384 protein-coding genes, 11 tRNA genes, 3 pseudogenes and 1 riboswitch (2 of these 399 running past the window's edge) are annotated in these 461,373 nt (G+C 69.9%); of the genes and pseudogenes, 184 read left to right on the top strand and 214 right to left on the bottom strand.

Annotation, left to right across the window (positions count from 1 at the left end):
• On the top strand, positions 1–717 hold the 3' portion of the coding sequence (pyrF, locus tag ACGFNP_RS30580; RefSeq protein WP_358325364.1) for an orotidine-5'-phosphate decarboxylase. It extends 90 nt beyond the left edge of the window; the window shows 717 of its 807 coding nt (coding positions 91–807); its start codon lies beyond the left edge, outside the window; the stop codon is at positions 715–717.
• Positions 718–732: 15 nt separating this feature from the next.
• On the opposite strand, the gene ACGFNP_RS30575 is transcribed toward pyrF, so the two are convergent.
• The gene (locus ACGFNP_RS30575; protein ID WP_358325362.1) at positions 733–1,275 is read right to left on the bottom strand and encodes a hypothetical protein; all 543 of its coding nucleotides are present in this window, start codon (positions 1,273–1,275) and stop codon (positions 733–735) included.
• A 193-nt stretch (positions 1,276–1,468) separates the two neighbouring features.
• Between ACGFNP_RS30575 and ACGFNP_RS30570 the strand changes: the two genes are divergently transcribed.
• Positions 1,469–2,368: a hypothetical protein gene (locus tag ACGFNP_RS30570; protein ID WP_358325360.1), complete on the top strand. Its 900-nt coding sequence runs from the start codon at positions 1,469–1,471 to the stop codon at positions 2,366–2,368.
• Here ACGFNP_RS30570 and leuA read toward each other — a convergent pair.
• Positions 2,365–4,038 (bottom strand): 2-isopropylmalate synthase, encoded by a 1,674-nt coding sequence (leuA, locus tag ACGFNP_RS30565; RefSeq protein ID WP_393325091.1) that lies wholly within the window; start codon positions 4,036–4,038, stop codon positions 2,365–2,367. The genes ACGFNP_RS30570 and leuA overlap by 4 nt on opposite strands.
• Positions 4,039–4,243: 205 nt before the next feature.
• Here leuA and ACGFNP_RS30560 point away from each other — a divergent pair, with 205 nt between their 5' ends.
• Both ACGFNP_RS30560 and ACGFNP_RS30555 read left to right on the top strand, forming a co-directional pair.
• Positions 4,244–4,939, top strand: a complete 696-nt coding sequence (locus ACGFNP_RS30560) for an FCD domain-containing protein (protein ID WP_358325357.1) — start codon at positions 4,244–4,246, stop codon at positions 4,937–4,939.
• Between the two features lie 66 nt (positions 4,940–5,005).
• A complete protein-coding gene (locus tag ACGFNP_RS30555) occupies positions 5,006–5,326 on the top strand; it encodes an antibiotic biosynthesis monooxygenase family protein (protein ID WP_393324804.1) in 321 nt (106 codons plus the stop codon).
• On the opposite strand, the gene ACGFNP_RS30550 is transcribed toward ACGFNP_RS30555, so the two are convergent.
• The 4 genes from ACGFNP_RS30550 to ACGFNP_RS30535 all read right to left on the bottom strand — a co-directional run bounded on the left by ACGFNP_RS30550 (position 5,304) and on the right by ACGFNP_RS30535 (position 8,153).
• Positions 5,304–6,482, bottom strand: coding sequence for an RNA polymerase sigma factor (locus ACGFNP_RS30550; RefSeq protein WP_393324802.1), 1,179 nt, complete (start codon positions 6,480–6,482; stop codon positions 5,304–5,306). The two genes, ACGFNP_RS30555 and ACGFNP_RS30550, sit on opposite strands and share 23 nt — an antisense overlap.
• Positions 6,482–6,817 (bottom strand): YciI family protein, encoded by a 336-nt coding sequence (locus tag ACGFNP_RS30545; protein ID WP_393324800.1) that lies wholly within the window; start codon positions 6,815–6,817, stop codon positions 6,482–6,484. Before ACGFNP_RS30545 ends, ACGFNP_RS30550 begins: the two co-directional genes overlap by 1 nt.
• Before the next feature lie 193 nt (positions 6,818–7,010).
• Complete coding sequence (locus tag ACGFNP_RS30540) at positions 7,011–7,736, bottom strand: nucleotidyltransferase domain-containing protein (RefSeq protein ID WP_393324798.1); 726 nt, start codon at positions 7,734–7,736, stop codon at positions 7,011–7,013.
• A 9-nt stretch (positions 7,737–7,745) separates the two neighbouring features.
• Positions 7,746–8,153: an HIT family protein gene (locus ACGFNP_RS30535; protein WP_393324796.1), complete on the bottom strand. Its 408-nt coding sequence runs from the start codon at positions 8,151–8,153 to the stop codon at positions 7,746–7,748.
• Between ACGFNP_RS30535 and ACGFNP_RS30530 the strand changes: the two genes are divergently transcribed.
• Both ACGFNP_RS30530 and ACGFNP_RS30525 read left to right on the top strand, forming a co-directional pair.
• Positions 8,147–8,473 (top strand): PadR family transcriptional regulator, encoded by a 327-nt coding sequence (locus ACGFNP_RS30530; protein ID WP_393324794.1) that lies wholly within the window; start codon positions 8,147–8,149, stop codon positions 8,471–8,473. The genes ACGFNP_RS30535 and ACGFNP_RS30530 overlap by 7 nt on opposite strands.
• On the top strand, positions 8,470–8,964 hold the full coding sequence (locus tag ACGFNP_RS30525; RefSeq protein ID WP_393324792.1) for a hypothetical protein: 495 nt from the start codon (positions 8,470–8,472) through the stop codon (positions 8,962–8,964). The genes ACGFNP_RS30530 and ACGFNP_RS30525 overlap by 4 nt, the downstream gene beginning before the upstream one ends.
• Before the next feature lie 199 nt (positions 8,965–9,163).
• Here the strand turns inward: ACGFNP_RS30525 and ACGFNP_RS30520 are convergent, their stop codons facing one another.
• From ACGFNP_RS30520 to ACGFNP_RS30460, 13 genes are all read right to left on the bottom strand, one after another.
• Positions 9,164–9,388, bottom strand: a complete 225-nt coding sequence (locus ACGFNP_RS30520) for a DUF397 domain-containing protein (protein ID WP_358546384.1) — start codon at positions 9,386–9,388, stop codon at positions 9,164–9,166.
• Positions 9,375–9,893 carry a DUF5753 domain-containing protein gene (locus ACGFNP_RS30515; RefSeq protein WP_393324789.1) on the bottom strand — a complete coding sequence of 173 codons (519 nt, stop codon included), beginning with the start codon at positions 9,891–9,893 and terminating at the stop codon, positions 9,375–9,377. Before ACGFNP_RS30515 ends, ACGFNP_RS30520 begins: the two co-directional genes overlap by 14 nt.
• Positions 9,894–9,945: 52 nt before the next feature.
• Positions 9,946–10,227, bottom strand: a complete 282-nt coding sequence (locus ACGFNP_RS30510; RefSeq protein WP_393324787.1) for a hypothetical protein — start codon at positions 10,225–10,227, stop codon at positions 9,946–9,948.
• Positions 10,228–10,579: 352 nt separating this feature from the next.
• The gene (rbsK, locus tag ACGFNP_RS30505; protein ID WP_358325349.1) at positions 10,580–11,464 is read right to left on the bottom strand and encodes a ribokinase; all 885 of its coding nucleotides are present in this window, start codon (positions 11,462–11,464) and stop codon (positions 10,580–10,582) included.
• A 7-nt stretch (positions 11,465–11,471) separates the two neighbouring features.
• Complete coding sequence (locus ACGFNP_RS30500; protein WP_393324785.1) at positions 11,472–13,052, bottom strand: ADP-ribosylglycohydrolase family protein; 1,581 nt, start codon at positions 13,050–13,052, stop codon at positions 11,472–11,474.
• Positions 13,049–14,215: an ADP-ribosylglycohydrolase family protein gene (locus ACGFNP_RS30495; protein ID WP_358325343.1), complete on the bottom strand. Its 1,167-nt coding sequence runs from the start codon at positions 14,213–14,215 to the stop codon at positions 13,049–13,051. The genes ACGFNP_RS30500 and ACGFNP_RS30495 overlap by 4 nt, the downstream gene beginning before the upstream one ends.
• Positions 14,212–15,180: an ADP-ribosylglycohydrolase family protein gene (locus ACGFNP_RS30490; protein WP_393324782.1), complete on the bottom strand. Its 969-nt coding sequence runs from the start codon at positions 15,178–15,180 to the stop codon at positions 14,212–14,214. Before ACGFNP_RS30490 ends, ACGFNP_RS30495 begins: the two co-directional genes overlap by 4 nt.
• Positions 15,181–15,186: 6 nt before the next feature.
• A complete protein-coding gene (locus ACGFNP_RS30485; protein ID WP_393324780.1) occupies positions 15,187–16,293 on the bottom strand; it encodes an ADP-ribosylglycohydrolase family protein in 1,107 nt (368 codons plus the stop codon).
• On the bottom strand, positions 16,290–17,603 hold the full coding sequence (locus ACGFNP_RS30480) for a sugar ABC transporter substrate-binding protein (RefSeq protein ID WP_358325335.1): 1,314 nt from the start codon (positions 17,601–17,603) through the stop codon (positions 16,290–16,292). The genes ACGFNP_RS30485 and ACGFNP_RS30480 overlap by 4 nt, the downstream gene beginning before the upstream one ends.
• Positions 17,604–17,612: 9 nt before the next feature.
• Positions 17,613–18,431 carry a carbohydrate ABC transporter permease gene (locus ACGFNP_RS30475; protein ID WP_214638808.1) on the bottom strand — a complete coding sequence of 273 codons (819 nt, stop codon included), beginning with the start codon at positions 18,429–18,431 and terminating at the stop codon, positions 17,613–17,615.
• Positions 18,428–19,342, bottom strand: a complete 915-nt coding sequence (locus ACGFNP_RS30470; protein ID WP_358325332.1) for a sugar ABC transporter permease — start codon at positions 19,340–19,342, stop codon at positions 18,428–18,430. The genes ACGFNP_RS30475 and ACGFNP_RS30470 overlap by 4 nt, the downstream gene beginning before the upstream one ends.
• The gene (locus ACGFNP_RS30465) at positions 19,339–20,367 is read right to left on the bottom strand and encodes a LacI family DNA-binding transcriptional regulator (protein ID WP_358325329.1); all 1,029 of its coding nucleotides are present in this window, start codon (positions 20,365–20,367) and stop codon (positions 19,339–19,341) included. The genes ACGFNP_RS30470 and ACGFNP_RS30465 overlap by 4 nt, the downstream gene beginning before the upstream one ends.
• Positions 20,368–20,660: 293 nt before the next feature.
• Complete coding sequence (locus ACGFNP_RS30460) at positions 20,661–21,872, bottom strand: MFS transporter (protein ID WP_393324777.1); 1,212 nt, start codon at positions 21,870–21,872, stop codon at positions 20,661–20,663.
• Positions 21,873–21,913: 41 nt separating this feature from the next.
• Here ACGFNP_RS30460 and ACGFNP_RS30455 point away from each other — a divergent pair, with 41 nt between their 5' ends.
• A complete protein-coding gene (locus tag ACGFNP_RS30455; RefSeq protein WP_393324775.1) occupies positions 21,914–23,185 on the top strand; it encodes an ROK family protein in 1,272 nt (423 codons plus the stop codon).
• Positions 23,186–23,778: 593 nt separating this feature from the next.
• Complete coding sequence (gene mihF, locus ACGFNP_RS30450) at positions 23,779–24,084, top strand: integration host factor, actinobacterial type (protein WP_358325321.1); 306 nt, start codon at positions 23,779–23,781, stop codon at positions 24,082–24,084.
• Between the two features lie 63 nt (positions 24,085–24,147).
• Here mihF and ACGFNP_RS30445 read toward each other — a convergent pair whose 3' ends face one another.
• Complete coding sequence (locus ACGFNP_RS30445) at positions 24,148–24,795, bottom strand: response regulator transcription factor (RefSeq protein ID WP_358325318.1); 648 nt, start codon at positions 24,793–24,795, stop codon at positions 24,148–24,150.
• Positions 24,786–26,021: a sensor domain-containing protein gene (locus ACGFNP_RS30440; protein ID WP_358325315.1), complete on the bottom strand. Its 1,236-nt coding sequence runs from the start codon at positions 26,019–26,021 to the stop codon at positions 24,786–24,788. Before ACGFNP_RS30440 ends, ACGFNP_RS30445 begins: the two co-directional genes overlap by 10 nt.
• Before the next feature lie 197 nt (positions 26,022–26,218).
• On the opposite strand from ACGFNP_RS30440, the gene ACGFNP_RS30435 reads away from it, so the two are divergent.
• The 4 genes from ACGFNP_RS30435 to ACGFNP_RS30420 all read left to right on the top strand — a co-directional run bounded on the left by ACGFNP_RS30435 (position 26,219) and on the right by ACGFNP_RS30420 (position 31,306).
• Positions 26,219–27,502: an acyltransferase family protein gene (locus ACGFNP_RS30435; RefSeq protein ID WP_393324772.1), complete on the top strand. Its 1,284-nt coding sequence runs from the start codon at positions 26,219–26,221 to the stop codon at positions 27,500–27,502.
• A 48-nt stretch (positions 27,503–27,550) separates the two neighbouring features.
• Positions 27,551–28,048, top strand: a complete 498-nt coding sequence (locus ACGFNP_RS30430) for an N-acetyltransferase family protein (RefSeq protein WP_358325309.1) — start codon at positions 27,551–27,553, stop codon at positions 28,046–28,048.
• A 73-nt stretch (positions 28,049–28,121) separates the two neighbouring features.
• On the top strand, positions 28,122–30,629 hold the full coding sequence (locus ACGFNP_RS30425; protein ID WP_358326019.1) for a DUF3516 domain-containing protein: 2,508 nt from the start codon (positions 28,122–28,124) through the stop codon (positions 30,627–30,629).
• A 179-nt stretch (positions 30,630–30,808) separates the two neighbouring features.
• Complete coding sequence (locus ACGFNP_RS30420) at positions 30,809–31,306, top strand: DUF2087 domain-containing protein (protein WP_358325307.1); 498 nt, start codon at positions 30,809–30,811, stop codon at positions 31,304–31,306.
• Here ACGFNP_RS30420 and ACGFNP_RS30415 read toward each other — a convergent pair.
• The 7 genes from ACGFNP_RS30415 to ACGFNP_RS30385 are packed head-to-tail and all read right to left on the bottom strand — an operon-like array spanning position 31,303 to position 40,738.
• Positions 31,303–32,907, bottom strand: coding sequence for a beta-N-acetylhexosaminidase (locus ACGFNP_RS30415; RefSeq protein ID WP_393324769.1), 1,605 nt, complete (start codon positions 32,905–32,907; stop codon positions 31,303–31,305). The two genes, ACGFNP_RS30420 and ACGFNP_RS30415, sit on opposite strands and share 4 nt — an antisense overlap.
• Before the next feature lie 11 nt (positions 32,908–32,918).
• The gene (locus ACGFNP_RS30410) at positions 32,919–34,856 is read right to left on the bottom strand and encodes an NPCBM/NEW2 domain-containing protein (RefSeq protein WP_393324767.1); all 1,938 of its coding nucleotides are present in this window, start codon (positions 34,854–34,856) and stop codon (positions 32,919–32,921) included.
• Between the two features lie 10 nt (positions 34,857–34,866).
• Positions 34,867–36,411: an alkaline phosphatase D family protein gene (locus tag ACGFNP_RS30405; RefSeq protein ID WP_358325298.1), complete on the bottom strand. Its 1,545-nt coding sequence runs from the start codon at positions 36,409–36,411 to the stop codon at positions 34,867–34,869.
• Complete coding sequence (locus tag ACGFNP_RS30400; RefSeq protein WP_393324765.1) at positions 36,408–37,739, bottom strand: ABC transporter substrate-binding protein; 1,332 nt, start codon at positions 37,737–37,739, stop codon at positions 36,408–36,410. The genes ACGFNP_RS30405 and ACGFNP_RS30400 overlap by 4 nt, the downstream gene beginning before the upstream one ends.
• A gap of 10 nt (positions 37,740–37,749) precedes the next feature.
• Positions 37,750–38,559, bottom strand: coding sequence for a carbohydrate ABC transporter permease (locus ACGFNP_RS30395; protein WP_393324763.1), 810 nt, complete (start codon positions 38,557–38,559; stop codon positions 37,750–37,752).
• A gap of 8 nt (positions 38,560–38,567) precedes the next feature.
• The gene (locus ACGFNP_RS30390) at positions 38,568–39,443 is read right to left on the bottom strand and encodes a carbohydrate ABC transporter permease (protein ID WP_393324761.1); all 876 of its coding nucleotides are present in this window, start codon (positions 39,441–39,443) and stop codon (positions 38,568–38,570) included.
• On the bottom strand, positions 39,440–40,738 hold the full coding sequence (locus ACGFNP_RS30385) for a glycoside hydrolase family 36 protein (RefSeq protein WP_393324759.1): 1,299 nt from the start codon (positions 40,736–40,738) through the stop codon (positions 39,440–39,442). The genes ACGFNP_RS30390 and ACGFNP_RS30385 overlap by 4 nt, the downstream gene beginning before the upstream one ends.
• Before the next feature lie 166 nt (positions 40,739–40,904).
• Here ACGFNP_RS30385 and ACGFNP_RS30380 point away from each other — a divergent pair, with 166 nt between their 5' ends.
• The gene (locus tag ACGFNP_RS30380; RefSeq protein WP_358325284.1) at positions 40,905–42,056 is read left to right on the top strand and encodes an ROK family protein; all 1,152 of its coding nucleotides are present in this window, start codon (positions 40,905–40,907) and stop codon (positions 42,054–42,056) included.
• On the opposite strand, the gene ACGFNP_RS30375 is transcribed toward ACGFNP_RS30380, so the two are convergent.
• Positions 42,053–42,958, bottom strand: coding sequence for a helix-turn-helix domain-containing protein (locus tag ACGFNP_RS30375; protein WP_393324757.1), 906 nt, complete (start codon positions 42,956–42,958; stop codon positions 42,053–42,055). The genes ACGFNP_RS30380 and ACGFNP_RS30375 overlap by 4 nt on opposite strands.
• Positions 42,959–42,998: 40 nt before the next feature.
• Here ACGFNP_RS30375 and ACGFNP_RS30370 point away from each other — a divergent pair, with 40 nt between their 5' ends.
• The gene (locus ACGFNP_RS30370) at positions 42,999–43,778 is read left to right on the top strand and encodes a phytanoyl-CoA dioxygenase family protein (protein WP_358325279.1); all 780 of its coding nucleotides are present in this window, start codon (positions 42,999–43,001) and stop codon (positions 43,776–43,778) included.
• A gap of 52 nt (positions 43,779–43,830) precedes the next feature.
• Here the strand turns inward: ACGFNP_RS30370 and dusB are convergent, their stop codons facing one another.
• A complete protein-coding gene (gene dusB, locus ACGFNP_RS30365) occupies positions 43,831–44,940 on the bottom strand; it encodes a tRNA dihydrouridine synthase DusB (protein WP_393324755.1) in 1,110 nt (369 codons plus the stop codon).
• Between the two features lie 81 nt (positions 44,941–45,021).
• Here dusB and ACGFNP_RS30360 point away from each other — a divergent pair, with 81 nt between their 5' ends.
• The 5 genes from ACGFNP_RS30360 to ACGFNP_RS30340 all read left to right on the top strand — a co-directional run bounded on the left by ACGFNP_RS30360 (position 45,022) and on the right by ACGFNP_RS30340 (position 46,991).
• Entirely contained in the window at positions 45,022–45,657 is a 636-nt protein-coding gene (locus tag ACGFNP_RS30360; RefSeq protein ID WP_358325273.1) for an amino acid-binding protein, read from the top strand.
• Positions 45,658–45,695: 38 nt separating this feature from the next.
• Positions 45,696–45,767: transfer RNA gene (locus ACGFNP_RS30355), tRNA-Gly, on the top strand.
• Between the two features lie 14 nt (positions 45,768–45,781).
• Positions 45,782–45,855 (top strand) — tRNA-Cys (locus tag ACGFNP_RS30350).
• A gap of 1 nt (position 45,856) precedes the next feature.
• A tRNA-Val gene (locus ACGFNP_RS30345) sits at positions 45,857–45,931 on the top strand.
• A 256-nt stretch (positions 45,932–46,187) separates the two neighbouring features.
• Positions 46,188–46,991: an SAM-dependent methyltransferase gene (locus ACGFNP_RS30340; protein ID WP_358325271.1), complete on the top strand. Its 804-nt coding sequence runs from the start codon at positions 46,188–46,190 to the stop codon at positions 46,989–46,991.
• Here ACGFNP_RS30340 and ACGFNP_RS30335 read toward each other — a convergent pair.
• Positions 46,964–47,590, bottom strand: a complete 627-nt coding sequence (locus ACGFNP_RS30335; protein ID WP_393324752.1) for a hypothetical protein — start codon at positions 47,588–47,590, stop codon at positions 46,964–46,966. The two genes, ACGFNP_RS30340 and ACGFNP_RS30335, sit on opposite strands and share 28 nt — an antisense overlap.
• A 136-nt stretch (positions 47,591–47,726) precedes the next feature.
• Here ACGFNP_RS30335 and ACGFNP_RS30330 point away from each other — a divergent pair, with 136 nt between their 5' ends.
• The 3 genes from ACGFNP_RS30330 to ACGFNP_RS30320 are packed head-to-tail and all read left to right on the top strand — an operon-like array spanning position 47,727 to position 49,356.
• Complete coding sequence (locus ACGFNP_RS30330) at positions 47,727–48,563, top strand: MFS transporter (protein ID WP_393324750.1); 837 nt, start codon at positions 47,727–47,729, stop codon at positions 48,561–48,563.
• On the top strand, positions 48,545–48,766 hold the full coding sequence (locus tag ACGFNP_RS30325; protein ID WP_393324748.1) for a cold-shock protein: 222 nt from the start codon (positions 48,545–48,547) through the stop codon (positions 48,764–48,766). The genes ACGFNP_RS30330 and ACGFNP_RS30325 overlap by 19 nt, the downstream gene beginning before the upstream one ends.
• Positions 48,763–49,356: an HD domain-containing protein gene (locus tag ACGFNP_RS30320; protein WP_393324746.1), complete on the top strand. Its 594-nt coding sequence runs from the start codon at positions 48,763–48,765 to the stop codon at positions 49,354–49,356. The genes ACGFNP_RS30325 and ACGFNP_RS30320 overlap by 4 nt, the downstream gene beginning before the upstream one ends.
• A gap of 15 nt (positions 49,357–49,371) precedes the next feature.
• Here ACGFNP_RS30320 and ACGFNP_RS30315 read toward each other — a convergent pair whose 3' ends face one another.
• Entirely contained in the window at positions 49,372–50,106 is a 735-nt protein-coding gene (locus tag ACGFNP_RS30315) for a ferritin-like domain-containing protein (RefSeq protein ID WP_393324744.1), read from the bottom strand.
• A gap of 34 nt (positions 50,107–50,140) precedes the next feature.
• Positions 50,141–51,481 (bottom strand): MFS transporter, encoded by a 1,341-nt coding sequence (locus tag ACGFNP_RS30310; RefSeq protein WP_393325088.1) that lies wholly within the window; start codon positions 51,479–51,481, stop codon positions 50,141–50,143.
• Positions 51,482–51,548: 67 nt separating this feature from the next.
• Between ACGFNP_RS30310 and ACGFNP_RS30305 the strand changes: the two genes are divergently transcribed.
• The 3 genes from ACGFNP_RS30305 (at position 51,549) to ACGFNP_RS30295 (ending at position 53,902) form a co-directional block, all read left to right on the top strand.
• On the top strand, positions 51,549–52,283 hold the full coding sequence (locus tag ACGFNP_RS30305; protein WP_393324742.1) for an AraC family transcriptional regulator: 735 nt from the start codon (positions 51,549–51,551) through the stop codon (positions 52,281–52,283).
• A 117-nt stretch (positions 52,284–52,400) separates the two neighbouring features.
• Complete coding sequence (locus ACGFNP_RS30300; RefSeq protein ID WP_393324740.1) at positions 52,401–53,111, top strand: SGNH/GDSL hydrolase family protein; 711 nt, start codon at positions 52,401–52,403, stop codon at positions 53,109–53,111.
• Positions 53,108–53,902: an SDR family NAD(P)-dependent oxidoreductase gene (locus ACGFNP_RS30295; RefSeq protein WP_393324738.1), complete on the top strand. Its 795-nt coding sequence runs from the start codon at positions 53,108–53,110 to the stop codon at positions 53,900–53,902. Before ACGFNP_RS30300 ends, ACGFNP_RS30295 begins: the two co-directional genes overlap by 4 nt.
• A 13-nt stretch (positions 53,903–53,915) precedes the next feature.
• Here ACGFNP_RS30295 and ACGFNP_RS30290 read toward each other — a convergent pair whose 3' ends face one another.
• Positions 53,916–54,803, bottom strand: a complete 888-nt coding sequence (locus ACGFNP_RS30290; protein WP_393324736.1) for a PhzF family phenazine biosynthesis protein — start codon at positions 54,801–54,803, stop codon at positions 53,916–53,918.
• A 69-nt stretch (positions 54,804–54,872) separates the two neighbouring features.
• Here ACGFNP_RS30290 and ACGFNP_RS30285 point away from each other — a divergent pair, with 69 nt between their 5' ends.
• Positions 54,873–55,790, top strand: coding sequence for a cation diffusion facilitator family transporter (locus ACGFNP_RS30285; protein ID WP_358325246.1), 918 nt, complete (start codon positions 54,873–54,875; stop codon positions 55,788–55,790).
• Here the strand turns inward: ACGFNP_RS30285 and ACGFNP_RS30280 are convergent.
• The gene (locus tag ACGFNP_RS30280; RefSeq protein WP_393324733.1) at positions 55,779–56,768 is read right to left on the bottom strand and encodes an NAD-dependent epimerase/dehydratase family protein; all 990 of its coding nucleotides are present in this window, start codon (positions 56,766–56,768) and stop codon (positions 55,779–55,781) included. The two genes, ACGFNP_RS30285 and ACGFNP_RS30280, sit on opposite strands and share 12 nt — an antisense overlap.
• 91 nt (positions 56,769–56,859) lie before the next feature.
• On the opposite strand from ACGFNP_RS30280, the gene ACGFNP_RS30275 reads away from it, so the two are divergent.
• The 5 genes from ACGFNP_RS30275 to ACGFNP_RS30255 all read left to right on the top strand — a co-directional run bounded on the left by ACGFNP_RS30275 (position 56,860) and on the right by ACGFNP_RS30255 (position 58,744).
• Positions 56,860–57,411, top strand: coding sequence for a TetR/AcrR family transcriptional regulator (locus ACGFNP_RS30275; RefSeq protein WP_393324731.1), 552 nt, complete (start codon positions 56,860–56,862; stop codon positions 57,409–57,411).
• Between the two features lie 42 nt (positions 57,412–57,453).
• Complete coding sequence (locus tag ACGFNP_RS30270) at positions 57,454–58,338, top strand: ADP-ribosylglycohydrolase family protein (RefSeq protein WP_393324729.1); 885 nt, start codon at positions 57,454–57,456, stop codon at positions 58,336–58,338.
• Positions 58,339–58,515: 177 nt separating this feature from the next.
• Positions 58,516–58,588: transfer RNA gene (locus tag ACGFNP_RS30265), tRNA-Met, on the top strand.
• A 4-nt stretch (positions 58,589–58,592) separates the two neighbouring features.
• Positions 58,593–58,665: transfer RNA gene (locus ACGFNP_RS30260), tRNA-Arg, on the top strand.
• Positions 58,666–58,667: 2 nt separating this feature from the next.
• Positions 58,668–58,744, top strand: a tRNA-His gene (locus tag ACGFNP_RS30255).
• 8 nt (positions 58,745–58,752) lie between these two features.
• On the opposite strand, the gene ACGFNP_RS30250 is transcribed toward ACGFNP_RS30255, so the two are convergent.
• Together ACGFNP_RS30250 and ACGFNP_RS30245 are read right to left on the bottom strand one after the other, a co-directional pair.
• On the bottom strand, positions 58,753–59,211 hold the full coding sequence (locus tag ACGFNP_RS30250) for an HAAS signaling domain-containing protein (RefSeq protein WP_393324727.1): 459 nt from the start codon (positions 59,209–59,211) through the stop codon (positions 58,753–58,755).
• On the bottom strand, positions 59,208–59,549 hold the full coding sequence (locus tag ACGFNP_RS30245) for a PadR family transcriptional regulator (protein ID WP_358325232.1): 342 nt from the start codon (positions 59,547–59,549) through the stop codon (positions 59,208–59,210). The genes ACGFNP_RS30250 and ACGFNP_RS30245 overlap by 4 nt, the downstream gene beginning before the upstream one ends.
• 154 nt (positions 59,550–59,703) lie before the next feature.
• On the opposite strand from ACGFNP_RS30245, the gene ACGFNP_RS30240 reads away from it, so the two are divergent.
• Positions 59,704–61,041 carry an amidase gene (locus ACGFNP_RS30240; RefSeq protein ID WP_358325230.1) on the top strand — a complete coding sequence of 446 codons (1,338 nt, stop codon included), beginning with the start codon at positions 59,704–59,706 and terminating at the stop codon, positions 61,039–61,041.
• A 10-nt stretch (positions 61,042–61,051) separates the two neighbouring features.
• Entirely contained in the window at positions 61,052–62,605 is a 1,554-nt protein-coding gene (locus ACGFNP_RS30235) for a phospholipase D family protein (RefSeq protein WP_393324724.1), read from the top strand.
• Here ACGFNP_RS30235 and ACGFNP_RS30230 read toward each other — a convergent pair.
• Positions 62,602–62,760 (bottom strand): hypothetical protein, encoded by a 159-nt coding sequence (locus ACGFNP_RS30230; protein ID WP_393324722.1) that lies wholly within the window; start codon positions 62,758–62,760, stop codon positions 62,602–62,604. The genes ACGFNP_RS30235 and ACGFNP_RS30230 overlap by 4 nt on opposite strands.
• 156 nt (positions 62,761–62,916) lie before the next feature.
• Between ACGFNP_RS30230 and ACGFNP_RS30225 the strand changes: the two genes are divergently transcribed.
• The 3 genes and pseudogenes from ACGFNP_RS30225 (at position 62,917) to ACGFNP_RS30215 (ending at position 65,567) form a co-directional block, all read left to right on the top strand.
• Positions 62,917–63,417: a GNAT family protein gene (locus tag ACGFNP_RS30225; RefSeq protein ID WP_358325221.1), complete on the top strand. Its 501-nt coding sequence runs from the start codon at positions 62,917–62,919 to the stop codon at positions 63,415–63,417.
• A 115-nt stretch (positions 63,418–63,532) separates the two neighbouring features.
• Positions 63,533–63,793, top strand: a pseudogene (locus tag ACGFNP_RS30220) (IS607 family transposase); the annotation flags it as partial.
• Positions 63,794–63,812: 19 nt separating this feature from the next.
• A complete protein-coding gene (locus tag ACGFNP_RS30215) occupies positions 63,813–65,567 on the top strand; it encodes an IS200/IS605 family accessory protein TnpB-related protein (protein ID WP_358325218.1) in 1,755 nt (584 codons plus the stop codon).
• Here the strand turns inward: ACGFNP_RS30215 and ACGFNP_RS30210 are convergent.
• The 6 genes from ACGFNP_RS30210 to ACGFNP_RS30185 all read right to left on the bottom strand — a co-directional run bounded on the left by ACGFNP_RS30210 (position 65,545) and on the right by ACGFNP_RS30185 (position 70,144).
• Positions 65,545–66,159, bottom strand: coding sequence for an alpha-ketoglutarate-dependent dioxygenase AlkB (locus ACGFNP_RS30210; protein WP_393324720.1), 615 nt, complete (start codon positions 66,157–66,159; stop codon positions 65,545–65,547). The genes ACGFNP_RS30215 and ACGFNP_RS30210 overlap by 23 nt on opposite strands.
• 204 nt (positions 66,160–66,363) lie before the next feature.
• Complete coding sequence (locus ACGFNP_RS30205; RefSeq protein ID WP_393324718.1) at positions 66,364–66,927, bottom strand: CGNR zinc finger domain-containing protein; 564 nt, start codon at positions 66,925–66,927, stop codon at positions 66,364–66,366.
• A gap of 78 nt (positions 66,928–67,005) precedes the next feature.
• Complete coding sequence (locus tag ACGFNP_RS30200) at positions 67,006–67,977, bottom strand: hypothetical protein (RefSeq protein ID WP_393324716.1); 972 nt, start codon at positions 67,975–67,977, stop codon at positions 67,006–67,008.
• A gap of 5 nt (positions 67,978–67,982) precedes the next feature.
• Positions 67,983–68,984: a hypothetical protein gene (locus ACGFNP_RS30195; RefSeq protein ID WP_393324714.1), complete on the bottom strand. Its 1,002-nt coding sequence runs from the start codon at positions 68,982–68,984 to the stop codon at positions 67,983–67,985.
• A gap of 95 nt (positions 68,985–69,079) precedes the next feature.
• On the bottom strand, positions 69,080–69,442 hold the full coding sequence (locus tag ACGFNP_RS30190) for a DUF2203 domain-containing protein (protein WP_358325206.1): 363 nt from the start codon (positions 69,440–69,442) through the stop codon (positions 69,080–69,082).
• Positions 69,443–69,451: 9 nt separating this feature from the next.
• Positions 69,452–70,144: a GntR family transcriptional regulator gene (locus tag ACGFNP_RS30185; RefSeq protein WP_393324712.1), complete on the bottom strand. Its 693-nt coding sequence runs from the start codon at positions 70,142–70,144 to the stop codon at positions 69,452–69,454.
• A gap of 89 nt (positions 70,145–70,233) precedes the next feature.
• On the opposite strand from ACGFNP_RS30185, the gene ACGFNP_RS30180 reads away from it, so the two are divergent.
• From ACGFNP_RS30180 to ACGFNP_RS30170, 3 genes are all read left to right on the top strand, one after another.
• Complete coding sequence (locus tag ACGFNP_RS30180; protein WP_393324710.1) at positions 70,234–71,532, top strand: MFS transporter; 1,299 nt, start codon at positions 70,234–70,236, stop codon at positions 71,530–71,532.
• 125 nt (positions 71,533–71,657) lie between these two features.
• Positions 71,658–72,599, top strand: a complete 942-nt coding sequence (locus ACGFNP_RS30175) for an SPFH domain-containing protein (RefSeq protein ID WP_393324708.1) — start codon at positions 71,658–71,660, stop codon at positions 72,597–72,599.
• A gap of 43 nt (positions 72,600–72,642) precedes the next feature.
• Entirely contained in the window at positions 72,643–72,954 is a 312-nt protein-coding gene (locus tag ACGFNP_RS30170) for a hypothetical protein (RefSeq protein WP_393324706.1), read from the top strand.
• On the opposite strand, the gene ACGFNP_RS30165 is transcribed toward ACGFNP_RS30170, so the two are convergent.
• Positions 72,934–74,232, bottom strand: a complete 1,299-nt coding sequence (locus ACGFNP_RS30165) for an MFS transporter (RefSeq protein WP_393324704.1) — start codon at positions 74,230–74,232, stop codon at positions 72,934–72,936. The two genes, ACGFNP_RS30170 and ACGFNP_RS30165, sit on opposite strands and share 21 nt — an antisense overlap.
• Before the next feature lie 260 nt (positions 74,233–74,492).
• On the opposite strand from ACGFNP_RS30165, the gene ACGFNP_RS30160 reads away from it, so the two are divergent.
• Positions 74,493–75,200: a sirohydrochlorin chelatase gene (locus ACGFNP_RS30160; RefSeq protein ID WP_393324702.1), complete on the top strand. Its 708-nt coding sequence runs from the start codon at positions 74,493–74,495 to the stop codon at positions 75,198–75,200.
• Positions 75,201–75,244: 44 nt separating this feature from the next.
• On the top strand, positions 75,245–75,793 hold the full coding sequence (locus ACGFNP_RS30155) for a GNAT family protein (RefSeq protein WP_358325186.1): 549 nt from the start codon (positions 75,245–75,247) through the stop codon (positions 75,791–75,793).
• A 2-nt stretch (positions 75,794–75,795) separates the two neighbouring features.
• Here the strand turns inward: ACGFNP_RS30155 and ACGFNP_RS30150 are convergent, their stop codons facing one another.
• Positions 75,796–76,818 (bottom strand): LacI family DNA-binding transcriptional regulator, encoded by a 1,023-nt coding sequence (locus tag ACGFNP_RS30150; protein WP_358325183.1) that lies wholly within the window; start codon positions 76,816–76,818, stop codon positions 75,796–75,798.
• Between the two features lie 147 nt (positions 76,819–76,965).
• On the opposite strand from ACGFNP_RS30150, the gene ACGFNP_RS30145 reads away from it, so the two are divergent.
• The 5 genes from ACGFNP_RS30145 to ACGFNP_RS30125 all read left to right on the top strand — a co-directional run bounded on the left by ACGFNP_RS30145 (position 76,966) and on the right by ACGFNP_RS30125 (position 81,926).
• Positions 76,966–78,246 carry an extracellular solute-binding protein gene (locus ACGFNP_RS30145; RefSeq protein ID WP_358325180.1) on the top strand — a complete coding sequence of 427 codons (1,281 nt, stop codon included), beginning with the start codon at positions 76,966–76,968 and terminating at the stop codon, positions 78,244–78,246.
• On the top strand, positions 78,243–79,205 hold the full coding sequence (locus tag ACGFNP_RS30140) for a carbohydrate ABC transporter permease (protein WP_393324700.1): 963 nt from the start codon (positions 78,243–78,245) through the stop codon (positions 79,203–79,205). The genes ACGFNP_RS30145 and ACGFNP_RS30140 overlap by 4 nt, the downstream gene beginning before the upstream one ends.
• Positions 79,202–80,020, top strand: a complete 819-nt coding sequence (locus tag ACGFNP_RS30135; RefSeq protein WP_358325174.1) for a carbohydrate ABC transporter permease — start codon at positions 79,202–79,204, stop codon at positions 80,018–80,020. The genes ACGFNP_RS30140 and ACGFNP_RS30135 overlap by 4 nt, the downstream gene beginning before the upstream one ends.
• Positions 80,021–80,022: 2 nt before the next feature.
• Entirely contained in the window at positions 80,023–81,390 is a 1,368-nt protein-coding gene (locus ACGFNP_RS30130) for a cellulase family glycosylhydrolase (protein WP_358326013.1), read from the top strand.
• Between the two features lie 80 nt (positions 81,391–81,470).
• Positions 81,471–81,926 carry a hypothetical protein gene (locus tag ACGFNP_RS30125; protein ID WP_393324698.1) on the top strand — a complete coding sequence of 152 codons (456 nt, stop codon included), beginning with the start codon at positions 81,471–81,473 and terminating at the stop codon, positions 81,924–81,926.
• 110 nt (positions 81,927–82,036) lie between these two features.
• Here ACGFNP_RS30125 and ACGFNP_RS30120 read toward each other — a convergent pair whose 3' ends face one another.
• Genes ACGFNP_RS30120 through ACGFNP_RS30095 form a run of 6 tightly spaced genes read right to left on the bottom strand, consistent with a single transcriptional unit; the run spans position 82,037 to position 89,364 of the window.
• Complete coding sequence (locus tag ACGFNP_RS30120) at positions 82,037–83,845, bottom strand: hypothetical protein (protein ID WP_393324696.1); 1,809 nt, start codon at positions 83,843–83,845, stop codon at positions 82,037–82,039.
• A 26-nt stretch (positions 83,846–83,871) separates the two neighbouring features.
• Positions 83,872–85,395 carry a glucoamylase family protein gene (locus ACGFNP_RS30115; RefSeq protein ID WP_393324694.1) on the bottom strand — a complete coding sequence of 508 codons (1,524 nt, stop codon included), beginning with the start codon at positions 85,393–85,395 and terminating at the stop codon, positions 83,872–83,874.
• A 12-nt stretch (positions 85,396–85,407) separates the two neighbouring features.
• Entirely contained in the window at positions 85,408–86,229 is an 822-nt protein-coding gene (locus ACGFNP_RS30110) for a carbohydrate ABC transporter permease (protein WP_393324692.1), read from the bottom strand.
• The gene (locus ACGFNP_RS30105; protein WP_358325159.1) at positions 86,226–87,104 is read right to left on the bottom strand and encodes a sugar ABC transporter permease; all 879 of its coding nucleotides are present in this window, start codon (positions 87,102–87,104) and stop codon (positions 86,226–86,228) included. Before ACGFNP_RS30105 ends, ACGFNP_RS30110 begins: the two co-directional genes overlap by 4 nt.
• Before the next feature lie 2 nt (positions 87,105–87,106).
• A complete protein-coding gene (locus ACGFNP_RS30100; RefSeq protein ID WP_393324690.1) occupies positions 87,107–88,369 on the bottom strand; it encodes a sugar ABC transporter substrate-binding protein in 1,263 nt (420 codons plus the stop codon).
• Complete coding sequence (locus ACGFNP_RS30095; RefSeq protein WP_393324688.1) at positions 88,366–89,364, bottom strand: LacI family DNA-binding transcriptional regulator; 999 nt, start codon at positions 89,362–89,364, stop codon at positions 88,366–88,368. The genes ACGFNP_RS30100 and ACGFNP_RS30095 overlap by 4 nt, the downstream gene beginning before the upstream one ends.
• 144 nt (positions 89,365–89,508) lie before the next feature.
• Here ACGFNP_RS30095 and ACGFNP_RS30090 point away from each other — a divergent pair, with 144 nt between their 5' ends.
• Entirely contained in the window at positions 89,509–89,916 is a 408-nt protein-coding gene (locus ACGFNP_RS30090) for a nitroreductase family deazaflavin-dependent oxidoreductase (RefSeq protein ID WP_358325151.1), read from the top strand.
• Positions 89,917–89,991: 75 nt separating this feature from the next.
• A complete protein-coding gene (locus ACGFNP_RS30085; protein WP_358325148.1) occupies positions 89,992–90,462 on the top strand; it encodes an OsmC family protein in 471 nt (156 codons plus the stop codon).
• Between the two features lie 133 nt (positions 90,463–90,595).
• On the opposite strand, the gene ACGFNP_RS30080 is transcribed toward ACGFNP_RS30085, so the two are convergent.
• Positions 90,596–92,074: an Nramp family divalent metal transporter gene (locus ACGFNP_RS30080; protein WP_393324685.1), complete on the bottom strand. Its 1,479-nt coding sequence runs from the start codon at positions 92,072–92,074 to the stop codon at positions 90,596–90,598.
• Between the two features lie 102 nt (positions 92,075–92,176).
• On the opposite strand from ACGFNP_RS30080, the gene ACGFNP_RS30075 reads away from it, so the two are divergent.
• Positions 92,177–92,545: a PH domain-containing protein gene (locus tag ACGFNP_RS30075; RefSeq protein ID WP_358325143.1), complete on the top strand. Its 369-nt coding sequence runs from the start codon at positions 92,177–92,179 to the stop codon at positions 92,543–92,545.
• A gap of 79 nt (positions 92,546–92,624) precedes the next feature.
• The gene (locus tag ACGFNP_RS30070; protein WP_393324683.1) at positions 92,625–93,920 is read left to right on the top strand and encodes a hypothetical protein; all 1,296 of its coding nucleotides are present in this window, start codon (positions 92,625–92,627) and stop codon (positions 93,918–93,920) included.
• Positions 93,921–93,930: 10 nt separating this feature from the next.
• On the opposite strand, the gene glgA is transcribed toward ACGFNP_RS30070, so the two are convergent.
• Positions 93,931–95,109 (bottom strand): glycogen synthase, encoded by a 1,179-nt coding sequence (gene glgA / locus ACGFNP_RS30065; RefSeq protein WP_358325136.1) that lies wholly within the window; start codon positions 95,107–95,109, stop codon positions 93,931–93,933.
• A 48-nt stretch (positions 95,110–95,157) separates the two neighbouring features.
• Here glgA and glgC point away from each other — a divergent pair, with 48 nt between their 5' ends.
• Complete coding sequence (gene glgC / locus ACGFNP_RS30060) at positions 95,158–96,441, top strand: glucose-1-phosphate adenylyltransferase (RefSeq protein ID WP_358325133.1); 1,284 nt, start codon at positions 95,158–95,160, stop codon at positions 96,439–96,441.
• Between the two features lie 3 nt (positions 96,442–96,444).
• On the opposite strand, the gene ACGFNP_RS30055 is transcribed toward glgC, so the two are convergent.
• Positions 96,445–97,002: a TetR/AcrR family transcriptional regulator C-terminal ligand-binding domain-containing protein gene (locus ACGFNP_RS30055; protein WP_393324681.1), complete on the bottom strand. Its 558-nt coding sequence runs from the start codon at positions 97,000–97,002 to the stop codon at positions 96,445–96,447.
• 134 nt (positions 97,003–97,136) lie between these two features.
• Here ACGFNP_RS30055 and ACGFNP_RS30050 point away from each other — a divergent pair, with 134 nt between their 5' ends.
• Together ACGFNP_RS30050 and ACGFNP_RS30045 are read left to right on the top strand one after the other, a co-directional pair.
• Entirely contained in the window at positions 97,137–97,748 is a 612-nt protein-coding gene (locus tag ACGFNP_RS30050; protein ID WP_393324679.1) for a VC0807 family protein, read from the top strand.
• 46 nt (positions 97,749–97,794) lie between these two features.
• On the top strand, positions 97,795–98,643 hold the full coding sequence (locus ACGFNP_RS30045; RefSeq protein ID WP_393324678.1) for a hypothetical protein: 849 nt from the start codon (positions 97,795–97,797) through the stop codon (positions 98,641–98,643).
• Here ACGFNP_RS30045 and ACGFNP_RS30040 read toward each other — a convergent pair.
• Positions 98,630–100,591, bottom strand: a complete 1,962-nt coding sequence (locus ACGFNP_RS30040; RefSeq protein ID WP_358325120.1) for a DUF5107 domain-containing protein — start codon at positions 100,589–100,591, stop codon at positions 98,630–98,632. The two genes, ACGFNP_RS30045 and ACGFNP_RS30040, sit on opposite strands and share 14 nt — an antisense overlap.
• A 67-nt stretch (positions 100,592–100,658) precedes the next feature.
• Here ACGFNP_RS30040 and ACGFNP_RS30035 point away from each other — a divergent pair, with 67 nt between their 5' ends.
• Together ACGFNP_RS30035 and ACGFNP_RS30030 are read left to right on the top strand one after the other, a co-directional pair.
• On the top strand, positions 100,659–101,444 hold the full coding sequence (locus ACGFNP_RS30035; protein WP_358325117.1) for a DeoR/GlpR family DNA-binding transcription regulator: 786 nt from the start codon (positions 100,659–100,661) through the stop codon (positions 101,442–101,444).
• 146 nt (positions 101,445–101,590) lie between these two features.
• Entirely contained in the window at positions 101,591–102,490 is a 900-nt protein-coding gene (locus tag ACGFNP_RS30030; protein WP_393324675.1) for a hypothetical protein, read from the top strand.
• On the opposite strand, the gene ACGFNP_RS30025 is transcribed toward ACGFNP_RS30030, so the two are convergent.
• Positions 102,476–104,191: an SMI1/KNR4 family protein gene (locus tag ACGFNP_RS30025; RefSeq protein ID WP_393324673.1), complete on the bottom strand. Its 1,716-nt coding sequence runs from the start codon at positions 104,189–104,191 to the stop codon at positions 102,476–102,478. The two genes, ACGFNP_RS30030 and ACGFNP_RS30025, sit on opposite strands and share 15 nt — an antisense overlap.
• Before the next feature lie 119 nt (positions 104,192–104,310).
• Between ACGFNP_RS30025 and ACGFNP_RS30020 the strand changes: the two genes are divergently transcribed.
• Genes ACGFNP_RS30020 through ACGFNP_RS30010 form a run of 3 tightly spaced genes read left to right on the top strand, consistent with a single transcriptional unit; the run spans position 104,311 to position 107,929 of the window.
• A complete protein-coding gene (locus ACGFNP_RS30020) occupies positions 104,311–105,000 on the top strand; it encodes a hypothetical protein (RefSeq protein WP_393324671.1) in 690 nt (229 codons plus the stop codon).
• Between the two features lie 60 nt (positions 105,001–105,060).
• Entirely contained in the window at positions 105,061–106,677 is a 1,617-nt protein-coding gene (locus ACGFNP_RS30015) for an FAD-dependent oxidoreductase (protein ID WP_393324669.1), read from the top strand.
• Positions 106,631–107,929 (top strand): cytochrome P450, encoded by a 1,299-nt coding sequence (locus ACGFNP_RS30010; protein WP_358325103.1) that lies wholly within the window; start codon positions 106,631–106,633, stop codon positions 107,927–107,929. The genes ACGFNP_RS30015 and ACGFNP_RS30010 overlap by 47 nt, the downstream gene beginning before the upstream one ends.
• Here ACGFNP_RS30010 and ACGFNP_RS30005 read toward each other — a convergent pair whose 3' ends face one another.
• The 10 genes from ACGFNP_RS30005 to ACGFNP_RS29960 all read right to left on the bottom strand — a co-directional run bounded on the left by ACGFNP_RS30005 (position 107,930) and on the right by ACGFNP_RS29960 (position 148,436).
• Positions 107,930–113,434 (bottom strand): type I polyketide synthase, encoded by a 5,505-nt coding sequence (locus ACGFNP_RS30005; RefSeq protein ID WP_393324666.1) that lies wholly within the window; start codon positions 113,432–113,434, stop codon positions 107,930–107,932.
• Positions 113,435–113,456: 22 nt separating this feature from the next.
• On the bottom strand, positions 113,457–119,891 hold the full coding sequence (locus ACGFNP_RS30000) for an SDR family NAD(P)-dependent oxidoreductase (protein ID WP_393324664.1): 6,435 nt from the start codon (positions 119,889–119,891) through the stop codon (positions 113,457–113,459).
• Positions 119,878–126,312 carry an SDR family NAD(P)-dependent oxidoreductase gene (locus ACGFNP_RS29995; RefSeq protein WP_393324662.1) on the bottom strand — a complete coding sequence of 2,145 codons (6,435 nt, stop codon included), beginning with the start codon at positions 126,310–126,312 and terminating at the stop codon, positions 119,878–119,880. Before ACGFNP_RS29995 ends, ACGFNP_RS30000 begins: the two co-directional genes overlap by 14 nt.
• 3 nt (positions 126,313–126,315) lie before the next feature.
• Complete coding sequence (locus ACGFNP_RS29990; RefSeq protein ID WP_358325093.1) at positions 126,316–127,608, bottom strand: activator-dependent family glycosyltransferase; 1,293 nt, start codon at positions 127,606–127,608, stop codon at positions 126,316–126,318.
• Between the two features lie 42 nt (positions 127,609–127,650).
• Positions 127,651–130,224: an FtsX-like permease family protein gene (locus ACGFNP_RS29985; protein ID WP_393324659.1), complete on the bottom strand. Its 2,574-nt coding sequence runs from the start codon at positions 130,222–130,224 to the stop codon at positions 127,651–127,653.
• Positions 130,224–130,943: an ABC transporter ATP-binding protein gene (locus tag ACGFNP_RS29980; protein WP_393324657.1), complete on the bottom strand. Its 720-nt coding sequence runs from the start codon at positions 130,941–130,943 to the stop codon at positions 130,224–130,226. Before ACGFNP_RS29980 ends, ACGFNP_RS29985 begins: the two co-directional genes overlap by 1 nt.
• Before the next feature lie 202 nt (positions 130,944–131,145).
• A complete protein-coding gene (locus ACGFNP_RS29975; protein WP_393324655.1) occupies positions 131,146–144,039 on the bottom strand; it encodes an SDR family NAD(P)-dependent oxidoreductase in 12,894 nt (4,297 codons plus the stop codon).
• 23 nt (positions 144,040–144,062) lie between these two features.
• A complete protein-coding gene (locus ACGFNP_RS29970) occupies positions 144,063–145,280 on the bottom strand; it encodes a type III PLP-dependent enzyme (RefSeq protein ID WP_393324653.1) in 1,218 nt (405 codons plus the stop codon).
• Positions 145,277–146,785, bottom strand: a complete 1,509-nt coding sequence (locus ACGFNP_RS29965; protein WP_393324651.1) for an AMP-binding protein — start codon at positions 146,783–146,785, stop codon at positions 145,277–145,279. Before ACGFNP_RS29965 ends, ACGFNP_RS29970 begins: the two co-directional genes overlap by 4 nt.
• Before the next feature lie 100 nt (positions 146,786–146,885).
• Positions 146,886–148,436: an amino acid adenylation domain-containing protein gene (locus tag ACGFNP_RS29960; protein ID WP_393324649.1), complete on the bottom strand. Its 1,551-nt coding sequence runs from the start codon at positions 148,434–148,436 to the stop codon at positions 146,886–146,888.
• 93 nt (positions 148,437–148,529) lie between these two features.
• On the opposite strand from ACGFNP_RS29960, the gene ACGFNP_RS29955 reads away from it, so the two are divergent.
• Positions 148,530–148,772 carry a phosphopantetheine-binding protein gene (locus ACGFNP_RS29955; RefSeq protein WP_358325074.1) on the top strand — a complete coding sequence of 81 codons (243 nt, stop codon included), beginning with the start codon at positions 148,530–148,532 and terminating at the stop codon, positions 148,770–148,772.
• 34 nt (positions 148,773–148,806) lie between these two features.
• On the opposite strand, the gene ACGFNP_RS29950 is transcribed toward ACGFNP_RS29955, so the two are convergent.
• Genes ACGFNP_RS29950 through ACGFNP_RS29935 form a run of 4 tightly spaced genes read right to left on the bottom strand, consistent with a single transcriptional unit; the run spans position 148,807 to position 152,375 of the window.
• Positions 148,807–149,736, bottom strand: a complete 930-nt coding sequence (locus ACGFNP_RS29950) for an ACP S-malonyltransferase (RefSeq protein ID WP_358325071.1) — start codon at positions 149,734–149,736, stop codon at positions 148,807–148,809.
• A gap of 10 nt (positions 149,737–149,746) precedes the next feature.
• Positions 149,747–150,652, bottom strand: a complete 906-nt coding sequence (locus tag ACGFNP_RS29945; protein ID WP_358325068.1) for a proline iminopeptidase-family hydrolase — start codon at positions 150,650–150,652, stop codon at positions 149,747–149,749.
• Positions 150,649–151,761, bottom strand: a complete 1,113-nt coding sequence (locus ACGFNP_RS29940) for a DegT/DnrJ/EryC1/StrS family aminotransferase (RefSeq protein WP_393324646.1) — start codon at positions 151,759–151,761, stop codon at positions 150,649–150,651. Before ACGFNP_RS29940 ends, ACGFNP_RS29945 begins: the two co-directional genes overlap by 4 nt.
• A 5-nt stretch (positions 151,762–151,766) precedes the next feature.
• On the bottom strand, positions 151,767–152,375 hold the full coding sequence (locus ACGFNP_RS29935; RefSeq protein WP_393324644.1) for a dTDP-4-dehydrorhamnose 3,5-epimerase family protein: 609 nt from the start codon (positions 152,373–152,375) through the stop codon (positions 151,767–151,769).
• 499 nt (positions 152,376–152,874) lie between these two features.
• On the opposite strand from ACGFNP_RS29935, the gene ACGFNP_RS29930 reads away from it, so the two are divergent.
• From ACGFNP_RS29930 to ACGFNP_RS29915, 4 genes are read left to right on the top strand one after another with little or no spacing between them, the layout of a single operon-like run.
• A complete protein-coding gene (locus ACGFNP_RS29930; protein ID WP_393325086.1) occupies positions 152,875–154,290 on the top strand; it encodes an acyl-CoA carboxylase subunit beta in 1,416 nt (471 codons plus the stop codon).
• Positions 154,291–154,313: 23 nt separating this feature from the next.
• Entirely contained in the window at positions 154,314–155,678 is a 1,365-nt protein-coding gene (ccrA, locus tag ACGFNP_RS29925; RefSeq protein ID WP_358325059.1) for a crotonyl-CoA carboxylase/reductase, read from the top strand.
• 31 nt (positions 155,679–155,709) lie between these two features.
• Positions 155,710–156,735, top strand: a complete 1,026-nt coding sequence (locus ACGFNP_RS29920) for a 3-oxoacyl-ACP synthase III family protein (RefSeq protein ID WP_393324641.1) — start codon at positions 155,710–155,712, stop codon at positions 156,733–156,735.
• Entirely contained in the window at positions 156,732–157,592 is an 861-nt protein-coding gene (locus ACGFNP_RS29915; RefSeq protein WP_358325053.1) for a 3-hydroxybutyryl-CoA dehydrogenase, read from the top strand. The genes ACGFNP_RS29920 and ACGFNP_RS29915 overlap by 4 nt, the downstream gene beginning before the upstream one ends.
• Here ACGFNP_RS29915 and ACGFNP_RS29910 read toward each other — a convergent pair.
• Positions 157,589–158,359: a thioesterase II family protein gene (locus tag ACGFNP_RS29910; RefSeq protein WP_393324639.1), complete on the bottom strand. Its 771-nt coding sequence runs from the start codon at positions 158,357–158,359 to the stop codon at positions 157,589–157,591. The genes ACGFNP_RS29915 and ACGFNP_RS29910 overlap by 4 nt on opposite strands.
• A 429-nt stretch (positions 158,360–158,788) precedes the next feature.
• Between ACGFNP_RS29910 and ACGFNP_RS29905 the strand changes: the two genes are divergently transcribed.
• Positions 158,789–161,539 carry an AAA family ATPase gene (locus ACGFNP_RS29905; protein WP_393324637.1) on the top strand — a complete coding sequence of 917 codons (2,751 nt, stop codon included), beginning with the start codon at positions 158,789–158,791 and terminating at the stop codon, positions 161,537–161,539.
• A 1-nt stretch (position 161,540) separates the two neighbouring features.
• Here ACGFNP_RS29905 and ACGFNP_RS29900 read toward each other — a convergent pair whose 3' ends face one another.
• Positions 161,541–163,070, bottom strand: a complete 1,530-nt coding sequence (locus ACGFNP_RS29900; protein ID WP_358325045.1) for an MFS transporter — start codon at positions 163,068–163,070, stop codon at positions 161,541–161,543.
• Positions 163,071–163,541: 471 nt separating this feature from the next.
• On the opposite strand from ACGFNP_RS29900, the gene ACGFNP_RS29895 reads away from it, so the two are divergent.
• On the top strand, positions 163,542–164,225 hold the full coding sequence (locus ACGFNP_RS29895) for a TetR/AcrR family transcriptional regulator (protein WP_358325043.1): 684 nt from the start codon (positions 163,542–163,544) through the stop codon (positions 164,223–164,225).
• 14 nt (positions 164,226–164,239) lie between these two features.
• Here ACGFNP_RS29895 and ACGFNP_RS29890 read toward each other — a convergent pair whose 3' ends face one another.
• Together ACGFNP_RS29890 and rfbA are read right to left on the bottom strand one after the other, a co-directional pair.
• The gene (locus ACGFNP_RS29890; RefSeq protein WP_393324634.1) at positions 164,240–164,497 is read right to left on the bottom strand and encodes a DUF5988 family protein; all 258 of its coding nucleotides are present in this window, start codon (positions 164,495–164,497) and stop codon (positions 164,240–164,242) included.
• A 66-nt stretch (positions 164,498–164,563) separates the two neighbouring features.
• Complete coding sequence (rfbA, locus tag ACGFNP_RS29885; RefSeq protein WP_393325084.1) at positions 164,564–165,466, bottom strand: glucose-1-phosphate thymidylyltransferase RfbA; 903 nt, start codon at positions 165,464–165,466, stop codon at positions 164,564–164,566.
• 248 nt (positions 165,467–165,714) lie between these two features.
• Here rfbA and rfbB point away from each other — a divergent pair, with 248 nt between their 5' ends.
• The gene (rfbB, locus tag ACGFNP_RS29880; protein ID WP_358325038.1) at positions 165,715–166,689 is read left to right on the top strand and encodes a dTDP-glucose 4,6-dehydratase; all 975 of its coding nucleotides are present in this window, start codon (positions 165,715–165,717) and stop codon (positions 166,687–166,689) included.
• 42 nt (positions 166,690–166,731) lie between these two features.
• Here rfbB and ACGFNP_RS29875 read toward each other — a convergent pair whose 3' ends face one another.
• The 5 genes from ACGFNP_RS29875 to ACGFNP_RS29855 are packed head-to-tail and all read right to left on the bottom strand — an operon-like array spanning position 166,732 to position 171,271.
• On the bottom strand, positions 166,732–166,926 hold the full coding sequence (locus tag ACGFNP_RS29875) for a ferredoxin (protein WP_358325035.1): 195 nt from the start codon (positions 166,924–166,926) through the stop codon (positions 166,732–166,734).
• 37 nt (positions 166,927–166,963) lie between these two features.
• Positions 166,964–168,166, bottom strand: a complete 1,203-nt coding sequence (locus tag ACGFNP_RS29870; RefSeq protein WP_358325032.1) for a cytochrome P450 — start codon at positions 168,164–168,166, stop codon at positions 166,964–166,966.
• A gap of 13 nt (positions 168,167–168,179) precedes the next feature.
• Positions 168,180–169,367 carry an NAD(P)/FAD-dependent oxidoreductase gene (locus tag ACGFNP_RS29865; protein WP_393324631.1) on the bottom strand — a complete coding sequence of 396 codons (1,188 nt, stop codon included), beginning with the start codon at positions 169,365–169,367 and terminating at the stop codon, positions 168,180–168,182.
• Positions 169,368–169,409: 42 nt separating this feature from the next.
• Positions 169,410–170,054, bottom strand: coding sequence for a TetR family transcriptional regulator (locus ACGFNP_RS29860; RefSeq protein WP_358325026.1), 645 nt, complete (start codon positions 170,052–170,054; stop codon positions 169,410–169,412).
• Between the two features lie 2 nt (positions 170,055–170,056).
• Positions 170,057–171,271 carry a cytochrome P450 gene (locus ACGFNP_RS29855; protein WP_393324629.1) on the bottom strand — a complete coding sequence of 405 codons (1,215 nt, stop codon included), beginning with the start codon at positions 171,269–171,271 and terminating at the stop codon, positions 170,057–170,059.
• Positions 171,272–171,394: 123 nt separating this feature from the next.
• Between ACGFNP_RS29855 and ACGFNP_RS29850 the strand changes: the two genes are divergently transcribed.
• Complete coding sequence (locus tag ACGFNP_RS29850; RefSeq protein ID WP_358325020.1) at positions 171,395–172,846, top strand: MFS transporter; 1,452 nt, start codon at positions 171,395–171,397, stop codon at positions 172,844–172,846.
• A gap of 172 nt (positions 172,847–173,018) precedes the next feature.
• On the opposite strand, the gene ACGFNP_RS29845 is transcribed toward ACGFNP_RS29850, so the two are convergent.
• From ACGFNP_RS29845 to ACGFNP_RS29830, 4 genes are read right to left on the bottom strand one after another with little or no spacing between them, the layout of a single operon-like run.
• Positions 173,019–173,834 (bottom strand): carbohydrate ABC transporter permease, encoded by an 816-nt coding sequence (locus ACGFNP_RS29845; protein ID WP_358325017.1) that lies wholly within the window; start codon positions 173,832–173,834, stop codon positions 173,019–173,021.
• Positions 173,835–173,836: 2 nt separating this feature from the next.
• Positions 173,837–174,799 carry a sugar ABC transporter permease gene (locus tag ACGFNP_RS29840; protein ID WP_358325015.1) on the bottom strand — a complete coding sequence of 321 codons (963 nt, stop codon included), beginning with the start codon at positions 174,797–174,799 and terminating at the stop codon, positions 173,837–173,839.
• Entirely contained in the window at positions 174,789–176,117 is a 1,329-nt protein-coding gene (locus tag ACGFNP_RS29835; RefSeq protein WP_358325012.1) for an extracellular solute-binding protein, read from the bottom strand. Before ACGFNP_RS29835 ends, ACGFNP_RS29840 begins: the two co-directional genes overlap by 11 nt.
• A gap of 55 nt (positions 176,118–176,172) precedes the next feature.
• On the bottom strand, positions 176,173–177,429 hold the full coding sequence (locus ACGFNP_RS29830) for an ROK family protein (protein ID WP_393324625.1): 1,257 nt from the start codon (positions 177,427–177,429) through the stop codon (positions 176,173–176,175).
• 87 nt (positions 177,430–177,516) lie between these two features.
• On the opposite strand from ACGFNP_RS29830, the gene ACGFNP_RS29825 reads away from it, so the two are divergent.
• The 7 genes from ACGFNP_RS29825 to ACGFNP_RS29795 all read left to right on the top strand — a co-directional run bounded on the left by ACGFNP_RS29825 (position 177,517) and on the right by ACGFNP_RS29795 (position 186,263).
• Positions 177,517–179,673 (top strand): alpha-N-acetylglucosaminidase, encoded by a 2,157-nt coding sequence (locus tag ACGFNP_RS29825; RefSeq protein ID WP_393324623.1) that lies wholly within the window; start codon positions 177,517–177,519, stop codon positions 179,671–179,673.
• Positions 179,674–179,681: 8 nt separating this feature from the next.
• Entirely contained in the window at positions 179,682–180,581 is a 900-nt protein-coding gene (locus ACGFNP_RS29820; protein WP_393324621.1) for an N-acetylmuramic acid 6-phosphate etherase, read from the top strand.
• Positions 180,578–181,588 carry an N-acetylglucosamine kinase gene (locus tag ACGFNP_RS29815; protein ID WP_393324618.1) on the top strand — a complete coding sequence of 337 codons (1,011 nt, stop codon included), beginning with the start codon at positions 180,578–180,580 and terminating at the stop codon, positions 181,586–181,588. Before ACGFNP_RS29820 ends, ACGFNP_RS29815 begins: the two co-directional genes overlap by 4 nt.
• Before the next feature lie 45 nt (positions 181,589–181,633).
• A complete protein-coding gene (locus ACGFNP_RS29810) occupies positions 181,634–182,089 on the top strand; it encodes a hypothetical protein (RefSeq protein ID WP_358324998.1) in 456 nt (151 codons plus the stop codon).
• 29 nt (positions 182,090–182,118) lie between these two features.
• Complete coding sequence (locus tag ACGFNP_RS29805; RefSeq protein WP_393324615.1) at positions 182,119–183,612, top strand: sensor histidine kinase; 1,494 nt, start codon at positions 182,119–182,121, stop codon at positions 183,610–183,612.
• A complete protein-coding gene (locus ACGFNP_RS29800; protein ID WP_358324993.1) occupies positions 183,609–184,310 on the top strand; it encodes a response regulator transcription factor in 702 nt (233 codons plus the stop codon). The genes ACGFNP_RS29805 and ACGFNP_RS29800 overlap by 4 nt, the downstream gene beginning before the upstream one ends.
• Positions 184,311–184,400: 90 nt before the next feature.
• The gene (locus ACGFNP_RS29795) at positions 184,401–186,263 is read left to right on the top strand and encodes an ABC transporter ATP-binding protein (RefSeq protein ID WP_393324612.1); all 1,863 of its coding nucleotides are present in this window, start codon (positions 184,401–184,403) and stop codon (positions 186,261–186,263) included.
• A gap of 28 nt (positions 186,264–186,291) precedes the next feature.
• On the opposite strand, the gene ACGFNP_RS29790 is transcribed toward ACGFNP_RS29795, so the two are convergent.
• Positions 186,292–186,804 carry a GtrA family protein gene (locus ACGFNP_RS29790; protein ID WP_393324609.1) on the bottom strand — a complete coding sequence of 171 codons (513 nt, stop codon included), beginning with the start codon at positions 186,802–186,804 and terminating at the stop codon, positions 186,292–186,294.
• Between the two features lie 216 nt (positions 186,805–187,020).
• On the opposite strand from ACGFNP_RS29790, the gene ACGFNP_RS29785 reads away from it, so the two are divergent.
• The 7 genes from ACGFNP_RS29785 to ACGFNP_RS29755 all read left to right on the top strand — a co-directional run bounded on the left by ACGFNP_RS29785 (position 187,021) and on the right by ACGFNP_RS29755 (position 196,564).
• The gene (locus ACGFNP_RS29785) at positions 187,021–187,455 is read left to right on the top strand and encodes an Lrp/AsnC family transcriptional regulator (RefSeq protein WP_358324984.1); all 435 of its coding nucleotides are present in this window, start codon (positions 187,021–187,023) and stop codon (positions 187,453–187,455) included.
• 201 nt (positions 187,456–187,656) lie between these two features.
• Positions 187,657–190,602 carry an aminotransferase class III-fold pyridoxal phosphate-dependent enzyme gene (locus ACGFNP_RS29780; protein ID WP_393324606.1) on the top strand — a complete coding sequence of 982 codons (2,946 nt, stop codon included), beginning with the start codon at positions 187,657–187,659 and terminating at the stop codon, positions 190,600–190,602.
• 11 nt (positions 190,603–190,613) lie between these two features.
• The gene (locus ACGFNP_RS29775; protein WP_393324603.1) at positions 190,614–191,012 is read left to right on the top strand and encodes a RidA family protein; all 399 of its coding nucleotides are present in this window, start codon (positions 190,614–190,616) and stop codon (positions 191,010–191,012) included.
• A 234-nt stretch (positions 191,013–191,246) separates the two neighbouring features.
• The gene (locus ACGFNP_RS29770; protein WP_393324600.1) at positions 191,247–192,560 is read left to right on the top strand and encodes an MFS transporter; all 1,314 of its coding nucleotides are present in this window, start codon (positions 191,247–191,249) and stop codon (positions 192,558–192,560) included.
• 347 nt (positions 192,561–192,907) lie between these two features.
• Positions 192,908–193,867, top strand: coding sequence for a hypothetical protein (locus ACGFNP_RS29765; RefSeq protein WP_393324597.1), 960 nt, complete (start codon positions 192,908–192,910; stop codon positions 193,865–193,867).
• A 100-nt stretch (positions 193,868–193,967) separates the two neighbouring features.
• Positions 193,968–194,990 carry a DUF917 domain-containing protein gene (locus tag ACGFNP_RS29760; RefSeq protein ID WP_393324594.1) on the top strand — a complete coding sequence of 341 codons (1,023 nt, stop codon included), beginning with the start codon at positions 193,968–193,970 and terminating at the stop codon, positions 194,988–194,990.
• Positions 194,987–196,564: a PucR family transcriptional regulator gene (locus tag ACGFNP_RS29755; RefSeq protein ID WP_393324591.1), complete on the top strand. Its 1,578-nt coding sequence runs from the start codon at positions 194,987–194,989 to the stop codon at positions 196,562–196,564. The genes ACGFNP_RS29760 and ACGFNP_RS29755 overlap by 4 nt, the downstream gene beginning before the upstream one ends.
• A gap of 90 nt (positions 196,565–196,654) precedes the next feature.
• Here the strand turns inward: ACGFNP_RS29755 and ACGFNP_RS29750 are convergent, their stop codons facing one another.
• The 4 genes from ACGFNP_RS29750 to ACGFNP_RS29735 form a co-directional block, all read right to left on the bottom strand.
• A complete protein-coding gene (locus tag ACGFNP_RS29750; RefSeq protein ID WP_393324588.1) occupies positions 196,655–198,229 on the bottom strand; it encodes a hydantoinase B/oxoprolinase family protein in 1,575 nt (524 codons plus the stop codon).
• Complete coding sequence (locus ACGFNP_RS29745; RefSeq protein WP_358324968.1) at positions 198,226–200,250, bottom strand: hydantoinase/oxoprolinase family protein; 2,025 nt, start codon at positions 200,248–200,250, stop codon at positions 198,226–198,228. Before ACGFNP_RS29745 ends, ACGFNP_RS29750 begins: the two co-directional genes overlap by 4 nt.
• Positions 200,251–200,332: 82 nt before the next feature.
• The gene (locus tag ACGFNP_RS29740; RefSeq protein ID WP_358324966.1) at positions 200,333–200,950 is read right to left on the bottom strand and encodes a hypothetical protein; all 618 of its coding nucleotides are present in this window, start codon (positions 200,948–200,950) and stop codon (positions 200,333–200,335) included.
• A gap of 2 nt (positions 200,951–200,952) precedes the next feature.
• Positions 200,953–201,525 (bottom strand): RNA polymerase sigma factor, encoded by a 573-nt coding sequence (locus ACGFNP_RS29735; protein ID WP_393324584.1) that lies wholly within the window; start codon positions 201,523–201,525, stop codon positions 200,953–200,955.
• A 174-nt stretch (positions 201,526–201,699) separates the two neighbouring features.
• On the opposite strand from ACGFNP_RS29735, the gene ACGFNP_RS29730 reads away from it, so the two are divergent.
• Positions 201,700–201,861, top strand: coding sequence for a hypothetical protein (locus ACGFNP_RS29730; protein WP_393324581.1), 162 nt, complete (start codon positions 201,700–201,702; stop codon positions 201,859–201,861).
• Between the two features lie 430 nt (positions 201,862–202,291).
• Here ACGFNP_RS29730 and ACGFNP_RS29725 read toward each other — a convergent pair whose 3' ends face one another.
• On the bottom strand, positions 202,292–203,221 hold the full coding sequence (locus ACGFNP_RS29725; protein WP_393324578.1) for an RNA polymerase sigma-70 factor: 930 nt from the start codon (positions 203,219–203,221) through the stop codon (positions 202,292–202,294).
• Positions 203,222–204,013: 792 nt separating this feature from the next.
• Between ACGFNP_RS29725 and ACGFNP_RS29720 the strand changes: the two genes are divergently transcribed.
• Positions 204,014–205,144: an alpha/beta hydrolase gene (locus ACGFNP_RS29720; RefSeq protein WP_393324575.1), complete on the top strand. Its 1,131-nt coding sequence runs from the start codon at positions 204,014–204,016 to the stop codon at positions 205,142–205,144.
• Here ACGFNP_RS29720 and ACGFNP_RS29715 read toward each other — a convergent pair.
• From ACGFNP_RS29715 to ACGFNP_RS29695, 5 genes are all read right to left on the bottom strand, one after another.
• Positions 205,098–206,768, bottom strand: coding sequence for an MFS transporter (locus ACGFNP_RS29715; RefSeq protein ID WP_393324572.1), 1,671 nt, complete (start codon positions 206,766–206,768; stop codon positions 205,098–205,100). The two genes, ACGFNP_RS29720 and ACGFNP_RS29715, sit on opposite strands and share 47 nt — an antisense overlap.
• Before the next feature lie 12 nt (positions 206,769–206,780).
• Positions 206,781–208,097 carry a crotonyl-CoA carboxylase/reductase gene (ccrA, locus tag ACGFNP_RS29710; RefSeq protein ID WP_393324569.1) on the bottom strand — a complete coding sequence of 439 codons (1,317 nt, stop codon included), beginning with the start codon at positions 208,095–208,097 and terminating at the stop codon, positions 206,781–206,783.
• Entirely contained in the window at positions 208,090–214,149 is a 6,060-nt protein-coding gene (locus tag ACGFNP_RS29705) for an SDR family NAD(P)-dependent oxidoreductase (RefSeq protein WP_393324567.1), read from the bottom strand. The genes ccrA (ACGFNP_RS29710) and ACGFNP_RS29705 overlap by 8 nt, the downstream gene beginning before the upstream one ends.
• A 149-nt stretch (positions 214,150–214,298) precedes the next feature.
• Positions 214,299–216,050 carry a fatty acyl-AMP ligase gene (locus ACGFNP_RS29700; RefSeq protein ID WP_393324564.1) on the bottom strand — a complete coding sequence of 584 codons (1,752 nt, stop codon included), beginning with the start codon at positions 216,048–216,050 and terminating at the stop codon, positions 214,299–214,301.
• Between the two features lie 236 nt (positions 216,051–216,286).
• Positions 216,287–219,061 carry an ATP-binding protein gene (locus tag ACGFNP_RS29695; protein WP_393324561.1) on the bottom strand — a complete coding sequence of 925 codons (2,775 nt, stop codon included), beginning with the start codon at positions 219,059–219,061 and terminating at the stop codon, positions 216,287–216,289.
• A 96-nt stretch (positions 219,062–219,157) separates the two neighbouring features.
• Between ACGFNP_RS29695 and ACGFNP_RS29690 the strand changes: the two genes are divergently transcribed.
• The 4 genes from ACGFNP_RS29690 to ACGFNP_RS29675 all read left to right on the top strand — a co-directional run bounded on the left by ACGFNP_RS29690 (position 219,158) and on the right by ACGFNP_RS29675 (position 223,672).
• Positions 219,158–219,991: a M24 family metallopeptidase gene (locus ACGFNP_RS29690; protein ID WP_393324558.1), complete on the top strand. Its 834-nt coding sequence runs from the start codon at positions 219,158–219,160 to the stop codon at positions 219,989–219,991.
• The gene (locus ACGFNP_RS29685) at positions 219,988–220,575 is read left to right on the top strand and encodes a hypothetical protein (protein ID WP_393324555.1); all 588 of its coding nucleotides are present in this window, start codon (positions 219,988–219,990) and stop codon (positions 220,573–220,575) included. The genes ACGFNP_RS29690 and ACGFNP_RS29685 overlap by 4 nt, the downstream gene beginning before the upstream one ends.
• Before the next feature lie 41 nt (positions 220,576–220,616).
• Positions 220,617–221,627: an MBL fold metallo-hydrolase gene (locus ACGFNP_RS29680; RefSeq protein WP_393324552.1), complete on the top strand. Its 1,011-nt coding sequence runs from the start codon at positions 220,617–220,619 to the stop codon at positions 221,625–221,627.
• Positions 221,628–221,749: 122 nt separating this feature from the next.
• Entirely contained in the window at positions 221,750–223,672 is a 1,923-nt protein-coding gene (locus ACGFNP_RS29675; protein ID WP_393324549.1) for an exo-alpha-sialidase, read from the top strand.
• Here the strand turns inward: ACGFNP_RS29675 and ACGFNP_RS29670 are convergent.
• Positions 223,669–223,995, bottom strand: coding sequence for a hypothetical protein (locus ACGFNP_RS29670; RefSeq protein WP_393324546.1), 327 nt, complete (start codon positions 223,993–223,995; stop codon positions 223,669–223,671). The two genes, ACGFNP_RS29675 and ACGFNP_RS29670, sit on opposite strands and share 4 nt — an antisense overlap.
• Positions 223,996–224,383: 388 nt before the next feature.
• Between ACGFNP_RS29670 and ACGFNP_RS29665 the strand changes: the two genes are divergently transcribed.
• From ACGFNP_RS29665 to ACGFNP_RS29655, 3 genes and pseudogenes are all read left to right on the top strand, one after another.
• Complete coding sequence (locus ACGFNP_RS29665; protein WP_358324944.1) at positions 224,384–225,070, top strand: FadR/GntR family transcriptional regulator; 687 nt, start codon at positions 224,384–224,386, stop codon at positions 225,068–225,070.
• Between the two features lie 201 nt (positions 225,071–225,271).
• Positions 225,272–225,448 (top strand): annotated as a pseudogene (locus ACGFNP_RS29660) (response regulator transcription factor); the annotation flags it as partial.
• Positions 225,449–225,756: 308 nt separating this feature from the next.
• Positions 225,757–225,954: a hypothetical protein gene (locus tag ACGFNP_RS29655; protein WP_393325109.1), complete on the top strand. Its 198-nt coding sequence runs from the start codon at positions 225,757–225,759 to the stop codon at positions 225,952–225,954.
• 51 nt (positions 225,955–226,005) lie between these two features.
• Here ACGFNP_RS29655 and ACGFNP_RS29650 read toward each other — a convergent pair whose 3' ends face one another.
• Positions 226,006–226,575: a dihydrofolate reductase family protein gene (locus ACGFNP_RS29650; RefSeq protein WP_393324543.1), complete on the bottom strand. Its 570-nt coding sequence runs from the start codon at positions 226,573–226,575 to the stop codon at positions 226,006–226,008.
• 229 nt (positions 226,576–226,804) lie between these two features.
• Here ACGFNP_RS29650 and ACGFNP_RS29645 point away from each other — a divergent pair, with 229 nt between their 5' ends.
• Together ACGFNP_RS29645 and ACGFNP_RS29640 are read left to right on the top strand one after the other, a co-directional pair.
• Complete coding sequence (locus tag ACGFNP_RS29645; protein ID WP_393324541.1) at positions 226,805–227,011, top strand: hypothetical protein; 207 nt, start codon at positions 226,805–226,807, stop codon at positions 227,009–227,011.
• Between the two features lie 444 nt (positions 227,012–227,455).
• Positions 227,456–229,540: a SpoIIE family protein phosphatase gene (locus ACGFNP_RS29640; protein ID WP_393325082.1), complete on the top strand. Its 2,085-nt coding sequence runs from the start codon at positions 227,456–227,458 to the stop codon at positions 229,538–229,540.
• Between the two features lie 493 nt (positions 229,541–230,033).
• Here the strand turns inward: ACGFNP_RS29640 and ACGFNP_RS29635 are convergent.
• Positions 230,034–230,107 (bottom strand) — tRNA-Leu (locus ACGFNP_RS29635).
• Positions 230,108–230,542: 435 nt separating this feature from the next.
• On the opposite strand from ACGFNP_RS29635, the gene ACGFNP_RS29630 reads away from it, so the two are divergent.
• Both ACGFNP_RS29630 and ACGFNP_RS29625 read left to right on the top strand, forming a co-directional pair.
• Complete coding sequence (locus ACGFNP_RS29630) at positions 230,543–231,313, top strand: thioredoxin domain-containing protein (protein WP_393324538.1); 771 nt, start codon at positions 230,543–230,545, stop codon at positions 231,311–231,313.
• Positions 231,310–232,122: a cytochrome c biogenesis CcdA family protein gene (locus ACGFNP_RS29625; protein WP_393324535.1), complete on the top strand. Its 813-nt coding sequence runs from the start codon at positions 231,310–231,312 to the stop codon at positions 232,120–232,122. Before ACGFNP_RS29630 ends, ACGFNP_RS29625 begins: the two co-directional genes overlap by 4 nt.
• Positions 232,123–232,134: 12 nt before the next feature.
• Here ACGFNP_RS29625 and ACGFNP_RS29620 read toward each other — a convergent pair whose 3' ends face one another.
• Positions 232,135–232,671, bottom strand: a complete 537-nt coding sequence (locus tag ACGFNP_RS29620) for an ABATE domain-containing protein (RefSeq protein ID WP_358324932.1) — start codon at positions 232,669–232,671, stop codon at positions 232,135–232,137.
• An 83-nt stretch (positions 232,672–232,754) separates the two neighbouring features.
• Here ACGFNP_RS29620 and ACGFNP_RS29615 point away from each other — a divergent pair, with 83 nt between their 5' ends.
• Complete coding sequence (locus tag ACGFNP_RS29615; protein ID WP_393324532.1) at positions 232,755–233,630, top strand: DMT family transporter; 876 nt, start codon at positions 232,755–232,757, stop codon at positions 233,628–233,630.
• 15 nt (positions 233,631–233,645) lie between these two features.
• Here ACGFNP_RS29615 and ACGFNP_RS29610 read toward each other — a convergent pair whose 3' ends face one another.
• The 9 genes from ACGFNP_RS29610 to ACGFNP_RS29570 all read right to left on the bottom strand — a co-directional run bounded on the left by ACGFNP_RS29610 (position 233,646) and on the right by ACGFNP_RS29570 (position 243,991).
• Positions 233,646–234,731 carry a mechanosensitive ion channel domain-containing protein gene (locus ACGFNP_RS29610; protein ID WP_358324926.1) on the bottom strand — a complete coding sequence of 362 codons (1,086 nt, stop codon included), beginning with the start codon at positions 234,729–234,731 and terminating at the stop codon, positions 233,646–233,648.
• A gap of 12 nt (positions 234,732–234,743) precedes the next feature.
• Positions 234,744–235,739 carry a ribonucleotide-diphosphate reductase subunit beta gene (locus ACGFNP_RS29605; protein ID WP_358324923.1) on the bottom strand — a complete coding sequence of 332 codons (996 nt, stop codon included), beginning with the start codon at positions 235,737–235,739 and terminating at the stop codon, positions 234,744–234,746.
• A 24-nt stretch (positions 235,740–235,763) separates the two neighbouring features.
• A complete protein-coding gene (locus ACGFNP_RS29600; RefSeq protein WP_393324527.1) occupies positions 235,764–237,938 on the bottom strand; it encodes a ribonucleoside-diphosphate reductase subunit alpha in 2,175 nt (724 codons plus the stop codon).
• Positions 237,939–238,063: 125 nt separating this feature from the next.
• A riboswitch (cobalamin riboswitch) is annotated at positions 238,064–238,273 on the bottom strand.
• Positions 238,274–238,277: 4 nt separating this feature from the next.
• The gene (locus ACGFNP_RS29595; RefSeq protein ID WP_358324917.1) at positions 238,278–239,243 is read right to left on the bottom strand and encodes a tripartite tricarboxylate transporter substrate-binding protein; all 966 of its coding nucleotides are present in this window, start codon (positions 239,241–239,243) and stop codon (positions 238,278–238,280) included.
• A 120-nt stretch (positions 239,244–239,363) separates the two neighbouring features.
• Positions 239,364–240,131 (bottom strand): SAM-dependent methyltransferase, encoded by a 768-nt coding sequence (locus ACGFNP_RS29590; RefSeq protein ID WP_393324524.1) that lies wholly within the window; start codon positions 240,129–240,131, stop codon positions 239,364–239,366.
• Between the two features lie 73 nt (positions 240,132–240,204).
• A complete protein-coding gene (gene glmS / locus ACGFNP_RS29585) occupies positions 240,205–242,025 on the bottom strand; it encodes a glutamine--fructose-6-phosphate transaminase (isomerizing) (protein WP_358312268.1) in 1,821 nt (606 codons plus the stop codon).
• Positions 242,026–242,110: 85 nt separating this feature from the next.
• The gene (locus ACGFNP_RS29580) at positions 242,111–242,419 is read right to left on the bottom strand and encodes a hypothetical protein (RefSeq protein WP_393324521.1); all 309 of its coding nucleotides are present in this window, start codon (positions 242,417–242,419) and stop codon (positions 242,111–242,113) included.
• Positions 242,420–242,454: 35 nt separating this feature from the next.
• A complete protein-coding gene (locus tag ACGFNP_RS29575) occupies positions 242,455–243,195 on the bottom strand; it encodes an ABC transporter permease (protein WP_393324518.1) in 741 nt (246 codons plus the stop codon).
• A complete protein-coding gene (locus ACGFNP_RS29570; RefSeq protein ID WP_393324515.1) occupies positions 243,185–243,991 on the bottom strand; it encodes an ATP-binding cassette domain-containing protein in 807 nt (268 codons plus the stop codon). Before ACGFNP_RS29570 ends, ACGFNP_RS29575 begins: the two co-directional genes overlap by 11 nt.
• An 80-nt stretch (positions 243,992–244,071) precedes the next feature.
• Here ACGFNP_RS29570 and ACGFNP_RS29565 point away from each other — a divergent pair, with 80 nt between their 5' ends.
• From ACGFNP_RS29565 to ACGFNP_RS29540, 6 genes are all read left to right on the top strand, one after another.
• Entirely contained in the window at positions 244,072–244,686 is a 615-nt protein-coding gene (locus ACGFNP_RS29565) for a TetR/AcrR family transcriptional regulator (protein ID WP_358312280.1), read from the top strand.
• A 63-nt stretch (positions 244,687–244,749) separates the two neighbouring features.
• Positions 244,750–246,975: an N-acetylmuramoyl-L-alanine amidase gene (locus ACGFNP_RS29560; protein ID WP_393324511.1), complete on the top strand. Its 2,226-nt coding sequence runs from the start codon at positions 244,750–244,752 to the stop codon at positions 246,973–246,975.
• An 85-nt stretch (positions 246,976–247,060) separates the two neighbouring features.
• A tRNA-Gly gene (locus ACGFNP_RS29555) sits at positions 247,061–247,132 on the top strand.
• 16 nt (positions 247,133–247,148) lie between these two features.
• Positions 247,149–247,219: transfer RNA gene (locus ACGFNP_RS29550), tRNA-Cys, on the top strand.
• A 54-nt stretch (positions 247,220–247,273) separates the two neighbouring features.
• A tRNA-Gly gene (locus ACGFNP_RS29545) sits at positions 247,274–247,345 on the top strand.
• Positions 247,346–247,366: 21 nt separating this feature from the next.
• Positions 247,367–247,441: transfer RNA gene (locus tag ACGFNP_RS29540), tRNA-Val, on the top strand.
• Between the two features lie 49 nt (positions 247,442–247,490).
• Here ACGFNP_RS29540 and ACGFNP_RS29535 read toward each other — a convergent pair.
• The gene (locus tag ACGFNP_RS29535; RefSeq protein ID WP_358312286.1) at positions 247,491–248,849 is read right to left on the bottom strand and encodes an amino acid permease; all 1,359 of its coding nucleotides are present in this window, start codon (positions 248,847–248,849) and stop codon (positions 247,491–247,493) included.
• A 128-nt stretch (positions 248,850–248,977) separates the two neighbouring features.
• Entirely contained in the window at positions 248,978–249,457 is a 480-nt protein-coding gene (locus ACGFNP_RS29530) for an RICIN domain-containing protein (protein WP_358312289.1), read from the bottom strand.
• A gap of 147 nt (positions 249,458–249,604) precedes the next feature.
• Here ACGFNP_RS29530 and ACGFNP_RS29525 point away from each other — a divergent pair, with 147 nt between their 5' ends.
• Entirely contained in the window at positions 249,605–250,777 is a 1,173-nt protein-coding gene (locus tag ACGFNP_RS29525; RefSeq protein ID WP_393324506.1) for a cytochrome P450, read from the top strand.
• A 1-nt stretch (position 250,778) separates the two neighbouring features.
• Here the strand turns inward: ACGFNP_RS29525 and ACGFNP_RS29520 are convergent, their stop codons facing one another.
• Positions 250,779–251,606, bottom strand: coding sequence for an SAM-dependent methyltransferase (locus ACGFNP_RS29520; RefSeq protein ID WP_393324503.1), 828 nt, complete (start codon positions 251,604–251,606; stop codon positions 250,779–250,781).
• A 113-nt stretch (positions 251,607–251,719) separates the two neighbouring features.
• Entirely contained in the window at positions 251,720–254,083 is a 2,364-nt protein-coding gene (locus tag ACGFNP_RS29515; RefSeq protein WP_393324500.1) for an ATP-binding protein, read from the bottom strand.
• Positions 254,084–254,308: 225 nt separating this feature from the next.
• On the opposite strand from ACGFNP_RS29515, the gene ACGFNP_RS29510 reads away from it, so the two are divergent.
• On the top strand, positions 254,309–256,372 hold the full coding sequence (locus ACGFNP_RS29510; protein ID WP_393324497.1) for an ATP-binding protein: 2,064 nt from the start codon (positions 254,309–254,311) through the stop codon (positions 256,370–256,372).
• 231 nt (positions 256,373–256,603) lie between these two features.
• Here ACGFNP_RS29510 and ACGFNP_RS29505 read toward each other — a convergent pair whose 3' ends face one another.
• Positions 256,604–256,987, bottom strand: a complete 384-nt coding sequence (locus ACGFNP_RS29505; RefSeq protein ID WP_393324494.1) for an ATP-binding protein — start codon at positions 256,985–256,987, stop codon at positions 256,604–256,606.
• A 936-nt stretch (positions 256,988–257,923) separates the two neighbouring features.
• Here ACGFNP_RS29505 and ACGFNP_RS29500 point away from each other — a divergent pair.
• The 7 genes from ACGFNP_RS29500 to ACGFNP_RS29470 all read left to right on the top strand — a co-directional run bounded on the left by ACGFNP_RS29500 (position 257,924) and on the right by ACGFNP_RS29470 (position 267,918).
• A complete protein-coding gene (locus ACGFNP_RS29500) occupies positions 257,924–259,066 on the top strand; it encodes an NAD(P)/FAD-dependent oxidoreductase (protein WP_393324491.1) in 1,143 nt (380 codons plus the stop codon).
• A gap of 82 nt (positions 259,067–259,148) precedes the next feature.
• On the top strand, positions 259,149–262,202 hold the full coding sequence (locus tag ACGFNP_RS29495; RefSeq protein WP_393324488.1) for an amino acid adenylation domain-containing protein: 3,054 nt from the start codon (positions 259,149–259,151) through the stop codon (positions 262,200–262,202).
• A 19-nt stretch (positions 262,203–262,221) separates the two neighbouring features.
• Positions 262,222–263,205, top strand: a complete 984-nt coding sequence (locus ACGFNP_RS29490; protein WP_393324485.1) for an aldo/keto reductase — start codon at positions 262,222–262,224, stop codon at positions 263,203–263,205.
• Positions 263,202–263,912 carry a sulfotransferase family protein gene (locus ACGFNP_RS29485; RefSeq protein WP_393324482.1) on the top strand — a complete coding sequence of 237 codons (711 nt, stop codon included), beginning with the start codon at positions 263,202–263,204 and terminating at the stop codon, positions 263,910–263,912. The genes ACGFNP_RS29490 and ACGFNP_RS29485 overlap by 4 nt, the downstream gene beginning before the upstream one ends.
• 12 nt (positions 263,913–263,924) lie before the next feature.
• Positions 263,925–264,782 (top strand): family 3 encapsulin nanocompartment shell protein, encoded by an 858-nt coding sequence (locus ACGFNP_RS29480; RefSeq protein ID WP_358312318.1) that lies wholly within the window; start codon positions 263,925–263,927, stop codon positions 264,780–264,782.
• Between the two features lie 102 nt (positions 264,783–264,884).
• The gene (locus tag ACGFNP_RS29475; RefSeq protein ID WP_393324478.1) at positions 264,885–266,510 is read left to right on the top strand and encodes an AMP-binding protein; all 1,626 of its coding nucleotides are present in this window, start codon (positions 264,885–264,887) and stop codon (positions 266,508–266,510) included.
• A 1-nt stretch (position 266,511) separates the two neighbouring features.
• Positions 266,512–267,918 (top strand): DHA2 family efflux MFS transporter permease subunit, encoded by a 1,407-nt coding sequence (locus ACGFNP_RS29470; protein WP_393324475.1) that lies wholly within the window; start codon positions 266,512–266,514, stop codon positions 267,916–267,918.
• A gap of 138 nt (positions 267,919–268,056) precedes the next feature.
• Here the strand turns inward: ACGFNP_RS29470 and ACGFNP_RS29465 are convergent, their stop codons facing one another.
• The 7 genes from ACGFNP_RS29465 to ACGFNP_RS29435 form a co-directional block, all read right to left on the bottom strand.
• A complete protein-coding gene (locus tag ACGFNP_RS29465; RefSeq protein ID WP_358312327.1) occupies positions 268,057–268,221 on the bottom strand; it encodes a hypothetical protein in 165 nt (54 codons plus the stop codon).
• A gap of 70 nt (positions 268,222–268,291) precedes the next feature.
• Positions 268,292–269,083 (bottom strand): hypothetical protein, encoded by a 792-nt coding sequence (locus ACGFNP_RS29460; RefSeq protein WP_393324471.1) that lies wholly within the window; start codon positions 269,081–269,083, stop codon positions 268,292–268,294.
• Positions 269,084–269,312: 229 nt separating this feature from the next.
• Positions 269,313–270,362, bottom strand: coding sequence for a hypothetical protein (locus ACGFNP_RS29455; protein WP_393324468.1), 1,050 nt, complete (start codon positions 270,360–270,362; stop codon positions 269,313–269,315).
• Between the two features lie 5 nt (positions 270,363–270,367).
• Positions 270,368–270,946: a hypothetical protein gene (locus tag ACGFNP_RS29450; RefSeq protein ID WP_393324465.1), complete on the bottom strand. Its 579-nt coding sequence runs from the start codon at positions 270,944–270,946 to the stop codon at positions 270,368–270,370.
• A 155-nt stretch (positions 270,947–271,101) separates the two neighbouring features.
• The gene (locus tag ACGFNP_RS29445) at positions 271,102–271,932 is read right to left on the bottom strand and encodes an ACT domain-containing protein (RefSeq protein ID WP_358312339.1); all 831 of its coding nucleotides are present in this window, start codon (positions 271,930–271,932) and stop codon (positions 271,102–271,104) included.
• A 158-nt stretch (positions 271,933–272,090) separates the two neighbouring features.
• Positions 272,091–272,294 (bottom strand): cold-shock protein, encoded by a 204-nt coding sequence (locus tag ACGFNP_RS29440; protein ID WP_030475722.1) that lies wholly within the window; start codon positions 272,292–272,294, stop codon positions 272,091–272,093.
• Between the two features lie 212 nt (positions 272,295–272,506).
• Complete coding sequence (locus ACGFNP_RS29435) at positions 272,507–272,953, bottom strand: MarR family winged helix-turn-helix transcriptional regulator (RefSeq protein ID WP_393324460.1); 447 nt, start codon at positions 272,951–272,953, stop codon at positions 272,507–272,509.
• 97 nt (positions 272,954–273,050) lie between these two features.
• On the opposite strand from ACGFNP_RS29435, the gene ACGFNP_RS29430 reads away from it, so the two are divergent.
• A complete protein-coding gene (locus tag ACGFNP_RS29430; protein WP_393324457.1) occupies positions 273,051–274,493 on the top strand; it encodes an MFS transporter in 1,443 nt (480 codons plus the stop codon).
• Between the two features lie 4 nt (positions 274,494–274,497).
• Here the strand turns inward: ACGFNP_RS29430 and ACGFNP_RS29425 are convergent, their stop codons facing one another.
• On the bottom strand, positions 274,498–275,301 hold the full coding sequence (locus ACGFNP_RS29425) for an SAM-dependent methyltransferase (protein WP_358312348.1): 804 nt from the start codon (positions 275,299–275,301) through the stop codon (positions 274,498–274,500).
• A 210-nt stretch (positions 275,302–275,511) separates the two neighbouring features.
• On the opposite strand from ACGFNP_RS29425, the gene ACGFNP_RS29420 reads away from it, so the two are divergent.
• The 4 genes and pseudogenes from ACGFNP_RS29420 to ACGFNP_RS29405 all read left to right on the top strand — a co-directional run bounded on the left by ACGFNP_RS29420 (position 275,512) and on the right by ACGFNP_RS29405 (position 279,148).
• Positions 275,512–275,760, top strand: coding sequence for an SCO4226 family nickel-binding protein (locus tag ACGFNP_RS29420; protein WP_358312350.1), 249 nt, complete (start codon positions 275,512–275,514; stop codon positions 275,758–275,760).
• Positions 275,761–276,023: 263 nt separating this feature from the next.
• Positions 276,024–276,311: a Glu/Leu/Phe/Val dehydrogenase dimerization domain-containing protein gene (locus ACGFNP_RS29415; protein ID WP_393324453.1), complete on the top strand. Its 288-nt coding sequence runs from the start codon at positions 276,024–276,026 to the stop codon at positions 276,309–276,311.
• A gap of 331 nt (positions 276,312–276,642) precedes the next feature.
• Positions 276,643–276,846, top strand: a pseudogene (locus ACGFNP_RS29410) (valine dehydrogenase); the annotation flags it as partial.
• A gap of 265 nt (positions 276,847–277,111) precedes the next feature.
• The gene (locus ACGFNP_RS29405; protein ID WP_393324450.1) at positions 277,112–279,148 is read left to right on the top strand and encodes an ATP-binding protein; all 2,037 of its coding nucleotides are present in this window, start codon (positions 277,112–277,114) and stop codon (positions 279,146–279,148) included.
• Here the strand turns inward: ACGFNP_RS29405 and ACGFNP_RS29400 are convergent.
• From ACGFNP_RS29400 to ACGFNP_RS29365, 8 genes are all read right to left on the bottom strand, one after another.
• Positions 279,120–281,033 (bottom strand): ABC transporter ATP-binding protein, encoded by a 1,914-nt coding sequence (locus ACGFNP_RS29400; protein WP_358312359.1) that lies wholly within the window; start codon positions 281,031–281,033, stop codon positions 279,120–279,122. The genes ACGFNP_RS29405 and ACGFNP_RS29400 overlap by 29 nt on opposite strands.
• The gene (locus ACGFNP_RS29395; RefSeq protein WP_393324447.1) at positions 281,030–283,927 is read right to left on the bottom strand and encodes a type 2 lanthipeptide synthetase LanM family protein; all 2,898 of its coding nucleotides are present in this window, start codon (positions 283,925–283,927) and stop codon (positions 281,030–281,032) included. The genes ACGFNP_RS29400 and ACGFNP_RS29395 overlap by 4 nt, the downstream gene beginning before the upstream one ends.
• A 6-nt stretch (positions 283,928–283,933) precedes the next feature.
• The gene (locus tag ACGFNP_RS29390; protein WP_358312365.1) at positions 283,934–284,182 is read right to left on the bottom strand and encodes a DUF6229 family protein; all 249 of its coding nucleotides are present in this window, start codon (positions 284,180–284,182) and stop codon (positions 283,934–283,936) included.
• A gap of 80 nt (positions 284,183–284,262) precedes the next feature.
• On the bottom strand, positions 284,263–285,387 hold the full coding sequence (gene pcaC / locus ACGFNP_RS29385) for a 4-carboxymuconolactone decarboxylase (protein WP_393324443.1): 1,125 nt from the start codon (positions 285,385–285,387) through the stop codon (positions 284,263–284,265).
• Entirely contained in the window at positions 285,384–286,841 is a 1,458-nt protein-coding gene (locus tag ACGFNP_RS29380) for a lyase family protein (RefSeq protein WP_393324440.1), read from the bottom strand. The genes pcaC and ACGFNP_RS29380 overlap by 4 nt, the downstream gene beginning before the upstream one ends.
• Positions 286,831–287,328: a protocatechuate 3,4-dioxygenase subunit alpha gene (pcaG, locus tag ACGFNP_RS29375; protein WP_358312373.1), complete on the bottom strand. Its 498-nt coding sequence runs from the start codon at positions 287,326–287,328 to the stop codon at positions 286,831–286,833. Before pcaG ends, ACGFNP_RS29380 begins: the two co-directional genes overlap by 11 nt.
• Positions 287,325–287,993 carry a protocatechuate 3,4-dioxygenase subunit beta gene (gene pcaH / locus ACGFNP_RS29370; RefSeq protein WP_393324436.1) on the bottom strand — a complete coding sequence of 223 codons (669 nt, stop codon included), beginning with the start codon at positions 287,991–287,993 and terminating at the stop codon, positions 287,325–287,327. The genes pcaG and pcaH overlap by 4 nt, the downstream gene beginning before the upstream one ends.
• A 19-nt stretch (positions 287,994–288,012) precedes the next feature.
• On the bottom strand, positions 288,013–289,167 hold the full coding sequence (locus ACGFNP_RS29365) for a 4-hydroxybenzoate 3-monooxygenase (RefSeq protein ID WP_393324433.1): 1,155 nt from the start codon (positions 289,165–289,167) through the stop codon (positions 288,013–288,015).
• 79 nt (positions 289,168–289,246) lie between these two features.
• Between ACGFNP_RS29365 and ACGFNP_RS29360 the strand changes: the two genes are divergently transcribed.
• The 4 genes from ACGFNP_RS29360 to ACGFNP_RS29345 all read left to right on the top strand — a co-directional run bounded on the left by ACGFNP_RS29360 (position 289,247) and on the right by ACGFNP_RS29345 (position 293,006).
• Complete coding sequence (locus tag ACGFNP_RS29360) at positions 289,247–290,002, top strand: IclR family transcriptional regulator (RefSeq protein WP_393324430.1); 756 nt, start codon at positions 289,247–289,249, stop codon at positions 290,000–290,002.
• 66 nt (positions 290,003–290,068) lie between these two features.
• The gene (locus ACGFNP_RS29355; RefSeq protein WP_219529620.1) at positions 290,069–291,151 is read left to right on the top strand and encodes a Gfo/Idh/MocA family protein; all 1,083 of its coding nucleotides are present in this window, start codon (positions 290,069–290,071) and stop codon (positions 291,149–291,151) included.
• Complete coding sequence (locus ACGFNP_RS29350) at positions 291,148–292,017, top strand: PmoA family protein (RefSeq protein WP_393324427.1); 870 nt, start codon at positions 291,148–291,150, stop codon at positions 292,015–292,017. Before ACGFNP_RS29355 ends, ACGFNP_RS29350 begins: the two co-directional genes overlap by 4 nt.
• A gap of 92 nt (positions 292,018–292,109) precedes the next feature.
• Positions 292,110–293,006 (top strand): NAD(P)H-binding protein, encoded by an 897-nt coding sequence (locus tag ACGFNP_RS29345; protein WP_358312389.1) that lies wholly within the window; start codon positions 292,110–292,112, stop codon positions 293,004–293,006.
• Positions 293,007–293,010: 4 nt separating this feature from the next.
• Here ACGFNP_RS29345 and ligD read toward each other — a convergent pair whose 3' ends face one another.
• On the bottom strand, positions 293,011–294,168 hold the full coding sequence (gene ligD / locus ACGFNP_RS29340; protein WP_358312392.1) for a non-homologous end-joining DNA ligase: 1,158 nt from the start codon (positions 294,166–294,168) through the stop codon (positions 293,011–293,013).
• Between the two features lie 30 nt (positions 294,169–294,198).
• The gene (locus ACGFNP_RS29335; RefSeq protein WP_393324422.1) at positions 294,199–297,516 is read right to left on the bottom strand and encodes a BTAD domain-containing putative transcriptional regulator; all 3,318 of its coding nucleotides are present in this window, start codon (positions 297,514–297,516) and stop codon (positions 294,199–294,201) included.
• Between the two features lie 55 nt (positions 297,517–297,571).
• Between ACGFNP_RS29335 and ACGFNP_RS29330 the strand changes: the two genes are divergently transcribed.
• A complete protein-coding gene (locus tag ACGFNP_RS29330; RefSeq protein WP_393324419.1) occupies positions 297,572–298,843 on the top strand; it encodes an FAD-binding oxidoreductase in 1,272 nt (423 codons plus the stop codon).
• A 57-nt stretch (positions 298,844–298,900) separates the two neighbouring features.
• Here ACGFNP_RS29330 and ACGFNP_RS29325 read toward each other — a convergent pair whose 3' ends face one another.
• Positions 298,901–299,641, bottom strand: coding sequence for a crotonase/enoyl-CoA hydratase family protein (locus tag ACGFNP_RS29325; RefSeq protein ID WP_393324416.1), 741 nt, complete (start codon positions 299,639–299,641; stop codon positions 298,901–298,903).
• A gap of 178 nt (positions 299,642–299,819) precedes the next feature.
• Here ACGFNP_RS29325 and ACGFNP_RS29320 point away from each other — a divergent pair, with 178 nt between their 5' ends.
• Positions 299,820–301,049, top strand: a complete 1,230-nt coding sequence (locus ACGFNP_RS29320) for an alpha/beta hydrolase family protein (RefSeq protein WP_393324413.1) — start codon at positions 299,820–299,822, stop codon at positions 301,047–301,049.
• A gap of 44 nt (positions 301,050–301,093) precedes the next feature.
• Here ACGFNP_RS29320 and ACGFNP_RS29315 read toward each other — a convergent pair whose 3' ends face one another.
• Positions 301,094–301,303: a hypothetical protein gene (locus ACGFNP_RS29315; protein ID WP_393324410.1), complete on the bottom strand. Its 210-nt coding sequence runs from the start codon at positions 301,301–301,303 to the stop codon at positions 301,094–301,096.
• A gap of 121 nt (positions 301,304–301,424) precedes the next feature.
• On the bottom strand, positions 301,425–301,676 hold the full coding sequence (locus ACGFNP_RS29310) for a hypothetical protein (RefSeq protein WP_358312409.1): 252 nt from the start codon (positions 301,674–301,676) through the stop codon (positions 301,425–301,427).
• A gap of 21 nt (positions 301,677–301,697) precedes the next feature.
• Here ACGFNP_RS29310 and ACGFNP_RS29305 point away from each other — a divergent pair, with 21 nt between their 5' ends.
• The gene (locus ACGFNP_RS29305) at positions 301,698–302,075 is read left to right on the top strand and encodes a MarR family transcriptional regulator (protein WP_393324407.1); all 378 of its coding nucleotides are present in this window, start codon (positions 301,698–301,700) and stop codon (positions 302,073–302,075) included.
• A gap of 264 nt (positions 302,076–302,339) precedes the next feature.
• Positions 302,340–303,176: an alpha/beta fold hydrolase gene (locus tag ACGFNP_RS29300; protein WP_358312449.1), complete on the top strand. Its 837-nt coding sequence runs from the start codon at positions 302,340–302,342 to the stop codon at positions 303,174–303,176.
• 67 nt (positions 303,177–303,243) lie between these two features.
• Here ACGFNP_RS29300 and ACGFNP_RS29295 read toward each other — a convergent pair whose 3' ends face one another.
• The gene (locus tag ACGFNP_RS29295; protein ID WP_393324403.1) at positions 303,244–303,606 is read right to left on the bottom strand and encodes a hypothetical protein; all 363 of its coding nucleotides are present in this window, start codon (positions 303,604–303,606) and stop codon (positions 303,244–303,246) included.
• Here ACGFNP_RS29295 and ACGFNP_RS29290 point away from each other — a divergent pair.
• The 4 genes from ACGFNP_RS29290 to ACGFNP_RS29275 all read left to right on the top strand — a co-directional run bounded on the left by ACGFNP_RS29290 (position 303,592) and on the right by ACGFNP_RS29275 (position 305,724).
• Positions 303,592–304,503: a TetR/AcrR family transcriptional regulator gene (locus ACGFNP_RS29290; protein WP_393324400.1), complete on the top strand. Its 912-nt coding sequence runs from the start codon at positions 303,592–303,594 to the stop codon at positions 304,501–304,503. The genes ACGFNP_RS29295 and ACGFNP_RS29290 overlap by 15 nt on opposite strands.
• 213 nt (positions 304,504–304,716) lie before the next feature.
• Complete coding sequence (locus ACGFNP_RS29285) at positions 304,717–305,043, top strand: PadR family transcriptional regulator (protein WP_358312458.1); 327 nt, start codon at positions 304,717–304,719, stop codon at positions 305,041–305,043.
• A complete protein-coding gene (locus ACGFNP_RS29280; RefSeq protein ID WP_358312461.1) occupies positions 305,040–305,396 on the top strand; it encodes a DUF1048 domain-containing protein in 357 nt (118 codons plus the stop codon). The genes ACGFNP_RS29285 and ACGFNP_RS29280 overlap by 4 nt, the downstream gene beginning before the upstream one ends.
• A gap of 1 nt (position 305,397) precedes the next feature.
• Positions 305,398–305,724 carry a DUF1048 domain-containing protein gene (locus tag ACGFNP_RS29275; protein WP_358312464.1) on the top strand — a complete coding sequence of 109 codons (327 nt, stop codon included), beginning with the start codon at positions 305,398–305,400 and terminating at the stop codon, positions 305,722–305,724.
• Positions 305,725–306,383: 659 nt separating this feature from the next.
• On the opposite strand, the gene ACGFNP_RS29270 is transcribed toward ACGFNP_RS29275, so the two are convergent.
• Positions 306,384–306,899 (bottom strand): helix-turn-helix transcriptional regulator, encoded by a 516-nt coding sequence (locus ACGFNP_RS29270; protein WP_358312467.1) that lies wholly within the window; start codon positions 306,897–306,899, stop codon positions 306,384–306,386.
• Here ACGFNP_RS29270 and ACGFNP_RS29265 point away from each other — a divergent pair.
• The 8 genes from ACGFNP_RS29265 (at position 306,877) to ACGFNP_RS29230 (ending at position 314,646) form a co-directional block, all read left to right on the top strand.
• Positions 306,877–307,281 carry an alpha/beta hydrolase fold domain-containing protein gene (locus tag ACGFNP_RS29265; RefSeq protein WP_358312470.1) on the top strand — a complete coding sequence of 135 codons (405 nt, stop codon included), beginning with the start codon at positions 306,877–306,879 and terminating at the stop codon, positions 307,279–307,281. The genes ACGFNP_RS29270 and ACGFNP_RS29265 overlap by 23 nt on opposite strands.
• Before the next feature lie 512 nt (positions 307,282–307,793).
• Complete coding sequence (locus ACGFNP_RS29260) at positions 307,794–308,123, top strand: PadR family transcriptional regulator (protein WP_393324394.1); 330 nt, start codon at positions 307,794–307,796, stop codon at positions 308,121–308,123.
• A gap of 2 nt (positions 308,124–308,125) precedes the next feature.
• Positions 308,126–308,539: a DUF1048 domain-containing protein gene (locus ACGFNP_RS29255; RefSeq protein WP_358312475.1), complete on the top strand. Its 414-nt coding sequence runs from the start codon at positions 308,126–308,128 to the stop codon at positions 308,537–308,539.
• Positions 308,539–309,303, top strand: coding sequence for an ABC transporter ATP-binding protein (locus ACGFNP_RS29250; protein ID WP_393324390.1), 765 nt, complete (start codon positions 308,539–308,541; stop codon positions 309,301–309,303). Before ACGFNP_RS29255 ends, ACGFNP_RS29250 begins: the two co-directional genes overlap by 1 nt.
• Before the next feature lie 9 nt (positions 309,304–309,312).
• Positions 309,313–310,074, top strand: coding sequence for an ABC transporter permease (locus tag ACGFNP_RS29245; RefSeq protein ID WP_358312481.1), 762 nt, complete (start codon positions 309,313–309,315; stop codon positions 310,072–310,074).
• A 126-nt stretch (positions 310,075–310,200) separates the two neighbouring features.
• Positions 310,201–311,409, top strand: coding sequence for a cytochrome P450 (locus ACGFNP_RS29240; RefSeq protein ID WP_393324386.1), 1,209 nt, complete (start codon positions 310,201–310,203; stop codon positions 311,407–311,409).
• A gap of 544 nt (positions 311,410–311,953) precedes the next feature.
• Complete coding sequence (locus ACGFNP_RS29235; RefSeq protein ID WP_393324383.1) at positions 311,954–313,792, top strand: CocE/NonD family hydrolase; 1,839 nt, start codon at positions 311,954–311,956, stop codon at positions 313,790–313,792.
• A gap of 188 nt (positions 313,793–313,980) precedes the next feature.
• On the top strand, positions 313,981–314,646 hold the full coding sequence (locus ACGFNP_RS29230; protein WP_393324380.1) for a hypothetical protein: 666 nt from the start codon (positions 313,981–313,983) through the stop codon (positions 314,644–314,646).
• Positions 314,647–314,985: 339 nt separating this feature from the next.
• On the opposite strand, the gene ACGFNP_RS29225 is transcribed toward ACGFNP_RS29230, so the two are convergent.
• Entirely contained in the window at positions 314,986–315,795 is an 810-nt protein-coding gene (locus tag ACGFNP_RS29225) for an alpha/beta hydrolase (protein ID WP_358312491.1), read from the bottom strand.
• A 238-nt stretch (positions 315,796–316,033) separates the two neighbouring features.
• Here ACGFNP_RS29225 and ACGFNP_RS29220 point away from each other — a divergent pair, with 238 nt between their 5' ends.
• Complete coding sequence (locus tag ACGFNP_RS29220) at positions 316,034–316,585, top strand: helix-turn-helix domain-containing protein (RefSeq protein WP_393324377.1); 552 nt, start codon at positions 316,034–316,036, stop codon at positions 316,583–316,585.
• 294 nt (positions 316,586–316,879) lie between these two features.
• On the opposite strand, the gene ACGFNP_RS29215 is transcribed toward ACGFNP_RS29220, so the two are convergent.
• The 10 genes from ACGFNP_RS29215 to ACGFNP_RS29170 form a co-directional block, all read right to left on the bottom strand.
• On the bottom strand, positions 316,880–317,317 hold the full coding sequence (locus tag ACGFNP_RS29215) for a hypothetical protein (protein WP_358312496.1): 438 nt from the start codon (positions 317,315–317,317) through the stop codon (positions 316,880–316,882).
• A 498-nt stretch (positions 317,318–317,815) separates the two neighbouring features.
• Positions 317,816–318,484: a response regulator gene (locus ACGFNP_RS29210; protein ID WP_358312502.1), complete on the bottom strand. Its 669-nt coding sequence runs from the start codon at positions 318,482–318,484 to the stop codon at positions 317,816–317,818.
• Complete coding sequence (locus ACGFNP_RS29205; RefSeq protein ID WP_393324374.1) at positions 318,481–321,024, bottom strand: ATP-binding protein; 2,544 nt, start codon at positions 321,022–321,024, stop codon at positions 318,481–318,483. The genes ACGFNP_RS29210 and ACGFNP_RS29205 overlap by 4 nt, the downstream gene beginning before the upstream one ends.
• Position 321,025: 1 nt before the next feature.
• The gene (locus tag ACGFNP_RS29200) at positions 321,026–321,886 is read right to left on the bottom strand and encodes a potassium-transporting ATPase subunit C (protein ID WP_393324371.1); all 861 of its coding nucleotides are present in this window, start codon (positions 321,884–321,886) and stop codon (positions 321,026–321,028) included.
• The gene (gene kdpB / locus ACGFNP_RS29195) at positions 321,886–324,009 is read right to left on the bottom strand and encodes a potassium-transporting ATPase subunit KdpB (protein ID WP_393324368.1); all 2,124 of its coding nucleotides are present in this window, start codon (positions 324,007–324,009) and stop codon (positions 321,886–321,888) included. Before kdpB ends, ACGFNP_RS29200 begins: the two co-directional genes overlap by 1 nt.
• A 1-nt stretch (position 324,010) precedes the next feature.
• Complete coding sequence (kdpA, locus tag ACGFNP_RS29190) at positions 324,011–325,672, bottom strand: potassium-transporting ATPase subunit KdpA (RefSeq protein WP_393324365.1); 1,662 nt, start codon at positions 325,670–325,672, stop codon at positions 324,011–324,013.
• Positions 325,672–325,761 (bottom strand): potassium-transporting ATPase subunit F, encoded by a 90-nt coding sequence (locus ACGFNP_RS29185; RefSeq protein WP_393324362.1) that lies wholly within the window; start codon positions 325,759–325,761, stop codon positions 325,672–325,674. The genes kdpA and ACGFNP_RS29185 overlap by 1 nt, the downstream gene beginning before the upstream one ends.
• Before the next feature lie 237 nt (positions 325,762–325,998).
• Positions 325,999–327,909 (bottom strand): amino acid transporter, encoded by a 1,911-nt coding sequence (locus tag ACGFNP_RS29180; protein WP_358315647.1) that lies wholly within the window; start codon positions 327,907–327,909, stop codon positions 325,999–326,001.
• A gap of 54 nt (positions 327,910–327,963) precedes the next feature.
• A complete protein-coding gene (locus ACGFNP_RS29175) occupies positions 327,964–328,476 on the bottom strand; it encodes a class I SAM-dependent methyltransferase (protein WP_393325080.1) in 513 nt (170 codons plus the stop codon).
• Between the two features lie 153 nt (positions 328,477–328,629).
• A complete protein-coding gene (locus tag ACGFNP_RS29170) occupies positions 328,630–328,890 on the bottom strand; it encodes an SAV_915 family protein (RefSeq protein WP_393324359.1) in 261 nt (86 codons plus the stop codon).
• A gap of 311 nt (positions 328,891–329,201) precedes the next feature.
• Between ACGFNP_RS29170 and ACGFNP_RS29165 the strand changes: the two genes are divergently transcribed.
• Complete coding sequence (locus ACGFNP_RS29165; protein WP_358312522.1) at positions 329,202–330,248, top strand: magnesium transporter CorA family protein; 1,047 nt, start codon at positions 329,202–329,204, stop codon at positions 330,246–330,248.
• Here the strand turns inward: ACGFNP_RS29165 and ACGFNP_RS29160 are convergent.
• From ACGFNP_RS29160 to ACGFNP_RS29140, 5 genes are all read right to left on the bottom strand, one after another.
• Positions 330,226–331,047 carry an MFS transporter gene (locus ACGFNP_RS29160; protein ID WP_393324355.1) on the bottom strand — a complete coding sequence of 274 codons (822 nt, stop codon included), beginning with the start codon at positions 331,045–331,047 and terminating at the stop codon, positions 330,226–330,228. The two genes, ACGFNP_RS29165 and ACGFNP_RS29160, sit on opposite strands and share 23 nt — an antisense overlap.
• Positions 331,044–331,313 (bottom strand): hypothetical protein, encoded by a 270-nt coding sequence (locus tag ACGFNP_RS29155; protein ID WP_358312528.1) that lies wholly within the window; start codon positions 331,311–331,313, stop codon positions 331,044–331,046. The genes ACGFNP_RS29160 and ACGFNP_RS29155 overlap by 4 nt, the downstream gene beginning before the upstream one ends.
• Positions 331,314–331,327: 14 nt before the next feature.
• The gene (locus ACGFNP_RS29150; protein ID WP_393324352.1) at positions 331,328–331,489 is read right to left on the bottom strand and encodes a hypothetical protein; all 162 of its coding nucleotides are present in this window, start codon (positions 331,487–331,489) and stop codon (positions 331,328–331,330) included.
• A 559-nt stretch (positions 331,490–332,048) separates the two neighbouring features.
• Positions 332,049–332,711, bottom strand: a complete 663-nt coding sequence (locus tag ACGFNP_RS29145) for a DUF2637 domain-containing protein (RefSeq protein WP_393324349.1) — start codon at positions 332,709–332,711, stop codon at positions 332,049–332,051.
• A 28-nt stretch (positions 332,712–332,739) separates the two neighbouring features.
• On the bottom strand, positions 332,740–334,437 hold the full coding sequence (locus ACGFNP_RS29140; RefSeq protein ID WP_393324346.1) for an acyl-CoA dehydrogenase family protein: 1,698 nt from the start codon (positions 334,435–334,437) through the stop codon (positions 332,740–332,742).
• 30 nt (positions 334,438–334,467) lie between these two features.
• On the opposite strand from ACGFNP_RS29140, the gene ACGFNP_RS29135 reads away from it, so the two are divergent.
• On the top strand, positions 334,468–335,184 hold the full coding sequence (locus ACGFNP_RS29135; RefSeq protein WP_358312542.1) for a PaaX family transcriptional regulator C-terminal domain-containing protein: 717 nt from the start codon (positions 334,468–334,470) through the stop codon (positions 335,182–335,184).
• Here ACGFNP_RS29135 and ACGFNP_RS29130 read toward each other — a convergent pair.
• The 3 genes from ACGFNP_RS29130 to ACGFNP_RS29120 all read right to left on the bottom strand — a co-directional run bounded on the left by ACGFNP_RS29130 (position 335,174) and on the right by ACGFNP_RS29120 (position 338,416).
• Complete coding sequence (locus ACGFNP_RS29130) at positions 335,174–336,208, bottom strand: hypothetical protein (RefSeq protein WP_393324343.1); 1,035 nt, start codon at positions 336,206–336,208, stop codon at positions 335,174–335,176. The genes ACGFNP_RS29135 and ACGFNP_RS29130 overlap by 11 nt on opposite strands.
• Before the next feature lie 64 nt (positions 336,209–336,272).
• Entirely contained in the window at positions 336,273–337,670 is a 1,398-nt protein-coding gene (locus ACGFNP_RS29125; RefSeq protein WP_393324340.1) for a glutamate--cysteine ligase, read from the bottom strand.
• Between the two features lie 35 nt (positions 337,671–337,705).
• Entirely contained in the window at positions 337,706–338,416 is a 711-nt protein-coding gene (locus tag ACGFNP_RS29120) for an SDR family oxidoreductase (RefSeq protein ID WP_358312551.1), read from the bottom strand.
• Positions 338,417–338,528: 112 nt separating this feature from the next.
• Between ACGFNP_RS29120 and ACGFNP_RS29115 the strand changes: the two genes are divergently transcribed.
• The 3 genes from ACGFNP_RS29115 to ACGFNP_RS29105 all read left to right on the top strand — a co-directional run bounded on the left by ACGFNP_RS29115 (position 338,529) and on the right by ACGFNP_RS29105 (position 341,107).
• On the top strand, positions 338,529–339,359 hold the full coding sequence (locus ACGFNP_RS29115) for a helix-turn-helix transcriptional regulator (protein ID WP_358312553.1): 831 nt from the start codon (positions 338,529–338,531) through the stop codon (positions 339,357–339,359).
• Position 339,360: 1 nt separating this feature from the next.
• On the top strand, positions 339,361–340,398 hold the full coding sequence (locus ACGFNP_RS29110) for a zinc-dependent alcohol dehydrogenase family protein (protein ID WP_358312556.1): 1,038 nt from the start codon (positions 339,361–339,363) through the stop codon (positions 340,396–340,398).
• A gap of 91 nt (positions 340,399–340,489) precedes the next feature.
• Positions 340,490–341,107, top strand: a complete 618-nt coding sequence (locus ACGFNP_RS29105) for a DNA-binding response regulator (protein WP_393324335.1) — start codon at positions 340,490–340,492, stop codon at positions 341,105–341,107.
• Positions 341,108–341,110: 3 nt separating this feature from the next.
• Here the strand turns inward: ACGFNP_RS29105 and ACGFNP_RS29100 are convergent, their stop codons facing one another.
• The 6 genes from ACGFNP_RS29100 to ACGFNP_RS29075 all read right to left on the bottom strand — a co-directional run bounded on the left by ACGFNP_RS29100 (position 341,111) and on the right by ACGFNP_RS29075 (position 350,713).
• Positions 341,111–343,108: a prolyl oligopeptidase family protein gene (locus tag ACGFNP_RS29100; protein ID WP_393324332.1), complete on the bottom strand. Its 1,998-nt coding sequence runs from the start codon at positions 343,106–343,108 to the stop codon at positions 341,111–341,113.
• Positions 343,105–344,943: an ATP-binding cassette domain-containing protein gene (locus ACGFNP_RS29095; RefSeq protein ID WP_393324329.1), complete on the bottom strand. Its 1,839-nt coding sequence runs from the start codon at positions 344,941–344,943 to the stop codon at positions 343,105–343,107. The genes ACGFNP_RS29100 and ACGFNP_RS29095 overlap by 4 nt, the downstream gene beginning before the upstream one ends.
• Entirely contained in the window at positions 344,940–346,745 is a 1,806-nt protein-coding gene (locus ACGFNP_RS29090) for an ABC transporter ATP-binding protein (protein WP_393324326.1), read from the bottom strand. The genes ACGFNP_RS29095 and ACGFNP_RS29090 overlap by 4 nt, the downstream gene beginning before the upstream one ends.
• Positions 346,746–346,836: 91 nt before the next feature.
• Positions 346,837–346,968 (bottom strand): SapB/AmfS family lanthipeptide, encoded by a 132-nt coding sequence (locus ACGFNP_RS29085; RefSeq protein ID WP_214639519.1) that lies wholly within the window; start codon positions 346,966–346,968, stop codon positions 346,837–346,839.
• A 3-nt stretch (positions 346,969–346,971) separates the two neighbouring features.
• Positions 346,972–349,530 (bottom strand): class III lanthionine synthetase LanKC, encoded by a 2,559-nt coding sequence (lanKC, locus tag ACGFNP_RS29080; protein WP_393324321.1) that lies wholly within the window; start codon positions 349,528–349,530, stop codon positions 346,972–346,974.
• Positions 349,531–349,606: 76 nt separating this feature from the next.
• Entirely contained in the window at positions 349,607–350,713 is a 1,107-nt protein-coding gene (locus tag ACGFNP_RS29075; protein WP_393324318.1) for a sensor histidine kinase, read from the bottom strand.
• 212 nt (positions 350,714–350,925) lie between these two features.
• Between ACGFNP_RS29075 and ACGFNP_RS29070 the strand changes: the two genes are divergently transcribed.
• Positions 350,926–351,894: an aldo/keto reductase gene (locus tag ACGFNP_RS29070; RefSeq protein ID WP_358312585.1), complete on the top strand. Its 969-nt coding sequence runs from the start codon at positions 350,926–350,928 to the stop codon at positions 351,892–351,894.
• 353 nt (positions 351,895–352,247) lie between these two features.
• Positions 352,248–353,930, top strand: coding sequence for a DNA polymerase/3'-5' exonuclease PolX (gene polX / locus ACGFNP_RS29065; protein ID WP_358312589.1), 1,683 nt, complete (start codon positions 352,248–352,250; stop codon positions 353,928–353,930).
• Between the two features lie 98 nt (positions 353,931–354,028).
• On the opposite strand, the gene ACGFNP_RS29060 is transcribed toward polX, so the two are convergent.
• Positions 354,029–354,622 carry a dihydrofolate reductase family protein gene (locus ACGFNP_RS29060; protein ID WP_393324313.1) on the bottom strand — a complete coding sequence of 198 codons (594 nt, stop codon included), beginning with the start codon at positions 354,620–354,622 and terminating at the stop codon, positions 354,029–354,031.
• A 356-nt stretch (positions 354,623–354,978) separates the two neighbouring features.
• Between ACGFNP_RS29060 and ACGFNP_RS29055 the strand changes: the two genes are divergently transcribed.
• Positions 354,979–355,731: a hypothetical protein gene (locus ACGFNP_RS29055; protein ID WP_393324310.1), complete on the top strand. Its 753-nt coding sequence runs from the start codon at positions 354,979–354,981 to the stop codon at positions 355,729–355,731.
• Between the two features lie 322 nt (positions 355,732–356,053).
• Here ACGFNP_RS29055 and ACGFNP_RS29050 read toward each other — a convergent pair whose 3' ends face one another.
• On the bottom strand, positions 356,054–356,674 hold the full coding sequence (locus ACGFNP_RS29050) for a hypothetical protein (protein ID WP_358312599.1): 621 nt from the start codon (positions 356,672–356,674) through the stop codon (positions 356,054–356,056).
• A 388-nt stretch (positions 356,675–357,062) separates the two neighbouring features.
• On the opposite strand from ACGFNP_RS29050, the gene ACGFNP_RS29045 reads away from it, so the two are divergent.
• Both ACGFNP_RS29045 and ACGFNP_RS29040 read left to right on the top strand, forming a co-directional pair.
• On the top strand, positions 357,063–358,109 hold the full coding sequence (locus tag ACGFNP_RS29045) for a sulfite oxidase (RefSeq protein WP_393324307.1): 1,047 nt from the start codon (positions 357,063–357,065) through the stop codon (positions 358,107–358,109).
• A 142-nt stretch (positions 358,110–358,251) separates the two neighbouring features.
• Positions 358,252–359,916: a wax ester/triacylglycerol synthase family O-acyltransferase gene (locus ACGFNP_RS29040; RefSeq protein WP_393324304.1), complete on the top strand. Its 1,665-nt coding sequence runs from the start codon at positions 358,252–358,254 to the stop codon at positions 359,914–359,916.
• Here ACGFNP_RS29040 and ACGFNP_RS29035 read toward each other — a convergent pair.
• Together ACGFNP_RS29035 and ACGFNP_RS29030 are read right to left on the bottom strand one after the other, a co-directional pair.
• Positions 359,854–360,399, bottom strand: coding sequence for a helix-turn-helix domain-containing protein (locus tag ACGFNP_RS29035; RefSeq protein WP_358312608.1), 546 nt, complete (start codon positions 360,397–360,399; stop codon positions 359,854–359,856). The two genes, ACGFNP_RS29040 and ACGFNP_RS29035, sit on opposite strands and share 63 nt — an antisense overlap.
• A 70-nt stretch (positions 360,400–360,469) precedes the next feature.
• Entirely contained in the window at positions 360,470–360,706 is a 237-nt protein-coding gene (locus ACGFNP_RS29030) for a hypothetical protein (RefSeq protein WP_393324301.1), read from the bottom strand.
• A gap of 223 nt (positions 360,707–360,929) precedes the next feature.
• Here ACGFNP_RS29030 and ACGFNP_RS29025 point away from each other — a divergent pair, with 223 nt between their 5' ends.
• A complete protein-coding gene (locus ACGFNP_RS29025) occupies positions 360,930–361,859 on the top strand; it encodes an aldo/keto reductase (protein WP_393324298.1) in 930 nt (309 codons plus the stop codon).
• A gap of 127 nt (positions 361,860–361,986) precedes the next feature.
• The gene (locus ACGFNP_RS29020) at positions 361,987–363,480 is read left to right on the top strand and encodes an APC family permease (RefSeq protein ID WP_393324295.1); all 1,494 of its coding nucleotides are present in this window, start codon (positions 361,987–361,989) and stop codon (positions 363,478–363,480) included.
• Positions 363,481–363,503: 23 nt separating this feature from the next.
• Here ACGFNP_RS29020 and ACGFNP_RS29015 read toward each other — a convergent pair whose 3' ends face one another.
• Complete coding sequence (locus tag ACGFNP_RS29015; protein WP_393324292.1) at positions 363,504–365,114, bottom strand: cation acetate symporter; 1,611 nt, start codon at positions 365,112–365,114, stop codon at positions 363,504–363,506.
• On the bottom strand, positions 365,111–365,440 hold the full coding sequence (locus tag ACGFNP_RS29010) for a DUF485 domain-containing protein (RefSeq protein ID WP_358312625.1): 330 nt from the start codon (positions 365,438–365,440) through the stop codon (positions 365,111–365,113). The genes ACGFNP_RS29015 and ACGFNP_RS29010 overlap by 4 nt, the downstream gene beginning before the upstream one ends.
• Positions 365,441–365,709: 269 nt before the next feature.
• Between ACGFNP_RS29010 and ACGFNP_RS29005 the strand changes: the two genes are divergently transcribed.
• A complete protein-coding gene (locus tag ACGFNP_RS29005) occupies positions 365,710–366,807 on the top strand; it encodes a helix-turn-helix transcriptional regulator (protein ID WP_358312628.1) in 1,098 nt (365 codons plus the stop codon).
• Between the two features lie 9 nt (positions 366,808–366,816).
• Here ACGFNP_RS29005 and ACGFNP_RS29000 read toward each other — a convergent pair whose 3' ends face one another.
• From ACGFNP_RS29000 to ACGFNP_RS28985, 4 genes are read right to left on the bottom strand one after another with little or no spacing between them, the layout of a single operon-like run.
• Positions 366,817–367,632: a carbohydrate ABC transporter permease gene (locus ACGFNP_RS29000; RefSeq protein WP_358312631.1), complete on the bottom strand. Its 816-nt coding sequence runs from the start codon at positions 367,630–367,632 to the stop codon at positions 366,817–366,819.
• Positions 367,629–368,531 carry a sugar ABC transporter permease gene (locus tag ACGFNP_RS28995; RefSeq protein ID WP_358312634.1) on the bottom strand — a complete coding sequence of 301 codons (903 nt, stop codon included), beginning with the start codon at positions 368,529–368,531 and terminating at the stop codon, positions 367,629–367,631. Before ACGFNP_RS28995 ends, ACGFNP_RS29000 begins: the two co-directional genes overlap by 4 nt.
• On the bottom strand, positions 368,528–369,781 hold the full coding sequence (locus ACGFNP_RS28990; protein WP_393324286.1) for an ABC transporter substrate-binding protein: 1,254 nt from the start codon (positions 369,779–369,781) through the stop codon (positions 368,528–368,530). The genes ACGFNP_RS28995 and ACGFNP_RS28990 overlap by 4 nt, the downstream gene beginning before the upstream one ends.
• A 34-nt stretch (positions 369,782–369,815) precedes the next feature.
• On the bottom strand, positions 369,816–370,979 hold the full coding sequence (locus ACGFNP_RS28985; protein WP_358312640.1) for a PLP-dependent aspartate aminotransferase family protein: 1,164 nt from the start codon (positions 370,977–370,979) through the stop codon (positions 369,816–369,818).
• An 11-nt stretch (positions 370,980–370,990) separates the two neighbouring features.
• Between ACGFNP_RS28985 and ACGFNP_RS28980 the strand changes: the two genes are divergently transcribed.
• Complete coding sequence (locus ACGFNP_RS28980; protein WP_393324283.1) at positions 370,991–371,977, top strand: LacI family DNA-binding transcriptional regulator; 987 nt, start codon at positions 370,991–370,993, stop codon at positions 371,975–371,977.
• Here the strand turns inward: ACGFNP_RS28980 and ACGFNP_RS28975 are convergent.
• From ACGFNP_RS28975 to ACGFNP_RS28960, 4 genes are read right to left on the bottom strand one after another with little or no spacing between them, the layout of a single operon-like run.
• The gene (locus ACGFNP_RS28975; protein WP_393324280.1) at positions 371,974–373,461 is read right to left on the bottom strand and encodes a cation acetate symporter; all 1,488 of its coding nucleotides are present in this window, start codon (positions 373,459–373,461) and stop codon (positions 371,974–371,976) included. The genes ACGFNP_RS28980 and ACGFNP_RS28975 overlap by 4 nt on opposite strands.
• Positions 373,458–373,871, bottom strand: coding sequence for a hypothetical protein (locus tag ACGFNP_RS28970; protein ID WP_358312649.1), 414 nt, complete (start codon positions 373,869–373,871; stop codon positions 373,458–373,460). Before ACGFNP_RS28970 ends, ACGFNP_RS28975 begins: the two co-directional genes overlap by 4 nt.
• Positions 373,868–374,617: a LytTR family DNA-binding domain-containing protein gene (locus ACGFNP_RS28965; RefSeq protein ID WP_358312652.1), complete on the bottom strand. Its 750-nt coding sequence runs from the start codon at positions 374,615–374,617 to the stop codon at positions 373,868–373,870. Before ACGFNP_RS28965 ends, ACGFNP_RS28970 begins: the two co-directional genes overlap by 4 nt.
• Positions 374,618–374,650: 33 nt before the next feature.
• Positions 374,651–375,829 (bottom strand): sensor histidine kinase, encoded by a 1,179-nt coding sequence (locus ACGFNP_RS28960; RefSeq protein ID WP_393324276.1) that lies wholly within the window; start codon positions 375,827–375,829, stop codon positions 374,651–374,653.
• A 77-nt stretch (positions 375,830–375,906) separates the two neighbouring features.
• Between ACGFNP_RS28960 and ACGFNP_RS28955 the strand changes: the two genes are divergently transcribed.
• Both ACGFNP_RS28955 and ACGFNP_RS28950 read left to right on the top strand, forming a co-directional pair.
• Positions 375,907–378,096, top strand: coding sequence for an FdhF/YdeP family oxidoreductase (locus tag ACGFNP_RS28955; RefSeq protein ID WP_393324273.1), 2,190 nt, complete (start codon positions 375,907–375,909; stop codon positions 378,094–378,096).
• Positions 378,093–379,316 (top strand): OFA family MFS transporter, encoded by a 1,224-nt coding sequence (locus ACGFNP_RS28950; protein WP_393324270.1) that lies wholly within the window; start codon positions 378,093–378,095, stop codon positions 379,314–379,316. Before ACGFNP_RS28955 ends, ACGFNP_RS28950 begins: the two co-directional genes overlap by 4 nt.
• Here ACGFNP_RS28950 and ACGFNP_RS28945 read toward each other — a convergent pair.
• Genes ACGFNP_RS28945 through ACGFNP_RS28935 form a run of 3 tightly spaced genes read right to left on the bottom strand, consistent with a single transcriptional unit; the run spans position 379,294 to position 380,917 of the window.
• Positions 379,294–379,707 carry an HIT family protein gene (locus ACGFNP_RS28945; protein ID WP_358312664.1) on the bottom strand — a complete coding sequence of 138 codons (414 nt, stop codon included), beginning with the start codon at positions 379,705–379,707 and terminating at the stop codon, positions 379,294–379,296. The genes ACGFNP_RS28950 and ACGFNP_RS28945 overlap by 23 nt on opposite strands.
• Before the next feature lie 35 nt (positions 379,708–379,742).
• Positions 379,743–380,450 (bottom strand): DUF1838 family protein, encoded by a 708-nt coding sequence (locus ACGFNP_RS28940; RefSeq protein ID WP_358312667.1) that lies wholly within the window; start codon positions 380,448–380,450, stop codon positions 379,743–379,745.
• Between the two features lie 20 nt (positions 380,451–380,470).
• Positions 380,471–380,917 (bottom strand): protease inhibitor I42 family protein, encoded by a 447-nt coding sequence (locus ACGFNP_RS28935; RefSeq protein WP_358312670.1) that lies wholly within the window; start codon positions 380,915–380,917, stop codon positions 380,471–380,473.
• Positions 380,918–381,118: 201 nt separating this feature from the next.
• Between ACGFNP_RS28935 and ACGFNP_RS28930 the strand changes: the two genes are divergently transcribed.
• Positions 381,119–383,257: a zinc ribbon domain-containing protein gene (locus ACGFNP_RS28930; protein ID WP_393324265.1), complete on the top strand. Its 2,139-nt coding sequence runs from the start codon at positions 381,119–381,121 to the stop codon at positions 383,255–383,257.
• On the opposite strand, the gene ACGFNP_RS28925 is transcribed toward ACGFNP_RS28930, so the two are convergent.
• The 4 genes from ACGFNP_RS28925 to ACGFNP_RS28910 are packed head-to-tail and all read right to left on the bottom strand — an operon-like array spanning position 383,232 to position 385,276.
• Entirely contained in the window at positions 383,232–383,921 is a 690-nt protein-coding gene (locus ACGFNP_RS28925; protein WP_393324262.1) for a DUF3618 domain-containing protein, read from the bottom strand. The genes ACGFNP_RS28930 and ACGFNP_RS28925 overlap by 26 nt on opposite strands.
• Positions 383,918–384,298, bottom strand: coding sequence for a phage holin family protein (locus tag ACGFNP_RS28920; RefSeq protein ID WP_393324259.1), 381 nt, complete (start codon positions 384,296–384,298; stop codon positions 383,918–383,920). Before ACGFNP_RS28920 ends, ACGFNP_RS28925 begins: the two co-directional genes overlap by 4 nt.
• 48 nt (positions 384,299–384,346) lie before the next feature.
• Positions 384,347–384,511, bottom strand: a complete 165-nt coding sequence (locus ACGFNP_RS28915; protein WP_219529574.1) for a hypothetical protein — start codon at positions 384,509–384,511, stop codon at positions 384,347–384,349.
• Positions 384,512–384,520: 9 nt separating this feature from the next.
• Entirely contained in the window at positions 384,521–385,276 is a 756-nt protein-coding gene (locus ACGFNP_RS28910) for a class I SAM-dependent methyltransferase (RefSeq protein WP_393324256.1), read from the bottom strand.
• A gap of 78 nt (positions 385,277–385,354) precedes the next feature.
• Between ACGFNP_RS28910 and ACGFNP_RS28905 the strand changes: the two genes are divergently transcribed.
• From ACGFNP_RS28905 to ACGFNP_RS28890, 4 genes are all read left to right on the top strand, one after another.
• Positions 385,355–386,002, top strand: coding sequence for a Uma2 family endonuclease (locus ACGFNP_RS28905; protein ID WP_393324253.1), 648 nt, complete (start codon positions 385,355–385,357; stop codon positions 386,000–386,002).
• 67 nt (positions 386,003–386,069) lie between these two features.
• On the top strand, positions 386,070–386,723 hold the full coding sequence (locus ACGFNP_RS28900; protein ID WP_358312686.1) for a Uma2 family endonuclease: 654 nt from the start codon (positions 386,070–386,072) through the stop codon (positions 386,721–386,723).
• Between the two features lie 18 nt (positions 386,724–386,741).
• Complete coding sequence (locus ACGFNP_RS28895; protein WP_393324250.1) at positions 386,742–390,149, top strand: SNF2-related protein; 3,408 nt, start codon at positions 386,742–386,744, stop codon at positions 390,147–390,149.
• Positions 390,150–390,911, top strand: a complete 762-nt coding sequence (locus tag ACGFNP_RS28890; RefSeq protein WP_393324247.1) for a hypothetical protein — start codon at positions 390,150–390,152, stop codon at positions 390,909–390,911.
• A gap of 186 nt (positions 390,912–391,097) precedes the next feature.
• On the opposite strand, the gene ACGFNP_RS28885 is transcribed toward ACGFNP_RS28890, so the two are convergent.
• The 8 genes from ACGFNP_RS28885 to ctaD all read right to left on the bottom strand — a co-directional run bounded on the left by ACGFNP_RS28885 (position 391,098) and on the right by ctaD (position 400,249).
• Positions 391,098–392,036 (bottom strand): diacylglycerol kinase family protein, encoded by a 939-nt coding sequence (locus ACGFNP_RS28885; protein WP_358312722.1) that lies wholly within the window; start codon positions 392,034–392,036, stop codon positions 391,098–391,100.
• Positions 392,037–392,116: 80 nt separating this feature from the next.
• Complete coding sequence (locus tag ACGFNP_RS28880) at positions 392,117–394,861, bottom strand: immune inhibitor A domain-containing protein (protein WP_393324244.1); 2,745 nt, start codon at positions 394,859–394,861, stop codon at positions 392,117–392,119.
• 110 nt (positions 394,862–394,971) lie between these two features.
• A complete protein-coding gene (gene frdD, locus ACGFNP_RS28875) occupies positions 394,972–395,313 on the bottom strand; it encodes a fumarate reductase subunit FrdD (RefSeq protein WP_358312728.1) in 342 nt (113 codons plus the stop codon).
• Positions 395,310–395,693, bottom strand: coding sequence for a hypothetical protein (locus ACGFNP_RS28870; RefSeq protein ID WP_358312731.1), 384 nt, complete (start codon positions 395,691–395,693; stop codon positions 395,310–395,312). The genes frdD and ACGFNP_RS28870 overlap by 4 nt, the downstream gene beginning before the upstream one ends.
• Before the next feature lie 25 nt (positions 395,694–395,718).
• Positions 395,719–396,480: a succinate dehydrogenase iron-sulfur subunit gene (gene sdhB, locus ACGFNP_RS28865; protein ID WP_393324239.1), complete on the bottom strand. Its 762-nt coding sequence runs from the start codon at positions 396,478–396,480 to the stop codon at positions 395,719–395,721.
• Positions 396,473–398,209 (bottom strand): fumarate reductase (quinol) flavoprotein subunit, encoded by a 1,737-nt coding sequence (gene frdA / locus ACGFNP_RS28860; RefSeq protein WP_358312737.1) that lies wholly within the window; start codon positions 398,207–398,209, stop codon positions 396,473–396,475. The genes sdhB and frdA overlap by 8 nt, the downstream gene beginning before the upstream one ends.
• Positions 398,210–398,215: 6 nt before the next feature.
• A complete protein-coding gene (locus tag ACGFNP_RS28855) occupies positions 398,216–398,449 on the bottom strand; it encodes a hypothetical protein (RefSeq protein ID WP_358312740.1) in 234 nt (77 codons plus the stop codon).
• A 99-nt stretch (positions 398,450–398,548) separates the two neighbouring features.
• Entirely contained in the window at positions 398,549–400,249 is a 1,701-nt protein-coding gene (gene ctaD, locus ACGFNP_RS28850; RefSeq protein ID WP_393324236.1) for a cytochrome c oxidase subunit I, read from the bottom strand.
• 210 nt (positions 400,250–400,459) lie between these two features.
• Here ctaD and ACGFNP_RS28845 point away from each other — a divergent pair, with 210 nt between their 5' ends.
• The gene (locus ACGFNP_RS28845) at positions 400,460–401,287 is read left to right on the top strand and encodes a TIGR03619 family F420-dependent LLM class oxidoreductase (RefSeq protein ID WP_393324233.1); all 828 of its coding nucleotides are present in this window, start codon (positions 400,460–400,462) and stop codon (positions 401,285–401,287) included.
• Between the two features lie 39 nt (positions 401,288–401,326).
• Positions 401,327–401,947 (top strand): hypothetical protein, encoded by a 621-nt coding sequence (locus ACGFNP_RS28840; protein WP_393324230.1) that lies wholly within the window; start codon positions 401,327–401,329, stop codon positions 401,945–401,947.
• Between the two features lie 242 nt (positions 401,948–402,189).
• On the opposite strand, the gene ACGFNP_RS28835 is transcribed toward ACGFNP_RS28840, so the two are convergent.
• Positions 402,190–403,140, bottom strand: a complete 951-nt coding sequence (locus ACGFNP_RS28835; protein WP_393324227.1) for a WD40 repeat domain-containing protein — start codon at positions 403,138–403,140, stop codon at positions 402,190–402,192.
• A gap of 213 nt (positions 403,141–403,353) precedes the next feature.
• Here ACGFNP_RS28835 and ACGFNP_RS28830 point away from each other — a divergent pair, with 213 nt between their 5' ends.
• The gene (locus ACGFNP_RS28830) at positions 403,354–404,559 is read left to right on the top strand and encodes an aminotransferase class I/II-fold pyridoxal phosphate-dependent enzyme (protein WP_393324224.1); all 1,206 of its coding nucleotides are present in this window, start codon (positions 403,354–403,356) and stop codon (positions 404,557–404,559) included.
• Positions 404,560–404,605: 46 nt separating this feature from the next.
• On the opposite strand, the gene ACGFNP_RS28825 is transcribed toward ACGFNP_RS28830, so the two are convergent.
• Positions 404,606–405,187 carry a hypothetical protein gene (locus ACGFNP_RS28825; protein WP_358312759.1) on the bottom strand — a complete coding sequence of 194 codons (582 nt, stop codon included), beginning with the start codon at positions 405,185–405,187 and terminating at the stop codon, positions 404,606–404,608.
• Between the two features lie 52 nt (positions 405,188–405,239).
• On the opposite strand from ACGFNP_RS28825, the gene ACGFNP_RS28820 reads away from it, so the two are divergent.
• From ACGFNP_RS28820 to ACGFNP_RS28780, 9 genes are all read left to right on the top strand, one after another.
• Positions 405,240–406,601, top strand: a complete 1,362-nt coding sequence (locus tag ACGFNP_RS28820; protein WP_358312827.1) for an FAD-linked oxidase C-terminal domain-containing protein — start codon at positions 405,240–405,242, stop codon at positions 406,599–406,601.
• A gap of 172 nt (positions 406,602–406,773) precedes the next feature.
• On the top strand, positions 406,774–409,197 hold the full coding sequence (locus ACGFNP_RS28815) for a protein kinase (protein WP_393324220.1): 2,424 nt from the start codon (positions 406,774–406,776) through the stop codon (positions 409,195–409,197).
• An 85-nt stretch (positions 409,198–409,282) separates the two neighbouring features.
• The gene (locus ACGFNP_RS28810; protein WP_358312834.1) at positions 409,283–409,915 is read left to right on the top strand and encodes a TetR/AcrR family transcriptional regulator; all 633 of its coding nucleotides are present in this window, start codon (positions 409,283–409,285) and stop codon (positions 409,913–409,915) included.
• A 53-nt stretch (positions 409,916–409,968) separates the two neighbouring features.
• Positions 409,969–411,501: a carboxyl transferase domain-containing protein gene (locus tag ACGFNP_RS28805; protein WP_358315649.1), complete on the top strand. Its 1,533-nt coding sequence runs from the start codon at positions 409,969–409,971 to the stop codon at positions 411,499–411,501.
• The gene (locus ACGFNP_RS28800; protein ID WP_393324217.1) at positions 411,498–413,354 is read left to right on the top strand and encodes a biotin carboxylase N-terminal domain-containing protein; all 1,857 of its coding nucleotides are present in this window, start codon (positions 411,498–411,500) and stop codon (positions 413,352–413,354) included. The genes ACGFNP_RS28805 and ACGFNP_RS28800 overlap by 4 nt, the downstream gene beginning before the upstream one ends.
• Complete coding sequence (locus ACGFNP_RS28795) at positions 413,351–414,133, top strand: enoyl-CoA hydratase-related protein (RefSeq protein ID WP_358312892.1); 783 nt, start codon at positions 413,351–413,353, stop codon at positions 414,131–414,133. The genes ACGFNP_RS28800 and ACGFNP_RS28795 overlap by 4 nt, the downstream gene beginning before the upstream one ends.
• A complete protein-coding gene (locus tag ACGFNP_RS28790) occupies positions 414,130–415,836 on the top strand; it encodes an acyclic terpene utilization AtuA family protein (RefSeq protein ID WP_393324214.1) in 1,707 nt (568 codons plus the stop codon). The genes ACGFNP_RS28795 and ACGFNP_RS28790 overlap by 4 nt, the downstream gene beginning before the upstream one ends.
• 79 nt (positions 415,837–415,915) lie before the next feature.
• The gene (locus ACGFNP_RS28785) at positions 415,916–416,044 is read left to right on the top strand and encodes a hypothetical protein (RefSeq protein ID WP_358312896.1); all 129 of its coding nucleotides are present in this window, start codon (positions 415,916–415,918) and stop codon (positions 416,042–416,044) included.
• Positions 416,044–417,177: a methyltransferase domain-containing protein gene (locus ACGFNP_RS28780; protein WP_393324211.1), complete on the top strand. Its 1,134-nt coding sequence runs from the start codon at positions 416,044–416,046 to the stop codon at positions 417,175–417,177. Before ACGFNP_RS28785 ends, ACGFNP_RS28780 begins: the two co-directional genes overlap by 1 nt.
• A 68-nt stretch (positions 417,178–417,245) precedes the next feature.
• Here the strand turns inward: ACGFNP_RS28780 and ACGFNP_RS28775 are convergent, their stop codons facing one another.
• Entirely contained in the window at positions 417,246–418,898 is a 1,653-nt protein-coding gene (locus ACGFNP_RS28775) for a YncE family protein (protein ID WP_393324209.1), read from the bottom strand.
• A 161-nt stretch (positions 418,899–419,059) separates the two neighbouring features.
• A complete protein-coding gene (locus tag ACGFNP_RS28770; protein ID WP_393324207.1) occupies positions 419,060–420,040 on the bottom strand; it encodes an ROK family protein in 981 nt (326 codons plus the stop codon).
• 65 nt (positions 420,041–420,105) lie between these two features.
• Here ACGFNP_RS28770 and ACGFNP_RS28765 point away from each other — a divergent pair, with 65 nt between their 5' ends.
• The 5 genes from ACGFNP_RS28765 to ACGFNP_RS28745 all read left to right on the top strand — a co-directional run bounded on the left by ACGFNP_RS28765 (position 420,106) and on the right by ACGFNP_RS28745 (position 423,578).
• Positions 420,106–420,912, top strand: a complete 807-nt coding sequence (locus tag ACGFNP_RS28765) for a GNAT family N-acetyltransferase (protein ID WP_393324205.1) — start codon at positions 420,106–420,108, stop codon at positions 420,910–420,912.
• A gap of 56 nt (positions 420,913–420,968) precedes the next feature.
• Entirely contained in the window at positions 420,969–421,988 is a 1,020-nt protein-coding gene (locus ACGFNP_RS28760; protein WP_358312910.1) for a phosphotransferase family protein, read from the top strand.
• An 84-nt stretch (positions 421,989–422,072) separates the two neighbouring features.
• A complete protein-coding gene (locus ACGFNP_RS28755) occupies positions 422,073–422,333 on the top strand; it encodes a hypothetical protein (protein WP_358312913.1) in 261 nt (86 codons plus the stop codon).
• A 56-nt stretch (positions 422,334–422,389) separates the two neighbouring features.
• Positions 422,390–423,241: a helix-turn-helix transcriptional regulator gene (locus ACGFNP_RS28750; RefSeq protein ID WP_219529548.1), complete on the top strand. Its 852-nt coding sequence runs from the start codon at positions 422,390–422,392 to the stop codon at positions 423,239–423,241.
• A 73-nt stretch (positions 423,242–423,314) separates the two neighbouring features.
• Positions 423,315–423,578 (top strand): hypothetical protein, encoded by a 264-nt coding sequence (locus ACGFNP_RS28745; protein ID WP_393324200.1) that lies wholly within the window; start codon positions 423,315–423,317, stop codon positions 423,576–423,578.
• A gap of 35 nt (positions 423,579–423,613) precedes the next feature.
• Here the strand turns inward: ACGFNP_RS28745 and ACGFNP_RS28740 are convergent, their stop codons facing one another.
• From ACGFNP_RS28740 to ACGFNP_RS28725, 4 genes are all read right to left on the bottom strand, one after another.
• Positions 423,614–424,231: a TetR/AcrR family transcriptional regulator gene (locus tag ACGFNP_RS28740; protein ID WP_393324197.1), complete on the bottom strand. Its 618-nt coding sequence runs from the start codon at positions 424,229–424,231 to the stop codon at positions 423,614–423,616.
• A gap of 19 nt (positions 424,232–424,250) precedes the next feature.
• Positions 424,251–425,207, bottom strand: coding sequence for an ABC transporter substrate-binding protein (locus tag ACGFNP_RS28735; protein WP_393324194.1), 957 nt, complete (start codon positions 425,205–425,207; stop codon positions 424,251–424,253).
• A 10-nt stretch (positions 425,208–425,217) separates the two neighbouring features.
• Entirely contained in the window at positions 425,218–426,165 is a 948-nt protein-coding gene (locus tag ACGFNP_RS28730; protein WP_358315651.1) for an ABC transporter permease, read from the bottom strand.
• A gap of 61 nt (positions 426,166–426,226) precedes the next feature.
• Positions 426,227–426,994 (bottom strand): ATP-binding cassette domain-containing protein, encoded by a 768-nt coding sequence (locus ACGFNP_RS28725; protein ID WP_393324192.1) that lies wholly within the window; start codon positions 426,992–426,994, stop codon positions 426,227–426,229.
• A 101-nt stretch (positions 426,995–427,095) separates the two neighbouring features.
• Between ACGFNP_RS28725 and ACGFNP_RS28720 the strand changes: the two genes are divergently transcribed.
• Genes ACGFNP_RS28720 through ACGFNP_RS28710 form a run of 3 tightly spaced genes read left to right on the top strand, consistent with a single transcriptional unit; the run spans position 427,096 to position 429,895 of the window.
• Positions 427,096–428,193 carry a hypothetical protein gene (locus tag ACGFNP_RS28720; RefSeq protein WP_393324189.1) on the top strand — a complete coding sequence of 366 codons (1,098 nt, stop codon included), beginning with the start codon at positions 427,096–427,098 and terminating at the stop codon, positions 428,191–428,193.
• Entirely contained in the window at positions 428,190–429,509 is a 1,320-nt protein-coding gene (locus ACGFNP_RS28715; RefSeq protein WP_393324187.1) for a hypothetical protein, read from the top strand. Before ACGFNP_RS28720 ends, ACGFNP_RS28715 begins: the two co-directional genes overlap by 4 nt.
• Positions 429,506–429,895, top strand: a complete 390-nt coding sequence (locus tag ACGFNP_RS28710; RefSeq protein WP_393324184.1) for a hypothetical protein — start codon at positions 429,506–429,508, stop codon at positions 429,893–429,895. Before ACGFNP_RS28715 ends, ACGFNP_RS28710 begins: the two co-directional genes overlap by 4 nt.
• Positions 429,896–430,020: 125 nt before the next feature.
• On the opposite strand, the gene ACGFNP_RS28705 is transcribed toward ACGFNP_RS28710, so the two are convergent.
• Positions 430,021–430,554, bottom strand: coding sequence for an ATP-binding protein (locus ACGFNP_RS28705; protein ID WP_393324181.1), 534 nt, complete (start codon positions 430,552–430,554; stop codon positions 430,021–430,023).
• 108 nt (positions 430,555–430,662) lie between these two features.
• Positions 430,663–431,055: a hypothetical protein gene (locus tag ACGFNP_RS28700; RefSeq protein ID WP_393324178.1), complete on the bottom strand. Its 393-nt coding sequence runs from the start codon at positions 431,053–431,055 to the stop codon at positions 430,663–430,665.
• Positions 431,056–431,205: 150 nt separating this feature from the next.
• Here ACGFNP_RS28700 and ACGFNP_RS28695 point away from each other — a divergent pair, with 150 nt between their 5' ends.
• A complete protein-coding gene (locus ACGFNP_RS28695) occupies positions 431,206–432,027 on the top strand; it encodes a helix-turn-helix domain-containing protein (protein ID WP_393324176.1) in 822 nt (273 codons plus the stop codon).
• On the top strand, positions 432,014–432,235 hold the full coding sequence (locus ACGFNP_RS28690) for a DUF397 domain-containing protein (protein WP_393324173.1): 222 nt from the start codon (positions 432,014–432,016) through the stop codon (positions 432,233–432,235). The genes ACGFNP_RS28695 and ACGFNP_RS28690 overlap by 14 nt, the downstream gene beginning before the upstream one ends.
• Before the next feature lie 430 nt (positions 432,236–432,665).
• On the opposite strand, the gene ACGFNP_RS28685 is transcribed toward ACGFNP_RS28690, so the two are convergent.
• From ACGFNP_RS28685 to ACGFNP_RS28645, 9 genes are all read right to left on the bottom strand, one after another.
• Positions 432,666–432,881, bottom strand: a complete 216-nt coding sequence (locus ACGFNP_RS28685; RefSeq protein ID WP_393324170.1) for a hypothetical protein — start codon at positions 432,879–432,881, stop codon at positions 432,666–432,668.
• Between the two features lie 290 nt (positions 432,882–433,171).
• Positions 433,172–433,669 carry a hypothetical protein gene (locus tag ACGFNP_RS28680; protein WP_393324167.1) on the bottom strand — a complete coding sequence of 166 codons (498 nt, stop codon included), beginning with the start codon at positions 433,667–433,669 and terminating at the stop codon, positions 433,172–433,174.
• Positions 433,670–433,701: 32 nt separating this feature from the next.
• Entirely contained in the window at positions 433,702–441,567 is a 7,866-nt protein-coding gene (locus tag ACGFNP_RS28675) for an RHS repeat-associated core domain-containing protein (RefSeq protein WP_393324164.1), read from the bottom strand.
• A 718-nt stretch (positions 441,568–442,285) separates the two neighbouring features.
• On the bottom strand, positions 442,286–442,444 hold the full coding sequence (locus ACGFNP_RS28670; RefSeq protein WP_393324161.1) for a hypothetical protein: 159 nt from the start codon (positions 442,442–442,444) through the stop codon (positions 442,286–442,288).
• Positions 442,445–442,821: 377 nt separating this feature from the next.
• On the bottom strand, positions 442,822–445,224 hold the full coding sequence (locus tag ACGFNP_RS28665) for a glycosyltransferase family 39 protein (RefSeq protein ID WP_393324158.1): 2,403 nt from the start codon (positions 445,222–445,224) through the stop codon (positions 442,822–442,824).
• Positions 445,221–446,387: a glycosyltransferase gene (locus tag ACGFNP_RS28660; protein WP_393324155.1), complete on the bottom strand. Its 1,167-nt coding sequence runs from the start codon at positions 446,385–446,387 to the stop codon at positions 445,221–445,223. The genes ACGFNP_RS28665 and ACGFNP_RS28660 overlap by 4 nt, the downstream gene beginning before the upstream one ends.
• A gap of 42 nt (positions 446,388–446,429) precedes the next feature.
• The gene (locus ACGFNP_RS28655) at positions 446,430–447,797 is read right to left on the bottom strand and encodes a sensor histidine kinase (protein WP_393324152.1); all 1,368 of its coding nucleotides are present in this window, start codon (positions 447,795–447,797) and stop codon (positions 446,430–446,432) included.
• On the bottom strand, positions 447,794–448,489 hold the full coding sequence (locus ACGFNP_RS28650; RefSeq protein WP_219539017.1) for a response regulator transcription factor: 696 nt from the start codon (positions 448,487–448,489) through the stop codon (positions 447,794–447,796). Before ACGFNP_RS28650 ends, ACGFNP_RS28655 begins: the two co-directional genes overlap by 4 nt.
• A gap of 54 nt (positions 448,490–448,543) precedes the next feature.
• On the bottom strand, positions 448,544–449,752 hold the full coding sequence (locus tag ACGFNP_RS28645) for a cytochrome P450 (protein WP_358312982.1): 1,209 nt from the start codon (positions 449,750–449,752) through the stop codon (positions 448,544–448,546).
• Between the two features lie 90 nt (positions 449,753–449,842).
• Between ACGFNP_RS28645 and ACGFNP_RS28640 the strand changes: the two genes are divergently transcribed.
• Positions 449,843–450,415, top strand: coding sequence for a helix-turn-helix domain-containing protein (locus ACGFNP_RS28640; RefSeq protein ID WP_358312985.1), 573 nt, complete (start codon positions 449,843–449,845; stop codon positions 450,413–450,415).
• Here ACGFNP_RS28640 and ACGFNP_RS28635 read toward each other — a convergent pair.
• The 4 genes from ACGFNP_RS28635 to ACGFNP_RS28620 all read right to left on the bottom strand — a co-directional run bounded on the left by ACGFNP_RS28635 (position 450,404) and on the right by ACGFNP_RS28620 (position 454,982).
• Positions 450,404–451,906: a phytoene desaturase family protein gene (locus ACGFNP_RS28635; protein ID WP_393324147.1), complete on the bottom strand. Its 1,503-nt coding sequence runs from the start codon at positions 451,904–451,906 to the stop codon at positions 450,404–450,406. The two genes, ACGFNP_RS28640 and ACGFNP_RS28635, sit on opposite strands and share 12 nt — an antisense overlap.
• A gap of 290 nt (positions 451,907–452,196) precedes the next feature.
• A complete protein-coding gene (locus ACGFNP_RS28630; protein ID WP_393324144.1) occupies positions 452,197–453,051 on the bottom strand; it encodes an SDR family oxidoreductase in 855 nt (284 codons plus the stop codon).
• Positions 453,048–454,004 carry an NAD-dependent epimerase/dehydratase family protein gene (locus ACGFNP_RS28625; RefSeq protein ID WP_393324141.1) on the bottom strand — a complete coding sequence of 319 codons (957 nt, stop codon included), beginning with the start codon at positions 454,002–454,004 and terminating at the stop codon, positions 453,048–453,050. The genes ACGFNP_RS28630 and ACGFNP_RS28625 overlap by 4 nt, the downstream gene beginning before the upstream one ends.
• A gap of 87 nt (positions 454,005–454,091) precedes the next feature.
• Positions 454,092–454,982, bottom strand: a complete 891-nt coding sequence (locus ACGFNP_RS28620; protein ID WP_358312997.1) for a LysR family transcriptional regulator — start codon at positions 454,980–454,982, stop codon at positions 454,092–454,094.
• A gap of 70 nt (positions 454,983–455,052) precedes the next feature.
• On the opposite strand from ACGFNP_RS28620, the gene ACGFNP_RS28615 reads away from it, so the two are divergent.
• From ACGFNP_RS28615 to ACGFNP_RS28600, 4 genes are all read left to right on the top strand, one after another.
• A complete protein-coding gene (locus tag ACGFNP_RS28615; protein WP_393324138.1) occupies positions 455,053–456,093 on the top strand; it encodes a YeiH family protein in 1,041 nt (346 codons plus the stop codon).
• 107 nt (positions 456,094–456,200) lie between these two features.
• Positions 456,201–457,127, top strand: coding sequence for a pseudouridine-5'-phosphate glycosidase (locus ACGFNP_RS28610; RefSeq protein ID WP_358313003.1), 927 nt, complete (start codon positions 456,201–456,203; stop codon positions 457,125–457,127).
• A complete protein-coding gene (locus ACGFNP_RS28605) occupies positions 457,124–458,053 on the top strand; it encodes a sugar kinase (protein WP_358313006.1) in 930 nt (309 codons plus the stop codon). Before ACGFNP_RS28610 ends, ACGFNP_RS28605 begins: the two co-directional genes overlap by 4 nt.
• Positions 458,054–458,136: 83 nt before the next feature.
• Positions 458,137–460,836, top strand: a complete 2,700-nt coding sequence (locus tag ACGFNP_RS28600) for a hypothetical protein (protein ID WP_393324134.1) — start codon at positions 458,137–458,139, stop codon at positions 460,834–460,836.
• A 182-nt stretch (positions 460,837–461,018) separates the two neighbouring features.
• Here ACGFNP_RS28600 and ACGFNP_RS28595 read toward each other — a convergent pair whose 3' ends face one another.
• Positions 461,019–461,373, bottom strand: the 3' end of a protein-coding gene (locus ACGFNP_RS28595) for a helix-turn-helix transcriptional regulator (RefSeq protein WP_393324131.1). The gene runs 2,654 nt beyond the window's last position; the window shows 355 of its 3,009 coding nt (coding positions 2,655–3,009); its start codon lies beyond the right edge, outside the window — the gene reads right to left on this strand; the stop codon is at positions 461,019–461,021.

Here is a 461,373-nt window from a genome sequence, read left to right as displayed (position 1 = left end):
GCCGCGTGGGGGCTCGACGACTCCCCGGCCGGGCTGGAGCGGTTCAGCCATACCGTGGTGGACGCGGTGGGCGACGTGGCGGCGGTGGTCAAGCCGCAGTCCGCGTTCTACGAGCGCTGGGGCAGCCGGGGCATCGCCGTGCTGGAGAGCGTCATCGCCGACCTGCGCGAGGCGGGCACGCTGGTGATCCTCGACGTCAAGCGGGGTGACATCGGCAGCACGATGGCCGCCTACGCCGAGGCGTACCTCGACCGGGGCAGCCCGCTCGCGGTCGACGCCGTGACGCTGAGCCCGTACCTCGGCTTCGGTTCGCTGGAGGGTGCGATCACGTCGGCGATCGCCAACGACGCCGGCGTCTTCGTCCTGGCGCGCACCTCCAATCCGGAGGCCGTCGCGCTGCAGACGGCGGTCGCGGGCGAGATCTTCGCGGGCGCCGCGGCGGCGAACGCGGGCCGCACCCCGCTGGGCCCGGTCGGCGTCGTCATCGGCGCCAACCTGTCCGCGCTCGACCATCCGCTGGAGCACCTCAACGGCCCCATCCTGGCGCCGGGCCTGGGCGCGCAGGGCGCCGCTCCCGCCGACCTGGCCCGGCTGTTCGCTCCGGTACGGCAGGCGGTCGTCCCCTCGGTGTCGCGGGCCGTGCTCGCCGACCCCGAGCGGATCCGCGAGCTGGTGCTGCGCTACCGCGACGACTGCGCCCGACACCTGTCCTCCTGACGGGGCGAGCATCCTCTACCAGGGGTCCTGAGGCGGCCTCACCTGGAGCGAAACCCGGTTGGCGTGGTCGCCCGCCGCACCGAAGGCCGCCGTCTCCGCACCGATCTCGCCGCGCCAGCCGCAGTCGCACGCTGCCCTGTAGTCTGTCCCGGAAGTCTCCACCCAGGCCAGGTGCCCCGCGCCGCGATCCGTCCTGAGTGCCGCGGCGACGCCGATGCCGAATATGACGGCAGTGCTCCAGCTCAGGAATGTGGCAGCCGAGCTCCGGAACTCCACGACGCCCGCTTCGTCATAAGGGTTCATGCTCGGCGCCAGGCATACTACGGCGGCCGCGACGGCAAGGAAAAGGATGGTCCCTCCCCATATGCGGGTCCGGCGCACGCATATCAACACCGTCGGCCCGATCGCGAGGACGGTTCCGATCACCACGCCCGTCCAGAACCGGGAGCCGTACCAGGTCAGTTCGGGAAGGTTGAACGCGGGAGCAAGTCCGATGAACGTGGCGGCGAACGGAAGAATCGCATGTGGGTGGCGATCCAGAAAATCATCGAGATCCATGGCTCAGTGACCTCCCCCGCCGGAGAACCGGCGCATATTCGGAGAACGAAAGAAGCCACGGCATGGTGCCAACGACAGCCGTTGGACTAGGGACATCCCTAGGTTCCGTCCTGACGCGGCCCGTGCTCCGGCGTACTGATCATTGAGGGTCTGACCTTGGGCTGATCAGAACAGCCGGAGTCTAGGAGCCTTCATGCCCGCTTTGCCCTACGCCGACGATCTCGCCGAAGAGCTCGCCTCGATGGCCGGGGAGGTGCCGGCCACGGTCAGCGTGCTGGGGCTCGCCGCGCCCGAGCCGAGCACGGTCCAGCGCCGCCTGGAGGACCTCGTCCTGGCCGTCGCCGGCTCGCGCGACGACAACCCGGAACACCTGGAGGTGGTGACCCACCAGGATCGGACCACCGTGTGGCTGCCGGGCCGGCTGCGGGCCGTGGGGTTCCACGCGTCGGGCTCGATGACCGTCCATCTCGACCTGCCGGCGTTCGAGGACGTCTTCGAGAACGACCCCGGCGACGCCGAACTGACCGGCATGCTCCGGACCGCCGCAGACCGGATCGGGCTGACGTCCCTCGTACCGGCTGAGGACGAGCTGGTGTTCGAGCGCCTGTGGCGGGTGAAGACCGCTGGGGACCGCCGGACCGAGCCCGGCCTGTGCCGGGCGCTCGGCGCGTTCCGCCACTACGTACGTGATCTTCCGGTGTACGGCAGGGCGTCGGCCACGGTGGAGCTGGGCGCGAGCGGCGGGGTGGCGTCACTGGGTGTGTCGACCCGCCGCTTCGCCGACGACGAGGACGGCCCGGTGATCGCCGAGCCGCGGGTGCGGACGCCGATCCAGGCCGCGCGGGACGTCGTGGCCCGGTTGGCGGAGTCCTTTGCCGGGATGGAGGCGTGGCTGACGCCGCAGTGGTTCCGTTTCGGCTACCTGAGCCTCGGGCGGCGGCGACCGCAGGCGCTGCTCACGCCGTTCTACATCGCGAGCATCAGGGTACGGAGCGACCGGGAGGTCTCCGCGCACGTGACCGCGGTGCCGGGCTGCGACGGGCGGTTCGCCCCCACCCTGACCCTGGTCCCCAAGCCGCGCCGCGTCGCTTAGGGGACCGAATCCGCTCGGTTGGCGGCGGCCAGTAGCGCGCGGACGGACGCGGTCAGTACGGAGGTGTCGCGGCCCGCTCCCCACCGGACCGTCTCGCCCACGCGGGCCTCCACGTAGGCGACGGCCTGGCTGTCCTGGCCCGGTCCGGTGGCGTGCTGCGCGTAGTGCAGGATGTCGACCCCGCCCAGCGCTCCGGCCAGCGCCGACAGCGGGCCGTTGCCGGTCCCCCGCAGCTCGCCGCCGTCACGCCGGGTGGCGGCGAACTCATGGACCCCCGGCCCGCTCTCCGCGGTGCTCCAGTCCGCCAGCGCGTACGGCCCGTCGTCCGCCGGATCCAGGTAGGCGGCCTGGAACAGCCGCCACAGCTCCTCGGCCGTCATCTCCGCGCCGCTGCCGTCCGTGGCCCGCTGGACCACCGCCGAGAAGTCGATCTGCAGCCGTCGCGGCAGGTCGAGCCCCTGGTGGGTGTTGAGCAGGTAGGCGATGCCGCCCTTGCCCGACTGGCTGTTGACGCGGATCACCGCCTGGTAGTCGCGGCCGACGTCCGCGGGGTCGATCGGCAGGTACGGCACCTCCCAGGGCGCCTGCTCCACGGGCACGCCCAGCTCGGCGGCCCGTTTGGCGTGGTGGGCCAGGCCCTTGCCGATGGCGTCCTGGTGCGTGCCGGAGAAGGCGGTGTAGACGAGGTCGCCGGCGTACGGGTGGCGATCGGGCACGGGCAGCCGGTTGCAGTGCTCGACCGTACGACGGATCGCGTCGATGTCCGAAAGGTCCAGCATCGGGTCCACGCCCTGCGAGTGCAGGTTGAGCGCGAGCGTGACCAGGTCCACGTTGCCGGTGCGCTCGCCGTTGCCGAACAGGCAGCCCTCGACTCGCTGCGCCCCGGCCAGCAGCGCCAGCTCCGCGCAGGCGACGCCGGTGCCGCGGTCGTTGTGCGGGTGCACCGAGAGGATCACCGAGTCGCGGCGGGCCAGGTGGCGGTGCATGTACTCGATCTGGTCGGCGTAGACGTTCGGGGTGGCGGTCTCGACCGTGGCGGGCAGATTGTGGATCACCGGGCGGTCCGGGCTGGCGTCCCACAGGGCCGTCAGGTCGTCGCACACCTCCAGCACATAGTCGGGCTCGGTGAGGTTGAACACCTCGGGCGAGAACTCGTACCTGATCGGCGCTCCGGGACGGGCGTCGGCCAGCCGGGCGACGTGCCCGGCCGCGTCTCTGATGAGGGCGCGCAACGACTCCCTGTCCTGGCCGAGCACCACGTCACGCCAGGTGGGGGCGGTCGCCGTGTACAGGTGGACGACGACCCGCGGCAGCCCCTCGACGGACGCGAAGGTCCGCTCGATCAGGTCGCGCCTGGCGGCCGTGAACACCACTATCGTCACGTCTTCGGGCACCGCGCCCGGCACCGCCAGGTCGCGGACGAAATCGAAGTCCGTCTGGCTGGCCGACGGGTAGCCGACCTCGATCTCCTTGAAGCCCATGGCCACCAGCAGCTCGAACATCCGCCGCTTGCGCGCCGGGTCCATCGGCTCGGCCAGCGCCTGGTTGCCGTCGCGCAGGTCCACGGGCACCCACAGCGGGGCCCGCTCGATGCGCCGCGCGGGCCAGCCGCGCTCGGTCAGCGGCACCTCGACGCGCCGGTGGGCGGGCTGGTAGCGGTGGTACGGCATGGCGCTGGGGCGCTGCCTGTTCCAGTCGTGCACGGGGTTTCCTTCCCGGTCGTTCTACGGGGTTCGACCGGCATCGCGGAGCCACCGCGGCGGGGTGCCGGTCGATTCAGGCCCCGCCGCGGCAGCCGAGAAGGAGACCGCGTGATGTCATGCCGGGTACACTAACCACAACACAGGTCATCAGACAACCTGAGAGGTCGATCCGATGCCGCTGGGCACGCTCCGCCCCACTCCCCTGGTCGAACAGGCCACCGAGCACCTGCGCGAGCAGATCACCGGCGGGCACTGGCCGATCGGCACCCGGCTCCCCGGCGAGAACGCCCTGGCCAAGACTCTCGGCGTGGGCCGCTCCACCGTCCGCGAGGCGCTGCGCGCGCTGGCGGGCGCCGGGCTGGTGCAGGCCCGTCAGGGCAGCGGCGTGTTCGTCATCGCCACCGAACCGGCCGACGACTGGTCCACCCGGCTCCGGCGGGCCGCGATCACGGACGTGTACGAGGTGCGCATGATGGTCGAGACCCAGGCCGCCCGCCTGGCCGCCGCCCGCCGTACGGACGAGGACATCGCCTCACTGGAGGCGGCCCTGCAGGCCCGGCGGGCGGCGGCCGGGGGCGACGACGGGGGTTTCGTGGACGCGGACATCGCGCTGCACGCGGCGGTGGTGGCGGCGGCGCGCAACCCGGTGCTGGACGACCTGTTCGCCGAGTTCGCCCCCAGGCTGCGGGGGCGGCTGGTGGACGTGGTGGAGCTGCTGGGCCTGCGGCACGCCGACCCCAACCCCGGCGACGACACGCACGCGGCACTGGTGGACGCCATCAGGCGAGGGGACGGAGAGGCGGCGAGCCGCATCCTGCAGACGGAGCTGGAACAGACGCTGGCGTTGCTGCATCGCAACGCCGTCTGACACCGCGAGCGCGCGATACTCGTCCTGAGGCAAGGCCGCTCCCCGCGGGCAGACAAGGAAGGGCAGGTGCGGCGCATGATCGCGCGGATGTGGCGAGGATGGGCCTCGACGACGACAGCCGACGACTACCAGCACCACTACGAATCCGAGGTCGCCGGGCATCTCCAGCGAGTCGCCGGCTTCCGCGGTGCCCGGCTGCTACGTCGCCAGGACGGCGAAGAAGTGATGTTCACCTCGATCACCTTCTTCGCCGGCATGGACGACGTACGCGCGTTCGCCGACGAGGACCCCGAGCGAGCCGTCGTCGAAGAGACAGCCCGCCGCGCTCTGACGCGGTGGGACGAACGCGTCACTCACCACGAGGTCACGGCCGATCTCCAGCGGTGAGTTCTGTCAGCCGGCGTTCGAGGAAGCGTCGTTCGGCGCCGTCGTCGGTGAGTTCTCTCGCACGTCGATAGGCGTCGCGTGCCTCGTCGGTGCGCCCGAGGCGCCGCAAGAGTTCGGCCCTGGTCGAGTGCAGGTAGCGGAAGTCGTCGAGACCGAGTTGGGCGACGAGGCGCAGGCCGGCTTCGGGGCCTTCGGTCTCGGCGATGGCGATGGCACGGTTCAGCTCCACGACGGGCGAGCCGGTCAGGCGGGCGAGCTCCCCGTACAGGGCCGCGAGCTGCGCCCAGTCGCACGGCGTCTCGGCGTGCAACGAGGCGATGGCGGCCTGCAGGACGTAGGGGCCTCGGCCGCCGAGGGCGAGTGCTCGGTCCAGTTCGGCGCGTCCATCGGTGATCTGCTCGGTGTTCCACCGTGACCGGTCCTGATCGCCGAGCAGCACGAGTTCGCTGTCGCGGAATCGCGCCTCGCGACGGGAGTCGTGCACGAGCATCATCGCCAGCAGCCCGTGAACCTCGGGGTCGTCCGGAAGCAGTTCAGCCAGCGCGCGTCCCAGCCAGATCGCTTCTGCCGCGAGCTCGTCGCGTCCGCTGTAGCCCTCGTTGAAGATCAGGTAGACGACGGCGAGAACAGCGTCGAGTCGCTGGCGGAGCAGGTGCGGCGGTGGCACTCGGAACGGGATCCCCGCTGCTTTGATCTTGCGCTTGGCCCGCACCAGCCGCTGCGCCATCGTGCGCTCCGGTACGAGGAAGGCGCGGGCGATCTCGTCGGTGGTGAGCCCGCCGAGGGTACGCAGGGTGAGCGCGACCTGCGCCTCGACCGCGAGCGCCGGATGACAGCAGGTGAAGATGAGCTCCAGGCGCTCGTCGGGAAACGTCGTGGCGTTCATCGGCACCTCGGCAGAGTTGCCTGCGGCGAGCAGGCCGGACTTGGCGGCGAGGGCCTGCTCGCGGCGGATGCGGTCCGTGGCTCGGTTCCGAGCCGTCGTTATCAGCCAGGCGCGCGGGTTGCCGGGGATGCCGTCGCGTGGCCATCGGTCCGCGGCGATCGCGAAGGCCTCCTGCGCGGCTTCCTCAGTGAGGTCGAAGTCGCCGAGGAAGCTGATCAGGGTGGCCAGCACCCGGCCCCACTGCTCGTGGAAGACCTGGTCGAGGGTCATCACCAATAGGTCTGCGCGGGTCGGATCTCGATGGCACCGCCGAGGCGGGCCGCCGGGACGCGGGCGGCCACCTCGATGGCCGCGTCGAGGTCGTCGGCCTCGAGGACGAACCAACCGCCGACGGCTTCCTTCATCGCGACGAACGGGCCGTCGGTTGTCAGGGTCTTGCCGCCTTCAACGCGCACCGTGGTCGCGTTCTCGGGGAGACCCATGGGAACGCCGGGGGTGACGCCTGGCGTCTTGTTGATCGCCTCGTAGTCGGCATAGACCTGCTTCTGCTCCTCCTCGGAGAGCGCGGCCCACTCCTCTGAGCTGGTGCCCTGGTAGATCACCATGACGTACTGCAAAGCTCCGCCTCCTCATCCAGATGGTTACACCATGAGACGAATGGCGAGCCGCGAAATCGACAGGTCGACATCGGAAATCTTGCGCAACCCAGGAGCGCGTGAGAACTGCCATCTTTCGCCATCTCCAGGGACGGAACGCGTGCTCATGGCGCTCAGGCCGTATTCGGCAGCCGGGGCGGCGTCAGTCGAGAGTCTCCTTCACGAGGTCGAGGTAGGCGTGTCCGGCGGCGACGCCGTCGGGCAGGCCGAGCGCCGCGAATCCGTCCAACATCTGGCGCAGCGTGGCGAGGTGGCGCTGCCAGGAGGCGCCAGGCGCGTAGGGACCTCCTAGGAACTCGATCATCCTTGCCGTTTCCGGCGAGCGGCGGGCGATCCGCTTGCCCGCGATCGGGACCATCACCAGCCGCGCGATCTGGTGATCGATGGGCTGCTTGGGAGTCGGCGGCTCGGATTCGCCGGTACTGAGCAGCTCGGAGAAGGTGGCCGGGAGCCGGTCGAACCCCTGTCGGTCGAGGAAGACCGCGCTGTCGGCAGCCCAGCCAGCCCGCGAGATCGGGTAGATGTGCCAGTCGACCCAGAGCGGCAGCCCGTCCACGAGGTGCTGTCCGCTGACCGCCCTGGTGCCGCGCGGACCGTTGTGGCGGGCGTCGAAGGCCGCCGCCGACGTCCCTGGGCCGGAAGGGAGACGGCCGGGCACCGCGTAATCGTCGAGGTGCGCGTCGTCCACGACCACGAGGAGGTCGATGTCGCTCCAGTCGTCGGCCCGGCCCGTGCCGAGCGACCCCATCAGGGCGGCGCCGGCCACTCCGGGGTCGTGGTGGAGGCCGGCGGTCGCGGCACTGAGCCAGCGGGACCGGATGCCGGCGAGGCGGGGAGCCGACGGCACCCTGCTGCTTTCCCTACTCATCGGCACATTTCAGCACCAGGCCCTGATCTCCTCGGCCAGCCCCTTGAGAGACTCGACCGGGTGCTCGACCTCCGTCCACGGCGGAGTGAGCTCGGTGGGCTCGAAGCGGGGCAGCACGTGGAGGTGGAAGTGAAGGACGCTCTGCCAGGCCGTCTCGCCGCTGGCGTGCCAGAGATTCACGCCAGGAGCCCGGAGCGCGCCGACGAGCCGTCGAGACACCTCAACCGCGGCCCGCATGACGTGTGCCGCCGTCTCCGCTGGGATCTCCCCCAGGTCCCGGTGGTGCGCTCGCGGGACGACCAGCGTGTTGCCCGGACACGCAGGGTTTCGGGCGTTCCTAGGCCGCCAGATGCCGTTCTGCGGACGATCGCCCCGTTGACCAATAGTACAGTTAGCGATATATATCGCATATGCCACTACGTGAACAGAGCTATCTCGTGCTGCTGGCCCTTTCCGAGGGCCCGCTTCACGGTTATGGCGTGATCAAAGTCGTGCGTGAGCTGTCGGAGGACCGTGTACGCCTCGGCGCGGGGACTCTCTATGGCGCCCTCGACCGCCTGACCGAAGCAGGACTCGCCCGCGTGGTCAGCGAAGAGGTCGTGGACGGGCGGCACCGCCGCTACTACGAGCTGACCGGTCAGGGCGCCGAGCTCCTGACCGAGGAGACCGCCCTTCGGAGCCGGCTCGTCGCCACCGCGCAACGCCGCCTCGGCGCACGGCTCCAGCCCGCGACGTGATCATGGATACCTACGAACGCCGCTGCCGACTCCTCGCGCGGGCCTACCCGCCCCGTTATCGGCAGACGCGCGGCGAGGAGCTGATCGGCACGCTGCTCGACCTGGCGGAGCCGCAGCAGACCAGGCCGACCCTGCGCGACTCGCTCGACGTCGTACGTGGCGGCATCGCACTGCGCCTGCGCGAGCGTCCGCCGCTGTGGCACTGGGCGCTGTACCGCCTGTTCCACAAGCGCCTTCCCTACCCCTACCGCTGGTGGGCACGCGACGACCTGCTCGGTTCGCACTACCTGGCGCGCCAGTGCGCGACGCTGCTGCTCCTGTCATCTCCCACGTGGGCCTTCATCGGCCTCTTGCCCCCCGAAATGCTCCCCGAATTGGCTCACACGTTGATCGCCCCGACACTCATCCGCATGCTCGCGTTTCTCCCGCAGCGATCCCTACGCCTCTACCAACTGAGGAGACATGAATTCGATCTAGGTTTGCATGGCTAGGCCAGTTCGATGTCATCGTGGCAGACGGCATCGCCCACGAAGAGTTCGCAGGGCATCTGCTTCAGCGACGCACGTCGCGAGAACCAGCCCCCCAACAGGACTTCGTGCCGTCTGCATCCATTAAGAAACTCTGAGTAGCGTAGTAACGGCCAGTAGAGGCCCTTGCGGCGGTTTGTTGCAGGGGCCTCCTGCAGAGAGGTTAGAGGTCGAACTCGCCGAGCTTCGCGCCGCCCACGAAGGCGCGGAAGACACCGCCTCGCAAGATCAGCGGCTCGACGTCGGGCTGCTCAGAATCCCTGATCGCGTATCGGTCGCCGCTCAGTTTGGCTGCGTAGAGGCAGTCGCCCCCATTTGATCCGGAGAGTGTGGATTTCTTCCACGCAGCGGCCTCTAGTTCGGCGCGCAGCTCATCACTGATCTTCATACGTTGCCGCCACCTCACGTACTAGTCGCTCGCTCACATGTATGGGATGCGCCCATTTGTGAATCGCGTCGTATCTGAGATTAACCGCTCGTACTATCTCCTCGCGAGCGGATACGGAGCCCTGCGCAGCAGCATCAAGGTAGACGTGGTCCGGCATACCGTCGCCTTGAGCGAGAGCGAAGCCGCCAAGCAGACCCGGCGTTGCCCCCACACTGATGGGAACGATCTGGATCGAGATGAAGGGGGTGGCCATCATCTTCAACAGGTGCTCGAACTGCTCCCGCATGACGTCAGCACCCCCGATGGGGCGGATCAGAGCGCACTCGTCGAGCAGCGCCCAGTACATCGGCGGCTTCTCGCGGTCGAACACCGCCTGACGATGGAGTCGGGTCGCGACGGTCTCCTCGATCCAGTCCTGGGTGACCCCTGGCTCGGCGGAGAGGATCGCTCGCGCATACGCGGCCGTCTGTGGTCCGGCCTGATCACCCGGTGGTAGGACGCCCACACATCACTATCGTCCCCCGCGGCGGAAAATTACTTCGCCTGGCGGGCTGCCGTCAGCCGGTGGGACCCGCGTCGGGCCGCACCTCCTTTTCACCGCCGCCGCCCGCCTCTCCGCCAGTTTCGGCGCGCCTTTCGGCGTCAGCTGTGGCCTCGGTCTCGGTCTCAGGAGCAACTTCGGTGATATCGGGGGTAGGGATCGCGGGGTTCGTGTCGGTGTCGGGCCAGTCGGCGGGTACGGGGCGGCGCGCCTTCGGGGTTTCGGCCCCTGACCGCTCCGCCACCACGTCGCTCTCGCCACCGTCCCGGTTCACCGCATCAGGCAGGTCTTCATTCATCACCCTCACCTGCCCACCGAATTCCACTCCAACATGCTCATGGCGCCGGGGCTGTGCTCTCACGGACGATCAGCCGGGTGGCCAGCTCGATCCGCAGGCTCTCCGGCTGCTCGTCGTTGATGAGCTGGACCAGGAGTCTGCGATTCTCTGTGTTTGCCTGAGGATTTCCGGCACCCGCAGACCGCACTCCTTGGCCGCCCGATACGTACCCAGCGTCTGGAGGTCGTTGCCCGCGAACACAGCCGTGGACCGCTCGGGCAGCCTTTCGACACCCCGGCCCGCTCATGTACGAACCGAGGCTTCCTCTACACGCTCGCCGAAAGCTCCTCGCCAACAGCCTGCCGAGACGGCATCAGACGAGCGAGTCGTCGATCTCCGCGCGGCTGGGCATCGACGTGCTCGCCCCCGCGCGCTGCACCGACAGCGCCGCCGCCGCCGAGGCGAAGCGCAACGCGGCGGCTGCGGGAAGCCCTTCGGTGCGGGCCACCGCGAGCGCGCCGACGAACGTGTCGCCCGCCGCCGTGGTGTCCACCGCCTTCACCTGTACGGCGGGCACGCGCAGCCGCTCACCCGACCGCGAGCCGTACAGCGCCCCTTCGGAACCCAGCGTGATGACGGCCTCCGGCACCCGTTCGAGCAGTGCCTCCAGCGCCGCGTCGGCGGAGTCGGCGCCGGTGATGTCGGCGGCCTCGTGCTCGTTCGGCACGATCAGCGTGACGGCGTCGAGCAGCGCGTCCGGCAGGGGCTGCGCGGGCGCGGGGGTGAGGATCACCGGTACGCCCGCCGCGTGCCCGGCCTGGGCGGCGGCGATCACCGCGGCCATGGGCAGCTCCAGTTGGAGCAGGAGCGCCTGCGAGTCGGCGATCACCGCGACGTCGTCGTCGGTGGGGCCGGTGACGGTGCCGTTCGCGCCGGGCACCACGATGATCGAGTTGCCGCCGTCGTCGTCGACCACGATGTGCGCGATGCCGCTCGGGCCGGGCACCTGCCGCAGCCGTGCGACTTCCACCCCGGCCTCGGCCATGGTGGTGCGCATCTCGGTGCCGAAGCCGTCGTCGCCCACAGCGCCCAGGAAGGCCACCACCGAGCCCGCCCTGGCCGCCGCGATCGCCTGGTTGGCGCCCTTACCGCCGGGAATGGTACGGAACTCACGCCCGGTGACCGTCTCGCCCCGCTGGGGGGCCTGGGACACGTAGGCGACGAGGTCCATGTTCGCGCTGCCGAAGACCGAGATCATGCCCTCATCATCTCCTTCCCAAAGACCGCTGAATCGCCTGGGTGCGGCGCGCCAGCTCACCCAGCCCGATCCCGTCGAACCCGGTCAGACTGGTGGCCAGGCTGTCCCGCATCCTCCACCGCTCCGGCACCCCGCCGTTCAGCGCGCCCGCGACGGACCCCGCCGTGGCGCCGGCCGAGTCGGTGTCCCAGCCGCCGGCGACCGCTCCGGCGATGGTGGCGGTGAAGTCACCCTGGCCGTGGATCAGCGTGGCGGCCAGGAGGGCGGCGTTGTTGATCGTGTGCACCCAGTGCAGCGCGCCGTGCCGCTCGTGCAGCCGGTCGACGACCCGCTCGAAGTCGGCTTCCTTCGAGGCGTCCTCGACCGCCTGCCGTACCGCCTGGTAGAGCCGGGATCGCGGCGGGACGACGGACAGCCCGGCCTCGACCACCTCGGCGGCGGAGGAGGCGACCAGCGCGCTCGCGCACATGGCGGCGGCGAACATGGCGCCGTAGATGCCGTTCGCGGTGTGGGTGAGGCGGGCGTCGCGCCAGGCGTACTCGGCCGCGGTGGCCGGATCGCCGGGATTGACCCACCCGTACACGTCGGTCCTGATCAGCGCGCCGATCCATTCGCGGAACGGGTTGCGGTACGTCGCCGTCTCCGGCACCTCGACCCCGGCCAGCAGGTTGCGGTACGCGACGCGTTCGGCGGTGAACGTCCGGCCGGCGGGCAGCTCGTCGAGCCACAGCTTGGCCACATCGTCGGTGGTGAAACCGCGGCCGTGCCGTTCCAGGACGGACAGGGCGAGCAGCGGGTAGTTCAGGTCGTCGTCCTCGGGGACGCCGTCGATGTTCTCGGCCAGGGAGTTGACGGCGCTGCGCCGGTTCCACGGCCACCGTTCGGCGATGGCGCCGGGCAGCCCCCGGGCGGTGAACCAGCCGGTGATGGGCCAGTTGCCGGTGGCCTCGGCGATCTCCCTGATCCCCGCGCGGGGGATCTTCTCCACCGGCTTGCCGAGCACACATCCGGCCGCCCGCCCCTGCCAGGCCCCGAGGACCCGAGCCGGATCCACCTGCCGGGGAGCTCCGGGAGCGGAAGCGGCCAAGGCGCCCCGACCGCCGAGAGCGGCCTCAGCGGCGGCACCGGCCGGAACACCCAGGGCAGTTGGAGAGCCCGCGGTGGCGGGACCGCCCGGGGTGGCGGGGCCGCCGAGGGTGGCGGGAGCGCCCGCAGTGGCGGAAACGCCCGCAGTGGCGGAAACGCCCGCAGTGGCGGGACCGCCCGAGGTGGCAGGACCGCCCAGGGTGGCAGGAGCGGCCGAAGCAGGCGGCGCGGGCCAGTTCGGGCAGGCGGCGATGATGGCGGCTAGCTCGGACGGCTCGTCGAGCGGCGACGGAATCGCGGCCAGCTCGTCCAGCAGCCGCTCGGCGAGCGGTCGCAGCCTGAGCGCGCCGGGTTCGGAGGCCCCGGCGCGCGGTGGGGCGTCGTGGCCGCCCGCGGCGTGCCACCGCTCGGCGATGGCGCGTACGTCCCTGCCGTCCTCGGCGGCCTGGCGCAGCTCGTGGCCCACGAGGTCCTCAGGCTGCACCCAGGTGAGGCGGATCATCGGCCGTCGCCGTCAGCGCGGTCAGTGCGGCCGTCGAGGTCGGCGAAGGCGGTTTCGACCGCGCGGCGGCGGGCCGTGTCGTCGGCGTGCACCCGGCGGGCGACGTCGGCGATCACCCGTCCTGGCGCTTCCAGGTCGGTACGGCTCGCCTCGGCCACCTGCGTGACCCACTCGCGCGGGATCGAGCCGAGCCCGCCCAGGGCGCCCGCGATGGCGCCGCCCATGGAGGCGATCGAGTCGGCGTCGCGGCCGTAGTTCACGCCGCCGAGCACGGTGTCGCGGTAGTCGCCCTTGGCCACCACGAGGAAGCCCAGCGCCAGCGGCAGCTCCTCGATGCTGTGCACCCGGCTCGGCCGCCGCGCCCCGAGGCCCTGGTCGCGGTAGGTGTCGGCGACCGTGTCGAAGGGCCGTACGGCCGCGCGCAGCGTCTCGAAGGAGCCCTCCCAGTGGCCGAGCCCGGCGGCCGCCTCGCAGACCGCCTCGATGGCGGCCCTGGTGCCGTCCTTGGCCAGCCTGAGGCAGGTGGCCACCACGGAGTCGAAGCTCGCGCCCGGCCGCATCGCCTCGGCGACGGCCGCCGCCATGACGCCGGCGGCCTCCCGGCCGTAACTCGACTGGTGGGCGCCGGTCAGGTCGATGGCCTCGGCGTAGGCGGCGTCGGGGTCGGCGGCGTTGACGATGCCGACGGGCGCCACGTACATGGCCGCGCCGCAGTTGACGATGTTGCCGACCCCGGCCTCGCGGGGGTCCACGTGGCCGTAGTGCAGCCGGGCGACGATCCACTTCTCGGCCAGGAAGATCCGCTGCAGCGGCAGCGCCTCGGCCTCCAGCTCGGGGATCCACCGGCGCTCGCCCATCAGCTCGGGCACGAAGTACTCGGCCATCGAGTACGCCCCGAGATGGCCTCCGGCCTTCTCGTAGACGCGGATGAGCGCGTGCGTCATCAAGGTGTCGTCCGTGATGTGGCCGTCGCCCTTGTGGTACGGGGCGATGGGCCGGGCGTTGGCCCAGTCCTCGTTGTACGGGGGCACGATGCCCTCGACCTGCCCGCCGTACCTGGTGGTGATCTGCTCGGGAGTCCAGCCCTCGGTGGCGCCGCCCAGCGCGTCACCGACAGCCGCCCCCGCCACGCAGCCGGTCGCCCTGTCTTCAAGCGGCGTCATGCGAGTTCCTCCATAAGTTCGATGACATCTTTTCCTGCCATTTCCGGCAGACAGCACCCTGCCAGTGTGCGCGCCGACGCGATCCACCCCTCCGGGATCGCGTCGAGCCCGCCGCATGCCCCGGTGAGCGCCCCGGTGAGAGCGGGCGCGGAGTCGGCCAGCGCGGCCAGGCACGCGGCGGCCGGTACGGCGGCGCTCAGGGAGCCGCCCGCCACCTCGGCCAGCGCCAGCGCCACGGGCACCGTCTGCGCGGCGCCCACCCCGTAGCTGTAGACGTGGTCGAGCAGCGCGGCGTCGAGCGCGGGCACGGCGGCGAACGGGTCGCCCGCCTCGCGCGCCACCTTCAACGCCAGCCGGGCGTTGTGCCCGATGGCGGTGTCGGGCGGCAGTACGGCCAGCGCCGCCCCGGCCGCCGCGGCCGCCGAGCCCGTCGCCACCGCCTCGGCCACCGCGGCCGCCATGGCCAGGGCCCCGAGCAGCCCGTCATTGGCGTTGGTGACCTGGGCGTCCTCGGTCGGATCCCGGCCGAGCGCGCCGAAGGCGACGGCCCTGACGGCGGCGGCGTCGTCGAAGTGGTGCGGGTTGTCGTGGCCGCTGGCCGGGGGCTCGACGCCCTTGGCCAGGTTGCCGAGCGCGGTGGCCACCGAGATGCGCGCCCGGATGTCCGCGCGGCCCGTGAGGTCGCCGAACGCCTCGGCGCGCGGCCGGTCGATGGTGAGCACCGTCCAGGCGAGCCACTCGGCGTCGTCGGACGGGCCGACGGCCAGCGGCGCCACGGGCTGGTTGAGCGCGAACGGCACCGGCAGTGTGGTGACCCGGTGCTCCTCCGCGAACGTGTCGAGCTCGCGGAGCAGCCGTCTGCTCCATGGCGCGTGCAGGGCCGACCGGTGCCTGGCGGCGGGCCAGCCCACGGCGTCTCCCACGGCGAGCCCGACGAAGGCTCCCGCGATTCTGTCCCCCGACATGAGTTCCTACAGTCCTTCCGCCAGTTCGTCGGCGACGTCCAGCACATGCCTGCCCGCCACGACGGGCAGGCATTTACCCGTCACCGGGCCTATCCTGCTCGCCCAGCGTTCCGGAACGCCGTCCCGGCCCTGCCCGGCACCCGCGATGGCGCCGGCGATGGCGCCGATGGTGTCGGCGTCGCGGCCGAGGCTCACCCCGAACGTGACGCTGGTCTCGACGTCGCCGCCGCCCGCCAGGTACGCGGCCAGGGCCAGCGCCACGGCCTCGGGCGCCACGTCGGTCCAGGGGTAATGCTCGACCACCACGGCTTGGTGAAGCGCTTCGACGACCTGCAGCTCGTCGCCACTCGAGGCGCCCGCGTGGCCACCCGGCACGTCGTCACGGGCTCCCACGACGTCACCGTCTCGCACCGCATCGCCGACCCGCGCGATGTCGCCGTCTCGCACGACGTCGCCGTCTCGCGCCATGTTGCCGTCTCGCGCCGTGTCGCGGGCTCGCACGATGTCGCAGGCCCGCAGGATGTCGCGGGCCGTCCAGGAGTCCGCGGGGATCACCGACAGCGCGGCGGCCACCACCTCCCGCGGCGCGGCGCCGGTCATCGCGGCGGCCACCGCCCCGGCGACGGCCCGCCCGCCCAGCACGCCCTCGCCCGACTGGCTGACCCGCCCGTCCTGCTCGACGAGCCGGGCGGCCTCCGCCGGGTCGCCGGGGCAGAACACGCCGTACGGCGCCGCCCGCATGGCCAGCCCGTCGGACCAGCCGTGCTGGTGCGCGAGCCCGGTCAGCGGCGGCTCCAGCCCGCGTCTGAGCGCCTCGATGGTGCCGAGCTCGGAGAACCCGGCGCCGCGCATCGGCCCCGTCACCAGGGGGATGATCTCCGTCCGGTAGGCGTGGGCCACGTCGGCCGAGGTCAGCGCGTGCCCGTGCCGGATCAGCAGCGAGGAGGCGAAGATGGCGTACTCGGTGTCGTCCGTCCCGCCGCCCTCGATATCGGTGAGCCGGCCCCACCGCCGGCGGATCTCCGCCGGCGTGAGGTTCTCCGCGGGCGCCCCGAGGGCGTCGCCGGCCGCGAGGCCGAGCAGACACCCCCGGGCTTTGTCGCGATAAGTCACCGCTGGTACCGCTCCAGCACCTTGTTGCCGTCCGCCACCAGCTTGGCCGCGGCCTCGTCGATCGAGATCTTGTTGCCGTAGTACTGCTGCAGGACCGGCGTCGCGACCTTGCTCTTCCACTCGTCGAACCCGTTGACCTTGAGGAACGGCGCCACGACGAGGTTCTTGCCGGAGGCGGTGGCCACGTCCCAGCCGTTCTCCGTGGTGGTCATCGCCGGGTCGGCGGCGGCCTTGGCGGAGGTGGGCAGCAGCCAGTCGCCCTTGGCGAGCTTGGCCTGGTTGGGGCCGTTCAGGAAGAAGGAGATGAACTTCAGCGCTTCGTCCGGGTGCTTGCTGTCGGCGGCGACGGACAGGGTCTGCGAGACCGCGCCCTGGTCGCTGGTGGTGCCCTTCAGCGGCGGGAGCGTGACCCAGTCGAAGCCCTTGGGCGCCTGCTCGACGACCTGCTGGCGCAGGTAGACGCCGACCGGCAGCATCGCGTACTTGCCGGCGAAGAAGCCGGGCAGCGGGTCGGCGGTGCCCATGCCGAGCGCCGAGGTGTCGGCGGACTTGTCCTTGTAGAGCTGGTCGTGGATGCGCTGGAGGACCTGCTTCTCCTCCGGGCCCACCTTGACGGTCGTCTTGCCGTCGGTGGTCTGGAAGAAGGTGCCGCCGAAGTTGAGCGCCAGGTTCAGCGTCTTGTTGACGGGCGACTTCATCGGCCAGGCGACGCCGTACGCGCCGCTCTTGGTCAGCTTCTTGCTGACCTCGGCGAACTCGTCCCACGTCCACGGGTTGTCGGAGGTGGGAACGCGCACCTTGGCGGCGTCGAGCAGCTTCTTGTTGGCGATGATGACCTGCGACTCCTGCAGGAACGGCACGCCGTACACGCCCTGGTTGCCCTTGCCGTCGTCGAAGGTGACGGTGTCCCAGGCGGGCTGCGGGATGTCGCTCTTGAGGTCGGCGGGCACCTTGTCCTTGAGGTCGAGCAGGTAGCCCTTGGAGGCGAAGCCCGACAGGGCCGGGGAGTCGTCGTGGATGACGTCCGGCGGGTCGCCGCCCTCGAAGGAGGTGACGAGCTGGTCGTTGACGTTGTCCCAGCTGCCCTGGACGTAGGTGACCTGGATGGTCGGGTTGGCCTTGTTCCACTCGTCGACGAGCTGCTTGTTGGCCGCGACCGACTCCTTCTGCCAGGCGAGGCTGAGGAAGTTGAGCTTGACCGGCTCCCCGGGCTTGGCGGACTCGCCGGAGCTCGCGCCGCCACCGCCTCCCCCGCACCCGGCGGCCAGCGCGACGATCGCCGCCGCCGCCAACGCGGATTTGATACGCATAAGAGCCTCCTAGCCCTTCACAGCGCCGGCCATCAGGCCGGACCTCAGCCGTCGCTGGATGATTGCGAAAAAGATCAGGCTCGGGATCGTCGCCATGAGCGACGCCGCGGCCAGCGGGCCGAGCCTGGACACTCCCTCAGGGCCGGTGAACCTCACCAGCGTCAGCGGCAGTGTCATCACATCGGGGTCCTTGAGGACCACGAGCGCGAACAGGAACTCGTTCCATGAGGAGATGAACGAGAAGAGCAGCGTCGCCACCACGCCCGGCGCGAGCAGCGGCGCGACGATGCTGATGATCGAGCGGACCCGGGTCGCGCCGTCCATGGCCGCGGCCTCCTCCAGCTCGCGCGGCACGGACCGTACGTACCCCTGCAGCATCCACAGCGCGAACGGCAGCGTGAACGTCACGTGCACGACCACCAGGCCGAACAGGGTGTTCACCAGGTCGAGCTGCTTGAGCACCATGAACAGCGGGATGATGATCAGGATGAACGGGAACACCTGGCTGACCAGCACCCACCCAAGCGCCACCCGCTTGAGCACGCCCTGGTAGCGGGCCAGCGCGTAGGAGGCGGGCAGGGAGACGGCGACCGTCAGCACAGAGCTGGACAGGGCCACGATCAGGCTGCGCAGCCCCGCGCCCACCAGGTCCTGCTCACCGAAGGCGTCGGTGAAGTTGGCCAGCGTCGGCCGGTCCGGGATCCACGTCGGATGCAGGTTGGCCATCTCCTGCGGCGTCTTGAGCGCCGTGGACAGCAGCCACACCAGCGGGAACGCCAGAAAGACCATGTAGGCCAGGAGTGCCGCGTACTGCGGGATCTTCTTCATGACGCCTCCCGCATCTGCCGCCAGAGATAGAAGCCGAGCAGGCCCAGCACGACGATCACGATCGTGACGCCCATGGTCGCCGCGTAACCGAAGAAGCCGTAGCGGAACGCCTCCTCGTAGGCGAACAGCATCGGCAGCCTCGTCCGCCCTCCGGGACCGCCCTGCGTGAGCACGTAGACGAGGGTGAACTGGTTGACGTTCCACACGAAGTCGAGCGAGGTGATGGTGACGATGACCGGCCGCAACTGCGGCAGCGTGATGCTCCAGAACTTCCGCCAGATGCCCGCGCCGTCGACCTCGCCCGCCTCGTAGAGCTCCCTGGGGATGCCCTGCAGGCCGGCCAGCAGCACGACCGTGGTCTGCGGCATGCCGCTCCAGACGCCCATGACGATGATGGCGGGCAGGGCCCAGGAGAAGTCGGCGAGCCAGTTGATGTCGGTGCCGAACGTGGTGTTCACGATCCCGGCGTCGGGGTGGTAGACCAGCCGCCACATCAGCCCGATGACCACGGGCGGCATCGCCCATGGCACCACGGCCAGCACCCGGGCCAGCCCCCTGAACCACAGTTTCTGGTTGAGCAGCAGCGCCAGTCCCAACGAGGCCAGGAACTGCAGCACGGTCACCGACACCGCCCAGATCAGGCCGATCCTGATCGACGCCCAGAAGTCCTCGTCGGCGAGCAGGGTGCCGAAGTTCTCCAGGCCGACGAAGCTGGTGACGTGGTTGCGGCCCGACTCGGCGTCGGTGAACGCCAGGCCGATGCCGTACAGCAGCGGGCCCACGCTGAACAGCAGGACCGGCACCAGCGCGGGCAGCATGAGCACCCACATCTCGCGGTTCTGCCGCGAGCCGCCCTTGCGTCGCCTGCGCCGCGGCGCCTGCGCGGGCCTGGTAGCGGTCGCCGTCGTCATGAAGACCTTCCTCCTTCGGACGCCTCGCCCGCGGTGGACGCGCGGACCACCAGGCGAGGCAGGACGGTGACCAGACGGGGCTCGCGTTCGCCGTGGCGCAGCCGGTCGAGCAGCAGTTCGGCGGCGGCCTTGCCGCGTTCGGCGGAGCCCAGCGAGACGCTGGTGAGCGACGGCCAGGAGGCGGCGGCCAGGTCGGTGTCGTCCATGCCGACCACCGCCACGTCCTGCGGCACCCGCTTGCCCGCCGCGCGCAGCACGTCGAGCGCGCCCAGCGCGATCAGGTCGTTGGCGCACATCAGCGCGTCGATGCCGGGCACCCGCCGCAGCAGCGCCGCCACCGCGCGACGGCCCTCCTCGCGGTAGAAGTCGCCGATCTCCACCAGTCGCTCGTCGTACGTCAGGCCGACCGCCTCCAGCGCCTCCCGGTAGGCGGCGCCGCGGGCGGCTCCCGGCACGGTGTCGAGCGGGCCGTTGACCATCCCGATCCGGCGGCGGCCGAGCGCGTACAGGTGGTCGATGGCGAGCCGGACACCGGTGCGCGAGTCCGCGCGTACGTTGTCGACCCGCGTCCCCTCGGGCACCGAGCCGATGATCACGACGGGCGCCCGGGCGGCGGCGAGCATCCGCAGGTGTGTCTCGGTGACACGCAGCGGGCTCATGATCAGCCCGTCGACGTAGCGCTCGCCGAGGCTGTGCAGCACGTCGATCTCGTCGGCGGCGACGGCGTCGGTGGAGTGCAGCACCAGCCGGTAGCCCGCCGCCTTGAGCACGGGCTGGATCTCCCGCAGCATGGCCAGGTACGCCGGGTTGCCGACGTCGGCCATGGCGAACGCGACCTGGTGCGTACGGCGTGACTTGAGCGATCTGGCCACGGCGTTGCGCACATAGCCGAGCTCGTCGGCGGCGGCCATCACCTTGCGCACGGTCTCCTGCCTGGTCGGCAGGCCGTTCAGCACCCGCGAGACCGAGGCGATGGAGACGCCCGCGCGCTCGGCGATCGTGGTGATCGTGGGTCCGTCGGCCAAGGCTCTCCTTCCACGCGCGTCCGATAATTCCGTAAATTTCTGTAAACGTTTACGGCGTGTGGCACATGAAACATGCACGTAACGGACGGGGTCAAGTCACGATCACATAACACCAGGTCAAGCCCCTACTGGCGCTCCAGCCCGCCTGCGGGACCGACCGACCGACGGACGGACCGACGGACGGGCGGACGGGCGGCGGGCCCGCAGGGCAGCGGGGCGGCGGGGCCGGCGGGCCAGCGGTGCGGGGCCGGCTGGCGGGGTCGTGCCCGCCCGCCGTGCCAGGTCGGGTCGGGTCAGTGCGAGTCCGCCGGGACGGGGACGGGGGCGGGGGTGCGGGTCAGGGCGCGGATGGCGGGTGTGCCCGCGAGGGCGACGGCGGCGGCCAGCAGGGCCGGGAGGATCAGCGCGACCCGGAGCGACCAGGTCTGCGCGAGGTAGCCGAGCAGCGCGGGCCCCACCAGCAGCCCGCTGTAGCCGAACGCCGTGACCAGGGCCAGCGCGCGGCCGACCCGGCTGCCCGCCGCGCCCACCGCGCTGAAGATCACCGGAATGACGGTGGCCAGCCCGACGCCCGCGAGCGCCCAGCCGGTCCACGCGCACACCACCTGGAGCCCGTCACTGGTGAGCGGCGCGCCGAGGACGAGCGCGTACCCGCAGGTGGCGACCAGTCCGGCGAGCTGGATCGTGCGCACGGAGCCGAGACGGGCCCGGATCGGATCGCCCAGCAGCCGCACGGTCGTCATGGCCACCGAGAAGATCGTGTAGGCGATCGGCGCGGCGGCGGGGTCGGTGTGCAGCACCCAGCGGGCGTGCAGGGCGGCCCAGTCGATGGCCGCTCCCTCGCTCAGGTGCCCGGCGAACGCGGCGACGCCGAGCAGCGCGACCAGCCCCCAGCGCAGCGGGCTGCTCGCGGGCGCGGCCTCGTCCCCGGCGACGTGCCGGGGCGGGTCCGGCAGCAGCAGCCGGGCCGCGGGCACGTACAGGAACGGCACCACGATCGCCGCCCCCACCAGCAGCGCCTGCGGGTCCAGCCCGGCCTTCAGCGCCCCGGCGGTCAGCGCGCCGCCGGTGGCGCCGCCCAGGCTCCACGTGCCGTGGAAGGCCGAGATGATCGGCCGGCCGTAGACGCGTTCGACCTCGACCGAGTGGGCGTTCATGGCCACCTCGGTCACCCCCAGGCCGATCCCGAACACCACGGCCAGGACGGCCAGCGCCAGGTAGGAGGGGGCGAGGGCGGGCCCGAGCAGGACGGCCGCCGACAGCGGGCCGCCGAACCAGCAGACGACCCGGCTCGACCACCGGTCCACGAGCGGCCCCGCCACCAGCATCGACACCAGCGCGCCGCACGACACCAGCAGCAGGACGCTGCCGAGCCTGGCCGGGCCGAGTTCCAGGCGGTCATTGAGCGACGGCAACCCCGCCGCCCACAGGCCCATCACCAACCCGCTGAGAAAGAAAAAGGAGAAGACTGCGATACGGGCGCGCTTGGCGTCTCTTTTGTTCACGACTAGAGCATAATAACCCGGATGAGGCGCACACAATGGTGATGAACGGTGCGACGACCACTGCCGGTCTGCGGGCGTACAACCGGGTGCGGCTGCTGCGGGCGGTCCACGACTGCGGCGCGACCCGCACCCGATCGAAGCTGACCCAGGACCTGGCGCTGGCCCGAGGCACGGCGTCGGTGCTGGTCAGCGGCCTGGTCGACGACCGGCTGCTGCACGAGGAGCCGTCGGCGGAGCACGGCAGGGGACGGCCCACGCAGGTGCCCGGCCCGCATCCCGAGGGACCGCTGGCGCTGGCCGTGGACGTCCGGGAGGACTCGTGGGAGGTCGCGGCGTGCGAGCTGGGCGGCCGGGCCACGGTGCTGGACGTGCGGCGGCACGACGGCACGCCGGAGGGGGCCCTCGGTCCGCTGGGCGAGGTGCTGCGCAGGCAGCTCGGGCGGCTCGGGTCCCGGGTGATCGGGGTGGGCGTGGCCGTGGCGGGGCCGGTGCGCGACGGCGGCCTGGTGGACGTGGCGCACCTGCGCTGGCGCTCGGTGGACGTACCCGCGCTGCTCGGCCTCGGCACCGCGATCCCGGGTGGGCCGCGAGTGGGGAACGACACGGCCTTCGCGGCCTTGGCCGAGGCGCGGCGCGGGCGCTTGCGCGGGATCGGGGTGGGGCTGCACATCCATGTGGACTTCGACCTGGGCGGCGTGCTCGTGGTGGACGGCCGCCCGCTGGAGGGGGCCGGCGGGATGGGCGCCGAGTTCGGCCACATGCCGCTCACGGGCGGCGAGGCGCCCTGCATGTGCGGCGCGTACGGCTGCTGGGGGCTGGAGGTCGGAGCGAACGCGCTCCTGCGCCACATGGGCTTGGCGTACGGCGGCGGCCAGGGCCGCGACGACGCCCGCCGCATCCTCGCCGCAGCCGATTCAGGCGCCGAGACGGGTAGCGGCCCGAAGAGGGACGCAACCGGCGGCTCAGAGAGCGGGCAGGCCCCGATCTCGGACGACCGTCCGGATGGCGGGGCGGCGCTGCGCGCGGTCGCGACGAACGCGCGAGCACTCGGACGTGGGCTGGCGGCGCTGGTGAACGCGCACGATCCGGCGGTGGTGACCCTGTCCGGCCTGGGCGTCGACCTGTATGATCGAGCGCTCCCCACCTTGATGGAGTCGTTCGGCCGCGGTCTGATGACGATCCGCGGCGAGCGGCCGCCTGTGATAGCCCCCTCGGCCCTGGGCCGGCGCGGTCCGCTGGTCGGCGCCATGGAGTCGGTGTTCGACATGTTCCTCACCGTCCCCGGCGTCGAATCCTGGCACGGCGGCGGGTAGACACCCCGCCTAAGGCAGCCGCGAGCGACCCGGCCGACGGGCTCGGCCGCGGGTTCGCGAGGCAGGGGAAGGCGCGGTTCGGCATCCTGACCTCCCGTTTTAAGGACACCCCCATGTCGTCATCGTACGTCGAGGTGCTGGTCGACGTCCCGCAGCCCCGCCTCGCCGGAGCGTCGCCGGCCCACTTTCGCCGCCCACGACACGCCCGAACGGCGAATGTGACGGATACCACGCGCAAGGGCGTAAATCACCCAGGCGATTCGTGATCTTGCGGAGGAGGCCCGGCGGCCCAGGGCCACCCGGCGGCGACCGTCGGGGGGCCGTACGACCTGGTAGAAGGGCGTTTCGGGTCCCTCTGAAGTGGCCTCTCCCCCTGAGCGGGCTACCGTGTGGAGGAACGCGTGGGCGGCGGCACAGGGGCCGGCGGCGGCATGGTCACGCGGGACGTGGCGCGCGCCGAGACGGCCGCTTCGACGTGGCACACACGCTGAGCGGGCGCTTTCCACAACACGAACCGCTGGTATCCGCCATGATTAGCCACTGCACTACGGGTTACAGAATCCCCGATCCCAAATTCCCCGAGGAGAACCGAGATGGCACTTCCCACTCTCACCCCCGAGCAGCGCAAGGCGGCTCTGGAGAAGGCCGCGGAGGCACGCGCGGCTCGCACCGCTCTGCTGGCCAAGGTCAAGGCCGGTGAGCTGTCCTTCGCGCAGCTGCTGGAGCGCGATGACGACATCGCCAAGAAGATCAAGGTGTCGCAGGCCCTGCGCGCGGTCAAGGGCGTCGGCCCGGCCAAGGCCACCGCGCTGATGGAGGAGGCCGGCGTCGACGAGAAGCGCCGTCTCGGCGGCCTGGGCGCCCAGCAGCGCAAGAAGCTGGTCGAAGCGCTCGGCTGACGACCGGGCGGCCAGGTCCGCGCGCGAAGCCGCGCGGACCGGCCAGCGCTCCCGCGAAGCCGGTCAGGACCGAAGATAGGCGAGTACGGCCAGCACCCGCCGATGCTGATCGCTGTCGTCGGCGTACAGCCCGAGCTTGCTGAAGATGCTCCTGATGTGCTTCTCCACGGCGCCGTCGCTGATGACCAGCTGCCTGCCGATGGCCGGATTGGACTTCCCCTCGGCCATCAGCCCGAGCACCTCCCGCTCGCGCGGCGTCAGCTGCGCCAACGGGTCGTCCCTGCGCCTGCGCACCATCAACTGGGACACCACCTGAGGATCGAACACGGTCCCCCCGGCGGCGACCCGCCGGAGCCCCTCCATGAACTCGTCCACGTCCACGACCCGGTCCTTCAGCAGATAGCCCACGGCCCCCCGGGCGTCGGCGAGCAGGTCGTCGGCGTAGGAGACCTCGACGTACTGCGACAGGATGAGCACCGGCGCCCCCGGGACCCGGCGGCGCGCCTCCACGGCGGCCCTGAGCCCCTCGTCGGTGAACGACGGCGGCATCCGCACGTCGACCACCGACACGTCCGGCCGGTGCTCGGCCACCGCCGCGACGAGCCCGTCACCGTCACCGACGGTCGCGACCACCTCGCAGCCGAACTCTTCGAGCAGCCTGACCAGGCCCTCCCTGATCAATACCGCGTCATCGGCCACGACTACGCGCACGGCACCTCCGCCACGATCACCGTCGGCCCGCCGTCGGGTGACTGCACGGCCAGCTCCCCGTCGACTGCGCGGAGCCGGTCGGCCAGACCGGCGAGACCGTGTCCCTTGGCGACGTGTGCGCCGCCGACCCCATCATCCCCGATGGTGAGCATGAGAATGTCACCGATGCGGATGAGCTGGATGGTGCAGATGGTGGCGCGGCTGTGCTTGGCGACGTTCGTGAGCGTCTCGGCGACGACGAAGTAGATGGCGTTCTCGACCGCGGCCTGGTAGCGCTGGACGGTCTGCACGTCGAGGTCGACCGGGATGGTGCAGCGCCCGGCGAGGGCGGCGAGGGCCGGGGCGAGGCCGCGGTCCGACAGGATGGGCGGCGCGATGCCGCGTGACAGGGCGCGCAGTTCGTCGAGCGTCTCGCGGGTGGCGTTGATCGCCGAGCTGATCGTGGCCTGCGCGGCCTCGGGGTCCTTGCGCATCTGCCGCTGCGCCCTGGACAGCTCCATGGCCAGCGAGACGAGGCGCTGCTGCGGGCCGTCGTGGATGTCGCGCTCCAGCTTGCGCAGCGCGTTGGCCTCGGCGGAGACGGCCGCGGCCCGGCCCTCCGCCAGGTCGTCGATGCGCTCCTGCAGCTCTGCGACGCCGGTCAGCAGCGCCCGGCCGAGCCCGGACCGCAGCAGCGCGGAGGCGCGCGTCATGATCGGCATGATGAGCAGGGCGACCAGGCCGAGGACGACGTAGAAGATCGAGTTCACCCAGTAGCCCCGCCCGATGCCGAGCAGCTCGGGCAGCTCGACGTTGTCGGGGATGCGCGAGGTGATGACGCCGTACAGGGGGTAGGTCAGCCCGGCGATCGGCAGCGCCCAGAACACCACGGTCAGCACGAACGACACGATGGCCAGCGGGAAGTTGAGCAACCCGTGCAGCAGGTCGAGCCATGACTGCCCGCTGGTCATCGGGTTCACCAGCCGGCGGAACCGCCCGGCCCCGGCGGGCGCGGGCTTGTAGCGGGGGCGTACCGGCGGGCGCTTGAGCACGTCGGAGAGCCAGCCGCGCTCCGCGTCCGCGAAACCACGGGCGATCATGAGAGTGCCCGCGAGCAGCGGCACACCGACCCACACGATCGCCGTGCCCACACCGGCGGCCATCCCGGCGACCAGGAGCACGAAGGCGATGACGGCCGTGGGGAAGCCGACCAGCGTGTAGCGGGTGTCCAGGAGGACACGTCTCATGAGGGAGCGCATGGCGTTCACCGTACGACGGTGCCACGCCCGGATCGACCCGGTGCGCAGGTATATGGCGGTAGGGCCTGCCCTACCTTCCTTGGTGGTGTGATCTTGCCTGGAAGAGGGCGGCTCACGGCACTGTGCCGGAGCGGTCGTGGCGGAAGTCTTGAGGCCTCACCTACTCGGATGAATCGAGGCCCCCCATGACCGCGTTGCTCGACCACCCGGCGCCCCTGCCGGAGGCCGCTGTACCGGTCCGCCCCGCCCCGGCGCGGCGGGCGGCGGTCAGGGACCCGTTCATCGACATCCTGCGGGTGTTCGGCATGGCGCTGGTGGTGCTGCAGCACTGGACGATCCCGGTGCTCACCTTCGACGGGGCCCGCCTGACGACCGGCAACGCCCTGTCGACGCCGGGGGTGTGGGTGGTGACCTGGGTCAGCCAGGTGATGCCGCTGGTGTTCTTCGCGGGCGGCGCCGCCAACGCCATCAGCTTCGGCCGGGCGGCGCACGGGGGGCCGCGGTGGCTGGCCACCCGGCTGCGCCGGCTGGCCTGGCCCCTCCTGCCGCTGGCCGCGGTCTGGATCCCGCTGCCCCAGTTGCTGGTCACTCTGGGCGTGCCCGCGCAGCCGCTGGCGGTGGGCTCGACGCTGACCGGCCAGCTCCTGTGGTTCCTCGCCGTCTACCTGATCGCGGTCACGGCCACGCCGTACATGATGCGGCTGCACGAGAGGTACGGCCTGCGCGTCCCGGTCGTCCTGGCGGCCGGGGCGGTGCTGACGGACGTGGTGCGGTTCTCGACCGGGCTGGACGCGCTGGGCTACCTCAACATCGTGTTCGTCTGGCTGGCGGTGCACCAACTCGGTTTCCGGTACGCCGAAGGACGGCTGACGCGCCCCGGGCTGATGGCGATCGGCGGATTCGGGGCCGCGGCGCTGCTCGTGGCGTTCGGCCCGTACCCGGGCAGCATGATCGGCCTGCCCGGCGCCGAGGTGTCGAACATGGCCCCGCCCACGCTGGCCATGCTGGCCGTCTCGGTCGGCCAGATCGGGCTGGCCACGCTGCTGCGGCCGTGGATCCTGCGGCTGCGGACCGAGAAGCTGCTCGCCTGGGCGGGGCCGCGCATCATGACCGTCTACCTGTGGCACATGCCGGCGCTGTTCGCGGTCACCGGTGTGGTCGTCGTCGGCCTCGGCATCGACACTCCGGCGCCGGGCGGCCTGGGCTGGTTCGCCGGGTGGCCGATCTGGTTCGGGGCGCTCTGCCTGGTGATGTGGCCGCTGCTGAGGGTCTTCTCCCGGTTCGAGGAGCCGCCCGCGCTGCCGTACGGCGAGGCCACGTGGCGCGGCACGCTCATCTCGGCGGCGCTGGTCGGCGGCGGGCTGCTGGCGCTGACCGTGGCGGGGTTCGCGCCCGGCAACACGCCGTTCCTGGCGGTTCTGGCGATCCTGGGCGGACTGCTGCTTACCGGTCCGAGGGCACGTGTGTGAGGATTCGGAAACACGGTGGTCATCCGAATCCTCGAAGAATATGGTCACATGACGCACATCCAGCCCTTGTCGGAAGCCGACCTGCCCGGTGTCGCCGAGATCTACGCGCACTACGTGACGGACTCGGTGGCCACCTTCGACGAGACGCCCCTCGACACCGAGGCGTGGCGGCTGAAGGCGGCGGCGATCACCGAGGCGGGCCTGCCGTTCCTGGTGGCCAAGGAGGGCGACCAGGTGCTGGGGTACGCCTACTGCGCGCGCTACCGCCCCAAGCCCGCCTACCGGCACACCGTCGAGGACACGATCTACCTCTCGCCCGGCGCGACCGGGCGCGGACTGGGCCGGCGGCTGCTCGGCGAGCTGATCTCCCGCGCCGCCGAGAGCGGCGCCCGGCAGATGATCGCGGTGATCGCCGACAGCGGCGATCCGGCGTCGCTGAAGCTGCACGCCGCGTTCGGGTTCGCGGAGGCGGGCCGGCTGAAGGCGGTCGGGTTCAAGCACGGGCGGTGGATCGACACCATCCTCTACCAGCTCGAACTCGCCTAGCACGGCGATATCGGACGGTCATGGGGCGCTGCCGGACCCGGTTGGGTTCGACCATCCGGCAAACTTCGGCAGGATAGAGGGTGTGAGCCTCCTCGTTGACCGCCTGCCGGAAGAGATCGACGCCGCCCCGGACGCCATTTTCGACGCGTTCGTTACCTGGAACTCCGAACGGGGGCTCACGCTCTATCCCGCCCAGGAGGAGGCGCTCATCGAGGTCGTCTCCGGGAGCAACGTGATCCTGGCCACCCCGACGGGCTCCGGCAAGAGCCTGGTCGCGGCGGGTGCCCACTTCGCAGCGCTGACCAGGGACGTCCGCACCTTCTACACCGCGCCGATCAAGGCGCTGGTGTCGGAGAAGTTCTTCGACCTGGTCTCCGTCTTCGGCACCGAGAACGTCGGCATGATGACCGGCGACGCCAGCGTCAACCCGGGCGCCCCGATCATCTGCTGCACGGCCGAGATCCTGGCCAACGTGGCGCTGCGCGACGGCGCGGCGGCCGACATCGGCCAGGTCGTCATGGACGAGTTCCACTTCTACGCCGAGCCCGACCGGGGCTGGGCCTGGCAGGTGCCGCTGCTGGAGCTGCCGAACGTGCAGTTCGTGCTGATGTCGGCGACGCTCGGCGACGTCTCGATGTTCGAGCGCGACCTGACCCGGCGCACCGGGCGGCCCACCGCGGTCGTCAAGCACGCCGAGCGGCCGGTGCCGCTGATCTACTCCTACCGGATGACGCCCCTGCACGAGACGCTGGAGGAGATGCTCCGCACCGGCCAGGCCCCCGTCTACGTGGTGCACTTCACCCAGGCCGCCGCCATGGAGCGGGCGCAGTCCCTGATGTCCATCAACATGGCGACGAAGGCCGAGAAGGAGGCCATCGCCACGCTGATCGGCGGTTTCCGTTTCACCACCCGGTTCGGCCGGGCCCTGTCCCGGCTCGTCCGGCACGGCATCGGCGTCCACCACGCGGGGATGCTGCCCAAATACCGGCGTCTGGTGGAGCGGCTGGCCCAGGCCGGGCTGCTGAAGGTCATCTGCGGCACCGACACGCTCGGCGTCGGCGTCAACGTGCCGATCCGGACCGTGCTGTTCACCGCGCTGTCCAAGTACGACGGCAACAAGGTGCGCCGCCTGCGCGCCCGCGAGTTCCACCAGATCGCCGGGCGGGCCGGGCGGGCGGGCTTCGACACCATCGGCTACGTCGCCTGCCAGGCGCCCGAGCACGACGTCGAGAACGCCAAGGCGCTGGCGAAGATCGGCGACGACCCGAAGCGGCGGCGCGGCTACGCCCGCAAGAAGCCGCCGGAGGGGTTCGTCGGCTGGAGCGAGGAGACCTTCGAGAAGCTGCAGACCGCCGAGCCCGAGCCGCTCAACTCCCGGTTCAAGGTCACCAACGCCATGCTGCTCGCGGTCATCAACCGGCCCGGCGACTGCTTCCAGGCGATGAAGCACCTGCTCACCGACAACCACGAGGACCGCAAGTGGCAGCGCCGGCACATCAGCCAGGCCATCGCCATCTACCGGTCGCTGCTCGCGGGCGGCATCGTCGAGCAGCTCACGGAGGCCGACGAGCAGGGCCGGCGGGCCAGGCTGACGATCGACCTGCAGGAGGACTTCGCGCTCAACCAGGCGCTGTCCACGTACGCGCTGGCCGCCTTCGACCTGCTCGACCACGAGTCGCCGAGCTACGCCCTCGACACGGTGTCGATCGTGGAGTCCATCCTCGACGACCCGCGTCAGATCCTGTCGGCCCAGCTGAAGAAGGCCAGGGGCGAGGCGGTCGCGCAGATGAAGGCCGACGGCATCGAGTACGAGGAGCGGATGGAGCAGCTCGCCGAGGTCATGTACCCGATGCCGCTCGAAGACCTGCTGCTCGGGGCCTACGAGACCTACCGGCGCGGGCATCCGTGGGTGGGCGACTACACGGTCAGCCCCAAGAGCGTGGTGCGCGACATGTACGAGCGGGCGATGACGTTCGCCGACTACATCCAGTTCTACGAGCTGGCCAGGTCGGAGGGCACGGTGCTGCGCTACCTGGCCGACGCCTACCGGACGCTGTCGCGCACGGTCCCCGAGCATCTCAAGACCGAGGACCTCATCGACCTGATCGAGTGGCTGGGCGAGCTGGTCAGGCAGGTCGACTCCTCCCTCATCGACGAGTGGGAGAAGCTGGCCAACCCCGAGGAGGCGCTGGAGCGCAAGGACCAGCTGGAGGCCAAGGTCCGGCCGGTCACCGCCAACACGCGGGCCTTCCGGGTGCTGGTGCGCAACGCGATGTTCCGCCTGGTCGAGCTCTGCGCCATCGAGAAGGAGGACGAGCTGGCGGAGCTGGCGCCCGACGTCGACTGGGGCGCGGCGCTCGACGCCTACTACGCCGACCACGAGGAGATCTTCACCGACGCCGACGCGCGGGGTCCCGCGCTGCTGCGCATCGAGGAGGAGGACGGCCTGTGGAAGGTGCGTCAGACCATCAAGGACCCGGCCGGTGACGGTGACTGGGGCATCGACGCGCAGATCGACCTGGCCGGCTCCGACGAGGAGGGCCGCGCGGTGGTGCACGTGCAGGGCCTCAACAGGCTCTGACGAAATAAGCCGTGTGCCGGAGCGGACTGGCAAGGGCGCCCCGGCACACGCCTGTCATCTAAGTCTCCGACAGCCAAGTTCGTCATCGCGTCATAGCAATGTCTCAAGATCGAGACATTCGGCGGATTGTCCGAGATCTCGCACCACTTCGCTCGCGGATCATGGGACAAAATAGACGAATGAGCGACGGAGAGAACAGGCGGGTGCTCGGCCTGCTCGCCCAGGACGACACGCTGCGGGCCTTCGCCTCCCTGGTCCTCGGCGCCACCGACGGACTGTCGCCGAAGGTCCTGGCCCGGCTGGCCGCCGGTGGGCTGGCCGTACAGGAGGAGGACGGCAAGTGGCGGGCGGCGCCGGAGAAGTTCCGTGAGCTGCTCCGGGCGCGGGCCGCCGAGCCCGAGCCCGAGGTGAGCGCCGAGGAGCGGCTGCTGCAGACGTTCCTGGTGGACGGGCGGCTGAAGAGCATGCCGATGAAGCACGAGAAGCGGGTCGTGGTGCTCCGCTACATCTCGCGGGTGTTCGAGCCCGGTGTCCGCTATCCGGAGAAGGACGTGAACGTCGCGCTGCGGGCCTTCCACGATGACTACGCGGCTCTGCGCAGGTATCTGGTGGACGAGTGCCTGCTGTCCAGGGAGGACAACGTCTACTGGCGCAGCGGCGGCCCGGTGGAGCTCTAGCGCTGCAGGTTGCTGGTCCAGGCGTCGATCTTGGCCTGCCACCGCGCGGGGTCCTCCGGCCGGCCGGGGACGCCCGGCCGGGTCTGCCAGGGCAGCGGCCCCGGCTCCTGCCGGTACTCCACCCCGATCGCGGCCAGCCGCGGCAGGTGGGCCGCCAGCCGCAGGCGGAAGTCGGCCAGGTCCCGGGCGGGCGGGCTCCACACCGTCTCCGCGAACGCCGCCACCCGCGGGAAGGCCATGTAGTCCAGGCGCCGGTTGGAGTCGATCAGCTCGGTCCAGAGACCGCACTGCGACCCGAGGACCCGCTCCCCTGCCGGATCGTCGCGCAGCTCCTTCGGGACCGGGTCGAAGGCGTACACGTCCTCCAGCGTCAGCACGGTCCCGAACGGCACCGGCTCGTCCTCCCCCGGCCCTTGCCGGTAGTCGAAGTAGACGGAGGTGTTCGGGCAGGTGATCACGTCGTGCCCGGAGCGGGCCGCCGACACCGCCCCCAGGTCGCCGCGCCAGGAGGCCACCACGGCGCCCGGCGCGAGCCCGCCTTCCAGGATCTCGTCCCAGCCCACCAGCCTGCGTCCCCGCGCGGCCAGGTACGCGTCGAAGCGGTGGATGAACCAGCTCTGCAGCTCGTCCTCGTCCCGCAGCCCGAGCTCACCGATGCGGCGCTGCGCGGCGGGGCTGGCCCGCCACTGGTCCTTGCGGCACTCGTCGCCGCCGACGCACACGTACGGGCTCGGGAACAGCTCCAGCACCTCGTCGAAGACGTTCTGGAAGAACGCGATCGTGCTGTCCTCGACGTTCAGCACGTTCACGCCGACGCCCCACGTGGTGCGCACCTCCAGCGGGGTGTCGAGGTTGCCCAGCTCGGGGTAGGCGGCGATGGCGGCCTGGGTGTGGCCGGGCAGGTCGATCTCCGGCACGACCGTGACGTACCGCCGCGCCGCGTAGGCGACGATCTCCCGCAGGTCGTCCTGCGTGTAGTAGCCGCCGTGCGGGCGGCCGTCCATGGCGCCGTTCCAGCCGGTCTGGCTCTCCGTGCGCCAGGCGCCGACCTCGGTCAGCCGGGGGTAGCGCTTGATCTCGACGCGCCAGCCCTGGTCGTCGGTGAGGTGCAGGTGCAGCACGTTGAGCTTGTGCAGCGCCATCAGATCGATGAAGCGCAACAAATCATGCTTGGTCATGAAATGTCGGGCGACGTCGAGGATGCAGCCGCGCCACCCGAACCTCGGCTCGTCCTCGATCAGGACGGCGGGCAGCACCAGCGGCTCCCCCGCCGCCGCCTTCCTGAACGCGGCGGCCGGGAGCAGCTGCCGCAGCGTCTGCGCCCCGTAGAACACCCCCGCAGGGCCGCCACCCTCGATCACGACGCCGTCGTCGGCCACGCTCAGCCGGTACGCCTCGGGTGACAGCTCGTCGTGGAGCCGGAGAGTGATCGTTCCCGAGCCCGGTCCCGGCAGCAGTTCGCCGCCGGTGACCGGGCTCAGCTCGCCCCGCAACCAGGAGGCGACGCCGGTGAGCGCCGGCTCCGCGGTCAGAGCGGTGTCCCGATCGAGGACGAACCGCCCCTGCCGGACCTCGTACCGGACGGGCTTGGGAACGATCATGAGCTCTCTTCCTACTGGCAGGTTATGGAGGCGTCGGCGAAGTCGGCGTGGTCCGAGGTGGCGTTGTCGCCGCCGTTGGTCGCGACCAGCCGGACGTACGTGGCGCCCTTCACCGACGCGGTGACCTTCCTGGCCGGCTGCGCGCCGGTCACGATGCCCGAGTGGGCGACCCGGCCGCCGTCAGCCCAGACTTCGAGGTCGGCCGACCCCGCCGCGCCCACCTCGTCGTCGATCCCGGCCTGGAACTCGACGGTCGAGCAGCGGCCGGCGGTGTAGAACTCGATGTCGGCGGGCGCGTGAGCACCGAGCCCCTTGGCGTAGCGAACCCCCTCGATGGTGATCGGCTTGCCGTCTCCGGCGGCCTTCTCGCCGTTGCTGGTGTCCTTCTCGACCGGGCCGAAGTAGTTCGCGACGCGGGTCCAGGGCAGGTCGCTCAGGTACGTACGGCCGGATCCTGGCGCCCGCGCGACCTTGACGACGGCGGTGGCCGTGGACTTGGCGGCTGTCGCGGTGATCTCGTAGTCCTTGAGCTCCGCTCCGGCGGGCGGCGTGACCCCCCACTTCACGGTGAACGTCTCGCCGCCGTCCAGCCGCCCGGTCCTGGTGGCCGTCCGCGCCCTGGCCCGCCACCCCTCCGGTACGGCCAGCGCCACCTCGACGTCGCGCAACCGGTCCGTGCCCCCGGTGTTGGTGACCCTGGTGACGACCTCCCGCTCCACGCCCGGCTCCAGCACGGACGGGTGGTCCTCGCCCAGGACCGCGGCCGGGTCCGTCTCCACCAGCACGGCGGGCGGGGCCTGCTCCCGGCTCACGCTCACCCGGTACAGCACGGACCCGTGGGCGGGCACCTGGGCCGCCAGGTCGCCCGCCGTGGTGGTGACCGCGCCGGTCCACAGCTCCTCGACGCGGTAGCGGGCGGGCTTCAGCCGGGTGGAGATCGTCGCCGCCCGGTCGCTCTCGTTGAACAGCAGGATCGCCTGATCCCCGTTCGCCAGGGGCTTGGACAGCACGTGGTACCAGCCGTCGGACGTCACGAACCGGCCCTGGACGCCCAGCGCGTCCTGGTCGACGGCGATCACCTTGGGGTTGGCGACGATCGCCGGCGGCGCCTTGGCCGGGTCGGACTGGAGGATGAGCGGGGAGGCGCCAACCGCCCAGAGGCTGACCTGGGTGCGGTACTCGGCGTCGGTCATGCCGCCCCGGCCCGCCTGGATCAGGTCGGGGTCCGCCCAGCTCCCGGGGCCCGCGTACTCGGCCCTGAGCTGGTTGAACTCCCAGATGTCGACCATGGTCGGATAGCTGTCGGAGATGGGCTTGTTGTAGACGTTGGTCCGCCAGGTGGTGGCCTTCGTGTCCTTGCCCCAGAGCCACGGCACGGTGCTGCCGTCCTCGTTGTTCATGGCGAACGCGATCGCGTCGCCGAGCGCCTGGCGCATGCGCGGGTAGAGGGTCTGGGCGATCTGCTGGACGTTCTGGCCGGGGAAGTCGGCGGCCGGGATGTTGCACCAGTCGTACTTGACGTAGTCGACGCCCCAGCCCTTGACCTGCTCGGCGTCGGCGGCCTCGCTCTTGTAGGAGCCGGGGCCGCCGCCGGAGCACGCCTTGGTGCCCGCCGACAGGCTCAGGCCGAGCTTGAGCCCCTTGCCGTGCAGGTAGTCGGCCAGCGCCTTGACGCCGGAGGGGAAGCGAGTGGCGTCGGGGGCCAGGGCTCCGCCGGTGCGCTGGGCGGCCAGCCAGCAGTCGTCGATGATGACGTGGCGGTAGCCGGCCGGGGCGAGCGGGGCCAGGGCGTCGGCCGCCTGCCGTACGGACGCCTCCGAGACCGAGCAGCCGAGTGAACGGCTGCTCCAGCCCATCGGCGGGCCGCTCACGGCGGCACCCGAGGCGGGTAATGGCACGAAGGGCAGGGTGAGGAGGGCCGCCGCGAGGGCGGCCGTGGTTGTGCGCATGGGGGTCCCGTCAGGCTGGGTGGAGCGCCGGGTCGCCGGGCTCGATGACGAAGGAGCCGGAGGTGTAGGCGGGGGCGTAGGGCTCGGTGACGCGGGAGAGCGAGCGGAAGTCGACCTTCATCTCGCGCTCGGTGAGCTTGGCCCGAACGTAGCCGCGGCGGCCGTTGAAGAACTTCACGTGCGGGTTCTCGTTGAGCAGCACCTGCGTGTTGGGGTACTCGTCCAGGCCGTTGCCGGCGCTGGTGACCGAGGTGGTGACGAGTTCGACGGCGACCGACTTGGACGACGGGTCCTGGTAGTCGCGCTTGATCTCGCCCGCCCAGTGCGAGTGCACGTCGCCGGTGAGCACGACGCCGTTGCGCTTGTAGTCGTCGATGGCGGCGGCCAGGCGGTTGCGGGAGGCGACGTAGCCGTCCCAGCCCTCGTTGGAGTAGCCCTTGCCCTCGCCGTTGGTCCAGTCCATCTCCATGAAGAAGACCTGCTGGCCGAGCAGGTCCCAGGTGGCCTTGGAGCCGCGCAGCTCACCGTCGAGCCAAGCTTCCTGGGCGGCGCCGAGGATGGTCCGGTTGGGGGCGAAGCGCTCCTGGCAGTCGGCGCCGACGGTGCCGCTCTTGCCGGTGCAGGCGTAGATGTCGCGGTACTGCCGGGTGTCTAACAGGTGCAGGTTGGCGATCGCGCCCCAGCGGATGCTCCGGTACAGCTTGAGCGACGACCCGTTCGGCTTCTGGGCGCGGCGCAGCGGCATGTTCTCGTAGTAGGCCTGGAAGGCGTCCGCCCGGCGCTTGAGGAAGGGCGGGTCGGGCTGCTCGGGCACGTCGCCGGCCCAGGCGTTCTCGATGTCGTGGTCGTCCCACACCACCACCCAGGGGGCGATGGCGTGCGCCAGCTGCGACTCCGGGTCGGCCTTGTGCTGGGCGTGCCTGAGCCGGTATCCGGCCAGGTCGAAGCACTCTCCCCCGGCCTGGTCGCGCACCGGGTACTTGTAGTCGCCGTACTCGTAGATGTAGTCGCCGAGGAAGGCGATCAGGTCGGGCTGGTCCTCGGCCATCCGGCGGTACGGGGTGAACCAGCCGGTCTGGTAGTCGGCGCAGGAGGTGAACGACAGGTTGAGCGCGCGGCCACGCGTGCCGCGGGCTGGGGTGGTCAGGGTGCGGCCCACCGGGGAGAGCTCGCCTGCCGCCTTGAAGCGGTAGAAGTACTCGGTGCCGGGGTTCAGGCCGTCGAGCTCGACGTGGACGCTGTGGGCCGCCTGCGGCCCGGCGAGCTCGACGCCGCGGCGTACGACATGGCGGAAGTTCTCGTCCTTGGCGAGCTGCCATTCGACGGGGACGGGACGCGACGGCATGCCGCCGAGCCCGTCGAGGGCCACGGGGTCCATGGCCAGGCGGGTCCAGAGGACCACGCCGTCGGGGGCCGGCTCGCCGGAGGCGACGCCGAGCTGGAAGGGGTCGGAGATCGGGGCACGGCGGGCCGCCGCGCGCACGGGTGAGGCACCCAGTGCGGCGGTCAGTCCCAGTCCGGCGCCCCCAGCGAGGAGTGAGCGCCGGCTGATCATTTGACGGTCGCGTTCCCTTCCGTGACGGCCTGGTCCGCGGCCTGCTTGGGGTCGAGCTTGCCGAGGTACATCTCGTTGAAGATCTGGTTGAGCTTGGTCTCGAAGCCGGTGAACCCGGTGGTGACGGGCAGCGGGAACGTGGTGCCCTTCGACTCCTCGACGAACGGGGAGACGTCGATCTGCTTGGTCTTCTGCCAGTAGTCGACGTAGCCCTGGGTGAGGCCGTTGAGCGCGGGCAGGATGTAGCCTTCGGCGGCCATCAGCTTCTGCGGCTCCTCGGTGCCGAGGTAGGCGGCCAGCTTCATCGCCTCCTGGGGGTGCGCGCTCTTGGCGTACACGGCCTCCGACAGGCCGTTGAGGTTGACCGCGCGGCCGGCCGGGCCCTCGGGCATGAGGGCGACGCCCACCTCGAAGTTCGCCTCCGGCGCGACGTACGGCAGCAGCGCGTTGTTGGCCGGGAACATCGCCACCTCGCCCGCCTTGAACATGTCGGTGACCTTGCCGGTCGGCGGGTTCGTCTGGGTCGCGGGCGGCGAGACGTGGTACTTGTTCACCAGGTCGACGCCGAACCGCAGGGCCCGCACGGAGGCGTCGTCGTTGAAGGTGTACTTGCCGAACGGCTTGTCGAGCAGCTTGCCGCCGTTGGAGTTGACCCAGTTCATCCACTGGGTCTGGTAGTGGTTCCAGGAGGCGAAGCCGTAGGTCTTGACCTTGGCCGGGTCGAAGCCGGGGTCCTCGGGGTGCTTGCCGGCCGCGTCCACGGTCAGCTTGCGCGCGGTCTCAAGGAACGTGCCGGAACCGTCGGGCTTCCAGGTGAGACTGGCCGGCATCTCGACACCGGCCTTCTTGAACAGATCCTTGTTGTAGAGCAGGCCGACGATGCCCCAGTCCTTGGGAACGCCGTACAGCTTGTCCTGGTAGGTAAACGACCCGACCACCGTTGGATGAAATTTCGTGGTGTCGAGCTTGAGGGGCGACATGTCGGCCAGGACGCCCTTGGTGACGAACTCGGGGAACTGCGACGGCGTCATCCAGAACACGTCCGGCGCCGTGCCGGCCACCGCGTCGGCGGTGAGCTTGGTCCAGTACTCGTCGTACGGCATCAGCTCGATCTTGACGTCGATGTTCGGGTTGGCCTTCTCGAAGGCCGCCATGACCTTGTCGTAGCCCACCTTCTGCTGGTCGTCCCAGAGGCGGTAGGTCAGGGTGACCTTGCCGTCGCCGCCGGTGTCACCTCCGCCGCCCGAACCACAGGCGGTCAGGGTGAGCGTGGCGGCGGCCAGCAGTGTCACGGCATGGCGGAGCTCGCGTATGCGGGGGGATCGCATATGACCTCTCTTATTTGAGGCCGGTGAGGACCACCGACCGGACGATGTACTTCTGGAAGAAGATGAAGATCGCGATCATCGGCACCAGCGCGATCAGGCCGCCGGCCATCATGAGGTTGTAGTCCACGCCGATGCCGGAGTTGAGGGTGGCGAGGGCGACCGTCATCACCTTGGTGTCGTCACCGCTGGTGATGATCAGCGGCCAGAGGAAGCTGTTCCACGACGAGATCACCGTGATGATGGTCAGCGTGCCGATCGCGGGGCGGCACAGCGGCAGCAGGATCCGGGTGAGGATCTTCAGCGGCCCGGCGCCGTCGATCCGCGCCGCTTCTTCGAGCCCGGCGGGCAGCCCGCGGAAGAACTGCCGCATCAGGAAGATCCCGTACGGCGTGCCCAGCACGTACGGCGCCAGCAGGCCGTACCACGTGTTGACCAGGTGCAGCTCCCGCATGATCAGGAACAGCGGGATCATCGTGACGGCGCTCGGCACCATCATCGTGGCCACGTACAGCCAGAAGAGCACCTCGCGCCCGCGGAAGCGCAGCCGCGCGAACGCGTAGGCGGCGAACGTGGTGAACACCAGCTGGCCCAGCGTGAGCAGCGTGGTCATCACGACCGTGTTGAGAAGGTAGTGGGGAAACTCGCCGCCAAGGAGCTTGGTCAGGTTGGCCGTGGTCGGCGGCAGGCCGGGCACCCACGGCTCGGTCGAGTTGAGCTGGCTCTGGGTCTTGAGCGCGGTCAGCACCACGAGCAGATAGGGGAAGACGGCGACGAAGGCGCCCAGGGTGAGCGTGCCGTAGAGCAGGATGCGCTTGGTCATGTCGTCCTTCAGCTCATGTCATAGGTGGTGCGTTTGCCGAAGAACCTGACCTGCACCAGCGTCACGCCCAGGATGATCGCGAAGAGCAGCATCGACAGCGTCGAGGCGTAGCCGAAGTCGAACTCCCTGAACGCCGTCTGGAAGATCTTGAAGTTGATGACCTCGGTGCTCTGGCTCGGCCCGCCGTTGGTCATCACGAAGACGGTGTCGAAGACCTGGAAGGCGCCGATCAGGTTCGTCACCATGACGAAGAACATCGTGGGGTTGAGCAGCGGCAGCGTGACCCGCCAGAACCGCTGGCGCGGGGTGGCGCCGTCGGTGGCGGCGGCGTCGTAGAGCTCCTTCGGGATGCCCTGCAGCCCGGCCAGGAAGAACAGCATGTTGTAGCCGGTGTGCTGCCAGACGTTGACCAGGGCGACGGCGGGCAGGGCCCAGGTGGCGTCCGACAGCCAGTCGGGGCCGGTGACGCCGATCAGGGCCAGCGCGCTGTTGATCGCGCCGTCACGCGGGTCGAAGATCCAGTTCCAGACCAGGCCCATGACGATCGGGGTGGCCATCCACGGCACCACGAACAGCGAGCGGAACACCCTGACGCCCTTGATCCGCTGGTTGAGCAGGAGGGCGAGCACCAGGGCCAGGACCGTCTGCAGGGGGATGCAGAGCAGCACGTACCCGACGGTGATCCACAGGGAGTGCCAGGACTGCCCGTCCCCGGCCAGGCGGCGGTAGTTGTCCAGCCCCGCGAAGGTCGGGGGCGACAGGAGCTCCCAGTGGAAGAAGCTCAGCACGAAGACGATGACCATCGGCAGCAGCAGGAAGGCGAGCACGCCCAGCAGACTCGGGCCGATGAACAGGTAGGCGTGCCAGTCGCGCCGCCACCTCACGACGGATCCGTCCTGGTGGGGACCATCAGGCGCCGGGTCGTCTCCAGGCCCCAGTCGTCGAGCGTCTCGATCGGGTCGCTGGAGCCGCGCAGGCCGCCGGTGCTCTCGATGTGGGCGGCCCACTCCTGCCGGGCCTCCACCTCGGGGCGCAGGATGATGCAGTCGGGGTCGTTCACCCACCAGCGGGCGTGCAGGAACTCGCGGGCCGCGCCGGTGAGCCGGGCGCCCAGCTGCGACGGCTGGCTGATGTCGCCCGACCTGGGGTGCAGGACGGGGGCGATGTCCGGGCTGACCCGCATGATGTCGATCAGGCCGAGGCTGGGCAGCATGGGCGCGCCGCAGCCGTGCAGGGTGGCGTCCGGGCCGGCGCCCTCGCGGATCAGCTCCAGTCCGCGCCGGTAGGCGGCGATCGGGTCGAGGTCCTCGTGCCTGCCGCCCGCCAGCGCCCCGGCGTAGAGGTAGTCGAGCTTGAAGTGGCTGATGCCGTACGCGCTGAAGGTCCGGAAGACGTCGATCAGGTGGGCGGCGGCGTCCGGGTGGGTGACGTCGAGGACGGCCAGGTCCTGGTCCCACATGTGGCCCGCGTGGGCGCCGCCGACCAGCCAGTCGGGGTGCTCGCGGAAGATCTGGCTGCGGTGGCCGACCAGGAAGGGGGCGGTCCAGACGCCGGTCCGCCTGCCCGCCTCGCCCAGGGTTTGCGCCACTCCGCGCAGCGAGCCGAAGCCGGGACGCGGGTCGAGCCAGTCGCCGATCTCGGCCTCGTAGCCGTCGTCGATGAGGAACATGTCGGCGCCCAGGGCGTGCCGCTCCGACAGGCGCAGGTTGTCCAGGACGTCCTGCTCGGTGACCTTGCCCCAGTAGCCGTACCAGGTGCACCACATGGGCGGGACCGCCGGGAACGCGGCGGGCGCGTACCCCTCGGCCATGCCGTCCGCCCACTCCTCCAGTGACGCGCCGACCTGGTGGCGTACGGGACCGTTCGCGCTCACGATCAGCCGGCCGCCCTCCTCGCGCGCCCGGATGGAGGGCACCTCCAAGGGGTTCGGCGCGGACCACAGCTCCAGCGGCGCGCCGCCGCCGGGGTCGATCGCGAGCAGGCCCTCACCCTGGAACACGCCGGCGGGCACCGGGGTCTCGGGGCGGTAGCAGAGGATCTGGATGTTGCCGTCCGCGGGCCTGGGCGGGGTCTCGCCGAGGCGGTAGGCACCGGTGGGGCTCCATGACTGCCAGCCGTGCTCGAAGACCCGGGCCTCGCCTGGCTGATGGACGACCTCGCCCACGTCTGCGAACGACATCAGACCCTCTATTCCTGTTGATCTACTTACGAAGGAGCGCTTCATTAGTAGCACCACGGGTTCACAGGGGTCAATGCCCGATCTCGCACAGAAGTGCCGGTGCTTAAGCAGAAACGAACGCTGGCATAATGGTGAGTTACAGAGGACACCTACATTAGGGACGGCGATGGCGAACCTCCGCGGCGGCGACCTGTCCCGGCTCAGGCAGCTCAACTCGCTGACCGCGATACGGGCGCTGCGCGGGGCCGGTCCGCTCACCCTCTCGGCGCTCGCCGAGCGGACGGGGCTGTCGCGGCCCTCCATGAAGGAGGTCGCCGACGAGCTCATGGAGCTGGGCTGGGTGGAGGAGGTGCCGCCTTCGCCGGGCACGATGGGCCGGCCGGCCCGCCGCTACCGGTTCCGCGCCGACAGCGGCTGCCTGGTCGGCATCGACATAGGCGGGCACAACGTACGGGCCGCGCTGTCCGACCTCGACGGCGAGATCCTGGCCGAGACCCGGCAGCCCGTCCTGCCCGGCGCGCCGCTGGAGGAGCGTCTGGCCGCCATAGACCGCGCGGTCTCCGGCTGCCTGGCGCTCAGCGGCAGGACGGCCACGGACCTCTGGACGGTGGCCGTCGGCACGACGGGCGTGCTCACGCCGGAGGGCCGCGTCGCCTTCTCGGCCGCGATCCCCGCCTGGACGGGCCTCGATCTGGCGGGCAAGCTGCGCGAGATGTTCTCGTGCCAGGTGCTGATCGAGAACGACAGCCGCCTGGCCGCACTGGCCGAAGCCCGGCGCGGCGCCGCCCAGGGGGCTCGGGACGTGGTGTTCCTACACGTCGGGCGGCGCATGGGCACCGGACTCATCATCGACGGCAAGGTGCACAGGGGCTTCGGCGCCGCCGCCGGCGAGATCGTCATGCTGCCGGAGGCCCGCTGGTACGACGCCCCCGAACACCTGAACGGCTGCGAGGTCGTGCCCGAGGGCACGGCGCCCGAGGACGCGGCCGGCTACACGCTGGCGGCGGCCCGCGACGGGCATCCCGTCGCCCTGGCCGCCGTGGACCGCTACGTGGACGACCTCGCGGTGGGCACGGCGGCCATGGTGCTGGTGCTGGACCCGCAGATGGTGGTGCTGGGGGGCGGCTTCTCCCGCTCGGCCGACGTCCTGCTGGCGCCGCTGCGGGAACGGCTGGAGCGGGCGTGCATGCGAATGCCGGAGGTACGGGCGTCGACGCTGGGGGACGAATGCGTGGTGATGGGCGCCATCGACTACGCCGCCGACCACCTGAGCCGCGAGCTGTTCACCTCCGACGCCCCTCTCACTCCGATGCGCTAGGCGTTTGGCCTTAGGCGGGAGCGGAAGTCGCGGGGCGGCATGCCGTACTCGTGGCTGAAGGCCCGGCTGAAGTGGAACGGGCTGACGAAGCCCGACGCCGCCGCGACCTGGCCGACGTCCATGTCCGTCACCTCCAGCAGCCGGGCCGCGTGCTGGATCCGCGCCCGGCGTACGGCGCGCATGGGCGTGTGGCCGGTCTCGGCCGTGAACAGATGCGCGAACCGGGACGGCGACAGGGCGACGGCCCTGGCCAGGGAGGCGACCGAGTGCTGCGCGCCCGGTTCGGCGGCGATGAGGGCGAGTGCCCGGTGGACCCGCGCATCCCCGCGCTCCTCGGCGCGCCGGGCGTCCCCGGACGGCCGAGCGGAGGCGGTGGCCAGCAGGATCACCTCCTCGACGGCGTTCAGCACCAGGTCCCGTGCGGGACCTGAGACGGCGACGGCGGGCGCGTACTCGCGCGGGGGCCGGACGGCGGCGGGGCCGATCGTGGGTGGCAGCCAGCGGGCGTTTCTGGAGGCGCGGTCGAAGGCCTCGTCGATCTGGTCGCGGGTCGGCTGGGGAACGCCTTGGACCAGGTGGCAGCCCGTGGCCCGGGCGTACTCACCGAGCCACCCCAGCCAGGCCGGGCGCGGCTGGAAGTGCGCCCACCAGAAGCGCCACCGCTCCGCCCCCGGCGCCACCCGGTAGTGCTGCGCGGCGCCGGACCCGAGCACCACCAGATCCCCCGGCCCGGCCGTGAACGACACCCCCGCCTGCTCGACCAGCCCCGCCCCGTCCTGCGTCCACATGAGCAGCCAGCTCGGCGACCCGGTGACGCGCCGCGTGACGTACCCGGGCCGGTTGTCGAAGTGGCCCACGATCGTCAGCTCGGCAGCAGGAACAGACATTTCCTCAGCGGTCATAGGCATACCGTTCACCGATCCGGCTCCTTAGCGTGAAGGTATGAGGCTCACAGACTTCCATGATCGAGGGTTTGTCCTGGTACCCGGTCTCCTGGCCGCAGACGAGGTGGCGGAGCTGCGGGAGGAGTTCATGGCGTTGCACGCCGGCGGGCCGATCCCCGGCCACTTCACCCCGAAGCCACAGGAACCCGGCGGGCCGTACGACATCCTGCGGGACTATCCGCGCATCATGCACCCTCACCAGGTCAACGACGTCGCGCTACGGTACCTGCTCGACGCCAGGATCGCCGCCGTACTCCGCGACCTGCTCGGCGAAGAGCCGATAGCAGCCCAGAGCATGTTCTACTTCAAGCCGCCCGGCGCGCGCGGGCAGGCACTGCATCAGGACAACTTCTACCTGCGGGTCGAACCGGGCACGTGCGTGGCCGCCTGGATGGCGCTGGACCGCGTCGACCGCGCCAACGGCGGGCTGGAGGTGGTGCCCGGCACGCACCTGATGGACCTGTTCTGTCCCGAGGAGGCCGACAGCGACGTCTCCTTCACCAAGGATTACGTCCCGCCGCCGCCGGGCCTCGAACGCGTGCCGGTCGACATGGAACCGGGCGACGTGCTGTTCTTCAACGGCAGCCTGGTGCACGGCTCCGAGCCGAACAGCACGGCCGACCGGTTCAGGCGCAGCTTCATCTGCCATTACACGGGCCGTTCCGCCGAACGCATCTCCGCGTACTACCCGACGCTCACGATGTCGGGCGACCCGATCCAGCTCCAGCCCGCCACCGGCGGCGGACCCTGCGGCACTGAGGCCGTCGGCCCGCACTGAAGCCGCGCTGAGCCGCGCTGAGCCGCGTTGAGCCGCGTTGAAGCCGCGTGGGTCAGCCGCCGGAAATATCCGATTCAGCGTCTGAAGGCACGACACAGTCCCACGGGTCGTCCAGCCAGCCGTCCGGCAACTGCACCTTGCCGCGCTCGCCCGACTTCCCGCGCGGGGTGTCGGTGTTGGACGGCCACGGCTGGTCGTGCTCCAGCTTGGCCAGCCCTTCGCGCAGGCCGTCGAGCGACTCGGCGGTGGCCAGTTCGCGGCGCAGCTCGCCGCCGACCGTGAACCCCTTCAGATACCAGCCGACGTGCTTGCGGAAGTCGGCGATCGCGTAACGCTCGATGTCGAAGCACTCGGTGAGCCCCTCGGCGTGCCTGGCCATCATCGCGGCCACCTCGCCGAGGCTCGGCCGTACCCGCTCCGGACTGCCGTTGAACGCGTTCTCCAGATCCCGGAACAGCCACGGCCGGCCCAGGCATCCGCGCCCCACGACCACGCCGTCGCACCCGGTCTCCGCCACCATGCGCAGGGCGTCGTCGGCGCACCAGATGTCGCCGTTGCCCAGCACCGGCACCTCCGGCACCGCCTCCTTCAGCCGGGCGATCGCGTCCCAGTCGGCCACGCCGCCGTAGTGCTGTTTGGCCGTGCGGGCGTGCAGGGCGATCGCCGCGACCCCCTCCTCGACCGCGATCCGGCCGGCGTCCAGGTAGGTGAGGTGATCGTCGTCGATGCCCTTGCGCATCTTCATCGTGACGGGCAGCGGGCCCGCGTTCGCGACGGCCTCGCGCAGGATCCGCCGCAGCAGGTTCCGCTTGTACGGCAGCGCGGAGCCGCCGCCACGCCTGGTGACCTTGGGGACGGGGCAGCCGAAGTTCAGGTCGATGTGGTCGGCCAGGTCCTCCTCGGAGATCATCTTGGCCGCGCGCCCCACCGTGCCCGGGTCGACGCCGTACAGCTGGATGCTCCTCGGCCGCTCCGACTCCGCGAACCTGATCATCCTGAACGTCTTGGGGTTGCGCTCCACGAGCGCCCGCGTCGTGATCATCTCGCACACGAACAACCCGGCGCCCTGCTCGCGGCAGAGCACCCTGAACGACGCGTTGGTGATGCCCGCCATCGGCGCGAGCACGACCGGCGGCCACACCCCTATCGGTCCAATCTTCACTCAGTCAGTTGTAGCGCAGGTCAGGCCCTGACGGGTATTCGCGGATAGGCTGTGAACTGGCATCTAGTGGGGAGGGGACGGATGCTTCTGCGAGTACGCATCGCACTGCCCGACCGGCCAGGTTCGCTGGCACAGATCACCAGCGTCCTCGGCGGCGTCGGAGCCGACATCACCCAGTTCACGGTTCTCGACAGGGGGGCGGGGCGGGCCGTCGACGACATCACGGTCTTCTGCCCCGAAGGCACCCCCAAGCAGACGCTCCTCAAGAGCCTGCAGAGCGTGGCCGACGTGACGGTCGAAGGCATCTGGACCACCCGCGAGGCCCCGGGCACCTACCCGGAGCTGGAAATTCTCAAGTACATCACCACGGCGGGCGACCGGGCGCTGACCACCCTGGTCGACTCGCTGCCGGTCCTGTTCAGCGCCGACTGGGCGGCCACGGTCGCCGAACGGGGTGTCATCTACGCGAGCTGGCGCGCGCCACAGCACGTGGCGCTGCCGCAGGCCATACCAGCGCGCCCCATGGCGATCACGCTCGACGGCGACCTGCACGTCATCCACGCCCCGCTGCCACCCCTGGCCCTCACCCTCATCCTGGCCAGGAGCGACGGCCCGGCCTTCCACCGCATCGAGGTGCACCGCCTCACCCGCATCCTGGAGATCTTCCTGAGCCTGCCCGCCACGGAGCGGAGCGTGGCTCGCCAGCTCCGCAAGTAAGCATCCACTCGGAAAACCCGCTAGAGTTATGGGGCAACGCGGAAGTGGCTCAGTGGTAGAGCATCACCTTGCCAAGGTGAGGGTCGCGGGTTCGAATCCCGTCTTCCGCTCGGATTGGCGACTCGGTGGAGTGGCCGAGAGGCGAGGCAGCGGCCTGCAAAGCCGTCCACACGGGTTCAAATCCCGTCTCCACCTCCAAGGACGATTAGCTCAGCGGGAGAGCACTTCCCTGACACGGAAGGGGTCACTGGTTCAATCCCAGTATCGTCCACCACGCTAGTCACAGCCCCAGCTCACGGCACACGCCGGGAGTCTGGGGCTTCTTGTTGTGCCCCGCATGGTCGTGTCGGTGGCCAGTGCAGTCGATTGAAGCTTCTGACTCTGCGTAAATATCCCTGTCGATGCCCATACGTCCTGGTTGAGGCCTTCGTTATGCCTCGACGGAATCGTCGGTCGACCACCGCTTGATGCGCTATCTCCAGTGTTTGCGGTATTTTTGGGGAAAATGATCTAGGCGATGGAGGCTGTTGATGACGCAGCAGGACGCGATCGGGCCTGGCGGCATCGACGTCACCAGGCCGAGCGTCGCCCGGATGTACGACTACTACCTGGGCGGCAAGGACAACTTCGAGATCGACCGGGAAGCCGTCGGCCGAGTCGAGAAGGCCATGCCGGAGATCCGCCAGCTGGCCCTGGAGAACCGGGCGTTCCTGCGCCGCGCCGTACGCCACATGGCGAGGCAGGGCGTTAGGCAGTTCATCGACATCGGTTCCGGCCTGCCCACGGTCGGCAACACGCACGAGATCGCCCAGGAGATCATCCCCGACGCCCGCGTCGTCTACGTCGACAACGACCCCGTTGTGCTGCAACACGGCCGCGCCCTGCTCGCGACCGACGACAACACCACCGTGGCCGCCGCCGACATGCGGCGCCCCACCGAGGTCCTCGAACACCCGCAGACCGTCAAGATCATCGACTTCAACGAGCCGGTCGGCGTCCTGATGATCGCCATGGTGCACTTCCTGACCATGGACGAGCGGGGCGCGGTCATGGGCCAACTGCGCGACGCTCTGCCGTCCGGCAGCTACCTCACGATGACCCACGTCACCCGCGACGACCACCCGGCGGACGCGGTAGCCGCGATCGAGGCCGTTTACGCGGCCACGCCAACGCCGATCTACTTCCGCGAACACGCTGAGGTGGCGCGCTTCTTCGAGGGATTCGAGCTGGTGCCTCCCGGCCTGGTCACCATCGACACCTGGCACCCCGACCCGGACGACCTGGCCCCGGCGGCCACGCGATGGCTCTACGGTGGCGTCGGCCGCAAGCCGTAAACCCCGGCAACATCTCCTGACGGTTCGGAGATACTCAGCGCTTCATCCAGCCTGCGCACCAACGCCGCCGACAGCGACGACGTGACGCCGTCGGCCCACTCCTCTACTCGCCCGAGAAAGCCCACCAGGTCGTGGTGGACGGTCTCCAGAAGGGCGGGAAACAGCGCGACGGGCACGTCGACGAAGTCGCCGCCTTCACCGGGTCCCCCATCCTGCCGGACCCGCAGCCGATCGCCGTTCACCGCGATCGACGGGGCCGGATCGTGGCCCAGCCACACATCGCCGCCGGCCGGCGCCTCCGACCAGGCACGCCAGTCCTCCAGCCCCGAACAGCAGCCGGGAACGATGGTCACACCGGTGGAGGGGTCGTGCAGCTCCAGGCCGCCTGGTGCGATCAAGGCGTCCTGCTCCAGCAGGCGCCTGACGATGGTGTCCGCGTCGAGTTCTTCGCAGTCCGGTACGTGAACGTCGGCCAGCGTGGCCATCACCGTCCCCACCTCCGCCGGCGAAACGAGCGCGGAGAGCGCGAGCCCGCTGAACGCGTCGCACTCGGCAAGCGGCCATGCCCCGAACGGGTCAGGCGTCCGAACCTCGATCATCGCGCGCAGGAGAACCGTCACACTCCATGGTCCCGCCGTTGGGGCATGGCCGCGACGCGGCGAGCGTCGCCGAGCCGGTCGGACCTCGCCGACCTCGGCCACGCCGATGGAGACACTCCGTATTGTGTCCATCACTATGAGCGATCGACGCCTTGTGCGGCTGCTGCTGCTGAACCAGTTCACCATCAAGCTCGGCTTCAATCTACTGATGCCCTACCTCGCCGTGCACCTGACCCACGGGCTCGGGCTGGCGGCCTGGGCGGTCGGGCTGGTGATGGGGGTGCGCAACGCCAGCCAGCGCGGGATGGCGCTGGTCGGCGGCTACCTGGCGGATCGGTGGGGCTGCCGGGTCACGGTGCTGGCCGGTTGCGGGTTGCGGGCCGCCGGGTTCGCGCTGCTCGGTTTCGCCGACGGGGTCATGACGCTGGTGGTGGCGTCGGCGGTGACCGGGTTCGCCGGAGCGCTGTTCGACCCGGGCGTGCGCTCGCTGCTGGCCGTGACGGCGGATGACCGGGTGCGGGCGTTCGGCTGGTTCAACATGGCCGGGCAGGCGGGGCTGCTGCTCGGCCCGCTGGCCGGGCTCGCGCTGTCGGGGCTGGACTTCCGCGTCGTGGCGCTGGCCGCGGCCGGGGTGTTCGTGCTGCTGACCGTCCTGCAGGGGATCGGGCTTCCGGCACTGCCGCCCGAGCCGCGCCAGGAGCGCTCAGGATGGCGGATCGTGCTGGGCAACCGGCCCTTCTGGTGCTTCGCGCTGGCGATGACCGGCTCGTACGTACTGTCGTTCCAGGTCTATCTGGCACTGCCGCTGGTGATGGGACGGACCCTGGGGGCCGAGCAGGATCTCGGCGTCGGGGAGATGTTCGCGCTCTCGGCGGTGCTCGTCATCACGCCAACCCTGCCACCACCGGACGCTGACCACCTGCTTGTGGACGCGGCCGGTGGCACACTGGGGGCATGGCACGCGGGACGGTGAAGTTCTGGAAGGCTGAGCAGGGCTGGGGAGCGATCTCCTCCCCCGACCTCCCCGAGGGGCGTGGCGACGCGTTCGCGCACTTCAGCGAGGTCGTCGGCGACGGCTACCGGGAACTCCATCCGGGCGATGCGGTGGAATTCGAGATCGAGGAAGGGCAGCAGGACAGCTTCCAGTTCCGCGCCCTCAACGTCCGCACGCTGTGACATCCGCGTCCCTCCTCCACGCGCTCACCGACCCCGGCGACCCTCCTCTTCGCCCCCTTCCTCCCCGGGTCGCCGTTCTCCTGGAGTCGCTGGACGCGCCGCCGCGCCTCGCGGCTCATTTGCGGGCGGTTCACGACGTGGCCTGCGAGATCCTCGACTGGCTCGACGCGCGGCACACCACGGTGCGGATCGACCGGGAAGCCGTCCTGTTCGGTGCCGCGTCACACGACATCGGCAAGACCCTGCACCTCGAAGAGCTGGCCGGACCGGGCTCCGCCCACGAGGCCGACGGCTACGGACTCCTTCGTTCCCATGGTGTCGAAGAACGACTCGCTCGCTTCGCCCGTACTCACGCCTCATGGACCGCACCCGACACGGACCTCGCGGACCATCTCGTCAGCCTCGCCGACAAGATCTGGAAGGCGAAACGGGTGGTCGACCTCGAGCAGCTCATCGTCGACCGGCTCGCCGCCGCGAGCGGCCAGCCACCGTGGCAGGTGTTCATGGACCTGGACGAGTTCATCACGCGGGTCGCGAACGACGCCGACAGCAGACTCACCTTCCAGACCGCCTACCCGATCAAGCCCTGATCAGCACGATCGTGATCAACCCGGCTCGAAGACGCTCAGGCCCCGGCGCCGTACGGACGCTGAGACCGCTGCCCTGAACAAGGCGCACACGTCGCGGACGAAGCGGCTGCGAGACAGGCCCAGGCAGCGCAGGGCCAGACCATGATCGACGGCTACCACCGTCACCGTGCCGAGCATGAGGCACCACCACAAGCTCGCCAGTACGACCCGGCCCGCGGCGTTGAGGTGGCGGAACGACCCGCTGAGGCGCAGGGAGTGAAACGAGACGTGACGCTCCTCATCGGCCAGGATCCGGGCGGCGACGTCGGCGGCGAGCGGATCGCCCGCGCCGTCGCGCAGTGCCCGGTAGTAGCGCAGCGCGATCACCTCGGCGATCATCAGGACCATCAGTTCCCGGCGTAAGCCCGGCATCCGGCGTAACCGTACGAAGACGGTGTCGCTCCAGTGCCCGGGCAACGTCGGGGCGCCGGCGGCGGACAGGAGGCGGGCGAGCAGGCGGGCATGGTTCTGCTCCTCTCCGACGAAGAGCCGGACTGCCGTGCTGTAGGCGTCGTCTCCGGCTTCGTCCGCTTTGGCGATCAGAGCGGCGCCGTCGCCGCTCTCGCCGACCTGGAAGCGCTGGATGCTCGCGAGCACCGACCGGTGGAGACACGCACTCCGCCGCCAGCCGGGATCGCCGTCGGCGCGCCGTCGCGCGGCCGCCGCTTCGAACCTCGCCACCCAGGTGGCGAAGTCGGCACCATCCTTCATGCGCTTCACCGTACGAACGGATTGTGCGCAAATCCTACGGGTGACTGTCGAGATTTTGTGCATGTTCTCCGGCGGGCAGCCGCGGCGATGGCAGCAGTACGACGATGAGTACGGCGCCGAGCGCCACGCAGACCGCGCCCGCCATGAGCCCGCCCGAGTAGCCCATGATGGCCAGCGCGGCCACCCCGATGGCGCCGCCGATCTGCTGGACGGAGGTGAACACGGCCGAACCGAGACCGGCGTCCTCCTCGGTGGTGCCGTCGACCGCGGTCACGGCCATGACGGGCAGGCTCAGCCCGTTGCCCACGCTCAGAATGAGCATGCCAGGCAGGACGTGGGCAGCGTAGGAGTCGCCCGCCGCCACGCCGGACAGCAGCAGCAGGCCGGCGATGTTGACCAGGAAGGCCAGCAGGAGCGCCCAGCGCGTCCCGATCCTGAGCGAGATGCGGGCGGACAGCCACATGCCCGCCAGGATGCCGGCGCCGTAGGGCAGATAGGCGATGCCGGCCAGGAGCGGGCTGTAGCCGAGAACGGTCTGCACCTGGATCATCAACAGGAACGACATCGCGTACATCGCCATCGAGAACAGCAGGGTCGCGCCGTTGCCGACCGCCCGCGTCCGTGAGGCCAGGAACGATCCGGGCACCAGCGGCGCCACCGCCCGCGACTCGACCACCACGAATGCCACCGCCAAGGCGGCGGAGAGCACGACGGCACCGAGGACGATCGGATCGCTCCAGCCGGTCTCGCCGGCCCGGAGCAGCCCGTACACCAGCGACACCGCGGCACCGGTGCCCAGGACCGCGCCGGGAACGTCGAGGCGGCGCCGGCCGGGCGCGCGGGACTCGGGGACCAGGCGGGGAAGCAGTGCCAGGGCCACGACGACGATGGGCAGGTTGATCAGGAAGATCCAGCGCCAGGACACCAGGTCGGTCAGCGCTCCGGACAGCACCAGGCCCGAGGTTCCGCCCAGGGCCGCGATGCCGCCCCAGATGCCCAGCGCCTTGGCCCGCTCCTCCGGACCCGAATACAGCAACGTGATCATCGCCATCGCCGCCGGACTGGCCATCGCGGAACCCGCGCCCTGCGCGAACCTCCCGATCATGAGCTGCCACGGCTCCAGCGCGAGCCCGCAGGCCAGGCTGGCCGCCCCGAACAGCGCCACCCCGATGAGGAAGACTCGACGGCGGCCCAGCAGGTCCGCCATCCGGCCGCACAGCAGCAACAGCCCGCCGAAGGCCAGGAAGTAGGCGTTGACGACCCAGGGCAACCCGGACGCACTGAAGCCCAGCTCATCGCGGATGCTGGGCAGGGCCACGTTCACCACGGTGTCGTCGAGCACGAGCATGAATTGGACAAGACACAACACGATCATCGGCACCCGACGACGCTATGATCCGCCGCGTTTGGCCACAATCCGCGATGAGGCCAGACTGTGTCGCATGGAGGACATGGGCGCGATCATCGTCGGCCACTTCCCGCTGACCTCGGGGGACTGGATCCCCCCGCACAGCCACACCCGCCACCAGCTCGCCTGGACCCGCCGCGGCGTCCTGAGCGTCAACGTGGGCGAGGTGTACTGGGTCCTGCCGCCCACCAGGGCACTGTGGCTGCCCGCGGGTGTCACCCACGCGACCGGCGCGACCCGCGACGCGGTGCTGTGCAGCCTGTACCTGGCGCCGGAGCGCTGCCCGCTGGACTGGCCCGAGCCCACGGCGGTCGGCGTCGACGGCCTGCTGGCCGAGCTGATCGGGTACCTGGCCCGCCTCGACCTCACCGACGACGCGCGACTGCGTGCCGAGGCGGTGGTGCCCGACCTGCTACGCCCGCTGCCCACCCGGCCCATCGACGTGCCGCAGCCCACCGACGAGCGCGTCCGGATGGTGGCGGCCGCCCTGCTGGCGGACCCGGCCGACCCGCGCAGCCTGGAGGCTCACGCCCACGCGGCGGGTGTGAGCAGGCGGACGTTGACGCGCCTGTTCGCGCGCGACACGGGCATGAGCTTCGACCATTGGCGCACGCAGGTACGGCTGCGCGCCGCCCTGCCGCTGCTGGCCGAGGGGCAGCCGGTGTCGCGGGTGGCACACAGCGTGGGGTACGCCACGGCGAGCGCGTTCCTGGCGGCCTTCCGCCGTACGGTCGGCACCACGCCCCGGCGCTACCTGCTCAGTCATTGACTTCGCTCTTCTTGTGCGCCGCCGGCGTCGATGTGGTCGCAAACCCGCCAGACCATCCCCCGGTCCCGCTGCTGGAATGCTCCCCATGACCATCTTCCATGCCGAGGGATCCTGATCATGAAGACCGACACCGCCTATGGGCGTGAGATGGACGATCCGTACTGCCGATGGCCGGCGGGGGCGGCGACGCTGATGCGCTCCGCGCCATGGCGGCGCCTCGTCGTCCTCGGCGACAGTGTCGCGGCCGGCGTACGGGAGCCGCTGGACGGTTATCGCGACCTGGACGCCGCGGCGCGCGTCGCCGAGGCGCTCAGCGCGGCGCACCCGTCATTCAGCTGGCTCAATCTCGCGGAGCCGGAGTTGCGCACCGCCGAGATCCGCGACAGGCAGTTGGGCCCCGCGCTGGAGTTCCGGCCAGATCTGGTGATCATCTCGGCCGGGGGCAACGACGCCCTGCGGCGATCGTTCGACGAGGAGCGTCTCCATGACGAGCTGACCTCCATCGTCAGACCGCTCGTCGCCCGGGGAGCGCAGCTTGTCATCGTCGGGCTCTTCGACCTCGCGCGATCCGGCCTCGTACCGGATCCCCATGCCGGCCCGATGGCGGAGCGTTTCGACCGGCTGGACGCGGTGACCGGCAGGATCGCGGCGGAGTACGGCGGAGTCCAGGTGGCCAACCACGGTCATCCGCTCGCCGCCGACCCCGGCATCTTCGCCGGCGACCGTATCCACTGCAACGCTCGCGGCCATGCGATAGCGGCGGCGAATCTGGTCGCGGCGCTTGCCGCGCTGCCGGTGGCCGTCGCTGACCAACGGAGGATGTCATGACTGTTGACAATGTTCATCCCGAGCGGCTCGACTTCCGCGCCGATCGTCTCAAGGACCGGCGCATCCTGGTCGTCGGCGGATCGAGTGGCATCGGCGCCGCGGCGGTGCGGCGCTTCGCGCTCGAAGGCGCTTCGGTCGTCGCCATGGCGCGGAGGGAGGAACGGCTCACCGAGCTGTGCAAGGAGGTCACGGCGGAGGGCGGCGAGGCGTCGTTCGTCGGGTGCGACGTGACTCGCGAGGAGTCCGTCGCCGAGGCGATCTCGACCGCCGTCGAACGCCTGGGCGGCCTCGATGGAGCGTTCAACGTGGCAGGAGTCGGCGCCGCCGGCCAGATCCACGAGCTTGACGTGGCGGCGTTCGACCGAGTCGTGGCGGTGAACCTGCGGGGCACGTTCCTGGCGATGAAGTATCAGATCAGAGCGATGCTCGCCGGCGGTGGTGGCGCGATCGTGAACACCTCCTCGCTCAGCGGCCTGGTCGCGGCTCCGGAACTCCCCGCCTACGGTGCGGCCAAGTGGGGGGTGAACAGCCTCACGATGAGCGCGGCCGTCGGCTACGCGGCTCAGAACATCAGGGTGAACGCCATCGCCCCCGCGGCGACTCTCAGCGAGATGCTCGAGCGGTGGCTGCCGACCGACGAGGCCAAGAAGGCCATGGCCGCCCAGACACCGTTGAACTTCATCGCCCTTCCCGACGATATGGCGCGCGTGGCGCTGTTCCTCCTTTCGGATGAATCCCGCTGGATCACCGGCACGGTTCTTCCCGTCGACGGCGGAGCCTCCGCCGCCTGATCGCGGTTCCGCCTCATGATGCCTCCGGGAGGGCGCGCAGAGTGCCGGTGGCGACCATCGACACTCCACCTCCGACGGTGACCCGTTCCACGGCGTCGGGCGTACCGTAGGCGGTGATCGCGATCCTGCTGGGCCGACCGGTGAAGCGGCCCTGTGCCAGCGACAGTTCCTGGCCGTCGCGGGCCCGGCCGTGGCGCATCAGGTAGGCGGCCACGCAGCCGGCCGCGCTGCCGGTCGCGACGTCTTCGAGCACGCCGTCGTTGTTCCAGTGCCGGCCCTCGACGGCTCCCGCGTCGAGGACGTAGACGTACTGCGCGCCGAGCCCGCCGAGGAAGCCCTCGAAGTCAGGGTGTGTGATGCGGGCCCGGGCGAGCACGTCGCCGTCGCGCACCGGTACGACGAGATAACGCAGCCCCGTGGAGATGATCTCCAGCGGCAAGGTGTCGTCGAGGTCGGCGGAGGTGAGGCCCAGCGCCGCGGCGACCGGCTCCCGGGGGACGGTTGGCTGGACGAGTTCGGGTCGTCCTTGGTCCAGGAGGGCCAAGACCTGGCCGTCGGTTTCGCCGCGCGTGGTGACGTCAACGTTCCTGGCGCCCAGGACGAAACTCCAGTGCCGGTCTTCGCCGTAGGCGACCCCACTGCTTTCGTGGAGTACGGCCGCCGCGCCCAGCACCGGATGCCCGGCGAAGTCGAGCTCCCCCACCAGGTCGAAGACTCGCGCGTGGACGACGTCCGGCACCTCGGTGGAACGGACGAAGATCGTCTCGAAATGCCGGAGCTCCTGGGTCAGCCTCGCCATCTGGCCCTCGCTCAGCGGCGGAGGGTCGATGAGAACGGCGAGGCTGTTGCCGGTGAAGGGACGGTCGGAGAAGACGTCCACATGGTGGTAGCCGATGTCCATGTGCCAAGACTAGGAGCGGCGGGGGGCCACGCCTGGCATGACTCCCTCCGGCGGGGTAGAGGGCGCGGCATGAGCGGCGACGGATCACATCAGGCGACTCTCGCGGCGCTGGCCGCCAACGTAGGAGTGGCGGTCACCAAATTCGTGGCGTTCTTCTTCACCGGCTCCTCGGCCATGCTGGCCGAGGGCATTCACTCCATCGCCGATACCGGCAACCAGGGCCTGCTGATGCTCGGCCGCCGACGGGCCGCGCGCGAGCCCAGCCCCGACCACCCCTTCGGGTACGGGCGCGAGCGCTACTTCTACGGCTTCCTCGTGTCGCTCGTGCTGTTCTTCGGAGGCGGGCTGTTCGCGCTCTACGAGGGGTTCGAGAAGATCGCCCATCCGCATCCGCTGGAGAGCTGGCCGTGGGCGATCGGGGTTCTGGTGGCGGCGATCGTCATGGAGGGCTTGTCGCTGCGCACCGCCATACGCAACTCCAATCGCGTGCGCGGTGACCGGTCGTGGCTCGGGTTCATCCGCGAGGCGAAAGCGCCTGAGTTGCCGGTGGTGCTGCTGGAGGACACGGCGGCGCTGGCCGGACTGGTGTTCGCGCTCATCGGCGTCGGGCTGACCGTGCTCACCGGCAACGCCGCCTTCGACGGCCTCGGCTCGATCGCCATCGGGCTGCTGCTGGTGGCGGTGGCCGTGACCCTGGCCAGGGAGACCAAGAGCATGATCATCGGCGAGGCGGCCGCGCCCGCCGTACAGGACGCCATCGAGGACATACTGGACGGCGACCCGTCCATCCAGGCTTTCACCCAGGTGCGGACCCTGCACCTCGGCCCGGAGTACCTGCTGGTGGCCGCCCGGGTCACGATGCACTCGTCCGGCGACGTGGACGGGGCCGCGCAGGCGCTGGCGGAGACGGAGCAAAGGATCAAGGAGCGGGTGTCGATCGCGTCGGCGGTGTACCTGCAGCCGACTCCGCCGGGATCAGGTCGCTGACATCAGCAGGCTCTCCGCGCAGTCGACGACGGTCGTGGCGGCGGGCCGGGGACGCCACCCCAGCAGGCGCTGGGCCTTTTCCGAGGTGTGGAGGTGTTTCCGCCCCAGGTTCGGCGTCACCGCCCGGACCCCGGGATCGAAAAGCGCGATCAACCGGAACAAGAAGTCCGGCAGCACGCGCGCGGGAACCTTGTCGGCCGTCGCGCCGAGCTTCGAGCGGAGCTCCTTCGCGACGTCGGCCATCCACATGAACTCACTCACCGCGATGAACCGCTGCCCGGCCGCCCGCGTCGAGGTCATCGCGCGCAGGTGCAGATCGGCCAGGTCACGGACATCCACGATGTTGAACCCCAGGCGGGGAACGCCGAGTATGCGCCCCCGCACGAGGCGCCCGATCACCTGCACCGAGCCCAGGTTGTCCGCCGACAGCACCGGGCCGAACACCGCGCCCGGCAGGACCGTCGTCAACGTGGTGGGACCTTCGTAGCTCTCCATGAACCGCCAGGCGGCGCGCTCGGAAACCACCTTGGACTTCCGGTAGGCGTTGAGCCGCTCGCCTTCGATGTCGGTCCAGACGGTTTCGTCGATGACACTGACCTCGCTGCTCGGCGGCGGAGTGGCGGCGGCGCACGAGGACGTCATCACCACGCGCTTGACCTGGGCTTCGGTGGCGGCCTTCAGGACCCGGAGCGCGCCGTCACGAGCGGGCACGATCAGCTCGTCCGGATCCTTGGAGTTTCCCCCGCCCAGCGGCGAGGCAACGTGCAGCACGTAGTCGCAGCCAGCCACCGCCTCGTCCCAGCCGGCGTCGGACGTCAGGTCGGCGACGAAGACCGTCAACCGGCCGCTGGGGTCCACGGGCTTTTTCGCCGGGCTGCGCACGGTGGTGCGCACGGTATAGCCACGCCGCAGAAGCTCGGCGACACACCAGCCGGCGACGAACCCGGTCCCACCCGTCACCAGAACCGTCTCACCCATGGCTCCCCTCCCGTCATTTCATTAGCCGATCGGCTAATGAAATGACAACACAGAGCGGCGCGGCCGTCAACGGGTGGGCTACCATCGCCGCATGTCGCCGACCCGAGCCGAGCAGGCCGAGAAGACCAGGCAGGCGGTCCTCGACACCGCTCGGCGGCTGTTCGTCGAGCACGGGTTCGACGCGACGTCGTTGCAGATGATCGCGGACACGATGGGCGTGACGAAGGCCAACGTCTACTACTACTTCCGCACCAAGATCGAGATCCTGGAAGCGCTTCTCGACGTCAGCATCGCCGCCTTCGACGCGATGCTGGACACGGCCGAGACGATCCGCGGCAAGCGGGCCCGGATGGAGTACCTCGTCGACGGGTTCGTGGACCAGGTCATCGCCAACCGCTCGATCGCACCGCTCAGCCAGACCGATCCGGGCATGCGCCGGCACGACCGGATCAAGCGCACGCTCGACGAACAGGCCGAACGCGGCCTCCACCTGCTGTTCGGCGACCAGCCGACAGTGGACGAGCAGGCGGCGTACTTCATGGCCAACGACCTGGGCCCGGCGATCCGGCGCCTCACCCACCTGTCCGACGACGAACTGCGCGCCACCCTCAAGCGACTCTGCCTGCGTCTGCTCCGGGCCTGAGACCACCTCCCTGGGCGGCGATCAGTGCCACAATGGGCGGTAATGCTGTCTGACCCCCGGACTCGCGCGACCGCCTCGCTGTACGGCCTGGCCCTGGGCGACGCGCTCGGCTCCCAGTTCTTCGTCCCCGCCAACCGCCAGGCCCTCACCGACCGGACCCTGCCACCCGCGCCCTGGCAGTGGACCGACGACACCGAGATGGCCTGCTCCATCTACCTGGCCCTGGCCGACCGGGGCGCCATCGACCAGGACGACCTCGCCGCCGGCTTCGCCGACCGTCATGACTTCGACCGCGGCTACGGCCCGGCCACCAACCGGATGCTGCGCCTGGTACGCGAGGGCGGCGACTGGCGCACGCTGGCCGCGGAGTTGTTCGACGGCAAGGGCTCGTGGGGCAATGGCGCGGCCATGCGCGTGGCCCCGCTGGGCGCGTGGTTCGGCGATGACCTGCCGCAGGTCGTACGGCAGGCACGAGCCTCCGCCGAGGTCACGCACACCCACGCCGAAGCCGTCGCGGGCGCCATCGCCGTGGCCGTCGCGACCGCCGTCGCCGCCACCCAGCCCGAGCTCACGCCCGGACGGTTCCTCGACCAGATCCTCGACCAGACCCCGCTGAGCCAGGTCCATTACGGAATCGGCGAAGCCCGGCGCCTGCTGACCATCAGCGACCCGGTGCTCGCCGCCCGGGCCCTGGGCAATGGCCGCAACGTCTCCGCCCAGGACACGGTGCCGTTCACGCTGTGGGCCGCCGCCCGCCACCTCGACGACTACGAGCAGGCCTTCTGGACCACCGCCGCGGCCGGCGGCGACATCGACACCACCTGCGCCATCGTGGGCGGGATCGTCGCCGTCCGCACCCCGCTGCCGGTCGGCTGGCCGGCCTCCTGCGAGCCGCTGCCGGCCTGGGCGGGCGCACCGGCTCGGTGAATAATGTGTTGCCCGACGATGATCCGTCCGGCATGCTTCAGGGCATGAAGAACCTCACGAGCGACAAGATGCGACACATGGCCCACCGCCATGGCCGTATGCCCTGGGGTCACTGACGTCGTAGTCGGCGAGCCGCCCAGGACCACACGGTCTGGGCGGTTTTTTGTTTGTCCCGATGGCGGGTGAGGGTGCTGGTGTGCCCGGCGGTTTCATAGGCCGCTTCAGGTGGGTTCGATCCCCACACCCGCTACCGGGCCTTCGTGGCGCAGTGGAGAGCGCGCCTGCTTGCGGAGCAGGAGGACGCCGGTTCGAATCCGGCCGAAGGCACTGTGGCCGATCCCGAAGCGAACGAGGGACCAAGTTGTGATCTTGGTAAAAGCGGGTTCGAGTCCCGCCGGCCACCCCACGTCGGCGTTACCTGAGCGCGAGGGCTGTCTGTGAGGTGCGGGAGTTGAGCACCGATGATGCGTCATCGTCCGGGTCGGCCGCGAAAAGGGTCACCGCGCAGGCGCCGACCATGATCACGATGAGGATGAGGAGCACGCCCAGCACCAGCGTCGCGGTGCTCGGCGGGTTCTGGCGTGGGACCGCGGACTGGGAGATCGTGGGCGCGGGAGGTGAATAGCCGCCCGAGGCCTGTTCGCCCAGGCGGGCCTCCTCCGCGATGGCGGCGGGCTCGCCGAGGCGGTCCAGGATCGTGTGGATCCCGGCCGCCGTCGGGGGGTGCAGCTCGGCGCGGGCCACCGCGATGTGTTCGCGCAGGTCGGCGATGAGGTCATCGCGCCGCCCGGCGGGCAGCCAGGCGGTCGCGCGGGCGACCTCGGCCAGGTAGTCCTCGACGAGCCGGTCTAAAGGATCGGTTGGGTGGGTCATCTGTACTCCGTTCCGACGATGTGGTCCACGGCGTCGCGGAAGGCGACCCATTCGGACCGGAAGTGGGCCAGCGCCGCCTTGCCGTGGCTGGTCAGCGCGTAGTAGCGCCGGGGTGGACCGGCGGGTGACTCCCGCCAGGTGGTGGCCACCAAGCCGGTTCTGCGTAGCCGCGACAGCAGGGGGTAGAGCGTGCCTTCGCTGGTCGTCAGGGCTGTCTCCGCGCCGAGCTGGGTGACCAGCTCCACGCCGTAGCGTTCCTCGTTTTCGAGCAGGGCAAGGACGCAGAATTCCAGGGTTCCGCGCCGGAGGGCCGTGGCGAGACCAGTCGGGATTTCCATGCTGTGCATGCTACCTTGCGAAGCAAGGATCCGCGTGTGGCGCGGCCCTCCCGCGACGAGGGCTACCGGTAGGTCACGATCTTCGAGTTTCCGCCCTGAGCGGGCCGTCGATCCTCAGGCTGGACGCCAACCGACCTCCCGAAGAAGGGCTCCCATGCCGACCTCCTCCGGCCCCTTCAGCGGCCGTACCATCGCCGGCCTCGCCCGGGACCTGCGCGAGGGACGGACCACCTCGACGGCGCTCGTGCGGCTCGCGCTCGACGCCATCGCCGAGCTCGATCCGCTGCTCAACGCGTTCGTCACCGTGGACGCCGCCGGGGCGCGGGCCGCGGCGCGACGGGCGGACGAGGAGCTGGGCGGTGGCCTCGACCGCGGTCCGCTGCACGGGGTGCCGGTCGGGGTGAAGGATCTCATCATGGTCGCCGGGCTGCCCGCGACCATGGGCTCGCGGCACTTCGCCGGTCACGTCGCGGTGTCCGACGCCGCCTGCGTGGCGCGGCTGCGTCAGGCCGGCGCCGTCATTGTCGGCAAGACGAACACCCACGAGTTCGCGTACGGTCCCACGGGCGATCGCTCCGCGGCCGGGCCGTCGCGTAATCCGTGGGATCCCGCGCGCATGTCGGGCGGCTCCAGCGGCGGCAGCGCGGTCGCCGTGGCGGCGGGCATGGTCCCGCTCGCGCTCGGCACCGACACCGGTGGCTCGGTCCGGATTCCGGCGGCTCTGTGCGGGGTCGCCGGTTTCAAGCCCGCGTACGGGGCGATTCCGGTGGACGGTGTCTTTCCTCTGGCGCAGACGCTCGACCATGTCGGCCTGCTCGCGGGCCACGAGCAGGACTGCCTGGTCGCCTATCAGTCCCTGGTTCCGGGTGGCGCGCGGATGGACGGGCGGCCGTCGAGAGGGGTCGCCTGGCTCGATCCCACCGGCCTGTTCGCCTGCGACCCGCAGGTGGCCCGGACGACCCGTCAGGCCCTGGAGGCGGGAACCGGTCCGCTGGAGGAGCTCGCGATGTCGGCGAACGAGGCGGAGGAACTGCGCGAGACGTACACCGCCATTCAGAGCAGCGAGACGGCGGCGGTGCACGCCGCGCGGCTGGCCGAGGCGCCCGAGCTGTTCGATCCCGAGGTGCTCGAACGCCTGCGTGTCGCCACCGAGATGCCGGGCTGGAGGTACGTACGGGCCGTACGGGCCCGGCCCCGGCACGCCGAGGTCGTCGGCGCGCTGTTCGACCGGCATGACGTGGTCGCGCTGCCGACCGTACCGATCACCGCCCCGTTCCTCGGTCAGCGCGCGATGGAACTGGACGGCGAGCCCGTCGCCGTGCGAGCCGCGCTGCTCGCCTTCACCAGTCCGTGGAACGTGCTCGGTTTTCCCGCGCTGAGCGTCCCGGCCGGAACGGTGCGCGGCCTGCCGGTCGGGCTGCAGCTCATCTGCCGTCCCGGGCGGGAACATCTCCTGTTCGCAGCCACGCATGGAGGCCCGCTGCCCGGGTAGCCGGAAGCGAATGCGGATCCAGGACTGGTTCCTGACGGACCAGGAACGCGGCAATCCGGCGACCAAGCTCGACGCCTGGTCCACGGGCAACGACGTACGCCCGCTCATCCACGGCGCGACCTACTTCGCCGAGCTGAAGACCTGCCTTGAGGCGCTGAACAAGGACGACTTATTGCTGTTCGCCGACTGGCGCGGCGATCCCGACGAGCGGCTCACCGAGGACGGGCCCTCCCTGGGCGCCGCGATGGCGGCGGCCTCGCACAGAGGTGCGCTGGTCAGGGGGCTCATCTGGCGTTCACACCTGGACCGGTTGCGCTTCAGCTCGGCCGAGAACCGGCACCTGGGCGAGTACATCGAGGCCGCGGGCGGGCAGGCCGTCCTCGACACGCGGACCAAGCCGGGCGGCTCGCACCACCAGAAGTTCGTCATCCTCCGCCACGACGAGGATCCGGTGGCCGACGTGGCGTTCCTCGGCGGCATCGACCTGTGCCACAGCCGCCGCGACACCGCCGACCACCTCGGCGACCCGCAGGCCTGCCCGATGCCGCCCGAGTACGGCCGGCGGCCTCCGTGGCACGACGTCCAGGTCGCCATCCGCGGCCCCGCGGTGGCGGAGGTGGAGAAGGTGTTCTGCGAGCGGTGGGAGGACCCCGCTCCCGAGACCAGGGATCCGGTCAGGCGGCTGCGCGACCACTTCGCCCAGATGGACGACGTTCCCCCGCTGCCCGAGCCGGGGCCGCCGCCGCCTCCGGCGGGCACGCACGCCGTGCAGCTCCTGCGTACCTATCCCGCCAGGCGCAACGGCTACCCGTTCGCGCCGGACGGCGAGCGGAGCGTGGCGCACGCCTACCAGAAGGTGCTCGGGAGGGTCCGTTCGCTGGTCTACCTGGAGGATCAGTATCTGTGGTCCACGGATGTGATCGAGCCGTTCGCCGAGGCGCTGGAACGCGAGCCCGCCCTGCGGATGATCATCGTGGTGCCCCGCCATCCCGACCAGGACGGCTGGCTGGCCGGGCCGGCGAGCCTGGTCGGCAGAGTCCACGCGCTGGACCGGCTGCGGCGGGCGGGCGGCGACCGGGTCGCGCTCTACGACCTGGAGAACCATCAGGGCACGCCCGTCTACGTGCACGCCAAGGTCTGCGTGGTCGACGACGTGTGGGCCGGCGTCGGCTCCGACAACGTCAACCTGCGCTCCTGGAGCTACGACTCGGAGCTGAGCTGTGCCGTACTCGATGAGGAGGAGGATCCGCGCGAGCCGCACGGCGCCCGGCGGTTCGCCCGCGAACTGCGCCTGGCGCTGATGAGCGAGCATCTGGACCTGGCCGGGGACGGCACTGAGCTGTGCGATCCCGTGGCCGCGTTCGACGCCTTCACCGAGTCCGCGGCGCGGCTCGAAGCCTGGCACGCCGGCGGCCGCGCGGGGCCGCGACCGCCGGGCCGGCTGCGCCCGCATCCCTCCCCTGAGCTGCCCCGGGTGCGCGGGCTGCTCGCCGCGCCGCTCTACCGCCTCGCGATCGATCCCGACGGGCGCCCCGCGTCATTGCGTCGATCCGGGTCCTTCTAGGCGGCTTTATCATCGGCCGCCGGGGCGTCCGGCTCCTCCGGACGGGGTCCTTCGGCGGCGATCATGGCGGACGCCTGGTCGCCCAGGGCGAAGGCCGCCAAGACGATCGACGTAAGGGCACCGAACAGATAGGACAACTTCCGTCGTAGGTTCATGGAGGCCTCCTCGGAGTGGTCGTTGATTATGCGACGACCGTGGTTGCGATCGCCTTGAAGATCGCTTGCGCCAGAGGCCCACCCCTCCTTGATCAGCCGGCCAGGCGCTCCCCTATCCTGTACGGCTCGCGCCGAGGAAAGGGAACCCGAGTGAACGTGAGCCTGCGTCCGGTCCGCGAGGCGGACCTGGAGGTGTTCGAGGAGCATGGGGCCGGCCCGAAGGGGACCGGGGAGCTGCAGTGGTTCGGCCATCGCAGCCTTCATGTGATGCGCCGCGAGTTCGAGGCGAACGGGCTGCTGGGACCCGAAGGCGGCTACCTCACCATCGACGCCCGCAGTGACGTGGCCGGGTGGGTGCGCTGGTCGCAGCGGCTCTGGGGGCCGGCGCACACCTCCTGGTGCTGGACGCTCGCCATCGTGGTCTTCCCGCGTTACCGCGGCAAGGGCGTCGGCAGCCGGGCGCACCGCGACCTCGTGGACTACCTGTTCGCCCACACCCGGGCCGAGCGGATCGAGGCCATCACCGACGTCACCAACCTCGCCGAGCAGGGTGCGCTGGCCAATGCGGGGTTCGAGCGTGAAGGGGTGATCCGGCGGGCCCAGTGGCGCGGCGGGAGCTGGCACGACCAGCTCCTCTACTCCGTGCTGCGCCCATAAACCGATCTCCCCACTGCTGGAGCGACCGCCGCTGAGCTGGTGGTGATACGGAACTGCTCTTGCCCGAGCGTCACCGAATGTAATTAGTGTGTCACGATTGCCGTACGATGTTGGTGTGAATCTGACAGAGTGGGCGCGTGCGCAGGGGACCGCCCCGCGTACCGCCTACCGTTGGTTCCGTGAGGGCACGTTGCCGGTACCCGCGGAGCGGGTGGGGCTACGCACGATCCTGGTGAACATCGAGGCGAACACCGCACCCGGCGGGATCGGGCTGTGTGCCCGGGTGTCCTCCCACGATCAGAAGGCGGATCTGGAGCGTCAGGTGGCCCGGCTATCCGAGCGGGCGGCCAAGGCGGGGCACACAGTGGTACGGGTTGAGGCCGCCGCGAGTGCAGATGACTGACCCGACGCGACAGCAGAGGCAGATCCGGCCGATCGAGCCCTCGTTCGTGGCGCCCGGCCCATCCGGTGTGGCGATCCGTGACCAGCTCAAGCACCTCACCGACGCCGACGAGAAGGTGTTGCGGCTGGTCGGCGAGCATCTGGGAAGCCTGGCCTCGGCCGATCTGAAGAGGCGGTGCGCGGACGGCAACGCCCACGATGCGCAGCGGTGGGCGGCCCGCAAGCAGGGCTTGACCGCCGCGTCGTCGTCGCGCTGGGCCGGGTCGATCACCAAGGCCAGCCACGATCAGTGGGCGCTGTCGCACCGCTGCCAGGCCGCGCACATCACTGACCTGGAGGCGGCCACCGCGACGATCGCGCACAGGCTGTCTCTTCCCCTACGCCAGAAGGGGACCAAGAAGGCTCCGGGCGGCTACCGCTCACGGCAGGAATGGTTTGAAAAATCCCGCCGCCTGACCACCCTGACCCACCGGCTGGATGCCGCCCGCGCCGACCGGGACAACGGCGTCGTGCATGTGGTGCGCGGCGGCAGACGGCTGGCCAACACCCGGCACAACCTGGAGGCGGCCGAGCTGTCGGTGCAGGAGTGGCGGCAACGGTGGCAGGCCGCCCGCTGGTTCCTGCAGGCCGACGGCGAGTCCGGCAAACGCCACGGCAACGAGACCATCCGCGTCACCCCCGGCGGCGAGGTCTCCATCAAGCTGCCCGCACCGCTCGCCGACCTGGCTAACGCGCCGCACGGCCGGTACATCCTGGCCGCCCGGGTCGCCTTCAAGCATCGCGGCGTCGAGTGGGCCGCCCGGGTGGAGGCGAACCGGGCCGTGGCCTACCGCATCGGCTACGACGTGGCCCGCGACCGCTGGTACCTGACCGCCTGCTGGCAGCGCCCCGTCGTCCAGATCATCCCCCTGCGGGCCGCACGCGCGGCAGGAATGGTCGGGGTGGACACCAACGCCGACCACCTGGCCGCCTACCGGCTGGATGTCCACGGAAACCCGGTCGGCGACCCCCGCCGGTTCTTCTTCGACCTGTCGGGAACCGCCGATCACCGCGACGCGCAGATCCGGCATGCCATCACTCGCCTGCTGCACTGGACGGTCCGCTCCGGCGCCACGGCGATCGGCATCGAAGACCTGGACTTCGCCACGGAGAAAACCCGCGAGAAACACGGCCGGCGCAAACGCTTCCGCCAGTTGATCTCTGGCATGCCGACCGGGAAACTCCGTGCCCGGCTGACGTCGATGGCGGCCGAGCACGGCCTGGCGATCGTCGCGGTCGACCCGGCCTACACCTCCAAGTGGGGCGAGCAGCACTGGCGAACCCCACTCACCACAGCAAACCGCGGCATGACCCGACACGATGCCGCGAGCATCGCGATCGGACGACGCGCTCTCGGACACCCGATCCGGCGACGGACGACACCGCCTCCGCAGCACCAGAGCGATGCTGCGGAGCATCGGACCGTCCAGGCCGCACCGGGCACCCGAGAGCGCCAGGAAACCCGCCACCCCGTCACGGACCGAGCACACGATGCACGCCCCCGGACGCGGGACACAAGAACGCGGGAGACCAGCGCACCCAACACCGTTCGGGATGCGCGCAGTACCGGGATGTGGGTCCAAGACTCACTCCCGGATACTGTTCAGGAACGGTACTTGCCGAGCACCTCGCCGGGTGAGCAGCAGGTCCCGGAAGGCCGCGCGCCCTGCGCGACCTACGGCGTCCTCAGCGGACGCCGCGCGGTCTGAACTGGATGCTGATGCGCGGCCCGGTGGGGCGGGCCGTCTTGGGGATCGCGTGCTCCCACGTGCGCTGGCAGCTGCCCCCCATCACGATGAGGTCGCCGTGGCCCAGGTCGTGCCGGATCGACGCGCCGCCGCCCCGCGGCCGGAGCAGCAGCGGGCGCGGGGAGCCGACCGAGATGATCGCGACCATGGTGTCCTCGGTGCCGCCCCTGCCGATGGTGTCGCCGTGCCAGGCCACGCTGTCGCGGCCGTCGCGGTAGAAGCACAGGCCGGCCGTACGGAACGGCTCCCCGAGCTCCTGCCCGTAGCGGTCGTTGAGCGCGCGCAGGGCGTCGTCGAGCGCCGGATCGGGCAGCGGCTCGTCCTCGTCGTAGTAGGCGAGCAGCCGCGGCACGTCGACGACCTTGTCGTACATCCGCCGCCGCTCCGCATGCCACGGCACCACCTCGGACAGGCGGGAGAACAGCTCGTCCGCCCCCGCCAGCCAGCCGGGGCCGACGTCGATCCACGCCCCATGGTCGAGCCGCGTCCTGCGGATCGCCGAGCCGACGATCTCCTCGGCACCGAGCAGAGAAGCTTGGAAAACAGCCGTCATGACATCGAGTGTATGCGATCGTTCAAACATCCATTCGAGTACGGCCTCAGACCGGCTGCGCCCGGCCGCCGATGCGGCCGGGCGCGCGGCTCGTCGTCCCACCCGCCCGGTCTGTACGGCACGCAGCCCGTACAGACCGGGGCGGCCACGCAGGCCGCCGATCCCCACGCCTTCAGTATCCGACATTCCCGCCCGTCACGCCCGTTACCCACGCGGCGCTTTCGTGGCGGCGGGACCGGTCGACGTCCGGCTGCGATGCGCGGCGACGCGCTCACGGGTGGCGCAGCGGGTGCTGCAGTAGCGTCGCGGGCTGCCACCTCCCAGGTCCAGGTACGGCCGGCGGCAGGTGACCGAGGCGCACAGCCCGCCCGGAACGCGTTGGTGATCGGCCAGCAGGATGGCCAGCGCCAGCGCGGAGGAGGCCAGGAACCACTCCCCCCACGGCGCGTCGTCGTCGCCGTCCACGTGCAGGTGCCACGGGGTGGTGCCCTCGTGGCTGGTGAGGCGGGGTGCCCGCGCGACCGTGGCGAGCAGGGCGTTCAGGTGGGCGGCCGCCGTGGCGGGGTCGGCGGCGGCGAAGACGGCGACGAGCCGCTCCGCCGCGGCCCGCATCGCCGCCAGGTCGGCCGCGCCCAGGTACAGGCCGGCGCTCTCGCCGTGGTCGCGCAGCACCCGCGCGACCGACTCCGGCGACGGTTCGTCGTGGAGCAGCGCCACGCACAGGTCCACGGCCCGCGCCGCCATCGCTCTGGTCGAGTGAACCTCCACTCCAGCAGCGTAAGCCCGCACACACGGGTACGGCGGGGCTCCCCCAGCCCCGCCGTACCCGGTCGAACCGGACGAAGCTCAGCCGCCGCAGGCCGCGAAGACGTAGCTGTCCTTCAGGAGCGAGTAGTGGTCGCGGACCTTGACGGCCCCGGTGCCGGTGTCGATCTGGACGATCGTCATCTTGTTCGCCTTGCCTTCGGGGTACTGCACCAGGTGCAGCGTCACCTGCTGCTCACCGGTCCAGTCGACCATGAGCAGGTCGCCGGCCGGCAGCTTGAGCTTCCGGCGGGCGGTGACCTGGTCGGTCTGCAGGTCGTACAGGATGAGCTGGGGCTTGGCGCCCATGACGACGTTCGCGGTGGTCCGGCCGTCGCCCGAGAGGGCCTGCGGGGTGTTCGAGGAGACGATCTGCGGCGGCGTGGTCCGGAACAGCTGCTCGCCGGACTCGCTGTAGGCGATCAGGTCCGTGACGCCCTCGTCGCCGGCGGTGTCGGTGAGCAGTTCGCCGCCGTCGGCGCTGAAGCCGAGCATCGTCTGGCCGCCGGGCGTCGTGCCGAGCAGGGCGCCGGTGGCGGTGTCGAAGATCCGCGTCTTCACCGCCTTGGCGGTGCCGAAGACGGCCGCGAGCCGGCCGCCGTCGTCGGAGAGGTTGAACGTCACGTTGTACTGGGCCACGCGCGGCAGCGCGTCCTTGGCGAAGACCTTCACCCCGCCGCTCATGGTCCGTACGGCCAGCCGCCCGGCCTTGGTGAAGTAGGCGACGCGCTGACCGTCACCGCTGACGGCGATGGGCGCGACCTGGGTGACCGACGACTTGCCGTTCGCCTCGCGGGCGATGGTCTCGGCGTCGGGCAGGGAGCCCTTCTCCCCGCTGTGCATCATCAGCCGCCACTTGCCGCACGGCCGCTGCTCGCCCTTGACCGTGCAGCCCTTGACCGAGGCGTAGCGGATGCCGTCGTGTTCGTGATGTGACGCGGCCTGGGCGGCCGTCGGCGCGGTCATCAGGGCGGCCAGCCCCGCCGCGATCGCCACGGTGATCCTGAGCTTCATGGTCATCACTCCCCTGCCACGCTGAAGGCGTACCTGGTCTTGCTGATCGAATACCTGTCGGTCTGCGTGACGGCACCGGTCCGCACGTTGACGGTGAGCACCCGTACCACCGCCGTCGTGTCGTCGTCGCCTGACTGCACGAGCACCGTGAGCTGTCCGTCCCCGCTCCACCGGGCGAGGTACGGCGTCTGTGCGGGCTTCAGCGCGAGATCCACGCCCGTGGAGAGGTCCCCGGTCTCCAGGTCGTAGATCCGCAGCCGCGGGGCCTTCTTGGCTTCCTCGTCCCCGGAGATGATCACCGCGACGGTCTTGCCGTCGGCGGCCAGCGTGGTGAGGGCGGCGTTCGCGACGACCTGCGGCGGTGTCCGCTTGACCGAGCCGCCGTCGACCCGGTAGGCGATCAGCGTGGAGGTGTTGTCGCCCTTGTAGTCCTTGGTCAGGACTTCGCCCCCGTCGGCGCTGAAGCCCCTGACCTCGTCCATGGCTGGCACCTGGACGACCTTGCCGGTGGCGATCGTGACCACCTTGCCGGGGACGCGCTCGTGATCGCCGGTGTAGTCGATCAGCAGTTTGTCTCCCTTGGGCGACAGGTACAGGGAGACCGAGTCCGTCCCGTACCGCTTCGACACCAGGGACGCGGCCAGCACCTTGACCGGGCCGCCCGTCGTCCCCCGGACGACGATGCGATGGTCGCGGGCCCGCTCGTAGGCGATCACGTGGCCGTCGCCGCTGATGGCGAACAGGCCGGCGTACTCCACCTTCCTGCCCTTGCCGTCGATCCCGTTGGCGGCGGTGTCCTTGACGGCGATCTTCCTGCCGTCACGCATGACGAGCTGCCAGTGGCCGCAGGCGTAGGTGGTCTCGTTCTTCTTGTCGGCGCAGGACTTGATCCAGGCCGCCCGGGCCTCGGATGAGCCTGCTTGGGCGTGGGCTGCGGTGGGAATGATCCCCAGCCCGCCGATGACCGCCGTCGCGAGGAGGGCGGCGGTCGCTGAGGTGTGCCTCATAGCGAGTTCCTTTCACTCGTCCGGTTAGATACCGGCTGAGCGAAAGGGGTTGATCACAGGTCAGCCACAAACACCTACCTGCGCGGTGCGCATGGTCAGGACAGCGGGCGGCGGCCGGGGAAGCCCAGGTCCGTACGGTGATACCAGCCCAGTCCGGTCTCGCCCTCGATCCAGCAGAGGCGTACCGACACCCCGTCGAGCACGGCGGGGAAGTCGATGAGGACCGGCGCGATCCCCTTCACCTCGATGCCCTGCTCGCTCCAGGCGCTCACGAGCTCCTCGATGCGCGCCTCGAGCGCCTTGATCTCGGGGATGCCGCCCAGCGCTGAGGCGCCGACGCTCTGGCGGTCGAAGGCGATCTCGGCCAGGTCGGCACGGGCGGCGATCAGCTCTCCGGCCTCGCCGATGATCGACGGCATGAGCGAGCGCGCCTCGTCGGGGCTGAACATCCTGGGCATACCCGAACGCTACCGGTTCGGCTCGTAGGCGCGGACGAGCAGTTGCTCGGCCTCGTCGAGATAGGCGTCGAGGAAGGCGGCGGCCTCCTCCGGCCGGTCGGCTTCGAGGAGTTCGAGCAGCTTGCGGTTGCGGGCGACGAACGGCTCGTGGAACGCGCGTGGATTCTTCATCACGTGGAAGACCAGGCGCAGCTCGGCCAGGAGCTGGCGCATCGACTCGTCGAGCCGGGGGCTCTGGTTGAGCGTCACCAGGGCCTGGTGGAAGCGGATGTTGGCGGTGCCCACTCCCCGCCAGTCGTCCGCGGCGGCGGCCCGCTCGGCGTCCGCCACGGCCTCCCTGATCACGCTCAGCGCCTGGCCGGTCGGGCGGCGTCTGATGGCCGCGCCCTCGATGACCCGGCGCACCCGGTAGAGGTCCGCGACGTCCTCGGCCGACAGGATCCGGACGAACACTCCCCTGTTGAGCCGGTGGTCCAGCAGTCCCTCGTGGCCGAGCAGCCGGAACGCCTCGCGCAGCGTGTTGCGCGACACGCCGAGCGCGTCCGCGATGGCCTCCTCGGACAGGCGCTGGCCCGGCTCGAAGAAGCCCTCGGTGACGCGGTCGCGCAGGATGTCGGCCACCCGCTCGGCCGTGCTGCTGCGGCCCAGCCTGGCCCGGTCGTGTTCAAGATCTGAAAGGGGACTGTCCACCGCGTCATCCACATTTCACAGGGAATCATCCAACAAACCTCTTGTCGAATTGTTCAACGATCCATATGTTGATACATGACCCCCTGATCGAAGGAGCGATGATGACAGGCTCCACGCGACAGACCCGGCGGGTGATCCTCGCCAGCCTGATCGGCACCTCCCTGGAGTGGTACGACTTCTTCCTTTACACCACCGCGGCGACGCTGGTCTTCGGCAAGTTGTTCTTCCCCACCTTCGACCCGCTCAACGCGACCCTGCTGGCGCTGACGACCAACGCCGTCGCGTTCGTGGCCAGGCCGCTCGGCGGGATCGTGTTCGGCCACTTCGGCGATCGCACCGGCCGCAAGACCGTGCTGGTCGTGACGCTGCTGGTGATGGGCGTCTCGACGTTCCTCATCGGCGTGCTGCCCGGATACGACAGCGTCAGCGCGCTCGCGCCGATCATGCTGGCCACGCTCAGGTTCGTCCAGGGTCTGGGGCTGGGCGGCGAGTGGGGCGGCGCGGTCATCATGTCGCTGGAGCACGGCGACGACCGCCGGCGCGGCTTCAACGCGAGCTGGCCGCAGGTGGGCGTGCCCGCCGGATACGTGCTGGCCACCGGGACCCTCGCGATCCTGTCGTTCACGCTGTCGGACTCGGCGTTCCTGTCGTGGGGCTGGCGGGTGCCGTTCCTGCTGTCGGGCGTGCTGGTGCTGGTCGGGCTCTGGGTCCGGTTGAAGATCACGGAGTCGCCGCTGTTCGCGGAGCTGGCGCAGCAGGGCGCGAAGGCGAAGATGCCGCTGCTGGAGGTGCTGCGCACGCACCCGCGCGCGCTGCTGTCGGCGTTCACCGCGCGCATCGGCGTGGACGTGGCCTTCTACACCTTCACCGCCTACATCCTGGTCTACATCACGGGCCCGCTGAAGCTGGACCGCTCGGTGGGGCTGAACGCGGTGCTGATCGCCTCCGCGCTGCAACTGGCGCTGATCCCGCTGTTCGGCGCGCTGTCGGACCGGGTCGGCCGGCGGCCCGTCTACCTGGCGGGCGTGATCGGCGCGGCGGTGTGGGCGTTCGCCTTCTTCCCGCTGCTCGACACCAGGTCGTTCCCGCTGATCGCGCTCGCCGCGATCATCGCGCTGGTCACCCACGCGGCGATGTACGGCCCGCAGGCCGCCTTCATCGCCGAGTTGTTCAGCACCAGGCTCCGCTACAGCGGCGCGTCCATGGGATACCAGGTGGCCGGGATCGTCGGGGGCGCGCTGGCCCCGATCATCGCGCTCAAGCTGTTCACCGCGTACGGCACCACGACGGCGGTCTCGATCTACGTGGTGGTCGCGCTGGCCGTCACGGCCTTCGGCCTGGCCATCGCGCCGGAGACCCGTGACCTGGACATCGCCGCCGACGTCCCGCAACGGGTCTGAGCAGACCGTTCTCCGACGCCCCTCGACGGGGCCCCAGTGCGCCGCCCTCGGCGTACCCCCTCTGTAGGTCTTGCCGCGAAAGCGCGGGCGGCGGCTGCCACCGCCGCCCGCGCGGGAAGGCATCCATGCGTATCACCCTGTCGATCGCCTTGATCATCGCCGCGCTGATCGCGGTCCCCACCCTCATCGGCCTCGTCGGCGGCCTGGAGAGCACCCAGGGCGGCGAGGTCGCCGTCGTCCGCGACGGCGGCTGGTTCGACGACAACCAGGTCCGCCAGGTCATCGACCCGGGCTCCGGGCTGACCTGGACGGGCATGTGGTCCTCCGTCCACGCCTACCCCGCGCAGCAGCGCTTCTACACGATCACCGCCGACGCCAAGCGCGCCAGCAGGCTCGGCGTGGACGTGGTGACGGTACCGAGCAGCGACGGCGTGAACCTGGGCATCGAGGGAACCCTGTACTTCACGCTCAACCTCGACCACGACGCGCTGAAGAAATTCGACGACAAGTACGGCACCCGTACGTACCGCGCCCAGGACGACAGCTCGCTGGCCGCGTGGGACGGCGACGACGGCTGGACGGCGTTCTTCGGCCAGGCCGTCCGGCCGGTGATCGACAACGCGCTGCGCAGCCAGCTCGGCGACATGCGCTGCGCCGAGCTCATCCCCTCGTGCTCGCTGCTGCAGAGCAGCGCGCTCAAGCCACAGGCCAGCAACACGAACATCACCAAGGTCCAGAACGCCGTCAACGCCGCGCTGGCCCGGGACCTGCCCCAGGCACTGGGCGGTGAGTTCTTCACCGGCCTGCGCTTCACCCTGGCCAAGGTGACGCTGCCGGTCGAGGTGCAGCAGGCCGTCGACAGATCGCTGGCGGCCGGCGCCGCCGTCTCCGAGGCCCAGGCGCGGGTGGCCCAGGCCAAGGCCGAGGCGGCCGCGAACCAGGCCCGGCAGGAGGGCTACGACAAGTGCCCCGCGTGCGCCGAGATCGACAAGCTCAAGTCGCTCCCCCAGGGCATCACCGTCTATGCCCCGGGCAACCCGCAGTCCGTCGTGGTCCCGGCGAAGTGAGAACCGTCCGCGGGCCGGTGTGCGATAGCTGAGGTGTGAGACCGTGCTGCCGAGGCTGCCGGACGAGGCCCTGTTCCCCGTGGGGGACATGCTCGTCGAGGTGGGCGCCTGCCTGGGGATCGGGCTGGCGGCCGCGGCGACCGCCGTCCGGTACGCGCCCGGACGGCAGGCCGCCATGGCCGCCGTGGTCGTGCAGCTCGCCCTGGTGCTGGCCACCATCCTGCTGCCGCCGGAGGTCAGGCTGTGGCCACCGACGTGCGGGTTCGGTCATTGGGACGAGGCGCACCGGTTCTGGTTGTTCGCCTTGCCCGTGCCGTACCTGTGGCTGATCGTGTCAGGCCGGGATCTTCGGTGAGTCTCCGAGGCGCGGGCGCCGCCAGGAGCCCTTGAAGGCGGCCACCGACGCCAGGAAGATCACCTGACCGGCCAGTGCCACCCACAGCCACGTTCCCCACCCGCCGGCCTTCACCACCATCGGTGAGATCACCAGGAGGGCCACGATCATGACCCGGACGACCATGCCCCACAGGCCCAGCGCCGCGCCCTGGAGCCGGGGGTCGACGTCTTCGGCGTCCTCGGAGAAGTTCGCCATCCAGGGGACGTAGGCGACACCCAGGACCAGGAACAGGATCGCGTAGACCAGGGTGACGCGGCCGATCGTGGCGCCCGTGCCGACGAGGCTGATGAAGTAGGCGAGCGTCGCGATCGTCAGCACGATGCCCACGGCCGTGAACGGCTTGCGCAGGCGCAACCGGTCGGAGACCCGGCCGACCACGATGACGGCCACCGCGTTGAGCAGGATGCCCAGGGCGACGACGCGGTTGGCCTCAGCGGTCTCCATCCCGAACGCGTTGGCCAGGATCGTCTGGCCGAAGATCGCGAAGGTCCAGTAGAGCACCTGCCAGCCGGTGTTGCCGAGCACGTGGGCCCAGAGGTGCGGGTGCCGGAACAGCTCCTTCACCTTGCCCGGATCGATCTTCTCCTCGGAGACCACCGCCTGCTCGTACTGCATGACCTGGGCCCGCAGGGCCGCCGACGGCTCGGCGATCTGCCAGATGATGACCCCGCACAGCAACAGCGAGACGACGCCCATGATGATCGCCTGCGACTGCCAGGCGTTGCCGAACATCGGCAGCGTGAAGCCGGCGATGAACGAGGCCAGGAACGAGGCGCCGACCGGCCCCCAGGTCCAGAACGCGAACGCCTGCGCCCGGCCCAGGCGCGGCGAGAAGTCGCGGACGAGCGACGCGGTGATCGTGATCCCGGCGCCCTCGATGAACAGCATCAGGCAGCGGACCACGAACAACCCGCTGACCGAGTCGACGGTGGCGAGCAGGAAGTTGCAGGCCGCGGTGACGGTCAGCGTGGGCACCAGGATCGTGACCCGGCCCCACCGGTCGGACAGGATGCCGCCGAACCCCGCCGACAACCCGCCCACCAGCACGGACACGGCCGCGATCAGCCCGTAGACCTCAAGTGACATCTGCAGGTCGCGCTGCAGCAATGGCAAGATGGTGGCGATCGTCGTCTCGAAGTTGGCGATCAGACTCGCCAGCACGGCTATCGCCAGGAGCCAGACCCGGCGACGGCCGACGGGGTACACGCTCAACTCGCGGACATAGAACGGCTTCATTACCCAGTCCTTAGTGGGACGCGGTGCCTGACTGTCGCCCTAGAACACGTTTCTAGTTGCTGTTGAGCCTGTCGTTTTATCCAGATAAGTCAAGTTTTGCGGCTATCACGATGTGATCTCGATCACACGTGGAGCGTTGTGATTGAATCGCGGCCATTTCCCAGAACGCGGGCCTCTTTATGGGCATAAACTGCGCGCCTGTGAGCCTGCCTGTACGTGAACGTTCCCCCCGGCCGGGTGGCGGTCGACACCGCCGTCCCGTGCCCACGTCCCTGCCGCCGGACGCCCCTGTCCTCGTCCTCGCGGTGCCGGGCAGCACCTCGGGCGTGGCAGCGGAGATCGCGGCCGTGGTACGCGTCGACAACCCCCAGATCGAGGTACGCCTCACGACCGTCACGGACCTCGCCGATTCGTTGCCCGCGGGCCGCGAAGCGATCGTGGTGCCGCTGCTGACCTGGGACGATCCCCTCGTCCTCGCCGACATCGGCAAGGCCGTCGCGGCGGCGGGGTCGAACGCGGTCGTGACGGAGGCGCTCGGCCCGCACCCGCTGCTGGCCGAGGCGCTGCACATCAGGCTGGCCGAGCGCGGCCTGGCCAGGGCCGACCGGGTCCGGCTGCTGAACGTCTCCAGCCCCGTCGACGCCATCATCCTGGGCACGGTCGGCGGCGAGCGGGCCGTGCACGCCGTCCAGGCGACGGCGGTGCTGCTCGCCTCGCGGCTCACGCTCCCCGTGGTCGCCGCCTCTCTCGACAGCGACCCGGGTGTGCCGATCGCGGCCGAACGACTGCGAGCCGCCAGCGCCGAGCGCCTGGCCATCGCGCCCTGCCTGATCGGCCACGAGGCCCCGGCGTCGATCGTCGAGCAGGCCGCCGCGGCGGTCCGCGCGGGCTACGCCGAGCCGCTCGGCGCGCACAGCGCGGTGGCCGAACTTGTCGCGCGAGCTTACGGAAGTCAACTCGCGACTTGACAAGGGCTTGTAGAGATCACTGAAATCGGGTTACCTTTCTCCGCATGCCCCGCGTGCAGTGGAAAGGTGCGCGTCTGGGCCTCCGTGACGTCACGGAGGCCGACGTGGCCGCCCTGCACGCCGTCTACGGCAACCCGGAGGCCACGGCGTACATGCCGTTCGAGCCGCGCACGCTGGAGCAGGTGGCCGCGCTCGTCGACGACGCCATCCAGGCCGCCGCGGCCCAACCGCGGCGGCTGTACGCGCTGGCGGTGACCGACGCCGAGACCCGCGAGGTGGTCGGGGTGGCGCGGCTGCACATCGAGGTGGACCACCCGCACAGCGCCGAGATCGGCCTCGGACTCCGGCCCGACCAGTGGGGGCGCGGCATCGGCACGGACCTGATCCGCCTGGTGCAGTCGTTCGGCTTCAAGGAGCTGGGGCTGCACCGGATCTGGGGCGCGCGGGCACCCGGCAATCTGCCCGCCCAGCTGGCGATGCTGACCGCCGGGATGATCGAGGAGGGCCGGGTCCGCCACCACGTGCTGACACCGTCGGGCTGGCGCGACTCCATCATCCACTCGATCATCGAGGACGACTGGACGGACCGGTAGGGTCAGGCTTCGCGCTTGACCAACGCCGCGGTGCTCTCCCGGACTATGAGATCCGTCGCCAGTTCCACCCTTCTGCTCTCCGGCGCCTCGCCGCGCTTCATCGCCAGGACCGTGCGGGTCGCCAGGGCGGCCATCTCCTGGAGCGGCTGGCGGACCGTGGTCAGCGGGGGCCAGGCCGACTTCGACAGGGGCAGGTCGTCGAAGCCGACGACGCTGAGGTCCTCCGGGACGCGCAGGCCGCGCTGGCGGGCGGCCTCGAAGACGCCGAAGGCCATGAGGTCGCTGCCCGCGAAGATCGCCGTCGGCGGGTCGGGCAGGGAGAGCAGGGCGTGGCCCTGGTCGTGGCCCGAGTCGACCAGGAAGGTGCCCCTGCGGATCAGCGCGGGATCCACCTCGACACCCGCGGTCTCCAACGCCGCCCGGTAGCCGTCGACGCGCGCCTGGCTGCAGAGCATGTCGGCGGGGCCGCTGATCATGGCGACCCTGCGGTGGCCCAGCTCCAGGAGGTGGCGGGTGGCGGCCAGGCCGCCGTGCCAGTTGGTGGCGCCCACCGAGACCACGCCGGGGGCCGGCTCGCCCTCCGGGTCCACCACGACGAACGGCAGTGAGCGGGCGCTGAGCTGCGCCTGGACGCCGGTCGAGAGCTTGGAGGCCACGACGACCACGCCGTCCGTCCGCCGGGAGGCGAGGCGGTCCAGCCAGTCACGGCCGGGACCCGCGTGGGTGTGCAGGACCGACATGACGACGCTGGCTCCCGCGTCGCGGGCCGCCGACTCGGCGCCGCGGACGATCTCCATCGCCCACGGCGACTCGATCTCGGCGAACACCAGGTCCACCAGGCCCGAGGGCGTGTCGTCCTGGCTGGTGCGCCGCTGGTAGCCGTGCTCGTGCAGCAACCGCTCGACCCGGTGGCGCGTCTCCGGGGCCACCTCGGGACGGCCGTTGATGACCTTGGAAACCGTGGGGATCGAGACCCCGGCCTCCTCGGCTATCAGGGCGATCGTCACCCGCCTCTTCGCTGGCATGAGCCGGAGTCTATCGAAACTTTCGGCGACGAGTTGGAATCGCTCCCACGGCGGCTATTGACGCATTCCAGACTGCATACTTATGCTCCGGGCAGCGAAATTATCGGGGTGTCTACGAAACTTTCAGGAGCGGAGAAGGGAACCCCTATGAGGCGCAGTCTCGTACTGATCGCCACGGCCGTACTCCTCGCCGGCTGCGGCGGCGGCGGGACCGCGGAGCCCGCCCAGAGCGGTAAACCGGCCTCGCCCGCGAAGGTGACGCTCGAATGGTGGCACCTGTCGACCAGTGAGCCGTTGAAGTCGCTCTGGGCGACCAGGGCCAAGGAGTTCGAGGCCGCGCATCCCAACGTGACGATGAAACTGACCGTCCTGGAGAACGACGCGTACAAGGCCAAGCTGACCACGCTCACGCAGTCGGGTAAGGCGCCCGACCTGTTCGCCACGTGGGGCGGCGGAGTGTTGAAGCAGGAGCTCGACGCGGGTCTGGTCAAGGACATCAGTGACGACGTCGCGCCGGTTCTGGGCGACTTCACCAAGGCGTCGCTGGCGGCCTACCAGTTCGACGGGAAGACGTACGCGCTGCCGACCGACATCGGGATGGTCGGTTTCTGGTACAACAAGCGGCTCTTCGCCAAGGCGGGCATCACCGCGCCGCCGGCCACGTGGGCGGAGTTCCTGGAGGACGTCAAGAAGCTGAAGGCGTCGGGGACCACCCCGATCGCGCTGGCCGGCAAGGAGAAGTGGCCCGGCCACTACTACTGGGCCTATCTGGCCATGCGCATCGGCGGGCTGCCCGCCCTGCAGCAGGCCGGGGTGGACCACGACTTCACCAAGCCCGACTTCGTCGCCGCCGGGCAGCAGCTCAAGGCGCTGGTCGATCTGCAGCCGTTCCAGAAGGGCTTCCTCGGGGCCGGCTACGGCACCCCTGACGGCCAGGCCGCGACCATGTCCAACGGCAAGGCCGCGATGGAGCTGATGGGCCAGTGGGCGCCGAGCGTGCAGGCTTCTTCGGGCAAGGGGCTCGGCGGCGACCTGGGCTTCTTCCCCTTCCCGACGGTCGACGGCGGCAAGGGCGCGATCACCGAGGCGTTCGGCGGCGGCGGCGGGATCGCCGTGGGCGCCGACGCGCCACCGGAGGCGGTGGAGTTCGTGAAGTTCATGACCGAGAAGGGCAATCACGCCAAGGCCGTCGAGTCCGGCGGGGTGCTTCCCGTGCTGAAGGGCGAGGAGAGCGCGGTCAAGGACGCCAACCTGAAGGTCGTGGCCGAGTCGCTGGCCTCCGCCACCGGCTTCCAGCTCTTCCTGGACCAGGCGTACCCGCCCGCGGTCGGCCAGGAGGTCAACGACAGCGTGGCCCAGCTGATCGGCGGCACCAAGTCACCCCAGCAGGTCGTCGACGCCATCACGGAAGTGGCCAAGAGCGAATGACGACGCTGACCCGGGGGCCGCAGGCGCCCGCGCTCGCCGCCCCCGCGTCGCCCTCCCGGGGGCGGCGGCGCGGCTGGGTGACGATCGGGCTGTTCCTGCTGCCCGCGCTGGTGCTCTTCCTGCTGCTCGTCGTGGCGCCGATCCTGATCGCCCTGTACGCGAGCGTCTTCAAGTGGAACGGCTTCGGCGGGCTGCCGAAGAACTTCATCGGGCTGGACAACTTCACCCGGCTGTTCGGCACGGAGGTCTTCCGGGACGACGTCTGGCACCTGGTGGTCCTCGTGGTCCTGACCGTCGTGGTGCAACTGCCCATCTCGCTGGGCATCGCCATGCTGCTCAACCAGCGGATCCGCGGGCGGACACTGTACCGGCTGGTGTTCTTCGCGCCGTACGTGCTCTCCGAGGTGATCACCGGCGTGCTGTTCTCGCTGATCCTCTCCCCGGAGGCGGGGGTGGGCAACCTGATCCTGGGCGTGGTCGGGCTGAACTCGGACTGGCTCGCCGATCCCGACACGGTGATGATCTCGCTCTTCCTGGTCATGACGTGGAAGTACTTCGGCTTCCACATGATGATCTACCTGGCCGGGCGGCAGAACATCCCCGACGAGCTGATCGAGGCCGCGCAGATCGACGGCGGCACCTCCAGGCAGGTGTTCTGGCACGTCACGCTGCCGCTGCTGGGGCCGACGATCCGGATCAGCGTGTTCCTGTCGGTCATCTACACGATCCAGCTCTTCGACCTGGTCTGGATCCTCACCCAGGGCGGGCCCTCGCACTCCTCGGAGACGATGGCCGTCACGATGCTGGAGTTCGGGTTCAAGCGCTCGCAGGTCGGCTACGCCAGCGCGATCAGCGTGGTGATGTTCGCGCTCAGCCTCGTCTTCGCCCTCGCCTACCAGCGCTTCGTGATGCGGCGCGACCTGGAGGGCGCGACCACCAGAATGGGAGACCACCGATGAGACGGCCGGCCCTGCCCCTGCACGCGATCGCGTGGATCGTCGGCGCCTTCATCCTCGTCCCGGTCGTCTACGCCCTGCTCGGCGGCTTCAAGAGCACCGCCCAGCTGTCCACCAACCCGTTCGGCCTGCCCGACCCGTGGGTTCCGTCGAACTACACCGACGTGCTCGCCGACGGCCCGTTCTGGCGGCAGTTGTGGAACAGCACGTTCATCGCGCTGGCCTCGACCGTGCTCGTCGTCGCGCTGTCGGCGCTGGCCGCCTTCGTCTTCGCCAGGTTCGCCTTCCGCGGCAGGGAGGTGCTGTTCACGCTGTTCACGATGGGGCTGATGTTCCCGTTCGCGGTGGCGATCCTGCCGATCTTCGTCCTGCTGCGTACCTTCGGCCTGCTCGACAGCCCCCTCGGCGTGATCCTGACGCAGGGCGCCTTCGGGCTGCCGCTGACGATCCTCATCCTGCGCGGCTTCTTCCGGAGCATCCCCGGCGAGATCGAGGAGGCGGCCATCCTCGACGGCTGTACCGCCTTCGGCTTCTTCTGGCGGATCCTGCTGCCGATGGCCCGGCCCGCGCTGGCCACCGTGTCCGTCCTGGCGATCGTCGGGAGCTGGAACAACTTCATGCTGCCACTGGTCGTCTTCAGCGACGAGTCGGGATGGACGCTGCCGCTCGGCATCCAGCAGTTCCAGGGCCAGTACAGCTCCGACACCGCCCGGATCCTCGCCTACCTCGTCCTGGCCATGGTGCCCGCCCTCGGGTTCTACGCCATCGCCGAACGCCACCTGATCGGTGGCCTCACCGCAGGAGCCACGAAAGGGTGAACATGCTGCAGGTGTCCGGAACCCAGCTCGTCACCGCCGACTCCACTCCGGTACGCCTGCGCGGGGTGGGCTTGGGGGGCTGGCTGAACATGGAGAACTTCATCACCGGCTACCCCGCCAACGAGAGCTCGATGCGCGAGGCCGTACGGGAGGTGCTGGGCGAGGATCGGGCGGAGCTGTTCTTCGAGCGGCTACTGACCTCGTTCTTCACCGAGCGGGACGCGGCGCTGCTGGCCGGGCTGGGCGTGAACTGCGTGCGGATCCCCGTCAACTACCGCCACCTGGAGTCCGACCAGCGGCCCTTCGAGGTCATCGAGCACGGCTTCCGCCACCTGGACCGGGTCGTCGACCTGCTCGGCTCGTACGGCGTGTACAGCGTCATCGGCCTGCACGCCCTGCCCGGCGCGCAGAACCAGCACTGGCACTCCGACAACCCCACCCACGTCGCCGCCTTCTGGAACCATCGCCACTTCCAGGACCGGGCCATCCACCTGTGGGAGGCCATCGCCGACCGCTACCGCGAGCACCCGTGGGTGGCCGGGTACAACCCGGCCAACGAGCCGGGCGACCCGAGCGGCAAGGTGATCGGGCCGTTCTACGACCGGCTGGTGAAGGCGATGCGCGCCGCCGATCCGCGGCACGTGCTGTTCCTCGACGGCAACACCTACGCCACGGACTTCTCGATCTTCCGCGAGGTGTACGGGAACACGGTGTTCGTCTGCCACGACTACGCTCTGGCCGGGTTCGCGCACGGCGGGCCGTACCCCGGCTACACCCGCGGCGAGTGGTGCGACCGGAGGGAGCTGGAGCGGACCTTCCAGGAGCGGTCCCGGTTCCAGCGGGAGACGGGGACGCCGCTGTGGGTGGGCGAGTTCGGGCCCGTCTACACGGGTCACCCTGAGATCGACGAGCAGCGCTATCGGATCCTGCGCGACCAGCTCGACATCTACGACGCCCATGGGGCCGGTTGGTCGCTGTGGACGTACAAGGACGTGGGGTTGCAGGGGCTGGTGCACGCGGCCGGGCCGTACCTCGACAGGTTCGGGGCGTTCATCGGCAAGAAGCGGCGGCTCGGCGCGGACCGGTGGGGCTCCACGATGGAGGAGTCGGCCGACGTGCTGGCGCCGCTGCACGCGATGCTCGACGCCGAGGCTCCCGGCTGGGCCCCCTACCCGTGGGGGGCGCGCTACCAGGCCGACGACCTGATCAGGCACATCCTGATCGCGCAGGCGCTGCTGCCCGAGTACGCCGAGCTGTTCAGGGGGCTGTCCGACGACGACGTGGTCGAGCTGGCCGACTCCTTCGCGCTGGAGCGGTGCGTACGGCGGCAGCCGCTGCTCGACCTGCTGGCCGGCAACCTGGGCGGGTGATTCTGCGACACCGCCGTGGTATCACGCGGGATTGTCGGTGGCGCACCCTACGATGAGGCTCCTCACGGAGGGATACCCAGATGCTCGACTCGCTGATCGTGCCCCTGTTCGTCACCACGGACCTGCCGCCCGAGGCGGATCTGGCCGAGTTCGGGGAGCTGCTGGCTGAGACGGCGCGGACGCTCGACCATGACGAGGTGAGCTACGCGGCCTTCCTGGCGGGCAAGGTGTTCTGGCTCGACCGCCCGGTCCTGCCCCGGCAGCGGCCCGCCGCCGAGGTCGAGCCGCGGTTCGCGGCGCTGCTCGGCTACCTGGCCGCCTCCGGGACCGGGCACACCTCCCGCGACGTGCTGGCCGACATGCGCCGGGCGATCGGCGCCGCCGTCACCTCCCGCTACGGCGACGCGGAGGCGGCGCCCGCCGTGTTCGCGATCCGCGACCGCGACGTACGGGAGCGCACCCCCGACACCGCCGTCTACGTCGACACCCGCGACGCCGCCACCGACCTGGTCACGGTCACGCGCCCTTACCTCTGACAGCGTCCGGCCCCAGAGGCACGCGGGTCAGAGGTACCGGCGTCAAAGGCACGGGCGTCGGAGACCGCCGTCAGCGCGGCACCGAGCGTCAGCACGGCGCCTTAGGCGGCTCAGCGTGACACCGGGGTCAGTTCGACGAAGGAGACGCCCGGCATCGGCAGGTCGAAGTCCACCGCCACCGTGCCGTCCGTGGCCGTGAGCGCGGTGGCCGGGGTCAGCTCGTCCAGGGTGTTGACCGAGCGCAGTTTGTCCCACTGCCCGTCGGCGGGCCAGTCGCCGCCGCCCATCGACCGCCAGGCCGCCTCGATGTTGGAGTGCTCCCCGTCGACGCGGTGATGGGTGACCATGTAGTCCCCATCCAGGCCGGCGACGGTCAGGGAGACCGCGCGCGACAGCTCGGGGGCCCCGTCAGCCTGTGCCTGGTTGAGGGTGCCGTTCCAGGCCAGCACCCCGACGCGCCCGTCCTCGTGCCGTGCCGCCCAGACCTCGACCCCGCCCGCGTCGCCCTCGACCACGGTCGCCAGCTCGGCGTCGCCGAGGCGGGCGGCCAGGGTGAGCGCGTGGAAGCGGGGCTTGCGCAGGTTGCCGACCGTCAGCAGGCCGAAGCCGCCGTGGAAGAGGCGCGGCGGCCGCCCCAGCTCCTCGAAGTGGTCCGAGGCCACCCAGTGCGACACGGCGGCCAGCCGGCCGGCCGCCGACTTCATGCCGTGCAGCAGGAACGCGGCCCCGAACGGCCCGTCACCGATGCCGTGGAAGTGCGTCGGGGTGGGCCCCCACTCGGTCCACCAGACGGGCGTGTCCGGCCGGCCGTGCCGGGCCAGGGCGGGACGCCAGTCGAGCGGGGCGTTGCCGTAGGTGTGGGTGGAGATGAAGTCGAGCTCCGCGCCCGACTCGGCGACGTGCGCCAGCAGCTCCTCCACCCAGCCGTTGGCCGCCGAGGCGGGCCCGCCGACCCGCAGCTCGGGGTGGACGTTCTTCACGGCGGCGGCGCTGACGTCGTAGAGCAGGAAGTACTCCTCGGGCGTGCCCGTCCAGAAGACGGCGAGGTTGGGCTCGTTCCACACCTCGAAGGCCCAGTTGTCGATCAGCTCGTGGATCCCGTACCGCTCGGCCAGGTGCTCGACCAGCGCCCTGACCAGGTCGCTCCACGCCTCGAAGTCCTTGGGCGGGGAGATGATCGCCTCGTAGCCGAACACCGTCCTGGACGGGTCGGCGGCCAGGTCGCGCGGCATGTAGCCGAGCTCGACGATCGGCCGCAGGCCGAGCGCCATGATCGTGTCGTAGACCTCGTCCACCTTGGCGAAGTCGTAGACCGCCTGGCCGTCGACCTCCTTGTAGACGCCGAGGTCGTCACCGAGGATCGCGTGGGCGCGCACCGTCTCGACGCCGAACTCCTCGCGCACGGTGCGCAGCGCCTCGGTGAGCTCCGCGCCGATGGGCCGGCCGCCCGTCTCGTCCTCGCTCAGCAGGTACGACAGGTGCTCGGAGCCGATCATGTACCGCCACGGCCGGGGCAGGTCGCGGGTGACCGCGGCGGCGTCGACCCGCACGCTGACCGCCGCCGGTCCGCCGTCCAGCGGAGCCGCCGGCACCGCGTCCGAGGCGGGGCCGACGAGCTCCATGGCGGCGATCGCCGCGACCGTGTACGACGCCGCGCCGTGTCCCGTGTCCACGTAGCGGCACTCGGGTACGGCCGCCACGTCCACGTCGGGCTGCGACACCGGCACGCCGTCCCGGTGCACCAGGTAGCCGATCGCCTCCGGCACGGGTTCCCACGTCAGCGTCACGTGGCCCGCACCGGGGACGGCCCGCAGCCCGGCCGGCGCCTGAAGGGCCGGCTCGGCGGCCGGGACCGCCTCACCCGACGCCTGGTGGAGACGTTCCTGCCAGTCACGGCGTGCGGCATCAGCCGTACTCATCTGGGGTTCCCCGATCTGTTGGAGCGTCAGTTGGCGGGAGGGGCCCCCTGAACGGCCCACTCCTCGATTTCCATCACCGGCCGGAGCTTCGCCTCGACGCCGGCGCCGCCGAAGTAACGGTGCAGGTTGCCTCCGGTGAGCACGTTGCCCAGGGCGGCCATGACCATGCCCTGGTCGAGCGCGAGGTACCACTTCGACACGGCGCCCGAGCGGACCGCGACGGAGTCGTAGAAACCGCCGGGCCCGTAGGCGTCGAAGTTCTTGCGGATCTTGGCCAGGTTATCCATCGCCTGGGCCCGCGCGTACGGCAGAGCCAGGAAACTGGCGTGCGGAGTGACCACTCCGTCACCGTAGGCGGTGGGTTCTGGCTGGGCCGGTCGGCAGCCCTCGTAGCCCGGATCGGTGCTGGTGCGCTCCTCGTCGGAGGTGTAGCCGGGGGTGTCCATGCCGAGCGGGTCCACGCCGTACTCGCGGTAGCCGCCGTGCGGGTCGTTGGACGGCGAGAAGCCCCAGTAGCCGTACTTCGCCTCGCGCAGGCCGTGCTCGATCTGCGCCTTGACGAACACCGGATGGTTGCGGCCCCAGCTCCGGGGCGCCCACGCCGCCTCGGGAACGACCAGATCCGGCATCAGCGCCTCGAACATCGAACCGCCCCAGTTGGGGACGTATCGCAGGCCGCGATAGCCGTACGTGCCCTCCCAGACGTTGACGCCCAGGTACTTCTTCCACGCGCCGACCGGCTTCTGCTCCTGCCAGCCGAAGTCACAGCCGTTGTCGGGGAAGGTCCGATACGGGCCGAAGTAGCTCTCGCGCGGGATCTGGCCGAGCGCGATGCCCACGTACTGGGCGATCCGGGTCTCGGCGGGCGCGCCGTAGTGGTGGCAGGTCGACCAGACCTTGGTGCCGGTGCCCGCGTAGTCGCTCTCCACCGAGCAGCCCTCGGGCTTCTCCGGCCAGAAGCCGCCGCGGATCAGCCCGGTGCCCGCGTCGGGGCGGGCGGCCGGGTCGTAGTAGGAGGCGAAGTTCATGGAGGTGACCAGCCGCGCCGCCCGCGCGGAGTGGCGGGGCACGGCGGTGCGGACCATCATGAGGGCCGTGGCCAGCCAGCTGTTGTCCACGCTGGAGGCGAACAACCGCACGGGATCGCCGTTGTCGGGCCAGGTGTGGACGAGCTGGAGGGTCGCCGGGTCGTACCAGTTGTAGTACTGGCCCGTCGGGGTGTCGCGCTCCATCCGCTCCAGTCCGTCGAGCACCTTGCCGACGCGGGCCGTGGCCTCGTCGGAGCCGATGAGGCGCAGGTCGCGGGCGGTGAGCGTGCTCCACAGGTAGGTGCCGATGTTGGTGGGCGAGGTGACCTTGGCCCTGGTCTTCAGGTCGCCGGTGACCTTGTCGGACGGGATGCCGGTGGCGGGGTCGACCATGGCGGTCATCGACCGCCACGTGTCCTTCGCGTACCGAAATAACGTGTCATTTCCCGATGAAGCGCTGGCTGGGCTGGGCACGGCGGCGGCCAGCACCAGCAGGCCGGCGAGCAAGGCGGTCTTGCGCATGGGGGTGCTCCTCTACTTGAGGCCGGATGTTGCGATGCCTTGGATGAAGAAGCGCTGCAGGAAGACGAACAGGACGAGGATCGGCGCGACCACGATCATCGCCCCGGCGACGAGCAGGTTGTAGTGCGTGCCTTCGTGGCCGTTGAGGATGTTCAGGGCCACGGGCAGCGTGTAGACGTCCTCCGACTGCGCCACCACGGCCGGCCAGAGGAAGTTGTTCCACGCTCCGAGAAAGGTGATCAGGCCCAGCGTGGCCATCGCGGGCTTGCAGAGCGGCAGCACGATCCTGGCGAAGATCCGGAACTCCCCCGCCCCGTCCACCCGCGCCGCGTGGATGAGCTCGTCGGGCAGGTCCGCGATGAACTGCCGCATCATGAACACGCCCAGCGGCGTGATCAGCCCCGGCAGGATGATGCCGAGGAAGGTGTTCACCATGCCGAGCTTCGCGATCAGCACGAACTGCGGGATCATCAGCACGATCGCCGGCACCGCCATCTGCACCAGCACCAGCCCGAAGACGGCGTTCCTGCCGCGGAAGCGCAGCTTGGCGAAGCCGTAGCCGACCATCGAGCAGAACAGCAGGTTCCCGGCGACGATCACCAGCGCGACGACCACACTGTTCACGAACGCCTGCCCGAGGTGCACCCGGTGCAGCAGCTCGGTGTAGTTGTCCAGCGTGAACGTCTCGGGCCAGAACGTCGGCGGATCGCGCCGGATCTCCGCCTCCGGCTTGACCGAGCTGAGCCCCGCCCACAAGAACGGGCCGACGACCAGCAGCAGCCCGACGCTCAGGCCGAGGTAGGTGATCAGCTTCTGCCCGCGGGTCCGTCTCACCGCGCCCTCCCGATCCTGAGCTGCAGTACGGCCAGCGCGATGATCACCATGAACAGCACGCTTGCCGCGGCACCCGCGTAGCCGTAGTTGCCCACCCCGAACTGCTTGAAGATCGCCAGCGAGGCCGACAGCGTGGAGTTCAGCGGCCCGCCACCGGTCATGATCAGCGGCTCCTCCAGGAACTGCAGGAACCCGGTCGAGCTGTAGACGGTGCAGAACAGGATCACCGGCCGCAGCTGCGGCAGCGTGATCGACCTGAACCGCGCCCACCGCCCGGCCCCGTCCACCTCCCCCGCCTCGTACAGCTCCCGAGGGATCCCCTGGAGCGCCGCGAGGAAGACCACCATGTCGAACCCGAAGCTCCGCCAGGCGGTCATCACGATGATCGACGGCAGCGCGGTGGCCTGCTCCTGGAGCCAGGCGGGCCCTTGCAGGCCGACCAGCTCCAGCAGCCGGTTGACCAGTCCCGCCTCCGGCTCCAGCAGGAACTTCCAGGCGACCGCGACACCGATGATGCTGGTGATGTGCGGCAGGTAGTAGCCGAGCCGGAAGAACGCGGCGGGCAGGCGGGCGATGCCGGAGTTCAGGGCCACGGCGGCGGCCAGGCCGAGTCCGATGGTCAGCGGCAGCCCGGTGACCACGAAGATCGCGGTGTTCAGCGCCGCCTTCCGCATCGCCTCGTCGCCGGCCAGCCTGAGGTAGTTCTCGACGCCGACCAGGTCGACGGCCAGCGGGTCGGCGACGTCCGTGCTCCGCATGTCGGTGAAGCTCATGCCCAGCCCGGCCAGCAGCGGCCCGAGGTAGAACACCACGAACATGACGAGGAACGGCAGCACGAACACCCAGCCGAGCCCGCCCCTGCGAAGGAGCGCCATCACTAAAGGCCGGTGCCGATCGTGTCGGCCTGCGCCTGGATGGCCTTGGCCGTCTGCTCCGGCGTCTGCTTGCCCAGCGCCAGCTTCTCCAGCTCGGTCTCGAACACCTTCGACACCTGCTCCCAGGTCGGATACGGCGGCGGCGTCTTGGCGTCCTTGAGCTGCTCCCCGAAGACCTTCAACTGCCGGTCCGCGGCCAGCTCGGGCTCCTGCCAGGCTGACTGGACGCTGGGCAGCGCCTTCACCGTCGTGTACCACTTGGCCTGCACCTTGGGGTCGGTGAGCCACTGGATGAACTTCCACGAGGCGTCGCGGTTCTTGGCCTGCTTGAAGACGACCAGGTCGGAGCCGCCGACGAAGCTGGTGGCCGAGACCGGGCCCTTCGGGTAGGGCGCGACGTCGAACTTGTCCTTGAAGCCCGCGCCGCCGTCGTTGTCCAGCACGCCGATCATCCACGGGCCCGAGAAGAAGCCGCCGACCTCGCCCTTGATGAAGTTCTGCGGGAAGGCGCCCTTGGGGGTGTCGTTCGGGGCCAGCTTCTCCTGGAAGAGCGAGGCGTACTGCTTGAGCGCGGTCACCGCCTCGGGGGTGTCGAAGGTGTACTTGCCGTCCTTGACGATCTCGCCGCCGGCCTGCCAGATGAGCGGCACCAGCTCCTGCCAGGAGCCCTCGGTGTAGCCCTGGTTGAAGCCCTTCTTGGCGCCGCCCTTGTCCTTCAGCGCCTTGGCGAACGTCTTGACCTCGGCCCAGGTGGCCGGCGGCTTGACGCCCGCCTTCTCGGCCTGGTCCGTGCGGTAGTACAGGACGCGGGTCTCGACGTACCACGGCACCCCGTACGCGGTGCCGTTCACGTCCACGGTCTGCCAGGCGCCGGGGAAGAAGTCGGCCTTGTCGATGAGGTTGCCGGGCGTGGGGTCGAGCACGCCGGTCTTGGACAGCTCGCCCGCCCAGGTGGAGCCGATCATGCTGATGTCGGGGGTGGCACTGCCCGCGATGGCCGAGGTGATCTTGTCGTGGGCGATGTCCCAGCCCATCGGCGTCACGTTCACCTTGACGCCCGGGTTGGCGGTCTCGAAGTCCTTGGCGAACGCGCCGAGCGCCTTGCCCTCCTCCCCTATCCCCCAGACCGTGATCTCGCCGGAGACCGCGCCGGACTTGACGTCCTGCGCCTTTTCTGGGGCCTTGTCGGCGCTGCGCCCGCAGCCGGTGACCAGTATCGCGAGGGTGAGCAGGCCGGCGGCGGAGCGCCGGGTCGAGGTGTTCAACGGGGTTCCTCCTGGGGGTGGTGACCGCAACTGGCGCGCAGCACCAGCTCGGTGGTCAGGACGAGGTGTCTCGGGGTGTCACGGGCGCCGGTGATCAGCTCGTCGAGCGCCCGCGCGGCGCGCGCGCCCAGTTCGCGCATCGGCTGGCGGATGGTGGTCAGCGCCGGGCGGGCGTGGCGGGCGGCCATGATGTCGTCCCACCCGGTCACGGCCAGCTCGTCGGGTACGGCGAGTCCGAGCTCCTCCGCCGCGAGCAGGGCGCCCAGCGCCACCTCGTCATCGGAGCAGACGATCACCTGGGGCCGGGCCGGAGCGCGCAGCAGGGTCCTGGCGGCCTGGTAGCCGCACTCGACCGTGTAGTGCTCCGTCGGCACCGCCTCGATCGCACTGCCGAGGACGGACCTGACGCCCTGCCAGCGCTCGTCCACGTCGTCTCCGGTCGCGATCGGCGCGCCGAGGAAGACGAACCTCTGGTAGCCGTGCTCCAGGAGGTGCCGGGCCAGCGCGCGGGCCGACGCGGTGTTCTCGCTGCGCAGCGTGTCGGCCCCGGCGAGCGGCTCGCGGGAGACGAACACCAGCGGCATGCCCATCCGGACCAGCTCGGCGACCAGGTCGTCCGGAGCCGTATGGCCGAACACCATCAGGCCGTCCACCCGCCCCGCGAGGTCCTTGACCAGGTCGTGCACCCGGGTGCGGCCCTTGGTGGACAGGATCACCACCGACCGGCCCAGCTCGGAGGCCACCTCCTCGTAGCCGAGGAGCACCTCGGTGTAGTAGGGGCCCGCGAGGTTGGGGAAGACGATGCCGTTGGCGGCGTGGCGGCCTTCGGCCAGGCTGACGCCGAGGCGGCTGGGCGTGAACCGGAGCTCCTCGACCGCCTTCAGCACCTTCTCCCGCGTCTTGGGCGCCACCGGCCCGGTGCCGCGCAGGGTCCGCGACACGGTCGCGATCGACACGCCCGCCCGCCGCGCCACCTCGTAGATCGTCACGTCCATCCAGGCTGCTCCTCTTTCTGTAAGCGCTTCCACAACCGACGATGTAAGCGCTTACAGAAAGGCAGTGTGTCAGGCGTGTCAACTTCTCGTACAGACCCCGCCCGGTAACGGTGAGGTTACGCCGACGCGGGGTAGGCGGCAGGCATGCTCTTTGGCAAGGAACACGTCCAGCGCTATCAGGAGACCGACGGCGCCGAGGGACACGACTGGAACAACACCGTGACCCTCCTTCTGACCACCAAGGGTCGTAAGTCCGGCAAGGCCTACACGACGCCGCTGATCTACCAGCGGCACGGACGCGACCACGTCGTCGTCGCCTCCAAGGGCGGCGATCCGGACCACCCCGACTGGTACAAGAACCTGCAGGCCGATCCCGAGGTCGGGGTGCAGGTGAAGGCCGACAAGTTCAGGGCCCGCGCGCGTACCGCCACGGACGAGGAACGGCCCGAACTGTGGCGGTTGATGGCCGCCACCTGGCCCGACTACGACAACTACCAGCAGAAGACCGATCGGAAGATCCCGATCGTCGTCCTCGAATCCATCAACACCTGACCGGTGCGACCGCCCCGTCCTCGTACGGCGGGGCGGGTGGACCACCGGGAAGGGGCGTGATCGATGATGGATCGCATGAGCCGCGAACATCACTACAGCGTCAGCGTCACCTGGACCGGCAACCGGGGCGAGGGCACCTCCGGCTATCGCTCCTTCGGCCGCGAGCACGAGGTGGCGGCCGAGGGCAAGCCCGCCCTGCCCGGGTCGGCCGATCCCGCTTTCCGCGGCGACCCCGCTCGCTGGAACCCGGAGGAGCTGCTGGTGGCGTCGCTGTCGCAGTGCCACATGCTGTGGTATCTCCACCTGTGCTCGCTCAACGGCATCGTCGTGACCTCCTACGTCGACGAGCCGACGGGCACCATGGTCGTGGACTCCAGCGGCGGCGGCCGCTTCTCCGAGGTCACCCTGCACCCCACGGTCATGATCACCACGCGGAGCCTGCACGACAAGGCCATGGAACTGCACGCCGAGGCGAACAAGCTCTGCTTCATCGCCAACTCCACCAACTTCCCCATCCACCACGAGCCAGTGATCCTCGACGCCTGAGATCACGGAAGCCACGGTCAACGAGACGCACGTAACGGCGGCGAGCCGGTGAGGCGGAGGAGCGTGCCCCTGGAGGGCCGGTCACCCGCGTCGGCGGGTGGGGCCGGCCCATGCCTGCCGTAAAAATAATGACCTAGAACGTCACCAACGGATCCCCGACGAAGTCGGCGATGAAGTTGACGAAGAAGAAGCCAAAGAACAGGAAGTTCAGGAGCAAGATCACATAGTGCCACGGCCGGGGACGGGCGGGCCGGGGCAGCCTGCTGTTCAGGTAGATCAGCAGGAACGGGTAGATCAGCGCGCCCAGGTTCGACATGTTGGCCGACCACTCCACCAGCCCGACCGGCAGCGAGAGGTGGATGACGACCGAAATGATCACCAGCAGCACGATCATGAACGGGTAGTAGAAGCGGCGCGGGTCACCCTCGATCAGCCCGCGCAGCCGGGGGCTGGTGGCGTGCGCCGCGTCCGTCATGACCCTGACCATGGCCTCGAAGATGCCTAACTGGGTGGAGAACAGGATCAGCACCCCCAGCACCAGCGCCACATAGAACAGCGCCGGACCGTACTCGTCGCCGAGCACCCCGGCCACGAACGTCGGCACGTTCGCCCGCGTGGGCTTCTGGCCCGACATGGTGACCGCCTGCGACATGAGCAGCGTCGGCAGCAGCATGCCGAGGATGGCGCCGACGAAGAACACCCCCCACATGTCGGTGAGCAGCAGCCGGTACCACCTGCGCCACAGCCCGCGGTTGCGGTCGTCGTCGGGGAAGGTGACGCCGCTGGCCAGGATCTCGCTCCGCTCGCCGCGCATCCCCGACAGGAATCCGGCGCGATAGCCCATGCCGTAACCCTTGTCCCGGTAGTGGCCCATGACGTACCAGTTCAGGCCGGAGGCCAGGGCTGTGAACCCGGCCAGGCCGCCGAGCTGGGTCGCCGTGATGCCCGCGGGCGGGGCGGCCGGGGTGACGAAGCCGCGGATGCCCTCCCACCACTGGCTCCACGGCACGATGAGCAGGTCCACGGCGAGCAGGGCGAGGAGGATGGCGCTGACCATCATCCAGTTCGCCAGCTCCAGCACGCGGCTGATCCGCTTGGCCAGGGCAGTGATCAGGAAGACCAGCACCAGCAGCGCGATGGCCCACAGCCGCGGCTCCTCGGCGTCGGCGGGCGCGACGGCGCCGTGGACGAGCGCGTAGACGCCCTGTCCCGCCGAGGCGGCCCACCCGCCCGCGATGAAGGCGAAGATCACCACGAGGACCGACAGCGGGACCCAGAGCTTCCAGCCCGGCGGCACCCGGCCCCAGCCGACCACGGGGGTCTCGCCGGTGGCGACGACGTAGCGGGAGCACTCGACGTTGTAGAACGTCTGGAGGAGGGCGGAGACCAGAATGACCCAGCCGACGCCGACGAAGCCGTACTGCCCCACGTTCAGCGGCCCGAGCAGCCACTCGCCGCTGCCGATGGAGATGCCGAGGGCGATCAGGCTGGGCCCGATCGCGTACTTGACCAGCTCTTTCGGGCCGATCTTGGAGACCTTGAACACCTCTTCCGGGGTGGGCAGGTCTGTGACGGTGAGATCCGGGCGGCTTACTCCGAGTGGATGCGACATGTCAGGGCCTCCTGCCGTTCAGGGTGATCCAGAACCCCACCGGCTACAAGACCCAATCCACGCGTGCGGAACGCTGCCGTGGGCCCTGGTCGTTGCCCAGGCATGGCTGACATCCCCTATGACAGAAAAGAACAGCTCAGGCAGATCGAGAGCGGGCTGCTGCCGGGCGAACAGATCATCGCGGTGTACGACGCCATCGGCACGGGGACGGGATTCCTGGGGCTGACCGATCGGCGGGTCATCGTCCAGGACAAGTCGTTCGCGGGCAAGCGCATCGCGATCACCAGCATCCCCTACAGCAAGATCTCGGCGGTGAGCGTGGTGAGCAACAAGTCGTTCGCCGGCGGGTTCTTCTCCTCGGGCGCGATCGCCATCCACGTCGGGACGCACACGTACGAAGTCGACTTCCGCGGCGACAACAAGGCGCATCACGTACACAACGTGATCTTGCATCACATATCGCGAACCTGACCGTCGTCGTAAGGGGCGCGGCGGCCCGGACTGACCTATCCTGCGGAGATCACGGGGTCACGCGAAGGGGGCGGGCTGGGTGAGCCGAGTCGCACGTGTCTGTACGGCGGGCCTGGCCGTGCTGGCGGTCACCGCCTGCACCGCCACTCCTCCGGCTCCCGCCTCGCCCCTCGGCACGGGCGCCGCCACCACCTCGCGTCCCGGCACGGCCGCGCCGAGTCCGGCCTCGACCCCTGGCACGTCGCCGGTGCCGGTGATCGGCAGTGACCTGCCCGCGCTCCCCGCCAAGCCCGCCGTCTGCGTCCAGCCACCGGCCGATACCGACGACCTCCGCCCGGCGAAGGCCGAGCCTGGCTGGCGTGCCGTGGCCACCGACGAGGGCTACGGCACGCTCCACGATCTCGCCGTCGGCCGGGACGGCGCCGTCTGGGCCACCCACCTCACCCAGCGCCTGGCGGCCGAGTCCGTGGAGACGACCTTCGCGGGCCTGCGGCGATGGGACGGCAAGCGGTGGACGTCGTACTCGCTGCCGGGCGTCCAGGTCACCGCGCTCGGCGCGACCTCCGCGGCCAACGCCTGGGTGTTCGGCCTGGCGGACGGCAGGTCCGGGCTCGTCGGCGCGTTCCAGGGTGACAGGTGGACGGCGCAGCGGCTCACCGGGCGGCTCGGCGACACGTTCGGCGCGGGCGGCACGGCGGCGCGCGGCGCCTGGGCGGTCAGTGGCCGCTCGGCGCTGTGGTGGAACGGCTCCACCTGGCAGCACCACGATCTCCCGGCCCCCGCCGGCGCGGTGGGCGGCGGCAGCGGGAGCGGCGGCGGCTCGGGCAACAGCGGTGGTAACAAACGCGGCGGCGACATGTGGACGGTCAGCGGGCCACTGGTCGACCAGGGACCGGCCGCCCGCTGGAACGGCGCGGCCTGGCAGCGGGTCGGCGTGCCCGCGCTCGGCCTGCCGGCCAAGGCGGAGTCCCCGCGGGTCCGGCTCAGCGACGTCGTGGTGCTCGGGCCGGCCGACGTGTGGGTGGTCGGCGGGGTGTCGTGGCTGGTGCCCGGTGAGTTCTCCAAGAACGACGAGCCGTTGGAGCGCTCCCGCCCGGTCGCCCTGCACTGGGACGGCGGCACGTGGCGGTGCCGGTGGGGCGCGCTCGGTTCCACGTTCACCCAGGCCGAGCCGGACGGCCGGGACGGCATGTGGGTGCTCGACTCGACCGGGTCGCGCCTCCTGCACTTCGCCGGCGGACGCTGGACGTCGCAGACCCTCGACGGCACGATCGACGCCCTCGCCCAGCGCCCCGGCACCACCCAGGTCTACGCGGCCGGCTCCTCCCATCCCGAGAAGGGCCTGGCCCGCGCCATGCTCTGGCGTACCCGCTGACCCTGTCCTCTCAGGCGCGAAGCGAGGTGTAGAGGTCCATGGTCCTGTGCGCGATGCGTTCCCAGGAGAAGTGCTCGACGGCCCTGGCCCGCCCGGCCACCCCCATCCGCGTGGCCCGCGCCGGACTCTCCAGCAGTTCGTTGACCCGCTCGGCGAAGTCGGCGGCGAAGCGCTCGGGGTCGTGCGGCGTCCCGTCGGCGCCCTGGTCGATCGGCACCAGCAGCCCCGTCTCCCCGCCGGCCACCACCTCGGGGATGCCGCCGGTCGCCGTCGCCACCACGGCCGTCTCGCAGGCCATCGCCTCCAGGTTCACGATCCCCATCGGCTCGTACACCGACGGGCACACGAACACCGACGCGTGCGTGAGCAGCTGGATCACCTCGATCTTGGGCAGCATCTCGGAGATCCAGATCACCCCGTCGCGCTGCCGGCCGAGGTCGCGCACCAGGCCCGTCACCTCGGCCTCGATCTCCGGCGTGTCGGGCGCGCCCGCGCAGAGCACGATCTGCGCGCCGGCGTCGAAGGACCGCGCCGCGTGCAGGAGGTGGACCAGCCCCTTCTGCCGGGTGATGCGCCCGACGAAGATGGCGTACGGTCTGGCCGGGTCCACGCCGTGCTTCTTGAGGACGTCGTCGCCCCGGTCCGGGGCGTATTCGGCGGTGTCGATGCCGTTGTGGATGACGCTCACCCGCTCGTGCGGGATCTCGGGATAGGCGGCGAGTACGTCGCGCCGCATCCCCTCCGAGACCGCGATGACCGCGTCGGCGCCGGCCAGGGCGGTCCGTTCGGCCCAGGAGGAGATGGTGTAGCCGCCGCCCAGTTGCTCGGCCTTCCAGGGCCGGAGCGGTTCGAGACTGTGCGTGGTGATGACATGCGGGACCCCGTGCAGCATTTTCGCGACATGCCCGGCAAAGTTGGCATACCAGGTATGCGAGTGAACCACCCCGGCGCCCTCGCACGCGGCGGCCATCTCCAGGTCCACCCCGAGCACCTGAAGGGCCGCGTTGGCCGCCTGAAGCCCGGTGGGCACCCGGTAGGCGGAGACGCCCGGCTCGTCCCGCGGGGCCCCGAAGCACCGCACCCGGACGTCGGCCAGCCGCCGCAGCTCTCTGGCCAGATATTCCATGTGCACCCCGGCACCGCCGTACACCTCTGGCGGATACTCCCGGGTGAGCAGATCAACGCGCATGACACGACCTTACGATCCTCGGGTGGTTTCAGGCACGTGCGGTGTTCGATGGGCGATTCGTCGATAGATCGGCATTTTGAGGGTAGCGTCACGGATATGAGGTCCCGGAGGGTTCTTGCGGTCGTACTGGCAGGTGGAGAGGGAAAGAGGCTCATGCCGCTCACAGCGGATCGAGCCAAACCGGCTGTGCCGTTCGGCGGCATGTATCGGCTCATCGATTTCGTGCTGTCCAACCTGGCCAACGGCGGCTACCTGCAGATCGTCGTCCTGACCCAGTACAAGAATCACAGTCTCGACCGCCACATCTCCCGCACCTGGCGGCTGACGGCGATGCTCGGCAACTACGTGACGCCGGTCCCCGCGCAGCAGCGGCTGGGCCCGCGATGGTTCTCCGGCTCGGCCGACGCGCTGTTCCAGAACCTGAACCTGATCTACGACGAGATGCCCGAGCACGTGATCGTGTTCGGGGCCGACCACATCTACCGTATGGACCCGCGGCAGATGGTCGAGCAGCACGAGGACTCCGGTGCGGACGTGACGGTGGCGGCGATCCGGCAGCCGATATCGCTGGCCGACCAGTTCGGCGTCATCGAGACCGACCCTCAGGGGCGGCGGATCGTCGCGTTCCGGGAGAAGCCCAAGGACGCGGTGGGGCTCGCCGACTCCCCCGACGAGGTGTTCGCCTCGATGGGCAACTACGTGTTCAAGACCCAGGCGATGATCGACGCGCTGCGGGAGGACGCCCTCGACCCCACAAGCAAGCACGACCTGGGCGGAAATATCATCCCAATGCTCGTCAAGTCCGGTGGGGCGGACGTGTACGACTTCGCGAACAACGTGGTGCCGGGTTCGAGCGAGCGCGACCGGGGCTACTGGCGCGACGTGGGCACGCTCGACGCCTACTACGAGGCGCACATGGACCTCATCTCGGCGCACCCGATCTTCAACCTCTACAACGACAAGTGGCCGATCCACACCGGGCACGACCCGCTGCCACCGGCCAAGTTCGTGCACAACGACGGCGACCGGGTGGGCCGGGCGCTCGACTCGCTCGTGTCACCCGGCGTGATCGTGTCCGGCGGCACGGCGAACCGGTCGATCCTGTCGCCCAGGGTCGTGCTGCACTCGCACTCGCTGGTCGAGGACTCCGTACTGATGGAGAACGTCAAGGTCGGCAGGGGCGCGATCGTGCGCAAGGCGATCATCGACAAGAACGTGGTGATCCCCGACGGCGCGCGGATCGGCTTCGACCTGGACTATGACCGCACCCGGTTCGCGCTGACCAGGGGCGGGATCGTGGTCATCGGCAAGAACGAGATCGTCGACCGCTGACCCTCACCGGGGCAGGCTGAGCAACCGGTCGACCAGCGTCCTGGCATGGTCGGCGCCGACCGGCCGGTTGAAGAAGATCACATGATAGTAGAGCGGCGCGATCACCACCTCCATCAACTCCAGCAGCGTGGGCGGGCTCTCGCCGCGCGCCGCCGCCCGCTCCAGCATGCCCTGGAGCTGCACGGCCCGGTCCGTCAAGTACGGCTGGTTGTCGTCCGGGACGCGGGTGCCGACCTGGGCGGCCCTGACGTAAAGAGGCCCCAGTGGCCCCGCCACGTCCGCCGCGACCTGAACGGCGTAGGCCTCCAGGTCGCCGCGCAGCGTGCCCGTGTCGGGCACCGGTGAACCCTTCGAAAGCCGCTCGGTCACCACATCGTCCATGAGCGCGCCGAGCGTGCCCCAGCGCCGGTAGAGGGTCGCCTGGTGCACACCGGAACGTTCCGCCACCCGGGCGATGCTCAGTCTGTCCCAGTCCTCCTTGCCCAGCAGGTCGAGGACGGCTTCATGCACCGCCGTACGGACTCTCGCGCTGCGGCCGCCGGGCCGGCGTACAGGTTCCATGCCACTAACCCTAACGCGAATTCTCTTGCGTTAGAGCCCTCCGCCGTGGTTACCTTGGGGCGAGATTTTTCGCGTTAAGGAATCTGAGCATGCGCCTTGCCCCGCATCTCTGACCGACTGGAAAGGACCTTCATATGAACCGCTCCGTGCTCAAGGTGGCGCTCTGGGATGTACTCCCCAGCGTCGCCGCCTACTACCTGCTGCGCGCGTTACACATGAGCGAGTACGCCGCCCTGCTCTCGGCCACGGCCGTCGGCCTCTTACGCACCGCCTATGTCGGCGCCAGGGAACGGCGCCTGGACGGTTACGCGGCGTTCATGTGCCTGATCTTCGGCCTCGGCCTGGTCCTGTCCTTCGTCACCGGGGACGAGCGCCTCATGCTGGCGGTCAAGTCGATCACCACGGCGGTCATCGCCGCCGTCCTCGTCGCCACCTGCGTGACTGGCCGCCCCGCCGCCTTCCCCCTGGCCAAACGCTTCGGCGCCGAGGACGCCGCCACCGCCGCCCGCTGGGACGCCCTCTATCTGGCCGAGCCCACGTTCCGCCGCATCTACTTCGTCATGACCCTGACCTGGGCGGCGGCCTTCCTCACCGAGTCGGTGATCCGGATCCCGCTCATCTATCTGCTGCCGGTGGACGTGATGGCCGGCCTGTCGACAGTCCTGCTGCTCGGCACCCTCGCGCTCATCGCGGTCTGGAGCGCCTGGTACGGGAAGCGCGGCGAGGCGGCCCTTTCCGTGAGTTGACCAAAGATCGGCCACGGAGCGTACTTGATTGATATCGTTCCGTGACATGCCATCCCCCGCGCATGACACACTCAATGCGCTCTTCCGCAACCGTCCGGCATTCGCCGTCGAGATCCTCCGGGATGTCTTCGACGTCGACCTGCCCACGGACATACTCGTTGAGGTCGCCGGAAGCGACTTCAACGACCGCCTCTCCCTGGACTTCCAGGCCGACACGGTGATCACCATAGGACCGCGCCAGGACCCGATCTATGGGGTCATCGTCGAGATCCAGCAGGACCCCAAGGATCCCAAACGCACGGCCTGGGCGCGCTACGCGGCGGCGCTTTGGCTGCAGCTGAAGTGCCCGGTGGTGGTGCTGGCCCTCTGCCCCGACGCCCGCGTCGCGACGTGGGCGGCGGAGCCGATCGTCACCAGCCTGCCCGGCTTCGTCCTCCAGCCCCGAGTCTTCGGGCCGGACCGGATCCCCGTCATCACCGATCATGTCCAAGCCGCGGACTGTCTCGAACTCGCCGCCATGTCCGTGATGATGCACGGCCAGCAGAGAACCGTGACAGAGGCCTTCATGACGGCCCTGGACAAGCTCCCCGAAGGTGACTCTCTGCAGTACTATGAATACGCATACAGACTGGCTTCACTCGCCACCCGGCGCGTTATGGAGGAGATCATGTCGCTTGCCGTTTGGCCGGTATACAGCCCCTTCGCCAAAGGGCTGGTCAGCAAAGGCGAAGCTACCGCTCTGATCAGGATCCTCAAAGCACGCGACATCAGCGTGCCCCAAGACGCTCACGACCGCATCACCCAATGCACGGACCTCGACCAAATAGAAGAGTGGATCGACCGAGCAGCCACCGCGACGACGCTCGATGACGTCCTCGCCCCTAATACTGCTTGACGCTGTAGTCATACCGGCAAGGCAGCGGATGCTCCGCCCTGACCCGTGCCCGCCCCGTCGGATTCAGCCGCTCATGGTAATCCCACCAGAGCTCGTCCAACGTGTCCTCCCCCTCTCGCAGATCGTCCACCACCAGGCCGGTCTCCAGCACTCGCCCGGCCCGCCCGACATCCCCCGCGTCCAGGGCGGCGCGGCATTCCAGCAGGCGGATCCGGCCGTGCCAGCGGTCCTTGGGGCCGAGTTTGTCGATCAGGACGAGGGCGGCGTCCGGGCGGCCGGCGGCGAGGAAAGCGGCAAGGGTCTCGATGGTGAGGGGGCGCAACCGGGGCGACAGCGCGTGGGCCCGCTCGTACAGGTCCGCGGCCCGCGAAGGATCGAGCACGGCCAGGTTGCGCAACGCCCACGCGTTCTCGGCGCAGGTCAGGGAACGTTCCCACGCGGCCCGCGCCCCGGCGTGGTCGCCGTCGTGATAGAGGTTCACGCCCAGGTGGAGCAGGGTGAACCAGGTGCCGCCCGATTCCTCGACCGACTTCTCCAGCAGCGCGCGCCATTCGGGGCCGACGGTGTAGGAGGAGGGGGGCAGAGCGGGGGCGGGTGTGGGGATCGAGCCCTTGCGCACCAGCGCGAGCCACGACTGCTGGTCCCGGCCGATCGTCCAGTCGGCGAAGGGCGTGCCCGGCAGGTTGAGCACCCGGCTGCGCCGCTTGGCCAGGGCCCGGCGCTCCAGCGCGCCCCAGCCGCTGCCTACGTGCAGGACCTCCGCGGGCACGGCCGACGCGAGCTGTACGGCCTGCTCGTGCGCCGCCTGGAGCCGGTCGCGGGAGATCAGCCGGTCCACGGCCCGGCCCACGTGGCCGAGCGCGTCGGGCCAGGGGCCGTGCACGCGCGCGGGGTCGCCCTGGAGCAGGCCGTACGCCTCGGTCCAGGCGAGGGAGGAGCGGGCGGGCAGCCGTACGTGCTCCAGCTGGGTGCGGGTGAGTCCGGCCTGGATCTCCAGGTAGGGCCGGTCGGGGCCGGACAGCCAGTCCTGCCAGTTGCGGCCCGCCGCGCCGGTGCCCCAGCGGAAGTGCTTGCGACCGCGCAGCAAGTCAGTGGAGACCTGCGCGAGCCCGCCGCCGTCCTGGTCGAGGGCGGCGATCCAGCGGCGTTCGGCGCGGGGCAGCTCGTAGAAGAAGTCGGCGGCCTGCTCGTTGCGGGCCGGGTAGGACTGGTCGGCCTCGCGCCAGCGCGGCACCGGCACGCGCCGCAGCATCCCGTCGTAGGAGAAGTGGTAGGCCTGACAGGCGGGCGCCAGCACCCGGCTGCCCGGCGTCTGCGGCACCGCCGCGTTCGACCACCAGTAGACCGGGGCATCCACCGCCGAAGGGTTATAAATCCGGACGTGTACCAGGAGCACCGGCGACTCGGGCGGCAGGCTGACGTCGAGCTGGTAGACCAGCCGCCGCATCCGTTCCCACTCGTACATCCGCAGCACCGGCACCCCGTCGGGCCTGGTCACCCGGACGGCGTGGACGGGCGCGCAGGCCAGGGCGGTGTGCCCGAACGTGCCGAGGTTCCACTCCACTCCCCCGGCGAACCACGCGTTACGCAGCCCGAGGTTGGCCAGTTGCAGGTGGGGTGGCTTGTGCAGGAGTTCGCGGCCGGTCGGCAGGTGCACCAGCGAGCGCAGCCGCCCTCCGTACTCCAGCAGGAACTCCGCGCGCAGCACCGAGTTCTCCAGCACCGCCGTCTTCAGCTCCCGCTCCTCGCGCTCGCGGCCGTAGCCGTCCTGGAAGGTGTACGGCAGGAGCGAGTCGGCGTGCCCGTAAGCCAGCTGGGCCGCCATCTCGGCGTCGGCCGCGGCCGTCCTCAGCCCACCGCGTGGATCGGGCAGCGTGCGCAGCGGCGGCAGCGGGTTCTCCGGGCCCAGCGGGGAGACGGGGAGCACGACCGAGGATGTCCGTAGCATTTGGCGAGTATTTTCCCATAAAACCGTCCTATAAGAGCTTCCGTCGGGTTTCGGGCATGATTGAACAGTGAACCGGTACGAACGCTGGAACTTGCTGTTAGAGCTCGTCGCCGAGGCCGGCCGACTGGACGTGTCGGAGACGGCGCGGAAGCTCGGCGTGTCCGCGGCCACGATCAGACGCGACTTCGACGAGCTCGCCGACCAGCAGTTGCTGAGCAGGACCAGGGGCGGCGTCATCGCGCACAGCGTCTCCTACGACCTGCCGCAGCGCTACAAGGTCGCCCAGCACGCGCCGGACAACCAGCGCATCGCCTCGGCGGCGGCGGCCCTGGTGCCGGTGGGGGCCACGATCGGGCTCAACGGCGGCACCACCACGACCGAGGTGGCCAGGGTTCTGGCCAACCGCCCCGACCCGCCTTCCGGCCGCCGCGGTCCGGCCTTCACCTTGGTGACCAACGCCCTGAACATCGCCCACGAGCTGGCCGTGCGGCCGCATCTGCACGTGGTCACCACGGGCGGCTCCGCCCGCGCCGAGTCGTACGAGCTGGTGGGCCCGGTGGCGACGGGCATGCTGGCGGACGTCGCGCTCGATGTGGCGGTGCTCGGTGTCGACGCGCTCGACGTGAAGCACGGCGCCAGCGCCCACGGGGAGGGCGAGGCGGCCGTCAACCGGCTGATGGCCGCGAAGGCCCGTCAGGTGATCGTGGTGGCCGACAGCTCGAAGCTGGGCCGCCGGGCGTTCGCCCTGGTCTGCCCGCTGAACCAGATCAACATCCTGGTGACGGACTCCGCCGCCCCGGCCGAGCTGACCGCCCAGTTCGCCGACGCCGGCCTCCGGGTCATCCGTGTCTGAGACGGGTCTGAGACGGGTCTGAGACGGACGCGCCCCACGCCGAGATCTGATCGTTTCCCGCACCTCCGCGGACTCTCACCGCTAGGCTTCCCGCTCTGTGCTTGACGCCAGGAAACGGGATAAGTCAGGAGATTGGGGGAATCCGGATGCTGATCGCACTCGGCGTGGTCGCCGTGCTGATCGTCGGGGTCGTTCTGTGGTGGAAGTTCCGCGACCCGCTCAGGGGTGAGGACTTCTACAAGTTCCACGTGGAGCGCAAGTGGGCGTGGGAGCTCGTGCTCACCGAGGAGCAGGAGCAGGCCTTCATGGCCGGCCTGGAGGCGTACGACGACGAGAACACCGTCTTCCCGCATCGGGAGGCGGGGGCGTTGCACGTCTACCACCCGTCGATGATGGTCTCGCTGTTCCTGCTGACCGAGCAGTTCGCCGCGATGGGCCCGGGGGCGCTCGCGGATCCGGCGGGCGCCGTACGGCACCTCCTCGACCGGGCCGCGCAGGCGGAGGTCGCCGGCGTGCTGCACCTCGACGACGACTGGATCGAGGAGCCGGTCGACGGCATGGACAAGTACGACTTCACCCGCGAGATGGGGATGGCCACGCACGCGCAGGGCGTCGACGGGGGCGTCGGCGGCTATGGGAACGAGGACTCCGGCTACGGCATGCTCACCGTGCTGACCGAGGTGCCGGAGCATGTGCGGCGCATGTACGACGACGCGCACAGCCATGCCGCGCCCGGTGAGATCCGCAACCGCCTCGACGTCTACAAGGCGGTGATCGAGGAGCCGGAGCCCGAGTTCGTCGCGGGGCTGGAGCGCGCCGACGCCGAGCAGAGCCGGTTCACCAACACGCTGATGTACGACTACGGCCGAGTGCTCGCCGAATATCGGCTGGCTCGCCCGCAGATGCCGCATGCCCAGCCCGTGGATGTCATGTCCGCGGCCCTGGCGCGGATGCTCGCCGAGCAACGGCCCGGCATCACCTGGACGCGGCCCCCGTCGCGGCAGCAGCACGAGCGCGCCCTGCAGTTGATCTCAACCCGAGGCTGAGCCCCAGCGCCGACGTCCCGGAAAGCGCTGGAACCTGCCCGTGAAGACCCGTACGTTCCCCGCCCCGCCGGCCAGGTCGGCCGCCCATCGGACCGCCGTCTTCAGTGACGGTTCGGGGGCGTGGTAGGCCCGGTCGGCCGACCACCACCAGGCCTTCTCCCGGCGCGGCTCGGCGGCCAGCCCGGCCGCCGCCAGCCCCGCCGGGTGACCGGCCCGTTTCCAGAGCTCCTGCCACTGCCCGCGGCGCAGGTTCAGGTAGAGCAGGCCCTTCAGCTCGCCGAGCACGCCGAGGTCGCGTACGGCGGCGCGGGACAGATCCAGCGCGTACACCCGCGGGCAGGACAGCAGCGGCGCCAGGTCCACGGGCCGCTCGGTGCGCAGCGTCAGCGACCGCAGCGCGGCGTGGCCCTCCAGCGGCGCGAGGTCGACCCCGTCCATGGCCAGATCGAGCAGCTCCACCGGGGTGTCGCGCAGCGGCGTCAGGTCGGCGCCCGGGCAGTTGTCCACCGTCACCTCCCACAGCATCGGCGCGCCGCGCACGGCCCCGAAGTCGACCCAGGGGGCGTTGACCACCGACAGGCGCTGGATCCGCGGGTGCCAGCCCCGGATGGAGGCCGCGTCGGGACCGGCGACCGTCAGCGAGCGGGATTCCTCGTAGGCGTAGCGGTTCGGCTTCGCCATGTCGCCGAGCTCGATCCACAGCTCGCCGTGCTCGGCCGAGTAGGCGCCGGCCTCCAGGGCGGCGACGTGCCGCCGCAGCAGACTGGTCACCGAGTCGGCGACGTAGACCGGGCCGCCGTCGTGGTGCAGCCCCATGCGGATGACCTGACCCGGCCGCCCCGCCGGGCCGGGCGCCATGTCCACCGCCAGGAAGTCGCCCCCGGTGGTGGTGGCGAACGGGATCCAGCACGGGTGGTCGGACGCCCGCCGCATCGCCAGCGGGGGGCCGACCTCGGTGATGAGCGGCTGGACCAGATGATGGCGCCAGCTCCGCCCGGCGGCCCACCAGCGGTTCTCCGGACGGCTCTGGCTCTCCAGCTGTTCCAGGCCGAACCAGGGGTGCCGGTCCAGGAGGCCCTCACCGCCGTCGCCGTCGACCAGCTCGTAAAGGGCGCGCAGGTCGTCGGGGAGCGTCACGCCGTACCGGACGCGGAGCTGGGCCTCGAGCCAGGCGCGGCGCGCTTCGGGGATCGCGGGCGGCGGCGCGTACTTGTCCCCGCTCGGGCCGCCCAGGACCCGCTCGCGCTCGCGTAAGTAGGCGCCGAGCAGCGCGACGGCCTCCTTCGGGTCTCCCGCCGGCCGGCGATCCGACCGGTCCTGCTGGAACTCCGCGGGCTCGACCGGCAGCACCTCCCGATCGAGTATATAGAGGTAGCCGCGCTCTTCGTGCTCCATGCGGTCCAGCGACTCGCTGATCACCGCCTCGAACCGCCCCCTGGCCGCGACCGTCAACTCGATGGTGAGGTGATCGCCCGTCGCCCCCGTCAGGGTGTAGAGGGCGCACATCTCCGGATGCAGGTCGATCTCGCCCGTGTCGGCTCCGCTCGGCTCGAATCTCAGGCCGCGGTGGCCGGACCCGTCCGAGCCTGTCGCGAACCCCCGCAGCTCGGCCCGCCGCCACCCCGCGGGCGCCCCGGCCGCGATCTTCCCGGCCATGGTACGGAGCACATCGGCGATCTCGGAGTCACGATCATCGGTCACAGGACATACCTAATCATCGGAAACACCCCCCTCTGCCACACAGCGCATGATGATTACCGAGCGTATCCAGTGGACACGTAGCGTCATACACGATGTCGTACCGCCGGAAGTAGGACCCCATGCAAGGAGGCGATGCCGAACCGCCGGCGAAGGCGTTGCGGACGCCGCGCGCCGCGGGCGCGGCGGGGATCCTCGCCGCCCTGCCGCTGGGCGGTGCCATGATCCTGGTGCGCCTGGCGGTGCCCGCCCGGCCGCTCGACGCGGCCGCCTATCTCGCCGACACCACCGCCCACAACGCCCTGCGGGTGGCGCTGATCCTCCTGCCGTTCGGCGGGATCTTCTTCCTGTGGTTCATGGGCGCCATACGGGACTCCATCGGAGCGCGGGAAGACCGGTTCTTCGCCACGGTCTTCTTCGGCGCCGGACTGCTCTTCGTGGCGATGCTCTTCGTCTTCGGCGCGACGGCGACCGCCTTCCTGGCCACGATCGACACGATGCGGACCCCGCCCCAGCCCACGGACTTCTGGCACTACGGGCGGCACCTCACGCTGAGCCTGCTCACCGAGTACGCGCCGCGGATGGCCGCCGTGTTCACCCTGACGACCACGACCATCGGCACCCGGCTCGGCCTCCTTCCCCGCTGGCTGTCCTGGCTCGGCTACCTCGTCGGGCTGGTGCTCCTCCTGGTCGTCAGCAGGGTCGCCTGGTCGGAGCTCGCGTTCCCGTTCTGGATCCTGATCGTCGGCTGCTATCTGCTCGTCGCCCGCGACCGGTTCCGGATGATCTCCGGCAAGATGCCCGGCTCATGACCCTCGACCACGAGGAGCTGGGTAAGGGCCTTTCAGATCGGCTCGACGGGGAGTGTTGCTGTGAGAGTTGTCGTTGATCTCACGCGCTGTCAGGGGTACGGGCAGTGCGTCTTCCTGGCGCCAGACGTGTTCACGATGCCCGGCCAGGAAGCGCTCCTGTACGACACCGGCCCGGACGACGACCAGCGCGAGCACGTGCTGCGGGCGGCCGCGGCCTGCCCGGTCCAGGCCATTCACGTCGGCCGGATGGCCACCCAGCACAGAACCATGCGGCCCGAGATGGTCCCCGCCCCGACGGGCGGTGACGGGGAGTTCAAGCGCAACGGCCGCATCGTCATCGTCGGCGCCTCCCTGGCCGGCGGCCGGGCCGCCGGGGTGCTGCGGAGAGACGGCTTCACGGGCTCGCTGACCCTGGTCGGGGACGAGCCGCACCAGCCGTACGACCGGCCACCGCTGTCCAAGCAGGTGCTGTCGGGCAAGGTGCCCGCCGAACGCACCCTGCTCCCCCACCTTCGCGAACCGGACGTCGAATGGCTGCCGAGCACCAAGGCGACCGGACTGGACCTCTCCGCCCAGCGGGTGCGGCTGGCCGACGGCCGGGAACTCGGCTTCGACAAGTTGCTGATCGCCACCGGCGCGCGGGCCAGGCCGTGGCCGAAGGAGCAGGAGGCGGCGCTCGACGGCGTGTACGTCCTGCGCACGCTGGATGAGGCACACCGGATGCGGCAGCGGCTGGTCGCCGGGGTCAACCGGGTGCTGGTCATCGGGGCGGGATTCACCGGGTCGGAGGTGGCCTCGGTCTGCCGCGAGCTCGGCCTGCCGGTGACCGTCGTCGACCACGGGCCCGTTCCGCTGAACGGCGCGCTGGGCAAGGTGATCGGCGCGGTGGCGGCGGACATGCAGCGCGCGGCCGGCGTGGACCTGCGCTGCGGGGTCACGGTCGCCTCGCTCGACGGAGACGCGGACGGGCGGCTGATCGGGGCCCGGCTGTCCGACGGCAGCACCGTCGAGGCCGACATGGCGGTGGTCGCGCTCGGCGCGATCCGCAACGTGGAATGGCTGGAGGGCTCGGGGCTGGCGGCCGGTGTGTGGGGGGTGGCCACCGACGCGGGCTGCCGCGCCTTCGACATCAACGGCCTGGTCACCGACAACGTGTTCGCCGCCGGTGACGTGGCGCGGTTCCCGCATCCGGTGTACCACTACCAGTTCGTCGCGCTGGAGCACTGGGGCAACGCCGTCGCCCAGGCCGAGGTCGCCGCGCACAACATGATCAGCGACCAGGCTCATCGCTGGCCGCATCTGTCGTTGCCGGTGTTCTGGTCCAACCAGTTCGGCACCAACATCAAGTCGGTCGGCGTACCGAGCTTCGCCGACGAGCTGGTGATCGCGCAGGGCTCGGTGGCCGAGCGCCGGTTCGTCGCCGTCTATGGCTACCGGGGCAGGATCACCGCCGCGGTCACCTTCGACCAGGCGATGTGGGTGGACTTCTACCGGCGCCTGATCGAACAGGCCGCGCCGTTCCCGCCGGACTTCCGCACGGTCGACCGGCGCGACGGGATGCGGCCCGTGCCGGCCGAGGTCCCGCAGCGGATCAAGCCCGCCGAAGGAGCGACCGTGGTGGTGACCGGTCATGATCCGGCCGAACGCCGCGTCGCGCTCGTACGCCCCCAACGGTAAGACCATCTCGACAAAGGGAGGCAGCCTCGTGGAGCCGGCCAGCATCTTCGCGCAGATTCACCAGTTCGCCAACCGGGCCGACCCGTACCCGCTGTACGCCGAGCTGCGCAGGACACCTGTGGCGCGGCAGGAGGACGGCAGCTATGTCGTCAGCACGTACGAGGAGATCGTCGCGCTGCTGCACGATCCGCGGGTCAGCTCGGACCGCCGCAATCTCGCCGACGCGCCCCCTTCCGAGGGGCTGCCACCCTCCTTCATCGCCACCGATCCGCCCGAGCATGACCGGCTCCGGCGCCTGGCCATGCGTCATTTCGGGCCGCCCCATTCGCCGCGCAAGGTGGAGAGCCTGCGCGGGGAGCTGCTCGAGATCGTCACAGGGCTGATCGACGGCATCGCGGACCGGACCGAGGCCGACATCGTCGACGACGTCGCCTACCCGTTCCCGGTCACGGTGATCTGCCGCCTGCTCGGCGTGCCCGTGGAGGACGAACCCCGCTTCCACAAGTGGGCGGACGAGATCGTGGAGACCCTCGGCCCCGGGGAGGACGACAGGGAGGAGCGGCTCAAGAGACGGCAGGCCACCGTGGTCACGCTGGGCCAGTACCTGGGCGAGCTCGCCGAGGCCCACCGCAAGGACCCGGGCGATGACCTCCTGTCCGGGCTGGTCACCGATGACGGCCCCGACGGGTCGATGTCGCACCTAGAGGTGATCTCGACCGCCGCGCTGTTGCTGATCGCCGGGCACGAGACCACGGTCAACCTCATCACCAACGGGATGCTCACCCTGCTGCGTAACCCGTGGCTGATCGAACGGCTCCGCCAGGAGCCGGACCTGATCATCCACACCGTCGAGGAACTGCTGCGCTACGAGCCGCCCGTGCACTTCCTGTCCCAGCGCGTCGCCCTCGACGACATCACGATCGCGGGTGTCACCATCCCGAAGGGTTCGCCCATCGTCCTCGCCCTCGCCTCGGGCAGCCGCGACCCCGCGCACCTGCGGGATCCCGACCGCTTCGATCCTGACCGCCCCTACATTCAGCACCTCGGTTTCGGGGGCGGGGTCCACCACTGCTTCGGCGCTCCGCTGGCCCGCCTGGAGGCCCAGATCGCGCTCCGCGAGCTCGCGCACCGGCTGGTGAATCCCCGCCTGGTCACCGATCCGCCGCCCTACCGCCCCAGCTCCACCCTGAGAGGTCCGCGTCACCTTCTTGTCGCGTACGACCGGGTGCTGCCGTACAAGCCGATCACGTGACTACAGGGACTCGAGCCAGGTTTCGATGGTGTGGGCCATGGACGGCGCCTCGCCCTCCAGCATCGTGAAGTGATCGCCCTTCACCTCCTGGGCGGTGTGCTTCGTGTGCCAGGAGGCACGCCACTCCCCGGTGGGGGAGGGCGCCAGCGGCGTGTCCGGATTGATGAACAGGATGGGTGCCGTCACTTCTCCCAGCTCGCATTCGCGGAACAGCTTGTAGTAGCGGCCCATCGCCGAGAGCCGCGCGTTGGTGAACGGCCCGAAGGAGTCCTCTCGCTCGAACATGCCCTCGACCATCTGCGCCCCGAGGTCGTCGACCACCTGGCTGTCGGCCAGGAAGGTGTCGAGCAGGATCAGGCCGGCCGGGTGGACCCCCATCTCCTCCAGGTATCCGGCCGCGGCGTGCGCGAAGATCCCACCGGCGCAGTAGCCGAGGAGCGCGAACGGTCTCCCGTCGGCCGCGTCGCGGACGCTCCGCGCCCAGGTGCGTACGGCGGCTTCGGCCGTACCGGGCAGGCTCTCCTCGGGCGCGAAGCCGAGGACGGGCAGGGCGAAGAGGTCGCGCAGACCCTGGAAGTTCGCCGCGAGCCGGGCGAACTGGGCGGCTCCCCCCAGCGCCATGGGCGTGCTGAAGCAGAACAGGGCAGGTTCGCCGGGACCGGTCGCCAGCTTGAGCGCCGGCGGGATGGCGGCGAGTTCGTCCGGCGCGTCGAAGGACGGCCGCAGCTCGGCCACGGCGCGCAGCACGGCCAGGCCCTCGTGCGTCTTGCCCGCGCGGGCCGCCTCCCCGAACAGCGCGCTGAGGCTGTCGCCCGAGTGCGGGTCGCCGGTCCGCGGGCCGCCGAACTCCTCCGACAGGTGCCTGGCCAGGGCGGAGGGGCTGGGGTGGTCGAAGACCACGGTGGCGGGCATGCGCAGTCCGGTGGCGCCGGCGAGGCTGTTCCGCAGTTCGACTGAGGTCAGTGAGTCGAATCCGGCTTCGAGGAAGTTCTGGTCGGGGTCGATCGAGTCGGGACCGGAATGACCGAGCACCTTCGCGGTGTGCGCCCGCACCAGGTCGCGCAGCCGGTCGACGCGCTCGTCCGCCGCAAGTCCGGACAGTTCTGCCACGAGTGACGGCTCCTGACCGGCCGCTTCGCCGTCGGCGTCCAGGACCGCCTGTACGTCGGGCAGCGCGCGAAGCAGCGGCCGCGGCCTGGCGAGGGTGAACACTGAGGCGAACCGGCTCCAGTCGATGTCGGCCACCACGCGGTGGGATTCGTCGTGGTCGAGGACCTTCTCCAGCGCGGTCACCGCCGCGTCGGGCTCCATGACGCGTACGCCGAGCCGGCGCAGCCGCGCGCCGACCGGCTCGTCCACCATGCCGCCGCCGCCCCAGGCGCCCCACGCGACCGAGGTGGCCGGGAGCCCGCGGGCACGGCGCGCGTGGGCCAGCGCGTCCAGGAACGCGTTGGCTCCCGCGTAGGCGGCCTGTCCCGCCTGGCCCCACACCGCGGAGCCGGAGGAGAACAGGACGAATCGCTCCACCGGATGGCCGATCGACAGCTCGTCGAGGAGCAGCGCTCCCGCGATCTTGCCCTCGGCCGTCTCGGCGAACTCCGCGATCGTGCTGTCGGCGAGCAGCGTGTCGTCGCGTACGACGCCGGCCGCGTGCACGATCGCGGTCAGCGGCTGACCGTCGGGCAGCGCGTCGAGCACGCGGCGCAGCCCTTCGCGGTCGGCGACGTCACAAGCGGCCACGGTGACCTTGGCGCCGAGCGCCGTCAGCTCGGCTTCCAGCTCGGCGACGCCCTCGACGGCCCGGCCCCGGCGGCTGACCAGCGCGAGGTGCTCGGCGCCGCGGGCCGCCAGCCAGCGGGCGACCCGCGCGCCGACACCGCCGGTGCCGCCGGTGACGAGCACCGTGCCGTGCGGCCGCCAAGGGGCCTCGGGCGTCGCGTCGCCCAGTGGCGCGCGCTCCATCCGCCGGGCGAAGACGCCCGCCGCCCGTACCGCCAACTGATCCTCGCCGTCCCGCCCGGACAGCGCGCCGCACAGGCGGGCGACGGCACGTTCGTCCGGTTCGGCGGGTACGTCGATCAGGCCGCCCCAGGTGTCTGGGTGGTCCAGGGCGAGGACGGTGCCGATGCCCCACACCACCGCCTGGGAGGGGGACCGGAGTTCGGCCGCCTGCTCCACGGCCACCGCGCCCGAGGTGAGCGCCCACAGCGGCGCGGAGATCTCCGCGTCGCCGAGCGCCTGCACCAGCGTGACGGTCATGACCGAGCCGCGGGACAGGACGGGGTGGGCCGGGTGGGCGCGGTCGTCGAGCGCCAGCAGGGAGAGCACGCCGGTCGGCGGCTCCTCGGGGAGCGCGTCGCGCAGGGTACGCGCGAGCGCGGCCCGGTCCTGGTCCCCCACCTGGATCGGCACCACATGGGCGCCCGCCTTGGCCAGCCCGTTGACGACCGACGTCGCCCGCGTGTCGGCACCGTCGAGCGTCGGCAGGGCGACGATCCAGGATGTTCCGGTCAGCGTCGCGTCGGCCGCCTCCCGTACCGGCCGCCAGGCCACCCGGTAGCGCCAGGAGTCCAGCGTCGCCGCCTGCCGCCGCTGCCTCCGCCACGCCGACAGCGCCGGCAGCACCTCGGCCAGGGCGGCCGGGTCCACCTCGGCGAACCGTGGCACGTCGCCCCGGTCCACCGCCGCCCAGAAATCGGCTTCGTCGGGGTCGGCGCTCGGGGTGGCGGCGCTCGCGGCCTCCAGCCAGTAGCGTTCGCGCTGGAAGGCGTAGGTCGGCAGGTCCACCCGGCGGGCGCCGGGGTAGACGGCGGACCAGTCCACGCCGACGCCGCGTACGTGCAGCTCGGCGAGCGAGGCGAGCATGCGGGCCTGACCGCCGTCCTCGCGGCGGAGCGTGCCGCTGACCACGGCGTCGCGGTCGAGGGCGTCGAGGGTCTCCTGGACGCCCATGGTGAGCACCGGGTGCGGGCTGGTCTCGACGAAGACCGCGTGACCCTGGGCGACGAGCGCGTGGACGGCCGCGTCGAACCGCACGGTCTGCCGCAGGTTGGCGTGCCAGTACGCGGCGTCGAGCCCGGCGGTGTCGATCCAGTCGCCGGTCACCGTCGAGATCATCGGCACGTCGCCCGTGCGCGGCCTGATCGGCCCGAGGTCCTGCAGCAGGCGCTCACGCAGCTCGTCGACCTGGGCCGAGTGTGAGGCGTAGTCGACCGGGATCAGCTTGGCCCGGATCCCTTCGGCGGTGAGCTCCGCGACCAGTTCGCCGAGCGCGCCGGGTGACCCGGAGACCACGGCCGAGCGTGCTCCATTGACCGCGGCCAGGGAGTAGTCACCCGGTCGCCGGTCAAGGCGCGCGGTCAGCTCTTCGACGGGCAGCCCGACGGACGCCATGCCGCCCCGGCCCGCGAGCACGGCGCCGATGGCCTGGCTGCGCAGGGCGACCACGCGGGCGCCGTCCTCCAGGGACAGGCCACCCGCCACCGTGGCAGCGGCGATCTCGCCTTGGGAGTGGCCGATCACCGCGTCGGGGCGCACGCCGTACGAACGCCACAGCCCGGCCAGCGCCACCATGACCGCCCACAGCAGCGGCTGGACCACGTCCACCCGCTCCAGCGGGGGCGTGCCGGGCGCGCCGCGGAGCACCCGGGCCGGGGACCAGTCCACGAACGGGGTGAGAGCGCGCTCGCAGGCGGCGAAGTGCTCGGCGAAGACCGGCGACTCGTCGAGCAGTTGGGTGGCCATGCCCGCCCACTGCGACCCCTGACCCGGGAAGACGAACACCGTCTTCCCCGGCACACCGGCCACCCCGCCGACCGCGCCGGAGACCTGCTCACCCGCGGCCATCCCGCGCACGGCCGCCAGCAGCTCGTCACGGTCCCGTCCGACGACGGCGGCGCGATGCCGGTACGCCGTCCGCGTCGTGGCCAGGGAGAACCCGACATCGGCGACGGGCTGACCGGGGTGCCGCGCCACATGCGCGCCAAGCCGATCGAGCTGAGCCCGCAGAGCGGCCTGGCTCTTGGCCGACACCACCCACGCGACCGCAGCAGGCGATGCGACCCCGGCCGGGGTGGCGTCGTCCGCCGACGGCGTGGCCCCGGTCGGGGCGGCATCGTCCGCCGGGGCCTGTTCCAGGATCACGTGCGCGTTCGTGCCGCTGACGCCGAAGGCGGACACGCCGGCCCGTCGGGGGCCGCCGCTGTCCGGCCAGTCGACGGCCTCGGTCAGGAGCCGGACGTTGCCCGCGGTCCAGTCCACGTGCGACGAGGGCGCGGACACGTGCAGCGTCTTGGGCAGGAGGCCCGCCCGCATGGCCAGCACCGCCTTGATCACACCGGCGACACCGGCGGCGGACTGGGTGTGGCCGATGTTCGACTTGATCGACCCCAGCCACAGCGGCCGGTCGGCGGGGCGGTCGGCACCGTAGGTGGCCAGCAGCGCCTGCGCCTCGATGGGATCGCCCAGGGTGGTGCCGGTGCCGTGCGCCTCGACGAAGTCCACGTCGGCGGCCGCGATCCCGGCATCGGCCAGCGCGCGCCGGATGACCCGCTGCTGGGACACCCCGTTCGGGGCGGACAGGCCGTTGCTGGCGCCGTCCTGGTTGATCGCGGACCCGCGCACGACCGCCAGGACCGGATGACCGTTGCGGCGCGCGTCGGACAACCGCTCCAGCAGCAGCAGGCCGGCGCCCTCGCCCCAGCCGGTGCCGTCGGCGTCGTCGGAGAAGGCCTTGCACCGCCCGTCGGGCGCCAGGCCGCGCTGGCGGCTGAATTCCACGAAGATGTCGGGGGTGGGCATGACGGTCACCCCACCGGCGAGCGCGAGCGTGCTCTCCCCGCCGCGCAGCGACTCGCACGCCCAGTGCAGCGCCACCAGCGACGACGAGCACGCCGTGTCGATGGTGGCCGCGGGGCCCTTGAGCCCGAACACGTAGGAGATCCGGCCCGAGATCACCGCGGTGGAGTTGCCCGTCAGCAGGTGGCCCTCCGCGCCTTCGGCGGGCACGCCCAGGCTGCCGCCGTACCCGTCGGCGAAGGCGCCGACGAACACGCCGACCTGGCTGTCCTTCAGCGACCGCGGGTCGATGCCGCCCCGCTCGAACGCCTCCAGCGCCACCTCCAGCATCAGGCGCTGCTGGGGGTCGGCGGCCAGCGCCTCCCGGGGCGAGATGCCGAAGAATCCGGCGTCGAAGGCGGCGGCGTCGTGCAGGAACCCGCCCTCGCGGGTGTAGGTGGTTCCCGGACGGGTCAGATCCGGGTCGTAGAGCGTGGAAAGGTCCCAGCCCCGGTCGTCGGGGAACAACGACACACCGTCGCGGCCGTCCGCCACGAGTTGCCAGAGGTCCTCGGGACCATGGACGTCCCCGGGGAACCGGCAGCTCATGGCGACCACCGCGATCGGCTCGTGTTCGCGGGCCTCGGCCTCGCGGAGCCGTTCCCTCGTCTGCTGGAGATCGGCGGTCACCCGCCTGAGGTAGTCGAGGAGCTTCTGCTCGTCCGCCACGTCATGCCACCTTCCGGAAGTCTCAGAGCCCCTTGTCGATCAACGCGAACAGCTCGTCGGCGCTCGCCGACTCCACGGTTCGGCCGGGGTCCGCCTGTTCGCCGCGCCATTGCGCCAGGAGGCCGCGCAGCCGTGCGGTGACCGTCGACCGCGTCTCCTCGTCGGGCGTGAGCGCGCCGAGCAGCCGTCCCAGCCGGTCCAGTTCCTCCAGCGCCCGCTCGCCGGTGGGCCTGTCGGCCGGCGCGATCTCCGTGAGCAGGTACTCCGCCAGCGCGATCGGCGTCGCGTGGTCGAACGCCACCGTCGTGGGCAGTCGCCGATCGACGGCGGCGTTCAGCCGGTTGCGCAGCTCGACCGCGGTCAGCGAGTCGAACCCCAGCTCGTCGAACGGGCGGTGCGGGTCCACCTCGTCGGCGGAGGTGTGGCCGAGCACGGCGGTGACCTGGTCGAGCACGAGGTCGAGCAGGACCTTCCGCCGGTCCGGCTCAGGGAGCCCGGCCAGCCTGTCCTTCAGGCTCGGGCCGGAGCCGCGGCCGGTGGAGGCGGCGCGGCGCGGCCGGGTTCGTACCAGCTCTCTGAGCATCGGCGGCAGGGAGTCGCCGCGCGCGCTCATCGCCTTGGTGTCCAGGCGCATCGGCACCAGGGCCGCCTCGGGCCGGAGCAGGGCGGTGTCGAACAGCGACAAGCCCGTCTCCGGCGTGAACGGGATGATGCCGTCGCGGGCCATCCGGGCGACCTCCGCGTCGGCGAGGGTGTCGAGCATGCCCCCGCTTCCCGTCCACGGTCCCCAGGCCAGCGAGGTCGCCGGTAGCCCCTGAGCCCGTCGCCGGTGGGCCAGCGCGTCCAGGAACGCGTTGGCGGCCGCGTAGTTCCCCTGTCCCGCGCTGCCCATCGTGCCGGCGGCCGAGGAGAACATGACGAAGGCCGACAGGTCGAGGCCGCGCGTCAGCTCGTGCAGGTTCAGCGCCGCGTCCGCCTTCGGCCGGAGCACGCCGTCCAGTCGCTCGGGGGTGAGCGAGGTGATCGGTCCGTCGTCCAGTACGCCCGCGGCGTGCACCACGGCCGTGAGCGGGCGGCCCGCGATCAGTGCGGCGAGCGCGTCGCGGTCGGCGACGTCACAGGCCGCGATCTCGACCCGCGCGCCGAGCTCCGCGAGCTCGGCGCGGAGTTTCTCGGCCCCCTCGACGGCGGTGCCGCGACGGCTGGTCAGCAGCAGATCGCGGACGCCGTGGCGGGCGACGAGATGGCGGGCGAGAAGCTTGCCGAGGCCGCCGGTGCCGCCGGTCACCAGTACGGTGCCGTCCAGGTCGAAGGGGGCCGGGATCGTCAGTACGACCTTCCCGATATGCCGGGCTTGCGACATGAACCGGAACGCCTCCGGGGCCCGCCGGAGGTCCCAGGCCGTGACGGGGAGCGGCTGGATCTCGTCTCGCTCGAACAGGTCCAGAATCTCGCGCAGCATGTGCCCGGTCCGGTCGGGACCGGCTTCGACGAGGTCGAAGGGCTGGTAGTGGACCCCGGGCGCGATCGTGTCCGGGGTGCGGAGGTCGGTCTTGCCCATCTCCACGAACCGGCCGCCCTTAGACAGCAACCCCAGAGAAGCGTCGATGAACTCCCCGGCCAGCGAGTTGAGCACCACATCCACCTGGCCGAACTTCTGCGCGAAGTCCAGCGTCCGAGACGAGGCCATATGGTCCTCGTCCAGGGTGAGCGCTCCCCACTTGCCCGGGCTCGCCGTGCCGAACACCTCCGCGCCCAGCCAGCGGGCGAGCTGCACCGCCGCCATCCCGACCCCACCGGCGGCGGCGTGGACGAGCACCCGGTCCCCCGACCGGACCCCGGCCAGATCGACCAGGCCGTAGTAGGCGGTCAGGAACGCCACCGGGACCGACGCCGCCTCCGCGAACGACCACCCGGCAGGCATACGAGCCACCTGCCGGTGGTCCGTGACGATCAGCGGGCCGAACGCGCCGCCGTCGAACAGGCCCAGCACACGGTCGCCGGGCGCGAACCCGGTGACGCCGGGGCCGATCTCGGCGATCACGCCGGCGCCCTCCAGCCCCATCGCGCCGCTCTCGCCCGGGTACATGCCGAGGGCGTTGAGCACGTCGCGGAAGTTCATGCCGGCCGCGCGCAGGGCGATCCTGATCTCTCCCGGCTTCAGGGGCGCGGCGGCCTCGGGCGCGTCCACGAAGGCCAGGCCGTCGAGCGTGCCTTTGGCGCGGCTGTCCATCCGCCAGGTGGCGGCGTCCGCCGGCGGTGTGAGGCCGGCGTCGGGCGCGTGTGCGAGCCGGGCCGCGAGCACCGCTCCCTCCCGCATGACGAGCTGCGGCTCGCCGCTGAGGGCCGCGGCGGCGATCAGGTCGGCGGCGGGGAGGTGGTCGTCGATCGAGTCGGCGGGGGGGACGTGGTCGTCGAGGTCGAGCAGGGCGAACTGGCCGGGGTTCTCGGCCTGCGCGGACCGGATCAGGCCCCACACCGCGGCTCCAGCGAGATCGCGCCCGTCGTCGGGGGCGATCGCCTTCCTGGTCAGGAAGACCAGCCGCGACTCGGCGAGCCGTGGGTCGGCCAGCCAGATCTGCACCAGGCCGAGCGCCCGATGGACCGCCGAGTGGACCGCGGCGGCCACGGAGTCGCCCGTGTCCGTGACGGCCACGGTGTCGGCCCCGGGCGTGACGGACACGGTGTCGGCCCCGGCCGTGACGGCGGGGTGCACGATGACGATCTCGGGCGGACTCGCCCCCGACTCGACGGCCCGGATCAGCGCGGACAGGTCGTCGTACGGCTCCGCGCCGGCGACCTCGCCGCCGATGGCCCAGCACCGGGTCGAGGACCCCGGCTCGACCGAGATCGGCGTCCAGTCCAGGTGGTACAAGGAACGTTCAGCACCGCTGCGGGCGCCGGCGAGCTTGTCGAGGGTGATCTGGCGCATGACCAGCGAGCCGATCGACACCACCGGCTGACCGAGCGCGTCGGCCGCCTCCAGGCGCAGGGAATCTTCGCCCGTCGGAGTCACCCGTACGCGCAGGCTCGACGCCCCGGCGGCGTGCAGCTCCACATCGGCCCAGGTGAACGGCAAAGCGGTGTGCTCGGCCGAGGCGGAGCTGAACCCGAAGGCGTGCAGCGCGGCGTCCAGGAGGGCGGGATGCAGGCCGAAACGGGTCGCCTCCGCCGCCGCGTGCTCGGGCAGCTCGACCTCGGCGAAGACCTCCTCACCACGGGTCCAGGCGGCGCGCAGGCCGCGGAAGGCCGGGCCGTACCGGAGTCCCAGATCGGCGAGCCGGTCATACAGTCCGTCCACCTCGACCTGCTGCGCGTCGGACGGTGGCCACGAGGCCGGCTCGAATCCGGCGGGCGCGGCGGCCGGCGCGAGCGCGCCGGTGGCGTGCCGGTCCCATGGCGCGTCACCGGACTGCGAGTACATCCTGATCGTCCGGGTGCCGGAGTCATCCGGATCGGACACCACGATCTGCAGCCGGACGCTGCCGCGTTCGGGGAGGAGCAGCGGCTGCTCCAGGGTCAGCTCATCGAGCTTCCCGCAACCGACCTGGTCGGCGGCCCTGATGGCGAGTTCCACCAGGCCGGTGCCGGGGAAGACCACCTCCTCGCCGATCGCGTGATCGGCGAGCCACGGGTGCGAGGAGAGGGAGAGCTGGGCGGTGAACAGGAATCCGCCCGAGTCGGGTAGTTCGACGGCGGCGCCCAGCAGCGGATGGTCCGGGGCGTCGAGGCCGATGGAGGAGGGATCGCCGCCGGACTGTGCGGGGTTCAGCCAGTAGCGCCGGTGCTGGAAGGCGTAGGTGGGCAGGTCCACGCGGCGGGCGTCGGTACCGGCGAAGAACCTCTCCCAGTCCACCGCCGCGCCACCGGCGTACGCCTGCCCGACGGCCGTCACCACCTGCTCGGCCTCGCCTCGGCCGCGGCGCAGCAACGGTACGAAGACCGGGCCGCGCCCGTCCTGGGGCTCGGGTACGCACTCCTGTCCCAGGCCCGACAGCACCCCGTCGGGACCCAGCTCGACGAAGGTCCGTACGTCCCGCTCGTGGAGAAAGGCGATGCCGTCGGCGAATCGCACCGCTTCGCGGACATGCCGCACCCAGTACTCGGCGGAGAACTCCCGTACCGGCTCGCCGGTCAGGTTCGACACCACCGGAACCGACGCGCTCCCGTACGACAGGCCCTCGGCCACCTCGCGGAAGGCGTCCAGCATCGGCTCCATGCGGGGGGAGTGGAAGGCGTGGCTGACCGGCAACCGGCGGGACTTGGCGAACCGGCCCGCCGCCCGTGTGACCGCCTGCTCGTCACCGGACAGGACCACCGAGGCCGGCCCGTTGACCGCCGCGATCACCACCGCGCCGTCGACGTCCGGGGTCTCGGCCAGGATCCGCCCGGCCTCCTCCTCCCCCGCCTGTACCGCGACCATCGCCCCACCGGCCGGCAGCGCCTGCATGAGGCGGCCACGGGCGGCCACGAGCGTGCACGCGTCCTCCAGCGACAGCACTCCCGCCGCGTGCGCCGCCGCCAGTTCGCCGATCGAATGCCCGAGCAGGAAGTCGGGCACGACGCCCCAAGACTCCACCAGCCGATACAGCGCCACCTCCACCGCGAACAGGGCGGCCTGGGTGTAGCTCGTCTGGTCCAGCAGGTCGGGCCGCTCCCCCATCACCTCCATCAGCGGATGCTCCAGCCACGGATCGAGCCGCGCGCACGACGCCGCCAGGTGCTCGGCGAACACCGGATAGGTCGCGGCCAGTTCCAGCCCCATCCCGACCCGCTGGCTCCCCTGCCCGGTGAACAGGAACGCCAGCTTTCCGCCGCTCACCACACCGTCGGTCACCTGCGACAGGCCCGCCAGCAGCCCGGCGCGATCCGGCGCGGTCACCACCGCACGATGTTCCAGTCCTGCCCGCGTCGTCGCCAGTGAGTAGGCCACATCCGGCAGAGCCAGGTCCTCTCGCTCTTCCAGATAGGTCTTCAGCCGCTCGCCCTGAGCTCGCAACGCCGCCGGGCTCCGGCCGGAGATCAGCATCGGCATGGGGGACTGAGCAAGCTCCCGTGGCTCCGCGTGCTCTGCTTCGACCCCTTCCAGGACGACATGGGCGTTGGTCCCGCTGATGCCGAACGATGACACTCCCGCCCGGCGCGGGCGGTCGCCGCCGGGCCAGGGGGCCGGTTCGGTCAGCAGCCGGACGTTCCCGGCGGACCAGTCCACGTGCGAGGTCGGGGTGTCGACGTGCAGCGTCTTCGGCAGGACGCCGTGCCGCATCGCCATGACCATCTTGATCACCCCGGCGACGCCGGCGGCGGCCTGGGTGTGGCCGATGTTGGACTTCACCGTGCCCAGCCACAACGGCCGATCCCGCGGCCGATCCTGACCGTAGGTGGCCAGCAGCGCCTGCGCCTCGATCGGATCGCCCAGCATCGTGCCGGTGCCGTGGGCTTCCACGGCGTCCACGTCAAGAGGCGACAGCTCGGCGTCGATCAGCGCCTGGCGGATCACCCGCTGCTGGGAGGGGCCATTGGGCGCGGTCAGCCCGTTGCTCGCACCGTCCTGATTGACCGCGCTCCCGCGCACCACCGCCAGCACCCGATGACCAAGGCGCCGAGCATCCGACAACCGCTCCAGCAACACCAGACCGACACCCTCGGCGAACGCCGTGCCGTCCGCCGCCTCCGCGAACGCCTTGCACCGCCCATCCCGCGCCAAACCCCGCTGCCTGCTGAACTCCACGAAGATCTCGGGGGTGAAGATGATGGTGGCGCCGCCGCTGATGGCCAGGGCGCACTCGCCCCTGCGCAGCGACTCGCAGGCCAGGTGGAGCGCGACCAGGGACGACGAACACGCCGTGTCCAAGGTGACGGCGGGCCCCTCCAGGCCGAGCGCGTAGGCGATGCGGCCGGACATCACGGCCGTGGAGCCGCCGGTCAGCAGATGGCCCTCGACCCCGTCGGGGAACCCGGCCGGGCCGACGCCGTATCCGGAGGACGCGGCGCCGACGAAGACGCCTGTTTCACTGCCTTTCAGTGCGGCGGGGTCGAGGCCGGCCTGTTCGAGCAGTTCCCATGAGGTCTCCAGCAGCAGCCGCTGCTGCGGGTCCGTGGCCAAAGCCTCCCTCGGGCTCATGCCGAAGAAGCCCGCGTCGAAGTCCCCCACGTCGCGCACGAATCCGCCCGTGCTGACGTAACACGTCCCGGCGTGCTCGGGGTCGGGGTCGTAGAGCCGCTCCAGGTCCCAGCTCCGGTCGGCGGGGAACTCCGACATCGCGTCGCGCCCCTCGGCGACCAGGCGCCAGAGCTGCTCCGGATCGCGTACTCCGCCGGGCAGGCGGCAGCTCATGGCCACGATCGCGATGGGCTCGTGCCGCCTGGCCTCCATCTCGTCCATCCGCCGATGGACCGACCGCAGTTCGGCGGTCGCGAGCCTCAGGTATTCGCGGAGCTTGTCATCGTTCGCCATCAGTCTCAGACCTCCGTCGCGAGGAGCCGAGCTCGTTGTCGAGCATCGTGAAGAGCTCGTCGTCCGTGGCCGCCTCGTACTGCTCGGCCTCGGTCGCCTCGCCCTGCGGGTCGTTCCATCTGCGGACCAGTGACCGCAGCCGGGCGGTGATCCCGGCCCGGTCGCCGGTCACCGTGGCGAGCGCGTTCTCCAGCCGGTCGAGCTCCGCGTACACGGCGGCGGAGGCGTCCTCGGCGGCCGGGAGGAAGGCCGCTCTCACCCGGTCGGCGAGGGCGTCCGGGGTGGGGTGATCGAAGACGAGCGTGCTGGGCAGGCGCAGACCGGTGGCGGCGCTGAGCCGGTTGCGCAGCTCGACCCCGGTCAGCGAGTCGAAGCCCAGCTCCTTGAAGGCCCGGTCCGGTGGCACCGAGTCGGGACTGGGGTGCCCGAGCACGCCTGCCGCCTCGGCGCAGACGAGCCGGACGAGCGCGGCCTTCCGTTCGTTCTCCGGCAGGCCGTCGAGCCGGTCTTTCAGCGTGGTGACACCTGGCTGGGCGGCCTGCCGTACTTGGGTGCGGGCCTGATCGCGGACCAGGCCGCGCAGCAGCGCCGGTAATGGGGTGGCGCTCGACCGCAGAGCGGCGAGGTCCAGCCGGATCGGCAGCAGTACGGGTTCGTCCACGGTCTGGGCGGCGTCGAACAGCGTCAGCCCGTCGGCGGAGGAGATCGCGGCCAGTCCGGACCGCGCCATCCCGGCCAGGGCGGTGTCGTCCAGGTGCGCGGTCATGCCGCTGCGTTGTTCCCAGAAGCCCCAGGCCAGCGACACCGCGGCGAGGCCGTGCGCGCGCCGGTGCGTCGCCAGGGCGTCCAGGAACGCGTTCGCCGCCGCGTAGTTGCCCTGTCCCGCCTCTCCCAGGACGCCCGCCGCCGAGGAGAACAGCACGAACGCCGACAGATCCAGGCCCTCGGTCAGCTCGTGCAGCTGCCAGGCCGCCTCGGCCTTCGCCCCCACGACCGCGTCGACCTGCTCAGCGGTGAGCGACTCCACCATTCCGTCGTCCAGCGCCCCGGCCGCGTGCACCACCGCGGACAGCCGGCGATCGGCACGTACGCGGTCCAGCAGCCCGGACAGGGCGGCGCGGTCGGCGACGTCACACGCCACGATCTCGACCCGCGCCCCCGACCCCGCGAGCTCGGCGCGCAGCTCTTCCGCGCCGGGTGCCTCGGCGCCTCTGCGTCCCACCAGGACCAGATCCCGGACGCCGTACGCGGCCACCAGGTGCCGGGCCACCAACCCGCCCAGCATCCCCGTGCCGCCCGTCACCAGCACGGTGCCGTCCCCGTCGAACGCGACCGGCATCGTCAGGACGACCTTCCCGACATGCCGGGCCTGCGACATGAACCGGAACGCCTCCCGCGCCCGCCGCACATCCCACGCGCGCACGGGCAGCGCCTCGAACACGCCCTCCTCGAACAGTGCCAGGACCTCGGCCAGCAGCTCGCCCAGCCGGTCCGGACCCACGTCGATCAGGTCGAAGGCGGTGTAGCGGACCCCGGAAGCGATCGTGTCCGGGGCGCGGAGGTCCGTCTTGCCCATCTCCACGAACCGGCCGCCCTCGGACAGCAGCCCCAGCGAGGCGTCGACGAACTCCCCGGCCAGCGAGTTGAGCACCACGTCCACCGAGCCGAACTTCTCCGCGAAGTCCAACGTCCGCGACGAGGCCACGTGCTCCTCATCCAGGGTGAGCGCTGCCCACTTGCTTGGGCTCGCCGTGCCGAAGACCTCCGCCCCCAGCCGGCGGGCCACCTGCACCGCCGCCATCCCCACCCCACCGGCAGCCGCGTGCACCAGCACCCGGTCCCCCGGCCGTACCCCGGCCACATCCACCAGGCCGTAATAGGCGGTCAGGAACACGCCCGGGACCGACGCCGCCTCCGTGAACGACCATTCGGCGGGCATACGAGCCAGCAACCGCCGATCCGTCACCCCCACCGGACCGAACGCGCCGTCCAGCAACCCCAGCACCCGATCACCGGGCACCAGATCGGCAACCCCGGCGCCCACCTCCAGCACCACACCCGCGACCTCGCCGCCGATCGGCACCTCGCGCTCCGGGACCATCCCCAGCGCCACCACGACGTCGCGGAAGTTCACCCCCGCCGCCCGGATCGACACCCGCACCTCGCCCGGTCCCAGCGGGCGGCTCGCCCCGGGACACGGCACCAGCGCCAGGCCGTCCAGCGTGCCGTCGCCGGTGGAGTCGAGCCGCCACGGCTCGCCGCCCCAGGGCGGCAGCAGCGCCTCGCCGGTGGTCGCCCGCGCCAGCCTGGGCACCCATACCGCTCCCGCGCGCACGGCCAGTTGCGGCTCGGTGAGCGCCGCGAGCACGGCGGGCACCGGTATCCCGGAGTCGTCGAGGTCCAGCAGCACGAAGCGGCCGGGGTGCTCCGACTGCGCGGACCGCAGCAGGCCGAGCACCGCGGCGGCGGCCAGGTCGGTCACGTCCTCGCCGGCCACGGCGACCGCTCCCCTGGTGACCAGGACGAACGTGGAATCGGCGAACCGGTCGTCGGCCAGCCAGGACCGTACCGTGGCCAGGGCCCGATGAATCGCGCCCCGCACCGCTCCGCCGCCCGCGAAGGTCACGAACACGAGCTCGGAACCCGGCGGCACGGAGGCCAGGTCGGGACAGGCGGTGGCGCCCAGGGCGGCGGCGAGCCCGCTCTCGTCCGCGCCCACCACGGCGGGGCGGCTCGGCGAAGGCGCAGGCGGGTCGCCGGTGTACGGCGAGGGGATCCAGCCGATCCGGAACATCGACTCGCGGCGCGGGTCCGGCGCCGACGTCGAGAGCGGCCGGGACAGGAGCGACTCCACCGCGGCCACGGGAGCTCCGGAGGGGTCGGCCAGCAGCAGCGACACCTCGTCGGGACCGGACCGGGTCAGGCGGACCCGCACCGTGGAAGCGCCTTCGGCGTACAGGGAGAGGCCGGACCAGGTGAAGGGCAGGCTCACCTCCTGGGCGGCCGGGTCCAGCAGGGACTCCGCGTGCAGCGCCGCGTCCAGCAGGGCCGGATGCAGGCTGAAGGCGCCCGCTTCCCGGTGCGGCACGGCGACCTCGGCGAACACCTCGTCCGCCAGCCGCCAGGCGGCCTTGAGCCCGCGGAACGGCCCGTCGTAGGCGAGACCGCGCTCGGCGAGGCGGTCGTAGAGATCGGTCACGTCGACGGCCTCGGCGCCGGGCGGTGGCCAGGCGGACAGGTCGAAGTCCGCGGCGGGACGCGCGGCGGCCAGCGCGCCGGTCGCGTGCCGCGTCCAGTCCGGCTCGCTTTCGGGGCGGGCGTGCATCGCGAGCGGTCGCCGCCCGGTCTCGTCCGGCGCGTCGATCCGTACCTGCACCAGCACGCCGCCCTGCTCGGGCAGCGCCAGTGGCGCCTCCAGGACCAGCTCCTCCAGCTGGGCGCAGCCGACCTGGCGGCCCGCGCCGACGGCCAGTTCGGCGAACGCCGCGCCGGGGAACAGCACCGTGCCGGACACGATGTGACCGGCGAGCCAGGGCTGCGAGCGCAGCGACAACCGGCCGGTGAAGACGACCTCGTCGGAGTCCGCCAGCGGCAGCGCGCCGCCGAGGAAGGGGTGGTCGGCCGCGGTCAGGCCCGCGTGGACGACGTCGGCCGAGTCGGTGACCTCCAGCCAGTAGCGTTCGCGCTGGAAGGCGTACGTGGGCAGGTCCACCTTCCGGGCCCGGGACGGCGCGAGGATCGGAGTCCAGTCGACCGGCGCTCCGTGTGCGTGGGCCTCCGCGAGTGAGGTGACGAATCTGGCCGTCTCCTCCTCGTCGCGGCGCAGCGAGCCGACGGCCACCACCGTGCCGCCCACGGCCTCGGCCGTCTCCTGAACCGCGCCGGTCAGCGTCGGATGCGGGCTGACCTCGACGAACATTCCGTAGCCCTGCTGGATCAAGGTCCGGACCGCCTGGTCGAAGCGCACCGGCCGGCGCAGGTTGGTGTACCAGTAACCGGCGTCGAGCTCCGCAGTGTCGATCAGCTCACCGGTCACCGTGGAGCAGAACGCCACCTCGGCCGTCCACGGGTCGATCCCGGCCAGGTCGGTCAGCAGCCGATCACGCAGCGGCTCGGCGAAGGCCGTGTGCGAGGGATAGTCGACCGGGACCATCTTGGACCGGACGCCCTCGGCCTTCAGTTGATCGAACAGTTCGTTCAGGGCCGCCGAGGCGCCGGCGACCACCACCGCGTTCGGGCTGTTCACCGCGGCTATCGACAAATGGTCCGCCCAGGGGGCGAGCCGGTCGAGCGCCTGGTCGGGCGGGAGGGAGACGGCCAGCATGCCGCCGTGGCCGGACAGGTCCTCGGTGATGGCCTGGCTGCGCAGCGCGACGACCTTGGCCGCGTCCTCGAGCGACAGAGCCCCGGCCACGCAGGCGGCGGCGATCTCGCCCTGCGAATGCCCCACGACGGCCTCGGGCTCCACGCCGTGGGAGCGCCACAACCGCGCCAGCGAGACCATGACCGCCCACGCCGCGGGCTGGCTGACGTCCATCCGGTCGAGTGACCAGGCGCCCGACTCGCCGCGCAGCACGTCCATGAGCTTCCAGTCCACGAACTTCTCCAGCGCGTCCGCGCACTCCGCCAGGCGGGCGGCGAACGCCGGCGAGGTGTCGAGCAGTCCGAGGGTCAGGTCCTTGGACAGGACGGCCTGGCCGGGGAAGACGAAGGCCACCCGGGGGTCGCCGGTCGCCGTGCCGTACACGAGGTTCGGCGCGGGGATCGCGTCCGCGACGGCGCGCAGGCCCCCGAGGAGGCCGTCACGGTCGGCGCCGATCACCACCGCGCGATGGGGGAAGGCGGTCCGCGAGCTGATCAGGGAATGGCCGACGTCGAGCGGCGACAGCAGGGGGTCCTGCTCGACGCGGGCGGCCAGTCGCCCGGCCTGGGCCCGCAGTGCCTGCTCGCTCTTGGCCGAGACCACCCACGGCACGACGGGCCGAGCCGTCTCCGCCTCAGCGGGTCGGGCTGTCTCCATGTCGGCGGGCTCGGGTCGCGGGTGTTCCTCGATGATGACGTGCGCGTTGGTGCCGCTGACTCCGAAGGAGGAGATGCCCGCCCGCCGCGGGGTGTCCGCCGCCGTGTCCCAGGCCGTGTTCTCGGTCAGCAGGGCGATGCTGCCGGAGGACCAGTCCACGTTCGGCGAGGGCTCGTCGGCGTACAGGGTCTTCGGCAGCGTGCCGTGCCGCATCGCGAGCACCATCTTGATCACACCGGCCACGCCGGCGGCGGCCTGGGTGTGCCCGATGTTCGACTTGATCGATCCCAGGTAGAGGGGCCTGTCCTCTGGACGCCCCTGCCCGTAGGCGGCGAACAGGGCCCGCGCCTCGATCGGGTCGCCCAGCGTCGTGCCGGTGCCGTGCGCCTCCACCACGTCGATCTCGGCGGGCGTCAGGCCCGCCGCCGCCAGCGCCTGGCCGATCACCCGCTGCTGGGACGGTCCGTTGGGCACGGTCAGCCCGCTGCTGGCGCCGTCCTGGTTGATCGCGCTGCCGCGGACGACGGCCAGCACCGGGTGAGCGAGGCGCTCGGCGTCCGAGAGCCGCTCCAGCAGCAGCATGCCCGCGCCCTCGCCCCAGCCCGTCCCGTCGGCGTCGGCCGAGAACGCCTTGCACCGGCCGTCCGGGGACAGCCCGCGCTGCCTGCTGAACTCCACGAACGTGCTCGGCGTGGACATCACCGTGACCCCGCCGGCCAGCGCCATGGCGCACTCGTCCTGGCGCAGCGCCTGGACCGCGAGGTGCAGCGCCACCAGGGAGGACGAGCACGCCGTGTCCACCGTGATGGCCGGCCCCTCCAGCCCCAGCAGGTAGGAGACCCGGCCGGAGGCGATGCTGCCGTCGCTGCCGTTGCCGATGTAGCCGCCGAGGTCCGGCGGCACGGTGCGGACCCTGGATCCGTAGTCGTGGTAGATGACGCCGGCGAAGACGCCCGTGGAAGTCCCCCGGGCGGAGGCCGGGTCGAGGCCCGCGCCCTCGAACGCCTCCCACGCGGTCTCCAGCAGCAAGCGCTGCTGCGGATCCATCGCCAGGGCCTCCCGCGGACTGATCCCGAAGAAGTGCGGGTCGAACTGCGCGGCGTCGTGCAGGAATCCCCCTGACTGCGTAGAGCTCTTGCCGGGACTGTCCGGGTTCGGGTCGTAGAGGTCGACGTCCCAGCCCCGGTCCGAGGGGAACGGCGAGATCGCGTCGGTCCCGGCGGCCAGCAGCCGCCACAGCTCCTCAGGTGTGCCGACCGCGCCGGGGAACCGGCAGCTCATCCCGATGATCGCGATGGGCTCGGCGTTCCTGTCCTCGGCCTGCCGCAGCCGGCGGCGGGTCTCCCGCAGGTCGGCGGTCGCCCGCCTGAGGTATTCCAGCAGCCTGGTCTCGTTGTCCACGGCTTACCTCCGGGTCGGGGAAGCCGCCCGCGCCGCCTTGTGGCGGGCGACCAGCTCTTCGAGATCACGTACGCCGTCATGCGGGGTCGGCGTCTCCGCCATGTCCCGCTGGATCCGAGTCGCGTTCTCCCGGAACGTAGGGTCGTCCAGCAGTCGCAGCAGCCCGGCGCGCAGCGTCGCCGCCGAGAGTTCGTCGGGTTCGATGAGCAGGCCCACTCCCTGCTGGGCGAGCTGCTGGGCCATGCCGCCCTCGTCGTAGAGCTGGGCGGGGATGATGAGCTGCGGCACACCGTGGACGAGGGCCGTGCCCGTGGTCCCGGTGCCGCCGTGGTGGACGACGGCCGAGCAGCCGGGCAGCAGGGAGTTCAGCGGGACGAAGTCCACGATCCGCACGTTGTCCGGAACCTTCGTGTCGTCCAGCTGGTTCGCGTTCAGGGTCGCGACCACCTCGACGTCCAGGTCGGCCACGGCCTCGAACAGCTCGCTCGCCCTGACGCTGCCGCGTCCTCCCCAGACCTCCCTGCCGGACACCCCCAGGGTGAAGCAGATCCGTCGCCGGGTCGGCGCGTCCTTGAGCCAGGCCGGGAAGGTCGCGGGACCGTTGTGGGGGACGAATCGGACGGGCAGGTAGTCGTGCTCGACGGGGAAGCGCAGCCAGGCCGGCATGGAGTCGATCGTGGCCTGGCCGAGGATCACCTCCTCGTCGAAGTCGCAGCCGTACTTCGCCAGCTTCGGCGTGATCCAGTCGGCCACCGGGTCCTCGCGCGGATCGCCCGGCTGCTGGGCGCGCAGCCGCAGGAACAGCGAGCGCATCCGCGCCCAGTGATCTCTGCCGAAGGTCGTCCGGACCTGCGCCGCGCCGCAGGCCCGGGCGGCCACGGGGCCCGGGAAGGTGATGGCGTCCCAGACCACCAGGTCGGGCTGCCAACTGCGGCAGAACGCGACCAGGTCGTCGTACATGGCGTCGTCGGTGATGAAGTCCAGTGCGAGCGGCGAGCAGAAGGCGGCCAGGCAGTCTCTGACGTACTCATACGTGAGCACCTCGGGCCGTTCCTCCGCGATGTCGAATCCGGAGCCGTAGATCTGCCGGTCCATCGGCGTTTCCGCCAGCCGTTCGGCCATATCGGCCGTGCCGCCGACCGATAAAGCGGTCAAGCCGGTCTGGGTAATCGCGTCGACGATGTCCGGCTGGCCGGCGACGATTACTTCGTGGCCGGCCGCTTTCATCGCCCAGGCGATGGGGACCATGAGAAAAAGGTGCGCGTTTGCCGCGTGTTGAGTGAACAGAACACGCATGACAATTCCTCCAAATGATTTATCGCGTCAATGGGACGCTACCTATGCGCGCATGACCGCCCGACCCCTAGGGGCCCCCTCACGCTCCCCTGTGCGAGGCCGGATCATCGCCCACACCGGGGAGAGCGTCGCCACGAGGGCGGAGAGCGTCGTGGAGCAGATCACGGCGAGATAGACCCACGCCGGCCCGTAGGGCATCGGCGAGCCGTTGACCGCTATGGCGAACGGAATCAGGATGGGGGCGACCGCCGCCGTGCCGAGCACGACGCCGACCGCGGCGACCACCATGGCCTCGATCCCCACCATCCGCAGGATCTGTCCGCGGGTGAAGCCGATCAGCCGCTGAAGCCGGAACTCCCTGCGCCGCGAGGCGGCCCCCATCGCCTGGGCGCTGATCACCGAGATGCCGGCGAAGATGATGACCACGCCGGTGAACAGGTAGTTGATCCAGGCCCGGGTCCGCTGCTGCTCGGCCGGGGTCGTGGACAGCCCGCCGGCGTCGCTCACCCGCACGGTGGGCAGGCGGCCCACCGCTTCGGCCAGGTCGGACCTCAGCCGCCGCTGGTCGCCGCCCGGGGCGGCCCGGACGAGGATCTGGGTCGGCAGCCCGGCGGTCGTATGGGCGGCGAGCAGCGTGGCGGGCATCAGGATCACCTCGCCACCGGGTTTGTCCGCGAGCAGCGCGACGACCCTGAGCTCCACCTCGGCGCCGTCGCCCAGCCGCAGGGTGACCGCGTCGCCGAGCCCTCGCCCGAGGTGCCGGGCGTGCTCCTGGGTGAGGGCGACCGAGTCGCCACGCAGGTCGGTGAGGGTGCCCGAGGTGAGGGCGAGGTCCGTGACCCCGGCCGCGCCTTCGGCCGTGAGGCCCAACAGTGGCCAGCCGTGCTCGCCCTGCCAGCCGTCGTACGGGGTCTCGACGAACCCGCTGCCGCTCGCCAGTTCCGAAGCGGCCATGACCCCCGGGACGGAGCGGACCCGGCCGAGCAGGCCGGGGGCGAGACCGCCCGGCCCGGCGGTGATCACGTCGTCGGCCCGCAGGTCGTCCATGCGGACCTGCCGCGCCTGGTCGGCCTGCGTCATCTGGAGATAGATGTTGGCCGTGCTGATCCCGGTCGCGAGCATGATGGGCAGGACCGCGGCGGCCATGCCGAACGGCCGGGCGCAGCTGTTGAGCAGGGCCAGGCGGCCGATCGTCCTGGGCCGCGCGCGCACGGCCCGGCCGACCAGCCCGGTCATCGCCTTGGTCATCCTGGAGGCCACCACGGCCACGCCGAGGATCACCACGATCGCGGCGAGGCAGGTGATGCTCACGGCGGACGACCGGATCAGCAGCATGCCCGAACAGATCGTCGTGCCCACCACGCCGAGGCAGATCAGGGCGAGCGCCGCACGGGCCCGGTCGAGCCCGTGGTCCTGCGGCGGGGAGCTGAGGACCGTGGCGGGCCGGGGCCGCGCGGCCCGCCAGATGGGCAGGAACGCGGCCGCCAGCCCGGCGCACAGGCACACCGCCGCCGCGCCCGCGGCCGGGAGCGGGCCTGGGTCGAAACGCATGGCGGCGGGCACCACCCCGTCGCGCACCAGGTGCCAGAACAGCCATCCGCCGAGGTGGAAGCCGAGCACGGAGCCCGCCGCCGTCGCGACCACCGAGACCGTCGTCACCTCGCCGAGCATCATCAGGCGGATGCGCCGTGGGGGCGTGCCCATCGCGTGCAGCAGCGTCATCTCCGGCGCCCGGTGCTCGACCAGGAGCCGCATGGTGCTGACCAGGACGAGCATGCCGACCAGGAGCGTCGTGCCACCGATCAGGCCGGCGACGGTGAGCAGGTTGTCCCGGCCGGCGCGCGCCTGCGGGAACTCGGCGAGACCGCGGTCGTCCCCGGTGAGCGTCACCGCGGACTGGCCGCGCAGGCCGGCGCGTACCCGGTCCGCGAGCGTCTTCTCGCCCGTCCCAGGGGCGGGGATCACCGCTATCGCATCCACCGAGTCGGGATGGCCGGACAGCCGCCGCGCGTCGGCCGGCGCGAAGAACAGCGCGGCCGCCGTGGCCGTGCGTCCCCCTGCCGGGGCGACGACGCCGCTCACCCGGAAGACCGCGACGCTGCCGTGGACCACGAGCTGAACCCGCTCGCCGACCCGGCTGCCCGACCGCGCGGCGAGTGCCGCGTCCAGCACGACGTCTCCGTCCGCCACCGGCGCGGTGCCGGCCTGGAGCTCGTACGGCAGCAGCCCCGCAGACGTCCATTCGTGCCCCGCGCCCCGGGGCGCGTCCCCGCCGAGCAGGGTCACGGGGAAGGAGACATCACCGATGGTGTCGGCTACGCCGGGCACCGCCCGCAATGTCGCGACCAGGGAGCGTTTCAGCCGTACGGTCTCCGACAGGCTCGCCCATTCGGCGTCGTCGTCGCCGGGCGCGGCGTCCGGCAGCCGGTACGACGGGTCGCCCGCGACCACCACCGTGGCGCCGGCCAGCCGCTCGGGCGGGAACGAGGCCCGCAGCCCCGCCGCCAGCAGCCCTCCGCACGCCGCCACGATGGTGGCGGCGGCGAAGACCGTGGCGAGTACGGCCGAGTAGGCGCCCCTGCGGCGGGTCAGGGTACGCAGGGTCAGGCGCCACATCAGGACGGCTCTCCCCTGTCCCACATCGCCAGGTGGGCCATCCGCTCGGCCACCGCCTTGCTGGGCGGGAGCGTCAGCTCGTCCACGATCCGGCCGCGGGACATGAAGTAGACGTGGTCGGCGTAGGCCGCGATGCGCGGATCGTGCGTGGCCACCACCACCGTCTGCCCCGCCGCCCGCACCGACTCGCGCAGCAGGCCGAGCAGCCGGTCGATGTCGTGGGAGTCCTGCGCGCAGGTCGGTTCGTCGGCGAAGATCACCGGCGCCCGGCCGACCACGGCGCGGGCGACCGCCACCCGCTGCTGCTCGCCGAAGGACAGCTTGTCCGGCAGGTCGCGCAGGCGGTCCGCCAGGCCGATGTGCGCGATCACGCTGTCGAACAGCGCGGTGTCCATGCTCCGGCCCGACAGGTGGAGGGGGAGCGCGATGTTCTCCGCCACATCCAGGGCGGGCAGCAGATTGGGCCCTTGGAAGACGAAGCCGAGCCGGTCTCGCCGCAGCCTGGTCAGCGACGCGTCGTCGAGGTCCGTGAGCTCCTGGCCGTCGAGGAACACCGATCCCGAGGTCGGCCGTTCCAGGCCCGACGCGCAGCGCAACAGCGTGCTCTTACCGGATCTCGACGGCCCGATGACAGCGGTGAGCGCGCTTTTCCCGCAGCCGATGGTGACGTTTTCCAGCGCCGCGGGACCACCCGTCCGGGTGTTGTACGTTTTTCGCACGGAGGTTAACCGTACGATGTCGTCTTGGCCGCTCCTCTGATTGTCTCCCAGTCTGCTCATAGAACAGATCGTAATCTCCGGTTCATATTCGGCGCATCGGCCTGAAGGGCCATCCGGGCCCTCCTCTTCGGGGATGGTTCGGTGGCATGAACGGTACTCGGGACGGAAAATCTCGTGTTTTGCCGACGCCCGTGACATGTCCTCAGAATTCTTTGTCGAGAATGGTGAAAAGTTCTTCCGCGCTGGCCGATTCGAGTCTCGGCTCCGCCGGGTCGTCCGCCGTCCGGCCGTGCGCCTCGGTCCATTTCGCCGTGAGGGCCTTGAGCCGGGCGGTGATCCTCGCGTGCCCGTCGGGGTCCGGTACGAGGTTGTCCAGTGCGTGCTCGAGCTCCGCCAGTTCGGCTTCCAGGGGTTCGGCCGCCGTCTCGTCGTCGCCGAGCAGTTCGGTCTTGATGTAGTCGGCCACCGCGGCCGGTGTCGGGTAGTCGAAGACGAGCGTGGCGGGCAGGCGCACGTCCGCCGCCGCGCTCAGCCGGTTGCGCAGCTCGACCGCGGTCAGCGAGTCGAAGCCCAGCTCCTTGAACCCCCGGTCCGGATCGACCGGGTCCCCGGTGGCGTGGCCGAGGACCGCGGCGACGTGGGTCCGTACCAGGCTCAGCAGCAGGCGGTCACGTGCCGCCCTGGACAGCGGGGTCAGCTGATCGGCCAGCGAGGCCGGGGCGACGGCCTGGGTGGTGGCGGGCGCCCGGCTGATCGGCGCGGTGACCAGGCCGCGGAGCATCGCCGGCGGCCCTTCCTCCCGCGACCGCATGGCCGCGAGATCCAGCCGGATCGGCACCAGCGCGGCCTCGTCGCGCGCGAGCGACTTGTCGAACAGGGCCAGCCCCGCCTCGGCCGACAGCGGCAGCAGGCCCGAGCGGCGCAGCCGCCGCAGATCGGCCTCGCCGAGCTGGGCGGTCATGCCGCCGACCTCCGGCGCCCACATGCCCCAGGCCAGCGAGACCGCCGGCAGACCGGCCGCCCTGCGGTGCGTGGCCAGCGCGTCGAGGAAGGCGTTGGCCGCCGCGTAGTTGCCCTGCCCGGCGGCGTCGAGCGTGCCGGCCGAGGAGGAGAAGAGCACGAAGGCCGACAGGTCCAGATCCTTGGTGAGCTCGTGCAACTGCCAGGCGGCCTCCGCTTTGGGCTGCCAGACCGTGTCCACCTGCGCGGGTGTGAGCGAGTCGATGACGCCGTCGGCCACGACGCCCGCCGTGTGCACGACCGCGGTCAGCGGACGGTCCGGCGCCACCCGGCCGAGCAGTGCGGCCAGGGCGTCCCGGTCGGAGACGTCGCAGGCCGCGACCTCGACGCGGGCGCCCTGCTCGGTGAGCTCGGCGCGGAGCTTCTCGGCGCCCGGGGCGTCGAGACCTCTGCGGCCGACAAGCAGCAGGTCGCGTACGCCGTGCTCGGCCACCAGGTGCCGGGCAACCAGCGCGCCTAGCCCGCCCGTGCCGCCGGTGACGAGCACGGTGCCGGGCCGGTCGAGCGGCGTGGGGACGGTCAGCACGACCTTGCCGATGTGCCGGGCCTGCGCCATGTGGCGGAACGCCTCCGGCGCGCGGCGCAGGTCCCAGACCCGGGTCGGCAGCGGTTCGAGCACGCCGTCCTCGAACAGTTTCACCAGTTCGGTCAGAATCTCCTTGGTCCGGTCAGGCCCGGCGTCCGAGAGGTCGAAGGGCGTGTAACGGATCCCGGGAGCGATGGTGTCGCGGAGGTCGGTCTTGCCCATCTCCACGAACCGGCCGCCCTCGGACAGCAGCCCGAGAGAGGCGTCGATGAACTCCCCGGCCAGCGAGTTGAGCACCACATCCATCCGGCCGAACTTCTTCGCGAAGTCCAGCGTCCTTGAGGAGGCCACATGGTCCTCGTCCAGGGTCAGCGCTCCCCACTTGCCCGGACTCGCCGTGCCGAACACCTCCGCACCCAGCCAGCGAGCGAGCTGCACCGCCGCCATGCCGACCCCACCGGCAGCCGCGTGGATGAGCACCCGATCCCCTGCGCGGACCCCGCCCAGATCGACCAGGCCGTAGTAGGCGGTCGCGAACACGGCCGGTACCGCGGCCGCGGTCACGAAGGACCAGCCGGCCGGCATGTGCGCGATCACCCGGTGGTCGGTCGTCGTGTAGGGCCCGAACCCCTCCTCGAACAGCCCGAGCACCCTGTCGCCCGGGGCGAACCCGGTGACGCCGGAGCCGACCTCGACGATCACGCCGGAGCCCTCGCTCCCGAGTGACGCCGGACCGGGGTACATGCCGAGGGCCATCAGGACGTCGCGGAAGTTCAGTCCACCGGCCCGCACCGACACCCGTACCTCGAACTCGCCCAGGGGCCGCCGGGCCGCGTCGCAGACGGCCGCTTCCAGGCCGTCGATCGTGCCCGGCTTGGTGATCTCCAGACGCCACGACTCCGCACCGGCGGGCGGCCTCAGCAGGCCGTCGTCGTCGGTCCTGGTCAGCCGCGGCGCGCGGGCCTCGCCCTCGCGCAGGGCCAGCTCAGGCTCCTGACCGGCCAGTACGGTGGGCAATGCCCGGTAGGAGGCCGCCGTGCCGTCCACGTCGATGAGCAGGAACCGGCCGGGGTTCTCGGCCTGCGCGGCGCGTACCAGACCCCAGACGGGCGCGTGGACGAGATCGGGGGCGTCGTCGTCGGCGGTGGCGCGCACCGAGCCGCCGGTCACCACGGCCAGTTTGGCGTCGGCGAAGCGCTCGTCGGCCAGCCAGTCCTGCAGCAGGGCGAGCGTTCGGCCGGTCACGTCGCGGGCGGCCACCGAGGGGTCGGCCGACGCGGACTCGTACCCGGCGGAGACCAGCACCACCGTCGGCGTGGTGCTCAGCGCGGCCAGGCCCACGGCGGTGCGCACGGGGAGTCCCGCGGCGCGCAGGGCGCCGGGCAGCTCGTCGTCCTCGCCGCCGAGCACCGCCCAATCGTCCCAGGGGTCGCCGGTGGGCACCGGTGTCCATGTCACCTGGTACGGCGAGGTGCCGGCCCCGTTCCGGCCGGCTCGGAGTCCGGCGCCGGAGACCGGCCGCATGGCCAGCGCGCCCACCGTGGCCAGCGGCGCGCCTGTGGCGTCCGCCACGGTCAGCAAGGGTGCGCCGTCGGCGGATACGCGTACGCGGGCGGCGGCGGCGCCGGTCGCGTACAGGCTGACCTCGCTCCAGGTGAAGGGCAGCTCGACCTGCTGGTCCTCGCCGTCCTCAGCCAGCCCGATGGCGTGCAGCACGGCGTCGAACAGCGCCGGATGCAGACCGTAGCGCCCGGCGTCCGTGGCATCAGGGAGCTCGATCTCGGCGAACACCTCGCCGTCGCGAAGCCACGCCGCGCGCAGTCCCCGGAAGGCTGGTCCGTATGCCACGCCTTCGCCGGCCAGCCGCTCGTAGAGTCCGCCGACGTCGATGGGCTCGGCGCCGGGTGGCGGCCATTCGGTCAGGTCGAAGGTGGGCTGCCGCGCTCCGGCGGCGAGCGTCCCGGTCGCGTGCCGGATCCAGGGCCGCTCGCCCGTGGTGGCCCGCGAGTAGACGGTCAGCGTACGGCGGCCCGAGTCGTCCGCGCCGGAGACGATCACTTCGATCGTGACGGCGTCCCGCTCCCCCAGCACGAGGGGGGTCTCCAGGGTCAGCTCTTCCACGAGATCGCAACCTGCCTGGTGGCCGGCCGCGACGGCGAGCTCGACGAAGGCCGTGCCCGGCACCAGCACGGTGTCGAGGATCCGGTGATCGGCCAGCCAGGGGTGGGTGCCGAGCGAGAGCCTGCCGGTGAACAGCGATCCACCGGTGTCGGGCAGCTCGACGGCGGCGCCCAGCAGCGGGTGATCCGCGGCCTCCAGCCCGAGCGAGGCGGGATCACCGCCATTGTGGGAAGACCGCAGCCAGTAATGGCGGCGCTGGAAGGCATAGGTGGGAAGCTCCACCACCCGCCCGGCACCGTCGAAGAAGGCGTGCCAGTCCACGTCCGCCCCGCGCGCGTACGCCCGGCCGAGGGCGGCCACCAGTTGCCCGGCCTCGTCCCGATCGCGCCGCAGCACCGGCACCGCCACCGGCACGGGCCCCTGCTCCTGTACCAGCCCCGACAGCACGCCGTCGGGACCCAGCTCCAGGAGGGTCCGCACGCCCCGTTCGCGCAGGAAGGCGACGCTGTCGGCGAACCGCACCGGCTCTCGCAGCTGCCGCACCCAGTACTCGGCCGAGAACTCCCGTACCGGCTCGCCGGTCAGGTTCGACACCACCGGAATCTCCGGGACGCCGTACTCCAGCCCGGCGGCCACCTCACCGAAGGCGCTGAGGATCGGCTCCATGCGATGGGAGTGGAACCCGTCGCTGACCCGCAGCCGCCGGCACCTGACCCCGCGCCGGGCGAGCTCCGCCGCCACCCGCTCCACGGCGGGCTCGTCACCCGAGACCACGACCGAGGCCGGCCCGTTCACCGAGGCGATCGCCACCTCGGACGGTTCGAACATGTCCGACAGCAGGTCGGACACGGTCCGTTCTCCCGCCCCGACCGCGACCATCGCCCCACCCGCGGGCAGGCTGCCCATCAACCGGCCACGGGCCGCCACCAGCGCGCACGCGTCCTCCAGGGACAGCACCCCGGCCACGTGCGCCGCCGTCAGCTCGCCCACCGAGTGACCCAGCAGGTAGTCGGGGACCATGCCCCATGACTCCAGCAGCCGGTAGAGGGCCACTTCTACCGCGAACAGCCCCGTCTGGGCGTACTGCGTCCGATCCAGGAGCTCCGGCCGCTCCCACATCACCTCGGTCAGCGGTACGTCCAAGTGGCGGTCCAGGCCCGCGGCCACCGCCTCCAGGTGTCCCTTGAACGCGGTGAACGCCCTGGTCAGCTCCAGGCCCATCTCCGTCCGCTGACTTCCCTGACCGGTGAACATGAACCCCAGCCCACCGAGTCCTTCCGGACCGGTCACGACGTCGACCGGCTCAGCCCCCGCGGCCACCCGCGCCAGGCCCGCCACCAGTTGCTCCCTATCGGCCGCCACGACCACGGCGCGATGGCTCAGCAGGGGACGCGTTCGCACCAGCGAATGGCCCACCTCAGCCGGCCCGGCCTGCGTGGACCCCGCAACGAAGTCCCGCAGCCGCTCCGCCTGCGCCCGTACGCCGTCCTCACCGCGACCGGAGACCACCACGGGCACCGGCACGTCGGCAGGAGCCGGGACGTCATCCGGAACCGGCTCTTCGGCGGGAACGCCCTCGATCACCACATGCGCGTTGGTCCCGCTGATCCCGAAGGACGACACTCCCGCCCGGCGCGGCCGGTCGCCGCCGGGCCAGGGGGTCGGTTCGGTCACCAGCGACACCGTGCCCGCCGACCAGTCCACGTGCGAGGACGGGGTGTCGACGTGCAGCGTCTTCGGCAGGACGCCGTGCCGCATCGCCAGGACCATCTTGATCACCCCGGCGACACCCGCCGCGCACTGGGTGTGGCCGATGTTGGACTTCACCGTACCCAGCCACAGCGGCCGATCCTGCGGACGCTCCTGACCGTAGGTGGCCAGCAGCGCCTGCGCCTCGATCGGGTCCCCGAGCGTCGTGCCGGTGCCGTGGCCCTCGACCGCGTCGATGTCGGCCAGGCCGAGACCGGCGTTGGCCACCGCCTGGCGGATCACCCGCTGCTGGGAGGGGCCATTGGGCGCGGTCAGCCCGTTGCTCGCGCCGTCCTGATTGACCGCGCTGCCCCGCACCACCGCCAGCACCTGATGGCCCTGGCGCCGCGCGTCCGACAGCCGCTCCAGCAGCAGCAGACCGACGCCTTCGGCGAACGCCGTACCATCGGCGGCCTCCGCGAACGCCTTGCACCGCCCATCCCGCGCCAGCCCCCGCTGCCTGCTGAACTCCACGAAGATCTCGGGCGTGGACAGCACGGTCACGCCGCCGGCGAGCGCGAGCGTGCTCTCGCCGCGGCGCAGCGACTCGCAGGCCAGATGCAGGGCGACCAGGGACGACGAGCACGCCGTGTCCAAGGTCATGGCGGGTCCCTCCAGACCGAGCGCGTAGGCGACACGGCCGGACATCACCGAGCTGGAGTTGCCGGTGATCAGGTATCCCTCCACCTCCTCGGGCAGGGGCGCGGGCCCGGTGGCGTAGCCGGTGGCGGAAGCACCGACGAACACGCCCGTCGAGCTGCCCCTGAGGGCGTCGGGGTCGATGCCCGCGCGTTCGAGGGCCTCCCAGGAGGCTTCGAGCAGCAGCCGCTGCTGCGGGTCCGTGGCCAGCGCCTCGCGGGGCGAGATCCCGAAGAAGGCCGCGTCGAACTCTCCGGCCTCGTACACGAACCCGCCCACCCGCACATAGCTGCTGCCGGCGCTCTCGGTGTCGGGGTCGTAGAGCCGCTCCAGGTCCCAGCCCCGGTCGGCGGGGAACTCCGACATCGCGTCCCGGCCCTCGACCAGCATGTGCCACAGGGCCTCCGGCGAGTCGACGCCACCGGGATACCGGCAGCTCATCCCGACGATGGCGATCGGATCGTCGTCGAGCGGCGCGGCGGGCGCGGCGACCGGCGCGGCCGGCGACTCCGCGCCGAGCAGCTTGCCCTTGATGTGCTGGGCGAGTACGGCGGGCGTCGGATAGTCGAAGACCAGCGTGGCCGACAGCCGCAACCCGGTGGCGGCGTTGAGCCGGTTGCGCAGCTCGATGGCGGTCAGTGAGTCGAAGCCCAGCTCCTTGAACGCCCGGCCGGCGTCCACCGAGGCGGCATCGGCGTGGCCGAGCACGGTGGCGGCCTGCGCGCGGATCAGGGAGACGAGCACCTGGTCGCGGTCGGTCTCGGGCAACCCGGCCAGTTGCCGCTCCAGACCGGAAGCGGCACCGCCCGGCACGGCGCTCGCGGCGACGTTCCGCTGCGCGGGCGGCTGGACCAGGCCGCGCAGCAACGGCTGCACCGAGGCGGACTCGCGGCGCATCGCGGCGAGGTCGAGGCGGATCGGTGCCAGCAGGGCCTCGTCCACCGTCAGGGCGGCGTCGAAGAGCGCCAGCCCCTCCTCGGACGAGAGGCCGCGGGCGCCCGACCGCTCCATCCGCGCTATGTCGGCGTCGCGCAGGTGGGCGCTCATGTTGCTGCGTTGTTCCCAGAAGCCCCAGGCCAGCGACACCGCGACGAGGCCGTGCGCGCGCCGGTGCGCCGCCAGGGCGTCCAGGAACACGTTCGCCGCCGCGTAATTGCCCTGACCGGCGTCCCCCAGGACACCGGCCGCCGAGGAGAACAGCACGAACGCCGACACGTCCAGGTCCCGCGTCAGCTCGTGCAGGTTCCACGCCCCGGCGACCTTCGGCCGCAGCACGGCGTCCACGCGCTCCGGCGTCAGCGAGTCCAGTACTCCGTCGTCGAGCGCTCCGGCGGTATGTACCACCCCGCGCAGCGGCGCCTGTGCCGGGACCTCTGCCAGCAGCTTGGCCAGCGCGCCCCGATCCGCCACGTCGCAGGCCGCGATGCGTACCCGCGCGCCCAGTCCGGACAGCTCCTGAAGCAGGTCCGCCGCGCCCATGGCCGACATCCCCGACCGGCTCACCAGCAGCAGGTCCCGTACCCCGTGGACCGTCACCAGATGGCGCGCCACCAGCGCGCCCAGACCGCCCGTGCCGCCGGTCACGAGCACCGTCCCGCCGCCGGTGAACGTGGGCGGCATCGACAGCACGATCTTCCCGGTATGCCGGGCGAGCGACATGAACCGCAGCGCCTCCCCGGCCCGCCGCACATCCCAGACCCGGACGGGCGGCAACTCCAGCACACCTCTGTCGAACAGCGCCAGCACCTCGGCCAGCTGGTCGCGCAGACGGTCGGGGCCGGCCTCCATCAGGGAGTACGGGAGGTAGCGCACGCCCGGGTGGGCGTCGGCGACCTGGCCGGGTTCGCGAACATCGGTCTTGCCGATCTCCAGGAAGCGACCGCCCTCGTCCAGCAGTCCCAGCGAGGCGTCCAGGAACTCGCCGGCCAGCGAGTTGAGCACCACATCTACTCGGCCGAACTTCTGCGCGAAGTCCAGCGTCCGAGACGAGGCCACATGGTCCTCGTCCAGGGTGAGCGCTGCCCACTTGTTTGGGCTCGCTGTGCCGAATACCTCCGCGCCGAGCCAGCGGGCGAGCTGCACCGCCGCCATGCCGACCCCACCGGCGGCGGCGTGGATGAGCACCCGGTCCCCCGCGCGGACCTCGGCGAGATCGACCAGGCCGTAGTAGGCGGTCAGGAACGCCACCGGGACCGATGCCGCCTCCGCGAACGACCAGCTGGCGGGCATACGAGCCAGCAACCGCCGATCCGTCACCCCCACCGGACCGAACGCGCCGTCCAGCAACCCCAGCACCCGATCACCGGGCACCAGATCGGCAACCTCGGCGCCCACCTCCAGCACCACACCCGCGACCTCGCCGCCGATGGGTTCGTCGTGTTCGGGCACCATGCCGAGGGTGACGACCAGGTCCCGGAAGTTGAGACCGGCCGCGCGTACCGACACCCGCACCTCATCCGGCCCGAGCGGGCGGGCCGCCTCCGGGCACGGGACCAGTGACAGGCCGTCCAGACTGCCCTTGATCGCCGCGTCCAGGCGCCATTCCGGGGCGCCCGCAGGGGGTGTCAGGGTGTCGGTGGTGGCCGCGCGGGCCAGCCTGGGCACCAGCAGTTCGCCTGCTCGCAGGGCGAGCTGCGGCTCGGTGAGCGCCGCGAGCACGGCGGGCACCGGTATCCCGGAGTCGTCGAGGTCCAGCAGCACGAAGCGGCCGGGGTGCTCCGACTGCGCGGACCGCAGCAGGCCCCACACCGGCGCGTCCGCCAGATCCCGCACCTCCGCGCCCGCCGCCACCGCGCCACGGGTCACCACGACAAGCCGCACCGAGGCCAGCCGCTCATCGGCCACCCAGGCCTGTACGAGCCCCAGCGCCCTGTGCGTCGCCGCCCGCGCACCACCCGGAACGTCGCCGCCCACCGCTTCCATGTAGCCGTCCGACCCAACGCCCTCCGACCCGACGCCTTGCGACACGGAGCCGTCCGACGCGGAGCCCTGCGAGTCGAAGCTTACGAACACCGTGTCGGGCAGCCGATCCGATGAGGTCAGCGCCGTCAGGTCCGTGAACTCGGCGCTCGCGACCCCGGCCCGGCGCAAGCCGTGCGGGTCCGGGCCGAGTACCGCAGCACCCCCTGCCACCGTCGCCGACGGCAACGTGGACGCCGCAGACAGCGCGGGCACCGCGGTCCACGCGACGCGGAACAGCGAGTCGCCATGGGCGACCGAAGCGGCGGAGAGCTGCTGCGCCGAGGCCGGACGCGAGACCAGCGATCGTACGGTGGCGACGGGCACGCCCGAGGTGTCGGCCAGCCACAGCGACAGGGCGTCGGGCCCGGCCGGCGACAGCCGGACCCGGACGGCCGAGGCGCCGGTGGCCCGCAGGGAGACGCCGGTCCAGGCGAAGGGCAGGCTCAGGCGCTCGTCGGCGGCCTCCAGCAGCGACCCCGCGTGCAGCGCCGCGTCGAGCAGCGCCGGGTGCAGGCCGAACAGCTCGGCGTCCCGGCGCGCCCGCTCGGGCAGCGCGACCTCGGCGAAGACCTCGTCACCACGCCGCCACCCCGCCTTCAGCCCCTGGAACAGCGGACCGTAGCCGTAGCCGGCCTCGGCGAGCCGTTCGTACAGGCCGTCGAGGTCCACAGAGACGGCTCCGTCCGGCGGCCACTGGGCGAGGGAGAAGTCCTCGGGCGCGTCGTCGGCGGCCACATACCCGCTCGCGTGCCGGGTCCACGGCGCGTCGGCCGACGCGTCCTTCGCCCGCGAGTGCACGCCGATCCGGCGGCGGCCCGCGTCCTCGGGCGCTCCGACGGACACCTGCAGCCACACGCCGCCACGCTCGGGGACGACGAGCGGGGCCTCCAGCGTCAGCTCCTCCAGCAGGCCGCAGCCGACCTGGTCGCCCGCCCGGATGGCGAGCTCGACGAAGGCGGTGCCGGGCAGGAGCAGCGTGCCGGCGGCGGCGTGGTCGGCCAGCCAGGGGTGGAGCTGGACCGAGAGCCGTCCGGTGAGGAGCGCCCCACCGGATTCGGCGAGCGTCACGGCCGCGCCCAGGAGCGGATGGCCGGGAGCGGTCAGTCCGGCCGAGGCGACGTCCCCGGCCGAGGTCCGGGTCTCCAGCCAGTAGTGCCGGCGCTGGAAGGCGTACGTCGGCAGATCGACCCGGTTCGCGCCGGTGAGCAGGCTGTCCCAGTCGACGGGCACGCCGCGTACGTGCGCCTCCGCGACCGAGGCCAGCACGCGCCGCAGATCGCCTTCGCCACGGCGCAGGGTGCCGGCGGCGAACGCGTCGGCCCCGGCCTCGTCGATCGTGTCCTGCACGCTCATCACGAGCACCGGGTGCGCGCTCATCTCCAGGAACGCGTCGTGTCCCCGCGCGAGCAGCTCCTCGATCACGGCCTGGAACTCGATCGGCTGACGGGCGTTGTGGAACCAGTAGTCGGCGCTCAGCTCGTCGGTGTCCAGCACCCCACCGGTCACGGTGGAGTAGAACGGCACGTCTCCCGTGGTCGGGGACACGGTTCGGAGCATCCGCGTCAGTTGCTCGCGCAACGGGTCGACCTGATCGCAGTGGGAGGCGACGGTGGAGGCCAGCAGACGCGCCCGGATGCCGTCCGCCTCGCACTGGGCGACGAGTTCGGCCAGGGCGTCTTCGTCGCCGACCGCGGTGCACGACGAGGGGCCGTTCTTCGCCCCGATGGACAGCCGTCCCGGCCAGCGGGCCAGCCGCTCCTCCACCGCATCGGCCGCCGCGCCGATCGCGGCGATGCCGCCCCGGCCCACCAGGCGCTCGGCGAACAGGCGGCTGCGCAGCACGATCACGCGTACGGCGTCGGCCAGCGACAGGCCGCCGGCCACGTAGGCGGCGGCGACCTCGCCCTGCGAGTGACCCACGACGGCGGCGGGCCGCACGCCCAGGGACTCCCAGAGGGCGGCCAGCGACACCATCACCGCGAACAGCGCCGGCTGGACGACCTCCAGCCGCTCCAGCGAAGGGGCGCCCGGCTCGCCACGCAGCACGTCGAGCAGCCGCCAGTCGACATAGGACTCGATCTCCGCCGCGCACTCGTCCATGCGCCGCGCGAAGACGGGGGACGAGTCCAGAAGCTCCACCGCCATGCCCGCCCACTGCGAGCCCTGGCCGGGGAAGATGAAGACCGCGCGGCGCTCCGCGGTGGCCTCGCCCTCGATCACGTCGGCGGCGGGCTCGCCCTCGGACAGAGCGGTCAGCCCGGCGAGCAGTTCGGCCCGGTCACCGGCGACGACCACCGCGCGGTGTTCCCAGCTCGAACGCGAGGTCACCAGCGAGTGGGCGACGTCGGCCAGGCCGAGGTCCTCGTGTTCGCCCAGATGGGCGGCCAGCCTGGCGGCCTGCGCGCGCAGCGCCTCCGGCGCCTTCGCGGACAGCACCATGGGGACGACGGCCGGGGGCAAGCCGCCGTCCCCCTCCAAGGTGGCTTCTACCGGCGGCTCCTCGAGGATCAGGTGCGCGTTGGTGCCGCTCACGCCGAAGGACGAGACGCCGGCTCGCCGCGGCGTGCCGTTGGCGAGCCAGGGCCGGCTCTCGGTGAGCAGTTCGACCGCGCCGAGCGACCAGTTGACGTACGGCGACGGCTCGTCCACGTGCAGCGTGCGGGGCAGCGTCTCGTGACGCATGGCCATGGCCATCTTGATCACACCGGCCACGCCGGCCGCCGCCTGGGTGTGGCCGATGTTCGACTTGATCGAGCCCAGTCTCAGCGGCCCGCGTTCGCCCCGGTCCTTTCCGTACGTGGCCATCAGCGCGTGCGCCTCGATCGGGTCCCCCAGCTTGGTGCCGGTGCCGTGCGCCTCGACCACGTCGACCTCGGCCGGTGACAGCCCCGCGTTGGCCAGCGCCCGGCGGATCACCCGTTCCTGGGAGGGACCGTTCGGGGCGGTCAGGCCGCTGCTCGCGCCGTCCTGGTTGATCGCCGAGCCGCGGATGACCGCGAGCACGGGGTGGCCCCGGCGGCGCGCGTCCGACAGCCGCTCGATCGCGAGGATCCCGACGCCCTCGGAGAAGCCGGTGCCGTCGGCGGAGGCGGCGAACGCCTTGCAGCGGCCGTCCGCGGCGAGCACCCGCTGCCGGCTGAACGCGGTGTAGGTGCCGGGGGTGGACATCACGGTCACGCCGCCGGCCAGCGCGAGGTCGGTCTCGCCGTTCCGCAGCGCCTGGCAGGCCAGGTGCAGGGCCACCAGGGAGGCGGAGCAGGCGGTGTCGACGGTGAGCGTGGGACCTTCGAGCCCGAGGGCGTAGGCGATCCGGCCGGACACCACGCTCGGGGCGTTCCCCGTCACGAGGTAGCCCTCGATCTCCTCCGGCGCCTTGTCGAGCCGGGGACCGTAGTCCTGCGGCTCGGCTCCGATGAACACGCCGGACTGGCTGCCCCGCAGCGAGCGCGGATCGATGCCCGCCCGCTCGAACGCCTCCCAGGAAGCCTCCAGCACCAGGCGTTGCTGGGGATCCATGGCGACGGCCTCACGCGGGTTGATGCCGAAGAAGTCGGCGTCGAACTCCGCGGCGTCGTGCAGCCAGTGCCCCGACCGGGCGTAGGTGGAGTTGGGCGCGTCCGGGTCGTCGTCGAACAGCCGGTCAAGATCCCAGCCACGATTCACCGGGAACTCGGTGAGGGTCTCCCCGCTCTCGGCGACGAGCCGCCACAGCTCCTCCGGGGTGGTGATCCCGCCCGGATAGCGGCAGCCGATGCCGATGACGGCGATCGGCTCATCCATGGCGGCGGCCGGCTGGACCTCGACGGTCTCCGCGCCGGCCAGACCGAGCACCTCGGTGAACAGGTAGTCGACCACCGCGTCAGGGGTGGGATGGTCAAAGGCGATGGTGATCGGCAGTTCGGCGCCGACCGCCTGGGCCAGGCGGTCGTGCAGCTCGACGGCGGCCAGCGAGTCGAGTCCCAGTTCCCTGAAGCCGCGCTGGGGGTCCACCGCGTCAGGGGCATCGGGGAGCACGGTCCGCAGGACCTCGACCGTCAGGTCGTTCACCAGGTCGGCGAGGACGCGACGCTGCTCGCTCAAGACACACTCCGCTCACTCGTAGCTCACTCGTACTTGCGGTTGAATTCGATCCGGGAGACGGACACCACCTGGTGACCGCGCGCGACGACCTCGATGGGCGCGGGGTGGCCCAGGAACATCACCAGGCTCGCGGTCATCCCGTAGGCCCCCGCGTTGGGAATGGACACGACGTCGCCGGGTTCGAGCGGCGGCAGCGGCACGTTCCTGGCGATGATGTCGCCGGGGGTGCAGAGCGGGCCGACCAGGGTCGCGGGCTGCCGCTCGCCGTCGTAGGAGGCGTCGTCGAGCTCCACCGAGACCGGCAGCAGCCTCCCCAGCCCGGACATGCCGCCGAGGATGTTGATGCCGGCGTCCAGGATGACGAACCTGCGGCCGCGGCTCTCCTTGACGTTGACCACGGTGCAGACCAGCCGGCCGCAGTCGCCGGCCAGGTAACGGCCGGACTCGCAGGCGAACTCGGGCGTGCCCGCCCGCCAGGCGGGGAAGCGCGCGTCGAGGACGGTCTCCAGCCCGGCGCGGAGCCCGCCGTACACGGGCCGCTCTCCCGAGGCGAGGTACGGCGCGGCGAATCCGCCGCCGATGTCCAGCAACCGGATCGGCAGGCCGCTCTCCCGCTCCAGGCGGGCGGCCACCGAGATGGTGTGCGCGAACTCGGCGACGAGGCTCTCCTCGTCCTTGGAGTTGCTCAGCGAGAACAGGTGCGCCCCGGCCAGCCGCGTGCCGGGCACCGCCCGGAGCTGCGGCATCAGGCCGGGGATCGTCTCGTCATCGAAGCCGAACTGGGAGGGCGCGCCGGTCATCCGGATGCTGGTGGCGGCGCCGGGCTCAGCACTGTTGACGCGCAGCAGGCAGTCCACGGTCACGCCGCGTCCGGCCGCGATCTCGCCGACGTGCCACAGGTCGGTGAGCGACTCGACGGAGAAGGTGCGGACGCCGCCGTCGACGGCGACCGCCAGCTCCTCGGTGGTCTTGCCCGGTCCGGTGCAGAGCACCTCGGACCCGTCGAAGCCGGCGGCGAACGCCGCGTTCAGCTCACCGGTCGAGCTGATCTCGGCGCGCGCTCCGCCGTCGCGCAGCGCTCGCGCGATCTCCGGATGCGGGTTGGCCTTGAAGGAGTAGAACAGCGAGAACCCGTCGGGCAGGGCGCGGCGCAGGTCCGCGTGCGCGGCGGTGACGCGGTCCAGGTCGTAGACGTACAGCGGGGAGCCGTAGCGGGCGGCGAGCTCGGTGTACCAGTTCACGCGTCGCCTCCAAGGAGCAGCAGGGCCATCTGTTTGCGCTCGTTCTTGCCGTTGAGCGTCAGCGGGAAGCGCGGCAGGACGCGGCAGGAGGCGGGCACCTTCGCGGGTTCGAGCCGCTGCTTCAGCGCGTCCAGCACGGCATGGGGCGTCAGGTCGGCCTCGACGAACACGACGAGGTCGTGTCCTTCGGCCGGGGGCAGCACGACGGCCGCGCGCACGCCCGGAACGTCCATGGCGGCCGCCTCGATCTCGATCGTGCTCATCCGGGTGCCCTTGCGTTTGAACATGTCGTCCCGCCGGCCTTCGAAGTACAGGTAGCCGTCCCGGTCGAGCCGGCCGTAGTCGCCGGTGTGCAGGCGGACCTCACCGGTGTCCGCGTCGGGGCGGTAGGCGCGCGCGGTGAGCTCGGGATCGCGCCAGTAGCCGGCCATCACGTGGGGACCGGCCACCACGATCTCCCCGGTCTCCCCGGCCGGCAGCGGCCGGCCCGCGGTGTCCGCGATCACCACCCGGGTGCCGGGCAGCGGACGGCCGACCGCGCCGGGGCGTTCCCGGTCGAGCTCCGGTTCCATGATCGTGACGCGCTTGCACTCGGTGATGCCGTACATGCGCACCACCTGAGCCCCGGGGAAGCGGTCCCGCAGGCTCCGGATGGTCGCCTCCGGCAGCGCGGCCCCGGTGTTGGTGAACATCCGCACCTTCGGCGTGGCCTCGCTCGCCCGCCGGGCCAGCGTCGCGATCATGCCGCCCAGTGACGGGACCACGGGTACAACGGTCGCGCCGGACTCGCGGAGCTGACCGAGCAGGGCCAGGTCGGCTCCGTCCTCGGCCAGGACCAGCTCGGCGCCGCCGAGCGCGGCGAGGAAGATCTGGTAGAGGCCGTAGTCGAAGGACATGGGCAGCCGGCAGAAGACCACGTCGTCCTGGCCGTATCCGAGCACCGCGTTGATGGCCGAGGCGGCGAAGGTGACCTGCGCGTGCGGGCAGATCACGCCCTTGGGGGCGGCGGTGCTGCCCGAGGTGTAGATGAGGATGGCCACGTCCGCGGGCAGGATCTTGCCCGGCTCGTACGCCTCCGGCCACCCCGCCATCTCCTCGACCTCGGTCCAGAAGTCGCCGAGGTCGTACACCGGCACCGTGGCGAGGTCGCGCATGGCCTCACCGCCGCCGATGATCAGCGTGGGCTCCGCGTCTTCCAGCACGGAGCGGAGGTGGAAGGCCTTCATCTCGGGGTGCAGCGGCACGAAGACGGCGCCGAGCCGGGAGAGGCCGTAGACGATGGGCACCGTCTCGCGCCGGTTGGGCAGCTGGACGATGACCCGATCTCCCGGGCCGACGCCATTGGCCGCCAGCCAGCCGGCGACGGCCCGGCTGAGCTCGTCGACCCGCCGGTAGCTCCACGCACCGTGCGCGTCGCGGACCGCGCCGCCGTCCGGTCTCGCGTTGGTGGCCTCGTCGAGCAGATCGTGGATGAGGCCCGATCGAAGGAACCGCGTCCCGTCCAATATCGTCCTCCCGCCTAGGTGGGAAAGGAATCTCCAGCGAATATCGAATCACCGGAAATTTATCTCGAACCCCTATTTCGAATAGACCCCTACCGCCCCCCTAAAGCGCCCCTCCCCCCTCCGCGGCGCGCCCGCGTTTCTGTACCAGACTCGCGGCGAGCTCACGCAGACCGGCCCGGTCGACTTTTCTGTTGGGATTCAGCGGCAGCTCGTCCAGATGGCGATAGTGCCGCGGAATGATGCCGGCCGGCAGCGTCTCGACGAGCCGGGCGGTGAAATCGGTGGGCGCCAGCCGATTCCCGGTGTAGAACACGACGGGGACGGCGGTGCCGTCGTTCTCGGCGCTCACCGTCACCGCGTCCGCCACTCCGGCGACGCCGCGCACGGCGTGATCGATCTCGGCCAGTTCCACCCGCCAGCCGTGCACCTGCACCTGGGCGTCGGCGCGGCCAAGATAGACGAGTTCGCCGTCGTCCGCGGCCCGGACGCGGTCGCCGGTGTTGTACCAGGTAAGGCCGTCCCTCTCGATGAACCGGCCCTTGTCGTCCTCCGGGTCGAGGTATCCCGGCGTCAGCTGCGGCCCGGTGATCCACAACTCGCCCTCGTGGCCGACGGGCCGGCCCGCGTCGTCGACCAGCAGGTGGCCGTGGCCGGGATGCACCCTGCCGATCGGGGACAGGCCGTTGACGCAGCGGCCGGGCGAGGTCTCCGGTGACCAGCGGTGACCGGTGATCGTGATCGTCAGCTCGGTCGGGCCGTAGAGGTTCTCCAGGGCGGAGCCGCTCGCCGCGCGCTGCCAGTCGACGGCGTCCGCGCACTTCAGCGCCTCCCCTGCGAAGAAGCTCCAGCGCAGGGTCGGCAGCGCCCCCGGCGCCAGCCCGCCGGTCCTGCGGACCAGCGAGATCGCGCTGGGGGTGGAGAACCACACGGTGATCCCCTGCTCGGCCAGGAACTCCGGCAGGTGCCGGTACGCGTGCGACGGCACGCCCACGGCGGTCGCACCGGCGGCCCAGGCGCAGAACAGGTCGAACATCGCGCAGTCGAAGGTCAGGTCGAAGGTCTGCGAGAACACGTCATCGGGGGTGAAGTCGTACCGTCCGGCCAGCAGCCGGAAGTAGTGCGCGGTGTTGCCGTGCGTGATGGGCACCCCCTTGGGCCGGCCCGTCGAGCCCGAGGTGAACAGCACGTAGGCGACGTCGGCGGCGTCGACCGGCCGCGGCGCGGCGAGAGCCCGCCCGCCACCGAGCGTGTCGGGCGACAGGACGGGCACGTCCACCCCCTGGGCGCGGAGTTCCTCCGCCCGCTTCCGGCCGCGGTCGTCGACGATCAGCGCCGACACCCCGGCGGCCTCGATCATCTGGCGGGTCCGGGACGCCGGGAAGTCCGGCTGGAGCGGCACGACCGCCGCTCCCGCGTAGAGGCCGGCCAGGATGCCGGCGTACGCCGTGCCCCCCTTGTCCGCGAGGACCCCCACGGCGCCGGGCCGGCACGGCGCCGACCTCAGCAGGACGCCGGCCCAGCGCAGGGCCGCCCGGTGGAGCTCCGCGTAGGTCGCCGTGTCCGGGCCGACCCGGAAGGCGGGCCGGTCGGGGGCCATGGCCAGGCCGCGCAGGAAATACGCATAGAGAGGGTGCGGATAATCTGCATTCATCTGATCCACCATTATGGACATTCACATTGCCGCCGGATAACGTCAGCGCCGTAGGCTTTTTCTCGGTAAACTGGAGAAAGGAAATCAGCTGTCATGTGGGATGCACGCTTCGAAGAACTCCTGCGGCCGCATCTGCCGTTTCTGCCCGCCACCGAGAAGCTTCTCGAAAATGCGGATCTGCCGGGCCTCGGCCTCGATTCGCTGGGCATCGTCGAACTCCTGGCCGCGCTTGAGGCGGCGTACGGGGTGCGATTCAAGGACGATGCGCTGACGAAGGAGACGTTCGAGACTCCGGGCACGCTCTGGACGGTCCTTTCGGGGATTTCCGCGGCCTGACCGGCCGGCGCCTGACGAGGCCCGCGAGGCCTCGTCAGGCCGAGGGAACCGATGGCCGCGGCAGCACCGCCATCCTCGGGTTCACCGGGACGACGGTGAAGTTCCGCGTGGTGATCGGCACCCGGCCGAACATGGCGTCCTGTCCGCTGACGCAGAGCTTCTCGACGCCGAGCCGCCGCAGCGTGGCCACCACCTCGGGCCAGCGCAGCGGCCGGACGAACCCGTCGAGCACCATGGCCCGCACCCCCGCCGCACCGGTCAGCAACCGCCCGTCGTGATCGTCGACGACCGGCAGCCGCGGGTCGGTGAAGCGCAGCTCGCCGAACACCTCCTCCTCGGCCCTCTTGCGCAGCGGCTCGAAGGCGGCCGAGTGCATGGGCGGCCGCATCGTGTACAGCGGCAGCCCGCCGATCGCCCGGACCCGCCGCTCCAGCCACTCCACCTGCCGCTCCCGCAGCGAGACCATGAAGAAGTCGTGATCTATGTAGCAGGAGACGTCGTGCCATTCGCCTCGCTCACGCAGCTCCGCCACCAGTTCCGCCAGCCCGGTCTCGGGAACGCGGACGAAGGAGCAGGTGACGATGTCCCGGTGCTCGTGCGCGAAGTAGTCCTCCGCGCAGCGCGCCAGACCCGCGGTCATGCGCACGGCGTCGGCGAACGACAGCGCGCCCGAGTAGGCGGCGGCCGCCTTGCCACCGAAGCTCGGGCCCGCGACCAGGTGCGGGGCGAGGTCCAGCGTCTGCTCGGCCCACTCCGCCAGGGCCAGGCAGTTCACCAGGAACGCCACCTGTGCCGCCTCGGAGTAGTCGGCGCCGGAGTCGCGGAAGCGGCCGGCCAGCGAGTAGCCGAGCACGTCGTCGGCGAGCGCGACCAGCCGCCGCGCGGCGGGGTCGCCGAGCATGAACGTGGCGACATCGGAGTACCGGGTGGGTCCCATGCCGGGGAAGACGATCGCGGTCCGCATGTCCACTTCACTAACCCAGACCTTTCAGGAACTCGATCAGCACCTGTCTGAACCGCTCGGGCTCCTCCAGGTGCGGCGTGTGGCTGGACTCCTCGAAAACCTCCCACCGCACGTCGGGGATGAGGTCGAAGTACGGTCGCACGGTGGCGGGCGTGGCCTCGTCGTGCCGTCCGGAGATCAGCAGGGTGGGCACCTCGATGTCCGCGACGCGGTCCTCCACGCCCCAGTCACGCAGCGAGCCGATCACGTGGAACTCGCTCGGCCCGTTCATCGCGTAGTAGACCGTCGGGTCGTTGTAGATCTCCATGAACGTGGCGACGAACTCGCGCGGCCACGGCTCCAGCGTGCAGACGTGCCTGTTGTAGAAGACCATCATCGCGTCGAAGTACTCCTGCGAATCGGTCGTGCCCGCGGCTTCGTGGCGGCGCAGCGTCTCGTCGACGCCCGCGGGCAGCCGACCGCGCAGCACCCGCATCTCCCGTAGCCACAGCGGGTAGGAGGCGGGAGCGTCGGCGATCACCAGACCGCGCAGGCCGCCCGGTCTCGCCGAGGCGTGCAGGGCGGCCAGCATGCCGCCCCACGACTGCCCGACCAGCACGTAGTCGTCCCCGAGGCCGAGCCTGAGCAGCAGGTTGTCCAGTTCGTCGAGGAACAACCGCGGAGTCCAGAACTCGGCCTCCTTGTCCGGCAGGTGCGTGGAGCCGCCGTTGCCGAGCTGGTCGTAGTGCACGACGGGCCAGCCGTCCTGGGCGAGCGCGGCGAGGCCGACCAGGTAGTCGTGCGTGCTGCCGGGCCCGCCGTGCAGGACGACGACGGCCGGCCGGCCCGCGCCCAGCGTGCCGGTGACCCGGTACCAGGTCCTGTGCTCCCCGAACGGCACCGTGCCCTTGGCAGGGAGAGCGGCGGGCGAGGTCACCAGCCCCGCCTGATGGTGTCCGCGATGTGCGTACGCTGCTCCTCGGTGACCCACCAGCCCACGGGAACGCACACGATACGCGGGGCGACCCGGTCGAGGCCGGGCAGCAGGCAGGAGTACGGGCGCACGGCCGTGTGCAGGTCGTTGCGCTCGTGCACGTTGCTGGTCATGATCCCGGCCTCGTCCATGCGCTTCATGAAGCCGTCGCGGTCCTCCACCTTCATCGGATAGATCCAGAAGGAGGACCGGCGATCCGCGGCCCGCTCGGTGAGCTCAAGGCCGGCGACGCCGGCCAGCTCCCTGTCGTAGAAGGCGGCGTTGTCACGGTGCCGGGCCAGCACCTCGTCCGCCCACGCCAGGTTGGCCAGGCCGATCGAGGCGTTGATGTCGTTCATGTGGAACTTGAAGCCCCACTCCGTGACGTCCGGCGGGTTGCGGAGCCGGTCGGCCGTCCGGTCGATGCCGAACCAGCGCAGCCGCGTGGCGCGCCGCCGGAGCTCCTCGGTCGGCAGGACGAGAGCGCCTCCGTCGCCGCAGGTCAGGTGTTTGATGGCCTGGAAGCTGAACACGCACAGATTGCCGTGACCGCCGATGGGCGCGCCGCCGTAGGTCGCGCCCCACGCGTGCGCGCAGTCCTCGATCACCGGTGGCCGGAACCCGAACCTGGCCTCGGCCTGGTCGATGATCGCGCGGAGCCGGTCGAGGTCGACCGGATAGCCGGCGAAATGCACGATCATGATGGCCCGCGTCTTCGGCGAGATCTTGCGGGCGAGGTCGTCCAGATCGACGTTGAGCGTGGCCGGGTCGACGTCCACCCACCTGATGCGCAGCCGGTTGGCCAGGATCGCCCAGTTGGTGGCCTCCATGGTCAGCGGCGTGGACAGCACCTCGCCGTCGTCGTCATCCTGGCGGGCGACCATGTGCAGGGCGAGGTGCAGGCCCGCCGTCGCGCTGTTGACCGTGACCACCTCGTCCCGGCCGACCCGGCCGGCGATGGCCCGTTCGAACTCCTCGACCTTGGCTCCCTGGCCGATGCTGCCGCTGCCGAGGACCTCGGCGGCCCTGGCCGGCGCCTCAGGAGACATCGCCACCCGGAACAGGGGGATCATCACCGTCACCTCGTCAACGTGAGATCGGCGAGTTCGGCGTACCGCGCCTGGCACTCGGTGAGAGTGGGCAGCAGCCCGAGCCGCCTGGCCTCCCGCAGGGAGGGCGCCGCCGCGTCCTTCTCCGACTGCACCGGGCCATCCGTGGGCCAGGGCAGGCCGAGCTCCGGGTCCAGCGCGTTGATGATGACCTCCGCGCCCGGGGACCAGGTGCTCGAACACAGGTAGACGACGGTGGCGTCGTCGGTCAGCGGCGCGAACCCGTGCGCGAGCCCCTCCGCCAGATACAGGGCCCGCCGGTTCGCGGCGGTCAGCTCGACCGCGACGTGAGCGCCGTACGTCGGCGAGCCGACTCGGATGTCGAGCACGATGTCGACGATGCCGCCCTGCGCGCAGGTGACGTAACGGGCCTGGCCCGGCAGCGCGATGGCGTGCATGCCGCGGATGGTCCCGCGCCGGGACACCGAGCAGTTCAGCTGGGCGACGGACAGCCGATGACCCACCGCCCGCTCGAACACCGGCTGGCTGAACACTTCGAGGAAAAGCCCCCGGTGGTCAGAGTGGACGTCCGGCGTGATCAGAAAAGCGCTCTCGACTCCAAGCTCGGCTATCTCCATGTGCTGACCTTTCAGGCATAGGAAATGGTGCCGTACGTCGAAATGACGGCACCATGATTGGCCGCTGGAGACGCGCGAAACAACCCCTACCGGCCCCCCTAGCGGCAACTATGGGGCAATATGCGATAAAGCCATTCTTTTCCGGGTCGCTCCCCCGGCGCAGGGCCGGCACCTTCCGGCGGATCGGCCCGGATACCGGGCGGCACAGGGCTTGACGTGCGGACGCGAGCGCGGCGACGGCGGCTCGGCCCGCGGACGTGGCGGCCGGGAACGGCGCCGGGAGGCCGGCGTTCCGCCTCCGTCGGCAAGGCTATAGGGCGCATAGGGGGACTCGTAAGGGTTGTGTAGAGATAGAGCATGGATAAGCCTATTTTCCAGCAGTCTGCTGGAATCCATACGATAAGTCCTCAGCGTTGGCGCTGGAGGTAGGAAACATGCGGGAAACAATCTTTTCCACCCTGAATGCGAACGGAAGACGGCGTTGACCGCCACCCCGCCGATCACCCAGGAACACTTCCCGCTCGACCAGCGCGCGCCGGCCGTACGGCTGGCCCGGCTGCTCGACGCCGACTCGGTGACGCCGCTGCATGATCCCGACACCAGCGGCGTGTCCGCGGTCATGGGCCGCATCGCGGGCCACCAGGTGGTCACCTTCTGCACCGACCCGGCCATCATGGGCGGCGCGCTCGGCGCCTCGGGCTGCGAGAAGATCGTGTCCGCCATCGACACGGCGGTGCGCGAAGGCTGCCCGGTGATCGGCCTGTGGCATTCCGGCGGCGCCCGGCTGGCGGACGGTGTCGAGTCGATGGACGGCGTCGGGCGGATGTTCGCCGCGATGACCCGCGCCTCCGGGCGGGTGCCGCAGATCTCGGTCATCCTCGGCCCCGCCGCGGGAGCCGCCGCCTACGGTCCGGCGCTCACCGACGTGGTGATCATGGCCAAGGCCGGCCGGATGTTCGTGACCGGCCCCGACGTCGTGCGGTCCGTCACCGGTGAGCAGATCGACATGGAGTCGCTGGGCGGCGCCGAGACGCACAGCCGCAAGTCGGGCGTGGCGCACATCGTGGTCGACTCCGAGAGCGAGGCGTACGAGTCCGCGCGGCGGGTGACGCTGCTGCTGGCGCACCGCGCCCGCGTCGAACCCCGGGTCGCGCTGGGCGGAAAGGACCTGCGATCGCTGCTGCCGGATCGGGCGCGGCGGGCCTACGACGTGCGCCCGCTGGTACGCGAGATCGTCGACGACGGCACTCCCTTCGTGGAGCTGCAGCCGCGCTGGGCCGCCAACATCGTCGTCGGCCTCGGCCGCCTGGGCGGCGGGAGCGTCGGCGTGATCGCCAACAACCCGCTGCGCATGGGCGGCTGCCTCGACTCGCTGAGTGCCGAGAAGGCCTCGCGATTCGTCCGGATGTGTAATGCGTTCGGCATTCCGCTGATCGTGCTCGTCGACGTTCCCGGTTACCTGCCCGGCGTCACCCAGGAATGGGGTGGCGTGGTGCGGCGGGGCGCCAAGTTGCTGCACGCCTTCGCCGAGGCGGCGGTCCCCCGGGTCACGCTGGTCACGCGCCAGTCGTACGGCGGGGCCTACATCGCCATGAACTCCCGCTCGCTCGGCGCGTCCGCGGTGTTCGCCTGGCCGGAGGCGAAGATCGCGGTGATGAGCGCGGACGCGGCGGTGGGCATCCTGCACCGCAAGCGACTGGCCGCCGCGCACGATGACGAGCGCGCGGAACTGCGGCGGCAACTCGTCGCCGAGCACACCCGTGTGGCAGGAGGCGTCGCCCGCGCCGTGGCCCTGGGCGTCGTCGACGAAGTGATCGACCCCGCGCAGACCCGGCCCAAGCTCGCCATGGCGCTGGCCACAGCGCTCGCCACAGCGTCGGCGACGCGTGGCCGTCACGGGAACATCCCGCTGTGATCGGCTCAAGACTAAGGAGTGACATGGATCCCATGGCCGACGCCTTGCTGGGCGGAGCCACGCCCGGCGAGCTGACGAAGATCCCGCTGCCCAAGGAGTATCCGGCCTCCTACCTCCGGGTGGAGGACACCGAGATGTTCACCGGCATGGAGGACAAGGACGTCCGCAAGTCGCTGCGCGTCGGCATGGTGCCCATGCCGGAGCTCGCGCCGGACGAGGTCGTGGTCGCGGTCATGGCCAGCGCGATCAACTACAACACCGTCTGGTCGGCGACGTTCGAGCCGTTGCCGACGTTCGGCTTCCTCAAGCGGTTCGGCCGGACGAGCGCGTTCGCGGCCCGCCACGACCAGCCCTTCCACGTGCTGGGCTCCGACGGAGCAGGGGTCGTGGTCGCGGTCGGCGCGGGCGTGCGACGCTGGCGCGTCGGCGACCACGTCGTGATCAGCCCGATCCAGGCCGACGACCAGGAACCGGCCACGCACGCCGACGGCATGCTCGGCGCCGAGCAGCGGGTCTGGGGCTTCGAGACCAACTTCGGCGGCCTGGCGCACTACACCCTGGCCCGGGCCAGCCAGCTCGCGGCCAAGCCGGCCCATCTGAGCTGGGAGGAGGCCGCCTGCGTCACGCTGTGCGCGGGAACGGTCTACCGCATGCTGGTCAGCCCCCGAGGCGCCCGCATGAAACAGGGCGACGTCGTCCTCATCTGGGGCGCGGCCGGCGGTCTCGGCGCGTACGCCGTGCAGATGGTCAAGAACGGCGGCGGCATACCCGTGGGGGTCGTCGGCTCGGAGTCGAAGGCCGAGGTCCTGAGAAGTCTCGGCTGTGACGTCGTCATCAACCGCAACGAGATAGGGATGACCGACGACATCGAGATCACGCCCGAGCAGACGATCACGCTGGGCAAGCGGCTGGGGAAGGCCATCCGCTCGGCGGTCGGTGAGGACCCGCACATCGTCATGGACTACGTGGGCAAGGCGACGTTCGGCATCTCGGTGTTCGTGGCCCGGCGGGGCGGCGCGGTGGTCACCTGCGGCTCCAGCACCGGCTACCAGCACTACTACGACAACCGCTACCTCTGGATGCACCTCAAGCGCATCATCGGCAGCCACGGCGCGAACCTGCAGGAGGTGCGGGAGTGCGTGCGGCTGTTCGACCTCGGGCAGGTGGTGCCGACGCTGTCCGCCGTCTACCCGCTGGACGAGGTCGCGGAGGCCACCCGGCTGGTGCAGACCAACGGCCACATCGGCAAGGTCGGCGTGCTCTGCATGGCGCCCGAGCCCGGAATGGGCGTCACCGACCCCGCGCGGCGCGCCGAGCTCGGCGCGGACCGCCTCAACCCGCTGCGCGAGCTGGTGGACGCCACCCCCACCCTCTCGACGCCGGCATAGGCGTGGCTTCCCGGAAAAGGCGGATCTGACAGTGGCTCAGAAAGTGGCCGCACACTCGACCGGGATCCTGGCGACCGGTTCGTACCTCCCCGCGGAAGAGATCGCCAACGAGGACCTGGCGCGCCGGGTGGGCGTCGACGCGGAGTGGATCCTGCGCAAGACGCAGATCGAGTCCCGCCGTCACGCCGCGCCGCACGAGGCGACCTCGGACCTCGCCATCCAGGCCTGTCTGGACGCGTTGAAGCGGAGCGACATCGACATCGGCCGGATCGGCTACATCATCGTGGCGACGTCCACCGGCGACTCCCCCCAGCCGCCCACGTCCTACCTCGTGCAGGACGCGCTGGGCGCGCACGCCGCCGCCTGTTTCGACATCAACGTCGTCTGCAGCGGATTCGTGTACGGCCTCGCCATCGCCGACAGCCTCATCGCGCTCCGCCCGGACACCTACGCCCTGGTGATCGGCGCCGATCTGTATTCCAGGCAGCTCGACTTCGCGGACCGCCGCACCTCCGTCCTGTTCGGGGACGGATCCGGCGTCGCCATCGTCGGCGCGGTGCCCAAGCCGTCGGGGTTCATCGACTTCGAGCTGTCCAGCCACGGCGCCGCCCACGGGCTCATCGGCATCAAGGCGGGCGGCAGCAGGCGGCCGGCGTCCCACGAGAGCGTCGCGGACGGCGGGCACTACTTCAGAATGGACGGCCGCGGCGTCACGGAGTTCGTGCTGGAGCACGTGCCGCCCGCGATGAAGAGCCTGGTGGACCGCACCGGGTTCGGCCTGGACGAGATCGACGCGTTCTTCCCCCATCAGGCGAACGGTCGCCTGATGACGGAGCTGGTCGAGCGCTGCGGCCTCACCGGCACGCACACCCCACGCATAGTCGAGCGGTACGGCAACCTGGGCAGCGCCTCGGTGGCCGTGGCGCTCGACGTGGCCAATCGGTCAGGCATCCTCAAACAGGACGACCTCGTCTTGCTCGCCGGGTTCGGCGGCGGCATGTCGGTCGGCGCCTGCCTGCTCCGCTGGACGGCCAGAGCGCCACAGGAGGCGAGATGACCCAGTTCGACAGGATCGGCATCGTGGGCTGCGGGGTGATGGGCTCCGGCCTCGCCGACGTGTGCGCCCGCGCGGGACTCGACGTGCGGGTCGCGGTCTCCACGGAGGCGTCCGTGCCCCAGGGACGGCGTCGCCTGCTCAAGTCACTCGACCGCGGCCTGCGCAAAGGGACGATCACCGAGCAGGAGCGGGACGAGGCGATGGGACGCGTCGTCTTCACCGCGAACCTCAATGATCTCGGCGATCGGCAGCTCGTCTTCGAGGCCGTCCCCGAGCAGGAGTCGACCAAGCTCGACCTGTTCGGCGCGCTGGACAAGATCGTGGAGCTCCCCGACGCCATCCTGGCGTCCAACACCTCGTCCATTCCGATCATCAGGCTCGCGCGCGCGACCGGCCGGCCCGGCCAGGTCATCGGCGTCCACTTCTTCAACCCCGTGCCCGTGCTCTCGCTGGTGGAGCTGACCGGGTCGCTGCTGACGACGGATCAGACGAAGGTCCAGACCGAGGCGTTCGTCACCGCGACGCTCGGCAAACAGGTGATCCGCTCAGCCGACCGCGCGGGGTTCGTGGTGAACGCCCTGCTGATCCCCTATCTCCTCGCGGCCATGAGAATGGTGGAGTCCGGGTTCGCCTCCGCGGAGGTCGTCGACCGCGGCATGGTGCTGGGTTGCTCCCATCCCATGGGCCCGCTGAGCCTGGCCGATCTGATCGGGCTCGACACGGTGGCCTCCATCGCCGACGCGTTGTACGGCGAGTTCAAGGAGCCGAGCTACTCACCGCCACCGGTCCTCCTGCGCATGGTCGAGGGCGGTCTTCTGGGCAGGAAGTCCGGCCGCGGGTTCTACGACTATTCCTAGACCCGCTGACTTTCCAGCGCCCCGCGCATCCGGTCGACGACGAGGCCGATGACCTCCGTCGCGTGATGCACGAGATAGAAGTGATCGCCGGGGAAGGTACGCAGCTCGAATCCCGCCGCGGTGTGGTCGCGCCACGCCCGGGCCTCCTCAAGGTTGACCTTGGGATCCTCCTCGCCTCTGAGAGCGAGGATGGGACAGGACAGTCTCGGCCCGGGCAGGTAGCGATAGGTGTCCAACGCCCGGTAGTCGCTCCTCAGCGCGGGCAAGATAGCGCGGACGAACTCTTCGTCGCCCAGCACCTGCGCGTGGGTGCCGCCCAGCCTGCGCACCTCGGCCAGCAGCCATTCGTCCGACCGGCGCTGAGCACCGGCGGCGCGGAGCACCGATGGCGCGGGCCGCCCCGACGCGAACAGCCCCAGCAGGGCCGTGCCACTCCGGTCAAGCCTGCGGGCCACCTCGAAGGCGACGGTCGCGCCCATGCTGTGGCCGAACAGCGCCACGGGCAGACCGGTCCACGGCCGGAGCGCCGCCACGACGCGATCGGCCAGTTCCGCGATGCTCTCGACGCCGGGCTCACCGCGCCTGTCCTGCCTGCCGGGGAGCTGGATCGCCAGGACCTCCACCGACGGCGGCGTCATCCCCGAGACCGGGAAATAGAAGCTGGCCGCGCCGCCGGCGTGCGGCAGGCAGACGAGTACGGACGACGCCTCGGGCGAAGGATGGTAGCGCCGGATCCAGGTCTCATCGGTGTTTACTGCGTCACTCACGGCAATCCCTTTCTCGCTCGTTTCGGGCCGGATTAAACCAAGAAAATCTGTGGGCTATATCAGCGGCAACTCTCGATTCACCTTGACCGAGCCCGGCTCGTGAAATCTCTTACCCGTTGCCGGCCGCCACGCACATTCCGCCCTGCTATCTTTACAGTGAACAGGAGAATAACTCATTCAGTCCGGGCGCGCAGGCGAGGGCACCCCTAGGTTCTGCCCGTCGGGTAAGGGGCACTAAGGGGGGTTTGCGATACCGCGAGCACATCCGTGACGAAGTGATGAAATAGCGGAACCCCGACGTGATGAAATCCGTGAACACTCTTGAGTGTTGTCCGAATGTATTGACAGGCGGCGTGGCGGCAGTAGCAGAATGATTAGACAGGGGGCACGACCCTTCATACTGGTGTAAGGGGGCGAACCAGAAAGACGATGACCCTCATCGAGCGTGACCACGAAATCACGGATCTGGACGATCTGCTGAGGGACTGCATTCACGGCAAAGGCCGGGTCATGGTGATCACGGGACCTACCGGGGTCGGCAAGACCGAACTGGCCTACACCTTCAGCCAGCGTGCCGCCGCCGCCGGCGTCACCTGGTTGAGCGCCACCTGCTCACGGACCGACCGCAATCTTCCGCTCGGGATGGCCAGCCAGAGCTTCCACAGCGCGGCGCTGCCGATCGAGCACGCCTCCGAGGCCGCCCGGCTGATCGAGGAGGCCGCCTTCAGCGCGAAGTCGATCGGCGAGTCGCCGCACAATCCCGATTGGCTGCACACCATTCAGGGGCTGTGGTCGATAGTCCTGGAGCTCTCCACCAGCTCGCCGGTGCTCATCACCGTCGACGACGTCGAATACTCGGACGCATTGTCCTGGCAGCTCCTGCTTAATTTCGTGCAACGGCTCAACAATGCCAATGTATTCGTCGTGGTGACGGCGACCGAAAATCCACAGGGGATGGATCCGCTTATCGAGATAGACCTGATGCGCCATCCGCACTGCCAGCACATGAGACTGGGCACGCTTTCCCAGGAGGGCGTCACCAAGATGCTCTGCAAATCCATGGACCAGGAGACGGCAGAAAAACTCGGCCCGGATTTCCATGCGGCCGGCGGCGGCAATCCCCTGCTCGTCGAGGCACTGGTCGAGGACTACCTGCACGAGTCGGGCGAATCGAATTCGCTGGTCATCGGAGATGCTTTCTCCCGCTCGGTGCGCGCCCTCCTCCATCGCACCGACCCGACCTCGCTGCGCACCGCCCGCGGCCTCGCCGTACTCGGCGATCTCGCCTTTCCGAACCTGCTGGCCGAATTACTGGAACTTCCGCAGGCGACCGTTCAGCAGACTCTCAACTATCTCGCCGCCGTCGGTATCGTCGACGGAGAGAGCTTCTGTCATCCGGAAACCCGGTCGGCCGTTCTCGACGACCTCGACGCCGAGCAGCGCAAGGACCTGCACCGGCGCGCCGCCCAACTCCTCCACACGGAGGGAGCGGCCAGCACCGCGGTCGCCGAGCACCTCATCCACGCCGCCGACGGCCTGGAGCCATGGGCGATGGCAGAGCTGCGGGAAGCCGCCGACCAGACGCTGCTCAACGACGAGCACGAGTTCGCCATCCAATGCCTGAGACTGGCGATCGATCTGTGTCAGGACGACGCGCGGCGGGCGGCCCTGCGGGCCGCGCTCGCGCGGACTGAGTGGCTGGTCAATCCCGCGGCCACCGCCCAGCACCTCGACCCGCTCATGGCGGTGGCGCGGGAGGGCCGCCTCGGGTTCGAAGACGTCCGCATGCTGCTGAGGTTCTTCCTGTGGCACGGGCGGCTCGAGGAGGCCGCGGAGGCGCTGCGGCGGCTGAACTCCATGGCGGCCGAATCCGCCGAGAAAGAGACGCTCTTCCGGCTCGGCGTCACTCACCAGTGGCTGGCTTCCGCCTTTCCCCCGCTTCTGCTCGATGCGGCGGACACCTCTATGGACAGCACCAAACCGGCAGCCGGCGTATGGCAGCTGCAAGGGGCCGCCCTTTTGTCCGGTTTTCTGAGAACGGAGGAGGACGAACATAAGATCGCGACCGCGGAACGCGTCCTCCAGTCCACCACGCTGGACGATGCGAATCTTGAAGCCGTGGAATCCTCTCTTTTCACGCTGCTCTACTCCGATCAGGCAGACCGAGCGGCCCCACTCTGTGATGTCCTGCTCGAAGAAGCCGTCCAACGACGCTCCCCCACCTGGCGAGCGGTGCTGGCAGGCCTCCGAGCGCACATCGCCATTCGTCAAGGGGATCTGGCGATTGCCCATAAATATGCCTCTATAGCACTGGATGTATTACCTAGTCGGAGTATGGGGATTCATATCGGCTTGCCGCTGGCCGCCTTGATCCGCACCAACACCGAAATGGGGAAGTTCGATGTCGCTACCCAACTGCTCAGGCATCCCATCCCCGCGGCGATCTATCAGAGCCGGTTCGGGTTGCACTATCTCCAGGCACGGGCCTATTTCCACCTGGCGACGGGCCTTTCGCACGCGGCTCTCAACGACTTCCTGAGCTGCGGGAGGCTCATGCGCTCCTGGAACCTCGACACACCCGTACTGGTGCCCTGGCGCCAGGGAGCGGCCGCCGCGCTCATGCAGATGGGCCAGCCGAACCAGGCCCGGACCCTCCTGGAGGAACCGTACGACCTGCCCGGCGGCGACTCGCTCAGGGCCAAGGGGGCCACGCTCCGGCTGCTGGCCGCGACCGGCGACCTCAAGAAGCGGCCGGCGCTGCTCAGGGAGGCCGTCGACATGCTCCAGAGCGCCGGAGACCGGCTGGAGATGGCCTACGCGCTCGTCGATCTGACCCACGCCTTCAACGAGATCGGCGAGCTCCACAAGGCCCGGATGATCGGCTACTGGGCCGACAGGGTGGCCGACGAGTGCCAGGCGGAGCCGCTGCGCTGGGCGGTACGCCAGGACGATCCGGCCGAGCAGGAGACGGAGGACACCGAGAGCATGGGCCTGCTCAGCGACGCCGAGCAGCGCGTGGCCTCCCTCGCGGCGCTGGGCTACACCAACCGGGAGATCTCCCGGAAGATCTACATCACGGTCAGCACCGTCGAACAGCATCTGACCCGGATCTACCGCAAGCTCAACGTCCGTGGCCGGAGGGACCTGCCCGCGCAGTTCTCCTATGTGGAGCTACGCTGACTCACCTCGCCTGCTCGGTGGTCTCCTCGGTGGTCACCTGCCGGAGCTGGATCGTGGCCATGACGGCCGTGGCCACCAGGACGACCGCACCCGAGATCGCGGCCACCCGCATGCCCTCGGTGAAAGCCGTACGCGCCGCGTCGAGCAAGGCCGCCCGCGCCTGGTCCTGAAGCTGGGCGGCCACCTCGACCGCCCCACCGAGCGTTTCGCGCGCCGTCTGGGCGGCCTCAGGGGAGAGGCCGGTCGGCACGGCGAACGACCAGCGGTAGATCGCCAGCCCGAGGCTGCCCAGGACCGCGACACCGAGCGCGGCGCCGAACTCGGTACCGGCCTCGAGCACCGCCGACGCCGAGCCGGCCCGCTCCTCGGGCGCCACCGTGACGACCAGATCGGAGGCCACCGCCTGAACGGCGCCGAGCCCGGCGCCCAGCAGCGCCAGGCCGATCACGAGCGTCTGTACGCCCGGCTCCCCTTCGAGCTGCGAGAGCACCGCGAACCCGGCCCCCGCGAGCAGCATGCCACCGCCGATGACGAAACCGGGGCGCGCCCATCGCACCACCACCACGGCCAGCATCGATCCGACGAGCGCCATGCCCGCGGCGGGCAAGGTCAGGATCCCCGCGACGAACGGGCGCAGCCCCAGCACCAGCTGCAGGTATTGCGCGATGAAGTAGAACAGCCCCATGAGGGCGAAGATGGCGAGCGTGCTGGTGATCAGCGAGATGCCGAACCCCCGGTCCGCGAACAGGCGCAGATCGAGCATCGGGTCGGTCAGCGTGCGCTGCCTCCAGACGAACGAGATGCCGGCGGCCAGGCCCACGGCGATGCCGAGCACGGCGGTCGAGCTCAGGCCCTGTTCGGCGATGTCCTTCACTCCGTAGACGATCGGGAGCACGGCCACCAGCGTCAGTGCGGCGCTCACCATGTCGAGCCGGCCGGCCTGCGGATCGCGGTATTCCGGCAGCAGGATCGGGCCGAGCACCAACAGCAGGACCATGATCGGCACGTTGATCAGGAACACCGAGCCCCACCAGAATCTCTCCAGCATCCACCCGCCCACGATCGGGCCGAGCACGCTGCCCCCGGAGAAGCCGGCGGCCCAGATCGCGATGGCCAGCCGGCGCTGCCGAGGCTGGTGGAACATGTTGCGGATCAACGCCAGGGTGGACGGCATGAGGGTCGCGGCCGCCGCGCCTTGCAGGGCGCGCAGGACGATGAGCATCTCGGCGCTGGGCGCGTAGGCGGCCGCGGCGGAGGTGATCCCGAAGACGGCGGCGCCGATGAGCAACAGGCGCCGGCGGCCGATCCTGTCCCCGAGCGTGCCCATGACGATCAGCAGCCCCGCCAGCCAGAAGGCGTAGATGTCGACGATCCAGAGCTGCTCGGGCCCGCTCGGCTGGAGATCCGCGCTGAGGAACGGCAGCGCGAAGTAGAGGACCGTGACGGTAATAGAGATCAGCAGGACGGGCAGCACGAGAACCGATAGTCCTATCCATTCTCGTCGTCCGGCGATCTTCGACTCCGTTTCCATCCCACACTCCTCAGATACCGTGTACGAGTGCATACGACGTACTCAACTCCGCCTCCAGCCGACCCCACGACACGAAACGGAAAATAAATTCCGACAAAGCGTCAGTGGCGGGTATATATCACGCCTTTTCGGCGGAGCTGTGGCGCGTTTCATCACGCTTGATGATCGATTTCATCACGAACTCATGTGATAGAATTTCACTACATATCAAGATGCGCGTGACAAAATCTGTGAGGCCAGATGCTCACCTGCGCAGAATGCGGCAACCCGTTGTGTGCCGCACCTCGGGGGCGACGACCGCGATATTGTTCGCGGTCGTGCCAGGCTCGGGCATACAGAGCGCGCGTGGCCGCGCGCGCACGGCCCTGTTCCGAAGCGCCTCCCCCTGAGCCCGCCAGAGAAGACACCCGGCCGCCCACGCCCGAACCCGCTCCGCGAGCACCTCGGGAAGGACTCACGCTGGAACGGCTCGTGGGCACCGGCATCGAGATCGCCGACACCGAGGGCCTGGAGGCGCTGTCCATGCGCCGGGTGGCGGCCGAGCTCGGCGTGGGCACGATGTCGCTGTACCGCTACGTGACGAGCAAGGACGCCTTGATCGAATTGATGGTCGATCGCGTGCACGGCGAGGACAAGAACCTGACGCCCGTCCCGGCCGACTGGCGCTCCCGGCTCGAACTGTCCGCGCTGCGGGAGTGGCGGCTCTATTCCCGGCATCCGTGGGTGCTGCAGGTCATCGCGACCCCGCAGCCGCCGCTCGGGCCGAACGTTCTGGCCGACCTCGAACGGGCCATGGGCGCCCTGGACGGCCTCGGGCTCGATCCGGTGATGATGCACTGGGTGACCATCGCGGTAAGCGCTCAGGTACAAGGGGCCGCCCTGCTTCGCGTCAGCGAATGGGAGGCCGAGCGGCGTACCGGGGTCACCACGCGGCAGTGGCGCGCGGCCAAGATGCCGATGATCTCGGAGATTCTCGAATCCGGCCACTTCCCCATGCTGTCGAGCCTGCTGGAGCGGCAGGAGGAAGTGGCCCACATCGACGAATGGCTCTGGTTCAGTATCCGCCGCCTGCTCGACGGGGTCGCCGTCTTCATCGAGGAGCGGGAGAACACCGGATCGGCCGGACACGAGCCGGATCTGCGCAAGGCGCTGTGAGACACGGGCCTTGCTCATTCGGCCACTTTGGTACGGGTGGTCCACCGGAAGAGCGGTGGGCCACCGGCATCCGCGGATACGCCGACCCGCTCGAAATGCTCGTATCCGCCGTTGCGCGGAATCTTTATCTTTCCCGCTGAGACCACGTCGTGCATGACCCGCAGAGTTCGCGGAACATCGGCGGGACCACCCTCGAGCGCGACCTCCACAGGTTCGCGCCCGGACAGGGGCGGCGCGGCGGACGAGGAGCCGTCGAAGGAGGGAACGGTCATGTCGGGTACCTCCGATGATCGTGACCGGCGGCGGCCCGGCCGTCGCCGATCTCTGGGGGACGATCTCTAGGAGAACGAGCCGGCCGGTTGCGGCGCGTGGCCGAACTCGGCGGCGAGGGCGCAGACGTACCGGCCGTAGCTGGACGGCAGCAACTCCTCGCCGAGGCGGTGACAGGCCTCGGCGTCGATGTAGTTCATCCGCAGCGCGATCTCCTCGATACAGGCGATGCGTACGCCCTGCCGGCCCTCCAGCATGTGGACGTACTGGCTGGCCTGCAGGATGGAGTCGGGCGTGCCCGCGTCGAGCCACGCGAACCCGCGTCCGAGTTCCACGAATTTCGCCTTGCCCCGCTCGAGATAGACCCGGTTGACGTCGGTGATCTCGAGTTCCCCACGGGCGGACGGCTGGACATTCTTGGCGATGTCGATCACGTCGTTGTCGTAGAGATAAAGGCCGACGACGGCGCGGTTGGAGCGCGGATGCGCAGGTTTCTCCTCGATGGAGACGAGCCTGCCGAGCGAGTCCATCTCGGCGATGGCGTAGCGCTCGGGATCGCTGACCGGATGGCCGAACAACACACAGCCGTCCACGTCGGCGGTGTTCTCCTGGAGGATGTCGTAGAACGAATATCCGTGGAAGATGTTGTCGCCGAGCACCAGCGCCACGGAATCGTCGCCGATATGGTCGGCGCCGAGTATGAAGGCGTCGGCCAGGCCGACGGGCTCGTCCTGACGGGCGTAGGTGATGTCGAGCCCGAGGTGAGAGCCGTCGCGGAGCAGGCGCGCGATATTCGGCAGGTCCTCCGGGGTGGAGATCACGAGGATCTCCCTGATATTCGCGAGCATGAGCACCGACAAGGGATAATAGATCATCGGCTTGTCGTTCACGGGGAGCAACTGTTTCGAGACCGCTAGAGTAATGGGGTACAGCCGCGTGCCGTGCCCGCCGGCCAGAATTATGCCTTTCACGAAATACCCTTCCTCAGGGAAAACCGGGCAGCCAGAATCGATATTCGTTCCCTGAGCATCACACCGGATCACCTCGGAATGGACTCCAAGACAACCCTCATTTACCCCCTACCGCGCCCCCGGCTCCCCCCTATGTCGTCCGCTAAACGGTTGCGCGCGGTTTACCGGCGATATGATTTCCACCGCGAAAGGCGGATCGTGACGCGACGCACGGCGACTCCGCTCGGGCTCACGTAGGAGATCTTGCGATGAAGATTCTGGTCACGGGGGGCGCCGGATTCATCGGCTCCCACTACGTGCGCACCCTGCTCGAAACCGACGGCGACGCGCGGATCACCGTCCTCGACAAACTCACCTACGCGGGCAACCCCGCGAATCTGGACCAGGTACGCGAGAGCGACAGATTCGCGTTCGTCCAGGGCGACATATGCGACGCGCGACTGGTCGACCCGCTCGTCGCCGAACACGACCAGGTGATCCACTTCGCCGCCGAGTCCCATGTCGACCGATCCATCACGGGTGCGACCGAGTTCGTACGGACCAATGTGGCCGGCACCCAGACCCTGCTCGACGCGGCGGTCCGCAGCGGGCTGGGGACCTTCGTGCACGTCTCCACCGACGAGGTCTACGGCTCGATCCCGGAGGGATCGTCGCTGGAGTCCGATCCGCTACGGCCCAGCTCCCCCTACTCCGCCTCGAAGGCGGCCTCCGACCTGCTCGCCCTCGCCTATCACCGCACCCACGGGCTCGACGTGCGCGTCACCCGCTGCTCCAACAACTACGGCCACCACCACTTTCCCGAAAAGATCATCCCCCTGTTCGTCACCAACCTCCTCGACGGGCGGCCGGTTCCCCTGTACGGCGACGGCGCCAACAGCCGCGACTGGCTGCATATCGACGATCACGTGCGGGGCATCGAACTGGTCCGTGCCGGCGGCCGTCCCGGTGAGATCTACAACATCGGCGGCGGCACCGAACTCACCAACCGGGAGCTGACCGAACTGCTGCTCAAAGCCTGTGAGGCCGGCTGGGACCTGGTCTCGTACGTCGAGGACCGCAAGGGCCACGACCTCCGCTACTCGGTCGACTGCGCCAAGATCCGGGACGAGCTGGGCTACCGGCCCCGCAAGGACTTCGAGACCGGCCTGGCCGAGACCGTCGCCTGGTACCGCGACAACCGCGCCTGGTGGCAGCCGCTCAAGGCCGAGAGCCTGGCCCGATGACGTGAGGCCACCTCGGTCGGTCGAGGTGGCCTCAGGTGGACGTCAGTCCTCGATCTGGATGGCCAGCGCGGGGCAGACCACCGCGGCGTGCCGGACGTCGGCGGCCTGCTCGGCCGGCGGGTCGGGGTTCAGCAGCACCACGATGCCGTCCTCGTCGCGCTGGTCGAACACGTCGGCGGCGGCGACCACACACTGCCCCGAAGCGACGCACTTGTCCTGGTCGATGATCACCTTCATGAGATCCTCTTGCCTGTCGTCGTAGTGGTGGGGAAAGTCACCAGGTCACGGGGAGCGAGTAGACCCCGTACACCGACCCGTCGTGCTTGAACGGGATCTCTTCCAGATCCGCGGCCAGCCGCAGGGTGGGGATGCGCTTGTAGAGGGTGCTGTAGACGACCTGCAGTTCCATCCGGGCCAGCGGCTGGCCCAGGCACTGGTGGACGCCGAAGCCGAACGCCACGTGATGGCGGGCGTCGCGCTGGATGTCCAGCCGGTCGGGGTCGGGGAAGGCGTCGGGGTCGCGGTTGCCGATGTCGTTGGCCATGATCAGCCCGTCACCGGCGCGGATGACCTGCCCGTCGATCTCGATGTCCGCCAGCGCCAGCCGGCGCCGCCCGTTGTGCGTGATGTGCAGGTAGCGCAGCAGCTCCTCGACCGCTGAGGAGACCAGCTTCGGATCCGCGGTGTCCCGCAGGAGCGCGAGCTGGCCGGGGTTCTCCAGCAGGGCGAGGGTGCCGAGCGCGATCATGTTCGCGGTGGTCTCGTGCCCGGCGATCAGCAGCAGCACCCCGATCCCGGCCGCGTCGTGCTGGGACAGCTCCCCGGTCCTGATCCGCTCGGTCAGCCCGGACAGCAGGTCGTCACCGGGGTTGGCGAGCTTCTCGCCCAGCAGGTCGTTCAGGTAGCCGTTCAGGCGGCCGACGGCGGCCATCCGCTGCTCCGGGGCCGCGTCCCGGTTGATGAGGACCTTGCTGTTGTCCTGGAAGAAGTCGTGGTCGGCGTACGGCACGCCGAGCAGCTCGCAGATCACCAGCGAGGGCACCGGCAGGGCGAACGCCGTCACCAGGTCGACCGGCTTCGGGCCGGCCAGCATCTCGTCGATCAGGTCGTCCACGATCTTCTGGACGGCCGGCCGCATCGCCTCCACCCGCTTGATGGTGAACGGCGCCGTCACCATCCGCCGCAGCCGGGCATGCTCGGGATCGTCCATCAGGATGAAGCTGATGGGCGCCGAGCCGTTGAGGGGGACCGGGCTCGGATAGCCGGGCCGGGTGACGTCGGCGCTGACCCGCGGGTCGGCCAGCAGCGCCCGCTGCTCGGCGTAACGGGTCACCACCCACGGGGTGCTGCCGTCCCACAGGCGGACCTTGGCGAGCGGGCCCTCCTCCTGCTTGGCCTGCAGCGCCGGGGGCGGATCGAAGGGGCAACCCTTCGCCCTGGCCATCGGGTACTCCGGAATCTCAGCCGTGCTTGTCATGAATTCTCCAATGTCAGGGAGTCGGTACGAGGTCGGCGAGCGCGTCGACGACGTCCTGCCGGCGCAGGCGCGTCTGTTTGGGCATGTTCCAGCCCAGTACGCCGGTGACTCTGCCGTCGCGGCGGTAGAGCGCGACGAAGCGGCGGTTCGCCGGGTCGCCCTCCACGACGGTCACCTCGGCGTCGACGGGCAGCACTCCATGTACCTGGAGCTTGGCGTCGAACTGGTCGGTCCAGAAGTAGGGCACGGGACAGTAGGGCTGTTCCTCGCCGAGGACGTTCGCCGCGACGGTCATGGCCTGTTCGGTGGCGTTGGTCCGGTTCTCCAGCCGCAGCAGGGCGCCGAGTTTGTCGTGGTGCCAGCGGGCCACGTCGCCGACCGCGTAGACGCCCTCGGCCGCGCGGCAGCGGGAGTCGCACACCAGCCCGTTGTCCACCCGCAGGCCGCTGCCGGTGAGCCATTCGGTCGCCGGGTCGGACCCGATCGCCACCACGACCACGTCGGCCGGCAGCACTTCGCCCGTGGCCAGGCGCACGCCCGTGACGCGCCCCTCGTGGCCGGTCAGCCCGCTGACCCCGGCGCCGAGCCGCAGGTGGACCCCGCGCTCGGTGTGCAGCTCGGCGAGCATCCCCGCGACCATGGGTCCCACCTGACCGGCCAGTGGTGCCGGCAGCGGGCCGGCCATGGTGACCTCCAGGCCCAGGCCGCGCGCGGTGGCGGCGATCTCGGCGCCGAGCACGCCCTCCCCCACGACCACGAGCCGCGAGGAAGCCAGCAGCTCCGCCCGCAGCGCCAGCGCGTCGTCGAGCGTACGCAGCGTGTGGACCCCGGCCAGCTCCGCCTGCCCGGCGAGCCTGCGAGGCCGCAGCCCGGTGGCCACCACGACGGCGTCGGCCCGCAGGGCCCGCCCGGACGCGGTGTGGACGGTGCGTCCGGCCGCGTCCAGGCCGACGGCCGGGTCGCCGAGGATGAACTCGGCGTCCAGGGCGGACAGAGCCGTCTGGGGCCGTAGCTGAGTCCGTTCGGGGTCCCAGGCGCCGGAGAGGACCTGTTTGGACAGCGGTGGCCGATCGTAGGGCAGGTGCGGCTCGGCACCGAGGACGGTCAGGCCGCCCGGATACCCCTTGCGCCGCAGCGCCTCCGCGGTGGCCAGCCCGGCGGCGGACGCGCCGACCACCAGGACGCTGGAGGGAGCGTTCACGCGACCTCGCCCGGCTCAAGTGTTTTCATTGAAAAGTCCTCCTTAGGACGTGACCGGTGCCAGCCACAGCCCGACGATGGCGTCGATCAACCCCGTCGCGGCGTCGTGCCAGCTCGATCGGGGTGTGGGGGTGCCCTCGGCCAGGGCGCGCTCGCGCTCGGCGCACACGTGCACCATCAGCTGACGAGCCATGTCATAGCGCTCGGCCCGCACCTCGGCCGGCAGATCGGGCAGGCACCGGTTGAGCCCGTCGATGATCTGGAGCAGCGCGCGCGAGGACAGAGCCTCCTCGATCATGATTTCGCGGAACACGGGGTCGGTCATCACCTGGGCGCCGAACCGGGCGAACCAGGTCGGGTTGCCCAGGGCGGCCAGGTGCTCGGCGGTCGGGCGCACCAGGCAGCCCACCCAGTCCCGTACGTCCGAGCTGTCGCCGATCGTGGCCAGTATCCGCAGGCGCACCCGCTCGATCTGCTCGGCGTGTTTGCGGACGATGGCGCGTACGAGATCGGTCTTGGTGCCGAAGTGGTAGCCGACCGCGGTGTTGTTGCCCTGCCCCGCGGCCTCGCTGACCTGACGGTTGGACACCGCCATCACCCCGTGCTCGGCGAACAGCCGCTCCGCCGCCGTCAGGATCGACTCCCGGGTCGCGCCCGCCCGATCGGCCCGTACGGTCCGGCCGGTCACGGTCACCACCGCACCGGGACTTCGCGCAACCCGCCGACGGCGAGTCCTTCGACCCGTTGCAGGTCCGCCACCGGGACGGCGAGTTCCAGGGAGGGGAGCCGGCGCAGCAGCACCTCGAGCACCGCCTGCAACTCGGTGCGGGCCAGCGCCTGGCCCAGGCACGAGTGCGCCCCGGCGCCGAAGGCCAGGTGGAGGTTCGGGCTGCGGCCGAGGTCCATGTCGCCGGCGCCGTCGAACGCGCTCTCGTCGCGGTTGGCCGCGGCCATGCTGCACACCACGGTCGTCCCGCCCGGCAGCACGGCCCCGGCCACCTCCAGGTCCTCACCGAGGTAGCGCGGCATGCCGAACCCCGCGTTGGCGTCGAACCGCAGCGCCTCTTCCACCGCGGTGCGCACGAGCGACCGGTCCGCCAGCAGGAGCTCCCAGCGGCGCCGGTCGGCCAGCAGCATCGCCACCATTTTGCCGATCATGTTCGCCGTGGTCTCGTGCCCGGCGACCAGCAGGCCCATGCCGGTGGCCACGAGGGTCGCGTCGGACAGCCGCCCACCGTCGGCGTCGGTGTTCGTGATGAGCTCGCTGAGCAGGTCCTGGCCCGGTTCGGCGCGCTTGGCGATGATGTGGGCGGCCATGTACTGGACGAACTCGGCCTGCGCCGTGTCGATCTGCGCCTGCGTGTAGCGGGTCAGGTTGAGCAGCGTGTCGGACCAGTACGCGAACCGGTCGCGGTCCGCGTCCGGGACCCCGAGCAGATCGCAGATCACCCACACCGGCAGCGGGAAGCCCAGGCTCGCCTTGAGATCCGCCGGCTGACCCCGCTCCAGCATGTCGTCGATGAGCCGCTCGGCCATCGCCTCCATCCCCGGCCGCAGCGCGGCCATGCGCTTGACGGTGAACCACTTGCTGATCATCCGCCGCCAGCGCTGGTGCGCCTCACCGGACTGCGGGATCGCCGTCGCCATCTCGCTGTTGAAGACGCCACCCGACTCGTTGTCCGCGATCCGGGCCGCGTCGTCCATGTGCGTCGGCCGGGTGAACCGCGGGTCGGACAGCACCCGCTTGACGTCCTCGTAGCGCGTGACCAGGGACGCCTCGTCGCCGCTGGGCAGCGTCACCCGCGCCACGGGGCACTTCTGCTGGAGCTGCGCCCATTCCACCGGCGGCTCCAGGGCCGCGTCACTGGGAATCGGATAGGTCAGGACTTGCTCGCCTTGGCTCACCACGGCCTCCTCCGAACCGACGGTCAGTTCGTGGTCAGTAAACCCGTACTGTTAGATTAAGTCAAGCGACTGATTTAAGTCCTGTCGAGTCATCCCCAACCCCCTTTGATGGAGGCTTCCCCCATGTCCGCTGTGCCCGCTCACGCCCGGCCATCCGGGCCGCCACAGGCGAATACCGTCGTGGTGGTGCTCGCCCTCGCCGGGATCGTGGTCTCGCTGATGCAGACCCTGGTGATCCCGCTGATCCCCCAGCTCCCGCGGCTCCTGAGCGCCCCGGCCGCCGACACGGCCTGGGCGATCACCGCCACGCTGCTCGCCGGCGCCGTCGCGACGCCGACGGTGGGCCGGCTGGGAGACATGTACGGCAAGCGGCGCATGCTGCTGATCAGCCTGGTTCTACTGGTGACCGGCTCGGCCGTCTGCGCTCTGGCCGACACGTTGACGCCCATGGTCGCCGGACGGACGCTGCAGGGCCTGGCCGCCGGTGTCATTCCGCTCGGCATCAGCATCATGCGCGACGAGCTCCCCGCCGAGCGCCTCGGCTCGGCGACCGCGCTGATGAGCGCCTCGCTGGGCGTGGGCGGCGCGCTCGGCCTGCCCGCGGCCGCCTTCCTGGCCGAACGCACCGACTGGCACGTGCTGTTCTGGACGGCGGCGGCCCTCGGCGCGCTCGCCACCGTGCTCGTGCTCACCCTCGTGCCGGAATCCAGCGTGCGTACCGGAGGCCGCTTCGACCTGGTGGGCGCGGCGGGGCTGTCGATCGCGCTGGTGTGCCTGCTGCTGGCGATCTCCCAGGGGGCCGGCTGGGGCTGGACCAGCGCACGAACCATCGGCCTGTTCGGCGCGGCGGTCGTCGTGCTGGCGCTGTGGGGCTGGTGGGAGCTGCGTACCAGGCAGCCGCTGGTGGACCTGCGCACCACCGCGCGCCGTCAGGTGCTGCTCACCAACCTCGCCTCCGCCGTGTTCGGCTTCGCGATGTTCGCGATGTCCCTGGTGCTCCCGCAACTCCTGCAGATCCCGAAGGCCACCGGCTACGGGCTGGGCGAGTCGATGCTGACCGTCGGCCTGGTGATGGGCCCCTCCGGCCTGGTGATGATGGCCATGGCCCCGCTGTCCGCGCGGATCTCGAAGGCCAGGGGCCCCAAGGTGACCTTGATGTGCGGCGCGCTCGTGGTCGCCGCCGGTTACGGCCTGAGCATCGCGCTGATGTCCGCCATCTGGCACCTGGTGCTCGTCTCCGCGGTGATCGGGGCCGGGATCGGACTCGCGTACGGCGCCATGCCCGCGCTCGTCATGGGGGCCGTGCCCGTGTCGGAGACGGCCGCCGCCAACAGCCTCAACACGCTGATGCGGGCCATCGGCACCTCGATCTCCAGCGCGGTCTCCGGCGTCGTCCTGGCCCAGATGACCATCACGCTCGGCTCCGCCACCCTCCCGTCCCAGAACGGCTTCCGCCTGGTCATGGCCATCGGCGCGGGCGCCGCGCTGGTCGCCCTCGCCTTCGCGGCCTTCCTCCCCGGCCGGCGCCCGGCTTCGGCCACCCCGGCCACGCGGCCCGCCGCCGCGCGGGTCTGATCACCGCCACCGGCCACGTTTCCGCACGTACCGCTTCGTCACCGGCACCGCGAGCGATCGCCACTCCCACTCCCCGGAAAGACCCGAGCGATCACCGCCCCCTCCCAGAAGGACCCCGGCCATCGCCTCCCCCACTCTTCAGAAGGACCCCAGCCGAAGTACGGCGGGGAGGCTAACCCTTGATCGCGCCCTGGGTGATGCCGTTGACGAAGCTGCGCTGGAAGATGAGGTAGACGACCACGATCGGCGTGATGACGATCAGGCCGGCCGCCGACAGCAACGGGATGTCGGTCGAGTACTGCCCCACGAAGAGTCCCAGACCACCCGGGGCGGTGCGCCGCTCCGGGTCCTGCATCATGACCAGCACCAGCAGGAACTGGTTCCACGACCACATGAAGTACAGGACCGACAAGGTGGTGATCGCCGGCCACGAGATCGGCAGCAGCACCCGCGCCAGCACGACGATGTCCCTGGCGCCGTCGATGCGGGCGGCCTCGACCAGCTCCTCGGGGATGTTGGAGAAGTGCGAGCGCATCCAGTAGACGCCGAACGGCATGAACAGCGCCACCTCGGCGAGGATGATGCCAAGGTAGGAGTTGGTGAGGCCGACCTCGCGCAGGTTGAAGTAGAGCGCCACCACGATGAGCTCGATCGGCAGCGTGAGTCCCAGCACGAAGCCGGCCGTCACCGTCTTGTGGCCCCAGACCTTGAGCACCGTCAGCCCGTATCCGGCCAGCGTGGCCAGCACCAGCGCGAGCGGCACCACGCACACCGAGATCAGTACGCTCGACCGCATGAGGGCGGTGAAGTTGCCCCGCTCCCAGGCCAGCGCCAAGGTCTCCCACGACCACCGCTCAGGGATGCTCAGCCCGTTGAGCTGCGCGCCCGGCGGATGCAGGGCGGCCAGGATGATGCCGGCGAAGGGCAGCAGCACCATGACCGCCAAGAGGACAAGTACGCCGTACCGGATGCTGACTCCGCCGCGCATGCTCAACTCTCATCCCTGGTGAAGTATCGGATGGCGCTGACGACGGCGATCACCAGTACGGTCAGCACGACCGCCAGCGCGCTCGCGCCGCCGATGTCGCCCTCGTTGAAGGCCAGCCGGTAGACCAGCAGGGCGGGCACGTTGGTCTGTCCCGCCGGGCCGCCGTTCGTCGTGGTAAAGACGAGGTCGAAGCTGGCCAGCGCGGCGATCGTGGTGATGACACCGGCGATCGTGATCTCCTTGCGCACCCCGGGCAGGGTGACGTGGAGGAACTGCCGCCACGAGTTCGCGCCGTCGAGGGTGGCGGCCTCGTACAGGGACGGGTCGATCTTCTGCGCGCCGGCCAGGAAGAGCATCATGCACAGCCCGCTCATCGCCCAGGTCCCGATGAACCCGAGCGCGACCAGCGCCAGCTGGTAGTCGCCCAGCCAGGCCCGGGTGATCCCGCCCAGCCCCACCAGGTCGAGGACCTGGTTGACCACGCCGGTGTCGCTGTAGAGCCAGCGCCAGGTGATGCCGACGGCCACCAGCGGCAGCACCTGGGGCAGGAAGAAGACGATCCGGAAGAACGTCATCCCGCGCCGCACCTTGCCCATCAGCAGGGCGGTCATGAACAGCCCGACGCAGATGGGGATGAACGAGAAGAAGACGATCAGCACGAGGCTGTGCAGAATGGCCTCGTACAGCGCCGAATCCCGAAAAATCTTGATGTAGTTGTCCAGACCCGCCGAGGTCGCCGGCAGGATGCCGTCCCAGGTCAGGAAGGACAGGCGCAGCGTGTTCAGCGCCGGCCAGATGGCGAACCCCAGATAGACGGCGAGCGCGGGAAACACGTAGAGCCAGCCGCGCGCCCGTCCGCCGCGCCCGTGCGGGCGGTGGACGCGCTTACTGCCGGCCACCGGCTCCCCGCCGCGGGCCGGGGTGGCCCGCGGCGGGGAGATGGACGTACTCAGATCACGAGCCATGGTGTCCGTCCCACGACTCCTGCAAGGAGCGCAGGAAGTCGTCAGCGGTCATCTTCTTGCTGATGAGCCCCTGGACACCGGGGGTCAGCTTGTCGATCATGCCGGGAGAGGCGTAGTCGGGGAACGGGACGATCCCGTTGTTCTGCGCCACCGGCGTGAAGGCCTTGGCGATGTCGCCGCGCAGGCCCGTCGCGCCCAGCTCGGCCTTGGTGTCGACCGGCATGAACCCGCCGTCGAACTCGATCTTCGCCGCCTCCGGCGAGCTCAGGAAGTCCAGGAACGCCGCGGCGACGTTCGGGTTCTTCGACTTGGCCGAGATGGCGTACGCCACGCTCGCCCCTGAGGCGACGTTCAGCGGCGTGGTCGACTCCGAGGGCATGAGGAAGAAGCCGACGTTGTCCTTCATCTCGGTCTCCAGCGTCGAGGCGGCCCAGTTTCCGGTCACCAGGAACGCGCTCTTGCCCTTGGAGAAATTCGCCAGCGCGTCGGCGTCGGCCGTGGCGTTCGCCGAGGCGGGGAAGTATCCCTTGTCCGCCCAGTCCATCAGCAGCTTGGTGGCCTTCTGCGCGCCCGGATTCTCGATCGTGCCGCCCGGCTCGCCGTACACCCAGGACCGGTAGGCCTTCACGTCACCGGTGACGTTGAGCAGCGCGTTCCACAGGTGGAACCCGCCCACCTGCAGCGCGCCGAGGCTCAGCGGAGTCTGCCCGGCGCCCTTCACCTTCGCCAGCGCGGCCTCGAACTCGCCGAGCGTCTTCGGCACGTCCGCGACACCCGCCTTGGACAGGATCTCCTTGTTGTAGTAGACGCCCACCACCGACAGCGCGCCGGGCGCGGCGTACAGACCGCCGGTGCCGAACCGCTTGGCCGCCTTGTCCGAGCTGAGCACCTCCAGGCTGGCGGGCGGGAACTTGCCGTCCCAGCCGTAGGCCTTGGCCCACGGGCCCAGGTCCAGAATCAGCCCCGCCGGGACCAGGGAGTTCATCGCGCCGGGGTTGTACTGCGCGATGTCCGGCGCCGAGTCCGACGACATCGACAGCTTGATCGACTTGACGTAGTCGTTGAACGGCGTCATCTGGGGCTTGATGGTGACGTTCGGATGGAGCTTGGTGAAGGCGTCCACCAGCGTCTTGGTGGGCGGATCGTTGCTGTAGGCCAGGGTCAGCGTGACCGGGTCGCTGGGGACGGTCGTCGAGACGTCGACCTTCTTCGTGGTGGCCGGGGCGCTCGTGCCGCCGGTGCCCGCGCAGGCCGTCAGGGTGAGTGTCGCCGCGGTGCCGAGCGCCACGAGCGCCTGCCACCGACCTGGTGTTGTCATGTGCATGACCTTTCGCCTATCTCTGATATCCGCGTCGCCGATATCCGGGGGGTCTTCAACTGGTCTCCTGACGGCCGCTGCGCACCAGGTCGAACCTGGTGCGCTCGAGCTCGTCCAGCGAGTGAAGCAGGGCCCCGTGGACGACGGCGTCGTCCCGGAGCGTCGAGACCTCCAGGGCCGGTTGGTCCAGAGGCTGGTCGGACAGGTGCCGCCGGACCGCGGCGAGCAGCGTCTCGCCGCATCTGGCCAAGGGCCCGCCGATGACCACGAGCCGTGGATCGAGGATCGCCCGGATCGCGGCGACGCCTTTGGCGAAGCGGCGGGCGACCACGTCGATCACGTCCAGGGCGGACGGCGTGCCGTCGACGACGGCGTCCAGCACCGCGTCGAACGCCCGCTCCCCCGCCGCCTCGATCCGGGCCAGGAAGGCGTCGTCGCCGTCGCGTCCGGCCGCCGCCGTCGCCAGGCGGACGATCTCCTCGCCGCCCACCCAGCTCTCGAACGGGCCGAGGCCGTGCGGATGGCGGGGCTCGGGCGGGGCTTCCGCGAACAGGTCCAGGAAGCCGACGTCGCCGGCGTCGTTGGAGGCGCCGCGGTAGAGCTCGCCGTTCAGCACGATCCCGGCGCCGACGCGTTCGCCCCAGTGGACCATCACCAGCGAGTCCTCGCGCCGCTCCGCGCCGCGCCAGCGCTCGCCCTGGGTGGCCAGCTTGACGTCGTTGTCCAGGTAGATCGGGCAGCCGAGAGCGTCTTTCATCCGGCGGTGGAGGATGTCGCCGGTCAGGCCGGGCATGCTCGGGATGAGCCTGATGATCCCGGTCGCCGGGTCGACGATGCCGGGGGTGCCCACCGAGGCGAACCAGAGGTCGCCGGTCGTGATGCCCGCCGAGTCGAGCGTGCGGGCCACCGTGGACAGGAGTGTCTCCACCACCTGCTCGCCGCTCGAAACCACCTGCTCGCCGCCGAGCTGCACCGCGTCGGTCGCGATGACCGTACCGGCTAGGTCGGACACCGCCATCCGCAGGTCCTGCGGGCTGATCGACAGGCCGAGCACGTAGCCGGCCTCCGCCCGGAACCGCACGAGCTGCGCGGGCCGTCCCGCCCTGCTGGAGTCGCGATCAAGGGAGCCGAACTCGACGAGGCCCTCCGCGGCCAGCGCGTTGAGCGAGCGGGTGACCGCCTGCCGGGACAGCCCCACCGCCTTGGCCAACGCGGACACGCTCATGCTCGTCTCGGTCCGCAGCCGCCGCAGGATGGCGCCGGCGTTGACCTCCCGCATGAACTGCGTGCCAACCGCGACCACCTGCTCCATGACCTCTCCCTGGTGTCGACTTGCCGGTACGCTAGCATAATAATTATGGACCGTACGGAACTAATTCGTCGAGGGGCGTGACCTGCGATGTCATCCGGTGATCCCGAGCAGGCACCACTGTGGGCGGACACCGTCCGCGGGCTGGCTCATCGCGTTCTCGGACCGGTGGCCGAGTCGATCCGGTTCGTCACGCGCGACGGCGCGGGGCGCGGCTACGAGTACGAGGCGAGGGACGGCGCGCTCACCGTCGCCGCGACGGACGGCGTGAGCGCGTCCGTCGGCCTGCATCACTATCTGCGGGAACGTTGCGGTCTGTCCGTTGGCTGGGACACCGTGCTGCCGCTGGGGCTGACGTCTCTCGCGGACAGCCCGCCCCGGCGGGGCTCGGCCCGGGTCCAGGACGGCTACTACTTCAACTTCTGCACGTTCAGCTACACGATGCCCTACTGGGACTGGGCCGACTGGGAGCGCGAGATCGACTGGATGGCCCTGCACGGCATCACCATGCCGCTCGCCATCACCGGCCACGAGGCCGTGCTGCATGCCGCCTACTCCCTCCTCGATCTCGACGACCAGACCGTCCGCGGCTTTCTGGGCGGCCCAGGCTACCTGCCGTTCCAGTTCATGGGCTGCCTGGACGGCTTCGCCGGTCCGCTGTCCGCGTCCTGGATCGAGCGCCATCGCGAGCTCGGGGCGCGCGTCCTCGACCGCGAGCGCGCCTTCGGCATGACGCCCATCCTTCCGGCGTTCACCGGGCACGTCCCGCCCGAGATCGCCGCGTCGTCGCGGGCCAGTCGCCGCGACTGGCAGGGCTTCGAGACCTGGGTCCTGGACCCGGCCGACCCGCTCTACGAGCGGCTGAGCGCCGAGATCACCCGTACCCAGATCAAGTTCTTCGGCACCGATCACCGCTACGCCGCCGATCCGTTCATCGAGATGATCCCGGTCGACGCCGACCCGGCCTTCCCCGGAGCCGTGGCGGCGGCGACGCTGGCCGGTCTGCGGGCCGCCGATCCGGACGCGGTCTGGGTCATGCAGGCCTGGCCGTTCTCCTACCAGCGGGAGTTCTGGACCGACGACCGCGTCACCGCCTTTCTCGACGCGATTCCGGATGACCGGATGCTCGTCGCGGACCTGTGGGCGGAGTACGACCCGCTGTGGGAGCGCTTCGAGCAGTTCGCCGGCAAGCCCTGGCTCTGGTGCGCGCTGCTCAACTTCGGCGGCCGCACCGATCCGGTCGCCGACCTGCGCGGCGTCCCGGCCTCGATCGACACCGCCCTGGCGGCGCCGAACCCGCCCGCCGGCCTCGGCCTGTCCATGGAGGCCACCCGCAACAACCCGGTCTTCTTCGAGCTCGTGGCCGACCAGATCTGGAACCAGGTCCCCGACCTGGACGCCTGGCTCGACGCCTTCGTGACCCAGCGTTACGGCAGGGACACGGCCGCACTGCGGACCGCCTGGCACGGGCTCCTGAACACCGTCTACGACCCCCGGGGCCGGCGGATCTACCCCGCGCAGTTCAACGGCATCCTGACCGCCAAACCCTCCTATACGGGGATGGCGCAGGCACGCGCGGATGTCACCCAGGCCCTCTGGTACGAGCCGGCCGTGCTGGCGGAGGCCTGGGAGCGGCTGATCGAGGTGGCCGAGCACGACCGCGACCTGGCGAACGGTCCACTGGGGCACGATCTCGCCGAGGTGGGGATCGCGTTCATGGCCAGGGTCGCCGACCGCTACTACCTCGACGCCGTGGAGCGGTCGGTGTCGCGCGGCACGCCCGGCCTGCCGGAGATCGCCAGGTTCCTGCGCGTCTTCGAAGACCTCGACCGGATGCTGGCCGCCCGGCCCGAGTACACCTTCCAGCACTGGGAGTCCAAAGCGCTGTCGTGGGCCGCCGACCCGGCCGACCGCGACGTCCTGCTGGACAACGCCCGCCGCATCATCACGGTGTGGGGCACCACGGACAGCCCTCTGCTCGACGACTACGCGGGGCGCCATTGGAGCGGGCTCGTCGGCGGCTACTACCGCGACCGCTGGGAGTTGTGGGCGCGTGGCCTCGGCCGCGCGCTCGCCACGCCCGGCGCCGCCCCCGAGGCGGATCTCCAGGAACAGCTCCGTGAACGGGCCGAGGCCTTCCTGCGGGAAGGGCCGGCGCCCGCGCCGGCGGATCTGGGCGACCTCGCCACGGAGTCACGCCGGCTGTTCACCGCCTACGCGACCCAGCCTTCGGACAACGATCGATGAGGAGAACGATGCCCCAGGTGGTACCACCGACCGAGCGCCGGAATCCCCGCACCGCCGACATTGACACCCTGGAGTCCCGCGAGGTCCTCCGGCTGATCCAGCAGGAGGACGCCCGCGCGGTCGAGGCCGTCGGCGCGGCCATCGACCCGCTCGCCCGGGCGGTGGACGAAGCACATCTCCGTCTCAGCCGGGGCGGAACGGTGCACTACTTCGGCGCCGGCGCGTCGGGCCGGCTGGCGGTGCTGGACGCCACCGAGATCACCCCGACCTTCGGGGTGGCGCGTGAGCTGTTCACCGCCCACTTCGCCGGCGGGCCCGCCGCCGTCGCCGACTCCTCCGTCGACCGCGAGGACTCCGAGGCGCTGGGCGCCGCCGACGCCGAGGTCCTCGACGAGACCGGCGTGGCGATCGGGATCACGGCGTCCGGATCGACTCCGTACGTGACCGGCGCGCTGCGCGTGGCGCGGTCCGCCGGCGCTCTCACGGTGCTGGTCACCTGTAATCCGGACGCCCCGCTCCGCGAGCTGGCCGAGATCACCGTCGTCGCCGCCACCGGGCCGGAGGCGCTGACCGGCTCCACCCGGCTCAAGGCGGGCACGGCGACGAAGGTGATCCTCAACGCGTTCTCGACGGCTCTCATGATCAAGGCCGGCCGGACGTACGGGAACCTCATGGTCGGGCTGGTCGCCACCAACGGCAAGCTCGGCGAGCGCGCGGTGCGGCTGCTCGTCGAGGCGACGGGCGAGGAGGAGGCGAGCTGCCGCGCGGTCCTGACCGACACGGGCGGGAACATCCCGGAGGCGCTCGTACGGCTGCTCACCGGCTGCTCCCCCGAACAGGCGCGGTCCGCGCTGGAGCAGCACCCGGGCGTCCGGGCGGCCGTCGCCGCGCTGGCGGGCGCCAGATGAGCTTCGCGGGCGTCGACGTCGGCGGTGGCGGGATCAGAGTGCGGATCGAGGCCGCCGGGTCGAGCGCGGCCGGGGACGACGCGTCTCCGGTACCGCGTGCGGAGGGCAGGGTCGACCTCGATCGGCTCGCGGCCCGGATCACCCGGGTCATCGAGGACGCCGTAGGCGACCTGAAGATCGACCGGTTCACCGGCATGGCGATCGGCACGACCGGGCTGCCCGGCCTGGTCCGGGACCCGAGCACGCTCTGGCACGCGCTGCGCGAGCGGTTCGGCCTGGGCGCGCTCGTGGTCACCGGTGACATGGTGACCACGCACGTCGGCGCGCTCGACTTCCAGCCCGGAGTCGTGGTCGCCGCGGGCACCGGCGTCATCACACTCGGCACCGACCTGGACGGCGTCTGGAACCAGTCCGACGGGTGGGGGTACCTGCTCGGCGACCACGGCGGCGGCGCCTGGATCGGGATGCGAGGCCTGCACGCGGCGCTGCGCGCGCATGACGGCCGGGTCGGCGGGTCGGCCGCTCTCCTCGGGCACCTGACGGCCCGCTTCGGGCACCCCTCGGAGCTGGTGACGCTGGTCTACGCGTCGGGGTCGGCGGCCCACCACTTCGCCTCGTTCGCGCCGTACGTCGGCGAGGCGGCCCGCGACGGGGACCCGGTGGCCCGGCAGATCTGGACCGAGGCCGGCCGGCAGCTCGGCCAGACCGCGGTGGCCGCCGCGGCCGGACTCGAACCGGTCTTCTCCTGGGGCGGCCGGCTCTTCGACGCCGCGGACCTGCTGATGGAGCCCTTCCAGAACACGGTCCGCGCGCTGCTCCCAGGCGCCCGCTTCCGGCCGCCGAGAGGCACCTCCGCCGACGGCGCGCTCGCCCTGGCCCGAGCCGCCGCCGACGGGTCGGTGCCGTCACACCACCCCTATGTCTACGTCTTCACCGAAGAGGCTCAACCGATCGGTGGATCGGCTCAGTCATCCGGCCGATCGGCCGGTTCAGCCGTCGACTCATGAGACCGGTCGATGCGCGCGCGGGCGTGGCGTTGCGACGCTGAGGGCATGCGCCATCCCACGAACTCCCCGCCCCCGCGCGCGACAGCCGATGAGGACCTGAACCATCCGCTCAGCCGGACGGCGTTCCGCCGCATGAAGGTCCTCGTCGGCTGCTACTTCGCCCTGAGCGTGCTCACCCTCGTGGCCGCCTACGCGCTGCGCGATGACCCCGCGATGGTGAACGACACGGTCTGGGTCCGCGGCGTGATCGTCATCGGCGCCTCGGCGGTGACGTTCGCCTTCGTGGCCGGCACGGCCCGGGGCCGTCGCCGGGCGTACCTCCGGCTGCGGATCACCTCAGCCGTCATGATGGTGGCCATCGCGATCCTCATCTCCATCCCCGGCTTCCTGCCGATGTGGATGAGGATCGAACAGGGGGTCTGCGGGCTCCTCCTGCTCGGCGTCGTCCTGATCGTCAACGGCGGGCACCTGCGCTCGTTGTTCGCCGCCAGGCGCGGCTAGATTGTCTTCGCGGGGAGGAGGCGTCAGAGATGAGCAGTCCGATGCCTCGCTTCTGGGGGGATGCGCGAGAGCACCGAGGGCGTCCGGTCATCACCGTCATGCCGTACGCGTTGCTGGCGCTCCTGGTCGTCGTCACGGTGATCAACAAGCGCTCGGCGGGCGGCTCCCTGCTCTTCGACCTGGCCCTGTGCGCACTTGCCGCGGTGTGGATGCTGTGCCTGTTCACCCTGCGTCCCGCCTGGCGGGACCGGCCGGCGGTGATGGCGGTGTTCGTCGCCGTGCTGCTCGCGATCATGGTGGTTCTGGTGGTCAGGGATCCTTGGTTCGGGTTCTTCACGCCCGCCGGGTACGTCTACGCGTTCAGGCTCCTGCGGTGGCCGTGGCGGCTGTCCGGCGTCGCCGGGGTGGCGATCGTGGCGGGCATCGCGCAGGCGTACGACGTGGACAAGACCACTCTTGAGGGCCTGATGACCTGCCTGGCCGTCGTGGCGGCGAATGTACTCCCCATGTGTGGTTTCGCCTGGTTCGCCGAGCGGGTCGCCCAGCGGAACGAGCAGCGCCTGCGGGCCCTGGAAGAGCTGGGCGAGGCCAACCTGCGGCTTGAGGCGACGCTGGCGGAGAACGCGGGCCTGCACGAACGGCTACTGGCCCAGGCGAGGGAGGCCGGGGTGCTGGACGAGCGGCAGCGGATGGCGCGGGAGATCCACGACACCCTGGCGCAGGGACTCACCGGGATCATCACCCAGTTGCAGGCAGCCGAACAGGCCGGGCAGGATCCGGCCGAATGGCACCGGCACATCACGGCCGCGACCACGCTGGCCAGGGAAAGCCTGACCGAGGCGCGGCGATCGGTGCACGCGCTGCGTCCCGAGCCCCTGCGGACGGCACGGCTGAGCGAGGCACTGGCCGACGTCGCGGGCCGCTGGTCGGCGCTGCACGGGGTCGCGGTCCAGGTCACGACGACCGGCACGGCCCGGCCACTGCTGCCGGAAGCCGAGGTCGCGCTGCTGCGGACCGCGCAGGAGGCACTGGCCAACGTGGCCAAGCACGCCCAGGCTCGCAGGGTCGGGGTGACGCTGTCCTATATGGAACGTGAGGTCGCTGTGGACGTACGGGATGACGGCAGGGGCTTCGATCCGGCCCACCTCGGCGACGGCGCCCCCGCCCCCGGCCTCGCCACAGGCAGCCTCGCCTCCCCGAACGGCATCGCCTCCCCAAACGACGTTGCTCCACCAAACGACGTTGCCCCGCCAAACGACGTTGCCCCGCCAAACGACGTTGCCCCGCCAAACGACGTTGCCCCGCCAAGCAGGGCCGTTGCCGGCAACGGCGGCCCGCACGCGTCCGCGGGCGGCGGCGAGTCCGGCGGGTTCGGCCTGGTCGCGATGCGGCAGCGGATCGAGGCCCTGTCCGGAACGCTGCAGGTCGAATCGGAACCGGGCGTCGGCACCGGCATCTCGGCCTGCATCCCTGCCGCCACCCCTGTCGCCATCCCCGCCGCGCAGACAGGCGTCGGCCTGTGAGCCGCCCCGACAACGCCCCGGAGACCAGCGGCAAACGCGACGAGGCCGGCCCGCCGATCAGCCTGCTGATCGTGGATGATCACCCCGTGGTCAGGGACGGGCTGAGCAGCATGTTCGCGCGCGACCCGGAGTTCGAGGTGCTCGGCGAGGCCTCCGACGGCGCCGAGGCGGTCCGGCTCGCCCAGTCCCTCGCCCCCGACGTGATCCTGATGGACCTGCGCATGCCGGGCATGGACGGCGTGACCGCGATAACCGAGCTGGCCAGGCAGGGCATAGCCGCACGCGTACTGGTGCTGACCACCTACGACACCGACAGCCACGTCCTGCCGGCGATCGAAGCGGGCGCGACCGGCTACCTGCTCAAGGACGCCCCCCGCGCCGAACTCGTGCGAGCGGTCCGAGCAGCGGCCCAGGGTCAGTCCGTGCTGGCGCCATCGGTGGCGGCCCGGCTGATGAGCCGGTTCCGGGCTCCCAGCACCGGCCCGCTCAGCCGGCGCGAACTCGAGGTCCTCGAACTGGTGGCGGCCGGCACCACCAACCGGGAAGCCGCGGCCAGGCTGTTCATCACCGAGGCGACGGTCAAGACCCACCTGCTCAACATCTACGCCAAGCTCGGTGTCGGCGACCGTGCCGCCGCAGTGGCCGAGGCATTCAACCGAGGCCTGCTCACGCCCGGCCCCCCAGGACAACGACCGTGACCTCCACCCCCACAGACGCCTGGAACCCATTCCACCCCGGCGCATCCTGAGCGAGCGGAAACTGTCAGTGGTCAGGCGCACACTCTACGTATGTCTGATGAGCCTCTCGAACTCGGCGAGATCTCCGTCGCCGACTGGCACGCCCACACCGACAAGATGGCGGAGGTCAGCTTCCTGACCATCGCCCGCCGGCTGCCCTCGCTCGTGCACCAGGCGATGCGCATGGCGTGGGGAGCCAGCCCGCGCGACACCCTGGCCACCATCTCGCTCAACCTGCTCGGCGGGGTGTTCACCGCGTTCGGGCTGCTGGCCACCACCGGCGTGCTCGCCGCCCTGTTCAGCCAGGGGCCCACCCCCGACCGGGTGATGGCCGCGCTGCCCAGCCTCGCCCTGGTCGCCACCGCCGCCGCGCTGCGCACCGCCATGCAGGCGGGCGCCGGCTGGGCGCAGTCCCGTCTCACCCCCCAGATCTCCCGGCTCACCGAGGAACGGCTCTACGGCCTGACCAGCCGCGTCGACCTGGTCGCCTACGACGACCCCGACTTCCACGACGCCCTCGAACGCGCCAACAACCGTGGCGTGGCGGTGGCCGACTGGGTGGTGACTTCGGCCATCGACGTAGTGACCGCCGCGGTCGGCATCACGGCCGTGGCCGGGGTGCTCAGCGTGCTCCACCCGGTGCTGCTGCCGCTGCTCCTGCTGGCGGTGCTGCCCGACGCCTGGGCCGCGGTCCGTAGCGCGCGGATGCGCTACATGACGATGCACACGCTCATCCCGGCCCGCCGCCGTAAGTGGATCATCGCCGAACTGCTGGCCGACCGCGAGTCCGCCGCCGAGGTCCGCTCCTTCACGATGCGCGGCTTCCTGCTGCGCATGTACGACGCGGTGGCCAAGGCCGAGCAGGACGTCCTGCTGCGGCTGGCCAGACGGGAGACGGCGGCGCGGCTGGTGGGCGAGGCCTTCGGCGGCCTGGGCACCGGCCTGGTCTACGTCGCGCTCGGCGTCCTGCTGGCCATCGCCGCGATCCCGCTCGCCGTGGCGGGCACCGCCGTCCTGGCGATCAGATCCGCCCAGCAGTCCCTGAGCAGCCTGATGTACGCCACCAACCGCCTCTACGAACAGGGCCTCTACTTCACCGACTTCCTGGAGTTCTGCGCCGACGCCGAACGCCGCCTCCCCGGCCCCCGCCCGCTCACGGCCCCCGAAGCGTTCCACAGCATCGTCGCCGACGCCGTGACCTTCACCTACCCGGGCGCCGACGAGCCCGCGCTCTGCGACGTGTCCATCAAGGTCGAACGCGGTGAGATCGTCGCCTTCGTCGGCGAGAACGGCTCGGGCAAGACCACCCTCGCCAAGATCCTGGCCGGCCTGTACGAACCAGACAGCGGCACCGTCTCCTGGGACGAGACCAACCTCAAAGAGGTCAGCCCTGAAGACCTCCGCCTGCGCACCGCGGTCATCGCGCAAGACCACACCCGCTGGCCGCTCACCGCCCGCTACAACATCACCATGGGCACCGACAAAGGCGATGCCGCCCTGCATTCGGCCGCCGAGGTGGCCGGCGCCGACGAGGTCGTCGCCGGCCTCCCGCTCGGCTTCCGCACCCTGCTCGACCGGCGCTTCAAGGACGGCCACGAACTGTCGGGCGGCCAGTGGCAGCGCATCGCGGTGGCCCGCGGCTTCCACCGCGACGCGCCCCTGCTCATCTGCGACGAGCCCACGGCCGCCCTCGACGCCCGCGCCGAACACGCCCTGTTCGAACGCATCCGCGGCCACTCCGACGGACGCACGGTCCTGCTGATCACCCACCGGCTGGCCAGCGTCCGCTACGCCGACCGCATCTACGTCCTGGAGCACGGCAAGGTGACAGAGCAGGGCGACCACACCACCCTCATGTCCTTGAACGGCCTGTACGCCGACCTCTACACCCTCCAAGCCAGCGCGTACCAATAGCATTACCTGCTTATCGGATCCGCTGCCATCAAGCCGCCTCGTCCGTGGGATCGGGAGTGGGAGCCAGCCGCACGCTGCCGGGGTGGGCCTTCTCGTCGGGGAAGACCCACTTCCGGAGCGCCCAGAAGCGGAAGACCATGGCGATCAGCGTGCCGATGACCTGCGCACTCATGAAGTCGGCGATCTCCTGGGCCAACAGGCTCACGTCCGGGGTCTCCAGGCCGAATGCGTACCGGGAGATCCACAGCGGCGCGGAGCTGAGCACCAGACCGACGCCACTGACCAGAAAGAACAGCGCCGCCTCGTGACGGCGCTCGCGGCCGCCCCTGGTCCGGAACGACCATTCGCGGTTCAACACGTAGGACACGATCGTCGCCACGAGCACCGCGATGACCTTCGCGGTCACCGGCTTCGGTTCCAAAACGGTCAGCTTCAGCCCATAGAACACCGTGTTGTCCACTAAGAACGCTGTTCCACCCACCACCGCGAACTTCAGCATTTCACGGTGCTTCAGCGCGAGTGCGTGCAGCGATTCCGGCAATCTTGCGAGTACTGCGTTTGCTATTCGGAGCACCCCCGATCTTCTCACCAGGCGAACACCCTGCTAACAAGACCGACGGACACGGCTTGTCCGGCTGGAACCGTACCTGACGGCAAATCCGCGTGATCACGAGCTTTGATAACACTCTGCGATGTCGGACTACGGGATTTATGTGATCCGCGAGGCGAGATCGACGCCCATGCAAGAATCTTTCACGTGGATGCTGTTGATCGCATGATTCTTCGACAACTGACGTCGAACGGCAGGGCCTCTCTCGAGGTGCTCGCGCGGGCCGCCAATCTTGCCCCGTCATCCGTCAAGCGCCGCCTGGACCGCCTGGAGCGATCGGGAGTGATCCGGGGATACACGGTCCTGCTGGCACCCGATGCGTTCGGAAACCACATCGAGATCCTCATGGAGATCACTGCTGTGACAGGCACCCAACGCGGCCCCCTTACCGATGCCCTGGCAGCGCAGCCCGAGATAGTTCGAGCCTGGACGGTGACGGGTGACGCTGATGCGCTGGCGGTGGTCCGGGTCAGCGATGTCAACCATCTTGAGCAGGTCATCCTGCGGCTTCAACAGACCGGCAGCGTCGCCCGGACACGGACGCAGTTGCTGCTCACAGAATTGATCAACCGAGGCCGTTGAAAGCGGCTACAACGCCTCAATGAGCAGCCTCCACCGGTGTTCGACGTGGCGCCGCCGCGACCGAGGCAGCCCACCTCGACAGGGCGCCCTTCTGGAGGTTTCTTGCGAACGGAGAGTGAAAGCCGAGCATCCTTGCGCAGATATGCATGATAACGGCGAATTATTCGACATTGTGCATCTGGCGTGCCTAGCATCCCTGACATGACTCAGCCCTCTGCCGCGCTGTTGGCCTCCTGGGCCACGGATCTCTTTGGTGTCACGGCATCCGCCACGTTGTTGCCGGGAGAACTCGACTGGAATGCCCGGTTGGATGTGGAGGGTGCACCGGCGTATGTGCTCAAGGTGCATCATCCGGCTACCGACCCCTCGGTGCTGGCGCTCCAGGACGCGGTCCTGGAGCACGTGGCTCTGACCGCACCACGAGTCGCGGTGCCGCGTCTCCTCGCAACGGCTGGTGTCAGCTTCGGCGGGCACGCCCGGAGAGCCCGCCTGCTGGAGTGGCTCCCGGGGACCGTATGGGCCGACGCCGGCCCACCCGATGAAGCGCGCCTGCGCGCGCTGGGTGCAACCGTGGCACGCCTGGACGCGGCGCTCGCCGGGTTCGATCACCCGGCACTCGACCGGCCGTACCGATGGAACATGCGGCAGGCGGCGGCCCTGCTCGGCGACGCGCCTTTCGTGGACGAGGCTCTGCGGCCGTTCGTGCACACCACGCTCAGCAGGCTCGATGAGCTGCTCCCCGCCTTGAGCGCGCTGCCTCAGCAGGCGATCCACAACGACGCCAACGAGCACAACGTCCTGGTCGGCTCGGACAGTGGCATCGCCGGGCTGCTCGACGTGGGGGACGTGGTCCGCGCGCCGCGGGTGTGCGGACTCGCCGTCGCGCTCGCGTACGCCCAGTTCGGCCAGGACGATCCCATGGCGGCCGCGTTGCCGGTGCTCGCCGGTTACCACGCCGAATCGCCGGTCACGCCGCAGGAACTGGCGTTGCTGCCCGATCTGGTCGACGTCAGGCTTGCGATGAGCGTGGTGAACGCCGCCGTGCAACGCCGTTCCGACCCGGGAAACTCCTACCTGGCCATCAGCCAGACCGCGGTACGCGGAGCGATCGAGTCGATCACGCGCGAGCCCCGCGAACTGCGAGAAGCGCGGTTCCGCGACGCCTGCGGCTACCGCCCGATCCCTCGTGAGCGAAGGATCGTGGCCTGGCTGCAGTCGGCTGCCTGCGATCCCGCGCCGGTCATCGACCGGAACCTTGCCGCTGACCCGCCGCTGGTACTGGACTGGACGCACACGGATGCGGCGACCATTGCCGCGGTGGAATCCAAGGTGTCGGCCAGTGGCCACACCTTCGGTCTGGGCCGATACCGCGAGGACCGCGATGTCTACCGTTCGGACGCGTTCGCCCCATCCCAAGCAGGAGGGCAAGCCCGGACCGTACACCTGGGAGTGGATTTGTTCGTCCCCGCGGGCGAACCGGTGTTCTCGCCGCTGGACGGTACTGTGCGCGGCGTCGCGTACCGATCCGACCCCTACGACTACGGCGGGGTCGTGCTTCTCGAGCACGCCACCGACGACGGCGAGCCGTTCTGGCTGCTGATCGGCCATCTCGGCCGAGAGATCGTGTCGAGTCTGACGCCTGGTCAGCGGGTACGGCGCGGCGACCGGATCGCTTGGGTGGGCGTGCCCGCGGAGAACGGAAACTGGCCGCCGCACGTGCACGTTCAATTGTTCGTCACGCTGCTCGGCCACTCGACCGACCTGCCAGGGGTGATCGAGCGTGAAAACATCGACGTCTGGGAGAGCATCTGCCCCGACCCCAATGTGCTGCTCCGGCTGCCTGTGTCGCACGTACCGGCTCGGGACCGGAGCAAGAGTGAACTGGCCCGTCGTCGTCGCGCGAATCTGGCACCGGTCTTGTCGCTCAGCTACGCCGATCCGCTGCACATCGTCGCCGGCGAAGGCGCGTACCTGATCGACGCGGACGGCAGGCGCTACCTCGACCTCGTCAACAACGTCGCGCACGTGGGCCATGGGCACCCGCGCGTGGTGAGCGCTTTGGCCGCGCAGGCCGAACTGGTGAACACCAACACGCGATACCTGCACGGGACGATCATCGAGTACGCCCGTCGCCTTGCCGCCACCTTCCCGGATCCCTTGTCCGTGGTGATCCTGACCAACTCCGGCAGCGAGGCGAATGACCTCGCCTTGCGGATGGCCAGGACCGTGACCGGCCGAGAGCACGTGCTCGTCCTCGACTCGGCCTATCACGGCAATCTCAGCTCCCTCGTCGAGCTGAGCCCGTACAAATTCAACCGGGCCGGTGGCAACGGGCCTGGGCCCCGGGTGCGTGTGTGCGAACTACCTGACGCCTACCGAGGGCGATACGGGGCCGACGGCCCGCTCTACGCGACCGATGTCGCCGCTCACTGCGCCGGCGCACCGCCGGCCGCTTTCTTGCACGAGTCGATCCTGGGCTGCGCCGGTCAGATCGAGCCGGCTCCGGGGTACCTCGTGGCGGCGTACGCCGGGGCGCGCGAGGCAGGCGCCCTGTGCATCGCCGACGAGGTGCAGTGTGGTTTCGGCCGCGTCGGCAGCCACATGTGGGCATTCGAAGCACACAATGTGGTGCCCGACATCGTGACCCTGGGCAAGCCGATCGGGAACGGTCACCCACTCGGCGCCGTGGTCACCACACCAGCCATCGCACGCGCCTTCCAGACCGGCATGGAGTACTTCAATACGTACGGCGGCAACCCGGTCTCGTGCGCTGCCGGACTCGCGGTCCTGGACGTGCTCCGCGACGAGCGGCTGATGGCGCACGCGGCCGAGATCGGGGCGTATCTGACCGCAGGGATGACAGAGCTGGCCACCCGGCATTCGATCATCGGCGACGTGCGGGGGCGCGGCTTGTTCCTCGGAGTGGACCTGGTCGAGGACCGGAACACCAAGCGTCCCGCCGCGGCCGACGCGGCAGCGCGCGTCGTGGAGTCGGCCCGCGAGGATGGGGTGCTGCTGTCACTGGACGGCCCTCACGGCAACGTGTTGAAGATCAAACCGCCTTTGGTGCTCACCCGCGCGGACGCCGAAATCGCCCTGGCGACCTTGGACCGAGCGCTGGCCATGGCCGGCGAGGTCACAGCCTGAAAGGACCGACGATGTCGGCAGAAAACGTCATTTTGACACCCATTCAGCCACCTGACGCCCCGCCTGCGATGGGGGGATATGCCCAAGCGCTGACCGTGACCGGCGTCTCACGGCTGGTTTTCGTCAGCGGACAGATCCCCGAGTCGCCCGACGGCCACGTCCCTGATGACTTCGAGACGCAATGCCGGACCGTGTGGAACAACATTCTCGCGTGCCTGACCAGCGCGGGCCTTGGAGTATCCAGCCTGGTGAAGGTCACCACGTTTCTCTCCAAGCGCGAGTACGCCGACGCCAACTCGGCGATCCGCCGCGAAATCCTTGGCGATCACCGCCCGGCGCTGACGGTGATCGTCTCGGAAATCTTCGACAAGCGATGGCTACTCGAGATCGAAGCCATCGCGGCCGGCTGATCCACGAGACGCGGAAGTCGTCGCGACCTTACCAGCCGGGCCCCGTCGACGGCTCTGGCACGCGCGGCTTCCGCGCCCTTGCGGGCTGCCGCGAAAACACCCTCTGATCTGCTCATACACTGACGGTCAGTGCGTGGTGCACAGGCAGCGCCACACGTCGATGCGCGGTGCACAGCCGAACGGGAAGGGGGCGGTCCTATGGTGCGCGGCATATCCCCGGAGAGGAGCACCAGCATGGCCGCCACCGACACCCGCGTGCTACCGATCGGCGCAGCCTTCGACCGCATGCCGTTCACCCGCCGGCACGTCCTCATCGCCCTGGCGCTGTTCATCGCCTTCGTCATCGAGTCGTGGGAACAGCTGGCCCTCATCTATGTCTCGGCCGACCTGGGCTCCGCTTTCGGCATCGACGAGGCCGGCATCGGCCTGGTGCTGTCGGCCGTCGCCCTCGGCATGATCCCCGGTGCGCTGGTGTGGGGGCCGATCGCCGACCGCATCGGCCGCCGCCCCACCAGCTTCTGGTCCCTGATCGCCTACGGCCTGCTGGCCTTCGCCTCCGCGTTCGCCCCCACCCTGGAGGTGCTGCTGACTCTGCGGGTGGCCTCCGGTCTGGCCTTGGCCGGCGTCTACACCATCACCTTCCCCTACTTCCTGGAACTGCTGCCCACCAAGCAGCGCGGCAAGGCCGCGGTCTACCTGTCGATCGGCTGGCCCATCGGCATGCTGGCCGCCATCGGCGCTTCCGTGGCGCTGGGTTCGCTGGGCTGGCACGTGGTCGTCATCACCAGCGCCGCGGCCGGTCTGTGGGCCTTCGCCATCCGTGCCTGGGTGCCCGAATCGCCGTACTGGCTGGCCGCCCGCGGCCGCCAGGACGAGGCCCGGCAGGTGCTGCGCCGGCTCGGCAGCCCCGACACCGGCGGCCAGGACACCTACACCGTCGCCGCCGAGCAACTGGGCAACCCGCTCGGCCTGTTCCGCGGCGGCCTGGCGAAGATCACCGTAGTCATGCTGGTGCTCAACTTCGCCTTCAACTGGGGCTACTGGGGGCTGCAGACCTGGCTGCCCACCCTGCTGATGCAACGCGGTCTGTCTCTGTCGGCTTCACTCGGCTTCGCCGCGCTGTCGGCGCTCATGATGATCCCCGGCTACGTCAGCGCCTCCCTGCTCACCGCCCGTTACGGCCGCAAGAAGATCTTCCTGATCTACGTGGTCGCCGCTGCCGCGGGCGGCCTGTGGTTCGCCACCGCCGCCTCTACCTGGCAGCTGTACGCCGGCAACTTCGTGCTGTCGTTCTTCAGCCTGGGCGCCTGGGGCGTGTGGAACACCTGGAACGGCGAGTTCTATCCCACCGCGCTGCGCGGCACCGGCTACTCCTGGGCCACCGCCGCCCAACTGGTGGCCACCACCGTCGCTCCGTCGGCGGTCGGCGCGCTGGTGGCCCACGCCACCGGATTCACCGCCACCATGCTCGTCATCAACGCCTTCATGGTCGCCACCGCGCTACTGGCCCTGCCACTGCCCGAGACCGAAGGACGCGAACTGGAATGATCGGCGGCATCGCGGTGATAGGTCAGGCCGGCGCGCTCGCCGTGGTCCATGACGGCCTTTTGCTGCACCTGCGCGACCTGCCCCAGGCAGCCACTCTCCTGACCGGAACCACTGACCGGCCGCCCGGCGTAGACCGACCAGCAGGAGCTGACCGGCTGCCCGGCGCTGACCGACCGTCCAACATGGACGGACCGGTCAACGCAGACCGACCAGCAGGAACCGACCGACCGCCTAATGCTGACCGACCCTCCAGCGCGGACAGACCGCCCGGCGCTGAGGGATCGGCAGGCTCCGTCCCGGGCGGCCCGCGCCTGAATCGCGCGGGCGCCCGCCCGACCGTGACGGACGTGGCAGTGGAGGGGTTGCGAGCCCTCTGCCTGGCTCTGAACCTGCCCGCCGAGCAGGCGGCGCCCGTCGCCGCGATCCGCGTGGGCGGTCCCTGCCCACCGTCCCTGGCACCCCGCCTTCAGCGCGGCAAGGCGATCATCGTCCGCGGCGGCCACGACCTCACCGGCCGTCCCCTGGCCCCGCTGGACCTCTCCTCTGTGCGCCGCTTCGCCGCCGACTGCGGGCTCACCGACTTCGCCGTCACCGCCACCGGCTCGCCCGTCCTGGCCGACCACGAGCTGCAGGTCGCCGCCGCCATCGCCGACGAAGTCCCCGGCGCCCGCATCACGCTGTCCTACGAGTACGGCAGATGCGGGCTGCGCGAACGCGAGCAGTGGGCCATCGGCAACGCCGCCCTGTGCCCGTACGCCGCTCACCTGGCTGACCAGGCCGCGCGCCGCTTCCCCCACCTGCCCCTGTACTTCTGCCGCACCGACGACGGCCTGGTCTCGGCGCACTACTTCCGCCGCTACCCGCTGTCGTGCGCCGAAGGCGCGACCGCCGCCCTGCACCGCGGCCTTCAAGCACTGACCGACCGCCAGGCATTGACCGACCAGCAGACACTGACCGACCGCCAGACACTGCCCGGCCAGCGGTCGCCGCACGAACTCGGCGCCCCACTGCGAGTCCAGCGTGGAGCGCTGCACGGGACCGCGTGGCCGACGCCGGAGCAGGCCGCCGCGTTTGGTGCCCCTCTGACCGCGCCGATGGCCGCCGTGGAACGTATCGTGCGCGCCCGCGGCACCGCCGAGCTGGACAACGCGGTCGCCGACGCCCAAGACGAGGCACTGGCCCGCGTGATCAGCGCGGGAGCCGCCCCCGGCTCGGCCCACATCGCCGCCACCGCCGTCAACCCGCTGTCGTATCTGCCCGACGGCCTGTACCGGCTGCGGATCAGCGCCCGCGGAGCCACCCCATGACCCAAAGGCCGCGACCCAGTCCCTTGACGATGCTTCCGGCAGCGGGCCGCCCAGGCTCAGCGCGCCCGAGCGAGGAGGCATCAGGGCGAGGAGGCACCAGGTGATCCTCGACCGCGACGCTCTGGAGCCGCTGGCGGCAGGCTCGCGCTTGTTCGCCACCGGGGCCGCCGACTCCTCCTTCGCCCTGGTACGCGACTGGGCCGACGAGGTCATCGCCGCCGGGGTGCCGCTGGTGCCCGCCGACCGGCTGCCCGGTGACACCCTGTGCGCGGTGGTCACCCTCGCCGGCTCCACCACCGCCCTGGCCGAGTCGCTGCCCACCGGCCAGGAGCCGCTGCGTGCCGTACACGCCCTGCAGCACCGCATCGGCGCCGAGGCAGGCGCGGTCGTCGCGCTCAACCTGGCCGCCGAGAACGCCCTGCTGCCGCTGATCGCCGCTGCCCAGTTGGGCGTACCGCTGGTCGACGGCGACGGCAGCGGCCGTGTCTTCCCCTTGGTCGAGCAGACCACCTACGCCCTGGCCGGGCACAGCCCGGCGCCGTTGGCCCTGGCCGGCGCGGGCGGCGAGCTGGTGCTGCTGGAGACCGCGCCCGACCGGGTGGAGGCCACGCTGCGGCCCGTGGTGCTGTCGGCCGGCGGCTGGGCGGTGGCCGCCTGTTACCCGATGCGCGCCCGTCAGTTGCGCTCGGCGGTGGTCCCGGGCACGGTCAGCCGGCTGCTGCACGCCGGCCGGCCTGGCGCCGACCGCGCGCTGGCCGCGCCGTACGGCCTGCGCCGCCTGGCCCTTGGCACGATCATCGCAGTGGAAGGCGGGGGCGGGCGGGCGGCGCATCTGCCGTCGCTGCCCTCCAGCGTGGTGATCGGCGAGAGCGACGGGCTGCGGCGGCTGGTCCGGCTGGAGGCGCACAACGAGTTCGTGCTGGCCCTGGCGGACGGCGCGGTGGCCGCGACCGCGCCGGACCAGATCTGCCTGATCTCCAGCGGCGACGGCGTGGTGATCGACGTGGACCAGGCCGAACCCGGCATGGAGGTGGAGGTCGTGGTGGTGAAGGCGGCTCCGGTGTGGCACACCGAGCAGGGCCGGGCCCTGGGCGGCCTGCAGGCGTTCGGGATCACCCTGTGAACGGGCCGGGCGCCGTCGGAGCGGCCGGGTGGGAGGCGCCGGTCACCGTGGCCGAACTGGTCAACGCCGGCCCGCTGGCCGGGGCCCGCATGTACGGCAGCGGCCTCAACCCGGTGCACCAGGTTCGCATCGTCGAGGAACTGGCGATGCTGTCGGGTGTCGGCCCGCACACCGCGGTGGTGCTCATCGGCGCGGCGGCCCGCGGCGGCTGGGCGGTGGAGATGGCCATGCGCCGGGCCTGGGAGCAGGCGGCCGCGTGCGTGATCGCCCCGGCCAGCGCCGTCGGCGCCGGCTCGGGCGAGGTGCTGGCCGAACGACTCGGCGTGACACTGATCTTCGTGGAGGAGGATCCGCTGGTCACCGCCGTACGAGTGGCCTCGGCGGCCGCACGGCCGCAGGCGGCCCGCACCCAGTTGGTCGCACGCTGCGCCACGCGGCTGGCCGAGGCCGGAACGTCGGCGCGGCGGGTGCTGGGCGTGCTCAACGCCGAACTGCCGGGCACGTCGGTGGCGCTGGCGGGGCCGGACGGCGGGCTGCTGGCCGGGCGCCGCGCCGCCCAGGAGCGGCCGCTGGCGGAGGTGGAGGTGCCGGGCCCGGCAGGGACCGTGCTGGGCAGGCTGCTGGCCGCCGGCCCGTCACGTTCACCGGGGTGGGCGCCGGTGGTAACCACCGTGCTGAAGCTGGCGGTGGCGCCGCTGACGGCCTGGGCGGCCACCGAACGGCTGCGCGCGGCCGACTCGTTCGCCTGGCAGCAGTCCCTTGCCGAACGCCTGCTGACCGAAACCACGCCCCCCGCTCAGGAACCGCCCCCGACCGGAAGGGTCGTGCGGAACAGCGACACAGCGGTACGGGACAGCAGCACAGCCGCGCGGAACGGCGACACAGCCCTGTGGGACGGCGGGACATGGGCGGGCGGCGAGGAGGACGGCGAGGCGGGATCGGACATTCTGCGCCGGGCCGCCGCGCTGGGCTGGGCCACGCGGGGCCCGCTGGCCGCGTTCGTGATCCAGCCTCGCCCCTTCGACGACGCCACCGTCCTGGCGGTGCTGTCGGCCACGCTGGGACCCGTGCCGGTGCTGCGCCACGGCCAAGGCTGGGCGGGCTGGACGGCGCTGCCGCCCGACCGCCTCGCCGACGCCCTCGCCGATGCGCTGGCCGCTCTGCCCAAGCTCTGCTCGGCGGGGATCGGCAGCCCCGCCGGCGACCTGGCGGGTTTGGGCGAGTCGCTGCTGGGCGCTCACGCGGCCGCACTGGTCGCCCAGCCGGGCACGGTGGCCAGGGCCGACCGGATGGGACCGGCCGAACTGCTGGCCGCCCTGCCCGCCGGGACACTCGGCCCGCCCGCCGAGGTGGTGCTCCGCCCCCTGCTGGCGGCCGACCGTGACGGCACGCTCGTGCGTACCCTGGCCGCCGTCTTGGGCGAGGGCGGACCTCTGCGCGCCGCGGAGGCGCTGGGCGTGCACCGCAACACCGTCACCACGCGCCTGGACCGGATCCGTGCCGCCGGCTACGACCTGGATGACCCAGCCACCCGCCTGGCATTGCACCTGGCGGTCCACCTGCGCCAGGCCTGATCAAGCGGTCGGCCTGCACCGGAGCAGACACACGCCAGACCTGGCCCGCACACTCCCGATCGAGCGACCGTCCCACCCCGGCAACCGGTCTCAACCAGGCGTGCCGTACCCGCCACCACCGCCCGACTCACACCGCAACACGTCTCCGGCCCGCACCGGCAGGGCGTTGACCTTCAGTACCTCCCGCTCGCCCGCCGTACCCGGGTTCAACGTCACCCGTGGCGGCACTCCCGCACCGCCACCGGCCAGCCCCCACGCCGGGGTGACCGAACGTTCGAACCACAACGACAACGAGGTCGGGCCGAGGAACTCGTACTCGCGCACCACCCCGTCGCCCCCGCGCCAGCGACCGGCGCCACCGGAGCCGGGGCGGATCTCATACCGATGCACCCGCACCGGGAACAGCGTCTCCAGCACCTCGATCGGCATGTCACGCAGGTCGCCATTGACACTGTTGATCAGCGCGCTCTCGCCGTCGCCACCGTCCCAGGCACCCCACCCGCCGACGGTGGCCTCCTGGGAGACGTACAGCTTGCCGGTACGTGGGTCGGTGCCGGAGAACTGCACGATCATCGAGTCGCCGTACGAGGCGGCGGCCGCCTTGCCCGGCAGCACCCCGGCCAGGGCCTTGACCACCAGATCGATCAGCAGCCCCAGATGGGAGTAGTAGTACTGGCAGGCGGCCGGGGACCGGGCGGCCAGCATCGACCCCGGCCGGGTGATCACCCGCAGCGGGCGGAAGGAGCCGCCGTTCAGCGGCACCTCGCCGGAGACCAGCAGCTTGAAGGCGACGCGGGCGGCCGCCACCGCCTGCGCGGCGCCGCAGTTGACCGGCCCCTCCGCCTGATCAGCACAATCGCTCAGATCAACCGACATTTCCGACCCAGCGACGGTCACCGTGACGTTCACCGGCAACGGCACATCCAGCGAGATGCCGTCGTTGTCGAGGAATCCTCCGGCGGTGTAGACGCCGTCGGGAATGGCGGCGATGGCCTCCCGCTCCAGCCGTTCGGTCTGCACGAAGATCTCATCGCGCGCCGCCATGACCGTCTCCAGCCCCCAGCGTGACACGATCTCGGCCAGCCGCCGCTGCCCGGTCATCGCGCACGCCACCTGCGCCCGCATGTCGCCCAGGGTGGCGTGCGGGAAACGCGTGTTACGCGCGATCACCTCGTGCAGGTCACGGCACGGCCGGCCACCGGTGTAGATCTTCACCGGACCCAGTCTGAGCCCCTCCTGGAAGATGGAGGTGGAGTCCATCGACCCGCCCGGATCCTTCGACCCCACATCCAGCCAGTGCGCCCGCGACGCCGCGAAACCTACCAGCGCGCCGTCAACGAAGATCGGCCCGTACACCGTGACGTCGTTGAGATGGGTGCCGCCGATATAGGAGTCGTTGAGCACCCAAATGTCTCCTTCCTGCCACACCTGCCTGCCGTACAGCGCCTCCGTCTCGCGCGTGCACACCTCCAGGTTGCCCAGGAAGATCGGCAACCCCGACGACTGGCCCAGCACGTTGTGGTCGCGGTCCAGCAGCGCCACCGCGCAGTCCTTGGCCTCGTAGATCACCGGCGTGTACGACGAGCGGATCAACGTCGCGTTCATGTCCTCGGCCGCCTGCAGCAACGCGCAGCGAATGATCTCTGTCGTGACCGGGTCGATCATGGCGCCACCTTGATGATGAGGAAACCGAACTCGTCCACCGAGGCCACACAGCCCGGTGGGATGACCGTGGTGGCCGTCTCCTCCACCACGATCGCCGGGCCCGCCAGCTCGCCGGCCAGCGCCGACCGGCGTACCACCGGCGTAGGGTGCGTCACCCCGTCGAACACGACCTGCCGCGTCACCGCCGCCCGCTCCTCCACCTCTGGTGGCGCGGCCGACAGGCGGGGAAAGGTACCCAGCCCCGTCGAGCGGAGCATCACGACCTCCACCGGAGCCTCGGGCGTGGCATGCCCGTACCGGGCGGTGTGCGCCTGGGCGAACCGCTCGGCCACACGCGGCAGGAAGTCCGGCGCCGCAGGCTCATCGGCGCCGTCCAGTGGGATGGTGAGGGTGTAGTCCTGCCCCTCGTACCGCATGTCCACCGCGTGTTCCACGCGCCGTCGCGCCGCCGGCACCCCCTGGGCCGCCAGTTCCGCCAGCGCGGAGGCCTCCAGGCAGGCGAGCGCCGCCGCCATCGACGGCCCGTCCAGTGACTCCTGGCCGCGGAAATGCGGCTCGGTCAGATCTCGCCGTACATCGGCCTCCAGCATGCCCCAGGCGGAGAACGCGCCGGGGAAGCGGGGGACGACCACCTCGCCGATGCCCAGCTCCCGCGCGATGAACACCGCGTGCATCGCACCCGCTCCGCCGAAGGCCATCAGCGCGAACTCGCGCGGCTCGATCCCATGGTCCACGGTGATCGTCCGGATCGCCTGCGCCATCTTGGCATTGGCCACCTGGCAGATGCCCTCGGCCAGCCGTACCGGCTCCATTCCCAGCCGCCCGGCCAGTGCGGCCACGGCCTGGTGCGCCGCCTCCACGTCCAGGCTCATCAGCCCGCCGGCGAACCACTCCGGATCCACCCGTCCCAGCACCACGTTGGCGTCGGTCACCGTGGGCTGCGTACCCCCGCGCCCGTAGCAGGCCGGGCCGGGCACCGCGCCGGCCGACTGCGGACCCACCCGCAACGCCCCCGCCTCGGCATAGGCCAGGGACCCGCCGCCCGCGCCGATGGTGTGCAGGTTCACCAGCGGCATCAGGACCGGGAAGCCCTCGATCGAGGCCTCGCTGGTGATGTCGGGCCGGCCGTCCATCACCAAAGAGACGTCGAAGGAGGTGCCGCCCATGTCCACGCAGATCGCATTGCGGCGGCCACCCAGCAGCCGGGCCAGCGCCACCCCGCCCATCGTGCCGCCGACCGGGCCCGACAGCAGCGTCTGCAACGGCCGGCGCATTGCGTGCGAGGCGTTGACCAGGCCACCGGAAGACTGCATGACGTGCACCGGCACGCCAAGTCCCCGCTCGGCGAACCGTCGTTCGATTCCCGCCAGATACCGGCGTACCGCAGGACCGGTGTAGGCCTCCAGCACCGCGCTGGAGGTCCGCTCGTACTCCCGCCATTCCCGGGCCGCCTCGTGGCTGAGCACCACCAGCACCCGGTCACCCAGCTCCTCGCGGAGGATCTCCGCCGCGCGCAGCTCGTGCTCGGGGTTGGCGTAGGAGAACAGCAGGCACACCGCCACCGCGTCGAAGCCCTCGTCCAGCGCCCGCCGCGCGGCGCGCCGTACGGCCTGCTCATCCAGCGCGGCCAGCTCACCGCCCCGCCAGTCCAGCCGGCCGCCGACCTCCACGATGTGCTCGCGCGGCACCAGCGGCACCGGCTTGCGATACCGCAGGTCGAACATGCGCGTGCGGTTGCCGCGCGCGATGTGGTACGTGTGCCCGGCCCCCTGGCTCGCCAGCAGCAGCACCTTTGCGCCCTTGCGCTCCAGCAGCGCGTTCAGCCCTTGTGTGGTGCCGTGTACGAAGAAGGAGATCTCGGTGAGGTCGGCCACCACCGATCCCAGCGCGGCGAACACCCCCTCGGCCAGATCCCCGGGCGTGCTGGGCGCCTTCGACGCGACGACCGCGCCGGTCCGCTCGTCGTAGCAGACCACATCCGTGAAGGTGCCGCCAATGTCCATCGCGACCCGATACGTCATGGCGACCACGGTAGGCCGGACACCCGTCTGGAGGCTGTGCACCTTGCACAGCCTCCAGACGCACATGAGGCCGACTGCCCCCTCAGTTGTTGCCCTCAAGAGGCGTGCACGGTTTCACGGGTGTGCCCGCCTGGGCCAGCCAGGCGCCGAGTTGCCAGGGCTGGTTCGCGTTGTGGTTGTCACGGAACTCCAGCACGAGCGTCTCGTCCGGCTTGATGTGCTCCGGGTGGATCCCGATCTCCCGTACGGAGATCACTCGGGTGGCCTTGACCGAACGCCACCCCTTCGTCATGGCTTTCAGGTTCTCCGGTCCAGCGGCGGGCGGACCATCGTAGGCCCCGTCCACACTGGCGAATCGAGGGCTCGCGCACCGCATGCGCGGGGCCAGGAAAGTCACGTCGGCCTTGATGCCGGCCTCACCCAACTCCGCCTGCAACCCCTCGGGGTCACGCAGTTCGTTGACGGTCACCGTGATCGTGCCGTCGGGACTCTTGGTCACCGCGTACGCGGGAGGCCCGGTGGCGATGATCAGCGGCGCGGTGGCCGCCGCCGCCGCGACACCGGCCGCGACCAGCAGCCGGGGGGCGGTGACGACGCGCCGCCGGGTGTGCATCCCGGCCAGCAGCCGCCGCCTCGCCCCGGCGAGATCATCCGGGGTGGCCGCCGGAACGGTCTCCCACATGGTCTTCAACGCGTCCATCGTCATTCTCCTTGTTCTCCCTGTTCCAGGGCTTGACGGAGCTGGGTACGGGCCCGATTGAGTCGCGAAGCGACGGTGCCCAGCGGGATGGCGAGCGCGTCGGCGACCTCGTGGTAGCTCAGTTCGGCCCAGGCGACGAGCAGCAGTACGTCGCGATCGGCCCGTTTGAGCCTCAGCAGGGCCCGCGCCAGCGGCCGGTTGACGGCCAGGGTGTTGATCCCGTCCTCAACCTGTGTGCCTGGTATCTCCGCCGGGTGCACCCCGCTGCGGATGTAGGCGCGGTAGAGGCTCATCTCGGTGCGCCGCCGTTTGCCGATCACGTTGGAGGCGATGCCGTACAGCCACGGGCGGGCGTCGGGGCGGCCCCGGTCATAATCGCCCCGGCGCTGGAAGGCGGCCAGAAAGGTGTCGGCCACCACGTCCTCCGCCTCGGTGGGTCCCAGGCGTCTGATGACGTAGCGGTGCAGAAGCGGCGCATGCCGGTCGAACAGGACGGCGAAGATCTCCGGCTCGTTCAGCGACCGCTCGATGAGGGTCGCGTCATCGGTCTCGACAACTTCGCGGCTGATTGTCATGCATGTCGGCCTTTCCTGGCGTATGCGGTCATCTGTACTTACCGCGCCAAGCCGAAATGCTTCACCCGTGGTGCACCGACTCCACTGTGTACAGGTTCGGGTCGTAGTGGTCGGCGATCGCGGCGGCCTGCCTCATGCGCACCTGGGCCCGGGCGATGCCGCATCACCTCTTCGGTGGCGGTGGTCAGAAGCTCGACGATCTCGCGCTGCCGGTCGCTCTGGACGGTGAAGACGTTGATCAGCGTGGCAACCGGCGCGCCCAGGGTGATGGTCGTGGCCGGCGACGTACGCCAGCTGGCCACCCTCCTCACCACATGCGCCGAGAACCTGGCATGAGCGCCATGCACGGCACCGAGTGCACAACCATGCGCCCGGCTGGGGTTTCCCAGCCGAGCGTCTTTCTTGGTCGGGTGTCTGCCTCAGCGGCGATGACGCCGACGGCGGCGCGCGAGCGCCGCACTATCGCTCGTATCCCCGGACAAACCCGGAGGCTTGGGGATCGGTGGACGCATCATTCCGAAGAAGTACAGGATTGACATGGTGCTCTCCTAGGATTCTGGCGTCAGCGGGGACGGAGACTGACCCCACTCGACGCCTACAACACCACCAGCCCTCCGAAGCTGCCCCTCGAAAGGGCTTGTGACCTGGATTTTTCCCACCCGAACCCATGCCGAACAGCTCCCCGACCGGGCTTTAAGCCGCGAAGGTGTCGTTTTGTGGTTACAGCGGACATTGCCGTCATAACGCGTTCCGAGGGGCCCGGGGCTCAGCGGCGCAGGGCGGTCTCCCTTTCGATCCGTGACAGCTTCTCGGGATTGCGTACGGCGTAGAGCCCGGTGATGAGCCCGTCGTCGAAGCGCACCGCCATGACGCCCTCGACAGCGCCGTCGAGCCGGAGAACCAGCGCCGGGTGGCCATTGACCTGGGCCGACTCCAGTGACACCGCGGCGGCGATCCTGCCCAGCACGTGGGCCACCTGGCCGGCTCCCACGACGGGCTCCAGTGCGGCCTGCACGACGCCGCCGCCGTCACCCAGGAGGACGACATCCGGCGCGAGCAGGTCGAACAGGCGTTGCAGATCGCCTGTCTCGACCGCCCGCTGGAACGCCTCCAGCGCGTCCCGCGTCTCGGCCGGGGAAACGACTCCCCGCGGACGACGCGCCGCCACATGCGCCCGCGCCCGGTGCGCGATCTGACGCACCGCCGCCGGGCTCTTCCCGACAGCCTCGGCGATCTCGTCATAGGCCAGATCGAACACCTCACGCAGCACGAACACCGCCCGCTCGGTCGGCTGCAGCGTCTCCAGCACCAGCAGCATCGCCATCGAGACACTGTCGGCCAACTCGACGTCCTCGGCCACATCGGGCGCGGTCAGCAACGGCTCGGGCAACCACGGCCCGACATAGGACTCCCTACGCCGGCCCAGCGCACGCAACCGGCCGAGCGCCTGCCGCGTGACGATCCGGACCAGATACGCACGCTGATCCCGCACCTCACCCAGGTCGACCCCCGCCCACCGCAACCAGGTCTCCTGCAGGACGTCCTCGGCATCGGCGGCCGAGCCCAGCATCTCGTAGGCCACGGTGAACAACAGGTTGCGATGGGCGACGAACGCCTCCGTGGCGGGATCCGGGCGATCGTCCCGGCCCAGGTCCCCACCGCGATCTTCGGGCGCGGTCTGCGACGTGCCGGCCATGGATGACTCCTGTTCACTCTCGACTGTGTCACCCACCAGATGCCGGCCACCGCCGTTTTGTGACACCAAGACGGTAACCGATCCACTGTTCGGAGGTCCCAAGGTGACAGCCGGCGGCTCGCGCAAGCCAGCGACCTATTGATATTCAAGCGTTTATAGCGACATTTATCACTCTTTAAAGTTCCGTGTGTCTTGAATCACTGCAGCACGTTATTGACTTTAGTGGGCGGCGGACGTACTTTTCACGCGATGCCGATTATGGCATTTCCCAGGTAGACAGGCTCTAAGGAGGAGTCATGCCCGGCAAAGGAGTTATGGCCAAAGCGGCCGGCGTTCTAGGTGGTGCGGTTATCGCCGCCACCCTGTACGCCATTCCGGCCCACGCGGCAACGTTCCAGTGCACTGTCACGGTTCGCGGCCTTCCGCCGATCAGCGTGACGGTGAGCGCCCCTAGCGCCACGGCAGCAGAAGCGCTGCTCAGCGCACTCATCCCTCGCGCCGCATCGGTGCACTGCGAAGCCACCTAACCAACACACACGTCCGGTCGGCGACATATCCGAAGGCCGCGCATCCAATGTCCACCGCAGGGAACGCGCCCCGTTTCGCAACCATACAAGAGGACATTTCAGGATTAGGCGATCAGCCGCTTTAACGGTGTTGTCGTTATGCCGATAAAATGGGGCGGACGCGGGTGCGGCCCGGCAAGATTCCTCTCCGGGCCGCACTACGAAAATCCCGTCAGACCCGACTCTGACGGGGTTTTTTGCATGTCAAGAATCAGATTTCTCCGGCATGGGCGGAATTATCCAGCCTCGTCCCGGTGCCGAAATCTCGATGCCAGACTTTCTGATCAATAGCCTCCGACCGCACGCCGGTCGTTGTACAGTCCCCTGCTACGTCGACTGGTGGAGGCAGACGTTGTTGGTAAGGTTCGCCCGCGGAGTCCTAGCGGTCACAATCGTTGCGGTCGGCTTGCTTCCGGGCAAATCAAATGCCGCCGCCGCACCAACGGCGTCCGACGACGGCGCCAAGATCACCGCGGAACGGTGGCTCGATGAGACCACCCTGGATGTGACGGTGTCGTCCCCGGCCTTGGGCGAGTCGGTCCCGGTACGCATACTCGTACCGAAGAGATGGACCCGGACCGCAGCACGGACCTGGCCAGTCGTTTACGCCTTTCACGGGGGTCGTGACACCTACGTCTCCTGGACCCGCAGCACCGACATCAAGCAGGTGGCGGCGGACTACGACGTCATGGTGGTCATGCCCGATACCGGATGGGCCGGATGGTTCACCGACTGGTGGAACTACGGGAAGGGCGGCGCCCCCAAGTGGGAGACGTTCCACACCGTCGAACTGCTGGAACTCATGGAGCGCAATTATCGCGCCGGCACCAGCCGCGCGACCATGGGCATTTCCTCGGCCGGCTACGGGGCGGTGAAATACGCGGCCCGCCACCCTGGCATGTTCGCCTATGCCGCGTCTTTCAGCGGCGTGCTCCACCTTACCCAGCTCGGGGTTCCCGCTTTCGCCCTGCTTCAGGCGAGTGAACGCTACGACGCGCTGCGCATCTGGGGCGATCCGCTCACCAATCGAAAGAACTGGGAGGCGAACGACCCCTATGAACTCGCCTCCCACCTGCGCGGCACCGGGCTCTACATCGCCAGCGGCCTTACCGGGCTGCCGGGTCCGAATGATCATCCGGCTGTCGGTGACGACTTGATTCACCCTCAGGAGGTGATCTGCGGGTCCACGTCCGTCTCCTTCGTCAACCGGCTCAAGAAGCTCGGCATCCCGGCCACCACGCACATCTACCAGAACGGCTGGCACAACTGGTCCACGTGGCAGCCGGAGATGCATCGAGCGTGGCCACTGATCATGAAGGCGATCGGGGCTCAGCCCACGCTTCGGGTGCAGGCATGATCGCCCGCTCAGGCAGCGCGAACAGCAGAGTCAAGATGGCGACGAGGGTGCCGAGGACGTAGCATAGAGAGCGCTGGAAGGATTGGGCGAAAGCCTCACGGCGCACCGCGGCGGCGGCGCGGGACAGCGCGTCGTCAACCGTCCGGGTGACTCCGAACCCCTGAGAGCAGGAGGCCGACCGGCCGGGCTGATCATGCCCGGCGGTCTGGCCGATCACACAGGTGCGGAAATCGGCGAGGATCACGTCGCCGACGGGCCCGGACAGTCCCGCGGCCATGAACAGCTCCTGGTGGATCCGCGGGATGATCTGGTCCACACTTCTGGCCGCCTGCTGGCCGACCGCGGTGAAGAACACCACCCCGATGAGCGCGATCCCCAGGACCGTACCGAGCTGGGTGATCGCGTTGATCATCCCCGACGCGCCACCGGCCTCCTGAGGTGGCACATCGGCGAGGGTGAGCGCGGTCAGCGGCACGATCACCATTCCCAGTCCGACACCGATGAAGAGCAGCGGCGCGATCATCTGCGGGGAGGTGGCTTGCGGGCCGTACCAGCCATAGACGAGCACCCCCGAGATCATCATGGCCGCACCCGCTATGAGGGACGCTCGGCCGAACCGCAGATACAGCCGCATGGAGACACCACCGGCGATCGAGGCTCCGAGGGAGAACGGGATCGTGGTCAACCCGGTGTGCAGCGGTGACCAGTCCAGGCCGAGTTGCAGGTACAGGGTCCAGACGAAAAAGAACGCCGAGATCACCCACAACAGCAGCAGCTGCAGGACAAGGCCGGTGGTGTAGCTGCGGGCGGCGAACAGTCCCAGCTCGATGAGCGGCGAGCCGTCGCTACGGGTCTTGCGACGTTCGTAGAGGATGAACACCGCGAAGAGCGGCGGCGAGCAGATCATCGACACGATGCTCCAGTCAGGCCACCCCAGCTCACGGCCCTGGGCCAGGGGATACACCAGCAGCAGCAGGGCGAAGGTGACCAGGAGCACGCCGATCGGATCAAGCCGCAAGGCGTGGGGCGCTCTGGACTCGTCAATGAGGAACGCGGCCAGGAGAAGCGCCACCGCGCCTATGGGCAGGTTCAGCGCGAAAACGCCGCGCCATGCCAGGTCGAGCGGATTCAGGTCCAGCAGGAGGCCGCCGATGACCGGCCCTCCCACCATCGCCAGCCCTCCGATGAAGGCGTACAACGTCACGACCCTGCCCAGGTCCCGCTGGCCGAAGCCGAAATGGATGATCGCCAGCACCTGGGGCAGCATGAGCGCGGCCATCAGGCCTTGCAGGATGCGCGCGCTGACCAGCATCCCGGGCGACTGCGCCAGCGCGCACAGCGCGGAGGCGACGGTGAAACCGGCGGTCCCCACCAGGAACATCCGCTTGCGGCCGAAGATGTCGCCCAGCCGCCCACCGGTGATGAGGGTCACCGCGCAGGCGAGGGTGTAACCGGCGATGATCCACTGAATGGCGGCATAGGACGCGCCCAGATCGTGGCGGATGGAGGGAATCGCCACGTTGACGATGCTGCCGTTGAGCAGATCCATGAAGGCCGCGATCAGGAGCACCGCCAGCCCCACCCATCGTCGCCGCTCGGCCCCGAATGCCCTGGCGTTGTTCACAGCAGGCACTCCTCAATGAGAGCGGAAGAGACCGAGCCTGTCTTCGCCGATGCGTTCGCGGAGCGCCATGTCAGTCACGCCCAGCCCTTCCGAGAGAGCGAGGCAGCGGATCCCGATCTTGCCGATGTGATCGCCCTGCTGTACTGACCGGACGGCTTCCGCGGCATGATCCAGTGAGTAGGTCCTCGACAGGGTCGGCGTGATCGTCCCCAGGCTGATCAGCCGATTGACCTCGGTGGCTTCCTGATAGTTCGCGCCGTGGCTGCCGATGATCCGCTTGATCCGCATCCACAGATAGCGGTTGTCGTACTGGTGCCAGTAGCCAGTGCTGGATCCGCAGGTCACGATGGAGCCACCGGTCCGGGCGAGGCCCACGGAGGCCGCGAACGTCTCCTGACCGAGGTACTCGAAGACGATATGGGGGTCTTGGCCGGTCAGTTGCCGAATGCGGCGGCCCAGCAGCCGCCATGACGCCGGATCGCGCAATCCGTTGTCGCCGAGCTCCAGGCTCGTACGGTCGATGACGTTCCGGCCGCCCATGGCGTGGATGATCTCGGCTTTGGCCGCGGAACTGACGACGCACACGGGGATGCCGCCGCCGTTGAGGACGAACTGGACCGCGTAACTGCCGAGGCCTCCCGTGGCACCCCAGATGAGGACGATGTCGCCCTGCTTCATCCGGGCTCCGTGGCTGCCGATGAGCATGCGGTAGGCCGTCCCGGCGCACAGGGTGTTGGCCGCGGCCTCCTCCCAGGTCAGGCACTCCGGCTTGGGGATGATCTGGTTCGCCTTGACGATGGTGAAGTCGGCCATGCCACCGAAGTTGGTCTCGTAGCCCCAGGCGAGCGGCGCCGCCATGACGCCGTCGTCCTGGGAGTACGGGTTGCCCGGATCGACGACTCCGGGGTGGATGACCACCCGGTCGCCGACCGAGCAGTTCCACACCGCCTCCCCCGTGCGTACCACCACGCCTGAGGCGTCCGACCCGATGACGTGATACTCCCGATCGTGCCGTGGCCACCATCGGGCATCACTCGTCCGGCGCCGCAGAAAGGTGAAGGTCGGGACCGGCTCGAAGATCGCGCTCCAGACGCTGTTGAAGTTGACCGCTGAGGCCATCACCGCCACCACGACCTCGTCCGGGGCGAGCTCCGGCATCTCCACCTCCCCCACGTGTATGGAGCGGCGGACATCTTTGTCGGAGCTTCCGTCGAACAGGGCGATCTCTGCCTTGAGGGTGTACGCGGCCCGGAAGCGGGTGGGCAGGTCACATTCGAGGAGCTCAGCGGGGCTCGCCCCGGCGCGGACCGCGTGGATCAGATCAGACATTGCTCGCCTCACCAGGAACGTCGCTTGTGGCTGTGTCGGCTCGACGACCGGGGGGTCTTCGGCTGCCTGAGAGCAAGCCGCGCAGGTGATCGGCGATGATGTTGACGCCGGGCGGGTCGAGCAGGTTGAGGTGATGGGTTCCCGGCACCGAGACGATCTCCAGCCGCGGGCACAGGTCCCCGAAGCCGTTGGCCTCGTCCAGGTCGTACCGGGCATCGTGCACGGTCCAGGGCGTCGGCTCGGTCGAGCGGTAGAGCACGACCCGCCCGTCGTAGGGCCCGGGGACGTACCGTTCCAGGCATCGCGTGTCTTCGTGCGAGGTGAACTGATGCACCGCCACGGCCGGCGGCAGGTGCGCCATCAGCGGCGTGGTGCGCTCGATGACCAGCGCGAGCTGTCGCTCCTCATCCAGCGTGATCAGTTCCTCGTACGGCAGCGCCACCGGTATCCCATACGTCGTCGTGAGATATCTCCCGAAGTCGGCGTATCGGCGGGCGGTGGTCTCGAGCAGGTTCTCCACCTGCTTGGGCAGTCCGGCGTCGATCATCGCGACCAGCTCGACCTCGCCATGATCGAGCCGCCGGGCGATCTCGTACGCGAGCACCCCGCCGAACGACCAGCCACCCAGCCGGTAGGGCCCTTCGGGCTGCGTGGCGCGGATCAGGTCGATGTAGCGGTCGGCGCGAGCCACCAGCTCGAGATCGTCCTCGAACCGCTCCAGCCCATAGATCACCTGGTCCTCGCCGAGCAGGGCGGCCAGCGGCCGGTACACGCTTGAGCTGCCGCCTGCCGGGTGCGCGCAGAAGAACGGCCGGGCGCCAGGCACGGATGCTCGTCTCGTGCCATTGGCGAGCGAGCGCACGACGCCGCGCGCGGCCGCAAGCTCGGCCGCCATGGGAACGGGTTGTCCGGCGAGGCCGAGGCTCCGCCAGAGCTCGGCCTGCAGGTCCGCGAGGTTGCCGCCCCGCAGCAGAGTCGGAGCGTCGACGGAGACGCCGAAGTCGTGCTCCAGCGCGCTCTTGATCCGTACGGCGACGAGGGAGTCGAGCCCGAGCTCGGTCAGTGGCCGTGCGGGGTCAGGAGTGAACCCGAGTACGGTCGCCACCCTGTCGCTCACCCGCTCGCGGACGAGCCGCCGCGCGGTGCCGGGATCGAGGGTGCGAATCCGCTCCGCCCCGGGCCAGTCGTCGGCGCCCGCGCTGTCGTCGGAGGTCGCGTCGACGAGTTCCGAGAAGTAGGGCTGTTCGCGGATTTCGGGGAAGGCGGCCAGCGCCCGGCGCGAGTTGAAGCGGAGCACGCCGGCCGACCTCTGGTCGTGAACGAGCAGCGCCTCCAGCGCGTCCGCGCCTTCTTCCGGGGTGAGCGGGTCCAGCACGTCGACCCGCAGGCCGGCGGCGCCACCCACGTCGGCCCACGTTCCCCAGTTGATCGTGGTGGCCGGCAGGCCGTGCGCCCGGCGCCAGTCGACGAGCGCGTCGGCGCGCGCGTTGGCCGCCGCGTAAGCCGCCTGCCCCGGTGAGCCGAGCAGCGCGGCGGCCGAGGAGTAGACCACCCACCAGTCGAGGTCGAGGTCCTCGGTGGCCTCGTGCAGCCGCAGGGCGCCGGTCACCTTGGGTGCCCACACCCGGTGCAGATCCTCGGGTCCGACCTCCGTGAAGAGCCGGTCCGCCAGCCCGCCCGCGGCGTGCACCACTCCACGCAGTGGCACGCCGTCGCGCTGTCCGGCGGCGACCATGCGTTCGGCCACGCCGGGCGCGGCGATGTCACCTTGCACGATCTCGATCTCCGCACCGGCCCTGCGCAATCTACCGATGATCTTCTCGGCTTCGGGCCCCGGGCCGGATCGGCCGGAGAGCACCAGGCGTCGTGCGCCACGTTCGACCAGCCGCTGGGCGGTGACCAGGCCCAGGCCCCCGTATCCGCCGCTGATCGCGTAGGCGCCGCCCGGCCGTACGAGGTGATGCCATGCCTCCGTACCGAGGCGGGCCCGCCGCAGCCGCGCCACGTAGCGAACCCCGTCGCGCCAGGCGACTTCGGTGTCGGCGGTGCCGCCCAGCAGCTCGGCGGCCGACGCCACGGGGTCGTCCACGTCGACGAGAGTCGCGCGCAGAGCGGGGTGCTCGAACGCGAGCACTCTGACCAGGGCGCGCAGGAACGCCTGCCCTGGCTCACCGGCCTCGCCGGGCCGGACGGCGATCGAGCGCCGGGTGACGAACCACAGCCGCACGTCGGGTGGCAGCGCGCGGACCAGGGCGGACACGCTGAGCACCAGCTCCTCGTCGGCGAGCCAGGCCGGCACGACGAGCGCCACGTTGTCCGGCGAGGCCGTCCGGTTCTGGAGGTCTCGCCACGTGTGGTCCCGGGAGACGCGGTGACGTGCCGTGATGCGGTGTCCCGCGTGCGTGAGCATCCCCGTGACCGCCTCGGTGAAGGAGTCCCCGGGATCGGCGAGCACCAGCCAGCCGGCCGACTCGGCTGCCTGGCCCGGAGGGTGCGGCGCCGTCGGACTCCACACGGCCTCGACCAGCTTGGCGGACAACGGTACGGGTACGGAGGCCGCCGGCAGTCGGCGCAGGAGGACGCCGTCGGCCTCCAGCAGGACTCTGCCTGTTTCGTCCACGAGCCGCAGCGCGGCGACCGCCGTGCCGTCCTTTCTCCGCCGGGGACTGGCGAACTCGCAGCTGCCGCCCTCCCAGGTCGGCCCGAGTACGCGCACCGAGCCGATGCCCATGGCGGTCCACTCCGCGCCGAAAGCGGCCAGGCATCGGTCCAGGACAACGGGGTGCAGCCGGAAACGGTGGTCCGCCCGCTCGGCGGCGGCCACCGGAACCCGGCCCGCCATATCGCGCGGGGTGACCTGTCCGCTGCCAACGGACGCGGTAGCAAGGAGCGTCCAGTGCCCGGAGGGTGTACGGGTCTGCACCCGTACCTTCGCGCGGGGCCCGCCTGCTTCCTGCGGCGGGATCGTCAGTGAGGTGGTGATCGTCGTCTGTTCGTCCAGTGGCAGCAGCTTGCTGACGCGCAGGTCGCGCACGGTCAGGTCGTCCGTGTCGAGTACCGCGGCTCCGGCGGCCAGAACGATCTCCGCGTACGCGGCCGCGGGCAGGACGGTGACGCCGTGCAGCGGAAGCCACGGCAGCGTGGCCTCGCCCACGTTCGCGCTCCACGCGTGCCGTCCGCCGGGAAGTTCGACGTGGGCGCCGAGCAGCGGGTGAGACGATGATCGGGCGGAGGTCCGCCGCGCCGGCATCCAGTGGTGTTCGTACCGCCAGCTCGGGCCTGGCACGTCGATGACCCGGCCAGGAGCGGACCGCGCGATCGGCGATCCGCTGAGCCTGAGCGCGGCGAGCTGAGCGTGGAAGGTGAGGGTGTCGTCGGTCTCGGCGTCCCGCGTCCGGCCGCCCCGCAGGGTGGGCAGCACGAGCGAGTCCCGTACGGTGTCGCTCAGCGCGTGGGTCAGCAGCGGATGTGCGGAGATCTCGATGAAGGCGCGGTGGCCGTCCTCAGCGGCGGCCTGGACGGCGTCGACGAGCCGGACGGGATCGCGCATGTTCGCCGCCCAGTAGTCGCCGTCGAAAGCCGGGATCCGCCGCGGGTTGTCCAGGACCGTGGAGTAGAGCGGGACGCGAAGTTTCGCCGGTCGGATCCCCGCCAGTTGCTCCCGAAAGGGCGCCAGCAAGGGCTCGACCTGAGGCGAGTGGCCCGCTCCTTCGGCGCGTACCAGGCGGGCGAGCAGGCCGCGTCGCTCGGCGCGGCTCACCACCGTGGCGATCTGGCCGGCGTCGCCCGTCAGCACCGTCTGCCGCGGTGCCGTACGCACGGCGAGGTGCACGTCGGGGCAGTCCTTGCTCAACTCGGCGGCCTCCTCGGCCGAGGCGCCGAGGACGCACATGGCTCCCCCGCCCGCGATCCCGGAGAGCAGGCGGGCTCGATGGCAGATGACCGTGACCCCGTCCCGCAACGACAGCGCCCCGGCCACCACCACGGCGGCGACCTCACCCATCGAGTGCCCGATCACAGCGGCGGGCTTGACGCCGTACGCCTGCCAGAGCCGCGCCAACCCGACCTGTACGGCGAACAGCACCACCATCGTCTCAGCGGGGTCCGGCCGGTTCACCCGCAGCGCCTCACGCACCGAGAACCCGGCCTCGGCCTGGACCATGGGTTCCAGGAGATCGATGGTGGCGGCGAACGCGCTCTCCTCGGCCAGCAGCGTGCGCCCCATACCCGGTCGCTGCGCCCCGTATCCCGAGAAGACCCAGACCGGCGCGGGCATGTCGGCGTCCACACCCGTGACCACCCTCGGGTCGTGGCGCCCGCGAGCCAGCGCCCGTAGCGCGGTGGTGAGCGCCTCGCGATCGCGCCCCAGGACAGCGGCCCCGAACCGGCCTCTGCCGTAGCGGCGGGCGAGGGTATGGACGACATTCGCCGGATCGACGACGTGCTCGGCGAGCCGCCCCGCGTACTCGGCGACGCGCTCGGCGGAGACGTCGGAGAGGAGAAGCGTGTGGACCGGGCCGGACGCGGCGACCGGCTGGGGTTTCTCGGGCGCCGCCGCCAGCACGACATGGGCGTTCGTGCCGCCGAAGCCGAAGGCCGACACGCCTGCCCGGGGCGCCTGTGACGGCCAGGGCGTCGGTTCGGTGACGACCTTCAGGCGCCACCGGTCGAAGTCGATGTGCGGATTCGGCAGGTGATAGTGCAGGCTCGGCGGGATGCTCCGGTGCCACAGCGCGAGAACGGTCTTGATCAGCCCGGCGATCCCCGCAGCGGATTCCAGATGGCCGAGGTTGGTCTTGACAGAGCCGATCAACAGGGCGCCGGCGCGATCCTGGCCCAGCACCGCGCCGAGGGCGTGCGCTTCGATCGGGTCGCCGAGCAGGGTTCCGGTGCCGTGGGCCTCGACGTAGTCCGGCGGAGTCAGTCCGGTGTACGCCTCGCGCAGCAGGGCTTTCTGCGCCTCCGGGCTGGGGGCGGCCAGACCGTTGGAGCGGCCGTCGGAGTTCACGGCGGTGTTCTGGATCACCGCTAACACCCGGTCGCCGTCGCGGTAGGCGTCCGCGAGGCGTTTCAGGACCACCAGGCCGCACCCCTCCGCGCGTACCATCCCGTTCGCCGAGGCGTCGAAGGCCTTGCAGCGGCCGTCGGGGGCGGTGGCGCCCGCCAGATCGAACGTCTTGGTGATCGTCGGGGAGAGCAGGACGTTGACGCCGGCGGCCAGCGCCAGGTCGCTGTGGCCGGCCCGCAGGTCCTGTACGGCGAGATGGACGGCCACCAGTGACGAGGAACAGGCCGTGTCGACGCTCAACGACGTTCCGTGCAGATCCAGCACGTAGGACAGCCGGTTGGCGGCGATGCTCAATGCCACTCCCGTCGCCGTCCAAGGCGACAGCGCGGCCGATTCGGCGGTCGTCAGCAGCGCGTACTCCGGGGAGGAGATGCCGACGAAGACCCCCGTACGGGTGCCGTGCAGCGACCTTGGAGCGATGCCCGCGTGGTCCAGGGCCTCGTAGGCCACCTCGAGCAGCAGGCGCTGCTGCGGGTCCATGGCGTCCGCCTCGCTCGGTGTGATGCCGAAGAACCGCGAGTCGAATCCGGCGACGTCCTCCAGGAAACCCCCGAACCGGTGGGCGCCGTCCGGCTGCTCCCATCGGCCCGCGGGTACCTCTCCGATCGCGTCGCCTCCCTCGATCAGGAATCCCCAGTACGCTTCCGGGCTCGCTATTCCGCCGGGGAATCGGCACCCAAGGCCCACCACGGCGATCGAATCCGTGGATCGATCGGCTGAAGGGCGAGGCGGGGCGGGGCGGTCCTGCTGGAGACCCATCAGCATGTGAGCCAGATGGGTGATGGTCGGATACTCGTAGAGCAGGAGGGGCGGCAATGAGCAGCCGAGCCACTCTTCCACTTCACCGATGATGGCCACCGCGTCGCGCGATCCGAACCCGATGTCGGCCAGTGGACGGTCTGGATCTACTTCTTTTTTCCGCAGATTGCAGCGATCGGCCACCCGGCCGATCAGGAATTCACGGATCGAGGACTCGTTCGGCATTGTTCTACCTCTCGGATATCGGCCCCCTGAAGGCGGGCCTCGCTGCGGATCAATGGTTGTCATGTGCCTGTGGATGAGATCTGACTTTCCATATCTCCGGACGAATGCGCGGTCGGCCGGACGGCCCATGAGGTGCTCCCTCTGCGCGGTCACTCCTGGACGGTGGGCAGCCGGGAGGCGAGGTAGAGCTGTCTGCAGGCGCTGCGGGCGATCTTGCCGCTGGACGTTCGCGGGACCCCGCCCGGCCGGACCAGCACGAAATCATGCACCCACACGTCGTGCAGCGCGCCGACCGCGCCGCGTACGACGCTGCGGACCTCGTCGTGATCCAGCTCACCGATCCGGAACGTGCGGGAGCGTTCGGCGACGACGACAAGGTGCTCGGTGTCCGCCCCGTCGATCGCGAAGGCGGCCACATGGTCGGAGCGAACAGCCGGATGCGCGTCCTGCACCGTTGCCTCGACGTCCTGGGGGAAGTGGTTGCGACCGTCGATGATGATCAGATCTTTGATCCGGCCGGCTATGTACAAGTCGCCGTCATGGATGATGCCGAGGTCGCCGGTGCGCATCCAGGGGCCCGTGGGCAGTCCGCCGGCGGGCTCGGTGAGCCGTCCGCCGAAGATCTCCCGGCTGCGCTCGGGCTTGCGCCAGTAGCCTCGCGCCACGTTGGGACCGTGGAGCCAGATCTCTCCGATCCGGTCGTCGGGTAGTTCCGCGCAGGTCTCGGGATCGACGATGGCGACGTACTGGCCGGCCGGGCTACCGCACGAGACCATCCCGACGGCGCGTTCCGTGTCGGAGAGCCGCACCACCCCCTCGCGCAGGCCTATCGGATCGACGCGGAGGATCTGTGGCGGAACGTCCTCACAGGCGGCGGTGACGAACACGGTCGCCTCCGCGAGTCCGTAGCACGGCGTCAGAGCCCCGGGTCGCAGGCCGGTCGCGCTGAACGTGGCGGCGAAGCGATCCAGCGTGCCCTGCCTGACCGGTTCGGCCCCGTTGAGACACCAGCGCAGGCCCCGCAGATCGAACCCGCTCGTATCTCGCGTACGCGTGAGGCAGTACTCGTAGGCGAAGTTCGGGGCGGCGGTCAGGACCTCGTCGTCCCGGCGATCGGAGATCATCCGCAGCCACCGGGCCGGATGCCTGATGTACGACGCCGGGTCGGTGAAGTCCACCTGGATGCCGTGCACGATCGGAGCCGCGAGCGTGGCGACCAGCCCCATGTCGTGGAAGAGCGGCAGCCAGCTGACGATCGCCACCCGCCGGTGCCGGTCGACGCCGAAACGCGTCCACAGTTGCCGCGCGTTGGCGGCCAGGTTGTGGTGGCTGATCTCGACCCCGGCCGGCTCACGCGTGGAACCCGAGGTGTACTGCAGATAGGCGAGCTCCTCGGGGTCGACCCGCTCCCAGTCCCAAGCGGCGGGCTCGATGGCGTCGGCCGCGACGAGGTCACGCGGCTGCGGCAGGCCGTTGTCGTCGAGGAAGACCCGTACCTCCGGCAGGATGCCGGACGTACTGACGACGACCGCCGGATCGGCGTCAGCGTAAGCCCCGACCAGGCGGGCGGAACGACCGGGCAGGTCCGGGGAGAACAACGGCACCGCGATGGTCCGGGCATACATGGACCCGAGCATCGTGATCAGATACTCCAGCCCCTGGGGCAGCAGCAACGCCACCCGATCACCCGGCTCGGCGAGCCGGCGCAGCCGGGCAGCCGTCGCGCATGCGCGCAGATGCGTCTCGGCCCAGGTCAACGTGGTCCTTCGACCATCACGGTGGCTGCCGTAGTCCACGAAAGTGAACGCCGGCGCGTCCGGCCTCTCTTCGGCCCACTTGAGAACCAGATCCGTTAATGGCTCTCCGCTTGTGGCATCGATTAAGCGATCACCCAGCGCCATCCCACTCCCCCTCGCCGAAGGTGGTTCGCCTGTGTCGGCTGGCTGCATTTACGCAGTCGCTAATTAATAGCGGGATTTTACCCTCGACTCTTCATCGAGAGCATAGGGTCATTCTGACTGCCCTGATAGATATATTTTCCATCCCCGCATCATACGGCGCCATAATGGGATATTTCTTGTGAAATAGCCATGGGCAGCTTTGATGGTTTTATGGGGCAGGCAGGAAATGCCGCTGTTTAACCCTTTATTCGATCGCCAAGGTCAAGCCGGGCGAGTTCGGTTCTGGAGGCGACGCCGAGCTTGGGGAACGCCTTGTGCAGGTGGTAGCCCACAGTGCGCGGGCTCAGGAAGAGCCGCGCGCCGATGTCGCGGTTCGTGGCGCCCCGCGCGGCCAGCCGTACGATCTGCAGTTCCTGCGGGGTCAGCAGGCCCGCCGCGCCCGCCGCCCGCACGTCAGCGGTCGCCTCTCCCGTGGCGCGCAGTTCGGCACGGGCACGGGTCGCCCAGGGGACGGCCCCGGCGCGGTCGAACGTGTCCAGCGCCTGCCTGAGATGGACCCTGGCCTCGGCCTTGCGCCGGTTTCTGCGTAGCCACTCGCCGAACAGCAGTTTGGTGCGGGCTTCCTCGAACGGCCGCCCTCCATTCAGATGCAGGCTGACGGCCTCGGCGTAGTGAGCTTCCGCCTCCTCCTCGGACACGGCGCTCAGCGCTCTGCAGCGCAGGGCGACCGCGCGCGCCCAGGGTTGCCTGGTGGCTGTGGCCCACTCGTCGAATCTGGCGAGCGGCGTCCTGGCCCGATCGGCCTGCTCGCATCGGACCGCCGCCTCCACCAGGTCCGGCACGAACAGGGTGGTCGTGAGCTGGTAGCGGACGGTGCCGGTGATGCCGGCCTCCAACAGCTCCAGGGCTGCCCGCGTCCTGCCCTGCCCGAGGGCGAGCAGGCCCTGTGCCCAGACCGCCCAGGCCAAGCTCGACACGTTGCCGTGGTCGGTGGCATGGGCTCGGACGCGGCCGGTGAGCTCTGTGCAGGCGCGGTCGTCGCCGTGGACCGCGGCGAGCCAGGCGAGCATCCCTTGCAGGTGATCGACGCGGTGATGCTGCCCGGTGTCGTCGGCGATGCGCACGGCTTCGGTGGCCGACGCCTGCGCGTCCCGGAAGCGGCCGAGGTAGAGCTGGCTGGTGGCGAGGTTCTGCAGCGCGTGCGGCAGCCAGCCGATCATCCCCTGGGCCCGGCAGTCGTCGGCCAGGCGGGCGCCCAGGTCCATGGACGTCTCGTCGTCGCCCACCATGAACGCCATCGAGGCGATGATGAGCCGGTCTCCGGGCGTGCCCGGCTGCGATCGCCGGGCGTCGGCGAGTGCCGCGTGGATGGGCACCAGCCCTCGGGTGGCATCGCCCGCCAGCAGGGCGGCCAGACCGGTCATCGCCGAGATGACCGGCTGGAGGTGATGCCCGGACGGCAGGGCCAGCGCGTGGACGCGGTCGATGCCCTGCCTGGCCAGCTCCGGCGCACCGGCGAACCAGGCGTCGCGTACGGCTTCGAGCAGCATGGACGCGGCCATGGTCGGGTCCACGGCCGAGACGGGGGCGGCGGCGGTCATGAGGATGCCGTGCGCGACACTCGGCGAGCCCTGTTCGAACTCGATGGCCGCGCGTACCCCGGCCAGTCTGGCGTGCTCGCGCGGATCGTCGGTGAGCAGCGCCGCGCGGTCGGCCAGCGCGCGGGCCTGCAGGAGCTGACCGGCGTCCATCGCCGCCTCGGCGGAGCTGATCAGGCGCCGCACCTGGTCGCGTGGTTCCGGGGAGAGCTGTGCCGCGCGGCGGTAGGCCGCGGTCGTGGCGGCGTGACCGCTTCTGCGCCTGGCCCGTTCGGCCGCCTGTTCCAGCTCGGCGGCGACGATCTCGTCGGGTCCGGTGCAGGCGGCGGCGAGATGCCAGGCCCGGGCATCGTCGTACCGGCTGCCGTCGGGGGCGCCGTCGAGAGCGGCCGCCAGGGCCCGGTGCGCGGCCAGGCGCCTGGTGAACGGCGCTCCCTGGTAGGCGGCCGCCCTGATCAGCGGATGGCGGAAGGCGAGCTCCCCGTCCACGACGCGGATGAGCCCGCTCCGCTCCCCCGGCTCGACGGCGTCGGCGTGGATGCCCAGCCGCCGCGCGGCCCCGAGGATGACGGTGAGGTCGCCGGTGCTCTCCGCGGCCGCCACCAGCAGCAGGGTCTGGGCGGGCTCGGGCAGCGCGTGGATCTGCGTCTGGAACGCCTCCTGCATCCGGCCGGTGAGCGGAAGCGGGCCCAGGTGGTAGGCCAGCGGGGTGACGTGCCCGGCCCGCTGATCAGGAGTGAGCGCCGCGGGCAGCTCGATGAGCGCGAGCGGGTTTCCCTCGCTCTCGGCGAGGATGCGGTCCCTGACGTGCGGTGCCAGCGGGCCGGCGGTCTCGCCCAGCAGCCTGGCCGCGGCCTCCGGGCCGAGGCCGCCGAGCCGTGTCTCGGGCAGGCCCGCCGGCCGGAAACCGTGGCTGCCGTCCCGCGCTGAAAGGATCAGCGCCACCCCTTCCGCTTCCAGCCGCCGTGCGGCGAAGAGCAGGGCGTCGGCCGAGGAGCGGTCCAGCCACTGCGCGTCGTCGACCAGGCACAGCAGGCCGTCGCCGGCGAGCTCGGACAGCAGGGTCAGGGCGCCGAGACCGACCAGGAAACGGTTGGCCTCACGGGAAGGAGCCAGCCCGAAAGCCCCCCTGAGCGCGTCCGCCTGCGGGGCCGGAAGGCGGTCGAGACGGTCGAGCCCGGACCGCAGCAGCAAGTGGAGCGCGGCGAACACCATCTCGGTCTCGCTCTCGATGCCCACCCCGCGCACGGTTCGCATGCCCAAGGCCTCAGCCGTCCCCGCCGCGTGTTCGAGCAGCGCCGACTTGCCGATTCCCGCGGGGCCGCGCAGCACCAGGACGCCGCTTCGGCCGTCCCTGGCCTCTGCCAGCAAATGGTTTATTCGATCGGTTTCCACCCCACGCCCGTACAGCACGGGACGATCTTATTGAGCCGGTGACCGATGCCCGTCGCCGGACGGCTGGTCACCTGACAGATTCCGGACGGGCGGCGCCGCCCTAGCGTCGGCGGCATGGATCTTCCCACCTACTCGCCGGCCGAACGGGACCGGCGCTGGGATCTCGCCAGGGAGCTGATGGATGCCGAGGGCGTCGACGCGCTCGTCGTCCACGGCGGGGCGGAGTGGGCGCCGGATGTGTTCTTCACCAACGACCGTCCCGGAGCGATCGTCGTCTTCCCCCGCGCCGACGAGCCGATCGCCCTGGTCCGCTCGCCGGCGCAGCTCGGCGAGCACCTCGACGCGAGGAGGCGCGGCGACGCGGTGTGGATCAGGCCGGAGAACGTGCTCGTCGCCAAGCACGCGCACGGCGTGGCGGAGGTGCTGCGCGCGCACGGGCTCGGCAGGTCGGCGATCGGCGTGCTCGGTCTCGAACCGTGCCCGCCTTTCCACGCCGACCCGCTCGTGCCGTACACGCTGTGGTCGTCGGTGCTCCAGCGGCTCCCGCAGGTGACCTTGGCGGCCCGCGCCTCCTACGAGGCGGGGCTGGCGGTCCTGCGTCCCGGGCACACGTTCGGCGAGGTCGTGACCGCGATGAAGGGCCCGTTCCAGGAAGCGGGCGGCTGGCACGCGTACCCCCTCGTGCACGCCGTCAATCCGTGCGGGGCGGCGGGCGGATCCGGCGCCGGGTTCGGCGCGCTGCCGCGGAGCGCTCGCTACGGGCTGCTCGCCGAGCAGCCCACCATCGGCTCCGACCTGCCGCTCAGGCCGGGCATGACGTTCGCCTTCGCCCCCAACTGCGTCCACGGCCGCCGCCTGGTCCGCATCGGCGGCACCGTCGTGGTCGGTGAGGACGCGCCGATCGAGCTCAACACCATCACCACCCACCTCATAAGGAGCACCCGATGACCCGCCACCGTTCCACTGTCGCCGCCGGCGTCGTGGCCACCGCCCTGATCGTGGTGTTCGCCTACCTGTCGCCCGGACTGGCGCTGTGGCTGACCTTCATCCCGGCCATGGTGATCGCCTACGGCTGCCACCTGGCCACCACCAACCGCAGGCTCCCCGACCCCTCCCGGGTGCTGCCGATCTACCTCATCGGCCTGGCCTGGCAGTTTCTGCACTTCGGGGAGGAGTTCATGAACGGGTTCAACCGGCGCTGGCCGACCGAGGTCTTCGGCGCGCAGGCCATGTCACTCCCCCTGTTCGTCTGGATCAACATGATCTCCTACGCGGCCTTCGCCATGGGCGCGCTCGCGATCTACCGCGGCTGGCGCGTGCCGCTGCTCATCGCCTGGTTCTTCGCGATCATGGGCGCGATGGGCAACGCCATCGGCCACCCGATCTACGACCTGGTCGCGGGCGACCTCGCCTTTCCCGGCATCGTCACCTCACTCGGCTACTGGGTCATCGGCCCGATCCTCGTACACCGCCTCTGGACGGCCTCTCTCCCCCAGGTGACCGAGGCCCGTCCAGTAGCCGTCCCCGTCTGATCCGAACACTTTCGCTGGAAACCGAACGGAAGGAAATCGAGATGTCGACGTCACGCATCCCGGAGCGCGAGATCGCCGAGCGCCCCGAGGGTTACGGCGGGCCGAACCTGTCGCCGGTCGGCCTGGAGCTGGTGCCACACGAACTCGCGCAGGGCGTGTGGGCGCTCATGGCCAACCTCGCGCCCAAGGACAACAACGGCGTGGTCGCGGGGCGGGACGCGGCGCTGGTGATCGACGCCGGGATCACCCCGGACGTGTCGGTCAAGATCCAGGCCACCGCCGCAGGCTTCACCGACCAGCCGCTGCGCTACCTGGTCAACACGACGTACCACGGCGACCACACCTTCGGCAACGCCGCCTTCCCCGACCAGGTCGTGATCGTCTCGTCCAGGGTCAACAAGGCGAACATGACCGATCTGGCCTATGAGAAGCAGACCCGGTCAGCCAACATGTACGGCGACGCCGCGCTGCTGGACGAGGTCACCACCTGGCGCAGACCGAACCTGACGTTCGACTCCTACGCCGAGATCGACCTCGGAGGACGGATCGTCCAGCTTCACCACTTCGGTCCGGGCAACGGGCCGGGCGACACCGTCGTGTACGTCCCCGACGCCCGCACCGCCTGGACCGGCAACTTCCTCAGTCATGCGGGCATAGCCCCCATGCTGCTCCAGGGCGGACCTGAACCGTACCTGGGGTCGCTGCGCCGGATGCGCGAGGCCCTGCCCGAACTGGAGATCGTCGTTCCCGGGCACGGCCCGATGGGAGCCGGGCCGGCGGCGGTGGACGATCTCATCGGCTACCTCGAGCGGCTGCACGACGAGGTGCGGGCAGGCGTAGTGGCGGGCCGCAGCCTGGAGGAGACGTTCGCCGCCTGCACCGACCCGTGGGCCGAACGCCTCGACCCCGGGCTGTCGGCCGCCCTCGCCCGTTATCCGGTGCGGCAGGGGGCCGCCCAGCAGGGCATGCTCTTCCTCTGCCGCGACCTGCACCGGCTCAACATCCTGGCCACCTACCGCCTCTACGAGAACCAGGCGTCGCGAGTCTCCTGAGCACCGGCCGGGTAACGCATTGGCCCTCTGGTGAACATTCTACGTTCACCATCTATTTAACATCGGACGTTGGACGTAGGATGTCCCATCTGTAATCTTCTCCTGCCAGGAAGGACGAGGACATGCACGATGGTCATCCTCCGGAGAGCCGTACCGGGCGCCGCTCCCGGCGCCGCCGGGCGGGCGCCGTAGTGGTGCTTGCGGGCTTGCTCGTCAGCATGTTCGGCGCGCCGGCGAGCGCGGCGCCGGCGGAAACCTTCGAGGCCGGCGCGACCGCCGACGCCGCACCGTTCGTGGACGAGCAGGTGCTCTACAAGCAAGGTGACTTCGGATACGGCTGCTTCCGGATCCCCGCTGTGGTGCGGGCCACGAACGGCATGCTCCTGGCGTTCGCCGAGGGACGGGTGAAGGACTGCGGCGACGACGAGGACATCGACCTGGTGGTGCGCCGTTCCGCCGACGGCGGGCGGACCTGGGGGCCGCTGCAGGTGATCTCGGAGGGCAACGGCACGACCCACGGCAACCCGGTGCCGATCGTCGACGAGCGCACCGGGCGGGTCGTCCTGGTGAGCACCCACAACGGTGGTGAGCCGTGCCCGAACGGCTGTGACCGCGACCCCTGGGTGCAGTTCAGTGACGACCACGGGGCGACCTGGTCGGCCGCCAGGGAGATGACCGAGGGCAAGCGTCCAGAGTGGAACTTCTGGTACGCCACCGGCCCGATGCACGGCATCCAGCTCAAACTCGGCCCGCACGCCGGCCGGCTGGTCGTCGGGGCGAGCTTCGAAAGCTGGGACCGGGTCGGCAAGCACGTCTACGGCACGCACCTGCTCTACAGCGACGACAGCGGGGTGACCTGGAACATCGGCGCCGAGACGTCCCGCGACGACGGCACGGTCATAGCCCAGGAGGTCACCGTCATCGAGCTGACCGACGGGCGGATCTACGCCTCGGCCCGCGAGCGCGGCACCGACGAGGGCAGCCGGGCGTACGCGACCAGCAGCGACGCCGGCCAGACGTGGGACGCCCCGTTCCGCACCAAGCCGGCGCTGGCGACGACCGACATCCAGGCGTCGCTGCTACGGTTCAGCGACGGGCGCATCCTGTTCTCCTCGCCGATGCACCCGGGCGCCCGGGAAGCGATGGGGATCCGGTCGTCCTACGACGAGGGGCGCCGCTTCGAGACCTGGAACGAGGGCAAGGTCTTCTCCTGGGGGCCGTCGGCTTACTCGGACATGGTGCGGCTGGACGGCGACGAAGCGGCCCTGATGTACGAGGCCGGCAACATCACGCCGTACGAGCAGATCCGGTTCGCGCGGTTCAACGAGGCGTACCTGGACACGCCGAACGGCACCCCACCCGGCATCCCCGGTCCCCCGGCGCCCGGCCCGACGACGCCGGACCAGTCGCCGTACCGCAACAAGGCCTATGTCCGCGGTGGCGCGCAGACCACCGACGGGCGGTTCGGCACCGGGCTGGCCCTGGACCGGGTGGACGACCGGGTGGAGGTGGCGTTCAACGACTCCATCGACCTCGGCGCGAAGGACTTCACACTGACCTCCTGGATCCGGTACTCGGAGCAGACCGGTGCGCACACGATCCTCTGGTTCCACCGGGTGAACCGGGGCACCAACCCGCCGGCGCTGTGGCTGCGGGCCGAGCCGGCCAGCAACCGCATCCGGGCGGTCCTGTCCGTCGACCGGTTCAACGTGACCGTGCAGTCGCCGAGCGCGTACAACGACGGGCAGTGGCACTTCGTGGCGCTCCAGCGGGTACGCGGCGAGCTCCGGCTCCTGGTGGACGGCGTGCAGGTCTCGTCGGCGGCGGCGCCGGCCGGTTCGGTGACCCTCGGCAAGGAGTTCGGGCTGGAGGGAATCCACGTCGGACAGCGGTTGGACGGTGTGGACCGCTTCCGCGGGACGCTGGACGAAGTACGCGTCTACCGGCGCGCCGTCACCGACGCCGAGCTGGACCTGATCCGGCAGCGGAACCTCCCGATCGGCGGTCGGCTCGGGTTGCGGCTGCCTTTCGATCACGTCGGCTAAGGCGACACGAGCCGCTTGGCGATGACGCTCTCGGGTCTCGGGGGCGTCATCGCCTTGACGGTATCTGCTGCCTGCCCTGGATCACCGGGCGGCGAAGGACGTCCTACGTCCTGGATAGATCGGGGAATCTCGGGCCAGTGGCCTGAGCCGTACGGCGAGCCAGGCGCCGCCCCGAGTCGTACGGCCACCCGGACTCGGGCGCCGATGTCGGCCCGGTCGCCGAGGTGGGCCACGAACCGGCGCCGGCTGAGCCGAGGGCGGCGGATCACCGGATACTGGGCGGCCGACACCTGTGTCTTGGCATGCGGCGGGTTGTCCGGCACGAGCGGCACCGGGTCGGCGGCAGCCGCGACGCGGTCGTACGCGTCCTTGCCCGCGGTGCCGTGCGCGTACAGCCGTCAAGCCCCACGGTGACGAGCACGTCCAGCGCCGCCTCAAGGCGTGCCCGGTCGATCGATTCGTCGTCCCGGAACGAGCGGCAGGACCGTACCCCAGGTGCCGCCAAGCACCCCCGGCGTCAATGTCTTCACGACGCCCACCGTCCGGATGGTTGGCATAGAACATCCTATGTCCCAGGCCTGTACGCGAACGCGTCATGGCCGTCCGACGGGCAATCTGTGTCGTCGGCGTAAACTTTCTTGCCCCCGCTGGCCTTCCGGGACGAAGAGGTGGGATGTTTGGCGTAAGGTCTTCGACGAGCTTGGAGCTGGCATGCCTACACGTGACGGCGCGTCGCTTCAGGAGCGCATCGTCGCCCTGATCCACGAGCGCGGACTGGCCGCCGGGTCACCGATGCCGACCGAAGTGCAACTGATGGAGCTACTCAAAACGAGCCGCAACAGCGTCCGCGAGGCCGTGCGGGCCCTGCAGGCGTTGGGCATCGTCGAGATCCGGCACGGTCATGGGACGTTCGTCGGGCATGCCTCGCTCGACGCGCTGACCCCGTCGTTCGCCTTCCGGGTGCGTTCGGGGCCGGGCGGGATCCGCGCGCTGAACGATCTGGTCGAGGTCCGCGAGCTGCTCGAGACCGGGCTGATCGGCCAGGTGGCTCAGGGCACCAGCGCCCCCCGGCTCGCCGCGTTGGAGGCCCTGGCCAACGGCATGGATCGGGACCGGGAAGCCGATCGGGCCTTCCACGCGCTGCTGTACGACTCGTGCGGCAACGAACTGGTCCTGCAGCTGATCGGCCTGTTCTGGGACGTCTACCACGAGGTTGAGCCGACGCTCGGCCCGCCGGAGGAGCGGACCGCCGAGATCGCCGGCAACCACCGCCGGATCGTGGCGGCGCTGCGCGCTCGGGACCCCGAGGCCGCCCGGGAGGCGATGCGGCTGCACTTCCGCGACGTCAAGGCGCGCATCGCACGGGCGGAGGCCCGGCCGGAACCCGCGCCGACCTGACCTCGGTCACACCAGACCGACGGCAGCGAGGTGGCCTGCCCGGGTCCGCCCATAATCCGTGGTCCCATCGTTTCGTTCAGGCGGGCGCGATCCGCATGCATGTGGCCGAGGCCGGCTCCGGGCCGCTGGCGGATCACCGGATAGGCGACAGCTGCTCGACACTGTGGCGGTGATTCGCCACGGAGAGACCACCGAGCCACAATGAGGCGCATGGTCCCCAGCGAGCCCCACGGGCTCTCGCCTCGCGAGATCGAGGTGCTGGCCGGAGTGGCCGAGCAGCTGACCAACGCGCAGATCTCCCGCCGGCTGCAGGTCTCGGTCCGTACCGTGGAAAGTCACGTCTCCTCGCTGCTGCGCAAGTACGGCGTGGCCAACAGGACGGCCCTGGCGGCCATCAACCGGCACCAACCGTCGTCCTCGGTCAAGCCGGGGAACATCGCGCAGATCCCGGTCAGCCACGCCTCCTTCGTCGGACGCCGTCAGGAACGCCAGGAAACGCTGGCGGCGCTCGCACGCACCGCGCCCGTCTGCCTGGTGGGGCCCGGCGGCGTCGGCAAGACCCGGCTGGGGGCGGCGCCTTCGCCTCCTTCTCCAGCCGCTGGTACGAGTCTTACGCCCGCGCCGCCGGCGCCGAGCTGGCCGTCGTCGCGGGCCTGCCCGGGGCCGCCGAACGAGTCGCCGCCGCCTTGCCGTACGCGGAGCAGAGCACGTGGGCCGCCGCGGGCCTGGCCCGTACCCGCGGCATCCTGCACGACGACCCTGACGCGCTGGCGGAGGCGGCCGAGCTGTGGACGTCGATCGACGCCCGCTTCGAGCGCGCCTGCACGCTGCGCCTGCTGGCCGGCCGGGAGCAGGTTGGCGCCTCGTCGCCTGCGCGCCGTTGATCGGCGTCACGGGTTCCATGGCCGTCACGTAGGCCGAGAAAAAGGGGTCACCTATTTGGAGGCGAGCTGGTAGTGCGACACCACGACCAGGCCGTCGAGCACGTGTGAGTCGACGAGCCGCAGCTTGTGGCGCTGCTCCGGCGCGGCGAACAGTCGCCGGCCACCGCCGAGCACCACCGGGTGCACGGCGATGTGGTACTCGTCGATGAGCCCCAGCTCGGTCAGCGATGCCGACAGCGCGGCGCCGCCGGTGAGGAGCAGGTCCCCACCCTCGGGCCGCGCCTTGAGGGCGGAGACCTCCTCGGCCAGGTTGTCCTTGATGACGCGGCTGGTCCACTCGTCGCCCGCGTACGTGCGGGAGAACACAATTTTCGGCGTGGCCCGCCAGAACGGCGCGAAAGCGGCGACGTGTGGGTCGTCCGACATCGACTCGGCGTTCGGCCAGAATCCCACCATCATCTGCCACACCGGACGTCCGAACAGCAGAGTGTCGACCCCCTTGTCCAGGCCTTCGGAGTACGCGGACACCTCCGGGCCCATCACCGGCCAGTCGAACTCCCCGTCGGGCCCGTCAATGAACCCGTCCACCGACGAATGCACCCAGTAAATGATCTTTCCCATGAGTTACCCCTCTTGTCTGTGCGGTCATAGGTAGGTCGGAGCCGGCCGCTCTTTGTTGACGGGCGGCAGTGTTGTCGCCGCCTGCTACTTTGACCTCCCGCGACGGGCCGGGACATCCGTGTGACCCCCCTGACCGCCACGGAAGAGGCACGGACTCGCCACGCAAAGACCACGGAGCCAGGCCGATGGGTTGGGAGGGTGAGACGTGCCCCCCGGCTCGCGAACCAGGATGGGACGGCATTTCCCGTACTTCCCCCAGGAGCACTACTGCGACCGCCCAGCGGCGCCGCCCGAAGGGCGGCGGATCAACATCGTCGCCGGGCTGGCCGGTGCGGAGGCGATCCTGACGGGGGCGGCGGGCGTGCGATTCCGGCTCGACGGCAGCCTGGTCGTCGCGCCGCCGGCGCTGCCGGACGGGGGGCTGGAGCGGGGCTGACGTACCGGGGGCGGACGGTCGACGTCTCGACCGCCTCGGGCACCGTCACCGTGGACAGCCGCCCCCGCAGGGCGGGCGAGGTGATCACGTGACGCCGGAGGTCGCGGGCTGCCGGTCATGGTGTGGGTGCCGGGAGGTGGCAACTCCACTGGCAACCCCGTCGTACCGGAAGACGATCTCGGAGGAGCAGCGGGCCGACGCGGAGCAGGCCTTACCCAGCGCGCCCGCCACCGCCGCGTGTGAGGAGGACGTCGCCGGGAAATCCCCATGCTCCCGCAACTTTGTCATCAGAATTGAGCAATGCGGGCCAATGCCTCAGATGTGGGCACTTACCGTTGAGACGTGACTGGGCCTGAAGGTGCGGTACGGATGTCGGTGCAGGCCGGAGCGGAGTAGATCGTGCCCGGTCACGCTGGCTGCGGGTATGCGTCCGAGTTGGACGAGGTGCTGACCCAAGCCGCTCGTAGCACCGGAGCACACATCGGCGCGATTTACCTCCTAGCCGACGAGGGGGACCTCCTGCTGATGGACACGGAGATCGGGCTTCCGGCCCAGATCGTCAAGCCGTGGACCAGGGTCAGGGTGAACGCCGGCGTTCCGGTGGCCGCTGCCGTCCGCCAGCGCCAGCTGATATGGGTACAGAGTCATCAGGAGCTGGCCTGCCGCTTTCCTGGGACGGCGCTCGCTTTGCCGTACCCATTCGCCGCCGCTGCCGCTCCCCTTCAAACCGGATCCCGCGTATGGGGCTCGTGGGTGCTGCTGTGGCCGGCATCGCACGCGCACGAGCTCTCCCCCTATGAGCTGGACGTCATCAACCTCGCCTGCCACGAGCTGAGCGGCCTGCTGCAGCAGGCAGCCGACAGCGGACAGCCGCTGCGAGCCGCAGGTGAGCCGCGCGTCCTGACCCTGGCACAGACTCAGGTGCCGGATCCGCAGCATGCCTCTGCCGCATTCGGCTACGTCAACCGGCTCCGCGAAGGCTGCGTCGCGCTGGACCTGGAAGGCCTCATCACTTTTGTCAGCACCACGGCAGCCGACCTTCTCGGCACCAACGTGGCCGACTTGCAGGGAAAGCCGCTGTGGGAAGCGGCGGCATGGCTGCGGGACCCGGTATTCGAAGATCGCTGCCGAGCTGCGGTGGTCGGCCAGCAGATCACGTCCTGCAGAGCCCGACGCCCTGATGGCCGCACCTTGCAATTCCAGCTGTATCCGGACCCGTCCGGCATCAGCCTACGCATCACGCCTGTCTTGATGGACCATGCCACACAACAACAACCCACCCACGAGCCTGCCTCCGGCTTCGGTGGGCTGCCGCGAGCAGACGCCTTCTACAACTTTCTTCATATGGCGGCGGCTCTGACCCGGGCGCTCAACGTGCGGGAGGTCATCGATCTGGCCGCCGACCACGTCATGCCCGTCTTCAAGGCCCAAGCCATGGCGATACTGGTAGCCGAGGGCGGCAGGATGAGGATCATCGGCTCGCACGGCTACGACCCCGAAGTCCTTGCTCCGTTCGATGGACTGCCCCTGACCTCGCCCACTCCCGCCGAGCACGTCCTGCGAACCGGCGAGCCCATGTTCTTCGCCAACTGGAGCGAACTACGCCAGATGTATCCGGCAGCCGTGCATTATGACCAGACGGCAGCCTGGGCGTTCCTGCCGCTGGCGGTCTCTGATGACATTGTCGGCACCTGTGTGCTCGCCTTCGATCAGCCCCACCCGTTCACCACCCAGGAGTGTGCCACCCTCACCACTCTGGCCGGGTTGATGGCCCAAGCCCTTGACCGCGCCCGTCTCTATGACGCCAAGGAACGCCTCGCCCATAGCCTTCAGACCACTCTGCTCCCTCACCGCCTGCCCGAGATCCCAGGCTTGGAGGTGGTCGCCCGCTATCTGCCCGCCACCCGCGGCGTAGACATCGGCGGCGACTTCTACGACCTGATCCGCTTGAACGCCACCTCGGCCGCAGCGGTCATCGGGGATGTCCAAGGGCACAACATGACAGCCGCCGCGCTCATGGGACAAGTGCGTACCGCCATCCACGCCCATGCGGCGGCCGGCGCCAGCCCGGGCGACGTGCTCAAGCACACCAACCGCCTTCTCATCGACCTGGACACTGATCTGTTCACCAGTTGCCTGCTCATCCATCTCGACCTGCAACTACGCACCCTCTGCGCGGCCAGTGCGGGACACCCTCCGCCGCTGCTGCGCCCGCCGAACATGCCCGCCGAGATCATCGAGGTCCCGGCCGGTCTCCTGCTCGGCATCGACCCCGATGCTCAATACCCCACCCTCCAAACCCCGTTCCCACCCGGCGCCGTCCTGGCCCTCTACACCGATGGCCTCGTCGAAACCCCCGGCACCGACCTGGACCACGCCATCACCAACCTCGCCGGCCACTTGACCCACGCCTCCTACGAACACCTCCAGCAACTCAGCGGCACGCTTCTCGACCACGCCCCACATACCAGCCAGCGCGCCGACGACATCGCGCTACTTCTTTTGGAACACCGCACGAATCCAGGCTGACCACTGCCGCCTCGCGCTCAGATCGGCTGGGTACTGCGCCATCTGGCCTCTCCGTACCGTGGCACAGGTCGTTCGCCCCAGCCCCGAGACGAAAGGGGTTTCCGGGGGTTGTGATCCGCCGTGGGCCGGATTCTCAGCAGGGAATACGTTGTGCCGACGCCCGCCACAGTCTTGAGGCGTTGGAGGACTCCGCGGTCCTGCTGACCGTTGCCAAGCCGCTCTGATCCAATGGTGGCGCGGCCATCTGGCAGGCCGGGCGCAACGCCCTCGCACCGGTGCCGCGGCGTCGTGCGGGCTGAGGCGGACCGGCTCAACCGTGGCCGCCACGCCCAGGTCATGTCCCGGTCATCATAGGAGGCACCACCTCGTCTGCGTGATCATGGGGCTCGCGCCGATGAACGGCTGCGGCCGGGTGGCCGATGCCCGTCCGGGGCGGAGGGACCTAGTTCTGGGGCCCGCGCAGGGGGCCCTTGAAAGTTCAGCGTCTTCTGTGTGCCGCCCCAGGGAGTCGAACCCTGAACCTCCGCCTCCTGAAGGCGGCGCCTCTGCCAGTTGGGCCAGAGCGGCTCGTTAGCCCCGGGCTCGGCTGGCGTGGGCCGTGCCCGGGGCTGGGGCTGTATCCGGCCGGGGGGCGCCATTCCCGTCGGCCAGACCGAGGCCCGCGGCCCCGTGTTCCCTGGGCCGTCGTCCGTGAGATGAAAAAAGCCGCCTCGGCAGGTTTCCGGGCGGCGTCGTCTCATTACGAGGGATCACCCGGAATCCAGTCCGAGGAACTCAGGAAGCAGTTCGAGGGACTTCGCGTAGGTCACTGCACTGCCTTCCTGTCGTGGTGGACGTGCTCCACGTTAGCCGGATGATCGCGGCGAATGCCACGTGTTTTCCGCGGGGGATAAAAAGCATCTGGCCGGGTTCTACCTGATCGAGTGCGAGAGCATGGAGCGGGCGGTGGAGCTCTAAGGGAACGACCGGCGGGGGCCGCTGCGGGCTGGGAGGATGCCGAAGGTGACCAAGGAATCTCCGGTGGCGCGGCGCCGGGTGCTGCTCGGCTCGCTGGCCGGGGCCGCGGTGGTGGCCGTGCTGGCGATCGCCGCGCTGAACCAGGGCGAACCCCCCAAGAACACCTCTCAACAAGCCGCCGCGACCGCGATCGTGGCCGACCCCACTCCGGCGACTCCGGCAGGCTCCCCCACGACCGGCCCGGCCGGCTCGCCTACGCCGACGAGTTCGGTGAAGGTCTGGGAGGGGCCGCCCGCGCCGCCCGTCGACGCGAACCTGTCGAGGGGCTCGGCGCAGGCGCCGGTCACCATCGTCGAGTTCGGCGACTTCAAGTGTCCCAACTGCCGCCGCTTCGCCCAGCGGATAGAGCCCGAGCTGAAGCGCCGCTACCTCGACACCGGCATCGTGCGGATGTTCTGGCGCGACTACCCGATCAGGGGCCGCGACTCGGTACGGGCCGCCGTGGCAGCCCGCGCCGCGTCCCGGCAGGGCCGGTTCTGGGACTTCCACGACGCCCTCTACACCAGCGGGCAGCCACGCCTCACCGACGCGAACCTGCGCGCCGTGGCCGCCCGGATCGGGCTCGACCTGGGCCAGTTCGACGCCGACCGTCGCGACGCGTCCGTACGGCGGCTCGTGGACGGCGACCTCGAGTTCGCGCTGGAACTCGGCCTGTCCGGCACCCCGGCGTTCCTGATCAACGGTGAGCTGCTGTTCGGCGCCCAGCCGGTGGCCGCGTTCGAGAAGGCGATCGAGAAGGCCCGCCACGCCGGATGAGCGGCATCGGCTATGCCGCCGCGTTCCTGGGCGGCCTGTTCTCGCTGGTCAGCCCGTGCGGGGCGCTGCTGGTTCCGGCGTTCTTCGCCTACGCCTTCCCGGGCCGCCGCCGGCTGCTCGGGCGGACGCTGCTGTTCTATGTGGGGCTGTGCGCGGTGCTGGTGCCCCTGGGGATGGGGTCGGCGCAGGTCAGCCACCTGTTCTACGGCCGGCAGGAGCTGCTGGTCACGGTCGCGGGCTGGGCGCTGATCGGACTGGGCGTGCTGCAGGTGGCCGGTCAGGGCTGGACGATCGGGCCGCTGGAGCGACCGAAGGGACATGTTCGAGGGGATTCGGCGGGGGCCGTACTGGTTCTGGGGGCGGTGTCCGGGCTGGCGGGGTTCTGTGCGGGGCCGGTGCTCGGCGCGGTGCTCACGGTCGCGGCGGCCTCCGGTGACGGCCTGCGCGGGGCGGTGCTGCTGGCCGTCTACGCGGCGGGCATGGCGGCCCCGCTGCTGCTGCTCGCGGGCCTGTGGCAGCGCTACGACCTGGGCGGCCGGCGTTGGCTGCGCGGTCGCGGGTTACGGCTGGGACGGCTGCGGCTGCACACCACTTCGCTGCTGTCCGGGCTGGTCTTCGGCGGGCTCGGGGTGCTGTTCCTGCTCTCCGACGGCACGCGCGGGCTGGCTCTGCCGATCCCCGACTCCTGGGAAGCCCAGTTGGAGGAGCTCGCGGCATCCGTCCAGGACGTGCTGCCCGACCTGCTCGTCGTCGGAATCGTCGCCCTGGCGGTGGCCGCCGTCACCGCGTGGCGCCTCAGACGCCATTGACTGACCGGCCCCTCAAAGCGGCGCGCGCTGCCGGGCGCGGAAGCCGGCCGCCTTGGCGCGGTTGCCGCACTCGTGCATGTCGCACCAGCGCCGCGACGACCCGCGCGAGGCGTCGACGTACAGGCGGGTGCACACCTCTCCCCCGCATTCCTTGATCTGTACGGCCCGCGGCCCGCCGAGCAGCTGGACCGCCTCCCTGGCCACCGTCGAGAGGGCGGCGTCGAGATCCCCGTCACGCTCGACCCGCCCGGCGCCGTTCAACCGCACGGACGCGGGCGGCCCGGCGGCGACCCGGTTGACCAACCGGCGATCCTCCTCCGACGGCAAGGCCGCCGCGGCCAGCCGGTAGATGGCCTCCCGCAACATCTTCCCCGCCGTGAGTTCGGCGTCGCCGACTGCGGGCGGCACGTCGAGGATGCCTGCCTCGACCGTCCACCGCGCCAGCTCCGCCGGATCGCGCAGCAGGTCGGTCCGGTCGGACCGGCGGTGTTGTACGGTGCCCGCCAGATCGAGGCCCAGATTGCCACTGATGAAGGTGAAACCCGTCACACTGCCATAGTAACCACGTTGACAGGTTATGCGAAGCACGGAACAGTTAAATAACCACTTTAAGAGGTTATGGAGGCTGCGCCGTGGCGATCAGCGTGATGGAGACCAGGAACAAGACGTCGTCGGCGGTGATGCCGCCTCTGTTCGTGGTGATGTGGAGCAGTGCCTTCATCGCGGGGGTGATCGGCGTCGGGTCGGCGCCGCCGCTGTTGCTGACGTTCGCCAGGTTCGCGCTGGCGGGGCTGTTGCTGGGCGGGTTCGCACTGGCCGTACGGGCGCCGTGGCCGCGTGGGCGGGAGCTGGCGCACGTGGCAGGATCCGGGATCCTGGTTCAGGCGGTGCAGTTCGGCGCGTTCTACTCGGCGATCGGCCTGCACGTGCCCGCCGCGGTGGTGGCGCTGGTGCAGGGCCTGAACCCGGTGCTGATCGCGCTGGTGGCGGGGCGGCTGCTGGGCGAGCGGGTGAGCCGGCGCCAGTGGCTGGGCTTCGGGCTCGGCGCGGCCGGAGTGGGGCTGGCGGTGGCGGATCGGTTGAGCTTCTCACCGGCCGGGGTGGCGTTCTGTGTGGTCGGGCTGCTGGCGTTGAGCTTGGGGACGGTCTACCAGAAGCGGTTCGCCGGGGACATGGACGTGCGGACGGGCACCGCGACGCAGTTCCTCGTCAGCGCGCCGCTGGTGGGGCTGGCCTCGCTGGTGTTCGAGACGCCGCGGGTGACGGACTGGGGCGCGTTCTCCGGCGCCGTGGGCTGGCTGGTGCTGGTCAATTCGATCGGCGCGTTCCTGCTGCTCAACACCATGCTGAAGAACGCGCCCGCAAGCCGGGTGAGCACGATGTTCTTCCTCACCCCGTCGGTCACCGCGGTGATGGCGTGGCTGTTCGTCGGGCAGTCGCTGCACCCGCTGGCCGTCGCGGGCCTGGTGGTCGGCGGCGCCGGAGTGCTGCTGGCGAACCGGCGCTGAGGCCCGCTCGACGCCTCAGAACGGCTTGGCGCCGGTCCACGGCACCCCGGCGCGGGTCTCCGGCGTGTCGATACGGAAGCGGGGCAGGGCCTCAGGGAAGTTCTCTCTCACGTACGTCACGAGATGTTCGCGTACGTCGCACTTGAGGTCCCAGGCGGAGGGCGAGTCGGCGGCGCTCATCAGCGCCCGCAGCTCGACCAGCCCGTTCGGCAGCACGTCGGTGACCTGGAGCGTCCAGTCCTTCTGGTCCCACAAGGGGTTTTCCTGGATGTAGCGGTAGAGCTCCTCGCGCAGCTTGTCGACCGGCACCGACCAGTCGACGCGCAGGAACACCACGGCGAGGACCCGGCTGCCGTGCCTGGTCCAGTTCTCGAACGGGTTCTGGGTGAAGTAGGAGACGGGCAGGACCATGCGGCGCTCGTCCCACAGGCGCACCACGACATAGGTGAGCGTGAGCTCCTCGATCCTGCCCCACTCCTCGTTGACCACGACCACGTCGTCGAGGCGGAGCGCGTCGCTGAAGGCGAGTTGGAGCCCGGCCAGCATGTTGCCGATGGTCGGCTGGGCGGCGATACCGACGATGGCGCCCGCGATGCCCGCCGAGGCGAGCAGTCCGGCGCCCAGCGCCCGGACCTGCGGAAAGGAGAAGAGCATGGCGCCGACCGCCAGCACGAAGATGGTCACCGCGGCGACACGGCGGACCAGCCCGATCTGGGTCATGATCCGCCGTGCCCGGCGGTTGCGCTCGCCTTGGACGAGGACCAGCCGGTCCAGGATGACGTCGGTGAGGGCGTAGTTGGCCTGGATGATCAGCCAGGTGACGCAGGCGATGGTGACCAGGCCGAGCACCCGGTCGATCGTGCCGCCGAGCTCGCGCAGGCGCACGGTCTCGCCGAGCATCCCCGGCGAGAACACCAGGTTGGCCGCCACCACGACCCCCACCGCGTACGCCGGCCAGGTGCAGTGCTCCACCAGGTGCCGGGCGAGCCGCCATTTCCGGCCCGCCCTGACCAGCAGCCGCCTGACCACCTCCACCACGAGAATGGCGCCCGCCATCGAAATAGCGAGAATGAGCCAGTCGGTCGGCGACTGCACGTTCATACCCCCAATGTCTTAAAAAGCCTCATCAAAGGTCACATTGCCCTCAACAGCCACTTGGTATGCGGACACCCGCCGTTCGAAGAAATTGGCCAGCTCCTGTACGTCCTGCAGTTCCATGAAACCGAACGGGTTGGCCGTGCCGTACCTCTGGGGCAGCCCGAGCCGGGCCAGCCGCTGGTCGGCGACGTATTGGAGGTATTCGCGCATCTGCTCGACGCTCATGCCGGGCATGCCGTCGCCGCACAGGTCGCGGGCGAAGGCCAGTTCGGCGGCGACCGCCTCTTCTATCATGCGGATGACCTGCTCCCCCAGCTTGTCATCGAACAGCTCGGGCTCCTCGGCCCGCACGGTGTCGACCACGCTGAAGGCGAACTCCATGTGCATGGACTCGTCGCGGAAGACCCAGTTGGTGCCGGTGGCCAGCCCGCCGAGCAGGCCTCGCGAGCGGAACCAGTATACGTAGGCGAACGCGCCGTAAAAGAAGAGCCCCTCGATGCAGGCGGCGAAGCAGATCAGGTTGAGCAGGAACTGCCGCCGCTCGTCCGCGGTCTCCAGCCGCCGGAGCCCGTTGATCGAGTCGATCCACTGGAAGCAGAACTCCGCCTTGTCCCTGATGGACGGGATGTGCTCGACGGCGCCGAACGCCTTGACCCGCTCCTCCGGGTCGGGCAGGTACGTGTCGAGCAGCGTCAGGTAGAACTGCACGTGCACGGCCTCCTCGAACAGCTGCCTGCTGAGGTACAGCCGGGCTTCGGGGGCGTTGACGTGCTGGTAGAGGTTGAGCACGAGGTTGTTGGCCACGATGGAGTCGCCGGTGGCGAAGAAGGCGACCAGCCGGTGGATCAGGTGGCGCTCCTGCGGCGTCATCTTGGCCAGGTCGGCGAGGTCGGAGTGCAGGTCCACCTCCTCGACGGTCCAGGTGTTGCGGATGGCGGCGCGGTAGCGCTCATAGAAGTCCGGGTAGCGCATGGGCCGCAGGGTCAGGTCCATGCCGGGGTCGAGCAGCATTGCGGAGGTCTCCGTTCGAGGGGGCTACTGGCAGGCTTCGCAGGTTTCCGGGTTCTCCAAGGAGCAGGCGACGGCGTCGGCGTTGACCGCGACCGTCGTCTGGGCGATCCGGGTGGCCGGGCGCGAGCGCAGGTAGTAGGTGGTCTTCAGGCCCTGCTTCCAGGCATAGGCGTACATCGAGGACAGCTTCCCGATCGTCGGGCTGGCCATGAACAGGTTGAGCGACTGCGACTGGTCGATGTACGGCTGCCGGGCCGCGGCCAGGTCGATGAGCGCCTTCTGCGGCAGCTCCCAGGCCGTGCGGTACAGAACCTTGAGGTCGTCGGGGATTCCGGGGATGTCCTGGATCGAGCCGTCCGCCCGCTTGAGGTCGTCGCGCATCCGCTGCGTCCACAGCCCACGGGCCTGCAGATCGGCCACCAGATAGCGGTTGACCTGGAGGAACTCACCCGACAGCGTCTCGCGCTTGAACACGTTGGACACCTGCGGCTCGATGCACTCGTAGCAACCGGCGATGGAGGCGATCGTCGCGGTCGGCGCGATGGCGACCATCAGCGAGTTGCGCAGCCCGGTCGTGGCGATCTTCGCGCGCAGCGCGTCCCAGCGCGGCGACCCGGCGGCGGCGTAGTGGTCGGGGTGCAGGACGCCGCCCGCCGCCCTGGTGTCGGCGTACGACGGGTGCCGGCCGCGCTCGACGGCCAGGTCGGCGGAGGTGTCGTAGGCGGCCAGGGCGATCTCCTCGGCGACGCGCGTGGACAGACCCAGCGCCTCGGGCGAGTCGAACGGCAGCCTGAGCGCGAAGAACACGTCGGCCAGGCCCATCACGCCGAGCCCGATCGGCCGCCAGCGCTTGTTGGCCGCCTCGGCCTCGGGCGTCGGGTAGAAGCCCAGGTCGATGGTCCGGTCCAGGAAGCGCACGGCCGTACGGACGGTCTGGCGCAGCCGGTCCCAGTCGACGCCGCCGTCGACCAGGTGGGCGGCGAGGTTGATCGAGCCCAGGTTGCAGACCGCCGTCTCGCCGTCGCTGGTGACCTCGAGGATCTCGGTGCACAGGTTGGACAGGTGGATGACGTTCTCGGGCCTGGCCGTCTGGTTGGAGGTGCGGTTGGCGGCGTCCTTGAACGTCATCCAGCCGTTGCCGGTCTGGGCGAGGGTACGCATCATCCGCCCGTACAGGGTCCGGGCGGGCAACTGCCGGGTGTAGCGGCCCTCGGCCTCGTAGGCGCGGTAGGCGCGGGTGAACGCCTCGCCGTACAGGTCGGTGAGGTCGGGGACCTCCTTGGGGTCGAACAGCGACCAGACCTCGTCGGCCTCCACCCGGCGCATGAACTCGTCCGGCACCCAGTTGGCCAGGTTCAGGTTGTGCGTACGTCGGGCGTCCTCGCCCGTGTTGTCGCGGAGCTCCAGGAACTCCTCGACATCGGCGTGCCAGGTCTCCAGGTAGACGCAGGCCGCACCCTTGCGACGGCCGCCCTGGTTGACCGCGGCGACGGAGGAGTCGAGCGTGCGCAGCCAGGGCACGATGCCGTTGGAATGCCCGTTGGTCCCCCTGATGAGGGATCCGCGCGAGCGCACCCGGGTCCAGGCGATGCCGATGCCTCCGGCGTACTTCGACAACCTGGCCACCTGCCCGTAGCGGTCGTAGATCGACTCCAGCTCGTCGCGCGGCGAGTCGAGCAGGAAGCACGACGACAGCTGCGGCCGGCGCGAACCCGAGTTGAACAGCGTCGGCGAGCTCGGCAGGTACGACAGCGTGGACATGAGGGCGTAGAGCTCGGCGGCCTCGGCGACCGTCTCCGACAGCCCGCAGGCCACGCGCAGCAGGAAGTGCTGGGGCCGTTCGAGCACCGCCCGCGACTCCGGGTGACGCAGCAGGTAGCGGTCGTAGACCGTACGCAGGCCGAAGTACTCGAAGCGCTCGTCCGCCTCGCCGGAGACGAGCGCGTCGAGCTCGGCGGCGTTGGCGCCGACGAACGCGGCGAGCGAGTCCTGGATCAGCCCTGCGGCGTGGGTGGCGGCGATGGACTCGGAGAAGGTCCGCACGCCGTGCCCGGCCGCCTCGTCGGCGATCTCCTCGGCCAGGAGCCGGGCGGCGACCCGGGAGTTCGCCGGGTCGGTGATCACCCGGGCGGCGGCCTCCTCGATGGCCAGCCGCCGGTCGGCGGTGGCCGACCGCGGATCGACAATGGTCTGCGTCACGTGCTCTCTCCTCGCGAGCTCATCCTCGTGAGGGCGCGCGAGAGCACGGCGGCGCTGGAGTTCTCGGCCGCGACGCCCCCGGCCCTCCCTCGAGGCCCTGGACACTTCGATGGGCGGAGCCGGGTGGCTCCCCCAACGTCACCGGCAGGTCTTCGGGCTCGCGGGCGTGGTCCTGCCCACTACTGGGCCGGCTTCCTACTGGCCGTCGCTTCCCGGATCTCTCCAGTGCTCGTGACGGCGGTCGTTCCCGCTCACCGCTGCGGGGCAGCCCCGGAATCGCACCAGGTTCCCTTTTGCTCCGCCCCGAGGGGCGAACCAGCGACGACCAGGATCCTACATCTAGTGGCCCTTCTCGCAACTACCCCAGCATGTTGTGTCAGCCGTGTCGAGCATGCCGAGATCGCGGAGCACGGCCCTGGTCCTGCCGATCTCCGAGGCGAGCCACTGTTCGAAGTCGTCGCCGCTGAGCGGGATCGAGGTCCAGCCCTCCGTGCGGCAGGCCGCCCGCCAGGTGGCGGACTCCGTGACCTCGTCGCAGAGCCGGATGGCGAAGTCCTTCCTGTCCTCGGTCATCCCCTCGGGCCCGACCGCCGCGCACCAGTCGGCGAAGTCGAGCCGCACCCCGCACTCCAGCAGGCTCGGCGCCTCGACACCGTCCACCCGGCGCGCGCTGGAGACGGCGAGCACCCGGACCCAGCCCTTGTCGATGGCCTTGCGCCAGTCCGCGAGCGTGCCGGTCGCCGCCGCGGCCTTGCCGCCGAGAAGCGCCGACGTGGCCTCCGCGCTGCCGGGGAAGCCGGTGTAGTCGACCTGCCGGGTGTCGGCGCCGAGCCCCTTGGCGATCAGCCCGAACAGCAGGTGGTCGGGCTCGCCCTGCGGCCCGCCCGTCAGCGGCGTACGGTCGGGGTGGGCGAGCAGGTGCGCGCCGAACTGGTCGAAGGTGGCGAACTTGGAGTTGGCGGGCACCACCACGACCTCGATCTGGCCGGTGAGCCTGGCCAGCGGCGTGGCGGTGTCGAGCAGGGACAGCCCGTTGTTGAGCTCGGTCGCGGCCAGCGCGGGCAGCCCTGTGACGGTGATCCTGGTGGCGGGCGGGGTGCCGGAGACCGGGAAACCCTCCCCGCGGGCGGCCTCGACGAGGGCCCGGGCGACGCGGGCCCAGCGTCCGCCACCGGGAACGATCGCGAACCGGCCCAGCATGCGGGCCGCGCTGACGGCGCTGCTTCCGAGGTTGCTCTCCGTGCCACACCCTGTCGCGCAGGCCATCATCCCAAGGCCGAGCGCGAAGAACCCCCGTCGGCGCATGGCGGTCCCTCCCCTCGCACCCCAGCAACTACCCCACGTCACCGACACTTAACCCATCGTCACACATCGGGCACTCACTACCGGAGATCACGAAAAGTCACGAAAAGCTCGGGAGCGCTTCTAGGAGTGCTTCTGGCCGACGCCGACGAGCAGGTACGAGGGCAGCGAGGGCTCGCTGACCAGCCTGGGCCGGTCGGGACGCCAGTCGGGGGCGTGCACCAGGCCCGGCTCGACCAGTTCGAAGTCCCCGAAGAACGCCCGGATCTCCCTTGGGGTCCGGTCGGTGCCGGCCCCGGCCGACGTGGGCCGGTAGAGCGCCGCCGTGCCCTCGTCGAAACGCCCGCGCGAGGTCGCGTGGGTGAGCACCAGATGGCTGCCGGGCGCCACCGCCTCGCGCAGCCTGGTCACCATCTTGCCCGGGTCGCGGGCGTCCGGGAGGAAGTGCAGGATCGAGACCAGCAGCACGCCCACCGGCTCGTTCAGGTCGAGGAAGCGGGCGGCCTGAGCCAGCACCTCGTCGGGGTCGAGCAGGTCGGCCTGGACGAAGACGGCCCGGCCCGCCTGCTCCAGCAGCGCCCTGGCGTGCGTGGCGACGACCGGGTCACGGTCGACGTAGACGACTTTCGCCTCCGGCGCTACCTCGTGCACGTTGCCCTGGGTGGGCAGCCCGCTGCCCAGGTCGAGGAACTGGCGGATGCCCGTGTCCACCAGGTAGCGGACCGCGCGCTGGAGGAAGGCCCGATTGGCACGCGCGAGGGGTACGGCTTGCGGGATCAGCGCCGCAAGCCGGTCGATCGCCTCACGGTCGATGGCGTAATTGTCTGTGCCACCGAGCATGTAATCGTACATTCGTGCGAGATTTGGCGTGTGAGCATGGAACTCAGGCACAGTTTCGATCTTAAGTCCTGCCGGTCCACTTATCACGGGCTATGTGCCTATTGTTGCCGCCGTGTCGTAGCAGTTACTCGACTGTGACGCTCTTAGCCAAATTGCGTGGCTTATCCACATCACGGCCGAGGGCCACAGCGGCGTGATACGCCAGCAGTTGCAGCGGGATCGTGAGCAGGATCGGGTCGAGCTCGATCTCGTTCTTCGGCACCACGATGACGTCGTCGGCCAGCTTGGCGTCGGGTTCGCGGTGGCCCACCATGAGCACCTTGCCGCCGCGGGCGCGAATCTCGCCGAGCGTGGTGAGGTTCTTGTCGAGCAGTTCGTCGTCGGGGACGATCGCCACCGTCGGCATCTCCGGCCCGATGAGGGCGAGCGGCCCGTGCTTGAGCTCGCTGGCGGGATAGGCCTCGGCGTGCACGTACGAGATCTCCTTGAGTTTCTGCGCGCCTTCGCGGGCCACGGGATAACCGCGGACCCGGCCGACGAACATCATGCTCGGATAGTTCGCGTACTTCTGCGCGAGCTCGGCGATCTTGTCGCTCTGCGCCAGGATCTCCTCGATCTGGCCGGGCAGCCTGCGCAGGCCCTCGCAGACGCGGCGGCCGTCGGCGGGCGAGAGGTCGTGCACCCGGCCGAAGTGCAGCGCGAGCAGTGCGAACGCCAGTGACGTCGAGGTGAACGCCTTGGTCGAGGCGACCGAGACCTCGGGCCCGGCGTGCAGGTAGACGCCGCCGTCGACCTCGCGGGCGATGGCGCTGCCGACGGCGTTGACGATGCCGATGACCCGGCCGCCCTTGCGCTTGAGCTCCTGCACGGCCGCGAGCGTGTCGTACGTCTCGCCCGACTGGCTGATCGCGACGTAGAGCGTGTCGGGGTCGACGACCGGGTTGCGGTAGCGGAACTCGCTGGCCGGCTCGGCGTCGGCCGGGATGCGGGCCAGCTCCTCGATGAGCTGGGCGCCGATCTGGCCGGAGTAGTACGCGGAGCCGCAGCCGATGATCTTCACTCGGCGGAACGAGCGGGTCTCGCGGGCGTCCATGTTCAGGCCGCCCAGGTGGGCGATGTGGAAGCGCTCGTCGAGGCGGCCGCTCATGGTGCGCGAGACCGTGTCGGGCTGCTCGGAGATCTCCTTGAGCAGGTAGTGCTCGTAGCCGCCGGTGTCGTAGTGCCCGGCGTCCCAGTCGACGGTCAGCGGCTCCTTGGCGGTCTCGCGCGCGTCGCTGGCGAAGGTGTGGAACCCGTCGGCCTTGAGCACGGCCAGCTCGCCGTCCTCCAGGTGCACGACCTGGCGGGTGTAGCGGACGAGCGCGGCCACGTCGGAGGCGGCGAACATCTCCTTCTCGCCGATGCCGAGCACGATCGGGCTGCCGTTGCGGGCCACCACCACCTCGCCGGGCCGCTCGCTGTCGACCACCGCGATGCCGTACGTGCCGACGATGCTCTTGAGCGCCTTCCTGACGGCCTCCTCCAGCGTGTCGGTCTCCTCGGCGGTACGGGCGATCAGGTGCGCGAGCACCTCGGTGTCGGTCTCGGAGACGAACACCGCCCCGTCGGCGGTCAGCTTGGCGCGCAGCTCGTTGGCGTTCTCGATGATGCCGTTGTGCACGACCGCGATCCGCTCGTCGGACGACAGGTGCGGGTGCGCGTTGACGTCACTGGGCACGCCGTGGGTGGCCCACCGCGTGTGGCCGATGCCGAGACCGCCCTTGAATCTCGGGGGTACGACCTTCGCCAGGTCGGCGACCCTGCCCTTGACCTTGCGTACCTTGAGTCCCTTGTTGGACACGACGACGCCGGCCGAGTCGTAGCCTCGGTATTCCAGCCGTTGCAGGCCCTCCAGCAGGATAGGCGCCGCGTCCTTCGAACCGACATAGGCCACGATTCCGCACATCCGACGCTCTCCTCTGTCCGTTCTTGTTCGCTTTTACGCGCTTTTAGTAGCTTTTAAGCTACTGTGTGTCTTTATCGGTGCGCCTTTATCCGTACACGACCCGGCGCAGTTGCCGGAGCGACAGCTCCGGCGGTGCCACCCGGCGCCCGCGCAGCTCCGCGGCGACCCGGGGGAAGATCTCGTCGTTGGTGAGGCCGCGGGATTTCAGCTCGCCGTGACGCCGCCGGACGAACTCCTCGACCGGCTCGGAGAAGTACGACAGCACGTCGGCGACCACGCGCGCCGCCTCACCGGGACCGAGACCGCTGGTCCTGACGAGATGGGCGACGAGGTCTTCGTAGGGATGACGTGCGGGGGACACAGACGAGGACACTACGCAGCCGGGATGCGACATGCCAATATCCTGCCCGAAATCGGGCAGGATATGCGCTACCGCACGCTCGAACGGCCCCATCCTCGGCCCAGGCGCCGACAGGCGAAGGCACCGGCCGCCATGCCGAGGGCGATGAGGACGGCTGCGGGGCCCGCCGTGCCGGGCACGTCACCGCGTACCGCGGCCTGCAGCATGGTCGTCGCCCAGTAGCCCGGCGAGAACGGCGCGATGGCCTGCGCCCATGACGGCATCAGCGCGAACGGCACCAGCGCCCCGCCCAGCGCGCTGACCGACAACGCGCCGATGTTGCAGAGTGTGCTGAGCTCGCCGTGGCTGCGGACCACCGCGGCGAGTGCCGTACCCACGCCGAGCAGGGCGAAGCACCACGCGGCGACGGCCAGCCCGAGCGGCCAGAGCGGCCCCGCGGGCCGCATGCCCACCGCGAGGATCCCGTAGCCGAGCAGGACGACCTGCTGGGCGGCCAGGATCGCGAAGACCGGCAGGGTCTTGCCGATGATCAGCTCGGGCACGCGCGCCCTGGTCGCCCTGATCCGGTCCCAGGTGTGCCAGACGCGCTCGGTCAGCACCGCCGTCGCCACGTCGGCCATCGACAGCACCGAGAACATCACCAGCATCCCGGTGACCACCTGCACGGGCCGGCCGAGCATCGACTTGAAGACCAGCATGAGCACCATCGGCATCACCAGGTAGCTGACCAGGTGGGCCGGGTCCCGCCTGCGGAGCAGCACGTTGTGCCTGACCAGCACCGCGATGCGATGGAGCGAGTCACGCGACATCGGACAGCTCCTTGTAGAGGTCGTCGAGCGAGGGCTGGCGGATGTCGATGGCGCGTATCGGCCGGTCGAGGCCGCGCAGCAGTTCGGCGAGCGCGGCCGTGGGGTCGACCGTGGTGACGGCGAGCTCCTCGTCGCCGTCGAGAGTCACCCGCACCTCGCCCGGCAGGCCCTTGAGCAGCTCTTCGCCGGTGCCTCTGGCGATCACCCGGCCGTTCTTGGCGACCGCGACCGTGGCGCCGAGCTCGGCCAGTTCGGGCAGGTAGTGGGTGGCGTAGACGATCGTGGCGCCGTTGCTCGCCCGATGTCGGACGGCCGCCAGAAGGGCGGCTCGCGTCTCAGGGTCGGCGCCGACCGTCGGTTCGTCCAGCAGCAGTACGGCGGGGTCGGCGACCAGCGCGGTGGCGGCCTGGGTGCGGCGCTGCTGGCCGCCGGACAGGACGCCCACCCGCCGGTCGAGCTCGCCCGTCAGCAGCAGTTCCTCGGCGATCCGGTCGATGGCCTGCTTGAGCGCCGTACGGCGGAGCCCGGCCAGGCCGCCGAAGAAGCGCAGCGTCTCGCGGACGGTGACGCTCGGGTAGAGCGCGAGCTGCTGCGGCGCCACCCCCACCTGACCCTTGACCACGATATTTCCGGACTCGGGGCTGAGGAGGCCTGAGGCGATCTCGAAGAAGGTCGTCTTGCCCGCGCCGTTGTGGCCGACCAGGCCCGCGATCTCCCCCGGCTCCACCTCCAGGCAGAAGCCGTCCAGCGCGGTCACCTCATGGAAGCGCTTGACGAGTGCCGTCACCTTGAGCATGTCCCTGCCTCTCTTGGTCTACTTTGTAGACTGATCCATTGGTCTACGTTGTAGACTGCTCTACAACGTAGACTGACGCGGTGCGGAAACTCAAGACCGAACGGCAACCGGAAATTCTCGACGCCGCCCTCGCGATCGCCGACGAGCGCGGGCTCGATGCCCTGACCATGCGAGCGGTCGCCGAGCGCATCGGCGTGACGCCCATGGCCATTTACGGATATTTCCGCAACAAGAATGAGTTGCTGGACGGGCTCGTCGGACGGCTGCTGACGAGCCTCCCGCAGGGCCTGCCGGGCGAGACGTGGGATCAGCGGCTCGGAGCGTTCGCCTGGGCGACCAGGCGGCTGGCCCGCGAGCATCCCGGCGTCTTCCCGCTGCTGTTCGCCCGGCCCTCGATCACGCCGGACGCGGTCGCGGTGGTGGACTTGATCTACCAGGCGCTGATCGACGCGGGTGTGCCCGACGCCGACGTACCGAGGATCGAGCGCCTGATCACCACGTTCGTGCTCGGTTTCGCGACGTCCGAGGCCAATGGGCGGTTCTCGGCGTCCGGTGACGGCATCCGGTCACGCCGGGCCCGGGGCGACTTTCCCGCGCATCAGCGATTGATGGCCCATCTCGACTCGCCGACCGATCTGGACGCCGAATTCGCCGCCGACCTCGCCGACCTCGTCCGTATCATCCGCCCCGTCTGACACACCCTTAACAGGGAATGGTTACGGTGAGTAGCGTCGCTGTGCCGTTCCGTGGGGGTCGCCATGTTGCTGTGGGTCGTCGTGAGTCTCACCGCGTCCACCGTCGCCGTTCCTGGGCTGCCGAGCCAGGGCGGTCTGGGGCTTCAGGCCGACGTAGGGCATCGGACCGACTCGAGACGTCAGACCGACGCGAGACATCAGGTCGGCGCGAGACGTCAAGGTGACTTCGCGGCGGCGGCGCGGGAGTACGGGGTGCCGGAGAGTGTGCTGCTGGGCGTGTCGTACCTGGAGTCCCGGTGGGACGCCAACGCCGGGGCGCCCAGCGTGGCCGGAGGTTACGGGCCGATGCATCTCGTGGACGCGCCGCTGCGGCTCGCGGAGCGGCTCACCGGGCTGCCGGCCGCGCGACTGCGTACCGATCCCGCCGCGAACATCCGGGGCGGCGCCGCCGTGCTCGCCTCCTACCAGCGACGGCCCAGCGCGAACCCCGCCGACTGGTACGACGCGGTCGCCCGCTACTCGGGCGCGCCCGGCCCGCAGGCGGCTCGCGCCTTCGCCGACGAGGTGTTCGCGGTGATCCGCACCGGAGCCACCCGCCGCACGGACGACGGGCAACCGGTACGGCTGGCGGCCATCCCCGCCCTCTTCCCACCCGCGCTCCCCCACCCGCTCCACCCCCGCCCGCTCGGTCCCAACCTTCTCGACCCCAGCACTCTCGACCCCAGCACTCTCGGCACAGTCACGAGCCGCTCGGCAGCCCGCCGCACAGCGGACCTGGCCCCTTCAACGTCACTCGCAACCGACAGAGACCCCTCAGCTCCCCCCGAACCCGAAGCACACGACCCAGCGCAACCCGTTCCCGACCAGACGCAACCCACAGCCGACCCAGCGCAGCCCACCACCGACCAGCCCCGGCCCGCTACCAGCCCGGGGCGATCCACGACCGACCAGACGCGCCCCCCGGCCGGCTCGGGGCGGCCCGTCGGCCTGACGCAGTTCGCATCCCAGGGCGACCCAACCCCGCCGCCCGAAACGGACGCGGACGAGCCGGCGGCAGGCGAGGGCCGCGCGAGTTCCCCCACCCCACCCAGAAACCCGAACATCGAATGCCCCGCCTCACTGGCCTGTGAGTGGATGCCTGCCGCCTACAAACGCACCGACACGGGCGGCTACGGCAACCACGACACCCTGAACCACCCCAGACGCATCGACTACATCGTGATCCACGACACCGAGGGCACCTACGCGGGCGTCCCGTCGATGGTGCACGACCCGAAGTACGTGAGCTGGCACTACACGATCCGCTCCAGCGACGGACATGTCGCCCAGCACGTACGCACGAAGGACATCGCCTGGCACTCCGGCAACTGGGACGTCAACGCCCGCTCCATCGGCATCGAACACGAGGGCTACTTGGCCAAAGGCGGCACCTGGTACACCGAGGCCATGTACATCGCGTCGGCCAAACTCGTGAAATATCTGGCCGCCAAACACCACATTCCACTCGACCGCGCACACATCCTCGGTCACGACAACGTACCGGGCTCGAACCCGACAACACTCTCGTCCATGCACGAGGACCCGGGCCCGTACTGGGACTGGGCGCACTACTTCGACCTGCTGGGCAGCCCCCTCAAAGCAGCCAAGAAGGGCACGTCAGTCATCATCCGCCCCAACTACGACGCCAATCAGCCGCAGTTCACCGGCTGCGCCACCAAGCCCGCCAAGGCCGGCAAGCCCTGTCCCCCGCACGGCGCCTCCTCGGTATGGCTGCGCACGGAGCCCCGCGAAGACGCCCCGCTCGTCGACGACATCGGCAAACGTGTCGGCAAGCCCAGCACGTACAGCGTCTACGACCACAGCGCCCGCGCCTCGACCGGCCAGCGCTACGCCGTGGCCGGCCGGGCGGGCGACTGGACGGCCATCTGGTACCTGGGCGGCAAGGCCTGGTTCTACAACCCCGACTCCGCCCCCAACGCCATCCCGGCGAGAGGCCCGCTGGTCACTCCCCTCAGGAAGCACGTCAAGGTGTACGGCCTCGCCTACCCCGGCGAACCCGCCTATCGCCGCAGGGGCGTCACCTACCAGGCCCCGACCCCGCTCACCTACGTCATCCAGCCCGGCCAGTACTATTCGCTCGGCCTCACGCTGCACGGCTCCTACCAAGCGGCGAAATCCTTCAACCCGGCCGGGCACGTCATGGTCAAGGGCAAGATCCGCTACCACCAGATCCAGTTCGGCCACCGGGTCATGTACGTCATGGCCAAGGATGTCCGAGTGACCCGCTGAATCTCACCCGCGCGCCCGCGCACCGCGCACGTGCACTCTCCGAAGGCGATATGGTTTTCCCGTGGCCGGTCATCGCCGGAAACACGCGGAAGTGGCTCAGTGGTAGAGCATCACCTTGCCAAGGTGAGGGTCGCGGGTTCGAATCCCGTCTTCCGCTCGGAGTGCAATCTCCTGGTGGAGTGGCCGAGAGGCGAGGCAGCGGCCTGCAAAGCCGTCTACACGGGTTCAAATCCCGTCTCCACCTCGGTCGCAGGACAGCGGACCCTCCCGGGTCCGCTAAAGTTAAGTGTGGCGCCACGCGGAAGTGGCTCAGTGGTAGAGCATCACCTTGCCAAGGTGAGGGTCGCGGGTTCGAATCCCGTCTTCCGCTCGGAGTTTTCTAACTCGATATGGACGATTAGCTCAGCGGGAGAGCGCTTCCCTGACACGGAAGAGGTCACTGGTTCAATCCCAGTATCGTCCACCACGCTCTCACAGCCCCGGACTCACCTGAGTCCGGGGCTGTTTGATGTGATCTAGTGCGACTCCAGCACAGAGTGCCGGCGGCCGTAAGCGAAGTACACGATCAGCCCGATCACGAACCAGACGAGGAACCGCAGCCACGTGACCGGCTCCAGGAAAGTGATCAGCCAGATGCTGAAGATCACCCCGACGGCCGGTGTCACCGGCATTCCCGGCGTCCTGAACGCGCGGGGCAGGTCGGGCTGCCGGTAGCGGAGCACGATCACCGCCACGCAGACGACCACGAACGCCAGCAGGATCCCGATGTTCGTCAGCTCGGCCGCCTCCCGGATGGGCAGGAACCCGGCGATCGCCGCCGAGGCGAAGCCCACGATCCAGGTGACCCGCGACGGCACCCGCCGCACCGGGTGCAGCTTGGCGAACCACTGCGGCAGCAGCCCGTCCCGGCTCATCGAGAACCAGACCCGGGTGACGCCGAGCATGAAGGTGAACATGACCGTGAGGATGCCGATGATCGCCCCCACCGCGATCAGGGACGCCAGCCCGGACAGCCCGACCGAGGCGAACGCCGAGGAGAAGCCGCTCTCCGGGTCGATGTCCCGGTAGTTCTGCATGCCGGTGAGCACGAGTGTGGCCAGCACGTACAGCACCATGGAGATGATCAGCGAGTAGACGATCGCCTTCGGCATGTGCCGCCGCGCGTCCCGCGATTCCTCGGCCGCGGTGCTCATCGCGTCGTAGCCGAACACCGCGAAGAACACGGTGGCGGCCCCGGTGATCGCCCCGCCTACCCCGAACGGGAAGAAGGGGTGGTAGTTGGCGGGGTTGATGTGGAGGGCGCCGACCACGATCACCAGCAGCACGACGGCGATCTTGATGCCCACCACGATCGTCTCGAACCTGGCCGCGGCTTTGATGCCGAGGTTCAGCAGGCAGGCGATGAGCAGGCACAAGAGCACCGCGAACAGGTCCACCACGTGCCCCTGACCGGTGCCGGGCGCACCGAGCATCCACGCGGGCAGTTGGAACCCGAACTGCTGGACGAGGAAGCCGAAGTAGCCGGAGATGCCGATGGCCACGACCGCGACGATCGCGGTGTACTCCAGCAGCAGGTCCCAGCCGATGAACCAGCCGACGATCTCCCCCAGGACCGCGTAGCCGTAGGTGTAGGCGGACCCCGCCTTCGGGATCATTCCCGCGAACTCGGCGTACGAGAGCGCCGCGGCGGCGCTGGCGACCCCGGCGATGAGGAACGACACGAGCACGGCCGGTCCAGCGGTCTGGTTGGCGACCGCGCCCGCCAGGGCGAAGATCCCCGCCCCGATGATGCCGCCGACCCCGATGGCGGTGAGCTGCCACAGGCCGAGTGACCTGGACAGTTCGCCCTCGTGTTCGGTGGCGATCTGTTCCACCGGTTTGCGTCTGAAGACGCCTCGCGAAGTGACCATGACGCCCCCGCTGACTGATTGTCGGGCCCCGTGCGTCCGGTCTTCCCCCCTAGGGCGTCCCTAAGCCCACTACAACCGGGCGGCCGGTCAGGCTACTGCATGTACCAGGCCTGGTCGGCGATGGTCTTGCAGGTCCACTGGATCGCCCATTTGCCCTTCCTGGCCTCGCTCTTGCCGATGGCCAGGCACAATCCGGTGGCCCTGTTCTGGAAGCGCTGGTAGTCGTCGTAGGCCCATTCCTGCTCGATTCCGCCGTCGGTGCACGGCCACTGGATCACGTACTTGCCCTTCCGCCGGTCACCGTGGGCGATCGCGAGGCACATGCCCGTCTTGGCGTTCACGAGTTTGTGGTGCGAGTAGATCCACTGCTGGTCCTTGAGCCCGTTGCACGACCACTGGATGACCCGCTTCCCCTTCTTCACCTCGCTCTTGCCGACGGCCAGGCATAGTCCGGTAGCGGCGTTCTTGAGCTGGCGGCCGGGAGCGGCGGCAGCGGAGGCGGGTACCACGACCGCGGCGGACAGTGCGGTGACGAGCGCTCCGGTGGCGAGAGTCCTGGAAAGAGTGCGCACGTTGCAGCCTTTCGTTGGTGTTTAGGTAGATCGTCCGAAGCTTTAGATGCCGCCGGGCCGTACATGGTTGTCGATTCACGCACTTGGTCAAATGGTCGCTACGCGGTCTAATGACGGGTGTGTGAGCCTGCGCCTTGTGGAGGAAAGATGACCGCATCGGCAGCGGACGTCCTGGCGAACATCGATCTGTTCGCCGATGACCAGCGCGAGCATCTCCTTGAGGCGCTGGCCGTCGCGCGCAAGGAATGCCCGGTCGTGCACACGCGCAGTGACGGTGGTTACTACCTGGTCACCCGCTACGAGGATGTCCGCACAGTCTGCCTGCGACCGGCGATCTTCAGTTCGGCGCAGCCGGGGCTGCGCGGTGTACCGGTCCGCCTGATCCCGCTGGACGTCGACCCGCCGGATCACCGTCAGTACCGCAGGTTCCTCGACCGGTACTTCTCGCGCTCGTTCCTGCTCCGCCACGAGGAGCAGCTGCGCGAGATCGCCCGGGACGCCATAGCGGGATTCATCGGCGACGGCCGGGTGGAGATGGCGCGTGACTACGCGGTGCCCTTCATCGCCGGGTCACTGGCGCGGGTCGTCTTCGCCACCGACAACCTGGAGCTGATGAGGCGGGGGGTGGCGGCGGTCAAGCGGTGTGCGTTAGAGAGCACGCCCGAGACCTTCGAAGCGGTCGCCCTGCTCGCGATAGAGGCGGTCGCCGAGGCAGGCGACCGGTCGGCGGACGACCGAAATGTCCTCGGCGCCCTGGCCGGGGCGAGCATCGACGGGCGCCCCCTGACCGCCGGGGAGCAAGTGGCGATCGTCACCACGCTGCTGCTCGGCGGCCTGGACACGACACGTGGCGCGATCGTCAACATCGCCTACCATCTGGCCACCCGCGAGGATGTCGAGCCGATCCTGCGGACTCCGGACTGGTGGCGCGGGCCGCTGGATGAGTTCCTGCGCTTCGAGACGACCGTGGCGTTCATGGCCCGTACGGTGACTCAGGACACCGAACTCGCCGGGACCCCGCTGAAACCGGGAGATCGGGTCGTCGTGCAGTTCTACTCGGGCAATCGCGATGCCGCGCGCTTCGACCGCCCCGACGAACTGGTCTTCGACCGGCACCTCAACCCGCACCTGGCGTTCGGGGCGGGTGTGCATCGCTGCCTCGGCCAGCACTTCGCCCGGATTCAACTGATGATCGCCTTCGAGGAACTGCTCAAGCAGGCGACGAACTTCCGGCTTGAGGAGGGCGCCGACATCCCGCGTCAGGCCGGCGTGCCCTTCGGCAGCCCGGCCGAGCTGCACCTGACCTTCGACCGGCGCTGAACTAGGGGCGAGGCGGTGGCCCGGCCTTGCGGCCGACGCCTACGATCACCCACGCCTTGTCCGACCTCTCGGACAGGAAGGGGCTGTCGGGCCGCCACTCACGGACGTACACCAGACCGGGCTCGACCAGGTCGAGTCCGTCGAAGAAGGGCAGCACCGTCTCGCGGGTACGGGCGCCGCCATCGGCGTGGCCCAGCATCTTGCGGTAGACGTTGACGATCGGCTCCGCGGCCTCCGGGCGGGAGTCGAAGACGACATGCGTGATGACGATGTGACTGCCGGCCGGTAACGCGTCCCGCAGCTCGGCCACGCGCTGGAAAGGGTGGCTGCTGTCCGGGATGTACTGCAGGACGCCGAACAGCAGCACCGCCACCGGCCGATCGAGGTCGATCACCGCTCGCAGATCGGGGTCGGCGAGCAGTTCGGTGGGATGCGTGATGCCGCCCTTGACGACGGCCGTCCTGGGCCCCTTGGCGAGGATCGCCCTGCCGTGAGTGAGCACCACCGGGTCGGTGTCGACATAGACCACACGGGCGTCAGGGGTGAGGGATCGGGCCAGTTCGTGCGTGTTGAGGTCGCTGGGGAGCCCCGAGCCCAGGTTGATGAACTGGGTGATGCCCTGCTCCACGAGAAACCGGATCACGCGTACGTGGAACGCCTGATGCTCCTGCGCCATGACGCGCACTTCCGGCGCGGTGGCCAGCACCGCCTCCGCCGCCTCCCGGTCAACGGCGAAGTTGTCCTTGCCACCGATGAAGTAATCATGCATCCGGGCGAGGTTTGGTGTGCTGGAATCGATACCTGCGGACCACCGGGCCTCGTCACTCATGCGTTGCATCCTCCACCGGTCGATTAGCTCTTTGATTATGCCCAACGACAGCAAGCTACGCTGCGGACAGGTGACCCGAAACCCCCCAGGGGCCGACGAACCACCAGATTCGGTCACCCGCGTGCGTCTCCGGACTCTTCATCCGCGGCTCGGGCCTGATCCCCGAACCACACGGCGATCTGGGCGCGTGAGTTGAAGCCGAGTTTGTTGAGGATGTGCTCGATGTGCGCCTCGGCGGTGCGCTGGGCGATCACCAGCGCCGCGGCGATCTGCTTGTTGGTCATCCCCTGGGCGACCAGCGCGGCGATCTCCCGCTCACGGCGGGTGAGCCGCGCCGGCTCCGTCTGTGCCTTCTCGTCGGGAGGAGTGTCCTCCTGTAGTGCGTAGCCGAGCGCCTCGTCGTAGGAGAGCCGGCCCCCTTTCCTGACCGCGGAGTCGAAGGCCGAGTCTCCAAGAGCATTGCGCGTACGACTCTCGCATTCATCGTGATAGCGCACCAGGTGCCCGAATCCAGACAGCGGCGCGCCGATCGACCGCCAGACGGTCTCCAGGATCCCCAGCAGCCGGGCGGCCCGCTGGTAGTGCTTCTCCGTCGCGGCGATCCAGGCCAGCACCTCGAGATTGACCCCGACGCCCAGCGGATCGTCGAGCGAGCGGTTGAAGATCAGGCTCTGCTTCTCGAGTTCGGTCGCGCGCTGGAGGTCTCCCTGCCGCCACACCTCCACGCCGAGCGCCATCATCGTGTACGCCTTGTGCCAGCCCTCCCCGTGGGCGTCGCACACGGCAAGGCATTCTTCGCCCAGCGAGATGGCCTGCGCCGAGTCGCCCAGGTACGAGTGCGCGAGGGACAGCCGGATGAGGGCCAGGGCCAGACCGACGGGGTCCTTGGTGGTGCCGTGCCGCGTCACCGCCTCCTCGTAGAGACCGATCGCCGATTCGGTGTCACCGCTGTACATGGCGATCATGCCCGAATAGAGCGCGACGTAGCCGCGGACCAGCTCGTCCCCCAGTTGCTCCCCCAGGACCCGGCTCTCGTCCAGCATGGTCGTGGCGGAGGTGATGTCGGCCTGGATGATGGCCAGCCAGCTGTTGGCCCACAGCGCCCTGGCGCGTACCTCGCTCGGTTCGGTGTCCAGGGCCAGCCCCCGGTCCAGCCACCGCCGGCCCTCGGCGAGGTAGTAACTGGTGATCCAGTGATAGAGCAGGTCGGCGGCCATGCCCAGGCCGGCCCCGGCCTCCGCCGGGTCGCCGTAGTAGCTTTCGATCGCGGTACGCAGGTTGGCGTGTTCGAGCTGCAGCCGGGTGAACCAGGTCACCTGCGACGGCCCGAACAACTCCGCCCGCGCCCGCGCCGCCAGTGCCCGGTAATAGTCACGGTGTCGCTGTTGCAGCGCCATCTCCTGGCCCGCGGCGATGAGCCGTTCGCGGCCGTACTCACGGATCGTGTCCAGGAGCCGGTACCTCACGCCGGGACGCTGCTCCTCCCGGAGGAAGACGGACTTGTCGACCAGGCCGATCACCAGGTCGATGACCTCATCGCGGCTGATGCTCTCGCCGGCGCAGACCGCCTCCGCCGCCTCCAGGTCCAGGCTGCCGGCGAACACCGACGCGCGCTCCCACAGCAGCCGCTCCCGCTCCGAACACAGGCTGAAGCTCCAGTCGATCATCGCGCGGAGCGTCTGGTGGCGGGGCAGCGTCGCCCGCGACCCCGCGGTGAGCAGCCGGAACCGGTCGTCCAGACGGTCGAGCAGCTGCTTGACCGACAGCGCCCGCAGCCGGACGGCCGCCAGTTCGATGGCGAGTGGCAGACCGTCCAACCGGCGGCAGATCCGCAGCACGGCGTCCCGGTTGTCCTCGGTGATGGCGAACGCCGGCAGGATCGCCCGGGCCCGCTCCGTGAACAGCTGCAGCGCGTCGCACTGCATGAGCGCCTCGATGGGCATCCCCGGGCTGTCGGAGACCGGCAGCGGAAGCGTCGGCACGGGCAGCGTCTGCTCGCCGGTGATCCCCAACGCGTGCCGGCTGGTGGCCAGGATGCGCAGCTCAGGGGCGGCACGAAGGAGCGTCTCGGCCACCACGGCACACTCGTAGACCAGGTGCTCGCAGTTGTCGAGGATCACCAGCGCCTGCTTGTCGCGCAGGTGGCTGATGAGCACCTGCATGGGCGAACAGACGGTATGATCGCGAATCTCCAGGGCCTCGGCCACGACCTGGGCGAGCAGGTCCGGATCCGTCAGCGCGGCGAGTTCGACCAGCCACACGCCGTCGCGGAAGGCCCGCCGCACCTCGATCCCCACGCGCAAGGCCAGCCGGGTCTTGCCCACCCCACCGACGCCGAGCAGGGTCACCGCGCGGGATGTGGACAGGAGCTGTTTGACCTCGGCCACCTCGTGCCGACGTCCGACGAAACTCGTCACCTCGGCCGGCAGCCAGCCGATCTGCTGCCGCCGGGAGTTGCCTGCCACCACCGTTGCCATCGACGCCCTCTTGTCGGCCCGTCAGCAGGTCACCACAGCGCGATATCCGGGCCTCTCACTCTCCAGGTTATGCCCAGGCCGATTCCTGCGCACAGAGCCGGGAGCGCGGTGGTGCATCTGGAGGCGTGGACATAGCCTGGTGGTGATGGCGCGGTTACCGAAGCATGAGGTGACCCGCCTACCACACGGGGTGAATGTGGTGGTGACAGGCACCAAGAGCCGACCATGTCGAGTCCATCAGTAGACGTACCCAGCCTCATCGGGCGCAGGCACGAGCTGTCGGCTGTGCGGCGCATGCTGACCGGCACGCGGTTGCTGACCCTGACGGGCACCGGTGGAGTCGGCAAGACCCGGCTGGCCGTGCAGGCGGCCAAGGCCCTGCGGCGGACGTTCGCGCACGGGGTGGAGCTGGTCGAGCTGGCCTCCCTCGAGGACGGCGAGCTGCTGGAGCCGACCGTCGCCGCCGCGCTCGGCCTGCGGGAGATGGCCCCCTCCTCCATGACCACGCTGGTGAACTATCTGGCCGACAGACGGATGCTGCTGGTGCTGGACAACTGCGAGCACCTCCTGGAGGCGTGCGCCCGCCTGACGAGCGGCCTCCTGCGCGGCGCCCCGCGACTGCGGATCCTGGCGACCAGCCGGCAGGCGCTCGGCGTGTACGGCGAGCAGGTGCTGAACGTGCCGCCGCTGTCGGTGCCTGATTCCGGCACCGCGGTACGCGACATCCTCCGCCGCGACGCGGTCCGCCTGTTCGTGGAGCGAGCGGCTCAGGTACAACCCGAGTTCGCCGTCGACGCGGGCAACGCCGAGACCGTGGCCCGGCTGGCCCAGCGCCTTGAGGGCATCCCGCTGGCGATCGAGCTGGCCGCGGTACGGCTGCGTACGACGCCGGTGGAGCAGCTGATGCGGGAACTGGACCAGCACTTCGAGGTGCCGGCCGAGCACGCCCGCTCCGCGCTGCCACGGCACCAGTCGCTGCGCGGGACCCTGGACTGGAGTTTCGGGCTGTGCTCCGGGGCCGAGCGGCGGTTGTGGAGCCGGCTGTCGATGTTCGCCGGTGGCGTCGACCTGGAGGCGGCGGAGGCGATCTGCTCGGGAGCGGAGATCGACCAGCCGGATGTCATGGAGCTGACCGCCGGTTTGGTGGACAAATCCGTGCTCATCGCGCAGCAGCGAGAGGTCGGGGTGCGCTACCACATGCTCGACAGCATCCGCGCGTACGGCCGTGAGCGGCTGACCGCCGCCGAGACGCAGAAGCTGGGCAGCCGATACGTCGAGTATTACCGGCAGGTGGTCGATCGGCACCGGCTGGAGCGGCTCTCTCCCCATCAGCTCGAAGGCTTCAGGACACTGCAGTTGGACAGTCCCAACGTGCGCGTGGCGCTCGACCTGTGCTTCGGCCGGGCGGCCCGGGCCGCCGTGGGGCTGGAGATCGCCTCGGCGCTGTGGGTCTTCTGGATCATCGCCGGTTCCATCACCGAAGGCCGGCACTGGCTGGAGCGTGGCCTGCAACTCCTGCCGGAAGCGAACAGCACGCGGGCCAAGGCCCTGTGGGTCGACGGCCTGCTGGCCCTCCATCAGGGCGATCTGAAGGCGGCCATGCCGCGGCTCGCGGAATGTCATGCCCTGGCCCGGCGGCTGGGCGACCGGTCGGCTCTCGCGTTCGCCACCCAGGTGTCGGGCATCGCCGCGTTCTCGGCAGGTGACCCCAAGCAGGGCCTCGAACTCCTGGAGAAAGCGCGCGCCGAACACCTGGCCGCCGGAGACATCGACGCCGCCAGCATCAATCTCTTCTACGCCGCCGTCTATGGCTCGGCCGAGGTCCCGGAGCTCGGCATCAGCCTGAGCGAGCGGTTCCTCGCGCTGTGCGAGGCGCGGCACGCCCAGGTGTCACGCGGGTACGCGCTGTTCGCCTTGGGCATCGCCGCGTGGAACCAGGGTGACTGGCGCAGAACCGAGTCCCTGATGAGGGAGGCGGCCGAGTTGCGGAGCTTGATCAACGACCGGTGGGGCCTCACGCAATGCCTGGAGGTCCTCGCCTGGACCGCCTGCGCGCAGGGTCTGTATGAGCGCGCGGCCCGGATACTCGGCACCGCTCACCCGCTGTGGCGGGCGATGGGCGCCTCGCCGTCCCGGCTGTTCCCGCACGTACGCGGGCACGAGCAGTGCATGGCGCGGGCACGTGCGGAACTGGGTGGACGGGCGTTCTCGGCGGTCTTCCGCCAGGGGTCGCGGCTCGGGGTGGAGCGGGCGATCACCTACGCGATCAAGCAGTCCGACACCGAATGACCGGTGCCCGAAGATTAGAGGGAACGCCGGGCCGATCTCGGCGGTGACCGATCGGCTCCGGCGTTCCTCTGAGGGGGTTTCACCATGGCTCATGGATCAGTACGGCAGCCGCCGTCCTGACGGCGTCCGCAGATCTGGCCGATGGTCGGTGGTGCGGACGGGACGCTTGCGGACACGGATCTGACGCATGGAATCTCTCTCATAGCCTTTCGGGAATGCGGGCTCGCGGGCTCAGCTCTCGGCGATGGCACAGGCCGGCAGTTCGAACCAGACGACCTTGCCCCTGCCGGTGCGGACGCTGCCCCAGCAGCACGACAGCATGTCGACCAGGCGGAGCCCGTGGCCTCTCTCGTCGTCCGGGCGGGGTGCCGCACCCGCCTGCGGCAGTTCGGGATTGGCGTCCTCGACCTCGATGCGCAGCAGCCCGTCCTCAGCGGTGAAGCTGAGTTCGACGGTCCCCTTCACGTATTTCAGCGCGTTGGTGACCAGCTCGCTGACGAGCAGTTCGGCGACATCGCCCTGACCGGAGTATCCCCAGTCGATCAGCAGTTCACGGGTCAGATGACGCGCCTTGGGCACCGAGCTGGGCTTGTGCGGGAGCCTCCATGAGGCCACCCTCCGCGCTCCGGCGAGGCGGTCATCCTCCGCCGTGACCTTGAACCTGTGCCGGCCATGCACACCATCCCCAGACAGCGCAGACCCCATGCCTGCTCCAAGCAGTAGGCGGCGAAGCGTCTCGCCTCGCGTTCGGGAACGTAGGGGGGCGGTTTTGGGGGGCTGATGCTTATACATGGCGCGGAGCCTCGATCCTCACTTCCGGGCTGAACTGGTGCTTTGGCCACCAGCCTTGCTCACATCCCGCGACGACAAGATGTGATAAATCCCCATACCACTACCTATTTCCGACTACGTAGGTACTACCTACTTGGCGCAGCGCGATAGCATTCTGTAGTTAAATGGTTACGTTATGTAGTTTTCCTGTCGGGCATCGGTGCAGAGGACCTCGCCCGACCGGAAGGAAGCCGATGCGCACCCTCACCCGCGCGGCACCATCACCCGAGAACGCGCCGTCCGCCTTCCTGCTCCCCTGGACCTGGAGGCTGGTCCGCGAGGTCGCCTCCGCCTGACCACCGCCCCGCACCACGCCGGGAACCCCGCCCCGGCCACAAGCCACCCTCCGCACAGCCGAAACCTCCGCGGTCACGCCCGCGGAGGTTTCGGTCTGCAGGAGCCCGTGGAGTCCGGCGACCATCGAGATGTACGGTTCCCAGGAACGCTCCATAACGCCAGAATTTTCAGCAATCGCTAAACTCCACTAAAAGACGTCCATATCCCGAAACAGGGAGGATAGTGGTCATCCGCGTTATTTATCCGATTTACCGGAATAGATTTCGGACAGATCGTTCCTTGCTTAATGTCATGCGCCATAACCGCGACCTGCGCTTATCGCATACCCGCCGCGCCGCCCAGACTCTCGCCAGACAATCGACGAATAGTCAGGAATGTAGAAAATATTTGCGAGTCAAGCCGGAAGTATGATCGATTACCACCGTGAGAGACTTTCTCATCGTGGGCGGCGGGGTCGCCGGTGCCAGCGCCGGATACTTCCTCGCCGAGTCCGGCAGCGTGACGCTGCTCGAGATGGAGCACGCCCCCGGCTATCACTCGACCGGACGGTCCGCCGCGCTCTTCTCCGAGTATTTCGGCAACCAGGCCGTACGAGCGCTCACCGCCGCGAGCCGCCCGTTTCTCACCACACCACCGCCCGGCTTCACGGACGGTCCGCTGCTGACCCCGCGTGGCGTGCTGACGTTGTGCCCGGCCGGCGCGGTGGAAGCGGCCGAGCGGTTCGCCGAGATGCTGGCCGACGGGCTGTCGGCCCCCACTCCGGTCCGTGAGATCGACCCCGACGAGGTGCGTCGGCGCTGCCCGATCGTGCGGTCCGGCTGGTACAGCCGCGCCATGCTGAAACCCGCGGCGATGGACATCGACGTGGACGCGCTCCACCAGGGCTTTCTCCGCGGCATCCGGGCGCGCGGCGGCCAGGTGATCACCTCGGCGCGGGTGCGGGGGCTGTCCCGGCGCGGCGGGCTCTGGCGGGCGGCCACCGACGCGGGCGAGTTCGCCGCGCCGACCGTGGTCAACGCGGCCGGCGCGTGGGCCGACGAGGTTGCCGAGCTCGCGGGGGTGCGGCCCGTCGGCCTGCGGCCGCTGCGCCGCACCGCCTTCCTCGCCGATCCGCCCGGCGGAGTCGACGCGGCCCGCTGGCCGATGGTCACCGACGTGGCGGACACCTTCTACTTCAAACCCGAGTCGGGACGGCTGCTCATCTCGCCGGCCGACGCGACACCGATGCCGCCCGGTGACGTCCGTCCCGATGACCTTGACATCGCGATCGCCGTGGAGCGATTACACCAGGCCACCACGTTGGAGATCCGCAGTGTCCGGCACGCGTGGGCCGGCCTGCGTAGCGCGGTGGCGGACGAGACGCCGGTGGTCGGCGAGACACCGGACGCGCTGGGCTTCGTCTGGCTGGCCGCGCTCAGTGGTTACGGGGTTCAGACCGCACCGGCCGTCGGCCGGATCGCCGCCGCGGCGGCGCTGCGCGCACCGCCGGATGCCGCGTACGCCCACCTCTCACCAGAACGCCCACTGCTTGACCTGCGCACATGGAACGACATGGAACGCCTATGAGTCAGGCGGCAGGGGCGTGGCACCGGCCCAGGTTCAGAAGGGGCCCGGCCGGCATGGGGGCATTCCTTGGGGAGAGGTGGAGATGACCGGACTCCAGAGCTTTGCCGGCCAAGCAGTTGACTTCGGTACGTTCCAACCGATCTGGGCGCTGATCGAGGAGCAGGTCGACCGCCATCCCGAGCGCCCGGCGGTGACATTCGACGGCCGGATGCTCACTTATCGGCAGTTGGACGGGCTGGTGAACGGCCTGGCGGGCACACTGGCCGAGCGCGACGTGGGCAAGGGCGACGTGATCGCGGTCCTGCTGGTCAACTCGCTGGAACTGCCCGTCACCTACCTGGCACTGATGAAGCTGGGCGCCGCCTTCGTACCGCTCGACCCCTCGTGGCCGGAGGACCGGATCCGCAACACCTTCGGGGTGCTGCCGGCTGGGCCGATCCTGTGCGCCACCGACGATGCGCTGCCGCGGGAGTTACGGCATCGCGCGGTCACCGTCGAGGTCGGCCGGATCGACCCGGCGCCCCGGCGCGCGCCGGTGGCGGTGGACCCCGATGACCTGATCTACGGCTACTTCACCTCGGGCACCACGGGCACGCCGAAGTGCGCGATGAACCGGCACGCGGGGCTGACCAACCGGTTTCGCTTCATGACGCGGTACTTCGCCGCGACCGGTGACGACGTGGTCCTGCAGAACAGCAGGCACACCTCCGACTCCTCGCTCTGGCAGTTGTTCTGGCCGCTGACCACGGGCGGCCACACCGTCCTGCCCGTACAGGGTGAGTTCCTCAACCTGCAGCACACCATCGACCTGATCGCCGAGTACGGCATCACGACCGCGGACTTCGTCTCCAGCGTGTTCAACGCGCTGGTGGCCATCGTGGACAGCGACGAGCAGGCGCTGCGGAAGCTCTCATCGCTCCGGCGGCTCATCGTCGGCAGCGAGGCGGTCAACTCGCAGGCGGTGCACCGGCTGCTGGCGCTGCTGCCGGGCCTTCAGGTGACCAATGGCTACGGGCCGACGGAGGCGTCCATCGGGATGGTCTTCCACCGCGTGTCCGCCGCAGATGGGGACACGATTCCGCTGGGCCGCCCGATCGACAACTGCTATGCCGTGGTGGTCGACGACGACCTGCGTCCGGTGCCACCGGGCGCCACCGGGGAGATCGTCATCGGTGGCGACTGCCTCGGCGAGGGGTACTTGGGTGACCCCGCCGCCACCGCCAAGGCGTTCGTCCGCAATCCGTTCCCAGAGGACATCCCCGGAGACCGGCTCTATCTCACCGGCGATCTCGGTCATCTGGATGACGAAGGCCGGTTATTCTTCTCCGGGCGCAAGGACTTCCAGGTCAAGATCCACGGTGTCCGGATCGAGCTGGGCGAGATCGAGGTTGCGGCCGAGAGGTGCCCCGGCGTCCGGCAGGCCGAGGTCCTGGTGGCCGAGCAGGCAGGGACAAAAGCGCTGGCCTTGTTCGCCTCCGGCGGCGGCCTCACCGAGGCCGGACTTCGCGAGCATTTGGGCCGCACCCTGCCCAGGACCAGCATGCCCCGCTACTTCTTCCTGCTGCCGGAGATGCCGCTGAACGACAACGGCAAGGTCGACCGAGGGCGGCTCCAGGCGGTCCTCGACGGCCGGCTCACCGAGGACACCGCCCGGCTGGCCGAGAGCGCGCCGACGGCGACCCTGGCCGACCAGGTCCTGCGGACGCTACGGTCGGCGCTCGGCCGGCCCGGCCTCACCGCCGACGCGCACTTCGCGGAGGCCGGCGGCGACTCCATCCAGGCCTTGTCCGTGGTGCACATGATCACCGCGGAGTGCGGCGTACGGGTCGACGTCAAGGATCTCTACGACCACCCCACCGCGGACGAGCTGACGCCGCTGATCGAACGGCGGCGGCGCGACGGCGTGGCCATCGAGGACGAGTCCGTGCTCATGGCCCGCGACGCGACGGTGCCCGAGAGTGAGCCCGTCCGGCCCGCCGACCGGTCGGGGAAGCTGCGGACCGTCCTGGTCACCGGGGCGACCGGCTTCGTCGGCAGCCGCCTGATCCATGAGCTGCTGGCCCGCACCGACCTGCGGGTACGCTGCCTCGCCCGGGCCGCCGACGACGCCGCCGCGACCGCGCGGGTCGTCGGCGCGCTCATCGAGCGGGGTCTGTGGGAGCCGCGGTTCGCCGACCGGCTTGAGGGGTACGCGGGCGACCTGGCGTTACCGGGCCTCGGGCTGTCCGCCCGTACCTGGGAACACCTGGCACGCACCTGCGACCTGGTGCTGCACAACGGCGCCCTGGTCAACTTCCTGTTCGACTACCGCGCCCATCGTCAGGTCAACGTCCGGGGCACCATCGAGCTGGTCCGGCTCGCGATGGCCTACCGGGCCGTACCGGTGCACTATGTGTCGACACTCGCGGCGCTCCAGGACGAGGCGCTCCGGCACGACGACCGGCTCCCCGAGGACTACGAGCCGTCCCTGGCCAGGACGCCCGCCGGCGGGTACAGCCGGTCCAAGTGGATCGCCGAACGGTACCTCGCCGAGGCCCGGCGCCGGGGCGCGTTGGTCACCGTGCTCAGGCTCGGCGAGGTGATGCCGAGCGCGGACAACGGATATCCGAATCCGGTGGCGTTCACCCATCTGCTGCTGTCGGCCTTCCTGCGGCTGGGCGTCCGGCCGGACGTCGCCACGCGGTCCGACTACACCCCGGTCGACTATGTGGCGGCCCGGGTGGCGGCGGCGGTGTGCGACCGCGCCGTCTGGGGCCGTACCCTGCACGTCTTCCGCGCGGAGAGCGTCTGCTTCGACGACGTCCTGGCGCGCGCCGGCGCGGCCATCGCACCGATCCCGTGCGGGGACTTCGTGACGCTGGTCCGCGAGGCGGGCCGGACGACCGCTGACCGTGAGCTGACCACGCTCGCCTCGCTCCTGCCCACCCCGCGGGGCGCGGACGAGGACGGACTGAAGCAGGCGTTCGCCGGCCTGCTGACCGACAACCCCGCGCTGTTCCGCAAGGACGAGTGCCGCCGGCTCGAACAGCGGTGGCAGCTCGACGACGGCAGCCTGGACGGCTCGATCACCGCGTACCACGCCCGGCTGGCGAGCGGCCGCGCGGTGAAAGGACATCGACAGGTCCCCACCGGCTGAGAACAAGAGGGTTCAAGGGATGCGACACCGCAAGATGGGAAACCTCGGCTGGGAAGTCAGCGAGGTCGGATACGGCATGTGGGGCATCGGCGGCGGCCCCGGCAACTTCACCGGCTGGGACTACGACGTCGCCCCCCGCTGCCTCGACGAGGCAGTCGCGCTGGGCTGCACCTTCTTCGACACGGCCTGGGTGTACGGGCGAGGGATCAGCGAGCAGTTGCTCGGCGCGCTGCTCCGCCGCCATCCCGACCGGAGGCTGTACGTCGCCACGAAGATCCCCCCGAAGAACCGCGAATGGCCGCCGGGACCGGACGACACCCTCGACGACGCCTACCCGGCGGACCACATCAGGGAGTACACGTACAGAAGCCTGGAGAACCTCGGAGTGGCGCGCATCGACCTGATGCAGTTCCACACCTGGGAGGACCGGTGGGCGGCCGACGAGCGCTGGCAGGAGGCCGTCACCGACCTCAAGCGTGAAGGGGTCATCGACGCGGTCGGCATCAGCGTCAACCGGTGGGAACCGGCCAACTGTTTCGCCGCCCTCGACACCGGTCTCATCGACGTCATCCAGGTGATCTACAACATCTTCGACCAGGCGCCCGAGGACGAGCTGTTCGACCGCGCGCTGCGCGACGGCGTCGGGATCATCGCCCGCGTCCCGTTCGACGAGGGCACGCTCACCGGCACGCTGACCGCCGGCAGCACCTGGCCGGAGGAGGACTGGCGCAGCACCTACTTCTGCGCGGAGAACCTCCAGCCGAGCGTCGAACGGGCCGAGCGCCTCAAGGCGGCCGTCCCCGAGGGCACGTCGCTCCCCGAACTCGCCCTGCGGTTCATCCTCAACCATCCGGCGGTCAGCACGGTCATCCCGGGCATGCGCCGACCCGCACATGTACGGGCGAACCTCGCGGTCAGCGACGGCCGGCCGCTCGATGAAGCGCTGCTCCAGGAGCTCCGCGGGCACCGCTGGGACCGCGTCCCGGCCTGGTGGTCGGGGTGAACCCGGTGATCATCATGTGGGCGCACTCCCGCTCCGCCTCGACGGCGTTCCTGCGCATGATGATCGAGCGCGGCGATGTGACCGTCCTGCACGAGCCGTTCCTCGCCCTGACCGAGGAAGGAGCGGTCCCGCTCGGCGGCCAGGCGATGGCACGCTCGGAGAAGGACCTTCTCATGGGCCTCAAAGAGCTGGCCCGCGTGCGGCCGGTGTTCGTCAAGGAGGTCCTCGACTACGAGTACCCCTACCTCTTCGACCACCCCGGCGAGCTAGCCGGGATCGTCCACACCTTCATCGTCCGCGACCCCAAGCCGACCATCAGCTCGCACTACGCGATCAAACCGGCGGTGACCTGCGCGGAGATCGGCTACGAGCGCCTGCACCGGCTGTTCGAGCTGGTCTGGTCGGCCACCGGGCGCAGGCCGCTCGTCATCCGCACGGAACGGCTGGTGCGGGAGCCGGCGAAGGTGGCCGAGGTCTTCTGCGAGTACGCCGGCCTGCCGTTCCTCCCCCGGGCGCTCACATGGGACTCAGGGGATCGGCCCGAGTGGCGGCGGACCCGCCGATGGCATCTCGACGCGAGCAGCAGCGCCGGCTTCGAGGACCGCCGGAACACCTACCCGGACACCGTCGACAACCACCCCGCCCTCAAGGCGTTCTACGACCACCATCTGCCCTTCTACCAGCGGCTCATCCAGCACGACTTCTGACCGGGAGCACCCATGTCAACGGACACAGCCCCAGCCGGCGCGCCGACCGTGAAGCAGTCCCCGGGCGAGGCATTCGCGCGGGCGTTCGCGGCCGATCCCAGCCACGCGGAGGTGACCTTCGACTACACCATCACCGAGGCACACGAGCCGACCAAGGACCGGCCCCGGCTGACCGTGCGCAACCTGCTCAAGGTCCGCCCGGCCGACGACGTCGCCCGGTTCTGGACCGAGTCCCGGCCCAGCGAGGAGGAGCGGAAGGCGGTACGCGACTCCGACGTCCGCCGCGAGGCGGCGTTCAGGTTCGGCATGGCCGAGGCCGGGGTGCACCCGATCCGGGCATGGGTCCAGATCCCCGACGGGCTGGCCGACGACCCGGCCGCGCTGGCCACCTTCCTCGACTACCGGCTCCTGGTACGGCTCGCCACCGCGGAGAACCTCGCGCTGACCAACCTCCTGCTCGACCACCCGGAGATCGCCCGGCTCCCCTACGACACCGACTACGTCGCCGGAGTCCTGGCGGCCTGTGACGAGGTCGAACAGTCAGGCGCCACGCCGCACGCGATGATCATCAACCCGAACGACTACTACCACTGGCTCGTCGGCCGCAACGGCCTGCTGACGGACCTGGCCACGGGCAACGGCATGAAGATCTGCCGCAACCGGTGGATCAGCCCGGGGTCCGCCCTCGTCGGTGACATCTCCGTGGCGGCCAGGCTCCTCGACGGACGTCGCTCGGTGATCCGCGTGGCCGAACCTCCGCCCGGCACGTTCGCCCGGCCGGGCGTGGCCGTCTGCGCGGAGGTGTGGGAGGGAGTCGCGGTCCATCTCCCGACGCTGTTCTTCCTCGTCACCCCTGCGGAGAAACACTGATCAAACGGCCGGCGATGAATCGCCCTATATGCCGTACTTTGAATTTCATGGCAATGAGGAGACAAAGGCGTCCGCGGGGCGCCTGACGAAAGGCGGACGGCCGTGACGGACACACATGAGGAATATCGGCGCAACGGCTGGTGGCGAAACGCGACCTTCCTGGATGACCTTCGGCATAACGTGGCGGCATTTCCCGGCAAGCCCGCGCTGATCAGCCGACGGGTCGCCGACGGCCGTACCGACGTCGTCACCTACGCGGAACTGGACCGGCTGACCGACCGAATCGCCCACGGCCTGATCCGGCTGGGCGTGCGGCCCGGGGATTATGTCGCGATCCAATTACCCAATCGCCGGGAGATGCTGCCTCTGACGCTGGCCTGCATCAAAGTGGGCGCGCGTATCGCGCCGCAGTTCCCCATCTACCGGCATCGCGAGCTCGACTTCATGATCCGGCTGACCGAGGCGCGCGTCTTCATCACCGTGAACCGCCTCGGTGACCTGCCGACCGCGGAGACCGCGATGACGCTCGCGAGCGAGATCCCGACCCTGGAGCACGTCGTCGTCCTCGGCGGCGACGGCCCAGCCGGGTCACTCGGATTCGAGGAGCACCTGCTCGACCCCGAACCCGGTGACCCCGCGGACCTGGCCGGGCGCGCGCTGGGCCCGGACGATCCGTTCCTCATCCTGTTCACCTCGGGGACGACCGGAGAGCCCAAAGGCGCGCTGCACAGCCAGAACACCCTGCATGCCGCCATCCGCGGCTACGGGGACGCGTACGGCCTGGACGACAGCCTGGTCATCATGACGGCGCAGACCTCCATGCACTATGTGGGCCTGGTGATGACGTACCTACAGGCGTTGATGCTGGGCGGCACCGCGGTCACGGCCGACCTCTGGAACCCCGGCGTCTACCTCGACCTCATGGCCGAGCACGGCGTCACGATGTATTACGGCACGCCGCCCTTCGCCCGGGAGATCAGCGAGGAGCAGAAGGCCAATCCGCGGAAGATCCCCACTCTGCAGATCTTCGTGTCCGGCTCGGCGCCCGTACCGCCGCACCTGGTGGAGCAGGTGAGCGAGATCCTCGGAGTACGGGTGTACGCGCTGTGGGGCATGACCGAGAACGGCGGCGTCACCATGACCCGGCCAGAAGACCCGCCGGAGCGGGCGGGCGAGAGCGACGGCACCGTCGTGGCCGGCATGGAGGCGCGCATCGTCGACGAGGAGAACCAGCCGGTCCAGGCCGGCGAGATCGGCGCGTTGCAGGTACGCGGCGCGGCCCAATGCCTCGGCTACTACCGGCGCGACGACATCTACGCCAAGTCGGTCACGCCGGACGGCTGGTTCGACACCGGCGACCTGGCCCGCGACGACGGCTACGGCGGCGTGCGCATCTCCGGCCGGACCAAGGACGTCATCATCGCGAACATGTGTCTCAAGCTGCCGGTCAGCGACATCGAGGCGCTGCTCGGCCGGCACCCCGCCGTCCGCGACATCGCGCTCATCGGCATCCCGGACCCCAAACTGGTCGAACTGGTGTGCGCCGTGGTGACGCCGTCGGGTGAGCCGCCCACGCTGGAGGACCTGCGGACCCACCTGGAGGACGCCGGCGTGAACAGCTGGTTCTGGCCCGAGCGCCTCGAACTCGTCGAGGCGATGCCACGGACCCTCACCGGCAAGATCCGAAAGGTCGAGCTCCGGGAGCGGTTCGGCGCGGCGTCCAGCTGAGATGCGCGGATCCCGCGCGCTCCCGCTGGCGGTGCTGTGCGGGAGCGCCTTCCTCGGTGCGATCGACGTACAGCTGGCGAACATCGCGTTCCCCGACATGCTCCGGAGCTTTCCGAGCAGCGGGCTGCCCGAACTGTCGTGGGTGTTCAACGGCTACGCGATCACGTTCACGGCGGCGCTGCTGCCGGCGGGCGGCCTGGCCGACCGGTTCGGCTATCGCCGGGTCTTCCTCGCCGGTCTGACAGTGTTCGTGATCGGCGCCGCCCTGTGCGCGGTCGCCCCCTCGGCCGGCATCCTGATCGCCGCCAGGGTCGTGCAGGGCGTGGGCGGCGGCGTGATCACCCCGCTGACCCTGGCCCTGATCCTGCCGTACTACCCGCCGGAGCGGCGTGGCACGGCGATCGGACTGTGGAGCGCGACGCAGTCGGTGGCGACCGCCTCCGGGCCCTCGCTCGGCGGGCTGCTGGTCGGCGTCTGGGACTGGCGCACGGTGTTCTTCCTGCACCTGCCGGTCGGGCTCGTCGTGCTGGCCGGCGCGTGGCGGACCCTGGCCCGCACGCCCCCGTCCACCCCGTCCCGGCTGCCGGACATCGTCGGCCTGATCCTGCTGGTGGCGGCCATCGGCCTGCCCTCCCTGGCCATCGTGCAGAGTGACGCGTGGGGGCCGGGCAGCCCGGGTACGATCACCGCCCTGGTCGCGGGCGTCGTGTTCGGCGTGCTGTTCGTTCGGCGGGCCCGCTCGCACCCCGCTCCCATCGTGGACCTGAGAATCCTCCGGGCGAGGAGTACGCAGCGGGCCAACCTGGCGATGTTCCTGCTCGGCCTGGTGATGTTCGCCCTGCCACTGGCCAACATCCTGTTCCTGACCAGGATCTGGGGATATTCCGAGACCCAGGCGGGGCTCGCCGTCACTCCAGGAGCGGTCGCGCAGGTCCTCACCGCACCGATCGCCGGACGGCTGGCGGCGAGAACCGGGCATCGCAGGCTGGCGCTGTGCGGTGTCGTGCTGCTGTCGCTCGCCACGGCCTGCCTGGCGGTCGCGACCGGAGGCGGCCCGGCCTACCTCACGGTGGTCTTCCCCGCGGTCGTCGTCACCGGGGTGGGCATCGCCGTGCTGGTCACGTCGCTCAGTGGAGCCGCCGTCGCCGAGATCCCGCCCGCGCGGCTCGCCACCGGCACCGCCTTGTCCGTCACCTCGCGGGCCTGTGGCGCGGTCATCGGCGTGTCGGCGCTCGTGCTGGTCCTGTCGGGGCACCGCGTCGGCGTGATCGGCGCCTATCACGGCGTCTGGGCGACCATGCTCGGGATCTGCGCCTTCATCGCCGTCGCCGCCGCGGGTCTGCGCAGTCCAGAGGCACCCGCCACGGCGGACGCCGGTCAGCGCGAATCCGGCGCGGAGCCGCCGTGACCGACGGGTTCCAAGAGCAGAACGGCTGACCGGGCCCGAGGTGAGCCAACCTCAAACGTACGGTCCGCAACTGGCTGCGCTGCGTAGTCATACCCGTTGAATCCACGGAGGCGCCGCCGCCCGGGGAACTTCCATCGATCAAGCTCCGGTCGCCCGCCAGCGGAGTCCAAGTCTCGCGCGGCGCCTCTTGGCTTCCTTCTCCACCAGCAGGACGGCGCGTCGTTCGACGTCGGTGTAATACTCGTCCACATCAAGCCGCTCGTCCGCGACCTGCTCGGCTCTTTCGATGACTTCGTCACTCACAGTAGGTCCGTTTTCCATTTAGGCTCCCTCCCTGCATTGACTGCCCCTTCGATGCGCTGCCATCAAAGTCTCACAGAGCACGAACATGCGCCAGACCTGCGGCCAGCGCTCCGCCGAGCAGTCTGAGCGCTTCTACATCCGAATCTTCGAACGCTTTCGCCTCGGGCGAGACCACCACGAGCAGCCCTTCTTTGAGACCGGCCTCCTTGACGCCGACAGAGCTGGCGATACAGCTCTTATACCGGGGCTTCCCCATCTCCAGGACGTCGAGGAAACAATCTTCCCGGCTAATATCATCTACGCGCTTCACCCGCAGATGGTTCGATGCGAATTGCAGGAGATCTTTATCGTGATCACCATCGACACCCAACCTGCTCCGCGGCGAGCCGACTCCCCAGAGCGCGCTTACCAGTTGTAGATACCCATCCTGTCCGAACTTATAGTAAGCGGCCCGAGTCAAGCTCGGTTGCTTGGCATGGCTGCAGGTACGCCTGGCCGCGGCGACGATCTGGTGGATCAGAATATCGGCCGCGGCCTGCGCCTGGAGCGCGTCGTTCTTACTGCACAGCCGGCCGAGGGCGACAATGACCGGGAGGCCTCCGCCGGACAGCGTCCGAGCCATTCGCGCGGCGATCTCTTTGTAGCCGCCATCGCTCGTGTGCCTCAGCCATATCGAAAGTCCGCCGAGCGCCGCGCAAATCAATAAAGCCAGGACAACGGCATCGTGAGCCTGATCATCGACAAGTGTGACCGCGACTCCCAGGCCCGGGACCGCCATTCCAAGAATTGCCGTGACGGGCAGGTTGAGGAGCGCCTTGTCGGCGAAACTCCGCATGACCTGCCAGGCGCGCTTGCTTTTCATCAGCCGACGTCCTTTGCCGATCTTGAGCTACCGGTCCACAGAAGTATCCGCCGTGACAAGATAACGTGAGCCAGGCGCTGTAGCCACAAGAATGTTCATAGACAGAGGATCATCACCAATCCGACACCACAGTGATCGGACATCTCTCCTATAAGCCACCTAAGTGATTAGTCGGGCTGGACGCCGCGGCAATTAAAAACAAACAATGGCACTCATCAATTACGGGAAGTCATGCCGAACCTCGCGTCGGACTCGACCGGCGCGCGCGGAAGCGACGGAACGCGACGAGGAGGACCGCCCCGGCGATGAGGGCTACCAGCCCGGCGCCCGCGAGGGCCAGCGTCCACGGGGAGTCCAATGACCCCGGCAGGCCCGACGTTCCGGGCTTTTCGGGGAAGGTGAGCGTTCCGGTCGCCGTATGGCTGATCCGGCCGCTGCGCAGGGTGAGGTGGAACCTCCATGGCCCGGCGGGCAGGTCGTCGCCCATCAGTGCGACGACGTTTCCCTGGTCGCCGGGCGCCAGGGTGGTGTCGCGGTTGACCGGGAAGGGCCCGGCGCGCAGAAAGCTCGGCCCGTCCGACAGCGACAGCTCTCCGCCGAAGTCGAGCGCGCGTTCGCCGGTGTTGGAGACGTCCACCACGATCTTCAGCTGTCCGTCCTCGGTTCGCCCCGGCACCACCTCGCCGATCTCGAAGTCCGAGGGCGGCTCCCCGCCCAAGCCCACATCGAGATAGGAGCGGATCCCGACGCGATGGACGAGCTTCACGTTTCCCTTCGCTCCAGGTTTGTCGGAGGAGACCTGTGCCCATACGACGGCGTACCGCTCTCCCTTGCTGGCCCATTGCGGCACGGCGACAGTGGCCTTCACCCGCGTCCTGCCGTTCGCCGGCAGGTCGACGGACGAACGGTTGAGCCTGACCCACTCGCTCAGCTCGTTGGAGGTGCGGTCCGGCGCGAAGGTGAAGCGGCCACCCCTGATACCGGCGGCGGCCGCGTACAACTCCACGTGCTGAGGCTCGCGTGAGGTGCTGTAGACCTCAAGGCTCCGGGTGAAGGTGGTGCCCGGATTGACATGGTCGACGATGAAGACGCGCGAACGGGGGTCGTCCATCCGGTTGGCGGGGACCTCCAGCAGCTTGATGCCGATGCCGTCCCTGCCGCCCGAACCCGTCCCGTCCCGGCTCCCCGAGTGCGCGACCGCGGGAGCGCTGATCACCACGTGCAGCAGGAGCGCCATCAGCGTCGTGTAGACGGGCCTGCGCAACAGCGAGGTAGGCATATGAGCTAGGCGATGGAGTGGTTCACCGTGCCGGTATAGGTGCCTGCCACCGCTTGGGCGGGGAGGTTGATGACGAGCCACGGGGTCCATGTGCAGGAGTTGTCACCGGAGCCGGTGACCTTGCTGTAGGCGGTGCGCGATACGTTCAGCGATTGCGCGGCCGCCGCGTTGACCTGGCCGGGGACGAAGGTGCCGGTACCAGTGGTGGCGGTCGCGGCGCCGGACCAGTACAGAACATCCGTGTTGGGAATGGTCTCCGCGGGGGTGCCACCGCCCGTCGTGAAGCCACCCGCCGAGGCGTCCACCGACGACACCCAGGTGGCGACGAGCGCGGCCCGCTCGTCGGTCACGGTGACCGGGCCAAGAACTGCAGTGATCTGCTGGCCCCCCGCGCCATCTCCGATGAGCTTGGAATCCGGCACGCTGACCTTCAGGCCGTCCTCGGCGGTCACGGTGAAGGTCACCGTGGTGGGACAGGTGGTCGAGTCCGGGCACTCCTCGGCCTGCGAGGGAAGGGCCACCATCGTGGCGGCCAGCACACCGGCGGCACCGACCAGCGGGAGGCGCAGACAGCTCTTGAACATTGCCGATTCCTTCCGTAGAACCCGGCGTCCTGTCTGGATGCGCTCCCGGGTGATCTCATCCTGCTCCGCGATCACCCGCCTGAAACGGCCCGAGCAAGCATCTATCAACTCTTTGTGATCATATGATGACTATATGTAATCATTGGCTGCGGCGTTCAGTCTGAGTAGCGCCGCTGTCTCACGCTGGCGGCCAGCGCGGCGGCTCGGGCCGCCTCCGTCGGTGTGAACGGCAACGCGGGGCGGCTGACCAGGAGCGCCCGTTCGGGATGGACGGAGATCACCATGGTGGTGCCGGACTCGCCGCCGCCGGCGACGGTGTCTCCGGGAAGTCGCCATTGGACGTCCGTGGCGCGCAGGAGCTCCGCCATCGCATGGGGCAACTGCTCCGGATCCTCGCTGACGGCGTGGCCCAGGACGAGGGCCTGGACTCCGGGATCGACCAGGTCTTTGACGTACGCGCGGACGATGACGATGTCGAGCCCGCCGGCCTTTCCGACCGCCGACCGCAGGTCCTTCTCACTCAGCTGAGCGGGCGTCTCGACCACGAACTCGTCCAGCGCGTCGCAGCCGGACGGGGAGATCGCGCTACTGCCTGTCGCGGCGATGTGCAGGGCCAGGACGTTGCAGTCCAGCCTGGCGAACGCCGCGGCCAGTTCCGCCAGCCGGCCCGGACGGTCGACCACCCGAGTGCGGATACGCCACAGCTTCATGGGCCGGCCTCCCTCGATATCGATCACCTCGGCGGCGTGACGCCGGGTTCCGCGCCGCGTGCCGAGCCGTTTGTGGACGAAGGCACAGACGATCAGCCCCGCCCCGAGGGCGATCAGCACCGCGGGGCCCGGGGCGGAGTGCCCCATAAGAGTGGCGAACAGGTGGGCCAGACCGACCGCGACGAACAGCACCGCCAGCTCTACGACCTCACGCTTCCACGAGGCGGTGGCCTGCTCAGGAGTGTGCGCCCGATCTACATCTTTCGCATCGCTCATGGAGGCAGGATGGCAGCCGGCTGTTTCGCGGCCACGTGACGTGCGGTTTCGCCGACATTAACGCTCACGGGGCGCCGCGCCCGCGACTCGGCCCCGCAACGCGACGAGCCGGGGCCCGCACCTCTTCAGGTGCGAACCCCGGCTCGTTGTGCGTAACGTCAGGCGGGAACGATGTTCTCGGCCTGCGGGCCCTTCTGGCCCTGGGTGATGTCGAAGCTGACCTTCTGGCCTTCCTGCAGCTCGCGGAAGCCCTGGGCAGCGATGTTGGAGTAGTGGGCGAAGACGTCAGCGCCGCCGCCGTCCTGCTCGATGAAGCCGAAGCCCTTTTCTGCGTTGAACCACTTCACGGTGCCAGTCGCCATGTCGATCTCCTCTTGGATAGGCGCAGTAGTCAGAACCCGCACGTCACGGGCTCCACGTCGCCGAAATGACCCATCCGGAAATGACCGGCAAACAAAATGCGCCTGAGGGGGCTACGTCCCGTCAGGCGCACACAAAGTTCATTGGGTACCAGAACTGCAACTGAGTTCAGGATAGCACGTGACCCCTGCCGATGGGCCGACACGCCACCCTGTCAGTCCGCCGAGCGGGTGTGGTGGTCGAGGACGCGGCCCAGCAGGTCGACCAGCCGCTCGCGGTCGGCGGGTGACAGCGGGGCGAGCAGGTCGCGCTGGACCTCGCCCAGTACGACGTCGAGCTGATCGAGCCGCCGGCGGCCCTCCGGGGTCATGGTGATGACGTTGCGCCGCCGGTCGTCCGGATCGGGAGCGCGTACGACCAGCTTCTGGTCGGCGAGCTCGTTGACCATCGCGACGGTGTCGCTGCGGTCGATCCCGCAGCGCTGACTGAGGCTCGCCTGGCTCGCGGGGCCGAACTCCTCCAGCGCGGCGAGTATCGCGAAGTGGTAGCCCCGGGCGTCGATCGGGCTCAGCCCCTCGGTGAGCAGCCGGTGCGCGTGCAGCGAGGTCTTGTTGATCAGCCAGCTTGCTTTCCCGCGCAGGCGGCTGGGGGCTGTCTCCATGCGGAAAGTCTAGCCAATCCGTTGGCGCTCCCCACGATCCCTGCTACCGTTTGCCCGACAAACATTGGCCGAGCCAATCAATTTCGCGAGGTGTGACATGTCCACAGCAGTCGGCTCCTCCCGGCTTCCTTCCGACCCCGCCGCCCCGGTCCCCCGGCGCTGGTGGGCGCTGGCCGCGGTCGCGACCGCCCAGCTGATGATCGGACTGGACCTGACGATCATGAACATCGCGCTGCCGTCCGTACAGAGATCACTGGATCTGTCGGATCCGGACCGGCAGTGGGTGATCACGATCTTCGCTCTGGGGTACGGCGGGCTGCTGCTTGTGGGCGGCCGTCTGTCGGATCTCCTCGGCCGCAGGCGCAGCCTGATGATCGGGTTGACCGGGTTCGCCCTGGCTTCCGCGATCGGCGGTGCGGCGATCGGCCCGGCGATGCTGCTCACCTCTCGGGCTCTGCAGGGTGTCTTCGGGGCGCTGGTGACTCCGTCCGTGCTGGCGACGCTCGCCGCCACCTTTCCCACGCCCGCGGAGCGCGGTAAGGCGTTCGGGATCTACGGCACCGTCATGGGCAGTTCCTCCGGCGTGGGCGTCGTGCTCGGCGGGGTCCTCACCGACTACCTCGACTGGCGCTGGTGCATGTACGTGAACCTGCCGATCGCCTTCGTCGCCGGAGCCGGTGTGCTCTACGCGGTCCGTCCCGTGCCCCGCGCGGCGGGGGCACGCGTCGACGTCGCCGGGGCGCTGCTGGCGACCATCGGCCTGATGGCCCTGGTCCTGGGTTTCGCCCGAGCCGAACCGGACGGCTGGGGCGGGGCGAGCACCCTCGGGGCGCTGGCCGTCGGCGTCCTGGCGCTCGCCGCGTTCGTCTGGGTGCAGAGCAGGGTCGCCGGGCCGCTGCTGCCGCTGCGGGTGGTCCTCGACCGGCGTCGGAGCGGGTCCTATCTGGCGGTGCTCAGCCTGGCGGTGGGCATGTTCGCCGCGCTGTTCTTCCTCACCTTCTATCTGCAGAACGTGCTCGGCTATTCGCCGGTCCGGGCGGGTCTGGCCTTCCTGCCCCTCACCGCCGGGCTCATGCTGGGCGTACGCCTGGTGAGCCCGCTCCTCATGCGGGCGCCGGTGCGATCGCTGCTGTGCCCTGGGCTGCTGACGATCGCCGCCGGGCTCGCGCTCCTCGGTCTCCTACAGGTCGACAGCGGCTACTGGGCGCACGTGCTCCCGGTGTTCGCGCTGGTCGGCCTCGGAACCGGGTGGGTGCTGGTCGCCGCCAACAGCACCGCGACCCTCGGCGCGGGGGCCGACACCGCCGTGGCCGGGGCCATGGTCATGACCTCGCAGCAGATCGGCGCCTCGCTCGGCACGGCGCTGCTCAGCACGATCGCCGGGACGGTCGCCGCCGGCTATCTCCGCACGCATCCCACGGCAGCCGCCCGGGCGGCCGTTCACGGCTTCAACGTGGCGAGTCTCGGCGCCGCCGGGTTCCTCTGCCTGGCCGCGCTCGCGGTCTTCCTCATCACCGGCCCGCGGAGCTCCGGGCGTTAGCGGGTCAGGGCTTCCTGGCGATGCCGCCGTACATGAGGCGCTGACCGACGCTGAGCACCTCGGGGACGGTGTCCTCGGGACGCCACAGAGGCAGCGGGACGACTCCCGGCTCTAGCAGTTCGAACCCGTCGAAGAACCCGGTGATCTCCTCGGGGGTCCGGAAGCGGCCGGTGCCGAGCAGCGCGAGGAACTTCTTCTCCGCGTCGCGCGCGTCCTGGGTGGCGGAGCAGAAATGGGTGATGAACAGGTAGCTGCCCGAGGGGATCGCCGCCATGTAGGCATCGACGATGCCCTTCGGGTCCTCGCTGTCATGCAGGTGGTGCAGGATGCCGACCAGCATCAGGCCCACCGGCCGGCCCAGGTCGATGAGCCGCTTGACCGTCTCGTCACTCAGAATCGCCGCCGGGTCGCGCAGGTCGGACGTGACCACCCCGGTCCGGTCGTTCTCGGCCAGGATCGCCCGGCCGTGGGCCAGCACCATCGGGTCGTTGTCGACGTAGACCACGTGCGACTCCGGATTGGCGCGCTGCGCGACGTGATGCGTGTTCTCCACTGTCGGCAGGCCGGAGCCGAGATCGATGAACTGCGTGATGCCACGCTCGGAGAGAAGGCGCACGCCCCGGCCGAGAATCTGCCTGTTGTACGTGGCCACATCGTAGATCTCCGGGACGACCTTCACGATCTCGGCGACGAAGGCGCGGTCGACCTCGAAGTTGTCCTTGCCGTTGAGCACGACGTCATAGGCCCGGGCGATGCTGGGCCGCGTTGTGTCGATGCCGTTTGCCCACAAGTCCGACTTGTCGGTCACGGTGGACTCCTCGCGAGGTCGGAAACAGTGTTGATGATCATATGCCGGAAAGGTGAGGGAGGCGCGGTTTTGAGGGGGTAAGCGGGCCCCTAAACCCGGATAAGCGACCATTTCCTGACATGCCATTTGATGAATCTTGGGATGATTAATGGCGTATGTCGGATTTAGGCTTGGAGGGATTTCGCCAGCTGTCTCCAGCAGGAGGAACCCATGTCGAGGTTCATGGACGTCCACCACAACATGGTGGGCATCACCGACGAGCAGTTCCGTGAAGCGCACGAGGCCGACCTCGCGATCCAGGGAGAGGAGGGAGTGTCCTTCGTGCAGGCCTGGGCGGATCCCGACGAAGGTCTCATCTACTGCCTGTCCGACGCGCCGAGCGCGGAGGCCGTACAGCGGATCCACCAGCGGTCGGGCCACCCCGCCGACGAGATTCACCCCGTGCCGCTGGCTCTCTGACCGCGCTTCAGGAGGGCATTCGCGCCGCCGCCGCGGGCCTCGCCGGGGCGCGGCGGAAAGGTGATCCATGGGTGCTCGGCCAGTCGCCGGGGATCCAGGTGGTGCCCGGCGACGAGGCGCAGCCGTGCGCCTGGATGGCCGATGTGGAAACTCCGTTCGCCGGTTGGGATACGTGGAGCGCCGACTAGGGTCGCGGTGTGCCGAAAACACGCCCTTCTCCGTCCGCGATGTTCGACCGCATCGAGGAGTAAGGCGCGGAACAGGTGGTGTTCGGGAGCGACCCGGCCACCGGGCTGCGCTCGATCATCGTCATCCACGACACCACGCTCGGCCCCGCACTGGGCGGGGTGCGGATGTGGCCGTACGCGAGCGAGGCGGAGGCGCTCGCCGACGGCCTGCGCCTGGCGCGGGCCATGACGCTGAAGGCCGCGGCCGCGGGGCTCGGCCTCGGCGGCGGCGCCGCCATCGTCGTCGGCGATCCGGCACGCGACAAGTCCGAAGCCCTGCTGCGCGCCCACGGCCGGTTGATCGCCACGCTGGCGGCCGGTTGATCGCCACGCTGGCGGCCGGTTCATCCCGGTCAACGACGTCGGAACCGGGCAGGCGGACATCGAGGTCATCGGCCGCGAGACCGCGCCCGTCTGCGACAAAGGCGATCCCTCTCCGTACACGGCGCTGGGGGTTCTGGAATCGATCCGTGCCGGGCTGCGCGCCGCCCGAGGCTCCGGCGAGCTCGCCGGAACGGCCGTGGCCGTTCCGGGAGCCGGCAACGTCGGCTCCCACCTGACCCGCCTCCTGCGCGCGGAGTCCGCCGACGTGGTGATCGCCGACCTCGTCGGCGAACGCGACCGTGACGTGGCCGAACGGTACGGCGCGCGGCGGATGTCACCACAGGACATCGTCTCGGCCTCCTGTGACGTGTTCGCACCCTGTGCTCTCGGCGAGGTGGTGACGGAGGAGACGCTCCCCCGGCTGCGATGCCGCGTCATCGCCGGGGGCGCGAACAACGTGCTCGCCGAACCCGGTCTCGCCGACGCGCTCGCCGGGAAAGGCATCCTGTACGCGCCGGACTTCCTCGCCAACGCCGGAGGGCTGGTGTATCTGGAGGGCCGGCTGCTCGGTCACGACGACGCCCGCGCGGCCGCGCGGGTCAAGCGCGTGGGGGGATCGTCGCCGACGTCTTCGAGCGGGCGGACGGCGAGCACATCACCACGGTCGAAGCCGCCACCGCGATCGCGCACGCGAGACTGGCGGCGCACAGCCCCGGCAGCTGACGGCGACCGAGGTGCGCACGCCGTGGAACATCCTGTCACGCCTCCTAGGTGGGGAGACGGGAGGCGGCGGGAACACCATGATCGATGGGACTGGTGGACGCGAGAGCAGAGTGCTGATCCGGCTGGTGGGGTCGTTCACGGTCGAGCGGGACGGCCTGCGCGGGACGGTCGGCGGCCGGGCCAGGACGCTCCTGAAACTGCTCGCGGTCGAGCGCGGCCACGCCGTGCCCACCGACCGCGTCGTGGAGGCGCTGTGGGGCGACCGCCCGCCGAAGCGGCCGGTGGAGAACGTCGCCACGCTGGTGAGCAGGCTGCGCAGGACACTCGGCCCGCAGGCCGTGACGGGCGGCAGGCGGAGCTACCGGCTGGGCGAGCCGCCGGCGGTGAGCGTGGACCTCGACGAGGCGACCGCGCTGATCGCGGAGGCGGAGGGGCGGTTGGCGGTGGACGAGGCGGCCGTGGCCGTCGCCGCGGCGACGCGGGCGATCGAACTGCTCGACGGCGGTGCCGTACTGGATGGGGAATCCGACGCCCCTTGGGCGGCGGCGGCGCGGGGCGAGGCGGCCGGGCTGCTCCGGCAGGCGCGCCACGTGGCGGCTACGGCGGCGCTGCGGATCGCCGAGCCGGGGCGGGCGCGGCGGGCGGCCGAGGCGGCGGTGGCCGCGGACCCGTTCGACGAGGCCGCGCAGCGCCTGCTGATGCGGGCGCATGCCGCGGCGGGCGAGCCCGCGCGGGCGTTGCTGGCCTACGAGCGGCTGCGCGACATCCTGGCGGCCGAGCTGGGCACGGACCCGGCTGCCGAGACGCGGGCCGTGCACCTGGCGATCCTGCGCGAACAGTCGACCGCTCGCCTGACCGGAACCGCGAGGGAAGGGGGTGCCGCTCCCCTGGCCGGAGTCGCGCGGGAAAGGGGCGCCGTGCTGCCGGGGCGGGCGGTGGAGGTGGCCGGGATCTCCCGGTCCTGGGCGGCGGCCGTGGCGGGGCGGACCGCCGTGCTGCTGATCGCGGGCGAGGCGGGCATCGGCAAATCCCGGCTGGCCGAGGAGGCGGTACGGGTCGCGCGGGCCACCGGCGGGATCGTCCTGCGGGCGCAGTGCCACGAGATCGAGCGTTCGCTCTTCCTCCAGCCGTTCGCCGACGCGTTGGCGCCGCAGGTCACCCGGCTCGCCGGGCCCGTGCTCCGCGACATGGTGGGCGATGGGGCGGAGGCGCTGGCCAGGCTGATCCCGGAGGCGGCGCCGGCGCTGCGGCAGGGGCGCGACGGGCCGGGCGGGCGCAGATCCGTGTACGAGGCGGTGGTCGCGTTCCTGCGGGCCCTGGCGGCCGGGAAGCCGGTCCTGCTGGTGCTGGAGGACCTGCATCTCGCCGGGACGGCGACCGTCGAGCTCGTGCACTACCTGGCCCGCCGGGTCTCCGGCGCCCGCCTGCTGGTCGTCGCGACGGCCCGCCCGGCGGAGGGCATAGCGGAGGGCGTGCCGGAGGGCCCGGCGGAGGGCCCGGCGGAGGGCCCGGCGGAGGGCCCGGTGGAGGGCGTGGTGGACGGCCCAGCGGACGGCGCGGTGGACGGCTCTGCGGCGATGGACGCGCTCGGGCGCGCGGCCGTCCGGCTGGAGCTGGGGCCGCTGCCCGCGCAGGCGGTCGCGCGGCTGGCCGTGGCGGCAGGCTTGGGCCACTGGGCCGACGAGGTCCTCCGCCGGACGCGTGGCCATCCGCTGTTCGTCGTCGAGCTGCTGCGCGGCCTGGCGGCGGGCGAGCGCGGGGTGCCGGAGGCGCTGCGCGCGGCGGTGCTCGCGCGGGTCCGCCGGATGGGCCCGCTGGTGGAGCGGCTGCTGCGGGCCGCCTCCGTGCTCCGCCGCCCCTTCGATCCGGCGCTGCTGGGCGAGCTGCTCGGCCTCTCGCCGCAGGTGGCGGCCGAGCAGTGCGAGCGCGCGCTGCGGGTGGGGCTGCTGGTGGTGGTGGGCAGCAGGTACGAGTTCGCCAACGAGCTGACGCGGGAGGCTCTTTACTCCGTTACACCCGCCCCGACCCGGCTGGTCTACCGCCGCCGTGCGGCCGAGCTGCTCGGCCGCCGCGACTGGCCGGTGGTCAATGGCCGGAGCTGTAACCGCCGCTGAGGGGTAGTTCGTCGGCATACATGCGGGCCTGCAACTCGTACAGCTCCGCGTACCGGCCGGATCGGGCGATCAGCTCGTCGTGCGTCCCCTGCTCCGCCAGCTCGCCCTCGTGCAGGAGGTAGATCCGGTCGGAGTTGCGTACGCTGGCCAGCCGGTGCGTGATCAGGATGACGATCCGGCCGGTGGCCAGGCGGCGCAGCGACTCGTACACCGCGAACTCGGCCTTGGCGTCCAGCGGCGCGGTCGGCTCGTCCCAGATCAGCACGGGCGCGTCGCGGAAGACGCCGCGGGCGACGGCCAGCCGCTGCCATTGCCCGCCCGACAGTTCGCGGCCGCCGCGGAAGTACTTCGACAGCAGCGTCTCCCAGCCGTGGGGCAGGTCCGCCACCACGGTGTCGGCCCCCGCCAGCTCGGCGGCGGCGCGCAGCGCCAGGTCGCCAGGGTCGTCGCGGTCGTAACGGCCGGCTCTGACGTTGGCGCGGGCGGTGTGCGGCCATCGGATCGGGTCCTGGAGCACCATCATGATCCGGTCGCCGACGCTGTGCGGGTCCAGCTCGCGGATGTCCACGCCGTCCCAGCTCACCTGGCCGCCCGTCGGCTCGTAGAGGCCTGCCATGATCTTGGCGAGGGTGGTCTTGCCGGAGCCGTTCTCGCCGACCAGGGCGATGGTCTGGCCCGCGCGGACGGTGAGGTCGATGCCGCGCAGCGCGTCGCCGGTGCCGCCCGGGTAGCCGAACTCGACGCCGCTGAGCGTGATCACCTGCGGTGCGGCGGGCGCCGGCCGGGTGGTCGCCGCGGGGCTCCTGGAGGCGGCGTCGTCGACGAACTCCTGGTAGTCGGCCACGTACATGCCCTGCTCCAGCAGTTGGTGCGCCGAGTGGACCAGCCGGCTGAGCGCGGCGTTCGCGGTCCGCACGGCTATCACCGCCCCGCCGGCCACCGCCAGCGGGATCCAGCCCGCCTGGAGCAGCAGGCCGAGCACGGTGAACGTGATGCCGGCCATGAGCCCGGTGAGCGCCCGGCCGACGGTGCCCACGCGTATGTGGGCGGCCTGTACGCGTACCTCCTGGTCGCGCAGGGGGTCGGCCACCTCGGCGTACTCCCGCAGCAGGAAGTCCTGGGCCTGGCAGGCGCGGATCTCCGGGGCGGGCTCGCGCTGCGTGCCCAGCTCGGTGATCATCTGGACCCGGCGGTTCAGGGTGACCGTGCGGGTCATGTGGGCGTACGCCAGCCGGGCCGAGCGCTGCACCGTCCAGGCCGACGGGAACACGCCCAGCACCAGCACCGGGAGCAGCGCGGCGTGCAGGACGGCCAGGCCGGTGACGGCGGCGGCGAATGCCAGCGCCGCGCCGATGAGGTCGACCAGGTTGTCCACGGCCCGCGCGAGATGGAACAGACCGCGGTCGCGCGCCCGCTGCATCCGGTCGTAGAAACCGGCGTCGTCGTAGGCGGCCAGCTCCACGCGGAGCCCGGCCGCGAACAGCTCACCCTCCGCCATCCGGCGCACCTCGGGCGTCAGCCGGGCGTACGCGGCCGCGATGGCCGTCTCGACCGCGCCCCGCAGCACGTACGCCCCCGCGACGAGCACGAGCATGGGCAGCGCGGCCGCCACCACCTCCACGGTGGGACCGGCGGCGAGCAGCCGTTCCAGCGCCCCCGTGGTGGCGAGCAGGCCGAAGGCCGTGGCGGCGCCCGACACGAGCTGGAGCAGCAAGACCGTGACGGCCTGCCGGGGCGCCGCCCGCGCCACGATCGCGAGCACCGCCCGGCTGGTGGCCGGCAGCCGCCGGCACATCCGCCAGACGCCCATGTCGCCGGCGTCGTCGAGCTGCCAGTACGGCGACACCATCTGGACGTCGGCGGAGGCGTCGGCGGAGGCGCTCAAGACGCCTTCACCGGACCGGGATCGGGCAGCAGCACCGACGGCAGCGTGCATTCGGGATGCATGCGGAGCAACTGGTACGCGACCCCGCCGAGGCCCGGCATGATCCCCGGGACGAAGGCGTCCCGGGCGAACCCGCTGACCGGCCCGTGCTCCTCGACGCTGCCGAGCAGGTGGGCCTCCAGCCGGGGCCGGTCCAGCCCGCCCGCGCCGAGCCCGGCGGTGACGGCGAGGTCCAGCACCTCCCAGGCCCCGAAGTCGCCGTGGCACAGGGTGTGGTTCCAGCCGATGCCGTCGGCCTGGCTGGACTGTGCCGCGCGCCGCAGCAGGTCACGCAGCCGCTCGGGGTCGCCGCGGCCGGCCATGAGCCGGTCGGCGGCGACGGCCGCGATCCCGACGGAGCCGTGGCACCACGCCGCCCCGATCTGGTCCGGCCCGCGCAGGTCGCGCCAGCTTCCGGTCTCCGGGACGTACAGGGTCTCCTCGTAGGCGAAGGCGGCTTCGGCGACGGCGGCGCAGTCGGTGTCGCCGGTGGCCGCCGCCAGCCGGTCCAGCGCCCAGCCGATGCCGGTCGCCCCGTGCGCCAGGCCGCCGATCCCGTCCGGGAAGCCGTCGACGGTCCAGCACGCGGTGTCGCCGCGTACACGTGCCGCCGACACCAGCTTGCGGCCGATCTCCCCGGCCAGCTTTCCCGCGTCGGCGTCGCCCGCGCTCTCGTGGAGCCGCAGCAGCGGCACCACAGCTCCCGCCATACCGCTCACCAGGTCGAGTGACGGCTCGGAGTCCAGGGCCGCGGGCAGTTCGCGGACGATGTCCGCCGACCGCGAGAACGCCTCGGCCGGCTCGATCACGCCGAGCCGGACCAGCAGCAGCCAGCCCCAGATCCGCGACGCGAGGCCGAGGTAGCCGCCGACGGGCGCGGGCCGGCGCGTCTTGATCTCGACCCGGTCCTTCTCCCACTGCGCCTCCGCCATCCGCACGGTACGCAGCACGGCGTCCAGCAGCGGCCCCACGTCCGGCACCGAGTCGGCCCGGCCCGCCTCCATCTCGCGCAGGTAGCCGGCCAGCAGCGCGGCGATACCCGCCGCCCCGCCGTACATGTCGAGGCCGAGCGGCAGCACCGCCCATCCGGTCGGGTTGAGCACCGGCGCGATCCACGTGACCGTGCCGTCCTCGGCGCGTACGGCGGCGTCGGACAGAGATCGCACGATGCCGGCCGCCAGCGCCCGCCGTCTGCGGTCCAGGCCGTCGGTGTCCAGGCGAGCCGGGAGCAGGCGCCGCTGGGTGGGCACGCCGCCCTCGTTCAGGTACGCGCTGACCAGGGCGGACTGGATCACCTGCCGCTCCAGTCCGAGGTCGGCCGACCGCCACCGGCTCAGTGTCCCGGCGATCAGGTCCTGGGCGGGACCCCACAAGGTGCCACGCGGCCCGGTGAGCCGGCCGCGGCGCGGCGTGGTGGCGAAGAACGGCACGTCGCCGTCCAGCAGCTCCTCGACCTCCGCCTCGATCACCACGGGGTCGTCCGGCCGGCCGGGCGCGTTGGCCGCCTGCTTGGCGAGCAGGTCCGCCGCGCGCCGCCGGGCGACGGGCTCGTCGTGCAGCGCCTGCGGGTGCCAGAGCATCCGCTGCAGCTCGGCGTAGCTCTCGGTGGACCTGAGCACCAACCGGATCGGCAGGTCGGCGAACTCCTCAAGCCACCCCTGCAGCTCGCCGCCCTCGTCGATCTTCCTGAGCCGCCTGGTCAACTGCGCGAACCCGTCCACCACCAGGTCCCAGTGCTTGATCAGCACGGGTTCCGGGCTCGGGTGGTTGAGCGAGAGCGGGACGCGTACGGGCGCGAGTCCGATCCGCGCCTCGTCGGTGCCGACGCCGAGGATGACGGGCAGCTCCGTGACCGGTTGCTGGCCGGGCAGCGAGCCGATGGCCGACATGTCGACGCCGCGCCAGCCGAGCGCCAGCCCCCGGCCCGGCAGCAGCCCGGTGCCCAGCACCGAGCCGCCGATCAGCCGCCCCGCCCGGTCCGGCGCGAGCCCGTACCCGGACTCGCGCGGCGGCGACTGGGGCGTGAACAGCGTCTCGCAGTCCACGACGGCCGGGATCGGGCCCGCGGCGATCAGGTTCTCGGCGTGCAGGTCGGTGCCGCCGATCAACCGCATCACGGCCAGCCAGTGCCCGAGGTTGCGGTAGAAGCGGCGCAGCTCCTCTTCGTCGGCGCAGTAGCGGTGGGCGACGTGCTCGGCCCAGCCGTAACCGTCGCCGTTCACCACGTCGGGGACCCTGATCCGCGTGTCGGCGGGCTCGTCGGCGAGCAGCCGGTTCAGCAGCCGCGTCACGGCGAGATCCACGGCGACGGACCGCGGCTTGTAGACGACCTTGCCCGCGGCGCAGCTCAGGATCGCCACACTCTGCCCGCCGCGATGGCTGTCCCCCGCGCCGAACTCGACGCTCACCAGCTCCCCCGGCTCATCCCCCTCGAACGGCCGGAGCAGCGTGGTGACCAAGGGCCGGTCCGCGGCGAAGCGGCGGGCCAGGCTCATCGCCGCCGCGCACCTGTTGGCGATCAGCCGGCGCAGGCGCGGGAGCAGGGTCGGATAGTGGCCGCCCAGCGACTCCCAGAACTCCTGGTTCGCCGCCTGGGACTCCCAGTCCCGCCACCTGGCCTCCGGGTCGTCGCCGGTGAGCCTGCCGGTGAGCCTGGCCGCGTTCAGCTCCAGGAGCAGCACCCGGTTGGTCCTCAGGCGGACGGTGTCCAGCAGCGCCTTGGCGGCGCCCGCGTGCACGGCCCGGCGTTCCGTTTCCGCCAGGCCCGCGACGGACCCGAGCCGGGCCGCCAGCCGCTCCAGTGATGGTTCGAGCAGGCGGTCCAGCACGGTGTCGCTTACGGTGTACTCCCCCATGTCAGGTCAGCAGCACAAGCGCCCGGCGGAGGCCGTGCACGCCGTACCGCAGCCGCCCACGGTCTGGTCGGGGGGAGGAGGAGGCGGGTTGCAGCCCGACGCGGCGAGGATGGATTCGAGGGTGATGTCCGCTTCCGCGTACTCACCGCTGGCGAACAGCGGGCCCGCCGGGTTCTCCCAGCCTTCGACGAGCTCGGTGCCGCTTCGCCAGCCGGCCACGATCCGGTCGGCCTGTTCCTGGGTCAGTCTGGGCATGCGATCGATCCTTTTCTTGAGCCGGACAATTTCGCTCAAGATGCTGCCAAGCGGCATTGCAGATTCGTTGCAGCCGGGGATCAGTCTTGGGACAGGACGCGCTGGGCGACGGCGAAAGCGGCGTTGGCGGCCGGAACCCCGCAGTAGATCGCCGTCTGCAGCAGCACCTCGCCGATCTCGTCGGGCGTCAGGCCGTTGCGCAGGGCCGCGCGCACGTGCATGGCCAGCTCGTCCAGCTGGCCACGCGCGACCAGCGCCGTGAGGGTGACACAGCTGCGGGTACGGCGGTCGAGGCCGGGGCGGTTCCAGATCTCGTCCCAGGCGTAGCGGGTGATGAGGTGCTGGAAGTCGCGGGTGAAGCCGGTGGTGGCGGCGACGGCGCGGTCGACGTGGGCGTCTCCGAGCACCTCACGCCGGGTACGCATCCCGGCCGCGTGACTCGAATCGCCGCCCAGGTGCTGGACGATCGCGGGCGTGACGGCGTCGGCCCGCTCCACACTGGCCAGGTGCGCCGCGCCGGGCACCACGCGCAGCAGCGCCCCCGGGATGCCCTGGGCCAGCGTGAGAGCCTGGCCGAGCGGGGTGGCCGGGTCGTCGGCCCCGGCGACGATCAGGGTGGGGGCGGTGATGGCGGGCAGGCGTCCGGTCAGGTCGCAGGACGCGATGGCCTCGCAGCAGGCGGCGTACGACTCGGCGTCCACGCCGTCCAGCATGTCCGTCACCCAGCGGCCGTCGTAGCCGGCGGTGAACCAGCGGGCCGCCAGGGCCGGCGCGAGCTGGGCCACACCGGAGGCACGCACCAGCGCCGCCCGCTCCAGCCACGGCCCCGGCTCACCGAACCGGGCCGACGTACAGCACAGCACCAGACTCCGCACCCGGCGTCGTGGTGCCGCTGCCTGCTCTCCTGCGGCGATCGCGGTGGCGATGGCGCCGCCGAGCGAGATCCCGCCGACCGCGAACTCGTCGTCGTGATCGTCGTCCACCAGATCGAGTACGGCCCGCGCCAGGTCGTCGATCGTCAGCCCGGAGGCTGCGGGGGCCGAGCCGCCATGGCCCGGCAGGTCGTACCGCAGCACCCGCCACACCTCGGTGAGCGCGCTCAGCTGCGGCTCCCAGATGTCGAGCGTGGTGCCGAGCGACGGCCCGAGCACCAGCAACGGCGCTCCGGCGGGACCGTCGACGCGGTGATGCAGCTTCATGCTCATGATCGCTTCCGGTAGTCGGCGAGGATACGGTCGACGAGTTCCGGCGCGGCGCCCAGATAGCCCTCGGGGTCGAGCAGCTCGTCCGGTCCCTCCAGCGGGCCAGGACGGCTCAGTGCCTCGTCGAGGGCGGCGCGGCCGAGGTGGAGCGCGAGCCGTTCCGACACGATGCGCCCGCCGGTCAGGCAGGCGTTGTCACGCATCCGCTCGGGGAACACCTGGAGCCCGGCGACCAGCTCGGCCGCCGTCTCCGCCGCGCCACCGGTCAGCCGGAGGCATTCGCGCAGCGGCAGCCACTCCGCCTGCCAGGCGCCCGCCGCCCGCTCGTGCTCCCCCGCCGCTCCCAGGAGCTGGGCGTACGCGGGCACCTGGAGCGCCGCCGACCGGATCAGCACCGACAGGGCGGGGTTGCGCTTCTGCGGCATGGCCGAGGAGTTGCCTCGGGAGGACTCGGCCACCTCGCCGACCTCGGTCTGCGCCATGAGGATCACGTCGGTCGCCACCTTGCCGAGCGCACCCGCCGTACCGGCCAGGGCCGCGCCCAGCTCGGCGACCACGGACCGCTCGGCATGCCACGGCGCTAGCGGGGCGGCCAGCCCGAGCTCCTCGGCGTACAACTCGACCAGCCGAAGCACCCGCGCCTGTGCACCCTCGGCATCCCGAGCCACCTCGCCCCCGAACGCTCCGACGGCCGCGTCACCACCGCCGGAAGACCCAGCAGGCTCAACGCCGACCTCAGGTGATCTCGTCGGCTCGGCGCTGTCGCCGGGCGGTCCCGCAGAGCCGACGCCACCACCAGGCGATCCGACGGGCTTGGCGTCGGTGGAGCGGGCGGTTTCAACGAGGGCGGCGAGGGTGCCTGCCGCGCCGCCGAGTTGGGCGGGGAGTCGCAGGCCGCGCAGGCGGTCGCGGGCGCGCAGGAGGCCGGACAGCCAGCCGGCCGCCTTCAGCCCGAACGTCGTCGGCACCGCCTGCTGGCCCAGCGTGCGAGCCGCCATCAGCGTGTCGCGGTGCTGTTCCGCCAGCCCGGCGAGCACGCCCATGACCGCGTCCAGATCGGCCGTGATCAGCCTGACGGAACGCGCGGCGACCAGCATGGCCGCCGTGTCGAAGATGTCCTGGCTGGTGGCCCCCCGATGCACGAACTCGGCGGTGGCTTCGGCGGCGGTCGCTTCGGCGGCGGTGACGGCTTTTCGCAGGTCGGCGACCAGCGGGACGACGGGGTTGGCGGCTTGCCGGGCGCGCTGAGCCAGGTCCGGCAGGTCGGGGGTGAACCCCGTCGCCACCCGGTCGATCAGCGCGGCCGCCGCGCCGGGGATCAGCCCCGCGCGGCCCTGCGCGCGGGCCAGCGCCGCCTCGGCGTCCAGCATGGCCCGCAGCCAGGCCGCGTCCGAGGTCGCCGCCTCTACCCGGGTACCGGCCCGCACCGGCGCCAGCAGCCCGCTGTCAGAAGTCAAGGAACACCGTCTCCCCATCCCCCTGCAGCCGCACGTCGAACTCGTACCGGTCCGACTCCCCCGACGCCGTCGCGATCAGTGTCCCCCGTCGTTCCGGCTCCAAGCCGTCCAGCAGGGGATCAGGCCGATCCTCCAGGTACACACGGGTCAGCAACGACCTCAGCAGCCCCCGGGCGAACACCTGCAACGACAGATAAGCCCCCTCAGGCCGTACCGTACGGAACCTAAACGAACCATCCGGAGCCGTGGCGCAGCGCCCGAAGCCGGACACCTGCCCGTCACCGCGCAGCAGCGCGCCGCGGTCGCCGGCGCGCCCCAGCCAGAGCTCCAGCAGCGCGTCCGGCACCGGCTCGCCGGCGCCGTCCAGGACGCGCCCGGTCAGCGTGATCGCGCCCGGATGCCCGGGAGGGACCAGTTCCCAGTCGTGCGGGTACGGCAGCGCGTGGCTGAAGAACGGCCCCACGGTCTGCGAGGGGGTGAGGTTCATGACGACTCCATGGGGGTGCTGCCGAGCACGATGTCGAAGGAGTAGCCCAGCGCCCATTCGGGCTCGGTCAGCTCCATGGAGAAGGCCGAGACGAGCCGTTGCCTGGCCGCCTCGTCGGGGACCGACTGGAGGATCGGGTCGAAGGGCATCAGCGGGTCGCCGGGGAAGTACATCTGGGTGACGAGCCGCTCGGTGAACGCCCGCCCGAACACGGAGAAATGCAGGTGCGCCGGCCGCCACGCGTTGTGGTGGTTGCGCCAGGGGTAGGCGCCGGGCTTGATCGTGACGAACCGGTAGCGGCCGTCCTCGTCGGTGAGGCAGCGGCCGGCGCCGGTGAAGTTCGGGTCGAGGGGGGCGGGGTGCTGGTCGCGTTCGTGGGCGTAGCGGCCGGCGGCGTTGGCCTGCCAGAGCTCCACCAGCGTGCCGCGGATCGGCCTGCCGGAGGAGTCCAGGATGCGGCCCGTGACGGAGATGCGCTCGCCGAGCGGCTCCCCGGCGTGCTGCCTGGTCAGGTCGGCGTCGAGCGCGCCGACCTCGTGGTGGCCGAAGACCGGGCCGGTCAGCTCGATCGCGTCGGGATCGTCCTTGAAGGCCACCGGCGGCCGCGCGGGCGCCCGGAGGACCGTGCTGCGGTAGCCGGGGCTCAGGTAGGGAGGATGGGTCATGGCCGTCCTTCGAAGTTGATCATGGCAGTCCCACGTAGTTCTCCGCCAGTGTTGTCGCGGCCGCCTCGGAGGAGGTCACGTAGTCCAGGTAGGACAGCTGCAGCCGCCTGCCGTAAGCGTCGTCGGAGTCGAACGTGTGCAGCAGGGTCGTCATCCACCAGGAGAAGTGCTGAGCCCGCCAGACCCGCTTCAGGCAGGACTCGGAGTAGGAGTCGAGCAGGTCGGCCGAGCCGGTGGCGAAGAACCGGTCCAGCGCCTCGGTCAGGACGCGCACGTCGGCCACGGCCAGGTTCAGGCCCTTGGCCCCGGTGGGCGGGACGATGTGGGCGGCGTCGCCGGCGAGGTAGAGCCGGCCGTACTGCATGGGCTCGGCGACGAAGGCCCGCATCGGCGTGACGCCCTTCTCGAAGATCTCGCCGGTCTCCAGCGTGAAGCCGGGGACGGTCTCCAGCCGCGCCTTCAGCTCGGCCCAGATCCGCTCGTCGGGCCACTCGTCCACACCGGCGTCGGGCGGGACCTGCAGGTAGAAGCGGCTGACCGTGGGCGAGCGCATGCTGTGCAGCGCGAAGCCGCGCTCGGTCCTGGCGTAGATGAGCTCCTCGGACGAGGGCGCCACCCTGGCCAGGATGCCGAGCCAGGCGAAGGGATACTCCCGCTCGAACACCTGCAGAACGCCCGGCGGGATCGACGGCCTGGACACGCCGTGGAAGCCGTCGCAACCGGCGATCACGTCGCAGTCGAGCCGTTCGCCGCCGAACGTCAGGTACGGCTCGGCCTCCAGCGAGTGCGCGGCCACGTCCTCGATCTCGAACCGCACGTCGCCGCCGGCCTCCAGCCTGGCGGCGATCAGGTCCTTGACCACCTCCTGCTGGCCGTACACGGTGATGGACCGGCCGGGCACCAGCTTCTCGAAGGCGACGCGGTGGCTCTGCCCGTCGTACCTGAGCTCGATGCCCTGGTGCGGCAGGCCCTCGCGCAGCAGCCGCGCACCTACGCCGGCCTCGACCAGCGTGTCCACCGTCCCCTGCTCCAGCACGCCGGCGCGCACGCGGCGCTCCACGTAGGCGCGGCTGCGCCGCTCCAGCACCACCGAGGAGATGCCGCGCAGATGGAGCAGATGGGACAGGAGCAAGCCTGCGGGGCCCGCCCCGATGATCCCTACCTGAGTGCGCATGACGGAAGCATCCTGCTTAGGCGGCCGATTATCCGAGCAACCCATTCCACTCAGCGGAAGAATTATGCAAGATTGCGGCATGGCAGGCGGATCCCGCGAGGCGGGGCGCACGGTGACGTCCAAGGTGCTCGCCATCCTGGGCGCGTTCGACGCCGGGCACCCGCAGCTCACGCTGACCGACCTGGCCAGGCGCAGCGGCCTGCCCCTGAGCACAGTGCACCGGCTGGTCGGCGAGCTGGAGGAGTGGCAGGCGCTGAGCCGCGCGCCCGACGGGCGGCTCCGCATCGGGCTGCGGCTGTGGGAGCTCGGCCAGCTCGCGCCCGCCAAGCTCCAGGACCTGGCCCATCCCTGGTTGCAGGAGCTGTTCGCGAGCACCGGCGAGAACGTTCACCTGGCCGTCCGCGACGGCCTGGAGGTCCTGTACGTGGACAAGGTGGCCGGTCGGCGGGCCGTGCCGATCGTGTCCAGGACGGGCGGGCGGCTGCCCATGCATCCGACGGGCGTCGGCAAGGCCCTGCTCGCCTTCGAGCCCGACTGGTTCGTCCGCTCCTACCTGGACCGCGTGCTCGAACGGCCGACCCCGCACACGATCACCGAGCCGGGACGGCTGGCCCGCGAGCTGGCCACGGTGCGCGCTCAGGGGTACGCGCTGACGTACGAGGAGATGACGCTCGGCTCCTGCTCGGCCGCGGCCCCGATCCTGGTCGGCGGCCGGCCCATCGCGGCGCTCGGCATCGTGCTGGCCGCCAGGCGCGCCCGCGAGCTCCCCCGGCTGGTCGAGCCCCTGCTGAACGCCGCGAACGGGATCGGCAGGGCCTGCGCCGCGGCGGCGTAACACTTGCCCAAGCGTGCCCCGGCACCATACCGTGCTCCGGTAAGCGCTTTCCAAAGGAGGCCGCCCGTGCCGTCCCCCCTCCGCGTCGCCGTCGTCGGCGGTGGCGCGATCGCGAGCTTCGCGCACATGCCCGCGTTCCAGGCGCTGCCTGACGAGATCGAGGTGGTCGCCGTCGTGGACGCGACCGCCGAGCTGGCCCAGGCGTTCGCCGACCGGTTCGGCCTGGCGTACGCCTCGGACGATCTCGAAGGCATGCTCGCCGAGGTGCGCCCCGACCTGGTCGCCGTCTGCAGCCCGCCCTCGCTGCACGCCGCCCAGGTGGCGGCCGCGCTGCGCGCGGGCGCGTGGGTGTGGTGCGAGAAGCCGCCGTGCCTGTCGCTGGCCGAGTACGACGCCATGACCGCGGCCGAGCAGGAGGGCGGGCCGTACGCGGCGATCGTGTTCCAGCAGCGGTTCGGCTCCGGCGCGCAGCACCTGCGGCAGCTGATCGCCAAAGGCGCGCTCGGCGCCCCGTACGTCGCGCACTGCCAGACCACCTGGTTCCGCGACGACGCCTACTACGCCGTGCCCTGGCGCGGGCGCTGGGAGACCGAGGGCGGCGGACCCGCCATGGGCCACGGCATCCACCAGATCGACCTGCTGCTGGAGCTGCTCGGCGAGTGGAGCGAAGTCCGCGCCATGGCGGCCAGGCTGGCGCGTGACGTCGAGACCGACGACGTCACGACCGCGCTGGTCCGCTTCGAGTCGGGCGCGCTGGCCACGGTGGTCAACAGCGTCCTGTCGCCGCGGCAGGTCAGCCACCTGCGCATCGACCTCGCCGACGCCACGCTGGAGCTGACCCACCTGTACGGCTACGCCAACGACGACTGGACCTGCACCCCGGCCGAGCACGCCGGCGAGATCGACTGGCCGCCGGCTGAGGACGTGCCCACCTCGCACCTGAAGCAGCTACGCGACCTGGTCGCGGACCGGCGGGCCGGCCGGCGGCCCCGGGCCAGCGGGCGGGACGGGCGCCGATCACTGGAGCTGATCACCGCGATGTACAAGGCGGCGCTGACCGGCGGCACCGTACGCGCGGGCGAGGTGGGCCCCGGCGATCCCTTCTACCGCAGCCTGCACGGCGACACCCCCGGTTGGAGCCCCTCATGAGCGCGATCATCTTCGAGGCGCACGGCGTTGAGCTGATGCGCTACGTCCACGAGCCCGACCCGCAGCCGTTCGAGGCGCCCAAGCCGTACATCCACCCGCTGCGTACGCTGGCCGGTGACGTGGTGACCTCCTACCGGCCGCACGACCACCGCTGGCACAAGGGCCTGCAACTGACCGCCTCACACGTCTCCGGCCAGAACTTCTGGGGCGGCGGCACCTACGTCCGCGAAGAGCGGCGCTACATCGACCTGGACAACAACGGCACGATGCGCCACGACACCCTGGACGTCCGCCAGGACGGCCTGTCGGGGCGGCTGACCTGGCGCAGCTCGCGGGGCGAGCCCTGGGTGGAGGAGCGGCGCGAGCTCACCATCGAGGCGGTCGATCCGGCGAACGGCTCCTGGGAGCTGGTCTGGCACACGACGCTCACCGGCCTGCGCGACGAGCCGCTGCGTTTCGGCAGCCCCACCACGCATGGCCGGCCCCTGGCCGGCTACAGCGGCCTGTTCTGGCGCGGCCCGCGCTCGTTCACCGGCGGCGAGGTGCTCGGCCCCGACGGGCTCGGCGGCGAGGAGATGATGGGCCAGCGGGCCCGCTGGCTGGCCTTCCAGGGGCGGCACGACGAGGTGGACCGGTCCTCCACGCTGGTGTTCGTGCCGGAGCCGGGGCCGGAGTCGCACTGGTTCGTGCGCAGTGGCCCGTTCGCCGCCGTCAACCCGTCGTGGGCGTTCCACCGGGAGTTCGAGCTGGCGCGCGGCGAGACGATCGCCCGCCGGTACCGGATCGTGCTGGCGACCGGCTGGTGGGGCACCGAGCGCATCGAGGAGCACCTGGCCGGTCGCCGAGCCGCAGAATCCGGTCCCTGAACAAGGCGGCGGAGACAGACCCTTTGACCAAGCATGCGATGAATTTCGTTGTCAATTCGGGAGAATTCCCAGGCTGAGGGTATGGGCGGGGAATGCACATTCTGGTCACGGGGGCAACCGGCACGCTGGGCAGAGCCGTGGTGCCCACACTCGTCAGGACAGGGCACTCGGTGCGGGCGTTCAGCCGCGCATCGCACCCAGGCCAGGACATCGAATGGGTGTGGGGCGACCTGGCCTGGGGCAAAGGCGTGCTCAGCGCCGTGCGGGGCGTCGATGCGATCATCCACCTCGCCACCCTCGCCCGCAAAGGTCACCGAGCCGATTCCGTCGACCTCGCGGGCACCCGGTGGCTGCTCGACGCGGCCGGGGACGCCGGCGTGCCCCACCTGGTGTACGTCTCGATCGTCGGCGCCGACCAGGCCGCGACCGGCTACCTGGAGGACAAGCTCGAAGCCGAGCGGCTGGTCAGGGAGAGCGGGATCGGCTGGACGATCCTCCGCTCCACGACGTTCCACCAGCACCTCGAGGTCTTCCTTCACGAGCTGGCCGCCTACCCCGCGATCCCGGTGGATCGCTCGATCCCCTGGCAGCCGGTCTGCACCTCCGAGGTGTCCGCGTGCCTGAGCGACCTGGTCGCCGCGGGTCCGGAGCGGGGGGTGATCGAGTATGGGGGGCCGGAGGTGATCGGCATGGACGAGGTGATCAGGCTCTGGCTGCGAGCCAGGCACCTGCACCGCATGCTGCTGCCGATGCGCTATCCGGGTGGCAGGTGGGCCGCCCAGCGGGCCGGCTGGCACATCACGGACGCCACGCCGCTGGGGCGGATCAGCTGGCACGAGCACCTCTTCCCCGACCCGCCCGAGCCGTCGGACGACTTCGCCATCGAGCACACCGCCTCGCCGACCAGCCCGGCCACCCAGCCGGACCTCGACCCGAACTCGCACGTGTACGGCGGCGACGAGGGCTACGAACGCCCGACCCGCCTCTGATCGGCTAGGTCCACGGGTCGTAGTCGACCTCCAACGGCTCCTGACCGGGCCGCTGATCCTCCGGGACGTGCTGGAGGTTGACCCGGATGCGATACCACACACTGCTGCGCCCGCGCATGCCGTCGACCAGCACATCAGCGGGCTGGAGGCAGGCGGCCACCTCTGGATGCCGGGCCTGCCACCGCTCGAACCCCGCCTGCGCCTCCTCCTTGTGCTGCGCCCTGGCGATCTCGACGACGGGCAGGTCTTCGCGCTCGGGGGCGGGCCCCTGCGACTCGGCCAGCTCCAGCAGCGACTCCAGGCCGCCCACATGCAGATCCATGTCCGCCCACGGGTCACCGAGCTCGGCGAACCGCTTGGGCACCGTGTCGATCGTATGGTCGCCCGGCCGGCAGCCCGGCACCTCGTCCCAGGTCAGCGGCGTGGAGACGCGGGCGTCGGCGACCGGCCTGACCGAGTAGGCGGAGGCGACCGTGCGGTCGTAGGCGTTCTGGTTGTAGTCGACGAACACGCCGTGCCGCTGCTCCTTCCACCACCGGCTGGTGGCCACCTCGGGGGCACGCCGCTCGACCTCGCGGGCCACCGCCTCGGCCGCCCGGCGCACCTCGGCGAACGTCCAGCGCGGCTCGATGCGGGCGTAGACATGGAAGCCCCGTGATCCCGACGTCTTCGGCCAGGCGGTCAGGCCGTGGTCGGCCAGCACCTCGCGGGAGACCTGCGCCGTGCGCAGCACGTCGCCCCATCGCACGCCCGGCACCGGGTCGAGGTCGATGCGCAGCTCGTCGGGGTGGGCCAGGTCGGCGGCCCGCACCGGGTGCGGGTTGAGGTCGACGCACCCCAGGTTGACCGCCCACACGACGTGGGCCAGCTCGGTCGCGACGACCTCCTCGGCGCTGCGCCCGGAGCGGTAGCGCAGCTCGGCCACCTCGACCCAGTCGGGTCGCTTGGCCGGGGCGCGCTTCTGGAAGAACGCCTCCTCCTCGATGCCGTGCACGAACCGCTTGAGCACCATCGGCCGCCCCTGGACGCCGCGCAGCGCGCCCTCACCGACCGCCTGGTAGTAGCGGATCAGGTCGAGCTTGGTGTGCCCGCTGCCGGGGAACACCACCTTGTCAGGGTTGGTGATGCGCACGTCGCGCCCGGCGACCTCGATGTCAGGCATGAGGTCACGATACGCGGGGCCTCCGACACTTCACGCGAGGCTCCTGGCCTCCCAAAAGGCCAGGCCGAGTCGCCGGTGCGTATCGATCGCCACCCGCCGGTGCTCGTCCGCCTCGCCCGTACGGCCCAGCCGGGCGGCCAGCGCCGCGAGGACGTCGCGGACCGAGCCCCAGGCGCCGCTGCCCATGCCCATGACGATGAGCTGGTCGGCCACCGGCAGCAGCAGCTCGTACAGCTCTTCCGGGTCCGGCGTGCCGAGCCGGGCGGCGATGAGGCCCCAGATCGGGAACAGGAAACCCCCTGACCAGTCGTCCCGCAGCTCCGTGCCCCACCGTGCGATCAGCGCCCTGGCCAGTTCCTCCTTGCCCACGTCGAGGGCGGCCAGGATGGCGAGCGGCCGCATCGGGACCATCTGCGGGAGGTCGCTCGCGGCGATGAGGTCGTCGACGATCTCGGCCACCCGGCCCTGGCCACGTCTGCAGGTGTAGAGCGTGGCCAGTCTGCGGGCCTCCGCGCCCCACGGGCTGGCGCCGTACTTGAGGTCGGGGAAGTCGGCGACCAGCGCCTCCGCCTCGGCCCAGCGGCCGTGCAGGGTGTGTCCGCCCGTCTGCGCGACCCGGACCATGGCTTCCAGCTCGGGGCGGCGTACCTCCTCCAGGACCCGCTCGCAGCGGGCGAGCTCGCGCTCCCACTCGGCCAGATCTCCCGCGCGGAGCAGGCAGGACATCCGCAGCCCCCCTGCCACCAGCCGGGCCTCCCTGGTCAGCCCCGGAATGGCCAGCATCTCGTCGGCGGCGCGCAGCCGGGCGGGGTTGTTACCCATGACGAACCCGGCGATCAGGTAGTTGTTCAGCGTCCTGGCCAGCAGCGCCGGGTCTCCCAGCGCGCGGGCCAGCTCCACGGCGTCCGCGGCGAGCAGTTCGCCCTCGGCGCGGCGGGGGCCATAGTGGAGCTCGACGCCGAGCGTACCCAGCAGCGTCGCCCTGGCGTGGTCGTCGAGCGGGCCCGCGAGCAGGTCCTCCAGGACGGACACCATCTCCTCATCCACCACGCCGTACGGCCGCCAGTTCCACACCGACAGCCCACCGAACGAAGAGACCGCCGTCACCAGCGCGTCGCGGTCGCCGAGCCGTTTGGCCGCCGCGATCGCCTCCGTCAGGTAATGCAGGGCGCCGTCGGCGTCGCCCACGGTACGACGGGCCTGGCCGAGCTCGGTCAGCAGGTGGCAGCGGTCGGCCGAGTCGCCGGGCGGCAGGTGCGCGACCGCCAGCTCCCAGAACATGACCGACTCGGTGTAGCCGTGACGGGCGACCGCCTCCCGAGCCGCGGCGACGGCGTAGGCCGCCGCACGGTCCGCGCCGCCCAGCTTCGCGGCCGCGGCGAAGTGGCGGGCGAGCAGGGCGGGGTCGGTGCCGGGGAGGGTCTCCAGGTACGTGCCGGCCCGCAGGTGCAGGCGGGCCCTGGCCAGCTGGGTGAGTCCGGCGTCGAGCGCCTGCCGTACCAGGGCGTGCGAGAAGCGGTAGTCGGCGGCCTGAGCGCTTCCGGTCCGTTCGCCCACGGCCAGGGCGGCGGGCACAGTCGTTTCTCTCAGCGGGCCGAGAGCCAGGGCGGGCTCGGCCGTCTCGGTCAGCAGGCCGACGGCCAGGGCCGGCTCGGCGAGGGCCATGACCTCCTCGACCGGCCGTTCGGTCAGCGCGGCCAGCAGGTCGAGCGTCACCTCTCTGCCCGCCACCGCGGCGGCTCTGAGCATGTCCTGCGTGGCGGCGGGCAGCCGGGCGAGCCGCCGGTCGATGACGTCGCGGGCCCCGGCCGGGACCAGGTCGCGCTCGTTCTCCGGCAGGCGGAGCAGCTCCGTCAGGTAGAACGGGTTACCGCCCGAGCGGTCGAGCATCGCCACCGGATCCGCGTTCACCCGACGCAGGCGCAGGTAGTCGAGCACCTCGGCGGCGTCGAACGGGGCCAGCGGCACCCGGTGGCTCTCCCGCGCCAGCGCGCCCAGCGTCTCGCGCAGTTGCTCGGGGTGTTCGCCCGGCTCGGGCCGGAGCGTGACGAGGACGAGCGCGGACGTACGGGCGAGCTCACCGGCGACGTGGCCGAGCAGCTTCAGCGACGAGACGTCGGCCCAGTGCACGTCCTCCAGCACCAGCAGGAGCGGGCCGCCACGCAGCCGCGACACCACGCCGTCGTACAGGTCGAACAGCTCGGCTTGCGGTTGCGCGGGGATCAGCCCCGCCTGGGTCCAGGGCCAGAAGGACGGGGCCGTCTCGCCGTCCAGGCAGCGTCCCCAGGCCGTCTGGAAGCCCCGCGCGGTGGCCACCTCGGCGGCGGCCCGCGCCAGGCTCGTCTTGCCGATGCCCGCTTCGCCGGTCACCAGCAGCAGGCCGCCCCTCCCCCGGCGGGCGTCGGCCAGCAGCTCCTCGACCAGCCGCAACTGATCGTCCCGCGCGACGAGCCACTCACCGGCCGCCTTTGTTCCGTCACCGTTGAACGGGCCGTCCGCTGATGTACCGGTTCGAGCGGCGGCGCCCCATGAGTCGGGTGCCGGGGTGGTGAAGGCGGTCGGGGCGGTGAGGCCGGGTGCGGTGAGGGTCATCAGGTCGGGCGACTGGTCGAACACCGCCTGTTCCAGCCGCTTCAGCTCCGGCCCCGGCTCGATGCCCAGCTCGCCGTCCAGCAGCGACCGTACGCGGCGCAGCGCCCCGAGCGCGTCCGCCTGCCTCCCCGCCCGGTAGAGCGCCAGCACCAGCAGCCCCCACGCCCGCTCCCGGTAGGGATGCGCCTCGACCAGCGCCTCCAGGTCCGGCAGCCCGGCCTCGCCGAGCGCCAGCCGCGCCTCGAACCGGTCCTCGGCCGCCCCCAGCCGCAGCTCCTCCAGCCGGTGTACGGCCCGCCGCGCGAAGTCCAGGTCGGCGAACTCTCCCAGCAGCGCCCCCCGCCACAGCCCGAGCCCTCGGTCGAGCACCTCCAGCGCCTCGGCGTACCTGCCGCCCTTCAGCACGCGGCGCCCGTCCTCGGCCAGCGCGGCGAAGCGGCCGGTATCGACCTGTCCGGGCACGATGTCGAGCAGATAACCGGGCTCGCGGGTGAGCAGCAGCCGGGGCGGCGTGCGCGGCTTCCTGCCGGGTTCCAGCACCCGGCGCAGGTGGGAGACGTACGCCTGGAGGGTCGCCGTCGCCTTGGCCGGCGCCTCCCCGGCCCACAGCTCCTCGATCAGCCGGTCGAGCGGCACCACGCGCCCCGGCGACAGGGCCAGCAAGGCGAACACGGCCCGCTGCTTGCGCGTGCCGAGATCGAGCCGAACGCCATCACCGGAGTCAACCTCAAGCGGGCCGAACAGACGTACATCCACAAACCCCAAGTCAACCCCAAGTCCCCCTCAAATGGGAAAACGCACACTTGACCTCATGAACACCATCAACATCAACGGCAAGGTCCTGCTCCCCGGCGACGCGGGCTTCGACGAGGCCCGCAAGCCCTGGAACCTGGCCGTGGACCAGCCGGTACGAGCGGTGATCGAGGCCGCCGACGCCGACGACGTGGCCGCCGCGGTGAGCTACGCCCGGCTCAACGGGCTGGCGGTCACCGCCCAGCCGACCGGGCACGGCGCCTCCGGCGACACCGACGGGACGATCCTCCTCAAGACCGCACGCATGGACGGCCTGACCGTCGAGGACGGGATCGCCAGGGCCGGCGCGGGCGTGAAGTGGGGCGAGGTGCTGGCCGCCGCGAGTCCGCTCGGCCTCACCGGCCTGGCGGGCAGTTCGCCGGTGGTGGGTGTGACCGGCTACACGCTCGGTGGCGGTCTGAGCTGGTTCGGTCGCAAGTACGGCTTCGCGGCCGACAGCGTGCGGGCCTTCGAGGCGGTCGACGCCACCGGTGACCGGGTCAGGGTGACGGCTGCGTCGGATCCGGAGCTGTTCTGGGGGCTGCGGGGCGGTGGCGGCGACTTCGCCCTGGTCACCTCGGTGGAGTTCGACCTGCGTCCGGCCCCCTTTCTGTACGGCGGGCGGATGATGTGGCCGGTCGAGCGGGCCCGGGAGGTGTTCGAGGCCTTCGCGGAGACCACCGCCGAGGCGCCGGAGGAGTTGACGATCTGGTTCGACCTGCTGAAGTTCCCCGGCGGGCCGGGGTATGTGGCCATCGACTCCACCTTCCTCGGCGAGCACCCCGGCGACCTGCTGCGCCGCTTCGACCGGATCGGCGGGACGATCAGCGACACCCGGCGGCCGATGCCGGTGGCCGAGCTGGGCTCAATCTGCGCCGAGCCCACCGATCCCAGTGCGGGGACGGGGCGGTTCGAGCTGCTCACGGGGCTGGACGGGGTGGCGGAGGTACTGCTCGGCGCGCCGATCGACCCGCTGATCAGCGTCCAGGTCAGGCATCTGGGCGGGACGCTGGCCCGGCCCGCCGAGGGTGGCGGGGCCGCGGGGCGGGTGGCCGAGCCGTACTCCGTCTATATGTTCGGGTTGCCGTCGCGGGAGACGACCGAGCGCATCGCGGGCCTGACGAAGGAGCTGGTGCCGTACACGAGTGGGCGCAAGCCGTACACCATGCTGGCCCAGGGAGAGCAGGCCGCGTCGGCCTTCCCCGCGAGCACGCTGGCCCGGCTACGCGACCTCAAGCGGACCCGTGACCCGCACGGCGTGATCCGCGCGAACTTCCCCGTGCTGGCATGAGCACCCCTGCTGTCGCGAGGACCGCACGGGCGCGAGGACCGGCGTTGGGGCGGGTCGCTAGAACTCGCCGTGCCGGCCCGCGCCCTCCGCGAAGCGGGCGGCGCCGCCGACGGCGTCGGGCAGCGACACCAGACCGTGGCGCAGCTCGTTCCTGATCGCGTCCCGCTCCGGCAGCCCGTCCTGCTCCAGCGCCGACAGCCGGTCGCCGCGCAGACAGGTCTGCGGGAAGCGGGCGATGTCGCGGGCCAGTTCCTCGGCCTGCCGCCTGGCCGTACCGGCCGGGACTACGCGATTGGCCAGGCCCATCTCGTACGCCTCGCGAGCGCCGACCGGACGCCCGGTGAGGATCAGGTCCATCGCCCGGGAGGCGCCGATGAGCCGCGGCAGCCGCACAGTGCCGCCGTCGATGAGCGGCACGCCCCAGCGCCGGCAGAACACGCCGAACACCGCGTCCTCCTCGGCCACCCGCAGATCGCACCAGAGCGCCAGCTCCAGCCCGCCCGCGACGGCGTGCCCGGCGACGGCGGCGATGACCGGCTTGGACAGGCGCAGCCGGGTCGGGCCCATCGGCCCGTCGCCGTCCTCGCCGACGTGGTTGTCGAGCGTCTTGAGGTCGGCGCCCGAGCAGAACGTGCCGCCCTCGCCCCAGAGCACCGCCACCGCCGCATCGGACTCCTCGAACGCCCTGAACGCGTCGACCAGCGCGTCGGCGGTCTTGCGGTCGACCGCGTTGCGGACCTCCGGCCTGCTCAGCACTACGGTCGTGACCTGGCCTGCTCGCTCCATGCGTACGGTCATGGCTGCCTCCGTGATGGGTGGTCGCCGGAACGTGAGCGTACGGCGGCACCGGAGGTCACGCCAGCGCCCCAGCGCCTGCGGCGTACGGCGGCCCCCGGCAACTCCTGACATCCATGCGCTCCATGCGGATTCACTTTTTATGCCCTGAGAATATATCCGCAGTGTATAGTCCATCCGCATGATCGAATCCCCGAACCTGGCCACGCCGGACGACGGCCATGGCGAGCCGCGCGTACCCCGCAGGCGTGGCCGACTGGCCATCATCACCGGACTCGTCACCGTCCTGGCCGCCGCCGGACTCGTCCAGGCCCTGCCGGCCTCAGCGTCCCGGACGGTCACGCCGTTCCTGCCCGCCCCGACCGGCTCCCAGCCAGTGGGCACCACATCCCTGTACATGAAGGACACTTCGCGTCCCGACCCCTGGGTTCCCACCGTCAAGTACCGCGAACTCATGGTCTCGCTGTGGTACCCGGCCAAGTCGCCAGGCCACAAGCGAGCGCAGTACATGACGGCGAAGGAGTCCGAGCTGCTGCTCAAGGACGGAAAGATCACCACCATCCCGTCCGACACGCTGAGCAAGACGCGCACCAACGCTTTCACCGACGCCCGTCCCGCCGGTCGCGGACACAGCCTGCCCCTCGTGGTGCTCTCTCCCGGGCACAGCAAGCCCCGCAGCGAGCTCACGGGCCTCGCTGAGGAACTGGCGAGCCGGGGGTACGTGGTGGCCGCCATCGACCACACCTACGAGAACGTCGCCACGACCTTCCCGGACGGACGGGTCACCACCTGTGTCACGTGCGAGATCACCAAGGACAAGGACTGGTGGGCGAAGCTGGAGAAGAGCCGGGCCGCTGATGTGTCCTTCGTGCTCGACCAGCTGACCGGCGCGCACCCGAAGTGGAAAGCCGCCGGCCTGATCGATACGTCGAAGATCGCCATGGCCGGTCAATCGGTCGGCGGCGCGAGCGCCGTCGCCGCCATGCTGGCGGACTCCCGGCTGCGCGCCGGCATCGACATGGACGGAACCGTGGAGAGCACCCTCCCCGCATCCGGGTTGTCCCGCCCGTTCCTCTTCCTGGGCAAACCCGCGACCTACACGCCGGGCAAGAGTACGGAGGCCGCCTCGTGGGAGCGCGTCTGGACGGGGCTGACCGGCTGGAAGCGCTGGCTGCTGATGACCGGAGCCGTGCACCTGTCCTTCACCGACCTGGGCGTGCTGGTCGACCAGGTCGGCATCGACATCGGCTCCGACATCGCCGGCGCCCGCGCCATGAACATCACCCGCAGGTACGTCACGGCCTTCTTCGACCAGCACCTGCGCGGCAAGCCCCAGCCCCTGTTGAACAAGCCCTCAGCGAGCTATCCCGAGATCACGTTCTGCAGCCCGCAGGAGAAGACCTGCGCCTGACGCGATCGTGCCGCGCACCAGCGGCGGCCGCGCGAAGCGCGTTCCTACGGTAGTCGCTGCCGGCCGCTCTCGAAGAACCCGTTCAGGTCGAAGGCCGACTGATCACCCGCGGGCTCCACACGCGTAGGGAGGGCGCCGGAGGGCAGGCTCGGCATGTGGGCGGAGTACCACTCCCCAGTGGGCAGGCCCGTATACCGCTCCGATTCGGCCTGCGGCTCCAGATTCGCGGCCGTCCCCCGGACGTAGTTGTTCACACGAACGATCCGGGTTGCCTGAACGCACTTTGCAGCCGTACGCGCCTCCAGCGGCACCCTCGCCGAGGTCCAAAAGGTTCCGAGGGCTGGAGCGAACAGGCGCCGAAGTGACGGCTCCCTGTCATCCGCCACCGGGCGGCTGCGGATCGCCGTCAGGCTCCAAGGCCACCTCTTCCGGCAACTTATCGACGCTGACAGCATCCTCCTCCGTCATGCCGGGGTCGGTCCCGGTTGCGGCCATCGTGGTGATCCGGCGCGCGGCCTCATTTTGAGCCAGTCTGCATATCGTGAGCATCGAGCTCAAGCTGGCGCGCAGGTCGTCCTTGACCGCATCAAGCAGCGCATCCCGACGGAGCCAACCGACCTTCCGCACCTGCTGGAATTCAACAGGCTCGTGCGGAAGGTGTTCATAGGGTCCTGTGACTTCGCCGACGGCAATGTGGCCTGGGTGTCATTTGAGCGGCATGACCACCAGGTCTCCTCGTTGGATCTCGGTGGCGAATCTCCAGAGCTATCCGACTCCGGCACTCTCACCGTCGCTGACCTGGTCCAGCGGCTTCGCGTCAGCCCCGCGTCGATCTCGCAGACCGTCGCCTTCCTCGAACAGCAGGGCCTACTCAAGCGGGCACGACGCCCGTCGCACCTTCGCCTTCCAGCTGTCGCGGGCCTCCGGCCATACCGGGCCGAGCTGGGGCGCCGCCTCGGCCACGCCAACGACCGTATCGGCACCTGTATACCAACCCGCCGGACGACGTCGCCGCCGGGTACATAGAGCACCTGTGACGGTGGGGGTGGTGCATCGTATTCCTTCGATGGGTGAAGCGGCTGTACGGTGGTCGTGGTGCGCCGGGAAGTCTGGTCGGCAAGAGGTCTAACACGACTATCGACCCCGGAGGCGCAGATGACCGGTTTCCCGCGACAGCACCGTGCAGACGAGACCACAGACGCTTTCGCGACGGAAACGGGCAGGTCTTCACATCGGACCAGCCCTACGGGAGAGCGGGATCTGATCCTGGCCCGCGTAGGGGCGGACACGGTGGAATACCGGATGCACGGCGACGGCCCCGGCACGGTCCTGGTGTTCCACGGCGGTCATGTGCGGGCGGAGCTGGCCTTGGGCGAGGAAGTCTTCACCGATGCGGGATTCAGGGTGCTCATTCCCTCGCGTCCCGGCTACGGGCGTACACCATTGACCTCGGGAGTCACGGTGGCGGACTTCGTCGATGTCATTGCGCGCCTGTGCCGGGATCTGGGAGTCGACCAGGTCGCCGCGGTGGTCGGCATCTCCGCCGGCGGACGTACCGCGCTGACCATGGCATCCTTCCATCCAGACCTCGTGCAGCGGGTGATCCTGGAAAGCTCGGTCGGTTTTCTGCCCTGGCCCGACCGGCGCACCCGCATCGGCGGACGGATCGTGTTCCATCCCAGGGTCGAAGCCGTCACCTGGGCACTCTTGCGCACGGCGATCCGCTTCGCGCCGGCGCCGGCCTTGCGGCTGCTCACCCGCGACCTGTCGCTTCTTCCCGTCGGCCAGGTGCTGGCGCACCTGAGCGCCGCCGACCGCGCCACGCTGACCCACCTGTACACCTCGATGCGCTCGGGCCGCGGCTTCGTCGCCGACATGCTCCCGGTGGCCGACTGCACCGCCCGCGTCGGCCAGCCTGCCCTGGTCATCGCCACCCGCAACGACCGCTCGGTGCCCTTCGCCCACGCCCAATCCCTGGCCGCGGCGATACCACGCGCCGAACTGGTGGAAAGCCACGCCGACAGCCACATGATCTGGTTCAGCTCCGACTATCCCGCCATCGCCGCCCAGATACGTGCATTCCTCCTCGCCGATCACAACACCGCTCGCGGGACCGTGAACGCCTAGCGTGGCGCCGCAGTCATCGCCAACACCCGACCTCCGGGACAGTGCAAAGACCTGTTTGCTTGCCAGGTCAGGAAACAGCCAGCAAGAGGAGGATGGCCAGTGAGCCCGCGGTCGTGAGGAGAAAGCGCGTCACGACAAGGGGGCGGAACCAGCCGGGAAAGACCACCTCAGCTGCCCCGATCAGCGCCTTGGTGTCGATGTCCGTGGTGCCGGACTTTCGGAGGGCGGCCTCCACGTACCGGACGACGAAAACCTGAGCGGTGGTGATGAAGCCGCCGGCGATCAGCAGGATGGGCTGGAGGACCCAGGTGAGCAGCGGCTGGTCACCGAGGTTCAGCACGGCAAGCGTCGCCAGGCCCACGGCAATCGCCACGGACACCACCACGCTGGCGGTGCTGGCGGTGAAGTCGAGGCCGTGCTTGACCAGCACGGCGGGATCATGGCCCTGACGCCGGATCTCGGCATCGGCTGCTTGCTGGGCGGCGGTGCCGTAGCGGTGGCCGACAAGCGGAACGATCAGGTACGTCAGGGCCAGCAGGAACTGAAGGGCGACAACCATGAGCACGGGCCTCCTCAACACATTTTGAACTTAGTTCAACACCATAGCTCACGGTTTGAACTAAGTTCAACGCTGGCTAGGCTGAGCGTCATGCTGACCAAGGAGCAGATCGTCCGCGCCGCCGTCGAGGTGCTCGACGCCGAAGGTGTGAACGGGCTGAACATGCGCCGTTTGGGCACACACCTCGGATCGGCTGCATCGGCGATGTATCACTATGTGAAGAGCAAGGACAAGCTGGTGATCCTCGCCGCCGACTACGTGTTCGGCGAGATCCCGCTGCCCGACACGGCTAGGGTCGGGTGGCGGGAAGCTGCCGCGGCGCTGGCACGGGGAGCGTATGCGATGGTCGTACGGCACTTCTGGCTGATCCCGGCGATGAGCACGCACCTCATCTACGGACCCAACAAGGCTCGCTTCGACGAGCAGTCCCTGACGGTCTACGAGTCGGCCGGGTTCACCGAAGGCGAAGCCGATCAGGCGGCTGCGACCGTGCTCATGTTCGTGATCGGCGCCGCGCAGGGCGAGGCGGCGCAGGCGGCCTGGCGGGCCCGCCTGCGGCGGAGCGGCGCCGATCAGGACAAGGAACTCCGGGAGGTCACCGCCGAGGTATTCGAGATCGCCCGGGCCTTCCCCCGGCTGCGAGCCCGCATCGGCTCCGCCACCGCTTCCCCGCCTGGAGACCCTTTCGAGTTCGGACTCCAAACCCTCCTTGCCGGGTTGGAGTCGCGCCTGCCTCCTCGACATCATGACTACGGTCAGGGTCCCTGAGGCGCAAAGGCCACCAGGTCGCGCCGCACCCCGGCGTGGGCGGCCTCCCACAGCTGGACCAGGTCGGAATCGTCGACGGCGGCGCGGCTGGACGCGTTCGAATCGCTTCCATGGTCTGTGCTCGCCGCTTGCTGGACATTTATCCACTACCCTGTGATACTTTATAGTGGTACTCGTTACTACGGAGTACCAGGAGACCGAAGAGGACACACGATGGACGGCCTGACGGAGATGCTGAAGGGCACGCTTGAGGGCTGCGTGCTTGAAATCATCGGCAGCGAGGAGACCTACGGTTACGCCATCACGCGTCGGCTGAACGAACTCGGCTTCGCCGACGTCGTCGAGGGGACGGTTTACACCATCCTGCTGCGACTGGAGAAGAACGGGCTCGTCCAGGTGACGAAACGACCGTCCGGGCTGGGCCCGCCGCGCAAGTTCTATGCGCTCAACGACGCGGGGCGCAAAGAACTCGCGACGTTCTGGGCGAAATGGGAGTACATCACATCACGGATCGACAAGCTCAAGGAGGGCGGGAGATGAACTTCTGGGAGACCATCACAGGCAGCGATCTCACCAGGGAATGGAAGACGTTCGAAGCGCGGGCCGAGGCATTGCCGGCCGACTACCGGGCGGCGTGGGAAGAGATCAAGGGTCATCTTTCTCTCTACGCGGACTTCACAGGCCGAAACCTGATGCCGATTCTCGACGGTGCTCTGGGGCTGCTCGAAGAGACAGCGGCCGATGAGCAGAGCATTCACGAGGTGCTGGGTGACGACATCGAGGGCTTCTGCGCGGCGCTGGCCGGCGGAGAAGGGGCTCGGAGCTATCGCGACCGGTGGCGCGAGCAGTTGAACAGGAACGTCGCAAGGAAATTGGGCCGGCTAGGAGGCTGACATGGGCATCCAAGACATCATCGAGGGCAAGAAGCAGTGGCGGGCGCACATGGCGCGGGTCAAGGCGCTCCCGCCGGACTACCAGATCGTCTACAAGGAGATTCAGAGGTACTTCTTCAAGGTTGGACCGATCGACTTGCTTGACGGGCGTCTGCTCTCAGGGATCGTCGATTTCTTCGAGGAGGGCGTCGCGGCCGGCAAGGGAGTCCTGGAACTCATCGGCAACGACGTCGCTGCCTTCTGCGACGACCTCGTCAAGGACTCGCGCACCTACGCAGACATCTATCAGGAGTCCATCAGAGGGGAACCCGGCACGGCCGAGAAGTAACACCCGTCGGCCCAAGGCACCGGCGGGCGCTGGGCTGCGCTATAGAGCAGCAGTAGGGTCGGGTAGCCGCTGAAGTCGGAACTTGGTCCGCGCCGGACGGGGCTGTGAGGCGGCGAGTGATGCGCCGAAGCGGTCAGTCCCTGCTCGCCGCGACTGGCACTTCCGGGACGGCCAGCTCACCCGTGCCGCTCATCCGCCTCTCCGACCTCGCTCTGAAGGGACCTGTGGACTGGCCAACGTTAGACCCTGCGATAACAAGCCCCAAGTGGCCGGCTCCCTTCCCTGCGACCGACCTCCGGACACTCCAAGTGCCGACCGGGACTGGATCCGGAGGCGCAACGTCCACCTGATCCGCTCGGAATTGCAGCCGAACTGGCAATCCCGGAAATCCACCCGCAGATCCCGTGCCGCCACCAGCGCCAACTCCGGCCTCCTGCCTTTACCCCGCAGAGCAAGACGAACGATGACACTACTTCTACTCCAAGCGGGCCCTCGTCGAAGCGGTCATGGAACGCATGGCCGACAAGATCGCCGCCGCCCTGGCGGCGGCCGCCGATCCGCACGCATCCGCGCTGGAGAATGGCGAAGGGTGACAACGTAGCCCGCTTGACCCGCATCTGCGCTTGATCTGCGGAAACTCGCTCAAAGAGAACGAAACGCTAGAGCTGGTCGAGACTCAGCCGGGCCGGCCCCGTCCGGGAGGAGATGCCCGGCTTGGGGAAGGCCTTGTAGAGGTGCTGCCCAACAGTGCGCGGACTGAGGAGCAGGTGGGCGGCGATGTCACGGTTGGTGGCTCCCGTCGCGGCCAGCCGCACGACCTGCAGTTCCTGGGCGGTCAGCTGGGCGCCGGGATCGACGCGGCGGCGGGTAGGCGTCGCCTCACTGGCAGCGCGCAGTTCGGCGACTGCCCGATCAACCCAGGGCCGGGCGCCCAGGCGCTCGAAGGCCTCCCGGGTGTGGCGCAGGTGCGGGCGCGCCTCGGCCTTGCGGCGACGGCGGCGCAGCCACTCGCCGTAGGCGAGGTGCGTTCTGGCCTGCTCGTATGGCTGGTCCGCCAGCTGGTGCAGGTTCAGTGCCCGGGTGAAGTGCTCCTCCGAATCGTGGATCAGCCCGTGGCAGCGGGCGACCAGGACGCGCGACGCGGGTGATCTCTTGCCCGCCGTACAGATCCTCATCTGTCCCAACACCGACCTGACGCTCTCGCAACCCAGCGTCGTCGACAAGGGCACCGGACACGCGCTGGACGCCGACTTCCTCTCCTGGGCCATCGCGCAATGGGCATCGGATCCCGCCACCCGCGCCCTCGCCAGCCCGCTGATGACGCCAGACCTGCGCGGCCTGTCCGACACCCTGATCGTGACCGCCGAGCACGACGCGCTGCGCGACGAGGGCGACGCCTACGCCCATCGCCTGGCACAGGCGGGTGTACGAGTGACGCACCGGCAAGAGCCTGGCCTGGTGCACGGCTTCATCCAGAACATGGATCTGACCTCCCCGGAGGCGGCCGCCGCCCACGACCGGCTGTTCCGCGACATCGCCTCCCTGATCCGCAGGTGAGGGGCCACCGGCACCGTCCGGCTCCTGGCCCGCCGCTTTCCACCGGCTGCGCCACTCCGCTCTGCAGCACCTGGCCGCTGACGGACGAACCGCTCCCGAGCTTCAGGCCAAATCCCGCCGCCAGCACCTCGAGAGCCTCGGCCGCTACGTCCGACTCGGGGAGAAGTCCTCCGCCCGCATCACCAGCCGAAGCCGATCCGACCGCCCGTCGCCGCACTTGCTGACGCTGGCGATCAGGTCTGCTGCGTGTCGTGTCAGCGGCCGCGTCAGTACGGCGACGGCCCGGTATCAGGGTGGTCGGCGATGGTGGAGGCCATGGGGTGTTCAGCGATTGCAACATTCGCGGCTGCGCTTGTGGTTGCCTGTGCTCCCGCCGCGTCCGCGGTCGCCTGCACCCACACGCTTGTGGGCTCGGCTTGTACCTCAGCTATTCGGTGTTGCTATGTACCGGTAGTCAGTGCTACTTTATACCAGTAGTCAGCAGCACCGAGTAGCCGAATGGGGGTGCTTCCATGGGCAAGCAGGCGACGGAGATGCTCAAGGGAACACTGGAGGGCATCGTCCTGGCGATCCTGTCCAGCCGGCCCGCGTACGGCTACGAGATCACGGCGTGGCTGCGGGATCAGGGCTTCTCCGACATCGCCGAGGGAACCATCTACGCGCTGCTCATCAGGATCGAGCAGCGCGGCCTCGTCGACGTGGAGAAGGTCCCGTCCGAGAAGGGGCCGCCGCGCAAGGTCTACTCCCTGAACGCTCAGGGACACGAGTACCTCGACGAGTTCTGGAGGACCTGGAGCTTCCTCACCGAACGGCTCCAACAGCTCCGCGAAGGAGGCAAGTAGCAATGGACACAGGGTCGAACCAGCCGAAGAGCCGCGCCCGGCAGTACCTGGAGGTGGTCACGGGATCGCTGGAGGACAAGAGGCGCTGGCGGCAGTACAAGGCGCGCGTCAAAGCGCTTCCCGAGAACTACCGCACGGCGGTCGAAGCGCTGGAGCGGTACCTCATGCACTTCGGGCCGGGGGACGGCGCCGACGCGGCGTCGATGTTCGAGGACCTCGCCGATCTGTTCGAGCAGAGCGCGGCGGACGGAACCCCGATCCGCGAGATCTTCGGAGAAGACCCCGTGGAGTTCGTCGAGGCGTTCATGCAGAACTACTCCGTGGGGAGCTACATCCGCCGGGAGCGAGAACGCTTCGCCAGCGCCATCGCGCACGCCGCCGGCGAGAACACCGGAAAAGAAGACAGGACACTCTGATGACGACACAGCAAACCCCGGCGATCCACGTGCAGGGCCTGGAGAAGTCGTACAAGGAACTGCAGGTGCTGCGCGGTGTGGACTTCGCCGTGGCGCGCGGCAGCATCTTCGCCCTGCTCGGCTCCAACGGGGCGGGCAAGACCACGGTCGTGAGAATCCTTTCCACGCTGCTCAAGGCCGACGCGGGCACGGCCGGCGTCAACGGCTTCGACGTCGCCACGCAGGCGGCGAATGTGCGCGAGTCGATCAGTCTCACCGGGCAGTTCGCCGCCGTCGACGAGATCCTCAGCGGGCGCGAGAACCTCATGCTGGTCGCCCGGCTGCGGCATCTCAAGGATCCCGGCAAGATCGCCGATGACCTGCTCAAGCGTTTCTCACTGACCGACGCCGGCGCGCGAAAGGCGTCCACGTATTCCGGCGGCATGCGCCGCCGCCTCGACATCGCGATGAGCCTCATCGGCAATCCGCCGGTCATTTTCCTCGATGAGCCGACGACCGGGCTCGACCCCCAGGCGCGCATCGAGGTGTGGCAGACCGTCAAGGAACTCGCCGGGCAGGGCACGACGGTGCTGCTCACCACGCAGTATCTGGACGAGGCCGAACACCTCGCCGACCGGATCGCGATCCTGCACCAGGGCCGGATCCTCGTCAATGGCACCCTGGCCGAGCTCAAGCAACTCCTGCCGCCCGCCAAGGTCGAATATGTCGAAAAACAGCCCACCCTCGAGGACGTCTTCCTCACTCTCGTCGGCACGAAGGCATAAGGAATCACGATGACCAAGCACTTCCTCGGCGACACCGCCACCCTGTTAGGACGATCCCTGCGTCACATCGCACGCAGCCCGGATACCATCATCACGACCGCGATCATGCCGATCGCCATGATGCTGATGTTCGTCTACGTGTTCGGCGGCGCGATCAAAACAGGGTCGGACTCGTATGTGAACTACATGCTGCCCGGCATCCTGCTCATCACCGTCGCCTCGGGCATCGCCTACACCGCGTTCCGGCTGTTCATGGACATGAAGGGCGGCATCTTCGAGCGCTTCCAGTCCATGCCGATCGCCCGCTCGTCCGTGCTGTGGGCGCACGTGCTGACCTCGCTGGTCGCCAATGTGATCTCGCTCGTGGTGGTCGTGCTCGTCGCCCTGCTGATGGGCTTCCGCTCGGCGGCGGGAGTGCCGGCGTGGCTCGCGGTTGCCGGCATCCTGATCCTGTTCACCCTGGCACTGACGTGGATCGCCGTCATCCCCGGCCTGTCGGCCAAGACCATGGAAGGCGCGAGCGCGTTCTCCTACCCGCTCATCTTCCTGCCGTTCCTCAGTTCAGCCTTCGTGCCCACCGACACCATGCCCGGCCCGGTACGCGCCTTCGCCGAGTATCAGCCGGTGACCTCCATCGTCAACGCCATCCGCGCCCTGTTCACCCAGCAGCCGGTCGGCACCGACATCTGGATCGCGCTGGCCTGGTGCGTTGGCATCCTCGTCGTCGCCTACGTCTTCGCCATGATCACCTACCGCCGTAAGATCTCCTGACCTCTGCTGGACGAGCCCGTCCTGGCCCAGATCAGCGCGCCGGACAGGTAGATCGCGGCGCGGCGGCCGCGCCGCCATTCACCGCAACCTCAGGAGAGCACGTACTCCAGCGAAATGAGGAAAGTCATGAACGAATCCCTTCACACCGTCGAGACGATGCCGACGGCGCGTCAGTCCGGCTGTCCCTTCGACCCGCCGAAGGAGCTGATCCAGGCCCGCGAGCAGAGCCCGATCAGCCGCCTCCCCTTCCCCGACGGACATCAGGGCTGGCTGGTCACCGGCTTCGACCTGGTCCGGTCGGTCCTGGCCGACTCGCGGTTCAGCTCGCGCAAGGAGCTCATGGGCCACCACCCGACCATCGACTACGGCGGCTTCGAGGTCCCGCCGGCGCCGCCGGGTGAGTTCCTGCTCATGGACGAGCCGCAGCACGGCCGCTACCGCAAACCGCTGGTGGGCAAGTTCACCGTACGGCGGATGCGGCTGCTCACCGAGCGCGTCGAGCAGGTCACCGCCGAGCACCTGGACGCGATGGAGAAGGCCGGGCCGTCGGCGGACCTGGTGACCGCGTTCGCCAAGCCCATCCCCGCCATCATCATCTGTGAGCTGCTGGGCGTGCCGTACGAGGACCGGGGCTCCTTCCAGGACAACATCGACAAGTTCCTCGGCGGGGAGGTGAGCGACGAGGAGCTGATCGCGGCCTACACCGCGACCCAGAGCTACCTCGCCGAACTGGTGGCCGCCAAACGCGCCAACCCCACCGACGACGTGCTCAGCGACCTGCTCGACAGCGACCTCACCGACGAGGAACTGAAAGGGATGGCCCTGATCCTGCTGTCGGCCGGGTTCGACACCACCGCGAACATGCTCGCGCTGGGCACCTTCGCGCTGCTGCAGAACCCGGAGCAGCTGGCCGCGCTGCGCGCCGACCCCGCGCTCACCGAAGGGGCCGTCGAGGAGCTGCTGCGCTATCTGAGCGTTGCCAAGCAGTTCCAGAGGGTCGCGCTGGAGGACGTCGAACTGGGCGGTCACACCATCAAGGCCGGTACGACGGTCATCCTGTCTCTCAACACCGCCAACCGCGACCCCGAACGCTTCACCGACCCCCAAGCGCTCAACCTGCGCAGGCAGGACGGCGGGCACCTGGCCTTCAGCCACGGCATCCACCAGTGCCTGGGCCAGCAACTGGCCCGCGTCGAGATGCGCGTCGCCTTCCCCGCCCTGCTCAACCGCTTCCCCACCCTGCGCCTGGCCGTACCGGCCGACGAGGTCGCCCTGCGCCCCGAGGCCGCCGACATCTACGGCGTCAAGAGCCTCCCGGTCACCTGGGACGCGTGACCGCCAGCCGGCGACGGACAAGGTCGCGTACGGCCGCCCCCACTGTGGTTGCCCGCCTGCGGCGAACGCGTCCGCGACGCCGTGCAGGATGGCATACCGGATCATGGCCGCGGCATGCGGGCCGACCAGGCGGAACGACTCCCGTCCATCCCACGCCGCAGTGCCCTGCCGATGGCGGCGATAGTCTCCCGCCGCCGTTCGTCGCTCACCCGCTATGCCGAGAACGGCACCAGCACCGGCTTGCTCCCGGCCTACACAGAGCCTGGCCCGCTACACCGCGTCTCACCCGACGCCCCTACCCGCCGGCAAGAACGCCGCGACCCCCGCCACCGAGGCTGACCGGACCGGGCCCGGTACCGCGCGGCCCATTTCTACCGGATTCCGGTGGCACCCGATCTCGATACGCCGGGCACCAATAGGACCGCATTCCACCATCCGTCCATTCAATTGAGCTTTCTAACAGATTTAGGAGCACGCCACCATGTCCACGTCCAATTTGAAACGGCGAGGGTTTGTCGCCGCAGTCGCACTCGCAACCCCACTCGTGATCGCCGGGGCTCCCGCCGCGTCCGCGACGGCGAAGTCGGAGATCAAGGTCTCCGGCGGGCTCACGCAGCCGGTCTTCTCCTACCAGGACGCCATCCGTGAGCACGTCCGGGTGCAGTCGTCGGTCGACAGCGACGGCGATGGCAAGAAAGATCTGGTCCGGGTGGACATCATCCGGCCGGAAGAGAGCGGTTCCGGGCTCAAGGTCCCGGTGATCATGCAGGAAAGCCCGTATTACGACAACCCCGGCGTCGGCTTCGAACTTGAACACAAGAAGTACGACGCGAACGGCCACGTGACGAAGTTCCCGATGTATTACGACAACTACTTCGTGCCGCGCGGGTACGCGTTCGTGTCCGTCGACATGATCGGCACCAGGTTGTCCGACGGCTGCCCGGCCTCCTATGGCGCCTCCGATGTGCTGGGCGGCAAGGCGGTCGTCGACTGGCTGAACGGCCGGGCGACCGCCTACGACGACAAGGGCGATCCGGTCAAAGCCTCCTGGACCACCGGGCGTACCGGGATGATCGGCCACTCGTACGAGGGAGCGCTCGGTGTAGGCGTCGCGGGCACCGGCGTGGAAGGGCTGGAGACGATCGTGCCGCTCGCGGCCTACACCAGCGGATACGAGAACGGGCACGCCAACGGCGTCCTCACCTGGTTCAAGGGCGGGGCGAGGTGGCAGTCCGAGCATGTCGACAAGGATCCGGCGGAGAAGTGTGAGGCGATGCGCCAGCGGATGGACACCGAATCCGACGATGAGACCGGCAACTACAACGCTTACTGGGACGAACGCAACTACCGGACCGGGCCGATCTCGAAGGCGCGCAACGTCCGCGCCAGTGTCTTCGCGGTGATGGGCATGCAGGACCGCAACGTGGTGGGCAGCCAGTTTTCCGAGTGGTGGGCCAAGCTGCCCCGCGGTGTGCAGCGCAAGGCGTGGGTGACGCAGTATGGGCATCTCGACCCGTTCTGGGCCCGCCGCGAGGTGTGGCTCAACACTCTCAACAAGTGGTTCGACCACGAACTGATGGGCATCTCCAACGACATCATGCGCCGGCCGCGCGTCGATGTGCAGCTCGGCCCGGACCGCTGGATCACCCAGACCGACTGGCCGGCACGCGCGGCGCGAACGACGACCCTGCGGCCGCAGCAGGACGGCTCCCTGGGCCGCACGCCCTCGAGTGGCACCGGCAGTTACCTCGACACCGCCCAGACCGAGATCGCGATGGCCGCCGACCCCGCCACCACCAACCCCAACCGGCTGGCCTTCCTGACCCCGCCGCTGAAGAACTCGACGCGACTGTCCGGAACACCGTCGGTGAACCTGAAGGTCAAGCTGGACAAGCCGACCGCCAACCTGGGTGTCCTGCTCGTCGACTACGGCCAGGACACCCGCATCAACTACCGCGAGACCACCGCGACGGCCTCGCAAGGCCTCAAGTTCATCGGCGGCGAAGATTGCGTCGGCCCGAGCACAGCCGATGACGACGGCTGCTATTTCAAGGCCGGCGACAACACGGCGACCTCCGGCTTCAACGTGGTCACCCGAGGAATCCTGGACGCGCAAAACCACAAGTCGCTCAGCCGCTCGACACCGCTGACGCCGGGCAAGTCGTACCAGATCACCTGGAAGATGCTGCCGCAGGATTACGAGTTCAAGGCCGGGCACCGGCTGGGCCTGGTGCTGACCGGAACCAACGACGACTTCAACCTCGACGAAACCGGCAACGGCACCGGGACCGACGTCGAACCCGGCACCGGGGCGAGGGTCACCGTCGACCTGGTCGGCACGTCGATTTCGCTGCCGCTGGTCACCGGCACGTCCATCAAGTAGCAGCAAGATCGACATTCGTGTACGGTCGCGGCCAGCGTGGTCGCGACCGTGCACATGACTTCCCGAGCACGGCACCGATCGCCCCACCCTCGACCTGGCCAGCCATGTCTTGAAGCTCAGCCAACATGCCTCACGCGCCGGACAAGATCCTCTCGCTCTGACCTGCGAGAGGAGACCGGCAGCTCAAGATGACGACCGTCCGCAGCGGCGATCTCCAGCGCCACCTGGAAGTGGCCCGTCAGCCGGTTGCGTCCGGCCGCTGTCGCACCCGCAACCTGGCCGGTTCATCACCAAGCAAGGGCAATGGCCGGTGGAGGCAGGCTCGCATCATCTGCACAATGGTCGCCATGGACGGGAACATCGCGGACGAAGCGTGGTGGAGGCGGCAAGCCGCCGCACAAGGGGAATGGTGGAAGAAACGGGCTGCAGGACAGCAGGAGGAGACCCTTCGGCAGAACAACCTGATGTACGCCGGCTTGATCGGTATCGGAGTCGTCTTGGTGCAGCCGTTCCTGACCCCGGGAGCCGCTTCTCTTGATCTGTCCGCCCAGATCTGCGTGGTCGCTTTCTCCTTGGCCATCCCGCTCTTGTCAGCTCTTATCATGTTGAACCGGCATGAAACCTATCGTCGGCGCATGACGAGTTCCGTTGTCGTGCTGGTGGCGCAGCAGGCTGCGCTCGGGCTCGGGTTCGCCGGGGTGGTCGCCGGTTTCTGGCACATCATGACGATCGCCGGGATCGCGATCCTGGTTGGCACGATCTTGGGTGTGGCCGTTCATTCCGTGGGTTATGTGCGGGTGGAGGAAGAGGACGCCCAAGCCACACCAGGTGCGAAGCAACCGCCCCAACTGTAAATCCGCTGACGTGCACGGCCGGACTGAGATCGTCCGCCGAATCACGACGCAGTCGACCCCAACACCCCAGCCTTGCCATCAAGCCCACCAGACTCTCGACTCACGCGGCCCCACCCAGCCCAACCGGACCCAGCCCGACGCCGCCCAAGCGCAAAGGATCACGTGGCCAACACAGCCCCCGCGAGGCCCGGCGGATCGCCGCGAACAGCTCAGCTTTGCCCTTGCCAGCCATCGGGCTTCCTCGCCACACGGAGTCCTCACTTACACAGCCAGGGTCTACGCCGTATTTCCAGGCAGCTCCGGGCCGGAATCGAGGCTGCCGTGGAGCCGCTGTCCTGATCAGTTGCCGAGGAGGTCTTGGATCGCTTGGAGAACGGCGTCGGGACGGCGGAATATGACGGAGACGTGTCCGGCGTCGTCGATAACGCGGTTTTCGCCATGCGCAACCGATTTGGCCAGCGCGGTGTAGAGCCGCGTCTTGGCTTCGGCCTCCTCGTGGAGGAGCGATGGGGGTATGCCCTGGGTAACCGCTTCTTTGAAGGGGTCGATCGCCGTGGCGGTGAGCACGATCAGCGGGACGTCGGGCATCGGTCCCGCGTTGCGCACCTCGTCATGGAGTTGATAACGGTTGGCCGCCTCTTGGCCGCCGATCTTCAGCCATTCCGGGCTGACGTGACGTTCAATCAGCGACTCGCGGATCTCTTCCGGCCAGTCGGCCATCTCCCGGGCGAACAGGGCGCGGTAGAACTGGATGATTTCGTCGGGCAACTCGTCAGGCACCGCCTCGCCGGGGTCCCATGCCTGATACAGCTCGTTCAGTTCCTTGGGCATGTAGGAGTCGTAGTCCTCGTGCTCGGGCTCCACCAGGACCAACCCCGCCACCTCGTCAGGGAAACGCTGCGCATAGTGGCGTGCATAGAGGCCGCCGAGAGAATGACCGACCAGCACGTAGGGAGCGGGCACGCCGACGACCCGCAGCAGCTCGCGCAGCTCATCGGTGACCTGGGTGGAGGTGCGTGGCAGCTCGGCCCGGTCGCTCCACCCCGTTCCGGCCCGGTCGTAGAGCACGCTCGTGGTGAGTTCAGCAGCCCGTTGTTGAACGATGAAGCCGTCCATGCCGGATGAGCCGGCCCCGGGCAGGAACACCACCGCCGGGCTCCCGCTGCCCGAGCGGTGGAGGAACAGTCTCCGATCCCTGACCTGGTAGTGCCGTCCTACTGGCGGCGTTGTCTCGGCCGTTTGACCTTGCATCGCTGACTCCTTGGCTGTCGGCGGGCCGACTTGGCGGAGACGAGAGTGCGCCTTTCGGGGTCGCCACCCATCGCTATGCCACCGGCACCTGCATTCCCAATTTTAAGAACGGTACCAGATATGGGATCGTAGGGCCGTGGACACCCTTGATCTGCTCCTGCACCCGGTCCGGCTGCGCATCGTGCACGCCATGTCCGGCGGTCGCACCCGCACCACGTCCGACCTGTGCGCCGGCCTGCCCGACGTCCCCAAGACCACGGTGTACCGGCACGTCGGCCTGCTGGTCGAGGCGGGAGTGCTGGAGGTTGTCGACGAGCAGCGCGTGCACGGCGCCGTCGAGCGCCACTACCGGCTGCGCCGCGAGCATGCGGGAATCGACGCCGACATGGCCGCGTCGATGTCCCTGGACAAGCACCGTCACGGGTTCGCCGCAGCCATGGCTGCCCTGCACGCCGAGTTCAACGCCTACCTCGACCGGGACGGAGCCGACCCGACCGCCGACTCCGTGGGCTACCGGCAGGGCACCGTCTGGCTCACCCCGGGCGAACTCGCCGAGATGATCGGCGAGCTGCGCGACGTCCTAGCCTCCAGAGCGGGCAACAGACCCGCGTCCGGCCGCAGCCCTCACCTTCTGAGCATGATCCTGTTCCCGACGGAGGCCGCCGCAGCGCCTGATCCAGATGCATGAGCGCGCACAGCACGAACGCCGCTCTGTCGATCTGCCCCTCAGGCAGTACCGGGTTGCGGTAGACCAGCGGCCGCCACAACCCGAGCGCCCCGAGCTTGACCGCCGGCACCGGATCGGTAGGCACCCGGCGCAGCGGCCTGACGCGGCGTGCCCGCCAATTCGGAATCGCGAAGGCGGTTCCGCGGACAGGCAGTTGCAAAGGGGTGTGCCTGAATCTCTTCATGATCAGGAAATGAACGGTCGAAAAACTCTACGGAGCCATGGGGGTCGTCCGGAACGCTCTTCGTGCTCTTTCTAACGTGCTTGATACCGGACACCTTCGGCACGCGCATGCAACCGTACCCGCAGCACGGGAACACGACGGGCGTCTGCCCGCGCCCGCATCAGACGGCGAAGCCGGCGACGCGAGCGCCGGACATGAAGCACATGCCCGTAGGTGTAGCCCGCGAGCGTTGCGGCAGCCAGCGCCGCCAGCCTGACGAGGTCGTCGGGCCCGAACGCCAGCTCCCCTTCGGCGTGTACCAAGAAGCCGGTCACAAAACACCAGGCCATCGCTCCCGTCGCGAGCGCGGCGAGGTAGTGCCTCGCCCAGATCGCGAACAGGCCGACGGCCACCGCCACCAGGATGACGCGTGCCGTGGTCTGGGAGACGGTCATCGCGGCCATCACACAGCCGCCGACCGCGCAGACGAATCCGGCCGGAATCAGCACTTCCAGAGGACGCCCGCGCATCGACCATCCTTTCCGGCGGGAACGATTTCATGTAACACGACCTGGCGTACGGGGAGCGCCGTTCCTTACGACATTCCTACGCGTTCACTACGGCCACTGACGCGTTATTTACGCGCGGTGAGCGCGTCAAAGCCATTGCCTGGAACGTCGGGAAATGGTCAGAGTGGGGTCATCGATCGTAGAAAGGCCTTCCCGCTTACGCGCGGTGCCGGGCGGGCACACGGATCCGCTGGCCGCCATGACTTCGCCGAAAAGAGTTCGGTGCGGCGGGGCCCGCGGCCTGCCGCTGGGAATCCTGTTCGCCTCTTGCCTGTTGCCCGCCCGCGCTGGTCCTGGGCGCTGGAACAGGCTTTGATCTACTTGCGGGCGACGATCCGCGGACCGCCGCGGCCCAGCCGCCCCAGGCCGCGCTGGAACGCTATCGCCAGGCCGTCGACCTGCTGAAGACCGTGGTGCTGCCTGCCAGGCCGTCAGGTGCGGGCAACGGCGGATGCGGGGTCATGGTTTGAAGCGGTAGCCCATGCCGGGTTCGGTGATCAGGTGGGCAGGGTGGGCCGGGTCGCGTTCGAGTTTGCGGCGGATCTGGGCCATGTACTGGCGCAGGTAGTGGGTTTCCTTCACGAAGCGGGCGCCCCACACCTCGGTGAGAATGTGCCGCTGGCTGATCAGCTTGCCGGGGTGGCGGAGCAGCATCTCCAGGATCTGCCACTCGGTCGGGGTGAGGCGCACATCGCTGGAGATCGTCTTGTTGGTCAGGTCGATCACGTGGTCGCCGATCTGGATGCGGGCCAGCTCGGCTTCCTGGAAGGAGGTGCGGCGGGTGACGGCTCGCACTCTGGCCAGCAGTTCGTCGATGCCGAACGGTTTGGTCACATAATCGTCCGCGCCGGCGTCCAGGGCCTCGATCTTGTCCTGGTTGCCGGCCCTGCCGGACAGGACGATGATCGGGATGGTGGTCCAGCCGCGCAGGCCGTGGATGACGTCGATCCCGTCCAGGTCGGGCAGCCCCAAATCGAGGATGACCAGGTCCGGAGAGCTGTCGACGGCCACGCGCAGGGCCGCGGCGCCGTCGGCGGCGATGTCCACCTCGTAGTGGCGGGCGGCCAGATTGATGCGCAGCGCGCGCAGGATCTGCGGCTCGTCATCGACCACGAGGATCCTGGTCATTCCGTCACCGCCCTGCTGGAAATGGGCAGTGTGAGGGTCATGGTGAGACCTCCTCCTGGTGTCTCCTCGGGTACGAGGGTGCCGCCCATCGCCTCGGTCAGGCCGCGCGAGAGGGCCAGGCCGAGGCCGACGCCGGAGTGGTTGTCGCGGTCGCCGAGCCGCTGGAACGGCTGGAAGACGTGGTCGTGCGCCTCGGGCGGGATGCCCGGACCGCGGTCCATCACGCGGACCTCCACGTGGTCGCCGTGCCAGCTCGCGGTGATCAGTACCGTCTTGTCCGGCGGACTGTAGCGGACCGCGTTGGACATGAGATTGACCAGCACCCGCTCCAGCAGGGCCGCGTCGGCGAGGATCTCGGGCAGATCGATGGAGATGTCGCCCTCGACTCGGTCGCGCAACGGGCCGAGATCGTCGATGGCGCGCGGAACGATCTCCTCCAGGGCCAGCGGTTGCGGGGTCACGCCGAGCACCCCGGCCTGCAGGCGACTCATGTCGAGCAGGTTCGCCACCAACCGATCCAGCTTGTCCAGCGACTCCTCGGCGGTGGCGAACAGCTCGGCCCGGTCCTCTTCTGACCAGGCGACGTCGGTGTTGTGCAGGCTCTCCACCGCTGCCTTGGCCGAGGCCAGCGGCGTGCGCAGGTCGTGGCTGACGGCGGCGAGCAGCGCGGTGCGCATCTTGTCGGCCTCGGCCAGCGGTCGGGCCTGCTCAGCCTCGTGCTGGAGGCGTTCCTGGCGGAGCGCTACGGCGACCTCGGCGGCGAACGCCTCCAGCACGGTGCGGTCGGCGGCGTCCAGCGGTCCGCCCTGGGCGGCCAGGATCATGTCGTCGTCGATGACCACGTCGGTGTCGGATTGTCCGGGGCAGGTGGGCGGGGCGCCGCCGAAGGTGGCCGCGATCCGCCACGCGTCCGGATCCGACTGGTAGTCGGGTGTGCGGGCGGCCCCGGGCCGTCGTTCGAGCAGGGTGACCGAGGTCAGGCCGAACGTCTCGCGCATCCGCTCCAGCAGGGACGGCACAGCGGCCTGGCCGCGCAGCACGTGCCCGGCCAGGGTCGACAGCAGCTCGGCGTCCGCGCTGGCGCGGGCGGCCTGCCTGGTGCGGCGGGCGGCGATGTCCACGATGGTGCTGACGGCAGCGGCCACCAGGACGAACACGACCAGGGCGAAGAAGTTCTCCGGGTCGCTGATGGTGAACTGGCCGATCGGGGGCGTGAAGAACCAGTTGAGCAGGAGCGATCCACCGACGGCCGCGGTGATGGCCGGCCACATACCGCCTACCAGCGCCACCCCGACGGTCAGGCAGAGGAAGAACAGGATCTCACTGGGCAGCGACAGCACGTCCCTGAACGGCGACAGCGCGGCCGTCAACACGGGCATCCCGGCCACCGCCATCACCCAGCCGATAGACCGGCGCGTGCGGGTAAGCGCGGCGCGTGAGCGGGCCGGCGGCCGGCGGCCCTTCTTGGCCTCGTCATGGGTGATCATGTGGACGTCGATAGAGCCCGATCGGGCGGTGGTCTCCACCCCGACACCTCGGGAGAAGAGCTGGGCGAACCGGCCCCTTCTGGAAGCGCCAAGCACGAGTTGGGTGGCGTTGACGCCGCGGGCGAAGTCGAGCAGCGCGCCCGGGATGTCGTCGCCGACGACCTGGTGGTAGGTGCCGCCCATGTCCTCGACCAGCGACCTTTGGCGGGCCAGGCTGGCCGGATCGGCTCCGGCCAGCCCGTCGGCGCTGGTCACGTGTACGGCCAGCAGGTCGGCGCCCTTGGTGCGGGCGGCGATGCGGGCAGCCCGGCGTACCAGCGTGTCGCCTTCGGGGCCGCCGGTCAGGGCGACCACGACGCGCTCGCGCGCCTCCCAGGTGCTGGCGATGCCGTGCTCGGCGCGGTAGCGATCGAGCTGGTCATCGACTTTTCCCGCGACCCACAACAGGGCCAGCTCGCGCAGCGCGGTGAGGTTGCCGACGCGGAAGTAGTTCGACAGGGCCGCGTCGACCTTCTCCGGGGCGTAGACGTTGCCATGCGCCATCCTGCGGCGCAGCGCCTCGGGCGACATGTCGACCAGCTCGATCTGATCGGCGCGGCGTACGACCTCGTCCGGCACCGTCTCGCGCTGCGGCACGCCGGTGATCTCCTGGACCACGTCGTTGACCGACTCCAGGTGCTGGATGTTCACCGTGGAGATCACATCGATCCCGGCGTCCAGGATGTCGTCGATGTCCTGCCAGCGCTTCACATTGCGCGAACCCGGCACGTTGGTGTGCGCCAGCTCGTCGATCAACGCCACGGCGGGCGCGCGGGCGATCACCGCCTCGGTGTCCAGCTCAGTGAACCTCGCGCCCCTGTGCGTCATGGTCTTGCGCGGGATCACCTCCATGCCCTCCAGGAGGGCGGCGGTGCGGGCGCGGTCGTGGGTCTCGACGAAACCCACGACCACGTCCCGGCCGCGCTCCAGCCCCCTGCGGCCCTCGCAGAGCATCGCGTACGTCTTGCCCACCCCGGGGGCCGCCCCGAGGTAGACCCGCAGCCGCCCCCTCATGTCACACCTTGTCCAGGGCCAGGTTGAGTTCGAGCACGTTCACCGCGGGCTGGCCCATGAAGCCGATCGTCCGGCCGGTGGTGTTCGCCTCGATGAGCTGCTTGACCTTGTCGAGCGCGATCCCGCGCTCCCTGGCCACACGTGGCGCCTGGAGCTCGGCGTAGGCGGGCGAGATGTGCGGGTCGAGCCCGGAGCCGCTGGCCGTCACCGCGTCGGCCGGTACGGCGGGGGTTCCCGCGTCTCCCCTGACCGGGACGGTTCGGCCTGCGGCGTAGTCCTCGCCGGGCTTGCCGCATTCCACCTTCAGCCCCTGATAGGTGGCCACGAACGGAGCCGCCGGGCACGCCTGGTTGACGCTGACGGCATGGTCGGGGAAGACCTTCAGCACCGCGCCCACGCCGTCCGGTGTGCAGTACGGGCGGGCGCCGCTGACGCCCTCCAGCTCGCCGATCGCCTTGGAGCGGGCGCAGACCTGGGTGAGCAGTGACTGCTTGCCCTCGTCCGGGTTGCCCTCCTCGTCCTTGGCGCCGGGCACCGGCAGCGTGTCCACGATGTCCTCGGGCCCCAGGTTGCTGGCGCTGGTCGAGGTCGGGTCGTAGCCGTCACCGGCGGCGGACGGGCGAGACTGGAAGTACTTCCCGATCGGGTTGCCGTCTTTGTCGGTGAAGTTCTGGCCGATGATCGCGCTGCCGACGTCCTTGCCGCCGGCCTGAAGGATCGAGCCGTTGGCCTTGCCGTTGAACAGGGCCTGGGCGACGCCGGTGGTGACCAGCGGATAGATCACGCCGAGCAGCACGGTCAGCACGACGACCGCCCTGATCGCGGCGAGATGCTGGCGCAGCCAGCTAGGTAGACGTTCCATTACGACATCCCCGGAAGGAACTGGATCAGCAGGTCGATGAGCTTGATGCCGATGAACGGCGCGATGATGCCGCCCAGGCCGTACAGGTAGAGGTTGCGCGACAGCAGCTTGGCCGCGCTGGCCGGCTTGTAGCGCACGCCGCGCAGCGACAGCGGGATCAGCGCGATGATCACCAGGGCGTTGAAGATGACCGCCGCCAGGATGGCCGACTGCGGGCTGGCCAGGCGCATGATGTTGAGCGCGTCCAGGCCCGGGTAGACCGCCGCGAACATCGCCGGGATGATCGCGAAATACTTGGCGATGTCGTTGGCGATGGAGAACGTCGTCAGCGCGCCGCGCGTGATGAGCAGCTGTTTGCCGATCTCGACGATCTCGATGAGCTTGGTCGGGTTGGAGTCGAGGTCGACCATGTTGCCCGCCTCTTTGGCGGCCGACGTGCCGGTGTTCATCGCCACGCCGACGTCGGCCTGGGCCAGCGCCGGGGCGTCGTTGGTGCCGTCGCCGGTCATCGCGACCAGCCGGCCGCCCTCCTGCTCCTTCCTGATCAGCGTCAGCTTGTCCTCGGGCGTGGCCTCGGCCAGGAAGTCGTCCACCCCGGCCTCGTCCGCGATGGCCTTGGCGGTCAGCGGGTTGTCCCCGGTGATCATCACGGTCCGGATGCCCATCCGGCGCATCTCGTCGAACCGCTCCCGCATGCCCTGCTTGACCACATCCTTGAGATGGATGACCCCCAATACCCGGCCCTTCTCGGCCACCACCAGCGGCGTGCCACCGGAGCCGGAGATGCCGTCCACCAGGTGGCCGACCTCGTCGGTCGGGTGCCCGCCCTGGTCGCGCGCCCACTTCATCACCGCGGTCGCCGCGCCCTTACGCACCTCGCGGCCGTCCAGGTTCACGCCGCTCATCCGGGTCTGAGCGGTGAACGGCACCCACTCGGCGTGCGCCAGCTCGCCCGGCTGCCGTTCGCGCAGGCCGTACCGCTGCTTGGCGAACACCACGATCGAGCGGCCCTCGGGCGTCTCGTCGGCCAGGCTGGACAGCTGCGCCGCCTCGGCCAGCTCCTGCTCGCTGACCCCTGGCACGGGCATGAACTCCGACGCCTGCCGGTTGCCCAGCGTGATCGTGCCGGTCTTGTCCAGCAGCAGCGTGGAGACGTCGCCCGCGGCCTCGACCGCGCGCCCGCTCATCGCCAGCACGTTGCGCTGCACGAGGCGGTCCATCCCGGCGATGCCGATCGCCGACAACAGCGCGCCGATCGTGGTCGGGATCAGGCACACCAGCAGCGACACCAGCACCACACCGGTGACCCCGTTCGCGTTCAGCGCGAGCGAGTCCGGCACCCCCGGGTTGATCGCCTTGGAGTAGATGGCCAGCGGCTGCATGGTGGCGGTGGCGACCAGGAAAATGATCGTCAGCGCGGCCAGCAGGATGTTCAGCGCGATCTCGTTCGGCGTCTTCTGCCGGTTCGCGCCCTCCACGAGGGCGATCATGCGGTCGATGAAGCTCTCCCCGGGCTTCTGGGTGATCTCCACGACGATCCGGTCCGACAGCACCTTCGTGCCGCCCGTGACCGCGGACCGGTCCCCGCCCGACTCGCGGATCACCGGCGCGGACTCACCCGTGATGGCCGACTCGTCCACCGACGCGATGCCCTCGACCACGTCGCCGTCGCCCGGGATGATCTCCCCGGCCTCGACGACCACGAAGTCACCCTGCTTCAGCTCAGGTGCGCCGACCACATCCCATTCCGAGGAGGTCCGGTTCTTCATGCGGCGGGCCGTGGTGTCCCGCTTGGCCGCGCGCAAGGTGGCGGCCTGTGCCTTGCCCCGGCCTTCGGCCACGGCTTCGGCCAGGTTGGCGAAGACCACCGTCAGCCACAGCCAGACCACGATGGCCCAGGCGAAGAACGACGGGTCGAGCACCGCCAGGAGGGTGGTGAACACCGCGCCGATCTCGACGATGAACATGACGGGGTTGCGCCACAGCGTGACCGGGTTGAGCTTCTTCACCGCGTCCGGCAGCGAGGTCAGGAGCTGCTTGGGGTCGAGCAGGCCGCCGCCGACCCGGCCGTTCCGCTTGGGTGTGGGAGCCTTGCCCGGCGCTTCGAGCACTGGGGTTGACATATCAGGACAGTCCTTCTGCGATGGGGCCGAGCGCGAGCGCCGGGAGGAAGGTGAGGGCGACCAGGATGACCGTCACGCCGACGACCATGCCGACGAACAGCGGCCGGTGCGTCGGCAACGTGCCGGCACCCTCAGGCACAGGCGCCTGCCGGGCCAGCGAACCGGCCAGCGCCAGCGCCAGCACGATCGGCAGGAACCGGCCGAACACCATGCACAGGCCGAGCGCCACGTCATACCACGGCGTGTTGACCGTGATGCCGGCGAACGCCGAGCCGTTGTTGTTGGAGGCGCTGGTGAAGGCGTACAGGACCTCGGACAAACCGTGCGGCCCCGAATTGAGCATGCTCGCGCGCTGCTCCGCCGAACCCATCGCGAACGCCGTGCCGATCAGCACGAGGACCGGCGTGACCAGGAAGTACAGCGAGGCGAGTTTGATCTCCCGGGCGCCGATCTTCTTGCCCAGGTACTCCGGGGTCCGGCCGACCATCAGCCCGGCCACGAACACGGTGATGACGGCCAGGATCAGCATGCCGTACAGGCCGGAGCCGACGCCGCCGGGCGCGACCTCTCCGAGCATCATGTTGAACATCGTCATCATGCCGCCGAACGGCGTGAACGAGTCGTGGAAGGAGTTCACGGCACCGGTGCTCGTGAGCGTGGTCGAGGCGGCGAAAGTGGCCGAGTCGGAGACGCCGAAGCGGACCTCCTTGCCCTCCATCGCCGCGCCGACCGCCTGCGGCACGGTGGCGTTGCCACCCAACTCGAACACATTGGTGAGCAGCACGCTGGTCAGCGCGATGACGCCCATCACGGCGAGAATGGCGTAGCCCTGCTTGACCTGGCCGACGAGCTTGCCGAAGGTACGCGGCAGCGCGAACGGGATCACCAGGAGCAGGAAGATCTCCAGCCAGTTGGTCCAGTTGGTGGTGTTCTCGAAGGGGTGGGCGGAGTTGGCGTTGTAGAAACCGCCGCCGTTCGTGCCCAGCTCCTTGATGGCCTCCTGCGAGGCGACCGGACCACCGGTGATCGACTGGGTGCCGCCGGTCAGCGTGGTCACCTCGTGCAGGCCGGAGAAGTTCTGGATCAGCCCGCCGGCCACCAGCACCAGCGCGCCGACGAAGGCGATGGGCAGCAGGACGCGGAGCGAGCCGCGCACCAGGTCCACCCAGAAGTTGCCGATCGTCTCCGACTTGCGGCGGGCGAAGCCGCGCACCAGCGCGATCGCCACCGCCATGCCCACGGCCGCGGACACGAAGTTCTGCACCGCCAGCGCCGACATCTGCACCAGGTAGCCCATCGTGGACTCGCCCGAGTACGCCTGCCAGTTGGTGTTGGTGACGAAGCTGACGGCCGTGTTCCAGGCGATGTGGTCGGTGACCGGCTTCATGCCCAGGCTCAGCGGCAGCTTGTCCTGAAGGCGCTGCATGCCGTACACGACCAGGATCGAGATCACCGAGAACGCCAGCAGGCTGCGCGCGTACACGCTCCAGCTCTGCTCGGCATCGGCACGCACGCCGAGCAGCCGATAGATGCCACGCTCCACGAGGTTGTGCTTGGTGCTCGTGTAGACCCGGTACATGTAGTCGCCCAATGGCTTGTGCACCAAGGCCAGCGCGGCGATCAGGGAGACGATGAAGATCATCCCTGCGGCGGTCGCGCTCATCAAAAACGCTCCGGGCACAGCAGAGCCGCGACCATGAAGACCACCAGAGCCACGACGACCATGAGACCAATGGCGTTGATCGCGCTCACAGGCGCTCCACCGCCTTCACGACGAACCCGAAGACCACGAAGATCGCGATCGTCAGGGCGACGAAGATGACGTCTGCCATCCCCACTCCTCAGTCCGGAACACCTTGCCTGCCGCCCGAGATGAGCGGTTCACGACCAAGGAAAACCCGGAAATAAGCCCGTTTTGCCGTTCTTGACGTCATCCATACGGGCGTGGCGCGATTCTTGACGCGATTAGTACGCGGCACGCCACCAAGGTCAGCCGACGTGGACGTGCGGTCGGCGTTCAAGGTCCGGCTCGGCTTTGCGGAGGACCTCGCGGGTCAGCGGAGGCACGTCGCCGCCACCGAAGACGAGATAGCGCAGCATCGCCACGACTGGATTGCCCTCGGTCCAGTGGAAGTAGATGTGCGGGGCCCTACCGGTGCGATCGCGCAGGTGGAGCAGGAGCGCGGCCAGCGAGTTGGGCACGGCCGAGCTGTCGATGGTCAGGATCTGATGGCCGTAGCGTTCCTCGCCTTTGACGTGCAGCTCGGTCTCGAACTCCGAGGCGTCGGGCACCGTCACCTCGACGAACAGGACCGGTTCGGCACTGCGCAGCCGGTGGTTGATCCACTGCTCGCGCAGCTTGTCGTTGTACTCGTTCTGGTCGCGCTGGTGCGGCTCGTTCGCGATCAGGTGGATGTCGCCGCTCGCCCCGTTGACGAACTCCTCGGCCAGCGGGTCCAGGTGCACCTCGGTGACCCGCAGCTCGGTCGAGCGGGTCGCGCGGGAGATCAACGAGGTGACGATGATGGCCGCGATGAAGAAGGAGGCGATCTTCACGCCGTCCGGCCGCTCGATCACATTGTCCACCAGCGTGTAGGCCAGCACCGCCGTGATCACGGCAAACCCAGCCGCCGCCTTGTGCTGGCGCTTCTTGTGGGCCGACAGCATTACTGCCACGGCCGCGGACAGCATGAGCACCAGCACGCCTGTGGCGTACGCGCCGCCCTGGGCGTCGACGTCGGCGTCGAAGATGATCGTGATGGCGAACGCGATGAGCGAGAAGACCAGCACGAGCGGCCGGACCGCGCCCGTCCACTCCGGCGCCATGCCGTACCGGGGCAGGTAACGCGGCACCAGGTTGATCAGGCCCGCCATCGCCGAGGCCCCGGCGAACCAGAGGATCGCGATCGTGCTGACGTCGTAGGCGGTGCCGAACCAGTCACCGAGGTACTGGTGAGCCAGGAAGGCCAGCGCGCGCCCGCCGGCCTTGCCGCCCTCCTCGAACTCCTGATGCGGGATGAGCACGGTGGTCACGAAGCTGGAGAAGATCAGGAACACGCTCATGATGAGTGCGGCGACGGTCAGCATCCGTTTGGTGCCCTTGATCCGCTGCGGGATGTCCCCCTTGACCACCGGCATCACGGCGACACCGGTCTCGAACCCGGACAGGCCCAGCGCCAGCTTCGGCATCACCAGCAGCGACAACCCGATCATCGCCAGCGGGCTGCTGAAGTTCACGCTCAGTGCGTGCTCCCAGTCCACGACCACTTGCGGCGCCTGCAGGACGTGCACGAGCGCGATCGCGATCACGACCGCGTTGAGTGCCAGATACGCGAAGACGAGCAGGACGGCGATGCCGATCGCCTCGCTGAACCCCATCAGGAACACCCCGCCGAGCAGCGCCAGCAGCACCAACGTGACGATCACCCGTTGTCCGGCCAGAAAGTCGGGCACGAACGGGTTCTCCAGGATGTGCGCGGTGGCGTCGGCGGCTGACAGCGTCATCGTGATCACGAAGTCGGTGGCCGCGAACCCGAGCAGCGCCAGCACGAAGAACTTGCCCCACCACTGCGGCGCCAGCTTCTCCAGCATCGCGATCGAGCCCTGCCCGTACGGGCTCTCCTCAGCCACCCGCCGGTAGACCGGCAACGCGCCGAACAGCGTCAGCCCGACCAGCAGGAGGGTCGCCATCGGCGACAGCAGCCCGGCCGCCAGCGCGGCGATGCCCGGCTGGTAGCCCAGCGTGGAGAAGTAGTCCACACCCGTGAGGCACATCACCCGCCACCACGGATGCTTCACATGGGGACCATGCTCGATCTGCTTGCGGTCGGTCTGCAGGCCCTGGAGCAGCCAAGAACGCAGAGTCCCTTCCGTCTCGGCCGGCCGTTTCGCCAGCACCATCCCGGTCACCCCTCCGTCAAGACCGCATAAATACGCATTGCACCCTACTGACGGTCAAGGGCTATTTGACCTGGTGAGGGCGTCAAGAAAACGTATGGATGCGTCTCGATGGGATGTCAGCGGGGCCGGGCGACTCCTACGACATGGTCGAAGCCGCGAAAGGCGAACCGGTCCAAACTCTCGACTCCGAACCCTGCCTGCTCCATCTCCGCCAGGATGTCGAGCGGGATGGCACCCATCGGCAGCGCGCGACCAGAGGGGAGTCACCAGGCCGCTCAACAACGCGACCGGCCACCTGTTCGAGCGCTGATGCTCGTAGAAACGCAGCTCACCACCCGGGCGCAGCAGACTCCGGATTTCCCGGAACGTCCCGGTGACCCGGGAGGAACAGCACAGGATGAGGGAGCAGACAACGACGTCACAGGAGGCGTCGGGCACCGGCAACCGTGCCAGATCGCCGTCGAGGAGCCGGACCGGGATGGACAGATCGGCGGCGACCGCCCTGGCCGCCCCGTCAGCGGCCGCGATCACAGGTGGACGACCGGTGAGGTTGTAGGTGGAGGCCATCGAGTAGCGGTAAGCGCCGGTGGCCGGTACCGCGATGACGTCACCCGGCCTGATGTCCGCAGGCAGCGGCACGCCCCCGGTGCACGCGAGCCGACCAAGGCCCCGCGACGGGCTGCGGCTCCTGCCGCGCCCGGTCCTGCCGCAGAACGCATATCACGCCACCTGCTTCGCGGGCCTGGCCATCGTGCCCGCCGGGTCGATGACAATGCCGATGACGTCCAGCTCGGCGATCATGCCGCGCATTGCCGGCGCCGTGAGCACCACCCACTGCTGACCCGTCCCGAGCACCCTGGCCAGCCTGAGCGGCGAAGAGAAAGCGACCACCGTCCGCTTGCCCGAAGCGGTGCGAAACAGCCGCAGGGCCGAGGCGCATGCACCCACCCGGACGGGGACGAACAATCGGGGCTCTGACATCTGCTTCCTTCCAGCGAAATGCCGCACATGACGGACGCTAGATCCGTCGCTGGAGAAATCCCTTGATCGCTACGCAATCTCGACGCGCGGCCCGGAAATACTGACGCGACATTGACGGCGCACCGTCTCGGCCGGGGCCGGGAGGCCAGGTCGCGTGTGTGCACAGATTTCAGGGGTGGGCGCTGCTGCCGATGTTCGCCATGGCTGGCGTTGCGAGATCATTGGAGGGTGGGAGTACGAGTGGGCGGCTTTCGGTGGACCGGCCACCCACAGACCGGCTACCCACAGGAATCGCCCGAGGGGTGAACCAAATGGACATTCGACTGATCAACGATGAGGGCGTTGAAGATCGTCCCGTTGAAGAACTGAAGGCGCTGCTCGACGATGAAGACAGTCTGGTGTGGGTCGACATCTCCAGCTGTGACAAGGAAGCCGCGCGCGTGCTGGCGGAGGTTTTCGGCTTCCATCAGATGGCGGTCCGCGACTGCGTCGAGCGCAACCGCGTGCCCAAGGTGCACGCCTACCCAGACCACGTGTTCGTCGTCCTGCACGCCCCCGAACGAGGGAAGCGCGGCCACGTGCACTACCTCGAACTCGACCAGTTCATCGGCCGGAACTATTTGGTCACCGTCCACGGGCCGATCAACCCGGCGGTCGACCCAGTGGCCGCTCTGCGCGAGACCCGCGAGGTGCTCACCCGGATCGAGGCGGGCCGCCTGCACCCCGCCACGCCGTTCGAACTGTCCTATGCGATCGTCTCCGCCCTGACCCGTAATCAGGAAAATTACGTGGAGACGATGACCAGTGACGTGTGGCAACTGGAGCAGCGGGTCACGGGCGGAAACGTCGGCGATCCCGAGGAGTTTCTCAATGAGCTGTTCCGTGCCCGCCACGGGCTGCTCGCCGTGCGCACCATGGGCGCGCTGAGCGCCGCGATCTACGGGAGGATGACCAATCTCACCCGCATCTCGGCTGAAGGGCAACGGCTGGTGGCCGACATGGCCGACCAGTTCGACCGTGTCCGCGCTGTGGCCGACGGGGAAAGGGAATACCTCCAAGGGGTGATCGAGTTCTACCAGACCACCCTCACCATCAAAGCCACGCTGGTCGGCCAGGCGCACACCGCGGAAGTTCAACGTCTGACCGAAGCCAGCTACGCCCAGAACGAGGAAATCAAGAAGATCTCCGCGTGGGCAGCGATCTTCTTCGCGCCCACACTCGTCGGCACCGTCTACGGCATGAACTTCACCCACATGCCGGAGCTGCAGTGGGCCTTCGGCTACCCGTCGGCGCTGGTCCTGATGGTGCTGGCGTCCGCCGTGCTCTTCCTGGTGTTCAAGCGGTGGGGATGGCTGTGATGTACGGCAGCGCGCACCGCGCCAGCGTCTTACCGGCCGCACTCCTCACGAAGGGCCTGCAGTACGTGGTGCGGCCCTCGTCACGGCGGCACGAGGACCCTGGTCTTCGGCGTCGCGTATCCCGCGATTTCTGTTTTCGTGCCTGCGTCGTTCTTGGGAGGCCCTTCAGCATGCGGCGCGCCACTGGCTGACGCAGGTATAGATCGGCCACGCCGTAGATCAGCGCCAGGACGATTAGGGCCTGGCGCCATCCGTACCACACCACCAGCAGCCCGGTGAGCGGCAGGAAGATCGAGGAGGCGAAGCCGGCCACGACCGTGAGCGCGAGCAGGGCGTTGGCCCGGCCGCGTTCCCGAGTGGGGCCGTCGAACCAGCTGACGATGACGGCGAAGGCGGACTCGTAGAGCACCATGGCGCAGGCGATGCCCATCGCGGCGAACACCGCGTACAGCTGCCACAGGCTCTCTACCCGCGACCACGCCAGCACGGCTGTCGTACCAAGAATCGATCCGGCGGTCATGAGGCCACGACCGCCGCGGGCATCCAGTCGGCGGCCGACCAGTGGCGCGCACAGCGCGGCAATCAGGATCGACAGGGTGAGCGCGGCGGCGATCTGGGCGTTGGTGGCGCTTAGGTCGCGGGCCATCGGCGCGAGGAAGACGGAGAAGGCGTAGTAGAGCACGCCGTAGCCGATGGTCCGGGTGACGGCCAGCGCGGCGACGATCCGCCATCCGTGGCCGGGACGCGGCTGACCGCCGCCCCTGATCTGCGGGGCGGCGGTGTCGGTGGTGGAGCTCACTCCGGCTCGGTGGAGCACGAGATCAGGCGGCGACCGTCCGCGGTCGTCGTCCACTCATCCCCGACGTCGGCGATGAAGCCCTGCGCCTGCAGCCGCCAGGCCAGAGTGCCGGCCATGCGAGCGATGGTCGGCGCGAATCCCGGGTTGGTGCTGGATCGCCGGGCGCTGACCAACCGGCGGCCCAGCTCTTCTGTGTGCAACCGGCCGTGGTCGCAGATGAGGCGCAAAGCTTCCTTCTGGGCGGCGGTGGGGTATCCGTCCGACATATCGATCCCTGCTTTCAGCCGCAGCAGCCGCCACCGTCGGAGGCGCCGGCAGTGGCCGGCGGCAGCGGGGTGGCCAGCAGGCCTCCGCTGATTCCAGTGGCCAGGCCGACACGCTGCTCCTGCGCTTCGGCCAGATTGGACGAGCACACGCCGGTCGCCGGCAGGTCGAGCTGCACGTCGTGGGCCGCCTCCAGTCGCCCGCGACGGCCGCGACAACCAAGCGGACCTGCTCGTAGCCGGTGGCCATCAGGAAGGTCGGGGCGCGGCCGTAGCTCTTGACGCCGACGGCGTAGTAGCCGGGCTCAGGGTGGGACAGTTCGTCGACGCCGTGCGCCGGTACGGTGCCGCAGGAGTGCTGATTGGGCTCGATCAGCGGGGCCAGCTGCCGGGTCGATCCGAGGATCGGGTCGGTGTCCAGGCGCAGCTCGGAGGCGATGGAGTGGTCGGGGCGGTAGCCCGTCGCGGCCACGATGCGGTTCACGGTGATCGACTGCTCGGCACCGGACGGGTCACGGCTGACCACAGCTCCATCCTTCCGCACCCCGTGCTTGATGGTTCACCCCACGGGCGTGGGGAGCACGGAGCGGCCGAAGATCAGCTGAGGCAGTACGCCGGTTCACCCCCACGTGAGGGTGAGCCGACGTTGGAGGCGCGCATCGCGCTGCTGGAGCACCGTTCCCCACGCCTGTGGGGGGTGAGCCGGATCCGCTGGCACAGCCCATGATCGACGCAACCTCAGCCCAGGTCCCCTGCCAAACCAGCGTTCTTGATCCAGCGTCCCCAACGAGGACTACGCGAGAACTGCGTAGCGATGACCCTCCCAGACGGAAGAGCTCCATCCGGACGTCGGTTCTCCTGCGCCCAGCGCCAAGCAGAGCGATGAAGACTCACGATCTCGAGGTCAGGGCGCCCAGCTCGGTACACAGGCAGGGCCAGATCACCACAGACCTCGTCTCCGGCCTCGGAGACGTCCGATCCTCCGGCCGACAGCGTCTCCTCGCGGTCCTGTACACGGCTCGAGGTCGCTGACAACCGACGGACTTGGGACATCAACAGCTCATAACTGCCGATCAGAGCGACACTCGGCCAGGCAGCGATGATCCGGCCGATCACGCTGGGCTCGGCCACCGCGATGTTCGCACCCAGGCTGGCCAGGCTGGCGACCATGAGAAGGCTCCAGGCCAGTACGCCACCGCGGGAGCCGTACCGGTTGGCCAGCAGGATGGACATCGAAGCGACGACGATGGCGCCATCCACCGCGAGCGGGATGAGCACCGCCGCGAAATGATCTTCACCATGACGCAAGCACAATTCATGCATGTGACGGAACGAGACGACGGCCGCGATCCCGGCCAGCAGCACAACCCCGCCGATGGTCCTACGCTGGATGTGGCGCACCGCAAGAAGGCTATTTGACGACCCGATCTCAGCCCATGAACGTCCCCGAAAGAAGATCGTCGAAGCGCTCCAGATCCTCCGTCGGCCGGTCGATGCCGCGCAGCGGACCCTTGTCAACAAGGTGCGATTCGACGTACTGCCGAGCCACCAGAGCCTTCCGGTCGCCGAAGCCGGCCCGTTCCTCCCACCCCGCCTGCTCCAGCAGCACAGCCGCCGCGTACACATCGGCCATGAGCTGGGCCAGCGGATAGAGCCGCGCCTCGGCCACCGGGGCATCCAGGGAAGACCAAGCGGTGATCGCCTTCCGCAGGTCATCGATCCCGCCGCGAACCAGATCCACGGTCGCGGAATCGCCCGCCGGGCCGTGATCGACAGCGGCCGCCAGCCGGTCAAGGAACGGCTCATGGGCCCGCTCGCGCACCATGGCCCGCCGTACGTCGAGGCAGAGGATGTTGTCGCCGCCCTCCCAGATCGGGTTGACCTGGGCGTCGCGGAGCAGCCTGGCCACCGGCCACTGCTCGATGTAGCCGTTGCCGCCGTGCACCTCGATCGCGTCGCTGGCCGCCGTCACGCCGAGCCGGGCCGCCCGTAGCTTGATCAGCGCGGGCGCGATGCGCAGGCGCGGGCCGACGAGGCCGTCGAAGACGAGTGCCTGGACCGCCTCGACCTCGACGATGAGCTCGGCCAGCTTGCGGCGCATCAGCGGCTGCTCGATGAGCGGCCGGCCGAACGCCTCGCGGGCCCTGGCGTAGCAGAGCGACTCGACCAGCGCGCGCCTGGCCACGCCGGCCCCCATCATCGCCACGCCGAGCCGGGAGGCGTTGGTCAGCTTCATCATCGTGCCGAGCCCCGAGCCGGAGCCGCTCCCGGCCAGCAGGAACGCCTCCGCGTCCGCGAACTCCACCTCGGCCGACGCGACAGAACGGGTGCCCAGCTTGTCCTTCAGCCGCCTGATCCGCACCCCGTTGCGTGAGCCGTCCCGGCGCTCCCACAGGACCAGGAACGGCGCGACGGCGCCGTCGGGGAGCCGGGCGAGCACCACGAAGGCGGAGCCGTTGGCGTTCGAGGCGAACCACTTGAACCCGGACACCACCCAGGAGTCGCCGTCGGGCACGGCCGTCGCCTCCAGCGCGGCCAGGTCGGAACCGCCGGTCCGCTCGGTGAACATCTGCGCGGCCTCGCCGGAGTAGAACCCGTCGGCGAAGATCGCCCGCACCCGTTCCCGCACGTCGTCGGGCGCGTGCCGCTCGGCCAGCGAGACCACCATGTCACCGCCGGTGCCGAGCGCGCAGCCCATCCCGATGTCGGCCTGGTCGAGCAGGTACGTCCAGGCCGCGGCGAGGGCGGCGGGGTTCGCGCCGTTCGCCCGGGCTTCGTCGGCGAAGGCCGGGGAGGTGAAGTTGTTCGCCATGAGCGCGTTCCGGGCCGTGTGGAAGGAGGGCGGCATGACGACCTCACTGACGTCTCTGCCCCACTTGTCGTACTTCTCCAGCCGCGGCGGGTTGCGGTCGGTCGCCTCCGCGCATTCGGCCACCGTGCCGCCCATCAGCGCGCCCAGCTTCTCCAGGTACGGCGTGGCCCAGGCGAAGCCGTCGCCCAGGTGGCGCCGCATGAGCAGTTGCAGCGTCGGATCGCAGCTCCACCAGTTACGCCCCGCCGCGCCCTGATAGCGCTCGGTCGCGTAACGGTCGCTGCTGTCGAACGATTCGATGAGATAGCGCCCCATACTTCGGACATTACATATACTCGACACGCGATGGAAGAGCGTAACAACCTCAGTGCCCGGTCGGCCGTGCTGAGCGCGCTGCTCGGCAGCCATCCGCCGCAGCTGGCCGCCCGCCATCTGGTGCGCATCGGCGCGCTGTTCGGCATCGCCGAGGGCACCGTGCGGGTGGCGCTGTCGCGCATGGTGGCGGCGGGTGACCTGGTCCAGTCCCGCGGCCGGTACACGCTGTCCCATCGCCTCATCGAGCGCCAAGGCAGGCAGGACGAGAGCCGCGACCCGCACACCAGGCCGTGGGGCGGCACCTGGGAGATCGCCATCGTCACCACCGAGCGCCGCGCCCCCGCCGACCGGGCCGCGTTCCGGCACACGATGACCGCGTTGCGCCTGGCCGAGCTGCGCGAGGGCACCTGGCTGCGCCCGGCCAACCTGCTGCGGGAGTGGCCGGAGAGCGTCACCGCGCAGTGCACGCTGATCGACGGCCGCCCGCACGACGACCCCACGCCTCTGCTGTGGGACCTCGGCGGCTGGGCGGCCGAGGCGCGCCGGCTGGAGAGCGCGCTCGACCGGGCCGGGGACCTGAGAGAGGGGTTCCTGCTGTCGGCGGCGGTGGTGCGCCATCTGCTGGCCGACCCGCTGCTGCCCGAGGAGCTGCTGCCCGGCGACTGGCCGGGGGGCCGGCTCCGCGCCCGGTACGACGACTTCGACCGCCGCTACCGCGAGCTGCTCTACCAGCACCTCACAGACTGACGGCGAAGATGATCCGCTTGTTCCTGAACTCGGTGACGCTCCACAGCCTGCCGCCCTGGATGGTCAGGTCCTCCGGCCCGATGGGATAGGGCCGGGTGACGAGCTTTCCCGGGGTGCTGACGTGCAGCTTGCCGTTGGTGTTGCCGTCGGCCGCCTGGCTCAGGTACCACTTGTCGCCGGCCGAGACCGCGCCCTGGATCTTCGGCAGGCCCATGACGTAGGCGTCCTTGGGCGCCCCGTCGCCGAGCTCCAGGTCCCATCTGGCGACCCGGCCGTTGGGGTCGTTCTCCCGGTATTCGCCGGAGATGAGGGTGTGCGGGGTGGTGCCGCGGTCGATGGAGACGAACGAGAAGGTGGGGCCGCTGGTGACGACGCGCCACGAGTCGCTCTGCGGGATGACGTAGCGGTAGCCGAACGCGTGGTATTTGCCGCCCTGGCGGCCGATCCGCGCCGGATCTCCCAGATCGTTCTGGGCGGTGCGCAGGTCGAGCAGGTGCTTGAGGTCGAAGACCCGCAGCCCCTTGGAGGTGTCGGCCACGTAGAGCAGGTCGCCGTGCCAGGCCACGCCGCCCGCGTGGATGTCGATCGCTCCGTAGGACCCGTCCGGCTTGGCCTCGACGAGCAGCGCGTGCTGGTACTTGAGCGTCCGCGGGCTGAGGAAGCTCACCCTGATCCCGCGTTCGACCACGGGTGGCGACGGCTTGAAGTACCAGGTGGCCACGAACACCGGCACCCCTGCCGAGCCGGAGTCCTCGCCGCAGGTCAGGCCCTGCGGATACCAGTCGGTCGTGTCCTGGTCCTTGGCGTCGAAGGCGTACCAGTCGACCGGCTTGGGGCTCATCGAGCCCAGCGCCCCCGACGCCCCCTTGTGCACCCCGGTCCTGTTGGCCTGGGCCAGCACCGCCTCCACGGAGACGGCGCCGATGCCGCTGGCCAGTTTGGCCGCCCCCTCGGCTAAGGTGCCCGTCGCCCTGCGCAAGGTGAAGGGCGTCTTGTCGATCGGAACCATCCCCGCTGCAGCCATGCCTTCCTCGCTTCTCCGTCCAACACGTGGTGTGTTCGACGGACAGGGGGGCGAGAAAGTTCGGCTAACTCCAGGTATGCACGGGTTGCCCCGATAGGGCGAGCTCGCGGTAGCGCCGTACGAGTTGCTCCCTATCTCCACCGAACGTGGCCAGCGTTTCACGTTGCCAGACCGATCCGGTACGGCGCAGCCGGGTTCGCTGCCGGATGATGTCGAGCGCGTTGTCGGCGTCGGACGGCGTCACCCCGGCCGCGAGCAGCCCCTCCCTGGCCTCGGGCAGCAGGTCGAGCACCAGGTCGGCGGCCGCGAACTCGCCGTCCCTGCCCGGCCAGGACAGCTTGGCGTCGAGCCCGTGCATGGCGGCGCGGTAGAAGTTCTGGTACGCCTCGGCGAACCGGTATTCGGTGAGATCCCGCTCCGACTGCGCCAGCGTCAACCCGATGAGGAACGCCGTGTTGGCCGCCATGTCCGCGGACGACGGACCGGCCGGCAGGGCGCGCATCTCGATCCGCAGGTGGCCGCCGCCGGACGGGTCGTAGACGGGCCGGTTCCAGTGCCAGACCGTGCCCTGGTGCAGCCGCAGCTCGGGCACGTCGAGCGGGTCGGTGTTGTCCGTCAGCTCGGGCAGGACCGGGTCGTAGTCCCGTACGTACCGCTCGAACAGCTCATAGGCCCCCTCGCGCACCCAGTCCGACCCGAAGGTGACCCGGCCGTCCTTCCGATAGCGCCGTTCCACGTCCCGGTCGTCGGCCGCCTCCTCCATCAACGCGATCCTGGTCTCCTCCCGCAGCTCCCGGCCGAGGAAGAACGGCGAGTTGCCGCAGGCCGCCAGCACGGGCCCGGTGGCCAGCTGCGCCGCGTTGAACAGCCGGGCGAACCGGTCCGGCGGCGTGCGGATGTGCACCTGCCAGGAGGTGTTGGCGCTCTCCAGGATGACGTCCTCGACCGCCAGCTCCAGGTCGTCGATCTTGACCACGAACGGCTCCAGCCGCAGCCGCCGGAGCCCCCGGCTCATCGCCCGGTAGCGGTTCTGGTCGCTGATGGCCTCTTTGGTGAAGTCGTCGGGGCTCAGCGTGGGCAGGATGCCGATGGGTACCGCCCCGCCGCCTTCGACCGCCCGGTCCACGCTGGTCAGGGTCTCCTGCACCTCCGCCGCCAGCCGCTCGAACGGGCGCCCCTCCAGCGGCAGCGGGGTCAGGTTGACCTCCAGGTTGAAGCGGCCGAGCTCCAGCACCACGCGGGGGTCGCCGAGCGCGTCGCGCGTCTCCGCGTTGCGCGGCAGCGGGCGGCCCGCCTCGTCGACGAGGAACAGCTCCAGCTCCGCGCCGATCGTCGTCGGCCCCGCACCGAAGCCCGGTCTATCGAGCAGCTCGCGCAGCACGGCGAGCTGCTCATGGAGACGTTCCCCGAAGCGGGTGTACTCCGCCTCGGAGAATCGCTCTTTGTCCAGATCTTGTCCCATGCCTCCCTACTGTCCGGAGACATCCCGTCCACACCTCACCAGCTGAGCGGACCCGCATCGTCGAGGTAGGCGCCGGTCGGGCCGTCGGCGTCGAGGGTGGCCAACTGGACGGCGATGGCCGCGCCCTGCTCGGCCGTACGGTGGCCGGAGTGGCCGTTGAGGTCGGTGGCGCAGTAGCCGGGGTTGGCGGCGTTCACCTTGATGGGCGTGTCCCAGAGCTCCTTGGCGTAGGACACGGTGACCATGTTGAGCGCGCTCTTGGAGGAGTTGTAGGGCATGTAGTTGTGCGGCCACATGGGCCCGTCCGGGTCCATCGCCATGGACAGGGAGCCGAGCTCGCTCGACATGTTCACGATCCTGGCCGCCTCGGCCCGGCGCAGCAGGGGCAGCATCGCGTTGGTCACGGTGACCACACCGAACACGTTGGTCTCGTACACCTCCCTGAGCGTCTCCGCCCCGGTGGCGCTGGGCCGCCCGTCCTCCTGCCAGATCACGATCCCCGCGTTGTTGACCAGGATGTCGAGCTTGCCGTACTCCTGCTCGATCCACTTGGCCGCGGCCTGCACGCTGTCGGCGTCGGTCACGTCGATCCGCACGTACGGCTGGCCGAGCTTTTGGGCCGCCGCCTTGCCACGCTCTTCGTCGCGCGCCCCCACGATGGCGGTGACGCCGCGCTCACCGAGCAGCCGCGCGATCTCGAAGCCGATTCCCTTGTTGGCACCTGTGATGAGGGCTGTTGTCGTCATGCCTCAACCCTCACGCGGGCCGGGCCGGAGCGTGAGAGACCTCCCTAACCTGGGATCGGCGGTACCACCCACGGCTCCCCGAGCAGGCGGGAACCTGACGGAAGATGGACGTATGAACCGCACCGAACTCGCCGAATTCCTCCGGAGCAGGCGCGCCCGCGTCACGCCGCAGGACGTCGCGCTGCCGAGTGGCGGTCAGCGCCGCACGCCGGGCCTGCGCAGGCAGGAGGTCGCGCAGCTCGCGGGCATGTCGATCGACTACTACATCCGGCTGGAGCAGGGCCGCGGCCCGCACCCGTCGCGTCAGGTGCTGAACGCGCTGGCCAGGGCGCTCATGCTCGGCCAGGACGAGCGCGTTCACCTGTTCAACCTGGCGGGCCAGGCGCTGGAGACGCCGCGGATGAGGGGCGACGTGCCCGCCGGCGTCCGGCACCTGATCGCCTTCCTGGAGGAGCTGCCCGCCTACGTGGTCGACGTCAAGTACGACATCCTGGTCTGGAACCCGCTCGCGGGCCTGCTCCTGGGCGACCTCGACTCGCGCTCGCGCGACGACCTCAACGTCATCCGCTGGCTGTTCCGCGACCCCGACATCGCCGAGCGCATCATCGACGAGGAGAGGGGCCGCTTCGCCCGCGGCTCCGTGGCCGACCTGCGCGCCGCGGCGGGCCGCTACCCGGACGACCCGGGCATCCAGGCGTTGGTCGCCGAGATGCTGGCGCTGAGCCCCGAGTTCGCCGAACTGTGGGCCAGGCACGAGGTGCAGATCCGCAGGGAACATCGCAAGCGCATCTCCCATCCCGCGGTCGGCGTCATCGAGACGACCTGCCAGGTCCTGTCCATCCCCGAGCGCGAGGACCTGCGGCTCATCCTCTACACGACCGAACCCGGTTCCGCCGCCCACCAGGCCTTGCGCGAGTTGCGGCAGTTGACCCTAAGCTCATGAGATGCGAGCCGTTGCGTTTGACCTGTTCGGTGGGGAACTCGACCTGCGCGAGCTGCCCGACCCGTCGCCGGCGCCGCACGGGGCGGTGATCAGGGTCGAGGCGACGGGCCTGTGCCGCAGCGACTGGCACGGCTGGCAGGGCCACGACCCCGACATCCGCGTCCTGCCCCACGTACCCGGGCACGAGCTCGCGGGCGTCGTGGAGGCGGTCGGCGCCGACGTGCGCGACTGGCTGCCCGGCGCCAGGATCACCGTCCCGTTCGTCTGCGCCTGCGGATCCTGTAGCGCCTGCGCGGCCGGCGAGCAGCAGGTATGCGAGCGGCAGACCCAGCCCGGCTTCACCCACTGGGGCTCCTACGCCGAATACGTGGCGATCGACCACGCCGACGTGAACCTGATCCCGGTCCCCGAGGAGATGGCCTACGTGACCGCGGCCGGTCTCGGCTGCCGCTTCGCCACCGCCTTCCGCGCCATCGCGCAGGTGGGCGCGGTGCGTCCGGGCGAATGGGTGGCCGTACACGGCTGCGGCGGCGTCGGCCTGTCCGCCATCATGATCGCCACCGCGGCCGGAGCGCGCGTGGTGGCCGTCGACATCAGCACCGACGCGCTCCAACTCGCCGAGCAGGCGGGCGCCACGCACTTCGTCGACGGCTCGGCCGGAGACGCGGGCGCCCAGGTCAGGGAGCTGACCAGGGGCGGGGCGCACCTGTCGCTCGACGCGCTGGGCAGCGCCCAGACCTGCGTGGCCTCCGTCGAGAGCCTGCGCCGCCGCGGCCGGCACGTGCAGGTCGGGCTGCTGCCCGGCGGGGCGACGCCGGTGCCGATGGACCGGGTGATCGGGTACGAGTTGCGGCTGCTCGGCAGCCACGGCATGGCCGCGCACGCCTACGCGCCGATGATGGAGATGATCAGGGCCGGGATCCTGCACCCCGACCAGCTCATCACCAGGACCATCGGGCTCGCCGACGCGGGCAAGGCCCTGGCCTCGATCGGCAGCGTGCCCGGCGTGACGATGATCACGCCCCGCTTTCCCCTGTAGGTGTCCGACCGGCCGCTTGGTACGTCGCCGGCCGCTTTGCAGCCGGTGCCGGATAGGTCAGACTTGGGACTCACAGGCTTGCTGGCTGACCGTGAGGACAACAGTGATCCGAACCTTGCTCGCTGAAGACATGCATCTGGTGCGAGGAGCGATCGTGGCATTGCTGGCCTATGAGGAGGATATCGAGATCGTCGCGGAGGTCGACCGGGGTGATCACATCCTCCGCACCGCCAAGACGGTCCGGCCCGACGTGGCGGTGCTCGACATCGCGCTACCCGGCAAGGACGGGCTGGAGGCCGCCGGCGAGCTGCACGACAACCTGCCGGAGTGCGGCGTGCTCATCCTCACCGGCGTCGGCACTCCCGGGCTGCTGAAGCGGGCCCTGGACGTGCACGTGCGGGGGTTCATGGCCAAGGACGCGCCGCCCGGTCAGCTCGCCGACGCCATCAGGAGGGTGGCCGACGGGGAGCGGGTCATCGACTCCGAGCTGGCGATCGCCGCGATGAGCCCGCCGGAGGCGCCGCTGACGGAGCGCGAGCTGGACGTGATCGGTGCCGCGGCCGAGGGGGCCACGGTGTCCGAGATCGCCGCCTCGCTGTTCCTCGCGGAAGGAACGGTCCGAAACTACCTCTACCGCAGTACGGCGAAGCTGGGGGCGCGCAGTCGGATCGACGCGATCCGCATCGCCCGCGAGTCCGGCTGGATCTAATGCTTATGGCGTTGGTTTCAGGCCTGTGTGGGCGGCGGCGAAGGCGAGCACGTCGGCGGCCAGGCTGATCGACCTGCTGACCGCTCTCGCGCCGTGGCCGACGTCGCGCTCGTGGCGCAGCAGGATCGGCCGTTCTCCCGCCGTCGCCCACTGCAGGGCCGCGCACATCTTGCGGGCGTGCATCGGATCCACCCGGGAGTCGGCGCCGGAGACGGTGAACAGCGTCGCCGGGTAGTCGACCCCCTGGCCGACGTGGTGATAGGGCGAGTAGCCGAGCAGCCAGCCCAGCTCCCCGGGATGGTCCGCGGAGCCGTACTCACCGGCCCAGGTCGCCCCGAGCCCGGACCTCTCGTACCGCACCATGTCCAGCAGCCCCGCGGAGCACACGACGGCGGCGAACAGCCCGGGCCGCTGCGTCATGGCGGCTCCCACGAGCAGCCCGCCGTTCGACTCGCCCCAGACGGCGAGCCGGTCGGGCGTCGTCCATCCGTCGTCGATCAGCTTCTCGGCGGCGGCGATGAAGTCCTGGAAGACGTTCTGCTTGCGGTCCAGCATGCCGTCGCGGTGCCACGCCTCGCCTTCCTCCCCGCCGCCACGCAGGTTGGCGACGGCCAGCACGCCGCCGGACTCGACCCAGGCGAGGGAGTCGGCCGCGTACCCGGGGGTGAGCGACATCCCGAATCCGCCGTAACCGGTCAGGATCGTGGGCCGGGGGCCGCCGGAGTGCGGGCGCGCGACGACCACCATGCGGACCCGGGTTCCGTCGGTGGAGTCGTACTCGAGCTGGTGACTCTCCACCCGAGACCCCTTCCGCACCACACCGCTCACGGCCGGCGCCTCGTCGGCGGTCGATGACCAGAGGGTGGTCGTTCCCTCGCGGGCGTCGTAGCGCCAGACCTCCACCGGGGTGGCCGCGTCCGTGTAGGCGAACCACGCCTCGTGGCCGCCGCCGGGGCGGGAGGTCAGCGAGGCGATGGAGCCGCTGCCGGGCAGCGGGACCGTGCCCAGGCGTTCGCCGGTGGCGGCGTCGTGCAGCGCGATCTCACCGACGGCGTGGCGGGTCCTGGCGACGAGGAGCCGGCCCCCGTCGAGCAGCGTGAACGCCCCGAGCACGGCCGCGGGATCCTCGGGCACGAGCTCCTCCCACGCGGCGGGCGTGGCCGGGTCGGCGACGCAGAGCCGGCGCCGGGGTGCCTCGTGGTCGGTGACGATGTACAGGCGGTCGTCCGGGCCCACCGCCGCCGCGCTGCGCGCCGCCACTCCTTCCTGGATCACCTTCTGCTCGAGGTGCTCGGGCGGGCCTGCGGAGAGGTCGGCGAGGTAGAGGTCGTTCCGGGCGGGGGTGCCCGCCGAGATCACCAGCCAGCGCCCGTCGGCGCTGATCTGCAGGCCGTACGAGACCGCTCCGCGGGTGAAGACCTGGACGTCGCCGCCGGGCCTGCGCAGGTGTACGCCCTGGTGGAAGCGGACGTAGAAGAACTCCCGGCCACCGGGCAGCCAGGCGACCGGCGAGTAGCGGCAGCCGCCGATCGGGCCGTCGACGATCTCGCGGGTGGCGACGTCCATGACGTACAGGTCCGCCCGCTCGTCCCCGCTCCTCGACAGCTGGTACGCCAGCAGACGCCCCTCCCAGTCGGGCTGCCAGTCGTCCAGCGTGGTGAGTCCGGTGGCGTCGAGCTCCATAGGATCGAGCAGGGGCCGGTCGTCGCAGTACAGCACCGGGTGCTCCTGCCCCGCGGACTGGGACAGGTGGAAGCGCCGGTCGCCGCGCCACACCGGCGGGGTGCTCATGCCGGTGACGCTGAGCTCGGTCAGGCGCTTCTGGAAGTGTTCGCGGAGGGGGAGGCGGGTGGCGTGGTGCTGCCAGAGCCGGTCCTGTTCGGCCAGCCAGGTACGGGTGGCGGGATCGGCGGCGTCCTCCAGCCACCGGTAGGGGTCGGTGACGAGGTGGCCGTGGAGGTCCTCGACGAACGACAGGCGTGCTGCGTCCGGATATTTCATGACACGGGCTCCGGTTGCCAATGGCCGGACAGGTCGGCGTACGTGAGTGAGCTGCGGATGAGCTCGTCGTGCGTGCCGACCACGGCCTGGCCGGCGTCCATGAGCAGGATGCGGCGGGCGCGCGTGGCCGAGGTGAGTCGGTGGGCGACGACGATCAGCGTGCCACCCCGCCGCGCGAACGCGGCCTCCACCCGCGCCTCAGCCGCGGGGTCGAGATGACAGGTGGCCTCGTCCAGGATGACCAGGCTCGCCGGGGCGAGGTAGGCCCGCACGAGGGCGATCAGCTGCCGCTGCCCGGCGGACAGGGCGCCGGGGTCGATTTCTGCCGGGCCCGCCGTCAGGCCGGTGGCGCCGAGCGCGGTGATGGCGGCCTCGACCTGGTGGGGTGGCGCGTCGCTCAGGTAGGTGAGGTTCTCGTGCAGCGAGCCGCGGAAGACGTACGCCTCCTGAGGGATCAGCACCCGCGCGGCGGGAGACACGTCGGCGGCGGGGACCCCGCCGATCCGGACGTCACCGGCGTCCGGCTGGAGCAGGCCGCTGATCAGAGCTGCCAGGGTGGACTTACCGGCACCACTCGGGCCGACCACCGCCAGATGATCACCCTCGGGGATGTCAAGATCGAGACCATCGATCACCGCCTCGGAGTGCGGCCCATAGGCGAACGTAACCCCCCTCAACCGCACACCACCCATCGACGACCACCCCACTCCCACCGTCCGGGTCTGGACCTCAGGCAAGCGCTCCACGCCTGCCGAGGGGGCTGCTTCCAGAAGGCCCGCAGACGCCTGCCCCGGACCCGCCATGGGGGCTGCGGGCGCCTGCCTCGCTCCCGCCGCCCGGACCTGGACCTCAGGCGAGCGCCCTGAGCCCCCTGAGGGGGCCACGGACGGGACCAGGGGTCCGGAGGTGGCGATGCGGCGGAGGGTGGCCACCAGGCTGACGCCGCTGACGCCGAGGCCCTGGACGAGGCCGTTCAGGGCGGGGGCCAGGGATTGCGTGACGTAGGCCAGGGCACCCACCACGACCCCGGCGCCGGCGCCGCCGCTGAGCAGCCAGGGCGTGCCGCCCAGGACCAGCACCACGGGCAGCCAGGCGCCGACGGCGAGCGCGATCGTGCGCGCGGCGGTCAGGCGGGCCAGGCCGCGCGCCGCCGACGCCTGTGCCTCGACCCGGTCGGCCAGCGCGGCGCCCACGCGGTCCTCGGCGCCGCAGGCCACGATGTCGCGCAGCCCGCCGGCCATCCCCGTCATCGACTCGGCGAGCCGTTCGTCGGCCATCAGGAACGCCCGTTGCCGCCGCGCCAGAGCGGGCAGCGACACCAGGAACAGCCCCAGCCCGGCAGCGAACGGCGGCAACACCAGCAGCGCCGCGGCCGGAGCCAGCGTGAGCAGCCCCAGCACCACGCTCACCACGGTGAACGCGAACCCGCGCACGGTGGTGACCACCGCCGCGAACGCGTCCCTGGCCAGCTCGACCTGGAGCCCGGCCCGGGTGACGGCGGCGGTGTCCGGGCGGGCGGACATCGAGTGTGCGGCGCGGCGCATGGCCCCACCGACGACGTGAGCGAGCAGATCGTCCCGGAACGGCTCGGCGACCGCCGCCACGGCGAGGATGACCTGCCGGGCGGCGACCGCGGCGACCAGCCACGTGCAGCCGAGCGCCGCCAGCCAGGCCAGCCCCACGGAGGGGCGGGCCACCGCGAAGCCGTCCTCGATGGCGCGGGCGACAGCGTGCCCGATGAGGAACGCCGGCCCCGCCTCCAGCACCGACCACAGACAGATGCGCACCAGCGCGTACGGCCGGCGCCGCAGCGCCCGCCACAGCAGCGGCCTCATGAGACGTCTCCCTGGAACACGGCCCGGTAGCGCGGGTCCCGCCACAGTTCGTGATGCGGCGCGTGGCCGAGCACCGTGCCGTCCTCCAGCCAGACGACCCGGTCGGCGCGGGACGCCGTGGTCAGCCGGTGGGCCACGATGAGCCGGGTACGTCCCCGGGACTCGGCGGTGAGGGCGTTGCCGACCTGGCGTTCGGTGACGGTGTCGAGGCTGGAGGTGGCGTCGTCGAGCACCAGGAGGCGTTCTCCTTGCGCGAACGCCCTGGCCAGGCCGATCCGCTGCCGTTCGCCGCCCGAGAGCGGGGTGTCCGCCATGGGGGTCGCGTATCCGTCGGGCAGGCGGCGGATGAACCCGTCCGCGCACGCCGCCGTCGCCGCCGCGGGCACGGTCCCGTGGTCGTCCGTACCGAGTCCGATGGCCTCGCCGACCGTGTCGCCGACCAGGACCGGCCGTTCGAAGGCGTACCCGATGGCCCGCCGCAGTTCGGCGCGGTCCAGCTCAGGCAGCGGTACGCCGTCCAGCAGCACCGTTCCCCCGGCGGGGTCGGCCAGCCGCGCCACGAGGGCGGCGAGCAGCGACTTGCCGGAACCGGAACGCCCCACCACGGCGGTGACGGAGCCCCCGGCGATCACCAGCTCGTCCACGGCCAGTCCGGCCGCCGTGACCCCGCGAAGCTCCACCACGCCGAGCCCGCCGGGCCCCGCGTCGGCGCCCGGCGCTGCATGGGGGGCCGATGGGTGGAGGGCCGCTGCGTGAAGGGTCGAAGCCGCCTGGGGGACCGAAGCTGCGTGAGAGACCGAAGCCGTGTGAGGGGCCGGGGTCGCGTGGGAGGCCGGGAGATGGCGAGTGCCGTATCGGGTGGGGGGCAGGGCGAGGAGCTCGGCGACGCGGCCGGCTGCCGCGCGTGCCCGGGCCAGGCCGCCGATGTGGCCGAGCGCGGTACTCAGCGCCGCGCCCAGCACCGCGTACCTCGCCGCCGCGTACAGTTCGCCGATCGTGAGCTCGCCCGCGGCCAGCCGGAGCCCGCCCACGGCGAGTACGGCCACCTCCACCAGCGGCACGATGAGGCCCGCCTGGATGCCGGCGGAGGCGTTCGCCCGCCACAGCTCCATGCCGTGAGCCCGTAACCGGTCCAGAGGTCCCAGGACCCGGCGCGTCTCGCGGTCGGCGGTCCCGGCGGCGGCGATCGTACGGGCGCCGCCGAGCGCGTCCACCAGCCGGGCGGCGATCTCGCCCTGAACCTCCTGGTAGCCGCCCGCGATCGTGGTCGTGGCACGCAGGAAGGCCCGCAGGACGAGCAGGATGAGCGCGATCCCGGCGACCAGTGTCGCGGTCAGCGCGGGGTCGATGAGCGTGAGTGCCACCAGCGCGCCCAGCGTGGGGACGAGCAGCGCCAGCGCGCCGGTCACGGACTCGGGGGCCCGGCCGGCCTCCTCGGCGTTCAGGCCGGCCCGGGTGACCAGCTCCCCTTCGGGGAAGCGGCGGATCGCGGCCGGACCGACGCCCAGCACGTGGCGCAGGACCGACAGACGCAGCCGGGCGGCCGCGTACGCGCTGCTCGCGCCGCGCGCCCAGACCCCGGCGCTCTCGCAGAGGATGATCCCGGCGACGATCACCGCACAGGCCGTCAGCCAGGAAGTGGTCTCGGGCCGGGCGGAGACGAAGCCGTCGACGGTCCGGCCGGCCGCGTAGGGCAGTGCCAGTTCTCCGGCCGCTCCCGCGATCGCCGTGACCGCCAGAACGACGGGCCACGGGCCGCTTTTGCGTACCGCGTCCATTACCAGCCGGTCTCCGGCCCGCACGACGGTCTCCCTCCACATAAAAAGACACCGACGAATAAGAAGAGAGCGATCCCCGCGCCGCGATGAGCGGCGCGGGGATCGGCGCCTTTTATCAGTGACAAAGTGCGACACTGAGGTTGCTCGGGTGGCCTGACTGACACGTCAGAGCGGTCAGAGTGCTGCCGCCGCTGGCGACGTCGCTGCTGGCCGGGGTCTCGAGACCCTGCAGGTCGAGAAGTACCATGTTCTACACCTCCTTCCGGGACTGGTGGGAGTCAGGCCGCCGTTCGGCGGCGGCCTCAAGGAAGGGCAGGCGTCGCGGCTGTTCGCCCATCACTGTGCCGAGGGCGAACAGGACGCCTGCCGTTCCGGTCGCGAAATCCATGGAGAAGCGCAGCAGTTGGTCGCCGGGGAAGGCCAGACCGCCGCCGTACGGCAACGCGTGCCAGCGCATGCCCTTGACCTGGGCGTCGGCCGGCCCGCCAAGCCCGCACCCGAGGGCGGCGACGATGCCCGCGCGCCCGGTGAACAGCCCCGGCTGGACGAAGAACCCGGAACGCGCGACCAGCCGCAGATCTCGTAGTGCGGCCGCGAACGTCTCGTCTTCCCGGTGCGCCAGGTAGCGGGCGAGCACCAGGCCGATCCCGACGGACCCCTCGTCCAGGTACGGCAGCAGCCGCCACCCCTGGTTCACCTGGAGCGAGCCGTCCTCGGCCGCGCGGCAGCGGCGCAGGTCCTGCCGGAGCGCGACGGCAGCCAGGTCGAGCAGCGCCGTGTCACCGGTGCGTTCGTAGGCGTGCAGGAACAGCAGGGCCGGTCCCGAGGAGCCGTACATGAGCCCGGCCCGTGGATTCGTGCCGCCGCTGAGCTCGGGGACGTCGTCGGCGCCGCCGAGCCGGTCCGCGCAGATGTCGACGGCCCGGAGCGCGCTCTGTTCGAGTTCGGGTTCGTCCAGGTGGAAGAGGTTCAGTCCGATGCCGGACAGGCCGGAGAAGAGCGCCGATTCCAGGCGGTCCCACTTCTCGCGCAGGCTGATCTCGATCACGTCGAGCGCGTCCTGCCGGTGGCCGAGCAGGTTGAGTACGTGGGCGATGCCGTGCAGGCCGTCGTAGAAGCCGAGGCCGGAGCCTGGCGCCGGACGCTTGGCCCGGGAGAGCAGCCAGTTCTCGTACTCGGGGAAGCGTCCGGCTCCGGTCGCCTCCAGGGCGTACAGGACGCCGGCGGCGCCGTACGCGAGGTTGAGGCCGCCGCCCGGCTGGAACTGGGCCACGTCACCGGGGAAGAGCCGGTCGTCGCGTTCGGGTGTCGCGGCGGCCCGGACGGCCCGCCACATGGCGGCACGCAGTTCGGGCCAGGGGGCGCTCCCGGGCATCGGCAGGGCGCGCATCTCACCGTCGTCGCGCTCGTCGCCCGCGATCGTGGACACGGCCGGCGCGATCTCGGGGGTGAACGTGTCGCCCACGATCTCGCCCAGGTGCCGGACCTTGGCCCGGTGTAACGGCAGCATGATGGTGCACTGCGGGGCGAACAGCCCGAGCCGCAGGCAGGCCATCGCGTACCTGTCGACGTCGACGCCCTGCCGGTCGGCCGGCGCCACGTACGCGGGGTGGGCCAGCGCGGCGCGACCGCCCTCCTCGGCGAGCGTGGCGACCTCGTAGTCGATGAGCACGACGCGGCCGCTCTCGGTCAGCAGGATGTTGTCGGGGTGCAGGTCGCCGAAGACCACGCCGCGCTCGTGCAGCGTCCCGAGCGCCTGCTCCACCCGGTCCAGGGTGTCGAGGGCCCAGTCCGTGTAGCCGGCGAGGTCGTCCGGGGTGCAGGTCGCCCGGGTCAGGGGGTACCTGTGCACCAGGCGCCGTTGCAGCGTGGTCCCGTCGACGAACTCCTGCACCAGGAAGTGATGCTCGCCGAGGGTGAAGTAGCCGAGCAGGTCCGGCGCCGCGGGCAGCCCGGCCAGGCGGCGCAGGATGTCGCGCTCGTGCGTCAGCCGCGCCACCGCGTCGCGTCCCGCCGTGTCGAGCCCGGCGTGCGGCCTGGCCTCCTTCAGCACGACCCGGTCGCCGGTCCGCTGGTCACGGCCGAGGTAGACGCCGCCGCCGTTGGAGAAGTGCAGCACCTTCTCGATCTCGTACGGCAGGCCGGTCGTGGTCACGGCGTTGCGCGCGGCGAGATGGGGTTCCAGGAACTCGGGCAGCGTCGCCCAGGCAGGCACCGAGAACGTGGCGCCCCGCACGTCGGGCACGAGTTGCCCGCCGCCGTCCTCGATGGCCAGCACCCGCTCGCCGCCGCCGGACAGGCAGTGCCGCTCGGCGAAGCCGCCGTAGCGGACGAACAGCGGTCCCTCGCCGTAGCGCAGGTCGCTCAGGATGTACGGGCCGCGCACGTCGCGCAGCAGTTCGTCCAGCTCTTTGAGGACGAGTTCGAGCTGGCCCTCGTCGCGGGGGTAGATCGTGATCAGTTTGCCGCTCGACGCCCGCGAGGCCGCCTTGGAGTTGAGCATGACGTGGACCGGGACACCGCGCAGGAACTTGAACGCGATCCCGCGTGGCATGCAGTAGTCCCAGACGGTCTCCACGGCCCGTTCGGCGTCGTCCACACGGGCCGACACGTGAATCTTCCAGCCCTGGGAAGGCAGGGGCGCCGCTCCGCCCGGCGCGTAATAGCACCAGGTCTCGGTCACCTCGTGCAGCCATCCTTCGGGAACCGGCCGGCGCACGATGGGGAAATCAGCGTCCTCGGCGGTGCTGTGCTCGAGGGTGTCGTAGAAACGACCGTCCGCGAGGCAGTACAGCTCATACTGGTCCATCTGACGCGACCTCCCGTGCGTTGTCAATTAGAGAATGACAACTCGCGAAGAAGGCGTCTAGTAACACACAACATTACTAAGGTGTGCTTATCTCATAGGCATTTGTGCGTTTTACACGTTTGTTTATCTGAGGAACATAAACCGAAAAGGTGAATTGGCCGCTGCGCACCGCGGTGATCTCCAGCCAGCCGCCCAGTCCGGACACCCGTTCGGTGAGGTTCATCAGCCCTTGGCCGGGCTCTCCCGCCCTGCGTACCGGGCGGACGCCGTCGTTCTTGATCGACAGCCGGACCATCTGGTCGCCTTCGAGCAACTGGATGGCGCAGTGCCGCGCCTCCGCGTGACGCAGCACGTTGGTCACGCCTTCGCGCAGGGCGTGGGTGAGCGTGTCGGCGACGTCCCCGGGCAGCTCCCGGCAGCTCACCCGGATCTGGCAGCGCACCCCGACCGACTCCAGCAGGGCGCGGGCCGAGCTCATCTCCCTTTCCAGCGAGGAGCGCCGCTCGCCGTGGGCGACGGCCCGCACGTCCCCGGCCAGGGTGCGCAGCAGTTCCAGCGTCTCGCCCACCTCCAGCTTCGCCTTGTCGTTGCCCTCCTCGACCAGCCGCTCGATGAGCTGCGTCTTCAGCACCAGGGCGGTGAGCCGGTGGCCCACCAGGTCGTGCAGGTCCCTGCTGAAGCGGCGCCGTTCCAGCGCCACGGTCGTACGGATGGTGTCGGTCCTGGCGGCGGCCAGTTGCTGCGCCCGCGCCGCCAGGCTCACCAGGGCGAACTCCATCAGGCCGAGCACCGGGCCGGCCAGCGCCCACCCCCGGTCCGTGAGCGCCTCGCGGGGAGCCGCGAGCAGGACGGGCCCGCAGCACACGGCCAGCGCCACCAGCGCCGTCGACCGGATCCGCTCGGCCACCAGCAGCAGCGCGCCGGCCAGCAGCCCGCACATCGGCGTCCACGCCGCGCCGAACAGCGCCAGCGGCAGGTACGTCAGCCACGCCTGCACGCCGACCAGCCACCACGCCGCGGACCCGCGCGCCAGAGTCCCCAGCACGAACTGGGCGTGGACGGCCAGCAGGGCGAGCAACGTCACCGAGGCCGTCAGCGAGGATCCGGAACCGGCCAACCCCCACTGCACCGGCACCGTCAGGGCGAGGAGCCCGGCCGTGAAGGCCAGCCAGGCCATGTTCATGGGGGACGCGGGAACAATGCCGAGTAAGCGCAGCCGGGGAACCGGCTGGCTTTCCAAACCATTCACTCGTCCCCCGATACGCTGCGTCGCGAGCACCGAACCAACCGTCTTTCCCACGTGGATTCTGTAAAGCTTCTCGGCTACATCGAGCACCACTCCCTGCCCGCCCCCGCCTGACTTACGCCGTGCGACGTGGTCCTAGGGTTACCGGTATGGATTACAGACGACTTGGTGACACCGGCCTGCGGGTCTCGCGCATCTGCCTGGGCATGATGAGCTACGGCGATCCGGCCAGGCAGGAATGGGCGCTGCCCGAGGACGAGGCCGAGCCGCTCGTCCGCCGGGCCGCCGACGGCGGTGTCACGTTCTTCGACACGGCCGACGTCTACAGCGCCGGCGCGAGCGAGGTCGTGACGGGGAACATCCTGCGCAAGATCTTCCCCAGGCGCGAGGACTATGTGCTGGCCACGAAGGTCTATTTCCCGATGGGCAAGGGGGTCAACGACCGGGGCCTGTCGCGCAAGCACATCCTCAACTCGATCGACGCCTCGCTGCGCCGGCTGGGCACCGACTATGTGGACCTTTACCAGATCCACCGGTGGGACGACGAGACGCCCATCGAGGAGACCATGGAGGCGCTGCACGACGTGGTCAGGTCCGGCAAGGTCCGCTACATCGGCGCCTCGACCATGTGGGCGTGGCAGTTCGCCAAGGCGCAGCACGTGGCGCAGGACAACGGGTGGACCAGGTTCGTGTCCATGCAGAACCACTACAACCTGCTGTACCGCGAGGAGGAGCGGGAGATGCTCCCGCTCTGCGCGGACCAGGGCGTGGGCGTGATCCCTTGGAGCCCGCTGGCGCGCGGCGTCCTGGCCCGCGCGGGCGCGTCGGAATCGACGACCAGGGCGGGCTCCGACTCGCGCATCGACGCCCTCTACGATCCCGCGAACGACGGGCTCATCCTGGACCGGGTGGCGGAGGTCGCGCGGGAGCACGGGCTGCCGGCGGCCCAGATCGCGCTGGCCTGGGTGCTGCGCCAGCCGACCGTCACCGCTCCGATCGTCGGGGCCACCAAGCCGGGCCACGTGGACGACGCGCTCGCCGCGCTGTCCGTGTCCCTGTCCGACAAGAACCTGGCCTCCCTCGCCGACCCGTACCGCCCCCGCGAGGTGCGTATGTGAGTTGTTTTTGCGGCTTTCTTTACGGCTTTCTTTACGGCCAGCACGGGAGGACCCACCCGCCCTGCTGTGCTGGGGTCTCTCCAGGGGAACGCTCCTCCGGCGGAGGTGGTCGGGCGCCGTTACGTGCGTGTTCTTGACCCATCTGGGTGGTCGTTCCGCGGCCGCCTGGACGGTCGGGCTCTCGTCCGGTCCCGATGGGCTTCCCTGGACACTGTACGCGTCCGATCCGTCACTGTCGCGTATCACCTTTATGTCACCTGGGCTTCCTGGACGGCTCCGGGACCTCACGCCGGCTCCGTCCGTGCCTGGCCCCGCGCTCGCCGTTTGTCGGAGTGGATCCCTAAGCTGGCTCCATGGCTAGGGCTAACGATGATGCGGCGGCGGCGCTTACCGAATACGCGGAGCTGTTCGCGTTGACCGGCGGCGACGCGTTCCGGGTGCGGAGCTATCAGAAGGCCGCCAAGGCGATCGCCGGGTTCCCCGAGGACATCTCGGTGGCCGACGTACGCGGGGTGCCGGGTGTGGGCGAGGCGATCGCCAAGAAGATGGAGGAGTTCCTGCAGCGCGGGAGCTTCCGCCAGCTCGACGACCTGCGCGGCCGGGTGCCCGAAGGGGTGCGGCGGCTGACCCGCGTGCCGACCCTGGGGCCGAAGACCGCGATCATGCTGTTCGAGGACTACGGCATCGACTCCCCGGCGGCACTCGGCGAGGCGATCACCTCCGGGCGGCTCGACGGCGTCAAGGGGCTCGGCCCGAAAACCCTCGCCAACCTGCTCAAGGGCATCGAGCAGCTCGAACAGTCGGGCCGCAGGGTGCACATCGGCGTCGCCATGTCCCTGGCCGAGCAGGTGATGACGTCGCTGAAGGCCGAGCGCATCGCCTACGCCGGGTCGCTGCGGCGGATGAAGGACACGATCGGCGACATCGACATCCTGGCCGTGGCGCCAGAGTCCATCATGACGGAGTTCCGCGCCCAGCCCTATGTGGCGGAGGTCATCGCGGCGGGCGACAAGAAGACGTCGGTACGCACCACGTCCGGCCTCCAGGTGGACCTGCGCGTGGTGCCCGCCGAGTCGTGGGGCGCGGCGATGCAGTACTTCACCGGCTCCAAGGAGCACAACGTCGCCATCCGGGAGATGGCGGTGAAGAAGGGGTGGAAGCTCTCGGAATACGGGCTGTTCGAGGGTGAAAGGGTGATCGCCTCGGAGACCGAGGAGGACATCTACGCCGCGCTCGGCATGCAGTTCGTACCTCCGCCCATGCGCGAGGACGGCGGCGAGGTGAAGGCGGCGCTCCGCGGCGAGCTGCCCGCCCTCGTACAACTCGCCGACCTCAAGGGCGACCTGCACACGCACACCAACCTGACGGACGGCATCGCCTCGCTGGAGGACATGGTGGCGGCGGGCCACGCCCGCGGCTACGTCTACTACGCGGTCACCGACCACGCCCCTGACCTGGCCATGCAGCGGATGACCCTGGACAAGGCGCTGGAGCAGCGGCAGCAGGTGGCGGACCTGCAACAGAAATATCCCGACATGCGACTCCTGCACGGCACTGAACTCAACATCGCCCCCGACGGCTCCGTCGACTGGCCCGGCGAGATCCTGCGCGAGTTCGACGTGTGCGTGGCCTCGGTCCATTCGCACTTCAGCATGTCCCGGGATGAGATGACCCGCCGCTTCATCGCCGCCTGCGAAAACCCCTATGTCGACATCATCGGCCACCCGACCACCCGCAAGATCGGCAAACGCCCGCAGGTGGACGCCGACTGGGAAGCCGTCTTCCGCGCGGCCGGCCGCACCGGGACGGCCATGGAGATCGACTCCTTCCCGGACAGATCCGACCTGCCCGCCGACCTGGTACGGCTGGCGAAGCACCATGGGGTGAAGTTCTCGATCGACAGCGATTCACACGCCATTCCCCACCTGACGAACCAGCGGTTCGGCATCGGGATCGCCCAGCGCGCGTGGCTGACCACGGAGGACGTCATCAACACCTGGCCGTTGGAGCGCCTGCTGGCATTCCTCGGCCGGTAGGCGCAGCCCTCCGCGTTTCCCGGCTGGGCGGCGCGGCCATCGTCCGATCGCCCCGCGCGGAACGCGCCGGCTCCCCGGGACTCATCCCGGGGAGCGCGTCAATTCTTCGCCACCTCAAACCTCAGGTGTGTGGCGAACGGCGACTCCAACACCCGAGTCCGCAGCAACCGGACCTGCTCGCCCCCGATCTCGAACAACCTGATCCCTTCCCCCAGCAGCACGGGCGCCAGGTGGATCTGCAGGTCGTCGACGAGCCCGGCACGGAGAAACTGCCGCCCCACATCGGCCCCGCCGCCGATCGCGATGCCCCGATCTCCCGCCACCGCCCGCGCCTGCGCCAACGCGCTCTCAACGCCGTCGGTGACGAACGTGAACGGCGAGCCCTCTCTGACCCACTCCTCCGGCGGCCGATGAGTCATCACGAAACAGGGCAGTCCACCCGGCGAATGACCACCCCAAGCCTCCGACATATCGAACGTCCTCCGCCCGACGATGATCGCCCCCACCTCAGCGGCCAGCTCGCCCAGGACCTCCGCATCGATCCCCTTCGGCCCGAAGCTGCCCCACTCGCCACCATGCACCCAGTCGTGCAGAACCTCCCCGCCCTCCCCGAGCCCCCGCCCAGGCTCGTCGTTCGGCGCGGCGATGAAACCGTCGAGGGACATCGAAATCGAGAAGATGACCTTACCCATGTAGCTCCTCCAGCCACTCGTGGTCGCTTTCGGTCCCGATGAAGACCGCCCGGCGCCTCAAAACTCATCACACGAAGGCCCATCCGGCTACGCCACAAAGGCGATCCCCACGGAATTGGTCCTCCGAAAGCGATCCCGACGAAGCCGGTCCCCCGAAGGCGATGCCCCGAAGCCGGTCCCCCAAAGGCGATCCCCACGAAGCCGGTCCCCACGAACGACACGCCGCCACGGCCCAACCCGCCCACCGGTCATCCCCCATGTCATCCCCAAGGATGACCACCCACAGGTTGATGTGGTTCCCCAGCCAAATACGAGAAAGTAATCCCCACCATCACCCCCACGAAAGGACGGCGATCATGCCACCGGCGCCCAAACGATCGAGAGCCCTGCCGAGGGCCCGCAAGATCTGGACCCGGGCTCTCGCGGCGCTGGCCGTGCTGCTCGTCGCCGCCATCGCCGGCGTGGCGGTGGCCTACCCGTCCGTGGCCGCCACGACCTGCCCCGGCTGCTATGGCCTGACAGAGCTCCGCCCAGGCGTCTACACCGAGCACGACCTATCGCCCCAGCAACGATCACAGGTCAGCCAGACGGTCGACGCCGCCACGAAGAGAGTCGACACCTTCTACGGCGGCAGGAAGAGCTCACCCAGCCTGCTCATCTGCACCACCGAGGAGTGCTACCAGCACATCGGCGGCCACCAGGAGCGCGGCATCGCCGTCCTGGACCGCTCGGTGATGCTGTCACCCCGCGGCCTCGACACGGTCATCGCGTCCCACGAGATGTCCCACGTCGAGCTCCACACCCGCCTCACCTCCGGGGCAGAGATCCCGCAATGGTTCGACGAGGGCCTCGCCGTAGTCGTCTCCGAAGACCCCCGCTACCTCGCCCCGCGAACGACCGGCGACCGCTGCCTGGTCCCACCGACCGCGCCACTACCGGTCTCCTTGGACGAGTGGCTGAGCACGGCCAGCAAGGAGCCGAACACGTATGCCAAGGCCGCCTGCCAAGTTGACCGCTGGCTCCGGACCAACGGGGACCGGCAGGGCTTAGAGTCCCTCATCCAGCACCTCAACGCCGGCAAGCCCTTCGACTCACTCGTCCCCAACTGAGCTCCCGCCCATTCACCCGCAGCTCAACCTCGCCCACGAGCGCCCCGACCAGCGGACCGGGAGGAGGACGATGCCCTGTGAGACCGTCGCAGCAAACGCGACCCCCACGAACAGGCCATCAACCACCTTCCTCACAGCGAACGCGACCCGCGCAAACAGGCTGTCAACCCGGCTCTTTGGAGCGCAGCGTGACCCGCACGATCACGACGTCCACCACGCTCTTCAGACCGGACACGACCCGCGCAAGCAGGGCATCACGCACCCTCCTCACAGCGAACGTGATCCGCGCAAGCAGTCCCGTCAGCCCCGCCCTGCGGAAGCCTTAGGCGGTCTTAGGGGGCGGCGAGTACAGCCACGGGTCGCGCAGGTCGAAGTACGTGGGCTCGCCCTCGAACATTCCCTTCCACGCCTCGAAGAGCTCCCGCATCTCGGCCGGGAGCGGCTTGCCCTCGCCTTCTCTGGCCGCCTGCTCGGAGGTGAAGTACGCGACCTCTGTGTATCCGCCGTCTCCATGCAGGGCGGCGAACCCACCGATGAGGTCAGGCCGGACCTCGGCCAAGCCCCGCTCGCCCCGAACGATGATCTCGTGCATGCGCTGCGGGTCCCGGATCCGTCCCTGCATCACCTGAACGAATCCCGCCGTATCTGACCCGCCCTCCAAGTACATGTACACCTCGGTGCAGTCATGGAAGGCCACCTCACCGCTGAAGAGCTTGGCGGTCTCGGCCCACCACTGACCCTGCTCTGGCCGCTCGCTGTTGCGCCGTGCCACCTCCTGCGACTCGAACCGCGCCGTGTTCACGAACATGCCGTCGTCGGTAACGCCGGCGGTCGTGCCGAGCCAGCCGTCCGCTCCCGGCGCGAGCTCGGCATGCCAGCGATCCAACGCCGTACGCATCTCGCCGGTGTCCGTGATCTGTCCCTGAATCACCTGGATGAACATCGCGGCCCCCTCGCTGTGTCCCTCAGATCCACGCTAGGAGCCCGCCCGTGAAGGTCGAGATGTCAGGGCCCCATGCCATGTCCAAAACTTGCTGTCGCTCCTTGACCATGGCGACCAGACACCACCCACCGCCCCCTCTTGCCGACCGCTAAGGAGTCGCCCACCGAATGGTCACCTCTTGCGGCCTCGCCAGCAGGCGTCTATAGCCCCATCGTCAGCCGGCTGCCGGTCACCTTTCGCGGCCTTGCTGGCATGCCTCCATGGCCCCGCGCCATGTGCCACCGTCTGAATCGCGGGCATGTTCTCATGCGGACCAGCTGGAGAGAAGCTCCGAGTCGCGATTAAATGGTTTCCCAGTAGGAAATACGGACTATGGAGGTGACGCCCCATGGAGCAAGCTCTCGCGACGATCGTCAAGCCGTTGCCCGCCCACCTGTTCAGGGTCCACGACGGCAGCGCCGAGATGCGGTGGGAAGCCATGGCTGGGCAGGGATACCACACCCCAATAGACCGATTTTTCGTGCGGAATCATACGTACACCCCCAACATCAACCCCACGACCTGGCGGCTCCGGCTCCACGGCTCGGGGCTGCGATGTCCTGGCGAGTACACCTACGACCAGCTTCGTGCCATGCCGTCACGGACCGTCGACGCCGCGATCGAGTGCGCCGGAAACGGGCGCCGACTGTACGGGACGCAGCAGCACAATCCGGCCCCGGGCACCCAGTGGGGACTGGGCGGGATCGGGGTGGCGCGGTGGCGCGGGGTGCCGCTCAGCTACCTGCTCCAGCACGCGGGCCTGCGGCGGGACGCCGTGGATCTGCTGCCGAGCGGTCTCGACGCGCTGTTCGAGGACCACGGGCATGTACGCAGGCCGCTCCCCGTCGGCAAGGCCATGGACGACGTGCTGGTCGCCTACGAGATGAACGGTCAGCCGCTCCCGCCCGACCACGGATTTCCGGTACGCCTGGTGGTGCCGGGATGGGTGGGAATAGCGTCCATCAAATGGCTGGGTGACATCGAAGTGGCGACCCGCGAGCTCACTTCACCGTGGAACACCGTCTTTTACCGCGACGTAACGACCCAGCCGGTGAAGAGCGCTTTCGAACTCGCGTGGAATGCGCGGCTGACGGCCGGTCGACCGTACATCCTGCACGGCAGGTCGTGGTCGGGACAGGGACGGATCGTCCGGGTCGAGGTCAGCATCGACGGTGGGCGGAGCTGGCACCAGGCCGAACACCACGGCCGGCACCTGGTCAGCGCCTGGCTGCCGTGGCACATCGAGTGGGCGCCCAAGCCGGCGGGGGCGTACGAGCTGATGGCGCGGGCGACCGACGAGACAGGCGTGACGCAGCCGCTGACCACGCCGCACCACCCGTTCGGATATCACTTCGGCGCCGTCGTACGACACCCTATTTCCGTTGTCCACGGATAGATAATTGTCACCGATCCGGTGTGAGCTGCGCATTGACTAAAGGGTCGTACGGCCTACCCGAATTCATCTGAAAGACTCTCGCGGAAACGTCGCGGCAATCCTCGCGTGTGATGGTAGCCACATTCCGAGAAAGGGAGAGCAGATGCGCCAGCTCACCGCCCTCGACGCCCAGTTCCTCAATGTCGAGTCCGCGACCACCGCCGCTCACGTGGCGGGCCTGGCGATCCTTGATCCAGCCGACGGCTACGTGACCCGCGACAACCTCGCGGCCTTGCTGCTGGAGCGGCTGCACCTATCACCCGCGCTCAGCCTGCGACTGGCGGAGGTGCCGCTCGGGCTCGACCGGCCTTACTGGGTGCCCGACCCCGATTTCGAGATCGGCAACCACCTGTTCGAGATGACGCTGCCCGCGCCCGGCGGTGAGCGGCAGCTCGCCGAGGCGGTGGCCGCCATCCACGCCCGCCGGCTCGACCGGGCCCATCCGCTGTGGGAGATGCACCTGATCAACGGGTTGGCCGGCGGTCTGATCGGTGTCTACACCAAGGTGCATCACGCGGCCATCGACGGCGTCTCAGGCGCGGAAACGCTCGCCACGCTGCTCGACCTCTCCCCCAACGCCCGCCATGCACTCCCACTCACCTGCAAGCCGGGCCAGCCGCCAAGCCAGATCAGCCGGACGGAACAGACGGGCCAGATCAGCCCGACAGGACGAACGGGCGGGACCGGCGGGGCCCATGGGACGGGCGGGACGGGCGGGACGGGCGGGACGGGCGGGACGGGCAAGGTCGTGGACAAAGTCTGGGACAAGGCACCGGACGCGGCTCGCCGATCCGCGAAAGACCAGGCCCCCAGCCTGGTGAGCATGCTGTCGGGCGCCGCCGTTCAGACCGCGACCCACCCCGTACGCGCCCTCCGCTCGGCCGTCAAGGCGGCCGGTGACCTCGACGCGATCCCCCTGGCCGCCACCATCCCCGGCTCGCGGCTGATCGCCAAGGCGGCCAGGTTCGTCGCCCGCGACGGGAAGCGCCGCCCCGAACTCCCCGGCCTGACCGTCCCGCGCACGCCGTTCAACGGGCCGATCAGCGGACGCCGGCACCTGTCGTTCGGTTCGGTCTCGCTCAAGGACGTCAAGAACGTGGCCAAGGCCAACGGGATGAGCGTCAACGACATCGTCATGGCGCTCTGCACGTCGGCGCTGCGGTCGTGGCTGGAGGAGCGTGACGCGCTGCCCGACGAGCCGCTGATCGTCGCGGTTCCCGTCGCGGTCCGTACGGCCGATGCCGGGGAGGTGGTGGGCAACCAGATCGCCGCCATGGTCACCCCGATGCCCACGAACGTCGCCGATCCGGTGCGACGGCTGCGGACCGTCGGCGCCACGATGAGCGCGGCCAAGCGGCGCTTCGCGCTGGCGCCGCCCGCCTGGCTGAACGAGCTCTGCTCGCTGCTGCCCGCGCCCATCACCAGCCTGGCGACCCCGATGATCTTCCGGCTGGCGTCGGTGACGTTCCCGCCGATCAACCTGATCATCAGCAACGTGCCCGGGCCGCAGTTCCCGTTGTACCTGTGCGGGGGACGGATCCTGTCGTATTATCCGCTGTCGGTGCTGACCGACCTGAGCGGCGGCGTGAACATCACCTGCTTCTCCTACGACGGCATGCTCGACTTCGGCGTGGTGGCCTGCCCTGAGCGGATGGACGACGTCTGGGGGCTGCTCGCCCACCTGAAGTCGGCCCTCGACGAGCTGTCAGATGAGCGAGTGGGCGATGAGTTCCGCGACCGCGTCGGGGTCGATCTGGTGGCCGGTTAGCTGGCAGAGGTTCTCCTGGTAGAGCAGTACGGCCGCGAACGTGGCCGCCGCCACCTCCAGCCGGGCCGCCCCGCCCCGCGCGCCCGGCAGCGCCAGTTCGAGCGCGAACCTGGCCCGGCTGATCAGCTCGCCGTTGAGGCGGCCGAGCCGCTCCTTGACCGAACCGTGCGTGTCGGCCTCACGGAACAGGATGCGCCGCATCGCCGGTGAGGCGTGCAGCGGCAGCCTGCGGGCCAGCCGCGACAGCGTGCCCGCCGGGTCGCCGGGCACGGCGTCGACGTCATGCCCCTCTTCGACCAGGGTGCGCTCGTCGATCAGCGCGACCAGGACATCGATCTTGCGCGGGAAGTAGTGGAAGATGAGCCCTTTGGGCACCGCGGCCAGCCTGGCGATGAGCGCGGTCGGCGTGGCCTCGTAACCGCCACCGGCGAAGAGTTCCTCCGCCGCGTCCAGGATGCGCGTCCGCGCGTCGCCGACCTCCACAGCCGCACCCTAGCGCCACCTATAACCCCCCGGTAATGCCGTGAAGGCGAGAGCCTCGTACGTGCGGACCTCATGGGGCTCCGATGGCCCGGGTGAGCATGGGGTAGGCCCGGTGCGGCTCCCGCCGCCAGGAGGCGTGGTCGTGCCCGCCTCGGTAGAAATGCGTCCGTACGGGAATCCCCAGCCCCGCAAGCCGCGCGGCCCGCTTGGCGAGGTCCTCGACCAGGTCACCCGCACCCGCAGCCACGTAGAGCTCGACCCCCTTGAGCTTCCCGACCTGGTCGTAGAGGTTGTGGGCGCACCACACGGCGCGCTGCTCGGGGCACCTTCGTGGTGTCGGCCGGCGCCCGTGACCTGATCGTCAGCTCCACCCTGCGCTCGTCGAGCCGCTTCTCCCCGACCACCTCGGCCGAAACCGGCTGAGTGGCGGGCTCGCCCTCACGATGAAGCAGGAGACCGCGCCGACCAGGCAGCCGCGCAATCGGGAAGCCACCGCAGTCTCCTTTTTCGGTGCGCGGATAATAGCGAGGATGAGATCAATCGCCACCACGGATCTGTCCGTGTTCCCGATATGTCTTGGCCCCAACGTCTTCGGCTGGACCGCCGACCGAGCGGCGTCCTTCGCGGTGCTCGACGCGTACGTCGAGGGCGGCGGCAACTTCATCGACACTGCCGACGTCTATCCCTACTGGGCCACCGGCGAGTCCACCTCCGAGATGATCATCGGTGACTGGCTGGCGGAGCGCGGCAACCGCGACTCGATCGTGCTGGCCACCAAGGTCGGCATGCTGAAGGGTCTGGAGGGCCTGGCGCCCGCGACCATCCGCACCGCCGTCGAGAACTCTCTGCGCCGGCTGCGTACCGACCGGATCGACCTCTACTGGGCGCACGTCGACGACCGCGACACCCCGCTCGCGGACACGCTGGCCACGTTCGGAGCGCTGATCGAGGAGGGCAAGATCCGCCACATCGGCGCCTCCAACTACGGCGCCGACCGGCTGGCGGAGGCGTTGCGGGTGGCCGGCGACGAGGGCCTGCCGAGGTACGTCGCGCTCCAGCAGCCGTACAACCTGGTTGAGCGCGGCTATGAGGGTGAGCTGCGGGACGTGGTGGCCAGGGAGGGGCTGTCCAGCACGCCATACTTCTCGCTGGCCCGCGGCTTCCTGACCGGCAAGTACACGCCGGGGACCACGGTCGACAGCCCGCGGGCGGGACAGGCGGCCTCGTACCTGGAGACGGATCACGGACCGCGGGTGATCGACGCCCTCACCAAGGTGGCCGCCGAGCGGGGCGTCGAACCGGCGGCGGTGGCGCTGGCGTGGCTCGCCGCCCAGCCCACGATTACCGCGCCGATCGCCAGCGCCCGCGACGTCAGGCAGCTCCAGCCGCTCCTCACGGCGGCCGCGCTCACCCTGACCACCGACGAACTGCACCTCCTGGACGAGGCCTCTCGCCCCTGACGCCATCACGACGGCCCCCCACGAAGCGGTCCAAGCGTCAAACACTCCGTGTGGAGCCCACGTGGCTGCTTGACGCCGGTCGGGGCGCGGCGGATCTTGGCAGGTAGACGCTGCTGAGGGGGCGCTCATGTCGACGTCCGGCGACGACCTGCTGTCCGAGCGCGTGGCGGGCGGGATCCTGCCGAAGGTGCTCACCACGTTCGACATGGTCGCCATCTTCGTGGCGATCGTGCTGTTCATCACGAACGCCGCGGTGATCCAGAGCGCCGGTCCGGCCGCGTTCGGCTGGTGGATCATCGCGTTCGCGCTGTTCCTCATCCCGTGCGCGATCGTGACCGGGCAGCTCGGCGCCATGTTCCCCGGCGAGGGCTCGATCTACTTGTGGACCAGCAAGGCTTTCGGGCCGTTCTGGGGGTTCTTCGCGGGGTTCTGCGCGTGGTGGCCGGGCGTGCTGGTGATGGTGGCCACGGGCACGCTGACGATCTCGTTCCTCGGCTTCGTGTTCCCCGCCGTGGGCGGGCTTCCGGTGCAGGCGCAGGGCGGGCTGATCGTGGCGATCCTGGTGCTGGCCGCCGTGCTGGCCGTGCTGCGGTTCCGGCTGACGCAGAACGTGGTCAACGTCGTCTTCCTCTCGTACGGCCTGGCCATCCTGCTGATCTTCGCGGCCGGAGTCGCCCACCTGCTGAAGGGGAACGCGGCGGCGACGAACCCGTGGGACTTCGCGGCCTGGAGCCCGTCGGCCGAGCACGGGATCAACTTCGCCAACTGGAGCTTCTTCGGCCTGGCGGTGCTGGCCCTGCTCGGCGTCGAGGTGCCGCTGAACATGGGTGTGGAGATCCGGCAGGACCGCGCGGTCACCCGCTACCTGCTGTGGGGCTCGCTCGCCGTGATGATCGCCTACCTCGCCGCCACCTGGGGCGTGATGGTCTCGGTCCCGGCGGACCGGTCGGCGCAGATCACCTCGGTGGCGGCCGCGGTCGGCATCGGGCTGGGCGAGTGGGCGGGCAAGCTGGTGGCGCTCCTGCTGGCGGCGATGTTCTTCATCATCACCGTCGTCTACAACTACTCCTTCGCCCGGCTGATCTTCGTCTCGGGGCTCGACCGGCGGCTGCCCCAGGCCGTCTCGCACGTCAACGCGCAGAAGGTGCCGGACGTGGCGGTGTGGATCCAGACGGTGCTGGCCGCGCTCTTCACCGTGGTGGCGTTCGTCGTGGTGCCCTTCGCGGCGGCCGCGCCGGCCGACGCGCAGACCGAGGTCTACAACGTGCTGCAGGCGGCGGTCACGGTCATCTGGTGCCTGTCGATCGTGGTGCTGTTCATCGACGTGCTCATCATCGTGCGCCGCTACCGGACCCAGTTCGAGGCGCGGCGGCTGGCCTCGCCCGCGGTCTTCTGGGTGGCCTCGATCGTCGGCGCCCTGGCCTCGCTGGTGGGGGTGATCGCCACGCTGTCGGGCTCGTGGACGCCGCTGATCTCCAACGACGCCGGCTCCTTCGCCCTGTTCGGGGCACGGATCTCCTACGGCACGTGGTTCTGGCTGGTGGGCGGCATCGCCCTGGCCTCGCTCCTGGTGGGCGCCCTGCTCTACCTGCTCGGCGCCAGGCAGAAGGGCCCGGCCTGAGCCGGGCCCTCCAACAGCGAGCGTCAGTGCTTGGTCGCCTGCTCGGCGCCGACACCGGTCAGGGAACGGACCTCGATCTCGGCGTACTTGGCCGCGTTGTACTCCTTGCTCATGATCGTGCCGAGGTAGCCGAACAGGAAGCCCAGCGGGATCGAGATGATGCCCGGGTTGCTCAGCGGGAACCAGTTGAAGGCGGCATCCTTGATCAGGGCCGTCTCCGACCCGGACACCACCGGCGAGAAGATGACCAGCACGAGCGCGGAGACCAGGCCACCGTAGATGGCGCTGACCGCTCCCGCCGTGTTGAACCTCTTCCAGAACAGGCTGTAGAGGATCGCCGGCAGGTTGCCCGAGGCGGCCACCGCGAACGCCAGTGCCACCAGGAACGCGACGTTCTGCCCCTGGGCCAGGATGCCGAGGCCGATCGCGACCGCGCCGATGACGAACGCCGAGATGCGGGCCACCAGCACCTCTTCGCGCTCGGTGGCGTTGCCGCGCCGGAAGACGTGCGCGTACAGGTCGTGCGCGAAGCTGGAGGAAGAGGCCAGCGTGAGCCCGGCCACCACGGCCAGGATCGTGGCGAAGGCCACCGCGCCGATCAGCGCCAGCAGGATCGTGCCGCCCGCCGAGCCGAGGAACGTCTCACCGATGGCCTTGGCCAGCAGCGGGGCGGCCGTGTTGCCCGCCTTGTCCGAGGTGGCGATCGCCTTGCTGCCGACAAGGGCCGCCGCGCCGAAGCCGAGGACCAGGGTGAGCAGGTAGAACACACCGATGATGCCGATGCCCCAGAGCACCGACTTGCGGGCGTCCTTGGCGGTCGGGACCGTGTAGAAGCGGATCAGGATATGCGGCAGGCCCGCCGTGCCGAGGACCAGGGCGAGGCCGAGGCTGATCAGGTCGATCTTGCCGGCCAGGCCCTGCGCCGCCGTGCCGTACTTGAGGCCGGGGATGAGGAAGCTGCCGTTCTTGCCGCTCTGCGTCGCCGCGTCGCCCAGCAGGGACGACAGGTTGAAGCCGTAGTGCGCCAGGACCAGGATCGTGATCAGGGCGGCGCCGGTCATCAGCAGCACGGCCTTGACGATCTGCACCCAGGTGGTGCCCTTCATGCCGCCGAACACCACGTACACGATCATCAGGGCGCCCACCCCGACGATCGTCCATGCCTTGCCCGAGGGGCTGGTGATGCCGAGCAGCAGGCCGACCAGCGCGCCCGCGCCCACCATCTGCGCCAGCAGGTAGAAGATGCTGACCGTGATCGTGGACACGCCCGCGGCGGTCCTGACCGGGCGCGGGCTCATCCGGAAGGCCAGCACGTCGGCCATGGTGAACTTGCCGGAGTTACGCATCAGCTCGGCGACCAGCAGCAGCGCGACCAGCCACGCCACCAGGAAGCCGATGGAGTAGAGGAACCCGTCGTAGCCGGACAGGGCGATGATGCCGGCGATGCCGAGGAAGGACGCGGCCGACATGTAGTCGCCGCCGATCGCCAGGCCGTTCTGCACGCCGCTGAACGACCGGCCGCCCGCGTAGTAGTCGGCGGCCGTCTTGGTCTGCCTGCTGGCCCAGAACGTGATGCCCAGCGTCAGCGCGACGAAGGACAGGAACAGGATGGTGGCCAGGGTCTCCGACTTCACTTGATCTTCTCCTCGACCTCGTGGCGGAGCTTGTCGGCGATCGGGTCGAAGCGCTTCTCGGCGTGCCTGGAGTAGGCCCACGCGATCGCGAACGTCGACACGAACTGCAGCAGGCCGAAGACCAGCGCCACGTTGATGTTGCCGAACAGCTTGATCCCCATGAAGTCACGCGCCCACCCGGACAGCACCACGTAGAGCAGGTACCACCCCAGGAAGGCCGCGGTCATCGGGAACGTCCACCGCCGGAAGCGCCGCTTCAGGTCCTGGAACTCAGCGCTTGATTGGATGTCTTCATAGACGGATGCGTCATGTTCTTTAGTCGTCACGAGCCCTCCACTGTGATGCGGATCACGCACAAGATAGGAGCGCAACCTACCCTGCGTGGAGGCCCGGGGACATGTGGTTCGACGAGCCGCCGCAGCTCAGCGCCTAGTTGGGGCGGGGATGCGATGAAAGGTCCTTTCCACGCGATGAACGGTTCGGGACAGTTCCGGCCCGCACTGAACCGGGAGATTCTGACCTTACTCTGCGTACTCAAATGACTACCCTGAGCGGCGATTGTCGTGAGACCTAACAGCATGCTGATCTGATCCGCGTGATTCCATCGCAGGATCGGCTGGCCCGCGAGCTCTACGCGGCGATGGGGCAGGGTGCGAGCCCCGACGAGCTGGGCGAGGCGATCTCGCGCGCCGTCTCGCGGTGGGTGAGTCATGACGCGCTGCGACTGGTCGGCACCAGCCCGGCGACCGGTCTGGGGCTCGGGTCCTTCAGCTTCTGGCACCGCTACGAGCCGGCGCTCATCCGCGCGCTCGCGATGAGCCGCTACCTCGACGGCGATCCGTGCCGCCCGGCCGCGCTGGCCCGGCTGCCCGTGCCGGTGGGCCTGGTGGGCGCGGGCAGCGGCGGCAGCCGCTGCAAGCAGCACGGCGAGGGGCCGTGCGACCTGCACGGCGACCGGCTGACGCGGGAGGTGCTGCTGGCGCACGGTGCGGGCTGCGAACTCCGGCTGCTGCTGCGCGACTCCCACGGTGTGTGGGGGTTGCTCGGGCTGATCCGCTCGGAGGGCGGGCGGCCGTTCGGCGCCGAGGACGCGGACAGAGCGGTACGGCTGGCCCCGGCGCTGCTGGCCGCGCTGCGTCGCTATGTGACCGTCGCGCCGCTGACCCCGTCGTTCCCGGCGCTGCCCGCGGGCCTGATCGTGATAGGCGCCGACCACGCAGTCCGCGCGGTCACGCCGCAGGCGCGCGCGTGGCTGGCGCAGATGTGGACGCCCGGCCGGTGCGACCTGCCCGACTGGCTGGCCGACACGTCGATGGAATGCCTGTCACTCGACACGCGGACATACGCCCGCGATCCGGATTCCTGGCGGCCACGGATCTGCGCGCCGGCGGCCATCTTCGGCCGCTGGACAGTGATCGAGGGCCAGCCTCTCTCCCCCGACGGCGACGGCGACGTGGCCATCGTCATCCAGGCGGCGACCGGCCCGCTGCTGCTCCCGTCGTTCTGCGAGTGGTACGGCATCACGCCCCGCGAACGCAGTGTCGTCGAGCTCCTGCACGACGGCGCGGCCCCCAAGCAGATCGCCCGCCGCCTGGACCTGTCGGTGCACACGGTCAACGACCACCTGAAGGCGGTCTTCCGCAAGACCGGCGCGAGCGGCCGCGACGAGCTCATGGCCGCGCTCACGGCCTGAAACCGCAGGTCACCCCTTGACGGCGCCCGCGGTGAGCCCTTCGACGATGTAGCGGCGGATCGCGGCGAACAGGACGAGCGTCGGCAGCACCGAGACCACGGTGGCGGCGGCCATCGAGCCCCAGTCGATGTCGTACTGGGTGATGAAGGAGTTCATGGCGACCGGGATCGTCTTGGCGTCCTCGCTGTCGATGAACGTGATCGCCAGGAACAGCTCGTTCCAGCACTGCACGAACGCGAAGATGAACGTCGCGGCGATGCCCGGCAGCATGACCGGGATCACCACCCGGACCATGGCGACCAGCCGGGAGGCTCCGTCGACCTGCGCGGCTTCCTCGAGCGCCACGGGGATGCGCTCGTAGAAGCCGCGCATGATGATCGTGGCGAACGGCACCAGCATGGCGACGTACACGAGCATGAGCCCGGCGAGCCGGTTGAGCAGGTCGAGGTCGGACATCAGCAGATAGAGCGGGCCGAGCGCGATGAACAGCGGGAGCATCTGGGTGACCAGGAACGCCAGCATGAGCGCTCCGCGCCCGGGAAAGGTGAAGCGGGCCAGCGTGTAGCCGCCGAGCACGCCGATCATGGTCACCGCCCCGGCGGCCACCAGCGAGACGAGCAGGCTGTTGAGCAGGTACACGCCGAAGTCGGCGAAGGAGAACAGCTCCGTGTAGTGCTCGAACGTCACCGTGCCCGGCCAGTACCTGATCGGCAACGAGAAGATCTCGGCCTTGGGCTTGAGCGAGGTGATGACGATCCAGTAGAGGGGGAAGAGCGTGATCAGCAGCCAGACACCGAGCACGATCGCTTTGGCCAGGCGTCTCATCGGGCCTTCTCGAATCGGGTGGCGTTGAGGTAGAAGACGGTGAAGGCGAGCAGCAGGCCGAGGATGAGCATGCCGACCGCGCCTCCTCGGCCGTAGTCGCCGCCGATCACCTGCTGGATGAGGAACGTGGTGATGATGTCGGTGCTCCCCGCGGGCCCGCCGCCGGTCATGGAGTAGATCAGGTCGGGGAAGTTCAGGATCCAGATGATCCGCAGCAGCACGATCAGCGCCAGCGTCGGCCGGATGTGCGGCAGCGTCACGTGCCAGAACTGCCGCAGCCGTGACGCCCCGTCCACGTCCGCCGCCTCGTAGAGCTCACGGGGCACCGACTGCAGGGCCGCCATGATCATGATGGCGAAGAACGTCACGCCGTACCAGACGTTGGCGACGATCACCGAGGTCATCGCCCAGCCGGGCGAGGCGAGGAAGCCGATGCGGTGCTCGATGATCCCGGTCTTGAGCAGCAGGTCGTTGATCACACCGAACTGCCCGTTGAACATCCACCGCCACAGCAGCCCGATGAGGAAGCCGGACATCGCCCAGGGGAAGAACACCCACGCCTGGTAGAGCCCCCGGCCGCGGAAGTGCCGCCGCAGCAACAGCGCTAACCCGAAGCCGAGGACGAATTGGAAGAACAGCGACACGACCACCCACGTGCCGGTGTTGCGGAGCGCCGTCCAGAACCGGTCCTCGGCCAGCACGGCCCGGAAGTTCTCCAGGCCGACGAACGGCGTCGAGGTCAGGTCGAACAGGTTGTAGCGCTGGAAGGCGATCACCGCGCCGCGGATCACCGGGTAGTACGTGAAGAGTGCCACGAAGACCACGCCGGGCAGCAGGCACAGCGCGATGAACCTGGCCTTGCGGGCGGAGAACGCGGGTCTGGCCGATCCCACGCTCACGAGACCTTCTTCGCCTGGTCCGTCCAGAACGCGTCCCACGACTTGAGCACCTCGGCCGTGGTCTTCTTGCCGGTGAGCAGCGCCTGCACGTCACGGTCGGAGTCGACCAGGAACTGGCTCCAGCCCGGGTAGTCGACCGGCCGGATCGTGATCACCTGCTTGGGGTCCTGCTGCGCCTGGAGGTAGGCCTTCCAGGCGCCCTGGGAGAACTGCGGGTCGCTCTGCGCCTGCTTGGAGATCGGGATGAGCGAGTTGCCCTTGGCGAAGGCGATGCTCTGCTTGGCCTCCGAGAGGAACTGCACCAGCTTGACCGCTTCCTTCGGGTGCTCGCTGAAGGACGTCACGCCCCAGCCCGCGTAGCCGACGGGCTGGAAGGCGTACCCCGACGGGCCCTTGGGAATCGGGGCCGTGGACCAGGCCTTGACCGCGCTCTCCTCGACGGTCTTGATCACCTCGGGGTCCTGGATGAGCATGCCGGTGACGCCCGAGGTGAAGCCCTGGACCATCTCCGGGTAGCCCCACGACACCGAGTCGGGCGGCGAGGTCTCCTTGAAGATCTTCACGAACAGGTCCGCGGCCTGGACGGCCTCGGGGGTCGAGAAGATCGTCCGCTTGTCCTTGAGGAAGAAGGACTTCTCGGGGTTCAGGGCCTCGCCGTTGTAGGCGCTGATCATCTGGACCACGTAGTCGGCGCCGCCCTTGCCGCCCCGGAAGGAGTAGCCGAACCTGTCGCCCGAGGTCATCTTCTTGCCGGCCTCGTAGAGCTCCTGCCAGGTCGTGGGCGGCTGGGTCATGCCCCAGTCGGTCCGGTAGAACAGCGTGCGCTCGTAGAAGCCGTACGGGATGAGGTACGGCTTGCCGCCGACCTCGACCGCCTTCTTCTGGGCCAGCTCCGTCAGGTCCGACCAGCCGGCCCAGTCCGTGGTCGGCAGTTCGGCCAGCCAGCCGTTGTTGGAGAAGGACTTGACCGTGTGGTCACGGACCTCCAGCACGTCCAGACCCTTCTTCGTCTGCAGGATCTGGGTGATCTTCTGGTCGGCGCTGTCGAGCGGCGGCGAGATCAGCTCCACCTTGATCTTCGGGTTCGCCTTCTCGAAGTCCGCGATCAAGGTCTTGATCAGCTTCGTCCGCTCGGGACTGGTCAGGCTTTCGATCATGCGCAGCCGTACCTCTCCCGAGGACGACCCGGAGCCGCAGCCCGCGAGCATCAGGGTCGCGGCGGTGCAGGCCGCAAGCAGGGGGGTTCTCATCTGAGCCTCCAGAGAGGTACGACAGCGCTGTCAATCACGCTAGGGGACCGACACCCTCCAGCGCTAGACCGAGGTCCTTGATCAACGTGTCGGCGGGCTCCAGCCCGACTGACAGGCGGACCAGCCCGATCGGGATGCCCATGGTCGCGCGTACGCTCTCCTCGGTCGAGAGCGCGGGCGCGTTGACCAGACTCTCAAACCCTCCCCAAGACACCCCGATCCTGAAATATCGCAACAAATCGATGAATGCTGCGACCGCTGGCCGGGAGTCGGTGGCCAGTTCCAGGCTGAACAGGCTGGAGAAGCCGGACATCTGGCGCAGTGCCAGCGCATGGCCGGGATGCGAGGGCAGCCCCGGATAGTTGACCGTCCGCACCGCCGGATGCTCCGCCAGGAACCCGGCCACCGCCAGCCCCCGCTCCTGGTGCGCCGCCATCCGCACCGGCAGCGTACGCAGCCCCTTGATCACCTTGGCCGCGTCGTGCGGCGACATGGCCGCCCCGTAGAGCTGGTACTCGGTCAGCGCCAGCGGCCTGATGAGCCGCGACGGCCCGACCACCACGCCGCCGACCAGGTCGCTGTGGCCGCCGATGTACTTCGACAGCGAGTGCACGACCAGGTCCACGCCGAGCGTCAGCGGCTTCTGGAAGATCGGCGTGGACCAGGTGTTGTCCATCACGCTCACCAGCCCGCGCTCCCGCGCCCACGCGGTCACTTCGGCGATGTCCACGACCGCGTAGGCCATGTAGGAGGGAGACTCGAAGTAGAGTAGGCGGGTGCTCGCCCTGATAGCGCTGTCACAGCCTTCGAGATCGTCGACGTGCGTATGCGTGACGCCGAACTTCTCCAGGTAACGCAGGAACTGCGTGGTCGGTCCATAGACCGCGCCCAGCACCAGCACGTGGTCACCGGCCTTGACCAGCGAGGAGATGGTCGCGGCGATCGCGCCCATGCCGGAGGCGAAGCACTTGGCCCGCTCCCCCCGCTCCAGCGCGGCGAGCTTGCGCTGCGCCAGATCGACTGTCGGGTTGGTGCCCCGCCAGTAGACGTAGCGCTCGTCCTCGTTCTTGATGGCCTCGCCCAGCTCACCGGCCGTCTCGAAGGTGAACAGGGAGTTCTCGAACACCGGCGGGTTGACCGCGCCCAGCATCCACGGTTCGTCCTCGCCCAGCCGGCCACAGATCCATTCATCATCCATGGGGGCACCATATGACAGCCAAACCGACCATGGCTGACGTGGCTCGGCATGCGGGGGTGAGCCTGAAGACCGTCTCGCGAGTGGTCAATCAGGAGCCGCATGTGAGCGCCCCGGTGCAGCAGCGGGTGCAGGCGGCGATCAGCGCGCTCGGCTTCCGCCGCAACGAGGCGGCCAGCCGCCTGGCCCGCCGCGCCACCATGCTGACGCTCGGCCTGATCATGGAGAACATCTCCAACGAGTTCTACTCCCGCCTCGCCAAGGCGGTGGAGGCGGCGGCGGCCGAGCACGAGGCGCTCGTGGTCTTCGGCTCGTACGAGGAGCGGCCGGAGCGGGAGCGGATGCTCGTGGAGTCCATGTACGCCCGGGGGGTCGACTCGCTGATCATCGTGCCGTCGGCCGCCGACCACGGCTGGCTCGGCGAGCACGGCGGCCTCACCACGGTGTTCGTGGACCGGGTGCCGCACGGCCTGGAGCAGGCGGACGTGGTGCTGCTGGACGACGTCAGGGGCGGGCGGATCGCGACAGAGCACCTGCTGGCGCGCGGGCACCGGCGCATCGGGCTGATCTCCGACGACGAGGCGTTCAGTTCGGTCCACGACCGTGCCTCGGGCTACCGCGCGGCGCTGCGGGAGGCGGGGGTGCCGGTGGACGAGTCGCTGGTGGTGCGGGGGGTGTTCGATCCGTGGCGGGCCGGGCAGGAGGTGACGCGGCTGCTGGAGCTGGCCGACCCGCCGACGGCGTTCTTCGCCACCAACAACCGGGCCGCGATCGGCATCCTCCAGGCGCTGCGCGAGCGGCCCGAACGCCCGGCGTACGTGGGGTTCGACGACTTCGCCCTGGCGGACGTGTTCAACCCGGGGGTGACGGTGGTGCGCTACGACGTGACGCGGCTGGGGCGCAGCGCGGTGGACCTGCTCCTGGACCGCTCGGACACCCCGCGGCGGGTCGAGGTCCCGGTCGAACTGGTCGCCCGGGGGTCCGGCGAACTGCCCCCTTAGGACGAACGGGGCCGCCAGTCGCCGCGGTCCAGGTCGAGGTTCTCGGGTGTGTGCAGCCGGACCATGGTCCGCGCCACACCCGCCGGGACCCGATGCGGCGTCAGGAACGACACCGACACCATCACCGCGAACGCGATCGGCACCGTCCAGGCGGCCGGCTGGGCCAGCAGCGCGCCGGCGATCCCGTCGTACGGGCCGCCGGTGATCGTGGCCAGCACCGCCGCGCTGGCCAGGCCGCCGCCCACGAACAGCCCGGCCAGCGCGCCCGTGGTGCTGAGCCGGCGCCACCAGATGCCGAGCACGAGCAGCGGGCAGAACGACGAGGCCGCCACCGCGAACGCCAGCCCCACCACGTCCGCCACCGGCAGGGCCCGCGCCCACAGCGCCAGGCCCAGCGGCACCGCGACCGCCATCAGCGTCGCGGCCCGGAACGAGCGGACGCCGCCCTTCAGCAGGTCCTGGGCGATCACTCCGGCCACCGACACGGTCAGCCCCGACGAGGTGGACAGGAACGCCGCGAACGCCCCCGCCGTGACCAGCGCGGTCAGCAGGTCGCCCAGGGTGCCGCCGATCATCCGTCCCGGCAGGGTCAGCACGACCGCGTCGGTCCGCACCAGGTCGGGCGCGTACATCCGGCCCAGCCAGCCGTACAGCGCGGGCAGCAGGTAGAACGCGCCGAGCAGCGTCAGCACCACGAGCGTGGTGCGGCGGGCGGCCCGGCCGTCCGGGTTGGTGTAGAAGCGGACGAGTACGTGCGGCAGGCCCATCGTGCCCAGGAACGTGGCCAGGATCAGCGAGTACGTCGAGTACAGGCCGTACTCCTTGCCGCCGGCGAGCGGCACCTGCCAGGTGACCGCGTCGGCCGCGCTCACCGCGGGCCGCCCGTCGGCGTGCCAGGCCATGACCAGGAACACCAGCGGCACGGCCAGCGCGGTCAGCTTGAGCCAGTACTGGAACGCCTGCACGAACGTGATCGACCGCATGCCGCCCGACAGCACGTTGACCGCGACCACGACCGCCACCAGCAGCCCGCCCACCCACACCGGCGCCCCGGTGACCGTCCGCAGCACCAGGCCCGCGCTCTGGAACTGCGGCATCAGGTAGAGCCAGCCGATGAGCACCACCAGCACACTGGCCGTCCGGCGTACGGTCATCGACTCCAGCCGGGCCTCGGCGAAGTCGGGCAGCGTGTACGCCCCCGACCGGCGCAGCGGCGCGGACACCAGCACGAGCAGCACGAGGTAGCCACCGGTCCAGCCGACGGGCAGCCACAGCATGTCGGCGCCGTACGACAGGATCAGCCCCGCCACCCCGAGGAACGACGCCGCCGACAGGTACTCGCCGCCGATCGCCGAGGCGTTCCACAGCGGGGTGACCGAGCGGGAGGCGACGTAGAAATCGGAGGTCGTCCGGGAGAACCGGATGCCGAACGCCCCGATGAGCACGGCCGCCACCACCACGACGACGACCGCGATCAGACTCATGGGCGTTCGACCAGGTCGGCGAAGTGGCGCTCGTTGCGTTCGGCCTGGCGTACGTAGAGCCAGGCGCCCACGACGAAGGCCGGATAGATGAGGCCGGCGAGCACCGCCCACGGGAGCGGGATGCCCAGCAGGTCCACCTCGCGCAGCTCCGGAATGGCCAGGAACAGCAGCGGCAGGCCACCCACCACGCACCCCAGCACGGTGCAGACGAACAGGGCGAGGCGGAACTGGGTACGCAGCAGCGAACGCATGTACACCTCGCCGACATGGGTCTGCTCGTCGATCTCGCGGGTGGCCGGGTAGCGCGGGCGGCGCGCGGCGGCGGTCCTGGGGCTGGTCACGGTGACCCGGCGGGCCGTGTCGTGGCGGGCGAGCGGCACCCGGCGGGCGGGGCGGGGTTCCGGGCTCACTCCAGCCGTCCTCTCTTGGCTCTGCGGACGAGCAGGTCGCGCAGCTCGCGGGTGTGGCGGCGGCTGACCGGGATCTCGGTGTCGCCCACCCGGACCGTGCACTTGCCCGAGTCGATGTGCAGCTCCTCGATGTGCTTGACCGCGACCAGGTGGCTGCGGTGCACCCGGACGAACCCGGCCGAGGCCCAGCGCTCCTCCAGCGTGGCCAGCGGGATGCGGACCAGGTGGTTGCCCGTGGCGGTGTGCAGGCGGGCGTAGTCGCCGTGCGCCTCGACGTACACGACGTCGGCGCTGGACACGAACCTGGTCACGCCGCCCAGCTCGACCGGGATCGTGTCGGACTCGCCGAGTTCGACCGGCATGTCGGCCGAGACGGCCACCCGCCTGATCGCCTCGGCCAGCCGTTCCGGGCGCACCGGTTTGAGGAGGTAGTCCTCGGCCTTGATCTCGAAGGCGTCGACCGCGTGCTCCTCGTACGCGGTGACGAACACGACGCGCGGCGGATTGGCGAACTGCGACAGCAGCCGCCCGAGCACCACCCCGTCCAGCCCGCGCATGCGGATGTCGAGGAAGACGGCGTCGATGGGCCGGCCGTCGGCGATGGCACGGTCGAGCAGCCGCAGCGCCGCGGCACCGTCCCTGGCGGTGGCCACCTCCCCGATGCGGGGGTCGGCGCGGAGTAGGTACGACAGGTCTTCCAGAGCGGGTAGCTCGTCGTCAACGGCGAGGACCCGGAGTTGTGCCATAGACAGTGATAAAACAGACAACAAAGATCGAGGTCAACGGGCTGAGACGCCGGGGTGATACTTCGGCAACCTGATGTTGACCTTCGTGCCCGCGCCGGGGCCCGTCTCGACGACCAGTCCGTACTCGTCTCCGTACACCTGGCGGAGCCGCTCGTCCACGTTGGCCAGCCCCACCCCGCCCGCGGGGGCCACCTCACCTGCGAGGATGCGGCGCAGCCTGTCGGGCTCCATGCCGAGGCCGTCGTCCTCGACGCCGATGCGGCACTCGGCTCCGGCGTCCTCGGCGACGATCGTGATGCGGCCGACGCCGTTCTTGCTCTCCAGGCCGTGGCGGACGGCGTTCTCCACCAGCGGCTGCAGGCAGAGGAACGGCACCGCCACGGGCAGCACCTCGGGGGCGATACGGAGCGTCACCTGGAGCTGGTCGCCGAAGCGGGCGCGCTCCAGGATCAGGTAGCGGTCGATCGAGCGCAGCTCCTCGGCCAGCGTGGTGAACTCGCCGTGCCGGCGGAAGGAGTAACGGGTGAAGTCGGCGAACTCCAGCAGCAGCTCGCGGGCGCGTTCCGGATCGGTGCGGACGAACGACGCGATCGTGGTCAGCGAGTTGTAGATGAAGTGCGGCGAGATCTGCGCCCGCAGCGCCCGTACCTCCGCCTCCATCAGGAGCGTGCGGGAGCGGTCCAGCTCGGCCAGCTCCAGCTGGGAGTCCACCCACCCGGCCACCTCCTGGGCGGCCTTGACCAGCCCCGCCGAGGCGTGCGGACCGTAGGCCGCCAGCGCGCCGACGACCCGGTCGTCGGTGCTGAGCGGCACGACCACGGCGTGCCTGATCGGGCATTCGAGCAGCTCGCACTCGATGGCGAGCACCTGGATGCGGCCATCCTTCAGCGTCGCTCCCGCGTGCTCGAACGCCTGTCTCGCGTGGTGCTCGCCCGCGCCGTCGTAGACGAGCAGCCGCTCGCCGTCGGTGATCGCCAGCGCCGACGAGCCGAGCAGCGTACGCAGGTGCCGCGACGCCTTCTGCGCGCCCTCCTCGGTCAGCCCGGCGCGCAGCGGCGGCCCCGCCAGGGACGCGGTGTGCAGGGTCTCGAACGTGGCCCGCTCCGCCGGGCTGGTGCCCAGCTCACGCCGGCCGCGCAGGACCCGCCACAGCACGATCGCGGGCACGCCGACGAGCACGGTCACCACCGCGAATCCGACCAGGTACTCCACGCCGCCGGAGCTTACTGGCCACCTTGACGCTTTGACAGTCCGGATCTACGTTCCGACAAACGGCAAGGAGTTCTGTCATGGGCCTCGATCCGAAGAACTGGGCCGGCCTGAAACCGTTCGGGCTCGGCGAGCAGAAGCCCAACAACTACCTCGAGATCTGGAAGGCCGTCCGCGAGAACCGCGGTCAACGGCGGTATGCCTGGCGGATCCTGCGTGACGGCGCCTGTGACGGCTGCGCGCTCGGCACCACCGGCATGCGCGACTGGACGATGGACGAGGTCCATCTGTGCAACATCCGCCTGCGGCTGCTGCGGCTCAACACGATGCCGCCGCTGGACGGCGGGCTGCTGTCCGACGTGTCGAAGCTGTCGGCCATGAGCAGCGCCGAGTTACGCGACCTGGGCCGGCTGCCGTACCCGATGCTACGCGAGAGCGGCGACGCCGGGTTCCGGCGGATCAGCTGGGACGAGGCGCTGGACCTGGCCGCCGACCGGCTCCGGCAGGCCGGCCCGGACAAGTTCGGCCTCTACATGACCAGCCGCGGCGAACCCAACGAGAACTACTTCGCCGCGCAGAAGGCCGTGCGCGCCCTGGGCGGCAACTCGATCGACAACGCGGCCAGGATCTGCCACTCGCCGTCGACCGTGGCGCTGAAGGGGTCGCTCGGCGTGGCGGCCACCACCTGCTCCTACACGGACTGGATCGGCAGCGACCTGATCGTCTTCATCGGCTCGAACGTGGCCAACAACCAGCCGGTCGCGATGAAGTACCTCTACCACGCCAAGAAGGAGGGCACGAAGGTCGCGGTGGTCAACACCTACCGCGAGCCCGGCATGGACAAGTACTGGGTGCCGTCGAACATCGAGAGCGCCGTCTTCGGCACCAGGATCACCGACCGGTTCTTCCTGGTGAACGTGGGCGGCGACATCGCGTTCCTGAGCGGCGTGCTCAAGATGATGATCGAGAACAACTGGGTGGACCACGAGTTCGTCGACTCGCACACCGCGGGCTACCCGGAGCTGGCCGAGTCCCTCAGCAAGCGCTCGTTCGAGGAGCTGAGCGCGGTCTCCGGGGCGTCGGAAGACGACATGCGCGAGCTGGCCAGGATGCTCTTCGAGGCGAAGACCGCCGTGCTGGTGTGGTCGATGGGCATCACCCAGCACGAGTTCGGCGAGGACAACGTCCGGTCGATCATCAATCTGGGACTCAGCAAGGGCTTCGTGGGCCGCGAGAAGTCCGGGCTGATGCCGATTCGCGGTCACAGCGGCGTGCAGGGCGGCGCCGAGATGGGCGCCTACAGCACGGCACTGCCGGGCGGCTTGGCCGTCACCCCGGAGAACGCCGCGACGTTCGCGGCACTGTGGGGCTTCGAGGTGCCCTCGTCGCCCGGCCGTACCGCGCCCGAGATGCTGGCGGCCGACCTGGACGTGCTGATCTCCAGCGGCGGCAACTTCCTGGAGGTCCTGCCCGACCCGGCCTCCTGCCGCCAGGCGCTGGCCCGGATCCCGCTGCGGGTGCACATCGACATCTGCCTGTCGAGCCAGATGCTGGTGGAGCCCGGTGCCGCGGTGCTCCTGCTGCCCGCCCAGACCCGGTACGAGATGATCGGCGGGGTCACGGCCACCTCCACGGAGCGGCGGATCATCTTCTCCCCCGAGATCCCCGGCCCGCGCGTGCCGGAGGCGTGGCCGGAGTGGAAGATCACCACCGAACTGGCCGCCCGCACACGTCCCGAAATTTCAGAACAGGTGCGCTATACCGGCACCCCGCAGATCCGCGAGGACATCGCCCGCTCCGTCCCCTCCTACGCCGGCATCGAAGACCTCAAGGCCAAGGGCGACAACCTCCAGTACGGCGGCCCACTGCTCTGCGTGGGCTGGAAGTTCCCCACCGCCGACGGCCGGGCGCACTTCTCGGTGGTCGAGGTGCCGCCGCTGAACCGCCCCGACGGCTCGTTCGTGGTCACCACCCGCAGGGGCAAGCAGTTCAACTCCATGGTGTACGAGAAGCGCGACTCCCTCACCGGCGCCACCCGCGAGGCCGTGCTGATGAACCCGCTCGACGCCGACCGGCTCGGCCTGAAGGACGGCGACCCGGTACGGCTGAGGAGCGAGACCGGCGAGCTGACCGGCCGGGTCGTGCACGCCCCCGTCGCACCGGGCAACCTGCAGGTCCACTGGCCGGAGGGCGAGGTGCTCATCGACCGGCACAAGCGCTCGCCGCAGGCGGGCATCCCCGACTACAACGCGGTGGTGAGAGTCGTATGAATCGCTGGTTACTCGCGGGCGCCGCGGTGCTCTTCCAGCTCGCGCTCGGCGCCGTCTACTCCTGGAGCGTGTTCTCCAAGGCGCTCCAGGCCAAGGTGAGCGACTTCGACCTCACCAAGGCCGAGGCCGCGCTGCCGTTCTCGGTGACGATCGGCATGATCTTCCTGGGCACCTACATCGGCGGCCGGATCCAGGACGTACGCGGCCCGCGGCCGGTCGCCATGGCGGGTGGCGTGCTCTATTCGATCGGCATCCTGCTGGCCGGCTTCGCCACCGACCACGCGCAGTTGTGGCTGCTCATCCTCGGCTACGGCGTCATCGCGGGCTTCGGCCTCGGGCTCGGCTACATCGTGCCGATCGCCATGCTGCAGAAGTGGTTCCCGGACAAGCGCGGCCTGATCACAGGGATCGCGGTGGGCGGCTTCGGCTTCGGCGCCGTGGTGACCTCGCCCGTCGCGCAGCGGCTGGTCGAGGCCAACGCGGCGGTGCCGACCAGGGCGTTCCTCACGCTGGGTGTCGCGTACCTGGTGATGACGCTGATCGGCTCGTTCTTCTTCCGCAACCCGCCGGCCGGCTACCAGGTCGCCGCGGCCGGGCGGATCGCCGCCAGCGGGCGCGAGTACACGCAGGGTGAGGCGCTGCGTACACCGCAGTGGTACCTGCTGGCCGCCATCCTCTGCCTCAACGTCACGGCGGGCATCGCGCTCATCTCGGTGATCAGCTCGGCCGCCACGTCCATCGCCGGTTACACCGCGGCCGCCGCGGCCACGCTGACCGGCGTCATGGGGCTGTTCAACGGCGCCGGGCGGATCTTCTGGGGCTGGTTCTCGGAACGGACCGGGCGGATGTTCGCCTTCGCCGGGATGCTCGGCCTGCAGGGCGTCTGCTTCCTGCTGCTCGGCCACGCCTCGCAGGTGGCGGTGTTCGCGGTCCTGTCGGCGGTGGTCTACCTCTGCTACGGCGGCGGGTTCGGCACCATGCCCGCCACCGCGGGCGACTTCTTCGGCCTGCGCAACGCGGGAGCCATCTACGGGCTGATGATCGTGGCGTGGAGCGTCGGCGGGATCGTCGGGCCGCTGCTCGCGGCCGCGCTGATCTCGGGCGACAACTACACGACGGCGTTCACCGTGATCGGGATCATGGCGCTGGTGGCCATCGTGCTGCCGCTCGTCACCCGGCCGCCGAAGGCCGAGCAGGTCATCCCGCAGGAAGCGCTTTAGCGATCAGCTCGGCGTAGGAGCCGGCCTCCTCCTCCGAGGCGTACTTGGTGCGTGGCCAGAAGAAACCGCGCAGCCCGTCCTTCGGGTTGCGCGGCACAACGTGGACGTGCAGATGCGCGACGCTCTGGCTGATCCGGTTGTTCATCGCGACGAACGTGCCCGCCGCCTCCAGCCCCTCCTCGACCGCGCGGGTCACCAACTGGACCCGCTCGAAGAACGGGCCGACATCGCCGAGGTCGCCGAACGTCTCGACATGGAGCCTCGGTACGACCAGCACGTGGCCCTTGAAGACCGGGCGGGCGTCGAGGAAGGCGACCACGACCTCGTCGGAGTGGACGATGTGGGCGGGCCGCTCGCCCGCGACGATCTCGCAGAACAGGTCGTTGCTCACCGACCGACCCTACCTATCGGGCCGGCTTCTCGGCTCTACTGGGCGGCCTTGGCCGCGAAAGCGGTCCAGCTGGTCACGTTGGGCGCCGACCACTCCGCGGGCGCGTGCAGGAAGTGCTCACCGACGTGCGCGCGGAGCCGGTCGGGCACCTCTGTCGTCTTGTGGCCCCGGCAGTGGTACACCAGGCCGCCCTGGCGCTGCCCCATGGCCATCCACGGCAGCCACGGCGAGACCCGGCACCACGAGAACACGCTCGGCACGCTCGGCACGCCGGAGTCGAGCTCCTTGGCCGAGGCGAAGAACTGGAACAGCTCCAGCGCCCGGTAGGTGTCACTGGCCGAGTTGTCGGGATAGTCGGCGACCTTGAGCGGCGACGGGTAGGCCAGCCGGATGTCGGCGTTGTAGACGACCTGGTCGCCGAGCCTGGTGGTGGGCACGGGGTAGGCGCCGAACCGCTGGTTGACCGGGTCGTTGAAGACGTGCTGGACCTCGACGGACTCTTCGGTGAACGGGTTGTCCCAGGTGGTGAGGATCTCGCGGGACTTCGGGTCGAGGTAGGCCGCCGCCTCCCTGGTCAGCAGCTGCCAGCCGCCATCGACCTCGACCGCCCTGGCCACGTTGACGCCCTCGAAGCCGAACAGGTGGTGGGGACCGTCGTCCTGCTGCCAGCCGTAGACGTCGCCGGTCCACCACGAGATCGTCTCCGCGCCGTCGGTGGAGGCGCGTACTCGCAAGAAATCCACAGCTCTCCCCAGCGGTTGCCCTACTTGACGATCACCGAGAATATCGCCTCGCCCGACTGCTCCTTGCTCTGGGCGTCGACCGGAGTGGGGCTCGGCGTGGCACTCGGACAGCGCCAGCAGTTCTGGAGCCTGATCTCGGTGGTGCCCGGCTGCTTGCCGTTGAACACGAAGTAGCTGGTGCCGCCCGAGCCCGGCCCGCCGCCTTCGCTCACGTACTCCTTGCTGATGAACGAGGCCACCTTGGCGTCCGGCACCGCCAGGAGGCGCCACTGGTCGCCGGTGGACGGGTTGTCGGCGACGGCCAGCGAGAACCGCTGGCCCGTGCCGACCTCCACGTTGACGGTCGAGCCCTTGGCGCCCTTGAAGATCTGGCCGTAGTCGCTGACGGCCGACCCCGCGCCGCAACTCGTGCCGATCCCCATCACGAGCAGGGCGAGCAGTGCGGTGGCGGCCGTTCGACGAATCACTGATGCAGGATATAGACCGTTGTCCTCATTGGCTAAGCGAACCTGGGTGGGGGTGTGTTTCGGATCGCCTGTGAGGCGCTTTTGGCGTTGAGGTTTTCACGTGAACATGTGGGTGAGCGGGAATTGTCGGTGGCGGTGTGTAGCGTCGCGTGCGCGGAATGATGTGACGGGTTCGGGTGCCGGCGGAGAGGTCGGGTGCGCATGGCGGCGTTGGTGGCGACCGCGACCTGTACTGGGCATCGGGCCGTGCTGGAGGCGAGTGGGGAGGTGGTGGCCGGGCCGGTGCTGGCCGAGCGGGTGGCCTGGCTGACCGCGCTGATGCAGGCCATGACCGCCGGGATCGTCGGGGACCGGTGGAATACGCGGGATCTGGACGTTTTGGCCGCGGGCATCGGGGCGGACGGGCGGGTGTTGCCGGTCAAGGGGTGGATGGCGATCCGCAGACTGGGCTGGGGGTGTGCTCCCGGAGTGAGCGGCGGCGGGACCGGCGGTGGGGTGTATGTCTCGGATCGGGTGCGGCGGTGCGCTGAGGAGCAGGCGGGGCGCATGTTGCGGGCGGCGCTGCACCGCCGGGGCATTGTGGCGGCGATCCTGGCCACCTGGCCGCAGGATCCGCGGCGGCGTGACCAGGTGGAGTGGAAGGCGTTGCGCGCGGCGCTGCCGCAGGGGGTCGCCTCTGCGGAGATCCATAACCGTACGCGTCAGGTTCGCGCCGTCCTGGCGCGCGAAGGCGCGTTGCCGGGTGACATCACTCAGGTGGAGGAAGCGCCCCGGGTCGCCGCCCAGGCGGTGCTGGCGGCGGCCGACAAGCAGTTGGTCACCCTGACCCGCACCGGCGACAGCGGCGCAATGTTGCGGGTGCAGTTGCCGCTGAACGCCTCGCCCGCCTCCCGCAAGGATTGGGCGTGGCACGCCATCGCGATCACGCTGCCGCCCACCGTGCCGACCGAGGCCGAACTGTGCACCCCCACGGTGCGCATCGCCGACGGCAAGGTGCGCATCGATCTGCCGTTCCAGACCCCGATCCCGTCCGCCCCGGCGTGCGGCCACACTGTGGCGCTGGGCCTGGACTGGGGCGTCAACACGCTCCTGACCGGCACCATCGCCCGGCTCTGCGACGAGCGGGTGTGCGAGGGCCGGGTGTGCACCGATGGGCGGATGCTGCGCTACGACGCCACCGTGATCTCGGCCAAGCTGCACCGGCTGCGGGCGCATCGCCAGCACTTGGCCACCAAACGCGACCACTTCGCGGCGCTGCTGTCCGGGCTGGATACCACCGATACCACCGATTTTGGCCGTGATGTCTGCGATGCCGGTGATGGCCGCCGCGTGGCGTTGGAGCGCAGGCACCGGGTGCTGGCGCTCGAGCATGAGCGGGTGTGCGCCCGGATCCGCCACCTTGATCATGCGCTGGCGTGGTCGGCGGCGCGGTGGGCGGTGGATCAGGCGGTCGCGCTCGGTGCCGGGGTGATCTACCTGGAGGATCTGGCCACGCTGGAGGCGCGCGGGGTCCGCCGGGGCAATGCCGCGCTGTCGGGGCAGGTGCGTGGCATGGTGATCGAGGCGATCCGGCATCTGGCCGCCAAGGACGGCGTCGCGGTGGTGACGGTGCCGGCCCGGGGCACCTCCCGCTACTGCCCGCGCTGCGGTGAGGGTGGCAGTGTGCTGCGGCATGTTCCGGCGCCTGACCGGCTGGGCGAGCGTGGCTGGAAGTGGGCCTATTGTCCGGCGTGCGGGCTGTCGTGCGACCGCGATCATGCGGCGGCCGAGCGGATCGCCGCCCGCGGCCTGCTCGGCCAGCGCCACACCTGGACCGCCCCGGGCACCGGCGTGCGCAGCATCGCGGTGGTGGCAGAGGGCAATGTGACCCGGGCGCGCCGCCCGAAAAAGCCCACCCGGGCGGCGCGTCGGGCCCGGCGCACCCGCACCGATGTACATCCGCGCCCGCAAGCCCGGCCCCGCAACAAGTCCCGGCCAACCCCCAAACGACGGCAGATCAGCCGCCCTGCCACACCATCTCGCACAACCTCCAGCCGTGTGCCCGACCGGCGCACGGTGCCCGCCCCCGTCCCCGGCACGCCCGGGGCGGGACAGCGTCCGGCGGGCCAGGCACCCCAGGCATCCCGCCCACCGGCGGGGCGTACAGGGCTTGTACGCGATCCTCACCACCGGACCGGCTTCCACCGCGTCGCAGCCACCCCCGTACTCCCCCTGGGAGCCTACGGAGGCGGCCCGCCACGCGCCACGCCCGCCCGGTTTGCCGGAAATCCTCAGGCAAACACACAGAATCGCAGACGCTATCGGGCTCTGGGGCTCACTTGGCCCTGCCGCGCCTCATGATCCGGCGCAGGAGCAGGGCCACGATGCCGGCCGCGGCGGCGATGGCCAGCACGGGGCGCTTCCTGGCCTCGGTGGCGACCTTGTCGGCGGCGTCCTTGACCTGGTCGGGCGTGACGTCTCGTACCTTGTCGGCCACTTCGGCGGCCTTGTCCTTCGCGACGTCCGCCACCACGGCGGCCTTGTCCTTCGCCAGTTCGGCCATTTCTACCGCTCTGTCCTTGGCGACCTCGGCCACTTCGGCGGCCTTGCCCTTCGCCGCCTCGGCCGCGTCGTTCGCCCGTCCCTTCACGTCCGTCTTGTCGGCCAGAGCCGCCACGGTGTTGCCGAGCTCCTCGCGGGTGTCCTTGATGTTTTTTCGCACGTCGTCCTCTTCCTCGTCGTCATCGTCGTCCGACCCCGCCCCCAGCGACTCCGCCTCACCTTCCCGGGCCTCCGTCGCCTCGGTCCGGTCGTCCGCCATGGGGGGTTCGGGGATGAATGTTTCGTGTTCCCGGCGGGCGGCCTCCGCCTTCAGCGCGTTCTCCGCCGCGCCCGGTCTGGTGGGGGGCACGTTGACGGACTCGTGGTCCGTCGGCATGCCGACCCTCGTCCGGCGAGCACCCACGTCCCCCGCGTGCTGCTCGCTATATCCCTGGTCTCTGTATTCAGGGTCCGTCTCGCTCATCGCCGAGCCCTCTCCTTGACCATGTCGATATCGGCCTTGATGCTGGCGATCGCCTCTTCCGGCACCGGCGGCGCCGCCTGTTTCACCTGTTTCTTGCCGAGGAGACCCAGAACCGCGGCAACGATGAACAGGACTCCGGCCACGAGCGCGGCAGCCGCCCATGCCGGCATCACCAGAGCGAGAAGCAGAATGACGGTGGCCACCAGGGTCGCGCCACCGAAGAACGCGGCCATTCCCGCCGCCCCGAACAGGCCCGCGCCGAATCCCGCCCGCTTGCCCTTCCGCGTGAGCTCCAGCCGGGCCAGCCGCAATTCATCCCTCACGAGCCGGGAGACCTGCTCGGAGAGATCATTGACCAGCTTGTGGGTGTCGTTCACGTCACCTCCTCTGCCGAGGAGGCGACTACCCAGCGAACTGGCTTTCTATCACCGCTTGGCGGCCCGCAGCAGGAAGTCGACGACCGACAGGACCGGGGACTTAGGAACCTCGCACCAGTTGTCGGGCTTCTTCGGCTTGCTCCACGGGGAGGGCAGCTCACACGAAGGAGCCTGCGGCTTAGGCCGCTCGCACCATGATCCGGGAGGATTCATACCTTTACTCTACTTGGCATGACCGGCCCGCGCGATGACGTGGACCAACGGAGCGACCCGCCGATAAGGCTCGCTCGCCCCGGCCCGCTCCTCACACTCCAGCAGCAGGTCCAGGTCATCGGGAAGGGGCGCGTCGTCGGCCGCGAGGTCCGCGAACACCCGCACGCCGTACCACTCCAGAACGCCCAGCTCCTGTACGGCCAGGCGCCGCGTCAGGTCGTCGAGCCGGTCCGCCCGCGCCACCACGCCCAGACGGTTGGTGTAGCCGCTCCCGTCGAACGCCTCCCGGGCCGCCGCCCAGTCCCCCATCAGCCCGGCCCGCATGGCCAGCGCGTCGCCGTTGCGCACAAGGAGTGACAGCAGCCCGCCGGGCGCGAGCAGGCCCGCCATGGCGGCCAGGAGCGGGTCGGGGTCGTCGAAGTACATGAGCACGCCGTGACAGAGGACCACGTCGAAGCTCCCCGGCTCGAACAGCTCACCCAGCCGCTCGGCGGGCGCCTGTACGACGTCGATGGCCATCCTCGGCTCGACCTGCTCTTTCAGCAGCCCGAGCAGATCGCCGGAGGCGTCGAGCGCGGTCACGCGATGCCCCTGGGCGGCGGCCCTGAGCGCCTGGGTGCTCTGCCCGCATCCCACGTCCAGCACTCCGGCCGGGGCGGGCGGGAGATGGGCCGCCAGCTGACGGCTCACCAGCTCCTGCCTGACCACGTCACGCAGGCTGCCCAGCCGCTCGCGCCACCTTTTCTCGCCTGCCGAGAACCCCATCATGAGCCCCTTTCATACAGTCAATGAACGGTCACGCAGTGTAGTATTTTCGATGACGCGAGCGAAAGGATGACCGCTGTGGCCACCAGCACGACGCGCAGAAAGTCACGTAGGCGCGCGCCCGCGCCTGAGCGTTGGCCTGGTCGTGGTCCAGGCTGGGGACAGTCAGGACCGACCCAGACCGAGCTCAAGCGCGAACGGCTCTGGCAGTCCCTCATCGAAGACGGCTGGAGAGCCGAGATCATCGGTGGAAGGATCATAGTGAGCCCTTCAACGAAGAGGCGCCATGCGCAGTTGGTCCATCGCGTTCAGCTGCAGCTCTTCGAGTTCGCGATCGACAAGGGCTGGGAGTTCTATCAGAACTGGGCCGTTCACATCCCACCCCATCGAGGCGACAAACGGATCCCTGATCTGCTGATCGCACCACCGGACAGCCCCGAGTTCGACGACAACCAGGCCTACGGCGACGGCACGATCCTGGCCGTCGAGATCACTTCCTGCGACAACCGGGACGACGATCTGAAAGTCAAGCCCGCCGAATACGCCCGGGCGGGCGTCCCCCTCATGCTGATCGTCGACGAATTCGCCGAGCCTCGCACGGTCACCCTGCTGTCGGATCCGCGCGACGGCGAATATCGCAGCATGACCAAGGTGGATGAGGGCGAGCAGCTGAAGCTGCCGGAGCCGTTCGGGATCGCCCTCGACACCGGTCCGATCTTCCTCTAGGCCAGGCGCCCTCGCCGGGCTGCCGGGTCTGGGCACATTCGATGACGCGAGCGAAAGGATGACCGCCATGGCCACCGGCATCACGCCCGGGCACGGCGCCGCCCTGGGTCCGGAGCACCCGGCGGCCGCCGCACCCACGTGGGGGCCGGGATGGGGGGCATCAGGACCCACGGAAGACGAGCTCCATCGCGAACAGGTGTGGGAGAAGCTCGTCGGTCAGGGTCTGAGACCAGAGATCGTCGGTGGACGGATCTATGTGAGTCCCCGGGCCAAGATGCGGCATTGCGTGTTGGTCGACCGTCTGTCGGACCAGCTCTACGACGTCAAGCGGAAGAACGGCTGGGAGTTCTACCAGACCTGGGCGGTTCACATCCCGCCCCATCGAGGCGACAAACGGCTGCCCGATCTGCTGATCACACCACCGGACAGCCCCGAGTTCGACGACAACCAGGCGTACGGATACGGCACGCTGATGGTCGTCGAAGTGGTGTCCTCCGACAGCCGGGACGACGATCTGGACGTCAAGCCGGCCGAGTACGCCCGGGCGGGCGTCCCGATGATGTTGGTCCTCGACGACTTCTCCACGCCTCCGTCGGTCAGGCTGCTCTACGGGCTCGATGAGGGCGAATACCGCGCCTCGATCGTCGCCGCCGCCGGGCTGCCGCTACCGCTACCGGAGCCGTTCGCGGTGACGCTCGACACCAACCTGATCTTCCGTTAGGCGAGGTACCCTGCCGAGATGCTGGTCGTTCACGGGGTCTGGGCAGAAGACGCACTCGCCTTCTGGGCGGAGGACACCGACGGCACCCCGCACCCTGCCGCCCCAACCAGCCACGCGGCCACCGGGACAACCGCCGGCGCCCTCCCGCACTCTGCCTCAGCCTCGGCGACACCCGCCGCCGCCGAGGCAACCGCTGGAGCCGCCGCACGCCCACAGCCTGCGGGACTCCCGATCGGCCGTCCGCCCGCCGGGACGGGTGCTGGAGCCCCGATCACCCGTCCGCCCGCTGGGACGGGTGATGGAGCCGCACGCCCGCACCCGTTCGCGGCTTCCGTTGCCGCGCTCATCGACCTGCTCGACCTCGCGCCCGCCTCCGCCGTCACGCCCGGTGACCTCGCGCCCTTCCCCAAGGACATCGTGCGTGACCTGCGGTTGCTGTTGCCCGGTTCTGTCAAGGAGCCGCTGGCCTCGCCTGAGGCTGGGCGTCTGTCCGGGGTTGCCCGGCCGCGTCTGCATCTGTGGCAGGTGCCGGCTGTCGTCCCTGCCACCGGTGACGCGCTGCAGGTGCTCGCCGAACACTCCGGGGCCGCCACCGTCCGGCACTGGGCCGTGGTCGCCGAGTTCGCCCGCGATCTGGTACGGCGGGGTCGTGTCATCCCCCAGCTCATCCCCTGGGGCGAAGACCCCGCACAGGCTGCGGCCGGTGGGCGCGCTGTGTGGCCGGCGGTGCTGAGCGGGGCTGATGCCGCCTACTTCCGGGACCTCGCTCTCGCCATGCCGCCCGCCTGCCGTACTTCCGAGATCGAGCGCCCATCGGTGGAGGTTCTCGGGGCGGCGCTCGACGCGTTCACCGACGCGCTCGTCAGGGCGGCGCTCGGCGAGCCGCTCGTCACCAGCCCCCGCACGGGCCAGGATCGGTGGCTGGCGGCGCTGACCGGCGACGACGACACTTGCCCGGACAACCCGGAGCTGCGCCGCGAGCTGGAGGAGTGGCGGGCTTCCGTGACCGCCGCGGACGGAGCCGCCCGGGTGTGCTTCCGGCTGCTCGAGCCCATCGACGACCTCGACCGCCCAGCCAGCACCGCCCTTGCTGACGCCGCCCTGGCGGGGACCACTCTTGCCGGGACCACTCTTGCCGGGACCGCCCTAACTGGGACCGCCCTTACTGGGACGGACCGTGCCGAGACCGACCGTGCCGAGACCACCCCTGCAGGGACCGACCTTCCCGTCGGCACGGGCCGCGCTGACGACACGGACGGTGCTGACCGCACCGGTCGCGCGGAGAGCGACAGCCGCGCGGAGAGCGTCAACAGCGGTCGGGGCTGGCGGGTTGAGCTCGCGTTGCAGGCCGCCGACGACCCGAGCCTCTACGTGACCGCCGACCGGGTGTGGAGCGGTGAGCCGGTGACCGGTCTGCCCAGGAGGCCGGAGCGTGAGCTGCTGGCCGGGCTGGGCCGTGCCGTACGCCTGTATCCCGAGCTCGACCGGGCTCTTCGGGTCGCCGAGCCGACCGGGCTGGAGCTCGACACGGCGGGCGCGTTCGGGTTCCTGCGGCAGGCGGCACCGCTGTTGCAGGCCGCCGGGTTCGGGGTGCAGTTGCCGCGCTGGGCCGGCCGCACCAGGCTGGGGCTGAAGCTGACCACCCGTACCAAGACGCAGAGCGCGGCCACCGCTCAGGGGTTCGGGCTGCGCGAGCTGGTGGATTTCCGGATCGATCTGGCGGTCGGCGGGGAGACGATCAGCGAGGAGGAGCTGGCCGAGCTGGCCCGGCTGAAGGTGCCGCTGGTGCGGGTCCGCGGGCAGTGGGTGGAGCTCGACGACCGCCAACTGAAAGCCGCGCTGAAGGCCGTCGGGGGCGAGCGCAGCGGTGAGTTGCCTGCGGCCGAGCTGCTGCGTCATGTGGTCCAGGGTGACGACGAGCTGCCGCTGCTGGAGATCGACGCCAACGGCGTGCTTGGCGACCTGCTGTCCGGGCAGGCCGAACGGCGGCTCCAGCCGATGGCCACGCCAACCGGCCTGGACGCGACGCTCCGGCCGTACCAGGAACGCGGGCTGGCCTGGCTGAGCTTCCTGTCGGAGCTGGGGCTGGGCGGGGTGCTGGCCGACGACATGGGGCTGGGCAAGACGGTCACCACGCTGGCGCTGCTGGTCCACGAGCGGTCCGAGACGCCGACGCTGCTGGTCTGCCCGATGTCGCTGGTGGGCAACTGGCAGCGGGAGGCGGCCAGGTTCGCGCCGGGTCTGCGGGTGTACGTGCACCACGGCAGTGGCCGCGACGCCCAGGCGATCGGCGACGCCGACCTGGTGATCACCACGTACGGCACGGCCCAGCGGGACCTGGAGACGCTGCGTGGGGTCGAGTGGCGGCGGGTCGTCTGCGACGAGGCCCAGGCGATCAAGAACAGCGGCACCCTGCAGTCCCAAGCCGTCCGGGCGATCCCCACGGGGACGAGGCTGGCCCTGACCGGTACGCCGGTCGAGAACCATCTCGCCGAACTCTGGTCGATCATGGAGTTCGCGAATCCGGGGCTGCTCGGGTCGCGATCGCGGTTCAGGACCCGGTTCCAGGAGCCGATCGAGGCCCGCCAGGACGAGCAGGCCATGCAGGCGCTCAAACGGGCGACCGGCCCGTTCGTGCTGCGGCGCGTCAAGACCGACAAGTCCATCATCTCCGATCTGCCGGAGAAGATGGAGGTCAAGGAGTGGTGTCTGCTCACGCCCGAGCAGGCCAGCCTGTACCAGGCCGTCGTCGACGACATGCTGGGCAAGATCGACGACAGTGAGGGCATCGAGCGCCGCGGCCTGGTGCTGGCGGCCATGGCCAAGCTCAAGCAGGTCTGCAACCATCCCGCCCACCTGCTCAAGGACGGCTCGCTCCTGTCGGGCAGGTCGGGCAAGCTGGCCCGGCTGGAGCAGCTCGCGGAGGAGATCGTGGCCGAGGGTGAGAAGGCGCTGGTGTTCACCCAGTACTCCGAGTTCGGGACGATGCTCCAGCCCTATCTCGCCCAGCGGCTCGACCGGCCGGTGCTCTGGCTGCACGGCGGGCTGCCCAAGAAGACGCGCGACCGGCTGGTCGACCGCTTCCAGCATGATGACGAGCCGATGCTGTTCCTGCTGTCGCTCAAGGCCGCGGGCGTCGGGCTCAACCTGACGGCGGCCAACCATGTGATCCACGTGGACCGCTGGTGGAACCCCGCGGTCGAGGACCAGGCCACCGACCGCGCCTTCCGCATCGGCCAGCGCAAGAACGTACAGGTGCGCAAGCTCATCTGCGCGGGCACGCTGGAGGAACGCGTGGACGAGATGATCGAACGCAAGAAGTCGCTGGCCGAACGCGTGGTCGGCACCGGCGAGGACTGGCTGACCGACCTGTCCACCGGCGAGTTGCGCGAGGTCTTCCGCCTGACCGCCGAGGCGGTGAGCTGAATGGCGTGGTTCGAGGCCGGTAAGCCGATCAGGGTCGAGGGCGGCCTGCGGGCGCGCGCGCAGCGAGGCTCGATCGGCTCCACCTGGTGGTCGCGGCGTTTCATCGACATCCTGGAGCGCGTCTGCGACAAGGGCCGCCTGTCTCGGGGCCGCGCCTACGCCCGCGCGGGCCAGGTCCTGTCGATCGACCTCGCCTCCGGCGTGGTGAGGGCGGCGGTGCAGGGCTCGCGGCGGAAGCCGTACGAGATCACGATCGAGATCGAGGCGTACGACGAGGAGCGCTGGACCGCCATCGAGGAGGCGATCGCGGCGCAGGCCGTCTACCGGGCCAAGCTGCTGGCCGGGGAGATGCCGACGGAGATCGAGGAGCTGTTCGCCGCGCTGGGCATCGACCTGTTCCCTCGCGACCTGGACATGGCGTGCTCGTGCCCCGACTGGGGGATGCCGTGCAAGCATCTGTCGGCGGTGCTGTACCTGCTGGCGGAGTCGTTCGACGACGATCCGTTCCTGGTGCTGGCCTGGCGCGGGCGCAGCCGCGACCAGCTGCTCGGATCCTTGGCCTCGCCGGAGCCGGAGCCGGTTCTGGTGCGGGATGTGCCGTTCGCTGACCGGCTGGCCGACTTCTACGCCCCGGGTGCCACCGCCCACCGGCCCGAACGCCGTTCCGCCGCGGTGGCGTCCGACCTCTTGCCGCGCGTCTTTCCGCCGCCGCGTGACCTGGGGGATCCGCTGGCCGCCGCGTACCGCCGCCTCGGCGAGTGACGGTCGCGATGCCGCTGGCCCATGTTTCCGCACTCCCCGCCGTACTTCGGCTGGGGTCCTTCTGGGAAACGAGAGCCGCGATGGGGCCTTCCGGGGAACGGGAGCCGCGATCGCTCGGGGCCTTCCGGGGGAGCTCGCGGTGCCGGTGAGGGAGCGGTAGGTGTGGAAAATGCGGCCGGCTGGGGGTCAGCGGTCGTCGAAGTCGCCGGGGACCATGACGCGTACGCCGTTCGGCACCACGCGGAGCTGGATCGGGGTGAGCAGGCGTACCTCTCCGTCGACGTCGGCCGCCATCGGCGGGTCGGTCTCCAGGAGCATCTCCCTGCCCATCACGAACGGCCCGCCCGCCAGGCTGCGCCAGCGGCCGGTGGTGGCGCGCACGAGCGTCTCGCCGAGCAGCCGCAGCTTCTTGCCCGAGCCGAGCTGGTAGGCGACCAGCATGCCGTTGTCGATGCTGACGTCCTTGGCCAGCTGCCAGCCGCCGTGGAAGCGGCCGTTGGCGATGTTGAGCTGGTGGGTGAACAGCTCGTGGCGCTTGCCGTCGACCGTGATGTAGGCGCGGAACGGCCGGTGGCCGGGCAGAACGCGGAGGGCGGTCAGCGGGTAGGCGGGGCGGCCGAGGATGCGCTTGAGCCACGGCTTGACCGTGCCCGCCACCTCGACGGACACGCCGAAGCTGGCCAGGTTGGCGAACGGCCGGTCACCGGCCATGCCGAGGTCGATGTCGGCCACCTTGCCGGTGGCGAACACCCCGATCGCCCCGGCCAGGTCGAGCGGGAGGCCGAGGCTGCGGGCGAAGTTGTTGGTGGTGCCGAGCGGCAGCACGCCGAGCGCCACGTCACGGTGGGCCACATGGCGGACGGCCGACGACAACGTGCCGTCGCCGCCGCCGACGATCAGCAGATCGGGCTGGGTTTCGAGGGCCTGGTCGAGCAGGCTGCGCAGCCGCTTGGGGTTGGAGACCGACAGCTCGGCCATCGGCTCGAAGCCGAGGGCGTGGATCTGGTCGATCACCTCGAAGTAGTGCCGGCGGCCCCGGCGTGAGCGAGTGTTGACCACCACCGCCACCCGGCGGTCCTGGAGGATCGCCTCCGTGTGCGCGGCCTTGGTACGCAGTTCGCTCATGGTCACCAATGTTAGGTGCAGAGGGCCCTACCTGTGGTCGATCAAATGGGGCCGCCGGGTGAACCGGCGGCCCCTTTTGTTCACTTCTTCGGCGGGATCACCTGGACGATGGCGCCCAGATTGCCGGGCAGCGGGGAGACCAGCTTGAACTGGACGCCGAGCGCCTTGCCCTCGTCGCCTGGATTACCGGAGCCGGCCACCTGGCCGCCACCCAGGTCCGTGCCGTAGAGCTCGGTGGCGGGGGTGCCGTCGAGGTTCACGACGCGGGTGCTGTAGGACTGGTCGCCCTTGGACGGCACGACCGTCGACGCGTCGAAGTCCCGGTAGAACAGGCTGCCGTTCTGCACCTCCAGACCTGGGTACCAGGTCTTGGCGTCGGTGAAGTTCGGCACGCCCTTCAGCGCCGGGATGTCCGTGCAGTACTCGCTGAACGGCTCGTCCGCCGCCTCCAGGCACTCCTTGAGCGGATAGGTCTTGCCGAAGGAGAACGCCGCGTTGGACGTCTGGGTACGGCCGTCGAGGTTCTTGTGCCTCGACGGGTCCTTCTGCGCGGCGGTGCCGGTGCGGCGCAGCGGGTCGAAGTGCGAGTCCACGATCAGCAGGCTGCCCTTCGAGCCGATGCTCGGCGGGAGGCTGAGGTTGTTCGCGATCGAGTTGTTGGTGAACGTCGAGTCGCGGTACCACACCAGCAGGCCGGGGGCGTTGTACTTGACCTTCTCCACCTTCCACGCCCCGTCACGGGAGTAGTTGGTGTCGTAGGCGTACTGCAGGCCCTTGTCGAAGCCGTCGAAGTTACGCCACTCGGCCAGGTAGAACCGGGACACCTCGCGCGAGCCGTTGTTGATCGTCCAGCCCTGGCCGCTCGTGTTGGTGAACGTGCCGCCGGTGGCCTTCCAGCCGTTGTCGCCGCCCTCGACGTCGTCGCTCCACACGGCGGCGCCGCCGTTGGTGAGCTGGAAGTCGTCGGCGTGCCAGCCGCGCGGGGTGAAGGCCGCGTCGGTGTTGTACGTGAGCCGCAGCTTGATCGTCTTACCGGCGAACGCGGTCAGGTTGACGTAGTCGTGCCGCCAGCCGTCGGTGTTGCCGGTGAGCCCGTACTTCTTGTCGCCGAACGTCTTGAGGTTCTTGTTCGGGTCCGGGTAGCCGTCGGGGGTCGTGACCTCGTTGCCGGCCTCGTCGTAGACCTTCTGCTGGGTCCAGGTCTCGCCGCCGTCGGTCGACACCTCGACGAAGCCGAAGTCCCAGTCCTGCTCGATCTCGTAGTTGTTCCATATCCAGAACCGCAGGTCGGTCCCGGCGGGCACCGCCACGTCACGGGCCAGGTGGACGTTGGCCCATTCCTGGTCCAGCCCGGTCCACCAGGCGTTGGCGCCGCTGTGCGGGTCGACCATCTTCAGGGGCGTGGAGGCCAGGTTCACCCGGACGCCGTCCTGGGTGAGCTTGGGCGTCCGCGACGACTGGCCGACCGTGACCAGCTTGGCGGCGTCGCCGGGCTCGAACACCTTCGGGTTCGCCCAGCCGAGCACCCATTTGTCCCACAGACCCATGTGGGTCGGCATGGACTGGAAGATCGGCCCGGAGTGCGAGCCACTCGACATCAGGTCCCAGAAGTCGACGGCGGAGCTGGCCGCGCCCGAGGTGTCGTACAGGTCGGGCAGGCCGAGGTCGTGGCCGTACTCGTGGGCGAAGACGCCGACGCCGGAGTCCTCCGGCTGCACGATGTAGTTGGAGATCTTCTTGTCGCTGCCGGGGATCTTGTAGCCGCCGGCCACGGCGCTGGAGTGCGCCCAGATCGCGTACGTGCCCTCGGCGCCGCCGCCGGACGACTTGTCCTTACCCCCGTGCACCAGGACCAAGTGGTCGATGACGCCGTCGGGCTCGCTGAAGTTGCCGTCGCCGTCGGCGTCGGAGACGTCTTCGACGTCGTAGTCGGCCCACGGGAAGTTCGGCTGGCTCTTGGCGAGCGCGTCCACCGTGTCGATGGCGAGCTGGCCCGCGCCGAGCGGGTTGTCCGGGTGGCCGGTCATGTCCTGGGGCGCGCCGCCGCAGGCCGCCGCTCCGTACCAGGCCTCGGAGTGCGGCGCCTTGATCCAGCCGACCGCGGAGCCGGTGACCGAGTAGGCGCCCTTGGACATCTCCTCGTACATCTTCTTCATCGTGAAGCCGGAGATGTCGATGCCGGCGCGGCCGTCGCGCGGGTCCTTCAGGTCGGGACGCACGCGCTCGGTGATGCCCTTGTCGGTGTAGAGCATCGTGTTGAAGTGCGAGGTGCTGAAGTCCTTGACCCAGAAGCTGTTGTTGTCCTTGTGCGGCAACGTCGCGGGGTTGGGGATGTTGTTGTGCAGCGGGCCGTTCTTGACCGTGCCCGCCGGCTCGACCACGCAGTCGCCGGGGGCGCTGTTGACCGTGCGCAGGCGGTTGTAGCCGGAGAAGTCGTCGTTGGCCTGCTCGTTGAACTCGACCAGGACGGTCAGCAGCTTGGCGACGCGGGTCTGCTTGGACTTCTTGAAGATGAAGTCGGCGGGGTTGCGCCCGGTCCTGATCGCCTCGTTCTCGCGGGCCGCGAGCACTCGGGCGGCGGCCGGGTTGCCGCTGACGAACTTCCGGTCGACCTTCTGCGCGGGGTTGAGCGAGCGGGCCTTCTGGTTGGGCAGGAGGGGCTCGTCGGGCGTCTCCTCGACGCTGGGCGGCGCGTAGTTGATGTAGAAGTCGGACGCGCCCGGCTCGTACCTGGCGGCGGAGGCAGGGGCGGCGGGACCGGTCAGAGCGGCGCTGAGAAGGGCGACCGCGGGGAATGCTGCTAACAGGCGCTTTCTGCTGGGCACTGATAACCCTCTCTGCCCGGGATCGCCGGGCGCATTGCCACAGGGTGCAATGCGCGAATTTAGAGGGTGAGTAAAGCCAACGTAAAGAGCCCTGTTGAAATGTGATGAAACTAGAACAAAAGCAATGCGCCGGTAACGCCGCCCACGATGGCCCCGCCATAGCAGAGCACCGCGATGAGCAAGTCGTACCTGGCGATGCCGAACAGCTCCTCACTGGTGAAGCGGATCCGGTGCGCCGCGTGGAACAGGCAGAGCACGATGACCACCAGCAGCGCCAGCCGTACCAGGACGCTGTCCAGGAGCGCGCGCAGGTGCCCGACGGTCGGCCAGTCGATCACGCCGAGCGGCATGAGCACGCCGAACAGCAGGACCAGCACGGGCAGCACCAGCGCGGCGGCCACTCCCCCGCCGCTGAAGAGCAGCCACAGGTACGGCTCGATCGTCCGCTTCACGGTGACCTCATGATGAAGTAGGCGATCAGGACGGACAGCGCCAGCCATGCCGAATGGTTACCGCCCTGGATCATCCAGGCGGGCACCCGCCAGCCGTCGAGCCGCACCACCGTGGCCTTCGGGGCGAGGTTCAGGAACGTGACGGCGTGGAAGGCGGTCGCGAGCAGGGCGACCACGTTGACGGCGATCATCCAGGGCTGCGCGGCCAGGGCGGTGAAGTCCTGGAAGGTGCCGCCCAGCAGCGCGCCGACCAGCAGGAGCAGGAAGACGATCGTCCACGCGACCAGCACGCTGGTCAGCTCGCGCAGCACGAAGAGGGTGTAGTTGCGGGTACGGGCGAACCAGAACGCGTCCCGCGGCGGGCGATACGTGCTCGTCATCGCTTCCTCCAGGGCGGTGGTCTCGTCATCGCTTGCTCCAGGGCAGCACCGAGCGCAGGGCCGCGGTCAGCTTGTAGCGCTGGATCGCCTCGGCCGGGTCCACGTGCTTGGGGCAGGCCCGCGTGCACTCCCCGACGAACGTGCAGCCCCAGACCGCGTCCTCCAGGTTGAGCACGTCGAACCGGTCGCCCATGTCCCGGGAGTCGAGGTTGTAGCGCTGGGCCAGCGCGATGGCGGCCGGGCCGAGGAAGTCGGGGTTGAGCACGTAGACCGGGCAGGCCGAGTAGCAGAGCATGCAGTTGATGCACATGCTGTACTGCTTGTAGGCGTCGAGCTGCTCGGGCGTCTGCGCGTACTCCGTGGTCAGCGGCAGTTCCTCGCCCTCCCTGATGAGCCACGGCCGCACCGACGACAGCTTGGCCAGGAAGTCGTCGATGTCCACGATCAGGTCCCTGATCACCGGGAAGCCCTTGAGCGGCTCGATCCTGATCGGGCCGTCGCCGTACTCGGTGAGGAAGGTCCCGCAGGTCAGCCGGGGCTCGCCGTTGACGGTCATGCCGCACGAGCCGCAGACGCCCATCCGGCACGACCAGCGGAACGACAGGCTGCCGTCGAGCCGGTCCTTGACGTAGTTCAGGCCGTCGAGCACGGCCCAGTCGGTCGTCAGCGGCACGTCGTAGCCCTGGAACACCGGCTCGCTGTCCTGCCCCGGCCGGTAGCGGGCGATCTCCAGCCGGATCGTGCGGGTGACCGCCGCCTGCCGTACGGACTCTTCGGTGTCAGTCACGTCCATAGACCCTTTCCCCCGGAGGCCAGCGGGTGATCGTCACGGGCAGCAGGCCGACCGACGGCGTGCCGTCGGGCGCGCGGTGCACCAGCGAGTGCGCGAGATAGGCCGAGTCGTCCCTGACGGAGAAGTCGGTGCGCTGGTGCGCGCCGCGCGACTCCTTCCGGTTGAGCGCGCAGGCGACGATGGCCTGCGCGACGTCGAGCATGGTGTGCAGTTCCTGCAGGTTGATCAGCTCGGTGTTGAACGTCGTGCTGGAGTCGTCGACGAGCGCATCTGCCGCACGTTCGCGCAGCTCGGCGAGGGTGTCGACGGCCGCGGCGAGTACACCGCCCGTACGGTAGATCCCGGCCGCGCCCTCCAGCGTGTGCTGCATCTCCTCGCGCAGGTCGGCGATCCGCTCGCCCTTGCCCGATCCGTCCCGCACGCGTTCCAGCCGCCGCCGCTCGTCATCACCCTGTGTACGTACGGCCTGGTGCTCGCTCTTCTCTTGATGCTCCTTCGCGAAGCTCGCGGCGGCCAGGCCCGCCCTCCGGCCGAAGACGAGGATCTCCGGGAGCGAGTTCGAGCCGAGCCGGTTGGCCCCGTTGATGCTGACGCACGCGGTCTCTCCGGCGGCGAACAGCCCGGTGATCGGCGTCGCGCCGTCGAGGTCGGTGTGGACGCCGCCCATCATGTAGTGCACGACCGGGCGGACCGGGATGAGGTCGGTGGCCGGGTCGAGGTTCTGGTAGCTCTTGCACAGCTCGCGGACGAACGGGATGCGGGCGTCGATCCTGCCCTCGCCCAGGTGGCGCAGGTCCAGGTACACGACCGGGCCGTACGGGGTGTCGACCGTGCGGCCCAGCTCCTGCTCGTGCACGAACGCCTGGGAGAGGCGGTCGCGCGGGCCGAGCTCCATGCTGCGGAGCTTGGGCGTCGGGGTGGGCTTGCCCAGGTCGTAGTCCTGGAGGTAGCGGTAGCCGTCCTTGTTGATCAGCCAGCCGCCCTCCGCCCTGGCCGCCTCGGTGATGAGGATGCCGGTGAACGGCAGGCCGGTCGGGTGGTACTGGACGAACTCCATGTCCTTCAGCGGCGCGCCCGCCCGGTAGGCCAGGGCCATGCCGTCGCCGGTCTTGATCGCCGCGTTCGTGGTGAAGGGGAAGACCCGGCCGCAGCCGCCGGTGGCCAGGATGACGGTCCTGGCGGCGATGGTCTCGATGCGGCCGGTCCTGAGCTCGACGGCCACGACGCCGTGGACGCGGCCGTCGTCGACGATGAGCTTGGTGACGTACCACTCGTCGTACCGCACGATGTCCTGATATTTCAGTGTTGTTTGGAACAAGGTGTGGAGAAGGTGGAAACCGGTCTTGTCGGCCGCGTACCAGGTGCGCATCCGCTTCATGCCGCCGAACGGACGGACGGCCACCCGGCCGTCGTCCTCGCGGCTCCACGGGCAGCCCCAGTGCTCCAGCTGGATCAGCTCGCGGGGCGCCTCCTGGACGAACGCCTCGACCGCGTCCTGGTCGCAGAGCCAGTCGCCGCCGGAGATCGTGTCGTAGCAGTGCTCGTCGAGCGTGTCGCCGACGCCGATCACCGCGGCGGCGCCGCCTTCGGCGGAGACCGTGTGGCTGCGCATCGGGTAGACCTTCGACACGACCGCCACCGTGAGCTCGGGGTCCGTCTCGGCGACCGCGATGGCCGCGCGCAGACCCGCTCCGCCTCCTCCGACGATGAGCACGTCGATCATGTGCGATCAGCTCCCGTGGTCGGGTTGTATCGGGTCCTTCACCCGCTTGCCGTCATGGCGGATGGCGGAGAGATGGATGCTGCCGTCGTGGTACTCGTGGCGGATCCTGCGGCAACCGCAGTCGAAGAGCTGGTCGCGGATCACCAGGCCGTAACCGTCGTCGTCGATGAGGCGCTCACCGGCGGACTTCTTGCCGCAGGGGGCCGTCTCAGGGGTGAAGGGCGTCTTCGTGCCTGTCATCGCCGATCTCCTTAGATGGGCGAAACGTCATCTCCACACAAGCACCACGACCTGCTTCGGAGAAGGCCCGGCTTTGCCGGCCTTGGTGGCAGGTACCGGTCAGCCGGGCTTCTCCTCGGTTTCCTGGTCTTCGAGTTCCTCCTCGGGCTTCTCTTCGAGTTCTTCCGCAGGCAGGTGGGGATAGTGCAGATCGAACGCGGGCCGTTCCGACCGGATGGGCGGCAGGAAGGTGAAGTTGTGCCGGGGCGGCGGGCAGGAAGTCGCCCACTCCAGCGAGTTGCAGAAGCCCCACGGGTCGTCGAGCGTCACCTTGGGCGCCCGCCTGGCCGTCTTCCAGACGTTGTAGAGGAACGGCAGCGTGGAGGCGCCGAGCAGGAACGCCCCGACGGACGAGATCTCGTTCAGCCCCGTGAAGCCGTCGGCCACGCTGTAGTCGGCGTACCGCCTGGGCATGCCGATCGCCCCCAGCCAGTGCTGGATCAGGAACGTGGTGTGGAACCCGATGAACAGCGTCCAGAAATGCACCTTCCCCAGCCGGTCGTCGAGCATCCGCCCGGTCATCTTCGGCCACCAGAAGTAGAACCCGGAGAACATGGCGAACACCACGGTCCCGAACACCACGTAGTGGAAGTGGGCGACGACGAAATACGTGTCGCTGATGTGGAAGTCGAGCGGCGGCGACGCCAGGATGACCCCGGTCAGGCCACCCAGCAGGAACGTCACGAGAAACCCGATCGCGAACAGCATCGGCGTCTCGAAGCTGAGATGGCCCCGCCACATCGTGCCGATCCAGTTGAAGAACTTCACCCCGGTCGGCACCGCGATGAGGAACGTCATGAACGAGAAGAACGGCAGCAGCACCTGACCCGTGGGGAACATGTGGTGCGCCCACACGGTCATCGACAGTCCGGCGATCGCGATCGTCGCCCCGACCAGCCCTCCGTACCCGAAAATCGGTTTGCGGCTGAACACCGGGATCACCTCGGTGATGATCCCGAAGAACGGCAGCGCGATGATGTACACCTCGGGATGCCCGAAGAACCAGAACAGGTGCTGCCAGATCAACGCCCCGCCGTTGGCGGCGTCGAAGACGTGCGTGCCGAACTTGCGATCCGATTCGAGCACGAGCAGCGCGGCGGCCAGCACGGGGAACGCCATGAGCACGAGCATGCTGGTCAGCAGCGTGTTCCAGGTGAACAGCGGCATCCGGAACATCGTCATGCCGGGCGCGCGCAGCCCGATGATCGTGGTGATGAAGTTGACGGAGCCGAGAATGGTCCCGAGCCCCGACAGCGCGAGCCCCATGATCCACAGATCGCCGCCCATGTGCGGCGTATAGGTGGCGGTGGACAACGGCGTATAGGCGAACCACCCGAACTCGGCGGCCCCACCCGGCGTGATGAATCCGGCCAGCACGATCAGCCCGCCGAACAGGAACATCCAGTACGCGACCGCATTCAGCCGGGGAAACGCGACGTCAGGCGCGCCGATCTGCAAGGGCATCACCACATTGGCGAATCCCGCGAACAGCGGCGTGGCGAACAACAACAGCATGATCGTGCCGTGCATGGTGAACAGCTGGTTGTAGAGCTGCTGGCTCACGACTTGCATCCCCGGCTGCGCCAATTCAGCCCTGATCACCATGGCCATGACACCCGCGACGAGGAAGAACACGAACGAGGTGATCAGATAGAGATACCCGATGACTTTGTGGTCGGTCGTCGACAGCCAGGACACGATGACGGTCCCGATGCGCCGGCGCCTGACCTGCTCGATCGAGGTCTCGCGAACAGTCGTCACGAGTGCTCCCTCCTATGCGGAGTGTGGCCTGCCCCCGATCCTCCAATTCCACGCCAACGATTGCCATACGGGAAGCAATTCTTCAACATTCGTCGCACACGTCTTTGCCTGGCGCGCCTTTTCCGGTCCGTACGGCATGCATGTCACGCATGGAACCCATGCGAGATCGTCTGTGGTGGATCGACCCCCACTCCCCTAGCCTTTCGCAATATGTCCCCCTCTATCGGCCTGCACATGCCGAATGGCTTCGCCGCCGCCGACCGCCAGGGTGCCGCCCGCGTGGCGAAGCTGGCCGAAAGCCTCGGCTACGAGTCGTTGTGGACCGCCGACCACGTCGTCCTGCCCAGCCCCCGCGTGGACGGGTCCCCTCTGGAGCCGGACGCGCCACTCCTGGACGCCGTGGTCTCGCTGGCCTTCCTGGCCGCCCACACCGAGCGCATCCTGCTGGCCACCGGCATCATCGTCCTCCCCCAGCGCGACCCGCTGGTCCTCGCCAAGCAGCTCGCCAGCGTGGACGTCCTCAGCGGCGGACGGCTGATCTTCGGCGTGGGCGCGGGCTACCTGGAGCCCGAACTGCGCGCCCTGGGCGTCCCCATGCCCGACCGGGGCTCCCGCGTCGAGGAGCACCTGGCGGCCATCCGCTCCCTCTGGCAGGACGACAAGCCCGCCTTCGACGGCCGGCACGTCTCCTTCAAGGACGTGGACGCCCACCCGCGCCCCCTCCAGCGCCCGGTCCCCGTCGTCATCGGCGGCCACACCCCGGCCGCCCACCGCCGCGCCGCCGCACTGGCCGACGGCTGGTACGGCTGGATGCTGGGCCTGCGCGGCACGGCCGCCCAGTTGGAGTCACTCAGGGCCGTGTCGACCAGACCCCTGCACATCTCGGTGACCCCGGCCCGCCGCCTCGACGCCGCCACCGTCCAGGCGTACGCCGACCTGGGCGTGGACCGGCTCATCGTGGCCACTCCTCCGGGCCTGTCCTTAGCAGAGCTGGAAACCTTCGTCCAGCAAAACGCCCCAGCCGAATTCCTCACTTAAGTCCCGAACCTTTCCCCGCTCGCCGGCATCCAACTCCGCATGAACGCAAAGAAGATCACCCTGTTGACCGGCGGCGCACTGATTACGGCCCTGCTGTTTCCGCCGGCGGCGGCACTGGCCGCGCCGTCGATCCCGAAGAACTTCCTCCTGTACGAAAAGGAGGCCCGTAAGGACACCAAGCATGAGCACTGGCTCCTCAACGAGGGCAGCAATCTGATCGAGGTGGAAAACATCCAGTGCTCGAACGCCAAGCTGAAGAAGGACTGGATCGCCCGCCGCGACCTCACCTATGACCCGCGAATGGACGGTGACGAGAAGCGCAGCACCGAACGCGGCGAGCAGGTCTTCCTCTTCGCGAAGGCTGCCGCCGCCGAGAAACTGCTGACCGAGTTCCGCACCCGCCTGACCAAGTGCGGCAATCTGGTCAAGGTAATCGACCCGAAAATCGGTGACGACTCGGTGGGCGCCTCAAGGGCCACCAAGAAGACGAAGTCCAATCCCGTACCCCAGACCCAGCAGTTCGTCGCGGTACGCAAGGGTGCGGCTGTGGCTATTTATTGGGACCTGCACAACGACGCCCCGGCTATCAGAACCCTGACCAAGCACCAGGCGGACGCCACGAAGATGGCCGCCAAGCTCTGCAGCATCGGCGGCTGCTGACTCAACGACCACCTGGCGTCGCCACGAGGTCGTAAGGTGGGCGGGCGTCAATCACCGCCCTCCACAGGCCTTCGAGCGGACCGCCCTGATCACGCATAAAGAGTTGCTTTCTCATCTCGGGCAGCTTCATCCGGTAGCGGTTCGATCAACTCCGAGCCGCTGCCGCTGCTGTGCCCAGGGCGCAGGACTGCTCTCGGTCCGTCACCTGGGCGTGAGCACTCGAGCAGATCCGCATGGGTCCTCTACCGCGCTATGGCTTGTAGGTCCCAGATATTGATTCGGCCGTCCCGGCCCGCGCTCAAAGCGACGTGGTGCCCATTGAGGATGGCGGTCTGGACCGTTTCAACGCTTCCCCCGTGGCCGATCAGAGTATCGCCGAGCTGCGTGCCGGTCGCCAGATCCCAGAGACGCACTGTCGCGTCGTCGCCCCCGCTCACTGCCAGGACACGCTCGTCGATCACGGCCGTGTCCACAGCGAGGACGGCGTCCTCATGGCCGGTCAGCGGGTCATGGATGGGATCGTCCCCGTGCTCGTCGGCCAGACTCCACACGTGGATCTCGTCCTCGATCCCCGCCACCAGGAGCGGGTCACCAGCCAGCTTCGTCAACGAGACGGCCAGTACGCGTTTCTCGTCGGTGTCGAACGTCCGCACTTCCCCACCCGCCGGCAGATCCCACACCGCCGCCCCTTCGTCCATCCCACCCGCCGCCGCCAGCGAGAAGCCAAGGCCGTGTGAGGCAGTGAGGCAGGCGATGCGACCGACCTCGTTGAGCAGTTCCACGGGCGCCTCCGCGGACGGCCCCCATACCAGGATCTCTTCCGCGTACTGCGTGGCGCTCACGAACAGCGGCGACCCTTCGCCTCGTACCTCGGTGATGGCCGCAAGATAGGGGTCATCGAAACGTGCGCCCCGGATCAGTTCGCCGCTCTCCAAGTCCCAGAAGGCGACGCCCTGTTCGTCGCCTCCCGCCGCCAGAACCACGCGGCCGCCGGACATGACCGCGGCTACCGAATGAATGTCGTTCGCAGCATCGGGATACTGGGCGGCCAGCGGGTCCCCACCGCAGGCGAAGGCCAGCGGCCGCTCCTGCCACACATCTCGCAGGGGATCCCAGGTCCACACTCCTCCGTAATTGGAGTCGGCGCAGACCACGAGCGGCCCAGCCGCGGTCTCGACCAACGTGAAGTTCATGATCCGGGACGAGGAGGGCACTTCGCTGCTCAACATCGCTGATCGCGCACGCATGCCGCGAACCTATAGTCCAAGATCCTCTCCTGCCGGCGTTCCCCCAAATAACGGACGTCCTTTCTGCGCCGCCGGGCATCCATATCGCGGACCGATTCCTGCTCAGGGCCGTACGTCTTCTATCCTTCGTATCCGACCCGATCGGAGGAGCAGATACCAGTGAACGCTCAGCGCGACTACGCCGACCTCGTCCAGCGTGGCCTTTCGCTCGACCTGACCCGGGGGAAGCCGTCGCCGCGACAGCTGGATCTCGCCAATGACCTGCTCAAACTGCCGACGTCCTACAAGGCGGCGGACGGCACCGACGGGCGTAACTACGGCAACCTGCAGGGGCTGGCGGAGCTGCGGGAGCTGTTCGCGCCGCTGCTGCAGGTGCCCGCCGATCAGCTGGTCGTGGGTGGCAACTCGAGTCTGGCTGTGATGCACGACACGATCGTGCACGCGCTGCTCACCAAGGTCCCGGGGGCCGAGCGGCGGTGGGTGGAGGAGCCGGAGATCACGTTCCTGTGCCCGGTGCCGGGATATGACCGGCATTTCACGATCTGTGAGCGGTTCGGGATCAAGATGGTGCCCGTGCCGATGAACGGCGAAGGACCCGACATGGACGTCGTCGAGCGCCTGGTCGCCGAGGACGCGAGTGTCAAGGGCATCTGGTGTGTGCCGAAGTACAGCAACCCGTCCGGTGTCACCTACAGCGACGAGACCGTCCGGCGGCTGGCCGCCATGTCCGCTGCGGCGCCTGATTTCAGGATTTTCTGGGACAACGCCTATGCGGTCCACCACCTCACCGACACGCAGGCCGAGCTCGCCGACCTCCTGTCCCTGTGCGCTGAGCACGGCAACACCGACCGGACCTTCGTGTTCGGCTCCACGTCCAAGGTCACGATGGCGGGCAGCGGGGTGTCGTTCTTCGGCTCCTCGCCGGCGAACGTCAAGTGGTTCCTGGCCAACACCGCCAAGCAGTCCATCGGGCCCGACAAGCTCAACCAGCTGCGGCACGTCGAGTTCCTGCGCGACGCCGAGGGTGTGGCCGCGCACATGCGCAAGCACGCCGAGCTGGTGTGGCCCAAGTTCGAGCTCGTCGACCGGGTGCTGGCCAAGGAGCTGGGCGACCTCGGCACCTGGACGAGCCCGCAGGGCGGCTACTTCATCAGCCTTGAGGTGTCGCATGCCGGCGAGGTGGTGGCCAGGGCCAAGGCGGCCGGGATCGCGCTGACCCCGGCGGGCGCCACCCACCCCTACGGCCAGGACCCCGACGACCGGACGATCCGGATCGCCCCCACCTATCCCGACCTGGACGAGCTGGAGCAGGCCATCACCGGCCTGGCCGTCTGCGTCCGCGCCGTGGCCGAAGAGCGCGCCTGACACCCATCCAGTGACTTCCGGTACGGCCCACCTGCCGTACCGGAAGTCACTGCGAGGCGGTCCGGCTCTGGCGGAAGCCGAAGATGTACTCACGGGTCTCGCTGGGGTGGAACGACACCCCGACCCCCGGCTCGTAGGCCACGTTGTCCCGCGCGCAGTAACGCAGGCTCTCCCACACCGCGAGCGCCTGGACCCGGGCCGGGGCCTCGGCCAGGTCGCGCTTGCGCGCCCCGTACGACCCCAGCACGAACAGCAGCCCGAACCCCCAGAACAACCCCGTCAGGCAGAACGGCGCGAGGAGCACCTCGGTCCAGTTCGCGTCCTTGCCCATCGCGATCACCAGCGCGACCACGAGGTGGACCAGGGCGGCGACGCCGAGCAGGATGTACCCCTGGTTCCTGGTCCACGCCGTGAAGTGGCGGCTGGGGAACGACAGCCAGACCGCCAGCTGCGTACGGCTCATGAGATGTTTCGAGGCGCCGAGCGAGGCCGCCATCGGCAGGTCCACGATGTCGCGCGTGCCGGCCATCCGGACGCGGCCGATCCGGTAGGTGGTGCCCGCCGCCACCACTCCAGGGACCGCGGAGACCTGGTCAGATTGGCTGCATACCGGGCACATCACTTCCACCTGGGCAGTCTGGCCTTTAGCCGCGGTAGGCGCAAACCGTAAGGTTTCCCATGTGAGACCTCTTGATGCCTTGGTGGACGCCCTGCCTGAGGGCCGTGTCCTGACCGACTCCGACGTGATCGACTCCTACGCCCGCGACCGGACGTTCCTCGAACCCGGTAAGCCGCTGGCCGCGGTGCTCGCCACCTCGCGTGACGACGTGGTCACGACGCTCAGGTGGGCGACCGAGCACCGGGTCCCTGTGGTGCCGCGCGGCGGCGGTACGGGACTGGCGGGCGCCGCCACCGCCGGCGATGGGTCGGTGATCCTCTCGCTGGCCAGGATGACGGCGATCAGGGAGCTCTCCCCCGCCGACGAGATCGCCGTGGTCGAGCCCGGCGTGATCACCGCCGACCTCGACCGGGCGGCCAGGGAGCACGGGCTGATGTACGCGCCCGACCCGTCGTCGTACGAGATCTCCACGATCGGCGGCAACCTGGCGACCAACGCCGGCGGGCTGCGCTGCGTGAAGTACGGCGTCACCCGCGACTCCGCGCTCGGCCTGGAGGTGGTGCTGGCCGACGGCCGGATACTCCAGACGGGCCGCCGCACGATGAAGGGCGTCACCGGGTACGACCTGACCGGGCTGTTCGTCGGCTCGGAAGGCACGCTCGGCGTGATCACCGCGGCGACGGTACGGCTGCGCAGGGCGCCCGCGGCGCCGCCGGCCACGTTCGCGGCGGAGTTCGGCTCGCTGCGTGAGGCGGGTGCGGCCGTGTCGGCGATCATGGCCGCCGGATGCCAGCCGTCGCTGATGGAGCTGCTCGACCGGGCGACACTGGAGGCGATCGACGACTGGCGCAACATCGGCCTGGAGCCGGGGACGATGGCCATGCTGATCGGCCAGTCCGACGCGTCGGACAGCGAGGCCGTCGTCAAGCGCATGGAGCAGCTGTGCGTCGACAACGGCTCGTCGTTCGTGGCGGTCTCCTCCAGCCCGCAGGAGACCGAGGAGCTGATCGGGCTGCGCAGGATGGCCTACGACGCCAAGGAGCGCCTCGGCGCGTGCCTGGTGGAGGATGTCTGCGTGCCGCGTTCGGTGCTGCCCGACATGATCATGGCGATCGAGGCGGCCGCCGTACGGCATGGTGTGAGGATCGCCACAGTCGCGCACGCGGGTGACGGGAACCTGCACCCGGTCTTCATCTTCGAGCACGGTACGGTCGAGCCGCCGCCCGAGGTGTGGGCCGCGGCGGACGACGTTTTCAAGCACGCTCTGCAGCTCGGCGGCACGCTGACCGGCGAACACGGGGTCGGCCTGCTCAAGCGGCGCTGGCTCGCGCTGGAGACCGGACCGGTGGCCCAGGAGATGCAGCAGGGCATCAAGGCGGTGTTCGATCCGCTCGGCCTGCTCAACCCGGGCAAAGCGATCTGAGTTCACCAAGCCGTGACCTAGCAGGGTCAATGTGGACACGACCTGCCCGAAAACACTGACATGTCGCGTCAAAAGGGGAAACATCTGACAGGTCTGGGCAACGCCCCAAGGGTCACGCTGGTAGCTTTTGCCCCATCTATCGTTTTGTTATGCGAGGTCTTGGGGGTACAGCGTGAATCAGCACCAGCCGTTGGCGGCGGACGACCCGCGGCGGCTGGGGGCCTATGACCTCGTCGCCCGGCTTGGTGAGGGCGGCCAGGGAATCGTGTACCTCGGCCAAAGTGACACCGGCGAGCAGGTGGCGGTCAAACTGCTGCACAACGCGCTGGTGGCCGACGCCGAGGCCAGGACCAGGTTCCTGCGCGAGGTTTCGGTCGCGCAGCGGGTGGCCAGGTTCTGCACGGCTCCGGTGCTGCACGCCGACCTTGAGGGCAGCCGGCCGTACATCGTGAGCGAGTACGTGCCGGGGCCGTCCCTGCGGGAGATGGTCATCAACGAGGGCCCGCGCCGGGGAGCGGCGCTGGAGCGGCTCGCGATCAGTACGGCGACCGCGCTGGCGGCCATCCACCGGGCCGGCATCCTGCACCGCGACTTCAAGCCCGCGAACGTCCTCATGGGGCCCGAGGGTCCCGTCGTGATCGACTTCGGCATCGCCAGGGCGCTGGACTCCCCTGGGGCGACGGCGACGGGCATGGCCATGGGGACGCCGTCGTACCTGGCGCCCGAGCAGCTCAGCGGAGCCGCTGTGTCCGAGGCGGCGGACGTGTTCGCCTGGGGCGTCACGATGGTGTTCGCGGCGACGGGCAAGCCCGCCTTCGGCGCCGACTCGATTCCCGTGGTGATGAACCGGATCCTGAACGAGGAGCCGGAGCTGGGCGCGATGGAGGGTGCGCTGGGCGAGCTGGTGGCGGCGTGCCTGTCCAAGGACCCGTCGCAGCGGCCCAGCGCGGACGAGCTGATCGTGCGCCTGACGGGGCAGCCGGCGCCTCCGGCGGCCGTGGACCCGTTGACCACGGGTGCCCGGATGAGCGCCGTCGCGGGCGCCCAGGCGGGTACGGGGCCGCAGCCGGGAGCCAACCCGCAGGACTCCTACCCCGGCCCCTGGATGCAGCCCAGCTCCGCCTCCCAGCCCGTTCAGACGGGTCAGATCGGCCATTTCGGCCATCCCGGCGCGACGAAGAGCGGCGCCCCGGCCCCCATGGCGGCGGCAGGCGGCCCGTCGGCGACCGGCCCAGCCGCCGCACCTGGAACGCCGCACGGCACCGGCCCGACCGGCCCTGGGATGCCCGGCGGCGGCCAGGGCATGCCCGCCGGTTCGGCTGGGATGCCCGGCAACCCGCCGAGCGGTCAGAGCGGGCCACACGGCAACATGCCGGGCGGCCAGGGCGGGCCGTACGGTAATGCGCCGAGCGGCCAGCACGGGTCTGCGCCGAGCGGTCAGAGTGGGCCGCACGGCAGCGCTCCGGGCGGACAGTACGGAAATGCGCCGGGCGGCCCGCAGGGCAGCGGGCCGAGCGGCCAGGGCCTGCCTGCCGGAGGTCAGGGAGCGGCCGGCGGTCCGACGATGCGGCAAGGCTCCATGCCCCAGGGAGCGGGCGCTCCGGGGCAGCCCATAGGCGGCATGCCGACGCAGGGCGGCGCTCCGGGGTTCGGCGCGGGCGGCCCGGCATACGGCCCCGGCGGTCGCGGGCCAAACGCGGGTGGTCCAGGCGGTCCGGGGCAGGGGCCGCAGGCGGCTGACGCCGGTTCGGCGAAGCAGCGCCGTACCCTGACCTTCGCCCTGACCGGCGCGGCCGCGGCGGCCCTGCTGGTCGTGGGTGGCGCGGTCGTGGTGCAGGCCAACAGCAACCCCGCGCAAAAGGTCATCAACGTGGAAGCCGCCTCCGAAGCCACCCCCACCGACGGCTCAGGCGCCGGCCAGCCGGTCGAGCCGCCCCTGACGGAGGACAGCCCGGTCGTCTCCCAGCCGGTCCCGACCCTGGAAGAGCCGGAGCCCACGAAGACCAAGACCAAGGAGCAGGTGATCCAGGACCCGAGCAACCAGGTCCCGGTCACCGTCCCCACGGTCCCGCAGACGTCGAGGCCCACGACCCACAAGCCGGAGCCGAAGCCCACGACCAAGCCCACCAAGGCCAAGCCCACCGACATGGTGGACCCGGACCCCGATCCCACGACCAAGCCCACCGAGGGTCCGACCGAGAGCCTCCCCCAGCCGACCGCCACCAAGACGAAGACCACCCCCAAGCCGACGGTGAAGCCGACCGTCCAGCCCAAGCCGAACCCCTACAGCGCGGCGTCGGTGTGCGGCGCCGGCTACAAGGTGATCGACAGCCACGCGCTGGGCGGAAACGCGACGATCTACCTGCTGTACGGCAACGGCAAGAACTGCGTGGTGACGATGTCCAAGCTGGTGTATCCCGGCAAGGTCTCGATGAACGCCACGCTCCAGGTCCAGAACGGTGGCAGCGGCGGCAACCCGGGCAAGTTCACCGCCTACGCGGGCCCGGTCAGGGTCGCGGCCGTCAAGAAGTGCGTGATCTGGGGCGGATCCTGGGGAACCGCGTCCTGGAAGTCCGGCTGGAGCCACTGCACCTGACATAGCCGAATCAAGCCCTCCACGACGGAAAGGATCGTCGTGGAGGGCTTTTCGCGTGCCAAGGCGGCGGGTTACGCTAGTTGACGTGATCGTCAAGTCCGAGCTCACCGCGCGAGGCCGGCGTACGAGGGACGCGCTCGTGCGGGCGGGCCGGGACGCGTTCGACGAGCACGGCTACGAATCCGTGCGCATCGACGACGTCTGCGCGCGGGCCGGGGTCTCGCACGGCACGTTCTACACCTACTTCGACTCCAAGGAAGCGCTGTTCGGCGAGGTGGCGGCGGCGGTGGTCGGGGAGATGTTCACGGCCAGCGTCGTGGGTCCCGGCGTGCCCGGCGACCCGTACGCGCGGATCGAGGCGGCCAACCGGCTCTACCTGCGTGCCTGGGCGGCCAACTCGCGGCTGGTCCGGATGCTCGAACAGGCCGCCACGGCCGAGGAGAGCCTGCGCGGGCTGCTTCTGGAACTGCGCGAGGTGTTCGTACGGCGCGGCGCCGAGGGGCTCAGGCGGCTGCAGGAGCAGGGTCTGGCCGACCCTGCGCTCGATCCCCGGCTGACGGCCGTCATGCTGGGCGGGATGGTGGAGCACTTCGCCCACGTCTGGCTTGACCTGGGCGAACGCGCGGACGAGCGGACGGCCGTGGAGCTGCTCACCAAGCTCTGGGCCAGGGCCATCGGGTTGACGTCGGCGTCAGGTTGGCAACAGGAGGGCGTGTGATCCGGAGCAGGCTCGATCCCAGCGGCGCCGACTATCGGGAGCGGCGCGCGGCGATGCTGGGCAAGCTGGAAGAGCTCGACGCCGAGCAGGCCAAGGCGGTCGCGGGCGGCGGCGACAAGTACGTGCAGCGGCACCGGAGACGAGGCAAGCTGCTGGCCCGCGAGCGGATCGAGCTGCTCGTCGATCCCGACTCGCCGTTCCTGGAGCTGTCGCCGCTGGCCGCGTGGGGCAGCGATTTCCCGGTGGGCGCCAGCGTGGTCACCGGGATCGGGGTGATCGAGGGCGTCGAGTGCGTGATCACCGCGAACGATCCCACGGTCAGGGGCGGCGCGTCGAACCCGTGGACGCTCAAGAAGTCGCTCAGGGCCGCCGACATCGCGCTGAGCAACCGCCTGCCGTACGTCAATCTGGTGGAGAGCGGTGGCGCGGACCTGCCGACGCAGAAGGAGATCTTCATCCCGGGCGGGCGGATATTTCGTGACCTGACGCGAATGTCGGCAGCGGGGGTGCCGACGATCGCGCTCGTGTTCGGCAACTCCACGGCCGGCGGGGCCTATGTGCCCGGGATGAGCGACTACGTGGTGATGGTGAAGGAGCGGGCCAAGGTGTTCCTCGGCGGACCGCCGCTGGTCAAGATGGCGACCGGCGAGGAGTCCGACGACGAGTCGCTCGGCGGGGCCGGTATGCATGCCCGCACCAGCGGCCTGGCCGACTACCTGGCCCTCGACGAGCACGACGCGCTGCGGATCGGGCGGCAGATCGTCCGGTCGCTGAACTGGCGCAAGCTCGGCACCGCCCCGCTGACCGTACAAGAGCCCGGATATCCGGCGGAGGAGCTCCTCGGGATCGTGCCGCAGGATCTGAAGGTGCCGTTCGACCCGCGCGAGGTGATCGCGCGGATCGTGGACGGGAGCGACTTCGAGGAGTTCAAGCCGCTGTACGGGGCCTCGCTGGTGACGGGGTGGGCGCGGCTGCACGGCTATCCGGTCGGGATCCTGGCCAACGCGCGAGGGGTGCTGTTCAGTGAGGAATCGCAGAAGGCGACCCAGTTCATCCAGCTCGCGAACCAGTCGCGTACTCCGCTGCTGTTCCTCCAGAACACCACCGGTTACATGGTCGGCAAGGACTACGAGCAGGGCGGCATCATCAAGCACGGCGCGATGATGATCAACGCGGTGTCGAACTCGACCGTGCCGCACCTCACCGTGGTGATGGGCGCCTCCTACGGAGCCGGCAACTACGGGATGTGCGGCCGGGCCTACGATCCGCGGTTCCTGTTCGCGTGGCCGAGCGCCAAGTCCGCGGTGATGGGGCCCGCGCAGCTCGCCGGGGTGCTGTCGATCGTCGGGCGGGCGTCCGCCGAGGCCCGGGGCCAGGTGTACGACGAGGAGGGCGACGCGGCCATGCGGGCCATGGTAGAGGCACAGATCGAGGCAGAGTCGCTGCCGTTCTTCCTGTCGGGGCGGCTCTACGACGACGGGGTGATCGATCCGCGCGACACCAGGACCGTGCTGGGGCTGTGCCTGTCGGCGATCAACAGTGCCGCGGTGCCCGAGGCGGCGGGATTCGGGGTGTTCCGCCCGTGATCACCCGTCTGCTCGTCGCGAACCGGGGCGAGATCGCCCGGCGCGTCTTCCGCACCTGCCGGTCGCTCGGCATCGAGACCGTGGCCGTCTTCTCCGACGCCGACGCCGGGTCACCGCACGTGGCCGAGGCCGATTTCGCGGTACGGCTGCGCGGTGCCAAACCCGCGGATACCTACCTGGACATCGAGCTGATCGTGGCGGCCTGCCAGGCGGCGGGCGCCGACGCCGTGCACCCGGGATATGGGTTCCTGTCCGAGAACGCGGACTTCGCCCAGGCCGTGCTGGACGCCGGGTTGGTGTGGGTCGGCCCGCCGCCCGAGTCCATCGCGGCCATGGGGTCGAAGATCGAGGCCAAGCGGCTGATGAGCGAGGCCGGAGTGCCGGTGCTGCCATCGTTGTCGGCGGCCGTCACGGAGTTTCCCGTACTGGTGAAGGCGTCCGCCGGTGGCGGTGGGCGGGGCATGCGGGTGGTGCGCGACGCCGGCGAGCTCGATCGGGAGATCGCGTCGGCGCGGCGCGAGTCCGAGGCGGCGTTCGGTGACGGGACCGTGTTCGTCGAGCCGCTGCTCGAAGGGGCCAGGCACGTCGAGGTGCAGGTCCTGGCCGACCGCCACGGGACCGTGTGGGCGCTCGGCGAGCGGGAGTGCAGCATCCAGCGGCGGCACCAGAAGGTCGTGGAGGAGTGCCCCTCGCCGGGCATCACCCAGCGGATCAGGGACGAGCTCTGCGCGGCGGCGGTCAGAGCGGCCAGGAAGATCGGGTACGTCGGCGCCGGCACCGTGGAGTTCCTGGTCAAGGGGGATCAGGTGGCGTTCCTGGAGATGAACACCCGGCTCCAGGTCGAGCATCCGGTCACCGAGCTGGTCTACGGGGTCGATCTGGTGCGGCTGCAGATCGAGGTGGCTGAGGGGAAGGCTCTGTCCGGCTCCGCGCCCGTGCCCAAGGGGCATGCGGTCGAGGTGCGGTTGTACGCGGAGGACGGGGACTATCTTCCTCAAACAGGGACGTTGCGCCGCTTCGAAGTGCCCGGGGACGTACGGGTTGATTCGGGGGTGGAGGCCGGGTCGGTCGTCTCCCCTCACTACGACGCGATGCTCGCCAAGGTGGTCGCTCATGGCTCGTCTCGGGAGGAGGCGGTACGGAAGCTGACGACAGCGCTGCGACACGCACAGATCCACGGCCTCACCACCAACCGCGATTTGTTGCTGAAGGTACTGAAAAATCGGGATTTCAGGGCAGGCGACACGCATACCGGATTCCTCGACGAGCACGACCTGAGCGGCACCGGCCCCGTCGACGAGCTGGCCGTGCTGGCCGCCGCCCTGGCGCAGGCCGCCGCCAACCGGGCCGCCGCGCCGGTCCTGCGCAGCCTGCCCTCCGGCTGGCGGAATGTCCGATCGCAGCCCCTGCGGGCCGTCTTCCACGAGGCCGAGGCCGTTTACCAGCCGCTCCCCGACGGCATCGAGTTGATCACCGCAGAGCCGTCCAGGATCGTCCTGGAACGTGGCGGCGTACGGCATGCGTTCGAGATCGCCCACTACGACGGGAAGGTCTGCGTCGACTCCCCCAGCGGCTCCGTCGAGCTGACGCCCGCGCCCCGGCTGCCTGAGCCCGTCGAGCAGGTCGCGCCCGGCTCCCTCCTCGCCCCCATGCCGGGTAGCGTGCTGCGGGTCGAGGTCGAGCCGGGTGACCGCGTGGTGAAGGGCCAGGCGGTGCTGGTGCTGGAGGCGATGAAGATGGAGCATCAGATCGCCGCGCCCGCCGACGGGGTCGTCTCCGGCGTACACGTCGAGAAGGGGCAGCAGGTCGAGGCGGGAGCCGTGCTGGCGATCATCCAGGAGGGGAACCCATGACGAGCCTGGTCCACAAGGAGCTGGCCGGCGGCATCGCGACGATCACGCTGGACTCGCCGCCCAACAGGAACGCACTGTCCGTACGGCTGCTCGGCGACCTCGAACGGCGGCTGAACTGGGCGCTGACCGAGCCGGACGTGCGGGTGATCGTGCTGACCGGCGCGGGCCCGGTGTTCTGCTCGGGCGCCGACCTGAAGGAGCAGCGCGTCGAGCCGGCTTCGGGCGTCGGCGACGCACCGGTGACGGCGTCGTTCCCGGAGATCCTCGCGCTGATCTGGGAGAGCCCGAAACCGGTCATCTGCCGCCTCAACGGCACGGCACGCGCGGGCGGGCTCGGCCTGGTGGCCGCGTGCGACTTCGCGATCGCGCCGGTGACGGCCTCCTTCGCGTTCTCGGAGGTACGGCTCGGCGTCGTGCCCGCCATGATCTCCGTGCCGGTCCTGCGCCGGCTCGATCCCCGGGCCGCCGCCGAATACTTCCTGACCGGCGAGGTGTTCGACGCGGCCAGGGCGGTCGAGATCGGGCTGCTGACGCGGGCCGTACCCGCTGAGGAGCTCGACGCGGCGGTGCGGCACTACGCCGGAATGCTGCTCAAGGGCGGTCCGGAGGCGCTGGCCATCACGAAACGGCTGGTCAGGGACCTGCCGGGCGTGTCGTTCGAGGAGGGGCTGCGGCAGATGAGCGCGCTCTCCGCCCAGCGCTTCACCTCCGAGGAGGGCCAGGAGGGCATCGCGGCCTTCATGGAGAAGCGCCCGGCCAAGTGGGTTCCCGGCACATGACATTGCGCATCGCCAACTGCAGTGGCTTCTACGGTGACCGGCTGTCGGCCGCGCGAGAGATGGTCGAGGGCGGGCCGATCGACGTCCTCACGGGCGACTGGCTGGCGGAGCTGACCATGCTCATCCTGGCCGGGAACCGCCTCAAGGGCCGCCCCGGCTACGCGCCGACGTTCCTGGCGCAGCTCGAAGAGGTCCTGGCCACTTGTCTCGATAAAGGCATAAAAATCGTGACAAATGCCGGCGGGCTGGATCCGGCCGGTTGCGCCGCCGCCGTACACGAGCTCGCCGGCCGCCTCGGCCTGTCCCCCAGGGTCGCCCACGTCACCGGCGACGACCTCATCGGCCGCGACCTGGACCTGACCAACGCCGACACCGGCGAGAAGGCGCCTGCCCCACCCCTGACCGCGAACGCATACCTGGGCGGGCGCCCGATCGCGGCGGCCCTGTCGGCGGGCGCCGACGTCGTGGTGACGGGCCGCGTCACGGACGCCGCCCTGGTGACGGGCCCCGGCATCTGGCGGTACGGCTGGGGGCCCGGCGACCTCGATCCCCTGGCGGGCTCGGTGGTCGCGGGCCACATCATCGAGTGCGGCTGCCAGGCCACGGGCGGCAACTACGCGTTCTTCCAGGACGTACCGGATCTGGCGCACTGCGGCTTCCCCATCGCCGAACTGCACGCCGACGGCTCCTCAGTGATCACCAAGCACCCGGGGACGGGCGGCCTGGTCTCGATCGGCACGGTGACGGCCCAGCTCGTCTACGAGATCGCCGGGCCCCGCTACCTCGGGCCGGACGTGGTGGCCCGCTTCGACACCATCACGCTGTCGGACGACGGCCCCGACCGGGTCCGCGTCTCGAACGTACGCGGTGAGCCGCCGCCCGGCACGCTCAAGGTCGCGGTGAACTACCTGGCCGGATACCGCAACACGATGACGCTGGTGCTGACGGGCCTGGACCTCGAGGCCAAGGCCCGCCTGGCGGAGGAGGCACTCTGGGCCAGGATCCCCCGGGAGTCGTTCGACTCGGTGGACGTCACGCTGGAGGACGGGGGGCTGCTGCGGATCACGGTGATGGACGCCGACCAGCGCCGCGCCGGCCGGGCCTTCTCCTCGGCCGTGGTGGAGACGGGGCTGGCCAGCTACCCCGGCTTCTACGGCCTCACCCCGCCGGGCAACGCGTCGCCGTACGGGGTGTATTGGCCGGTCCTGGTACCGGCCTCGGAGGTGCGTCCCCGCGTCTTTCTGGACGGAGAGGAGGTGCCGCTGCCCGTGGACGACGAGCAGGCGCCATCGTTCGCGGACCGCGAGGAGATACCCCCACCCGCGCAAGCACAGCGGGCCACCAACATGGGGGCCTCGGACGTTCCGCTCACTGTTCGCACCCCGCTGGGCCGCATCGCGGGCGCCCGCTCGGGAGACAAAGGCGGCAACGCCAACCTGGGCGTCTGGGTCGACACGGCGGAGCGGTACGACTGGCTGGCGGCGCACCTGACGACGGACCGCCTCAAGGAGCTCCTCCCCGGCCTGGCCGCCTACCGGATCACCCGCTACGAGCTGCCGAACCTCCACGCGCTCAACTTCGTCGTCCACGGCCTGCTGGGCAGGGGTGTGGCGGCGAGCCCCCGCATGGATCCCCAGGCCAAGGCCCTCGGCGAGCAGCTACGCGTCCAGCCGATCGACGTACCGGCGACGCTGCTGCCCTGATGGCGGAATCCGCTTGTCTGGTCTCAGTCTGTAGTCGTACGGTTACGACGGGATGGCCAGTCCGGAGAAGGAGATCAACGTGGGCAAGCACGAAGACCCTAAGAGCCCCAAGGACGAGCCGTTCAAGCCCGATCCCGGAGGCAACTTCGACCAGCTGCGCAAGCCCGGCGGCTCACATGCCGAGGACCCTGAAGACGGCCAGAAGTAATGGACGACGACACCATTCAGCGGATCGAGCGACTGATCGATCACGCCGACGTGTGCGGGGACATCGGGCAGCCCGTCAAGGCGGCGATCCGCGCGGTGCCCCGCCACCTGTTCATCCCAGCCGTGGCGCTGGCCGCCGCAGACGAAGACGAGCCGTTCATCATCGACCGTGATGCCGATCCCGGCCGGTGGTGGGAGACCGTCTACTCCAAGCACTCGATCGTCACCCAGCTCGACGACGGCAAGACCGACATCAGGGCCGCGTCCAGGCAGTACACGTCGTCGTCCTCGGCTCCCAGCACAGTCGCGCACCTGCTGGAGCTCCTGGACCCCGACCCTGGCAATCGGATCCTGGAAATCGGCACCGGCACCGGCTGGACAGCCGCCCTGCTGTCTCACCTGGTCGGCGAGCAGGGCAGCGTGACGTCGATCGAGGTGGATGCCGCCGTCGCCGAGCGAGCCGCCAAGAACCTCGCCGCCGCCGGGGTGCAGCCGCGCCTGATCACCGGCGACGGGGCCGACGGCCTGCCTGACGGCGGCCCCTATGACCGGGTGCATGTCACCTGCGGCATCCACACCGTGCCCTACGCCTGGGTCGAGCAGTCCCGGCCCAGTGCGGTGATCGTGGCTCCGTACTGCCCCGGCTTCGGCACCGACCACGCGCTTCGGCTGGTGGTCGGTCCGGACGGTACGGCGACCGGCCGCTTCCCGGGGTTCGCCTCGTACATGATGATGCGCTCTCAGCGCCCAGCCGAACTCAGCGACGTCGACCCCGCGACCGCTCGCGAGTTCCAGACCAGGATCGATCCGCGCGCCATCGCTCACGCCCCTGCCGGAGCCGACTTGGCGATCTCGGCGCTGACCGGGCTCCGCTCCGCCACCTACCGGCGTGATGACTTCTTCCGCATGTGGGTGATCGGCGGCAGCGACCAGTGGGCGGCGGCGACCTGGGAACCGAAGCGTGAGGAGTACGAGGCCTTCCAGATCGGCGACCGGGCCGTATGGCAGGAGGCCGTGGACGCCTATTTCCAGTGGGTGAGCTGGGGTGAGCCCGGTCGTGACCGCTTCGGGATGACGGTCACCCCCGAGGGCCAGCGCATCTGGCTGGACACACCAGAGCGTGTCGTGGGCTGACCCGTAGGATCCCAGTTTCCGTGACGGATTCCCTGTGCCCGGCCCGATGGCCGGGCATGGCCGTCAGCTCACTCGACCATGATCTGATGGGTGGCCTTGGCCGGGCCGGCCGCGGCGTCCCCTGACCACAACGCGAGGTAGCTGTACCTGCCGGCGATGGCGGGCGTGTCGGTGAATGTGTACGTGCCGTCGGCGTTCACCCTTACCAGCGGGAGCTTGACGGCCTTACCGCTGGTGCCCTTGACGTACAGGGTGCGCTGCACGGTGAGCGTGGACCCCGGAGAGGGCGGCCTGCCGCCCGCCGTCAGGACGCCGCTCAGCTCCACGGCCGTGCCGGCGACGCCGGACTGCGGCCCTGTCAGGGTGAGCGTGGCTTCGCGCTTGACCGTCACGGTGACGGAGGCGCTGCTGCGGCGGTGGCCGTCGTCGCCGTCCCAAAACACCCAGTAGATCACCTCGCCGACGTACGGCGGCAGCTCGAAGACGGGCGTGTCCTGGAAGGTGAACGTGCCGTCCTGCCGCGTCGTCACGCCGGTGATCGGCAGTTTCGTCCAGCCGGGCAGGTACTGGATCACCGTGAGCGACTTGAGCCCGAGCGCCTCGCCGTCGGCGCGGGTGAGCCGCCCCTCGACGGTGATCGGCGAGCCAGCGTACGCATCCGCGGGGGCCGTCACCGTGAGCTTGGTGGCCGGTAGCGCGACGCCCGTCACCCGCCACAGCAGCAGCCGATCCGTGGAGCTGCGCAGCAGCGCGAAGACGTCCGTGCCGGAGAACGCGACGCCGTCCGGGAGCAGTTCGGCGTCCGGCTGGTCGGCCGCGAACAGCTCCGCGCCCGTCGCGGCGTCGTAGAGGGTGAGGTCGGTGCTGCCCCACTGGCGTCCGGCCGCGACGTACGCGCCGTCCGAGCCGAGCGCCACGGCGGACGGGTACCCGTCCCAGCCGTCGCCGTAGGTGCCGGTCGCCGCCAGGGTCCTGGTGTCGTACCTGGTGAAGTGACCGGGGGTGTCGGCCGCGGCGAACAGGGTGGTGCCGTCGGAGGTCAGGGCGAGGTCGCGCAGGTAGTCCATGCGCCACTGCTTGCCGTCGATCGTGCCGCGCAGCTCCGGGGTGCCGCCGCCGACGTCGTAGACCAGCATGTCGGCGTGGTGCAGCCTGGTTCGGCCGGCCACGAGCGTGTCGCCGGCGGCCGCGAGCACGGGAGCGCGCAGGTGCTCGCCCCCGACCGCCACGGGCGCCGGTGTGGCCGCGCTCAGATCCAGGCTGACGACGCCGCCAGGGCCGTTGTCGCACCCGTGCCCCACCCACAGCCGCTCGCCCAGCAATGCCAGGGTGGACGGGCATGGGTGGGCCGACAGGTCGATCCGCCGGATGACGGCGAGGCTCGCGGTGTCGATCTCGGCCACCTCGTTCGAGCCGGTGAGCGCCGCGTACAGGCGGGTGTCGTCCGCGTTCATGGCCAGCTCGCGGACGCCGGACAGGCCGGTGACGACGCCGCCGGTGAGGTTTCCTTCGGTGCCGGCCACGATGATCCGGTCGTCGGCGGGGACGAACACCTGGCCGCCGCCGACGGCCAGGTCGGCGGTGTAGGAGTCGAAGGTCACCCCGAGGTCGGTCGTGGTGTCGGCCGCCGAGGCGGCGGGGGCCGCGACAGTGAGCAGGCCGGTGATCAGGCCGGCGGCGCCGCAGTAAGCGGCTAATCGGCGAGCCAGTCGGTGGCGCACGAGGACCTCCTAGATAAATGGGAACATACGTTCTAATAACGTCTCATGGGTGCTCCCACGTCAAGATCGGCCGGTCGCGCGACACCAAACCGTGATCAAGCACGTTTCCCGGACGCTCACGGTGACCGGTAGCGCGGCGTTCGCCGACCGCACTCAGCAGTTCATACGTGGTCTTCGTGGGCGCGCCAGCCCAGGAGGCCCGCGCCCATGAGGCCCGCGTGGACGCCGAGAGTGGAGACGCGCAGGGCGGGCGGATGGCGGAACGTGAGCCGGGCCGACAGGCGGGTGCGCAGGGGTGCGATCAGGGTGTCGCCCGCCAGCGAGAGGCCGCCGCCGATGACGACCAGGGCGGGGTCGAGCAGCAGGGTGTACGTCGCCAGGGCCAGGGACAGCGCCTCCACTGCCTCGTTCCACACCTCTGTCGCCTGGGCGTCTCCCGTCGCCACGCGGGCGACCACGTCGGCGGCGGAGTCCTCGCCACAGCGGGCCGCGATGGCCGAGGCCGAGGCGTACGCCGCCAGGCAGCCGCGCTGGCCACAGGCGCAGAGGACGCCGTCGGGCCATACCGGGATGTGGCCGATCTGGCCCGCCCAGCCGGCGGCCCCGCCGTACAGACGCCCGGAAAGGACCACCGCGCCCGCGATACCTGTGCCGATGGGGAGGTACAGCACATCACCGGCACCGGAGCGGGCGTCGGCACCGGCATCGACGCCCGCTCCGGTGCCGGTGTCGGTGCCGCTGGTCGAGCCCGTGCGGGCATCGGCGATCGTGCCCGTTCCGGAGCCGTACGCCAGTTCGGCCTCCCCCGCCGAGCGCACGTCGTGGCCGAGTGCGACCGGCAGGCTCACCTGGGTGAACGCCTCCACGGGGACGTCACGCCAGCCGAGCGCGGCGGAGAACACCGCGCGCGTCGCCGTCACCAGCCCCGGCACGGCCAGCCCCACTGCGACAGGCTCCAGAACCGCACCGTCCGAGCCGACTGGGCGCGGACGGGACAAGTCCGTGACGAAGGCCGAGACGGCGGCGACCACCCGTTCCGGGCCCTCGGCACGCGGCGTGGCCCGGCGCTCCACGTACAACAGCGCCCCGTCACGGCCGACGAGTCCGCCCTTCATCGTCGTCCCGCCCACATCCACCGCCACAACACAATCCACACGCTCAGTAAATCGTTTTGAACGACCGGCCGGGGACCAGGAAGATGTCCCGCATGAACCCGCGTCTGCTCTCCCCCACCGACCTGGACGACTGCACCCGGCTGGCCCAGGACCGCGACTGGCCGCCCGAGCGGCACAAGTGGGGGCTGCTGTTCGAGGTCGGCGAGGTGTACGGGATCGACGCGCCCGACGGGGACGGCCTGGCCGCGACGACCATCCTGACCCGCTACGGCCAAGACCACGCCGTGATCAGCATGGTCCTCACCGCCTCCAGGTACGGCAGGCAGGGGCTGGCGGGCAAGCTGATGGAGCACGCGCTGCGGGAGGCGGGAGACCGCGTCGTGTCGCTGCACGCGACCGAGAACGGGCGCCCGCTGTACGAGCGGCTCGGCTTCCGTACCGTCGGCAGGGTCGCCAAGTGCACCGGCGTCTTCCGGGGCGAGCGTTCCGGAAGAACCCGGCCCGCCACGGCGGCGGACCTCGACGAGATTCTGGCGCTGGACGCGGAGGTGTTCGGCACGGACAGGTCGGCGCTGCTGGGCCGGATGTTCGGCTTCGGGGAGCAGGTGCGGATCGCCGAAGGCGGTTTCGGCCACGCGTGGCGCAACGACGACAACGTCGTCATCGGCCCGGTCGTGGCGCGGGACCAGGAGACCGCCGAGGCGCTGATCGGCGATCTGGCCCTGCACGTGGGCGGCGTCGTGCGACTGGATCTCGACCTGGCCAAGGACGGCCTGGTCAGGTGGGCTGGCGAGCACGGCATCGGCGACCCGTGGCAGGTCTCGCTCATGGTGCTGGGCGGGGACCTGCCTGGCGACAGGAGCCGTCAGTTCCTGCCGTTCATGCAGGCGCTCGGTTGACCGCTCGAACGGGGGTCTCATAGGGTACTAGAACATCATTCTACAAGAGGGCGGCGATGACCTCCACCCACATCGACGTCGGTGTCATCGACTTCGGCGCGCTCGGCGCCTGGATGGACGCCCAGGGCCTGACGGGCGGTGTCATCAGCGGCGCCGTCCCTGTCCTCGGCGGCACACAGAACGTCATGGTCCGCTTCGAGCGCGGCGGCACCCCGTACATCCTGCGCAGACCTCCCCTGCACGCCCGGCAGAAGAGCAACGAGGTGCTGCGCCGGGAGGCGCGGGTGCTCGCGGTGCTGCGTGACACGCCGGTGCCCGCGCCGAGGCTGGTGGCCGCGCAGACGGCGGACGAGCCGGTCTTCTATCTGATGGAGCCGGTCGACGGGTTCAACCCGTCGACCGGGCTGCCCGAGCCGCACGCCGCCGATCCGGCGATCCGGCACCGGATGGGGCTGGAGGCGGCGGCCGCGCTGGCCGAGCTGGGTCGGGTCGATCCCGCCGCGCTGCCCGGCTTCGGCCGGCCCGACGGGTTCCTGGAACGGCAGGTGCCGCGCTGGCTCAAGGAACTCGACTCCTACGGCCGGCTCGACGGCTACCCCGGACCCGACATCCCGCATCTCGCCGAGACGGCCGAGTGGCTGGAGCAACATCGGCCCGCGACGTTCACGCCAGGGGTCATGCACGGCGACTACCACTTCGCGAACCTGATGTTCGCCCACGACGGCCCGCGCGTGGCGGCGATCGTCGACTGGGAGATGTGCACGATCGGCGACCCGCTGCTCGACCTGGGCTGGCTGCTGGCCACCTGGCCGTCGAACAACGACCACGTCCCGGGGCTGCCGCAACCGGGCGAACTCGTCGCCTACTACACGGCGCTGTCCGAGCGCGACCTGTCGGCCATCGACTGGTACGCCGTGCTGGCCTGCTTCAAGCTGGGCATCGTGCTGGAGGGCAGCCACGCCAGGGCCTGCGCCGGGCAGGCGCCCAGGGACATCGGCGACCTGCTGCACGCCACCACGCTGGCCCTGTTCGCGAGGGCTCAGGAGTTCATGGGAGGACTTCTCGACCGTCCCTAAATACCTATTTTTCCCAAAACGATCACATATATCCTCCTGAGTCGTACAATTGCGCGCAATTGCAATACTCGGGGAAGGATAGTCATGCGCATGCGGTTCCTCGGCTCCACATCGGAGGCGGGCGCCTGCCCCACCCTGTACGAGACGGATCGGGGCACGATCGTCATCCAGGGTCTTGAACTCACCGACAAAGAAGCGCTCGCGGATCTCCGTGACGTGCTCGACGGCGAGACGGCGGTGGAGGTCCCCCGCGAACTCATCACCGAAATCGCCCGCCGGGTCCTGTCCGAAACTCCGGCAACCGATTTCCCCAGCAGCGACAGCAAACCCTTCGCGATCGATTGATCACAATTGCAAACCGGGTCTGGCATGATCCACGCAACCCCGTCTAGCCTCATGCGGTGACGTCGTTTCAGCAGGCGCGCATCGACCTCGGCAGCCAGCTACGCCAGCTGCGCGAGACCGCTCACCTTTCGGGCAAAGAGCTGGCCGAAAGGCTGCGATGGCAGCCGTCGAAGGTGTCGCGCCTGGAGAACGCCCGGCAGACCGCCACAGAGGACGACGTGGTCGTCTGGGCGGCCGCCGTGAACGCGCCTCCGGACACGGCGGACGACCTGATCAGGCAGTCCATCGCGCTGCTGGAGCGGCACGACGACTGGAAGCAGCGGCACCGCAGCGGCCTGGCCGCGCTCCAGGAGGACATCCGGGACCTGGAGGCGCGCACCAAGCTCTTCCGGGTGTTCGAGCCGTCGATCGTGATCGGGCTGCTACAGACCTCCGAGTACGCCCGGCACGTGTTCCGCAAGGTCAAGCGCCTCTACAGCGCCGCCGACCAGATCGACGCGGCGGTCCGGGTACGGATGCAGCGCCAGGAGATCCTCTATGACCGCAGCCGCACGTTCAGGTTCGTGGTGACGGAGTCGGCGCTGCGCACCCGGATCGCCCCGCTCGACGTCATGCACGGCCAGCTCGACCGGCTGCTGGCGGTCAGCACGCTGCCGAACGTGGAGTTCGGGGTGATCCCGTTCACCACCGAGATCCCCTCGTCGCCGATCAACGGGTTCTGGATCTACAACGAGGCCATGATCGGCCTGGCCACCATGACGAAGGACCTGGTGCTGCGGGACCCCGACGACATCGCCTTCTACGTGCGGGCTTTCGAGGACTACGCCAAGTGCGCGGAGTTCGACGAGGGCGGCCGGGACGTCATCATCAGCATTCTTGACGATTATCGAAAACAATCCTCACATTAACCGCCGCAATTGCTTGCCTCCCGCCACAAGATCGTGCAATTCTGTCGCGGAGACGTTGCGGAGGTGACGGATGATGCTTGATACCGCGCTCAACCTTGAGCAGTTCGCTTGGTACGCGGGACGTCACGCCGACCTGGCGGTACAGAATCTCGCTCTTTCCAGCGACCCCGCCTATGTGTCGGTGCGCAACCGCTTCTCCGCGACCCTGGCCGAGACCGTCACCCTCTCCGAGAGTGGAAGTTTCATCACCTCGTGGGGCTACCGGCTCGGCACGACGGACGACGTCGAAGGCGCCGCCGCGCGCCTTGCCTTCCTCCTGGCCGCGCTGCCGGCCTAGGCGCTTTTTTTAGGCCACCCGGGAAAGCGCCTTCCCTATGCGAAGGCCGTCGGCTCGATGCCGGCTTCTCTGGCCGCCGCCGTACGCGCGTGGTCCAGCAGGCGCGCGCGGGTCAGCACCTCCGGATGGAGGGTGTAGCGGATGATCAGGCCGTCCAGCATGGCGTCGATGCGTTCGGCCGAGGCCGCCGGGTCCGCGCAGCTGAACTCGCCCGACTCCGTGCCCTCGGCGAGAACCTGGGTCAGGGCCGCCAGCCAGGCCGATTCGAGGTCCAGCATGATCTCGCTGACCGTCGGCTCGCGCAGGGCGGTGTTCCAGGCGTCGATCCACAGGAGCCAGCTCTGGTCGGAGCGGGACTCGGGGATGTAGTAGCGCAGGACCCGGTCCAGACGGTCGATCGCGGTGCCGGGGCCGGCCGCCAGCTCCGCCAGGCGGGCGCCCTCGATGTCGAGGGTGGCCCGCAGCATGGCGGTGATCAGCTCTTCCTTGGTGGCGAAGTGATAGTGGATCAGGCCGCCGCTGACGTTGATGGACTTGGCGATGTCGGCGATCCGGGTGTTGGCCAGGCCGCGCTCCAGGACCACCTTGCGGGTGGCCTCCAGGAGCTCCGCCCTGCGCTGGTCAGCCTGCTCGGCCCGGCTCGTACTCCGCACCGGGCCAGCCTATCGGCCTTCAGCAGCCTGCCTTGTAGAGCACCTTCTGGATCTCGGGGCTGTTCAGGTTCTGCTTGGTGACGATCGTGGAGTCGGTCGGGATCGAGGCGGTGACCTGCTGGCCCTTCACCGCGGCGACGGCCTGCTCGACGCCCTTCGCGCCGATCTCGCCAGGCAGTTGGGCGATGAGGGCCGACACGACCCCGTCCTGGAGCTGCTTGACCTGTGCGGGGCCGGCGTCGAAGCCGACCATCTTCACCTTGTCCAGCTTGCCCGCCTGCTGGAGCGCGGAGCCGGCGCCGGTGGCCGAGTTGAGGTTGGTGGCGAAGATCCCGGCCAGGTCCGGGTCCTTGGCCAGCGCCGCGTTGACGATCTTGGAGGCTTCGCTGACGTCGTTGTGCGAGTACTGGACGCCCAGGTAGGAGATCCCCGGGTGGTTCGCCTTGATCTCCTCCTCGAAGCCCTTGATCCGGGCGTCCACCGAGCTGACGCCCGGGTCGGTGGAGATGACCAGCGCCTTGCCCTTGTCGCCGATCTGCTCGGCCAGCGCCTTCGCGGCGGCGGCGCCGCCCTTGACGTTGTCGCTGCTGATCCTGGACAGGCCGATGCTCGGGTCCTCGACCACCGTGTCCACCAGAATGATCTTGATGTCCTGCTGCTTGGCCTGGGTGAGCGGCGCGATGAGAGCCTTCACGTCGGTCGGCGCGATCAGTATGGCGCTGGGCTTGCCGGCGATGACCGAGTTGACGATCGGCGTCTGCAGCGTCGGGTCGAACTTCTGCGGCCCCTGTACGTCGAGCTGCACGCCCAGCTCCTTGGCCTTGGCCTTGGCCCCGCACGCCATGGTCTCGTAGAACTCCTCCCCCGCCAGGCCCTGGATGAGCGTTATCTTGATGGGCTCACTCTGGGTTGTCGTCCCACCACCACAGGCCGCGACGGTGAACAACAGCGTCGCGAGTGCCAAAGCCTTGCGCATGGTCGTCTCCTTACTGGTCGCGCCTGCCGCGCTGCCACTGGTCGACATAGACGGCGGCGACGAGCACGGCGCCCACCACCACCTGCTGCCAGAACGGCCGCACCCCGAGAATCTGGAACCCGTTCTGCAGCACCACCGGGATGAACACCCCGATGACGGTTCCGACCACGGTCCCGACGCCGCCGAACAGCGAGGTGCCGCCGATCACCACGGCCGCGATGGCCTGCAGGTTGTCGGTGGAGTGGGCGGAGACGCCGGTGATCCCGTACTTGGCGAGCGACAGGTATCCGGCCAGGCCCGCCAGCAGCCCCGCCAGGCCGTACACCCTGATCAGATGCCTGTTCACGGCCACGCCGCCGCGGCGGGCAGCCTCGGCGTTGGAGCCGATCGCGTACGTGTGGCGGCCGAAGCGGGTGCGCGCCAGCGCGACGGCGAGCACGGCGGTGATCGCGGCGCAGATCCACGCGATCTGCGGCACGCCGAGCCAGCGCGCCAGCCCCAGGCCGAGGTTGAGATCGCCGGGTGCGCGCAGGTCCACGCCGCCCGTCAGCAGCAGCGCGCCGCCGAGCGACATGCCCAGCGTGCCGAGCGTCACGATCAGCGCCGGGATGCGGCCCTTGGCGACCAGGACGCCGTTCAGCAGGCCCCAGACCAGACCGGTCAGTACGGCGGTCGCCGCGCCAAGCAGGAGCGAGCCGGTGGCCTCCATGATCTTCGTCGCGGCCACGGCCGAGAACACCAGCACCCCGCCGACCGACAGGTCGATGCCCGCCGTGATGATCACGTACGTCATGCCGGTGGCCAGGAGCAGCAGGATGGCGGCGTCGCTGACCAGGTTCAGCAGGTTGAAGGAGGTGGCGAAGCTGCCCGGCCGCAGCACCGAGAAGGTCACCAGCAGCACGGCCAGCACGGCGGCGATCCACACCACCTGCCGGTCCCGCAGCCGTACCCGGTCCATGGCGCTCACCTGCTGGTCCCCAGCCGCGCCTGGTCGCCCGCCTCTACCCGCTCCACGGCGCTCACCTGCCGTTCTCGTGCTCGATCGCGCCGGTCATGGCGCCGACCAGGTCCTCCATGGACACCCTTGCCGTGTCGAACCTGGCCACCCGGCGCCCCAGCCGCAACACCTCTACCCGGTCCGAGACGGCCTTCACGTCCTGCATGTTGTGGCTGATCAGCACAACGGCCACGCCCGAGTCGCGGACGCCACGGATGAGGTCGAGCACCCGCTGGGTCTGCAGGACGCCCAGCGCGGCGGTCGGCTCGTCCATGAACACCACCCGCCGGGCCCAGGTCACCGCGCGCGCCACCGCCACACCCTGCCGTTGCCCGCCCGACAGCGTGGAGACGGGCGCGACCTGTGACTTGAGCTGGACACCGAGCCGTTCACAGGCCTCCTTGGTACGGCCGCGCATGGCGGCGTTGTCGAGCCAGCCGAGCCGGCCGAGCAGGCCCGGTTTGAGCAGTTCCCTGCCGAGGAAGAAGTTGCCCGCCGGGCTCAGGTCCGGGCAGAGCGCGAGGTCCTGGTAGACGGTCTCGATCCCGGCACTCCTGGCCTCCTCGACGGACCCGAACGCGACCGGCTCGCCGTCCAAGGCGATCTCCCCCGAGTCCGGCCGTTCAGTGCCTGAGAGGATCTTCGCCAGCGTGGACTTGCCCGCTCCGTTGTCACCGATCAGCGCCACGACCTCGCCGGGTGACAGAGTGAAGTCCGCGCCGCGCAGCGCCTCGACCTGGCCGTAGCTCTTGACGATCTCCCGGGCTTCGAGCAGTGGTGCCGACGACATAGGACTATCAAGCGCTTGGGTTGACATCGTTGTCAATCCCCGATCTTCGCGACTCCCAGCGATGTCTGCCAAGATTTGATCTAGAAGAGAGGAGCCTCGACATGGCTATGGCCAACGCCGGAATACGGCGATTACTCGCGGACTCGGGGGAGCAGCGCGGGTGGGTGTCACCCAGAACGGACCTGGTCACCGCCCTGCTGGGGGTCTGGTTCGGCATCGGTTTGATGATCGACGCCTGGGCGCACACGAACCTGACGCAGCTGGAGACGTTCTTCACGCCGTGGCACGCGGCGTTCTATTCGGGGTTCGCCGCGGTCGCCGGCTGGATCATCTGGCAGGTGTGGCGTAACACCCGGACCGGCCGCCAGGGAGTGGCGGCGGTGCCCATGGGCTATCTGGCCGGGCTGCTCGCGATACCCGCGTTCGCCGTCTTCGGTCTCTTCGACCTGATGTGGCACACCTTCCTCGGCATCGAGACCACCATCGACATCCTGTTCAGCCCCTCGCACCTCGGGCTGATCGTGACGATGATGCTTATCATCACCACTCCGCTCCGCTCCGCGTGGAACGCCCCCGACCTGGGCCCGCGGCCCACGCTCGGCCGGCTGCTCCCGGCGCTGGTCGGGCTGGCGTTCGCGACCACGTTGGTGTCGCTGTTCCTGGGGTACGCCGACGCGCTGCAGTGGAGCGGGCCGGGCATCGTCGACGCTTTCTCCTCCGTGGAGGGCACGCGTGCCGATCGGATCGCCAGTGCCATGGTCATCAGCAACGTTGTCACGCTCGCTCCTGTGCTGCTGCTGGCGCGTCGGTGGAGTCTGCCGTTCGGCAGCGTGACCATTCTGCATGCGGTGGGCATTCTGATGTCGGGCGCGCAGACCGCGTTCGGGAACCTGTCGATTCTACTGACGTTCGTGGCGGCGGGGCTTGTGAGTGACCTGCTGATCCGGTGGCTGCGGCCCTCGGGTGGGCGGCGGGGGGCTTACTGGGGGTTCGCTGGGTTGTCGGGGTTCCTCACGTGGTCGATGTACATGGGGGCCGCGTCGGTGGCGGCCGGTAGGCTGCCCACTGTCCCCGAGTTGTGGACCGGGGCGCCGATTGTGGCTGGGCTGATCGGCCTGGCGCTGGGAGCGCTGTTCCTGCCGAACGCGGTCACCGCCGAGCCGGTTCCGACCAGCGCGGCCGACGCCGAGCGGGCATGATCCGAGTCCTCCGGGTCCTCTGTCTCGCCGCCGTCCTGATGCTGGCGGGCGCCGCTCCGGCCGCCGCGCACAATGTCTCAGCCGGAGCGGATCTGCGGATCGCCCAGACGATCGCGGGCACGGAGCTCACGATCGTGATCAAGGGGACCAAGCGGGTGCCCGGGCCGTTGCAGATCGGTGTCATCGCCTTCCAACCGGTGACCGACCTGCCGGTCGACCTGGAGGTCCGCTCGGTCGCGGACGGCCGTACGGTGACGGGCATCGCGCGGGCGGCGCGGGACCCTCAGTACATCCAGCTCAAAGTAGACACAACCGGTCCGCACGAGCTCACGCTGCGGGCCGGGAACGAGGTCGCCGTACTGCCGTTCCGCGTCCTGGTGGACCGCGGGTCGGCGGGAGAGCTGCTGATCTACGGTGGCCTGCTCGTGGCGGCCCTGCTGATGGTGGGCGGCCTGCTCACCGGGGCACTGACCCGACCTGGTCCGGCGATGCTGCTGGCCGGCGGCACCGCGATCGGGTTGACAGTAGCCGCCATGGCCGTCATCTTCGAGCCGATGCTCCCCTCCGCCCCACCCGACGGCGCCGCGCCCACGGTGGCGCCGACTGTGGCAACGAGTGCGGGGACGGCGGCCGGGGCGCTGACCGGCGGGCGCCCGTTCGCGCAGGGCCGGGTGGTGACGGCTCCGGCTCGCCCAGCCTCCGGAGCGGAGTTCACGCTGCGGTTCGACCTCATCGACGGATCCACCGGGCGGCCCGTGGACGATCTCGTCCTCCACCACGAGGGCCTCGCCCACGTGATCGTGACCAGCGAGGACGGGCGCTACTTCCGCCACGTACATCCGCTGCGCACGGCGCCAGGGCGGTTGGAGGTAAAGATGCAAGCCGACCGGCCCGGCCGGTATCTGGCATATGCCGAGCTGGAGCGTGAGGATTCCGGCGGACAGCTCGTCACCGGAGAGTTCCGCGTCGGCGGCGACCCTGTCGCGTCTGTTGTGGCCGAGGCGCCCGCTGATGCTGCCCCGCCGCTCCTACGACCCGCCGCTCCCGTCGCGGGCCGCCCGACGACGATCGAACTCGGCACGTCGGGCACCGTGCGTCCCTGGCTGGGCATGACCGGCCATCTGATCGTTCGCAGCCAGGACGGCGCCTTCCTCGGCCATGTACACGAGATGGGCTCCCCCGGCCCCCGTCTGCACTTCACCTTCAGCTTTCCGGCCGCGGGCCGGTACTTCGCCTGGGCCCAGTACGCAACGGGCGACCGCATCGTGACCGTGCCCTTCACTGTCGACGTCACGGCATCGGAGAGCCCGTCGTGAGGCGGGCAGCCGTGGCCGTCGCGGTCCTCGCGGTGGCGGTGGCGGCGTTCCTCATCGTGGGCGGAAGCTCGGCCCCCGACCCGCTCCGTCAGACCATCACGGGAACGCGCTACACCGGCACCGTCTCGATTGACCGGCCGACCACGGGGCGCGTCACGGTGGACGTACGGCTGACTTCGGGCGACCCGGACGGCGTGGCCGTGTCCGCGGTGATGCCCGCGATGGGCCACGCTATGCCTGAAACACCCGCCCGCGAACCGGAGCCCGGCCACTTCGTCGCCGAGGGCGAGCTGTTCCCGATGACCGGCGTCTGGGAGCTCTCGATCCGGCTGAACGGGCCCGGGGGCGAGGAGACGCTGACCATGAACGCGCCGATCACTGGCTGATCGGCGCGTGATCGGCAAGCAGGGCGCGAGGTCCTGATAGACGGTCTAGATTCCGGCGCTCCTGGCCTTCTCGTCGGACCCGAACACGACCGGCTCGGGGCATGTCCTCTTCTGCCGCCGGACTCTTACGTGGAATCTGGTGGCGGGGATGCGGGTTCCAGACTGCGGCTGAACCAGATGGTCTTCCCCATACCGCAGAGGGCCGATTCGTACCGCCATTCGTCCGTGAGAGCAGCCACGATCGACAGACCCCGGCCATGGTCTGAGTCGTGCCGGACCGTGAGACATCGAGGTCGTCCGGCGCCCTGGTCGTAGACGTGCCCGGTCACCGCCTCGGGGGTTAGGCCCAAGCACAGCCTGATCGGAGGGGCTCCGTGGATCAGCGCATTGGTGACCAACTCGCTGATGACCAGGGTGATGTCGTCGATCAGGTCGTGCTGATTCCACGAAGTGAGGGTGTCGCGGACCAGATCGCGAGCCTGCCCGATGATGGCTGGATCATCAGGCAGGTCCCAGTGCAGGACCTGCTCGACATGCACGGGGCTCGCCATCAGGCCGCCCGGAGACCACATCGGCGGTTGGTGGAGGTGCTTGGGTGCGGCATCTGACGTGCGGAAAGACCTACGGAAGCGCTTGAGGAAGCTGAGCGTGAACGCCATGAGCACGTACCGTTCAGTATCGGTGACTGTGAATGGGGCGCTGGTAGCCCCCGTCAGGCATGCGGGCACCACGGGGACATCCGCGTGCCCAACGGGGCTTGCCAGCGTTTATGGGCGCGGGTTGCGGGCGAGGTAGGCGGCTCCGCGCCATATCTCCCTGCCGGTTGCGGGTAGCAACTCGGCCAAAGGGCGACTGCCCAGTTCGTGGTAGTGGGCGGCGAGCCGTTCCGCCGCGGCCTGCACAGTAACGGCGTACGTCCATAGCGGCGCCGGGCGCTCACGGGCGTTGGGGACGAGCCACCAGAGCCGGGCCCCGTCGGTGTGGACCAGCAGGCCGATGTAGATCGAGATGATGACCTCGTCGCCTTGTAGTGGCAGAGCGAACGAAGGGATGTTGTGCTGCCGAGCAAGGGGCTGGATGAGCTCGGCGGCGCATTCCTCCGCGAGCGAGGAAGTCGGCTGCGCGCCCACAGATTGGACGGTGGGCTTGTGGGTGTTCACGTTCTCACCTCGCTCTCCGGGTGGGTTGGCTCTCACCAGAATGACGATTGCGAACGGAGAGTGACATCAGAATCACCCCACAGTCACATCACACTCTTTGTAGGCTTGCTGCGTAGCGGATCGATCGCGGAGAGTCACGATCGGAGGTCTATGTCCAGATCAGGGGAGATTGACCCGGACGAGAGCCCGCGGGCCGCGTTCGCCTACCTACTTCGGCGGCTCCGCACCTCGGGCGGGCTGACCCAACGCGATCTGGCCGACCGGCTCGGCTACTCCGAAAGCCAGATCGGCATGGTCGAGCAGGGTCGGCGCCGCCCGACGCAGCATCTCGCGGACCTCCTCGATACCGAGTTCGGCGTAGAGGAATTCGGCCAGCTGTACGTCCGTACGACCTGGGCCGGCAGCCCCGAGCATTTCCGCGCCTGGCTCGATGAGGAGCAGGAGGCCACAGCGCTACGCAGCTGGGAGCCGATGCTGGTAACCGGACTCCTGCAAACCGAGGCATACGCCCGCGCACTGTTCGCCGCCGAACCCGGAATCACCCCCAAGGAGGTGGACGAACGCACCGAAGCCCGCATGCAACGCCAGAGAGTCTTGACCAGGGACAAGCCGCCGACAGTCACCGCCATCATGGACGAAGGAGTCCTGCGCAGGCCCGTCGGAGGCACGGAGGTGATGCGAGACCAGCTAGCCCACATCCTGAAACTGGCTCAACATCGCCAGATCTCCGTACAGGTCGTGCCGTACAACGCCGGAGCATACGCGGGGCTGCTCGGCGGGCTGATCATCGCCGAGCGACACGGGACACCATCGACGGTGTACGTGGAGTCGCAACCACACGGCCGAGCGTATGAGGATCGGGCCATTATCTCCGGCGTTCTGCGGCGTTACGATTGCGTCCGCTCAGAGGCCTATCCGCACCATCTATCGTTGAACATCATCAAGGACGTGATGACGCATGGCCCACAGTGACACCCCGGACCTTCAGCACGCCGAATGGCGAAAGAGCAGCCACAGCGGCGGGGACGGCGGCAACTGCGTAGAAGTCGCTACCAACCTGCCCGGAGTGATCGCCGTCCGCAACTCCCGGCACCGCTCCGACCAACCGTTGATCTTCACCCTCTCGGAGTGGACCGCCTTCCTCTCAGGCGTCAACGACGGCGAATTCGACATCGCCTGATCGAACGCTGCAGGCGACGGGGAACCTGGACTCCAGGTTCCTCGACCGCCGGCTCCGCCCCAATTCGCGTGCGGTCAGAGGGATGGAGCTTGAAGATCACTCTTGGGGCTTGCCTGCCTGCGGGGCACCACGGTCCCGTCCAGGCAGGTGGCACCAATGATGAAGTCGGCGATCAGTTACCTGCCGTACGCTCACCTCAACCACTACGAACGCGCGCACTGGACCGTGGAAAATCGTCTCCACTGGGTCCGCGACGTCACCTTCCGCGAGGACCATTCCCCAGGTCAGGACCGGTGCCGTACCCCGAGTCCTGGCCAGCTTCCGCAACCTGGTCATCAGCACCATGCGCCTGGCAGACCGCGCCAACATCGCCCATGTCCGCCGTGACCTGCTCGATCACAATGCCGCCTCCGCCGTCTACAACATCTGATCAACGTGCCGGAACTCGACAAATCGAATCAACGCCGGGGCCCTGAGCTCGGCGGTGCTCAAGAAACGTGTACCAAAGCTCCTTGCGATCCCTGCTGCCGCTCGGCATGAACTCCTTGATCACCTTGGCGGCGGCGACGCTCAGCCACCCAAGGAGAACCGTGACGGCGAGGATCCCGCTCAACCAGAGCGGGATGTCCGGCCCAACATCGATCACTGCGTGCGCCCTTCCTTTTGGTCCAAAAGGGCAAGACAGATGATGCCAGGCTACGGCGCTCCTCAATCGCGGCACACCAGCCAGCCCTACCCTCGGAAGAAACGAGGAAGAGCCCTCTTACTGACGAACGAGCGAAAGCGCTAGAAGCGCATCAAGCGTGGCAGGCGCAGGCGCCGCAAGAGTGGAGAAGAAGGCCCAAGCTGTTATGACCCGCCGGCACGGCATTGAGGTCGCCACCAAGGTGACGCGATGCGAGACCCCTGTAGCCTCTTTTCGTGAGCACACTTTGCTCAGCAATAGAGTCGCGCCCGCGCCTTGAACTCGCCGTCAGTCAGAAGGACATTCTTGTCACGGTCGGGCAGATAATCCTGGATCAAAATTCTGTCGAGCGGAACATCCTTCTTCACCTTGGTCGTGAAATCAACAGATCTGAACATGGCATTAGTTTTCGAGGAATAGGCGGCAACCCTATACTTCACCCCGTCCTCGAACTTCAGGTTTCCTTCCCGGAGAGACCACCCGGCGGGTATCTCCTCCAAGTTCAGGGAGGCGCTGCCGCCGGTCAGCGACGGCGCCTTGATGTCTGCCTGGTCCTGCAGTTCGCCAGCAGTGTCGTAACGGTAGACCTGCACGCCGTCCGGGGCGCTCCCAGCACACCAGGACGTCACCATCACGAGCTGCCCGTTGGCAGTCACGGTGACCCCGGTCGCGCCCATCTGCGCCGGGCTTCCGTAGCCACAGGCCACCACCAGGAAGCTGAGCGCCAGAAAGGTTATGGTCCTCTTCATGCTATGGATCCTCGCGACAGCGTTACGGTATGTCAACAGCGGTACTGGCCGTCACCCAGGCCCGCTTCTATTTCAAAGCGGTTCTTGCATGCGTCGAATCCGGCGGCCGCATAGAGAATGGGAAAGGCGAACCAGTATCCGGTTTGATTGGCATAGTAGTACCACTGGTCGCGATGAATCTTCTCGTGTTTGGCAAGGTCCGCATCGATGTCCTTTGACCATAGCCTGGTGACGAATACACCGGCGATCGTATAACCGCTACGCCCGTTCGGGATATACTTATCCGGCATCCCAGTACACATCAACATCCCCCGATGTGTGCCGCAATTTCCCTTTACCGAATCAGCCCAGGCTATGACGTCGCGTTCCACTTCCCTGAGGTTGCTATTGGCGAACATAGCGGCGACGATGTTATTGGGTATGTAAGGGTAGAGCTTACGGAAGGCTTTTACTCCGATCTCGATCGCCTTGGCACCGAGATCTTTGATGAATTGGACGGCAGCCCCTACTCCGTTCTGCATGCTGTTGAATACGCCCTTGAGCCATTCGGGGATTCCTGCCCTTTTCGCCGTCAAATCCCCCGCAGCCGGGCCGGACACTATGTATTGGTCGAGGTCGCCAGCTGCCAGCATTGCCAGTCCTGCAAGGGTTTGATATTCATGAGCGGACTCGAAGTAAGGCACGTAGAGCTCCAGGAAGTAGTCTTGTGCTTCCTTCGACATCTTCCAATAAGGCACGCCCTTCTCGACTGGCCTGCCGTTATGCATGACCTTCCAGCCCAGCCTCGCAAGTTCGTCGTCACCGAACCAGAATTTCTTCTCCTTCTCCAGTTCGATCATCCGGGCCCAGCTCGGATCGACCTCGGCACCTGCGCATCCCCAGATGTCGCAGGCGATGGCTCCTCCTGAGTAGTTGCCGATGGAGCCGCAGCTGCCGATGCACAGTCCGCTTCCTGTGCCGCCTCCTCCAATCATCATGCCGTGCTGGGCGTAGTAGTCGACGGCTGTTTGGTAGTCGATGCCTGGCGTGTAGGGGGAGTTCCAGGTGCCGCCGACCGCGTCGCCGGAGATGATGATGCTTTCGTGGCCGGTGGGGTCGATGCCGGTCATTGGTGAGGCATTGGCGTAGGTGTAGCGGTTGGCCTGAACGGAGGGGCTGGGGTTGAGGGTGGCGGTGTCGCGGCTGGGGAAGGCTCCGGTGCCGGGTTGGTACCAGCGAGCGTGCATGTTGACCTTGCCGGTGTCCGGATCGGTGTATTCGCCCTGGTAGCCGATGGTGGTCTTGACGCCGGTTTGGGCAGTGACGGTGCCGAACGGGTCGTATGCGGTGGTAGTGGCCAGCGCGGTGGTGTTGTAGGTGGCAACTAGGTCGCCGTGCAGGTCGGTCAGTGTGGCCAGGGCGGGGTTGGTGCCTTCTTGCTGGCCGAGGAGCGTGCCTCCTGCGTCGCGGCCGTACTTGGCCTGGATGGCGCCGCTGCTGTCGGTGAGGGCGGCCAGGTCGTTGCTCAGTCCGGCGTAGGCGAAATTCTGCTTGGCCGCGCCTTTGATGCGGGAGGTGACGCGGTCGAGGGCGTCGTAGCTGTACAGCGAGTCGCCGTCGGCGATGAGGCGGTCGAAGGCGTCGAAGGTGTAGTTGGTGGTGGCGCCGGCTTTGGTTTCCGTGGCCAGGGTGCCGCGTGGGGTGTAGGTGTAGGTGGTGCCGTCGCCGGTGGTGAGGCGGTTGCGTTCGTCGTAGGTGTAGGTCTTGGTGCCGGCCTTGGTGCGGTTTCCGGACTTGTCCCACTCGTAGGCTGTGGTGGCGCCACCCGAGGCGGTCCAGGACGTCAGCCTGCCGGCGTGGTCGTAGCCGTAGGTGTTGGTGCCGGCTCCGGCCAGGCCTGCGGTGGTCTTGGTGGTGAGGTTGTCGTCCTTGTCCCAGCCGTAGGTGATCTTGGCGAGTTGGGTGCCGGTGCTGGTGCCCTTGCGCAGGGTCTGGGATTCGGGGCGGTTCAGGTAGTCGTAGGTGAAGATCTGGGTGTCGACCGTGGTGGTCCCGGTGGTGGCGGTCAGCGAGGACAGGTTGTCGGCCGCGTCGTAGCCGTAGGTGAGTTTGCGGCCGGTGACCGGGTCGGTGGCGGTTGCGGGCCGGTTGTTGGCGTCCCAGGTGAAGGTGGCGGTGCCGGCGGCGTCCATGCGCTGGGTGGGGTTGCCGAGGCCGTCGTAGGCGTAGCCGGTCAGCTGGGTCGTGCCGCGCTTGATCGACAAGGGCAGGGTGCGGTCGTTGTAGTCGACGGTCAGGTCGCCGATGGTGGTGGGCCGGTCGGCCAAGTCGTAGCCGAAGGTGCGCTCCGCAGTGGCGGCACCGCCGCCCGCGCCGGTTTCCTTGGTGAGCCGTCCGAGGTGGTCGAAGGTGCGGTCGACGCGCACCCCGCCGGGCTGGATGACGGTGGTGGGGTTGCCGGCCGCGTCATAGCCGGTGGTCCAGGTGCGGTCGGCGGCGGCCGGGTGGGCGGTGCTGGCCGGTTCGGTGACCGTTTCGGCTAATGCGAGGCTGTTGTAGGTGGTCCAGGTGGCGTTGCCGCGGCCGTCGGTGAGGCGGGTGCGGGCGCCGGTGGCGTCGTAGCCGAAGCTGGTGGTGATCGAGTCGGTGGCCGAGATCGGCTCGATCAGTGAGGTGAGGTGGTTGAGCGCGTCGAAGGTCTGCCGGGTGGTGTGGCCCTCGCCGGAGGTGACGCTGGTCTGGTTACCGGCCGGGTCGTAGCCGACGCCGGTGGTGCGCCGGATGGTCGAGCCTTCCAGGTCCTGGGTGCCGATCTTGCGGCCGGCCAGGTCGTACTCGGCGGTGGTGGAGTTGCCTCGCCCATCGGCGCTCTTGATCAGGCGGCCGGCCAGGTCGTACTTCATCGTGGTGGTGATCGCCGTGGCCGTGCCCTGCGCGACGATCTGCGTCTCGACCTCCCCGGCGGCGTTCGGCGAGTAGTCGATGGTCTTGTTGCCGGGGGCGACCGTCTTGGTGAGGAAGCCAGCCTGGCTGTAGAACAGGTTGGTGGTGTAAGCGGCCGCGGCAGGCTTGCGTTCGATCTGCGTCTGGGTGACCTGGCGACCCAGGTCGTCGTAGGTGGCCTCACTGCGGGCGCCGGTCGGGTCGACGGTGGCCAGCTTCTCCCCGGCCATGTCGTACTCGATGATCGAGCGGCCTGGGGTCTGGCCGTCCGGGGCAGGGTCGGTGATGCGGACCTGGCGGCCGAGCTTGTCGTACTCAGACATCGTGACGTAGCCGCGCGGGTCGGTGGTGGTGATCAGCTGACCGGCCGTGTCGTAGCCATATGCGGTCGTGGGGGTGAGGGCGGTGCCGCCGGGCGGGGTGTAGCTGGGGGCTCTCTGGCTGGTCAGTCGGCCGGCCTTGTCGAAGACCGAAGTGACCGTCCGGCCCTCGGCATCCGCCTCGTGGGTCTTGGCGCCGAGCGTGTTGTAGCCGTAGTGGGCGGTGGGGTGGGCGTCGCTGGAGGTGCCGGCCTTGTCCACCTTGATCTGCGGGCCGCTTGCCTCGATGAGGCGGCCGAGCGGGTCGTAGCGCATGGTGGTGGTGAAGTCAGCCGCATTCGCGCCGGAGGCATTACCGCGCGGGTCGGTGCCGGCGACGGCCAGGCCGCGATCGTCGTAGGTGGTGGTGGAGACCAGGTCCTGATCACCGTTCTCCACCGTGGTCTTGGTGACCTGGTTGACCTTGTTGTAGGCGTACTCGGTGATCTCAGCGCGGCTGGAACCGGCACCAGTGCGAGTCGTCTTGAGCACGTTGCCGTTGGCGTCGTAGACGAAGGCCGTCTTGCGGGCCAGGGCGGTGGGATCGAAGATCTTCGAGGTCAGCCGACCGGCGGCGTCATAGACATAGTCGGTGGTAATGGCCTTGTCCCCGCCGGTGACCAGCTTGATCTCATTGCCCGCCGCGTCGTAGGTGTGATCCTCCAGCACCACATCCTGCGTAGTACTCGTGGAGTCGTTCAGCTTGACGTCGTCGGCGATCTTCTGGTCCAGCAGGTTGTCCTTGAAGTACGTGAACGTGGTCTTGCGACCCATGGCGTCGATTCGCCAGTCCATCCGTCCGCCCGCGTCGTAGTGGAACGACTCCAGCACCACGTCCTTGGCCGCCTGCGGGTTGACCGGGCTGCCGGTCCAGCCCTTCAACGTGCGCGAGGCCAACTGGCCGCGCTCACTGTAACCGTAGTCGACCACCGCACCCCGGGCATCAGTCACCGTGGCCAAGTGGCCCAAGGTGTTCCAGCTCTGCCGGACGACACCGCCCCCAGGGTCGGTGACCGTCTCAACTTGCCCTTGGTTGTCGTAGGTGTAGACGGTCAAGCGTTCGGCATCCCCGCCGGTCAGGTCGGCGATCGTCTCGCTCAGCTTGTTGCCGTCCGGATCGTAGGCGTACGTGACGCGCTTGGTGTGCGTGACCCCGGAGACCTCGTTCTTCACGCCAGGCTCGGTCTGTGTCTTCGGCCGGCCGGCCTCGTCGTAGGTGAAAGTGGTCTTCACGCCATCGGGATAAGCCTGCGATATCTCCGACTTTTCACGTAAGCGGCCCAGCGCGTCATAACTCAGCTTGACCAGTAACCCCGCCGGATCCGTCTGCTCGGCCAGATCTCCGGCTGCGCTGTAGCGGTAGGTCCAGGTGCTGCCGCGACCGTCAGTCTGTGATGCGATCAGGCCCGCCGGAGTGCTGCCGCCGCCGACCGCCGGCTCGCTGCCGTCGGTGTAGGAGACACTGGTCGAGCGGCCGTCAGGGAAGTCGGGCGTCTTCGGGGTCGTCTCTTTGACCTGTTCGCCGTACTGGTTGTACTCCGCGGCGGTGGTGTAGGTGTCGTCGGTTGCGCGCAACGTGCGCGCGTCACGATAGGTGAGTTGGCGGCCGTTGCGCGGGTCGAACTCGTCGTTCTTGTTCAGGTAATACGTGGCATAGTCCCGCTGACAGTCATCCGCCTTGCGGCAGGATTCGCTGCTGATCGGGTTGCCGCGTTCGTCGTTGTAGAGCCGGAAGTCGTTCCCGTTACGATCAGTGGTCTTGGCCAGGAAGCCGCCGGTGTCGTATTGGTACGTGGTGACCTTGCCGAGTTGGTCGGTCACCGAGATGGGACGGTAGTCACGGTCACCCTCGTTGACATAGGTCAAGGTGCCGTTTCGCGGGTCGGTGACGGCGGCGGTTGTCGCCACGATGTCCTCGTCGCCTCTGGCGGTCGCGCTGTACTGCAGGCTGCCCAGCTTCCAGGTGCCGCCGTGGTGGTCGGTGTGCGTCTGCAGGCGGCCGCCGTCGGCGTCGTAGGTGTTGATCGACCAGACTCGCCCGGACGGCAGGGTGGCCTTGGTCAGTTGCGGCTGCGCCAGCCGGGCCGCGAAGTGGGTTCGGACCTCGGCCAGGCCGAGTGGCTTGCCGTAGATCGCGACCTCGTCGATGTCACCCGCGAATGGGAAGGCTCCGCTGGTGGTGACGGTCGATGGCCAGGAGGTGGAGGCGTATCCGTAGCCGATTTGCGCATCGGTTCGGTCGAGATTGGTGATGGTGCCGTCGAGGGTGCCAACGGTTTGCCCGTCGAGGTAGAGGGTCTGGGTGTTCTCCGCTCCCGACAGCACGACGTGATGCCACGTGTCGTCGTTGACGATGGTGGCAGAGGTGATCGGGTTGGCTGTGCCAGTGTTGAACTGGCCGCGGAGTTTTCCGTCCTTGCCCACATAGATGGCGGGGATGGCAGCGCCAGCCGGGAAAGTGTCGTAGCCGATCACGGTGCCGGAGGCCGTGGTCTTGAACCAAGCCTCGAGTGCGAGAAAACCGCCGTTGCGGCTGATCGCAGCATGCGGTAAACGCACGTAGGCGGAGTTCGAGGCGCCCTTGAAGCGCATCGCCTTATTACTGGTCCCGGCAAGGGCGCCAGCGACGCCGATGGTGGCATCAAAGGTATCGCCGTCGAGTATGGCTTCGTTCGGGTCGACGTCCCATTCGGCAGAGTCTGCGATCTTGGAGCCCAATGCTACTTGTGTATCGCCCAGACGCCAGTAGCCGGTCGGCTTGGTGTCCACCGCTACGGTGCGATAACGCGAGCCTGCGGTGTAGGCGTAGGTGGTGCACTGCGTCCCGGCGTTTGGCGGGCACACCGCGGTGAGCGTGTCGCCCTCGTAGCTGTAGGTCCACGTCAGCGTCTTCCCGTCGACCGGGTCGGTGGACACGCTGGTGACATGGTTGCCCGTCCAGACCAACGTCAGCGACCGGCCGCCCGCCGTCGCAGTGATCTTCGCGAGTTTTCCATCGGTGCCGTAGGCCAACTGCTGCCCCCGGTTGCGGGCATCACTGATCTTGGTCAGGCGGCCCTGGGCATCGAACCAGAAAGAGGTGGACGCCTGATCCATCAGCCGCCAGCCGCCGCCCGCGACGGTGGCCAGCTTGGCCAGCACACCCAGTGGAGCCGCGTAACTGCCATCTCCCTTGGCGGCGAACCGGTGCTGGCGTCCATTGGGATAGGTGACCAGGACCGTCTTGGTTTGCGGTTCGTCCTGGATCCGCGTGTCCCATTGCGTCGTCCATCCCGCACCGAACGGGGCGTCGGCGCGCGGGTCAAGGCTGTTGTAGGTCCGGGTGATCGACAGCGGCGGCCCTGCGGTGGCCACCGAAGCGTCGGTGACCGTCTGGGTGTAGTTGCCGTTCACGTGGTTGAACTCGCGTCCGTCGGTGCCGGAAGCCAGCAGCGCGTTAATCGTCCCCTGTCCCGGGGTGACCGTGAAGGTCCGCCACGGCGAGATCTCCTTCTCACCGCTGGCGGCAGCTTGCACCTGCCACCAGTAGGTGCCGCCCCACTTCAGCTTCCCGGCGGGTACCTTCCAGCCGTTGGACGCTCCCCACTGGTCCGAGCTCTCGCACCACTTCCAGTTGCCCGGCGTCCCTTCACAAACCTGGAACCAGTACGTGACCTGCGCCGACTCATCGCCGGGCGTGGCAGAAGCGGACAACGTCGGCGTCAAAGAGCCGGCCTGTGAGTTGTCGACCGGCGAGGCCCAGTCCACTGTCACCGGCGCGACCTTCAAGGATTGCCACTCCGACCACGGTCCGGCCACGGAATCCGTCGACGCCGCCCATCCCTGCATACGCCACTGCACCGACCAGCCATTGGACAGCTTGCCGTCAGGCATGAGGATCGAGATAGGCGAGCCAGAGGAAGTCGTGGCGGCAGTGCCCTCGGAGTAGATCAATCCCGTCCCCTGGGATGGGGCGCCCGGATCATGCCGCACTTCCAGATTGACGCCAACATTACGCTTATCCGGATCCGTAACCACCGCCGTCAGCAGCGGCCTCAACGACGACGTGATCCACGTCTTCGCCGCCAGCCTTCCCGGGGACGGGGACAATGACGACACCGACGGTTTCGACCGGTCAACCCGCAGTGACTGCCATGCCGACCAAACACCATACGTGCCCGACGCCCTCGGGCGAACGCGCCACTGCACCGACCAGCCGTCGGACAGTTTCCCCTGGGGGACATCCACCGATACTTGCGAGCCCGAAGAGGAGAAGGACCCGGTGTCAGTCGACCAGATGAGCCCCGACCCCTGCGACGGCACAGCCGGATCGTGCTGAACCTCCACCAACAGACCGACCGTGCTACCGCCCGGATCCGTCACAACCGCCGACAGCGACGGCTGCAGCGACGACGTCACCCAACCGTTCGCCGACAACGTCCCCGGAGTCACCCACAGTGACGATGCCACCGGCGTGGACGCATTGGGAGCGAAGGTCACTGCCGCATGCGACTCCTGACCAGGCAGCATCCCCTCCAACACCCGCTTGTCCGCCCTGCCTTCACGGTCAGGAAGCGGCGGCGGAGTCCTCAAACCCTTCTCAGCCGGGCCGGCTGACAGCACATGACGCTTCTCCAACGGAAGGGCACCCTTAGGCGGCTTCGAATCACGCTTCCGCCTCTCGGCCGACCTCTCGACCACCCGGGAGGGCACCTGCGCCGCCGTGCCGAAGCCCGCGCCGTACTGCTGCTGGGGAGTGAGCAACGGCCGCTGAGCCACAGTCTCAGCTACCGATGCCACTGCCGAGCCACCCGGCCCAACGGGAAGCAACAACAGCCCTGGCAACAGGGTCACAGCAAGAACCGCTACCAACCATCTACGAACAACCGAAAGCACGCCAAACAGGCTGCGGCGCATACGCCGTCACACTCCGAACCACGCGGGGCGCCTCGCGACGCCGGACGAAGCTCCACCCACCCAGCACGAACCCGAAGGCTCCCGACACGTGCGGCTCGGAGCATGATCCCAAACGGACTGAGCGTAAGCTGCACATAAAACGGACACAAGATCTATTTTTGCGATCAAGATTCACGGAACGCGACTTACCGCATGATCAGTTCCATATGGCGACATTTATGCGCATGCATGGCCAAGGGGCGATGCATCCCGCAGGTTCGCTGGGCAGGGAGGACGCTCAGGACAGGCCGATTTGCAGTTCGGGCCGATGAGCCGCCTATCCAGGACCCGTATTCGGGTGCCAGCCGAGGATTGCTCTGATGCGATGGGTTACACATACAGGCGCATGAGGGTCCCTCATGCTGCGCATACTCTCCAGCGGACGCTCGGTCCTTCTGACTCAGTCCGTGGCGCCACGGATCTCAACCTTGTCCGCGGGCAGGACCTTCACGTCGCCTCCCCGTTCGACCACGGTTACCCAGCCGTCGTCGGCAAGGTCGAGTTCCCCACGCTCGGATTCGCTGGCCCTGCGGTTGATGATGCGTGTCTTCGAGTCCACGACCATATGCGTGATGAAGTCCGCTCCGGCCCGTACGAAACTCCCGCGGTTCTTTACCGTGTAGACAAGGCCGCGATCTCGTAGCAGGCCGAGCGCTTACAGGATCGTTTGGCGTGCGACGCCATATCGCTGTTCGAGGTGGGTGACGCTGGGAAGCCTTTGCCGGGGCCTCCCTTCGCCCTGTTCGATGCTCTGGATAGACACCGGTCAGGTGCATCTCGTCTCAAAGGAGCCGATCATCGAACTGCTGAACGTTGAAGCCCGCGGATCGCTCTCCCGAGTAAGCCAGAGCTTCGGTCCCTTGGAAGCCCTCTCCACCCTCGTGAAGACCCGTCCTGGGGGCCGCGTAGCTACAAGATCGCGACCCCCTGGCTGGATCATGAAGAGCAGTCGTACAACCCGTCCTGGCCGGTCACGGCCTTACAGTTGGCCTGGACCCAGGTGGTGACCTCGCTGTTGCCTCTGCCGGGCCCGCCGCGGTCGTCGCCACCGGCCATCACGTAGCGGAGCTTGCCGGACGAGACGAGTTCCTTGAGCTTGGTGACGGTCATGGCGGGGTCGCTGCCGGTGAAGCCGCCCATGGCTAGGACCGGCTTGCCCGTGGACAGGATGGTCGAGGACGCCTGCATGGCGCTGCTCACGGCGACGAGCCACTCGGCCTTGCCCTGGTTGGCCACCAGGTAGGAGACCATGGAGCTGCTGATCCCGCCGCCGGGACCGCCGCCGCCCATCCGCCCGAACCGCCGCTCCGTCCCCTGCCCGTCCTGGCCCTGCCCGTCCTGGCCCTGCCCGTCCTGACCCTGCGGCATCTGACCCTGCGGCATCTGGCCCTGCGGGAACTGGCCCTGCGGCATCTCACCCGAGGGCATTTGGCCGCGGAAGCCGCCGCCGCCCGGGCCGAAACCCATCCCGCCGCTGGACGGTCCTGCGGTCGGGTTGCTGCCGTTGACCTGCGAGCCGAGGGGCGACACCGCGAACGCGGCTGGTCCGGCGAGCCCGGCGATCGCCGTCGCCACCAGCGCGACCGCGGCCGCCTTCACCGCGATCTCCTTGCGGAACTTCGCGAGCACCAGTCCCGCCACCGCGACCACGGTCGCGGCGAGCACCGCCCAGGCCAGCCACGGCACAAAGTCGGGGGTACGGCGGAGCACCACGAACGACCACACGCCCGTAACGGCGACCCCCAGCGGCAGCGCCCAGGCCCACACCTGGGAGGAGCGCCGGTAGGCGTCCCACATGGCCAGCCCGCCGAAAGCGGTGATGGCGGCGACGGCCGGCGCCATGGCGGTCGTGTAGTAGGGGTGGAAGGTGCCGCTGGCGAAGCTGAACACCATGAAGTGCACGACCAGCCAGCCACCCCAGACCAGCCACGCGGCGAGGTTTGCCCCGGGCTGACCGGCGACCCCCGAAGTGCCGACGGCCCCCGAAGCACCAACGGCTATGGGCGGTGCAGTGGCCTTGGGCGCAGTGCCGACCTTGTAACCGGCGCCAACCGCGGTGCCACCCTCCGACGCGGTGCCACCCTCGGGCGTGACCAGGCCGACCCAAGGCGTGGTCGCCTCAGGCTTGGCGGCAGTGCTCGCGCCCGCAGCGGCCCCAGGCTCAGCGACGGCGACTGCGCCGGCGCTCGTGTCCGTGTCAGCCCCCTGCGGCGCAGTGAGCTTGGCGCGTCGCCACTGGGCGGTGTTGGCCCCTTGCGGCGCAAGGAGCTTGGCGCGTCGCCACCGCGCGGTCAGCGCGAACACCAGGGCCAGCCCGCAGAACGGCAGCAGCCAGGAGATCTGACCCGCCATCGTCTCGTTGAACAGCCGATCGGCCCCGGCGGCACCGCCGAACGAGGCCCCACCCCCGCCGCCGAACCCGCCCGCACCGCCACCGCCGCCACCCGGCCCGCCGCCACCCTGACCGAAGATGCGCCCGAGGCCGTTGTACCCGATGACCAGGTCCCAGACGGAGTTGTCGGTCGAACCACCGATATAAGGCCGCGAGTCCGCAGGCAGGAGGTCCACGATCACCATCCACCAAGCGCTCGACACCACCATCACGGCCCCGGCGGCCAGCAGGTGACCCACGCGCTTGCCCCAGGAGACCCGGGCACACAGCAGGTACGCCAGGACAAAGGCAGGCACGACCACGTACGCCTGGAGCATCTTGACGTTGAACGCCAGCCCGACGAACAACGCGCACACCAACAGCGACCGCAGCCGCCCGGTCCGCAGCGACTCCAGGCAGAACCACGCGGCCAGCACGAGCAGGAACACCAGGATGGTGTCAGGGTTGTTGTCGCGGTTGATCGCCACCGTGATAGGCGTGAGCGTCATGACGACGGCCGCGATCAGGGCGGCCACGTGCGCCTGCCCTACCTCCGAGTGGGCAGACGCGGGCCGAAGAACGGGGAAGGCACGCCGTACCGACGAGTAGACCAGCCCGACGGAGGCCACGCCGGCCAGCGCCTGCGGGATCAGCATGCTCCACGTGTTGAAACCGAAGATCCGCGCCGACAGCCCCATCACCCACAGGGCCAGCGGCGGCTTGTCGACTGTGATGAACGAGCCGGAGTCGAGCGCGCCGAAGAAGAACGCCTTCCAGCTCTTGGTGCCCGACAGGATGGCCGCGGAGTAGTACTCGTTGGCGTTGCCGCTCAGCGCCCACGTATAAAGGACGAAGGCGACGGCCAGGACGATCCAGAGCGCGGGCCGGGACCAGCGAGGATCTTCCGGGGCGCCGCGCCAAACAGCGGCGCGCCAAACAGAGCGGCGGTGGTCGAGGGTCATGGTCATGACGTGCTCCGGCTCGGATTGAAGACCCAGACCCGCAGCAGGAGGAAGCGGACCAGCGTGGCCAGCGCGTTGGCCATGACGACCGCGACCAGTTCCACGCCGTGGGAGACGGTGTCGGGCAGCAGCGCCAGGCCGCCGGTGGTCAGCACCAGCCCGACCAGGAACGCGATCAGGCCCTCGAACTGGTGCCGCATGGCCCCGGCCGACCCGGTCACGCCGAAGGTGAAGCGGCGGTTGGCGGCGGTGTTGGCCACGGCGGTCACCAGCAGCGCGATCGCGTTGGCCAGAAGCACCGGGATCATCTGCCGCAGCCCCGAGAACAGCAGCAGGTACGCCAGCGTGCTCACCGCGCCCACGACGGCGAACTTCGGCAGCTGCGCGGCCATGCCGCGCGGCAGCTGGGCCTGCGACACCCGGGCGGGCACCGGGATGCGGGCCGCGCCGGACAGCGTCTTGCGGGCCACCCTGGCCAGGCCGCGCAGGTCGTCCTTGGCGGTCTGGAAGACGTCCACCCGGCTGTCGGGGTCGTCCACCCAGTCGACGGGCACCTCGTGGATGCGCAGCCCGTGCCGCTCGGCGAGCAGCAGCAACTCGGTGTCGAAGAACCACTGCTCGTCCTCGACGGCGGGCAGCAGCGCCTGCGCGATCTCGGTGCGCACGGCCTTGAACCCGCACTGTGCGTCGGAGAACCTGGCGCCCATGAGGTGGAGCAGCAGGTTGTAGGAGCGGGAGATGAACTCGCGCTTCGGCCCGCGCACCACCCGCGACGCCCTGGCCAGCCTGGTGCCGATGGCCAGGTCGCTGTGGCCCGACAGCAGCGGTGCCACCAGCGGCAGGAACGCGTCGAGGTCGGTGGACAGATCGACGTCCATGTAGCTGACGACGTCCGCGTCGCTCTCCGACCACACCTGGCGCAGCGCCCGCCCGCGTCCCTTGCCGTCCAGGTGTACGGCCCGCACGTGGGGCAGCTCGGCGGCCAGTTCGATGGCCAGCTGCCAGGTGTTGTCCGTGCTGGCGTTGTCGGCGATCGTGATGCGGTAGTCGTACGGGAAAGTCCCCGACAGGTAGGCGTGCAGCCGGCCGATGCTGTCACGCAGGGCCCGCTGCTCGTTGTAGACCGGGACGACCACCTCGACCAGGCGGGTCTTGAGTGTTGTGTGCATGACCCGAATCTCTCGTTCGGGTCTTTAACGCGACTTAGCCGATTATGAGTGCGGGGTGAGATTCCCGGGCAGTTCGACGATCGCGATCGCGCCGCCGCCGGGGGCGTTCTCCAGGCGGACCTTTCCCCCGGTCTCGGCCACGGCCTGCGCGACGATCGCCAACCCGAGCCCGGAGCCGGGCAGGCCACGTGCCGCCGGCGAACGCCAGAAGCGCTCGAAGACATGCGGCAGGTCCTCTTCGGGGATGCCGGGGCCGTGATCGCGTACGGTCAGCTCGCCTTGGCGCAGGGTCACCTGGACCTCGCCGTCCGGGCTGAACTTGGCGGCGTTGTCGATGAGGTTGAGCACGGCACGTTCCAACGAGGCGGGACCGCCGACGACGTACCAGGGGGCCAGATCGGTGGCGACCGCGGCCCCGCGCAGCCGGGCCCGCTCGGCGGCGGCCCGGACCACGTTGCTCAACTCCAGCTCGATGTGCGGCTCGTGGTCGGTGTCGCCGCGGGCCAACTGCAGCAGGTCGCCGACCAGCGTGGACAGCTCGGCGAACTGGGCCTTGACGTTGACGAGCAGCCGTTGCTTGGCGCCGGGGTCGAGGCTGCGGCCGGTCTGCTCGCTGCGCAGCAGCAGGTCGATGTTGGTACGCAGGGTGGTCAGCGGGGTCCGCAACTCGTGGCCGGCGTCGGCGACGAGTTGCTGCTGGCGCTCACGCGATCCGGTCAGCGCGGTGGTCATGGCGTTGAAGGAGGCACTCAGGCGGGCGATCTCGTCATTGCCCCGCACCGGGATGCGGGTATTGAGATCCTCCGTTCTGGCGATGTGCTCGACAGCCTTGGTGAGGCGGCCGACGGGGCGCAAGGCCGTACGCGAGACGAGCAGGCCGGCTCCGGCGGCGACGAGCACGCCGAGCGCCGCCACGCCGGCGAGCATGAGCACCAGATTGCGCAGCGTGCCGTTCAGCTCGGCCAGGGGCCTGGCCACCACGAGCGCCGCGCCCTTGTCGACGTTGGTGGCGAGCACGCGCACCGGGGTGCCGTCGTCGTAGTAGCCGTCGTAGAATTCCTGCGAGTTGGGGTACGACGTGGCGATGGTCTTGTCGTGCGGCGTGACCTTGATCGCGGTGTTGCCCATGACGCAGCGGGTGCCGTTGGCGAGGACGAGCTGCATCGGCTCGGCCCAAGCAGGGCCGCCGTCGCCGGGCCCCCCGGTGTCCACGGGCTGGTCCGAGCAATGCCGCGCCGCGTCGTTCATGGCCTTCCACGGCGGGTGGATCTGCTTCAGCGACTCGTTGAGCTGATAGGAGAGCTCCCTGCGGACGATGTACCAGCAGCCCACCGCCGAGATCGCCACCGCGATCGCCACCGCCGCCGCGACCAGGATGGTCATCCGGGAGCGCAGACTGCCTTTCCTCACGGCGCCGCTCGCAGCGTGTACCCCACCCCGCGCACGGTGTGGATCACCCGTGCCTCGCCACCGGCCTCGGTCTTGCGCCGCAGGTACATCACGTACACGTCGAGCGAGTTGGACGTCGGCTCGAAGTCGAACCCCCACACCTCGCCCAGGATCTGCTCGCGGGTCAGCACCTGGCGCGGGTGCGACAGGAACAGCTCCATCAGCAGGTATTCGGTCCTGGTGAGGTCCAGCCGCCGCTCGCCCCTGGTCACCTCGCGGGTGTCGGGGTCCATGCGCAGGTCGCCGTAGCTCAGCGTGACCTCAGGGGCGCCGGTGTGCAGCGCGCCCCGCCGCAGCAGGGCGCGGACCCTGGCCAGCAGCTCGTCGAGCTCGAACGGCTTGACCAGGTAGTCGTCGGCGCCCGCGTCGAGCCCGGAGACCCGGTCGCCGACCGCGTCGCGGGCGGTCAGCATGAGCACGGGGATGTGGTTGCCCGTGGCCCTGAGCCTGCGGCAGGCGGTCAGCCCGTCGAGGCGCGGCATCATGACGTCGAGCAGCACCGCGTCATACGTCTCGCGCGCCAGCTCGTCGAGCGCCGCCTGCCCGTCGTTCGCTGTGACGACCTTGTAGCCCTCGAATTCGAGGCTCGACTGCAACGCCTCGCGCAACGCGGGTTCGTCGTCCACCACCAGCAACCGTGCAGGCTCACTCATGCTCTTAAGCTAAGGCCCCATCATGAAAACGCTATGAACGATTTCGGGGATGTTTCATGAGTCCCGCCACGTGACGGGCATGGCATTCGCCCCGAAGATGACCTGACTGTACTTGAACGAAACCTCCTCCTCGTTCACCGCGAGACGCAGCGACGGGATGCGCTCGAACAGCGTCCGGTAGGCGATCTCCAGTTCGGCCCTGGCCAGGTTCTGGCCGAGACACTGGTGCACGCCGTAACCGAAGGCGACATGGTGGCGGGCGCCGCGGTCGATGTCGAACTCGTCCGGCCGCTCGAAGGCCCGCTCGTCCCTGTTCGCCGAGGCGCCGAGCACGAAGATGCCCTCACCCTTCCTGACGAGCTGACCGCCGATCTCCTGGTCCTCGACGGCCACCCGGTCGAAGGCCACCCAGTCGACGATCGACAGGTAGCGCAGCAGCTCCTCGACCGCCATCGGCCACAGTCCCGGGTCCTCCCGCAGCCGGGCCAGCTCACCGGGGTGGCGCAGCAGGGTGAGGACGCCGAGCGGGATCATGTTGGCGGTGGTCTCGTGGCCCGCGATGAGCAGCAGCGAGATCATGCCGACGATCTCGTCGTGGCTCACCTCCCCCGCCGTGATCAGTCGCCCGAGCAGGTCGTCCTTCGGCTGCTTCTCCGCCTCCGTGACGAGATCGTCGAGGTAGCCCTTGATCTCCAGGATCGCGGCGAAGCCCGCCTGCGGGTTGTCGCTGGACACCATGGTGCGGGTACGCGACTGGAAGAACTCGTGGTCGGCGTACGGCACGCCGAGCAGCTGGCAGATGACCAGCGACGGCAGCGCCAGCCCGAAGTCGGCGACCAGCTCGGCGTCCGGGCCCTTGGCGAGCATGTCGTCGATGAGCAGGTCGGCGGTCCGCTGGATGCCGGGCCGCATCTCCTTGACGCGCCGGACGGTGAACTCGGGGATGAGCAACCGCCGGTAGCGGCCGTGTTCGGGCGGGTCCATGTCGATGAACTGGCCGACCCTGAACCGTTCCATGACCTCCCGCTGCTCCTGGGTCGGCTCCTCGGCGGTGAACGCGTTGTTCGGGTGGCCGGGGGTGGCGGGGCTGGTGCTGATGCCCTGGCCGTTCAGTACCTGCCGGGCTTCGGCGTACCTGGTGACCAGCCAGACGTCGCCGTTGGGCAGGGAGGCCCGTACGAGCGGCGCCTCCTCGCGCATCCGCTCGTACTCGGGCGGCGGGGCATACGGGCAGGTGCGCGGGACAGGGAAGGATTGGGTCATAGTCTTGCTCCCTACAAAGCCGGATTCGCATTGCTTACTTACGTGAAAGTAAGCAATGCGGGGCCCGGCCGTCAAGTGGACGGGAGTGGAATGGCAGGGCGGCGGACCGACACACGTGAGCGGATCCAGCGGGTCGCGATGGAACTGTTCGCCGAGCGGGGCTACGACAAGACCACGTTGCAGGAGGTGGCGGAGCGGCTGGAGATCACCAGGCCGGCGCTCTACTACCACTTCCGGACGAAGGAGGAGATCCTCGCCAGCATCGCCGACGGGTTCATCTCCTCGCTCGACGAGCTCGGGGAGTGGGCGCGGGCGCAACCGGACACGTTCGAGGCCCGGCAGGAGATCCTGCGACGGATCGCCGGGCTGCTGGACGACCGGTGGCGGCCGCTGATGCGGTTCGCGCAGGTGAACCAGGGGGTGTTCGCCGAGACGTCGGTGGGCGACCGGATGCAGGAGCGCATCATCACGCTGCTGTCGGTGCTGAGCCGGCCGGGGGGTGACGCGGTCGTGCAGTTCGAGGCGCGGCTGGCGGTGTTCGCGCTGATCCTGGCCACGGTGCCGGAGCTGTTCGGCATGGACCTGCCGCCGGCCGAGCTGGCCTCCGCGGCCATGACCGTGGCCGTCCGATTGGTCTCGGACCAAGAGGCTTCAGGCCAGTAGGGCCATCGCCGCGTTGTGGCCGGGGATGCCGCTGACGCCGCCGCCCCTCCGGGCGCCGGCGCCGCACAGCAGGATCCGCTCGTGCGCCGTCTCCACCCCCCAGCCGCCTTCCTCCGCGTACGGCCAGCTCAGGTCCCGGTGGAAGATGTGGCCGCCGGGCAGGCCCGCCTCGTTCTCCAGGTCGACCGGCGTCTTGGCCTCGATACAGGGCGTGCCGTCAGGGGCGCGCAGGAGGCAGCCCTCGATGGGCTCGGCCAGCACGCTGTCGATGGACGCCAGGGTGGCCTTGAGCGCCTCTTCCCTCGCCTTATCCGGATTTTCCCGGAACAGGCGCGCAGGCATGTGCAACCCGAACAGCGTCAGCGTCTCCGCCCGCCCCCGCAGCTCGGGGCCGAGGATCGACGGGTCGGTCAGCGAGTGGCAGTAGACCTCGGCGGGCGGCAGATCCGGGATCCGCCCCCGGGCCGCCTGCCCGTGGGCCCTGGCCAGCTGGTCGCGGCTCTCGTTGATGTGGAACGTACCGCTGAAGGCCGCTCGCGGGTCCACCGAGGCGTCCTTGAGCCGCGGCAGCCGGCTCAGCACCATGTTGACCTTCAGCTGGGCACCCTCGGGCACCTCCGGCGTCGCGCCGAGCAGCCGGTCGAGGACGGCCGGCGGCAGGTTGACCAGCACGTGCCGCCCCGTGACCGTGTACTCGCCGTCGTCCGTGCGGAACGCCACCTCACCCGACGGCGAGATCCCGATGATCTCCGCCCCGGTCCTGATCTCGGCCCCCGCCTGCCTGGCAGCCGCTTCGAGCGCCCCGGACACCGCGCCCATCCCGCCGACCGGCACGTTCCAGTCGCCCGTCCCGTCGCCGATCACGTGGTAGAGGAAGCACCGGTTGGCCAGCAGGTCCGTGGCGGGGTCGGCGAACGTGCCGATCAACGCGTCGGTCAGCACCACGCCACGCACGGTGTCGTCGCGGAACCGCTCGTCCACGACCTGCCCGATCGGCCGCTGGAACATGTCCCGCCACGCCTCGGCGCCCACCAGGCGTTCGATCTCGGCGGAGGTACGCAGGGGTTCGAGCAGCGTGGGCGCCAGGACCCGAGCCACCTCGGCGGTCAGTCCGTAGAACTCCTCCCACGCCCGACGGTCGGCGTCGCCTCCGGTGACGGCCCTGAACGAGGCGGCGGTGGCACCCTCGTCGCCGTCGTCGACGAGCAGGCCGGTGTCGCCGTGGGGCGTGTAGGAGGAGTAGCGGCGACGGCGCAGGTCGAGGCGGAGCCCCAGGTCGCGGACGATCTCGGTGGGCAGGAGGCTGACCAGGTAGGAGTAGCGCGACAGCCGTACGTCCACCCCCGGAAAGGGCCGCGCGGAGATCGCCAGGCCGCCCACGTACCCGAGCCGCTCCAGCACCAGCACCCGCCGCCCGGCCCGCGCCAGGTAGGCGGCCGCCACCAGCCCGTTGTGCCCGCCACCCGCGACAACGACGTCATAGGACCCCATATCCGCACCATACCGATTGATCGCCGCCGTAAGGTGCCGAGGCATGACGAACGATCACACGGCCTGTGTCACCAGAGGCGGACGCCCGGCTTTCGTGGTGAACGTCGAGGTCTTCCTGGAACGAGACGGCCGCTGGCTGCTGATCAGGCGCGGCGATCAGGAGGCCCACGCGCCCGGCGTGCTCAGCGGCGTCGGCGGCAAGGTCGAGGCCGACGGCGTCGGGGCCGCCGTCCTGGAGGAGACCGCCGGGAGGTGGGCGTCGGGCCCTCAGCGCCATGCGAAAGCTGTAGCTAAGAGGCGCGAACGACCTCGGCCAGCGGGGTGGCGGGCCGGCCGGTCAGTCGGGGAATGGCGTCGCTGACCCCGTCGAGTTCGCCGGCGGCGATGGCGGTATAGGTGGAGACCCAGGCGTCGACCTGCCAGTCAGGGGCGCCGTAGGAGGCGCGGGATCGGTAGGCCTCCGCCACCGTCTCGGGATGGTAGGTGACGACGCGGCCGGTCGCCTGCGACAGGATCGCGGCGACTTCGGCCAAGGTGAGGGATTGCGGGCCGGTCAGGTCGTAGGTGGCTCCGGCGTGCTCGGGAGCATCGAGCAGTACGGCTGTGGCGGCATCGGCGATGTCGTCCTGCGCGACGACCGCGGCTCGCCCCTGTCCGGCGGGGCCCCGGACGACGTCGTCGGCACCGACCATGGCCGGCAGGAAGTCGGCGTAGAGGTTGTCGCGCAGGAAGGTGAAGGCCAAGCCGCTGGCCAGGATGTGCTGCTCGGTGGCCCAGTGGTCACGGGCGAGGGTGAACGTGGCATCGGGGGCGGCGCCGTAGAACGAGATGTACACCAGGTGGGCGACACCGGCCTCGGCGGCGGCGTCGACGAAGGTGCGGTGCTGCTGGAGGCGGTCGGGCGTCTCCGAGGCCGACACCATCAGGACCCGGTCAACGCCGTCCAGGGCCCGCAGGAGCGCGTCACGCTCGCCGAACCCGCCGCGGACCGCGGTGGCCCCGGGCAGTCGAGGGGCCCGATCCAGGTCGCGGACCACCATGGTCTGCGGGGTGCCGGCGGCGGCGAGCCGCCGGGCGACGCGCCCGCCGAGGTTGCCGGTGACGCCGGTCACCGCGATCCTCAAGTCGGTGAACTGACTCGTCATGAGCGCGCCTCTTCTGTCGGATGCTTCGTCTCGTCCCTTACTACCAGGTCGGTGCCGGTGATCCAGTCGGTGACGGATCGGTGCCGCGGGCTCCAGCCGAGGAGATCGCGAGTACGGGTGGTGCGCACGCGGCTGTTGGAGCCCAGGGCGTGGCCGGCGAACTGGGGATCCCAGACGTTGTCCGGGGAGGCGGGGTCCCAAGGCTGTGGGCCGGGGAGGCCGAGGGAGCGGGCGATGGCGCCGGTCATCGCGGCGAAGGACTCCTCACCGTTCTCGACGAAATAGAAGGTACCGGGGGGCGACTTCTCCAGGGCGAGGAGATACAACGCGGCCACGTCGTCGATGTGGACGTTGGACCAGATGTTGCGGCCGGTCCCGACGTGGCGGACCACCCCGCCGGAACGTGCCTGGCGGACAAGTGCCGCGATCAGGACGCTGTCGCGGCCCAGGCCTCGTCCGGGTCCGTAGATCAGGCTGTCGCAGAGGACCGCGGAGCGCACGCCTTGCTCCGCGGCGCCCAGGACCAAGCGGTCGATGGCGACGCGGGCCTTGCGGATGGGATGGTCGGGCTCCCAGGCGGAGCCCGCATCGAGAACGTCCTCGTTGAAGATCTCTTCGGACGCCTCGCCTTGGGTACCGACCGCCACGATGCTGGAACCGCTGGTGTGGATCAGGGCCTTGCCGGACCCGGCCAGTGCGGCGATGAGCGTTTCGACGGCGCCGCGGTGGTCGCTGCTGGCCGCGTTGACGACGGCGTCGGCGCGGTGGGCCTGCTCGGCGAGCACAGCCGTGTCGTCCAGGGTGCCCACCACCGGCTGGATGCCCAGCCGGGCGAGTTCCTCGGCTCTGGCCGGGTCGCGGATCAGGCCGGTGACGAGGTGGCCGGCCTGAAGGAGGTGGGCGGCGACGGTGCCGCCGATGTATCCGCTCGCGCCGGTGACGAAGACATGCATCGAAAGGGCCTTTCCTGTCGGGGACGGGACAGCATCAGCCGGTGTTCGATGGATGGACAACTTCCCGTGCCATAACGGCAAAACGGCTCATGGGCGGCTGGCGATCGCCAGAAGGGTCGCGGCGGGGGCGGCGAGTGAGCGGCCGCGGCGCCATACCGCGCGCAGGCTCCTGACCAGGTTCAGGCCCGCGAGCGGCACCTCGACCAGCCGTCCCGTGGCCACCTCCGCCTCCACGGCGTACCCGCTGAGCACCGCGGGCGCCGACCCGGCCTGGGCGGCGCCCTTGACGGCCGAGTTCGAGCCCAGCTCCAGCCGCGGGCTGGCGCGGTGCAGGCTCCTGAACGCCACGTCCAGCGTCTCCCGCGTGCCCGACCCGGGCTCGCGCACGACGAGCGGCGTGGCGGCCAGTTCCGCCCCTTTGAGCGCGGTACGGCGGCGCGCCCAGGCATGCCCCGGCGCCACCACGACCACCAGCCGGTCGGTGCCCACCACGCGGCTGGCCAGTCCCTCGGGCACGCTCGGCCCCTCGACGAAGCCCAGCTCCACCTCCCCGGCCAGCACCCGGGCGGCGACGTCGGCGGAGTTCACCACATCGAGGCCGACCTGGACGCCAGGCTCGCGGTTCTGCAGCTCGCCCAGCCAGCGCGGCACCAGGTACTCGGCCACCGTCATGCTCGCCGCCACCCGCAGATGGGCCGCTCCGCTGTGCCGTACCGCCTGGGCGGCGCGCATCAGCTCCTGGGCGGCGGCGAGCACCTGAGCGGCCCAGCCCGCCACCATCTTGCCCTCGGCGGTCAGCGTGGACCCGCGCGGCGTACGCTCCAGCAGCGGCAGGCCCAGGCGGCGCTCCAGGTGCGCGATCCGCTTGCTGGCCGACGGCTGGGCGATGCCCGCGACCTTGGCCGCCTGCCCCAGGCTGCCCAGCTCGCCCACGTCGACCAGGAGCTTCAGCGAGTCGAGATCCGGCAGCGTACTCATAGCCACAGGCTATGACCTCCCAGGCAACGGATGGCTACCGAGCGCTCCCGGCACTCAGAACACTGGGATCATGACCTTCACCGCCCGCCTGCCGCACGATCGTCCGCCCGGTGATCGTCCCCTGGGTGGCGACCCAAGCAGTGAGCGCCGGCTGCCTGGTGTCGGCGCGGCGGCGGTGGCGGTGGTGTTCGCGCTGGTCGTGAACCACTTCGTGCCCATACTCAGCCCCGCGGTCGTCGCCGTCGTGTCGGGCGCGGCGCTGGCGAACCTGGTGGGCGTCGGCGAGCGGCTCAAGCCCGGTCTGCGGTTCGTCGCGAAGCGGGTGCTGCGTACCGCGATCGTGCTGCTCGGCCTGCAGATCGCGGTGCCGCAGGTGCTGGCGCTGGGGTGGCGGACAGTGGCCGTCGTGGTGCTCGCGACCGGCGTCACGTTCACGCTGACCCCGCTGATCGGCCGCCGCCTCGGCCTCTCGCCGGGCACGTCACTGCTGGTCGCCACCGGCGTCTCGATCTGCGGCGCCGCCGCGATCGCGGCCATGCGCGAGAGCACCGACGACTCCTCCGACGATGACGCGGCCAGCGCGCTCAGCGTGGTCGTCCTGTACGGCACCACCGCCATCGCCCTCCTGCCGCTGGCGGCGTCCTGGCTCGGGCTGTCACCGACGCAGCTGGGCGTGTGGGCCGGGGCCGCCGTGCACGAGGTGGCCCAGGTGGCCGCGATCGGGGCCGCCTCGGGTGTGCTGGTCACCGCCGTCACCGTCAAGCTGGGGCGCGTCATCCTGCTCGCCCCGATCGTCGCCCTGACCTCGTACCGCCGCCGCCACGCCGGGACCGATGCCCCCGGCCGGACCAAGCGGCCGCCGATCATCCCGCTGTTCGTGGCCGGGTTCCTGGCGATGGTGGCGCTGCGCGGCACCGGCCTGGTCCCCGGCGCCGTGACCACCGCGATCCCCCAGGTCACGAACATTCTCATGGCCGCCGCCCTGTTCGGCCTCGGTACGGGGATCGACGCCCGCATACTGGTCAAGGGCGGGCGCGCGCTGCTGCTCGGCGCCATTGCCACCGGCCTGGTCGGGGCCGTCTCGCTCGCGGGTGTCATGCTCCTCGTGTGATCATCGGTGGACGCGCGGCCCGTCCCTCCGTAACGTGCTTAATCTGAACAAACTACGTAAAGTAGACCGTTCCATTAAGCCGCCATACAAGGGAGCACGAAACCCGCATGCACCGCGCCGCCGACCCCATCCTCCGGCCGTCCGACGAGGTCGCCGAAGCCCTCGCCACCGGCGCTCCCGTCGTGGCCCTGGAGTCCACGATCATCTCGCACGGCCTGCCGCAGCCGCGCAACCTGGAGGTCGCCCGGGAGCTGGAGGGCATCGTCCGGGCGGCGGGTGCCGTACCGGCCACGATCGCGGTGCTCGACGGCGTCGCCCACGTGGGCCTGAACGACGTGGAGCTCGAACGCATCGCGACCGAGTCGGACCTGCGCAAGTTGAGCCAGCGCGACCTGCCGGTGGCGGCGGCGCTGAAGGCGAGCGGTGCGACGACCGTGTCGGCCACCTCGTTCCTGGCGGCCCGCGCGGGCATCCGGATCTTCGCCACCGGAGGGCTCGGCGGCGTGCACCGGGGCTGGATCCAGGAACAGGACGAGTCGGCCGACCTCGACACGCTCGCGCGTACCCGGATCACCATCGTGTGCGCCGGGGTCAAGTCGATCCTGGACGTGCCCGCGACCCTCCAGCGCCTGGAGACCCGCGGCGTGAGCGTGGCGGGATACCGTACGGACACCTTCCCCGGCTTCTACCTGCACTCCTCCGGCGAGCCGATCGACTGGCGGATCGAGTCGGCCGACGAGGCCGCGGCCATCATGCGCGGCCAGGACGCGTTCGGCGGCCAGGAGAGCGCGTTGATCGTCGCCAACCCCATCCCGGTGGAGCAGCAGCTCGACCCGGCCCTGCACGACCGCGTGCTGAGCGAGGCGCTGGCCGCCGCCGACCGCGAGGGCGTGACCGGGCAGAAGATCACCCCGTTCCTCCTCGGCTACCTGGTGGACGGCACCGGCGGCGCCTCCCTGGAGGCGAACCTGGCCGCGGTCCGCGGCAACGTCACCCTCGCGGCCCAGATTGCGCTCTCCTGGTCACGAGCGTGACCGGCACCGGCCTCCTCGTCATCGGCGACGTCGTCACCGATGTGGTGGCCCTGCACGACACACCGGTCATGTCGGGCACCGACACGGCCGCCGACATCGTGCTCCGCCCCGGCGGCTCGGGCGCGAACACCGCCTCCTGGGCCGCCCACCTGGGCGCCGACGTACGGCTGCTGGCCAGGCTCGGTTACGACAGCAGTGAGTGGCACACCGCCGAGCTGATCAAGACCGGGGTGCGCCCGCACGTACGCGTCGACCCCGACCATCCGACGGCGATCGTGATCGCGATGGTGGACCGGACCGGCGAACGCTCGTTCCTCACCAACCGGGGCGCGGGCGGCCGGATCTCCGCCGAGGACTGGGACGGCGCCCTGCTCGACGGCGTGGGCCGCCTGCACCTGTCCGGCTACACGCTCTTCGCCGAGCCGGGGCTCCGGCTGGCCAGGCTCGCCATGGCCGAGGCGCGCGCCGCCGGGGTGGCCGTCAGCATGGATCCCGCCTCGACCGGCTTCCTGCACGAGTTCGGCATCGACCGGTTCCTGCGCGAATCCGCGCCCGCCGACCTCATCATCCCCAACCGGGACGAGGCCCTCCTGCTCACCGGAGCGCCGACCCCTCAGCGCGCCGCCGAACTGCTCAGCGAGAGGTACGGCACCGCGATCGTCAAGCTGGGACCCCAAGGCGCTCTGGCAGCTTCGGACGGCACGGTGACGGCTGCGACAGCTGGGGTTCCAGCGAACGTCGTGGACTCGACGGGAGCGGGCGACGCGTTCGCTGCGGGATATCTCACAGCAAGATTGAACGGTGCCGGTGAAGGGCAGTCTTTGGAGGCCGGATGCCGGGCCGGAGCCGAGTGTGTGGCCCTGGTGGGCGGTCGGCCACGGTACGGTTTGGAGCTGAACCTTCTTTACCCTATTCACACCGATTGATAGCTTGCCGCGTAGGCTGCACCATTAACCACATGCGTATTGAGTAGCAACACGCGGCTCACTGGGGAGGATAAGGTCCGCCGATGGAAGTCGAGTCATCGATCTGCCTGAGCGACCTGGTCCCTGCCTTGCGCTGGAGCCGTCCCCAGCAAGTCGCGGAGGCGCTGGGCGATCCGCGCCTGCCCGCCGGGTGGTGGTCGTCCGTCGCCCTGTCGAGGGCTCTCAGTACGGCCGGACTCGACTGGATCTGCGACCGGCTCGCGTTGCTGGCCTCGTCCCGCTGGGACCACATGGCCCTCGCCGACCTGCTGCCCGCGCTGACCGTGCACCACATCGACCCGGCGCTGCCCGGCTGGCCGGAGGCCACCCGGACGGCGATCACCGGCCTGGGCGGCTGGCAGCGACTGCGCCGCCTCTCGCCCGGCGACCTGGGCACCCCGTCGGCCACGCCTGAAGTGGTGATCGGCTCGGTGTTCCGCGAGGTGCTCAGCCGCATCCCGGTCCAACGCGAACCCGGCCAGTCCGCCCAGCAGCCCGGCCCGCCGCAGGCCCGGCCCGGCGCGCACCCGGGACAGCAGCCGGTCCAGGGCCACCCAGAGGTGACCCGCCCGCTCCAGCGCGGCACGGTACCCGGCCAGCGCGACGGAGGCCCGGCCCAGAGCCCGGTGCACACCGGCCCGCAGCCCGTGGCGCACGAGAACGGCACCGCTCAACGCCAGACCGGCTCCTTCCCCGGCCAGGGTGCTGCTCAGACGGGTCCCTTCGCCGACCAAGGCGGACCCCAGACAGGCTCCTTCGCCGCCCAGAGCGGGGCCCCCCGCCAGACCGGCTCTTTCCCGGCGCCAGGCGGACCTGCCCAGACCGGCTCATCCCCCGCACCGGGCGGACCGCCTCAGACCGGCTCGTTCCCGGCGCAGAACAACAAGGGCGGCGTGCAGCCCACGACCGGCGCGCAGCCGCTGGCCGCTCCGCAGCCCCAGTCCGGCCCCCAGGCGGCCCGCCAGGACACGAACCCCCCAGGCACCAATCCTCCCGCGGCCGGCCAGCAGGGCGGCGGCTTCCCGGGCACCGGCCTCCCCGGCCCCGGGGTCCCAAGCGCCAACGCCCCAGGCAACGCGAGCCCTGATCGGACCGGCCCACACGCCGCCGCCGGCCCGCACGCTGCTGCCAGTCCGCACACAGGCCCGCACCCCACCGCCGGCCCGCACACCGGTCCGCACCCCACCGCCGGCCCTCAGGCCGGAACGCCGATCGGCAGTCCGCTTACCCCTGTCGGCCCGGGGACTCCTGGCAGCCCGATTACCCCTGGCGGTCCGGGCACCCCTGGCGGTCCGGGCACCCCTGGCGGTCCGGGCACCCCTGGCGGCCCGCACACCGGGCCCGTCGCCGACCGTCCTGACGCAACGACCCAGCAGGGTCCCCTCCCGGGCGCCGAACCCAGCGGGAAGCCCCAAACCGGGCCGCTCCCGGCCGCCGGACTGTTCGCCCCTGGATCTGTCACAGGCACCGGGCAGTTCCCCGCGGTCAAGCCTGGCACCGGAACGCCCGCAGGCAACGGATCACCCACCACAGGCGGCTTCCCCGGCGACCTGGGCAAAACGCCCCGCACCCCGAACGCGGACACCCACACCGGCCCCGTCCCGGCGGCAGGCGCTCCGGGCAACGGCAGCGCGTACGGCGCCCCCGCGCCGGCCGCCAACGCCACACCGGCGACGCCCACCCCCTCCGAGACCGACCACGCCATGGTCCGAGTCGTCGACAGCCTGTTCCGCAGCCTGGACAAGCTGGCCCTCGCGGTGGCCGTACACCGCCTGTTCGCCGAAGACCCCGTCAGTCTGCGTACGCTCGCCCACAAGATGCTCGTCGACCGGGACATCCTCTCCCAGGCACAGCGGACGGCCGAGGAACGCGTGCTGCACTGGCTGCGCTCGTCGGAGTCGGCGCCGGTCACCGGGCACATGTTCCGGCTGACGGAGTGGCTCGGCGCCGCCGCCACCCAGGATCAGCTCATCGGCGCCGACCCGGCCCACCCGGTGATGGTCCCGTCGCTGCGTACGCCGCTCTGGCGGGTGCTCGTGACGCTGATGCCCGACCGCCGCCTCCAGGACGGCTGGCTGGTGGTCGGCGACCTGCACGGCCTGCAGGCACGTACCAGGCAACTGCTGGCCGGCCAGCCCGCCGACGCCGACGTCGTGGAACTGCTCAGCGAGCTGGGCATTCGCGCGCACTCGGCCAAGGCCTGGTTCGACGCGCTGCCGGACACGTCGGACCCCGTCGCGTCCGAGCCGTCACCGGCCCAGCCGCTCCCCCGCCGTACCCCCGGAGCCAACGGCCACCACCACCGGGGCGGCCAGCCCATCCCCGCGGCCGAGAGCAAGTCCATCGACCCCTCGGCGGCCCTCGCCACGCTGTCCGCCCTCTCGGGCGGCCGGTCCGCCATGCTGCCGGGCACGCTCGCGGGCACTCCCGCCACCCCGCCGCCCCCGCTGCCGGGCCCGTCGTCGGACCCGCGCCGCTGGCAGCGCATCGAGGTCACCAACGAACACCTCCGGGGCGGCCCGGTCCCGGTGCCCGAGGGGTATGCCACGCAGCTCGGCATGCGCCCTGGCACCCTCCTGTCGGTCACGGGCCCGGGAGACAACGCCATCGTGCTGGTCTGGCAGGGCCACCAGCCGGTGTTCGACTCGCTCCAGCCGGTCCTCATGCGCCTCAACGCCCGCGCCGGCGATCAGGTGTACGTCACGGTCGACGGCTACCGCCTGGAAGCCCAGCTCACCGGCTGACGCGCGACCGACGCCGCCGGGCCGTAGCGGCCCGACGGCCGGTTGAAGTCGCCAGGCCGTAACGGACCCACAGCCGGTTGACGTCGCAGAGTCTCAACGGACCCACAGTCGGTTGATGCCGCAGAGCCTCGGCGGAACCACGGCCGGTTGACGTCGCGGCCCAGCGGCCTTCGTGAAGGCGATCACGCCCCGGCGAAGAGCCGGATCCGATGGGCCACGGCGGCGGCCTCGCCACGGGAGGCGACGCCCAGTTTGGCCAGGATGTTGGAGACGTGCACGCTCACGGTCTTGACCGAGATGAACAGCTCCCCGGCGATCTCCCGATTGCTCCGCCCCTCGGCCACGTACCGCAGCACCTCCAGCTCACGCGCCGTCAGCCCCAACGGCAGCCCGTCGGGCGCCGGCTCGTCGGCGACGGCGACCCGGCCTCGCCGCGCGACCGCGTCCAGCCGCTCGACCAGCGGCGTCGCACCGAGCTGCTCGGCCAGCTCACGGGCCCTGGCCAGCCTGACCCCCGCCCCCTGCCGATCACCGGCC

It is taken from the genome of Nonomuraea sp. NPDC049269 (assembly GCF_043197155.1).
In the GTDB taxonomy this organism is placed as follows: Bacteria; Actinomycetota; Actinomycetes; order Streptosporangiales; family Streptosporangiaceae; genus Nonomuraea.
The sequence above is the reverse complement of the archived record's forward strand: the minus strand, read 5'-3'. Positions and strand labels throughout refer to the sequence as shown.

What these genes read in the sequence shown, in the direction of transcription:
- ACGFNP_RS30575 (WP_358325362.1), bottom strand. Translation starts at nt 1,275, where the DNA reads ATGGATCTCGATGATTTTCTGGATCGCCACCCACATGCGATTCTTCCG.
- ACGFNP_RS30570 (WP_358325360.1), top strand. Translation starts at nt 1,469, where the DNA reads ATGCCCGCTTTGCCCTACGCCGACGATCTCGCCGAAGAGCTCGCCTCG.
- leuA (WP_393325091.1), bottom strand. Translation starts at nt 4,038, where the DNA reads ATGCCGTACCACCGCTACCAGCCCGCCCACCGGCGCGTCGAGGTGCCG.
- ACGFNP_RS30560 (WP_358325357.1), top strand. Translation starts at nt 4,244, where the DNA reads ATGCCGCTGGGCACGCTCCGCCCCACTCCCCTGGTCGAACAGGCCACC.
- ACGFNP_RS30550 (WP_393324802.1), bottom strand. Translation starts at nt 6,482, where the DNA reads ATGACCCTCGACCAGGTCTTCCACGAGCAGTGGGGCCGGGTGCTGGCC.
- ACGFNP_RS30545 (WP_393324800.1), bottom strand. Translation starts at nt 6,817, where the DNA reads ATGGTGATCTACCAGGGCACCAGCTCAGAGGAGTGGGCCGCGCTCTCC.
- ACGFNP_RS30540 (WP_393324798.1), bottom strand. Translation starts at nt 7,736, where the DNA reads ATGAGTAGGGAAAGCAGCAGGGTGCCGTCGGCTCCCCGCCTCGCCGGC.
- ACGFNP_RS30530 (WP_393324794.1), top strand. Translation starts at nt 8,147, where the DNA reads ATGCCACTACGTGAACAGAGCTATCTCGTGCTGCTGGCCCTTTCCGAG.
- ACGFNP_RS30520 (WP_358546384.1), bottom strand. Translation starts at nt 9,388, where the DNA reads ATGAAGATCAGTGATGAGCTGCGCGCCGAACTAGAGGCCGCTGCGTGG.
- ACGFNP_RS30510 (WP_393324787.1), bottom strand. Translation starts at nt 10,227, where the DNA reads ATGAATGAAGACCTGCCTGATGCGGTGAACCGGGACGGTGGCGAGAGC.
- rbsK (WP_358325349.1), bottom strand. Translation starts at nt 11,464, where the DNA reads ATGATCTCGGTCTTCGGCAGCGCGAACATGGACCTCGTCGCCTACGTG.
- ACGFNP_RS30500 (WP_393324785.1), bottom strand. Translation starts at nt 13,052, where the DNA reads ATGATCCGCCTCACCTGGGTGCAGCCTGAGGACCTCGTGGGCCACGAG.
- ACGFNP_RS30495 (WP_358325343.1), bottom strand. Translation starts at nt 14,215, where the DNA reads ATGACGCCGCTTGAAGACAGGGCGACCGGCTGCGTGGCGGGGGCGGCT.
- ACGFNP_RS30490 (WP_393324782.1), bottom strand. Translation starts at nt 15,180, where the DNA reads ATGTCGGGGGACAGAATCGCGGGAGCCTTCGTCGGGCTCGCCGTGGGA.
- ACGFNP_RS30480 (WP_358325335.1), bottom strand. Translation starts at nt 17,603, where the DNA reads ATGCGTATCAAATCCGCGTTGGCGGCGGCGGCGATCGTCGCGCTGGCC.
- ACGFNP_RS30475 (WP_214638808.1), bottom strand. Translation starts at nt 18,431, where the DNA reads ATGAAGAAGATCCCGCAGTACGCGGCACTCCTGGCCTACATGGTCTTT.
- ACGFNP_RS30470 (WP_358325332.1), bottom strand. Translation starts at nt 19,342, where the DNA reads ATGACGACGGCGACCGCTACCAGGCCCGCGCAGGCGCCGCGGCGCAGG.
- ACGFNP_RS30455 (WP_393324775.1), top strand. Translation starts at nt 21,914, where the DNA reads ATGAACGGTGCGACGACCACTGCCGGTCTGCGGGCGTACAACCGGGTG.
- mihF (WP_358325321.1), top strand. Translation starts at nt 23,779, where the DNA reads ATGGCACTTCCCACTCTCACCCCCGAGCAGCGCAAGGCGGCTCTGGAG.
- ACGFNP_RS30440 (WP_358325315.1), bottom strand. Translation starts at nt 26,021, where the DNA reads ATGAGACGTGTCCTCCTGGACACCCGCTACACGCTGGTCGGCTTCCCC.
- ACGFNP_RS30435 (WP_393324772.1), top strand. Translation starts at nt 26,219, where the DNA reads ATGACCGCGTTGCTCGACCACCCGGCGCCCCTGCCGGAGGCCGCTGTA.
- ACGFNP_RS30430 (WP_358325309.1), top strand. Translation starts at nt 27,551, where the DNA reads ATGACGCACATCCAGCCCTTGTCGGAAGCCGACCTGCCCGGTGTCGCC.
- ACGFNP_RS30420 (WP_358325307.1), top strand. Translation starts at nt 30,809, where the DNA reads ATGAGCGACGGAGAGAACAGGCGGGTGCTCGGCCTGCTCGCCCAGGAC.
- ACGFNP_RS30415 (WP_393324769.1), bottom strand. Translation starts at nt 32,907, where the DNA reads ATGATCGTTCCCAAGCCCGTCCGGTACGAGGTCCGGCAGGGGCGGTTC.
- ACGFNP_RS30410 (WP_393324767.1), bottom strand. Translation starts at nt 34,856, where the DNA reads ATGCGCACAACCACGGCCGCCCTCGCGGCGGCCCTCCTCACCCTGCCC.
- ACGFNP_RS30405 (WP_358325298.1), bottom strand. Translation starts at nt 36,411, where the DNA reads ATGATCAGCCGGCGCTCACTCCTCGCTGGGGGCGCCGGACTGGGACTG.
- ACGFNP_RS30400 (WP_393324765.1), bottom strand. Translation starts at nt 37,739, where the DNA reads ATGCGATCCCCCCGCATACGCGAGCTCCGCCATGCCGTGACACTGCTG.
- ACGFNP_RS30395 (WP_393324763.1), bottom strand. Translation starts at nt 38,559, where the DNA reads ATGACCAAGCGCATCCTGCTCTACGGCACGCTCACCCTGGGCGCCTTC.
- ACGFNP_RS30385 (WP_393324759.1), bottom strand. Translation starts at nt 40,738, where the DNA reads ATGTCGTTCGCAGACGTGGGCGAGGTCGTCCATCAGCCAGGCGAGGCC.
- ACGFNP_RS30380 (WP_358325284.1), top strand. Translation starts at nt 40,905, where the DNA reads ATGGCGAACCTCCGCGGCGGCGACCTGTCCCGGCTCAGGCAGCTCAAC.
- ACGFNP_RS30375 (WP_393324757.1), bottom strand. Translation starts at nt 42,958, where the DNA reads ATGACCGCTGAGGAAATGTCTGTTCCTGCTGCCGAGCTGACGATCGTG.
- ACGFNP_RS30370 (WP_358325279.1), top strand. Translation starts at nt 42,999, where the DNA reads ATGAGGCTCACAGACTTCCATGATCGAGGGTTTGTCCTGGTACCCGGT.
- ACGFNP_RS30360 (WP_358325273.1), top strand. Translation starts at nt 45,022, where the DNA reads ATGCTTCTGCGAGTACGCATCGCACTGCCCGACCGGCCAGGTTCGCTG.
- ACGFNP_RS30340 (WP_358325271.1), top strand. Translation starts at nt 46,188, where the DNA reads ATGACGCAGCAGGACGCGATCGGGCCTGGCGGCATCGACGTCACCAGG.
- ACGFNP_RS30335 (WP_393324752.1), bottom strand. Translation starts at nt 47,590, where the DNA reads ATGATCGAGGTTCGGACGCCTGACCCGTTCGGGGCATGGCCGCTTGCC.
- ACGFNP_RS30330 (WP_393324750.1), top strand. Translation starts at nt 47,727, where the DNA reads ATGAGCGATCGACGCCTTGTGCGGCTGCTGCTGCTGAACCAGTTCACC.
- ACGFNP_RS30325 (WP_393324748.1), top strand. Translation starts at nt 48,545, where the DNA reads ATGGCACGCGGGACGGTGAAGTTCTGGAAGGCTGAGCAGGGCTGGGGA.
- ACGFNP_RS30315 (WP_393324744.1), bottom strand. Translation starts at nt 50,106, where the DNA reads ATGAAGGATGGTGCCGACTTCGCCACCTGGGTGGCGAGGTTCGAAGCG.
- ACGFNP_RS30310 (WP_393325088.1), bottom strand. Translation starts at nt 51,481, where the DNA reads ATGATCGTGTTGTGTCTTGTCCAATTCATGCTCGTGCTCGACGACACC.
- ACGFNP_RS30305 (WP_393324742.1), top strand. Translation starts at nt 51,549, where the DNA reads ATGGAGGACATGGGCGCGATCATCGTCGGCCACTTCCCGCTGACCTCG.
- ACGFNP_RS30300 (WP_393324740.1), top strand. Translation starts at nt 52,401, where the DNA reads ATGAAGACCGACACCGCCTATGGGCGTGAGATGGACGATCCGTACTGC.
- ACGFNP_RS30295 (WP_393324738.1), top strand. Translation starts at nt 53,108, where the DNA reads ATGACTGTTGACAATGTTCATCCCGAGCGGCTCGACTTCCGCGCCGAT.
- ACGFNP_RS30290 (WP_393324736.1), bottom strand. Translation starts at nt 54,803, where the DNA reads ATGGACATCGGCTACCACCATGTGGACGTCTTCTCCGACCGTCCCTTC.
- ACGFNP_RS30285 (WP_358325246.1), top strand. Translation starts at nt 54,873, where the DNA reads ATGAGCGGCGACGGATCACATCAGGCGACTCTCGCGGCGCTGGCCGCC.
- ACGFNP_RS30280 (WP_393324733.1), bottom strand. Translation starts at nt 56,768, where the DNA reads ATGGGTGAGACGGTTCTGGTGACGGGTGGGACCGGGTTCGTCGCCGGC.
- ACGFNP_RS30275 (WP_393324731.1), top strand. Translation starts at nt 56,860, where the DNA reads ATGTCGCCGACCCGAGCCGAGCAGGCCGAGAAGACCAGGCAGGCGGTC.
- ACGFNP_RS30270 (WP_393324729.1), top strand. Translation starts at nt 57,454, where the DNA reads ATGCTGTCTGACCCCCGGACTCGCGCGACCGCCTCGCTGTACGGCCTG.
- ACGFNP_RS30250 (WP_393324727.1), bottom strand. Translation starts at nt 59,211, where the DNA reads ATGACCCACCCAACCGATCCTTTAGACCGGCTCGTCGAGGACTACCTG.
- ACGFNP_RS30245 (WP_358325232.1), bottom strand. Translation starts at nt 59,549, where the DNA reads ATGGAAATCCCGACTGGTCTCGCCACGGCCCTCCGGCGCGGAACCCTG.
- ACGFNP_RS30240 (WP_358325230.1), top strand. Translation starts at nt 59,704, where the DNA reads ATGCCGACCTCCTCCGGCCCCTTCAGCGGCCGTACCATCGCCGGCCTC.
- ACGFNP_RS30235 (WP_393324724.1), top strand. Translation starts at nt 61,052, where the DNA reads ATGCGGATCCAGGACTGGTTCCTGACGGACCAGGAACGCGGCAATCCG.
- ACGFNP_RS30230 (WP_393324722.1), bottom strand. Translation starts at nt 62,760, where the DNA reads ATGAACCTACGACGGAAGTTGTCCTATCTGTTCGGTGCCCTTACGTCG.
- ACGFNP_RS30215 (WP_358325218.1), top strand. Translation starts at nt 63,813, where the DNA reads ATGACTGACCCGACGCGACAGCAGAGGCAGATCCGGCCGATCGAGCCC.
- ACGFNP_RS30210 (WP_393324720.1), bottom strand. Translation starts at nt 66,159, where the DNA reads ATGACGGCTGTTTTCCAAGCTTCTCTGCTCGGTGCCGAGGAGATCGTC.
- ACGFNP_RS30200 (WP_393324716.1), bottom strand. Translation starts at nt 67,977, where the DNA reads ATGAAGCTCAGGATCACCGTGGCGATCGCGGCGGGGCTGGCCGCCCTG.
- ACGFNP_RS30195 (WP_393324714.1), bottom strand. Translation starts at nt 68,984, where the DNA reads ATGAGGCACACCTCAGCGACCGCCGCCCTCCTCGCGACGGCGGTCATC.
- ACGFNP_RS30190 (WP_358325206.1), bottom strand. Translation starts at nt 69,442, where the DNA reads ATGCCCAGGATGTTCAGCCCCGACGAGGCGCGCTCGCTCATGCCGTCG.
- ACGFNP_RS30180 (WP_393324710.1), top strand. Translation starts at nt 70,234, where the DNA reads ATGACAGGCTCCACGCGACAGACCCGGCGGGTGATCCTCGCCAGCCTG.
- ACGFNP_RS30175 (WP_393324708.1), top strand. Translation starts at nt 71,658, where the DNA reads ATGCGTATCACCCTGTCGATCGCCTTGATCATCGCCGCGCTGATCGCG.
- ACGFNP_RS30165 (WP_393324704.1), bottom strand. Translation starts at nt 74,232, where the DNA reads ATGAAGCCGTTCTATGTCCGCGAGTTGAGCGTGTACCCCGTCGGCCGT.
- ACGFNP_RS30155 (WP_358325186.1), top strand. Translation starts at nt 75,245, where the DNA reads ATGCCCCGCGTGCAGTGGAAAGGTGCGCGTCTGGGCCTCCGTGACGTC.
- ACGFNP_RS30150 (WP_358325183.1), bottom strand. Translation starts at nt 76,818, where the DNA reads ATGCCAGCGAAGAGGCGGGTGACGATCGCCCTGATAGCCGAGGAGGCC.
- ACGFNP_RS30145 (WP_358325180.1), top strand. Translation starts at nt 76,966, where the DNA reads ATGAGGCGCAGTCTCGTACTGATCGCCACGGCCGTACTCCTCGCCGGC.
- ACGFNP_RS30140 (WP_393324700.1), top strand. Translation starts at nt 78,243, where the DNA reads ATGACGACGCTGACCCGGGGGCCGCAGGCGCCCGCGCTCGCCGCCCCC.
- ACGFNP_RS30135 (WP_358325174.1), top strand. Translation starts at nt 79,202, where the DNA reads ATGAGACGGCCGGCCCTGCCCCTGCACGCGATCGCGTGGATCGTCGGC.
- ACGFNP_RS30130 (WP_358326013.1), top strand. Translation starts at nt 80,023, where the DNA reads ATGCTGCAGGTGTCCGGAACCCAGCTCGTCACCGCCGACTCCACTCCG.
- ACGFNP_RS30125 (WP_393324698.1), top strand. Translation starts at nt 81,471, where the DNA reads ATGCTCGACTCGCTGATCGTGCCCCTGTTCGTCACCACGGACCTGCCG.
- ACGFNP_RS30120 (WP_393324696.1), bottom strand. Translation starts at nt 83,845, where the DNA reads ATGAGTACGGCTGATGCCGCACGCCGTGACTGGCAGGAACGTCTCCAC.
- ACGFNP_RS30115 (WP_393324694.1), bottom strand. Translation starts at nt 85,395, where the DNA reads ATGCGCAAGACCGCCTTGCTCGCCGGCCTGCTGGTGCTGGCCGCCGCC.
- ACGFNP_RS30105 (WP_358325159.1), bottom strand. Translation starts at nt 87,104, where the DNA reads ATGGCGCTCCTTCGCAGGGGCGGGCTCGGCTGGGTGTTCGTGCTGCCG.
- ACGFNP_RS30095 (WP_393324688.1), bottom strand. Translation starts at nt 89,364, where the DNA reads ATGGACGTGACGATCTACGAGGTGGCGCGGCGGGCGGGCGTGTCGATC.
- ACGFNP_RS30090 (WP_358325151.1), top strand. Translation starts at nt 89,509, where the DNA reads ATGCTCTTTGGCAAGGAACACGTCCAGCGCTATCAGGAGACCGACGGC.
- ACGFNP_RS30085 (WP_358325148.1), top strand. Translation starts at nt 89,992, where the DNA reads ATGAGCCGCGAACATCACTACAGCGTCAGCGTCACCTGGACCGGCAAC.
- ACGFNP_RS30080 (WP_393324685.1), bottom strand. Translation starts at nt 92,074, where the DNA reads ATGTCGCATCCACTCGGAGTAAGCCGCCCGGATCTCACCGTCACAGAC.
- ACGFNP_RS30075 (WP_358325143.1), top strand. Translation starts at nt 92,177, where the DNA reads ATGGCTGACATCCCCTATGACAGAAAAGAACAGCTCAGGCAGATCGAG.
- glgA (WP_358325136.1), bottom strand. Translation starts at nt 95,109, where the DNA reads ATGCGCGTTGATCTGCTCACCCGGGAGTATCCGCCAGAGGTGTACGGC.
- glgC (WP_358325133.1), top strand. Translation starts at nt 95,158, where the DNA reads ATGGGCGATTCGTCGATAGATCGGCATTTTGAGGGTAGCGTCACGGAT.
- ACGFNP_RS30055 (WP_393324681.1), bottom strand. Translation starts at nt 97,002, where the DNA reads ATGGAACCTGTACGCCGGCCCGGCGGCCGCAGCGCGAGAGTCCGTACG.
- ACGFNP_RS30050 (WP_393324679.1), top strand. Translation starts at nt 97,137, where the DNA reads ATGAACCGCTCCGTGCTCAAGGTGGCGCTCTGGGATGTACTCCCCAGC.
- ACGFNP_RS30045 (WP_393324678.1), top strand. Translation starts at nt 97,795, where the DNA reads ATGCCATCCCCCGCGCATGACACACTCAATGCGCTCTTCCGCAACCGT.
- ACGFNP_RS30040 (WP_358325120.1), bottom strand. Translation starts at nt 100,591, where the DNA reads ATGCTACGGACATCCTCGGTCGTGCTCCCCGTCTCCCCGCTGGGCCCG.
- ACGFNP_RS30030 (WP_393324675.1), top strand. Translation starts at nt 101,591, where the DNA reads ATGCTGATCGCACTCGGCGTGGTCGCCGTGCTGATCGTCGGGGTCGTT.
- ACGFNP_RS30020 (WP_393324671.1), top strand. Translation starts at nt 104,311, where the DNA reads ATGCAAGGAGGCGATGCCGAACCGCCGGCGAAGGCGTTGCGGACGCCG.
- ACGFNP_RS30010 (WP_358325103.1), top strand. Translation starts at nt 106,631, where the DNA reads ATGATCCGGCCGAACGCCGCGTCGCGCTCGTACGCCCCCAACGGTAAG.
- ACGFNP_RS30000 (WP_393324664.1), bottom strand. Translation starts at nt 119,891, where the DNA reads ATGGCGAACGATGACAAGCTCCGCGAATACCTGAGGCTCGCGACCGCC.
- ACGFNP_RS29990 (WP_358325093.1), bottom strand. Translation starts at nt 127,608, where the DNA reads ATGCGTGTTCTGTTCACTCAACACGCGGCAAACGCGCACCTTTTTCTC.
- ACGFNP_RS29985 (WP_393324659.1), bottom strand. Translation starts at nt 130,224, where the DNA reads ATGTGGCGCCTGACCCTGCGTACCCTGACCCGCCGCAGGGGCGCCTAC.
- ACGFNP_RS29960 (WP_393324649.1), bottom strand. Translation starts at nt 148,436, where the DNA reads ATGAATGCAGATTATCCGCACCCTCTCTATGCGTATTTCCTGCGCGGC.
- ACGFNP_RS29955 (WP_358325074.1), top strand. Translation starts at nt 148,530, where the DNA reads ATGTGGGATGCACGCTTCGAAGAACTCCTGCGGCCGCATCTGCCGTTT.
- ACGFNP_RS29950 (WP_358325071.1), bottom strand. Translation starts at nt 149,736, where the DNA reads ATGCGGACCGCGATCGTCTTCCCCGGCATGGGACCCACCCGGTACTCC.
- ACGFNP_RS29940 (WP_393324646.1), bottom strand. Translation starts at nt 151,761, where the DNA reads ATGATCCCCCTGTTCCGGGTGGCGATGTCTCCTGAGGCGCCGGCCAGG.
- ACGFNP_RS29935 (WP_393324644.1), bottom strand. Translation starts at nt 152,375, where the DNA reads ATGGAGATAGCCGAGCTTGGAGTCGAGAGCGCTTTTCTGATCACGCCG.
- ccrA (WP_358325059.1), top strand. Translation starts at nt 154,314, where the DNA reads ATGGATCCCATGGCCGACGCCTTGCTGGGCGGAGCCACGCCCGGCGAG.
- ACGFNP_RS29915 (WP_358325053.1), top strand. Translation starts at nt 156,732, where the DNA reads ATGACCCAGTTCGACAGGATCGGCATCGTGGGCTGCGGGGTGATGGGC.
- ACGFNP_RS29905 (WP_393324637.1), top strand. Translation starts at nt 158,789, where the DNA reads ATGACCCTCATCGAGCGTGACCACGAAATCACGGATCTGGACGATCTG.
- ACGFNP_RS29900 (WP_358325045.1), bottom strand. Translation starts at nt 163,070, where the DNA reads ATGGAAACGGAGTCGAAGATCGCCGGACGACGAGAATGGATAGGACTA.
- ACGFNP_RS29890 (WP_393324634.1), bottom strand. Translation starts at nt 164,497, where the DNA reads ATGACCGTTCCCTCCTTCGACGGCTCCTCGTCCGCCGCGCCGCCCCTG.
- rfbB (WP_358325038.1), top strand. Translation starts at nt 165,715, where the DNA reads ATGAAGATTCTGGTCACGGGGGGCGCCGGATTCATCGGCTCCCACTAC.
- ACGFNP_RS29875 (WP_358325035.1), bottom strand. Translation starts at nt 166,926, where the DNA reads ATGAAGGTGATCATCGACCAGGACAAGTGCGTCGCTTCGGGGCAGTGT.
- ACGFNP_RS29870 (WP_358325032.1), bottom strand. Translation starts at nt 168,166, where the DNA reads ATGACAAGCACGGCTGAGATTCCGGAGTACCCGATGGCCAGGGCGAAG.
- ACGFNP_RS29850 (WP_358325020.1), top strand. Translation starts at nt 171,395, where the DNA reads ATGTCCGCTGTGCCCGCTCACGCCCGGCCATCCGGGCCGCCACAGGCG.
- ACGFNP_RS29845 (WP_358325017.1), bottom strand. Translation starts at nt 173,834, where the DNA reads ATGCGCGGCGGAGTCAGCATCCGGTACGGCGTACTTGTCCTCTTGGCG.
- ACGFNP_RS29840 (WP_358325015.1), bottom strand. Translation starts at nt 174,799, where the DNA reads ATGGCTCGTGATCTGAGTACGTCCATCTCCCCGCCGCGGGCCACCCCG.
- ACGFNP_RS29835 (WP_358325012.1), bottom strand. Translation starts at nt 176,117, where the DNA reads ATGACAACACCAGGTCGGTGGCAGGCGCTCGTGGCGCTCGGCACCGCG.
- ACGFNP_RS29830 (WP_393324625.1), bottom strand. Translation starts at nt 177,429, where the DNA reads ATGGAGCAGGTGGTCGCGGTTGGCACGCAGTTCATGCGGGAGGTCAAC.
- ACGFNP_RS29825 (WP_393324623.1), top strand. Translation starts at nt 177,517, where the DNA reads ATGTCATCCGGTGATCCCGAGCAGGCACCACTGTGGGCGGACACCGTC.
- ACGFNP_RS29820 (WP_393324621.1), top strand. Translation starts at nt 179,682, where the DNA reads ATGCCCCAGGTGGTACCACCGACCGAGCGCCGGAATCCCCGCACCGCC.
- ACGFNP_RS29815 (WP_393324618.1), top strand. Translation starts at nt 180,578, where the DNA reads ATGAGCTTCGCGGGCGTCGACGTCGGCGGTGGCGGGATCAGAGTGCGG.
- ACGFNP_RS29810 (WP_358324998.1), top strand. Translation starts at nt 181,634, where the DNA reads ATGCGCCATCCCACGAACTCCCCGCCCCCGCGCGCGACAGCCGATGAG.
- ACGFNP_RS29805 (WP_393324615.1), top strand. Translation starts at nt 182,119, where the DNA reads ATGAGCAGTCCGATGCCTCGCTTCTGGGGGGATGCGCGAGAGCACCGA.
- ACGFNP_RS29795 (WP_393324612.1), top strand. Translation starts at nt 184,401, where the DNA reads ATGTCTGATGAGCCTCTCGAACTCGGCGAGATCTCCGTCGCCGACTGG.
- ACGFNP_RS29780 (WP_393324606.1), top strand. Translation starts at nt 187,657, where the DNA reads ATGACTCAGCCCTCTGCCGCGCTGTTGGCCTCCTGGGCCACGGATCTC.
- ACGFNP_RS29775 (WP_393324603.1), top strand. Translation starts at nt 190,614, where the DNA reads ATGTCGGCAGAAAACGTCATTTTGACACCCATTCAGCCACCTGACGCC.
- ACGFNP_RS29770 (WP_393324600.1), top strand. Translation starts at nt 191,247, where the DNA reads ATGGCCGCCACCGACACCCGCGTGCTACCGATCGGCGCAGCCTTCGAC.
- ACGFNP_RS29750 (WP_393324588.1), bottom strand. Translation starts at nt 198,229, where the DNA reads ATGATCGACCCGGTCACGACAGAGATCATTCGCTGCGCGTTGCTGCAG.
- ACGFNP_RS29745 (WP_358324968.1), bottom strand. Translation starts at nt 200,250, where the DNA reads ATGACGTATCGGGTCGCGATGGACATTGGCGGCACCTTCACGGATGTG.
- ACGFNP_RS29740 (WP_358324966.1), bottom strand. Translation starts at nt 200,950, where the DNA reads ATGGACGCGTTGAAGACCATGTGGGAGACCGTTCCGGCGGCCACCCCG.
- ACGFNP_RS29735 (WP_393324584.1), bottom strand. Translation starts at nt 201,525, where the DNA reads ATGACAATCAGCCGCGAAGTTGTCGAGACCGATGACGCGACCCTCATC.
- ACGFNP_RS29725 (WP_393324578.1), bottom strand. Translation starts at nt 203,221, where the DNA reads ATGGCCGGCACGTCGCAGACCGCGCCCGAAGATCGCGGTGGGGACCTG.
- ACGFNP_RS29720 (WP_393324575.1), top strand. Translation starts at nt 204,014, where the DNA reads ATGGGCGGAATTATCCAGCCTCGTCCCGGTGCCGAAATCTCGATGCCA.
- ccrA (WP_393324569.1), bottom strand. Translation starts at nt 208,097, where the DNA reads ATGTCTGATCTGATCCACGCGGTCCGCGCCGGGGCGAGCCCCGCTGAG.
- ACGFNP_RS29705 (WP_393324567.1), bottom strand. Translation starts at nt 214,149, where the DNA reads ATGCCGAACGAGTCCTCGATCCGTGAATTCCTGATCGGCCGGGTGGCC.
- ACGFNP_RS29700 (WP_393324564.1), bottom strand. Translation starts at nt 216,050, where the DNA reads ATGGCGCTGGGTGATCGCTTAATCGATGCCACAAGCGGAGAGCCATTA.
- ACGFNP_RS29690 (WP_393324558.1), top strand. Translation starts at nt 219,158, where the DNA reads ATGGATCTTCCCACCTACTCGCCGGCCGAACGGGACCGGCGCTGGGAT.
- ACGFNP_RS29685 (WP_393324555.1), top strand. Translation starts at nt 219,988, where the DNA reads ATGACCCGCCACCGTTCCACTGTCGCCGCCGGCGTCGTGGCCACCGCC.
- ACGFNP_RS29680 (WP_393324552.1), top strand. Translation starts at nt 220,617, where the DNA reads ATGTCGACGTCACGCATCCCGGAGCGCGAGATCGCCGAGCGCCCCGAG.
- ACGFNP_RS29675 (WP_393324549.1), top strand. Translation starts at nt 221,750, where the DNA reads ATGCACGATGGTCATCCTCCGGAGAGCCGTACCGGGCGCCGCTCCCGG.
- ACGFNP_RS29665 (WP_358324944.1), top strand. Translation starts at nt 224,384, where the DNA reads ATGCCTACACGTGACGGCGCGTCGCTTCAGGAGCGCATCGTCGCCCTG.
- ACGFNP_RS29650 (WP_393324543.1), bottom strand. Translation starts at nt 226,575, where the DNA reads ATGGGAAAGATCATTTACTGGGTGCATTCGTCGGTGGACGGGTTCATT.
- ACGFNP_RS29645 (WP_393324541.1), top strand. Translation starts at nt 226,805, where the DNA reads ATGGGACGGCATTTCCCGTACTTCCCCCAGGAGCACTACTGCGACCGC.
- ACGFNP_RS29625 (WP_393324535.1), top strand. Translation starts at nt 231,310, where the DNA reads ATGAGCGGCATCGGCTATGCCGCCGCGTTCCTGGGCGGCCTGTTCTCG.
- ACGFNP_RS29610 (WP_358324926.1), bottom strand. Translation starts at nt 234,731, where the DNA reads ATGAACGTGCAGTCGCCGACCGACTGGCTCATTCTCGCTATTTCGATG.
- ACGFNP_RS29605 (WP_358324923.1), bottom strand. Translation starts at nt 235,739, where the DNA reads ATGCTGCTCGACCCCGGCATGGACCTGACCCTGCGGCCCATGCGCTAC.
- ACGFNP_RS29595 (WP_358324917.1), bottom strand. Translation starts at nt 239,243, where the DNA reads ATGCGCCGACGGGGGTTCTTCGCGCTCGGCCTTGGGATGATGGCCTGC.
- glmS (WP_358312268.1), bottom strand. Translation starts at nt 242,025, where the DNA reads ATGTGCGGAATCGTGGCCTATGTCGGTTCGAAGGACGCGGCGCCTATC.
- ACGFNP_RS29580 (WP_393324521.1), bottom strand. Translation starts at nt 242,419, where the DNA reads ATGTCGCATCCCGGCTGCGTAGTGTCCTCGTCTGTGTCCCCCGCACGT.
- ACGFNP_RS29575 (WP_393324518.1), bottom strand. Translation starts at nt 243,195, where the DNA reads ATGTCGCGTGACTCGCTCCATCGCATCGCGGTGCTGGTCAGGCACAAC.
- ACGFNP_RS29570 (WP_393324515.1), bottom strand. Translation starts at nt 243,991, where the DNA reads ATGCTCAAGGTGACGGCACTCGTCAAGCGCTTCCATGAGGTGACCGCG.
- ACGFNP_RS29560 (WP_393324511.1), top strand. Translation starts at nt 244,750, where the DNA reads ATGTTGCTGTGGGTCGTCGTGAGTCTCACCGCGTCCACCGTCGCCGTT.
- ACGFNP_RS29525 (WP_393324506.1), top strand. Translation starts at nt 249,605, where the DNA reads ATGACCGCATCGGCAGCGGACGTCCTGGCGAACATCGATCTGTTCGCC.
- ACGFNP_RS29520 (WP_393324503.1), bottom strand. Translation starts at nt 251,606, where the DNA reads ATGAGTGACGAGGCCCGGTGGTCCGCAGGTATCGATTCCAGCACACCA.
- ACGFNP_RS29515 (WP_393324500.1), bottom strand. Translation starts at nt 254,083, where the DNA reads ATGGCAACGGTGGTGGCAGGCAACTCCCGGCGGCAGCAGATCGGCTGG.
- ACGFNP_RS29510 (WP_393324497.1), top strand. Translation starts at nt 254,309, where the DNA reads ATGTCGAGTCCATCAGTAGACGTACCCAGCCTCATCGGGCGCAGGCAC.
- ACGFNP_RS29495 (WP_393324488.1), top strand. Translation starts at nt 259,149, where the DNA reads ATGACCGGACTCCAGAGCTTTGCCGGCCAAGCAGTTGACTTCGGTACG.
- ACGFNP_RS29490 (WP_393324485.1), top strand. Translation starts at nt 262,222, where the DNA reads ATGCGACACCGCAAGATGGGAAACCTCGGCTGGGAAGTCAGCGAGGTC.
- ACGFNP_RS29480 (WP_358312318.1), top strand. Translation starts at nt 263,925, where the DNA reads ATGTCAACGGACACAGCCCCAGCCGGCGCGCCGACCGTGAAGCAGTCC.
- ACGFNP_RS29470 (WP_393324475.1), top strand. Translation starts at nt 266,512, where the DNA reads ATGCGCGGATCCCGCGCGCTCCCGCTGGCGGTGCTGTGCGGGAGCGCC.
- ACGFNP_RS29460 (WP_393324471.1), bottom strand. Translation starts at nt 269,083, where the DNA reads ATGAAAAGCAAGCGCGCCTGGCAGGTCATGCGGAGTTTCGCCGACAAG.
- ACGFNP_RS29455 (WP_393324468.1), bottom strand. Translation starts at nt 270,362, where the DNA reads ATGCCTACCTCGCTGTTGCGCAGGCCCGTCTACACGACGCTGATGGCG.
- ACGFNP_RS29450 (WP_393324465.1), bottom strand. Translation starts at nt 270,946, where the DNA reads ATGTTCAAGAGCTGTCTGCGCCTCCCGCTGGTCGGTGCCGCCGGTGTG.
- ACGFNP_RS29445 (WP_358312339.1), bottom strand. Translation starts at nt 271,932, where the DNA reads ATGAGCGATGCGAAAGATGTAGATCGGGCGCACACTCCTGAGCAGGCC.
- ACGFNP_RS29440 (WP_030475722.1), bottom strand. Translation starts at nt 272,294, where the DNA reads ATGGCGACTGGCACCGTGAAGTGGTTCAACGCAGAAAAGGGCTTCGGC.
- ACGFNP_RS29435 (WP_393324460.1), bottom strand. Translation starts at nt 272,953, where the DNA reads ATGGAGACAGCCCCCAGCCGCCTGCGCGGGAAAGCAAGCTGGCTGATC.
- ACGFNP_RS29430 (WP_393324457.1), top strand. Translation starts at nt 273,051, where the DNA reads ATGTCCACAGCAGTCGGCTCCTCCCGGCTTCCTTCCGACCCCGCCGCC.
- ACGFNP_RS29420 (WP_358312350.1), top strand. Translation starts at nt 275,512, where the DNA reads ATGTCGAGGTTCATGGACGTCCACCACAACATGGTGGGCATCACCGAC.
- ACGFNP_RS29405 (WP_393324450.1), top strand. Translation starts at nt 277,112, where the DNA reads ATGATCGATGGGACTGGTGGACGCGAGAGCAGAGTGCTGATCCGGCTG.
- ACGFNP_RS29395 (WP_393324447.1), bottom strand. Translation starts at nt 283,927, where the DNA reads ATGGGGGAGTACACCGTAAGCGACACCGTGCTGGACCGCCTGCTCGAA.
- ACGFNP_RS29390 (WP_358312365.1), bottom strand. Translation starts at nt 284,182, where the DNA reads ATGCCCAGACTGACCCAGGAACAGGCCGACCGGATCGTGGCCGGCTGG.
- pcaC (WP_393324443.1), bottom strand. Translation starts at nt 285,387, where the DNA reads ATGAGCATGAAGCTGCATCACCGCGTCGACGGTCCCGCCGGAGCGCCG.
- pcaG (WP_358312373.1), bottom strand. Translation starts at nt 287,328, where the DNA reads ATGAACCTCACCCCCTCGCAGACCGTGGGGCCGTTCTTCAGCCACGCG.
- pcaH (WP_393324436.1), bottom strand. Translation starts at nt 287,993, where the DNA reads ATGACCCATCCTCCCTACCTGAGCCCCGGCTACCGCAGCACGGTCCTC.
- ACGFNP_RS29365 (WP_393324433.1), bottom strand. Translation starts at nt 289,167, where the DNA reads ATGCGCACTCAGGTAGGGATCATCGGGGCGGGCCCCGCAGGCTTGCTC.
- ACGFNP_RS29360 (WP_393324430.1), top strand. Translation starts at nt 289,247, where the DNA reads ATGGCAGGCGGATCCCGCGAGGCGGGGCGCACGGTGACGTCCAAGGTG.
- ACGFNP_RS29350 (WP_393324427.1), top strand. Translation starts at nt 291,148, where the DNA reads ATGAGCGCGATCATCTTCGAGGCGCACGGCGTTGAGCTGATGCGCTAC.
- ACGFNP_RS29345 (WP_358312389.1), top strand. Translation starts at nt 292,110, where the DNA reads ATGCACATTCTGGTCACGGGGGCAACCGGCACGCTGGGCAGAGCCGTG.
- ligD (WP_358312392.1), bottom strand. Translation starts at nt 294,168, where the DNA reads ATGCCTGACATCGAGGTCGCCGGGCGCGACGTGCGCATCACCAACCCT.
- ACGFNP_RS29330 (WP_393324419.1), top strand. Translation starts at nt 297,572, where the DNA reads ATGAACACCATCAACATCAACGGCAAGGTCCTGCTCCCCGGCGACGCG.
- ACGFNP_RS29325 (WP_393324416.1), bottom strand. Translation starts at nt 299,641, where the DNA reads ATGACCGTACGCATGGAGCGAGCAGGCCAGGTCACGACCGTAGTGCTG.
- ACGFNP_RS29320 (WP_393324413.1), top strand. Translation starts at nt 299,820, where the DNA reads ATGATCGAATCCCCGAACCTGGCCACGCCGGACGACGGCCATGGCGAG.
- ACGFNP_RS29285 (WP_358312458.1), top strand. Translation starts at nt 304,717, where the DNA reads ATGGACGGCCTGACGGAGATGCTGAAGGGCACGCTTGAGGGCTGCGTG.
- ACGFNP_RS29280 (WP_358312461.1), top strand. Translation starts at nt 305,040, where the DNA reads ATGAACTTCTGGGAGACCATCACAGGCAGCGATCTCACCAGGGAATGG.
- ACGFNP_RS29275 (WP_358312464.1), top strand. Translation starts at nt 305,398, where the DNA reads ATGGGCATCCAAGACATCATCGAGGGCAAGAAGCAGTGGCGGGCGCAC.
- ACGFNP_RS29270 (WP_358312467.1), bottom strand. Translation starts at nt 306,899, where the DNA reads ATGAGGATCTGTACGGCGGGCAAGAGATCACCCGCGTCGCGCGTCCTG.
- ACGFNP_RS29260 (WP_393324394.1), top strand. Translation starts at nt 307,794, where the DNA reads ATGGGCAAGCAGGCGACGGAGATGCTCAAGGGAACACTGGAGGGCATC.
- ACGFNP_RS29255 (WP_358312475.1), top strand. Translation starts at nt 308,126, where the DNA reads ATGGACACAGGGTCGAACCAGCCGAAGAGCCGCGCCCGGCAGTACCTG.
- ACGFNP_RS29250 (WP_393324390.1), top strand. Translation starts at nt 308,539, where the DNA reads ATGACGACACAGCAAACCCCGGCGATCCACGTGCAGGGCCTGGAGAAG.
- ACGFNP_RS29245 (WP_358312481.1), top strand. Translation starts at nt 309,313, where the DNA reads ATGACCAAGCACTTCCTCGGCGACACCGCCACCCTGTTAGGACGATCC.
- ACGFNP_RS29240 (WP_393324386.1), top strand. Translation starts at nt 310,201, where the DNA reads ATGAACGAATCCCTTCACACCGTCGAGACGATGCCGACGGCGCGTCAG.
- ACGFNP_RS29230 (WP_393324380.1), top strand. Translation starts at nt 313,981, where the DNA reads ATGACGACCGTCCGCAGCGGCGATCTCCAGCGCCACCTGGAAGTGGCC.
- ACGFNP_RS29215 (WP_358312496.1), bottom strand. Translation starts at nt 317,317, where the DNA reads ATGCGCGGGCGTCCTCTGGAAGTGCTGATTCCGGCCGGATTCGTCTGC.
- ACGFNP_RS29210 (WP_358312502.1), bottom strand. Translation starts at nt 318,484, where the DNA reads ATGACCAGGATCCTCGTGGTCGATGACGAGCCGCAGATCCTGCGCGCG.
- ACGFNP_RS29205 (WP_393324374.1), bottom strand. Translation starts at nt 321,024, where the DNA reads ATGAGGGGGCGGCTGCGGGTCTACCTCGGGGCGGCCCCCGGGGTGGGC.
- ACGFNP_RS29200 (WP_393324371.1), bottom strand. Translation starts at nt 321,886, where the DNA reads ATGGAACGTCTACCTAGCTGGCTGCGCCAGCATCTCGCCGCGATCAGG.
- kdpB (WP_393324368.1), bottom strand. Translation starts at nt 324,009, where the DNA reads ATGTCAACCCCAGTGCTCGAAGCGCCGGGCAAGGCTCCCACACCCAAG.
- kdpA (WP_393324365.1), bottom strand. Translation starts at nt 325,672, where the DNA reads ATGAGCGCGACCGCCGCAGGGATGATCTTCATCGTCTCCCTGATCGCC.
- ACGFNP_RS29180 (WP_358315647.1), bottom strand. Translation starts at nt 327,909, where the DNA reads ATGGTGCTGGCGAAACGGCCGGCCGAGACGGAAGGGACTCTGCGTTCT.
- ACGFNP_RS29175 (WP_393325080.1), bottom strand. Translation starts at nt 328,476, where the DNA reads ATGGCCTCCACCTACAACCTCACCGGTCGTCCACCTGTGATCGCGGCC.
- ACGFNP_RS29170 (WP_393324359.1), bottom strand. Translation starts at nt 328,890, where the DNA reads ATGTCAGAGCCCCGATTGTTCGTCCCCGTCCGGGTGGGTGCATGCGCC.
- ACGFNP_RS29165 (WP_358312522.1), top strand. Translation starts at nt 329,202, where the DNA reads ATGGACATTCGACTGATCAACGATGAGGGCGTTGAAGATCGTCCCGTT.
- ACGFNP_RS29155 (WP_358312528.1), bottom strand. Translation starts at nt 331,313, where the DNA reads ATGTCGGACGGATACCCCACCGCCGCCCAGAAGGAAGCTTTGCGCCTC.
- ACGFNP_RS29140 (WP_393324346.1), bottom strand. Translation starts at nt 334,437, where the DNA reads ATGGGGCGCTATCTCATCGAATCGTTCGACAGCAGCGACCGTTACGCG.
- ACGFNP_RS29135 (WP_358312542.1), top strand. Translation starts at nt 334,468, where the DNA reads ATGGAAGAGCGTAACAACCTCAGTGCCCGGTCGGCCGTGCTGAGCGCG.
- ACGFNP_RS29130 (WP_393324343.1), bottom strand. Translation starts at nt 336,208, where the DNA reads ATGGCTGCAGCGGGGATGGTTCCGATCGACAAGACGCCCTTCACCTTG.
- ACGFNP_RS29125 (WP_393324340.1), bottom strand. Translation starts at nt 337,670, where the DNA reads ATGGGACAAGATCTGGACAAAGAGCGATTCTCCGAGGCGGAGTACACC.
- ACGFNP_RS29120 (WP_358312551.1), bottom strand. Translation starts at nt 338,416, where the DNA reads ATGACGACAACAGCCCTCATCACAGGTGCCAACAAGGGAATCGGCTTC.
- ACGFNP_RS29115 (WP_358312553.1), top strand. Translation starts at nt 338,529, where the DNA reads ATGAACCGCACCGAACTCGCCGAATTCCTCCGGAGCAGGCGCGCCCGC.
- ACGFNP_RS29110 (WP_358312556.1), top strand. Translation starts at nt 339,361, where the DNA reads ATGCGAGCCGTTGCGTTTGACCTGTTCGGTGGGGAACTCGACCTGCGC.
- ACGFNP_RS29100 (WP_393324332.1), bottom strand. Translation starts at nt 343,108, where the DNA reads ATGAAATATCCGGACGCAGCACGCCTGTCGTTCGTCGAGGACCTCCAC.
- ACGFNP_RS29095 (WP_393324329.1), bottom strand. Translation starts at nt 344,943, where the DNA reads ATGAGGCCGCTGCTGTGGCGGGCGCTGCGGCGCCGGCCGTACGCGCTG.
- ACGFNP_RS29085 (WP_214639519.1), bottom strand. Translation starts at nt 346,968, where the DNA reads ATGGTACTTCTCGACCTGCAGGGTCTCGAGACCCCGGCCAGCAGCGAC.
- lanKC (WP_393324321.1), bottom strand. Translation starts at nt 349,530, where the DNA reads ATGGACCAGTATGAGCTGTACTGCCTCGCGGACGGTCGTTTCTACGAC.
- ACGFNP_RS29075 (WP_393324318.1), bottom strand. Translation starts at nt 350,713, where the DNA reads ATGAACATGGCCTGGCTGGCCTTCACGGCCGGGCTCCTCGCCCTGACG.
- ACGFNP_RS29070 (WP_358312585.1), top strand. Translation starts at nt 350,926, where the DNA reads ATGGATTACAGACGACTTGGTGACACCGGCCTGCGGGTCTCGCGCATC.
- polX (WP_358312589.1), top strand. Translation starts at nt 352,248, where the DNA reads ATGGCTAGGGCTAACGATGATGCGGCGGCGGCGCTTACCGAATACGCG.
- ACGFNP_RS29060 (WP_393324313.1), bottom strand. Translation starts at nt 354,622, where the DNA reads ATGGGTAAGGTCATCTTCTCGATTTCGATGTCCCTCGACGGTTTCATC.
- ACGFNP_RS29055 (WP_393324310.1), top strand. Translation starts at nt 354,979, where the DNA reads ATGCCACCGGCGCCCAAACGATCGAGAGCCCTGCCGAGGGCCCGCAAG.
- ACGFNP_RS29050 (WP_358312599.1), bottom strand. Translation starts at nt 356,674, where the DNA reads ATGTTCATCCAGGTGATTCAGGGACAGATCACGGACACCGGCGAGATG.
- ACGFNP_RS29045 (WP_393324307.1), top strand. Translation starts at nt 357,063, where the DNA reads ATGGAGCAAGCTCTCGCGACGATCGTCAAGCCGTTGCCCGCCCACCTG.
- ACGFNP_RS29040 (WP_393324304.1), top strand. Translation starts at nt 358,252, where the DNA reads ATGCGCCAGCTCACCGCCCTCGACGCCCAGTTCCTCAATGTCGAGTCC.
- ACGFNP_RS29025 (WP_393324298.1), top strand. Translation starts at nt 360,930, where the DNA reads ATGAGATCAATCGCCACCACGGATCTGTCCGTGTTCCCGATATGTCTT.
- ACGFNP_RS29020 (WP_393324295.1), top strand. Translation starts at nt 361,987, where the DNA reads ATGTCGACGTCCGGCGACGACCTGCTGTCCGAGCGCGTGGCGGGCGGG.
- ACGFNP_RS29000 (WP_358312631.1), bottom strand. Translation starts at nt 367,632, where the DNA reads ATGAGACGCCTGGCCAAAGCGATCGTGCTCGGTGTCTGGCTGCTGATC.
- ACGFNP_RS28990 (WP_393324286.1), bottom strand. Translation starts at nt 369,781, where the DNA reads ATGAGAACCCCCCTGCTTGCGGCCTGCACCGCCGCGACCCTGATGCTC.
- ACGFNP_RS28985 (WP_358312640.1), bottom strand. Translation starts at nt 370,979, where the DNA reads ATGGATGATGAATGGATCTGTGGCCGGCTGGGCGAGGACGAACCGTGG.
- ACGFNP_RS28980 (WP_393324283.1), top strand. Translation starts at nt 370,991, where the DNA reads ATGACAGCCAAACCGACCATGGCTGACGTGGCTCGGCATGCGGGGGTG.
- ACGFNP_RS28975 (WP_393324280.1), bottom strand. Translation starts at nt 373,461, where the DNA reads ATGAGTCTGATCGCGGTCGTCGTCGTGGTGGTGGCGGCCGTGCTCATC.
- ACGFNP_RS28965 (WP_358312652.1), bottom strand. Translation starts at nt 374,617, where the DNA reads ATGGCACAACTCCGGGTCCTCGCCGTTGACGACGAGCTACCCGCTCTG.
- ACGFNP_RS28955 (WP_393324273.1), top strand. Translation starts at nt 375,907, where the DNA reads ATGGGCCTCGATCCGAAGAACTGGGCCGGCCTGAAACCGTTCGGGCTC.
- ACGFNP_RS28950 (WP_393324270.1), top strand. Translation starts at nt 378,093, where the DNA reads ATGAATCGCTGGTTACTCGCGGGCGCCGCGGTGCTCTTCCAGCTCGCG.
- ACGFNP_RS28930 (WP_393324265.1), top strand. Translation starts at nt 381,119, where the DNA reads ATGGCGGCGTTGGTGGCGACCGCGACCTGTACTGGGCATCGGGCCGTG.
- ACGFNP_RS28925 (WP_393324262.1), bottom strand. Translation starts at nt 383,921, where the DNA reads ATGAGCGAGACGGACCCTGAATACAGAGACCAGGGATATAGCGAGCAG.
- ACGFNP_RS28915 (WP_219529574.1), bottom strand. Translation starts at nt 384,511, where the DNA reads ATGAATCCTCCCGGATCATGGTGCGAGCGGCCTAAGCCGCAGGCTCCT.
- ACGFNP_RS28910 (WP_393324256.1), bottom strand. Translation starts at nt 385,276, where the DNA reads ATGGGGTTCTCGGCAGGCGAGAAAAGGTGGCGCGAGCGGCTGGGCAGC.
- ACGFNP_RS28900 (WP_358312686.1), top strand. Translation starts at nt 386,070, where the DNA reads ATGGCCACCGGCATCACGCCCGGGCACGGCGCCGCCCTGGGTCCGGAG.
- ACGFNP_RS28895 (WP_393324250.1), top strand. Translation starts at nt 386,742, where the DNA reads ATGCTGGTCGTTCACGGGGTCTGGGCAGAAGACGCACTCGCCTTCTGG.
- ACGFNP_RS28890 (WP_393324247.1), top strand. Translation starts at nt 390,150, where the DNA reads ATGGCGTGGTTCGAGGCCGGTAAGCCGATCAGGGTCGAGGGCGGCCTG.
- ACGFNP_RS28885 (WP_358312722.1), bottom strand. Translation starts at nt 392,036, where the DNA reads ATGAGCGAACTGCGTACCAAGGCCGCGCACACGGAGGCGATCCTCCAG.
- ACGFNP_RS28870 (WP_358312731.1), bottom strand. Translation starts at nt 395,693, where the DNA reads ATGACGAGCACGTATCGCCCGCCGCGGGACGCGTTCTGGTTCGCCCGT.
- frdA (WP_358312737.1), bottom strand. Translation starts at nt 398,209, where the DNA reads ATGATCGACGTGCTCATCGTCGGAGGAGGCGGAGCGGGTCTGCGCGCG.
- ACGFNP_RS28855 (WP_358312740.1), bottom strand. Translation starts at nt 398,449, where the DNA reads ATGACAGGCACGAAGACGCCCTTCACCCCTGAGACGGCCCCCTGCGGC.
- ACGFNP_RS28845 (WP_393324233.1), top strand. Translation starts at nt 400,460, where the DNA reads ATGTCCCCCTCTATCGGCCTGCACATGCCGAATGGCTTCGCCGCCGCC.
- ACGFNP_RS28840 (WP_393324230.1), top strand. Translation starts at nt 401,327, where the DNA reads ATGAACGCAAAGAAGATCACCCTGTTGACCGGCGGCGCACTGATTACG.
- ACGFNP_RS28835 (WP_393324227.1), bottom strand. Translation starts at nt 403,140, where the DNA reads ATGAACTTCACGTTGGTCGAGACCGCGGCTGGGCCGCTCGTGGTCTGC.
- ACGFNP_RS28805 (WP_358315649.1), top strand. Translation starts at nt 409,969, where the DNA reads ATGCTGGGCAAGCTGGAAGAGCTCGACGCCGAGCAGGCCAAGGCGGTC.
- ACGFNP_RS28795 (WP_358312892.1), top strand. Translation starts at nt 413,351, where the DNA reads ATGACGAGCCTGGTCCACAAGGAGCTGGCCGGCGGCATCGCGACGATC.
- ACGFNP_RS28790 (WP_393324214.1), top strand. Translation starts at nt 414,130, where the DNA reads ATGACATTGCGCATCGCCAACTGCAGTGGCTTCTACGGTGACCGGCTG.
- ACGFNP_RS28780 (WP_393324211.1), top strand. Translation starts at nt 416,044, where the DNA reads ATGGACGACGACACCATTCAGCGGATCGAGCGACTGATCGATCACGCC.
- ACGFNP_RS28765 (WP_393324205.1), top strand. Translation starts at nt 420,106, where the DNA reads ATGAACCCGCGTCTGCTCTCCCCCACCGACCTGGACGACTGCACCCGG.
- ACGFNP_RS28760 (WP_358312910.1), top strand. Translation starts at nt 420,969, where the DNA reads ATGACCTCCACCCACATCGACGTCGGTGTCATCGACTTCGGCGCGCTC.
- ACGFNP_RS28755 (WP_358312913.1), top strand. Translation starts at nt 422,073, where the DNA reads ATGCGCATGCGGTTCCTCGGCTCCACATCGGAGGCGGGCGCCTGCCCC.
- ACGFNP_RS28745 (WP_393324200.1), top strand. Translation starts at nt 423,315, where the DNA reads ATGCTTGATACCGCGCTCAACCTTGAGCAGTTCGCTTGGTACGCGGGA.
- ACGFNP_RS28735 (WP_393324194.1), bottom strand. Translation starts at nt 425,207, where the DNA reads ATGCGCAAGGCTTTGGCACTCGCGACGCTGTTGTTCACCGTCGCGGCC.
- ACGFNP_RS28730 (WP_358315651.1), bottom strand. Translation starts at nt 426,165, where the DNA reads ATGGACCGGGTACGGCTGCGGGACCGGCAGGTGGTGTGGATCGCCGCC.
- ACGFNP_RS28725 (WP_393324192.1), bottom strand. Translation starts at nt 426,994, where the DNA reads ATGTCGTCGGCACCACTGCTCGAAGCCCGGGAGATCGTCAAGAGCTAC.
- ACGFNP_RS28720 (WP_393324189.1), top strand. Translation starts at nt 427,096, where the DNA reads ATGGCTATGGCCAACGCCGGAATACGGCGATTACTCGCGGACTCGGGG.
- ACGFNP_RS28715 (WP_393324187.1), top strand. Translation starts at nt 428,190, where the DNA reads ATGATCCGAGTCCTCCGGGTCCTCTGTCTCGCCGCCGTCCTGATGCTG.
- ACGFNP_RS28705 (WP_393324181.1), bottom strand. Translation starts at nt 430,554, where the DNA reads ATGGCGTTCACGCTCAGCTTCCTCAAGCGCTTCCGTAGGTCTTTCCGC.
- ACGFNP_RS28695 (WP_393324176.1), top strand. Translation starts at nt 431,206, where the DNA reads ATGTCCAGATCAGGGGAGATTGACCCGGACGAGAGCCCGCGGGCCGCG.
- ACGFNP_RS28690 (WP_393324173.1), top strand. Translation starts at nt 432,014, where the DNA reads ATGGCCCACAGTGACACCCCGGACCTTCAGCACGCCGAATGGCGAAAG.
- ACGFNP_RS28680 (WP_393324167.1), bottom strand. Translation starts at nt 433,669, where the DNA reads ATGAAGAGGACCATAACCTTTCTGGCGCTCAGCTTCCTGGTGGTGGCC.
- ACGFNP_RS28665 (WP_393324158.1), bottom strand. Translation starts at nt 445,224, where the DNA reads ATGACCATGACCCTCGACCACCGCCGCTCTGTTTGGCGCGCCGCTGTT.
- ACGFNP_RS28660 (WP_393324155.1), bottom strand. Translation starts at nt 446,387, where the DNA reads ATGCACACAACACTCAAGACCCGCCTGGTCGAGGTGGTCGTCCCGGTC.
- ACGFNP_RS28650 (WP_219539017.1), bottom strand. Translation starts at nt 448,489, where the DNA reads ATGAGTGAGCCTGCACGGTTGCTGGTGGTGGACGACGAACCCGCGTTG.
- ACGFNP_RS28645 (WP_358312982.1), bottom strand. Translation starts at nt 449,752, where the DNA reads ATGACCCAATCCTTCCCTGTCCCGCGCACCTGCCCGTATGCCCCGCCG.
- ACGFNP_RS28640 (WP_358312985.1), top strand. Translation starts at nt 449,843, where the DNA reads ATGGCAGGGCGGCGGACCGACACACGTGAGCGGATCCAGCGGGTCGCG.
- ACGFNP_RS28635 (WP_393324147.1), bottom strand. Translation starts at nt 451,906, where the DNA reads ATGGGGTCCTATGACGTCGTTGTCGCGGGTGGCGGGCACAACGGGCTG.
- ACGFNP_RS28630 (WP_393324144.1), bottom strand. Translation starts at nt 453,051, where the DNA reads ATGACGAGTCAGTTCACCGACTTGAGGATCGCGGTGACCGGCGTCACC.
- ACGFNP_RS28625 (WP_393324141.1), bottom strand. Translation starts at nt 454,004, where the DNA reads ATGCATGTCTTCGTCACCGGCGCGAGCGGATACATCGGCGGCACCGTC.
- ACGFNP_RS28620 (WP_358312997.1), bottom strand. Translation starts at nt 454,982, where the DNA reads ATGAGTACGCTGCCGGATCTCGACTCGCTGAAGCTCCTGGTCGACGTG.
- ACGFNP_RS28615 (WP_393324138.1), top strand. Translation starts at nt 455,053, where the DNA reads ATGACCTTCACCGCCCGCCTGCCGCACGATCGTCCGCCCGGTGATCGT.
- ACGFNP_RS28610 (WP_358313003.1), top strand. Translation starts at nt 456,201, where the DNA reads ATGCACCGCGCCGCCGACCCCATCCTCCGGCCGTCCGACGAGGTCGCC.
- ACGFNP_RS28600 (WP_393324134.1), top strand. Translation starts at nt 458,137, where the DNA reads ATGGAAGTCGAGTCATCGATCTGCCTGAGCGACCTGGTCCCTGCCTTG.